Consider the following 408,988-nt stretch of genomic DNA (forward strand, 5'->3'; position numbering starts at 1 on the left):
ACACGATCGGACCATCCGGCAATCTTTCGCTGCCATTCGTCGGTGAAACGCAGGCCGCGGGCAAGACGACGGCCGAGATCGCCGAGACGATCGGCAAGACCCTGCAGGACAAGTTCGGCCTTTCCGACCGTCCGGAAGCGTCGGTCGAGGTGGCGCAGTTTCGTCCCTTCTACATCTCGGGCGACATCCAGACCCCGGGCCAGTATGCCTATGCCCCGGATCTCACCGTGCTCAAGGCGATCAGCATCGCCGGCGGCATGCGCCGCGGCGCCGACGGCGCCCGCACCGAGCGCGACCTCATCACCGCCGAAGGCAGCCATGCCGTGCTCTCCGACGAGCAGCTCCGCCTAATGGTGACCCGGGCGCGGATCGATGCCGAGCTTGCCGGCAAGACTGAAGTCGAAGCGCCGAAGGAGATCGCGTCCCTGCCGGCGGTATCAGGCATGATCGCCAACGAAACCGCCATCATGGCCTCGCGCCAGAAGAAGCTCACCCTGAGGCTGCAGGCACTTGAAGAGCTCAAGGGCTTACTCGAGCAGGAGATCGTATCGCTGGGCCAGAAGTCCGAGACGCAGAAGCGCCAGGTCGAACTCGCCAGGAAAGAGCTCAGCGGCATCGACACGCTGGCCCAGAAGGGTCTCGTGGTGAACACGCGCGTGCTGTCGACCGAGCGCTCCATCGCCGAGATGGAGGGCAAGATCCTCGATCTGGAAACCGCCATGCTGCGGGCCAAGCAGGACATCAGCAAGGCCGAACAGGAGGCGATCGACCTCAAGAACGACGGCGAGTCCGAACTGGCGGTCGAGCGGCAGAAGACCGTCGGAGAACTCAACGCCGTCACGCTCAAGCTCGGAATGCAAAAGGGCCTGATCGCCGAGGCCGGAGGCACGGCACCAACGGCTGCGGGCACCGAACAGGCGATTTCTTATGTCCTCGTGCGCAAGGGCAGCGACGGCAAGAGCAAGGAAATCGCGGCCGCCGAGGACATGCCCGTTCTGCCCGGCGACGTGCTCAAGGTGGAGCGGGCAGACGGCCCGCTTGTCCAGTAGCCCGGCGGTCAGACGCGATGCGGATCAGAAAATCGGCGCTGGTCGAACCCGGCCGCAACACGCTCTACGGCGCCTTCGCGGTCGCCGTATCATTTTTTGTGTTCGCCTACTCGTTCCGCATCGGCCAGATCTCGATCCTGATGTACTACGCGGTCTGGCTGCCGTTGGTCCTGGTCGATTACCGCTTCACGCTCGGCCGCCTCGGCGCATCGCCGCAGCTCCTGGCCTTCGCGCTGCTCGCCTGCCTGTCCTACTTCTGGTCCGACGCGCCTGACGTGACCAGCCGGGCGGCACTTCAATATCTGTCGCATGTGGTCTGCGCCGTGATCGCCGCCAGGGTGATCGACGCACGAACCCTGTCCATCGGCGCCATGGCCGGCATCGCGGTCATTCTCGCCTATTCGATGCTTGTCGGCGGCTACGTCTATGACGCGCTCGACGGCACCTACAGTTTCGTCGGCGCGTTCGGCTCCAAGAACCAGCTCGGCTTCTACGCGTCGCTGGGCGTGCTGTTCGGCTGCTACTTCGCACTGTTTCTGACGCGCGGGCGCATCGCCCGCCTTCTTGCCCTCGGCGTCGTCCTGCTCTCGGCCGCATCGCTTGTCATGTCGCAGTCGGCAACCTCAATGCTCGCCACGCCTGCGGCAATTGCCATGATCGTCGCCATCGCCGGGCTGGAGGCCTTCTCGCCGACCCACCGCCGTATCTTCTTCGCAGCCGGCCTAGTGCTTGCCGGCACGGCCGTTCTGGCGGCTCTCAATGTCGGCGCGATCGACATGGTTCTGGGCGCGTTCGGCAAGGACTCGACACTGACCGGCCGCACATATCTCTGGCAGCAAGGCATCGACGCATCGGCAAATACGCCACTGCTCGGCATCGGTTATGCCGCCTATTGGGTGCAGGGCTTCTCCGAAGCGGAGCGGCTGTGGAACGAGTTCTACATCACCTCCCGCACCGGCTTCCATTTCCACAACACCTACATCGAGGCGCTGGTGGAGCTCGGCTATGTCGGCGCGGCGATGATCGTACTGCCGCTGCTCGCCATCCTCCGACTGTGCATCTCGCGTCTTCTGAGCGAGGGCGACTGGACCGAGCCGCTGCTGCAGACGGGCCTGCTGGCCCTGCTGGTCATCCGCTCGTTCTTCGAAGTCGACATCCTGCAGCCCTATGTCATCGGCTCGTTCTTGCTCTACTACTGCTGGGCACGGGCAAAGGAGCCGGCGACACGGCAAGCCGTGCCAGCTTCGCCGGCCCGGCAGACGGCATTCCCGCCAAGCGGCGGCATCGCCGGCCAGTACAATCACTGAGCCTCTGTCGACACGCTGAGCTCGACCCTGTCGGCAACGAAGCGCGTTTCGGCATATTGGATCGGCACGCCCTGGACATCGACATTGACGGCGACCGCGACCAGCACGATGGCACCGGCTGAAAGCTTGAGGTCGGCGAGGTCGGCAGCATCGGCGTGGCGCGCCGAGACCAGGGTCGATTTGCGGAAATAGTCCTCGATACCGTAGCGCTGGAAGGCCAGCGTGATCGAGCCCGTCTCGGCATAGGCCTCGGCATAGCCGGGAAACCGCTCCGCATCGAACCAGCTGGTCGCACGCGATACCGGCCGTTCGTCGGCCTCGCTCAGCGTCTCCAGCCTGATCACGGGCGAGCCCTCCGAAAGACCGAGCCCCTCAGCCGCGCGCTTCGTTGCGGGCTCCACGGCATGGGCAAGAAGGATGCTGCGCCGGTCGCGCGACTGGCTGCGCAGGCCCGTGGAAAAGCGCGTCCGCGCCGAGATTGGGTAGGACAGCTTCTGGCGGCTTTCGACGAAGGTGCCGCGCCCCTGCTCGGCGCGTAGCACGCCTTCCTGGACAAGCGCGGCAATGGCGCTGCGCAGCGTGTGGCGGTTGACGCCGAATCGCTCGGACAAAACCATCTCCGGTGGCAGGCGGCCGTCGGCGCCCAAGGTACCGGCACTAATTGCCTGCCTGATCTGGTCGGCGATCTGGCGCCACAGCGCCACACCGCTTTTTCGCGTCACCGCCTGTTTCGGTCCCTGCCCGCTCAAATCCACCGCCCCCTGTTTCGCGATTTGTCATGCGACCGTCACGCAGCCTCGCTACAAGCCCGTTGTATGTTGTTCGATTGTATAGAACAATAGACAAATACGAAGTGGAGCGGCAATCGAGATGGACCGACGGCAGGAAAGAGAAACGGAGACGCAGCGCAAGGCGGCCATGGCAGCGCTTGCCCTGGCGCCGGCGGAAGAGTTGAAGCGGCTGTGCACGGCGGCAGGGATTTCAGGCGAAGCCGAGATGCTGCGCGGCCCCGAGACCGGCCTGGTATCGGTACGCGGCCGCATCGGCGGCGGCGGCGCGCCCTTCAACTTCGGCGAGGCGACAGTGACCCGCGCGACGGTCCGCCTGCCCGGCGGCGAGATCGGCCACGCCTATGCGCTTGGCCGCGACAAGGAAAAGGCCCGCCTTGCGGCCATTGCCGATGCGCTGTGGCAGGACCCCGCCCGCCGCGCCGAGGTCGAGGACAAGATCCTTGCCCCACTGCGCGCTGCACAAGCTGAAGCCGACGCGATCAGCCGCGCCGAGACGGCGGCGACCAAGGTCGACTTCTTCACCATGGTTCGCGGAGAGGATTGATGGAACAGATGGATGTCATCGACGGCGGTTTCGCCGCCCCGGTTTTCGACGCGCAGACGGTTTTCCGCGCTGTCATGGACGCCATGGCCCGACCCGGCACTGTCCAGCCCGTCGCAGGGCTCACCCGGCCGCCCGCCCCGCTGTCGACAACCGCGGGCGCCGTGGCGTTGACGCTTTGCGACCATGACACCCCGCTCTGGCTCGATGCCGGGCTTCAGGTCTCGGCGGCAAAATCCTGGCTCGGGTTTCACACCGGCGCGCCGCTGGCCGCGACACCGGCAGACGCGCATTTCGCGCTCGTCGCCAACCCGGCCAGCCTGATCTCGCTCGAGAACTTCGCGCAAGGGACGCAGGAGTACCCTGATCGCTCGACGACGCTGATCCTGCAGGTGGAAAGCCTGACGGCAGGCGCACCGCTGCATCTCGAAGGCCCCGGCATCGAGACCTCGGCTACCATCGCGCCAACACCGCTGCCGCGCCATTTCGTCGAGCAGTGGAAGCAGAACGGCGCCCGGTCCCCGCGCGGCACAGACGTTATCCTGGCAGCGCCCGGAGCGGTCGCCTGCCTGCCCCGCACCACCCGCATCAAGACGATGGAGGCCTGACATGTATGTGGCTGTCAAAGGCGGCGAAGCCGCCATCGCCAATGCCCATCGCCTGCTCGCCGACCGTCGCCGCGGCGACCGCTCGGTGCCCGCGCTCCGCCTCGACCAGATCGTCGAGCAGTTGGCGCTCGGCATCGACCGCGTCATGGCCGAAGGCTCGCTCTATGACCGCGAACTGGCCGCCCTTGCGGTGATGCAATCGCGCGGCGACCTGATCGAGGCGATCTTCCTCGTCCGTGCCTATCGAACGACCTTGCCGCGCTTCGGCTACACGAGGCCGATCGACACCGCCGCCATGCAGGTCGAACGCCGCGTCTCCGCGACTTACAAGGACTTGCCGGGCGGCCAGTTGCTCGGCCCGACCTTCGACTACACCCACCGCCTGCTCGACCCCGAACTCACCAAAGATCCCGGGGTCGCCACGCCGGAGCAGCGCGAAACAGACGACCAGCGTATGATACGCGTGTCGGAAATCCTCGCGCATGAAGGCCTGATCGAGGCCGATGGCGAGCTGCCGGAGGATCACCTCACCGGCGACATCACCCGCGAACCCTTGGAATTTCCGCTGGCGCGCGACAGCCGCCTGCAGGCGTTGTCATGCGGCGACGAGGGTTTTCTCCTCGCACTCGGCTACTCGACCCAGCGTGGCTATGGCCGCAGCCATCCCTTCGTCGGCGAGGTCCGCATCGGCGAGGTCGAGCTTGAACTCGACGTGCCGGAGCTGCCTTTTCCTGTCACGCTTGGCCGCATCCGCGTCACGGAATGCCAGATGGTCAACCAGTTCAAGGGCTCGGCCAAGGCGCCGCCGCAATTCACCCGCGGCTACGGCCTCGTTTTCGGCCAGTCGGAACGCAAGGCCATGGCGATGTCGCTGTGCGACCGCGCGCTGCGCGCCGGCGAACTCGGCGAGGACGTCACCGCCGCTGCCCAGGACGAGGAGTTCGTGATTTCGCACTCCGACAATGTCCAGGCCACCGGCTTCGTCGAGCACCTGAAGCTGCCGCACTATGTCGACTTCCAGGCCGAACTCGACCTCGTCCGCCGCATGCGCTCAGAGCACGAAAAGCGCAACAAGACCAACGACACCGAACAGCGGGAGGCGGCGGAATGAGCTCTCGAATTCAGGCCATTTCGTCAGGCAGCATCGCGGACGGAAACCACGATTTCTTTGCCCAACAACGCCAACGTCGCCTGCAGCAACGGAAGTTTGGTCGGATGATCCGGGTCAAGAATGCGGCGTGCCTCGGTCTCCGCCTTGTTGAGTCGACGCGCCAGCTCTCTCTTGGAAATGCCAGATTGAGCAAAAGCCTCGACAACCGCCAACTTCAGCGCCGTGTCGGGCGCGACAGCAATAGGCACAAGTCCTTTGCCCGTGGCCTGTGGCTTCGGCAGCGGTTGCCCCATCGTGGCGACACCGCGCAGCGCAAGCCCCAGAGCCTCAGCTCCGCTGGCGCGCGCCTCGGCAATCGTCTCTCCACAGGTAATCGCCTCGGGCACGTCCGGAAAGGTCACCAGGAAACCACCCTCGGGATCAGCCTCAATTTTCGCCCCGTAGATGTAGTCCATCTCAACCTCCATCGGCGCATTTCATTCTACGCCGAGTTGCTTCTTGATCGTCCGGACCATCAATGCGGACAGCTCGCCCGACTGGATGGTCGTGATTTTTTCGCCAAGTCTCACGCGATAGTGGGACCCCTTGCCCCGGTCGGTGAAGACTTCAAACTGCAAGTTTCGTTTACGCGAGAGAGCACGAAGCTCTCTTATCAGAGCCTCCCGTTTCATCCGCCACATGCCCCCAGACGCACAGAGTGCGCACATAATTGCGCGCCTATCAAGCACATTAATGTGCGCATTTGTCGATCGGATTGCGCAACGACCTCCGGAAAGCCTGCGTCATGACTGACATCGCAACCTACAACTTCGCCTATCTCGACGAGCAGACCAAGCGGATGATCCGCCGGGCAATCCTCAAGGGCATCGCCATTCCCGGCTACCAGGTGCCGTTCGCCAGCCGCGAAATGCCGATGCCTTATGGCTGGGGCACCGGCGGCGTGCAGGTGACGGCCGCGATCATCGGCCCCGACGATGTGCTCAAGGTCATCGACCAGGGTGCCGACGACACCACCAACGCGGTGTCGATCCGCGCCTTCTTCCAGAAGGTCGCCGATGTGGCGGTGACCACCGAGACGGCGAAGGCAACGATCATCCAGACCCGCCACCGCATCCCCGAGCATCCGCTGACCGAAGGCCAGACGCTGGTCTACCAGGTGCCCATTCCCGAGCCGCTGCGCTTCCTCGAGCCGCGCGAGACCGAAACGCGGAAGATGCACGCGCTCGAGGAATACGGGCTGATGCACGTCAAGCTCTATGAGGACATCGCCAGGCACGGCCGCATCGCCACGACCTACGCCTATCCGGTCAAGGTCGAGGACCGCTACGTCATGGATCCCTCACCGACGCCGAAGTTCGACAATCCCAAGATGCACATGTCGCCCGCGCTCCAGCTGTTCGGCGCCGGCCGCGAAAAGCGCATCTATGCCGTGCCGCCCTTCACCAAGGTCGTCAGTCTCGACTTCGAGGACCATCCCTTCGAGATCCAGACTTTCGACCAGCCTTGCGCGCTGTGCGGCGCCGAGCAGGTCTATCTCGACGAGGTCATCCTCGATGACAAGGGCGGGCACATGTTCGTCTGTTCCGACACCGACCATTGCGAGACGCGCCAGGCCTGCGGCCACCGTGGCCATCTCTCGCCCGATATCCTGGAGCCTGCCCAATGACCGACGAACCGCTTCTGCGCGTCACGGCGCTTTCCAAATATTACGGCTCGCGCATCGGCTGCGAGGACATCTCCTTCGATCTCTGGCCGGGCGAAGTGCTGGCCATCGTCGGCGAATCCGGCTCGGGCAAGACCACCCTGCTCAACTGCCTGTCGACACGCCTGCTGCCGACGTCGGGCACCGCCAGCTACCGCATGCGCGACAACCAGTGGCGCGACCTCTACCGCATGAGCGAAGCCGAACGCCGCTTCCTGATGCGCACCGACTGGGGTTTTGTTCACCAGAACCCGGCCGACGGGCTGCGCATGACGGTGTCGGCCGGCGCCAATGTCGGCGAGCGGCTGATGGCCATCGGCGACCGGCACTATGGCAACATCCGCGCCACAGCGGTCGACTGGCTCGGCCGCGTCGAGATCGATGAGGAGCGCATCGATGACGAGCCGCGCGCCTTCTCCGGCGGCATGCGCCAGCGCCTGCAGATCGCCCGCAACCTCGTCACCGGCCCGCGCCTGGTGTTCATGGACGAACCGACCGGCGGCCTCGACGTGTCGGTGCAGGCGCGCCTGCTCGACCTGTTGCGCGGACTGGTCACCGACCTCGGGCTCGCGGCGATCGTCGTCACCCACGACCTCGCTGTCGCCCGGCTCCTGTCGCAGCGCATGATGGTGATGAAGGACGGCCACGTCGTCGAAGCGGGCCTCACCGACCGCGTGCTCGACGACCCGCGCGCGCCCTACACCCAGCTCCTCGTCTCCTCCATTTTGCAGGTGTAAGCCATGGCCACCCCACTCATCGTCTCCGAGGTCGCCAAGGCCTTCACCATGCACCTACGCGACGGCATCCGCCTGCCGGTCGTCGCCAATGTCTCGTTCTCGGTCAGGGCTGGCGAATGCGCCGTGCTCGGCGGCCCCTCGGGCGCCGGCAAGAGTTCGATTTTGAAGATGGTCTACGGCAATTACGGCGTCGACCAGGGCCAGATCATCGTCGACCACCACGGCCAGCTGGTCGACCTCGCCACCGCCAACCCGCGCACGGTGCTGTCGGTGCGCCGCGACACCATCGGTTATGTCAGCCAGTTCCTACGCACCGTGCCGCGCGTCTCGGCCCTCGACGTCGTCGCCGAACCGTTGGTGGCACGCGGCACTGACCGCAAGCAAGCGCAGGAGCGCGCCGCCGAATTGCTCGACCGGCTCAACCTGCCCGAGCGGCTTTGGAGCCTGCCGCCCGCCACCTTCTCCGGCGGCGAACAGCAGCGCGTCAACATTGCCCGCGGCTTCATCACCGACCATCCGGTGCTTTTGCTCGACGAGCCGACGGCCTCGCTCGACGCCACCAACCGCGAGGTGGTGATCAGCCTGATCGAGGAGAAGAAGCTGAAGGGCGTGGCCCTGCTCGGCATCTTCCATGATGCCGACGTGCGCGAAGCGGTCGCCGACCGCATCGTCGACGTCACGGAATTCGCCGCAGGAAAGGCCGCAGCATGAGCCGCAAGCTTTCCGAACAGCCCTGGATCCACCCGACCGCCGAGGTGACGCAGTCGACCCTCGGCCGCTGGACCGAGGTCTCCGAACGCACCCGCATCAGCGAGAGCGAACTTGGCGACTATTCTTACGTCATGCAGGACTGCAGCCTGTGGTGCACCACGGTCGGCAAGTTTTCAAACATAGCAGCAAGCGTGCGCTGCAACGCCACCAACCACCCGACCTGGCGACCAACGCTACACCACTTCACCTACCGCGCTTCGGACTATTGGGACGACGCCACCCACGAGACCGAGTTCTTCGAGTGGCGCCGATCCAATGCCGTCACCATTGGCCATGACACCTGGCTCGGCCACGGCTCGACGGTACTGCCCGGCGTCACCGTCGGCGACGGCGCCGCCGTCGGCTCCGGCGCTGTCGTCACCAAGGACGTCGCGCCCTACACCATCGTCGCCGGCGTGCCGGCCAAGCCACTACGCGAGCGCTTCGATCGCAAGACGGCCGAACGCTTCCAGGCGCTCGCCTGGTGGGATTGGGACCACGCCAGGCTGCGTGTCGCCCTCGACGACTTCCGCAATCTTTCTGCGGAGGAATTTCTGGAGAAGCACGAGGGCTGAGATCAGCGCGCCAGGAAAAACTGGATCGCGACCACGTTGACCAGGTCGACGAAAAACGCTGAGACCAGCGGTAGGATGATGAAGGCGTTCGGTGACGGGCCATAGTGCTTGGTCACCGCCGTCATCGACGCAATGGCGGTGGGAGTGGCACCCAGCGAAAGGCCGGTAAAGCCGGCGCTCAGTACCGCCGCCTGATAGTCCCTTCCGAGCAGCGGAAAGAGCACGATCACGATGAATGCGACCGCGAGAAGCGCCTGCAGGGCAACGACCACCAGCAACGGACCAGCCACCCCGGCAAGTGTCCAAAGCTGCATGCTCATCAGCGACATGGCAAGAAACACTGACAGCGAATAATCGGAGATCAGCGACATCGCCGGCGAGCGCGCCGGCCAGGGCAAACGTGGAAAGATGAAAGGGATCGTATTGGACAAGACGATTCCCATGATCAGACAAGGCACGAACAACGGCAGCTTCACGCCCATCGCCAAGAGCGGTCCGTGAACCAGGTAGCCGAGCACCACGGCGACGTTGACCAGCAAAAGCGCCTGCATGAAGCTCGACTTGTCGATCGGTGCCGCCTCCGCCTTGGCGACTGCCCCTTCGTTCTCTGAAACTGTCGCGTCGGTGGTCAGCTTGCCGCGCTCGATGAGGAACTTCGCCACCGGCCCACCCAGGACACTTGCCACGATCAGGCCGAGCGTCGCTGCGGCGGTACCGACTTCTACAGCCGCAGGAAAGCCGTGCTCGGCCGCGATCGCAGGCGCCCACGCAATCGTCGTGCCATGGCCGCCGACAAAGGCGATCGATCCCATGATGACGCCTGCGGCAGACGGCAAGCCGAACAGCCAGGCCCCGAGCGTGCCGACGCCATTTTGCAAGAAGACGAAAAGCACGGTCAGCACGCACAGCACGGCCAGTGCCCGCCCGCCGACCAGCAGATCGGACAGCCGCGCATTGACGCCAACGGTGGCAAAGAAGATGACCAGCAGCCTGTCGCGCGTGGTCATCTCGAAGACGATTTCCATGCCCGAGAGCTTGTAGAACGCCCATATGGCGGCAGCCGCCAGAAAACCGCCGGTGACCGGCTCGGGGATGTTGTAGTTGCGTAGAAAGGCAATGCGGCGGGTCAGGATCACGCCGACGAAATAGACAACCAATCCAAGCGTAAGGGTGAGGAAATCGGGCGAAACGAGAGAGTTGGCTGCCGTCGTCATCCGAGCCTTGTTTGGTCAAGGGAACTGGAAATCCTGGATCGGCAGACCCCAGCCTATCCAGCTTGCAACCTTGCCTAGAATGGGCACCAGAGCAATCGGCAAATCGTGACGCGGCCACAGGCGATTGTTGAAACGACAACGCCCGCAATCGACACCTCGAAAGGGCGACTGCGGGCGCTGAAAAGTAAATTGCAGAGGTAGATCAGGCTTCCTGGATCGCCGACAGCTGCCAGTCGCCGCCGTTCTGGCGAACGAACGTCCAGAGCTCCGTCGTCTCGGTCGGCTCATTGGCGTCGCCTTCGACGATCTCACCCGTGGTGCGGTTGCGGGTCACGTCGATGGACGAGTAGTTGACCGCGGCGGTCGCATAGTCGCGATCGCCTTCGCTCCAGCTTTCGGCGATGTCGGCCTGAAGCAGTTGGACATCGGTCACGTCGTTGCGCACGCCGTTCTGCGCGTTGTCGGCCAGTTCTTCCGAGAGGTAGGACACCATCTCGGGCGTCACCAGTCGGCGCAACGCCTTGTGGTCCTCGCGGCCGAAGGCCTCCTGCACCTCGGTCAGCATGCGCTGGAACGTGTCGAGGTCTTCGCCGGATACGGTGATGTCCTTGCTCACTGGCTGCTGCGGAGCAGCGTCGGCGCGGCTGCCGCCGATGCTCGGTATGCTGAACGAACGGCTGCCGCCATTGGCCTTGCCGGCGTCAGCCGGTGCGGCATCGCGGTAGTTGAAGTTGCCGCCACCGGCACCCGCGCCGGCCATCGCCGGGCCGGACGCCTGCCGCGAGCGGAAGAAGCGCAGGGCGAGCCAGATGGCGCCGCCGATCAGCAGCACCTGCATCAGCATGCCGAACATGCCGGCGAGACCGCCGAAGCCCTGGCCCATCAGCATGCCGAACAGGCCGCCCATCAATAGGCCGCCGATCATCGCGCCGCCGAAGCCGCCCATGAAGCCGGGGCGCTGCTGGGCAGCAGCACCCGGACGCGCGGCATTGGTGGCCGGGTTGGTCGCCTGGCCGGTGTTCGGCGTCATCGAGCGCTCGACCGGTGCCGACGGCTGCGGCGCGGTACGGGTCGGCGGTGCCGACTGGAAGGTGCGCGCCCCCCGGCTGCCGAAGCTGCCGCCGCGTCGCGCGTCGGCCTGGTCTACGGCGACCATGGAGAAGGCAAGGAACAGGCCCGCGAAAAGCGTGGCAAAGCGGGTCGTTCGGGACAGTTTCATCGGCGGTTCCTCAAAGTGAAGTCCGCCCTCATATAATGACTAACAAGTGTAGTGTCAGGGTTCGGGGGCCAAGTTTTTGCAGAATCTTTCCAGCTCCCTCCAAGGCACTGAATAGATTTGGTTTTACCCGCACTGCCTCGGCTCGCCGCCGGTGACCTGAACATGAATCTTGGCCAAACACGGTCCCAAAAGACCGTTGCCGATCAAATAGATGGAACGCCAATCCGATTCAGGTCGGCAAGAACTGGCCCTGTCGGCTCGCTGCCTGCGCGCGCATCGCATTCGGGCCGCATTTTTCGCATGCCTGCCTGTGCATCGTAACAAAACTGACATGGTCCCGACATTGCAGCTTCACGTCCCGGGTCTAGGCCCAAGCCTGAAAAAGGGGCGCAAAGCCCCAAAGGGACAGGGAAGCCACGATGCTCGAAATCCGCAACGTCAGCCGCCGCTTCGGCAAGAACGTCGCCGTCAACGGCGTCAATCTCCAGATCCAGCCGGGCCAGATGGTCGGCATCATCGGACGCTCCGGCGCCGGCAAGTCGACGCTGCTGAAAACCATCAACCGGCTCATCGATCCGAGCCAGGGCTCGATCGTCTTCGACAACACCGAAGTGTCGTCGCTGCGCGGCCCGGCCCTTCGCCGCTGGCAGCGCGATTGCGCAATGATCTTCCAGCAATTCAACCTGGTGCCGCGCCTCGACGTGCTCACCAACGTCCTGCTCGGCCGCCTCAACCATCGCTCGACCAGCCTGAACCTGCTCGGTATCTTCTCGCGTGAAGACCGCATCCGCGCCATCGCCGCGCTCGAACGCCTGGACATTGCCCGCACCGCGCTCCAGCCCGCCGGCACGCTGTCGGGCGGCCAGCAGCAGCGCGTCGCCATCGCCCGCGCGCTGATGCAGGAACCGAAGCTGATCCTCGCCGACGAGCCGATCGCCTCACTCGATCCGCTCAACGCCAAGGTGGTGATGGACGCCCTGCGCGACATCAACCTGCGCGAAGGCATCACCGTCATCACCAACCTGCACACGCTCGACACCGCCCGCACTTATTGCAACCGCATCATCGGCATGTCGGGCGGCGCGGTCGTCTTCGACGGCGCGCCTGAAGAGCTGACCCGCGAGGCCGTGCGCAAGGTCTATGGCGCCGACAGCGACGGCGCCGAGATTTCCGAAGCCATCACCTCGACCAGCATCCGCCCGGTCAAGGTCGTGGTTCCTGCATCCGCCGCACCTCTGGAACCGGCCTACGCCCCGGCTTGAGGCCGTTCGCGGTCGTCTCGCCCGCGTCAAGGGCCCGCAATCAGCAACGGAAATGACCCGGCAAGGTGCCGGGCCAAACTGGAGACATGCCATGTTCAAGAAAGCACTTCTGGGTGCCGTTTCGCTCGCCGTCCTGGCGATCGGCCAGGCCCATGCCGCAGACCTCAAGGAATTCCGCATCGGCGTGATCGGCGGCGAAAATGAAGCCGACCGCCTGCGCAACTTCCAGTGCCTCGTCGACCAGTTGCCGTCCGTCCTCGGCGTCGAGAAGGTATCGCTGTTCCCGGCTGCCGACTACGACGGCACCATCCAGGGCCTGCTCGGCGGCACGCTCGACTACGCCGAACTCGGCGCTTCGGGCTACGCCAAGATCTATCTCGAGAACAAGGAAGCGGTCGAGCCTATCCTGACCACCGTCCAGACCGACGGCGCAACCGGCTACTACACCATCATGGTCGCCAAGAAGGATTCCGGCATCACCAAGCTCGAGGACCTCAAGGGCAAGAAGCTCGGCTTCGCCGATCCGGACTCGACCTCGGGCTACCTGATCCCCGTCACCGCCCTGCCGAAGGACCTCGGCGGCGTTGCCGTCAAGGACTTCGTCGCCGAGACCGGCTTCGGCGGCGGCCATGAAAACCTCGTCCTCGAAGTGCTCAAGGGCACCTTCGACGCCGGCACGACCTTCGGTTCGGGCGTCGGCGAATTCAAGGACGGCTACACCTCCGGCAACCTCAAGAAGATGGTCGACAAGGGTATCCTCGACATGGACGACCTGGTCGAAGTCTGGAAGTCGCCGCTGATCCCGAACGGCCCGATCGTCGTTCGCAGCTCGCTCGACGCCGACACCAAGACCAAGTTCAAGGACTACATGGTCAAGCTGCCGGAAACCGACCCGGCCTGCTTCTCGGCCATCCAGGGCGGCGACTTCAAGGGCTACACCGAAGTCACCCCGGACTTCTACCAGCCGGTCATCGACGCCCGTAAGGCGCAGATCGGCAGCTAAGCCCGCAGCCGACATCGACGCGTCGCGGCTTGCCCGCGGCGCGTCTTTCTTTGATCCGGGATCGGACGGAACTTTTCATGACCATGCCACTCTCGGAAGCCGGCCTCGCGGTCGAGCGCCACTGGCGCGAACTCGCTGGCCGCCGCCGCCTGTACACCGCCGGCGGATTGATCTTCCTGTTCATCGCCTTGTCCGGTTCGCTCTGGTTCGCCAACGAGAGCAATGCCGGCAAGTTCTTCGACCGGCTGCCGCATTTCTTCGACTTCGTCGACCAGATGATCCCGCGCGACGGCTTCGAGGTTTGGCGCGCCTTGTTCGACCTGCCCTCGCCCTACGACGACGGCAGCCTGAAGTTCGACTACCCCGATGGCCGGATGTACATCTTCGGTTCGTTCTACCTGCCCGAATACGTCTACAAGATGCTCGAGACGATCAACATCGCGCTGGTCTCGACACTGATCGGCTTCGCCTTCGGCTTCCTGCTCTGTTTCCTCGCCGCTTCAAACCTGGTGACGCAACGCTGGCTGCGCTTCTTCGTCCGCCGCTTCCTCGAGATCCTGCGCGCCTTTCCCGAAATCGTCATTGCCGGCTTTTTCCTCGCCATCCTGTCGATGGGCGCGATACCCGCGATCATCGCCGTTTCGCTGCACACCATCGGCGCGCTCGGCAAGCTGTTCTTCGAGGTTGTCGAGAACGCCGACATGAAGGCCGACGAAGGCCTGCGCGCCGTCGGCAGCAACTGGCCCGAGCGCGTCTGGTTCGGCATCGTTCCGCAGGTCATGCCCAATTTCCTGAGCTACGCCTTGCTACGGCTCGAGATCAACGTGCGCGCTTCGACCATCATCGGCGCGGTTGGAGGCGGCGGCATCGGCGAGGCGCTGCGCCTGTCGATCAGCCGGACCCACGAAGCCAAGACCATCGCCATCATCCTCCTCCTGTTCTGCACCATCGTCGCCGTCGACCAGCTTTCCGCCTGGCTGCGCAAGAGGCTGGTCGGCGAGCAGGCCTTCGGTCGCGGGGAATAAGATCATGACCAGCCTTTCCATGTCCGATATGCAGTCGGTCGCCGACCGTCACCCCGACGTCTTCACCGGCTCGTGGCGCAAGAGCCTGTCCGGCTGGGCAATAGGCGCCGGCCTCGTTGCCTATCTCGGTTTCGCCTGGTGGTTCTTCTCCGTCGGTGCGGTAATCGCCGGCGGCAACTGGGGCATCGCCGGCACCTATCTCGCCGATTGGGTGTCCTACGAGGTGCGCCCGCAGATCGACTTCAGGGATGACCGTCTCGACATCAGCTATCCGCGCTTTGCCTCCTATCGCGCCGATCGGCATCCCGAGTGGCTGAGCTTCGACCCGCCGGCGGCGACCGCAGCCGCGCCTGCGGCCAACAAGGCAGCTGCCAGCCTCGTCACGGTCGAGATCGACGGCCGCGACCGTATCGAGATCACGCCGACCAGCGTGCTCGTGTCGCGTGGCGATGAAACGCTCGACATCGCCATCGTGCCGGAAAAGAGCATTACCGTTGCCGGTGCCCTGCCGTCCTGGGCGACGCAAAAGGCGCCCGGCGAAAAGATCACTGTCGACTTCGGCTTTGCCGGCAGCGCCCAGATCGACGCCGACGACGTCAAGATCCGCCACCGCTTCCTGGGCTGGGAGAACTTCGTCTTCGACGCCAACTCGCCGTTCTGGGGCAAGTCGACGAGCGAGGTGTTCTCGCTGATCGTCTCCGGCGAACGCCTCGATCCGGGCGTTTCGAACGCCGCCCTTGCCTGGGACAATATCGTCAACAATTCCGAATGGCAGCATGGCGACGTCTGGACCAAGATGCTGCAGACCATCGTCATGGCCTTCGTCGGCACGCTGTTTGCCAGCCTGCTTGCCTTCCCGCTGGCTTTCCTTGCGGCGCGCAACATCACGCGCAACCGCCTCGTCAACCAGGTTGCCAAGCGCTTCTTCGACTTCCTGCGCTCGGTCGACATGCTGATCTGGGCACTGTTCTTCACCCGCGCCTTCGGCCCCGGCCCCATCGCCGGCATCTCGGCGATCTTCGTCACCGACACCGGCACCTTCGGCAAGCTCTATTCCGAGGCGCTGGAAAACATCGACGACAAGCAGCGCGAGGGCATGCGCTCGGTCGGCGCCTCGCCGGCCTCGGTCCAGCGCTACGGCGTGGTGCCGCAAGTGCTGCCGGTGCTGATCAGCCAGTCGCTCTACTTCTGGGAATCGAACACCCGCTCCGCCACCATCATCGGTGCGGTCGGCGCCGGCGGCATCGGCCTCAAGCTGTGGGAAGCGATGCGCACCAATTCCGACTGGGAGAACGTCGCCTACATGGTGCTGCTGATCCTGATCGTGGTGTTCATCTTCGACAATATTTCCACCGCATTGCGCCAACGGCTGATCGGCAACAAGGCCAGCCACTGAACATCTGTTGCTGGCCATTGCAAATCTGATGAAGTCGGCCACTACTTCGTCAAACTGTCACGCAAATCATCTATCGGGCGACTGCCTAGGGAACCGCGCCATGCGCTACGCCGTCTATTTCACGCCAGAGCACGATGATCCGCTGTGCCGCATCGCGGCCGGCTGGCTCGGGCGCGATGCGTTCGGCGGTCACGTGACCCCCGCCAAGGCCTTTGGCGAATTGTCGGCGGCCGAGGTCGCGTTCCATGCCGCCGCAGCGCGCCGCTACGGCTTTCACGCCACGATCAAGGCGCCGTTCCGCCTCGCCGACGCCGCTTCCGAGGCCTCGCTGATCGATGCGGTTGCCACCTTCGCAAGCGAGGCGACGCCCTTCGCCATCCCTCGCCTGAAACTCGCCCAGATCGACGGCTTCTTCGCGCTGGTCCCGGCTGAACCGCTGCCTGAACTCGACAGCTTCGCCGGCGATGTCGTCAGGGCCTTCGAGCCGTTCCGCGCACCGCTCAGCGATGCCGAGATCGCCCGCCGCAACCCCGAAGCGCTGTCGCCGCAGGAGTGCCGCCACCTCAGCCGGTGGGGCTACCCTTACGTCTTCGACACGTTCCGTTTCCACATGACGCTGACCGGCCGCGTCGCCACCGAGGAAGTGGCGCGCGTGCGCACTGCCATCGAGCAATGCCTGGGCAACGTGCTCGACAAGCCGGTGCCGGTCGATGGGCTGGCGCTGTTCGTCGAGCCCACGTCGGGCGCGCCATTCGAGGTCCGCTCCTACCATGCGCTGGGCAAGCAAGCTGAAAGAAAGACCGCCTGAGATGACCGACCTTGTTCTGAAAAACGCCCGCATCGTTCTTGCCGACGAGGTGGTCGACGGCTCCATCGTCGTGCGCGACGGCAAGATCGCCGAAATCTCCACCGGCCCCAGCGCCATCGGCGAGGACATGGCCGGGGACTTCGTCATCCCCGGTCTCGTCGAGCTCCACACCGACCATCTCGAAGGCCACTACGCCCCGCGCCCGCGGGTACGCTGGAACCCGATCGCCGCCGTGCTGGCACATGACGCGCAGGTGGCTTCCGCCGGCATCACCACCGTCTTCGACGCGCTTCGCGTCGGCATGGACGAGGATGCCGACTTGACCGCGGCCGACATGCGGCTGCTTGCCAACGCCATCGAGGACAGCGTCCGCGCCGACCGTGTCCGCGCCGACCACTTCATCCACTTGCGGTGCGAAGTTTCGGCCGGCGATTGCCAGGAGGGTTTCGCCGTCTTCGATGGCGACGACCGCGTCAAGCTGGCCTCGCTGATGGACCATGCCCCTGGGCAGCGCCAGTTCGTCGACTTCGAGACCTATGCCTACTACTACCAACGCAAGCTGAAGCTCAACGACGTCGAGTTCAAGGCCTTCTGCGACAAGCGCATGGGCGAATCCGCCCGCAATTCCAGGCCGAACCGCGACGTCATATCGGCCGCGTGCCACGCCCGCGGCATCGTGTTGGCGAGCCATGACGATGCGACCACGGCCCATGTCGACGAGGCGATCGCGCAAGGCATTCGCGTCGCCGAATTCCCGACCACGCTCGAAGCCGCCAATGCCTCCAAGGGCGCCGGCCTCGGCGTGCTCATGGGTGCGCCCAACGTCATGCGCGGCGCCTCGCATTCGGGCAATGTCTCGGCCCGCGCCCTTGCCGAACACGGCCTGCTCGACATCCTGTCGTCGGACTACATCCCCTTCAGCCTGATCCAGTCGGCGTTCTTCCTCGGCGAGGTCGTCGACGGCATCTCACTGCCGCAGGCGATGGCGATGGTGTCGAAGAATCCGGCGGACGCCGTCGGCCTCACCGACCGCGGCGTCATCGAAGCCGGCCGCCGCGGCGACCTCGTGCGCGTACGTGTCGACGAGCATGTGCCCGTCGTCCGCACCGTCTGGCGCGAAGGTCGCCGGGTGGCTTAAGCCGTTACCGTGCCTCGTTGTCGTTGAGGCTGAACAGCGTCTTTTCCATGTCGGGCTCCTCGCCCGAGCAGACGCACAGCATCTCGGCATCGCCCTCGCCTATCGAGAGATAGGCGTGGCCCATGGTCGAGTCGATATAGACGCTTTCGCCCGCCTTCAGCCGCACCGGCGCATATTGATCGGTATGGAGTTCGATCTCGCCTTTCAGCACGATCAGGAACTCCTCGCCGGCATGCCTGGTCAGCGGGCCGAACTCCTCGAGCGTCCGCGCCCTGGCGTGGGCGAGGATCGGCACCATGCGCTTCTTCACCAGGTCGGTGGCGAGGTAAAAATAGTCGTAGTTGCGCGTCAGTTGGCGCAGCGTATTCACTGGTGAGGCGACCGAACGGCGGGTGCGTGCCGAGGGCTGCTTGCTGTCGCCGCTGAGCAGTTCAGTGACGTGGATGCCGAGCCCGCCGCACACCTGCAGCAGCTTGTCGTAGGTCAGCGACATCTGGTCGTTTTCGACCTTCGACAGCGTCGACACCGCCACGCCGGTCAGGTGGCTGACATCCTGCAGCGTCCATCCATGCTGCTTCCTGAGGCTTCGCAGGCAGTCGCCGAGATTCGGCTGTTCCGACATGGCCATCTCCATCACCCGTCCTCAGTAGCTAATCGAACTCCTCCGGCATCGCAAGATTCGCCAAAATTTTTCGTATGCGCTAAATATTGACCGCATACGAAAATGATTTTACGGATAGCTATGCACGAAAATTCCCGTCCCCAGAAAGTGATCGTCATCGGCGGAGGCATTGCCGGCCTCTCGCTCGCAGCCAGCGTCCAGCAATGGGCGGAGGTGACCGTGATCGAGCGCGAAAGCCAGCTTGGCTACCACGCCAGCGGGCGTTCGGCGGCGCTGTTTTCCGAGACCTATGGCAATGCCCTGGTGCGCGCGCTGTCGGTGGCGAGCCGGCAGGCGATCATCGACGGCGGCTTTGTCGAGCACACGCGCGGCGCTTTGCATTTCGGCGGTCCCGCCGACGCCGACGCCATCGACCGCATGGCCGAAGAGCAGAAGGCACTGGTACCGAGCGTCCGCCGCCTGTCCGCCGCCGAGGTGAGTGCGCTCGTACCGGCCATCGCACCGGACAGGACCTGCGGCGGCGTCCATGAACCCGACGCCAAGGACATCGACACTGGCAAGATGGTCCAGACACAGGCATCCCTGCTCAAGGCCGCCGGCGGCACCGTCATCAGCGGAGCCGAAGTGCTGAAGATCTCGCGCGGGCCCGAGCGCTTCCGGGTTACCACCAGTTCAGGCGTCCACGACGCCGACATCGTCGTCAATGCCGCCGGCGCCTGGGTGGACGTCATCGCCGAACGCGCCGGGCTTTCCGGCCTTGGCTTCAGGCCCAAGCGCCGCACGGCCTTCCTGTTCGACGCCCCAGAGGGCATTGATCCACGCAACTGGCCGCTGGTGGTCGACCTGCACGAGCGCTTCTATTTCAAGCCCGACGCCGGGCGCCTGATCGGATCACTCGCCGACGAGACCGACAGCGAGCCCTGCGATGCCTATCCCGAAGACATCGACGTCGCCACCGCCGCCTACAACATCGAGGAAGCGACCGGCCTGGCCGTCGGCCGCCCGCAGACGCCATGGGCCGGCCTGCGCACCTTCTCGCCCGACCGCAGTCCGGTCGCCGGCTTCGACCCGCGCCTGCCCGGCTTCTTCTGGCTCGCCGGCCAGGGCGGCTACGGCTTCCAGGTGTCGTTGACGCTGGCGCGGCTTTCCTCGGCGCTGATGCGCGGCGATCCCATTCCCGCCGACCTGGCCGATCTCGGCGTCAGCTACGCCGCGCTGTCGCCGGAACGATTCTTGGACACCTCGCGCGCTGCGGAAACGCGCTGAGGCTCGACACGACCATTCCGCAAATCGGTTGGCGCGGGGAGGAGACCCGCCGCGCGGTTACGTCAACATGAAAGCAGGAAGCTTTGCGATGAAATCCTTGGGTATTCTGCGTACGGCGCTCGTCGCCTCGACAATCCTTCTCAGCGGCCAGGCCTATGCCAAGACGCTGGTCTACTGTTCGGAAGCGAGCCCCGAGACCTTCAACCCCATGATCGGCACCGCCGACTCGACCATGGACGCTGCGGCCAAGACGATCTTCAACCGTCTGGTCGAGTTCAAGCCGGGCAGCACCGAAGTCGGTCCCGGGCTTGCCGAGAAATGGGACGTTTCCGAAGATGGCAAGGTCTATACCTTCCACCTCCGGCACGGCGTGAAGTTCCACGCAAACGAGACCTTCACGCCGACGCGCGAGTTCAACGCCGACGACGTGCTCTACACGTTCGATCGCCAGCGCGATGCCGACAATCCCTACCACAAGCTGGCGAACGCGGCTTACGAGTACTTCAACGCGCTCGGCCTCGGCTCGATGATCGAAAAGATCGAAAAGATCGACGACTACACCGTACGCTTCACGCTGAACGCACCGAACGTCACTTTCCTGCCCGGCATAGCGCTCGACTATCTGTCAATCCTGTCAGCCGAGCAGACCGAAAAGATGGTCGCGGCGGGAACGCCCGGACTGATCGACCAGATGCCCGTCGGCACCGGTCCCTTCATGTTGCAGGCCTACCAGCAGGATGCCCAGATCCGCTACGCCGCCAACAAGGACTACTGGAACGGCGCGCCGAAGATCGACACGCTGGTCTTCGCCATCACGCCCGAACCGACGATCCGCGTCGAGCGCATCAAGGCCAATGAATGCCAGGTTGCGGCCCCTCCGCCGGCAGCCGCCGCAGCAGCGCTCAAAGGTGATCCCAACATCACCGTCCACAATCTTGAGGGCCAGAACATCGGCGTTGTCGGCTTCAATGTCGAACACCAGCCGCTCGGCGACGTGCGCGTGCGCACGGCACTCGCCAAGGCCGTCAACCGCGAAGCGATCATCGAGTCGGTCTACCAGGGCGCCGGCTCCGTCGCCGGCAGCGTGGTTCCGCCCGCACAGATCGGCGCAGTCAAGGATGCCGGCATCGACTACGATCCGGAAGGTGCCAAGGCGCTGCTGAAGGAAGCCGGCCATGAAGCCGACCTCTCGGTCAAGCTCTGGGCCATGCCGGTTTCGCGCCCCTACAACCCGAATGCGCGACGCATGGCCGAGATGATCCAGGCCGACTGGGCAGCAGTCGGCGTCAAGACGGAGATCGTCACTTTCGAGTGGGGCGAGTATCTCGCTCGCACGGCCAAGGGCGAGCATGACGCCCTGCTGATCGGCGGCAGCAGCGACAATGGCGACCCCGACAACATGCTGAGCTACCTGCTGTCCTGCGACGGCGTGGCCGGCGGCTCCAACCGCTCGCGCTGGTGCAACCAGGATTTCGAGAAGCTGCTTCAGCAAGGACGCGTCACAGCCGATCCGGCGAAGCGCGCCGACATCTATAAGCAGGCGCAGGCGATCCTGAAGGCCGAAGTGCCGCTCGCGCCGATTGGCCACTCGGTCGTTTCGATCCCGGTGCGCAAGAGCGTCATCAACTACGTGCTGGATCCGTTCGGCCGGCAGAATTTCGCCACCGTCGACATCACCGAGTAAGCCGTCAAATAGCCGAGGAGAGCAGATCGTCATGCTCGAACAATTGAACAATCTGCTCGCAACCTATCGCGCCGATGGCGCGGTGGGTGCCTCGCTTGCCTTCTCGCTTGGCGACGGCGAGACCATCGCCGTCACTGCGGGACTTGCGGATCGGCCAAACGACGTTCCGGTAACGCGCGACCGGCTGTTCAAGATCGGCAGCTGCACCAAGACCTTTGTTGCCGCGGCGCTGATGAAGCTGGTCGAAGAAGGCAAGGCCGAACTCGACGCTCCCATCGCCGGATGGTTTCCCGATCTGCCGCGCTCCGGCGAAGTGACGGTGCTCCAGCTGGTCAACCACCGCGGCGGCCTGCCTGAGTTCGAGTACGACATCCCGATGGACCCGAGCCTGGTCTGGACGCCGGCCCAGCTCGTCGATCTCGCCTTCAAGGTCGGCGGCCAGACCACCTCAGGCGGGGCCGCCGTCTACAACAACACCGGCTATGTGCTGGCCGGCATGCTGATCGAGGCCGCGTCGGGTCTTTCGCTCGGCGAATATGTCCGCCGCAAGGTGCTCGACCCGCTCGGGCTCAAGGATACCTGGTCGCCGGCAAGCGAAGGCTTCCCCGAGGCACGCATGGTGCGGGGCTATTACCATCGCCCGAAACCTGCCGCCGACGCCAGCTCGGCATTGGCCGAAGGCGGCGAGATGTGGCGCATGGATGGCGTGCTGCCCTACGCCGACGAACTTCAGGATTCGTCGGACTCCTTCCCCTTCTCCGGCGCCTATGGCTGCGGCGACATGGTTTCGACGCCGAGCGATCTCGTTGGCTTCATGAAGGGCTTGCTGGATGGCCGGCTGATGCCGGCGGCCCTGCTCGCCGAAATGAAGGACGGCCGCTCCAGGGTCAGCTACCCCGGCACCCGCCTGCGCGAGACCGGGGCCGGGCTCATCGCCAGCGAATATGCCGGGCGTCTGGTGCTCGGCCACCAGGGCAGCATCCCGGGATATGTCACGGTGATGGAGCACGATCCGGTTTCGCGCCTGACGATTGCCATGACCAGCAATGTCGGCTCCGGCAACCGCCTGTCGTTTTATGCCAGCGGCCTGCACCCGGTGGTCGACCAGGCGATCGAGATCATCCTGCGGTGATCAGACGCCGAGGCCGGCGGCCTTCTGGCGAAGGTCGACGCCAAGTTCGGACGTCACCTCCAGCGCGCGGTCCTCGCGCGCTGGAGCGCCATTTTCGGGCCGGTGTCCGGCCAGAACCTTGTCGCGATCGCGGATCAGTATCTTGATCTCATCCGCATAGAGCGCCAGCACGGCTGCCAGCCAGCGATTGACCAGATAGGACGGCCTAGCGAAATGCAGGTCGAAGCGCGGCAGGAGCGCCACCGTGCCTTCGGCTTCCAGCCAGTTGTCGCCAACGACCCACTGGTTGACCGTGAACAGCCTCACCAGCTTGCCATAGGCATCGACGCCGACTGCAACGAGATGGTGGATTGGCCCGTTCGCGCCATCGGGCCGGACGAAGCAATGGAAGTGGCCGTGCTCGGCCTGCCCTTCCTGCGGCGGATGGCTGTGATAGTACCACTGCGCGCCAGTCTCCGGATCGAAGACGTCACCCGGGGGGAAGTGCTCCCACGCCGCAACCGACTTGGCTTCGCGCAGCGTCTCGAGCAGCACGTTGCTGCCCGACTTGGCCAGTACCTGTTCGCAGAACAGCGCCTGCCGCGCCGCCTCTGATCTTGTCTCGTCCATCGTCGGCCTCCAGGCCGCAGCTTGGCCTATTGCGGCTGGGCCGCGCAAGGCGAGGCTGCGGGAGCGGCAGCGCATGGTGATGCAGCCGGCGCGGCAGCACAGGGCGAGGCTGCCGGCGCTGCGGCGCAGGGCGAAGCTGCCGCCGGAACCGGAGCCGCCGAGCATGGCGAGGCAGCGGAACAGGGTGCGGCTGCAGCGCACGGAGATGCTGCCGCACACGGGGACGCGGCCGCGCAAGGAGCGGCGGCTGCACACGGAGACGCCGCCGCACAGGGAGCAGCTGCCGCGCAGGGCGAAGCGGCCGAACAGGGCGACGCGGCAGCGCAAGGCGAACTCGCCGCACAGGGCGAGCCTGCAGCGCATGGGTTGCCGGCAGCGCAAGGCGTCGCCGGCGCACTCGCCGCCGGTGCCGGCTTGGGCGCGGCAAATCGGTAGTGGTCGACCGCGACCGCCGACGTGGCGGCGAGGAATGCGGTGCCGAACAGGAGAGTGTTGCGCGCGCTCATTTCTTGAACCCATCAAGACCGAAGAGCGGACGCAGCGCGACACCGCCAAGACTGCCGACGAAGGCCGAGGCGAACCACAGCCAGCCATGGACGCTGCCCGAGGCGATGCCCGAAAACAGCGCACCGACATTGCAGCCGAAGGACAGCCGCGCACCGTAGCCCATCAGCACGCCGCCGATGGCTGCCGCCAGGAACGAGGCGAACGGCACATGCACCTTGGGCGCGAACTTGCCGGCGAGACCGGCCGCGAGCGCTGCCCCCAGGATGATGCCGAAATTCATCACCGAGGTGACGTCGGCGAGCACGCTGGAACCAAGCGCCTTGGCCGGTCCGGGCCAGTTCCAGAACGCCCAGGTCTCGACCGGCACGCCGACAGCCTGTGCTGCCTTGGCGCCCCACAGGCCGAAGCCGAAGGTCACCGACCAGGGATGGCCTGCGGTCAGCAGCGTCGCAATGTTGAGACCGGCGAGCCCGAGCCCGGCAGCAACCAGGGGCCAAGGGCCGTGCAACAGCCGCGCCACGCCGTGACGGGGTGCCGGCTTGGACTTTTCGAGCCCGCCATGCGCGCGCCGTTCCACCAGCACGGTCAGCACGGCAACAGCGCCAAGGCCGAGCAGCGTGACGATCACCCCGCCAGGCACGCCGAGCGTCCTGCCGAGGCTGATTTCCGGCAGCGCCGGCAGCTCCAGCCACCACGGCAGATGAGCCGTGCCGATGACCGCGCCGACGATGAAGAACACAAGCGTCACCAGCATGCGCGAACTGCCGCCACCGACGGTGAACAGTGTGCCCGAGCCGCAGCCGCCGCCGAGCTGCATGCCGAGCCCGAACATCGCAGCCCCCACCAGCACCGACACGCCGACCGGTGCAAAGGCGCCGACCAGTGCCTGGCCGTTTGCATTGCCAAGCGCCAGAAGCGGGATGAACACGATCGACGCCGCCGCGATCATCAGCATCTGCGCGCGGATGGCATTGCCGCGCCGCTCGACGACGAAACGCCGCCAGCCGCCGGTGAAGCCAAATGAGGCGTGGTAAAGGGTCAGCCCGAGCAGGCCGCCGATGAGAAACAGCAGCGCCTGGCGCATGCTGATCGCCTCGCCGATGGCAAGTGCGCCAAGCACCAAGGCCAGCCCGACGAAGATGACCGGCCCCTTGTCGAGATTGACGGGCACCGACGGCGCCGGAGTTGCGAGATTGATCTGTGTCATTTCAATTCTGTCGTGAACTTCAATTGATGTGGAATGACCCGTTCAACGAAAGATGTCCAGGATCGCTCCCGGACATCTTGTACCTCGGATCTGCCTTGCGCGAGATCAGGAACCGGGCTGCACCGGGCGGGCCGGATCGGCAGCCCATTCGGCCATCGAGCCGTCATACATCTTGGTGTTCTTGTTGCCCTCGATCTCGCTCAGGCCGAACCACACGACCGAAGCCCAGTGACCGGTGTTGCAGAAGGCGATGTTCTGCTCGTCCTTGCCGAGGCCCACGGACTGGGAAAGGTTGCCGACGGTCTCCTTCGAGGCGAAGGAAGCCTTGTCGGCGTCATAGAGCTTGCTGTTCTCGAGGTTCTTCGAGCCGGGAATGGTGCCGGCAGCGCGGACGACCGGGCTCTTGGCCTCGCCCCTGAACTGCGCGGCCGGGCGGCCGTCGATCAGCTTGATCCCGTCGGCACGAGCCTTCTCGACATCGGCGGTGGTGGCGAGAAGCTCCTGCTTGAGCTCGCCCTTGAAGGTGGCCGCCGCGGGCTTGGCCGCTTCGGCCGAAACTTCGCCGCCTGCGGCTTCCCAGGCGCGCGCGCCACCGTCGAGGATCGACACGGCGTCGTGGCCCAGCACCTTGAAGGTCCAGTAGACGCGGGTGGCGCCGCCGAATTCGGAGGAGTCGGTGCCATTCGGCACGATCACGACGTGGCTGTCATTGCTGACGCCGAGGTCGCCAATGGTCTTGGTGATCGTGTCGAGCGGCGGCAGCATGCCGGGAACACCGTTCACTTCGGCGCGCCAGCCGGCCGTCGAATAGGGAGCGCTGACCGCACCGGGAACATGGCCCTTGGCATAGGGGTTGGCGCCGTCCTTGGCCGCGTCGCGCACGTCGATCACGACGAGGCTCTTGTTGCCGAGGTTGGACTTCAGCCAGGCTGCATCGACCAGCGGCTGGTCGGTCAGACGTTCAGCCTGCGCGCCGGTGGCGAAAGCCAGGCCAGCAGTAATGACAGCGGCAAACAGAGAAAAACGCATCGGATTACTCCCCGGAAAAAGATTCTAAAAACAGGCGTTGACCACATTTGTAATCCAACAACCCGCCCCGCACACGGCATTCTCGACCTAAATTTCCTGCGAGTCCGGAATGGGATGCGGCCAAACAGCCATGCATTGGAATTTCATTCCAAGCGCCGAATTCGATGTTCACATGCAGAATAAAGAATATAACCACTTCACAAATCGGCCCTTTAAGACGATTTTCTCACCAACGCCGCCGAGCCGATAGTTTGGGCCGAGCAAAGGCTCATGAGGGGACTGGTATGCGTTTTCTGAAGGCCATGGCCGGAGCGATGTTCGGCGCGGCTCTTGCCGTGTCCATCGCTTTTGCCGAAACGCCCGCGAATACGCTCATTGTCGCCGACGCCATCGACGACGTCATGACACTTGACCCCAACGAGGTGGGCGAGGTCGGCGGCGTGCTTGCCAGCACCCAGATCTACCAGTCGCTGGTCAGTTTCGATGTCAACGACCCCACCAGGATCATCGGCGTGCTCGCCGAGAGCTGGACCATTTCGCCCGACGGCCGCACCTTCACCTTCAAGATGAACCCTGCGGCGCGCTTTGCTTCGGGCAATCCCGTCACTGCATGGGACGCCGAATATTCGCTGCGCCGGGTCGTCCATCTGAAGTCGCGCTCGGCCTTCATCATCGGCCAGTTCGGTTTCTCGCCGGAGAATGTCGATGACCGCATCAAGGCCCTCGACGACCAGACCCTGGTCATCGAGATCGCCGACACCTACGCGCCGAGCTTCCTGTTCTATTGCCTGTCGTCCTATATCGGCGGCATCGTCGACAGCAAGATCGTCAAGGCGAACGAAGTCGACGGCGACTTCGGCAATGGCTGGCTGAAGGCCGACAACTCAGCCGGTTCCGGCCCTTTCGCGCTCAGCAAATGGCAACCCAGGCAGTCGATCCTGCTCAAGCGCAACGACAACTACTGGGGCACGGCGCCAAAAGTCGACAGCATCCTGATCCGTCATGTCGCCGAGAGTGCGGTCCAGCGGCAATTGCTCGAGGCCGGCGAAATCGACATCGCCAACCGCCTCGGACCCGACGATTTCGACACCATCGCCAACAACCCTAAGCTTGCCGTCGTCAACGGCCGCTCCGGCAACATCTATTACATGGGCCTGAACGTGCGGAACCAGTATCTCGCCAATCCCAAAGTGGTCGAGGCGATGAAATACATGATCGACTACCAGGGCATGGTCGACACCGTCTCGCGCGGCATGATGGAGGTGCATCAGACGCTGGTACCGAAAGGTTTTCTCGGCGCGATCGACTACAGGCCTTTCAGTTTCGATGTCGCCAAGGCCAGGGAACTGCTGGCCGAGGGCGGCGTCAGCGGCGAGTTTTCGCTCGACATGGTGGTGTGGGACACCCTGCCCTACACCGAATTCGCCAAGGCCATCCAGGCCAGCATGGCCAAGGCCGGCGTGAAGCTCAACCTGCAGATCGTCGGCGGCCGCGAATGGCTCGACCGCTACCGCAATCACGACCTCGACATCTGGCTTGGCCTGTGGGGGCCGGACTATCCCGACCCGCATTCCAACGCCAAGGCCTTCGCGGTCAACAAGCAGGATGCGCCCGACGGCTCGGAAGGCATCACCGACCGTTTCGGCTGGAACGCGGGAGCCCTTTCACCCGAAGCCATGGCGGCCGTGCGCGAACAGGACACGACGACGCGCAAGGGCATGTATGAGGCGATCCAGAAAGTGCACAGCCGCGTTTCGCCTTTCATCTTCATGTTCCAGGAAGTGCGAAAGGTGGCGGTGAATGCAAGGGTCAAGGGTCTTGTGATGGGCATGACCTTGTCCGACGACCGCTACTCGGCCGTGTCCAAGTAGTGCCGAAGCGGCAACAAGTCCCAGCCCGCATGCAGAACTGACCAACAAAAAGCCGGGCGGCAATGCCGCCCGGCTTACTGAGTTCATCAAGTGATCAGGCGTGTGATCGATCAGCTGCCGCCGCCGGCACCACCGCCGCCACCGCCGCCGCCGCCGCCACCGCCACCGCCGCCGCCGCCGCCACCGCCGCCGCCGCCGCCGCCGCCGCCACCGCCGCCACCGCCGCCACCGCCGCCACCGCCACCGCCGCCGCCACCGCCGCCGCCACCGCCACCGCCGCCGCCGCCGCCACCGCCGCCGCCGCCGCCGCCACCGCCGTCACCGTCGCCGTCGTCGCCGTCGTCGCCGTCATCGCCATCGTCGCCGTCATCGCCGTCATCGCCGTCGTCGCCATCATCGCCGTCGCCGCCGCTGTCACCGTCGCTGCCAGTTCCGCCGTCATTGCCATCGTTCTCGCTGCCGGCCAGTACGGCCGAGACCAGCGACGTCGTCAGCGGCGGGCATTGCGCCAGCTGGTCGTCCGACATGATGCTGCCGCGGTTCAGCGCAATGCAGCACATCTCATAGTTGCCTTGGGTAAGGGGTTGGCACTGTGCAGCCGACATGACCGGCCGGATGTTGCTTTGTGCCGATGCGGGGGTGATGAAGCTGACGGCCACAAGTGCCGAAGAGACCAACAGAATCGAATGGATCCCGCGTACGCAGGTTGGGTACGTCGTCATTTCTTCCTCCTGAGGGAAAAAATGCGCCCGTCCCCAAACTGGCGCTATGATCAAATGTTCCGACCATCGGAAACACTTTTTTAATCATACATCCTTTTGAAAACGGTGCAAAGTCCTCCCGTTGGGGTTGATTTATCTAGCTCTAATATGCTGTTTGCTGGTCACCCATTGAGAGAGGGGACAGCACGTGCAAAAATTCGTGGCGCTCTTTGCGATCGCCTTGATCGCTGCTGGCTGCAGCCAGTCAACCACTCCCGGTTCAAGCATGACAACCGTCGGCTATGCCTTTGCGCCGCCGGCGGCAAACACCTTCTGCGCCCGCCAGCCTGGGCTATGCAGCACCGCGGGCAAGACCGCGGTAATGGCTTTGACGGACGAACGCATGAACGACCTCAAGCAGGTCAACGCCTCGGTCAACCGACGCATAAGCCAGCGCAATGACGCTGTGACCGCCAGCGGTTCGGACAACTGGCGACTGCCCACGACGGTGGGCGATTGCGAGGACATTGCCATCCTCAAGAAGAGCGAATTGCGCAAGCGGGGCTGGCCGGCATCGACCTTGCTGCTGACCGTTGCCCACTATCGCGGCGCCGGACATACGGTGCTGACCGTGCGCACCGACAAGGGCGATCTCATCCTGGATAATCTCACTGGCTCGGTCAGGAACTGGAAGAGCACGCCCTATCGCTACTTTGCTCGTCAGTCGCAGTTCGAAACCGGCAGGTGGTCCCGCATCGGCGTATGATGCGCCGGCCCGCAGCACCGCGACCGGCGGGCCTTGGCGCGGCGTTCAATGCGGAAACGCATTGTCCTCGACGATCTTCCATATCTGCCGGTTGATGTCGCGGATCGCTTCGATCGAGGCGGAGATGCGGTGCATCTCGTTGTCGTCCAGCTCTTCGTTCTTGCCGTAGCGGACGGAATCCTTGCTGTCGAAAATGCGCATCAGCTGGGTGCTGGCCCGCGTTCCGGTCTCGTCGAACGAATAGATACAATGGCTATATTTGTTGCGCAGCTTGCCCTGGTGGGTCAGTTGCTCCGACACGGCCAGCACCGCCTCGCGGCAGGGCAACGGCGTCTTAGCCATCTTGGCCAGCCGCTCGACGAGGTCGAGCCGCGCGCGCGTCGTATTCAGCGTCAGGAAGATGATGATCGCCGTTTCCTTGTCGACCTTGGCAAGGCCGGCGATCAGATAGATGAGCAGGCTCTCGGTGTTGGTCCAGGTATAGTTGAGCTGGCCAACGGTAAGCAGGACATCCTGGAATCGCGGCATTTCGCGCGCTCACACCCCCAACGGCAGCTGCGCCTGGATCGCACCTGCACCGATGTCACGTTCGCCGATCGTCTCCCCCCTACGCCCGTGAAAGATGGCGGCCGCTTCGGTGCGGTTGTGCGCGCCGAGCTTGGTGATGATGTTGTGCAGATGAATCTTGACGGTGTGCTCGGATAGCCCGAGAGCCGCCGCAATGAGCTTGTTCTGCAGGCCGCGCGCGACCATGCCCAGGATCTGCAACTCGCGATCCGTCAGTTCGTCGAAGTCGTCGGTGTCGCCGTCCGCCTGGACCACGGCCTTGGGCACCACCACCTCGTTGAACGCGGTCGCGACCGTCGTTCGCCGTTCGATGATCGGCTCGAACAACGAGAGTGGAAAGTATTCGCCGCCCCGCAACACCAGGCGAACCACCGAAAGCCAGACGTCGAGCTTCAGGTTCATCGGCAGGACGCCGCGCACGTTGCGGGCTGTCACCACGTCGCGGATCGAAACCTCATGCCGCCCGTCCTCCTGGATCAGCATGATCTGCGCTGCCGGGTGCAGGTGCGAGATGCGTTCCGAGTGGCCTGCCACGTCAGGCAATTGACCAGCATCGAGCAATATCAGCGATACCGGGCACTCGAAGGAAACGCAGGCCTCCGCCAAGGTCGCCACCTGTTCGACGGCGATCGACGGAAACTCGCGTTCAATAGCAAAGACCAAGCACTCCGACACGAAGTCCGCCGGAGCGACAATCAGCAATGTCTTGCAGGTTTTCTGCACGGAGCCACCAGCTCCGTTAGCGCGGCGCGCGCTGGGAATTGCCACCCGATACATGAGATCTCCCGCCCAATGTTCGCAACTATGCGCGATTTTCCCCACGTGCCGCCTGATGGGGAGCATTATTGGTTGATCATACACCTCCTGTTAACGGTTCGGTATAAGCAAGATGAGCTATCGGGCGCATTTGTGTAGTCCGTCCGGATTGTCGGGCATCCGCGTGATCTAGCCTCTAGCCCGGGCGGAACTTCTCTCAAAGCATTCGACCCGGCAGATTTTTCGCGGGTACAAGCAGCCGGAACCACGGCGCTCTACCTGCGAATGACTGGCAATTGTACATATACGGCAAGCATCTAGTAATTCGCGCCGAAATTCCGGCGGCAGTATCTAGATCATCGCCGCAAGTTCTTGAGCCGCTTAGCCGAACAGCCTAGCGCGAACTGTCAGCTACCAATTTCACGGTCATGGTCGCACCCTTTGCCGGTTCAGCCAACAAGGGTGTGGCGCTTCCGGAACTCCGATTGCTCGTGACCAGGGCCTTATGTAAACGCCCGACAATCACGGAATTGTGAGAATCCCAGCCTCCGCCCAAGCCAAAAAAGGGAGGTTTTCAGCCATCCAGACAGCTTCGGGGCCTCCGGCTGCTCAGTCCCCTTCAGCCTTCAGACCCCTTCATTCTCGAAAATCAGTGCATTCGTAAATCAACCCGTAGTCCGCGTGACCCCAAGACCGTGTGAAAGATGAGAACGGTCCGGTAATCGCGGTCCCAACCGAGGACAAGACGATGTCTGATCGTAACAGCAACAATCTTAATGCGTTTGGCCTGCAGTTCGTCGGCAACGAAATCGAACTGGGCGGCGACAGCGAGAACGAAAACAAGAACGAAAACGAAAACGAGAATAAGAACGAGTCCGAGAATAAGAACGAGAACGAATCCAAGAACGAAAACGAAAACAAGAACGAATCCGAGAACAAGAACGAAAACGAATCCGAGAATAAGAACGAGAACGAATCCAAGAACGAAAACGAAAACGAAAACAAGAACGAATCCAAGAACGAGAATGTCAACGAGAACAAGACGGAGACCAAGGTCGACGTCGACGTCGACGTTGATGTCGATCTCGAAGGCCGTCTCGGCGACTACAAGGAAGACAACGACTTTGCCGACATCGACACCGGCGGCGGCGACATCAAGGGTGATGTGCTGTTCAGCAAGGACGGCGACGTCACCTACGATCCAGGCGACGACATCAACTTCAAGGACATCCTGAACGGCTCGATGGGCGCCAATAGCAACGCCTTCCTCATCAACCAGACTGCCGACATGGTCGACAACGACAAGCTTGAAGAAGCCACCGTCAAGAACGACGGCGACTTCAAGCAGGAGTTCGACAACAAGGGCGGCCATGCCTCTGCCGGTGACGGCATCGACGCAGGCGGCGGCGGCGCGAGCGGTGGCAAGGCCGACGGCGGCAGCGCCGACGGCGGCAACAGCGGCGATGCCAAGGGCGGCGAAGCCGACGGCGGCAAGGGCGAAGGCGGCCTGGCGCTGAGCGCAGCTTTGGGTGGTGACTCCAAGGGCGACACCAAGGCCGAAGGCGGCGACAGCGACGGCGGCAACGCCGACACCAACGCAGACGGCGGCAAGGGTGACGGTGGCAGGGGTGGCGACGGCGGAGCCGGTCTCGGCCTCGGCCTCGGTCTCGGCCTCGGTGCCGGACTTGGCGTCGGCGCAGGAGAAGCTGACTCGGGTGATGCCAAGGGCGATGGCGGCAATGCCAAGGCCGACAGCGGCGACGCCGATGCCGATTCCGGCAAGGCAGACGCTGGCAGCGGTGGCGACATCGACGACAACGAAGCGGGCGACGCCAAGGGCGACGGCGGCGACGGCATCGATGCATTCGTGCCGATCATCCCCGTGCTGAACTTCGGTGAAGGCGGCGACGCCAAGGGCGACGGCGGCGACGCCAATGCCGACAGCGGGCGCGGCGGCGACGCCGACTCCGGTAACGCAGATGCCGACAGCGGCGATGCCAAGGCCAATGCCGGCGACGCAAATGGCGATACCGGCGACGCTCTCGGCTTCGGCCTCGGCGCAGGCGTTGGCTACGGCGACGGCGACGGCGACGGCACGGGCTCTGGCGGCGGCGGCGGCGGCGGCGGCGCAGGAACCGGTGGTTCCGCTACGGCAGGCGCAGCGACCGGCGGCGCCAGCACGAGCGGCGGCACCTGGGCCTACGGCGACGGCGACGGCGGCAGCGCGCTGAGCGGCGCCTGGGCTGACGGCACCGGCGGCAACGCAACTGGCGGCGCAGCCTGGTCCGGCGGCGCCGGCGGCGGCGGCACTGCTGGCGATGCATGGGGTGGAGCTGGCGGCGCCGGTGGCGCTGGCGGCACCTGGGGCTCGAGCAATGGCGATGACGGCTATGTCACTGGCTCAAGTGAAGCCAGCGCCGATGCGATCATCGACACCAGCGCCTTCAACCAGCAGATCGTGATGGGTGCCAACCTGCAAGGCAATACGGTCGACATGACCGTAGTGGGCGGCAACTTCCATGAGACGCTGACTGGCGAAGACGCCAACGACCACAGCACGCTCTAGCCATCGGCATGAGGCTCCGCGCTTGCGGAACCAGTGAGCCGGACTGCGCGGGTAACCCCCGCGCAGTCCATCTTGGCCGGTGGAGCACATTTGCGCCTCACCGCGCCTGAAATTCGGGCGGAGGCACTACGATGTATGCCGCGTATTTCGACAGAATTACCGAGACGATCGCTCACTTCATTGGCCTCTTCGACACGGCGAGTGAGGAAGCCCGCCTCAAGCAGGCCTACGACGAATTCAGGGCCAAGCAGCAGGCCGATGAGCAATTGCCGGAGCACCAGACTGCCGCCCTCAAGGTCGACACCTCCCACTCCCTGGAAGACTTCGACCCGAGCGTGAAATATGTCGGCGTCAGGCCCGAGATCGAGCAAATCACGGTTTGGACCAACGTCGCCTTCACCCCTCCCGACGTACCGGTTCCCGATGGACCGTTCCTCCAAAATTACACCAACCTGCCGGAAGGCACGACGGTTGGTTCGGGCGGCATCGTCCTGCCAAAGATCGTCCCGCCGGGCGACCTGGCTGCCATCGTCAACCAGGAAATCCGGCTTTCCGACAACGACTATGTCGGCTTTGGCGGCAGTGGCCTGAAGTTCAATGCGCCGCCCGTCGACGAAAGCCCCATGGCCGACATGCAGCAGGCAGCGGCCGACCTGTCGCCGATCGACGACCTGACGCTTCCGGGCTCGACCGAGGAAATGGCGACGTTCGTCACCACCGCGCAAGCCCGTTTCAACGACTTCGAGGCCGACGACCACGGCAACGCCGACGTCTTCTGCGTCAAGGCCGAAACGATCGAGGGCACCTATTTCAATGGCCAGTTGATCGACGCAGCCGACGCCCCGAAGATGGAAGATTACGTCAACTTCCTGAAGGAACAGGACGACGACGCCAAGGGGCCTGACGCTCCGCTCGATACCGACACGCCTCCGGACTCCGGCGATTTCATGGACGGCTGGGGAGACGGAACGGCCAACCCGAGCGTCGAGATCAGCACCGGCGGCAACACCGTCATCAACAACGCAGTCGTGGTCAACGATTGGGCATCGGCCGAGGTCATGGCCGTCATGGGCGACCATATCTCGCTCAACGCCATCATCCAGATCAACGGCACGTGTGACACCGACAGCGTCGGCTCGGCGGTCGGCGGCTGGCCTTTCGACCCGGGCGGCGGCGACAACCTCAGCTTCAACATCGCGATGTTCAAGCACATCGACACCTCCGCCGGCGACGAAACGCCTGCCGAGGCCCCCACCGGGTTCCCCGCCTATTATGTGGTCACCGAGATTTCGGGCGACCTCATCATGATGAACTGGATCGAACAATATGCGTTCGTGACCGACAACGACGTCTGCATTGCTTCGTCGTCGGGTGTGCAGTCGGTCGTCTCGACCGGCGACAACACCGCGTTCAACGGGCTTAGCCTCAACGAGATCGGCAATTACTACGACCTCATCATCATCGGCGGCAACGTCTACGACGCGAGCATCATTCACCAGATCAACCTGCTGCTCGACAACGATGTGATCGGCGCGGTCTCTGGCTTCCAAACGACCGGCGAAGGCTCGGTCTCGACGGGCGACAATCTGCTCTGGAACCAGGCAAGCATCGTCAACGTCGGCAACGCGACCGCCGAGGCGCTGCCCGATGGCTACAGCACGGCGGGGGGCAACCTCGCGGGCGGCAACAAGGAACTGCCGGACGCCATTCTCCAGGACGCCGCATTCGCCGGCATCGGCGTGCTGCGCGTGCTCTACATCTCTGGCGACATCTACAATCTGAATTACATCAAGCAGACCACCGTGGTCGGCGACAGCGACCAGGTGGCGCTTGCCATGAACAATCTGGTCGCCAATCCCGACGCCGAATGGACCATCACCACCGGCGGCAACCAGTTGGTCAACGACGCGACCATCGTCGACGTCGATGGAATGTCCAAGATCTATGTCGGCGGCGACAGCTACTCCGACGAGATCCTGATCCAGGCAAATCTCGTATCGAGCGATCCGGACCTCGGTGCGCAGAACCCGGACATACTCGTCACCGAAGCCGTCGTTTTTCTCGATGACGGCACCGACGACACCGGCGACGCCTCGAATACCAATCCGATTGCACCGCAGCCGGCCGATTCCGGATCGGCTGACGTCATGCAGCACATGCTGGGCTGAGCCGTTTCAGAGGGGCGCAAGATGACCGACGACCGTGAAGGCTGGAGTGGTTTTCATAACGTGCCGGACGACGGCGACAGCCAGGACAGCCCGCAGGCGCCGAGGCATTCGGAGGCAAGGCCCGCACAGGCAGCAAGCAAGCCGGCAGCGGCAGCAGGCAAACCTGCGGCGGAAGCGAGACTGTCGACTGCCGTGGCCTCGCAGGAACGGGCACTCGACCACCTCGAAAGCTACATCGACAAGGTCGTCGGGCGGCTGCATGAAGAAGCGGGCGACAAGTCATCCGCTCCGGCAACCCCTCCGTCGGCCGGCGTTTCCGCCCCTTCGCCCGCGCCTTCAACACCCTCGCAGGCGATACCGGCAAGCACCCAGCTGCCATCAGGAAGGCCGCCGATGGCCGAGCCTTCGATCATACCTCCGGAGCGGAGCGCTACGGCTCAACGCCCCCCAGCGTCTGCGCCCGCCGCAGCAGCGCCGAGCATGCGGTCCCAACCAGCCCCGCATGCAACTCCGGAGGAACCCATCGCAGCTGCAAAAGGCGACGATGCGCCCCAGGCCAGGACCACGTCCGCCGAGACGCCTTCGCCAACCCCTGCAGCAGCAGCGGCCTCCCCTCGTCCCGAGATGCGGGTCAGCGAACCGCAAGGGCCGGCGAAGACTGAAATGAAAGACACCTCGATGCCGGTCGGCAAGGTGATCGACGCCGACAACGGACCGATCAAGCCAAAGGAAAGACTGCCCGAGGCCAAGGGCCCCAACGGCGGCGATATCGACAGCGGTGGCGGCGGTGGTGGCGGTGGCGGAGGCGGTGGCGGCGTCTTCCACAAGCGTCTCGGGCCGATCGATTTCTCTGCCTCGCTCAAGACCGGCCTGAAGGTCGTCAAGCGCAACCTGCTGATCGTCATGCTGTTCACGCTGGCCAGCAACGTACTGGTGCTGGCGATACCGCTCTACCTGTTCCAGATTTCCGATCGCGTGCTGACCAGCCGCTCCGTCGACACGCTGGTCATGCTGACGGTCGTCATCGTCGGCGCAGTGGTCCTGCAGACCATCTTCGATGCCATCCGCCGCCTCATCCTGATGCGCACCGCTGTCGAGGTCGCGGCCCAGTTGGGCGCCCCGATCCTGAGCGCTGCAGCCCGCGCGGCCCTGAACAGCAACGGCCGCGAATACCAGACGCTCGGTGACCTCCAGCAACTCCGGTCGTTCCTCGTCTCGGGCACCCTGCTCACCTTGCTCGACGCACCGCTGGCGCCGCTGTTCGTCCTGGCCGTGTTCCTCGTGCACCCGCATCTCGGCTTCATCGTCGTCACAACGTCGCTGATCCTGCTGGTCATCACCATCATCAACCAGCGCTCGACGGCGGCACCCTTCAGCGAGGCCAATACACACCAGAGCAAGGCCAATCTGCATCTCGACTCGATGTCGCGGAACTCGCAGATCATCAACGCGCTCGCCATGATCCCCGAAGCCGTGCGCATCTGGGGCAAGGACACCGCAAGCTCGCTGCGTGCGCAGGTCATCGCGCAGGATCGCAACATCGCCTTTGCCGCGACGTCGAAGGCAACCCGCTTGCTGACCCAGGTCGCGATGCTCGGCTGGGGCGCGCATCTCGCGCTCGACGGCCATCTCAGCGGCGGCATGGTCATCGCCGCGTCGATCATCGCCAGCCGTGCGCTTGGCCCGATCGAAGGCGCCATCGAAGGCTGGAACCAGGTCGTGCAGTCGCGTGCCGCCTATGGCCGCATCGCCAGCCTGCTGCAGTCCTCGCCGCTCAATTTCGAACGGCTCAACCTGCCCCGCCCGGAAGGCCGGCTCGATGTCGAACGCCTGCTGTTCGTGCCGCAAGGCACCAAGCGCGTCGTGCTCAACGGCATCACCTTTGCCCTGGCCCCCGGCGACTCGCTCGCAGTCATCGGCAATTCAGGCGCCGGCAAGACCACGCTCGGCAAGATGCTGGTCGGCTCGATCCTGCCGACCTCGGGCAACGTGCGCCTCGACCTGATGGACCTGCGCAACTGGGATCAGCGCCAGTTCGGCGAGAACATCGGCTACCTGCCGCAGGACGTGCAGCTGTTCCCCGCCTCGATCAAGGCCAACATCGCCCGCATGCGCGATGACGCCACCGACGCGGAGATCTACCAGGCGGCCCAACTCGCCGACGTGCACGAAATGATCGCCACGCTGCCGCATGGCTACGAGACATTCGTCGCCGCCGACGGCGCACCGCTCTCAGGCGGCCAGAAGCAGCGCATCGCGCTCGCCCGTGCCTTCTTCGGCAACCCGCGCATGGTCGTGCTGGACGAGCCGAACTCCAACCTCGACGCAGCCGGCGACGCAGCCCTTGCCCGCGCGCTCCAGCACGCCAAGGAAAACAAGATCACCGTCATCACCATCACCCAGCGGCCGGCCCTGTTGCACAGCGTCGACAAGATCCTGCTGCTGGTCAACGGAACCGTCGCCCTGTTCGGCCAGCGGCAAGACGTGCTCCAGGCACTAGCCCAGCGCGGCCTGAGCATCGAAGGCGGATCGTTCGGCCATCAGATTCCGTAAGGGGGCAATGTCATGAGCGACACGGCAGTCGTAAAGGTCCACGATCTCGAATGGTACTCCGAGGTACCGCGCTCGATCGGCAAGCAGACCAAGGTCGGCCTGTTGCTCATCGCCCTTACCTTCGGCGGCTTCGGCACCTGGGCCTTCACCGCCCCGCTTGCAGCGGCAATCATCGCCCAGGGCTCGTTCGTGGCAGCCGGCCAGAACAAGATCGTGCAGCACCTGGAAGGCGGCATCATCAAGGAACTGCTGGTCAGCGAAGGCGACCGTGTCCGCTACGACCAGCCACTGGTGCGCCTCGACGAAACGGCAGCGCAAGCCAACGAGCGGCAGCTGTTCCTGCGCCAGGTGCGGCTGGACGCCATCGCCGCGCGGCTGAATGCCGAGATCAACGGCGCGCCGGAGATCACCTTTCCCAAGAATGTCACCGACAACATCGACGATCCGGAGATCAAGCCGATCGTCGACGGCCAGCAACTGAATTTCACCGCCGCACGCGGCAAGCTGCAAAGCGAAATCGGCCTGCTGAAGCAGAACATTGCCGCCTACCGCTATCGCGCGGACGGCTACCAGCAACAGCACGACGCGGTGCAACGGCAGCTCGCCCTGATGAAGGAAGAATATGCCGGCAAGAAGTCGCTGCTCGACAAGGGCCTGCTGCGGGCAACCGAGATCAAGGCGATCCAGCGCGCCATGGCCGACGCCGAGGGTCAGATCGGCCGCCTCGGCGCCGAGGTTTCCGAGATCGGCTCCGAGATCATCAAGCTCGACCAGCAGATCACTCAGGCCCAGGAAGCCTACAAGCAGGCGGCGCTCGAACAGTTGCAGAACCTCGAGGGCGATCTCGATACCATCCGCGAACAGCTGCGCCAGGCCAAGAGCGTGCTCAACCGCGTGACGATCAACGCACCCGTCGCCGGTACCATCGTGCGCATGTACTATCACACCTCCGGCGGTGTCATCGAAAGCGGCAAGCCGATCGTCGAGATCCTGCCGTCCAATGTTCCGCTGGTCATCGAGACGCTGATCTCGCGCACCGACATCGACAATGTGCGTGTCGGACAACTTGCCACGGTGCGGCTCACCGCGCTCAACCGGCGCACCACGCCGGTGCTCGACGGCCAGGTGATCTACGTCTCCGCCGACGCCCTTCCCGACACCTCGGGTCCCGTGGCACGCGAAGTCTATGTCGCCCGCATCAGCCTGTCGCCGGACCAGATCTCACGTGTTCACAGCTTCTCGCCAACGCCCGGCATGCCGGCGGAGGTTTTGGTCCAGACCGAGGAACGGACTTTCTTCAGATATCTGACCAAGCCAATCGCCGACAGCATGTCGCGCGCATTCATGGAGCGGTGAACCAGGGGCAAGCCATGACTTTGAGGGGGATGCAGATGCAGGTCGATGTCATTACCGATCTTGATACGCTGGCGAAGGTGCAGAAGGACTGGGAGCGCCTCTACGAGGCCGATCCGGAGGCACAGTTCTTTGTCTCTTGGAACTGGCTAGTGCCGTACATGCGCTTCTACAAGGGCGCCTGGTTCGTGCTCGCGGCCCGTCTCGGCAATCCAGGTTCGCCCTATGTCGCGCTGATGCCCTTGCGCATGCGCACCCGCATGAGCGGCAAGACCGGGCTGTTCTTCAACGAGATCAGCATGGCCGGCAACAATGCTGCCGACTACACCGGCGCGATCTGCGATCCCTTGCATGCCGAAGAGGCATTGAAGGCGTTTGGCCGGCACGTCGCCCAGATGGGCTGGGCACGGCTCAATCTCGAGAACCTGCGCATGTCACGGGAACGCGTCTTCGCGTTCATTGGCCAGTTCTCGCGCGACATCTTTGCGATGCGCGAGTTCAGTCGCGTCAATGCCGCCGACAACGTCGACAATTGCCGCTGCTTCTCGGCCGCCCTGCCCGATACGTTCGACGGCTATCTCGACAATGTGCTCAGCACCAACACCCGCCAGAAGCTGCGGCGCTTCATGCGCAAGATCGATGCCGGCGAATTGCGCATCGCCCGGGCCGACGCCACCACCTACGAGCGCGACATCGACACGCTGCTGGAGTTGTGGCGGGTGAAATGGGGCGCGCGCAAGGGAGACCGGCTGGCGGGCATCCTGCATAACAACCGCCGCGTGCTGAGGGAAAGCTTCAAGAACGGCACGCTGTTCCTGCCAGTCCTCTGGCAAGGCGACCGGCCGCTGGGCGCGCTCGCCATCTTTGTCGACTCGGTCAAGAAGGCCTTGCTGTTCTTCATGGCCGGTCGCGACGAGGCCGTGACCTCCATCCCGACCGGCCTGATCCTGCATGGCCATTGCATCAAGCTGGCTATCGAGAACGGCCTCACCACCTACGACTTCCTGCGCGGCGACGAGCCGTACAAATTCGCGTTCGGCGTGACCGAGAGCAAGGTCAACTGCGCGATGATCTACACAAAGAGCGGCCGCAATGCCGGCGACCGGCTCGACCCTCGCTCGCTCGGCAGCATCTTCGCCGAGGTCACCCGCTTCCACCAGGAGGGACAACTGGCAAGGGCGGAAAACGGATACCGTCAAATCCTTGCCAGCGAAGCCACTCATTCACGCGCGCTCTATGGCATTGGCCAGCTGCTGTCATCCAAGGGCGAGCACCGCGAAGCTTTGGCACATTTCCAAACCCTCGCAACTTCGGTGCCCAGTTCATCGAAAGCATGGCTCAGGCTGGGAATGGAGATGCAAGCTCTGTCTCGACACATCGAGGCAGCGGATGCATTCCGCACGGTGTTGTCGCTTGCACCCGATTTCGTAGGCGCCGAATTCTCGCTGGCCAGGAGCCTCGCGGCACTCGAACGCAGCGAGGAAGCCATCGAAACGCTGGAAGGATTGCAGCACAAGCTTGAGGCCGCATCGCGCGACGACACGCTGCTGGCCAAGACCAGGGCAATGCTCAAGCGGCTGAAATTTGAAAACCGGCCGAGCTACATCATGCTCAATCCGGATAGGAAGGCGGCGACGCGAGTTCTGAGTACCGCGCTCTAGGGCGCTGGAATGCGAACCGCCTTCCGGAGCGGGCAGGCCTAGGCCTGCCCGCTCAGAAAATCCTCGAACTTGCGCATTTCCTCCGCGTCGATGCCTACCCTATGGCTGGCATCTGGATAGGCGCCGCTGGCAATGTCGGTGGCGTATTCGGCAAATGCCGCAATCCGCTCCTGCTGGATGCGGCCATATTCGGCGGCAAGGTTGCGATAAACCTTGGCATGACGCGGATAGGGGCCGCGATTGAGGCCGAGCACGTCCTCGGCGAAGAGATACTGCGCATCGCAGCCGGCGCCCGCCCCCATCGAGATCATCACCAGTGGCGTACGCTTCGAGATGGCGCTCGCAACCTCCGCAGGCACGACCTCGATCTCGGCGGCGAACGCGCCGGCGTCTTCCAGATCCTTGATCTGCTTCCAGACGAGCGCTGCCGTCTCGGCGGTCTTGCCCACCGCGCGGAACCCGCCCGTCCAGGTCGAATGGATAGGAATCAGCCCGACATGGCCGCAGACCGGGATGTGCTCGTCGGCCAGGCGCCGGATGGTCTGCAGGCTTGCCGAGCAATAGACAGCGTCGGCGCTCGCCACCTTGAGCTTGACCGCCGTGCGCAGGATCTCGTCGGTCGTAGCCCCCATCATGCCATATTCGTCGCCGGGCACCGCAAAGCAGGTCGGCGCCGCATCGCGGAAACGCGGGTCGAGCATCAGCCCATAGGTGACCGACAGCAGATCGATGCCGGCGCGCTCGGCCGCTTCCGCCTCCTCCAGCGTCGTCACCCTGAGCTTCGACAGTTGGCGCTTGCCTTTGAGCGCGCGCAGATCCGCGACCGTTGGCCTGTTGCGTGCCATCGTTCGTCCTCGCTTCCGGATTGTTGGCCTTGGGCGGTCAGGCCTTCAGCAGCCACTCGTGTTCCTTGGCGTTGTGGAACTTCCACGTCCGCTTCGGCCCTGCCATGACGTTGAGGTAGTAGAGATCGTAGCCGTGGCAGGCAGCACAGGGGTGATAGCCCTTGGGCACCAGCGTCACGTCGCCGTCCTCGACCGCCATCGCCTCGTCGATATCGCGGTGGCCGGCATCGTTGAACTCGGTGTAGACGCGCTGGAAGGCAAAGCCCTGCGGCGGGTTGAGCCGGTGGTAGTAGGTCTCCTCCAGCAGTGACTCAGCCGGCAGGTTGTCTTCGTCGTGCTTGTGCGGCGGATAGCTCGAGGTGTGGCCGCCGGGCGTGATGACCTCCACCACCAGCAGCGAATCCGCCGGTTCGCCTTCCGGCAGGATGTTGGTCACATACCGGGTGTTGGTACCCTTGCCGCGTACCTCCTGCTTGACGTCGTCGGGCCCGATGATCCGCACCGGCAGGTTGCCGCCCAGCCCCGGCGCCGTGCACACTGCCAGCTCGACATTCGTCTCGGCCCGCACCGACCAGTCGCCGCCGGCAGGTACGTACACCGACCACGGCTTGCCTTCGAAGGGCGACATGCGTTCGCCCAGCGTGCCGAGATCGTCTTCGCCGACCCGGACATGCGCCTTGCCGGAAACCAGAACCAGGCAGGTTTCGCGGTCTGCGGTCCAGTCGCCATAGGTGTCGCCGGGTTCCAGCTTGTGCAGGTCGAAACCGACATAGGTCCAGCCAGCCGTCTCCGGCGTGACATGAGTCACCCGCCCCGTGCCATGCTTCGGCTTGATCAGAAGTTTCGACATGGTCTCTCACTCCTTGTCGGTGGCGGCGTCGTCACCAGGCTTGTAGGCGTACAGGAACTGGTAGGCGCCGAGTGCCGCCATGCCCCCGGCAAGCGTGCCCCAGAACGCCGCTCCGGTCACGAACTCGAACACCGACCACGCAGCGCAGAACGCAACCAGCGCAATGCGCCGCCACAGCGGCTTCAGGAACGGGTGGTTCTGGTCGTTCATCAATTGCGCACCGCCTTGCCGATCAAATCAAGCGGATCGTAACCGGCTCGGCGATCGGCCTCAAGCATTACGGCGCCGCGCGTCGGAGACGCGCAAAGGACGCCGTAACACTTTGAATCGGCGCATGACCTCTTCCGAAAATCACTGTCGATTTTCGGGGTCATGCAGCGGGAAAACCCTGCGTTTCGACAGTGTAGCCGGCGGCCGTCATCACCCGCATCAGCTCGGCATGGCCGACCTGCGCCATCTTCAGTGGCGGGTTCTTCCTGGGATCTTGCTCGGCCTCGACGACGAACCAGCCCTCATAGCCGTAATCGGCGAATTTCTGCACGATCTTGCCGAAGTCGAGCGAGCCGTCGCCGGGCACGGTGAAGGCACCCAGCGCCACCGCATCGAGGAACGACTGCTTGGTCCAGTCGAGCGCCTTGATGACGTCCATGCGCACGTCCTTCACATGCACGTGGCTGATGCGCTTGTGGTGATTGTCGATGGCGCGCAGCACGTCGCCGCCGGCGAATGCGAGATGCCCGGCATCGAGCAGCAGCGGGATGCCCTCGCCCGAATGCTTCATGAAAGCGTCGAGCTCATGCTCGAACTGCACCACAGCCGCCATGTGGTGGTGATAGGACAGCGGCATGCCCTGCTCGGCACACCATTCGCCGAACGCTGTCAGCTTGCGGGCATAGGCCTTCATCTCGTCGTCGGACAGCACCGCCTTGGTGGCCAGCGGCTTCGAGCGGTCGCCCTGGATCGAGCGGCCGACCTCGCCATAGACGATGCAGGGCGCGTCAACAGCCTTGAACAGGTCGATCATCGGCTGGATGCGATCCTTGTTGGCGACAATATCCTCATTGACCAGCGTGCCGGAGAACCAGCCGCCGCAGAGCGTCACATCGGCGGCCTTGAGGATCGGCAGCATGGCCTCCGGCGTGCTCGGGAAACGGCGCCCCTGCTCCATGCCGGTGAAGCCGGCCGAGCGCGACTGGCGCAGGCATTCCTCCAGCGACACGTCATCGCTCAGTTCCGCAAGATCGTCGTTCCACCATGCGATGGGGGACATGCCCAGTTTGGCTTTCACGTCAGTTCTCCATTCTCACCTCCCCCTTGTGGGGAGTTCGCGCCGCAGGCGCGGGTGGGGGTAATGATGAAAGAGCGCGACGCCGGGCACCCCCACCCCGTCGCTTCGCGCCGACCCTCCCCACAAGGGGGAGGGTAAACTCCTCAATCGCCCACGCGCTGCAGCTTGAGCTTTTCCTCATAGCCCTTGCGGGCGGCGTTGACCTCCGCGCGGGCGCTCACTTCCGGCACGGCGACGTCCCACCAGTGGCCACCCTCGCCGGTCGAGATCAGCGGGTCGGTGTCGATCAGCACCACCGTCGTCCTGTCGCTCTTGCGCGCCCGTTCGAGTGCGGCTTCCAGGTCGGCGATCGATGCCGCCTTCTCGGCATTCGCGCCCAGGCTTTTCGCATGCGCCAGGAAGTCGATGTCGGGCAGCATTTCGTGCTTCGTATCGCGCAGAAGGTTGTTGAAGTTGGCCCCGCCGGTGGCCATCTGCAGCCGGTTGATGCAGCCATACCCGCGGTTGTCGAGCAGCACGATCGTCAGCTTCAGCCCGAGCATGACGGATGTCGCGATCTCCGAGTTCAGCATCAGATAGGAGCCGTCGCCGATCATGATGACGACCTCCTTGTCCGGCCGCGCCATCTTGGCGCCCAGCCCGCCGGCAATTTCATAGCCCATGCAGGAGAAGCCGTATTCGGAGTGGTAGGAGCCGGGTCCGCCGGCCTGCCACAGCTTGTGCATTTCGCCCGGCAGGCCGCCGGCCGCATGCAGCACGATCACGTCGGAGCCCAGCGTGCGCTGCACGGCACCGATCACCTGCGCGTCCGACGGCAGTGCGACGTTGGTCGCAGCCGTCACCTTGGCCGCCGCCTTGCGCCACTCGGCCTTGCCGGCCTTGGCGTTCTCGGTCCACGACGCCGGCGCCTTGTAGCCGGCAACCGCGGCACCCAGCTCAGTGAGCCCTTCTTTCGCGTCCGAGACCAGCGGCAGCGCCATGTGCTTGCCAGCGTCGAACGATTGTACGTTGAGCCCGATGATGGTCTTGCCAGCGTTCTTGAACAGCGACCACGAGCCTGTGGTGAAGTCCTGCAGGCGCGTGCCGACCGCCAGCACCACATCGGCCTCTTCGGCCAGGCGATTTGCCGCCGACGTGCCGGTCACGCCCACCGCCGCCATGTTGAGCGCATGCTCGTCGGTCAGAGAAGACTTGCCGCCCTGCGTCTCGCAGACCGGGATGCCTGTCGCCGCGACGAAGCGGTCGAGTTCTTCCGAAGCGCCGGAATAGAGCACGCCGCCGCCTGCCACGATCAGCGGCTTCTTCGCCGCCTTCAGCACCTCGGCCACCACAGCCAGTTCATCGCGGTCGGGCCGCGGCCGGCGCAGCGTCCACACGCGCTCGGCAAAGAAGCTCTCGGGATAGTCATAGGCCTCGGCCTGCACGTCCTGGCATAGCGACAGGGTCACCGGCCCACATTCGGCCGGATCGGTCAGTACCTGCATCGCACGCGCCAGTGCGGGAATGATCTGCTCGGGTCGGGTGATGCGGTCGAAATAGCGCGATACCGGACGGAAGCAGTCATTGACCGAGACCGTGCCGTCGCCGAAGTCCTCGACCTGCTGCAGCACAGGATCGGGCACGCGGTTGGCGAACACGTCGCCGGGCAGCAGCAGCACCGGCAGGCGGTTGACATGGGCGAGTGCTGCCGCAGTCACCATGTTGACCGCGCCGGGTCCGATGGAGCTCGTCGCCGCCATCATCCGCTGGCGGAAATTGGCCTTGGCGTAGGCAATCGCCGCATGCGCCATCGCCTGCTCGTTGTGGGCGCGATAGGTCGGCAGTTCCTCGCGCACCTGATAGAGCGCCTCGCCGATGCCGGCGACGTTGCCATGACCGAAGATCGCCCACACGCCGCCGAACAGCGGCACCATGTTGTCGTCGATCACGGTCATCTGCCGCGTCAGGTAGCGCGTCAGGGCCTGCGCCATGGTCAGGCGAACGGTCTTGGTCATCTCTTCTCCTCCCGCTGGAGCAGTGCATCCAGGGGATGCCGGCCTCGCTTCAGCTGTCATTCGATTTATGCCGCCCGACGGTCCCGCGCCGCAAGCCATGCCTTGGTCAGCTGTTCGAAACGCTGGGCCATGTCGTCGACCGCCGCCTGGTCGTTCATCCGCCCGCCCATCCACTCCTCCGCCGCATGGGCGAAGATGCTGCGGCCCACGGCAAAACCCTTGACCACCGGCGCGTCGGCGGTGGCGGCAAACGCCACTTCCAGCTCGGCCAGCGGCGCCTCGAGCCCGAGCAGCACCACGCCGCGGCAATAAGGGTCGTTGTTGGTGATGACCGCCTCGATCTTCTTCCATGCTGCCGCCGAAGCCTGCGGCTCGAGCTTCCACCAGTCAGGCTTGATGCCGAGCGCGTAGAGTTCCTCGAGCGCGCGTGAAATGGTGTCCTCGGCAAGCTTGCCATGCTTGCCGGCGATGATCTCGATCAGCAGCTCGCGCCCCACTTTCCGCGCCGCCTCGAACAGCGTGCGCAGCTTCTGCTGCTGCTCGGTCTTCAGCTCGGCCGGGTCGTCGGGATGGTAGAAGCACAGGCACTTGATGGTGTGATCGAGCGGCCATTCGACCAGCTGCGAGCCGATGTCCTGCGAGAACTCGAAACGCAGCGGCCGCGAACCCGGCAGTTCCACCGGCCGACCCATCCACGAGAACGGATGGCGGGCGAATTCGAACATCGCCTCGCGGCCGAACTTCTCGTCGATCAGCATGCCATAGCCGTCACGCCCATCGGCCACCTTGGCTGCGGCCTTCACCGCCAGCACCTTGAAGTCGCGGATGCGCTGGACATCGGCGCCGGTGCGGGCGGCGATGTCTTCCAGCTGGATGCGGTGATCACAGGCGAGCGCCATCATCGACGGGATCTCGTGCCGGCGCGTCGTCGCCCAATGCACGTGATTGATCGCCTCGTCCTTTCGCAGCGCCCGCTCCGTGCTGCCGTTCTTCAGGAAGAACTGCAACTCCTCGAAGGTCGGGATCTCCGGCGAGCACAGCAGCCGCGACACGGCGAAGGCGCCGCAGGCATTGGCCCAGGTCGCAGCCACAGCCAGGCTTTCGCCGCCCAGCCAGCCGCGCAGGAAACCGGACATGAAGGCATCACCCGCACCCAGCACGTTGTAGACCTCGATCGGAAACCCCTTGCCGACGATGCCGGCTTCGAGGTCGTCGGTGATCTGCCCGTCATAGACGATGCAGCCCATCGGCCCGCGCTTGAGTACGATGGTCGCCGAAGACAGCGCCCGGATGGTCTTCAGCGCATCGAGCAATTCGCTCTCGCCGGAGGCGATCATCACCTCTTCCTCGGTGCCGACGATCAGGTCGCAATCGGCCAGCACGCCCTTGAGATGGTTCGACACCTTGTCGGAAGCGATGTAGCGGCTCTCGCCGGCGGCGTGGCCGGCAAGGCCCCAGAGGTTCGGGCGGTAGTCGATGTCGAACACCACCTTGCCGCCGGCCTGCTTGATCAGCTTCATCGCCTTGCGCTGCGCTGCGTCGGTGGTCGGACGCGAGAAATGCGTGCCGGTGACGACGATGGCGCGAGCCGAACGGACGAAATCAGCGTCGATGTCATCTTCATTCAGCGCCATGTCGGCGCAGTTCTCGCGGTAGAAGATCAACGGAAACGTCTTGTCGTTCTCGACAGACAACAGCACCAGCGCCGTCAGCCGTTCCTTGTCGGTCACCAGCCCCTTGTCGGACACGCCCTCGCGCAGCATCTGCTCGCGGATGTAGCGACCCATATGCTCGTCGCCGACGCGAGTCAGCAAAGCCGAGCGCAGGCCGAGCCTGGCCGTGCCGATGGCGATGTTGGCCGGGCAGCCGCCGACCGACTTGGCAAAGGACGCCACGTCCTCCAGCCGCGATCCGGTCTGCTGCCCATAGAGGTCGACCGACGCGCGCCCGATGGTGATGACGTCGAGTACAGGCTGGTTCTTGGGGTCGGTCATTTTGTCCTCCCGGTCGCTCCGCCGCGCCGGCCTGCCCACAAAATCAGATAGCAGGCCACACAATGCAATTTCAATTCCAATAATCAGCAAACCGGAATTTTCATTCCATCAACTGATTGCGCTTGTGCGCCCCGGAGCCAATTGCCCCGAGGCGACTGTCGCCCGTTGGCCTAAAGCCGTACGGTCTTGCCTTCCTTGGCCGATTTCAGCGCCGCATCCGCCAGCTTGAGCGCCATCAGGCCGTCCTTGCCATCCGGCGAGATCTTGGTGCCCTTGGTCACCGAGGCGATGAAGGCCGCGATCTCGGCGGCATAGGCCTCCGTATATCGGGTCATGAAAAAGTCGTGCAGCGGCGGACGAGTGTAGCCAAGCGCCCCCGCGACCTCGATCGAAACGGCACGCTGGTTCTCGGCCGAAACCATGCCGTCGGAACCGTGCACCTCGATGCGCTGGTCGTAGCCATAGGTAGCGCGGCGCGAATTGCTGATCACGCACTGCCGGCCGCTGGCAGTGACAAGGATCACCGAGACGCTGTCGAAATCGCCGAGCTCGCCGATCTTCTTGTCGACCAGCACCGAGGCCGTCGCCGTCACCGCCACCGGCTCTTCGCCGAGCAGGAAGCGCGCCATGTCAAAATCGTGGATGGTCATGTCGCGGAAGATGCCGCCAGAGCGAGTGATGTACTCCGCCGGCGGCGGGCCGGGGTCGCGCGAGGTGATGACCACCTGCTCGACCTTGCCGATGGCGCCGTCGTCGATCGCCTTGCGCACGGCGGCGAAATGCGGATCGAAGCGCCGGTTGAAGCCGACCATCAGCGTGCCGCCGGCCTTCTCGACCACCCCCAGGCATTTTTCGACACGGGCAGCGTCGAGGTCGATCGGCTTTTCACAGAACACCGCCTTGCCGGCGAGCACGAAGCGCTCGATCAGGTCGGCGTGCGTATCGGTCGGTGTGCAGATCACCACCGCATCGATGTCCGACGCCTTCTCGATCTGGTCGATGGAACGGACCTCGCAGCCATAGGCCCCCGCAAGATCGTTGGCGGCTTTTTCAGAAGCATCTGCCACCGCAACCAGCTTCGCCTGTGGATTGGAAGCCACGGCCTTGGCGTGGACCTTGCCGATGCGGCCTGCACCCAGGACACCGAACCGAACTGTCATGACAACCTCATTTCCTTGGCCCGCGCCGTCCGGGCCTGCAATCTTGATCTGTAGGGATGGGGCCACCCGCTGACGGGATGACGGGCGACCCGGGTTTGCTTCAAGCCTTCTTGCGCTTGTTCTGGCGGTGCTGGTCGATGATCACGGCCGCCACGATGATGATGCCCTTGATGATTTCCTGATAGTAGGCACCGACCTTGAGGAAGGTGAAGCCCGAAGTCAGCACGCCCAGGATGATCGTGCCGATGACAGTGCCGGTGATGCGTCCGACGCCGCCGGAAAGCGAGGTGCCGCCGATGACCGCCGCAGCAATCGCATCGAGTTCGTAGGCCACGCCCATGCCCGGTTGGCCGGAGGCGGCACGCGCCGCGGTCATCACCCCTGCCAGGCCCGAAAGCAGGCCGGCGATGGCATAGACCTTGACCAGGTGGCCGCCGATATTGATGCCCGACACGCGCGCCGCCTGCGGGTTGGCGCCGATCGCATAGGTGAACTTGCCGTAGCGGGTATAGGTCAGCGCGATATGGAAGATGACCGCGACGAGCAGGAAGACGATGACCGGCAGCGGCAGCGGGAAGCCGAGAATGTTGAAGCTCTTGCCGAACCAGGTGAAGCTGTCGTCGAGCAGCGCCACCGGCTGGCCGAGCGTGTACCACTTGGCGAGACCCCGCGCCGACACCATCATGCCGAGCGTCGCAATGAATGGCGGTATCTTGGTTCTCGCGATCAGCGACCCGTTGACGGTACCGGCGAGAAGGCCGACGCCGAGACCCGCGAGGATCGCCCAGATCGGCGACATGTCGGTCAGCGCGGGATAGACAGCGCGCGGATTGGCCGATGTCTGCGCCAGGCTTGCCGCCACCATCGCGGCAAGACCGACGACCGAGCCCGAGGACAGGTCGACGCCGGCGGTGATGATGACTTGCGTCACGCCCACCGCGATGATGCCGATTACCGACACCTGCAGGATGATGATCGACAGGCGCTGCTTGTTGGCGAGGAAGCTGTCGCCGACGAATATCCAGCCGAGTATCTCGAAGACGATGGCGATGCCGATCAGCACGCCCAGGATCGACACCTCGGGCGGCAGGCGCTTCTTGCTACCGATGACGTTTGCGGGGCTCGCAATCTCGTTCGTCGACATGGTTCTTCCACCCTTGAGCTCGTTGGCGCCGTCAGTGCGACGCGAGTTCCATGATCTTGACCTGGCTGGCCTCGGCACGATCGAGGAAGCCGGTGACGCGGCCCTCATGCACCACCATGATGCGGTCGCTCATGCCAAGCACCTCTGGCATCTCCGATGAGATCATGATGACGCCCACCCCTTGTCCTGCGAGCTTGGAGATCAGGCGATGGATCTCGGCCTTGGCGCCGACGTCGATGCCGCGGGTGGGCTCGTCCAGGATGAGGATTTTCGGCTTGGTCAGAAGCCAGCGCGCGATCAGCACCTTTTGCTGGTTGCCGCCGGAAAGATTGATGATCGGCTCGGCCATGTCGGGCGTCTTCACCCTGAGCGCCTGGCTGATCTCCATCGAATCCTTGGCGAGCTGCTTCTGCTTGACGAAGCCGTTCTTGACGTAGCCCGACTGCAGCACAGCCATCTGGGTGTTTTCCTGGATGTCGAGCAGCAGGAAGCAGCCGGTTTCCTTGCGGTCCTCGGTCAGGAAAGCCATGCCGTGTTTCATTGCTGTCGACGGACTGTCGATGCGCACCCGCTTTCCAAACAGGTCGATGGTGCCGGCATTTGCCGGCGTCACCCCGAACACGGTCTCGGCGATATTGGAACGGCCCGAACCGACCAGCCCGGCGATGCCGAGGATCTCGCCGGCGCGCACGTCGAAGGAAACGTCCGAAAACACCCCCTTGAGCGTCAGCCCCTTCACCGACAGCACCACGTCGCCGATCGGCACCTCTTCCTTCGGGAACATCTGGGTGATCTCGCGACCCACCATCATCCTGATGATCTCGTCGCGGGTGACCTCCGTCGAAGCCTTGGTGGCGATATACTTGCCGTCGCGGAACACCGAGAACTCGTCGGCGATCTCGAACAGCTCGTTCATCTTGTGGGTGATGTAGATGATGCCTTTGCCCTGGGCGCGCAGCGCCCGGATGATGGTGAACAGGTGGTCGACCTCGCGCTCTGTCAGCGCCGAAGTCGGCTCGTCCATGATCAGCACGTCGGATTCGTAGGACACCGCCTTGGCGATCTCGACCATCTGGCGGCTGGCGACCGAAAGCGTGCCCACCTGCACGTCCGGGTCGATGTCGATGTTGAGCCGCTTGAACAGTTCCGCCGTCTTGCGGCGCATCTGGCCATGGTCGACGAAGCCGAGGCGGGTCAGCGGCTCGCGGCGGATCCAGATGTTCTCGGCCACCGACATCGGCGCCATCAGGTTGAGTTCCTGGTGGATCATGGCGATGCCATGCTCGAGCGCGTCGAGCGGGCCTCGGAGGTTGATGTCCTCGCCGCGCAGCTTGAAGCTGCCGGAATCGGGCGTGTAGATGCCGGCGACGATCTTCATCAGCGTCGATTTGCCGGCGCCGTTCTCGCCCATCAATGCATGCACGCTGCCGCGCTTGAGGCGCAACTGGACATTGTCGAGGGCTACGACGCCCGGGAATTCCTTGCGGACGTTCTCGACCTCGAGAAGATAGCCACCGTCTACAGCGGCACCGCCCGCAGGCGCCGCTTCCATCGTGCCAGTGTTTTGCATGGATTGGTCCTCCCAGGCCGGCCCGGCTTTTCGCGCGGGCGTGGTCCTTGTGGGGAAATGCGCCGCCGTTGGCCGACGGCGCATTGGTCAGATCATATCAGTTCTTGGTGGTGTACTGGTCCATATTCGCCGGGGTCACCAGCTCGAACGGCACCCACACAGGCGACGTCACCGCTTCGCCCTTGGCGAGCTTCATGGCCGTTTCGACTGCACCACCGCCCTGTGCCGCAGCGTTCTGGAACACGGTCACGTCGAGGTCGCCGGCCTTCATGTAGGCGAGCGCTTCCTGGGTGGCGTCGACGCCGGCCACGATCACGTCCTTCATGTCCCAGCCGGCCGCCTTCATGGCGTTGATGGCGCCGATGGCCATGTTATCATTGTTCGAGATGACGGCGTCCGGCTTGTGGCCGGCAGCGATCCAGTTAGTCATCAGGTCCTGTGCCTTGACCGGATCCCAGCCGGCGGTCTGCTCGTCGATGACGTTCAGCTTGACGCCGCATTCGCTCCCGGCATTCACGTCATGGATGTCCTTGGTACGCATCACGGCTGCCTGGTTGGCAAGGTCGCCGACCATGATCAGGATGCCCGCCTCGGTCTTGCCGGCTTCCTTGAGGATACGGCAGACTTCCTTGGTTTCCAGCGTGCCGGAATCGACTTCGTTCGAGCCGACGAAGGCGCCCTTCGCGCCCAGCGCTCCGACGTCGATCGGCTCGCGGTTGACATAGACGATCGGAATGCCCGCGTCGTTGGCGAGCTTGGTCATCGGCCCGGTGGCCGAGGTATCGACCGGGTTGACGATGATGGCGTCGACCTTGGCGGCGATGAAGTTCTGGACCTGGCTGAGCTGCTTGTTGACGTCGTCGTCGGCGATTTCGATGACGACCGGCTGGCTGGCATCGGCCGCGGACTTCTCGATGCCCTTGCGCAGGACAGTCAGGAAGGTGTCCGAATTGGCCATGCTGACACCGACGTCGCCGGCAAACGCAGAGCCGGCCATCAGCGCGGAAATGGCAGCGCCGAGCAAGAATTTCTTCATGATCACTCTCCTCCAACAATGGTGTCCGGCTGCACCCCGTTGTGCCGGAAGCCGCGGTCGTGCCGCAGGCTCGCCTCTACGAGCGACACCATCGCTCCTCCGCGATGCAAAATGTGCCACCCGCTTCCCGATGCCGGCCCGATTTCAGAATATTCGAGCCGTGTTTTTTATTTATGAAATGTTTATTCCATATTCTGGATGAACGTCAAGAGGCATTCCATTGCTGCCCGATCAATCTTTACGTGAAAGAGCATGCGTCGGCCGGCTGCAGCCGGCCTGACCAAGATCACCCAGTCGCGGCCGATGCCTCACACCTTTGCGCGGATGAATTCGATGCTCTCGGCCAATGCTGTGCGCGGGTCGGCAAGCTTCTGCACGACCGGCGAGAACGGCTCGAACGACAAGAGCCCCCGGTAGCCGCCAGCGATCAACGCTCGGATCTGGCCGACATTGTCCAGCCTGTCGCCGGCATCGACCAGCACGCGATGCGGATCGCGCATATCCGGCACTGTGACAGTCGGATCGTCGACGCCCGAGATATGCACCAATCCGGTCATGCCCGGAAAGATGTCCGGCTCGCCGGCAAGATGGTGGTGGAACGTGTCATGCACCATGCGGAACGCAGCGGTGCCGTCGACATCCTCGATGGCCTCGGCGGCCTCGCGCTTGGAGCGCAGCGAGCAGATCTCGAAGCCGAGCGGCTCGACTAGGCCGCGCACGCCGCGATCGCCGAGGATGGCCTTGAGTGCGGCCAGCGCCGTCCTGAGGTTGCGCTGGCGCTCGCCATCGGCCTGCCCCGTACCGTCATTGACGGGCACCAGCACCAATGCCTGGGCGCCCACGTCGCGGGCGTAGTCGGCGAGTTCTATCGCCTCCGCCTCGCGCGTCGCATTCCACTCGTTGAAGCGCTGCAGCGCATTGATGCTCGTTATGGATATTCCATTTTCCACGGCCAACGCGCGGACCGCACTGGCGGGCGTGCCGTCGATGATGGCGTTGCCGGCCAGGTCGTTGCGGATTTCGACGGAAGTGATCCCGAGCGATTTGGCCAGCGCGAAAAAGCGCTCGATCGACAGCTCCGGCGCGGCCATATGGTTGAGGGCGAACGAAACGACAGACATCGGCGAAATTCCTCCAGCCAAAACGGAACATTTATTCCATATCATGGTGGAGCGATATACGTCATTCTCTGCAAGCCGGTCAAAGCCGCATCAACCTTCCAAGCTATCATTTCTGATAGATTCAACATCATCGGCGGCAAAGGGCATAGGCGCGCGCTCGCAGAGAACCACAAATCCTTTGCAACGGCCGTAGTGTTTCGGAGCCACACGTGGCAAACCGTGTCGCACTCTGGAGGAGCTTGATCATGAGCGCTGGCCCCGAAAATCGCCACAACATCCTTGAGGCAACTCTTGCCGCGGCCATGCAGGATCAACGCACCGTCGATGAACAGCGCCGCAGCACGGCACCTCTGCTTGACGGCATGTCGTTCTACGACAGCATCCGCCACGACGATGACCGCGGCAGCGTCACCGAGTTGTTTGACCCGCGTTGGGGATGGCATCCCGACCCGTTGGTGTTCTCCTATATCTTCACGATCCGGCCAGGCATGGCGAAGGGCTGGGGCCTGCACAAGCTGCATGAGGACCGCTACTTCGTGATCAGCGGCGAACTGGAGCTTGTCCTTTACGATCCACGACCCGAATCCAGCACTTGCGGCAAGGTTTGCAAGGTCTACCTCTCGGGCAGTCGCCCGCGCTTGATCAATGTGCCCAGGTTCGTCTGGCATGCGGACCGCAACATCGGCACGTCAGACGTGGTCGTGGTCAATTTCCCGACCATCCAGTACGATCATTCAAGCCCCGACAAATATCGCCTTCCGCTCGACACGGACCTTATTCCCTACAGCTTCGGGGACACCACTGGGTGGTGAGTCGTCCACGCATCTCGATCTTGATGCCCACGCACTGCCGGCCGGACGTTGTCGGGCTGGCCGTGGAATCCGTCCTCAACCAGACGTTCGGGGATTTCGAACTTTTGGTTGTCGGCGACGGTGCAATCCCCGGCACGGCGCAGGCGGTCAAGCGGTTCGACGACCCGCGCATCCGCTACTTCGACCTGCCCAAGGCTCCGCATTTCGGCTACGCCAATCGAAACGTCGCCCTGAGGGAATCGCGCGGCGAGTTGATCGGCTTCGCGGCCGACGACGACCTTCTGTTCCCCGACCATCTCGAAACCCTGCTTCGCGGCCTGGAGAGCGGTGCAGCCATCACCTATAGCCAGGCGCTCTGGGTCTCCACTGATGGCATCGTCGCGCCCTTCCTGACCAATCTGGAGTTTCAGGACGAGATGGATGCCTTTCGCCGGGGCAACACCATTGCGGCGAGTTGCTTCCTTTACAGAGCCGACGCCCTCCCAAATCGCGATGCATGGCCGGAGGATGTGCCTTCCGCCGCAGACTGGCGCCTGTGGAACCGCATCCTGGATGCCAATCCCCAATCACGCATTGTCTATTGTCGGACGCCGACCGTCCTGCATTTCAGCGCCCGCAGGAAGGCATCCAGGCATTCGGCCATGCCTCAGTTGGCGGAGTTCATTGCGATTGCCGATTCCGCGGCATGGTGGCCGAGTGCTCTGCGCGTGCCGATTGGTCCGGGCCGGACCGAACAGGAAACATTTGCCGATCTGATGCGCGGCACGCCCGGATGGTGCAGCCACATTCGGCAGGCATCCGCCGATCTTGCTGCCCGCCTTGCGTGGGATGAGATCCAGCACAACCGGGCCACGACAAACCGGCGACTTCAGGCCCAGGCGGGCCAGTTGGCGGCGAAGGATGCCCCACCGGCGGTGCGGTCTGTCAGGACACCGGTCCAGCGGATTGCCGCAGAGATCCGGCGGATTCCACGCAACATCATCCGCCTCTTCAGGGGCTGATCCTCAGACATTCTCGGGCAGATAGATGTCGAACGGCAGGAAGGTCTGCCCGGGGGCGTTGGCTGCCCCCTCCTCGATCGAATGCGCCATCAGTCCGACGAGCTCGCGGCACAGCGGCGCGAGCGGCGTCGCGATCGCCATGACGGCAAGGTTGTCGGCGAGTGCTGCGCGCGTGTCGACGGTGATCTCGTTGCAGATCAGCACCGGCAGTGGATCGGGCCTCACCTGCCGCAACGCCGAGATCGCTCCTTCGATGCCGCCGCCGGCCACATAGCACCCGACGAGATCGCCATGCTGACCGAGCAGCCCGGCGACAGCCTCATGCGTGATCTCGTAGGACTCGTGGTTGACGATGGTCTCCAGCACCGTGAACTCGGGCGCGTGCTCGCGGAAGAAGGCGCGGAAGCCGATCTCGCGCAGCTCGTGGCCATGGAAGCGGTGGCTGCCGACGAGCAGCGCCACCTTGCCCGGCTTGCGCGCGCATCTGGAAATCATCCAGGCAGCCGTCCGCCCGACCTTGAGATTGTCGATGCCGACATAACCCTCGCGAATGCCCGTGGCGAAGTCGGACAGCAGTGAAAAGACGGGAACTCCCCGCGCCTTCACCTCCGCCACCGCAGCCGTGACCGTCGGATGGTCGGGGCTGACCAGCGCCACGGCATCGCAGCTTGAAGCCAGACGGCGCAGTTTGTCGACGATCTCTTCCGGCGCGAGCGATTCTGCGAAGTCGATGACCGCGGTGCCGCGGAAACCGGGCGCCTGTGTGATCGCCCTTTCCAACTCGCTGGCGAAGGCGCGGTAGAACACGTCCCTGGGGCGCAGCAGCACGAAGCCGAGACGGTATTCCGGCAGTTCCTTGCGCATGCGCTGCGCGATCAGCCCGGCAGCGTGATAGCCGATGCCGGTCGCAGCCTCATAGACGCGGCGCTGCGTCTCCTCGCGCACCGGCAGTCGCCCGTTCAGCACCCGGTCGACGGTGGCGACGCTGACGCCCGATGCGCGGGCGAGATCGGTGATGGTGGGCCGCTTGCTCATATCCGCTCCCGGGATTTGCGTTCACGATAAACCATCATGATAGAAAATGATAGAAACTATCATGCCGTGATTGAAAAAATCGCATCATAGGCTACCATTCTTCCAGTGAACGATCTCCGACGCCTACCGTGGAACCGTTCCCGACTTCCAGGGAGAGAGCCATGACCGTCACGCCTTCGGCGCGCGACTACAGTCTTGTGGGAGAGAGCGCGCGCCGCGCCGTCGAGAGCGGCCTCGCCGCCGCCGAGTGGTACCACACCGACATACCGCGCAAGCAGATGAAGGAGCTGATGCAGCGCTCCAACGGTCCGGCCATCCGCGACACCGCGATCTGGCTCGGCCTGCTCGTTGCCTTCGGCGCCACAGGTGCCGCGCTTTGGGGCAGTTGGTGGTGCGTGCCCTTCTTCTTCTGCTATGGCGTGCTCTACGGCTCGGCCACCGATGCCCGCTGGCATGAATGCGGCCACGGCACCGCCTTCAAGACGCAGTGGATGAACGACGCGGTCTACCAGATCGCCTGCTTCATGATCATGCGCAACCCGGTCACCTGGCGCTGGAGCCACACCCGCCACCACACCGACACTGTCATCGTCGGCCGCGACCCCGAGATATCCGTCATGCGCCCCCCGGACCTTCTGCGTGTGGTGCTCAACTTCTTCGGCCTGATCGATGCCTGGCACGCCATGGTCGACATGGTCCGCAACGCCGCCGGCCTGATCGGCAAGGAAGAGAAGACCTTCATTCCCGAGAGCGAACAGCCCAGGGCCATCCGCCTCGCCCGCATCTGGCTCGCCATCTACCTGGCAACCATCGCGCTCGCCGTGTATCTCGGTTCGTGGCTGCCGCTGATGCTGGTCGGCCTGCCCCGCCTCTACGGCGCCTGGCACCATGTGCTCACCGGCCTGCTGCAGCATGGCGGCCTCGCCGACAATGTCGTCGACCACCGCCTCAACAGCCGCACTGTACTGATGAACCCGATCAGCCGCTTCATCTACTGGAACATGAACTATCACGTCGAACATCACATGTTCCCGATGGTGCCCTATCACGCGCTGCCGAAGCTGCACGAGATGATCAGGCACGACCTGCCGGCGCCGAACGCTTCCATGTGGGCGGGCTACCGGGAAATGCTGCCGGCCTTTGTCCGCCAGCTCCGCAACGAGGACTATTTCATCAAGCGCGAGCTGCCCCCCACTGCGCGGCCCTACCGCGAGGAATTCCACAGCGAGGCAGCCCTCGCCGCCGAATAGCCTCCCAAGGCGCCACCCACCGGGGCGGCGGCCCCCAGCCGCCCCGTATTCCAAAATCCCAGGGAGAGAGCCATGAGCGACTGGATCGAGGCCTGCGCGGCCGACGACATCGACGAAGAAGACGTGATCCGCTTCGACCATGCGGGCAAAAGCTTCGCCATCTACCGCAGTCCCGAGGACGAATTCTTCGCCACCGACGGCCTGTGCACCCACGAGCAGATCCACCTCTCGCAGGGGCTGGTCATGGGCGACATCATCGAGTGCCCCAAGCATAACGGCCGCTTCAACTACAAGACCGGGGCGACCCGCGGCGCACCCGTCTGCGTCAACCTCCAGACCTATCCGGTCAAGGTCGACGCCGGCAAAGTCTTCATCCAACTGGGCAACTGACATGACGGCGGGAATGGTCATTATCGGCGCTGGCGAATGCGGCACGCGCGCGGCCTTCGCCCTGCGCGAGGAAGGCTACGGCGGCGGCATCACGCTGGTCGGCTCGGAGCCTCACCTTCCCTATGAGCGGCCGCCGCTCTCCAAGGAGGCGATGACAAGTGGCGAGGCGCCCTCCATCAAGGCCATCGCCGATGCCGCCCGCCTGGCCGAACACCGTATCGACCTCAAGGGCTCGACGACCGTCATCTCCATCGACCGCGCCAACCGCTCGGTGCGCCTCGGCGATGGCTCCGACCTGGCCTACGACAAGCTGCTGGTGGCCACCGGTTCCATCCCGCGCAAGTTGCCTATGTCGGGCCTCGGCGCGCGTTGCGTCTATCTCCGCACCTTCGACGATGCGCTGCTGATCCGGCAGCTTTTGCGCGAAGGCGTCCGCATCGCCATCGTCGGCGGTGGCTTCATCGGCCTCGAACTCGCAGCCTCGGCCCGCAAACTCGGCGCCGATGTGACGGTCGTCGAGGCGCAGCCCCGCATCCTCATGCGCGGCGTACCCGAAGAGATCGCCGCCATCGTGCATCAGAGGCACGTCACCGAAGGCGTTGAGATCGTCTGCGGCGACGGCATCGCAGCCATCGAAGACGACGGCAACTCGGTTCGCATCGCGCTGTCGAGCGGCCGGACTGTCGTGGCCGACCTCGCCATCATCGGCATCGGCGCCGTCCCCGTGACCGCCCTTGCCGAAACCGCCGGCTTGGCGCTCAACAACGGCATCTCCGTCGACGCCCGGCTGCGCACCAGCGACCCGCAAATCTTTGCCGCCGGCGACTGCTGCTCCTTCCCGCTCGCCGTCTATGGCGACCGCCGCGTCCGCCTCGAGGCATGGCGCAGCGCCCAGGAACATGGCGCGCTTGCCGCCCGCAACATGCTCGGCGCCGAGGAAGCCCACGCCTCGGTCCCCTGGTTCTGGTCCGACCAGTACGGGCTCACCCTGCAGATCGCCGGCCTGCCCGACGAAGGCGAACGCACTGTCCGCCGCGATCTCGGCGACGGCGCCTTCATCCTCTTCCACCTCAAGGATGACGGTCGTCTCGTTGCTGCCAGTGGCATCGGCCCGGACAACACGGTCGCCCGCGACATTCGTCTCGCCGAGATGCTGATCGGCAAGTCGGCCCGCCCCGATCCCGAGGCCCTGGAGTCTTCAGTCGTCAAGCTGAAGAGCCTGCTCGCTGCCTGATTTTTTCGGGGGCAAGCCGCTTGAGAATCGGACCGCTTTCCTGGACTCTGGAGCGAGGCGGGTCGCCTGCCCGGGGGCTCGCTTGCCCCGACTGCGGAGGTGTCAAGCAATGGCGGTCAGCGAATTCGGTCGGATGCCCGACGGCTCGATGGTGGAAGCGGTCAGCATTGCTGCCGACGGCATCGAGGCCACAGTTCTCACCTTCGGCGCCACGCTCGCCGATCTCGTGGTCGCCACGCCAGCCGGTCCGCGTTCGGTCATCCTCGGCTTCGACAGCCTCGACGGCTATCTCGCCCATGGCGCCTATTTCGGTGCCATCGCCGGACGCTGCGCCAACCGCATCGCCGGCGGCCGTTTCAGCCTAGACGGTGTCCAGCATCAGCTCGACGTCAACGAGGCCGGGCGCACCCACCTCCACGGCGGTGGCGACGGCGTCTATCGCCGCAACTGGACGGTCGTCGACGCCAGCGAAAACTCCGTCCTGCTCGGCCTGACCTCGCCCGACGGCGACCAGGGCTACCCCGGCAAGGTCATCCTCACCTGCCGATATTTGCTCGACAAGGGCCGGCTGCGCATCGCGCTCGGCGGCCGCACCGACGCCCCGACCCTGATGAACCTCGCTGCCCACGCCTATTTCAACCTCGACGGCTCAGGCTCGATCCTCGACCACCGCCTCAAGATCGCCGCCGAGGCCTATACGCCGGTCGATGCCGCGAGCATCCCGACCGGCGAGGTGCTGGCGGTGGACGATACCGTCTTCGACTTCCGTGGGTTGCGCGCCATCCGCAACGGCCAGGACGACGCTCACCAGGCGTACGACCACAATTTCGTGCTCGCCATGCAGCCGGCACCCGAGCCCTGGCACGCCGCCCGGCTGGAAGGGTCCCGCTCAGGCATCCGTCTCGATCTCTGGACCACGGAGCCCGGCCTGCAATTCTACGACGGCGCGTTCCTGCCTGTCGCCCCGCCTTTGCGCGGCGGCATCGACCCCGTCCGCTTCGGCGCGCTATGCCTCGAGCCGCAACGCTTCCCCGATGCGGCCAACCATCCGCACTTCCCAAGCACGGTGCTCAGGCCGGGCGAGATCTATTCGCAGGTAACGGAATACAGGTTTTCGACGGTGGAGTGAGAAGGGCGCCCCCTCACCCACCCTCCGCTACGCTCGGGTGACCTCTCCCGGTGGGGCGAGGAGATCTGAGACGGCGCCGCCCTTCCTCTTCTCCCCAACGGGAGAAGGTGGCCGCGGAGCGGCCGGATGAGGGCCTGCTCGAAGCCGGTCGACCCCTCAAACCCTTGCGCAGATCGCCTCGAAGAACGCGACATTGTCGAGGTCGAGCGGATCGTCCACCGGCAGCGCCTGCGACGACATCTTGGAAATCACCACCTCGGCCTTGGGGTCGACATAGAGCCACTGGCCATGGATGCCGATGCCGCAATAGGCGCCGCTGGCGTTGGCGCTCTGGTACCACTTGTTGCGATAGCGCCCGTGGGCGAACAGGTTGGTCATGGTGCCGCGCTGCCAGACGGCAGCGTCGCCGCCATGGATCGTATCGTCGACCCAGGCCTGCGGCACGATCCGTCGGCCCTCCGCCACACCGCCCTGCCGCATCATCTCGCCGACGCGGGCAAGGTCGCGCACTGCAACCGAAACCCCGCCCGCGGCGCGCGCCGAACCCTCCTTGTCGACGGTGACGAAGCCATCACGCCTGGCGCCCAATGGCTTCCACAACCTCTCGGACATCAGCTCGGCATAGCGCTGGCCGGAGGCGCGCTCGACGATGATGCCGAGCAGGTCGGAATTGGGCGAACGGTAGCGGAAGGTCTGGCCATGCGGTTCGTCCAGCGGCTGCAGGGCGACCAGAAACTCACGCAGCGATTCCGCCCCGCCGCCGGGGTTCCACATCGTGGCGCGGCGATAGCGCGCAAACAGGCTCTCGGGATCGAGATAGGCCTCTTCGAAGTCGAGGCTAACCGTCATGTCGAGCACATGGCGCACGGTGGCATTGGCATAGACCGAGCCTGCCGCTTCCGGCACGTAGTCGGTCACCGACGCGTTCGGGTCGAGCCTGCCTTCGCCTTCCAGCGCACCGGCCAGGATCGCAGTCAGCGATTTGGAGATGGAGAAGATGATGTGCCGCGCATCGGGTTTCATCGTCGGCGCGAACCAATCGCCGACGAAACGGCCCTTCTTCATCACCGCCAGCGCATCGGTCGACGAGCGCAAGAGGAAGCCGGCGACGGTTTCGTCATTGCCGTTGATCGCAACGCTATCATCGAGAAGCCCGCCAAGGTCGATCGGCGCATCCTCGACGAGGCCTTCGCGCGCGGCGATGCGCGCACTCGGCACCATCTCGCCAGCGTTCTGGAACGACCAGCTATTGTATGGCTGCTCGCGCCAGTTGCCCAGGCTCACGTCCTTGCGGGCGAAGCCGAACATGCGCTCGAACGCGGTGGATGACGTCATGATCTTTCCTTGCTGCTGAATATTCCCGTCAGGCCAGTGCGGCGGCGATTGCATGCACGGCCTTCAAGGTCGCCACTGAATAGGGCACGGAGGTGAAGTCAGGCCAGGTCGACAGCTTCACCGTCACCATTCGGGTCGCCCAGTCGATATGGATCAGCTGCCCGAACACGCCCCGGCACATCAGGGCGCGCGAGCGCGGATCCTCGATCCAGAACTGGTTGCGGTAGCTGGCCTCCGGCATCGAAGTGCTGAAGTTCGGGCCGTGCATGCCGTTCCGCGTCTCGGCAATCCAGTCGGCGGGCACGATACCGGCGCCATCTTCCAGGATCGCCTGGCCGAAGCGGGCATAGTCGCGCAGCGTCGCGTTGAAGCCGCCATCGGCTATCGCATAGCCGGCGCTGTCGACCGTGAAGAAGGCGCTCTCCTCGGCGCCGATCTTCTGCCACAGCTCTTCCGAAACCAATTGCGCCAGCCGCTTGCCGGTCGCCCGCTCCATGACGAAGGCAAGAACGTCGGTCTCGATCGACCGGTATTCGAAGGCAGCACCATGCGGCCGCGTGGTTTCGGTCAGGCGCAGGATAAGTTCGAACATATGCTGCGGCCAGTGGAAGCTGGGGTCCGTATCAGCGGGAACCGGCTTCCAGCCGCCGGCGACATCGACCTGGCCGATGTCCGAATAGGAGTCGGTATAGGCCTCGCTGAAGCGCACGCCGGTGGTCATGTCGAGCACATGCTGGACGGTGGCCCCGCTCCAGCCGGTCGCTGCCAGTTCCGGCAGATAGTCGGTCACCAGCTTGTTCGGATCGACGACACCCCTGCCGGCAAGGATGCCGAACACGGTGCCGGTCACAGACTTGGCCACCGATTGCGACAGATGCGGCGTGCGCGGCGTCATGCCGTTGAAATAGCGTTCATAGGCGATGTTGCCGTCCTTGAGCACCAGAAAGCCGTCAGTGTAGGTCTCGTCGAGCAGGCCCGAAAGCGTCGTCGGCTTGCCCTCGCTGTCAACGACCGCCAGCCCGTCCAGGTCGGTTTCGGCGCGTTGCAATGCACGCACCGGCCCCTCGCCGCGCCACACCTCCACCGTCGGCACGATCTCGCGTACATGCTGGAAGGCCCAGCGGTTCCACGGCGGCATGTCCCACGCCGCTTTCGGCAACGGCATCCTGGGCGGCGAGCCCTGCATGATCGGCGGCACGGTTTCGCTGTTGCGGTAGGAGCTCATGGCATCACCCTCGCGCTGTTTCTGGGGTTCGGCGCGGACGCCGAACCCCATCGCAAAAGTCACTTACTTCTGCAGATCGGTCCAGATCCGGGTGTAGAGCGCATCGGCTTCCGGCGAGCACATCAGTGCCATCGTGCCATGAGCCTTGCTGGCCTCCGGAATGACGATCTCCGGTGCATCCTTCATGTCATCAGGCATGAATTTCTCCGATCCGGCAATGCCGTTGGCATAGCGATGAAACGCCGAAAGCCCGGCCGCGACCTCGGGATCCATGATGAAGTTCTGGAACAGCTTCGCGTTCTCGACATTCGCGGCGTCCTTGAGGACGACGACGTTGTCGCTCCAATAGGTGAAGCCTTCCTTCGGATAGCCGAAATGCACTTCAGGACGCTCCAGGCGGATACGCAGTCCTGCGCCGTTCCAGGTACTGGAGGCCTTGAAGTCGCCGGCCTTCATCTTGTCGACGGCGCCATATTCCATGGCCACCCAGTTGGGCTTGGCGGCAACCAGCAGGTCGCGCGCCTTCTTCAGCACTTCCTTGTCGGTCGTGCACTGTTCGCCGCCAACATAGCGGACGGCCGCCGTGACCACGTCCTTCATTTCGGGAACGACGTTGACCTTGCCCTTCAGCTCGTCCGGCGTCTCGAAAATGATCTTCCAGCTGTTGATGTCGCCCTTATAGGCCTCGGTGTCGACCACCACGCCGACGGTGCCCCAGGCCCACGGCACCGAATATTTGCGGCCCAGGTCGAACTCGGGGTTGGCCCATTCGGGCGCGACGTTCTTGAAGTTCTCCATGCCGCCGGGATTGGTTTCGAGCAGCAGGCCTTCGTTGATCCAGATCGGCAGGTGCGTCTGCGAGGGAACCACGATGTCGAAGCCGCTGCCGCCCTGGCGTGCCTTGGCGAGCGCGGTCTCGTTCGAGTCGTAGTCGGTGACCGTCACCTTGACCTTGTACTTGTCCTCGAATTTCTTGATGACCTCGGGGTTGGTGTAATTGCCCCAGTTGTAGATGTTGAGCTGCCCTTCGGCCCGGCCAAGACCGGTCGCCGCAAGCAGCGCGATCGCCGCGACAGTGGTGGACATTAATGGTTTCACAGCGGGACTCCTTTTTATCTGAGCTGTGATGACCCTGCCAGCGGCAGGCTAAAAGTCCATCGCAGCCGGACGGGGTCCGGCTGCGATGGTTCCTTGCGAATCCGGCAGAACTTACTTCTGCAGTTCGGTCCAGATCTTGGTGTAGAGCGCCGTCACTTCCGGCGCGCACGTCTGCAGGATTTCGCCGTTCTTCTTGAACTCCTCAGGCACCACGACTTCCGGCGCCGAGGTCATGTCGGCCGGCATGAACTTCTCCGAGCCGGCGATGCCGTTGGCGTAGCGGTGGAAGGCCGAGTTCATCGCCGCGTTTTCCGGATCCATCATGAAGTTCTGGAACAGCTTGGCATTCTCGACGTTCGCGGCGTCCTTCAGCACCACGACGTTGTCGCTCCAGAACTGGAAGCCCTCGACCGGGTAGCCATAGTGGATGGCCGGATTGGCCAGACGCTGACGCAGAACTGAACCGTTCCAGTCGCTGGTCGCCTTGAAGTCGCCGGCGCCCATCTTGTCGATGGTGTTGTACTCCATGGCGATCCAGTTCGGCTTGGCGGCCACGAGCACGTCGCGCACCTTCTTCAGCACTTCCTTGTCGCCGGTGCACTGCTCGCCACCGACATACTTGATCGCGGCATGCATCACGTCGTTCATCTCGGGGACGACGTTGACTTTGCCCTTCAGCTCGTCCGGCGTATCGAAGACGATTTTCCAGGTGTTGATGTCGCCCTTGTAGAACTCGGTATTGACGCCAACGCCAACGGTGCCCAGCGCCCACGGCACGCTGTAGTGGCGGCCCGGATCAAAGGCAGGATCCTTCCACTCGGGCATGACGTTCTTGAAATTCTCCATCTGGTCGGGACGGGTCTCGAGCAGCAGGCCTTCCTGGATCCAGATCGGGATGTAGGTCTGCGACGGCATAGCGACGTCGAAGCCGTGGCCGCCCTGGCGCACCTTGGCGAGTGCCGTGTCGTTTGAGTCGTAGTCGGTCACCGTGACCTTGACGCTATGCTTCTCCTCGAACTTCTTGATCATGTCGGGGCTGATGTAGTTGCCCCAGTTGTAGATGTTCAGCGCGCCTTCTGCCGAGGCAAGGCTGGTCGAGGCCAGCAGCGCCAGGCCGACCGCCGTCGACATGGATTTCAGGTTCATCATTTCACTCCCGTTGATTAATCCCGTTTCCTGCTCAAGAAGAAGAACAGCGTGACGATGACGACCGACAAGAGCAGGAAGACGGTCGAAATCGCATTGACCTCCGGCGTGATGCCGCGGCGGATTTGCCCCAGCATGTAGGTCGGCAGGGTATCCTGACCGCCCGACTTGACGAATTCGGTGATGACCACGTCGTCGAGAGAGATGACGAAGGCGAGCATCAGGCCGGCGATGATGCCCGGCCAGAGCAGTGGCAGCGTCACGCGGCGGAACGCCTTCCACGGCGTGGCGTAGAGATCGGCGGCCGCGCGTTCGAGCGTCAGGTCCATGTTCTCGAGCCGCGCCCGGATCGGCAGATAGGCGAAGGGGATGCAGAACGCCGTATGCGCGGCGATCAGGTAGCCGAGGCCCGAATAACCCGTGGCGATCTTGATCTGCGCAAAGAAGATCAGCAGTGCGACGCCGGTGACGATCTCAGGCACCATCAGCGGCTGGTTGATGAAGGCGTATTTGAACGTCAGCCCGCGATAGGCTCGCGTCCGCGTCGTCGCCAGCGCCGCCATGGTTGCCGCGATCGTCGCGATCACCGCCGCAGAAGAAGCAATCTTCAGCGAACGCAGCGAGGCGTCGATGACCTGGTCGTTGTTCCAGGCCGCAGCGAACCAGCGCAGCGAGAAGCCGCCCCATTCCGACACCGAGGTCGACTCGTTGAAGGCATACGCCACCAGCACCGCGATCGGCACGTAGAGCAGCATGAAGCAGGCCGCAGCGATTGCCGTGAAGCCGGTCTGCTGGCGGATCGAAAAACGCTTAGCCATGGCGCGCCTCCGATCCGGACGTGTTGCGGACATAGACCAGCAGCGCCACCATCACGATCGCCATGACGGTGATCGACAGCGCAGCGCCCAGTGGCCAGTTGCGGCCCTGCCCGAACTGCAGCTCGATCAGGTTGGCGAACATCATGTTCTTGCCGCCGCCGAGAACGCTGGGCGTGACATAGGCGCCGATGGCCGGGATGAAGACCAGGATCGAGCCTGCGATGACGCCGGGCCTGACCATCGGGAAGATGATCCGCTTGAGCACCTGCCAGCGCGTGGCATAGAGGTCGTATCCGGCCTCGACCAGCCGGAAATCGAGCTTTTCCATGCTGGCATAGAGCGGCAGCACCATCAGCGGCAGGTAGACGTAGACCATGCCGACCATGATGGCGAAGTCGGTGTAGAGCATCTGGATCGGCTGATCGATGATGCCGAGATTGATCAGCGCCGTGTTGATGATGCCCTCGTTACGGATCACCTGCAGCACGGCAAAGGTGCGGATCAGAAGGTTCGTCCAGAACGGGATGGTGATCAGGAACAGCCAGATGTCGCGCGTCCGCTCCGGCCGCGTTGCGATGAAATAGGCCGTCGGAAAGCCGAAGATCAGCGTCGCCACCGTCGCCATGATGGCAAGCTTCAGCGACCGCCAGAAGATGGTGAGGTGGGCACCGGCAAACGACAGCGTGTCGTCGAAGATATCGCGTTCGAGAAAGACCGCCACCCAGCCTTCGGTCGAGAACTTCCAGACCACGTCGCCGTAGGGTCCGGGCGTCAGGAACGAATAGAGGAGCACGATCAGCAGCGGGCCGGATGCGGCCAGCAGGATGATGATCAGCGCCGGCGCCGACAGAAACCAGCGGTTCCTGACCTCCCGCGCCTCTGCCTGCTTTTCGATTTCGGCTGCGGTCGCCATGGCTCAGTCCTTCAGGATCTGGGCCGCATCGTCGCCGATGACGATGCCGACGCGCTGGCCGCGCTCGAAGCTCGTTCCAGCCCCCCGCGCGTTCTGCTGGCGGACCGTGAACGTCTCGCCGTCGTCCAGCCTGATGTGAACATGCGTATCGGTGCCGAAGTAGACGACGTTTTCGACCACGCCCGAAATGTCGCCACCGTCTTTGACGGCCTTGGCATGTTCGGGCCGGATCACCACCGTGGCTTCGCCGTCCGGCTTGAAGCCGTCGGGCAGCGTCGCCGAGATCGTCGCGCCCGACTTCAGCGTCACCTTGGCTCTCCCCTCCTCGATGCTGTCGATCCGCGCATCGAGGAAGTTGGTCTCGCCGATGAAGTCGGCAACGAAGCGTTCGGCCGGCCGGTCGTAGATGTCGCGCGGGCTGCCGACCTGCAGGATCTTGCCCGACGACATCACCGCGATGCGGTCCGACATCGTCAGCGCCTCCTCCTGGTCATGCGTGACGAAGATGAAGGTGATGCCGGTCTCGTGCTGCAGGCGCTTGAGTTCGATCTGCATTTCCTTGCGCAGCTTGTAGTCGAGCGCCGACAGCGGCTCGTCGAGCAGCAGCACCTTGGGCTGCGGCGCCAGCGCACGGGCGAGCGCCACGCGCTGCTGCTGGCCGCCCGAGATCTGGCTGGTGCGGCGCTTGGCGAGCTTTTCCATGCGCACCAGCTTCAGCATCTCCGTGACGCGCGCGTCGATCTCGGCGCGCGGCTTGCCCAGCATCTCCAGGCCGAAGCCGATATTCTGCGCCACCGTCATGTGCGGGAACAGCGCGTAGGACTGGAACACCGTGTTGACCGGCCGCTTGAACGGCGGCAGCGGCGCGATGTCCTCGCCGTAAAGCATGATCTCGCCATCCGACGGAAAGTCGAAGCCGGCAATCAACCTCAGAAGCGTGGTCTTGCCGCAGCCGGAAGGCCCGAGCAGCGTGAAGAACTCGTTTTCCCTGATCGACACCGAGACGGTGTCCAGCGCCGCGACCTGCGCCTCTCCCGTTCCAAAGACCTTGCGAACCCCGCGAACTTCAATCGCATTCTTACCCGGTGTAGCCGGCACGCAAATCGCCCCATTGTTTCCGTCCACCTTCACAGTGGAACTTTTTTCCCCGTTCGATTGTCACCACACGCCGTTAGGCTTGGCAACAACGGCTCGCAGTCCACACACGCCACGCCATCGCCGGCCCCATCAGGCCTGGTAGGTCACCCTGCCGCCACAGACCGTCGTCACCGGCCGCACCTCATGCAGCACGGCAGCATCGATCGCTTCGATGTCGGCCGACAGCACGACCAGATCGCCGAAGAAACCCGGCTTCAACCGGCCCTTCTTGTTTTCCATGAACTCGGCATAGGCACCCTCGACGGTGTAGCCGGCCAATACCTGGTGCAGCGAAACGCTCTGGTCTGGCATGTCTTCTGCCCAAGGCTTGCGCAGCATCGCCGCCTGCATGCCGGCGATCGGGTCGATCGGTGCCACCGGCCAATCGGAAGCGAACACCACATGTGCTCCTGCCTCGATCAGCGTCCGTGTCGGATAGGCATAGGGCCAGCGTGCGCGCCCGACGCGCGAGATCGTCGGCTCCAGCGGAAAGATCATCGCACCGGGCGGATGCGGTGGCTGCATCGAGGCGATCGCGCCGAGGTCGACGAAGCGCTGGATGTCGGTCGCCGTCGTCAGTTCGACATGCTCCACGCGGTGGCGGCTGTCGCGCTTGCCGTTGGCCTTCTGTGCTGCCTCATAGCCGTCGAGCACGGCGCGCGTCGCCCCGTCGCCGATCGAATGCACGGCGATCTGCAGGCCGCGCCTGTCGATCTCGACGGCGATGCGCTTGAACTCTTCCGGCGAAAACAGCGGCTCGCCGACCCAGTCCTGCCGGTCGGCATAAGGCTCGATCATCACGGCTGTCCAGGAATCGAGCACGCCGTCGTAGAACAGCTTGACCATTCTCGACGACAGCCACTCGCTGTCATAGCGGTTGGCCATGTCGGATGCCTTTTCCAGCATGTCGAGGGTCATGAAGTTCTTGTAGTGGAACGGCACCTTGACCCGGCAGATCAGGTCGCCCTCGGCCTCGACCTCCGACAGAAGCTCCAGCTGGTAGTAGTTGCCGTCCATGTTCTGGATCGAGGTGATGCCGTGCCGGGCGCACCAGTCGAGGCCGCGGCGCATGATGGCGCGGTCGCCGGCGCGTTCTTCGGCATTGGGCATCGGGTCGGGCTCGCCGCCGGTCGACAGGCCGAGCCGAACGCGCCCCTCGCCGGCGAGCTTCAGCACCGGGTTGAACGCCTCGTTCTCGCGCAGCTCGCCCTCGGCCAGGCCGTCGGCGCCCATGACGATCTCGTTGCCGGGCGTCAGTTCGCGCCCGTGCAGCACGTCGGCCATCTCGAGCGCACGTGTGTTGGCCCAATAGGTATGATGGTCGGGCGCCGCCATCAGGAACGCCCGGTCGGGCAGGATGGCGTCGAGGTGATGCCGCGTCACGCGCTCGCTGCCGAGGATGGTGTAGTCGGCGCCTTGCCCCACCAGCATCCGCGCATCGGGCCGCGACCTGGCGTACGCCTGCACCGCATCGCGAAGCGCCTCGAAGCCATGCACGCCGGAAAGCTGCAGATGGGCGAGTTCGGCAGCACCCGAAAACAGGTGCATGTGCGCTTCGATGAAGCCCGGCACCACCGACCCGCCGCGCGCGTCGATGACCTTTGTGTCGGGCCCGCGCAGTGCTTCGATTGTCGTCTTGTCGCCGACAGCGGCGATCAGGCCATCCTTGATGGCCACCGCTTCCGCAGCGGGCTGGGCCGGGTCCATGGTCAGCACGCGGCCGTTGATGACGATCAGGTCGGCATTGCGAACCGTTTGGACAGACATCGCGACTCCGCGCACTTGACTGACTGAGGCCGTTCACCCTCGCATCGGCTGCCCCCAATTCCCAAGGGGATGGCGCAACCAGACTGGAAGGCTGAAGCCGATCCGCTGACCCCAGGAATTCCTCGCGTTTCCCTGAAGACAGCAACGCGAAAAAATGCGACTAATTATTCGCGTTTGTCAATATGCGGGATTTTTCGGATGCGTTGTGGAGGACGCCCCCGTGTATGATGCGCGCGCCTAGGGAGCGAGAAGATCATTCCGTGAATCGCAGTCTCAACTGGAAAACCAGGACAGCGCTGAAACCGCGCAAGCAGCCGCGACAGGAACGCTCGAGCAAGGTGGTCGACCGGATTCTCGATGCCGCTCTGATTCTCACCAGGGAACAGGGGACCAAGACCCCGACGACGCTCGCCATTGCGCAGCGCGCCGGCTTGTCCGTCGGTTCGGTCTATCAGTACTTCCCCAACAAGGAAGCCATTCTTCTGGACCTCGCCCGGCGCTGGCTCGCAGCCTTTCCCGAGGTGATCGCCAGGCGCATCAACGCCCCTCGCCCCACCAGCCACGAGACTTTTCAGCAGGAAGTCGACAAGCTCTTCATCGACACCTCCAGACTCTATCTCGACAACGCCAACCTGATGCCGGTCATCGAGGCCATCACCGGCAACCCCGACCTGAGACCCATCCAGAACGAATACGACGACCAGATCATCGCCCTCTACGCGGCCTGGCTGCAGCATGTGAACCCCGCACTTGAGGACCAGGTCGCCAGTCGGCTGGGCGTGGTGATGATGGAAGTCGGTCACGTCTGCCGGCTCGTCGGGCTCAAGCGGGACCGCAAGGCGTTCGATCTCATCCAGGACGACGTCAAGACCATGTGGCTCGCACTGGTCATCCCCTATCTCGACCTCGACCAGAACAAGGAAGGATTTTCATGAAGACAGTCTTTTCGCCGCTCCACGCCGGCCACGGCGGCCAGATGGAGCTTGTCGCCGGTGCCATCGTGCCCGGCTTCGAGAAGCCCTCGCGGGCCGAGATCATCAGAAAGCGGGTCGAAAGCGAGAAGCTCGGCCCGATCCTGGCGCCCGAAATACATGACCTCACCGCTGCAAAGCGCGTGCACGCCGCCGACTACATCGACTTCCTGCCGACCGTCTGGCCGCAGTGGGAAGCCGCCGGCAAGTCGGGTTCGGCGATACCCTTCGCCTGGCCGACGCGCGGTCTTCGTGGCGATGTGCCCCCGCGCAACATCGAGGCGCTGCTCGGCTTTTATTCCTTCGACGGCGGCGCGAGCTTCGTGAAGGGTACCTGGGACGCCATCAAGTCGTCCTATGACGTCGCGCTGACCGCAGCCCAACTGGTCAAGGCTGGCGAACGCGCTGCCTTCGCGCTCTGCCGCCCGCCGGGCCACCACGCCGGTGCCGCCTTCATGGGCGGCTATTGCTTCATCAACAACGCCGCCGTCGCCGCGCAGTGGTTCCGTGATCAGGGCGCGACGCGCGTCGCCGTTCTCGACGTCGACTATCACCACGGAAACGGCACGCAGGAAATCTTCTACGATCGTCCCGACATCCAGGTCATCAACCTGCATGGCGACCCGATGACCGAGTACCCGTTCTTCCTCGGCCACGCCGACGAGCGCGGCGCGGGCGCAGGCGAAGGCTTCAACCTCAACTACCCCCTGCCTTTCGGCACCTCGTGGGCAAAGTGGAACGAAGCACTCGAGGATGCCTGCCAGAAGCTCGCCGCCTATGCGCCGGACGTCGTTGTCGTCTCGCTCGGCGTCGACACCTTCGAGAAGGATCCGATCAGCCAGTTCAAGCTGACCAGCGCCGACTATCCAAAGATCGGCGCTCGCATCGCCAGGCTCGGCCTGCCCAGCCTGTTCGTCATGGAAGGCGGCTACGCCGTCGACGAGATCGGCATCAATGCCGTCGGCGTGCTCACCGGATTCGAGGGCGGCTGACCGTTCAGGCCGTCGCGCCCGCCTGTGGCGGCGCGGCGGCCAACCTACGGCGTCCGAACCGCGTCAGCAGCAGGGCGACCGCCAATCCAGCCACGGCGATGCCGATTGCCAGCAGCGGCCTGTACCAGAACCACGCCACCGCGATCGTCGCCGTTCCCACCAGCAGCGCCAGCACGAACGCGATCAGCCCCGTGCCCATGCGCACGATCGAGCCGACGAACGGGATCACGTCGGCCAGCACGCCAAGCGGCGCCAGCAACAGCCCGAAGCCGAGCGCCAGGAGCAGCAGGCAGCCTGCGCGCACCAGCCAGGTGACGATCGTGTTGACGCTCACCGCCTCGGCAAACATCTTCTCCGCCGGCACCCTGCCGGTGTCGACCATCAGCAGTTCGTCGCCGGCCACCGTCTGGTAGGGCGAAAACCGGTCGCCGGTCTGGCGCCCGATGACGCTGATCTCGCCCAGCGGAACCAGCTGGTAGCCGATGCGGTAGTCGCCGATGCCAGGCGAGGTCGGATTGGCGCCGATGAAGATGCGTCCATCGACAATGCTGACGCGCTCCGTGCCGGAATAGGCTGCGGTGATGTCGGCAAGCTGGCTTGGTGTGATCGTCAGCGGATCGGTGTCGCCGATGCGGTCGAGCATCGGCTCGTCGAGTGTGAACGCGCCGAGCTTGCCTTCATGGATCTGGAAAGACCGCGAGCCGAGCTCCATCGACGGGTTCTGGTGGTTGGCCGGCTGCTTGAACTCCGCCGAGGCGATCGGCCGGTCCTGCCACTCCTTGGCATAGCTGTAGGTGGTGACCGTCTCTTCGCCGCCGCCAAGCTTCGTGTTCGTCTCCGACTTGGAGTTCTCGACCCACTGGAACATCTCGACATTGCGCACCAGGCGCACGCCTTTGGCCTCGATCGCAAAATCCGGATCGCCGACCCCCTCCGAAGAGGTCAGCGGGCCCGTGGTGTGCACCAGCTCGCCTTCGTTGACCGCATCGACCTTGTCGACGGGCACCGACACCACGGCACCCGCACCCTCGGCGAGCGAGCGCGCCGTGGTCACCGCCCGGCCCTCGTTCCAGAACAGCACGGCCACCATCGCGACGGCCAGGATCAGGCCGACCAGCACGCCGCCGACCGCGCGCTTGATCCGCCCGAACCAGGACACGCTGGTCACTTCACGAAATTGGTCGCTCATTGCATTCCCCTGCCGCAGTGGACGCAGCGTTAAGCCGAATGCCCCGACCGATCAATGGCGATTTTCGACCGCGCTTCCCCAGCGTTTGACGGGCCTTCGGTACCGCCCTGAGTCTGCCGGAGGACTCTGAATTAACTTTTTGTCAATTCTGTTTGCGGAGCGATTCGCGAGGGGTTAGATTGAACCCGAATCAGCCGGTCCTCGGGGGGCGCGGCGAACCACCAACTCTCTGAAATGCCGGGAACTTTCCCGGTGGAGAGCGCGTCAGGCTTCGCGCGACCAGCACGGATTCGGCCGATGGGTACCTCAGGTGTCCGCGTCGCGTTTTTTCGCCCAAGTGAAGTGTTTTTCGACCCGGTTCAGGCACCAGCCTTTTCCGGCCTCAAATGGATTCTGGCCAAGTACCGCATGACCGCCCTCGCAGCCCGCAACGAACAGACGACCGTCGCAGCAAGGCTCGCATCGCGCAGCGATCTCACCGCCTTTTTCATGAACATGACCGACGAGATCGGTGCCGACGGCTACATGCTCGTCGCGATTCCCCAGGACCAGGACCGCGACAATCTCCAGATCATCGCCTCGAACTGGATCTACGACGCCATCCAGATCGCCGGCCACGCCCTTATCGCCGGGCTTGCCCAGAGCCCCTTCGCCAGCGCCCCGGGCGTCCGCCCGCAGAGCCTGATTGCCGCGCAGGCTCCCGCCGTCCTGGGCGGAGAGGAAGCCCGCCTGCTCGACGTCCTCGGCCATGCCGAGATTTTCGCCCTCAGGCTGCATGTCGGCCGCCAGCGCCTGTTCGTGCTGTTCTCCGCCGCCGAGTCCGGCCGCATCGATCCCGCCGCGATGCCGCGCACCCAGCTCGAATGCTGCTATGCGCTGTCCCAGGCACCGGCCATCCTGGCCGCAGCGACGATGCGGGACCCACTCTCCGACCGCGAGCGCGAGTGCCTGTTCTGGGTGTCCGAGGGCAAGACCACCGATGAAGTCGCGCTGATCCTTGGCGTCTCATCGAACACGGTCAACAGCTACATCACGCATGCGATCCAGAAACTGTCGGCCTCAAATCGCGCCATGGCGATTGCGACCGCGATCAGGAGCGGCATCATTTGAGCTACGCCCAGTCAAGGCAGCCTGGCCGCGCACTCGACCTCAGGCAGGACGTTTCGGCCGCTGGTCGTCCACCCAGCCAGCATGCCGTCACCCTTGCCGACGCTGCCAAGCGTTGCCGATGGATAGCGATCGATCTCGGCGCGCGCGACTTCGCGCTCTGCCTTGCCGGCTCGTCCGCCGACAGCAGCCGGCTGACGCCTGTCTTCGATTCCGACTATCCCAGCACCATGTCCGCGGCCCGACTGCTCGGCGGCGGCATAGGCGAACATCTGATGCGCCACATCAGGCAGTCGACGGCGCCCTGCTGGTGGGCCGACGATGCCGGCGCCGAGGCTGCCTTTTCGCAGCTCGTCTGGACGAGCCGGATCGAGCCCCTGGCGCAGAGCGGCCGCGGCATCGCCTTCCCCGTCTATACCGACGCCGGTCAGGCGGGACTTCTGATCTTCGCCGGTCCCGATCTGGCACCCAGCCCGCATTCGCTGCACGACCTGCACGGCCGCTGCTTTGCGCTATTCGGCGCGGTTGCCAGCCTCGCTCCCGGCCGCTCGTCCGACATGCCGGCAATGTCGCGCCGCGAGATCGAATGCCTGAAGCTCACCTCGCGCGGCTACACCAGCGAAGAGATAGCCAAGCTGCTCAAGCTGTCGGTCCACACCGCCAACCAGTACCTCACCCAGACGACGCAGAAGCTCAATGCGGTCAACCGCATGCATGCGGTCGCCAAGGCCCTGCGCATGGGCTTGATCGACTAGGCTGTATCGAGAACCAGGTCAGGCAGCACCTGAATCCTAGGCCGCCTCGGCCCGCGGTTCCGCACCTCGGATCATCGCGTGCTGGATGGCGGCGGCGAGATATTCGGTGTTCTTCTCGGGCTCCAGGTCGGGCTTTTCGAACGACACGTAGTGCACCTCGACCGAGGCGTTGTTGGCCGTCATCGACAGCTGGAAATAGACCACCGCCCCTTCCGGCCTGAGTTCGAGGTCGAGCACGATGCGCGGCGCGCCGGTCCAGCTGACATGCGCCTCGCCGCCAAGCCCGAGCCGCAATGCGCCCGGCATGAAATAGAGCTCCGCCGCGGAGTCGACGAGATCGGCCACGTTGCCGAAATGCTCCATCCGAATGAAGGCGATGTAGTCGGCAATGTCGATGAGGCGCAATTCGCGCACCACCGGCTGGATAGCTGTTGCGACAAGGACTTCTCGGGACAAAGCATGCGTCTGGTTTTTCATGGCTGATTGCGCTGGGCCCTGTTTCCGTAAACGATCCGCACCAACTCGGCGACGGCCTGGTAGAACTGAGGTGGAATGACACTATCCACCGAAACTTGCTTGTACATGGAGCGTGCGAGCGCCACGTCCTCGAACACCGGGACGCCGTTCTGCTCGGCAATCTCGCGGATCTTCAACGCCACCAGGTCCTGCCCCTTGGCGAGCACGACCGGGGCCGCATTCTCGTCGCGGACATAGCGCAGCGCGATGGCGAAGTGGGTCGGGTTGGCGATGACCAGCGTCGCCTTCGGCACCGCCGTCATCATCCGCTGGCGGGCACGGTCGCGGGCGATCGAGCGCAGCCGCGACTTGACGATAGGATCGCCTTCCGACTGCTTCAGCTCGTCCTTGACCTCCTGCTTGGTCATGCGCTGTTCCTGGAACCAGTGGAAACGCGACCAGACGAAGTCGGCAACGGCGATCGCGCCCATGACGAAGACGATCGCCACCAGGATATCGACGGCGATGTTGCGGATGACGCTGCCATAGGCAACCGGATTGGTGATCATGCCGGTCAGCAGCACGCGCAGGTCGTCCGAAAGCACGAAGATCAGCACGATGATCGCGAAACCGAGCTTGCCCAGCGATTTCAGGAATTCGACGAACCCCTGCACGCCGAACATGCGCTTCCAACCCTGGGTCAGCGAGATCCGCGAGGCCTGCGGCCGGACGCGTTCGCCAATGAATTGCGGGACGTTCTGCACCAGCGACGCCCCGACGCCGGCCACCACCAGCATCAGGAACAGGCTGGCGATTGCCCGGCCGACCTCGACTGCCACCGCCTGGTAGAGCTCGACGACATCGCGTTCGGTGCCGAGCGGCCAGGCTTCCGGCTTTTCCAGGAAGTTCGACAGGAAGACGCCGAGTTCGGCCACCGAATTGCTGGCGAAGAACACGGTGTAGACGAGGATCGCCAGGAACGACGTGAAGATCGCCACTTCCTTGGAGGCGGGCAGTTTGCCCTTCTCCATCGTGTCGCGGATTTTCTTCTCTGTCGGTTCTTCTGTTTTGGAGTCTTTGTCCTCGCCGTCCGCCATCGCTCAGGAACCCTGGCGCGAATTCAGGCGGCGTTCTGCGCCGACGGCAATTCGAGGAGACCCTCGTTCGCCATGCGCAAAGCGGTGGAAGCAATGGTCTTGCGGGCGCGCAGGATCTCCGCCGGCTGGACGCCTTCCGAGCCCTGGCTGAGTTCGGATTCGATCATGCGCCGCGTGCGCGCGCCGATCGACGAAAGCACTGCTTCGGCAAGCGGCAGCGCCGTGCCGCGCAGGGCAAGGGTAATCAGTTCGCTCGACAGGCCGTCGAACAGCGCCACGCGCGCCTTCTGCGACATGACAGGAACATCGTCGAACGAGAACAGCCGGGCGCGGATGGCATCGAGGTCGGCCATGCCGACCTCGCGCAGGTCGTTCATCACTTCCTCGAGCTGCGACTTGTCGAGTTCGTTGAGCACGCTGGCGACGCGCGTCTGGCCGGCCGAAGTATCCTTCTGGGCGCTTTCGGTCAGCACGCGGTTGCGGATTTGGTCCTCCACCAGCTTGGTCGCGGCCGGGGGCACGCTCGCCAGTTCCATCATCCGCTTGATGATTTCGCTGCGCAGGGGCTTGTCCAGCGTCAGCACCACGCTTGCGGCATAGGTCGGGACAAGGTTGGAGAGGATCATCGCCGCCGTCTGCGGATGTTCGTTGGAAAGGAAGGTGCCGATCTGCGCCGGCTCCAGCTTTTCGAGCTGCGGCCAGACCGGCGGCGTCGTGTCCTTCTTGGCGGCGGGCTCGTCCTTGCCCATCAGCGCGCTCATTTCTTCGGGCGACAGCGACTCGTTGAGGATCGTGTCCATCTTGTCGGCGGAATCGAGCAGGCCCGCGCCCTCGGTGAACTCGGCCTCGAACTCGGCGACGATCCGTTCGAGGTCGGCCTGCGGAATGGTGCGCAGCAGCCGTGCGCCTTCGATCAGCGCCTTGAGCTCGTCCTGCTTGAAGAACTTGAGCAGCCGGCTCGCCGACGGCTTGCCCATCGCCACCAGAATGGCCGCCGCCTTCTGCGGCCGCGTCAGCGTCGCCAGCAATGTCATGCGGAGGCCTTTCTCGAAGCAGTGGAAAGCACGGTCGGGCTCCTCAGGCGCTCTTGGTTGCCGCGACGATCTCGGTCAGCCGGATGCCGAAGCGCGACGGGTCGCTTTCGAGCACGGTGATCTCGCCGCGCGCGATGCGGCGGCCGTTGACCACCACGTCGACCGGTTCGCCGATGCGGCGGTCGAGCGCCACGGTCGAACCCTTCTGTAGAGTCATCAGGTCGGACACCGGCATCTCCGTGCTGCCGAGCACGATCTGCACCTCGACCGGAATGTCGAAGATGACGCTGTTGCCGGCGGCGGCGGGAGCGGCGCCTGGGCGCTTCTCTTCCTCGCTCAGCACGCCGCGCAGTTCTTCGATGGCGCGGTTGAGCTGGTCGTCCTCGGCTTCGATTTCAGGCTTTTCGACCTCGGGCCTGGGCTGCGCCTTGCTCATCGGTGTTCTCCAGTTCTGTCGTTCACGGTGCCGGGCGCTGCTTGGCAGCGCATCGCCTCAACCCGCGACGATCCCTTCAATTGTTTCTTCGGTGGCATCGAACGGACGCCTGATGCGGACGGTGTAGTTCTGGCCGAGCTTGCCGAATTCGCACGCAAACAGTGACTTGCCGCGCGCCGAGATCACGGCATTGGATTGGGTGTTTTCGGCGAGTTCGATGACCTGCCCCAACTCGAGCACGGAGAGATCGCCAAGGGTCATGCGTCCGAGCGGCATCGACGCCTCGAGCCGGACGGTCGAGCGCATCAGCTCGTCGGAGAAGCGCGAGCTCCATTCCGTGGCCGGCGCGGACTCCGCCTCGCTCTTGTCGCGGCGATCCTCGACCAGCACGCGTTGCGGCAGCGTCAGGGTCAGCGTCCCGCGAGACACCGCCGTCGAGACCGACAGCACGACGCGCGCCGAAGGCCCGTCGCGGAACACGTGCTTCTTCATCACCGTGCTGGTAATCGCTTCCGGCACCGGCAGCTTAACACCAAGGCCGCCATTGGCGCCCTGCGCATTCATCGCCCGTGCCACGTCCTGGATGAGCAGCGAAACGACACCGAGTTCGATCGACGACAGCTCGCGCTCGATGGCTGCGACTTCGCGGTCCGGATCGCCGCCGAACATGACATTGACGAGGATCGCGATCGCCTGCGGGTCGAACGTCATCACCAGCCCGTCCGGCGACGTTCGGGTCGCCGCCACGCACATGGCCTGGTTGTTCTTGCCGGCCTTGGCATCGGCCATGCGGCCGAGCTTGACCTCGGCGACTTCAACGAAGATCGGCGACGGCAGCACCTCGTTGACGGCGGCGGCAATCGCTGTCGCCGAACGTTCCGCCAGGCGGCGGGCGGCGGCATGCACCTTGGCTGGCTCGCCGGTGTCGCCCAGCAGGCGCTCGATGACGAGGTCGCGCGGTTCCGCCGGGCTTGCGGTGGTATTCATGACTGGCGATGCCCTTTGTCAGCGTCCCGCATTGGCTCAGGCCGCCTTCTTTTCGAGATTGCCCGTGTTCAGCGTGCTCTGCTCCACCGCGTCGATCGACGGGCGGTCGTAGGACGAGATCGTCTTGCGGCCGAACTCGATCGCCACCTGCGGCAGCGAGCCGTTCATGTAGGCCAGCAGCGTCTGCTTCACGACGATGTAGAGGCGGTTCTTTTTCTCGCGCACCGTCTTGATCTTGGTGGCGATCGGCGCGACCACGGCATAAGACAGGAAGATGCCGAGGAAGGTGCCGACGAGTGCGGCACCGATCAGGCCGCCGAGGATCTCGGGAGACTGGTCGAGGGCGCCCATCGCCTTCACGACGCCGAGCACCGCAGCAACGATACCCAGCGCCGGCAGGCCGTCACCGACAGCGATCAGCGCGTGATAAGACTTGAGCTTATCGGCGCGGATGGTCTGGATTTCCTCGTCCATCAGCGCTTCGATCTCATGCGAGCGCGCATTGCCGATGATGATGATGCGGCAGTAGTCGCAGATGAAATGCGTCAGGTCGTAATTCTTCAGCACCGAAGGAAATGCCTGGAAGATCGCCGACTCGTCGGGGTTGTCGATATGCGCTTCAACCTCGGAACGCGTCTTGGTGCGCAGCTCGCGCATCAGCGAGTGCAGCACGCCGAGCGTCTCGAGATAGTCCTGTTCTTTCGGCACCTGCTGCTTGAGCGCCTCGACCATCGCCTTGCCGGTGTCCTTCACCGTGGCCATCGGGTTGGCGACGAGGAACGTTCCGAGCGCCGCACCGCCGATAATGACGAGTTCCCACGGCTGCATCAGGACGTTGAGGTGTCCGCCCATCGCCATGAAGCCGCCAAGCACGCAGCCCAGCGTCACGACGAGTCCGATCAGAATACCCACAAGCCGGTCCTTCCGCATTCAAAGCACTATGCATGCACAGATAGCGGCTGTGCCTTGTGTGAGGCTTGAAGGGACGACGCGAAAACGATTCAGCCTCGCGCAAGCATTTGAGCGTAGCCTTCCCAGTCTATCCTGCGGCGGAAGGGCGTGTCGTGCTCAATACCTATACAAGCTACCAGCTGATCGCGAGAGACATCGGCAAGGCTCTCGAACGCGTGGAAAAGCAGCCCATCATCGAGCGCGAGACCGAATATTACCTCAAGAACATCACCAAGGTGAAAACCATTGATGAGTTCGTCAAGAACGACCGGCTGTTCAAATATGCCATGAAGGCCCACGGCCTGCAGGACATGGCCTATGCCAAGGCGTTCATGGTCAAGGCGCTGAAGGAAGGCGTCGCCGACAAGGACAGCTTCGCCAACAAGCTGACCGACAAGCGCTACGCCGAATTCGTCAAGAGCTTCAACTTCGCCGAGCTCGGCGAACGCGCCACGGTCTTCAACAAGGCCCAGCAGGGCGCCGTCGACAAATACCTGCTGCGGGTCGGGATGGACGGCGGCGATCCCAAATCGGAAGCCGTCCAGAAGGAAGTGAAGTACTACCTCGACAACATCGTCAAGGTGACGTCGGCCAAGGATCTGATGGCCGACACCAGGCTCTACGCCTTCGCGATGAGATCCTTCGGCATCGAAGCCTCCATCCCCAACAAGGAGATGATGGAGAAGGTCCTGGCCGGCGGTGTTCGCGATCCCAAAAGCTACGCCAACGAGATGGCGGACAAGCGCTACGCCGCCTTCGCCACCGCCTTCAACTTCGAGGCCCATGGCGCCGATGCCACAACCATCAATCCTTCCCAGCAACCGGCAACCGACAAGTTCCTGCGCCAGACGCTGGAAGAGGACGCGGGCAGGGACAACGAAGGCGTCCGGTTGGCGCTCTATTTCGAACGCAAGGCATCCTCCATCGGCAGCTTCTACGACGTGCTCGCCGACCCCGCTCTGGCCAAGGTCGTGCGCACCGCGCTCGGCTTGCCAGAAGCCTTTGCCTCGGCCGACATCGACCGCCAGGTCAAGCTGTTCGAAGAGAAGCTGAAGATCACGGACTTCTCCAACCCCAAGAAGCTCGGCGAATTCCTCAAGCGCTTCACCAGCCTTTGGGAGATCAACAACCCGTCGTCGCCGGTGCAGGCGTCAGTCGGCATCCTGTTCGGCATGCCGCCGGCTTACGGCATGTCGACCGACCTGATGTTCGCCATGCAGAAACTGAGGTTCTGAGGTCACCATGCAGAACAGTCTATACGTCGCCCTTTCCGCCCAGGTCGCGCAGGAAAAGCGCCTCAACACCATCGCCGACAACGTCGCCAATGCCTCGACCGTCGGCTTCCGCGCTACGGGGGTGAAGTTCGAGGATGTCGTCTCCGGCCTTGGCTCGAAATCGGTTTCCTTCGCTTCGGCCGGCGACACCTACCTTTCGACCCAGCATGGCGGCATGCGCGAAACCGGCAACCCGTTCGATTTTGCCATTCGCGGCGACGCCTGGTTCGGCATCGATACGCCGGCCGGCACCGTCATGACCCGTGACGGCCGCTTCACCATGACCCAGGACGGCCAGTTGGTCTCAGTCGAGGGCTACCCGGTGCTCGATGCCGGCGGCGCGCCGATGCAGCTCGACCCGCGTGCCGGACCGCCTACGGCCGGCGCCGACGGCTCGCTGCGCCAGGACGGTCGCCTGATCGGCGCCATCGGCCTCTACGAATTCAACCCCGGCGCCAATTTCGTCCGTTACGGCAATTCCGGCGTCGTGCCGCCGACAACGCCGGAGCCGGTGGTCGACCGCATGGAAGCCGGAATGGTCCAGGGTTTCGTCGAGGAGTCCAACGTCAATCCGATCAAGGAGATGACCAAGCTCATCATGGTGCAGCGTGCCTTCGAGAACACCGCAGCCCTGATACGCCAGACCGACGCCTCGTTCTCCGACGCCATCAAGACGCTCGGCTCGAAGTAAGTGAGCACCTCCCTGACCGCCATACGCACCGAGCCCCCGCTCGTGCACGACAACCGGCTGGAGGCGCTGGAGCGCATCATGCACCGCTTCGCCGACGACCGTCTGCTGGTCAGGCGTGGTGGCAGGGTGACCGAAATAGCGCCGACCCACTACAAGGTCGGCGGCCTGTCATCTAGCGCGCGCCTCGGCGACATCGTCGAGCATCGTGGCCAGGGCCGCAACCGCCGCGGCGAGATCGTCCAGATTGGTCGCGACGAGGTGCTGGTCGCCCCCTATGAGAGCAGCGGCGAGGTCGGCGTCGGCGACGCCATCTTCACCCGTGGGCCCATCGCAATCACCCCGCACCCGAGCTGGCGCGGCCGCGCCATCGACGCGCTCGGCCGCCCCATCGACAGCGGCGCGCCTCTGGTCCGCAATGCCAGGCAGGACGCTGCCGAAGCCGTGCCGCCGGCAGCGCTCGCCCGCCAGCGTGTCGAAACCGGCTTCATGACCGGCGTTCGCGTCATCGACATCTTCACCCCGCTCTGCTTGGGCCAGCGCATGGGCATCTTCGCCGGCTCCGGCGTCGGCAAGTCGACCTTGCTTGCCATGCTCGCCGGCGCCGACGCCTTCGACACGGTCGTCGTCGCCCTGATCGGCGAGCGCGGACGCGAAGTGCGCGAATTCCTCGAAGACACAATCGGCGTGGCCTCCATGGCCAAGACCGTCGCTGTCGTTGCCACCAGCGACGAGAGCGCCATGATGCGCCGCCGCGCGCCCGATACGGCGATGCGCGTCGCCGAGCATTTCCGCGACCGCGGCGACCGCGTGCTGCTGGTGCTGGATTCGATCACCCGCTTCGCCCACGCCCTGCGCGAGGTGGCGATCGGCGCGGGCGAGCCGCCGGTAGCGCGTGGCTATCCGGCCTCGGTCTTTACCGACCTGCCCAAGCTGCTCGAGCGCGCCGGTCCCGGCATGGAGGGCAAGGGCTCCATCACGGCGATCATCTCCGTCCTCGTCGACGGCGACGACCACAACGATCCGGTCGCCGATTCCGTCCGCGGCATCCTTGACGGCCACATCGTGCTCGACCGCTCGATCGCCGAACAGGGCCGCTATCCCCCGGTCAATCCGCTGTCGTCCATCTCGCGCCTTGCCGGCAAGGCCTGGACGCCGGAGCAGCGCCAGCTCGTCGGCAAGCTCAAGGCGATGATCTCGCGTTTCGAGGATACGCGCGACATCCGCCTGCTTGGCGCCTACCAGGCCGGCGCCGACCCCGAACTCGACCTGGCCGTACGCCAGGTTCCGGTGATCTACGAAGCGCTGGCACAATCGCCCGCCGACGGGCCGTCGCCTGACCCGTTCTCCGACCTCGCCAGCTATTTGAGAGCCAAGGAAAGACCCCATGTTCAGGCGGAATGACCCAGCGCGCGAGCTTCTGGACATCATCGAGGCGAAGGACAAGCCGCGTTCGCTGTTCCAGCGCCTGCGCCCGGCGGCCCCGATCAGGCCCATGACGCCGAAACGCAAGAAGCGCGACCGCAGCAGCGACTTCGTCGTTGCCTGCCTCGGCATCACGCTCGGCCTCACCTGCGCGCTGTTTCCCTGGTACATCTTCTTCAACCAGGAGAAGTTCGGCATCCGCGCCATGAAATTTTCAGGCGGCGGCCAGAACGAGCAGCCGATCCCGCTCGCCATGGGTCAGCAGCCCGAGCGCGTCGGCGCGCCGATGTCGGTCGAGGACATTCCGGCGATGAAGCTCGACCTCTTCGCCACCGGTTCGTTGCGCCGTGGCAAGGATGACGAGGTCGGCGTTCCCGGCGCTGCCGAACAGCCGTTTCCAGGCCCCAAGATCGACTTCACCCTTGTCCACGTCGCCAACGGCCGCGCCATGATCCAGGACAATGCCGGCCTCTGGGTCGTCCAGGCCGGCTCGGTCCTGCCGGATTCGAGCAAGGTCGCCTCGATCGAGCAGCGCAATGGCAAGTGGGTGCTGGTCACCTCGCGCGACGAGGTTCTCCAGGTCTCGCGCTGAGGCCCGATGCGCCGGCCCCCCGCGCAAGGCCCGCGCAAGACTGACCCAATAGTGTCCGGAAATCTGCTCGGAGATTTCCATGGAACCCGTCAATCTGTTCGATCTGGCCGCCCAGCAGGCACGCTGGCTCTCGGTGCGCCAGAACGCCATCGCCGGCAACGTCGCCAACGCCAACACCCCAGGCTATCGGACCAACGAGATCGAGCCGTTCGAGCGCGTGCTTGACCGTTCGCGGGTCGCCATGACGTCGACCCAGGCGGGCCATCTCACCGGCGGCGCCACCGAAGCGGGCTTTGCCGTGAAGCCGGAAGAGCCCAGGCACGCGGTGCTTCCCTCCGACAACACGGTGGCGATGGAAGACGAACTGATGAAGGCCGGCGAAGTCCGCCGCTCCTTCGAGCTCAACACGGCCATCGTCAAGGCGTTCCACCGCATGATCATGCTGAGCAGCAAGGGCTGATTGAATGGATCCGCTCGTCGCCGCCCTCAAGGTCGCCGGTTCCGGTCTCGGAGCCCAGTCCGAACGTCTCCGCATCGTCTCGGAAAACCTCGCCAACGCGCAATCGACCGGCAACACGCCCGGCGCCGAGCCCTATCGCCGCAAGACCGTCAGCTTCGCCGCCGAGCTCGACCGCGCGACCGGCGCCTCGACCGTCGAGATCGCCGCGATCGGCCACGACCAGTCAGCCTTCCCGCTGGAGTTCCAGCCGGGCAACGAAGCCGCCGACGCCAATGGCTACGTCAAGATGCCGAACGTCAATGTCATCATCGAGATGGCCGACATGACCGAGGCCAACCGTTCCTATGAAGCCAACCTGCAAGTCATCAAGCAGGCGCGCGATCTTATTTCCATGACCATTGATCTTATGAGGAGCCAGTCATGATCGGTGCCATCAGCCCGCTCGGCCAACAGATCCTGACCAAGCCGACGAGCGTCGTTCCCGACGCCGGCTCGACCGCGGCCGCAGGTGTCGCCTCGTCCTTCGCCGCGGCTCTTTCGGACGCCGCCGCCCAGACCCAGGCCACGCTGCGCCAGGCCGAGCAGTTGTCCATCGCCGGCCTCCAGGGCAAGGCCGACACCCGCGAGGTGGTCGACGCGGTGATGAGCGCCGAGCAGGCGCTTCAAGCAGCCATCGCCATCCGCGACAAGATCGTCACGGCCTATCTCGAAGTCAGCCGCATGGGCATCTGAGGAACATCCCGATGAAAGCACTGGCCATCGCTGCAACGGGCATGAATGCCCAGCAGACCAATCTCGAGGTGATCGCGAACAACATCGCGAACATCAACACGACCGGCTACAAGCGCGCCCGCGCCGAATTCTCCGACCTGCTCTACCAGGTCGACCGCATGCAGGGCGTGCCCAGCCGCGCCAACTCGTCGGTCGTGCCCGAAGGCGTCAGCATCGGCCTCGGCGTCAAGACCGCTGCCGTCCGCAACGTCCACATCCAGGGCGGCCTGACCAATACCGGCAACCAGTTCGACCTGGCGCTCACCGGCCGCGGCTGGTTCCAGATCGAGGGTGCCGACGGCCAGACGCTCTACACCCGCGCCGGCTCCTTCAACACCAATGCCACCGGCCAGCTCGTCACCGTCGACGGCTATGTCGTCAGCGGCGGCATCGCCATCCCGCCCGATGCGCTCGAAGTCATCGTCAACGACGCCGGCCAGGTCTTCTCCCGCCTCTCCAACCAGACGGCGCTGCAGCTCGAGGGTCAGTTGGATCTGGCCAACTTCGCCAACGAGGCAGGGCTCGCGCCGCTGGGCGACAATTTGTTCTCCGAGACTGAAGCTTCTGGTGCCGCCGTCACCGGCCTGCCGGGTAGCCCCGGCTTCGCCACCATCAAGCAGGGTTATCTCGAAAACTCCAACGTCGATCCGGTCAAGGAAATCACCGAGCTGATCTCTGCGCAGCGCGCCTATGAGATGAACTCCAAGATCATCCAGGCGGCAGATGAAATGGCTGCCGTCGTCTCCAAGAATATCCGGTGATTGTCATGCGGCGACGGAACGCCCTCCCACGGCTACGCGCGGCAGTGCTCGCCTTCGCCATGCTTGGCGGCACGGCACTGGCTGCCGAGCAGGAGGTCGTGCTCGTTCCCAACCGCGTCATCTATCCCGGCGAGACGATCATGCTGTCCGCGCTCAAGGAAATCACCCTCAGGCCGGGCAAGGTGCGGCCCGACGCGGTTGCCACCCTCCCCGACGAGCTCGACGGCAGGGTCGCCAAGCGCACGCTGCTGCCCGGTCGCTACGTTCCGGTGGCAGCGCTCCGCGAGGCCTGGCTGGTCGACCGCGGCTCTTCCGTCCAGGTCGTCTTCGCCGCTGCCGGGCTGATGATCTCCGCCGCTGCCGTCACGCTCGAGCCGGGTGCCGCCGGCGACGTCGTCAAGGTCCGCAACCTCGACAGCGGCAAGATCTTCACTGGTGTCGTCATGGCCGACGGCTCGATCCGCGTGGGTGCGTCATGATCCGCAGACTGGTGCTCGCGGCAATTGCTGTTCTTGGTCTGCAGGTGGCCCATGCCGACGGCCCCGACGGCGTCCCCGCATCGCAGCTCAAGGCACGCGGTGCCACGGCCGCGGGAGGTGGTGCGGTCGCCGAGCTCGGCGAGAACTTCGCCATGACCGGCGACGGCGGACGGATGACCACGCTCAACAGCGGCACCGGAGCCAACCTCGTCAATGTCCGCATCAAGGATGTCGCCTCGCTTCAGGAAGCCCGCGACAACCAGCTCGTCGGCTACGGTCTTGTCATCGGCTTGAACAGCTCGGGTGACAGCCTGCGCAATTCGCCGTTCACCGAGCAGTCGATCCGCGCCATGCTGGAAAACCTGGGCATCGCCTCCGAGGATGGCCGCGCCCGCGTTCGCAACGTCGCCGCCGTCATCGTCACCGCCAACCTGCCCGCCTTCGTCCAGGCCGGCGCGCGCATCGACGTCAACGTCTCGTCCCTCGGCGATGCCTCCTCGCTCGCCGGCGGCACGCTGGTCATGACCCCGCTCAAGGCTGCCGACGGCGAGATCTATGCCGTGGCGCAAGGCTCCATGCTCGTTGGCGGTTTCACTGCCCAGGGTGCGGCCGAGCAGGTCACCCAGGGCATTCCCACCGCTGGCCGGGTACCCAACGGCGCCATCGTCGAGCGCGAGGTCAAGGCTCGCTTCGGCGACGAGAACATGCTGACGCTGCAGCTCTTCAATCCGGACTTCTCGACCTCGGTGCGCATCGCCGACGCCATCAACGACTACGCCCGCCATCGCTTCGGCAAGCGTGTCGCCGGCGAGCAGGATTCGCGCACCGTCACCATCCGCAAGCCGGAGGGCATTTCGACGGCGCGCTTTTATGCCGAGTTGGAAAACCTGCTGGTCATGTCCGACACGCCTGCCCGCGTCGTCGTCGATGAGCGTACCGGCACCATCGTCATCGGCAACGAGGTCAAGATCGCGCGCGTCGCCATCAGCCACGGCACGCTGACCGTCCGCATCACCGAGCAGCCGCGCGTCGTCCAGCCCGAGCCGTTCTCGCGCGGCGAGACCGCCGTCGAGGATTTCACCGTCATCGACGCCGAGCGTCCCGGCTCCAAGCTGGCGATGCTCGAAGGCCCCGACCTGCAGACGTTGGTCGCCGGCCTCAACCGCCTCGGCGTCAAGCCGGACGGCATCATCGCAATCCTCCAGGGCATCAAGTCGGCCGGCGCGCTCCAGGCCGACCTGGTGGTGCAGTAAGCCATGGCCTTGATCCGACACTCCAGGACAACCAGCAGCCGCGCACTTGCAGCGGCAGTGCTTGCCATCGCGCTGTTCGGCAGTGCTTCCGCCCTTGCTGAGGAAGCCACGGGCGAAGCCGCTGCTGCTCCCGTCCAGGGCGTGCCCACCCGCGTCGTCGAGCGCGAAATCCCCACCGAGCAACCCGCCGGCGAGATGACCGCCGCGCTCGAGCCTAGCGAGGTCGAGCGTTTCTGCTCCAACATCGCCGACGCCGCCCGCGATCGCCGCTATGCCCTCCAGACGGAGGAGTTGAAGAAGCTTCAGGCCGAGGTCGACAAGCGCATCGCCCTGCTCGAAGAGCGCAAGACCGAGTACGAAACCTGGCTCAAGCGCCGCGAGGTCTTCCTCGCCCGCGCCGAGGAAGGCGTCGTCCAGATCTATTCGCGCATGAAGCCCGATGCCGCGGCCGAGCGCCTGGCCGTCATGCATGTCGATCTCGCCGCCGCCATCCTGATGAAGCTCGACGCCCGCAAGTCGAGCGTCATCCTCAACGAAATGGAAAGCAAGTCGGCCGCCGAGCTGACCCGCATCATGGCGAGCGCCGCCCGCCGGGAAGACCCCTCATGATCAGAAAAGCCCTCCTCGCGGCCATGCTCGCCAGCCTCGCCGGCTGCGCCACCGACCTCAAGGAAATCGGCAAGGAGCCGAAGATGTCGGCCGTCGGTTCCGGCATCGAGGATGGCAGCTCGACGATGTACCGCTATCCCGAGGCACCCTCGGCACCGCCCAAGCGTTTCTCGCTGTGGCAGGACAAGCAGAGCCGCATGTTCACCGATCCGCGCGCGCTTCAACCCGGCGACATCCTGACCGTCAAGATCGAGATCGACGACCGGGCCCGCTTCCAGAACGAGTCCGAGCGCAACCGCACCACCAACAGGACCATCGGGGCAGGCCTCGACATGGAATGGGATGGTGTCGGCACGGGCGGCTCGGCCGACGGCAGCGCCGGCTCCAAGTCGGTCTTCTCCGGCGACGGCGCCACCACGCGCTCGGAAAAGCTCAACCTGCTTGTCGCCGCCGTGGTCACCGAGGTTCTGCCCAACGGCAACATGATGATCCGTGGCTCGCAGGAAGTCCGCGTCAACGCCGAGCTGCGCGTGCTGACCATCGCCGGCATCGTGCGCCCGTCCGACATCGGCCCCGAAAACACCATTCCCTACGAGCGCATCGCCGAAGCACGCATCTCCTATGGCGGCCGCGGCCGTATCACCGAGGTCCAGCAGCCACCTTATGGCCAGCAGTTCCTCGACCAGGTTCTCCCCTTCTAGGTCAGGTCATGTCAGCGATCGAACAGACCCCCGCCCAGAAATCCGGCCCCTCGCTCGTCGTCCAGGTCGGCATCCTGCTGCTGATGACCGTTGCAGCCATCGGCATGGGCTGGCTCTCCGGCGGCTATCTCTACGGCGAAGCCAAGCCGGTCGAGCAGGCCGCAACCGAACAAGCCAAGCCCCACGCGGCGAAAGAGGCCACCGCCGACCATGCCGCGGCCGAAGGCGCCGGCACCCTGGTGCAACTGCCCGCCATCACCTCCAACCTCGCCGCCCCCGACAGCATGTGGGTGCGCCTCGAGCTTTCCCTGGTGCTCGACGCACCGCAGCCGCCGGACCTCGCCGAGCGCGTCCACCAGGACCTGCTCGCCTTCGTGCGTACGCTCCGGATCCATCAGGTCCAGGGCGCCAGCGCCTTGCGCCACCTCAAGACCGACCTCGACGAACGCGCCGCGATCCGCAGCGACGGCCACGTCAAGGAAGTGCTGATCAGGACGTTGCTGTTCGAATGAAAAAGCTCCTGGCCACCGCAGCCATCCTTGCCGGCACCGCCCTGCCCGCGAGCGCGCAGCAGCTCGACCTCGGCGCCATCGGCAATGCCGACGGCGCCACCATCGGCTACATCATCCAGATGTTCGGCCTGCTCACCGTGCTTTCGGTGGCGCCGGGCCTGCTGATCATGGTCACGAGCTTCACCCGCTTCGTCATCGCCTTCTCGATCCTGCGCACCGGCATCGGCCTGCAGTCGACGCCGGCCAACCTGATCCTGATTTCGCTGTCGCTGTTCATGACCTTCTACGTCATGTCGCCGACCTTCGATCAGGCCTGGAACAACGGCGTCAAGCCGCTGATGGACAACCAGATCACCCAGACCGAAGCCGTCGACCGCATCTCCGATCCGTTCCGCACCTTCATGATGCACAACGTCCGCGACAAGGACTTCAACCTGTTCGCCGACCTCGCCCGCGAGCGCGGCCAGACGGTATCGGAAGACAAGGTCGACCTGCGCATCCTGGTTCCGGCCTTCATGATCTCCGAGATCCGGCGCGGCTTCGAGATCGGCTTCCTGATCGTGCTGCCCTTCCTCGTCATCGACCTGATCGTCGCAACCATCACCATGGCCATGGGCATGATGATGCTGCCGCCAACCGTGGTCTCGCTGCCGTTCAAGATATTGTTCTTCGTCCTGATCGACGGCTGGAACCTGCTCGTCGGCAGTCTTGTGCGCTCGTTTACGTAGACCACCGCGCGTCTGAAGGACGCGCGCTGCCCTCGCCGGAACCGTCAGGAGACAACGCCCGCCTTTGCTGCGGGCGTTTCTTTGTTCGCTCGGAATATCAACAATTTTAGCGGGTTAACGCGCATTAACCATAACATTTAGACGTTTGGTAGTAAGTATCGGCCAGATTGCCCGGCATGGTGGATGACCCTCCTTGAAGCGGTCATTGGCATGATGCCTCTCCGCCATACCGGCCGATCCGGTATGTCCCTGTACCTTGCGCATATTTTAGGGGCGTATTTCCCATGTCCAGCATCAACACCAATGCGTCGGCAATGACGGCGCTGCAGACCCTCGCAGCCACCAACAAGGCGCTCAACACCACCCAGGGCCGCATCGCCACGGGTCTCCGCGTCGCTGAAGCTTCCGACAATGCCGCCTACTGGTCGATCGCCACCACCATGCGTTCGGACAACAAGGCACTCTCGACGGTCCAGGATTCGCTCGGTCTCGGCGCTTCGAAGGTCGACACCGCCTACACCGGCATGAACAAGGCCATCGACACCCTCAACGAGATCAAGGTCAAGATCGTTGCCGCCAGCGGCGCCTCGGACGCCGACAAGGCCAAGATCGACACCGAAATCAAGGCGCTGCAGAAGCAGCTCAAGGCCTATGCCGACGGCGCCACCTTCTCCGGCGCCAACATGCTTTCGGTCAGCAGCGGCGCCGCCGTGGCTGCCGACGTCAAGGTCGTCTCGGCCTTCACCCGCGATGCGTCCGGCACGGCTTCGATCTCGACCATCGACATCAACGTCGAGGGCATCAAGCTCTACGAAGCCGGCGCAGGCGTCGCCACCACCGGCAAGGGCATTCTCGACTCCAACCGCACCGCCGCCGGCGTTGAAGGTGCTGCAGCCGCTCCGACGCTTGGTGCCGCTGCCGTTGCCGCCGACACCTACACGGTCGCCACCATGCAGCTGACCAACGGTACGCTGTTTGCCAGCGACACGCAGATCGGCGCCATGCTCGGCGTCGTCGAAAGCGCGCTCAAGGACATGAACACGGCTGCCACCAACCTCGGCGCCGCCAAGAACCGCATCGAGCTGCAGAAGGCCTTCACCTCGAGCCTGATGGACTCCATCGATCGCGGCGTCGGCCAGCTCGTCGACGCCGACATGAACAAGGAATCGACCCGCCTGCAGGCCATCCAGGTCCAGCAGCAGCTCGGCATCCAGGCCCTGTCGATCGCCAACGGCAACTCGCAGTCGATCCTGTCGCTGTTCCGCGGCTAACACCGAACCGCTCAGGCAACAAACGTCTAGGATCGGGCCGCATCGGAAGATGCGGCCCGATTGTTTTTGCGGACCAAAAGTAAGCAATTACAATAAGTTAATTAAAATTAACTACAATTGTTAGCAATTTGGTAGCCACGCCGAAGCTACATCTGCTGCATGGCGGATGACTTGCTTGAAGCGGTCATGGGCATGATGCCTCTCCGCCATACCGGCCGATCCGGTATGTCCCTGTATTTTGCATTTTCCTAGGGGCGTTATTCCCATGTCCAGCATCAACACCAATGCGTCGGCAATGACCGCGCTGCAGACCCTCGCAGCCACCAACAAGGCGCTCAACACCACCCAGGGCCGCATCGCCACCGGCCTCCGCGTCGCCGAAGCTTCCGACAATGCCGCCTATTGGTCGATCGCCACCACCATGCGTTCGGACAACAAGGCGCTGTCCACGGTCCAGGACTCGCTTGGTCTCGGCGCCTCCAAGGTCGATACCGCCTACACCGGCATGAACAAGACCATCGACACCCTCAACGAGATCAAGGTCAAGCTCGTTGCCGCCACCGGCGCTTCGGCTGCCGACAAGGCCAAGATCGACACCGAGGTCAAGGCGCTGCAGAAGCAGCTCAAGGCCTATGCCGACGGCGCGACCTTCTCCGGCGCCAACATGCTTTCGGTCAACAGCGGCGCCACCGCCACCACTGCGGCCGACATCAAGGTCGTCTCGGCCTTCACCCGCGATGCGACCGGCACGGCTGCGATCTCGACCATCGACGTCACCGTCGAGAACATCAAGCTCTACGAAGCCGGCACCGCTGCCGGCGTCAACAAGGGTATCCTCGACTCCAACCGCGTTGTCAGCGTTGCAGGCGCTGTCTCCGAGGTTGCTGCGGTTGATGCCGTGGTGCTCGGCACCTTCAGCCAGACCGACACCTTCACGGTGGCGTCAATGCAGCTGACCGACGGCACCGACTACGCCAACGACGCGCAGATCGGCCAGATGCTCAGCGTTGTCGAAAGCGCGCTCAAGGACATGAACACGGCTGCCACCAACCTCGGCGCCGCCAAGAACCGCATCGAGCTGCAGAAGGCCTTCACCTCGAGCCTGATGGACTCCATCGATCGCGGCGTCGGTCAGCTCGTCGACGCCGACATGAACAAGGAATCGACCCGTCTGCAGGCCATCCAGGTCCAGCAGCAGCTCGGTATCCAGGCCCTGTCGATCGCCAACGGCAACTCGCAGTCGATCCTGTCGCTGTTCCGCGGCTAACACCGAACCGTTCCAGGCAACAGACATCTCGGATCGGGCCGCATCGCAAGATGCGGCCCGATTTGCTTTTGCACAGTCTATTTGAGGCGAATCCGGCCAAAGCGGCCCCCCGTTCAGGGGTTAACCATGCCGCTTAGAGCTTTGGTAGCGAGTCTCCGACAGGTTACCCGGCATGGCGGGTGATCGTTTCGATCATGGGCATGATGCCGCTCCGCCATACCGGCCAACCCGGTATGTCCCTGTATTTTGCATTTCCTAGGGGCGTTATTCCCATGTCCAGTATCAATACCAATGCGTCGGCAATGACGGCGCTGCAGACCCTTGCGGCCACCAACAAGGCGCTCAATACCACCCAAGGGCGCATCGCCACGGGGCTTCGCGTTGCCGAAGCCTCCGACAATGCCGCCTACTGGTCGATCGCAACCACCATGCGGTCAGACAACAAGGCTCTGTCGACGGTCCAGGATTCCCTCGGCCTCGGCGCATCGAAGGTCGACACCGCCTATACCGGCATGAACAAGTCGATCGAGACCCTCAACGAGATCAAGGTCAAGCTCGTCGCCGCCACCGGCGCTTCGGCTGCCGACAAGGCCAAGATCGACACCGAGGTCAAGGCGCTGCAGAAGCAGCTGAAGGCCTATGCCGACGGCGCCACCTTCTCCGGCACCAACATGCTCTCGGTCGACTCCTCGGCTGCGGCCACGGTCGGCACCGCCGCACCGGTCAAGATCGTCTCGGCCTTCAACCGTAGCGCAGCCGGCACGGCCTCGATCTCGACCATCGACGTCGACGTCAACGCCCTCAAGCTCTATGACGCTGCCGGCGCTGCCGACAATGCCCATGCCGGCCTGCTCGACGCCCAGCGCACCAGCGATGGCGTGCGTGTCGCCGATGCCGACATCCAGGCACCGACCCTCGGCGTCGCCTCGGCTGCTGGCGACACCTACAGCGTCGCCACCATGGCCCTCGTCAGCGGTGCCACAGCGGCGAGCGACACCCAGATCGGCGACATGCTCGGCGTCGTCGAAGCGGCTCTCAAGGACATGAACACGGCCGCCACCAACCTCGGCGCCGCCAAGAACCGCATCGAACTGCAGAAGACCTTCACCTCGAGCCTGATGGACTCCATCGATCGCGGTGTCGGCCAGCTCGTCGACGCCGACATGAACAAGGAATCGACCCGTCTGCAGGCCATCCAGGTCCAGCAGCAGCTCGGCATCCAGGCTCTGTCGATCGCCAACGGCAACTCGCAGACCATCCTGTCGCTGTTCCGCTGACCTGACCGTCTCTTTCGATTGATCAGAAGATCGGGCCGCATCCCTGGATGCGGCCCGATTGCTTTTGGCAGGTCAGGACTCCTGCAACGGAAGACTGAGACCAAACTGCGCCTTCGGAAGTATCCAAAGTATATAATCTCAAAACACTTCGCTCATCTATCGAATATACACAGTTTGGTAGGGATTATCTGGGAACACTCCTGTCCATGGCGGGTGATCTTTTCGATCATGGGCATGATGCCGCTCCGCCATACCGGCCAACCCGGTATGTCCCTGTACTTTTTGCATTTTCCTAGGGGCGTATTTTCCCATGTCCAGCATCAACACCAACGCGTCGGCAATGACGGCGCTGCAGACCCTCGCAGCCACCAACAAGGCGCTCAACACCACCCAGGGCCGCATTGCCACCGGCCTGCGTGTCTCCGAGGCCTCCGACAACGCCGCCTACTGGTCGATCGCGACCACCATGCGTTCGGACAACAAGGCGCTGTCGACGGTCCAGGACTCGCTTGGCCTCGGCGCCTCCAAGGTCGACACCGCCTACACCGCGATGAACAAGTCGATCGACACCCTTAACGAGATCAAGGTCAAGATCGTCGCCGCCACCGGTGCCTCGGCTGCCGACAAGGCCAAGATCGACACCGATATCAAGGCGCTGCAGAAGCAGCTGAAGGCCTATGCCGACGGCGCCACCTTCTCAGGCGCAAACTTCCTGTCCGTGTCTTCGGACAAGACCGCGGCGGGCGCAGCAGCCGCCGCTGCCGGCACCGCGGTTCAGGCCGATGCGAAGATCGTCTCGGCCTTCAATCGCAACGCGGCCGGCACGGCTTCGATCTCGACCATCGACATCAAGGTCGAGAACATCAAGCTGTTCGACACCAACGCCGCAAACCCGACCTACATCAAGAATGCCGGCATCCTCGACCGCCAGACCGCAATCTGGGATTCGGCCGCCGCGCAGGCGGCCTATGACAAGGCCTATGCCGCCTCGGTCGCCGGCGGCGGCGCCGATACGGCCGCGCACACGGCCGGCGCGGCTGCCGCCGTGCTGCCCGCATCGGGCGGCGTCGTCGGTGCGACGTCGACCGCAGGCGTTTCGGTGTTCAATTTCAACATCACCACTGTCGGCGACCAGTTCTTTGCCGGCCTGCTCGGCAAGGTAGAAACCGCGCTCAAGCAGATGAACACGGCTGCCACCGATCTCGGCGCCGCCAAGAACCGCATCGAGTTGCAGAAGGCCTTCACCTCGAGCCTGATGGACTCCATCGATCGCGGCGTTGGTCAGCTCGTCGACGCCGACATGAACAAGGAATCGACCCGCCTGCAGGCCATCCAGGTCCAGCAGCAGCTCGGCATCCAGGCCCTGTCGATCGCCAACAGCAACTCGCAGTCGATCCTGTCGCTGTTCCGCGGCTAGCACCGAACCGTTCCAGGCAACAAGCTTATGGCATCGGGCCGCATCGCAAGATGCGGCCCGACTGCTTTTTGGACAGTCTATTTGTGGAAAATCCAAGCAAAGCGGCACCCCGGCCGGGGTTAACCATGCCGCTTAGAGCTTTGGTAGCGAGTCTCCTACAGTTTACCGGGCATGGCGGGTGACCTTCGGGTCATGGGCATGATGCCTCTCCGTCATACCGGCCGATCCGGTATGTCCCTGTATTTTGCATTTTCCTAGGGGCGTTATTCCCATGTCCAGCATCAATACCAACGCGTCGGCAATGACCGCGCTGCAGACCCTCGCCGCCACCAACAAGGCACTCCAGACCACCCAGGGCCGCATCGCCACGGGTCTCCGCGTCGCCGAAGCCTCCGACAACGCTGCCTACTGGTCGATCGCCACCACCATGCGTTCGGACAACAAGGCACTCTCGACGGTCCAGGACTCGCTCGGTCTCGGCGCATCGAAGGTCGACACCGCCTACACCGGCATGAACAAGGCCATCGACACTCTCAACGAGATCAAGGTCAAGCTCGTCGCCGCCAACGGCGCTTCGGGTGCCGACAAGGAAAAGATCAACACCGAGATCCAGGCGCTGCAGAGCCAGCTGAAGGCCTATGCCGACGGCGCGACCTTCTCCGGCACCAACATGCTCTCGACCAACGGTGCCGCCGCCGCTGCCGACGTCAAGATCGTCTCGGCCTTCAACCGCGACGCATCGGGCGCTGCCTCGATCTCGACCATCGACGTCAAGGTCGAGAACATCAAGCTGTTCGAAGCCGGCGCTGCTCCCAAGGGCATCCTCGACAAGACCCGTACCGCCACCGGCGCCGCCGGCGCCGGCACGGCAGTTTCCGGCATTGCTCTGACCGCTGCCACCACCGACACTGAGGTCGGTGAACACCTGCAGCGCGTCGAAGCGGCGCTCAAGGAAATGAACACGGCCGCCACCGACCTCGGCGCCGCCAAGAACCGCATCGAACTGCAAAAGACCTTCACCTCGAGCCTGATGGACTCCATCGATCGCGGCGTCGGCCAGCTCGTCGATGCCGACATGAACAAGGAATCGACCCGCCTGCAGGCCATCCAGGTCCAGCAGCAGCTCGGCATCCAGGCTCTGTCGATCGCCAACGGCAACTCGCAGACCATCCTGTCGCTGTTCCGCTGACACGATCGTCTCTAACGATCTGAAGATCGGGCCGCATCCCTGGATGCGGCCCGATTGCTTTTGTCCCCTGCCTAAGGCCGCCGCCCCACGACGCTAGCCCCGCGCAAGCTCCCCCCGAGATAAGTTCCGCCGCGTCATCGGCCGCGCGTGGGCCTGCCACCCTTAATCGCTCGTTAACCATGAAACGGTAGTTATGGTTAACCAATTGCTAGGGCGGTCCTGCGCAGCGCGCGGATTTCAGAGGGGGTATTTCGATGTCCAGTATCATGACCAACGCTTCGGCCCTGACCGCGCTTCAGAGCCTCAACGCCACAAACAAGGCGCTCCAGACCACGCAAGCCCGCATCTCGACCGGCTACCGAGTCGCTGAAGCGATGGACAACGCCGCCTACTGGTCGATCGCCACCACCATGCGCTCCGACAACCAGGCGCTCTCCACCGTGCAGGATGCGCTCGGTCTCGGCGCCTCCAAGGTCGACACCGCCTATACCGGCATGAACAAGGTTCTGGAGACCGTCGACCAGATCAAGATCAAGCTCGTCGCCGCCTACAGCGCCAGCGATTCCGACAAGGCCAAGATCCAGACCGAAATCGAGGCCCTCCAGGGCCAGATGAAGTCCTATGCGGATGCCGCCACCTTCTCCGGCACCAACATCCTGTCGGTGACCTCGAAGCAGATTGCCGCCGCCAACGACGGTGTGCAGCCCGACGCCAAGATCGTGTCCGCCTTCAACCGTGGCGCCGACGGCAAGGTCACGCTCGGCACCATCGATGTCGATGTCGAAGGCGTCAAGCTGTTCGATTCCGGCCTCGCAGCCGAAGTCAAGAATTCCGGCCACCTCGACCGCAAGACCTCCGTCTATGCTACCGCCGCGGCGCAGACCCAGTACGACACGGCCTATGCCGCTTCGCTTGCCGGCGGCGGCACCGACATCGCGGCGCACACCGCAGGCCTGGCCGCAGCCGGCGCGACGACAAGGGTCGACAACGTGTCGGTCCATAATCTCGACATCATGGCCACGGGCGTGACCAACGACATCATCAACCAGATGATCTCCAAGGTCGACGAAGTGCTCAAGGATCTGACCGATGTCGCAACTACGCTCGGCGCGGCCAAGAAGCAGATCGACCTGCAGAAAAACTTCACGACCAGCCTGATGGATTCCATCGACCGTGGCGTCGGCCAGCTCGTCGACGCCGACATGAACAAGGAATCGACCCGTCTGCAGGCGCTCCAGGTGCAGCAGCAGCTCGGCATCCAGGCATTGTCGATCGCCAACTCGAACTCGCAGAACATCCTGGCGCTATTCAAGAGCTGATCGGCATCTGAAACGCCCCTTCTTTTTCAATGGGCCGCGCCTCGTGCGCGGCCCATATCATTTTCGCACAAGCTTCGAGGTCTAGGGTCTCCGCGGAAGATATTGCGGGGAGCCTACGCACGTGCCCGAACAGCTACAGAGCATAGTTGCCAATTTCAGGAGTTTTGGCCCGCGCCGGCTCGCCATACTCGGCGGCATCACGGCGTTGGTCATCGCCGTCGTCGGCGTGGCTTCCGTCTATCTCAACCGCCCGGCCTACGAGACGCTCTATGTCGGGCTCGAACGCTCCGACGTGAACCAGATCGGCATGGTCCTCGGCGAGGCCGGCATCGGCTTCGACGTCGCCTCCGACGGCACGACGGTCCTGGTCCCCGCCGGCAAGACCGCGCAGGCACGCATGCTGCTTGCCGAAAAGGGCCTGCCGACCAGCGCCAACGCCGGTTACGAACTCTTCGACAATGTCGGCTCGCTCGGCCTCACCTCCTTCATGCAGCAGGTCACCCGCGTCCGTGCGCTGGAAGGCGAGATCGCCCGCACCATCCAGTCGATCACGGGCATCAAGGCCGCCCGCGTCCACATCGTCATGTCCGAACGCGCCAACTTCCGCCGCGACGAGCAGAAGCCTTCGGCCTCCGTCGTCATCCGCGCCTCCAGCCTCGATGCCGACAAGAGCGCCATGTCGATCCGGCATCTGGTCGCCGCTGCGGTGCCTGGCCTCGATGCCGAGCGGGTGACCGTGCTTGATTCGAGCGGCAACCTGCTTGCAGCGGGCGACGATCCCAACAATTCGAGTGCCGCCCGCTCCATCGGCGTCGAGCGCACCGTCGAGACCCAGATCGAGGACAACATCCGCCGCGCGCTTGCCGCCTATCTCGGCCCGGACAATTTCCGCGCCAGCGTCAAAGCCGACGTCAACACCGACTCGCGCCAGACCGAAGAGACCATCTTCGATCCCGAGTCGCGCGTCGAACGCTCCGTCCAGGTCGTCCGCGCCAACGAAAACAGCAACCAGAAGCAGTCCGCCACGCCTGCTACCGTCGAGCAGAACCTGCCCGATGCCGAGGCCACCGCGACGGACGGGCCGCAGTCGACTTCGGCCAGCGACCGCAAGGAAGAGATCACCAACTATGAGATGAACTCGAAGCGTATCGCGACCGTCTCGAACGGCTATTCGGTGACCAAGATGTCGATCGCCGTCGTCGTAAACCAGCAGCGCCTCGCTACGATCCTCGGCAAGGACGCCACGCCGGAGGCGATCGCCACCCGCGTCGCCGAGATCCAGAAGATGGTAATCTCGGCCACCGGCTTCGACGAAAAGCGCGGTGACCTGATCAACGTCTCGGCGGTGGAGTTCATCGACGGCCTCGACGGCGAGGAGATCGCCAGCCCCGGCGTCCTCGCCTCGGTTGGCCAGCACGCCGGCACGCTGATCAACGCCGCGGCCTTCATCGTCGTCGTCTTCCTCGTCGCCTTCTTCGGCCTGCGGCCGCTTGCGTCCGCCCTTTCCAAGCCGGTCCCGGCCGCCATCGCCGGGCCCAGCTTCGACGAGGTCCAGCGTTCGCTGCCGACGCCGGATGCCGGTTCCGCCTCCGCCGAAGCGCCTGCGGCCCTTCCCGGCGCGCGTCCCACCGCCATCGACGACCTGCGCAACAAGTTGCGTCCCGCCCCGCAGGACCGCCTCGCCCGCATGGTCGACATCAATGAAGAGCGCACCGCACTGATCCTGCGCAAATGGGCTGCCCAGGAAGTCGCCGCCTGATGTCGATTGCCGCACTTTTCGAAAGGCTGACCGACTTCGCGCCGCTGGCCGCAAATGCCTCCGACGTCGAAGCCCCGGCACCGAATTCCTATCCCAAGGCGGTTCCAGATCCGGACATCCCGGCCATCGTCGCGGCAGCAGTCGCCACGGCCGAGGCCGAACTGGCGATACGCCTGGACACCGAGCACCAGGCCGCCCTTGAAGCCGAGCGCCAGCGCCATGCGTCCGAAATCGCCAACCTGGGCGCCCGCTTCGGCACCGACATCGGCGCCGTCATCGGCGCGCGCATCGCCGAGATGGAGACCCGCGTCGTCCATCTCGCCACCGACGCCGCCGCCCGCGTCGTTGCCGGCCTGGTCAGCGACGACATCGCCACCCGCTCGATAGATGCCCTTGCCACCGCGATCCTCTCGGCCACCGCCGACCGCGATGCCGTGCGCATCAAGGTCAGCGGCCCGCAATTCCTGTTCGACGCGCTGGCAACCGCCATCGGCGGCCGTGCCGAAAACATAGACTTCAGCGAGGGGGTCGGCTTCGACCTCAGCGTCTCGATCGATGACAACCTGTTCGAGACCCGCCTCGGCGAGTGGTCGGCCGCCCTGACCGAGACCTTGCCATGAGTGTCGCCGACGGCACCGAGCCGCGCCACGAGATCGTCATCGTCCGGCGTGCCCATTCCGATCACGACGAAGGCCACCACGGCGGTGCCTGGAAGATCGCCTTCGCCGACTTCATGACGGCGATGATGTGCTTCTTCCTCGTCATGTGGCTGATCAGCGCCGCCAACGAGCAGACCAAGGCTGCGGTGGCGAGTTACTTCAACCCGGTCAAGCTCGTCGACCGCAACGCCAGCCGCAAGGGACTGGAAGAGCTCGGCGACGGTCCCAATTCCGTCGGCCTGACCGCCGAGAGCCCGCAGGAAGCCAGCGGCAAGGCTGGTACCGACGGGCGCGGCAATGCCGGCCCCGCGACCGAACAGAATTCCAGGGATTCAGCACACGTCATCAAGCGCTCCGACGAACACCTGTTCAACGACCCCTATGCCGTGCTGGCCGAGATCGCCCAGGACACCGGCACCAAGGCCAATGTCTCCGAACGGGGCGAAGGCGGCGCGCAGAATGCCGGTCCGTCCAGCGGCGCCTCCGGCGGCGAAGCCTATCGCGATCCCTTCGCGCCCGATTTCTGGACCGAGCAGGTCGCCACGCCTATCGCCGAGGCAAGCGCCGAGCGCGCGGCCATCGAAGGCGATCCGGCAAAGCCCGGCGACAAGACCGAGCGCTCCGCCACATCCGAGCCGGTGAAAGTGCCGGAGCCCAAGCCTGAGGCCGCCGAGCAGAGTTCGCCGCTCGACATCGCTCCCGGCGCCCTCGCCCGCGACGGCGCCAAGCCGGGCGACGCCCCGAAGGCCGAGACCGCGGAAGCCGAGGCAATGGCCGAAAAGCCGAAGCCCCGCGACGCCGCGCCGAGCGAACACACCATCGGCGAGGCCGACGCCATCCGGCGCGAACTCGCCGAGGCGATCAAGTCGGGCAAGAACCTGCCCGACGGCCTGTCCGTCGTCGCCACCGACAAGGGCGTCGTCATCTCGGTCACCGAGCAGTTCGATTTCGGCATGTTCGAGATCGGCTCCGCCGTGCCGCGCAAGCAGCTGGTGCTGGCCATGGAAAAGATCGCCAGGACCATCGCCGCCCACGAAGGCAACGTCTCGATCAACGGCCACACCGACGCCCGCCCCTTCCGTGGCGGCGGCTACGACAACTGGCGGCTGTCGACCGCGCGCGCCCACTCGGCCTACTACATGCTGGTGCGCGCCGGGCTCGACGAGAAGCGCATCGTCGAGGTCGCCGGCTTCGCCGACCGCAAGCTCAAGGACACGGCGGAGCCGTTCTCGGCCACCAACCGTCGTATCGAAATCCTGCTGGAGCGGGCTGAATGAGGCTCGCGGCGACCCTCTCCGGCGCCGCGTTCGTCGCTTTGCTTGCGGTGACGGCGCCCGAGCACGCGCGCGCCGCCGAGGCGCCGGCGCTCGAGCCCTACCAGATGGTGCGCTGCCTGCAGCTGGTGCAGGACCGCATCGCCGCCGGCGACCAGGCCTCGCTGCCGATGCAGCGCCGCCTGCTCGAAATGACCGACGAGAACATGCGCGCGGCCAGTCCCGACGCATTCAAGGAACGCAAGAATTTTCGCGCCTTGCTCATCTACGCCATGAGCGGCGGCAACCCGCTGACCATCGAGCAGGTCGTCTCGCGCCTCAGCCTCGAAGAGGCCGACCAGGCGCTGGCGCAAGGCATCATCGACTATCTCAGGGGCAAGCCCAAGAGCACCGTCGACGCCCTCGCTTCGGTCGACCCGCTGACGCAGATTTCCGAACTGGGCGCCTTCCTGGCGCTGGTCAAGGGTTCGGTCAGCATTGCCCAGGAGCCCGAACAGGCGATGAAGCTGTTCGACCAGGCCCGGCTGCTCAGCCCCGGCACCCTCGTCGAGGAGGCCGCGCTGCGCCGTTCGGTGGCGCTCGCCCCCCGGCTCGAGGACGGCGCCCGCTTCCTGCGCAGTTCGACCCAGTATGTCCGCTATTATCTGCGCTCGCCCTATGCCAGCCAGTTCGCCGACGCCTTCGTCGCCGGCATCGTCGCGCTGCATGCCTCGATCAGCCTCGATGCCTTGGGCGAGATCACCGCGATGATGGATGCCGAGCAGGAACGGGTCGTCTACCTCCGGGTCGCCCGGCGTGCCGCGATCGACGGGCTTACCGAACTCTCCGCCTTCGCCGCCGCCAAGGCCGAACGGGGACGCGACGGCCAGCGCAACGATGCCGACCCGCGCACCCAGCTCTATTCCGGGCTGTCGTCTGTCACCTCAGGCTCGGCCGACGACATGCTGGGCAAGCTCAGCGGCATCGATCGCGACAAGCTGTCCAAGGGCGACCGCGCCTTGCTCGATGCCGTCGAAGCCGTCGCTTCCGGACTGACCTCGGCCCTGCCGGCCTCGCTGAACGCCAAGCCGAAGCCTGTCGACATCGAAGACCTGCCGCCGGCGCCGATCGACATCTCCACGCCGGCAGCCGATCCGATGGTTCCCGATGCGGCCGACACGCCCGCCCCCGAGGCACGACCGGTGACCACAATCCAGGAGCCCGCCGTCGCGGCCGCGCCCAGTCTCAAGCCCAGGATAGTGCCCCTGACGGCCGCGTCGCCGCCGGCAACTGTCGAAGCAGCGCCTGCAGAGGCGGAAGATCCCAAGATTACCGAAGCGCGCCGTACGCTCGAAGCCATAGACGAACTTCTCGGAGGCTCCCCCAAATGACCGACGCCATCCGCTCGGCTCTGGTAAGCCCGCTCGCATCGCAGTCATCCGCCACCGATCGCAACGCGTTCGCCGGAAACGACGACCAGGCCGATTTCGACCGCGCCCTGGCAGCACCGCAAAAGGGCGACCAGAAGCCCGACAAAAAGCACCTCGCCGCCGAGGGACCGCATGAAAAGCACTGGCTCAAGCTGGCCGAACGGCTAGCCGCGCGCGGCCCGCATGTGGCGGAGCCCAGGGACGACACTGTCGACGCCAACCCGGCCGGGCACGGCGAACAGGTCGAAGACGCTGAACCGCCACTTGCCGAAGTATCGGCCAAGGAACCTGCCAAGCCCGATGCGTCGGCCGACACGGCTTTGCCGCTGGTGCTTGCGTTGAGCGAATTGCGCAAGGCAGGCAGCCAGGCGACCAGTGCCGGTCCGGCCGACGCACCCGCCACAGAGGCGGAAGGCGTCCTCGAACAGCCGAACCTCGCCACCGATGCACTGGAGACGGAGCATCCGTCGCGCAGCGCCGGCACCGCGCCTTCCCGGGCAACAGCCTCCGGCACCGCATTACCGCCCGGCATGACGGCCGCGACCGAAGCACCGACGCGCGCCGAAGCCTCGTCCGCGCCGGCCTCTGCCGTGGGTTCGGCAACCGGCGATGCAGCCACCGAGCCCGACAAGCCGTCGCGCCCGACACCCTCCAGGCAGCCGGAACAGTCCGCCGCGGCCAGCCGCGTCAGCGTCATTTCCGAACAAATAATCCCTGCCCCGGTCGCCTCCGGCGCCACCGGCACGGCCGGCGCGCTGGCGATGGAGATTGCCTCCTCGGCACCCCGTCACACCGCCGCCGCAAGCGCTGTCCAGCAGCTCCAGGCCAGCGCCACAAACGCGCCCGCGGCCCAGGTTCTGAAGATCCAGTTGCGCCCCGTCGAATTGGGCATGGTCACGGCGAACCTGCATCTCGCCGGAGAACAACTTTCGGTTGAAATCGAAGTCGAGAACGCCGAGGCCTATCACCGCCTCTCGGCCGATCGCGAAGCGATCAATTCCGCCCTTCGTGGCCTCGGCTTCGACGTCGACCGCGTCACCATCCTGCAGCCTCAGTCGCCCGCGCAGGCGCAGACGCGCAGCGACGGCGGTGGCCTTTCCTCCGGCTCCGGCGGCCGCGAACAGCCGGCTTTCCAGTCGGAAGGAATGGGCGGCGAAGGTGGCAATTCAGGCAATGGACGTCCCGGTGGGAGAGCGGCAAATGACGAAGCCAATGCACGCAACATCTCGTCGCCTCGCACGGATCGCCCTGGCAGCAGCCGCTATATCTAGTGCCGCGACCGGTCTGGCCGCAGCCGCGGCCAATCCGTGCGAGCCGGAGATCCTGCGCGCCGCCGACCGCTATGGCGTGCCGGTCGGCATCCTTTATGCCGTCGGCCTTACCGAAACCGGCAGGAAGGGCAGTCTTCAGCCCAACGCATTGAATATAGAAGGAAAAGCTGTCTTTCCAAAAAGCGCGGCCGAAGCTCTTGCCGCCTTTCAGGCAGCCCGCAGCGAAGGCAAGACGCTGATCGACCTCGGCTGCATGCAGATCAACCACCGCTATCACGCTGCCGAGTTCCGCAGCGTGCGCGACATGCTCGACCCACGCCGCAATGTCGACTATGCCGCGCGTTTCCTGGTCAACCTGCACAGCCGCCACGAGTCCTGGTCCATGGCCGTCGCCCGCTATCACGCCGGCCCCGACAACGACCCCGCGCAGAAGCGTTATGTCTGCCGCGTCATCGCCAACATGGTCGCCACCGGCTTTGGCCGCTGGACCGAAAACGCCAAGGTCTTCTGCAACCCCTAGGCGGTTTTGCGCCACGCTGAACCGGCCACGACCGCGACCCCGCCCCTCATCGACGACCTGAAACCCGGATGCACGCATGTCGTGCAACCGCTTCAACCCATGCGATTCCAGACTCCCTAAAAAATAGCGGCAAGAATTCACGATTGGTCGCCTTGGTCTCGACCCATTACCGATTGGTTAACGGGGCATTTTTTCTGATTCGGAGGCGGGGCCGATGATTGTTGTTGTCGACGAGCGCGAGCTCGTCACTAAAGGCTATAATTCACTTTTCGACCGGGAAGGCGTGGCTTGCGCGGGCTTCCGTTCGGGCGAGTTCGGCGAATGGGTGACCAGCGCTCCTGAAGAGGATCTGCGTTCGGTGCGCGCCTTCCTCATTGGCGACTGCAACGAGGGTTCGATCTCTCCGCGCCAGCTGCGGGACCGCTCCAAGGCGCCCGTGATCGCGCTCAGCGAGCAGAACAATCTCGAGAACACGCTCAAGCTTTTCGAATCCGGCGTCGACGACGTCATTCGCAAGCCGGTCCACATCCGCGAAATCCTGGCCCGCATCTCGGCGATCCGCCGCCGCGCCCAGGAAGACACCGGCTTCACCCAGATCGGCGCCATGCGCATCTTCATGGATGGCCGCGATCCCGAGATCGACGGCCAGCCGATGCCGCTGCCGCGCCGCGAACGCCGCATCCTCGAATATCTGGCAAGCAACAGCGGTCGCCGCGTCACCAAGACCCAGGTGTTCAACGCCATCTATGGTGTCTTCGACGAAGAAGTCGAAGAAAATGTCGTCGAAAGCCACATCTCCAAGCTGCGCAAGAAGCTGCGTGAGCGTCTCGGCCACGATCCGATCGATTCAAAACGCTTCCTTGGCTACCGGCTGGTTGTCTGACCAGCCTCGCGCAAGACATGTTGCGTAGTTTTGCTTCGTGGCATGAGAATTGGAGAGACCACCGATGAGCCTCTATGGAATGATGCGGACTGGCGTGTCGGGGATGAACTCCCAGGCGAACCGCCTCTCGACGGTCGCTGACAACATCGCCAATTCGAGCACGACCGGCTACAAGCGCGCCTCTACCGAATTCTCGTCCCTGGTCCTGCCGAGCACTGCCGGCAGCTACAATTCCGGCGGCGTCACCACCACGGTGATCAACTCGATCAGCAAGCAGGGCGCCCTGCAATACACCACGTCGGTCACCGATCTCGCCATCGACGGCGACGGCTTCTTCGTCGTCGAAGACGCTGGCGGCACCACGTTCCTGACCCGCGCCGGCGCCTTCGTGCCCGACAAGGACGGCTATCTCGTCAACACCGCCGGTTTCAGGCTCCAGGGCTGGGATCTGAGCCAGGGGCCCAGGCCGGGTGCGCCGATAGACCCCAGCCAGATCGACGCCATCAAGATCGACGACACGACGCCCCAGTGGGCGGCGAGCGAGAACGGCACGTTCGCAGCCAACCTGCCGCGCGATGCGACCATCGTCCCGGCTGCCAATCTGCCATCGGCCAACGCCGCCACAGCTGCCTATACGGCCAAATCGTCTGTCGTCGCCTACAACAGCGCCGGCGGGCAGGTGATCCTCGACGTCTACATGAGCAAGACGGCGGCAGGCACCTGGGAAGTCACGGTCTTCGACCAGTCGCAGGCAACGGCGGGAGGCTTCCCCTACACGGGAGCTGCACTTTCCACCGAGACGCTCGATTTCGACGCCACCGGCAAGCTGACCGCCACGAGCGCGACCGACATCACGCTGACCGTACCGGGCGGCGCCGCGCTGACCATCGACCTGTCGAAGATGACGCAGGCCGATGCCGACTACAGCGTCGCCAAGGCCGTCATCGACGGCAGCCCGCCCAGCAAGATCGAGCGCATCGAGATCGACAAGGACGGTACCGTCTACGCCCAATATGCCAACGGCTCGATGAAGGCGCTGTTCTCGATCCCCATGGCCAACGTCCCCAGCCCCGATAAGCTGACCGTCATCTCCGGCAACGTCTTTAGCCAGGGCGCGGAATCGGGCGCAGTCACTATCGGCTGGCCGACCGAAGGCAAGAACGGCAAGGTCGTCTCCGGCGCGGTAGAGAATTCCAACGTCGACATCGCCGAAGAACTCACCGCCATGATCGAGTCCCAGCGCAATTACACCGCCAATTCCAAGGTCTTCCAAACCGGCGCCGACCTCATGGATGTCCTCGTCAACCTGAAGAGATAGGACTGACGGGCCTCAGCCCGCGAAAGATTCCGCATGTCCCTGACGTCTGCCCTCAACATCGCCCAATCCGCGCTTCTCCACACGTCGCGCCAGACCAGCAACGTTTCCCGCAACGTCTCGGAGGCGCAGAACCCCGACTACGCGCGCCGCTCGGCCATGCTGGCAAGCACCGGCCCTGGCGCGCGCGTCGTCGAGATACAGCGGGCGACCAACGAACTTCTGTTCCGTCAGAACCTGTCCGCGCTCGCCTCCTTCTCCGGCCAGAGCACGCTCTTCGAGGGCCTGCAGAAACTCACCCTCGACGTGAACGGCAGCGACAACGCGGGCTCGCCGGCAACGGCGCTCGGCAAGTTCCAGCAGGCGCTGCAATTCTACGCCGCCTCCCCGTCCAACCAGAACCTCGGCGTGGCCGCTATCGACGCCGCCCGCCAGGTGGTCCGCACGCTCAACGACGGGTCCAGCGCGATCCAGCGTTTCCGCACCGAGACCGACAGCGAAATCGCCACCACGGTCGACGATCTGAACCGGCTTCTGGCCGATTTCGAGCAGGCCAACAAGACCATCATCGCGGGCACCCGCACCGGCCGCGACGTCAACGATTCGCTCGACCAGCGCGACGCCATCCTGAAGAAGATCTCCGAGATCGTGCCGATCTCGACCTTCAAGCGCTCCGACAACGACATGGTCATCACCACGGCCGACGGTTCGACATTGTTCGAAACCGTCCCGCGTGCTGTCAGCTTCTCCCCATCGGCCGGCTATGCCCCAGGTGCCGCGGGCAACAAGATCTACATCGACGGCGTGCCGGTTCAGCCCGGCACCGGCGCCAATACCGATGCGGCGGGCAAGCTCGCCGGCCTCGTCCAGTTGCGCGACAGCGTCGCCGTCACCATGCAGGCCCAGCTCGACGAGACGGCGCGCGGCCTGATCACGGCTTTTTCCGAAACCGCGCCCGCGCTTGCCGACCAGGCCGGCCTGTTCACCTGGTCGGGCGGACCGGCGGTCCCCGGCGGACTGGTCAACGGCCTCGCCCGCTCGATCCGCCTCAATCCGGCCGTTGATCCGGCTGCCGGTGGCAACCCCAAGCTGCTGCGCGACGGCGGCATCAATGGCGCTGGCTACATCAAGAACCCGGCAGCGAACGCCTCCTACGCCGACCTGCTGATCTCCTACGGCGACCGCATCGACCAGACCATGAGCTTCGATCCGGCCGCGGGCATCAGCGCCTCGTCGAGCCTCAGCACCTTCGCCACCAACTCGATCGGCTGGCTCGAGGGCATGCGCAAGCAGGCTTCCAGCGCGTCCGAGACCAAGGAAGCGCTGGCCGTGCGCACGGCCGAGGCGCTGTCCAACGAGACGTCGGTCAATGTCGACGTCGAAATGTCGCTGCTGCTCGAACTCGAACAATCCTATCAGGCCTCGGCGCGGCTCATAAAGGCGGTCGACGAGATGCTGTCGGCGCTGCTTGCGGCGGTGAGGTAGCGATGAAAACCACCTTCGTCTCTTCCGCCGCCGTCACCAGCGCACTGCGCTACTCGCTGCTGCGCCAGCAGTCGGAATTGGCCAAGGCACAGAAGGAAGCCTCGTCTGGATTCGTCGCCGACACCGGACTGGCGCTTGGCGCCCGCACCGCCCAGTCGGTCACGCTCCATCGCGACCTCGAAAGGCTCGGCGGCATCGTCGATTCCAACGGGCTGGTTTCGGCCCGGCTATCGGCGACGCAGAAAGCCTTGACCCAGGTTGGCGCCGCCGCCCAGTCCTTCCTCTCGAGCCTGACCAGCAGTGCCTCGGGCGACGCCGCCTACGCGCTGACCCAGAAGAGCGGGCGCGCCACGCTCGACACGCTGACCTCGGTGCTCAACACCAGCCTCAACGGCGAATATCTGTTCTCCGGCACCAACACCGACGTCAAGCCGATCAACGACTTCAAGCCGGGCTCGCCAACCAAGGTGGCATTCGACGCCGCCTTCGCCGGCTATTTCGGCTTCAGCCAGAACCATGCCGACGCCCAGGACATCACCGCGGCCGACATGAACAATTTCATGTCCACCGTCGTCGAGCCGATGTTCCTCGGCGCGGACTGGCAGACGCCACCTCCAGCCGGCAGCCCGTGGTCGAATGCCACCAACCAAGGCATCACCAGCCGCATCACGCTCAACGAGACCACCGAGACCTCGGTCAGCGCCAACAACGAAGGCATTCGCAAGATCGCCATGTCGGCGGCCATCATCAGCGACCTGCTTGACAGCAATGTCGGCAACGCCGCACGTGGCGCGCTCGTCACCCATGCCGTGTCGAGCATCGGCGAGGCCATCAGCGACATCGGCCAGCTGGAAGCGCAGACCGGCATCATCGAACAGCGCGTCAAGAGCGCCACCGACCGCATCAACGTGCAGGTGGACCTGTACGAGCGCTACATCCTCGACACCGAGGGTGTCGATTACTACGTGGCTTCGGCGCGCGTCGCCGACCTGGTATCGCAGATAGACAGATCCTACGCGCTGACCGCGCGCATCCAGCAGCTCAGCCTGATGAAGTATCTCTGACCTGACCGGCAACAAACGGGACGCATATGTATCAATTCTCCTATGCCGACATCCAGACCGACTCCGTCGCCGATGCGCGGGATCGCGAACGTCAGCTTCTCACGCGCTCGATCGACATGCTGACCACGGCCAGCGAGGTCGGAGCCAATTCCAACGAGGCCATCCAGGCGCTGAACTTCACCAACCGGGTGTGGACATCGCTGCTCGACGACCTCGGCAGCCCCGAAAACGAGCTGCCGAAGGAACTCCGCGCCAACCTCATCTCCATCGGCCTGTGGCTGCTGCGTGAAGCCGAAGACATCCGCCAGGGCCGCACCGACAGCTTCGAAGGCCTGATCGAGGTCTCGCAGATCATCCGCGACGGCATCCAATGAAAAACACCCTGAAGATTTCGCTGAAGGCCAACGAGAAGATCTACATCAACGGCGCGGTCGTCCGCGTCGACCGCAAGGTCTCGCTCGAATTGCTCAACGACGTGCAGTTCCTGCTCGAAAGCCATGTGCTGCAGCCCGAGCAGGCATCGACGCCGCTGCGCCAGCTCTACTTCATCCTGCAGGTCATGCTGGTCGATCCCGTCGGCGCCGTCGAGGCTCGCGATATGTTCCGCCGGTCTCTGCCGCTGCTGCTCGCCACCTTCGACAATCCCGAGATCCTGTCGAGCCTCAAGCATATCGACCGCCTCGTCGCCGAGGACCATGTCTACGAGGCGCTGAAGACCATCCGCTCGCTCTATCCCCTGGAAAAGCGCGCCATGGCCAGCAACGACCAGCCGCTGCTGGCCGAGCACGCCATCGCAGCCGGAGGTACATTCTGATGGCCATCGACTACACCGCCTCGGTGCCGGGCACCACCAGCACCAACAAGACGGCCACCGGCACGCCGGCGCCGTCCAAGACCCAGGTCGACTACAATTCGTTCCTCAAGCTGCTCGTCGCGCAGATGAAGAACCAGGACCCGACCAAGCCGATGGACTCGACCCAGTATGTGGCGCAGCTCGCCACCTTCTCGCAGGTCGAACAGTCGGTACAGATGAACACCCGCCTCGACCAGATCCTGCAGGGCTCGGCGCTCGCCCAGGCCGACGCGCTGATCGGCCGGACCGTCACCTCGCCCGACGGCAAGACTTCCGGCGTCGTCGCCGAAGTCCGCCTGTTCAAGGACGGCGTCGTCGCCGTCCTGACCGACGGCAAGCAGGTCGTCATCAATCCCGGCGTTTCGATCAAGGCCACGCCGGCGTGAACGAGGCCGATGCCCTCGACCTTGTCCAGTTCGCCATCTGGACCGTGCTTACCGCCTCGGCGCCCGCCGTGGCCGCAGCCATGCTGGTCGGCGTCGGCATCGCCCTCATCCAGGCGCTGACCCAGATCCAGGAAATCACGCTCACCTTCGTGCCCAAGATCGTCGCCATCTTCCTGGTCGTGGCGCTGACCGGCCCGTTCATCGGCGCCCAGATCTCCGCCTTCACCAACGTCATCTTCGAGCGCATCGAAACCGGCTTCTGAGCAGGCCGCGGTCCGCGCCCGGCTGGACCGCCGGCGAACCGGCCTTGGCCCATGGCCGCCTTCGACAAATGGGTTCACCCCGCTCGCCGATCATGGTCTAGTCGCACCACGACGATTCACACGAGGGCATCCGGCTCGGCCGGCTTGGCGCATGGACGACGACCACCAGTACGAGCGAGGTTCTGCACTCGAGCCGTTCAAGCACGGCATTTTCCGTTCCGTCTGGCTCGCCAGCCTGGCATCGAATTTCGGCAGCCTGATCCAGTCGGTCGGCGCCGCCTGGCTGATGACCTCGATCGCCACCTCGTCGGACATGGTGGCGCTGGTCCAGGCCTCGATCACGCTGCCGATCATGCTGTTTTCGCTGGTCTCGGGCGCCCTTGCCGACAGCTTCGACCGCCGCCGCGTCATGTTGACGGCCCAGTGCTTCATGCTGGCGGTCTCGGCGCTGCTGACGCTCGTTGCCTATCTCGGCCTTATTACGCCGTGGCTGCTGCTCGCCTTCACCTTCCTCATCGGCTGCGGCACGGCGCTTAACAACCCGTCCTGGCAGGCCTCCGTCGGCGACATGGTTCCCCGCCCGGTCATGCCGGCGGCGGTGGCGCTCAATTCGATGGGCTTCAACATGACGCGCAGCGTCGGCCCGGCCATCGGCGGCATCATCGTCGCCGCCGCCGGAGCGGCTGCCGCCTTCGCCGTCAACACGCTGAGCTATTTCGCCATCATCTTCGTCCTGTTTCGCTGGCGTCCGCAGTATCCGGCGAACCCGCTGCCGCGCGAAACGCTCGGCCACGCCATGGGTGCGGGGCTGCGCTACATCGCCATGTCGCCCAACATCGGCAAGGTCCTGCTGCGCAGCTTCGCCTTCGGCTTCACCGCCGTCGTCCTCCAGGCGCTGCTGCCGCTCGTCGCGCGCGACCTCGTCGCCGGCGGCCCGCTGACCTACGGCATCATGCTCGGCGCTTTCGGCGTCGGCGCCGTCGGCGGCGCGCTGATCAGCGGCCGCATCCGCAGCAGCATGTCGAGCGAGGCGATCGTGCGCTCGTCCTTCCTCGGCTTTGCCCTGTGCAGCTGGATCGCCGCCTGGAGCTCGAACGCCTGGGTCACCAGCGCCGGCCTGCTCATCGGCGGCGCCTGCTGGGTGCTGGCGCTGTCGCACTTCAACATCACCGTGCAGATGTCGACGCCGCGCTGGGTCGTCGGCCGCGCGCTCTCGATCTACCAGATGGCGACCTTCGGCGGCATGGCACTCGGCAGCTGGGTCTGGGGCCTGATCGCCGAAGGCCAGGGCCCGGCGACCGCCCTCATCGTCGCCGGCATCGTCATGCTGGCCGGCGCCGCGATCGGTTTCCTCCTGCCCCTGCCCGAGCATACGGCGCTCAACCTCGACCCGCTGAACCGCTTCCGCGAACCGCATCTGGCGCTCGACGTCCAGCCGCGCAGCGGTCCCATCGCCATCATCATCGAGTTCATCATCCGCGAGGAAGACGTACCCGCCTTCCTCGATGCCATGGCCGAGCGTCGCCGCATCCGCCGCCGCGACGGTGCCCGTAACTGGACGCTGGCACGCGACCTGGAAAACCCCGAGATCTGGGTCGAGAGCTACCACACGCCGACCTGGCTCGAATATGTCCGCCACAACCAGCGCGCCACCCATGCCGACGCCGAGATTGGCGAGAAGCTCAGGTCGTTGCACAGCGGCGCCCAGCCGCCGCGCGTCCATCGCCTGATCGAGCGTCCCACCAGCCTCGCTGCGGCCATCGTCACGCCGAAAGGCCCGATCGACCTGCATTGAGGGTCAAGCGCAATCTGCCCATCGAGAAGGAAAGAATGGAAAAGAAAACGGCCTCGAATGAAGCGGGCAGCGGAGTCGCAGCTTCCCGGCAGATCGATGACAAGATCGCCGCGCTCAGCGATTGGCGCGGCCAGACGCTTGCCCGGGTGCGCGCCCTGATCCTGCAGGCCGACCCCGAGGTGGTCGAGGAGGTGAAGTGGCGCGGCGTTCCGGTCTGGTCGCATGCCGGCATCATCTGCACCGGCGAGACCTACAAGAACGCCGTGAAGATGACCTTCGCCAGGGGCGCCTCGGTGGAAGACCCGAAGGGCCTTTTCAACTCCAGCCTCGAAGGCAACACCAGGCGTGCCATCGATTTCCACGAGGGCGACACCATCGATGAAGAGGCGTTGAAGGCGCTCATCCGCGCCGCCGTGGCCCTGAACACCTCGGTGCTCGCCGCCCGATCCGTCCGCTCGCAGAAGAAACCCAAGGGCGTCTGAACAGCGTGGCGGTGCCTGCTACGGCAGCCGCTCCGACCGCGCTTTCACATCGTCGCTCAGCTGCCGCACGATCTCGGTGGTCCTGAGGATATCGGCTTCGCTGAGGGCGACGCCCATGCTCGAGGCGATCGCCAGGAGCTGGGCGTTCATCTCGCGATAGCGCGCCTCGCCTTTCGCAGTCAGCTGCACCAACTTCGAGCGCTGGTGCTTCGGATTTTCGATGAATGCCACCAGCCCCTCGGCGGCAAGTTCGTCCGCCAGCCGCTGCATGCGCTGGCGGCTTGTGGGGCGCATCTGGGCGACCTGCGGCACCGTCAGCGGACCAAGCACCGCCAGGCTTCGCATGAAGCCGAACGCACCGCCGCCCCAGCTGGTGATTAACCCGGTCTTCTGGCCGATTGCCCGTATCCTGAAGAAGCACTGGGCCACTTCGAGCATCAGCTCGGCGATCGCCTCTGCCTTGTTGTCGGCGGTTGGGCCCGCCCCCGTCTCAGCCGCCATCCCGGTCTCCTGTCGTGCCGACGTCATCGCCTTCGTCCCGTGAGAGCAATTCCAGGAAAAGTGTGCAGCGGTTTTCCGTCCGGAATTGCGCAAAACAAGCTGCACAGCCTCCGTCATTGACACCATGGTTGTCAATTTGTAGAATGACACCTTGGTTGTCGTTTTGCATTGAATTTCGTCCTCCAGCATCTGCGGGAGCATTCATGCGTGAACCATCTGACCAACAAGTGAACGACACTGGAACGGCAGGCGTCATCGCGCGGCCGCCTCTGCTGTTTCTTGGCGCTCTTCTGCTTGGACTGGCCGCGGATCGCCTGCTGCCTTTGATGGCCCCTGTCGCGGCGAGCGATCTGGTCCGTCTGGTCGGCGGTTGCCTGATCCTCACCGGCTTTGCGCTCGCGATCGCGGGTATTCGCAACTTCTCGCGAGCGGCGACACCGGTGCCCACCTATGAGCCGACCCGCGTGCTCGTCACCTCAAGCATTCACGGGTGGACGCGCAATCCTATCTACCTCGGCATGTTCCTGCTCTATGGCGGCATCGGCGTCGCCGCACTGAGCCCGTGGATCCTTGTCCTCACTGTTCCTCTTGCCATCGTGATCCGCTACGGCGTCGTTGCCCGCGAGGAGGCCTACCTCGAACGTCGCTTCGGCGATGCCTATCTCGACTACAGGCGACGCGTGCGGCGATGGCTGTGAGCGAACCAGGCTTCGTGGATGTCCTTGCGAGCAGCCTTCCCTCCACATCGCGATCCTCCCTTCCTCGCCAATCGCATACGTTGAAGATTGGCGGCGACGTCTAACGAAGCTCGTCATCCTCGGGCGGAGCAGAAGCAAAGCGACCTGCGGAGACCCGGGGATCCATGGGTGAAGTGGCAATTGCCGCTGTGGTCCAGAACCAACGCCGACACATCCCGATGTGTCACCATCTGTCAGCAATCCGCGTGGATAGATCCACCCCGCTTTTCCACGCCCCCAAAAACCTCCCGTACAATCCATGCCAGTTTCTCCCGCGGGAACGCCGGTCGCGACGGTGGCATGCGGGGAGGAACCGGCGCCTCCGATCAAGGGCTAACGTGGCTCATGGTCCGGGGAGGTTCCGTCCAAGGGTTCCCCCTCGGGTATTACGGCCCGGGTGCGCTGGACGACGCGCTAGTGGGGGCATGGGCGAAAATGCCCGATGCTCCGGAAGCGGAACGGACGGGAACGGAAATCGTCGGCGGTGCGCGGGTTCGCGTCACCATTTAGCATTCGGCAGGCACGGCCCCGCGCCCCGCTTCCCGAACTCTCCAGACAATAGCCAGACCGGAAACGGGGCGTGGCGGTGAGTAAGCTTGGCCCTTCGAAGGCAAGCTCCCACCCTCGCGCAAGCTTGAAGCAATAGGGTCAACGGGCCGTGGCATGGGTTCGCGGCAGAATTCGATCGGATGAGCCATGGCGATCAGTGAAACCATTTCGGGCATAGGCGCGCCAAACAAGAGCGGACGCGACGTCTTCTTCGCGCTCGGCATCGTGGTTATCCTGGTCGTCCTGTTCCTGCCGATCCCGGCTTTCCTGATCGACGTCGGCCTCGCCTTCTCCATCGCCATTTCAGTGCTGATCCTCATGGTCGCCCTGTGGATCCAGCGGCCGCTGGACTTCTCGTCGTTCCCGACGATCCTGCTGATCGCCACGATGCTGCGCCTGTCCCTCAACATCGCCACCACGCGCATGATCCTTTCGCACGGCAACGAGGGCACGCACGCCGCCGGCTACGTCATCTCGGGCTTCTCCAGCCTGGTCATGTCCGGCGATTTCGTCATCGGCCTGATCGTCTTCCTGATCCTGATCGTGGTGAACTTCATCGTCATCACCAAGGGTGCGACGCGTATCGCTGAAGTCGGGGCGCGTTTCACCCTCGACGCCATCCCCGGCAAGCAGATGTCGATCGACGCCGATCTCGCCGCCGGCATGATCGACGACAAGACCGCTCAATTGCGCCGCCGCGAACTGGAAGAGGAAAGCTCGTTTTTCGGCTCGATGGACGGTGCCTCGAAATTCGTCCGCGGCGACGCCATCGCCGGCCTGATGATCACCGCCATCAACATCGTCGGCGGCATCGCCATCGGCTATTTCCGCCACGACATGGGCATGGGCGAAGCCGCCGACGTGTTCATCAAGCTGTCGGTCGGTGACGGTCTGGTGACCCAGATCCCGGCCCTCATCGTCTCGCTCGCCGCCGGCCTGCTGGTCTCCAAGGGCGGTACGCGCGGCTCGACCGACCAGGCAGTGTTCGGCCAGCTCGGCGCCTATCCGCGCGCGCTCTACGTCGCCGCCGGCCTGCTGCTGTTGCTCGGCTTGATGCCCGGCCTGCCGATGTTCCCGTTCGTCACGCTCGCTGCCGGCATGGCCGCACTCGGTTACGTCATCCCGATGCGCCACAACCGCCGCGTCGCCGAGGCCGATGCCGAGAAGAAGCAGGCGGAAGTCGACAAGGTCGAAGAGGAAAAGAACTCGGTCAAGGCATCGCTCGCCACCGCCGAGATCGAACTCCTGATCGGCAAGCAGTTGTCGACGCGCCTGCTTGCCACGCATCAGGAACTCGCCTTCCGCATGTCGAAGATGCGCAAGAAGTTCGCCACCCAATACGGCTTCGTCGTGCCTGAAGTCAGGATGACCGACGACTACTCGATCCCGCCCAAGAGCTACCAGATCAAGATCCACGGCACGGTCGTCGCCGAATACCAGATGCGCGTCGGCGAGATCATGGTGCTGCTCGGCTCGCGCGAACTGCCCGACATTCCGGGCGAGGAAGTTCGCGAACCCGCCTTCGGCATGCGCGCGTTCTCGGTGCTCGATTCCTTCGCCGAGGACCTCAAGCGCGAGCAGTTCACCTTCGCCGACAACATGTCGGTGCTGCTCACCCATCTCTCCGAGGTGATCCGCAACAACCTGCCGCAATTGCTGTCCTACAAGGACATGAAGGCGCTGCTCGAACGCCAGGATCCGGAATACCGCAAGCTCGCCGACGAGATCTGCACGTCGCACATCACCTATCCCGGCCTGCAGGCCGTGCTGAAGCTGTTGCTCGCCGAGCGCGTGTCGATCCGCAATCTCCACCTCATCATCGAGGCCATCGCCGAGATATCCCCCCATGTCCGCCGCACCGAGCAGATCGTCGAGCATGTCCGCATCCGCATGGCCCAGCAGATCTGCGGCGACCTTGGCGAAAGCGGCGTGCTCAAGGTGCTGCGTCTCGGCAACCGCTGGGACCTCGCCTTCCACCAGAGCCTCAAGCGTGACGCCAAGGGCGAAGTACGCGAATTCGACATCGACCCGCGCCAGCTCGAGGAATTCGGCCAGGACGCCTCGAAGGCGATCCGCATCCACCTCGAGGCCGGCGAGCGCTTCGTGCTCGTTACCGCCCCCGACGCCCGGCCCTATGTCCGCATGATCATCGAACGGCTGTTCCCGACCCTGCCGGTGCTCAGCCATGTCGAGATCGCCAAGGGCGTCGAGCTGCGCGTGCTTGGAACCATCTCATGAATGTTGCCGCGCAAGGGTTCGTCCTTGCGGCGTTCCTCGCCTTTTGCCGCATCGGCAGCTGCTTCATGCTGATGCCCGGCATTTCGAGCGTACGCGTGCCCATGCATGTCCGGCTGTTCGTCGCCGTCGCCGCCACCGGCGGGCTTCTGGTCCACCTCTGGGACCAGATCTTTCCCTATGTCGACGCGCGCCCGGGCGTGCTGATGCCGATGATCGCCTCGGAGTTGCTCATCGGCGGCCTCATTGGCCTGATGGCGCGCCTCTACATACTGGCGCTGATGTTCATGGGCTCGGCCATCGCCATGCTGATCGGCTATGGCGGCGTCGGCGGCCACGCCATCGAGGAAAACGAGCCGCAGGCCCCGCTCGCATCGATCATCTCGATTTCGGCGCTGATCCTGCTCTTCGCCTTCAATTTCCACCATGAGATCGTCCGCGCGCTGGTCGCCTCCTATCAGGTTGCCCCGGTCAACCTGTTCTTCAACCCGCAGGCGGCGCTGGTGGACATCGCCGACACTCTGTCGGAAAGTTTCATGGTCGTGCTCAGGCTGGGCAGCCCGTTCGTCGCCTACGCCATCCTGGTCAACCTGACGATCGGCTTCGTCAACAAGCTGACGCCGCAGATCCCGGTCTACTTCATCTCGCTGCCCTTCGTCGTCGCCGGCGGCTTGATCCTGATGTACTTCGGTATCGCCACCATGCTCAGCCTGTTTGCCGACGGCTTCGCCGACATCACGGTGGGGAGGTAGACATGGCCTCGCGCAGGGAACGGCTGAAGAAGCTGGTCGTGGTGCAGGAGCAGCTCAAGGCGCTGCACGAGACGCGTCACGCCGGTTTCGTCGCCCAGGCCATCGCGGCTGAGAGCGAGGCGCAATCCCTGGCGGAAAGCTTCGACAGCACCGACGGCATGCCCCAGCTCTTTCCGGAACTCTATCACCGGCGAATCTCAGCGGCGATCAACAGGCAGCAGCTCAACCTCGGCCTCGCCAGATTCGAGGTCGGAAAGATCGCCACGGCCACCGCCCGCACCAACATGGTCGAGCGTGCCTATCGCGACGTCAGGCGCCGCGACGAGCGCGACAGTGCCGACCGCGAGCGTCTCGAAATCATCGAAAGAAAGCCCAGTGACGACAAGTAAGGTTGCCGCAAGCTTGACCCTCCACAATCAGCAGTAACGTAAACCCCGGAAAGGCGAGCCAGCTTTGGCGATCTCCCCACCCAGCGACATCGTTCTGGACGTTGCCAAGGCCGTCGAACCGGCCGGCATCCAGGCCGCGCGTGCCGCGCTCGCCAACCGGACGCCCAGCACCGGCGCCGCCTTCTCGCTCACCGAGGCTGCGGTCACCGGCGGCCTCTCGCGCCAGCCCGACGCGGCGAGCCCCGACGCCAGCATGAAGCGCTTCGAGGCCATGGTGCTGCAGACCTTCATCGAGAACATGCTGCCCAAGAACACCGACAGCGTCTATGGCAAGGGCATGGCCGGCGACATGTGGAAGTCGATGATGGCCGAACATCTGGCCGACCAGACCGCCGAAGCCGGCGGCATCGGCATCGCCAAGGCCCTCATGCGCGACCACTACATCAAGGACGAGCAGGCGCTGCCGGTCGGACCGGTGTCCGGCGGCCCGGATCGGGCTGCGCTCGATGAGCAGGCAAGCCAGGCGACTGCGGTCATCCAGGAAATACAACGGAAGATGGTCCAGTCGCTGGGACGCGACGCCGCCTCCTCCGTCACTGACACCAAATCCTAGAGGGTAAGATATGTCGGATCTCTCCGAATACAGGCCGAACCTCCCGGCCAAGGCCGAGCCAATCGAACTCGTTCAGTCGGCGCAGCCGGGCAACATCGGTGCCATCATCAGCCGCATCGAAGAGGCGGTCGAAGAAGAAACCGCCTCGATCCGCACCGACACCCGGTTCGACATCAAGGCGTCGAATGCGCGCAAGAGCCGCTATCTCTACGAATTGACGCGCGCCACCAAGGGCCTGGTCGAGGGGGACTTCCCAGGCGATCTCAAGGTCGGCGTCGAACGCTTGCGCGACAAGCTCGCTGCCAACGAACGCGCCATCCTCGCCCATCTCAGCGCGGTCAGCGAAGTCGCCAACCTGCTCAAGGACGCCATCCAGCGTTCCGAGACCGACGGCACCTACTCGGCCAACGAATTCGGATGGGCGCGGTGATCAAGTTCATCGCGGCGGCCTTGTGGATTGTCGCCGTGACGCTCGGCGCGGTCTTCTATTCGTTCCAGGCCGCGGCCAACCTGCCCGCGGCCGACGACAAGAAGCCGCTGCTCGGCGGTCTCGACTACGTCAAGACCGACGTCATCTCGGTGCCGCTGCTCAAGGGCGAGCGCGTCGAGGGCTATTTCCTGACGCGCCTGGTCTACACGGTCGAGCCCAAGCAGGTCGCCAAGATGTCGGTGCCGATGGACGCGCTGCTCGTCGACCAGGTCTATTCCTATCTCTACGGCAATCCGCAGATCGATTTCACCCAATACGACAAGCTCGACCTCGACGCCTTTCGCAACGGCCTGCGCGACAGCATCAACGCCCGTATCGGCGAGAAGCTGGTGCATGAGGTGATGGTCGAGCAGATCGACTTCCTGACGCCGGACGACGTGCGCGACAATGCGGTGCGTCGCCGTTCTGCAGCGGCGACAGCGGCGGCCAAATCGGCCGAGGCCGAAGCCGCCGGAGAGGCACCGGCCGCCGCTCACTGAACTCGATGCGAGCCAGCCGGAACGAGCCATTCCTCAAATCTACGTTGACGTAAACGTCAATTGGCCGCTATAGGCTTTGCAGTCCTGTGACGCGGGCCGGCTTGTCCGGATTGGTCCGGGGAGGCCGGGCGCAAAGCGCCTTTTCAGGAAAGATCAGGAGAGAGCCATGAGCATTCAGACAGTCGCAGACAAGATCAAGTCGAAGGTCGAGAGCTCCGGCTTCGACCGTTCGGTCAAGTTCGACACCGGCGCCGATGGCGTCATCGTCATCAACGGCGCAACACTGTCGACCACCGACGCCCCGGCCGATTGCACCATCAAGCTGTCGCTCGACGATCTGGAGTCGCTCATCGCAGGCGACCTCAACCCGACGATGGCTTTCATGACCGGCAAGATCAAGGTCGAAGGCGACATGTCGGTGGCCATGGGCCTCAGCAGCCTGCTCGGCTGAGGCCTCGGTTCCACAGACCTAATGGACCTTCCCGTCACCGCCAGGCACGGGAAGGTCACGATCAGGCAGCCAGCCGGGCGCGCTCGGTCTTGAGCTTGCGGCCGGCGGCCTTCAGGACGCCCTTGGTACCGTCCAGGGCGCCCGAAACAAGTTCCAGCGCGAGAAAGCGTTCGCGCTCGTAGGGGCCAGGCATCGAAAGCTGCCCGGTCTTCTCAGCGGTGAAGCCAAACCGCGCATAATAGGGCGCATCGCCGACCAGCAGGATGGCGCGGTGGCCGAGGCGCGCAGCCTCTGCAATGGCGTGGCGCATCAGCGCTGAGCCGATGCCAGCGCTTTTCATCGACTGGTCGACAGCAAGCGGGCCGAGCAGCAGCGCAGCCGGGCCACCCTCGCCCAGACGCACGTCCCACAGCCGCACGGTGCCGACCACCAAGCCTTCGGCATTGCGGGCGATCAGCCCCAGGCCCTCGGACGGGCGGCGCCCGCGGCGCAGCTTCTCCGACGACTTCTTGCGCCGCTTCAGGCCCATGGCACGGTCGAGCAGCGCTTCGCGCGCCGGAATATCGGCGAGGGTTTCGGCCACGATCACGATGTCGGGCGAGGTTTTGGTTTTTTCGATTTCAATATGCATGTCCGCGATCCTTCACGAGCGGATAACTGTTCCACAAGCGAACCCGTGCGGGCGCCGATTGCGCCCGCGCCGGGTGATCTGATCAACTCTTGCGAGCCGTCAGATCACGTAGGATCGGAGAGGCTCGAAGCCGTTGAAGGCGACCGACGAGTAGGTCGTCGTGTAAGCGCCGGTACCCTCGATCAGCACCTCGTCGCCGATGGTCAGCGACAGGGGCAGCGGGTACGGCGTCTTTTCGTACATCACGTCGGCCGAATCGCAGGTCGGGCCGGCGAGCACGCATGGCGACTTTTCGTCGGCATCGCGTTCAGTCACGATCGGATAGCGGATCGCCTCGTCCATCGTCTCGGCGAGGCCGCCGAACTTGCCGATGTCAAGGAACACCCAACGCAGATTGTCGTTGTCGGCCTTCTTGGAGATCAGCACGACTTCCGACTTGATGACGCCGGCATTGCCGACCATGCCGCGGCCCGGCTCGATGATCGTCTCCGGGATGTTGTTGCCGAAGTGCTTGGACAGCGCCTCGAAGATGGCCTGGCCGTAGGCCTGGGCAGCCGGCACGTCGCGCAGGTAGCGCGTCGGGAAGCCGCCGCCCATGTTGACCATGCCGAGCGTGATGCCTTCTTCGGCAAGCTTGGCGAACACCATCTTGGCGTCGGCCAGCGCGCGGTCCCAGGCGGAGAGATCGACCTGCTGGGAACCGACGTGGAACGACACGCCATAGGCATCGAGGCCGAGCGCCTTGGCCTGACGCAGCACGTCTACGGCCATGGCAGGCACGCAGCCGAACTTCCGCGACAGCGGCCATTCCGCACCTTCGCCATCGGTCAGAACGCGGCAGAACACGCGGGCGCCGGGGGCAGCACGCGCGATCTTCTCCACCTCTTCGACGCTGTCGACGGCGAACAGACGGATGCCGAGTGCGAAGGCACGCGCGATGTCACGCTCCTTCTTGATGGTGTTGCCAAAGGAGATGCGCTCGGCCGGCGCGCCGGCATCCATGGCCATCTCGACCTCGGCGACCGAGGCGGTGTCGAAGGACGAGCCCATCGAGGCAAGCAGGCGCAGGATCTCGGGCGCCGGGTTTGCCTTCACGGCGTAGTAGATCTTGGATTCCGGCATGGCCTTTTCGAAGGCGCGGAAATTGTCGCGCACGACATCGAGGTCGACGACGAGGCAGGGGCCCGATGGACGTCGGGTGGCGAGGAAGTCGAGGATGCGCTGAGTGGCCATAGGTCTCTCCATCGCGCGGTCCTGCCGCGCAAGATCATCAAGCTGCGGGACGGCCGTTCCCGGCCGTGGTATCCCGCGGTGGACAAAGACATGATCGCTATTTGATGGAACCAGCCTGTGGAGACCCTGGATCCATAAATGCGCTTCACGCGGCGGTGAACCTGAGCCAGCCCGGCTTCGGTTCGCTTTGTCTGCCTTGGCTTGGAAATGGGAAGACCCGTTCCGCACTGCCGGCAATGAAGGTGTGCCTCTTCAGTAACCCCGGCTTTTGGACAGCCGGAAGAGAACCAGAAAGGCCCGCACCGTCGTTGCTTCAAGGTGTCCTCGATTTCGCGGTTGGCCGCTAAACCGACTGGAGGGGTTAGCTCCAGTTACCTTACCGATTTCCTCGCCATTCGAGGGATCGGCGGACACCCACAGGCACGTGCGACTTTGGGCAAGCCGGGATATATGCACCACTGCCGTCACAATCAATTAAAATCGGATGGCGGGTTGAAAAAATTCAAACGTCGAACAATGCTGGCGATATCGTAAACAGGCTTCGAACGATGAATAGCATGCCCGACCCTTTCAACTCGTTCCTCGACATGCCACAAGTGCCTGTTTCCAATGCGGAAAACGGCCCGCTTGCGGGGCTGCGGCTGGCTGTCAAGGACATCTTCGATGTTGCCGGCCTCGTCACCGGCTGCGGCAATCCCGGCAAGGCTGCCAGCAGCCTTCCGGCCGACAAAACTGCCGCGTCAGTGCAGGTGATTCTCGATGCGGGCGCGCGATTCGTCGGCAAGACCCAGACCGACGAACTCGCCTTTTCGTTGATGGGCCAGAACGCGCATTTTCCGCACCCGATCAATCCCGCGGCACCCGACCGCGTTACCGGCGGCTCATCATCTGGTTCGGCCGCCGCAGTCGCCGGCGCGCTTGCCGACATCGCAGGGGGCTCGGACACCGGTGGCTCGATCCGGGCACCGGCCAGTTTCTGCGGGCTGATCGGCCTGCGCACGACCCATGATCTCATCTCGCTCGACGGCGCAATGAAGCTCGCCCCCAGCCTCGACACATTCGGCTGGTTCGCCCGGGACATCGACACCTATGAGAAAGTGGCCAGGCTGCTCATCGGCGAGGATGCCCATCGCGGCGAACTGGTCCGGCCGCTTGCGCTCGACTGGCTCGACGCGCTGCCCTCCGGCCCGGCCGAGGCAGCCGAATACCGGCGCATGCGCGGCATCGCCGAAAACGCCCTTGGCCCCATAACCAAGGCGTCACCCCTCACCTTTTCGCCCGACGAACTCTACTGGTGCTTCCGCAAGGTCCAGGCCTTTGAGGCCTGGCAGCAGCATGGCGCGTGGATATCGTCCGGAGACCGCGGCCTCGGGCCAGGCGTCAAGGAGCGCTTCGCCTTTGGCGCGACCATCGATGCCGCGGCCTATCAGGCAGAGATCGCCAGGCGCGACGCTTTCCGCAGCGAACTCGGCGCATTGCTGGGCGATGACGGCATCCTGATCCTGCCGACCGTGCCGGGCGCGGCCCCACTAGCCGGCGCGGCGGACGCCGAATTGCTGGCCTATCGCGAGCGCGCGCTGATGCTGCTTTGCCTGTCGGGGCTTTCCGGCTTCCCTCAGATCACCCTGCCCATCGGCACGGTGGACGGCGCACCATTCGGCCTGTCGCTGCTGGGACCTGCCGGCAGCGATCTGGCGCTCATCCAGTTGGGACGCCAAGTACTGCAGCAGCAACTTTAGCAATCGGCGCAGGTAGCGACAGTTCTGACCAATCACGATTGCTTAGGAATCCGTCGCTAGCTTGCGCGCATGAGCCCATATACGCGCCCGATACTTGTTTTCGTCTTCATGGCCATGCTGGTGGCCCAGACGCTCACGCGTTTCCTCGACGGACTGCCGGGTGGTGGCGTCTCCAACGGCGTCCAGGGCATCAATGCCTTCCTCGACTTCGTGCTGGTGTCGCGGATCGGCGCAGTTCCCTCGGCAGCCATGCTCGCCCTGCTGACCGTCGTCTTCACGGTGCTGGCCTATCGCAGGCAACACAGCGAGCAGGAGCTGACTGGAAAGCCTGTCGTCAGACAGCGTGCCGCCAAGGCTGCGGTGCCAACCATGCAAGCCCCCTCCCCGGAACGTATCGCCAAGGCGGTCGGAAGGCCCCCTCCCCAAGCGGCAGACCGGCCATTGACCGGCGCTGAGCACCAGTTCCTGGTCAAGATTCGGGAGGATCTGGCCGGCCAGCTCGTGCACGAACAGAAGCTCATGGATGCGCAGGCTACCGAGCCTGTGGTCGTACGGCTGGTGCCGCAGATTCCGCTGCGCGACGTCGATCACCCCAGAAGCTGGCTCGGCGGCGCGCCTGCCATGGCCGAGCATATCCCCTGGCCGGTGATAGACAGCCGCAACGCCAATTTCCTCGCGCAGATCTGCTGCGCCGATCTTCCCGCCGATCTGTGGGACGGCCTCGGTCCGCGTGACGGCTGGCTGGCCTTCTTCATCCACCCGACCGACTACGCGGTGCATGTGCTGCATCTGAGTGAGATGGGGCCGTGGCGGCAAGGACCCGAGGACCTGAGCATAGATGGCTGGTCCATCAGCTTGCCTTACGCGAAGTCGCGGCTGAAGCCGATCGACGCCTGGCCGCGCTGGCCGGTCGATCTGGTAGCGCTGCGGCCGGGTGACCCCGACCCTCGGCGGGAAGGATATAGCGAGGCCAGCCACGAAGTCTACAAACAGGGTTTCGACCTGGCGTCGCCGGAGCATCGCCCGTTCGATCGCTCCACCACCCTCGGAATGCTCGATATCGCGGAGGCGCGCCTCGTCGAATATCTGGCCGAGGATCTGATCACGCCGCTCCGACAGCAGCTCGAACAGGTACTTGACTGGCTCGCGGTCGCGGAAGCCGCGCCGGAACCGCCCAGAAATCTCGCCGAACTGCGCGAACGTGCCGCCACCTTGCCCGCACTGATCGAAGCGAGGACGAAAGGGCGTCCGATGCTCGAAGCAGCCCTGGCCCAGGTGCGGACAGTGGCCGAGCGGACCAATGCGGCATCGGACCAGACGCAACTTTCGGAGGATGAAATCGCCGCGATCACGGCCGAACTCGGCAAGTGCGAGATCATCTATCCGCGAGTCCAACAACTGCCGCTGACCGCCCAAAATGGGGAAGGATCATTGTGGGTCTGGGATTTCGAGTGCCTCCGGCTCGACCGGGCGCGGCATGCCTACTCAAGATCGCCCGAGGCTTTACCTCCAGCAATGCGCAGCTATTTCGAGGCCATCTGGAAGGATCAGGCCGCACATGAAATGGCGGGCATGGGTCACGTTCCCTTTGAGTATGTGCACCAGTTCGACCTCGACAAGGACGTGACCCTGCTCGAACTTCCCACCAGCAACCTGATGAGCTGGATGTTCGGCGACGTCGACAACCTGGTGCTGACGATCAGGAAGCAAGACCTCGCGGGGGGCAGGTTCGACGCTGTCGAGGTTCAAGTCTCGAACTGATCGCCACCCGCGCCGACGCGCCTGGCACGACAAGCTCCGTGCCAGAGCACTTGACCCCCAGGTGTGAACAATCCTAGCGTCGTCGTAGCCAATTTTTGAACGAGCAGGCACCATGGACACACTCACCCGGATGCGCGCCTTCATCGACGTCGTCGAGGCCGAAGGCTTTTCGGCGGCGGCACGCAAGATCGGCCGCTCCAAGGCGCTGCTGTCCAAATATGTCCGCGAGCTGGAAGACGAGCTCGGGGCGCTTCTGCTCAATCGCACCACCCGCCAGTTCTCGCTGACCGAGGCCGGGCACACCTACTACCGGCGCGCTTCCGAGATCGTCCGCGAGGTCGACAGCCTGGCCGATGCGGTGCGCGAATCGTCCGGCGACGTGCGCGGCCGCATCAAGCTGTCGGCGCCGCGCACCTTCGCCGACGCGCCGATCGGCCAGTCGCTGATCGACTTCGCCAAGGAGCACCCCGACATCGTGCTCGAAATCCATCTCGACGACCGTTTCGTCGACCTCGTCGAGGAAGGCTTCGACCTTGCCATCCGCATCTCGCGGCTCGAGAACTCCTCGCTGATCGCCCGCCGGCTGGCGCCCTTCGGCATCAGGCTTTGCGCCTCGCCGGAGGCGATCGCCAAGCACGGCAAGCCGCAACGCCCGGCCGACCTCGCCAAGGTGCCCTGCATCATCGACACCAACGGGCGTTGGCTGTCCAACTGGCCCTTCGTCGGCGAAACCGGCGATACAGTAACTGTTTCGGTCTCTGGACCGATGGAGGTCAACAGCCCGCTGGCGGCACGGGCTGCGGCAGTCGCCGGCCTTGGCTTCGCCATCCTGCCTGATTTCATCGCCGCGCCCGACATCGATGCCGGCCGGCTCGTGGCCGTGCTCGACGACAACCGCCTTTCGGGCGGCGGCATCTTCGCCGTCTACCCTCACAGGCGTTATCTGCCGGCCAAGATCCGCGTCTTCGTCGATTTCCTGGTGCAGTGGTTCAAGATCAATCCTTGCGACCATCCCGCAGAATTGAAGGGCTGAACGTCCCACTTTCGCCCTGTTTCTGATAATGGTCGGCTACATTCGAACCGCCGGACCACCAGTGCCATGATTCTGAAAATGCGAACGTCGATACTGGCCGCGACCGGGGCAGCCCTGCTGGCAACGACGGTGCCGGCCAGCGTCCATCCGCACGTCTTCGCCGAAGCCCGGCTCGACGTCCTGCTCAACACCGACAACACGGTGAAGTCGCTGCGCCACCTCTGGCGCTTCGACGACCTGTTTTCCAGCACCGTGCTGATGGAGTTCGACAAGAACGCCGATCTCAAGCTCGACGAGGCCGAACTGGCCGAGGTTTCCAAGACGGTGTTCGAATCCATCGGCGAGTATAATTACTTCCAGGTCGTCACCCTGGACGGCAAGGATGTGGCGATGAAGCCGCCAGCCGGCCTGATCGCCGATTTGGAGGACCAGCAGCTCATCATCCTGTTCGAGGCGGAGCCGAAGGAGCCGCTGAAGCTCTCCGGAAAGATCGATTTCGGCGTCTACGATCCGACCTTCTATACGGCGATCGATTTCACCGAAGACACCAACCTCAACGTCGCCGACCTGCCCTCGTCCTGTACGCGCCAGGTGATCCGGCCCGATCCCGACGAAGTGATCGCGCAGAACCAGGCCAACCTGACCGACGCCTTCTTCAACGACCCGACCGGCACCGACATGAGCAAGATCTTCGCCACCCGCCTCGAACTGAACTGCCAGGCCAAGGGGTGACCCCGTGAAGAAGATGACCATCCGCGCGATCTTCGCCCTTCTGTTGATCAGCTACGTGCTCAGCCATTTTTTCACCGGCCACGCCCATGCCCAGAGCTCGCTCGGCATCGGCACCAATGAGGCCATCGTTCCGTCGACCGGGCTGTTTGCCGGCCTGCTCAACTGGATCAATGTCCACCAGCAGCAATTCTACCGCTCGCTGACCGGCTCGCTGAAGGCAATGCGCGACGGCGAAGGCAGCGGCATCTGGCTGCTCGTCGGCCTGTCCTTCGCCTATGGCATCTTCCACGCCGCCGGCCCCGGCCATGGCAAGGCGGTGATCTCGTCCTACATGCTGGCCAACGAGGTGGCGCTGAAGCGCGGCATCATGTTGTCCTTCGTCTCGGCGTTCCTTCAGGGCCTGACGGCGATCGTGCTGATGACGCTGGTGTTCCTCGTGCTGCGCGGCACCTCGGTGTCGATGACCAACGCGACCTGGTTCCTGGAAACCATAAGCTACGCGCTGATCGCCGCTTTCGGCGCCTGGCTGCTGTGGAAGAAACTCAGGCCGATGGCCTTCGGCCTGGCCGGCGCGACCGCGGGCCACAGCCTGTCGGCAGCACATGCCGGCCACACACACGGTCACGACCATGACCATGCCGATTGCGGCCACGATCATGCCCACGACGCTCATGGCCACGCGCATCACGATCACCACGGCCATGCGCACCATCACGCCGAGGGTGAAGTCTGCTCGACCTGCGGCCATTCGCACGCGCCCGATCCGAAGATGCTGGAAGGCAAGCATTTCGACTGGCGGACGGCGTGGTCAGCGGTCGCCGCCGTCGGCATCCGCCCCTGCTCCGGCGCCCTGATCGTGCTCAGCTTCGCCTTCCTCAACGGCCTTTGGGCCGGCGGCATCCTTTCGGTGTTTGCCATGGCATTGGGAACGGCAATCACCGTGTCAGCGCTCGCCGTGCTTGCGGTGACGGCCAAGAACTGGGCCGTCGCCATCGCCGGCGACGGGCGCGCCGGCAACCGCGTTCACAATACAATCGAGATCGGCGGCGCCGCCCTCGTCATGCTGATCGGCATCATGCTGCTGGCAGCCAGCCTGAGCGCCTGACCTCAGCTAGAGGCCCTTGTTGCGCTGGCTGCGCCCGCGCAGCCAGAACACGCCGAAGAAGGCCAGCACGAAGATGACCGCGATCACGCCGGCAGCCACGGTCGAATAGTCGCCGACAGCGAGCATGATCTTGGGCAGGAAATATGCAAACAGGCCGAAGCCGCCCAGGAAAATGGCGGCGGCGATGGCGGAATTGCGCGTCTTGGTATCCATCGGCTATCGGCCCCAGGGTTCCGGATGTTGCCGGGTGCGGTACCCGGCGTGACTCAACCTCATAGCGCCCGCCGGCGCATCAGCCAACGCGCCATGGCCGGTTCCATTGTCGCATGGCAAGCCCGCGGATCGTTGGCGCGGGTCGTCTCAGGTGCCGAATTCGGTGCGGAAATCCTCAAGGCGCCGCTTCTGCTGGCCCGCGGCATCGAAATTGGCCGGGTCGAGCCAGGCCTCATAGGCCCGTCGCAGCGCCGGCCATTCGGTGTCGATGATCGAATACCAGGCGGTGTCGCGGTTCTCGCCCTTGGCGACCATGTGCTGGCGGAAGATGCCCTCGAACTTGAAGCCGAACCGTTCGGCGGCGCGCTTGGAGGGCTCGTTGTGGTTGTTGCACTTCCATTCGTAGCGGCGGTAGCCGAGTTCGAAGATGTAGCGCGTAAACAGGAACTGCGCTTCGGTCGCCGCCGGTCGCCGGGAGACGATGTCGCTCCAGTAGATGTTGCCGATCTCGATGACGCCATGAGCCGGATCGATGCGCATCAGCGTCTGGCGGCCGGCCATCTTGCCGCTTGCCTTGTCGATGACGACGAAGAACAGCGGATCGTTGCTTGCCGCCGACTTGTCGAGCCAGGGCTGGAAGTCGGCGCGGGTCTGCGGCTTGGTGTCGAAAAGCCAGCGGAAGCGGCCTTCGGCATCCTCGGCGGTCGCCATATCGAACAGCCGTTCGCCATGCATTGCCGCGTCGAGCGGCTCCAGCCGGACATAATTTCCCTCGAGCACGATGCGCTCGGGGCGCGGCCTCGGCTTCCAGTCCCGCAGGTTCTCGGTCAACGATCTCTCCAATTCGTTTGACATGGCTGCCAGGAGTCTCGCAAAAATCCAGGGACATCGACAGAACCAGACGAGTGCCCGCAATGCTCCACACGATTTCCGCCTTTGAACGCCTTGGCGAGGAAAATGCCTTCGCCGTGCTCGCGCGCGCCACGGCGCTGCTGCACGAGGGTCGCGACATCGTCAATCTCGGTATCGGCCAGCCCGATTTCCGCACGCCCGAGCATATCGTCGAAGCCGCCATCAAGGCGCTGCGCGACGGCCATCACGGCTACACCCCGGCCAACGGCCTGCTGGCCACGCGCGAGGCGGTGGTGCGGCGTACTCTGGCAACCACGGGCGTCGAAGTCTCCCCCGAAAACGTCATGATCATGCCCGGCGGCAAGCCGACGATGTTCGCGGCGATCCTGATGTTCGGCGAGCCGGGCACGGAAATCCTCTACCCCGACCCCGGCTTCCCGATCTACCGCTCGATGATCGAGTTCACCGGAGCGACCCCGGTGCCGGTGCCGATGCGCGAGGCCAATGGCTTTGCCTTCTCCGCCGAGGAGACGCTGTCGCTGATCACCCCGAAGACGCGGCTTTTGATCCTCAATTCGCCGGCCAACCCGACGGGCGGGGTGACGCCGCGCACCGAGATCGCCAAGCTGGTCAAGGGTCTGGAGGCTCATCCGCACGTCGCCATCATGTCCGACGAAATCTACGACGTCATGACTTATGACGGCGAGCGCCACAGCTCGCTGCTCGCCTTCCCGGAGATCCGCGACCGGCTCATCATCCTCAACGGCTGGTCCAAGACCTGGGCGATGACCGGGTGGCGCATGGGCTGGTCGATCTGGCCGAACGGAGTGGGGAGCGGCCAACTCTACGACAAGGTACGCAAGCTCGCGGTCAATTGCTGGTCCTGCGTCAACGCGCCGAGCCAGTATGCCGGCATCGCCGCAATCGACGGCCCGCAGGACGACGTCGACAGGATGATGCGCGCCTTCGACAGCCGCCGCCGCATCGTTGTCGAAGGGCTGAACGCCATCGAGGGCATTTCATGCATCTCGCCGAAGGGTGCTTTCTACGCCTTCGCGAATGTCGAAAAGACCGGCTGGAAGGCCAAGAAACTTGCCTCGGCCCTGCTCGAGGACGCCGGCGTTGCCCTGATCGGCGGCCCCGACTTCGGCATCCTCGGCGAAGGTTATATCAGGCTGTCCTATGCCAACTCGGAAGAAAACATCCTGCGCGCGCTGGAGCGGATCGAGGCGTTCCTGGCGAAGTAGCCGCAGGGCCGCGCAAAGTTAACCATTTCGATTTATTCACATCCCACAATGGTACCAACAGTGGCATTGGGGGATGTTGCTTGCCTGACCTACCGTTCGAGCACCTGGCGAACGCTGCGCACGACTTCTGGCGCGCGATCTATCTGCCATTGCCGTTCTTCGTGCTGCTGGCGCTTGTCGTCAAGCGAGAGCGGTTCGTCGGCGACATCTTGAAGGCCGTTCCCCAGGCCAAGATCAACCTGCTGATCCACTTTATCGACGTGCTGCTGGTCGCACCGATACTGGTCGCCCTGGCACTGTTCATGAAGCAGGCGTTCGAGACCTACGACCTCGCCCTCGTCCCCGCCACCATGTGGGAGGGTCTGCACCCGGCATTGGTCGGCCTCGCAGCCGTCTTCCTCGGCGATTTCGTCGGCTATTGGCGTCATCGGATCGAGCATTCGGCCTTGCTTTGGCCGTCGCACGCCGTCCACCACAGCGACACGGAGATGACCTGGCTGGCGATCTTCAGGTTCCATCCGATCAATCGCCTGACGACAGTGGCGATCGATTTCGCCTTCATCCTGTCGATGGGACTGCCAGCCTACGCTATCCTCGTGAACTGGCTCGTGAGGCATTACTACGGCGCTTTCATCCATGCCGATCTGCCTTGGACTTACGGTCCGTTCGGTCGCATCTTCGTTTCGCCGGCAATGCACCGTTGGCATCACTCAGCCGAACCGATCGCCTACAACACCAACTTCGCCTCTGTGTTCTCGGTGTTCGACTGGGCCTTCGGGACGTTCAGGGTCCCCGGCGCATGCGACACTGCCCTGGGCGTTCCCCAGCCGATGGGCAATGGCCTCATCGGGCAACTAACCTATCCGCTACGGCGCTCATCCTACCGCCACTTCGTCCGGCGCCTGACCCACTGGCGCAGCCGAAGCGCCTGACGGACATCACCCTCGCCCGACATAGGGCATCTTGGTCGCCATCACGGTCATGAACAGCACGTTGGCGTCGAGCGGCAGGCCGGCCATGTAGACCACCGCCTCGGCGACGCGCTCGACGTCCATCACCGCTTCGGCGGCAATCGAGCCGTCCGCCTGTTGCACGCCCACCGTCATCGGCACCGCCATCTCGGTCAGGGCATTGCCGATGTCGATCTGGCCGCAGGCGATGTCGTAAGGACGGCCGTCGAGCGCCAGCGTCTTGGTCAGGCCGGTGATGGCGTGCTTGGTCGCGGTGTAGGGCACCGAACCGGGGCGCGGCGCATGGGCCGAGACGGAACCGTTATTGATGATGCGGCCGCCCACCGGCTCCTGCCTGCGCATCGCCGCAAAGGCCGCCCGCGAGCACAGGAACGTGCCGGTCAGGTTGACCGCCACGACATCGTTCCAGGCCTCGACGGGAATCTCGTCGATGGTGGAGGCCTTGTAGCCCATGCCGGCATTGTTGAAGAGCAAGTCAACCCGCCCGAACGCCTCGGTGATGGTCTCGAACATGTCATCGACCTGATCGGGCCTGGTGACGTCGCAGACCACGGCCAGGGCGCTGGCGTCGGTCTTGCCGGCATCCGCTATCGCCGCATCGAGCGGCGCCTTGCTACGGCCGCAAAACACGGTGTTCCAGCCATCCCTCAGCAGCGCGGTCGCCACCGCCTTGCCGATGCCCTTGCCGGCACCGGTAACCACTGCGACCCTGTTGCTCGCCATGATGAAGCTCCTCCATGCGCATGACCAATCGCCGGCGGACGATCATTGTAGCGTCAACAATCTAGAGCGCCGACCCAATCAAAACCAGATCGGCTGTCTTGATTGTAGCGATGGAGCGAAGGAAATCGGCCACAGAAAAAGGGCGGTCATTGGCGACCGCCCAGTTTTTCATCGAACCGTGCTTGGGAGGAGGAGAGCCGATCCGAGTAAGAAAAGGATGCGCCTGCTCGGTTAACAAATCCTTAACGCGAAAAGCGGCCTTTTAGCTGCTTTTCGCGAGCCTACCGAGAGAGACCTACCAGCGTGGATTGACCTGCGGATTGGCCGAAGCCTCGATCGGCACCTTGACGCTCGACACCGTCGCCTCGACATGGTCGACCAGCGCGTCCGGCAGCTTCAGCCGGCCGGCGAGAAGGTCGAGATAGCCGCGCTCGGCGCGCGTGTCGGGATCGATCGCCAGGCGCGAAGCGGTGTAAAGCTCGACCTTCTGTGCGTCGGTCTGGGCCGCAGCGACGATCGAATCGAGGTCCAGCGGCGCATCGAGCTCGGCCATCAGGAACTGCTCTGCCTCGGAACCGATGCCGGACAGGCTGAGCTTGTCGCCGATCTTCTTGCGCTCGTCGTCGTCGATATGGCCATCAGCCTTGGCGGCAGCGATCATGGCGCGGATCAGGGTCAGCGCGAATTCGGTCTCGCCCTGGGGCGCCTGGGAGGGATGGAAGGAATCGTCGGCCGGCGGTGGCAGGAGCTGCGGCTCGGCTTGTGGGGCAGCGGCAGTCTGCTCGGGGGCGTTGCCGGCCTTGTAGTTCTGGTAGGCCTTGTAGGCGAGGCCGCCGATGGCCGCGAGGCCGCCGACCTTCAGCGCCGTGCCCGTGACCTGACGGCCGGCACCGGTTCCGAGCAGCACGGCGACCAGCGCGCCTGCGGCCAGCGGATTGTCCTTGGCGAGTTGCGTCGCCTGCCCGGCCTTGTCGCGCACGGTGGAGCCGGTGCCAGGGATCTTGGAGCCGAGGAGATCGTCGAGCAGCTTCTTGGGGTCGAACATGGATGCCTCCGGTTGGGAATGTCGGTCGCCGTGAGGTAGGCGGACGATCGCGACATTACAATGACGCCGGTCAATTTGGCGAGGCAAACCCGATACAGCAGGTCAACTGCCGATGTGGGGGGCGTCGCCGCGTTGTTCTGCCAGCTCTACTTGGCGATGGCGCTCCGCGTAGCGGGCACGGTCCTCGGTAGTGCGGGTATCATGGCAGTGCGGACAGGACACGCCAGCCTCGAACTTAGGCGACAGCAACTCTTCCGGCATGAGCGGATGCCGGCAGGCGCGGCAAAGCTCGGCCTCGCCGACCGCAAGGCCATGCGACACCGAAACGCGCTCGTCGAAGACAAAGCACTCGCCTTGCCACAGGCTCTGCTCCGCAGGCACCTCTTCGAGATATTTGAGGATGCCGCCCTTGAGGTGGAACACCTCGTCGATGCCGAGCGATTTCACATAGGCCGTCGCCTTTTCGCAGCGTATGCCGCCGGTGCAGAACATCGCCACCTTGCGGCCCTCGAGCTCGCTGCGATGGTCCTCGACCCAGCCGGGGAATTCGCGGAAACTCTTGGTCTGCGGATCGACCGCCCCGGAGAACGTACCGATAGAAACCTCATAGTCGTTGCGCGTGTCGACGACGATCGTGTCGGGATCGGAAATCAGCGCATTCCAGTCGTGAGGCTCGACATAGGCGCCGACGCTGGCGAGCGGGTCGATGCCCTCGACGCCCATGGTGACGATCTCGCTCTTCAGCCGCACCTTCATGCGGTGGAACGGCATCTCGGTTGCCGCGCTGTACTTGACTTCAAGGCCGGCGAGTTCCGGCATGGCTTCAAGATGCGCGATCAGTTCGGCGATCGCCTCTCCGGTGCCGGCGACCGTGCCGTTGATGCCCTCGCGGGCAAGCAGCAGCGTGCCCTTGATGCCGCGGCCGCAGCAGAAGGCGGCAAGCGGCGCGCGCAGGTCCTCGAAGCGCTCCAGCCGGCAGAAGCGGTAGAGGGCGGCGACGCGGAACCGGGATACAGGCGTGGAAAGATTCATGGCTTGAGCCACTAGCGCTTCGCCTCATTTTTTTCAACGTGCAGCTGAAAGTGGAGCGATTACAGGCAGTTCCTGATTCGGGTCGGATCTCGCACCGGAGAAAGACGGCCGATTTCCGGGGTATCTTTTCCACGCCTGCGGAATTCCGGCGACAATGGTTGCGACGAAACGGAGAGTGTCGCGCATGTTCAGCAAGCAAACGGCCGATGAAATCGAGAAGGCGGCGCGCGAATTCGGGCTGGAGCCGGCCGCCCTGCTCGCCATTGCCGAGATCGAGAGCGCCGGCCAGGTGTTCGCCAAGGTCGACGGGCGCAACGAACCGCTGATCCGCTTCGAAGGGCATTACTTCGACCGCAGGCTTTCGGGCGCCAAACAGGCAAGGGCGCGCGCGGCGGGCCTTGCCTCGCCGACGACGGGTGCCGTCGCCAACCCGCGCGGCCAAGCGGCGCGCTGGCAGATGCTCGAAAAGGCGGCCGACATCGACCACCAGGCCGCCTATGAATCGACATCCTGGGGCCTCGGGCAGGTGATGGGGTCGCACTGGCTGTGGCTCGGTTTCGACAAAGTCGACGGGCTCGTCGCCGAGGCGCGCTCCGGCGCTGCCGGCCAGGCACGGCTGATGGCCCGCTACATCGACAAGGCCGGCCTCAAGGAGGCACTCAACGGCCATGACTGGGAGGCGGTCGGACACGGCTATAACGGCCCGGGCTTCCGCAAGAACGGCTACCATACCAAGCTGGCCGATGCCTATCGACGGCAGATCGACGGCCCAGCGCCCGGCGACCGGACGATGCAGGTCGGCTCGCGCGGCGAGTTGGTCACCGAACTGCAGGAAGCGCTCGTGGCACTTGGCTATCCCGTCGACACAGATGGCATCTACGGCCCGGGCACGGCGTCCGCGGTCAAGAAATTCCAGGCCGAGCAAGGCCTTGCCGTTGATGGCATCGCCGGTGAACGAACCCAAGCCGCGATACGCCGGGCGTTGCAGCCTGGAGCCGGCGGGCTGTGGTCGGCATTCAAGTCCTGGCTCGCCGGTATTTTCGGTCGATCTTGACGCGCCGGAGCGCTATGCAGGCACGCAAGGCGGTCCGGTTTTCCAGCTGACATGCGGGCCGCATCACCATGTCGCTGCAGGCTTCGTGGACTCGTTCTGCACGGTCTGTTAAATCGGTTGAAAAGTAACGATGGAGCGAGTGCCATGACCAGCAAAACCCAGAAACTGCTTGCGCTGCTGGATGGCCAGCCAGTCATTCCGGTGCTGAAGATCGAACGTGCGGTCGATGCTGTGCCGCTGGCCCGTGCCCTCGCCCGCGGCGGCCTCAGGGCGATCGAAATCACCCTGCGGACGGACGAAGCGCTGGAATGCATCCGCCGCGTTGCCGCTGAGGTCGAGGACTGCATTGTCGGCGCCGGCACGATCCTCAACGCCCGCCAGTTCGACGAGGCGGTGGCCGCCGGCTCGAAGTTCATCGTCAGCCCCGGCCTGACCCGCGAACTGATCGTGCATGCCGCGACCAGTGATGTGCCGCTCTTGCCGGGCACCATCACTCCCGGCGAAATCATGGCCGCGCGCGAAGCCGGTCTCGACTTCCTGAAATTCTTCCCCGCCGAGCAGGCCGGCGGCGCGCCTTTCCTCAAGGCCCTCGCCTCGCCCATCGCCGACGTCAAGTTCTGCCCCACCGGCGGCATCTCGGCCAAGAACGCCAGGGATTATCTCAGCCTGCCGAACGTCGTCTGTGTCGGCGGCTCGTGGGTCGCCCCCGACGACATGGTCAAGGCAGGCGACTGGGCCGGCATCGAGGCGCTGGCCGCCGAAGCAAACAAGCTGCGCAAGAACTGAGGATATTGCCTTCTCCCCTTGTCGGAGAAGTCAGGATCTGGCCAACCCAACAAAAAAGCCGCGCTGGCAGCCAGCGCGGCTTTTTTGTTGTCTTGTTCGTCGATCAGTTGTTCTCGAAACGAGCTACCGACAGGAACTTCACGGCACTGCCGGAGAAGCGATTAGCATCTGCCGCCTGGCTGCCCTGCTGGAAGCCGGCCGTGTAGACCTCCTTCGGCGCGGTGCGGACGATGTTGTAGGCAAAGCCCGGCGCCTTGGTATTGGTCGTGACCGTCGTCACCTGCTCGCCGCTGCGCAGGGCCCAGCGCGCGGCGTCGGGCGCTGCGGCAACCACGACGGCCTTGGGCTCGGGCTTGGCTTCCTCGGCAACCGGACGGGCCGATTTGCGGGTGGTCTTGACGCTGCCGCCGATCGCAGCGGCCGGGTCCTGGCCCGCCGAAAGCGAGGCAATGGCGTTCTTCGGCGTCGCAGCCTTGGGCGCGGCAGTGGCCACGGCCTCGGGCTGGTCGAACACGGAGCGCTGCTCCGGCACCGGCGCGAGAGCCGCAACCTCGAACTCGTCGTCGGCCGCTTCTTCGGCTGGAATGTCGTCCGCCGCTGCGAGCGCTGCTTCCACCGTCATGTCCTGCGGACGCGACGAAGGCACCGGTGCATTGCCTGCTACAGCCGGCATGTCATCGCTGGAGGCCAGCGCCATCAGGACATTCTGGTTCTCGGGCGTGAGTTCGGCTGGCGGGTTGTAGTTCGGACGCCGGGTCGGCAGCGGAACATTGGCTGCGATCTGCTGTTCAACTGCGGTCGGCTGCTCGCCTTCGGCCAGCGGCGCGGATGCCGCGCCGAACGGCACGGTCTCTGCGGTCGCCACGCCGATCTCGGCCTGCGGCCGCGGCGCAATGCCCGGAAGCGGCACGCTGCGGGCGGGAAGTGCTGCTAGAATGGTCTCCGGCGCCTGATCGGCCGGTGCCTCGTCGGCGACCTGCGGCAGCTCTGCGCGCTGCGCATTCTCGGGCGCTATGATCTGGATGCCGGGCAGCGACTTGGCGGCAGGCGCCTCGGCAATTGCCTTGGCCGGCGCCCTCTTGGGCGCAACGGCTGCCACTGCGATTTCGCCGGTATCTTCTTCCTCGTCTGCACCGCCGCCACCAAACAGTGCTGCAAACAGGCCACCGCTCCGCTTTGCCGGCGCCCCAGCGCTGGCGAGAACCAGATCGCCGCTCTTCTTGCGCGACTGGTAGGAAGCGAGCGCCTGCTCGAAACCGGGCAACGGCTTGCCGTCGCTCGGCACGTGCAGCGTCTTGCCGGACGGGAACACGGCGACGAGTTCGCGGCGGCTCATGCGCGGCCAGTGGCGCACGTTGCCGACGTCCATGTGGATGAAGGGCGAACCGGAGCGCGGATAGTAGCCGACGCCGCCGGCCTGGACGCGCAGGCCCGAGTCACGCAGCTTCTTCAGCGGCACGCCGGGAATGAAGAAATCCATCGCCTTGCCGAGCATATGCTGGCTTTTTTCGGCAACGCCGCTCGAACGGCTGCGCAGCAGCGAATTGGTCGCCGGCGAACGATAGGCCGACACGACATGGATATAGTCGCGGCCGCCAGCAGAACGATAAGCCTCCCAAACCACGTCGAACAGACGCGGGTCCATTTTGGTCGGCTCGTTGCGGCGCCAGTCGCGCAGGAACTGATTGAGTTTCTTGAGTCCGGCAGCATCGTATCTGCCGTTGCGCTTGAACGTGATCTCAGCCCTTTCACCCGTGTGGGTGTAATAAAGCTTGAGGGTCCGCGTTTCGGCGGAGGCTGTCGCCTGAGAAGCTGTCAGGAAACCAAACGTCAGCATCGCGGCCGTAAGCCACTTTTGCCAACCATTCGATTTCGAGCGACGCCCTTCGGTGTTCTCGATCCTGTTCAAATCAAAAGGCCCTGTTAGGCTGCCATCTGTCCCCGGATTTGAAGCCCGGACACTGTTACGGATTCGTGTCCGAATATCGATCCTAATGGTTAATCACTGCTTATTGAAGGCCAAATGCGGTAACACCATGGCGATATCCCAGCAAAAGGGAATCTCAGAATTTCATGGTAAACCGCTGGTTTATACGGCAAAAATGGCGCTGAACAATTGAGCCTTCGGCCACAATTGGATGCGTCCCGCAAGCGACACACAAGCTTTAATTCCAGATCGGCGGAGAAAATATCAGGACGCGAGTCGCTCGACGCGCCCGGTTTCGGGATCGATTCCGTATTCCTTGAGCTTACGGTAGAGCGTCGAGCGGCCGATCCCCAGCCGTCGCGCCACTTCGCTCATCTGGCCGTTGTAGTGCTCGATGGCGAGCCGGATCATCTCGAATTCCACATCGGCCAGCGGACGCACATTGCCGCGTTCGTCGAGCGCCCGCAGCATGCCGGGACGGGTCCGTTCCGGCGCGGATGACAACGGCGCAGCCGCAACCGCTTTTTCAGCGGACGTCTCTACAAGCTCCTGCTTCGCCTCGCCGCCCAGGTCGACGACGCCTTCCACCTGGGCGCGGATCTGCGGGAACTCGTCTTCGGTCAGCACGTCGCCTTCGCAAAGCACGCAGGCGCGGAAGACGGCGTTTTCGAGCTGGCGGATGTTGCCCGGCCAGTCATGGGCCTGAAGTAGCGCCAGCGCATTTTCCGAAATCATCGGGATCCGGCCATGCGCGCTTGCCGGCGCGACTCGGGAGATGAAGTGGCTGACCAGCAGCGGAATGTCTTCGCGGCGGTCGCGCAGCGGCGGCACGAAGATCGGATAGACGTTGAGGCGATAAAACAGATCCTCGCGGAACTTGCCGTCCTTGACCTGCTGCAGGAGGTTGCGGTGCGTCGCCGAGATCAGCCGGATGTCGACCTTGACGGTGGAGCGGCCGCCGACCGGGTCGACCTCGCCCTCCTGCACGGCACGCAGCAGCTTGACCTGCACGTCGAGCGGCAGGTCGCCGATCTCGTCGAGGAAAAGCGTGCCGTTGTTGGCCTCGACGAACTTGCCTGGGTGCTTTTCCGTGGCGCCGGTGAACGAGCCCTTCTCGTGGCCGAACAGGATGCTCTCGACGAGATTGTCGGGAATGGCGCCGCAATTGACGGTGACGAACGGTTTCGAGCGCCGGTCGCCCGATCCCTGGATGGCGCGGGCGACGAGTTCCTTGCCGGCGCCGGATTCGCCCTCGATCAGGATCGGGATGTTCGACGCCGACGCCTTCTGCCCCAGCCGTATGACTCGGTCCATGGCCGGGCTTCTGGTGATCATGTCGCGGAAGGTAAGCAGCCCGCCGCTGCGGCGAGCCGTGCGCCGGACCGTATTCTCGACCGCTTCTACCTTGAGCGCGTTGGCGATGGCCGCCAGGAGCTTTTCCGGGGACGCCGGCTTGACGACGAAGTCGAAGGCACCGTTGCGCATCGCCGACACCACCGTGTCGATGCCGCCTTGCGCCGTCTGCACGATGACCGGAAGCGTGATGCCGCGCTCGCGCATCGCCTTGAGCACGCCGATTCCGTCCAGCCCGGGCATCGACAGGTCGAGGATGAGCACGCCGATCTCGCCGCCGCGCGGCCCGTCGAGCATGCGCAGGGCTGCCTCGCCGCCGTCGACGGCGATCGCGGTGTGGCCGAATTTCGTCACCGCAGCGTCGACGAGGCGACGTTGGACGGGATCGTCATCGACTATGAGAATCGAACCTGCCATGAATGTCCGGAATATGCCCGTAGTTGCTTATTGGATGTGGATCATCCTGGCACAGGGTTCTAAATAAGGTTTCAAAAAAGCCGGTGAACGAATCCCTTAGGATTTGAATCGACTGGCCGAGGGAAGTGAAAAGGAAGACGCAATGCGTTGGAATTCCGGGCAAGAGATGTCAGCCACCGCCTCCGCCAGGGGCGCGGCAGGGTTTGGCGAGTTGCCCGAATGGGATCTCGCCGACCTGTATGCCGCCATGGACGCGCCCGAGTTGGCGCGCGATCTCGAAAAGGCTTCCATCGATGCGGTGGCTTTCGAAGCTCGCTGGAAAGGCACCCTTGCCATCGAGGCCGAGCGCGGCGCGGCCGGCAAGCTCGGCCAGGCCATGCAGACCTATGAGGCGCTGGAGGAACTGGTCGGGCGCGTTGTCTCCTATGCCGGGCTTGTCTATGCCGGCGACACCTCGGACCCCAAGCGCGCCAAGCTTTACGGCGACGTCCAGGAAAAGATGACCGATGCCAGCGCGCATCTTCTGTTCTTCGCGCTCGAGCTCAACCTCGTCGACGATGCGCTGATCCTCAAGGCGCTCGATGCCGATCCTGAATTCGGCCACTACCGCCCCTGGGTGCTCGACCTCAGGAAGGACAAGCCCTACCAGCTCGAGGACCGCGTCGAGCAGCTGTTCCACGAAAAGTCGATCACCGGGCGCGGCGCCTGGAACCGGCTGTTCGACGAAACGATGACAGACCTGCGCTTCGACATCGGCGGCGAGGAACTGACGCTGGAGCCGGCGCTGAACAAGCTGCAGGACCCCGACGGCGAAGTGCGCAAGGCAGCCTCCGAGGCGCTGGCCGCGACCTTCCGCAAGAACCTGCGGGTCTTCACGCTGATCACCAATACGCTCTCCAAGGACAAGGAGATTTCCGACCGCTGGCGCGGCTTCGAGGACATTGCCGATTCCCGCCACCTCGCCAACCGGGTCGAGCGCGAGGTCGTCGACGCGCTGGCCGCCGCCGTGCGCGAAGCCTATCCGCGCCTGTCGCACCGCTATTACGCGATGAAGGCCAAATGGCTCGGCATGGAGGTGATGAACCACTGGGATCGCAACGCGCCGCTGCCCGAGACACCGCAGGCGACGATTGGCTGGGACGAGGCCAAGGACACGGTGCTGACCGCCTATCAGAGCTTCTCGCCTGAAATGGCCGAGATCGCTCGCGACTTCTTCGACCGCCGCTGGATCGACGCGCCGGTGCGTCCCGGCAAGGCGCCGGGAGCGTTTGCCCATCCGACGGTGCCCTCGGCGCATCCTTACGTGCTGCTCAACTACATGGGCAAGCCGCGCGACGTCATGACCCTCGCCCACGAGCTCGGCCATGGCGTGCACCAGGTGCTGGCCGGCGGCCAGGGCGCGTTGATGGCCTCGACGCCGCTGACGCTGGCCGAGACGGCAAGCGTGTTCGGCGAGATGCTGACCTTCCGCTCGCTGCTCGACCGCACCACCGACAAGCGCGAGCGCAAAGCGATGCTGGCCCAGAAGGTCGAGGACATGATCAACACGGTCGTGCGCCAGATCGCCTTCTATGAGTTCGAACGCAAGGTGCACTCCGAGCGCAAGAACGGCGAACTGACATCCGACCAGCTCGGCCAGTTCTGGCTCGAGGTGCAGGCTGAAAGCCTGGGCCCCGCGATCAAGCTGCGCGAGGGCTACGAGGTGTTCTGGTCCTACATCCCGCACTTCATCCATTCGCCCTTCTACGTTTATGCCTACGCCTTCGGCGATTGCCTGGTGAACTCGCTCTACGCGGTCTACCAGAATGCCGAACGCGGCTTTCAGGACAAGTATTTCGAGATGCTGCGCGCCGGCGGCACCAAGCATCATTCCGAACTCCTGAAGCCGTTCGGGCTCGACGCCACCGATCCCGCCTTCTGGCAGAAGGGGCTTGCCGTGATCAGCAACCTCATCGACGAACTGGAAGCGCTGGACTGAGCCCGGTTCTATCGCAAGCACGCTGACATCATGACTGGTCCCACATCCCCATTCGTCCTGTTCAGGGACGACCCCGCCGGTCGCGAGGTGCTGTTTGAAGCACCCCGCGAGATCATCGTCGCGCATGATGCGGCGGATTTCTTCCCGGCCTTGCAGGCAGCCCAGAAGGCGCATGAACAGGGCAAATGGCTTGCCGGCTATTTCTCCTACGAGGCCGGTTATCTGCTCGAGCCGAAGCTCAGGCCGCTGCTTCCCGAGGGACGGCGCACGCCGCTGGTCTGTCTCGCCGTGTTCGACCAGCCGTCGGACCGGGACCGCGCCCCGTCACGGGAGCCCGCAACCAACGGGCCCATATTTGATGCGCGGGCGACATGGTCGGAGGCCGACTATGAGCGCCGGTTCAAGACGCTGCACCAGCATTTGCGCCAGGGCGACTGCTACCAGGCCAACCTGACCTTTCCCGTGCATGCCCAATGGTCCGGCGAAGCGCTCGACGCCTTCGACGCGCTGATCGCCCGTCAGCCGGTGAAATACGGTTCGCTGGTCTCGCTCGGCGGCCCGGTCGTGCTGTCGCGTTCGCCCGAACTGTTCTTCGACATCGACAGCGAGGGCTGGATCGAGACACACCCGATGAAGGGCACCGCCCCGCGCGGCAAGACGCCGGAGGAGGACGCAGCCCTCAGGGAATTCCTGCGCAACGACGAGAAGAACCAGGCGGAAAACCGCATGATCGTCGATCTCCTGCGCAACGACATCTCGCTGATCAGCGAGGTCGGCACGCTCGACGTGCCCGAGCTTTTCCGCATCGAGAGCTATCCGACGGTGCACCAGATGGTCAGCCGCGTGCGCGCCAGGCTGTTGCCCGGACTGACCATCGAGCAGGTCTTTGCCGCCCTCTTCCCCTGCGGCTCGATCACCGGCGCCCCCAAGATCCGGGCGATGGAGATCCTGCGTGACCTCGAAGGCACCCCGCGCGACGTCTATTGCGGCGCCATCGGCTGGATCGCCCCGGGCGGCACCATGCGCTTCAACGTCGCGATCCGCACCATCACGCTCTTTCCCGACGGCGAGGCCGTCTACAATGTCGGCGGCGGCGTCGTCTTCGATTCGACTGCGGAAGCGGAGTATGCCGAATGTCTTCTGAAAGCGCGTTTCGCCACGGGCACGGTGCCGGCTTCGAGCTGATCGAGACCATGCGCTGGGAGCCGCACAGCGGTTTGCTGCGCGGCGGCCGACATCTGGCACGGCTCAAGGCATCAGCCGAGGCGCTCGGGTTCGGGTTCGACAGGGCGACGATCGAGCAGGCTTTGGCGCAGGCTGCAGGTGGCGACATGCCGCTGAGGGTCCGCCTCGCTCTCGCTCCGGACGGTAGCCCCGAAGTAACAAGCCAATCGTTCGTGCCGCTGGCATGGGATGCCGTCTGGACGCTGCGCATCGCGGCCACGAGGCTCGATTCCTCGAACAACTTGCTTCGCCACAAGACGACGCGCCGCGAGGCTTACGACCGCGCCCGCGCCGAATTCCCGCGTGAGGCTGCCGACGAGGTGATCCTGCTCAACGAGGCAAGCGAGGTCTGCGAAGGCACCATCACCAACATCTTCGTCGACATGGGCGACGGCGGCCCGGTGAAGACGCCACCCCTCGCCTGCGGCCTGCTCGCGGGCGTGCTGCGCGGGGAGTTGATCGACAAGGGCAAGGCTGTGGAGGCGGCGCTGACGGCTGAAGACCTTCGCCGCGCAGCGCAAATCTGGGTCGGCAACTCGTTGCGAGGACTGATTGCGGCAAGGCTGGTCCAATGACGCGACATTGTCGGCGAACCGGGGGCAGGCTAAGTCACTAAACAACAGCCCAGTCCGACAAATCGCCATGACCGATCCCACCCACACGCCCTATGACGGCAGCTCGAAACCCTTCGCCATCGGTCTCAAGCAGGCGGAGCCGCGCGACTGGATCGAGCTCGACGGCCATCTCGACGCCTATCTGGCGGAGAAGGACCGGCTCTACGCCGAAATCCCGGACAAGGTGTTCGTCGCCGAGCCCGGCACGAAGCAGTCTCAAAGGGAAGTGCTGGACCTCCTGGTGGCGCATCTGACCGAGCGCTTCCCCGAGACCTATCGCGTCGAGGAAGGCCGCTGCAGCATTGCCGGCACGGGCCGCTCCATCGACGTCCAGAATCCTGGTGACAGCCCGCTGGTCGCTGCCTCGAAGCTCGTCCAGGAAGACCTGATCCTGATGCGGCGCGGCGACGATGGCTGGCGGCTCGCCGCGGGTTCTCTGTGCTTTCCTTCGTCGTGGAGGCTGACGGAAAAATTCGGGCAGCCGATCGACAAGATACATGGCCCCGTGCCCGATTTCGGGCCTGGCACCCGCATGGCCGAACTGATCGCGCGCATGTTCGACAAGCTTACCGTGCTGGTGGAACGTTTCAACTGGTCGATCCAGGCAGATGGCTCGCTCTATCACCCGCTTTCCGACCGCCAGCGTCTCGCCCGCTCGGCCGAGACGGAATCGACGTTTCCCGGCGCCGATGTCGCCGCTCACGCCTTCATCCGCGTCGAGCGGCAGACCTTGCGCAAGCTGCCGGTCTCGGGCGACATCCTGTTCACCATCCGCATCCATCTCGACCCGCTGGCAGTGCTGGCGCGCCACGACGAGCGCGCGCGGCTGGCCGCATCATTCGCCGATCAGCTGATGAGCCTCGACCGCCAACAGCTAGACTACAAGGGCCTGGTGGCCGACCGCGACAGGCTCGTTGGCTTTCTCTCCGAGATGAAAAAAGCCGGCTAATAGCGGCATAACGTCCGGCTCCTACAGCATCTGGGGCCGGGGGATTCGCTTTATTGTGACAAGCATGTATGGTTTAGCCGTTGAAGCCGGGTCAATCGGGGCCCGGCTCTTTTAGTGTGAGAAGGAGTGCCATAAAAAATGGCGAATGAAAAATGGCCCGTTTATGGTGAGATTACTGGCCCTGTTGTGATGATCGGCTTCGGCTCGATCGGTCGCGGAACGCTCCCCCTCATCGAACGCCATTTCAAGTTCGACAAGTCGCGCATGGTGATCATCGATCCCAGCGACGAAAACCGTAAGCTCGCGGATGAGCGCGGCATCAAATTCATCCAGGAGGCGGTAACCAAGGACAATTACAAGGAGCTTTTGACTCCCCTGCTGACCAATGGCGGCGGCCAGGGCTTCTGCGTCAACCTGTCGGTCGACACCGGCTCGGTGGACCTCATGCATCTCTGCCGCAAGCTTGGCGTGCTCTATGTCGACACCGTCATCGAGCCATGGCTCGGCTTCTACTTCGACAACAACGCCGGCAATGACGAACGCACCAACTATGCGCTGCGCGAGACGCTTTTGGCCGAACGGCGCAAGCATCCCGGCGGCACGACTGCGGTCTCCACCTGCGGCGCCAATCCGGGCATGGTCTCGTGGTTCGTCAAGCAGGCGCTGGTCAACCTTTCCAGGGACCTCGGCATCGAATTCGAGGAGCCGGCGCAGCACGACCGCGAAGGCTGGGCCGCGCTGATGAAGAAGGCCGGCGTCAAGGGCATCCACATCGCCGAGCGCGACACCCAGCGCACCAAGAACCCCAAGCCGATGAACGTGTTCTGGAACACCTGGTCGGTCGAGGGCTTCATCTCCGAAGGCCTGCAGCCGTCCGAACTCGGCTGGGGCACGCACGAGAAGTGGAAGCCCAAGAATGCCAAGAAGTTCAAGCATGGCAACAAGGGCGCGATCTATCTCGAACAGCCAGGCGCCAACACCCGCGTCCGCACCTGGTGCCCGACGCCGGGCGCGCAATACGGCTTCCTTGTCACCCACAACGAGGCGATCTCGATCTCCGACTTCTTCACCGTGCGTTCGAAGAAGGGCAAGGTGACCTACCGGCCGACCTGCCACTATGCCTATCATCCCTGCAACGACGCGGTGCTGTCGATGCACGAGATGTTCGGCGCCGCCGGCAAGCCGCAGCCTGTCCACCACGTCCTCGACGAGGACGAACTGGTCGACGGCATCGACGAGCTCGGCGTGCTGCTCTACGGCCACGACAAGAATGCCTACTGGTTCGGCTCGCAGCTGTCGCTGGAGCAGGCGCGCAAGCTGGCGCCCTACCAGAACGCGACCGGCCTGCAGGTCTCGTCGGCAGTGCTCGCCGGCATGGTCTGGGCGTTCGAGAACCCCGAAGCCGGCATCGTCGAGGCCGACGAAACCGACTACAGGCGCTGCCTTGAAGTGCAGCTGCCCTATCTCGGACCGGTCAAGGGCTACTACACCGACTGGACGCCGCTCGAAGGCCGCCCCGGCCTGTTCGAGGAGGATCTCGACAAGGACGATCCCTGGCAGTTCCGCAACGTGCTGGTCCGGTAAGGAATACGGGAATAGGGCGGTAGGGGAATAAGGCAGTAGGGCACCAAGGAACCTGCTGGCATATTCTCCTACTGCCTTACTCCCTACCGCCCTGCCCTTGCCTTCATCGCCAAATCGGGCGATTGAAGTCAGGCGGACTGAGGAGAGGATTACTTGATGACGACTTCGCGCAAAATTGCTTCGGCCGGAGTGCTTGCCCTGCTTGCGGCCGCGATTGCCGGCTGTTCGACCAGCGGCGGCGGTTCGGGCGGGGGCTCCAGGCCAGCGCCGTCCGGCGTGGAAGGCTCATGGCTGGACGCCAAGGGCACCGGTCTTTCGACCTTCGCCAGCGGCGCATTCCAGACGGTCGCCACCGACACCGGCCAGAAGCTTTCCGATGGCACCTACATCCTGACCGGCGCCAACTCGGTTCAGATCAACGGCACCTCGCTGATCCGCCAGTCGCCGATCAGCTTCAACTGCCTGCTGATCTCGGCCAACCAGCTCAACTGCACCAGCTCTGCCGGCCAGCAGTTCACCCTGACCAGGCGCTCGGCCTGATTCAGACGTTGCGCCCGCCAAGGTGGGCGCAACGCCTCTCCTGAAGCTCCGGCTCGCCAAAAGCCCCGCGGCAGTTCATCGGCCGGCGACGTCAATCGGCAAGTCAGTTGAGCCGGCTTGCAGCCTTCGATTCTCCCTTGCATCCGAAAAATCGGAATGTGAACATGGCGCCAAGGAATGTGTAACATTCCGGTCAAGCGAAGACGCTAAACGTCTCGCGGGGGTCATTCGGGAGATTTCAACATGAAGAGATTGGCTGCCATTGCGGCTTTGTCGGCTTCGGCGTTCGGTTATTCCGCCGCACCGTCATTTGCCGACTACACGTTGACCATTCTGCACATCAATGACTGGCACAGCCGCATTGAGAGCAACAACAAGTTTGAATCGACCTGCTCGACCGAGGAAGAGGGCAAGGGCGAGTGCATCGGCGGCGCAGCGCGCCTGGTGACGGCGATTGCCGACCAGCGCAAGAAGCTCGAAGGCCAGAACGTCCTGCTGCTCAACGGCGGCGACAATTTCCAGGGCTCGCTGTTCTACACCACCTACAAGGGTGCGGCAGAAGCCGAATTCCTGAACCAGATGAAGTTCGACGCCATGACCGTCGGCAACCACGAATTCGACGACGGCGAAGAGGCGCTGGTGCCGTTCCTGGAAAAGATCCAGTTCCCGGTGCTCTCCGCCAACGTGCATCCCAATGCGCAGTCCAAGGTCGGCGACCGCATCAAGCCGTCGCTGGTGCTCGAAGTCGGCGGCCAGAAGATCGGCATCGTCGGCGCCGTCACCAACGATACGCCGGAAGTCGCCTCTCCCGGCCCCAATATCGCCATCGAGGACGACGTCAAGAACATCACCGCCGAAGTCGAGAAGCTGAAGGCCGAGGGCGTCAACAAGATCATCGCCCTGACGCACGTCGGCTATCCCCGCGACAAGGAGATGATCGCCAAGATTCCCGGCGTCGACGTGGTCGTCGGCGGCCATTCGCACTCGCTGCTGTCGAACACCGACGCCAAGGCCGAAGGGCCCTACCCGACGATGATCGACAACCCCGAGGGCTACAAGGTTCCGGTCACCCAGGCCGCCTCCTACTCGAAATACCTCGGCGAGTTCACCGTCACCTTCGACGACAACGGTGTCGTCAAGGAAGCCAAGGGCGACCCGATCTATCTCGACAACTCGATCAAGCCCGACGAGGCCGTGCTTGCCCGCATCAAGGAGCTCGGCGCACCTATCGAGGAGCTCAAGAACAAGGAGGTCGCCGAGACCACCGCGATGATCGACGGCAGCCGCGAAAGCTGCCGCGCCCGCGAATGCGAGATGGGCAACCTGATCTCCGACGCCATCCTCGACCGGGTCAAGGACCAGGGCGTCACCATCGTCTTCCAGAACGGCGGCGGCATCCGCGCCTCCATCGACCAGGGCGTCGTCACCATGGGCGAAGTGCTGACCGTGCTGCCGTTCCAGAACACGCTCGCCACCTTCCAGCTTTCCGGCAAGGACATCGTCGCCTCGCTCGAGGCCGGCGTCAGCGAAATCGAGGAAGGCAAGGGCAAGTTCCCGCAGGTCGCCGGCCTGAAATACTCCTTCGACAAGTCGGTTGCGGCCAATGCCGGCCGCATCAAGTCGGTCGAGGTGATGGACGGGGGCGCCTGGAAGCCGATCGACGAAGCCAAGGTCTACATGGTCGCCACCAACAACTACGTCCGCCAGGGCGGCGACGGCTACAAGCTGTTCGCCGACAACGGCGCCAACGCTTATGACTACGGTCCGAGCCTGGAGCAGGTAGTCGCCGACTATCTCGCCAAGAACCGGCCCTTCACGCCCAAGCTCGACGGCCGCATCACCGAGATCGCGGCGACGGTCGCCGCAGCACCCGCCCCCGCCGAACCGGCAAAGCCGGCCGAACCTGCCCCTGCGGCAGCCGAGCCGGCCAAGCCCGCCGACGCCGCAGCGGCACCGGCGGCGACAGCACCTGCAGCAGCGGAACCGGCAGCCGGCGCCGCAGGTGGCAAGACGCACACCATCGCCGCCGGCGACACTTTCTGGGATCTCGCCAAGACCTATCTCGGCGACCCCACCAAGTGGCAGGCGATCGCCGACGCCAATCCCGACACCCGGGCCAAGGATCTGCACATCGGCGGAACGCTTTCGATCCCGTCGACGAACTGATAGGGCTGACCTGTCCCAACAAGCCCGCCCGGCAAACCGGGCGGGCTTCGCTTTTGGAGATTGGCGAATAGGGAATAGTGAGTAGCGAATAGTCGGGCAGTACCCTTGGGCGCGCACGAGCCTGTTGGCTCAACCGCCCCCTCTATTCCCTACTCACTATTCTCTAATCGCTCCTTTGCCGGGTGCGGCCAGACGCGACATTGAACAGCGGCACCATTCAACTAGGTATCCCGCATAACGGAGACACCGAATGAACCTGACCACGACCATCGACGAAAAATCAGCCAAGGCGCCCGGCCCGTTCCCCAACGGCCACCCGTCGGTGCTCAAGCGCAAGGTCGGCGTCCTCCTGGTCAACCTCGGTACCCCCGACGGCACCGACAAGAAGTCGATGTGGCGCTATCTCCGCGAGTTCCTGTCCGATCCGCGCGTCATCGAGATGCCCAAGGTTCTGTGGTACCCGATCCTCTACGGTATCGTGCTCAACACGAGGCCGAAGAAATCGGGTGAGAACTACAAGAAGATCTGGAACACCGAACGCGACGAATCTCCGCTGCGCACCTACACCCGCGCCCAGGCGGAAAAGCTCTCCGAAGCCCTGCGCGACCTGCCCCACGTCGTCGTCGACTGGGGAATGCGCTACGGCAGTCCCTCGACCGAAAGCGCGGTCAACAAGCTGATCGCCCAGGGCTGCGACCGCATCGTCATGTTCCCGCTCTATCCGCAGTTCTCGGCGACGACGACCGCGACCGCCAGCGACCAGTTGTTCCGAGCGCTGATGAAAATCCGCGCCATGCCGTCGGTGCGCACCGTGCCTGCCTACTACGACGAGCCGGTCTATATCGAGGCGCTGGCGCGCTCGATCGAACAGCATCTGGCTTCGCTCGACTTCGAGCCGGAGGTGATTCTCGCCTCCTACCACGGCATCCCCAAGCCGTATTTCGAGCGCGGCGACCCCTATCACTGCCACTGCGTGAAGACGACGCGGCTGCTGCGCGAACGCCTCGGCATGAGCGACAAGAAGCTGATGACCACCTTCCAGTCGCGCTTCGGCGCGCAGGAATGGCTGCAGCCTTACACCGACAAGACGGTCGAGCGGCTGGCCAAGGAAGGCGTGAAGTCGATCGCCATCGTCAATCCAGGCTTCTCGTCCGATTGCATCGAGACGCTGGAGGAGATCGCCGGCGAGAACGCCGAGATCTTCCACCATGCCGGCGGCAAGAACTTCTCCCACATCCCCTGCCTCAACGACAGCGCCGAAGGCATGGCCGTGATCGAGGCGATCACCCGGCGCGAACTGTCGGGCTGGGTCTGACAGCAAAGGGCGGAACCTCCACCGGCGCGCGGCGTTGAACGCGGGCCAGGGAGACCCGCTACTCGTGACCCGCAAGCTCGACCTCAGGACCGGACGGCCCGTCTGGTACGCCTACCGCGCGCCGACGGTTGCGACCGGCAGGCTCGTCCGCGACATCAAGGCGGACGTCGCCATTGTCGGCATGGGCATCAGCGGCGCCATGGTGGCGGAAGCGCTGACGGATGCCGGCATGTCCGTGGTCTGCATCGACCGCCGCGGCCCGCTGTTGGGCTCGACCTCGGCAACCACGGCGCTGGTGCAATATGAGATCGACCAGCCGCTCTCCAAGCTTGCGCAACGCATCGGCAAGGACCGCGCCGAGCGCGCCTGGCGGCGATCCCGGCTAGCGGTGATGAACCTCAAGTCGCGCATCGACGAACTCGGCATCAACTGCAACGTCGAGACCAGGCAATCGCTCTACCTTGCCGGCGACGTGCTCGATGCGGACAGCTTGCGCATCGAGGCGGCTGCGCGCCGGCTTGCCGGCATCCATGCGACCTATCTGCCCAAGGCTGAACTGCGCGAACGGTTTGGCATCGCACGCGACGGCGCGATCCTGAGCCAGGGCAATCTGGCGCTCGACCCGCGCAAGCTGACCGCAGGCCTGCTGTTGACGGCGCGCCAGCGCAAGGCGCGCTTCTACGCACCGGCCGAGGCCACCGGCATTGCCACCAGCCGCGACGAGGTGACGGTCACCACCGGAGACGGCCCGACGATCACCGCAAGTCATGCGGTACTCGCCACTGGCTACGAACTCGTCGCTGGCTTCCAGGCGGGGACCGATCACCAGGTCATCTCGACCTGGGCCATCGCCACGCGGCCGCAGAAACGCGCGCTCTGGCCGGGCGCCGCCTTCATCTGGGAAGCGTCCGATCCGTACCTCTATCTGCGCGCGACGTCCGACGGCCGGGTCATCTGCGGCGGCGAGGACGAGGAGTTCACCGACGAGGCGCGTCGCGATGCGCTGATCGCCGAAAAATCGGATCGCATCGCCGCCAAGCTGAAGCGGCTCTTGCCCCAACTCGACACCACGCCGGAATTCGCCTGGACCGGCTCGTTCGGCACCACCGCGACAGGTCTACCCTATATCGGGACACTTCCCCGGCAGCCGCGCATCCACGCCGTGATGGGCTATGGCGGCAATGGCATCACCTATTCGCGCATTGCCGCCGAGATCGTCAGCGCCACCCTGTGCGGCAACGATGATACCGACGCCGGCCTGTTCGGCTTCCGGCGCTGAGCCGGCAGCATTTAGCGGTTCCCTTGTTGTAACGCCGCCGAAACGCCCTTAAGTCTTTTTGCGCATGCGGCGCGACTTGTGAATCGCGCGCTCAACTTGCGGGGGTGTTTCGAATGGACTTCAGCGGCTTCGACGTGGTCATTCCGGTCCTTGTCGTACTGGTTCTGTTGCTGCTGTTTGCCGGCATCAAGACCGTCCCGCAAGGCTACAATTACACGGTCGAGCGCTTCGGCCGCTACACCAAGACGCTGACGCCCGGCCTCAACCTGATCATCCCCTTCATCGACCGCATCGGCGCCAAGATGAACATGATGGAGCAGGTTCTCGACGTGCCGACGCAAGAGATCATCACCAAGGACAACGCGATGGTCGCCGTCGACGGGGTCGCCTTCTATCAGGTGCTCAGCGCTCCGCAGGCCGCCTATCAGGTGGCCGGCCTGCAGAACGCCATCCTCAACCTGACGATGACCAACATCCGCACCGTGATGGGCTCGATGGACCTCGACGAGCTTTTGTCGAACCGCGACGCCATCAACGAGCGGCTGCTGCGTGTCGTCGACGAAGCGGCGCACCCCTGGGGCATCAAGATCACCCGCGTCGAGATCAAGGACATCAACCCGCCGGCGAACCTCATCGAGTCGATGGGCCGACAGATGATGGCGGAACGCAACAAGCGTGCCCAGATCCTCGAAGCCGAGGGCATGAAGCAGGCGCAGGTGCTGGAAGCAGAGGGCCGCAAGGAAGCCGCCTTCCGCGACGCCGAGGCCCGCGAGCGCGCCGCCGAAGCCGAAGCCCGCGCCACCCAGGTGGTGTCGGAAGCCATCGCCAAGGGCGACGTCCAGGCGATCAACTACTTCGTCGCCCAGAAATACACCGAGGCGCTGGCCAAGATCGGTTCGGCATCGAACAGCAAGGTGGTGTTGATGCCGATGGAGGCATCGTCGCTGATCGGCACGCTCGGCGGCATCGGCGAGATCGCCAAGGAGGTGTTCCGCGACGGCGGCACCGCCGGAGCGCAACGCCAGGCCTCGCGCACGCCCAGGATTCCGCCCGAGCAGAACTGAGCCGGCAAGCCGGGCCTGGGTGAATTGAGGAACCGCACATGATCGCAAGCATCGTTGCCGAACTCGGTCCCTGGAACTGGATGCTGCTCGGCTTCATCCTGCTGTGCCTGGAGATTTTCGCGCCGGGCGTGTTCCTGCTGTGGATCGGCATTGCCGCGCTGATCGTCGGCTCGGCCTCGCTGCTGCTCTGGGATGTGGCGTTCTGGAGCTGGCAGGTCCAGGTCCTGGTCTTCCTCGTGCTCGCCCTCGCCTCTGCCTACATCGGCAAGAAGATCGTCCGCGACCGCGAAGACCCCTCCGACCAGCCGCTGCTCAACCGGCGCGGCGCCCAGATGATCGGCCGCACCGCGACATTGACCGAGCCGATCAAGGAAGGCCGCGGCCGCATCAAGCTCGGCGACACGATGTGGCGAGTGTCAGGCCCCGACCTGCCCGTGGGCACGCAGGTACGCGTCACCGCTGCCGCCGACACCGACCTGGAGCTTGTCGTAGAACCGGTGTGAAGCGCTGGCGCGGCTCAGGCCGCGCCGATCCTCAGAAGATCGTGGAAGTGGACGATGCCGACAGGCTTGTCGCCTTCGACCACGGGGATGGCGCTGATGTTGTGCTCGTTGAGCATCGCCGTCGCCGTGCCCGCCAGCATCTGTGGCGGCACCGTCTTCGGCTGCCGGGTCATGATGTCCTCGACATTGGTCTCGGCGAGATTGCGGTCGAGATTGCGCGCCAGGTCGCCATCGGTGACGATACCGGCAAGCCTGCCCTGCTCGTCGACGACGACGACGCAGCCGAAACGCTTCTTGGACAGCGTCTTCACCGCCTCGGGCATCTTGGTGCCGATCGCGACGATCGGCATTTCGTCACCCTTATGCATCAGGTCGCCGACCGGCATCAGGCTGGCGCCGAGCTGGCCGCCGGGATGGAAGGTGCGGAAATGGTCGGCGGTGAAGCCCCGCGCCTCAAGCAGTGCCACCGCCAGCGCATCGCCGACGACGAGCTGCAGCAGCGTAGAGGTGGTGGGCGCAAGCCCGTGCGGGCAGGCTTCAGGCGTGCGCGGCAACGACAGCACGACATCGGCCTGACGCGCCAGTGCCGACGTGTCGCCGGCAGTGATAGCAATCAGCGGGATCGAGAACCGCCGGGAATAGCCGACGATGCCCTTGAGTTCCGCCGTCTCGCCCGACCATGAGATGGCGACGATGGCGTCGTCCTTGGTGATCATGCCGAGATCGCCATGGATGGCTTCGGAAGGATGGACGAAATAGGCTGGAGTTCCGGTGGATGCCAAGGTTGCGGCCACCTTGGAGCCGATATGGCCGCTCTTGCCGACGCCGGTGATGATGGCGCGGCCGTTCAGCTGGCCGAGGATCGACACGGCCCGGGCGAAGGGCTCCGCCAGCGGCCCTTCGAGCGCGGCCGCAAGCGCGGCGATACCGACCTGCTCGGTGGCGACGGTGCGGAGCGCGGAGGCGATCGACGCCTGCCGGTCCGGCTCTTTTTTCAGCGATCCAGCGTGCATGGCGCATGCGTTAGCGCGTCGCACGGCCCCTGTCCATGATTATCCGCCCTGCGGGGCGGCCTGCGGCGGCAGCCGGAAACGCTCCGTTAACCATGGCGATTTACCAGTTGGTAAGTGCGGCGCTCATGCGTCGGCGAAGCAGTGGTGAAGATGGCGCAGGTCAGGCCAGGGCAAAACAGGCGGATGAGCGGTGCGGGATTGCGTTTCTTGCTGGCAACGGCAAGCGCGGCAACCCTGCTTTGCGCCCTGCCGGTGCATGCCCAGGAAGCAGGCCTGCGGGGCGCGATCAGCGAGGGCGACACCGCCGGCCTGTTGCGCAGGCGACCGGCCCAGCAGGCCATGCCCGAAGTTCAGGACCAGGCCGCCACCTACCAGCCCATCAGTCCGGGCGCCTTGCCGGAGCAGACCGATCCGACGATCTCGGACGAACTGTTCAGCGAGCCGCCAAACGCAGATGCGGCCGCTACCGGCGCAAGATCTTCCATTCGTCCGCCGACGACCGCGATCCAGCGCGCCAGGGAAGCGCGCGAAAGGCTTGCCGCCTCCGGACGGGCAGCTACTCCAAGGACGGCCGCGCCTGAGCCGGACGAGGATCTGAGCACCGGCACGGTGCGCCAAGGGACCGTCGATTCGCTGACCGAGGAAGAAAACGGACCGGAATCGGAACGCCAGGGAGCGATCGAGGGCCGCAGGCCGGTGCCGGACGAAAATCCGTTCGAGCCGACCGGCATCCGCTTCGGCACCTTCGTGCTCAAGCCGAGTCTCGAACAGGGCGTCACCGCCACCTCCAACGCCGATTCGAGTTCGGACGGCAAGTCGGCAGTGCTGTCGGAAACCACGCTGCGCCTGAACGCGGCCTCGGACTGGGACAACCACTCGGCGACCATCGACGCCTACGGCATTTTCCGCAAATCCGTCTCGGGCCAGGAGGTCAAGGACACCGAAGCCGGCATCGACGGCCGCCTGCAGCTCGACTTTGCCGACGATATCCGCGCCATAGCCTCCCTCGGCTACGACATCCGCCCGGAATCGGCGAGTTCGCCGGTGGTGATCGTCGACACCGCCTCGCGCCCGGTGCGCCACACCATCGACGGCAGCGTCGGCCTGGAGAAGGATGTCGGTAAATTCCGCTTCGCCGTGACAGGCGAAGCCACCAGGGAAAGTTACGGCGACGCCGAATTGTCGGACGGCACTACGCTTTCGCAGGAAGACAGGAACTCTACGCTCTATGCCGGGCGTTTCCGTGCCGGCTACGAGATTTCGCCGGCGCTGACGCCCTTCGGCGAAATCGAATATGGCCGCCGCGTCCACGACCTCCGGTTCGACACCGCCGGCTTCGAGCGCTCCTCCAACCGCATCGGCGCCCGTGCCGGCGTCGAACTCGACATGGGCGAAAAATTCGGCGGCGAGATTTCCGCAGGCTGGCTCTCCGAGGATTTCGACGACGACCGGCTGGAAACCATCTCCGCGGCGACGATCGCCGCGGATCTCCGCTGGTCGCCGATGCGCGGCACCATCGTCGCGCTCAACGGAACCACCCTGGTCGAAGGCTCGACGACACCGGGCGAAAGCGGCTCGGTGCTCTATTCCGGTCGCCTCAGCGTCGAACGCCAGATCCGCGCCAACCTCACCGGCTTTGCCGCGGCCGGCATGGGCTGGCGAGACTATGCCGGCAGGGACGACCATGAACTGAGGCTGAGCGCCGAGGCGGGCCTGACCTGGTGGCTCAACCGCTATGCCGGCCTCACCGGCAGGCTACGCCACGAAACCTTCGACAGCACCTTGTCCGGCCGCGACAGCAAGACCAACAGCGTCTTCGTCGGGCTGAGGGTGCAGCGCTAGGGGTGCCCCTCCTTGCGGGAGACGCAGCCCAAAATCCTCATGGTAAGTGGTGAGCCTGTCGAACCACAGGTTTGGGTAGCCAACAGCGAGCCCAAAGCGGACCTGACGCATCGGCGCAGTCCGTCTCGAGGTCAAGCAGGAGCGTACGTCAACCTGATCACGTCCTCGCCAATTGGATCGCTGGCCACAAGGCGGAGCCGGGGCCGCGGGCCGGCGAAGAATGGCTTGCCGCGACCGAGCACGACGGGGTGGAGGTAGATGCGATACTCATCAACAAGACCAAGGTCGGTTAGGCTTCGTGCCAAGTCTGGTCCGCCAACTTGAATCTCCCCGACGATCTGAGCCTTGAGCCCACGTATCGTCGCCTCGATGTCATTGTCGACAAGCGTGGCGTTGGGGCCGACTGACTTCAAAGAGCGCGACACGACCCACTTCGGCTGGCTCCGCCAGGCAGCCGCAAAGTCGCGCCTCGCCGCGTCCCACTCGGGATGATCCTCGTCCCAATAGCGCATGACCTCGTACAAATGGCGACCGTACACGCTACCCACCTGGTCGCGCGCCTGCTCGATGAAGTGATGGAAAAGCGTTGGGCTTGGCCCAAACGCCATGTGGTCGACGTAGCCGTCCAAGGACTGGTTCATTCCAAAAACGAGCTTCGCCATGATGCAAATCCTCCGCCCCAGCTCTTTTAGAATAGCTTGAACCGACGGTGCGTAGAAGCGGGCGATCGCTCTACACGCACTCGCCAAAGGGAATCCCATGCGGACTCTTGCGAAAGCACTCCCTGCAAACTGTCAGTCCCGACCTCGCGAGCGAGGAACGAGCGTCGGGAATCTATGCCGAGACGCGAAAGAAGCCAGACGCGGACGAGAACCGACAAGGGGGCATCGAGGTCCGCCGTCACCAGCCACGTCAAGCCGCGGTTCGACCAGCGCACAGGCCAGTGACGGTTTCTTTCAACCCGCTCTCGCCATCGCCGCCAAAGATCTCGCTCATGACCAGTTCCGCAAGCGGCAGCCGGCTGCCCCAGCCATGCCGTTCGAGATCAGGCCGCAGCGCAAACTCGCTGACCCGGCCGACGCAGAGATAGGCGACGGGCACGACATGTTCGGGAATGGCTAGCACCTGCTTGAGCGCCTCGCGGTCGATGATGCTGACCCAGCCGACACCGACGCCTTCGGCCCGCGCCGCCAGCCAGAAATTCTGCACCGCGCAGACGGTGCTGTAGAGGTCCATTTCGGGATTGTGCCATCGCCCCAGCGGCGAGTTCTGCGAGCGGCTGCGGTCGCAGGTGACCACGAGATTGAGCGGGCTCTCGCAGATGCCCTCGAGCTTGAGCTTGCGGTACAGCGCCTGCCGCTCCTCGGCGATATGGGGCAGTTCCTGCTGGCGTGCGGCCAGGAACAGGTCGCGGACCTTCTGCCTGCGCTGAAGATCGCGGATGACAATGAAGTTCCACGGCTGCATGAAACCCACCGACGGCGCGTGATGGGCTGCCATCAGCAGGCGCGCCAGTACCTCGTCGTCGAGCGGGTCGGGCAGGAAATGGCTACGCACGTCGCGCCTCGTGAAGATGGCGCGGTAGACGGCATCCTGCGCTGCCGTGTCGAAACAGCCTGAACTGGCATGGGTATGGTCGGCCGGCATCGCGTGTCCCCTGGCGAGCAATCGGTTTCCGCCGCTTGACCATGCGATGGACGATTTCTGCCGGGCCGGTCTTCTGGCTCGAGTTCAACCCGCCTTCGGCGCCTTCCCGTTCAACGAACAGTGGCTTTTGCCGATGCGGTCCCTCTTACAGCGTTGGGCACGCCACGGATTTTCACCGTGTTCCCGATTCTCCCGCATCGCTGCGGGCACCTGGCAGGAGATGTCTACACGGCACTGACGCCGATGGCCATCGCCCCGCGCGTCCAAACCTGGCGCGCGGGCGACATCTGAAGCGAAGTCAGCGACCCGGCTTCATCTCGTTGAGCAGGCCCTCGATGACACCCGCCATGCGCTCGTTGATATCCGTGCGCGACAGCGCAAAGGCGACGTTGGCCTCGACGAATCCTTCCGGTGAGCCGCAATCGAAGGTGCGGCCACGATAGTGGTAGCCGTAGAAGGACTGCTGCTTCTCGAGCTTGAGCATCGCATCGGTAAGCTGGATCTCGTCGCCGGCGCCGCGCTCCTGCTTGGCCAGGATGTCGAAGATCTCCGGCTGCAGGATGTAACGGCCGTTGATGAAGAGGTTCGAAGGCGCCGTCCCCTGCTTCGGCTTTTCCACCATGCCTTCGATCTCGAAGCCGGTGTGGACAGCCTTGCCCTTGCCGACGATGCCATATTTGTGCGCCTCGGCAGGGTCGCATTCCTGCACGGCGATGATGTTGTTGCCGGTCTCGGCATAGAGCTCGACCATCTCGCGCATGCAGCTCTTTTCCGACTGCATGATCATGTCGGGCAGAAGCAATGCGAAGGGCTCGTCGCCGACCAGCTCGCGCGCGCACCACACCGCATGGCCAAGGCCGAGCGGCACCTGCTGGCGGGTGAACGAGGTCTGGCCAGGGCCTGGCTGCAGGCGCTGCAGGCGCTCCAGCTGCTCGTTCTTGCCGCGCTGTACCAGCGTGTCATAAAGTTCGAACTGGACGTCGAAATGATCTTCGATAACTGCCTTGTTGCGGCCGGTGACGAAGATGAAGTGTTCAATTCCCGCCTCGCGTGCCTCATCGACCACGTATTGGATCACTGGGCGATCGACGACCGTCAGCATTTCCTTGGGAATCGACTTGGTGGCAGGCAGAAAACGCGTGCCGAGGCCCGCGACCGGAAAAACTGCCTTGCGAACTCTTTTCATTGCTTGGTCATCCGATGGAAGATTGCGAGTATCGGGCAGGGATACTGCCACACCCGAATTGATGAATACTGAATGCGTTCACATATTCGCCGGCAGCGGACAAGAGCAGCGATCACGCGATCTTGATTGTCCTAGCCAGTCGGGAAACAATCGCCAAAGCCGCTTTTCGTTCCCCAAGGGGGCTATGGTAAACTGATTGATAACCGGCATCGGCGATGAATCGTATTTCTGATCTCTCCAAGGAGGAAAGAATGCCCCTTCGCAAGACCGCCAAAGGCCTCGCCAGCGCCGCTGCAATCGCCGGCCTTTCGCTGGCGTTGATGCTGCCTGCCGGCCCAGCGGCGGCCGAAGCCGGCTTCCAGCGCTGGGTGGCGAGCTTCCGCTCAGTCGCCGCAGACAACGGGATTTCCGGCTCGACCTACGACCGCGCCTTTCGCGGCGTGACCTCGGCCGACCCCGAAGTGCTGGAAAAGGCCCGCTTCCAGCCCGAATTCACCGCGCCCGTCTGGGATTATTTCGACAATCGCGTCCATGACCAATCGATTACGGTCGGCCGCGAGATGGCCCGCAAGTGGAAGCCGTGGCTCGACCGTATCGAGGCCAGTTATGGCGTCGACCGCTACATCCTGCTTGCCATCTGGTCGATGGAATCGAACTACGGCGAGATTCTCAAGAACGACAAGGTGATGCGCAATGTCGTGCGCTCGCTCTCGACGCTCGCCTATGGCGACCAGCGGCGCGCGAAGTTCGCCCGGACCCAGCTGATCGCGGCGCTCAAGATCCTTCAGCGCGGCGACATCGACGAAAGCCACCTGGTGGGCTCGTGGGCCGGCGCCATGGGCCACACCCAGTTCATCCCGACCAGTTACCAGGCCTATGCCGTCGACGCCGATGGCAACGGCAAGCGTGACATCTGGAACTCGATACCCGACGCGCTCGCCACCGCCGCCAACCTGTTGAAGAAGAACGGCTGGCAGGGTGGCAAGACCTGGGGCTACGAGGTCGTGCTGCCTGAGGGCCGCAAGTTCCCGACCGGCTCTCTGACGCTCGACAAGTGGGCTTCGCTCGGCGTCGAACGCGCCAATGGCAAGGCCTTCAAGCGCGGCTCGGATGTGGCAACCCTCAAAGTGCCGGACGGCCGCGGCGGTCCAGCCTTCCTGATGACCAAGAATTTTTCGGTCATCAAGCGCTACAACAACGCCGACAAATATGCTTTGGCCGTAGGCCTTCTTGCCGACGAAATCGCCGGCTATGGCGGTCTGGTCCAGGACTGGAAGCGCCCCTTCACCAAGCTCAGCTTCGAAGAGAAGCAGGAGTTGCAGAAGCGGCTGTCGGCGCATGGCTATTACGACGGCAAGGCGGACGGCAAGATCGGCGAGGGTTCGCGCTCGGCGATCAAGTCTTTCCAGGCACAGCTGGGCTTGACGCAGGACGGCCATCCGAGCATGGAAGTGCTCAAATGGCTGAGGCGGAATTAGCAATCGGAGGTTGCTGTTGGCATCGTCGCGTCTTTCGAGAAAACTCGCTCTGCGCCTGACGATGCCGCTGGTCGCGGTGGCGGTCGCGTTGACCGCCATTGCGAGCACGATGCCCTCCCCGGCCATTGCCCAGGAAGGCATCTTGCGGCGCTGGTCGCTGCGCGACCTGTTCATGCCGCGCCGCGAGCCGCGCGTTGACCCGTACATCCTTGAGCAGCCGCAGGGCCAGCCGCGCAAGAAGATCCGCAAGACGCCACGCAAGCCGAAGGCAACTGTCGGCAATGTGAGCCGTCCTGCCGAGCCCGCCGTGCCTGTGATCGAGAAGGCATCCGACGCACGTGTCGTGCTGGTCATCGGCGACTTCCTCGGGGGCGGTCTTGCCGAAGGACTGGGCACCGTCTTTGCCGAGAACGCCAAGATCCGCGTTATCGACAGGACCAATGGGTCGTCGGGCTTCGTGCGCGAGGACCACTACAACTGGCCCGAGCAGGCCAAGGCACTGATCGAACAGGAAAAGCCGGCCGCTGTCATCGTCATGATGGGTTCCAACGACCGCCAGCAGATGCGGGTCGCCGACAATCGCGAGCCTCCGATGAGCCCGGGCTGGACCAAGGAATACACCGCGCGCACCGAAAAGCTCGCCAAGGCCATCGCCGAGACCAAGGTTCCGTTCCTGTGGGTCGGCATGCCGGCGTTCAAATCGTCGAAGATGAGCACCGACATGCTGGCCTTCAACGACATCTACCGTGCCGCGACCGAGGCCGCCGGCAGCGAGTTCGTCGATGTCTGGGACGGTTTCGTCGATGAGAACGGCGCTTTCGTCACCTCGGGACCCGACATCAACGGCCAGCCGGTGCGGCTGCGTTCCGACGACGGCATCAACGTCACCCGCGCCGGCAAGCGCAAGCTCGCCTTCTTTGCCGAAAAGCCGCTCAACAAGCTGCTCGGCATCACACCGCAAGGGACGGAGACCGTCGTTCCGGCGAGCCTGCCGCAGGCGACCCCCGGCGAGCTCAACGTGCCGGTCAACATCGACCGCACCGTGCCGGTCTCGCTTTCCGATCCCGAGCTCGATGGCGGCACCGAGTTGATGGGCGCGCAGGCGGCACCCAAAGGCGATCCGCGCTCGCCCGGCGAGAAGCTCGCCGTGCAGGGAATAGCGCCTGCGGCTCCGCCTGGACGCGCCGATGATTTCTCCTGGCCGCCCAAGCCGCTGCCGACAGCGCAGGGCACTGAAACGACGACCGCGATCAAGCGGTAGGCTTGCAAATCCCCAGATATGAAAAAGGCGCCTCGCGGCGCCTTTTTGTTTCGGCCGAACCGTCGTCAGCGTGGCAGGACGCTCGAGCCCATCAGCGCCAGGTCGATCGACTGCGCGGCCTGGCGACCTTCGCGGATCGCCCAGACGACCAGCGACTGGCCGCGGCGCACGTCGCCGGCGACATAGAGCTTGTCGACATTGGTCTTGTAGTCCTGCTCGTTGGCCGAAACGTTGGTCGAACGGCGGCTGTCGGTGGCGATGTCGAGCTTGCCTTCAAGTTCCTTGACCAGGCCGCCGGAAATCGGACCGGCAAAGCCGATGGCGATGAAGGCGAGATCGGCGCGGATGACGAACTCGGTACCGGGGATCGGCTTACGCTTGTCGTCGACTTCGCAGCACTTGACGCCGGTCAGCTGGCCTTCCTCGCCGATGAACTCCAGCGTCGCCACCTGGAACTCGCGCTGCGCGCCTTCGGCCTGCGACGACGAGGTGCGCATCTTGGTCGCCCAATAGGGCCACACGGCGAGCTTGTTTTCCTTTTCCGGCGGCTGCGGCCGGATGTCGAGCTGGGTGACGCGGACCGCGCCCTGGCGGAACGCCGTGCCGACGCAGTCGGATGCGGTGTCGCCGCCACCGACGACGACGACGTGCTGGCCGCCAGCGACAATCGGCTCGGACGGCCAGGCAACCGACTGGATGTCCTCGCCGCCGACGCGCTTGTTCTGCTGGACGAGATAAGGCATCGCGTCATGCACGCCCAGGAGATCGTCGCCGGGGATTCCCGCCGGACGCGGCGTCTCGGAGCCGCCGCAATAGAGCACGGCGTCGAATTCGGCGAGCAGTTCGCCGACCTTCTTGTCGACGCCGACATTGACGCCGCAATGGAAGGTCACGCCCTCGCCTGCCATCTGCTCGACGCGGCGGTCGATATAATGCTTCTCCATCTTGAAGTCCGGGATGCCGAAGCGCAGCAGGCCGCCGGGACGGCTCTCGCGCTCATAGACGTGGACGTCATGGCCGGCGCGGCCGAGTTGCTGGGCCGCCGCCATGCCGGCGGGACCCGAGCCGATGACAGCCACCTTCTTTCCGGTCTTCTTTTCCGGCGGATAGGGCCTGATGTAGCCGGTCTCGTAGGCCTTGTCGGCAATCGCCTGCTCGACCGTCTTGATGGCGACCGGAATGTCCTCGAGGTTCAGCGTGCAGGCTTCCTCGCAAGGCGCGGGGCAGATGCGGCCGGTGAATTCGGGGAAGTTGTTGGTCGAATGCAGGTTGCGGATCGCATTGTCCCAGTCGCCATTGTAGACCAGATCGTTCCAGTCGGGGATCTGGTTGTGCACTGGACAACCCGTCGGGCCGTGACAGAACGGGATGCCGCAATCCATGCAGCGCGCGGCCTGCTTTTCGACTTCCTTGTCCGACATCGGCAGCGTGAATTCACGGAAATGCCGAATGCGGTCGGAAGCCGGCTGGTACTTGTGCACCTGCCGGTCGATCTCGAGAAAACCTGTAACCTTGCCCATCGTAACTCTCGTCAGTCATGCCCAGCCTCTCGGCGCGGGCGTCTCATTCCACCACTTCAAATGAAGCATGCGATGGCGCAGCACCCGTTGTGGGCGCCGCGCCGGCCGGACGGTCGCGGTCACTCCGCCGCGACGTTCATCCTCATGCGCTCCATCTCGATCAGCGCGCGGCGGTACTCCACCGGCATGACCTTGCGGAATTTGGGTCGGTAGCTCGCCCAGTCGTCCAGGATCTGCTTGGCACGGGTCGAACCGGTGTAGTGCATATGGTTCGAGATCAGCTGAACCAGCCGCTCTTCGTCATGGCGGGTCATGTCGCCCGAGACGTCGACACGGCCCATATGGGCGATGTCGCCGCCATGATGGTGGAGCTTTTCGAGCATGTCGTCCTCTTCGGGGACCGGTTCGAGCTCGACCATCGCCATGTTGCAGCGTTCGGCGAAATCGCCGTCCTCGTCGAGCACATAGGCCACGCCACCGGACATGCCGGCCGCGAAGTTGCGCCCGGTCTTGCCGATGACGACGACGACGCCGCCGGTCATGTATTCGCAACCATGGTCGCCGACGCCCTCGACGACGGTGACCGCGCCCGAGTTGCGCACGGCGAAGCGTTCGCCGGCGACGCCGCGGAAGTAGCACTCGCCCTCGGTCGCACCGTAGAGCACGGTGTTGCCAACGATGATCGACTCCTCGGCGAGTATTTTGGAATCCTCGGACGGCCGGATGACGATGCGGCCACCCGACAGGCCCTTGCCGACATAGTCGTTGCCGTCACCGACGAGTTCGAAAGAGATGCCGCGTGCCAGGAACGCGCCGAAGGACTGGCCGGCGGTGCCTGTCAGCTTGACCGAGATCGTGTCCTCGCGCAGGCCCTTGTGCTTGAAGCGCTTGGCGACCTCGCCCGACAGCATCGCACCCGTCGAACGGTCGACGTTGCGGATCGTGACTTCGATCTTCACCGGCTGACGCGCTTCGAGCGCCGGCTTGGCTTCTGCGATCAGCCTGCGGTCGAGCACGTCGTCGATCGGGTGCTTCTGGCGTTCGGTCCAGTGCGACGCCTCGCGAGACGCGTCCGGCTTGTAGAACACCTTGGAGAAGTCCAGCCCGCGCGACTTCCAGTGGTTGATCAGCTCGCGCTTCTCAAGCAGGTCCGCGTCGCCGATGATCTGGTCGAGATGGGTGAAGCCCATCTTGGCCAGCAGCTCGCGCACCTCTTCCGCCACGTAGAAGAAGTAATTGATGACGTGCTCGGGCGTGCCCTTGAAGCGCTTGCGCAGCACCGGGTCCTGGGTGGCGACGCCAACCGGGCAGGTGTTGAGATGGCACTTGCGCATCATGATGCAGCCCGCCGCGATCAGCGGCGCGGTCGAGAAGCCGAATTCGTCGGCGCCCAGAAGCGCGCCGATGACGACGTCGCGGCCGGTACGCAGGCCGCCGTCGACCTGGAGCGCGACGCGCGAACGCAGGCCGTTCAGCACCAGCGTCTGGTGCGTCTCGGCAAGGCCCATCTCCCACGGGCTGCCGGCATGCTTGAGCGAGGTGAGCGGCGAAGCGCCCGTGCCGCCGTCATAGCCGGAGATCGTGATGTGATCGGCACGCGCCTTGGCGACACCCGCCGCAACCGTGCCGACGCCGACTTCCGACACCAGCTTGACCGAAACGTCGGCCGCCGGGTTGACGTTCTTCAGGTCGTAGATCAGCTGCGCCAGATCTTCGATCGAATAGATGTCGTGGTGCGGCGGCGGCGAGATCAGGCCGACCCCTTGCGTCGAATGGCGGGTCTTGGCGATCGTCGCGTCAACCTTGTGGCCAGGCAGCTGGCCCCCCTCGCCGGGCTTGGCGCCCTGGGCGACCTTGATCTGCATCATGTCGGAGTTGACCAGATATTCGGTCGTCACGCCGAAGCGGCCCGAGGCCACCTGCTTGATCGCCGAACGCTCCGGGTTCACCGAACCGTCGGGCAGCGGCAGATAGCGATCCGGCTCCTCGCCGCCTTCGCCGGTGTTCGACTTGCCGCCGATCCGGTTCATGGCGATGGCGAGCGTCGAATGCGCCTCGCGGCTGATCGAGCCGAAGGACATCGCCCCCGTCGAGAAGCGCTTGACGATCTCGGCTGCCGGCATGACGTCGTCGATGGAAACCGGCTTGCGCCCGCTCTCTTCCGCGGGCTTGATGTGGAACATGCCGCGGATGGCCTGGGCACGCGCCGTTTCGCTGTCGATCTGCGCCGAGAACTCCTTGAAGGTCGACCACGAACCTGAGCGAACGGCATGCTGGAGCGATGCAACCGCGTCTGGCGACCACATGTGGGCCTCGCCGCGCATGCGGTACATATACTCCCCGCCGACTTCCAGCGCATTGCGCAGCACCGGGTCGGGACCGAAGGCAGCCTCGTGGCGGCTGACGGTCTCGGCCGCGATTTCCTCCAGGCCGACGCCCTCGATGTTGGTCGCGGTGCCGGTGAAGTACTTCTCGACGAAGTCGGTCTTCAGGCCGATGGCGTCGAATATCTGAGCGCCGCAATAGGACTGGTAGGTCGAGATGCCCATCTTGGACATGACCTTGAGGATGCCCTTGCCGATCGACTTGATATAGCGGCCGACGACTTCCGAGCCGTCGACCTCAGGCGGGAACTCGCCCCGCTTGTGCATGTCGGTCAGCGTGTCGAAGGCCAGATACGGGTTGATCGCCTCGGCGCCGTAGCCGGCCAGGCAGCAGAAGTGATGCACTTCGCGCGGCTCGCCCGATTCCACCACGAGGCCGACCGAGGTACGCAGGCCCTTGCGGATCAGGTGGTGGTGGACGGCAGCGGTTGCCAGCAGCGTCGGGATGTCGATGCGATCAGGCCCGATCTGCCGATCGGACAGGATGATGATGTTGTAGCCGCCGGCGACCGCGGCTTCCGCGCGCTCGCACAGCCGCTCGATGGCACCCGCCATGCCGGCAGCCCCTTCGGCCGCCGAATAGGTGATGTCGATCGTCTTGGTGTCGAACCGGTCCTCGGTGTGGCCGATGGAGCGGATCTTCTCCAAATCGGCATTGGTCAGGATCGGCTGGCGCACCTCGAGCCGCTTGCGGCGCGAGGATCCGACCAGGTCGAAGATGTTCGGGCGCGGGCCGATGAACGACACCAGGCTCATCACCAGCTCCTCGCGGATCGGATCGATCGGCGGGTTGGTGACCTGGGCGAAGTTCTGCTTGAAATAGGTGTAGAGCAGCTTGGCCTTGTCCGACATCGCCGAGATCGGCGTGTCGGTGCCCATGGATCCCACGGCTTCCTGGCCGGTCGTCGCCATCGGCGACATCAGCAGCTTGGTGTCTTCCTGGGTGTAGCCGAAGGCCTGCTGGCGATCGAGCAGCGAGACGTCCTTGCGCAGCTCACGCGGCTCGACCGGCTTCAGCTCTTCAAGGATCAGCTGGGTGTTGGCCAGCCACTTCTTGTAGGGATGCTTGGTGGCGATCTCGGACTTGATCTCCTCGTCCGAGATGATGCGGCCCTCGACCAGGTCGATCAGCAGCATCTTGCCGGGCTGCAGGCGCCACTTCTTGACGATGTGCTTTTCGGCGACCGGCAGCACACCGGCCTCCGAGGCCAGGATCACCCGGTCATCGTCAGTGACGATGTAGCGGGCCGGACGCAAGCCGTTGCGGTCGAGTGTGGCGCCGATCTGGCGGCCGTCGGTGAAGCACACCGCTGCCGGGCCGTCCCACGGCTCCATCAGTGCGGCGTGGTATTCGTAAAACGCCTTGCGGTCGGCATCCATCGACTTGTTGCCGGCCCAGGCTTCCGGGATCAGCATCATCATGGCGTGCGCCAGCTTGTAGCCGCCCTGGAACAGGAACTCGAGCGCATTGTCGAAGCAGGCCGTGTCCGACTGCCCCTCATAGGAGATCGGCCAGAGCTTGGAGATATTGTTGCCGAACAGCTCGCTGTCGACCGAAGCCTGGCGCGCCGCCATCCAGTTGTTGTTGCCGCGCACCGTGTTGATTTCGCCGTTGTGGGCGACCATGCGGTACGGATGAGCCAGCTTCCACGACGGGAAGGTGTTGGTCGAAAAGCGCTGGTGGACGAGGATCAGCGCCGTCTCGAAACGCGGATCGTTGAGGTCCTTGTAATAGACGCCGACCTGGTTGGCCAGGAACATGCCCTTGTAGACGACAGTGCGCGCCGACAGCGACACGCAGTAGGCGCCAATGTCCTTGTTGGCGTTCTCGGCATAGATGCGGCCGGAAATGACCTTGCGCAGCAGATAAAGGCGGGCCTCGTATTCCTCGTCATCGTCGATGTCGGGCGTGCGCCCGATGAACACCTGGCGGTGATGAGGTTCGGCGGCGACGATCTCGGGCGCCTTCGACAGCGACGAATTGTCGACCGGCACGTCGCGGAAACCGATCAGCGGCAGCCCTTCCGACTGCGCCGATTCGCGGATGATGTCGTCGATGTGGTCGCGCATCGCCGCGTCCTGCGGCATGAACCAATGGCCGACGCCGTACTGGCCTGCCGCCGGCAGTTCGATGCCCTGCTTGGCCAATTCCTCGCGAAAGAACGTATCGGGGATCTGCACCAGCACGCCGGCGCCGTCGCCGACCAGCGGGTCCGCGCCCACAGCACCGCGATGCGTGAGGTTCTCGAGCATGAACAGCCCGTCCTTGACGATCTGGTGCGACTTGATGCCCTTCATCTGGGCGATAAAGCCGACGCCGCAGCCGTCATGCTCGTTGCGCGGATCGTAGAGGCCATGCGCTGCATAGCCGGTGGTGGTTCGGAGATGATCGGTTTTCTTGTTGGCCGCTTTCGTCTGCGCGGCCGGCACAAAACCCGTCGTCACAGATGGCGTCAACTCCGTCATCGTCTCTCTCTCCACTACGGCCCGATCCGGGCAGTTCAATTTTGGACGGCAACGTGCCGGTCCGCTCACGATCAGATATGCTTTCGATATGCGTGCGGCACAGTGCCGTTGGCCGGCACCGAACCGCCAGTCGGGGCAGACAAGGCCGAATGCACTCCGGCACGACCTCTGACCCTAGCTCGCGGCGGCAGACGGACGTGGCATTATCATACGCCATATCCGGTCCGCTTTGGGCAGATAAATAAGACAGCACTGCTGTCCTAAATTTCGTATGACAGAATTCTTGAATACGCACAAGACCGATTCACCAATTTTCCGCATCGTCAAAGACAGAAAGTTTCGTCGAACTCATGCCTGGCGTAACTTTTGAACAACCGGTCAAAAGCGCTCATCCCGCCTGCCTCAATCGATTTCCAGGTCCCGGACTTGCCGAAAACGGCAAAACCCGCTCTAGCTCGGGCCCAATTCTGCAACGCAGTCTCCGACAGCCATATCACGGACGGACAACATGTTCTTCGCATCAGACAACTGGGCCGGCGCGCACCCCAGGATCGCCGAACGGCTGCACGCCAGCGCGGCAGGCTTCAGCCGGGCCTATGGCGACGGCAATCTCGACCAGGCTGTCTACGCGCGCTTCAGCGAGATATTCGAACGCGAGGTGGCGGTGTTCTTCGTCGCCACCGGCACTGCCGCAAACTCGCTTGCGCTGGCCGCCTACAACCGCCCCGGCGGCATTTCCTTCGGCCATCGCGAGTCTCACATCATCGAAGACGAATGCGGCGCGCCCGAATATTTCACCGGCGGCTCCAGGCTGCATGCCATCGACGGAGCGCTCGGTCGCATGGACGTCAGGACCCTCGAACGCGCGGTCGACCGTTTCGCGCCGGAATTCGTCCATGCCGGCCGGCCGATGGCAATCTCGATGACCCAGTCGACCGAGGTCGGCACCGTCTACGGCCTCGACGAGATCAAGGCCATTTCCGCCATCGCCAGGCAGTATTCGCTGCCGCTGCATATGGATGGTGCCCGCTTCGCCAATGCGCTGGTATCACTCGACACCACGCCGGCCGAGATGACCTGGAAGCGCGGCGTCGACATCGTCTCGTTCGGTGGCACCAAGAATGGCTGCTGGTGCGCCGAGGCGGTTGTGCTGTTCGATCTCGACCGTGCCAAGGAAATGGCCTTCCTGCGCAAGCGTGCAGCCCAGCTGTTTTCCAAGTCGCGCTTCATCTCCGCCCAGTTCGACGCCTATTTCGACGGCGGCCTGTGGCTGGATACGGCACGCCACGCCAATGAAATGACGGCCGAGTTGGCCGCGACCATCGCAAGTTCGCCGGTCGCTCGCCTCGCCTGGCAGCCGCAGGCCAATGAGGTCTTTGCGGTGATCAAGACCGAGGTCGCCAACAAGGCGCTGGCTGCGGGAGCTGCCTTCTACGACTGGCACGCGCCGGCCGGCTTCGACGGACAGTTGGGCGAGGACGAAACGCTCTACCGCTTCGTCACCAGCTTTGCCACGACGGCCGACGAGATCGGTCGCTTCGGTGAATTGTTGCGGAGTTGACGTGTGACCGGACGGCTTGCCGAGGTGCGCCGTTCGCTTCCACAGCCTTCGCAAGCATGGCCTGTGTCACAGGGTCTTGAGAAACGACAGCAGCGCCTCGGACACAAGGTCCGGCCGCTCTTGCGATGGCCAATGACCGCTGCCCTGCAGGTAGATCGGCTGACGTAGCAGTGGCACGAGGCTGGGCATTGCCGCAATGATGTCGCGCATACCAGGAATCTGCAGCCCGACGTCGCGCTCCCCGATAAGAAAGAGCGCCGGAACCGCAACCTTGAGCCCCGAAAAGGCATGCTGCATTTCCCAGTTGCGGTCTAGATTGCGGTAGAGGTTCAACCCGCCCCGGAACCCGCTGGCCTGAAAGTCTCCGACATAGGCGTCGAGATCGGCCGCGCTCAGCCAGGACGGTAGGGCATCGGGTGTTGACAGCGGCGCCAGCAGCCCCTGTTCACGGCTCACCATGGCGAAGGGATTTGGCGTTCCATCGCCTTCAAGCCTCAGGCCCGCATCGCCCGAAGCCGCATACAGGATCTTGCGCAGCGTCAGGCCGATGTCCCGCTCGAACTCGGCTTCTGCCACGCCGGGCTGCTGAAAATAGAGCGTATAGAAGATGGCATCGTCGGTTTGCGGGAAGATGCGCGTTGGCGGCACGGGAGGCTGTCCCATCATCGGAACGCCGATGGCGGCAACCGCATGAAACCGGTCGGGGCGCAGAAGGGCTGCTTGCCAGGCCAGGGTCGCTCCCCAGTCATTGCCGACGATCACCGCTCTCTCTTCGCCAAGCGCATCGAGCAGGCCGACCATGTCCGCGACCAGATGCATGATCGAATACTGGCTTACATCTGCGGGCCCGTCGGTGCCGCCGAACCCGCGGAGATCGGGGGCGACGACACGATGGTTCGCAGCCGCCAGCGCGGCGATCTGGTGGCGCCAGGAATAGGCGGTTTCCGGGAAGCCGTGACAAAGCAGCACCAGCGGGCCCTGGCCCTGATCGGCGATGCGCATGCGAAGGCCATTCACGTCGAGGAATCGATAGGGCAATTGCGGCATTGCAGTCTCCTTCTCAGGTCCTGGTGATCCGGCAAGGGATCGCTGCGGGAACATGGTCGCCGCTGCCAGCGCAACGACACGCCGGGCGAAGGTTCGCCTGCTTATGGCCTTGGCTTGCAGAAGGTAACTCATCAAGTTACATTCTATCAGAAGGCAAGAGATTGTAACCCCTCTTGTTATGATTTCCCCTGAAACGCTCGGTCGGGCCCGCCAATGACGCAAGACAGCCGTCTATCCCGCATGCTCCACATGCTGATCCACATCGATCTGCACGACGGAAGGGCGACGTCCGAAACCATCGCGCAGATGCTCGGCACCAACCCGGTCGTGGTTCGGCGCATGATGGCCGGTCTGAGAAAACAGGGCTATGTGGAAGCCGCTCGCGGACCGAACGGCGGCTGGAAACTGGCGCGCCCGCTGGAGGACATCACCGTCCTGGACGTGCACCGGGCGCTGGGAAGCCCATCCCTCTTTGCGCTGGGCATCACGGCGGATCATCCCGACTGTCCGGTTGAACGCTCGGTAAATGCTGCGCTCAGCACAATTCTCGATGACGCCGAGACAAGGGTGATGTCGAGCTACCGTAATATCTCGCTTGCCGACCTGATCCCGGCGATAAAACGTTGAAAGCCAGGAGTTGCCGCGCGCGCCCAGAGAGGGCCTGACCGCAAATGAAAAAGGCGGCACCCGAGGGCGCCGTCTTTTCTCCTTGGGAGGAGTTGTCTTAGTTGACGGTGTTGGCTTCGATCTGCTTGGCCTTGGCGGGCGCAGCGGAGATCTCGATCTTGCGCGGCTTGTGCTCTTCAGGAATGTTGCGCTTCAGATCGATGTGCAACAGGCCGTTCTTGAGGGCCGCGCCCACGACCTCGACATGGTCGGCGAGCTGGAATCGGCGCTCGAAAGCGCGAGAAGCGATGCCGCGATAGAGCAGCTCCGAACCTTCGCCGGTGCCTTCATTGCCGCGTTCGCCCTTGACCGTCAGCACATTGCGATGGGCTTCGATCGAAATCTCGGTTTCCGAGAAGCCGGCAACCGCCATGCTGATGCGATAGGCGTCCTCGCCGGTGCGCTCGATGTTGTAGGGCGGATAGGTCGTCTGCCCGCCTTCGGGCTGGCCAAGGCCGTCAAGCATGCTGAACAGCCGGTCGAAGCCGACGGTCGAGCGGTGGAGCGAGGAAAAATCAACGTGACGCATGGGTGTTCTCCAGTGAGCAACAAGGTTTTGCGCATGATCTGTGCCGAAGCCCATTCTGGCGCCCCGGCGGTGATCAGCGGCCCCGATATTGGGCGCCGCAAGGAGACATTTGGGTGCCACCCGAAGCCATTTCAAGACGTTTTCCCAATAGCTTTTCACCGGCCCGTCGATGAACCGAAGATGAACCGGGCCTTCGGCATCCGTTCAGGTCGCCCCGTCTAGAGTGCACCCAAGTTGAAGAACAGGCGGCACCACAGAATGCCGCCGACGAGGCCGAGCCGGGTTGTAACGTCCCTTCCTCCCGGAGCGACAGAGGCCGGAGGCATCCCGCAAGCTGCCTCCGGCCTCATTCGATTCCGCCTCGCCCACGAAATTCCTTTGATTTTCTCGGCCCGCCTTTCTATCACCCTCGTATCGCCTGATCCCACGGCAGCGAGTGCCAAGCCGAAGCGCCTGATGACGGACCTGTTCCACGAAATCCCCGGCAATCCGGTTCCTGAGAGGGCCACCTCCGGCGACTTTGTCGCCCATGACGGCAAGCGCCTGCGCTATGCGCTGTTTCCGGCGACCTCCCATCCCTTCAAGGGCACGGTGATCCTGCTCAACGGCCGCAACGAGTGCATCGAGAAATATTTCGAGACCATCCGCGACCTGACCGTGCGCGGCCATGCGGTGGCCACCTTCGACTGGCGCGGCCAGGGCGCGTCCGAGCGGCTGCTGCGTGACGGCCATCGCGGCTACGTCAGGAGCTTCGACCACTATGTCCGCGACCTCGAAGCCTTCTTCGAGCAGATCGTGCTGCCCGACTGCCGCGGCCCCTTCTTCCTGCTTGCCCATTCGAGCGGGGCGCTGATCGCCCTTCTCGCCGCACCCTCGATGGTCAACCGCGTCCAGCGCATGGTGCTGGTGGCGCCGTTCCTGTCGGTCATCGGCGCACCGCTGTCGATGAAGGCGATCAGCCGCATCGGCACCCTGCTCTGCTGGCTCGGCCTCGGCCGGCTCTACGCCGCATGGGGCCCGCGGCCTAGGGAAGGCACGCCTTTCGAAATCAACAAGCTGACCAGCGACGAGCGCCGCTATCGCCGCAACATGCTGCTCTACGAGACCTATCCCGAGCTGTCCGTCGGCGGGCCGACCATCGCCTGGATGCGCGCCGCAGCGCAGGCGTCCGAGGCCGTGCGCGAGCCACAATTCATGGCAGCGCTCAAGGTGCCGATGCTGATCGTCAACGCCGGTGCCGACGAAGTGGTGTCGTCGCGCGACGTCGAGCAGTTTGCCAGCCAATGCCGCGTGGCATCGCTTTTGACCATCGACGGCGCGCGTCACGAAATCCTGCAGGAAGCGGACATCTACCGCGAGCAGTTGCTCGCAGCCTTCACCGCCTTCGTGCCCGGAACGCCGGCAACCGCCGACGCATAGGCAGGACTATCCCGCCAGCACGGCCATCGCCGCCTTGTGCAGTTCCGGCGTCGCCGCCGCGATGACGTCGCCGCCATTCTCCGCCGGGCCGCCATCGAAGGTGGTGACGATGCCGCCAGCCTGCTCGATGACAGGGATCAGCGCCACGATGTCATAGGGCTTGAGGCCGGGATCGACGACGATGTCGACCTGCCCCGCCGCCACCATGGCAAAGGCGTAGCAGTCGGTGCCGTAGCGGGCGAGTTGCACCTTGCTTTCGAGCTCGTCGTAGCGCTTGCGCATCTCGCCCTTGAACAGCGCCGGCGTGGTAGTGAACATCGTCGCGTCCGACAGGCTGGTCGTCTTGCGCACCGAAAGTTTGCGCGGACCGCCCGGCCCTTCGTAGTGCGAGCCGTTGCCGTCGGCGTAGAACAACTCGCCGGTGAAGGGCTGCGACATCAGCCCGGCCACCGCGTCGCCATCGACGGTCAGGCCCACCAGCGTGCCCCAGACCGGCAGGCCGGAGATGAAGGCGCGCGTGCCGTCGATCGGATCGATCACCCAGACATGGCTGTTGGAGATGTTTTCGCTGCCATGCTCCTCGCCGAGGATGCCGTGGCCGGGGAACTCGGCGTTGATCAGCGCGCGGATGGCGCGTTCGGCCTCCTGGTCGGCCTCGGTGACGGGATCGAAACCGCCGGCAAGCTTGTTTGCCACTGCACCCTGCCGGCGGAAGCGCGGCAGCGTTTCGGCTGCGGCAGCACGTGCGATCCGTCGCATGAATTCGGCGTCGACCATCATTCACCCCATCTCTGACTGTTGCGTGGATGACACGCCGCGGCCCTCGCCGGCAATAACCACATCAACTTGATTTAAAGAATCCCAAGGCGCCTTGACTTTTGTGCAGCGCACAATAATCTCGACTTCGGACAGGGTTTCCTGTCCATGCCCTCCTTGGGCGTTTCCTCCCTAGACTTCGACCGCTCTCCGGAGCGGTCTTTTTTTAACCTGCTCGGCCTGCGGTGCTACTCCGCAGCCAGCGGCAGGTCGAGGAAATGATGATCCGGAACCGCCATCAGATCGGCGGAAAACCGCGCCAGATCGTCGGCCAGAGCATAAAAGCCTGCCGATTTCTGGAACGTGCGCTCGTCCATGTAGAGCCCGCGATTGATCTCGATCTGCAGCGCATGCAGCTTGCGCGCCGGCCGGCCGTAATGTTCGGTGATGAAACCGCCGGCATAAGGTTTATTGTGCGCCACGGTGTAACCCATCGCCGCCAATAGCCCGATGGCCCGTTCGGAAAGCTCCGACGCGGCCGAGGTGCCGAAACGGTCGCCGACGATGAAGTCCGGCCGCATGCCGCTGTCGCCGATGCGGACCGAAGCCGGCATCGAATGGCAGTCCACCAGCACGGCATAGCCGAACCGCGCATGGGTGCGCGTGACCAGCCGCTTCAGCGTCTCGTGGTAGGGTTTGTAGACGCATTCGATGCGGTCGACCGCCTCCGACAGCGGCAACCGGCCCGGATAGATGTCCAGCCCCTCGCCCACCAGCTTCGGCACGGTACCGAGCCCGCCGGCGACTCGGGCCGAGCGGACGTTGGCGAAAGGCGGCACAGGTTCCGCGAACATCCTGGGGTCGAGCTCCCACGGCTCGCGGTTCACATCGAGATAGGCGCGCGGAAAATGTGCCGTCAGCATGGGTGCGCCGAGTGCGACGGCAGCACCGAACAACTCGTCGACGTAGCAATCCTCGGAGCGCCGGATGGACGTCGAATCGAGCCGGGTCATGGCGAGGAAGCGTTCGGGATAGCACCGCCCGCTATGCGGCGAGTTGAACACGAACGGCACGCGCTGCTCTGCGCTCGTCCTGACTTCGAACGGCGGCAGCACCGAGAAATCTTCGGCTGGCGTCATCTTTGTTGACGGACCTGCGAAATGCACTCACTCATTGTTCGAAGGTGCCACCTGCGGCCGCCGGTGTCCAGCATTCGAAATGTGGAAAAGCCGCCCCGATCGTGCCTTTGCGTCACCAATCCGGCAGCGCATTCACTTGATGTTTACCGTCCCGAACTCATATACAAGATGGTTAACGAAGCCCCTGATGGGGGGCGGCTTCGACCGCTAATTCGGACGGGAAACTGATGGCACGCATTCTTCTGGCAGAAGACGACGACGATATGCGCCGCTTCCTGGTCAAGGCGCTGGAACGCGCCGGCTACCAGGTGAGCGACTTCGACAATGGCGCGAGCGCTTACGAGCGGCTGCGCGAGGAACCCTTTTCGCTGCTGCTGACCGACATCGTCATGCCGGAGATGGACGGCATCGAGCTGGCGCGCCGCGCCACCGAGATCGATCCCGATCTCAAGGTGATGTTCATCACCGGCTTTGCCGCGGTCGCGCTCAACCCTGATTCGAAGGCACCGCGCGACGCCAAGGTGCTGTCGAAACCCTTCCATCTGCGCGATCTCGTCAACGAGGTCGAGAAGATGCTGCACGCCGCCTGAGGCGTTTCCCTAGCGTCGTCTAGGGAATTGATGATCCGGCGCATTTTTCCGCCAAACACGCTATTGACGCGCCGGATCAAAAATGGTGTATCCGCCCCCATCGGATGGGCGTGTAGCTCAGCGGGAGAGCACTGCATTGACATTGCAGGGGTCACAGGTTCAATCCCTGTCACGCCCACCATCCGAACTCCCTGATATCGTGAGATAAATTCGAACCGCAGTACGACGCCCGTGGCCATACGACTACGATCGACGACTACGGCAGCCGCGCGGTCCTTTCCTGGTCTACGCCGCGCGATAGTCCGGCGCGCTTGCCAGGTAGCCCGCATAGGCATCGGCATTAGGCGGCGCGAAATTCTCGGCCAGCGCATGGCGCCGCCGTTTCTTGGCGCCGATGTCGGCCAGCAGTTCGTCGAAATGCTTGAAATGATAAGGCGCCACGCACAGGCCGCCATAGACGCCCGCCGCCGGGCGCTCGTTGCGCTTCCAGTGCAGCATCATCTCGATGTTGTCGTTCATTTCCTGTCTCGAAGGCTGGCGGCCCAGCATGCCGTCGGCGTAGCGCACCAGCCAGTTACCGGCCAGCTCGGCGCTCAGCACCGTGCAGAATGACGAATTGAAACCAACGAAGCCCATGTCGGGCAGGTCGGGATTGGCGATGACCCGGTAGAGCCTGTACTGCCCGTCCGGCTCGACCAGCTTACGCTGGTATTCCTGCGGCAGGAAAGGCACGCCGGATTTCCAGCCGACCGCGAGGATAGCCATGTCGGCCGCCACCCGCTCGCCGCCCGACAGAATCACCGTACCCTGCTCGTAGCCGGAGATGGTGCCCTGGATCGCCTTGATGCGTCCGTCCGCCACCATGTCGAAGAAACCCGGCGTGACGATCGGGACCGAACAGTTGATCGTGGTTTCGATCGGCTTCGTCGGCCTGAGCCCTGTCTTCTTCAACTTGAGCTGGATCGAGAGCAGGCTTTCCAGCGCCCGCCAGTTGGCCCAGACGAACGGCTTGGCGACAGTGTGCGCGAGCCGCGCCAGCAGCGGCTGGTCCCAGTTCGGGAACATCACCTCCTGGGCGCGGACATAGAGGATGCGCTTGAAATTGATCAGCCCGCCGATGAAGTACGGTATGCGCCAGACCGGCTCGAGATAGACGATGCTGACGTCGGCAGCGCCTGAATTGACCGCATTGACGGCGATGTCGGTGGCGGATTTCGAGAAGCCGAGCACGACGACGCGCTTGCCCTTCACGGTTGCGGAATCGGTGTATTCCGAGGAATGAAGCACCTGGCCGCCGGCTGCGGTAAAATCATCCTGGCCCGGATGTACGAGCTCGCGTTTTTCGCTGAAATTGCCGGTGCAGACCGCAACGAAGTCAAAATCTTCGCTGACCGCGTTGCCGTCCCTGGCAAGCTCGAGGCTCCAGCCCTTGGCCCCTTGCCGCCGCTGCATGGAAACGACCTTGGTGCCGTAGCGGATGAGCGGCACCAGCCCGTTCCGCTCGGCATAGGTCCTGAGATAGGCGTGGACCTGCGTGCCCTTGGGCCATTCCGGATAGTCGTCCGGCATCGGCATCGAGGTGTAGCGATAGAGATCCTTCGGGCTTTGCGTCTGCACCTCGGGATAGGAGCGCGACGGCTCCCAGACCCCGCCCAGATCATTGCCGCGCTCGACGATGTGCACCTCGTGACCGCGTTGCCTGAAGGCATGAGCAGCCGCGAGCCCGCTCACGCCCGCGCCGATGACGCAGACTTTCTTCTTGTCGACCATTTGCTTTTCCTTGTCAGCCAGGACGCAGGCTCGCCCTCGCACGCGACGGATGTCGCGTGCGCCAGGACGGTCAGCGGCGTGTGATCCGGTGGCTTAGTCGTTGGCTTCCGGCGGCAGGAAGTTGACCTCGTGCTGGGCCGAGACCTTCACCACCTCGGCCGGGTCGGCGAGGTTGTCGAGCTTGTTGAACAGCTCTTCCAGCATGCCCGCCGGCGACACCCAGAACAGTGCCTTGGTCGGCTTGTCCGACTTGTTGAAGTAGCCGTGCGGGATGCCTCTGGGCATGCGTACCAGGTCGCCGGCCTTGGCCTTGACCCATTCGCCGTCGAGCTTGAGATCGAGTTCGCCTTCCTGCACGAGGATGAACTCTTCCTGAGTCGGATGGACGTGCACGGGCACGAACTGGCCCGGCTCGCTGTTGGTCTCGAAGGCGAAGGTGGCATCGCAAACCGCCTTCGGAAAATAGACCTGTCCAAGGATATTCCAGGTCTTGCCGGCATAGCCGTCGCCCTTGCGCGTAATGCCCTTGGCGAGTTCCTTGCTCATCATAAGCTCCCTCTGTTCGAAGGACCTGCCCATGGCGGCCCTTTCATTTGTTCCACCCCGAAGAGTGCTGCAGACATCGTCAATGAACTAGCCGGAATGCGCGGCGACTATCCAGAAAACGCAAAAATGCAGCAGGGTGGATGCATTGCCGTTCATTTTCGTTGGCAGCCGGATGATCGGTGCTAGTCTGGCCGGATGCTGATGGAAGAGGCGTCCGTTCGAAGGGTACCGCTTTCCGATCATGTCTTGTTTCAGTCGAACGATCTCGACTGCGCCAGGGAGCGGGTCGCCCAGAAGTTCTGCAATCACCGACTGGACATCATCGGTGATCGAAAATCTTTTCGTGTCACACACAATCATGCCCCCGGCGAGATGATCTCGCTGAATTACATCAGCTATGGCGCCGACGTGCTGATCGACCCCGGCGAACTTGGCGACTTCTATCTGATCCAGATGCCGGTTTCGGGCACGGCGACCGTCCGCAACGGCTCGCGCGAATTCATCACAAACCGCAGCATCGCCTCCGTGCTCAACGCCGACCTGGCGACGAGGATGAAGTGGTGGCAGGGCTGCGCGCAACTGCTCATCCAGGTGCGCAAGGCGCCGCTGCACGCCTTTGCCATGCGCCTGCTCGACCGCGACATACCGGGGCCGCTGATCTTCGATCCGCTGGTGGATTTTTCGAGGCCCGAGATGCAGGCGTGGCGGCGCCTCGCCAACTCACTGTTCCAGGCCGCGGAGAGGAAGACGGCTTCAGCGGGATCGGGCATCCAGAACGTTCTGTACGAGCAGCACCTCCTGGAACTGTTCCTGCGCAGCCAGCCCAGCAACATGAGCCTGTTCTTCGACGACCGGAGGCAAGGTGCGGCACCTCGCCATCTCAAGCGCGCCGAGGAGTTCATCCGCGCCCATGCCGCCTTGCCCATCGGGCTGCACGAGATCGCCGGCGCCGCCGGTGTCGCGCCCCGGACGCTGCAACTTGCCTACAGGAATGCCTTCGGCATCTCGCCGCTGCGCGCGCTGACGCGCGAACGCATGCGCCGCGCCCGCTTCGACCTGGTGGCGAGCGAAGCCACCGTCACCGATGTCGCTCTGAAATGGGGCTTCACCCACTTCGGCCGCTTCGCCGCCGAATACAGGCATGAATTCGGCGAGCTTCCGCGCGAGACGCGACAGGCGCGCCACGGCTTGGGCCGCGCCACGCACGAAATGGCCTGACGAACGTCCCGCTAGGATTTGGCCAGCGAGGGTTTGACAGGAGCGGCAGCGCGCAGCGTCTGCTTGCGACCGGTTGGCTCGTAGGCAAACTCATCGACCACACGGCCGCCGAGCAGGTGCTCGGCAACGATGCGGTCTATGGCGGCCTCGGTGACGCCGCCATAATAGGTCCCCTCGGGAAAGACCTGGATGACGGGGGCGAGGTTGCAGGGGCCGAGGCAGGTCGACTTGCAGCTCATGGTGCCGTCGCCGCTGACGCGCAGCTTCTGGCGGTCCTGCTGGTTGCGCAGGTGACCCCACATGAGATCGGCGCCGGCGGCGTTGCACGGGCCGCCCTGGCAGACCAGCACGCGACGTTTCTGTGCCGGGATCAGCGACCCCTCCGGCACCAGCTTTTCGGCAGGCGGAACGGGAGCAGCCACTTCTGCGGTTTCGACAAGCCCGGCCATCAGCGCCGGCAGGAGCGCACTGTCGGCGAGGCCCTGTGCGATGCGGACATTGGGCCATGGCGCGCCATCCTCGGCCTGCCAGCGGCGCAGCGACTTGGTGAGCCAGGCGGTGAAGCTCGGCTCGATCGGCAGCATCAGCGGCAGGATGAGAATGTCGGAGGCACCGGCCTCACGCAGGGCTCCGAGCGCCTCTCGCAGCGACGGCGTGCCCTGCTCTGTGAAGCCGAAGCTGGCACCGGCGACGCCGGGAAGCGTGGCCGCAAGGCCGGCGAGTTGCTGCATCTGCCTGTAGGGCGCAGCGGCAAAGGCCGACTTGGCGACCAGCAGCACATGCCTTTGCGGCGCGGAGTTGTTTTCGCTTGAGTTCGACACCTGCAATCCCTGACCAGCCGTAGCGGGATTGCGGCAACGCAGGCCAAAGCCGGTGCCGGATGGCTACCGTTTCAACCCGCGCTCCTGTGGTACACCCCGCCCACGGAACCTCACTTGGTCAGGCAGGTCTCCTGGCTCGCGGGTCGTTGCTTCATCGCCCGTCTTCCCGGCTTCATGCCAGTGACGTGGTGGGCAATGTGGCTATTCACCATTGGGCATGATCGTTTCCGAAAAGCGGAAACCACTTTTCGGGACCATGCCCTGACCGCTCACAGTTGCGGGGCAGCTTCGGCTTCTACCGAATTCCCTCTTAGCTCCCGCCGAGAGGCGGGAGAACCATAACCACGCGGCAAGCTATAGGCGCGCATCGACAAGTCAAGCGCCTAAAGCTGCTCCGACTATTCCGCCGCCTCGGCGAAGGCGGCAGGCACATAGTTGAGGATCGGTGCCAGCCAGCGCTCCGTCTCTGCAACCGACATGCCCTTGCGCTTGGCATAGTCCTCGACCTGGTCGCGCTCGACCTTGGCGACACCGAAATAATAGCTTTCCGGATGCGAGAGATAGAGGCCCGAGACCGACGAGCCCGGCCACATCGCCATGCTTTCCGTCAAAGTCACGCCGGCATTGTTCTCGGCGTCGAGCAGGCGGAACAAGGTCGTCTTTTCGGTGTGGTCGGGCTGCGCCGGATAGCCGGGCGCCGGGCGGATGCCGTGATAGGCCTCGCCGATCAGCTCGTCGCCCGACAGGCTTTCGTCCGTCGCATACCCCCAGAACTCCTTGCGGACGCACTCGTGCATGCGCTCGGCGAAAGCCTCGGCGAAGCGGTCGGCCAGCGCCTTGACCATGATCGAGGAATAGTCGTCATTGGCGCGCTCGAAGCGCTCGGCGATCGCCACCTCCTCGATGCCGGCGGTCACCACGAAGCCGCCGACATAGTCGGCCTTGCCGCTGTCGAGAGGGGCTACGAAGTCCGACAGCGCGACATTCGGCCTGCCGTCGCGCTTGGTCAATTGCTGGCGCAGGGTGAAGAAGCTCGCGAATTCCTTTGTGCGGCTGTCGTCGGCGAACAGCCTGATGTCGTCGCCGACAGCATTGGCCGGCCAGAAGCCGATCACCGCCTTCGGCGCGAACCACTTCTCGTCGATGATCTTCTTCAGCATCGCCTGGGCGTCTTCGAACAGCTGGCGCGCAGCCGCACCCTGGTTCTCGTCCTCGAGGATCTTGGGGTAGCGGCCCTTGAGCTCCCAGGTCTGGAAAAACGGCGTCCAGTCGATGTAGCGGGCGAGCTCGGCGAGATCCCAGTTTTCGAACACCTTCGTGCCGAAGAAGCTCGGCTTCGGCGGCGTGTAGCCGGTCCAGTCGGCCTTGTGCGCATTGGCGCGGGCCTTTGCCAGCGGCAGCCGCTGCTTGTCGGCCTCCGAGCGGGCGTGCGCATCGGCGACCTTCTTGTATTCCGCTTGTACGGTTTCGACGTAACCCTGCTTCGCCTCGGCCGACAACAGGTTGGACACCACGCCGACCGCGCGGCTGGCGTCGGTGACATAGACGGCCTGGCCGCGCTCGTAGCGCGGGTGGATCTTGACCGCCGTATGGACGCGGCTGGTGGTGGCACCGCCGATCAGCAGCGGGATGTCAAAACCCTCGCGCTCCATTTCGGCCGCGACATGGGCCATCTCGTCGAGCGACGGCGTGATCAGGCCGGACAGGCCGATGATGTCGACATTCTGCTCCCGCGCGGTCTGCAGGATCTTGGTTGCCGGCACCATGACGCCGAGATCGATGATCTCATAGTTGTTGCAGGCGAGCACGACGCCGACGATGTTCTTGCCGATGTCGTGGACGTCGCCCTTGACCGTCGCCATCAATATCTTGCCGGCGGTCTGGCGCTCGCCATTGTCGATGCCCTTGGCGGCGTTGGCAGCCTTCTCCGCCTCCATGTGCGGCAGGAGCCCGGCAACCGCCTGCTTCATGACGCGGGCGGATTTCACCACCTGCGGCAGGAACATCTTGCCGGCGCCGAACAGGTCGCCGACGACGTTCATGCCGGCCATCAGCGGCCCTTCGATGACATGCAGCGGACGTTCCGCCTTCAGCCGCGCCTCGTCGGTGTCGGCGTCGATGAACTCAGTGATGCCGTTGACCAGCGCGTGGCTGATGCGCTGCTCGACCGGCCAGTCGCGCCAGGCGAGATCGCGCTCCTTGGCTTCCTTGCCGGCCGTGCCCTTGTAGCGCTCGGCCAGCTCGAGAAGGCGTTCGGTCGCGGTGCCGCCGGCCTTGGGCAGGCGGTTGAGAACGACGTCCTCGCAGGCTTCGCGCAGCTCCGGATCGATCGATTCATAGACCGCCAGCTGCCCGGCATTGACGATGCCCATGTCCATGCCCGCCTGGATGGCGTGGTAGAGGAACACGGCATGCATGGCCTCGCGCACCGGCTCGTTGCCGCGGAACGAGAAGGACAGGTTGGACACGCCGCCCGAGATGTGGACGTGCGGCAGGGTGCGGGTGATCTCTCGCGTCGCCTCGATGAAGTCGACCCCATAATTGTCGTGCTCCTCGATGCCAGTGGCGACCGCAAAGATGTTGGGATCGAAGATGATGTCTTCAGGCGCGAAGCCGGCCTGCTCGGTGAGCAGCTTGTAGGCGCGGGTGCAGATCTCGACCTTGCGCGCCTTGGTGTCGGCCTGGCCCCGCTCGTCGAAGGCCATGACGACGACGGCAGCACCATAAGCGTGGCAGAGCCGGGCGTGATGCAGGAAGGCTTCCTCGCCCTCCTTCATCGAGATCGAGTTGACGATCGCCTTGCCCTGCACGCATTTCAGGCCGGCCTCGATGATCTCCCATTTGGAGCTGTCGATCATCACCGGCACGCGCGCGATGTCGGGTTCGGCGGCGATCAGGTTGAGATACTCGACCATCGCCTTCTTCGAATCGATCAGGCCCTCGTCCATGTTGATGTCGATGATCTGGGCGCCATTGACGACCTGGTCGCGCGCTACCTCGAGGGCGGCCGCATAGTCTCCCGCCGTAATCAGCTTGCGGAACTTGGCCGAGCCGGTGACGTTGGTGCGCTCGCCGACATTGACGAACGGGATCTCGTCGGTGAGCGTGAACGGCTCGAGGCCCGACAGCCGCATCTGCGGCTTCAGTTCCGGTATCTGGCGCGGCGGATGCTTGGCTACGGCTTCGGCGATGGCCCGGATATGCTCCGGCGTCGAACCGCAGCAGCCGCCGGCGACGTTGATCAGGCCCTCGCGCGCGAATTCCTCGACCTGGGCGGCCATGAATTCCGGGCTCTCGTCATACTGGCCGAAGGCATTGGGCAGGCCGGCATTGGGATAGGCGCAGATGAAGGTCTCGGCGACGTCGGACAATTCGGAGAGATGCGGCCGCATGGCATTGGCGCCAAGCGCGCAGTTGAGGCCGACGGTGAAGGGGTTGGCGTGGCGGATCGAGTTCCAGAAGGCGGTCGGCGTCTGGCCCGAGAGCGTGCGGCCGGACAGGTCGGTGATCGTACCGGAGATCATCACCGGCAGGCGCACGCCCTTCTCGATGAAGATCTCTTCGCAGGCAAAGATCGCCGCCTTGGCGTTCAGCGTGTCGAAGATCGTCTCGATCAGGATGATGTCGGCACCCCCGTCGATCAGGCCGCGCAGCTGCTCGCCATAGGCGATGCGCAGGTCGTCGAAGCTGACGGCGCGGTAGCCGGGATTGTTGACGTCGGGCGAGATCGACGCCGTGCGGTTGGTCGGCCCGAGCGCGCCGGCAACGAAGCGGCGCTTGCCATCCTCCTGTTGGGCGCGGATCGCGGCACGACGCACCAGCCGCGCGCCGTCGCGGTTGAGCTCGTAGACCATGTCTTCCATGCCGTAGTCGGCCTGGGCGATCGAGGTCGACGAAAACGTGTTGGTCTCGATGATGTCGGCGCCGGCCTTGGCGTATTTGTAGTGGATTTCCTCGATCGCCTTGGGCTGGGTCAGGATCAAAAGGTCGTTGTTGCCCTGCTGGTGGCAGGCGCAGCCGGTGAACTTGTCGCCGCGGAAATGGTCCTCATCGAAGCCCAATCCCTGGATCTGGGTGCCCATCGCGCCATCAAGGACGAGAATTCGTTCGCGCGCCGCAGCCTTGAGCGCGGCCATCACCTCCGAACCGTCCGGCCTGGCGGACACGGCCCCAAACAGGGCGTCGAGGGAGGAGGCGTTTTGCGACATTTTACGTCCTTTCGGCGACAAAGCCGTCAGGTCACATAAAGACATCTTTATGTCAATATGTCGATAGGCAAACAGGCGCAATTGTTGCCCGCCGGCCCTTGCTGCGTCCGCGCTTCCAGGTAGCGCAGCGGTCCGGTACTCATCGTGCGCCGTGGAGCCGGCTATCTCACCTCGGCCCGCGCCCGCGGCCGCGCATCGTTGCGCTCGTGGGTGAAGATCGCGGCCGGCAAGGGCTCGCGGTTGCGGATGATGTCCGCACCCTTCTCACCCACCATGATCGTCGGCCCGTTGGTGTTGCAGGACGGCACGCGCGGCATCACCGAGCTGTCGCAGACGCGAAGGCCCTCGATGCCCCGCACCTTGAGCTCGAGGTCGACGACGGCCATGTCATCGGTGCCCATCTTGCAGGTGCCGACAGGGTGATGATCGGTCTTGGCATTGGCGCAACCGTAGTCAAACAGCTGTTCCTCGGTCACGATGTCCGGCCCCGGCAGCCGCTCGGCCAGCACGAACGGCTTGAGCGCTGCCTGCTGCATGATCTCGCGCGCGACCCTGAGGCCTTCGATCGACATCTTGCGGTCGTGCGGATCGGCCCAGTAGTTCGGGTCGATCAGGGGAGCGGCCGCCGGATCGTTCGAGGCCAGCCTCACCGTTCCGCGCGAGCGCGGATGCAGATAGGCTGAATTCAGCGTCACCCCTGCATTCTTGAGACGCGCCACGCCCGCCTCGATGCCCGAGCCGAGCCCAAGGTGGAACTGGATATCGGGCGAGCGCGCATCGGGATCGGCATACCAGAACCCGCCCGTCTCGAAGAGGCTTGATGTCACCGGCCCGGTACGGAACAGCACATATTGCAGCCCCGCCCACAGCGTGCGGTGCAGCTTGGCGACGTTGTCGTAGGTGTGATCGCCGGTGCATTCGGAGATCACGAACAGGTCTAGGTGATCCTGCATGTTCTCGCCGACGCCCTTGAGGTCGTGGACCACCGGAACGCCGACGCTCTTCAAATGATCGGCCGGGCCGATGCCCGACTGCAGAAGCAGTTTGGGCGAGCCGATGGCGCCCGAGGACACCAGGACTTCGCGCTCGGCGCGGATGATTTCGGTGCTGCTGCCGTTGGCAATCTCGACGCCAACCGCCCTGCCATTCTCCATCACGATACGGCTGACCTGGGCACCCATCCGAACGGTCAGGTTGCGCCGGTCCTTGATCGGCGCGAGATAGGCCATCGAGGCCGACGAGCGGCGTTTGTTGCGCTGGGTCAGCTGATAGAAGCCGACACCGGCCTGCTGGCGGCCGTTGAAGTCGTGGTTGTAGGGAATGCCGAGCTCCTGGCCGGCGCGGATATAGGCGTCGCAGATCGGCAGCGCCGCCGACGGCATCGACACGCCCAGCGGCCCGCCATAGGAATGGTAGTCGTCGGCAAAGCGCTGGTTGTCCTCGCAGCGCTTGAAATAGGGCAGCACCGAGCGATAGTCCCAGCCGGTGCAGCCGTCCTCGCTCGCCCAGAGATCGTAGTCGACGGCGTTGCCGCGCGTGTAGAGCTGGGCGTTGATGCTTGAGCCGCCGCCGATCACCTTGGCCTGTGTATAGCGCAGCACGCGGTTCTTCATGTGCTTCTGCGGCACTGTCTCCCAGCCCCAGCTCGCCACGCCCTTGGTCATCTTGGCAAAGCCTGCCGGCATGTGGAACAGCGGGTTCCAGTCGCCGCCGCCGGCTTCCAGCAGCAGCACACGCACTTCAGGGTCCTCGCTCAGCCGATTGGCGAGCACGCAGCCGGCTGGGCCGGCACCAGTGATGATGTAGTCGTAGCTCATCCCGAAAACTCTCAGAGACGCGCGACGGACAATGCGCCGTCGGCCTTGATGATGGTGCCCGTGGCGAAGCCGAAGCTGCCGCTGGCAAGGGCTGCCGCGATGCGGCCGATATCGTCCGGCTCGCCCCAGCGTTTGATCGGCACAAGCCCGTCGCCGATCAGCCGATCGTATTTTTCCTGGACCTTGGCCGTCATGTCGGAGCGTATGATGCCGGGCCGGATCTCGAACACGTCGATGCCGGAGCTCGCCAGCCGGAGCGTCAGCCCTTGCGTAAAGGCGGAGAGCCCGGCTTTCGACATGCAGTAGTCGAGCCTTTCCGGCGAGGTCATCTCGGCCGAGATCGAGGTGATGTTGATGATCGATCGCCGCTGGCTCGGCTGCGACATGGCCAGCATGGCGCGCAGTACCGCTTGCGTGAAGAACACCGTGCCGCGCAAATTGACCGCCATGATGGCATCGAAATTCTCGGGCGAAAGCTCGAGGAAGTCGCCGCGCACCTTGGACGCGATGCCGGCATTGTTGACCAGGCAGTCGAGCCGCCCGAAGTGATCGGCGATCTTTTCGACCGTCGCTGCATGGCCGTCGATCGCAGCGAGGTCGGAGACGACGAACAGGACCTTGGCGCCGTGTTTTTCAAGGCCGGATACGGCCTCCACCGCAGCCTGATCCATTTCTCGGTCGGTGATGGCAAGATCGAAGCCCGCTTCGGCCAATGCCTTGGCCACCGCCAACCCGATGCCGCGGCGCGCGCCGGTCACCAGCGCCACGGGTTTCGCCTGGATGCTCATGCCGCGAGATCCTTCCTGGCAATATGGTCGGCGACGCGCAGCGCCTGCGCTGCGATCGTCAGCGCCGGGTTGACCGCCGCCGAGGTCGGCAGGAAGCCGGCGTCGACGACGAACAGGTTCGGATGGTCGAAGGCGCGGCAGAAGACGTCGAGCGGCGCCTGCGCGGGGTCGTTGCCGATGCGTACCGTGCCGCACTGGTGCGACGGCGTGCGCTTGTCGAAAGCGCGTGACACGACGAGTGGGAAGCCCGCGCTACGCAGCACCTGCTTGAGCTTGGCCACCAGCCGCTCATGCGCCTCCCAGTTGCTGCGCACCCATTTCAGCACGATGCGGTCGCCATCGACCATGATGCGGCTTTCGGGCGACGGCAGGTCCTCGCTCATGGCGTAGAAGTCGATCGAATGCGCGGTCACCCGGTTGAGCAGCCACTCCGGCACCGAAGGCATCGCCCCCTTCAGGATCGTTCCCGAGATGCGTCCCAGCAGTTGCACATTGCCGAGCGGCGGGCCGCCCTCGCCGTCGGAAAGATAGAAGTCGTTGAAGCCGAAGGTCTTCTGGTAGACAGAGTCGTTGCGGAACCAGGGGCTCACGGCGATAACCGCCGTCGAGTTGTGGTTCATGAAGTTGCGGCCGACCTGGTCGGAGCGGTTGGCGAGCCCGGTCGGATTGCTGTCGTTGGCCGAGCGCAGCAGCAGCACCGCCGACTGCACCGCACCCGCCGACAGGATCACCAGCTTGGGCTTCAGTACCGCCGTCTCGCCGTTGCTGACATAGTGAACAGCGACGATCCGGCCGTCCGGGCCGCTCTCCAGCCGCGTCACCCGCGAACCGGTCTGCAGCTTGACGTTGTCATGCTTCAGTGCCGCAGCAAGTGCTGTCGTCTCGGCGTCCATCTTGCCGTCAAAACTGTTGGGATGCGCGTCCCACGGCGTCTTGCCCTTGGCCAGCCAGCGCTCGATGTCGACGCCCAGCGGCAGCGAAAAAGGGTGCACGCCCTTCGCCTTGAGGCGCATCCGCACCTTCGAGATCGCTGGCTCGTCAGCGACCGGCTTCAGCCCATAGGGCTTCGAATGCACCGGCTCGGTCGGGTCTTCGCCCAGTGCGCCGCGCACCTGGTAGAGTTCTTCGGCCAGGCCGTACCACGGCTCCATCTCCTCATAGGCAATCGGCCATGCCGGCGACACACCGTCGAGATGCTGCATCTCGGCAAAGTCCTCGCGCCGGTAGCGCGTCAGCACGGCGCCGTAGAACTTCGAGTTTCCCCCGACATTGTAGTAGTTGCCGGGGTTGAAGCCGGTGCCGTCGGCCTCGTACCAGGTCTCGTCGGGCCGGAAGTGCCCGCGCTGGAAGATGGCGCGCTGGTCGCGGTTCTCCGGCCGGTCCTCGATATGGCCGCCGGCTTCGAGGATCAGGATTTCGGCCCCGGTCGCGGCGAGCCCGGCGGCGACCGTCGCCCCTCCGACCCCCGAACCGATGATGACGATGTCAGGCTGTCCGGACATGTCAGGCGATGCGCAGCTGGCTCTTGGGGTCGAAGAACACCGCCTTGTCGAGATTGAAGGCGAGCTTGGTCTTCTGGCCGGCATGGATCGCCGCATCGGCACGCAGGCGCGCCACCACTTCCTTGCCGCCGAGCTTGGTGACGGCAAAGGTGTCGGAGCCTGCCGGCTCGACCACCTCGATCAGGCATTCGCCCTCGGCGATCGACTTGGCGTTTCGGTCGGCACCGTCGGGGTCGGTCAGCGCTTCCGGGCGCACACCGAAGATGATCTCCTTGCCCGCGTAAGCGCCGAGCGCGCCATTGGCCAGCTTGATCGGCAGCGCCAGCGGCTGGTCGCCAGGGCGATCGAGGATGACGCTAAGGCTGCTGCCCGCCCCACCTTCGAGACGGCAATTGAGCAGGTTCATCGCCGGCGAGCCCATGAAGTCGGCGACGAACATGTTGGCCGGGCTGTTGTAGATTTCGGCCGGCGTGCCGAACTGCTGCAGGATACCGTCCTTCAGCACCGCGATCTTGGAGGCAAGCGTCATCGCCTCGATCTGGTCGTGGGTGACATAGACGATGGTCGTCTTCATGCGCTGGTGCAGGCGCTTGATCTCGGTGCGCATGTCGACGCGCAGCTTGGCGTCGAGGTTCGACAGCGGTTCGTCGAACAGGAACACCTGCGGATCGCGCACCAGCGCCCGGCCCATGGCCACACGCTGGCGCTGGCCGCCGGAAAGCTGGCTCGGCTTGCGGTCGAGCAGGTGGCCGATCTGCAGGATGTCGGACACCTGCTTGATCGCCTTGTCGCGCTCGTCCTTGGGCACGCCGCGGATTTCCATGCCGAACGCGATGTTCCCCGCCACCGTCATGTTCGGGTAGAGCGCGTAGGACTGGAACACCATGGCAATGTCGCGCTTGGACGGATGCAGACCGGCCACCGACTTGCCGTTGATCGCGATCTCGCCCGAGGTGATCGGCTCGAGCCCGGCGATGGTGTTGAGCAGCGTGGACTTGCCGCAGCCGGACGGCCCGACCAGCACCAGGAAACCGCCCTTGTCGATCTCGATATTGATGTCCTTGAGGATCTCTACCTGGCCGTAGTTCTTGTAGAGATTGCTGATCTTGAGAAATGACATGGGCTTACCCCTTGACCGCGCCGGCCATCAGGCCGCGCACGAAGTAGCGTCCGGAGACGATGTAGACGATGAGGGTGGGCAGGGCGGCGAGGATCGCGCCGGCAAAATGGACGTTGTATTCCTTCACTCCCGTCGATGAGTTCACCAGGTTGTTCAGCGCCACGGTGAGCGGGATGGAATTGAAGCCCGAGAAGGATGAGCCGAACAGGAAGTCGTTCCAGATGTTGGTGAACTGCCAGATGACGGTGACGACGATGATCGGACCCGACGACGGCAACAGGATGCGCCGGAATATCTGGAAGAAGCTGGCGCCGTCGATCTGTGCCGCCCTGACCAGCTCGGTCGGGAACGCCTCGTAGTAGTTGCGGAAGAACAGCGTGGTGAAGCCGAGGCCATAGATGGCGTGGATCAGCACCAGCCCGGTGATGGTGCCGGCAAGGCCTGTCAGGCCGAGGATGCGGGCCGAGGGGATCAGCACGATCTGGAACGGGATGAAGCAGGCCAGCAGCATCAGGCCGAAGACGATGTTGTCGCCCTTGAAGCGCCACTTGGTCAGCACATAGCCGTTGAGCGCGCCGAGGATGGTCGAGAGCGCAACCGCCGGCACGACCATCAGCACAGAATTGATGAAGTAGGGCTTCAGTCCAACCGGCTGAACGCCGATCTGCGCGGTCGACCAGGCCGACAGCCATGGCGCGATGGTCCATTGCTTGGGCAGCGCCAGCATGTTGCCCTGGCGGATTTCGTCCAGCGGCTTCAGCGAGTTCACCACCATGACGTAGAGCGGCAAGAGGTAGTAGATCGCAAAAAGGATCAGCACGACATAGATGATGGCGCGAACGAAGATGCTGTTGCGCGTGGCGACGTCCTGGGAAGCGGCGCTCATTTCTTCTTCCCCCCGAGTTCGGAGTACAGATAAGGCACGATAATGGCGAAGATCATCATCATCATGATGATCGCGGACGCCGCGCCCATGCCCATTTCGTTGCGGCCGAAGGTGAACTTCTGCATGAACAGCGCAGGCGTCCACGTCGCGGTGCCTGGCCCGCCGTCGGTCATCGCCACCACAAGGTCGTAAGACTTGATGGCAAGGTGGGCGAGCACGACAAAGGCCGACAGGAACACCGGCCGCATCAATGGAATGATGATTCGGCGATAGATCGTCAGCGTCGAGGCGCCGTCGATCTGGGCCGCCTTGATGATCTCGTTGTCGACGCCGCGCAGGCCGGCGAGGAACATTGCCATGACGAAGCCGGACGACTGCCAGACCGCAGCGATGACGATGGTGTAGATCGCCATCTGGCCTTCCTTGATCCAGCGGAACGAGAAGCTCTCCCAGCCCCATGACTGCATCACGTGCTCAAGGCCGATGCCGGGATCGAGGAACCACTTCCAGGCGACGCCGGTGACGATGAAGGAAAGCGCCATCGGGTAGAGATAGATCGGCCGCAGGAAGCCTTCGCCCCGGATCTTCTGGTCGAGGAAGATCGCCAGCGCCAGCCCTATGAAGCTGCAGACGACGATGTACAGCACCGAGAAGATGGCGAGGTTCTTCAGCGCCGTGATCCAGTTGGGATGGTTGAACAGCCTGACATAGTTGTTCAGGCCGACCCAGGTCGAAAAATCGGGCAAAAGCTTCGAGCCGGAAAACGACAGGAAGCCCGTGAAGACAATGAAACCGTAGACGAAGATCAGGATCAACGCGAAGCTCGGCGCCAGCACGATCTTCGGCAGCAGGTCCTGCAACGTCGCGCGCGGGTTCGTTACCGCGCGGGGTGCGGTCGTGGTGAGATCGGCCATGGGTCCAGCCTCTGTGTTGTCAGGTCAGGATGTGCCCCGGCCGAAGCCGGGGCACGAAAGCAGGCGATCAGCCTTTTGCAGCGGCAACCGCTTCGGCCAGCGCCTTGGCGGCAGCCTTGGAGTCGAGCTCGCCGTTGAAGTGGCGAGTCACGACGTCATAGAGCGCGTTCTTGACCGCTGCAGGTGCGGCGTAGCCATGGGCCATGGAGCCGAACAGCTTGCCGGCGGAGCTGGCTTCCGCCAGATCCTTGATGCCTTTCTTGCCGCAATCGTCGAAAGCGGTGTCAGGCACGTCGGTGCGTGCCGGCACCGAACCCTTGACCACGTTGAACGACGACTGGAAAGCCGGGTCCTCGATGTCGGCGGCCATCTGAAGCTGCGCCTTCTTCTTGTCGTCGCCGACCTTGAACATCATGAACATGTCCGAGTTGAAGGTGACGGCGCCCTGCGTGCCGGGGAAGCGGATGCAGACGAAGTCGGTGCCCGGCTTCTGGTTAGCCTTCAGGAACTCGCCCTTGGCCCAGTCACCCATCATCTGCATGCCGGCCTTGCCCTCGATGACCATCGCCGAGGCAAGGTTCCAGTCGCGGCCGGAGAAGTCCTTGTCGACATAGGTCTTGAGCTTGGCCATGCGGTCGAAGGCTTCGACCATCTTGTCGCCGCCAAGGGCCGCCGGATCGAGGTCGATCATCGATGACTTGTAGAAGTCGGTGCCGAGCGACAGCACGACGCCGTCGAAGATGGTCGCATCCTGCCAGGCCTGGCCGCCATGGCCGAGCGGGGTGATGCCGTTGGCCTGCATCTTGTCGAGCACGGCGATGAGTTCGTCCCAGGTCTCGGGCGCCTTGCCGCCGGCAGCGTCGAGCGCTTTCTTGGAGATCCAGACCCAGTTGGTCGAGTGCACGTTGACGGGTGCTGCGATCCACTTGCCGTCATGCTTGGCGAAGTTCTGCAGCGCTGCCGGGACGACCTTGTCCCAGCCTTCCTTGTCGGCCACTTCGCCGAGGTCGCCGACCACGCCCTGGTTGGCCCAGTCGGTGATGTCGAAGCCAAGCGCCTGCACGGCGGTGGGCGGATCGCCTGCAGTGACGCGGGCCCGCAGCGCGGTCATCGCCGCTTCGCCGCCGCCGCCGGCAACCGGCATGTCCTTCCAGGTCACGCCCTGGGCCTCGAGGTTCTTCTTCAGCACGTCGAGTGCCGCGGCCTCGCCGCCTGACGTCCACCAGTGCAGCACTTCGACGCTTTCCTCGGCATGTGCCATCGGCATCGGCGCGGCAAACAGGGCCGCCACAGCTGTCGTACTCATCAAAAACTTACGCATTCCAGTTCCTCCCGGGTTGCAAGTTCCTCACGCATCATTGCGTGACATAAGTTCCCCTTGGCCCCGCCTCGGGGAATTCCTCCTCAGGTCCGCGCCTCCTTCGGCATCCAGTGGCCGGTGCGCGGTCCGATATGCATGTTGAGCGTCTTGGTCTCGGTGTAGTCCTCCACCGCATGGCGGCCGAGCTCGCGGCCGATGCCCGACTGGCGATAGCCGCCAAAGGGCAGTTCCGAAGCGCCATCCATGAAGGTGTTCATCCAGACGGTGCCGGCCCGCACAAGGCGGCCGACCGTCAGGCAGGTGTCGAAGTCGCGGCTCCACACGCCGGCCGACAGGCCATAGTCGATGGAATTGGCGATGCGGATCGCCTCGTCAGTGGTCTCGAAGGCAAGCACCGAAAGCACCGGTCCGAACACCTCCTCGCGCGCCACCGCCATGTCGGGGGCGACCGACGACAGAATCGTCGGTTCCATGAACTGGCCAAGGCCGAGATCGGCGGCAGAACCGCCGATGGCGACATCAGCGCCATTGTCGCTCGCACTTTTCACGTAAGTGACGATCTTCGCAAGATGTTGCGGCGTGATGATAGCACCAACCTGTGTCGAAGGGTCCAGCGGATCGCCGACCTTGACCTTCGCCGACAGCGCGGCCACGCGGCTGGTCACCTCGTCGACGATGTCGCGATGGACGATCAGGCGCGAGCCGGCATTGCAGCATTCGCCGGCGTTGAAATAGGCGCCGAAAACGGCCGCATCGATGAAGTCGTCGAGATTAGCGTCGGGGAACACGATCTGCGGGTTCTTGCCGCCAAGTTCCAGCGACACCTTCTTGAGCGTCTGCGCGGCATTCGCCATGGTCAGCCGGCCGATGCCGGTCGAGCCGGTGAACGACACCATGTCGATGTCGGGATGGCTGGTCAGCGGCGCGCCCGCCTCGGGGCCGGTGCCGACGATGATGTTGACCACGCCTGCCGGCACGCCAGCGGCCTCAAGGATCTCGCCAAGCACCAGCGTCGAGCCAGACGTCAGCTCCGACGGCTTGACCACTGCCGTGCAGCCTGCGGCCAGCGCAAACGGCAGCTTCTGGCTGACGATCAGGAACGGGAAATTCCATGGCGTGATGATCGACACCACGCCGATAGCCTCTCGCAGCACCACGCCCAGCGTGCCGTCACCCAGCGTGTTGTAGCTTTCGCCATGCAGGTCGCGGGCAAGGGCAGCGGCATAGCGCCAGATGTCGGCAGCGCCGCCGAGTTCGCCCTTGGCCTGCGAGATCGGCTTGCCTGACTCAATGCAGTCGAGGAAGGCGAGTTCGTCGGCGCGCTGCTCGATGATGTCGGCGGCCCTGAGCAGGATGCGCGAGCGCTCGGCACCGGTCATGCGCGGCCAGTGGCCGTCGTCGAAAGCTTTCCGCGCGGACGCGATAGCGCGCTCGGCGTCGACTGATGTCGCAGCCTCGTAGCGGCTAACAACGGTGCCGTGGCCGGGGCTGGAACGCTCAAGAATCTTGCCTTCGGCGCCGGCGGTCCACTTGCCGTCGACCAGCATCTTGAACTCGCGGACCTTGAAGCCGTCGAGCGGCTTGGGGCGCATCAGGACCGTCATCACCATTCTCCTGCAAATTTGGCGGCACGCTTCTCGCTGAAGGCCGCGAGCCCCTCCTTGAGGTCGCCGGTCTTGGCCACGAGAATCGAGCCCAGCGCCTCGACGGCGGTGCCATTGTCTTCGCCGTTCGCTGCGGCGATCATCAGTTTTGCGACCTCGACTGCCGCCGGGCCGCGTGCCGCGATACGCACCGCATAGTCGCGCGCGGCAGCCACCGCTTCACCGGTCTCGACCACATGGTCGACCAGCCCGAGCACTGCCGCCTCGTCGGCGGAAAAAACCTCGCCGCCCAGCGCCATGCGCCGCACCACCTGCGCGCCGGCGCGCCGCACCAGCCGCTGCGTGCCCGACCAGCCCGGCACCATGCCGAGCCCGGTCTCCGGCAGGCCGATCTTGACGTGGCGTTCGGCGATGCGGATGTCGGCGGCTATCGCCAGCTCCAGCCCGCCGCCCAGCGCATGGCCGTTGATGGCAGCGATCAATGGAACGCGCAGCGTCGCCAGCCGCTCGAACACGCGGTGGCCGAAGCGCACCCAGGCGTGGCCGAACTCGTTGGGCGACATGCCGCCCCAGGCCTTGATGTCGCCGCCGGCCGAAAACGCCTTGCCCTCGCCGGTCAGGACGGCGACCCGAATCTCCGCATTGGCCTCGACCTCGTCGCAGGCAGCCGACAGTGCCTTCAGCATGTCGATGTCGAAGGCATTGAGCTTGTCGGGCCGGGCCGCCGTGATGACGGCAACGGGACCGTCGAACGCCACCTTGATGCGCTGGTCAGCCATGGACTCCTCCAGCCTGCGTTCGGCCTTGCGCGGCAGGGTCAGCCCGATCGGCGCCTCGGCAAACAGGGAAGAATCCATCTGCTTGAGCTTGTCCGAGACGATCAGCGGGAACTCCGACTGATCGAGGATATGCGCCCGCAGATCGACGCCCGGCGCGATCTCGGTCAGCACGACGCCCTCGGGCATCAGCTTCATCACGCAGCGCTCGGTGACATAGGTGATGTCCTGGCCCTGCTCGACGGCGCGACGACCGGAGAAGGTGACGTGCTCGACCTCGTTGACCAGCTTCTTGAGCTTGCCCTCCTTGTCGATGACCAGCTTGCCGCCTGATATGTCGAGCTTGGCACCGGCATTGAACATGCCGGAGAAGACGATCTTTTTCGCCCGCGCCGTGATGTCGACGAAGCCGCCGGCACCCGCCGTCACATGCGGCCGGAAACTGAGCTTGGAGACGTTGACCGAGCCGCTAGGATCAATCTCAAGGAACGACAGCAGCGAGGCATCGAACCCTGCGCCCTGGAAATAGGTGAACTGGTAGGGCGACGGCATGAAGGCGTCGGCGTTCGAGGCGCAGCCGAAAGCAAAGTCGAGCAGCGGAACGCCGCCGACAGCCCCCTGTTCGATCACCCAGGTGACCTCGCCGTGCAGCCCCTCTTCGAGCAGGATACGCGGCACGTTGGCCGAGATGCCGAAGCCGAGATTGACGGCGCTGCCGGCTTCCAGCTCCTGCGCCACGCGGCGCGCAATCACCTTCTGGATGTTGAACTCGGGCACGCGAAAACTGTCGAGCGGACGCATGATCTCGCCCGAGATCGCCGGGTCATAGAGCGTCTGCGTCGTCTGCTTCTGCTCGGGGTCGACGACGATGTAGTCGACCAGCATGCCGGGCACGCGCACGTCATGCGGGCGCAGCGATCCGTCCTTGGTGATGCGCTTGACCTGGGCGATGACGATGCCGCCATTGTTGCGGGCGGCCAGCGCCTGGTCGAGCCCACCGAGATAAGCACCCTCGTGCTCGTAGGTCAGGTTGCCGCGCTCGTCTGATGTCGTCGCCCGGATGATCGCAACTTGCGGCTTGATCGCGGGGAAGAAAAGCCAGTCCTCGCCCTCGAAGCTGACCTTCTTGACCAGCGGTTCGGCCGCGGCGCGCGCATTCATGGCGCAGCCCTGCCGCTCGGGATCGACGAAGGTGTCGAGCCCGACCTTGGTCATCACGCCCGGCCGCTTGGCCGCCGCTTCGCGGTGCATGTCGAACATGATGCCCGAGGGAACGTTGTAGGCCGCCACCTCCTCGTTGCCGATCATCTGCCAGATCAGCGGCGGTTCGGCACTCGACGGCCCCGAGGGGTAAGAGCCGCCGATGATCTTCTTCAGCAGGCCCTTCTTGGCGATATGGTCGACGCCCTTGATGCCGCTCATGTCGCCGGCGGCGATCGGATGCAGCGTGGTCAGGTCGCGCGGATGCCCCGTCGCCTCGAAGCGCTCGCCGATCGCCTTCAGCATCAGGTCCGGGCAGCCGAGGCCACTCGACGACGATACCGAGACAACAGCGCCGTCCGGAATAAGTGCAGCGGCCTGAGCCGGGGTGATGTGCTTGCCCATGGTCAGAGCCCCGCCTCGATGGCGACCGCCTTGCCGGTCGCAGCCGACTTGACCACCGCAAGTCCGGTCGCCAGCGACCACACGCCGTCCTCGCCCGTCGCCGAGGGCGTGCCCTTGCCGGCGACAGCGTCGTGGAACGCCCGCAGCCCCGCCTCGTAGAGATTGTGCTGGTCCAGCTTGAGCTCGTGTTCGCCCTCGGCATTGCGCAGCACGACCGAGCCGACCGGCTTCTGCGTCATGACATTGCGCGCGATCAGCGATCCCTCGGTGCCGTGTACCTCGAAACCGGTCTCGGCGAACTTGGTGGTGAAGGCGTCATGGAACTGGGCGACCAGACCCGACTTGAAACGAAGCACACCCATGACGGCGTCCTCCAGCCCCACCTGCCCCATGCCGCCCGCCTGGCTGAAGGCGATTGCCTCGACCGGATCGTCGTTGAGCACGAAACGCAGCGTGTCGGCGTCGTGCACCGTGATATCGAGGATGACACCGCCGCCGGCCTGCGGCTTGTCGAGGCGCCAGCCCTGCAGGTGCGGCGGCAGGTAGACGGCGTGGAAAACGCGTGCGGCGAGCGGCTTGCCGATACGGCCCGCAGCAATCGCATCGCGCATCGCACGATGGCTCGCCGCATTGCGCAGGTGGTGGTTGGTGCCCATCACCACGCCGGCCTCGCGCGCCGCCTTCACCATCACCAACGCGTCGTCGAGCGTCAGCGCCAGCGGCTTCTCGCACAGCACGTGCTTGCCGGCCTTGGCCGCAGCAATTGCCTGTTCCAGGTGCAGTTCATTGGTGGTCGAGATATAGACGGCGTCGATGCCGGGATCGCCGACGATGTCTTTGAGCGACGTCACCGACCTGGCGATGCCGTTCGCTTCTGCATAGGCGCGACCGCGTTCGGCGTTGGTGCTCATGACCGAGACGACCTCGCCGCCGGTCGCGCGGATGGCGCCGATGACCCATTCCTTGGCGATGGTGCTCGCCCCGATCAGACCCCAGCGTGTCATGCCGTAAGCTCCCTAACCCGTTGCGGCGCACCGCAGCTTTCGCGCACCACCAGCCGTACCGTCGCCACCAGCGCCTCGGCATCGAAATCGCCGGCGTTGATCTGCTTGAGCAGGAGCTGTGCCGCCCGCCGGCCCATGCCTTGCGGATCGACCGAAACGGTGGTCAGCGCCGGCACCGCCGTCTTTGCCTCGATGACGTCGTCGAAGCCGATCACGCCAAAGTCGACGCCCGGCTCGATGCGGGCGCTGCGCAGCCCGTCGCAGGCGCCAAACGCTACCGCATCGTTGAAGCACAATGCCGCCGTCGGCCGGTCGGCCATCGACAGCAGCCGCTCGACCGCCACCACGCCGCCCGCGCGCGACGGCGCCGAGCTGATCACCAATTCGTCCGAGGCATCGAGACCGGCCTCCAGCAGCGCATCGCGGAACCCACGCATGCGCTCGTCGAAGACAGCCGTGTCGTTGAAGCCCCCGAGAAAGGCGATGCGGCGATGCCCGAGTTCTATGAGATGACGCACCGCAGCCATGGCACCGGCATGTCCGTCGGAGACCACCGACGACACCTTGAGCCCCGGCACGTTGCGCGCCACAAGCACCACCGGAATGCCGCTATCGACCAGAGGCCGGAGGTCGGCGGCAGTGGTGCCGCGCGCCGGCGACAGGATCAGCCCGGCCATGCCGTGCTCGCGCATCGAGGCGATCACCTCGCCCTGGCGGTCGGCATTTTCCGACGTGTTGGCCATGAACTGGATATAGCCGGCCGACTGCACCACCATATCCATGCCGACGGCAAGCTCGGCAAAGAAGCTGTTGGTCAGATCGTTGACGACGATGCCGACGATCTTCGATTTCGACTGCCTGAGATTGGCGGCACCGCGGTTGTAGACGTAGCCGAGTTCGCGAATGACGGCGCCGACCCTGGCGCGCGTCACCTCGTTCACCAGGGAGCTGCCCTGGAGGACGAGCGAGACGGTCGACTTCGACACGCCGGCGGCGCGCGCAACATCGACAACTGTCACCTTCGCCTGCTTCAAACCGATCCTCCCGAGGGAACGTTCTTGGCTCCCATTTCCGAGTCCAATAATTGGAACGTTCCAAACTGTCAAGCATTGAAGAACCCGAACGCTGCCGTTTTCACAAAGAGCGCACGACAGGCGCACGGCCACCGAAACGCCAAAATTGTACACAATTCGACATTTCAAACGATTTACTACACTTGAATAGCGTTCAACCGCTTCGACGCCCCGCATCACCGGCAAGTCGATCCGCACAACCGCTCGGGGTCCCAAAATTCCAACTTGAAATTTGGAACGATCTAAATTACGAGATTCAGCCGATCAGGGGAGGAACCCATGGCCAAGGCAGTGAAACTTCCGCGGGCGGACCGCTCGATCGAGACCTACGCGCTTGTCGGCACGCCGACAGAACGGCCTCAAGCGGCACCTGTTTTCAACCGCATCGCCTATGCGGCTGCCCATGTCGTCTCCGATCCCTGGGCCGACGCCACGCCTTGGACCAGTCCGGCCATCGACTGGGATGCGACAATGGCCTTCCGCCATCATCTCTGGTCGCTTGGCTTCAGGATCGCCGAGGCGATGGACACCTCGCAGCGCGGCATGGGGCTCGACTGGGCCGGTGCGCAGGAGTTGATCCGGCGCTCGCTCACCGAAGCTCGCACGGTTCCAGGCGCCGACCTCGCCTGCGGCGCCGGCACCGACCAGCTCGACAAGCGCAATGCGCGATCGCTCGACAACGTGATCGCTGCCTATGAGGAACAGCTCGACTTCATCGAAAAGCATGGTGGCCGCGCGATCATGATGGCCAGCCGCGCGCTTGCCCATGTCGCCACTTCCCCTGACGACTACCGCAAGGTCTATGGCCGCATCCTCACCCAGGCCAAGGACAAGGTGGTGCTGCACTGGCTGGGCGACATGTTCGACGCCGAACTCGCGGGCTATTGGGGCAGCACGCGTTTCGAGGATGCGCTCGATACGGTGCTGGGCATCATCCGCGACCACAACGACAAGGTCGAAGGCATCAAGATTTCGCTGCTCGACCAGGCCTGTGAGGTCGAACTGCGCCGCCGCCTGCCCGACGGCGTGATCTGCTTCACCGGCGACGATTTCAACTATGCCGGCCTGATTGAAGGCGATGGCGAGAGGCATAGCCACGCTTTGCTCGGCATCTTCGACGCGGTCGCGCCACAGGCATCGAAGGCTTTGGCTGCACTGGCCAAAGGCGACCTCGCCACCTTCCGCGGCACCATCGAGCCGACGGTGCCGCTGTCGCGGAAAATCTTCGAGGCGCCGACGCAATACTACAAGGCCGGCGTCGTCTTCCTCGCCTGGCTCAATGGCCACCAGAGCCATTTCGCCATGCCTGCCGGCATGCAGTCCGCGCGAGGTGCCGTGCACTACGCTGACATCTTCCGCCTCGCCGACCAGGCCAATGTGCTCGACAAGCCAGACCTCGCCGTTGAGCGGATGACAGCCTTCATGACCCAGTACGGCATCGCCTGACCGGCTACATCAGCCCAAGCTGCTTGTAAAAGCCGAGCGCGTCGTAATAGTCGCTCTGGCTGGCGATCTTCCCGTCCTTGACCGAGAACATCGAGGCACCGGTGATGGCGAATTTCTTGCCGGTCGCCTTGGTACCGTCGGACCAGTCGCCGGTATTGGTGCCGGAGAACTCCCATTCGAACGACACGCGGTCATCCTGCACCACCGGCGCACCCTTCATCTGCCAGACGGCGTCCGGAACGGCGGTCAGAAAATTGTCGATGACGCCGGTTTTTGCGGCATCCTTGCCTTCGACCGGCTTGCCGACCGAGGCGTCATAGTAGGTGACATTGTCGGCGAGATGCTCGGCTGCCTTGGCCGAGTCATGTGCGTTCCAGGCGGCGAGATAGGCTTCGACCACGGCCTGCGGCGTGTCCTGCGCCAGTGCGACTGAAGGGACAGCTGCGAGAAGCGCTGCTACTGCTGCGGATGCGAGAAACTGACGGCGATGCATGTCTTTTCCTCCCAAGTTGAACGACCTCATCTTCTCCCCTTGCGGGAGAAGGTGGCCGAGCGAAGCGAGGTCGGATGAGGGGTGTTGGCCGGAGCGACCCCTCACCCTGCCAACCTTGCCGCTGCGCGGCTGCGGGGCAATCCGACCTCTCCCACAAGGGGAGAGGTCAAAAAGTTACCCATGCGCGATCATGACATGGCGCACGGCGGTGTAGTCCTCCAGCGCATAGACCGACATGTCCTTGCCGTAGCCGGACTGCTTGAGGCCGCCATGCGGCATCTCGTTGGTCAGCATGAAATGCGTGTTGATCCAGGTGCAGCCATATTGCAGCCGTGCCGCCGTCGACATGCCGCGCGAGATGTCCTTGGTCCAAACCGACGACGCCAGGCCGTAGTCGCTGTCATTGGCCCAGTTGACTGCCTCGTCGACGTCGGAGAAGCGCGTCACCGACACCACCGGCCCGAACACCTCGCGGCGCACGATCTCGTCTTCCTGCAGCGCGCCGGCAACGACGGTTGGCTGATAGTAGAACCCGCCGCCCTCGCCCGGTTTGCCGCCGGTGGTGATCTCGATGTGCTTGAGTTCGGAAGCGCGCTCGACGAAGGAAGCGACGCGGTCGCGCTGGCGCCTGGAGATGAGCGGCCCGATCTCGTTTTCGGTGTCGTCGGCCTGGCCGAAGCGGATGGTCGATACCGCCGAAGACAAGTCGGCGACGAGCTTGTCGTAGACCTTACTGCCGGCGTAGATGCGGCAGGCCGCCGTGCAGTCCTGGCCGGCATTGTAGTAGCCGAAGGCACGCAGGCCGCTGACCACGGCGTCGATATCGGCATCGTCGAAGACGATCACCGGCGCCTTGCCGCCGAGTTCCAGATGCGTGCGCTTGACCGACTTGGCCGCCGCCTGCAGCACCTTCTTGCCGGTGGCGACGTCGCCGGTGATCGAGATCATGCTGACGGCAGCATGGTTGATCAGTGTGTTGCCGACGCTTTCGCCGCGGCCAAGCACGACATTGACCACGCCCTCGGGCAGCACGTCGGCAAGGATTTTCGCCAGCTTCAGCGCCGTCAGCGGCGTCTGCTCGGAAGGCTTGAAGACGACCGTGTTGCCGCCGGCGATTGCCGGTGCCAGCTTCCACGCCATCATCATCAGCGGATAGTTCCACGGCGCGATCGAGGCAACGATGCCCACAGGGTCGCGGCGGATCATCGAGGTATGGCCGGGCAGGTATTCGCCGGCCACCAGCCCCGGCATCGAGCGCACCGCACCGGCAAAGAAGCGGTAGCAGTCGACAATGGCCGGAATCTCGTCATTGAGCACGGCATTGATCGGCTTGCCGCAATTGAGCGCTTCAAGCTTGGCAAAGCCTTCCGCCTCGGCCTCGATCCGGTCGGCGATCTTGAGCAGATAACCCGAGCGTTGCGCCGGGGTGGTCTTGGACCACGTCACGAACGCCTTCTGTGCCGCCGCGACTGCCGCCTCGATCTGCGCCGGCGAGGCCTCCGGCAGGCTGAGGATCGTCTCTCCGGTGCGCGGGTTGAGGATCGCTTCTTCCGTCTCGGTTCCGCGCTCGAACTTCGAGCCGATCAGCATTTGGGTGTCCATGTTAGCTCTCCCTGGATCAGTGTCTTTGGAGGGCGAATAGGGAGTAGCGAATAGCGAGTAGAAACAAGCGATCGAACAGATCCTATTCGCTATTCGCTATTCGCTATTCGCTATTCGCTACTCCCTATTCGCTGTTGTCATTTTCCCGCCCCGGCGATCTGGTCGCCTTCGCGGGTCAGGTAATAGGCGGCGAGGATGGGCAGCAGGGTCGCCAGAACCACGATCATGGCAACGACATTGGTGACCGGGCGCTGGCGCGGCCGCACCAGTTCCTCGAGCATCCAGATCGGCAGCGTCTGCTGTTGTCCGGCGGTGAAGGTGGTGACGATGACCTCGTCGAACGACAGCGCGAACGCCAGCATGCCACCTGCCAGAAGTGCGGTGCCGATATTGGGCAGGATCACGTGCCTGAACGTCTGGAACCCGTCGGCGCCGAGGTCCATGGAGGCCTCGATCAGCGAGCCCGAGGTGCGGCGGAACCGCGCCACCGCGTTGTTGTAGACGACCACCACGCAGAAGGTCGCGTGGCCGAGCACGATCGTCCAGAACGAGAACGGGATCTCCGCCAGGCTGAAGGCCGAGCGCAAGGCGATGCCGGTGATGATGCCGGGCAGCGCGATCGGCAGGATGACCAAAAGCGAGATCGCCTCACGGCCGAAGAACCTTGTCTGGCTGACGGCGGCGGCACACAACGTGCCGAGCACCAGCGCAATCGCCGTCGAGATCGCCGCGACCTGCACCGACAGGCCGAGCGCCTGCCAGACATCGGGCCGTGCCCAGGTGGCTGCGAACCATTGCGTCGTCAGCCCGGGCGGCGGCCACTGGTAGCTCTTCTCCTCCGTCGTGAAGGCATAGACGAAGATCAGCAGGATCGGCAGGTGCAGGAAGGCGAGACCTGCGGCAGCCGCGATCTTGAGGCCGCGCGGGGCCGATTGCGAACGGTCAGAGCGCATCGAAGGCTCCCATGCGTTTGGCGCCCCAGAGGTAGAAACCCATGATGACGATGGGCACCACGGTGAAGGCGGCGGCGAGCGGGATGTTTCCCGCGGTTCCCTGCTGGGCATAGACCGCCTGGCCGATGAACAGCCTGGACGTGCCGATGATCTGCGGAATGATGTAGTCGCCGAGCGTCAGCGAGAAGGTAAAGATCGAGCCGGCGACGATGCCTGGCAGCGCCAGCGGGAACAGCACGTTGCGGAAGGTCTGGCCCGGCGACGCCCCGAGATCGGACGAGGCCTCGACAAGGTTGCCGGGCACGCGTTCGAGGGCGGCCTGAATCGGCAGAATCATGAACGGCAGCCAGACATAGACGAAGACGATGAAGGTGCCGGTGAACGAGACCGACAGCGAGTTGCCGCCGACCACAGGCAGTGACAGCCAGCTGTCGAGCAGCCAGGACAGGTGCAGCTTGGCGAACAGCCAGGTCAGGATGCCTTCCTTGGCGAGGATCAGCTTCCACGCGTAGATCTTGACCAGGTAGCTCGACCACAACGGCAGCATGACGCCGAGATAGAACAGCGCCTTCGATTTGCCGCGGGCATAGCGTGCCGCGTAATAGGCGATGGGGAATGCGACGACGGCAGAGGCCAGCGTGACCAGTGCCGCCATGGTTACCGTGCGCACGATGATGTCGAGATTGGCCGCCTGGAACAGGTCGCCATAAGTCTTGAGCGTCAGCTCTCGGCTGATCAGCCCGGAGAACTCGTCGATCGAAAAGAAGCTCTGCGCCAAGAGTGCGATCAGCGAGCCGATATAGACGACGCCGAGCCAGAGCAGCGGCGGCGCCAGCATCAGGAACAGCAGCAGGCCCGGCCGGCGCCACAGCAGGTCCGACAGCGAACCGGCGAAACCGCCACGCTTGGGCAGGATCGCAGCAGCCACGCCGGTCGCCCCGGTGACAGCCTGGACGCTCATGCCTGCTCCTCCATCAGGTGGAGCTGGTCGCGGTTGAAGCTGAGCATGACATGCTCGCCATCGTCGGGCAGCGAAGCGCCGGCCGGCACCGTGGCGTGCAGCCTAAGGCCATCGGCATCGAGCGCCAGCTTGGTGGCCGCACCCAGATAGTGACGCGACAGGACGCGGGCGGCAACGCCATCGCCGCTCTTGTCGCGACCGACGCGGATCTGTTCCGGCCTGAGGCTGCCCCAGCGGCACTGGCCGGCATAACGCTGTACGAAATCGGGCGGCAGCACGTTGGACGAGCCGACGAAATCAGCGACGAAGCGCGACGCCGGGCGCTGGTAGATGTCCTCGGGCGCGCCGACCTGCATGATGCGGCCGTCGTTGAAGACCGCGACCCGGTCGGCCATAGACAGCGCCTCGCCCTGGTCGTGCGTGACGAAGACGAAGGTGATGCCGAGCGCCTTCTGCAATTGCTTGAGCTCTTCTTGCATGCTCTCGCGCAGCTTGAGGTCGAGCGCGCCGAGCGGCTCGTCGAGCAGCAGCACCTTGGGCTTGTTGACCAGCGCACGCGCCAGCGCCACGCGCTGCCGCTGGCCGCCGGACAGCTGGCCCGGCTTACGGCTGCCATAGCCCGGCAGTTGCACCAGCTTGAGTGCGTCCTCGGCGGCGCGGTGGCGTTCGTCCTTTCCCATGCCCTTGACCATCAACCCGTAGGCGACGTTGTCGAGCACGTTGAGATGCGGAAACAGCGCGTAGTCCTGGAACACCGTGTTGACGTTACGCCGGTAAGGCGGCACGCCCTCGGCGCGCTCGCCGAAGATAGAGATACTGCCCGATGTCGGCTGCTCGAAGCCGGCGATCAAACGCAAGCAAGTGGTCTTGCCCGAGCCAGACGGTCCCAGCATGGCGAAGAACTCGCCAGGCTTGATCTCGAGGTCGACAGCATCGACCGCGCGCACCGCGCCGAAATGGCGGGAGGTCTTTTGAAAGGCGACTGCTGGGGTCATCGTTTCAGGCTTTCGATGTCTGGGCCATGCAAGCCCGGGCGATATGCCCTGGCCATGGCTGCGCATCCGGCCGACCCACGGCCGCCGATGCTTGTCTGCCGCCGCCGTCAGGCGGTCATTTCAGGTCGGTTGGTGCCCTCCGCCCCCTCTCCCCACAGGGAGAGGGTTGGCCGCAACGCGGCCTGGCGAGGGGACATCGTTCGTTGCTGGCCTCAGCGGCCGCCGATCACGCCGATATAGTCCGAGACCCAGCGATAATAGGGTACGCACTGGTCGTTCTGGCTGGCGCATTTCGACACCGGCGTCTTCCAGAACTTGATCCTGGCGAAATCCTCGAAGCCGTTGGTCTTGCAACCCTCGTCGGTGAGCAGCGCGTTGCCCTTGCAGGCGGCTGGTACTGCCGGGTTCGAGCCGAACCAGGAGGCAAGATCGCCCTGCAGCTTGGGGTTCAGCGAATGCTCGAGCCACATATAGGCGCAGTTGGGGTTGGCGGCTTCGACATGCATCATCGTCGTATCGGCCCAGCCCGTGGCACCCTCTTCCGGGATGGTCGAGGCGATCGGCTGCTTCTCCGACTTGAGCAGGTTGACCTGGAAAGGCCACGAACCGGAAGCGACGACGCCTTCGTTCTTGAAGTCGTCGATCTGGATCATGGCATCGTGCCAGTAGCGGCCGGCCAGCGTGCGTTGCACGCGCAGCAGGTCAAGCGCTGCCTTGTACTGGTCCTCGTTGAGTTCGTAGGGATCCTTGATGCCGAGATCGGGTTTGTGCGCCATCAGGTAGTTGGCGGCGTCCGCAATATGGATCGGGCCGTCATAGGCCTGGACGCGGCCCTTGTTGGGCTTGCCGTCGGGTAGGTCCATCGGCTCGAACACGACGCTCCAGCTCTTCGGCGCCTCCTTGAACACGTCGGTGTTGTACATCAAGACGTTCGGGCCCCACTGGTAGGGCACGCCGTAATGCTGGCCGTCGACGGTGAACCACGGCGCATCCTTGAGGCGCTCGTCGACGGTCGACCAGCTCTTGACGAGGTCGGTGTTGATCGGCTGGACACGCTTGCCGGCGACGAGGCGGAGCGAGGCGTCGCCCGAAGCGGTGACGAGGTCGAAGCCGCCCTCGTTCATCAGCGCGACCATTTCGTCGGAAGTGGCGGCGGTCTTGACGTTGACCTTGCAGCCCGACGCCTTCTCGAAATCGCTGACCCAGTCGTAATTCTTGTCGGTCTCGCCGCGCTCGATGTAGCCCGGCCAGGCGATGATGTTGACCTGGCCCTCGGCCTTGCCGATCTCCTTGACCTGCGCCACCGCCTGGCCGGAAAAGCTGCAAGCCAAGGCGATTGCCGTGCAGGATTTCAGAAATGCCTTCATCACGATCCTCCCATGTGCAGGAACCGCTCTCTCATCGGCGGTGTTGCCCTGCAACGAAAGGTGCGGCGAAAGCGCAGGTTTCGCAAATTCATTCGAAAGAAGGGTGATATCGGTTTTTCCGATACCCAGAGCGCCGCGCGTCCGTTCGGACGCGCAAAGGACGCTCTGGCACTTTGAAGCTACGCATCGTGCTTTGCGACGATCGAGCCCGATTTTCGCGCCAGCACGTCAAAGCTTCTGGCGGACGGTCCGCTGCGCCTGGGCGATGCCGATGAAATCGCGCGCTGCCGCCGGCAGCGACGAGCCGCGCCGCCACACCATGCCGACCTGCACCACCGGCAGCGAGCCGGAGACGTCGCGCGACTCGATGCGGTCGCCTTCGAGCGACCACGGCCGGTAGACGAGGTCGGGCAGCAGTGCCACCCCTGCCCCGGTCGCCACCAGCGAACGCACCGCCTCGACCGAACGCGTGCGGAAGGCGACATGCGGCTTGGCGCCGATGGCCGAAAGCAGCTTGCCGGTGTTCTCCTCGATCTCGTCGACCGACAGCATGATCAGTGGCTCCGATGCGATGTCGCCCACGCTGATGATCTCGGCGGAGGCCAGCGGATGGCCGAGCGGCAGCCACAGCCGGTAGGCCGAGACCTCGAGGATCTCCGACTGCAGCGCCATGCGGTCGCGCAGGTTGGAGGTGACCATGACGGCGAGGTCGAGCTTGCCGCCGACCAGAAGGTGCTCGAGATAGTCGCCATTGTCCTCGATCGCCGAGATCTCGACCGCCGGATGGGCACGACGGTAGCGCGCCAGCAGGTCGGAGAGCACGTAGCCGGCGACCAGCGAGGTGACGCCGAGCTTGAGCTGGCCGGTGGCTGTCGCCTGCCCGCCGAAGAAGGTGCGCCGCGCGTCCGACACGTCGGCCAGGATCTTGGTGGCGTGGCGCAGGAACTGGTGGCCCTTGTGGGTGATGTTGAGCCCGCGCGGATGGCGCTCAAACAGCTCGACGCCGAGATCGCCCTCCAGCTCCTTGATCGCCTCGGTGACCGACGACTGCGAGATCGACAGGTTCTGCGCCGCACGCGAGATCGTGCCCTGCTCGGCGACGGCGACGAAGAACTGAAGCTGACGAAGCGTGAAGGCCATGGCGGGAGTAGACAGGGCGGCGGGGAATTTGGGAAGAGGCCGGCGTTCCCTTCTCCCCTTGTGGGAGAAGGCCAGGGCGCGCTTGATCCGCGCCACGTGACCGTGGAAAACGTCTCCTCGCGGGACTGCGAAACAGCATCAGCCACCAAAAGCAGCGAGGCGCCCCCGCCTCACACAATCGATGATCCGGCTGAGACAGATTAATGCAGCACGAGCACGTCGCCGGAGGAGAAGCTGATCTCGGTCTTTTCGCCGACGACCGGCGGCGGGCTGTTGGGGCTGTTGAAGGTGTCGAGCGACACGACGTTCTGGCCGACGCCTACGCGGACGCGGATGACCGAGCCGAGGAAATGCACGTCGGCGATCTGGCCGGTGAGGTTCGAATCGTTGCCCGCCTTGCGGCCGAGCGAGATCGCCTCGGGCCGCAGCGCCAGCGACAGCGTGTCGCCGGCCTTGGAGCCGTTGAGCTTGCCCTTGAGGCCGATCTCCTCGGCGTTGATCGTGACCGTGCCGGACGCGGCGTCGCTGATCGTGCCTTCGAGCACGTTGAGCGTGCCGACGAAATTGGCGACGAACTTGGTCGAAGGCCGGTTGTAGATCTCGAACGGCGTGCCGGTCTGATCGGCGCGGCCTTCGTTCATCACCACAATGCGGTCGGACATCGACAGCGCCTCTTCCTGGTCATGGGTGACGAAGATGGTGGTAATGCCGAGCTTTTTCTGGATGGCGCGGATTTCCTCGCGCAGCGACAGACGCACCTTGGCGTCGAGCGCCGACAGCGGCTCGTCGAGCAGGAGCAGCTTGGGCTTGGGCGCCAGCGCGCGCGCAAGTGCAATGCGCTGCTGCTGGCCGCCGGAGAGCTGGTAGGGATAGCGGTCGCCGAAATCGGGCAGCTTGATGATGTTGAGCATCTCGGCGATGCGGGCATCCGCCTCGGCCCTCGGCATGCCGGCCACCTTGAGGCCGAAGCCGATATTCTGGGCAACCGTCAAATTGGGAAACAGCGCATAGGCCTGGAACACCATGCCGATGTGGCGCTGGTTCGGCTTGAGGCCGGTGACGTCCTTGCCCCCAACGAAGACCTTGCCAGCCGAGGGCTCCTCGAAGCCGGCGACGATGCGCAGCATGGTGGTCTTGCCGCAGCCCGACGGCCCGAGGAAGGAAACGAACTCGCCGGCGCCAACGTCGAGATTGAAGTCCTTGACGACGGCGACGTTGCCGAACGACTTCTTGACGTTCTGGATGGAGAGGAAGGGATCGGCCATTGGCTTTTGCTCTTCTTGTTCAGTTCGGGCGATTTGCCGACTTCGGCGCGAAACGGGCGAGGATCTGGATCACCGACATGCAGCCCCAGGTGATGGCGAAGGCGATGACCGCAAGGGCCGCCGGCTCATAGGCGCGGTTGGCGCCGATGTTCTGCAGGTACGGACCGAAGGCCGGGCGGTTGAGCAGGCTTGCCAGCGTGAACTCGCCGATGACGATGGCGAAGGTCAGGAAGGCGCCCGACAGAACCGCGATCAGCACGTTGGGCAGGATGACGCGGGCGATGATCGTCGTCCACCCGGCGCCGAGGATCTGGGCCGCCTCGGTCAGCGTGCGCACGTCGATGGTGCGCAGGCCGGTGTCGACGGCGCGGTACATGTAGGGCAGCGCCAGCGTGGCGTAGCCGATGACCAGCAGCGCATCGGTGCCGCGCGCCGTGCCGAGGAACGGCAGCGGCGAGTTGGAGCCGTACATCCTGATATAGCCGAAGACGATGACGATCGCGGGGATGACCAGCGGCAGCAGCGTGATGAACTCGACGACCGGCCTGAGATGCGGCATGCGCAGCCGGATCCAGTAGGCTGTCGGCACCACGAGCAGGACGCCGAGCAGGATGGTGAACACGGCCACCGTCACCGAATAGGCGAAGGTCTCCTGGAAGCGGCTGTCGCCGAGCACGACGCGATAGGCGTCGAAGGAATAGACGCCGCGCCGCATGCGCAGCGAGAACTCGAAAGTGGCGATCAGCGGAATGAAGAAATAGGCGGTGCCGATGGCAAAGACGAGCCAGGCCCAGAAGCGACCGGTCTTCATTTGAGCCACCTCTCGCTGCGGGTGCGAAACCAGATGTAGAAGATGTTGGCGAGGCCGGTGACGACAATCATGCCGAAAGCCAGCGCATAGCCGAGGTGCGGGTTGTGCAGCACGTCGCCGCGGATCTGCGCATAGAGCTTGATCGGCACGATGTTGAGCGACGAACCGGTGAAGGCATAGGCCGTGGCAATCGCCCCGAAGGCGTTGGCGAACAAAAGGATGACGGTGCCGAGGAAGCTCGGCCACAGCACCGGAATGACGACCATGCGCCAGTATTGCCAGGTGGTGGCGCCGAGCGTGGCTGCCGCCTCGCCCCACTCGCGCTTGAGGCCGTCGATCGCCGGCGTGATGATGACGATCATCAGCGGGATCTGGAAGAACAGATAGACGATGATCAGGCCCCACGACGTGAGCACGTTGAAGCCCATCGCGTAGATGTTGATGCCGAACACGTCGCGCAGGATGACGGTGACGAGGCCGAGGCGGCCGAGCGTCGCGAGGAAGGCGAAGGCCAGCGGCACGCCGGCGAAATTGGAGGCGACGCCGGAAAACGTCATGGTCGACGAGCGCACCCACCTGGGCAGGCCGCCGCGCACGATGGCAATCGCCATGGCGAGGCCGACGAAGGCGCCGATGGTGGCCGACCAGAAGCTGATCTTGATCGACACCCAGTAGGAGTCGCGGATCGACTGGTCGGTGAAAAGCTGGCGGATGTTGTCGAGCGTGTATTGGCCCTGGTCGTTCTGGAAGGCGCCGACGACGAGATAGAGCGTCGGCAGGATCAGGAACATCAGGGCGAAGATGAAGAACGGCGCGACACCGAGCCAATGGGTCGGCAGGCGGAAGCCGCTCTTCGCCTCCGGCGGCGCGGAGCGCGCGGCATCAGCCGTGGTGGATATGCTGGCTTGGGTCATCGGGCCGCCGTATCGAGAGAAAATGCGGGCGGCCGCAAAGCCGCCCGCGATGGCAATTGCTCAATTACTGAACGTTGGCGCCGACCACGGCATCCCACTGCTTGGTGATCGCTTCCTTGCCCTTGGCCTGATCGTCGAGCGTCGGGAACACGGCCTGTTCATAGGCAGCGGCCGGCGGCAGCTTGTCGAGCATCTCCTGCGGGATCTTGCCGTTCTTGGCGAGATCGTTGAAGCGGATCGGGTGGCAGTAGCCCTTCAGCCAGCCGAGCTGACCTTCGTCGGAATAGAGATACTCCATCCATAGCTTGGCAGCGTTCGGATGCGGTGCATAGGCGCTGATCGCCTGGACGTAGACGCCGGCGACGACGCCCGACTTCGGAACGACGACCTCAACCGGCGGGTTGCCGTTGAGGGTGTCGCGACCAGCAAGGGCGTTGTAGTCCCAGGTGATCAGGATCGGGGTCTGGCCCTGGGCCAGTGTCGCCGACTTGCCGATGACCGGCACGAAGTTGCCCTTGGCGTTCAGCTCCTTGAAGAAGGCGAGACCCTTCTCGGCGGCCGAAGCGGCGTCGGTGGCACCCGAGCCCAGGCCGGCGGCGTACACGCCCTGGATCGCCTGGTTGGACGCACGCGGATCGCCGGCAAGCGCGACCGAGTTCTTGTATTCGTCCTTGAGCAGGTCGGCCCAGTCGGCCGGTGCGTTCTTGACGAGGTCCTTGTTCACTTCAAACGACAGCACGCCGTAATAGTCGCCGTACCAGAAGCCGTCAGCGTCCTTGGCGGTGTCGGGGATCGAGTCCCAGGTCGCGACCTTGTAGGGCTGGATCAGGCCGTCGGCCTTGGCCTGCGGGCCGTAGGAGAGGCCGACGTCGATGACGTCAGGCGCCTGCGGGCCCTTGTTGTCCTTGTTCGCCTTGATCGCCTCGATCTCGTCGCTGGAGCCCGCGTCGGGGTTCAGCTCGTTGACGGTGATCTCGGGATACTTCTTCTTGAAACCATCGATGACGGCGCCGTAACCGCACCAGTCATGTGGCAGCGCAATCGTGGTCAGCTGGCCCTCCGCCTTCGCGGCGGCTTCGAGCGCGGCCATATCCTGGGCCGACACGATTGCCGTCGTCACCATCAGCGACGCCGCGCTTAGGGAAAGCACTTTCCCTGCAAACTTGAACATGTGTTCTCTCCGTTGAACTGACGCCATGAGACGCCTGCGATGCGGTAATGGCTTCATGTGACAGTCACATGAAAGTTCCATGAAGCCACCGCCCGCAGTGGAAAAAAGTTAACTACTTTTAATCGGTTGTCGCAATCGTCGCCGTTGTTTACCGGCTAATTAAATTCCGCATGCCTTCCCAAGCCCCTCCCTCTATTTTGCCGACTATAGAAATCAGGAATACCTCCCTGCACTAGTCTCAAACCGTCCCTTCGATGGCGTTTTCAAGCAAGCCGAGCGCGGCCTTCTTGGTGAGCTTGACCGGGTTGCCGCCAGCGGTCGGATCGACCACGGCCATGTCGGCGATCAGGCCCTTGCGCTTCTTGTCCATGTCGAGCCCCTTGATCAGGCCAGGCAGCGCATGCGGCACCTTGAGTTCCTTGCGCAGCTTGATCACCGCCTTGGCGAAACCGTCGAAGCCGCCCTTGATGCCGCAATAGGCGGACAGGCGCGCGATGCGCTCCTCGATGGCGTCGCGGTTGAAGGCGAGCACGTAGGGCATGAACACGGCATTGGTCATGCCGTGGTGGGTGTCGTAGAGCGCGCCGATCGGGTGCGACAGCGAGTGGATCGCGCCGAGGCCCTTCTGGAAGGCGGCTGCCCCCATAGCGGCGGCGCTCATCATGTGGGCGCGGGCGGTCAGGTCCTTGCCGTTGGCGAATGCCTTGGGCAGGTTCTCGAACACCAGGCGGATGCCCTCGACGGCGATGCCGTCGGCCATCGGATGGTAGCCCGGCGCGCAATAGGCCTCGAGGCAGTGGGCAAGCGCGTCCATGCCGGTGCCGGCGGTGATGAAGGACGGCATGCCGACCGAAAGCTCTGGATCGGCGATGACGATGGCCGGCAGGAGCTTGGGATGGAAGATGACCTTTTTGGTGTGGGTCTCTTCATTGGTGATGACGCCGGCGCGGCCGACTTCCGAGCCGGTGCCGGCGGTGGTGGGCACGGCGATGATCGGGGCGATGGCGTCGGAATTGGCGCGCGTCCACCAGTCACCGACATCCTCGAAATCCCACACCGGAAGCGTCTGCCCTGCCTGGAAGGCGATCAGCTTGCCGAGGTCGAGCGCCGAGCCGCCGCCGAAGGCGATCACGCCGTCATGCTTGCCCTTCTTGAACACGGCGATGCCGGCGGTGAGGTTCGATTCGACCGGGTTCGGCTTGACGTCGGAGAAGACGCCGTACGGCACCTTGGCGTCATCGAGGATCTTCAGCGTGCTGGCTACGACCGGAAGCTTGGCGAGGCCCGGATCGGTGACGAACAGCGGCTTCTTGATGCCGGTGGCTGCAAGCGCGTCGGGCAGTTCGGAAATGCGGCCGGCACCGAAACGCACGGTGGTCGGGTAGTTCCACTTGGAAACGAGTTTGGACATGTCTTCGCTTTCAGAAAATCAGATGAGCTTTTGGGAAATCAGATGGTTTCGCGCAGGTGATACGACTTCGGCCGGGTCAGGTTGTCGTAGCCGATCTGTGACAGAGCAGCGCCCTTGCCGGTGTCCTTGACGCCGGTCCACACGAGTGCCGGATCGAGATAGTCGCAGCGGTTCATGAACACGGTGCCTGTCTCGACGCGGTCGCCGATGGCGATGGCGTGCTCGGTGTCGGCGGTCCAGATCGAGGCGGTCAGGCCATAGGGGCTATCGTTCATCAGCGCGATCGCCTCTTCGTCGTTGCGCACCTTCATGATGCCGACGATGGGGCCGAAGCTTTCCTCGCGCATGACCGACATCTGATGGTCGACATTGGTCAGCACCTCGGCCGGCAGGTAGGGCGAGCCGGCCTTGTCCTGGGCGTCTTTGGTGTTCATGTGGGCGACGGCACCCTTGCGCAGGGCTTCCGCCTTCTGCTCGCGGATGAAGTCGGCGAAGCGCGCCTGCGCCATCGGCCCCATGGTCGTCGCCTGCTCCAGCGGATTGCCGAGCACGTAGCTCCTGGTCTCGGCGATGAAACCCTCGACGAACTGGTCGTAGACCTTCTCATGGACGTAGACGCGCTCGATGCCGCAGCAGCACTGGCCCGAATTGAAGAACGCGCCCTCGACGAGGTTGGCGACGGCATGGTCGAGCTTGGCGTCGGGCAGCACATAGGCCGGGTCCTTGCCGCCGAGTTCAAGGCCGAGCGTCATGAAGGTGCCTGCCGCGGCCTTTTCGATGGCGCGGCCGCCGGCCACCGAGCCGGTGAAGTTGACGTGGTCGATCTTGCCCGAGGCGAGCAGCTTCTCGGTCTGGGCGTGGTTGAGCACGATGTTCTGGAACACGCCCTTCGGCAGGCCGGCCTTGTCGAAGGCCTGCTGGAAGCGCTCGCCGACGAGCAGCGTCTGGGCGGCGTGCTTGAGGATGACGGTGGAGCCGGCCATCAGCGCCGGCACGATGGTGTTGACGGCGGTGAGGTACGGATAATTCCACGGCGCAATCACCATGACGACGCCGAGCGGGTCCTTGCGGACATAACGGCGGAAGCCATCCTTGGGATTGGAAGCGGGCACCGGCCGAAGCGCCTGTTCGGCGATCTCAACCATGTAGTTGGTGCGTTCCTTGACGCCGCCGAACTCGCCGCCATAGCGGGTCGGCCGGCCCATCTGCCAGGCAATCTCGGGCACGATCTCGTCGCTCATCGCCACGAGGTTTTCGAGCATGGCGAGCATGTACTTGCCGCGTTCGGCGATCGAGGTCTGGGCCCAGGCGACCTGGGCGGCGCGAGCGCGCTCGACGGCGGCGCCGACCGCCTTGTCCTCGGCAAACGGGCGCTCGACATAGATCGAACCGTCGATGGGGGATTTGAGCTTGACCGTTTCGGTCATTTTTTGGTCCTTCCAGTATTCAAGTCCCTCTGGCCATCGGCCGGAGGGTGTCAGTGGGTGGTGATGACTTTAGTACCGCTCGAAACCGCGGTGCAATTCCCAGTCGGTGATGCGGCGGTCGTATTCGAACTGCTCCCAGCGCGCGGTGTGGACGTAGTGCTCGACGACGTCCTCCCCCAGCGCCTCGATCAGCATCTTCGACGATGCCAGGGTCTCGGTGGCATCGCGCAGGGTCTTCGGAATTTCGGGCAGGCTGGCCGCCTGATAGGCATCGCCGACAAACGGCTTCTGCAGCTCGAGCTTCTCGTCGATGCCGGCGAGGCCGGCGGCAATCAGAGCGGCAAAGGCGAGATACGGGTTCAGGTCGGCGCCGCCGATGCGGCACTCCATGCGGATGCCCTTGGTGCCCTCGCCGCACAGGCGGAAGCCGGCGGTGCGGTTGTCCTCGCTCCACATGATTTTGGTCGGCGCGAACGTGCCGGCCTGGAAGCGCTTGTAGGAGTTGATGTAGGGCGCCAGGAACCAGGTGAACTCCTTGGCGTATTTGAGCTGGCCTGCGGCCCACTGCTGGCCGAGCTTGGACAGCGTCCACTCCGCACCCTTGTCGAAGAACAGCGGCGTCTTGCCGTCGGCGCTCCACAGCGAATTGTGGATGTGGCTGGAATTGCCGGCGAGGCCGTAATTGTACTTGGACATGAAGCTGATCGACTTGCCTTCGCTAGCAGCGATCTCCTTGGCGCCGTTCTTCAGGATGACGTGCCGGTCAGCCATCTCCAGCACTTCGGCGTAGCGGACGTTGATCTCTTCCTGGCCCGGACCCCACTCGCCCTTGGAATTCTCGATCGGAATGCCGGCGGCTTCCATCTCGTTGCGAAGCCGGCGCATGACGCCCTCTTCCTTGGTGGTGATGCCGATCAGGTAGTCGCCGATATAGGGCGATGCGGTGTCGAGGTTCTGCCAGTGCTTGGCGCGGGCGGAATCATAGGTTTCGGAGAACAGGTAGAATTCGAGTTCGGATGCGAAGTAGGCGAGATAGCCGCGCTCCTGCAGCCGCTTGACCTGCTTGCGCAGGATGCCGCGCGGCGAATGCGGCAGGTCCTCATGTGTGTGATGATCCTGCAGGTCGCAGAGCAGCAGCGCCGTCTTTTCGAGCCAGGGCACGTTGCGGATGGTGTTGAGGTCGGGCTTCATGACGAAGTCGCCATAGCCTTTCGACCAGCTTGCCGCCTTGTAGCCGGGCACCGGCTCCATATCGATGTCGTTGGCCAGCAGGTAGTTGCAGCCATGCGTCTCGTCATAGGCGGATTCGACGAAGTACTTGGCCAGGAAGCGCTTGCCGACCAGACGGCCCTGCATGTCGACGGCACAGGCGAGGACCGTGTCGATCTCGCCCGAGGCAACAGCCTTCTTCAACTGATCGAAAGTAAGATTTCCAGCCATTTTTGTTCCGCTCCGGGCGATGCCGCTTCAGGTTTTCGGGATGATCGAGATGGTGAAACGAGACGTGGCCGGCGCTTGGCCGGCCACGGCCATGTCGAGGACTGTCAGTGTCCGGTTTCGCCCACGGCGCGCTCGGCCGCAGCGATCTCGGCGGCACGCTTGGCCACCTCGTCGCCGATCGGCGGGCCCTGGAAGCGGCCGCGCTCGAACACGAACCAGACGATGCCGGTGACGACCAGGAAGCCGACGGTGATGTAGAGCGCCCAGTCGTTCGGCGGCTGGATGCCGAGCACGAAGATCAGCACCATGGCGATGATCGACAGCACCGCAAACAGCTTGAAGGTGCCTTCGCCGAGATCCCACGGACCCATCTTGTCCCACTTCGAAGTGCCCCAGGCCATCAGGCCAAGCGCGATCGGAATGGTGAAGGAGAAGAACAGGAAGATGACGGTGCAGGCGACGACGATGGTGTAGACCGGCGTCTCGCCGATGGAGACCAGCGACGAGCCCCAGACGAACAGGACGGCCAGGATCGAGCCGGTCCAGATCGCCGCGACAGGGGTGCGGTAGGTCGGGCTGACCTTGGCCAGTGCCTTCGAGCCCGGCAGGCCGCCGTCACGCGAGAAGGCGAAGATCATGCGCGACACCGACGTCACTGTCGCCAGGCCGCAAAGCCACTGGGCGACGAAGATGGCAAGGTACAGGATGTCCTTCACCACCGGATTGACCTGCTGTTCCATGCCCCAGAAGAACACGTTCCAGCCCTGCTTGGCGGCTTCGTCCATGCTCGGCAGCATCAGCACGAACGAGCACAGCATGATGTAGCCGAACAATGCCGACCACAGCACTGAGCCGACCATGGCGCGCGGCACCGAATGTGCGGCCTTCAGCGTTTCCTCAGAAGTGTGCGCCGAGGCGTCGTAGCCGGTGATGGTGTAGATCGGCAGCAGCAGGCCGAGCATAAACACCCACATCGACGAGTTGGCAGGCCAGACATTGCCACCCGCTTCGCCCGAATAGTTGGCGAAGGTAAACAGCCTGGAGATCTCGTAGCTGTCGGCGGCTGCCAGGCAGACCAGTGCCAGGGCAATCGCGGTTGCGAAGATCAGGTAGCCGGAGAAGTCGGTCAGCCTGGCCGTGAGGCCGATGCCCATGTGGTTCACCAGCGCCTGCAGGCCGGTGATGATGGCCAGGAAGATGATGCGCGTGGTGGTGGTGTCTTCGAGCCCGAGATAGGTCGTGCCGAAGGCGCCCATGAAGAAGTAGTAGGTGCCGACATTGATGGCGCCGAGCACGGTGACGAGGCCGAGCAGGTTGAACCAGGCGGTCAGCCAGCCGGTGAAGCGGTTGCCGAGGATCGAACCCCAGTGATAGAGGCCGCCGGCCGTCGGATAGGCCGAGCTGATCTGGGCCATGGCGACCGCGAAGACCAGCGACACGAAGCAGCCCAGCGGCCAGCCGATGCCGATCGCCGCGCCGCCGGCGCCGGAGGTGGCCTGCGCCAGCGAGTTGATGCCGCCGGACAGGATGCAGATGATGGAGAAGGAAACGGCGAAATTGGAGAACTGGCTCATTCTCCGTTCGAGTTCCTGGGCATAGCCCATGCTGTGCAGGACTTTGACGTCCTCGCTCTTGTCGTGATCGGAATAACCAGGCGATGTCATTTTGAATGTCCCCTTGTTGTTATGCCTTTGTCTGCGCTGCGCGACCGCTGCCCGACCCGAATGGGGCAGCTTCGCCCGCTTCGGGTTCGAGTTCGGCAAAGATGCCCGTGAGCAGATCCGCCCATTTCCGCTGCCCGGCCTGCGCCGAAATTTCGTCGTTGCGGATTTCGATCATCGCGCACGCCAGGCCGCGCGACCTGCCGTGGTGTTCCAGCGTGAAGTAGACGCGGTCGGTCGGCGAGTACGGCTCGTTGACGCCGACGGTGACGCCGGCGAGTTGCTGCAGCGCCGCTACCAGCGGCGCGGCGAGCCGGGCGTCCTCGTCATGGATGATGCCAATGTGCCAGGGGCGCGAAACGCCCTTGTAGACCGGAGTGAAGGAATGGACAGACACCAGTCTCGTCTCCCGCCCTTCGCGGCGCCGCTCCGAAACGATCTCGTCGATCGCCTCGTGGAACGGCTGCCATGATAGCGCGATTCGTGCCTCGCGCTGAGTGGCCGAAAGCCCTGCGTTGCCGGGGATGACGGTGGTCTCGCTGATCTCGGGGATCAGGTCGTGGGCGCCGATCGGGCGGTTGCAGTCGATGGCGAGGCGCGAAACGCAGGACTCGACCAAAGTCGCGTCGAGGCCCTCGGCCATGCGCTGCGACACCGGCAGCGCGCCCGGATCCCAGGCGATGTGGCGCAGCATTTCCGATGCATCGAGGCCGAGCGGGCCGACGCTCGCGGGCAAATGGTTGGAGGCGTGGTCGCAAAGGATGACGTAAGGGCTGCGCCCGTCCCGGTTTGTCACCCGGACAGCATTCGAAATGGCGCGCGCGGCTACCTTCGCTGTTCCCATTCTTTCATCCCCAGGGCGTATCGTATGTTACGTATTTTTGTTCATTGCGCCCGTATGGATGATTTCATACACATCATGAGAGTTTGTCAAATGCCATTTGAAGGCATGCACCGGACTGAGCGCTGTGCCAGAACAGGGCGAGCGTTGCAGGACCGAGACGGGGAGACGAATGGTTTCGAGCGTTGCCGAACTGATCACTGAAAGGATCGACACCATGCCCGCCGGCGAGCGCCGCGCGGCGCAGACCCTGATCGCCTCCTACCCGCTGATCGGGCTCAAGACGGTGGCGGAGTTTTCCCAGCAGGCGGGCGTCTCGTCGCCGACGATCCTGCGGTTCGTCGCCCGGCTCGGCTTCCAGAACTACCCCGAGTTCCAGTCGGCGCTGCAGGACGAGCTGGCAGCGCAGCTGCAGTCGCCGGCATCGCGCACGACGGCGACGCAGTCGCCCCTGCCCGCCTCGACCGCACCGATCCTCGAAGCCGTGCTCGAAAACATCCGCGAGACCTTCCGGCATATTTCGGATCGGCAACTGACCGATATCGTCGCCCAGCTCGCCAATCCGAAGGCGCATGTCTACCTGGTCGGCGGTCGCTTCACCGATCCCTTGGCGCGCTACATGGCCGCCCACCTCAACCTGATCCGGCCCAACGTCAGCCATCTCGTCGGCCAGGAAAGCCTGTGGCGCGACCGGCTGATCGACATGGGCAAGCGCGACACGCTGCTGATCTTCGACATCCGCCGCTATCAGGACAGCCTGATCCGCCTGGCCGAGAAGGCGCACAACAGGGGCACGACCATCATCCTGTTCACCGACCAGTGGCTGTCGCCAATCGCGCGCTTTGCCCGCCATGTCGTCGCCGGGCGCACCGCCGTGCCTTCGGCCTGGGACTCGTCTGCGGCCCTGTTCGTCGCCGCCGAGACACTGATCGGCGCCCTGACGCGAAAGCTCGAAACCGAGGGTGCCAAGCGCATCCGCGCGATCGAGGATCTGCGCTGAGGCCGAGCGCCAATCCTGCAAAGATTACGCAGATTTAATGTGCGGCAGTTGGAGAATTGCCATAAGTCTCCGCTATCGAACTAGGCTATAATACGCGGCTGAACAGGCTGACGCCGAAGTGCGATTTTGTATGCGCCGCGCAGCGAAGGCTGCGCCGAGCGCAACGATCGAAACGCCACGTGTTCCCAAAGCGGAACGAAACGCAGCAGACCGGAGTACGCATGGCCGCCTGGAAGCAGATTGTCTTGGCAACCGTCATTGTGCTCGCCGCAGCCGCCGGCTGGGTGTTGTTCGTCCCGGGTTCGCGCGACGTGCTGGCCAGCTGGGGCATCGACTGGGCGCGGGCCGCGACGGAAAAGGCCGAGCAGGCGAGCGGCGGCAATGGCCGCCAGGGCGGCGGCCGTGGCGGGCAGGCGCAGACTCCCGTCGTCACACAGCCGGTAACCACAGGCACCATCAACGACCGGCTGTCGGCGATCGGCACCGGCCGCGCGCTGAACTCCGTGGTGATCAATCCTTACGCCTCCGGCCGCCTGACCGAGATCGCGGTCGAGGCCGGCGAGAAGATCGAGGCCGGCGGGGTCGTGGCCAGGCTCGATGCCGATTCCGAAGAAATCGCGCTCGAGCGCGCCCGCATCGCACAGGGCGACGCCGAGGCCTCGCTGGAGCGCATCAAGGCATTGCGCGCCACCAACACCGCGACGACCGTCCAGCTCAAGGAGGCGGAACTCGCCGTCGAGAACGCCCGCCTCGCTGTACGCGACGCGGCCCTTGCACTCGACCGCCGCACCATCACCGCTCCCATCGCCGGCATTGTCGGAATCCTGCCGGTCGAGGCCGGCAACTACGTCACCAGCCAGACGACGATCGCCACCATCGACGACCGCTCGCGCATCATCGTCGACTTCTGGGTGCCTGAGCGCTTCACCGGGCTGATCGCGGTCGGCGCGCCGCTGACCGCCAATTCGGTCGCGCGCCCGGGCCAGGTCTTCAACGGCGTGGTCAGCGCCGTGGACAACAGGCTCGAAGAGCAGAGCCGGACGCTGCGCATCCAGGCCCGTCTCGACAATGACGGCGACCTGCTGCGGGCCGGCATGTCGTTCCAGGTCGTCATGCAGTTTCCCGGCGACACCTTCCCCTCCGTCGATCCGCTGGCGATCCAGTGGGGCGGCGACGGCGCCTTCGTCTGGGCGCTGGCCGGCGGCAAGGCCAAGCGCGTGCCGGTTCGCATCATCCAGCGCAACACCGACAGCGTGCTGGTCGAGGCAGCGCTGGTGCCGGGCGACCAGGTCGTCACCGAAGGCATCCACACCGTCCGCGAGGGCGCCGAACTTCTCATCGCCGGCAGCGAAGCTGCCACGCGCAGCGGCTCCTGAGCGGAGCGCGGCCGATGAGCACCGTCCACAATGAGAACGCCGAGAAAGGCATCACCGCGCTGTTCGTGCGCCGGCCGGTTTTGGCCTTCGTCATCAACACGCTGATCGTGGTGGCCGGCCTTGCCGCCTTCTACGGCGTCGAGGTGCGCGAACTGCCCGACGTCGACCGCCCGGTCATCACCGTCTCGACCTCCTACTCCGATGCCGCAGCCGAAATCGTCGACCGCGAGGTGACGGCGGTGGTCGAAGGCGCGGTGGCGCGCGTCACCGGCGTCAAGTCGATCTCGTCGAGCTCGTCCTACGGCAACAGCCGCGTCACCGTTGAATTCAACGACGGCGTCGACCTCAACGTCGCCGCCTCCGACATGCGCGACGCTGTCGGGCGGGTGACCAATACGCTGCCCGACGACGCGGATGCGCCGCGCATCGTCAAGGCCGACGCAAATGCCGACGCGGTGATGCGGCTTGCGGTGACCTCCGACACCATGCCGGTCGAGGACATGACGATCCTGGTCGAGGACCAGATCGTCGACGCGCTGGCCGCCGTCGACGGCGTTGCCGACGTGCAGACCTATGGCGACCGAGCCAAGGTGTTCCGCGTCGACATCGACCAGGCCAGAGTGGCAAGCCTCGGCCTGACGCTGGCCGACATCTCCAACGCGCTGGCGAGCGTTTCCTTCGACGCACCAGCGGGTTCGCTGACCGTCGGCAACCAGGACATCATCGTGCGCGCAAGCGCTGCGGTGACCACGCCCGAAGCCTTCGAAAGCATCATCATCAACGGCAAGACCAAGCTCGGCGACGTCGCGACGGTGACGCTCGGCGGCGATCCCGGCTCGACCTCGCTGCGCTCCGACGGCAAGACCGGCATCGGCATCGGCATCGTGCGCCAGGCGCAGTCGAGCACGCTCGACATCTCCCAGGGCGTGCGCGCCGCAGCGGAAAAGATCCAGGCCACTCTGCCCGAAGGCATGACCATCCGCGTCACCTCCGACGACGCCACCTTCGTCAAGGGCGCCATCGAAGAAGTCGAGATCGCGCTGATCCTTGCGGTGACCATCGTGCTCCTGGTCATCTACGTCTTCCTGCAGGACTGGCGCGCGACGCTGATCCCCGGCTTCGCCATGCCGGTGGCGATGATCGGCACTATCGCCGGCATCTATCTCGCCGGCTTCTCGGTCAACATCCTGACGCTGCTGGCGCTGGTGCTGGCGACCGGCCTTGTCGTCGACGACGCCATCGTCGTGCTCGAAAACATCGTCCGCCGCCGCAACGAGGGCATGGGCCCGCGCGCCGCAGCCGTGCTCGGCACGCAGGAAGTGTTCTTCGCCGTTGTGGCGACGACGGCCACCCTCGCCGCCGTGTTCATCCCGATCTCGTTCCTGCCCGGTCAGACCGGCGGCCTGTTCCGCGAATTCGGCTTCGTGCTGGCGATCGCGGTGCTGCTGTCGTCGGTAGTGGCCCTGTCGCTGTGCCCGATGCTGGCCTCGCGCATGCTGACCGAAAAGAGCATCGAGCACAGCCATGGCGGCGCGCTCGGCAAGCTCGGCACCAAGCTCGCCGCCATCTACGCGCGCTGCCTGCGCGCCTGCCTCAACGCACCGTGGCTGGTCATCCTGGCTTCGGTGCTGTTTGCAGGTGCCGCCTACCTAGCCTTCGGCAATGTGCGCCAGGAACTGACGCCCACCGAAGACCGCTCGATGGTGATGCTGCGTGTCTCCGCCCCGCAGGGCGTCAGCCTCGACTACACCGCCTCGCAGCTACGCCGCATCGAGGCGCTGATCGAGCCGCTGCGCAAGTCGGGTGAGATCGAGAGCACCTTCGTCAGCGCCGGCATGGGCAATAACAACAACAGCGGCTTCATGGTGCTGTCGCTGGCGCCGTGGAGCGAGCGCGAGCGCACCCAGCAGCAGATCGCCGCCGACATCCTGGCGCGGACCCGCGATGTGCCGGGCGTGCGCACCACCGTCGGCCAGCCCAACAGCCTGGGCATCCGCGGCGCCGGCAACGGCCTGCAATTTGCTCTTGTCGGCAACAGCTATGCCGATCTCGGCGTGGCCGCCGCCAAGGTGCTGGCCGAGATGGAAAAGGACCCGCGCTTCCGCCAGCCGCGCCTCTCCACCGACGCCAACCAGCCGCAGCTCTTTGTCACCGTCGACCGCGACCGTGCCTCCGACCTGGGCATCGACATCAACGGGCTGTCGCCGGCGCTGCAGGCGATGCTCGACGGCCGCAAGATCGCCAGCGTCTTCATCGAGGACCGCAGCTACGACGTGAAGCTGGTCTCGACCACAAACCCGATCAACGATTCGACCGATCTCGAAAACATCTTCATCCGGGCAAGCGACGGACGCTTCGTACCAGTCTCGACCATCGCCTCGCTCAGCGAACGCGCCGTGGCGCCGTCGCTGTCGCGCGAACAGCAGCAGCGCTCGATCGCCATCACCGCGAGCCTGGCCGACGATTTCGCGCTCGGCGACGCGCTGACGCGTGTCGAGGAGATCGCAGCCCCCGTGCTGCCTGCCGGCAGCCGGCTGCTGCCGCTCGCCGAGGCCGCCACGCTGAACGAGACCAGCGGCAGCATGCTGACGATCTTCGGCTTTGCCATCGTCATCATCCTTTTGGTGCTGGCGGCACAGTTCGAGAGCTTCGTTTCTGCGATCATCATCATGGCGACCGTGCCACTGGGGCTGGCCTGCGCCGTCTTCGCGCTGATCCTGACCGGCACCTCGCTCAACGCCTACAGCCAGATTGGCTTGGTGCTGCTTGTCGGCGTCATGGCCAAGAACGGCATCCTCGTCGTCGAGTTCGCCAACCAGCTGCGCGACCGCGGAATGGGCGTGCGCCAGGCGATTGAGGATGCGGCGAGCATCCGCCTGCGGCCGGTGTTGATGACGATGATCTGTACCGTGCTCGGCGGCCTGCCGCTGGTGCTGGCGCAGGGCGCCGGAGCCGAGGCCCGTATCGCGCTCGGCTGGGTGATCGTCGGCGGCCTTGGCCTTGCGACCGTCTCGACGCTGTTCCTGACCCCGGTGGCCTATCTGCTGCTCGGCCGCTTCATCACCCCGAAGGTCGCCGAGGAAAGCCGCCTCAAGCGCGAGCTCGAGGAAGCCGCCTATACCGGCGTGGAACCTGCGGAATAGTTTTCGGTTACTTGGTTGGCCAATCCGCGACGGATTTGCCGCCGCAAGCGATGACAGCGCCGGCCTGTTTCTGTATCAGTCTGTCGCTGGTGCGCGGTGCATGACTTTTTCTTATGCAGGACGGGATGCGATGAGCCTGAAACCGATCAATCTCGAGCAACTTCAGGCCACCGTGGGCAAGGAGATTGGCGTGTCGCCCTGGCGCACCGTTACCCAGGAGATGATCGACAAGTTCGCCGACGCCACCGACGACCATCAATTCATCCATTGCGACCCCGAGCGGGCAGCCCGCGAAACGCCCTTTGGCGGCACCATCGCGCACGGCTTCCTGACGCTGTCGCTGCTATCGGCGATGACCTTCGAGACCGTTCCGCCCGTCGAAGGCGGCGACATGGGCATCAACCAGGGCTTCGAATCGCTGAAGTTCGCGGCACCCGTGAAAACCGGATCCCGCATCCGCACCCGCTTCGTGCTGGCCGACCTCAAGATCCGTCCGTCGGGCTGGATCCAGGCGACGCACGACGTGACCATCGAGATCGAGGACCAGAAGAAGCCGGCGCTGACCGCGCGCTGGCTGACGCTGACTTTCGTCGAGCCGAAGCGCGAAACCGCCTGACACCGGCATCACTGGCCCTGCAGCCGCATCGTGGCCCTAGTCCTGATGAGCTATGGGCGGTTAACTTGCTGCCCTCGGGAGCGGCGTATAGAGTCCCACGCTTCGAGTACGTGAAGTCAGCAGGGCGTATCCTTGACCAGTTTTGCCGCAAACCGACGTGAGCTCCAGAAGGCCGAACTCAGGGCCGACCTGGTGGCAGCCGCTCACGCGCTGGTGCGGGAAGAAGGCTATGAGGGCCTGACCATCCGCAAACTCGCCACCAGGGTCGGCTATGCGCCGATGTCGGTCTATTCCTACTTTGCCGACAAGCAAGAGATCCTGATGGCGCTTGCCGAGGATGCCTTCATCGACCTGGCGCGAAGGATGCGGCAAAACCGGCCTCGCGATCCACTCGAAGCGGTCCGCGCAGCGCTTGCTGAGTATGCCGAGTTCGGCCTTGGCAATCCGAACGAATACCGGACCGTGTTCATGACCGAGAAGCAGAAGCCGCCGATCGACAAGACCTTTGCCGAGATGGAACGTGGAAACCCGGCCTTCCAGGTGATCATGGAACGGGTCGAAGCCTGCATCGCGGCCGGCAAGATGAAGGGCGACGCGCGCGCCATCGCCACCTCCCTGTGGACCGTGGCCCATGGTGCGATCTCGCTGCTGATCACGTTTCCCTTCTATCCGTTCGGCGACCCGAAGGCCTATGTGATGCGGATCGGCGACCTCGCCCTTGCCGGACTGGCAGCAGGCGAGACCGACCCACTCACCGACGAACCCGGCAATTGCTAGCTCCAGCCGGGCAGCATTCAGTGCTTTCAGTGCCTCAACAAAAAACTCCGTACGCGTACGGAATGCCTCTTGCAGCACGCGAGGTGCGGTCGTATCTGTAAGGCGTTCCGTACAAGTACGGTAAAACTCTACGGAGATGGACAATGCAACGGACTATACTGGCGCTCGCGGCGGTGCTCGCGACGAGTGGCCTTGCAATGGCAAAAGACACGCACACGACGAAGCCGCACACCCCCGCTGCATGCAGCGAGATGGCCTCGGGCAAGCTCGACTGCAGCGCAACCGGTTCGGTCAAGGACGACCGAGGACCGCTGACGACCAACAGCATCCGGACCAGCGACAAGCCCAGGGTCGGCATCGACATCAACCCCTGGATCGTGCCCAGCTTCAACTGATTTTCTTGTGCAATTTCAGTGAAAAAGCCGCCCAAAAGGGCGGCTTTTTGTTTCGGTGCGTGTGCTTTGTCGGGCAGGTACAGGAGTCATTCCGTTCGTTGCTGGAGGGTCGCCCGCTATGCTTGGAACGGTGCCACAGCTCGAACGTCACGGCATGGATCCTAGGGTCTGCGCAACGTCGCTACGCTCCTGCTCCGCTCTAGGATGACGAATTCGATCTTCGATTCCGCCAGTCACGAACGTTTGCAAATGAACTGCAGATCTCCAAGGTCTTCGACTAGCTGTTGCCGCCCTCGCACATTCGTCATCCTAGGGCGGAGCAGGAGCGCAGCGAACTGCGCAGACCCTAGGATCCATGCCGCGGACGAGCCATCACAAAAGCTGTCCAGTATTGCGCAAGTTGCGGACGACCTAGTGCTTCCTTGCCCTTCGCATCGCCATCGAGGAAATGGTCGTCGAGGTCACCGACACCGGATCGCTGGCCCGGAAAACTGTCTTCCAGACCCTCGTCGAGTCTGGGGCACGGCATCTTCCGTTACTAGCCGTCGCGGGCGGCCTCCGACAGGAAGCCGTAGACGTAGTCGGAGAACGAGCGCCAGCACTCGACGCGGAAGGCTTCCTCGCCAGTCCTGAGCAGGACCATCTCGACCTTGCCGAGCACCGTGCGCGAGGCGGCACCGACCGGAAAAGCCGCAAGCGACAGGTCCTGCGGGCAGCCGGCATTGATGGTGGCAGCCGCATTCGGGCCGGTCACTGCGATAGCAACGTTGCGATGCGACACGTCGACCGCCGAATGCAGGCCCTTGACCGAGGCGCAGTTGGCGACGGGATCGCCGCCGGCCTCATCGATGACCAGCCATTCGTCCGGACCGAGCCAGAGCGCGGTGCGGCCGCTCTTGTTGGAGGAGGTCTTCGCCTTGTCCGGAAGCGCCATGCCGAGCGCCTTCGACAAAGCGGCAACGGCGGCCGGGCGGGCGCGCAGCGACATGCGGCTGGCCGGCTCCAGCACCTTGAGCGAAACGCCGTGACCGCCGACGCTGTGGCCGGCAAGGGCGGGGTTGCGGGTGGCGGTTGCGAGCTTAGCCATTGAGGCGGTCTCCTTCTCGTCGAAGAACACGGTGCCGGTGACTTCCACCTCGATGACGCCGTCAGGCATCGGCACGTAGAGCGTTTCGCCGATGCGGTCGCGGCCGCCGGCAACGACACCCATGGCGATCGAGCGGTCGCAATTCGCCGACCAGTAGCTTGAGGTGACGTGACCGATCATCTTCATCGGGATCGCCTGCTTGGGGTTCTCGACGATCTGGGCGCCCTCTTCGAGCACCGTGCGCGGGTCCCTGGTCTTGAGGCCGACAAGCTGGCGGCGCCCCTTGGCGACCAGGTCGGGGCGCATCAGGCCGCGAATGCCGACGAAGTCGGTCTTCTTGTTGCCGACGGCCCAGTCAAGGCCGGCATCGTTGGGCGTGACGGTGCCGTCGGTGTCCTGGCCGACGATGATGTAGCCCTTCTCGGCACGCAGCACGTGCATTGCCTCAGTGCCGTAGGCACAGGCACCGTGCTTCTGGCCTTCGGCCCACAGCGCTTCCCAGACGGCGCGGCCATAATCGGCCGGCACGTTGACCTCGAAACCGCGGTCGCCGGTGAACGACATGCGGAACAGCCGAGTCGGCACGCCGCAGATCTTGCCCTCGCGCACCGACATGTGCGGCATCGCCGCGTCGGACATGTCGATGCCCTCGACCAGCGGCGCGATGATGTCGCGCGAGTTGGGTCCTTGCACGGCGATGACCGCCCACTGTTCGGAAACGGAGGTCAGCCAGACGTCGAGATTGGGGAACTCGGTCTGGAGATAGTCCTCCATGTGGTTCATGACACGCGCCGCACCGCCCGTCGTCGTGGTGACATGGAAGCGGTCCTGCGCCAGGCGGCCGACCACGCCGTCGTCATAGATGAAACCGTCCTCGCGCAGCATGATGCCATAGCGGCAGCGGCCGACCTCGAGCTTCTCCCACGGGTTGGTGTAGAGCAGCTCCATGAATTTCGCCGCATCCGGGCCGACGACCTCGATCTTGCCGAGCGTTGAGGCGTCGAACAGGCCGGCGGCTTTTCGCACCGTCACGCATTCGCGGTCGACCGCGGCATGCATGTCCTCGCCGGCGCGCGGGAAATACCAGGCGCGCTTCCATTGCCCGACATCCTCGAACACGGCTCCGTGCGCTTCCGCCCAAGCGTGGGTCGCGGTCTTGCGCGTCGGGTCGAACAGGCCGTGGCGGGCGTGGTTGACGATGGCGCCGAAGGTGACCGGCGTGTAGGGCGCGCGGAAGGTGGTGAGGCCGACCTGAGGGATGTCCTTGTCCAGCGCCTCGGCGGCGATGGCCAGGCCATGCATGTTGGAGGTCTTGCCCTGGTCGGTAGCCATGCCGTTGGTGGTGAAGCGCTTGACGTGCTCGATCGAGCGCATGCCTTCCTTCACCGCCTGGCGGATGTCCTTGGCGGTGACGTCGTTCTGGAAATCGACGAACGCCTTGACCTTGGTGTCGGCACCGGCGCCCGGGCCGGAACCCAGCATGCCGCCGCCCCAACCTTCTGAGGCCTCGACCTTCAGCGCCACGCCCCTGGACGGCCTGGCGCCGGCGTCGCGGGCAGCATTGGCACCAGCCTCGAGCGACTGCGCGACGGTGTCCTCAAGCGAGTCGGAACCGTTGCAGGCACCGACCGAGACGCAATCCTGGGCATAGGTGCCGGGCAGGAAGCGCTTGGTGGCGTCGTCGAAGGCGACCTTGCCGCGCGACTGCGAGAACATGTGCACCGACGGCGTCCAGCCGGCAGACATCAGCAGCGCATCGACAGCGATGGTGCGCTCAGCGCCGCCGGCCTTGGCCTGCACGGTCATCGACTTGATGCGCTTGCTGCCATTGGCGCTGATGACGGCACGGCCGTGGTTGACCTCGATGCCGAGCGCGCGCGCCTCGTCGACCAGCGGGCCGGTCGGGTTGTCGCGCAGATCGACGATTGCGGCCACGCCGACGCCGGCCTTCTTGAGGTCGATCGCCGCGGCGTAGGCGCTGTCATTGGCGGTGTAGACGCCGACAGTCTTGCCGACGACGACACCGTAATGGTTGAGGAAGGTGCGCGCGGCCGACGCCAGCATGACGCCGGGCCGGTCGTTGTTGGCGAACACCATGTGGCGCTCGATGGCGCCCGTGGCGATGACCACGCGCCTGGCGCGGACCTGCCACAGCCGCTCGCGCGGCTCGTCGCGACCGGGACGCGCGATGTGGTCGGTGACGCGTTCGACCAGGCCGACGAAGTTCTGCGCATAGTAGCCGAAAGCCGTCGTGCGCGGCAGCACCTGGACATTGTCCATCGCGGCAAGTTTTGCCGCCGTTGCCTGGGCCCAGCTCCAGCCGTCCTGGCCGTCGATGACGGCGCCCTTTTCGAAGCGCAGCGCACCGCCGAACTCGGCCTGTTCGTCGCAGATGATGACGCGCACGCCCGTTTCGGCCGCGGCAAGTGCCGCGGCAAGGCCGGCAGCGCCGCCGCCGAGCACCAACACTTCGCAATGGGCGTAACGGGCCGAATAGTGGTCGGGATCTGGCTGGTCGGGCGCGAAACCGAGGCCGGCCGCCGCGCGGATGTTGGGCTCGTAGAACTTCTTCCAGGCGGCCTTCGGCCACATGAAGGTCTTGTAGTAGAAACCGGCCGAGAAGAACGGCGACGCCAGATCGTTGACGGCACCGACGTCGAAGGACAGCGACGGCCAGCGGTTCTGCGAGGCGACGTTGAGCCCGTCATAGAGCTCCTGCACGGTGGCGCGCACATTGGGCGTCTTGCGCGCGGCGTCGCGGGTCACCGTCACCAGCGCGTTCGGCTCCTCGGCGCCAGCCGACAGGATGCCGCGCGGACGGTGATACTTGAACGAGCGGCCGACGAGATGGACACCGTTGGCAAGCAGTGCGGACGCCACCGTGTCGCCCGCAAGGCCGGTCATCGGCTTGCCGTCGAAGGTGAAGCGCGCGGTCTTGGCAGGCGTCAGGCGGCCCTGGCCGGAAATGCGGTACGAACCGGCCATCATGCCTCTCCCTTGGTGGAGCGTTTTGCCTTGGGCTTCTCGTTGAGCTGGTCCGGCGGCCGGTTGGCCCAGGCGGCGGGGCCGCCTTCGCTCGACAAGGTCGAGATATCAGGCTTTGGCTCGCCGGCCTTGTAGGTGAGCAGGAACCTGTCGGTGATGGTGTCGCGCGCGGCGTTGAAGAAGCGCGCGCAGCCATGGATGTGGCGCCAGCGTTCGAAGATCCCGCCCTTGGGGTTCGAACGGATGAAGAAGAACTTCTCGAAATCCTCGTCGCTTTCGGCGGCGATGTTGGTGGAGCGCGCGATATGCGCCTCGCCGGCGTTGCGGAACTCGAGCTCGGGGCGCTCTTCCTCGCAATAGGGGCAGTGAATGAGAAGCATCTGGATGATCCCTAGAGTTCGCCGGGGCCGATGTTGGAGCCTTGCGGCTGATCGCAGAGCCTTTGCCCCAATGCCTCGAACGGCGCGACACGCTTGATCAGCGCCTCCACCGTGTCCGCAGGCAAGAACAGGTCGCGGCTTGAGATATTGAGGAAGGTGAGTTCGAACGGATTGGCCGAGACGATGACGTGGCGTCCGGGCGGGGCATCGTGCTCGTCGTCGGGGTCTTCGGGCTGTTCGATGAAGGAGACGACCCTGCGCCCGCCGCTCCAGACGCAGGCGAGAATGCCCGAAGGGACCGAAAACGGCCATTCGTCCTCGTTGCCGGTGCGGCTGATCGCCTGCAGCCGGACCTCGCTGGCGTCGGGCATGTGGAACATGCCCTTTTCGTCGGCGAGTACGAAGGGCGCTGCGACAGCGGCCAATGTGGTCGCGAGCATCGTCATCGGCGCACCATGGCGCAGGCGACCGCTGCGCCTACGGCGCGCAGATCGCTGGGATGGCAATGCGTCGGCACCATGCGGGCTCAGATCCGGTTCTTGGTCACGGCGGTCGCCGGATCGCCCGTGTTGGGCACGCCGGCGGGCTCTATCAGCAGCAGGTGGGTCTCTTCCTCGGCCAGCGGGCAATGCTCGACGCCCTTGGGCACGACATAAAGTTCGCCAGGTCCGAGAACGACGTCGCCGTCCCTCATCTGGATGCGCAACCGGCCGCTCAGCACCATGAAGAAGTCGTCGGTATCAGGGTGCGAATGCCAGTTGAACTCGCCCTGGACCTTGACGACCATGATGTCGTTGCCGTTGAAGCCGGCAACGATCTTGGGCGTCCAGTGCTCGGAGAACAGCGCAAGCTTCTCGGCGAGGTTGACCGGCGTCTCGGACATATCGACCTCGCCCCTCAGTGCGCCACCGCCGCCGCTGCCGCTTCGTCGATGAGGCGGCCGGTGCGGAAGCGCTCGATGGTAAAGGGCGCGTTGATCGGGTGCGGCTCGTCACGCGCAATGGTGTGGGCAAAGACGTTGCCAGAACCCGGCGTCGCCTTGAAGCCGCCCGTGCCCCAGCCGCAATTGACGTAGAGCCCCGGCACCGGCGTCTTGGCCAGGATCGGCGAGCGATCCGGCGTGACGTCGACGATGCCGCCCCATGAGCGCAGCATCTTCATGCGCGTGAACATCGGGAACATCTCGCAGATGGCGTCGAGCGTGTGGTTGATGATGTGCAGGCCGCCGGTCTGCGAATAGGAGATGTACTGGTCGGTGCCGGCACCGATGACCAGTTCGCCCTTGTCGGATTGCGAGATGTAGGCGTGCACGGTGTTGGACATGACCACGCAGGGGAAGATCGGCTTGACCGGTTCCGACACCAGCGCCTGCAGCGGATAGCTTTCGAGCGGCATGCGCACGCCGGCCATGTTCATGATCACCGAGGTGTGGCCGGCGGCAACGACGCCGACCTTCTTGGCGCCGATGAAGCCCTTCGACGTCTCGACGCCGGAGACGCGGCCGTCTGGCGTACGGCGCACGCCGGTGACTTCACAATTCTGGATGATGTGGACGCCGCGGTCGGAGGCACCGCGGGCATAGCCCCAGGCGACGGCGTCGTGGCGGGCGGTGCCGCCGCGGCGCTGCAGCGAGGCGCCGACGACGGGATAGCGCGCCGAAGCCGAGATGTTGAGCGGCGGGCAGAACTCCCTCGCCTCTTCGGGCGTCAGCCACTCATTGTCGATGCCGTTCAGGCGATTGGCGTGGACGTGGCGCTTCAGCACCTGCACGTCATGGACGTTGTGCGCCAGCATCATGACGCCGCGCGCCGAATACATGACGTTGTAGTTGAGGTCCTGGCTGAGCCCGTCCCACAGCTTCAGCGCATGGTCGTAGATGCCGGCCGATTCGTCATAGAGGTAGTTGGAGCGGATGATGGTGGTGTTGCGGCCGGTGTTGCCGCCGCCGAGCCAGCCCTTTTCCAGCACCGCCACATTGGTGATGCCGTGTTCCTTGGCGAGATAATAGGCGGTGGCAAGGCCATGGCCGCCGGCGCCGACGATGATGACGTCGTATTCGCTCTTCGGCTCGGGCGAGGACCACTGCTCCTCCCAGCCCTTGTGGCCGCGCATCGCCTCCCGGGCTATGGCAAAAACCGAATATTTCCGCATTTTTCAGGGCCTCGCAGATGCCGCAAGCTAAGAGCGCGAGGTGTAGCACTAGCGAAATCTCACGACCAGCCTTGCACTGTTTGCGACGGGGCCTGCCGTTTTGCGCCGCATGTATCGGGTGGCTGCAGGACCTGCGAATTGCGACCTGTACGAACGAGGCCGGCAGACGCCGTCCGCAATTCGCACAGGAGCAGCAACGATGTTTGATTTGAACGGAAAAGTCGCGATCGTCACCGGGGCCAGCTCGGGAATTGGCAGGGCGACGGCCAAGCTGTTCGCCGACCAGGGAGCAAAGGTCGTGCTCGCGGCGCGACGGCCGGCAGAGCTGGAGGCGGTCGCAGGCGAGATCGCCGAGGCCGGCGGCGCGGTGCGGACACTGGCCGGCAACGTCAGGGACGAAGCCTATGCACGCGCGTTGGTAGACCTCGCGGTAGATACGTTCGGCGGGCTCGACATCGCCTTCAACAATGTCGGGCTGGTCGGCGCGATGGGACCGGTCACCGGCCTTGCGCTGGAAGACTGGACGGAGGTGCTGGAAACCAACCTGACCAGCGCCTATCTCGGCGCGAAGCACCAGATTCCGGCGATGCTGAAGCGCGGCGCAGGATCGCTGATCTTCACCTCGACCTTCGTCGGCCACACCGTCGGCATGCCCGGCATGACCGCCTATGCCGCAAGCAAGGCCGGCCTGACCGGCCTGACCCAGGTGCTGGCGGCCGAATACGGGCCGCAAGGCATCCGCGTCAACGCGCTTCTGCCCGGCGGCACCGACACGCCGGCTGCCACCTTCAAGACTGCTGACGAACGCGCATTCGTCGAAGGCCTGCACGCGCTGAAGCGCGTCGCACAACCCGAGGAGATCGCGCGCTCCGCGCTCTATCTCGCTTCGGAAGCGTCGAGCTTCACGACGGGGGCTGCACTGCTCGCCGACGGCGGCGTCTCCATCACCCGCGTCTGAGAATCCCCGTTGTCAGGCCGCGCCGGCGCGCGCGGCCTTCATGTTGGGCAGGAAGACCGTGAGCAGCCCGAGCAACGGCAGGTAGGAGCAGATCTTGTAGACGAACTCGATGCCGCGAGCGTCGGCAACCACGCCGAGCACCGCCGCCGAGATGCCGCCGACGCCGAAGGCGAAACCGAAGAAGACGCCGGCGATCATGCCGACGCGGCCCGGCACCAGCTCCTGGGCGAAGACGACGATGGCCGAGAAGGCGGATGCCAGGATCAGGCCGATCAGCACCGTCAGCACCTTGGTCCAGAATAGGTCGGCATAAGGCAGCAGGAGCGTGAACGGCAGAACCCCGAGGATCGAGAACCAGATCACCGTCTTGGCGCCGAAACGGTCGCCGATCGGGCCGCCGAGGAAGGTGCCGAGGGCGGCCGAGCCGAGGAACAGGAACAGCAGGTACTGCGATTCCTGCACCGAAACGCCGAAGCGCTCGATGACATAGAAGGTGTAGAAGCTCGAAAGGCTGGCCGTATAGATGTTCTTGGTCGTGACCAGCAGAGCCAGCACGATCAGGGCGACCATCACCGTACGGCGCGGCAGCGGCGGAAACAGCGTCGATGTCGCGTTGCGCGCCGTGGCGACGAGATGGCGGCTGTACCAGGCGCTGACGCGGGTCAGCACGACGATGCCGACGATGGCGCCGAGCGCGAACCAGGCGATGCCGGTCTGGCCCTGCGGCACGACGATGAGCGCGGCGAGCAGCGGCCCGATCGCCGAACCGAAATTGCCGCCGACCTGGAACAAGGATTGCGCCAGCCCATAGCGCCCGCCCGAGGCCATGCGCGCGACGCGCGACGATTCAGGATGGAAGATCGCCGAGCCGAAACCGATGAAGGCCGCCCCTACCAGAAGCATGGTGTAGCTGTGGGCGAAGGCCAGCATCAGCAGGCCGACCAGCGTCGAACCCATGCCGACCGGCAGCGAATAGGGCAGCGGCTTCTTGTCGGCATACATGCCGATGAGCGGCTGCAGCATCGACGCGGTAATCTGGAAAGTCAGGGTCAATAGCCCAATCTGCCAGAAGTCGAGCTGGTAGTCGGTCTTCAGCATCGGATAGAGCGCCGACAGCAGCGACTGCATGACGTCGTTGACGAAATGGCTGAAGCTCACCGCAAGCAGGATCGCAAACACGGTTGCATCGGCCCCCGAGGGGCGGCTGGGCATGGCTGTGTCGGTCAACGGCGGTAACTCCGGGGCGGTCTTCTGGTGCGGCAAGGCTGACATAGCCCCCCGGGACGCGGCTTTCATGGTGCACGATGCGGTACTGTGCGGTCCAGTTGCAGGACTGCGCCAACGCAATTGAGCGTGGCAAAGCATCCAGCCGGCGTCATCCCGTATCGGGCGCCTGTAAGCAGCTATTTACCCGCAGCCAGGCGCCGGGAGATCGGCTCGAACTGCGGCGTCGCCTTGCGCTTAACCGGATCGGGCTCGTTGTTCTCCATCGCTTCCCAGTATTTCCAGTTCACCTTGGCCGAGCCGAGTTCGTAGTCCATGCCGTCCCAGGCATCCTCGCGGAAGCTGTAGAAGGCCCAGTGCAGCTTGTCGGCGTCGAGCGGGGCAAGCACGTCCTCGAGATACTGCGTGCAGAACGGCAGCCGCCGCATGCAGCCGAACTCGCCGGCGACGATCCGGTTGCGGGCGACGCCGCGGCTGTCGGCCCATTCGACGGGCTGGGCGAGATACGCCTTGACCCGCTCGGCATCCCACTTCTGCGGCTCGCCGTCGCCAAAGGGTACGTTGCCCGGATAGGCGTAGGGCTTGTCGCGCTTCATGTTGGGCGCACTGGTGGCGGCATAAGGCTCGTACATGTGGAAGGAATAGAGCACGCGCTGGTCGGTGAGCTTGGCCGGCCAATAGGAAAAAGCGTCGGCCGCCGCATACCAGCCGGCGTCGGTCATGACGGGGGTCACCGGATCGACCTCGCGGATCGCCTTGATCACCGTCTCGTAGAAGGCCAGCAGATCGCGGGAACTGCCGGCATTCCCGGTGTACCAGGAGCGCATTTCTGCGATTGATGCGTGTTCTGCGAGCCCGCCCTCCTTTTCCGGCGCCGGCTCGTTGACGATGTTGTAGGCCGCGACCGCCGGATGGTCCTTCAGCTCGGCGGCAAGATCGCGCCAGAAGGTGGCGGCCTCGGTCCACCACGCCTTGTCCGCCCACAGCCGGCCGTCAAACTTCTTGTCGTTGTTCTGGGACCAGCGCATGCCCGGCAACGACAGCGGCGCGATCACCACCTTGAGCCCGGCCTTGTCGGCGCGGTCGAGCACTTCCTTCAGCGTCTTCACGTCGGAGGCGACGAGTCCTTCGTATTTGTCGGCGGTGCCGATCAGGAAGTCGCGCCTCTCCGGCTTCCATTTGTCGTAGGACAGCCGCACCCAGGTCGCGCCATAGCCGCGCAGCGCATCGAAATAGGCCTGGTCAGGCGGCAGCCGGTTGAAGCTGTTGCCGCCATGTTGTGGCTTGTCCCAGAAGCCGATGAGATCGGCAGCATGTGCCTGCGGGACGGCGGCGGCGAGTGCCAGGGCGAGAATCAGGGAGCGCATGGAATGCCTTGCATGTAGGACCGGAAGATGGGAGAGGCTTGGTCGACAAGGATTGCGGCGGAAGTGGGCACGTCCCGGCGCCGTTTTCCCAAGCAGCGCAGGAAATGCGGCCTTTGCGGTGGACAAGCAGGCCTGATTCTGCTATCAGCCGCCCACAATTCGCGGTGGAACCATCGCGGAGGCATCGTGGCTATTGCCACTAGCCTTAGGATATCGAACCCGAAAGACAGGATCACACGTGCAGGTACTCGTCCGCGATAACAATGTTGACCAGGCGCTTCGCGCGCTGAAGAAGAAAATGCAGCGCGAAGGCATCTTCCGTGAAATGAAGATGCGCGGTCACTACGAGAAGCCTTCCGAAAAGCGCGCCCGCGAAAAGGCTGAAGCTGTTCGCCGCGCCCGCAAGCTGGCCCGCAAGCGCGCCCAGCGTGAAGGCCTGCTGCCCAGCACCCCGCGTCCGGCCGCTGCTGCTGGCGCCGCTGGTGCACGTCCGGCACGTTGATCTGCCAATCTTTGGTCCTTTTCGAAGGATAACGACGAGGTGGGGCGACTAAACATCGCCGCCACCTTTTTGTTGTTCGGCCGCCCGCCGGACGCCGCGCCACCTGCCCGGGGCGCAAGCGAGGGATACCGCGATGAATGCAGTCATGAGCAACCGCACCTCCCTCCTGCGCGGCGGCGCCATGACCGCTCTCATGCTCGTCGCGATGGCCGTTGCCGGCTGCCAGTCGGCGGGACCTGCCGGCGAGCTGACCCGCATCGACACCATGCAGGGTTCGAGCGAGAACATCTCCTCGCTCAGCGCCGTCGTCTCCAGCAACCCGAACGACCCCGAAGCCTACAATGTGCGCGGCTCGGCCTATGGCCGCGGCGGCAAGTACCGTGAGGCGCTGCAGGATTTCGACCGGGCGCTGCAGCTCAACCCGAGCTTCTACCAGGCCTATTCCAACCGGGCGCTGATCCATCGCTTCATGGGCAACCAGCCGGCGGCGCTGGCCGACTACAACAAGGCCATCCAGCTCAACGCCTCCTATGACGCAGCCTATATCGGCCGCGGCAATCTCTACCGCAAGGCCGGCCGCACGCAGGACGCCTTCAACGATTTCCAGAAGGCGATCGAGCTCGACACCACCGACCCGCGCGCCTACCACAATCGCGGCCTGATCTATCAGCAGCAGGGCCAGCATGCCTTCGCCATCGAGGATTTCTCGAAGGCGATCTCGCTCGCCCCCGACTCGGCCGAGCCCTACAATGGCCGCGGCCTGTCCTATCTCGCCACCGGCGACGACGAGAACGCCTTCACCGACATCAACATGGCGATCAAGCTCGACGGCAAGATCGCCGAGAGCTGGGCCAACCAGGCGCTGATCTACGAGCGCCGCGGCGACAAGGCCAAGGCTGCCAAGGCATATGCCGAGGCGGTTCGGCTCGACCCGAACTACAAGCCGGCAGTCGACGGGCTGGCGCGCACGCGCGGCGCCTGATACCGAGGCAGCACAAAGACAGGCCTTCGCCTTGAACTGCCTCGTTGTCCTGTCGCACCCGCTGCCAGAAAGCCTGAACCGGCACTTCGCCGACATCGCCATCAAGCAACTTGCCGACGCCGGCCACAAGGTGACGCTGCTCGACCTCTACGCCAGCGGCTTCGACCCGCGGCTGAGCGAGGCCGAACGCGGCTCCTATTATGGCGAGCGCTTCGACGCCGGTGCGCTGATGAGCCATGCCGCCACCCTGCGCGAGGCGGAGGTGCTGGTGCTGGTCTTCCCGACATGGTGGTTTAGCCTGCCGGCGATGCTGAAGGGCTGGGTTGACCGGGTGTTTTCGCCCGGCATCGCCTTCGACCACGGTGCCGATTTCGGCCCGATCAGGCCGCTGCTCTACAAGCTCCGCCACGTCGTCGCCGTCACCACGCTCGGCAGCCCCTGGTGGGTCGACCGCCTGGTCATGCGCCGGCCTGTCCGCCGCATCCTCAAATGGGGCGTGTTCAAGGCCTGCGCGCCGAAGGCCAGCTTCGCCATGCTGTCGTTCCATGCCGCAGAAAAGCCGCAGCCCGAACGGGTCGGGCGTTTTGCGGAGAGCATCCGGAAGCAACTGCGCAAGTTCAAATAGGCTGTACTGGCGGCTCGGTTCCTTCGCTGCCTTCGGCCAAATGTGCGACCAGGCCCAGCCCCCAGACCTGGTCGCGGCCGACCGCGCATCAGATGACGCGCAGCGGCTAGTCAGCACACTGGTGCCATCACTCCAGTTCGCCATCCGGCAGCACGATGTAGATCACCACGGCGAGGATCGTCATATAGAACTGGAAGGCTCCTTCCTGGCCGTTCCAGTCTGATGACTGCCACATCGAGAACCATTCGCCGCCAACGACCATGAAGCCGAAGAACCAGACCAGGAAGCCGACACAGGCAGCCGCATGCACCCAGTTTTTCGACTTGTTGAAGCTTGTGGCGGTGCCGCTCCGGGCCCGCAACAGCGCCAGCGCGCCAAGCGTAAACAACACGCAGGTCAAGGCTTCGCCAGCAATGATCAGCCAGTAGCCAAGATGCCAAAGTGTTTCCGAGGTAATGGCGCGGTACATCAGCGCGTTGCCAGGAAACGTCGTGTCCATGCTCAGAACATGACGGACGAAATTGTAGTTGGAACCATAGTCGGTGACGTTGTTGAACACGACGAGGAAGGCGAACGCAGCCAACGAGAAGCACATCGTTGTCTTCGAAATTCGAGCAAACATTGCTAACCCCCAGGTTTTTTTGTTCTGCCCTCTTTCAGCGAGAGCTATTATCCATCGCAGTGCTATCACGCGATGTGATCACATTTTATGATCATAAGATGAAATCCGTCAAGCGTGATGGAAAAACGCCAGGCTTGCGCCTGGATACATGCGCGCCGCGCTGCCAAGACAAGGGCAGTTCTGGTTCCCGCCAACAACGGCAAACGGAACCTTTCGGCGGCCATGCGGTTGATGTTGCTTCATGTCTGAAAGGAACGTCCGATGAAGAAACTCGTCCTTCTTGCCCTCGCCCTTGTGCCGTTTGCGGTGCCCGCGCACGCACAGTTCGGCGCCAAGCTCGGCATGCTGAGCTGCACCGTCAACGGCGGCACCGGCTTCGTCGTCGGCTCGAGCAAGGACATGCAGTGCACGTTCACGCCGGCATTCGGCAGCCGCACGCAGGAGATCTATTCCGGCCGGATCAACAAATACGGTGTCGACATCGGCACCACGACGGGCGGTGCGCTGGAGTGGCTGGTGCTGGCGCCGAGTCGCGACGTCTATGATCCGGGCGGTCTCGCCGGCAACTATCTCGGCGCGACGGCGGAGGCCACCATTGCGGTCGGCCTTGGCGCCAACGTCCTGGTCGGCGGCTCTGCGCGCTCCATCGCCCTGCAGCCGCTCAGCGTGACCAACCAGACCGGCCTGAACGCCGCGCTCGCCATCGGCGCATTGCAGCTGACGGCACCGCTGAAATAGCCGGCACGTAGGTGGCCGCTAGGGTCGGAGCTGTCGCAATGGCTTGCTCCGACCTGCCCCTGTCGCGGCCCAGCCGCAGCCGCTAGAAATTCCCTCGACACGATGTCCGACCTGCGCCCGATGGGCGCCGTCCGGCAAATGCGAGGGGACCAGCATGCCCGAGACCGCAAACCTCATTGCCTTCGCCGCGATCGCCCTCGGAATGGTGCTGACGCCGGGGCCGAACATGCTCTACCTCGTGTCGCGCTCGCTCAGCCAGGGTCCCACGGCCGGGCTGATCTCGCTCGGTGGCGTGGCGCTCGGCTTCGTCGTCTACATGCTCTGCGCCGCCTTCGGCATCACCGCCCTCGTCCTTGCCGTGCCTTATGCCTATGACGTCATCCGCTTCGCTGGTGCTGCCTACCTGCTGTGGCTCGCCTGGCAGGCCGTCCGCCCCGGCGGACGCTCGCCTTTCCATGTCCGGCAATTGCCCAAGGACAGGCCGCGCAAGCTGTTCGCCATGGGCTTCCTCACTAACCTGCTCAATCCCAAGGTCGCGGTGCTCTATCTGTCGCTGCTACCCCAGTTCATCGATCCCGCCGACGGCAGCGTGCTGACCCAGTTGCTCGTGCTCGGTTCGATCCAGATCGCCATCAGCATCACCGTCAACGCCATCATCGCCATTTCGGCAGGCTCGATCTCGACCTTCCTCGCCGCCAGTCCCGGCTGGCTGGCGATCCAGCGCTGGCTGATGGGAACGGTGCTGGCGGGACTAGCGGTGAAGATGGCGACGGAAGCGCAGCGGTAGCATTTCCCCCCCCCCTGTGGGGAGGGGTTAGGGGTGGGGCTACCAGCATCGCCAGCTACGGATTGCCGACCTGGCCGAGTTCATATGGCCGACACTTCCGCAGCACCCCAACCCTCTATCCCTCCCCACAAGGGGGAGGGAGTCGTCAACGTCGCGTCTCAACGGCGGCACTGCAGTGGCCTGCCTTAAGCTAGCAATGCAAAAAAGCCCGGCTTCTGGCCGGGCTTTTTCTCGTCGTTGTTGTCGGTTGTGGCTGCTGAGCTGGCTCAGTGGTCCATGGCCTTGACGATTTCTTCGGTCATCTTCTTGGCGTCGCCGAGCAGCATCATGGTGCCGTCCTTGTAGAACAGCGTGTTGTCGATGCCGGCGTAGCCGGAGCCGAGGCTGCGCTTGACGAACAGGCAGGTGCGGGCCTTGTCGACGTCGAGGATCGGCATGCCGTAGATCGGGCTGTTCTTGTCATCGCGCGCCGAGGGGTTGGTGACGTCGTTGGCGCCGATGACATAGGCGACGTCGGCCTGGGCGAACTCCGAGTTGATGTCTTCGAGCTCGAAGACCTCGTCGTAAGGCACGTTGGCCTCGGCCAAGAGCACGTTCATGTGCCCGGGCATGCGGCCGGCGACCGGGTGGATGGCGTATTTGACCTCGACGCCATTGGCCTTGAGCTTGTCGGTCATCTCGCGCAGCGCATGCTGGGCCTGCGCCACCGCCATGCCGTAGCCCGGCACGATAATGACCTTCTGGGCGTTCATCATCAGGAAGGCGGCGTCGTCGGCCGAACCCTGCTTGACGGTGCGCTCGATGCCGTCGTCGGCAACCGCCGCCGTCTCGCCGCCGAAGCCGCCGAGAATGACCGAGATGAACGAACGGTTCATGCCCTTGCACATGATGTAGCTGAGGATCGCACCCGACGAGCCGACCAGCGCACCGGTGATGATCAGCGCCAGATTGCCGAGGGTGAAGCCAAGTGCTGCCGCTGCCCAGCCCGAATAGGAGTTGAGCATGGAGACGACCACCGGCATGTCGGCGCCGCCGATCGGCACGATGAGCAGCACGCCGAGCACCAGCGACACCGCCACGATCAGCCAGAACACCGTCGTCGACTGCGTCGTCACCAGCATGACGATCAAGACGACAAGGGCGATGGCCAGCGCTGCGTTGATGAAGTGGCGGCCGGGCAGCATGATCGGCTTGCCCGACATGCGGCCGTCGAGCTTGAGGAAGGCGATGACCGAGCCGGTGAAGGTGATGGCGCCGATGGCGACGCCCAGGCTCATCTCGACCAAGGCCTGGCCGTGGATGGCCCCGACCGAGCCGATGCCAAAGCTTTCCGGCGCATAGACGGCGGCGGCCGCCACCATCACCGCGGCCATGCCGACGAGGCTGTGGAAGGCTGCGACCAGCTGCGGCATCGAGGTCATGGCGATGCGCCGCGCGGTGACCGCACCGACGCCGCCGCCGATGGCGAGGCCGAGCACGATCAGGCCGAGGCCGGCCAGCGTGGGCTTGGCCAGCGCCAGCGTGGTGGCGATGGCGATGCCCATGCCGATCATGCCGTAGGTGTTGCCCTGGCGGGAGGTGGTCGGATGCGACAGGCCGCGCAGCGCCAGGATGAACAGGATGCCGGAGACCAGGTAGAGGAAGGAAGCGAGGTTCAGGGTCACGTCACTTGTCCTTCTTCTTGTACATCGCCAGCATGCGCTGGGTGACGAGGAAGCCGCCGAAGATGTTGACCGAGGCGAGCACCAGGGCAATGAAGCCGAAGCCGGTGGCAAGCCCGGAGGCTGCGATGCCGACGGCGAGCAGCGCCCCGACCACGATCACCGAGGAGATGGCGTTGGTCACCGCCATCAGCGGCGTGTGCAAAGCCGGCGTCACCGACCAGACGACGTAGTAGCCGACGAAGATCGCCAGCACGAAGATGGCGAAGCGGAACACGAACGGGTCGATCGCCCCGCCGCTCAGCGCATGTGCAGCGTCGCCCGCGGCGTCCGCCGCACCTTGGCTGGTGGCGAGATCCTGGATGCCGAGCCGGACGGCACCAACCGCCTGGTCGAGCTGGTCGAGGGCTTTCTGAAGACCTTCCATCACGCGTCTCCCTGCTTGGCCGGCTTCTTGGCGGTGGTTTTCTGGGCAGTGGTCTTTTTGGCAGCGGCCGGTTTTTCGGCCTTGGCCGCACCGTCGCTTGCCGGGTCGTCGCCGCGGTTCTGGCCCGCAACGACCGGCTTGGGCTTGTCCGCTGCAGCCGCTGCCGCGGCATTGGCGAAGTTGGGGTGAACGACCTTGCCTGCATCGGTCAGCATCGTTGCCTTGACCAGCTCGTCGTCGCGGTTGATGGCGATCTGCTTGGTCGTCTTGTCGACCATGGTCTCGAGGAAGGCGAACAGGTTCTTGGCGTAAAGCAGCGAGGCCGAGGCCGCGACACGGCCCGGCACGTTGAGATGGCCGACGATCTTGGCCCCGTTGGCGGTGGTGACGACCTTGCCTGGCACCGCACCCTCGACATTGCCGCCGCGCTCGACGGCGAGGTCGACCAGCACCGAACCCGGCTTCATCGAGGCGACCATGGCGGCCGACACCAGCTTCGGCGCCGGACGGCCCGGGATCAGGGCGGTGGTAATGACGATGTCCTGCTTGGCGATGTGCTCGGCGGTCAAGGCCGCCTGCTTCGCCTGGTATTCCTTCGACATCTCCTTGGCGTAGCCGCCGGCGGTCTCCGCCGCCTTGAACTCCTCGTCCTCGACCGCCAGGAACTTGGCGCCGAGTGAGGCGACCTGCTCCTTGACCGCCGGACGCACGTCGGTGGCGGTCACGATCGCACCCATGCGGCGGGCGGTGGCGATCGCCTGCAGGCCGGCGACGCCGACGCCCATGATGAACACTTTCGCCGCCGGCACCGTGCCGGCCGCCGTCATCATCATCGGCAGCGCGCGGTCATATTCGGCGGCACCGTCGATCACCGCCTGGTAACCGGCGAGGTTTGCCTGCGACGACAGCACGTCCATCACCTGGGCGCGGGTGATGCGCGGCATGAACTCCATGGCAAACGCCGTGACGCCTGCCCTGGCCATCGCCGCGACAGCGGCGTCATTGCCATAGGGATCCATGGTGGCCAGCACCGCGGCACCTGGCTTGTAGCCCTTGAGCTCGGCTTCGGAAGGACGGCGCACCTTGAGCACGACATCCGCCTTGCCGGCATCGGCGGCCTTGCCGATCTTACCGCCGACCGCAGTGAAATCGGCATCGGGAATGCGCGACAAGGTCCCCGCCCCGCTCTCCACCACCACCTCGAAACCAAGCCCGACAAGGCGTTTCACCGTATCCGGCGAAGCACCAACCCGGCTCTCAATCGCATCAATCTCTCTCGGTATGAATATCGTCTGGCCCACCGCTAAATCCTTTCGGCTGGAACCTTACCAAACGTAAGGTGCCGGACGCAGATAAACGCGTCGGCGCCTTACCAACGAAAAGTATTCTGGACACTAACGGAGGTTGAAACCGCCGACGCACCCGTCCCTTTGGCCATGCCAAAACCTGCCCTTGCCAGACAAATGACCGGCAAGACTGCTGCGTGCGGCGCGTTCGCGTCTGATCTATTCGAAGCGAAAATCACCGGTTCCAACTCCCCCTAGGCTGGAACGTGGACGACCGCGAAGGCCTCGCGGCCGCAGAAATAGAGATCAGCTAATATGGGTAGGCAGGTCGCGGAGCAGGAAGCCACCCACGGCGACGAGCACCAGGAACAGCACAGCCGAGGAGAAGAAGCCGGCCGGGGCAAAGAAGCCGAACGCCATGGCGACCATCAACGCGACGCAAAAGAGCGTGCCGTATTTGGAAAGTTTGATGAAGAGTTTGTAGGTGCCTTCATGCTCGGCGTAGTCCATCTGCGCGCCAAGTTCGACCGGGCCGGTCGGCGTGTTGTCAGCCATGAGAGTCCCTCCGGAAAACAAGTTCAAGCGCACATACCGAAATGCGCGCGGCAGGGCAATGGGAAGATTGCCCATAGGCTGCGACAAGATAATCAATCAAAAGCGATAAATCGCCTGCTGCCGCTCGATCCGCGTGATGTCGCTGCGGCCACGTGGCGAAAGCCTGGCTGCCGATTCGGTGCTGCCGTCGGCACCTCGGCCTCATCCCCGGAAGAGCGCTCGGCCCTACAACTTGCAATCTTCGTTCATCGCCCACGGCGCATGCGTCTCGGCATATTTGCGCGCCTCCAGTTCGGCCAGTGGCGCGATCATCGCGCGATCGGCCGTAAGCGCGTCGGAAGCCTTGACGAATTTTTCTCCGTCCCAACTGAGCATCCATGCGGCGGCATGACCGGCATGGTTGTCGCACGAGGTCGAGAACGTTCCGATCATCCCCTCCGCGCCGACCGAGACGAGCCTGTCGGCGTCGATCTTCAGGTTCTCGAGACCCCAGCGCAGCTGCTCGGCATTGATGATCCTTTTGTCGAAGTGCTCCTGCGCGGCCTTGATCGCCTCGACCGACAACATCGAGATCAGCACGCCGCGCTGGTAGAACAGCTGGTCGAGTTCTTCTGCCGAAGTCAGCGACGTGCCGGCGTCGACGACATATTTGCGGATGTCCTGCATTACCCCGGCGTTCGACGCCGGCAAGTTCCATGACAGGGTGCGATAACCCTTGCCGGCAGCGCCGACCGCCTTCAGGTCCTCGTCATGGCCGGACCACCAGATGCCGACCAGCTTGTCCATCGAAAAGCCGGTCTTGATCGCCTCGGCGAAAGCCCCCGCATTCATCGCACCCCAGCCCCACAGCAGCACGAAATCCGGGCGCTCGCTCGCAATCTTCTGCCATTGCGTCGACTGGCTCTGCATTTCCTTCACGCCGACCGGGATCGGCAGCAGCGTGAAGCCGAAGGTGTCGGAATATTCCTGCAGCAGCGGGATGGGTTCTTCGCCATAGGGGGCATCGAGGTGAAGAAGCACGATCTTCTTGCCGCGCAGGCTGTCGAGATTTCCACCGGAGATGCTCTTGAGCATCATCGAAGTGCCGTCCCAATAGGTGACCGGCGGGTTGAACGCCCAGGGAAACACCTTGCCCTCGGCCATCGCCGAAAAGCCGTAGCCGGGTGCGAGAATCGGCCGCTTGTCGGCGGCGGCCTTCGGCAAAATCGCGAGCGTGGCGCCGGGCGACCATGGCTGGGTGACGATACTGGTGGCCTTGGTGCGGTCGTAGCACTCGGCCGCCTTGTCGGTGCTGAAGCCGGTCTCGCATTCGCTGTAGGTCAGCTTGATGCCGTTGACGCCGCCGTCGCGCTCGTTGAGCATCAGCATGTAGTCGCGCTGGCCATCGGCCAGCGGCGTACCCGCGGCGGCAAACGGCCCGGTACGGAAGGCGAGATTTGCGATGCCGATCGCGTCCTGGGCCAAAGCCGGTGCCGACAGCATCGCTCCCGACAGCAAGACGACAGGAAGAAGGGACATCTTGCTCGGCGTCTTCATTCTTCCCAACCGTTGCGGACTGGCCGCCAAGGCGACCTTACGCGAGCTCAGGCGGCTTCGCGAAAATATTTTGCCGTCGGCAGGATGGTCAGCGGCGCCAGTTCGCCAAGCGGTGGCTTGCCGAACATCAGCCGCTGCTCCATCGGCGTCGACTTGAAGAAGGGAAAGCGCTGGAAGGAGCGCTCGCGAATGGCGTTTACATCGGCGCGATAGAGAACCACCTTGTTGAATACGCCCGGATACGAGCGCGGCTCGCTGATCCGCTCGGAATAATAGATCCGCTTGTAGAAGCCAGCGTGGTCTTCACGAACTGTCGACAGGCAGTAAGGCGCCTTGAAGTGGAAGCACGCCATCCCGGCGAGGCGAAGCGTGATGTAGGGGATCTGGGGGTAAACGCGCGACCACTCGGGGTCGGATGCGAACCGGCTGGGGCAGATGAACGTCAGCCCCTTGGCCAACATCGGCATCACGATGTCGCCGAATGCCTTGGTCGACGGTGACAGTGGCGTGGCCAGGGTGACGTGGTGGATACGAAGTGTGCTCACAAGATGCTGGTCGACATAGACACCAAAACGATACGCGTTGGGGGCCTCGTCCAACTCGTCATTGATCGTATGGCTTTCGTTGTCTGGAACCATATCGTTGGAGCGGTACGATTTGTACCTCAGCCGGTAGATGTCTTCGAGATCCTCGCCCTTGTCGCAACGACGGTATTCGGTACGCTCAAGCAAGCTCGAAACGTGGCGTGCAAATGACGACCCCGGTTCGGACGCACTGCTACTCTGGACGTCGGCGTCGCCGCCGGACGTCGCTTGATGAATGGTCATGGTAGTCCCCGTAATTCCGCCCGACTGAAGGGTAGCGGAGGCCGGGGTGATGTAAAGATGAAAATCAAACTGTTCCTGTTTACCTTCCGTTAAGGTTAATAGTTTACGGAAAATTAAGCATTTTCACACTGTCGGCAATGTATCTGCGGCCGCCTCAACGAGTGGCCGAGATTCGGGCGAGGCCGATATCCTTGGCGAAAGGCCAGACGGTGTTGGACATCGTTTCAATACCGGACGAAGACAGCGCCGAGCCGAACAGGAACCCCTGGACAAGGTCGGGTTGCACCTCGACGGCCAGGATCTTGAGCTGTTCGAAGGTTTCGACCCCTTCCACGGTGACCGCAAGCCCGAGCGGGCGCGACAGGTCGACGATGCCCTTGAGCAATTGCAGCGAGCGCGGGTTCTGACCGACGTCGGCAAGGAAGCTTCGGTCGATCTTGACTTTGTCGAGCGGTAGCTTGTGCAGGTAGCTCAGGCTGGAATAGCCGGTGCCGAAATCGTCCAGCGCGATGCGCACGCCAATGCTCTTCAGTTCCTCGACATAGCTGCGCGTCAGCGACTTGTCGTCGAGCAGTGCGGTTTCGGTGACCTCGATCTCCAGGCGGTGCGGCGCAAGGCCGGAGCTCGCCAGTGCCCCCCTCACCTTGTCGATGACGTCGCGGTTGCGGAAATCCTTGGCCGACAGATTGACCGAGACACTGATCTTCGCCGGCCATTTGGCGCATTCCACACATGCCGCATGCAGCACGAACGTGCTGATTTCGGAGATGATGCCCATCTCTTCGGCGAGGGGAATGAAGGTGGCCGGCGAGACCGGCCCGAGTTCAGGATGATCCCAACGGCACAATGCCTCGCAACTGGCGATCCGCATCGTGGCCATGGAGACGATTGGCTGGTAGACGACGCGCAGGGCGCCTGCCTCGACGGCATTGCGCAGATCGGCCTTCATCAGCTGGCGGTTGCGGAAGGCCGCATCCATCACCGCCTCGAACAGATGCCAGCTGTTCTTGCCAAGGTCCTTGGCCTTGTAGAGTGCGAGATCCGCCTTGACGATCATCGCATCGACCTCGGAGTCCCGCACCTGTCCCAGGACCGCGCCACCGCTCGCCTGGATGCGCAGCACGTGACCGGCGACGTCGACCTCGCCTTGCATCTCGGCAAAGATGCGATCGAGTTCCGCTGTCAGATGTGCTTCGTCGTCGACCCTGTCGAAATAGATCATGAATTCGTCGCCGCCGAAGCGGCTGACCTTGACGTTGTCGCTGGCAAACGCCGCAAGCCGCTCCGCCACGGCATAGATCAGCCCATCGCCGACGGGATGGCCGAGCGTGTCGTTGACGCTCTTGAAGTCGTCAAGGTCGAGCACGGCAAGGGCGCAGAGCCGATCGCGGTCGCCGGCATGGATGCATTCGGCGACCACCTCATGGAAATAGGCGCGGTTGGGCAGCCCGGTCAGGCTGTCGTAGCGCGCCATGAAACGGATCTTCTCCTCCGCCGCGACGCGGGACGTCACGTCCTCGAAGGTGATGACGCCAAGCTCCTGGCTGCCTTCTCGTGCGGAAAATTCCAGGCACTGGCCATTGGCAAGCGCAACCAGGACCTTGCGGTCCTTGCCTTCGCGCAGCGCCCGCGTCAGCTGAGCCTCGATATAGCGGCAGTCCTTGAGCGCAAGCTGGCCGCCGGCCACGCCGCGCATCAGCAAGCCATGGATCGAGCGCCCCAGCAAAGCCTCGGGCGACTTGACCGACATCAGATGCGCAGCCTCGGCATTGGCGACCGCCACACGCCCGTCCGGGCCAAGCATGACCAGGCCATGCGACATGGTGTTGAGCGCACGGTTGAACCGCTGGGCCAGACGATTGGCTTTCTTCTCTTCCGACACGGCGGTGAACAGCACGTCGCGAACCGTGTCGGCGAATTTTCGGATCGCAAAGAGGAATGGCGCCGACAGCAGGCCCAAAAAGACGTGGTAGGCGTCGCCGCGCAGCAGGAAGCCGAGCGAGATTGGCCAGGTCAAGGCGATGATCAGGATGATCACCATACGCGGTGAGCCATAATTGCGGCCGGCGATCGACGTTGCCGTGGCGAGCGTCACGCAAACTGAGGCGATTTCGGCAAACGTATCGTGCGCGAAGTAGATACCCGCGAGGCAAAATGCGCCCAGCGACGCGCCGTGAAGCGAGCCGTAGAGAATGTAGTCATTTTCGCGCTGGTGCGCTTCTTCCCACGTCGTCGGAGACGGCAAGCTGTTGTACTTGCGGAAATTTCGCATGCGCAGCGTGCCGACAAGCAGCATGCAGATCGCAACAACCAGATAGAGCGGATGGGCCGTCTTCCACCAGACGACGACGATCAGGAAGGTCTGCGCGATGATACCGACAGCCAACGTAGAGCCATCGCGGAAAAGCGTTTCCACGAAGGGTATGTAGACGTCGACGGGTATCTCGTTGTTTCTTCTGCGCATCCGAGGCCTGCCTAGGAGGCCAAGGACTGCCACATCCGCCTTAAGAAAGGCTTAGAAACCGGGCGCTGCCAGCATCTGCTTGCCAATCGGGCGCCGAATAAGCCTGCTACCTTAGGTTCAGGTAAACAAGTCGTATCAACTATTCGGCGGCCTGAAGCTCAGTTCTTGTCGGAGGCGCTTTCAACCTTGGGACGAGACGCTCGCGTTCGCCTGCAGCCCTTTCGACGCTGGCATGCTTGAGGTGGCCATAGCCGCGGATCAGTTGCGGCACCGACGCAAGGCCTGCTGCCGCCTCGATGTTGTCGCTGGTCAGCGCGCTACGGATCAGTTCCAGATCGGCTTCGTAGCTGTCGAGCAACTGGCGCTCCATGCGGCGTTCGGCGGTGTAGCCGAAGATATCGAATGCGCTGCCGCGTAGCCCTTTCATCGCCGAAAGCAGCCTGAAGCCCTTCATCATCCACGGACCGAAACTCGACTTGCGCGGCACGCCATCGGCCCCCTTGCGGCCAAGGATCGGCGGCGCGAGATGGAATTCCAGCCGGTCGTAGTCCTGGAACTGCTTCGCCAGTTCACGCTGGAACGAGCCGTCGGTGTAGAGCCGCGCAACCTCGTATTCGTCTTTGACCGCCATCAGCTTGAACAGGGAGCGCGCAGCCGCTTCCGCGACCACGGTCGATCCGGGCCTAGCCTTCTCCTCTGCCGCGCGAAGCGAAGCGATGCGCCCGACATAGCGTTCGGCGTAGGCCGCGTTCTGATAGGCAGTCAGGAACTCGGCGCGGCGCGCGATCACCTCGTCGAGCGTTTGCGCCACCGCAGGCTCCGCCCCACGGCCGGAACGGTCGATCATCGCGCGGACGAACTCCGGCTCGTGTGCGGCGCGCCGGCCCCAGCGGAAGGCGGCGACGTTCATCGCCACGGCCTCGCCGTTGAGCCCGATCGCCTTTTCGATCGCCTCGGCCGACAGCGGCAGGCCGCCATGCTGGAAGGCGAAGCCGAGCATGAACATGTTGGCGCCGAGCGAATTGCCGAACAGGGCGGCGGCCGTTCGGGTGGCATCGAAGAAATGCGCGTTCGTATCCCCTGCCGCCTCGCGGATGGCCTTCTTGAGCCGCTCGGTGGGCAGCGAGAAGTCGGCTGAGCGGGTGAACTCGCCGGGCATGATCTCGGCGGTGTTGGCGACGAAGATGGTGTGGTTCTCGCGGACCGCCGCCAGCACCTTCTTGGCGCCCGACACGACGAGGTCGCAGCCCAGGATCAGGTCGGCCTTGCCGGCCGAAACGCGGATGGCGTTGATGTCTTCGGGCGTGCGCGCGATGCGGACATGGGTGAACACCGAGCCGCCCTTCTGGGCGAGGCCGGCCATGTCGATCATGCCGCAGCCCTTGCCTTCGAGATGGGCTGCCATGCCGAGCACGGCACCCACGGTGACGACGCCGGTGCCGCCGACGCCGTCGATGATCGCCGCCCAGCCGTCGCGGTCGAGCGCGAACTCCTTCGCCACCGGCACGCCCTCGAGCGGGTCGCCGGTGCCGGCAATGCCGTCGGCCTTGCGGATCTTGGCACCATGGACCGTGACGAAGGACGGGCAGAAGCCGTTGACGCAGGAAAAGTCCTTGTTGCAGCTCGACTGGTCGATCTTGCGCTTGCGGCCGAACTCGGTCTCGACGGGCTGGATGGAGACGCAGCTCGACTTGACGCCGCAGTCGCCGCAACCCTCGCAGACCAACTCGTTGATGAACACGCGCTTGTCGGGATCGGGGAAGGTGCCGCGCTTGCGCCGGCGCCGTTTTTCCGCAGCGCAGGTCTGGTCGTAGAGCAGGACGGTAACGCCCTTGATGTCGCGCAACTCGCGCTGGACGAGGTCGAGATCGTCGCGGTGATGGAAGGTGGCGCCGACAGGAAACTGCGAACGCCCGCCATATTTGTCCGGCTCGTCGGTGACGACAGCGATACGCTCGACGCCCTCGGCGCGCACCTGTCGGGCGATCATGTCGACGGTCAGGCTGCCTTCATGTGGCTGGCCGCCGGTCATGGCGACGGCGTCGTTGTAGAGGATCTTGTAGGTGATGTTGGCATCCGAGGCGAGCGCGAAGCGGATCGCCAGCGTGCCCGAATGGTTGTAGGTGCCGTCGCCGAGATTCTGGAAGATGTGCTCGCGCTTGGTGAACGGCGCCTGGCCGACCCACTGCGCGCCCTCCCCGCCCATGGCGGTGAAGCCGATGGTGCTGCGGTCCATCCACAAGGACATGAAGTGACAGCCGATGCCGGCGCCGGCGATCGATCCCTCGGGCACCTTGGTCGAGGTGTTGTGCGGACAGCCCGAGCAGAAGAACGGCGTCCGCGAGGCCACGTCCTTGGTGTCGGCAAGCATCGCCTGGTACTGGCGCAGCCGGCTGACGCGGGCCGCGATCTCCTCCGACGGCCCGATGACCTTGAGGATGCGCTCGCCCAGCGCAATCGCGATGTCGTTGGGATCGAGCGCGCCCTTGGCCGGAAACAGCCAGTCGCCGCGCTCGTCGCGCTTGCCGACCACCTTCGGCTGCATCGCGGTGCCATACAACTCCTCGCGCACCTGGGTCTCGAGCAGCGAGCGCTTTTCCTCGACGACGACGATCATCTCGAGGCCGCTGGCGAAGTCCCTGATGTGCTCGATGTCGAGCGGCCACGGACAGCCGACCTTGAACAGGCGGATGCCGAGCTGGTTGGCACTTGCCTCGTCGATGCCGAGATCGTCGAGCGCCTGGCGCACATCGAGAAAGCTCTTCCCGACCGTGATGATGCCGATCTTCGGCTTGCGGCCGCCGGAATAGACGATGCGGTTGATGCCGTTGGCGCGGATGAAGGCGGAGACCGCAGCGCGCTTGTATTCGTGCAGCCGCGCTTCCTGGCCAAGCTGGTCGAGCTCGTGGCGGATGTTGAGCCCGCCCGGCGGCATGTCGAATTCGGGGATGACGATGTTCAGCCGGTCGAGCGAGGCGTCGACGGAGGCGGTCGATTCGATGTTGTCCTTGACGCATTTGATCGCAGCCCACGTGCCGGCGAAACGCGACAGCGCAAAGCCGTAAAGGCCGTAGTCGATCAGTTCCTGCACCCCGCCCGGATTGAGGATCGGGATCATCGTGTCGACGAACAGGAACTCGGTGGCATGCGCATTGGTTGAGGATTCGGCGGTATGGTCGTCGCCCATCAGCGCCAGCACGCCACCCTTCTTCGACGATCCCGCAAGGTTGGCATGGCGAAAGACATCGCCCGAACGGTCGACGCCGGGGCCCTTGCCGTACCAGACGGAAAAGACGCCGTCATGTTTGCCCTCGCCCAGAAGCTCTGTCTGCTGCGAGCCCCATACGGCCGTCGCAGCCAATTCCTCGTTGAGGCCGGGCTGGAAGACGATGCTGGACTGGGCGAGTTGCTTCTTGGCCTTCCACAGCTGCAGGTCGAGGCCGCCGAGCGGCGAGCCGCGATAGCCGGAGACGAAACCCGCCGTATCGAGGCCGGCAAGCCGGTCGCGCTCGCGCTGCATCAACAGCATCCGGATGACGGCCTGGGCGCCGGAGAGGAAGATCCGCTCCTTGCCGAGATCGAACTTGTCATCGAGAGCGACGTCGTGAAGCGTCATCAGCATTTCCTGTGCCCGAACCGGCCCCCGATTCGGGCGGCTGACCTTGGGTAGCTTAGGGATAGCTTTTCCGGGCACGGCTGTCGCGTCAAACGAATTTCTTTGCACGGGGAAAAGAACAATCGAAGATGCTTTTGGCCGCTTGCCACGAAATAATCCGAGCGCAGAGGGCCGCAGCGCGCACGAATATTGAAGCTGACCGCAATGCTCAGGCCGGAGGTGGACAGTTCACGCCGCGGCCGCCGGGCAAATGCCCGTCCGGATGTCCCTTGAGCTCAGGATTGAGGTCGTAGAACGGCCCGGCGACAAGCGGCTTGTCGGGCAGCACCGACTGGTCCTGCGACGAGACCATCGTCGTCTCGATCACCTGCATTGCCTCGCCCTTCGCCCCCTCGATGACGATCGACACCTTGTAGGGCCGGTCCTTGGCCACGCATTCGAGCGGCGGGCTTTCTATCGTTACCTTCTCGCTCTGCGGCCAGATCTTCTGGCGCACGGCGATCGCCTCGCCGCCTGCGGGGTTCTCGAAATTCACCACGGCTACTTCGCCTTCGCCGACCGGCTTGAGCGGCCGCAAGGTCACCATATAGCGGACGGTGGCGACGCGGTAATTGAACACGAACAGGCGGCCGGACAGCTCGAAGTGCTCGCCCTCGGCGCCGCTGTCGCGGCAACCGGCCAGCCCCATCAATGCCAGTGCGGAAAGTGCTATGGCAGTGCGCAAGAACCTCCGCTCAGGCATTCGCCACCTCCTCCTTGCGCCTGCTGTAATGACGCCTGGCCTTCTGGCGGTTGCCGCAGACGGCCATGTCGCACCACAGCCGGCTGCCGTTGCGGCTGCGGTCGACGAACAGCCATCTGCAGTTCGGACAGCTCCTGAGCCGGGACAGAGCATCGGTCGACATCAGAGACAGCGCCGAAACGGCAAGCGCGGCCTCGAATGCCAGCGGTTGCGCTGACACGCCGAAGGGCGCAGCCGCCGTCAACGTTTCGCGCGACCCGGCGAGCCCCCGGGCACAGGCATCGAGGAAATCAGGCATGTCGGCCGATGCCAGCCCGCCGGCAACCACTGCGCCGCGGAAAAGCCGGTCCGTGGTCTCGCGAAGGGCGATGACCTTGCCGGCGATGGCATGCGGGTCGGCTGCGGCAAGTGCCCGGCCCTTGAGTTCATCGGCGCGAAACGTCGTCGCCGCAACCGCAAAGCGGGCGATCTCGGCGGGATCGTCGAAGCGGTCGAAGCCGCGCTCGGCGTCGCCGCGCAGCACGACTGTGTTGGCGGTGTCGAGCGCAAGCGCGCCGCCGGAAAAGCGATGCCGGGTCCAGGAAACTGACATGGTTTAATCTAACTGGTAAAGCCAATTTGACAAGTTAGATTCGCGGGCGCAATTTTGCGGCGATGCGGAACGTACCGACCAGCCAGAAAGCGCATGCTCTATCTCCTGCAACAGCTTCTCAACGGCGTGCATTCGGCGGCGATCTATGCACTGCTGGCTTTCGGCTATGCGCTCGGCAACGGCCTTCTCCGTCGAACCAACCTTGCTTATGGCGGCATCTTCGCATTCTGCGGCCAGACCATGATCCTCACCGCGGTCTATGGCTGGCAGGTGCTGTGGCTGACCCTGCCCGCGACGGTCGCCTTCGGCATCCTCATCGCGCTCGCCTATGCGGGATTGCTGAGCCGCCTGCTGTCGCGCGCCGTCTTCGCTCCGCTCGCCACCCGCTCGCCCAATGCGATTGTCGCCGCCACGCTCGGCGTGCTGCTGGTGCTGTCGGAACTGAGCCGCATCGCCGCCGACACGCATGACTATTGGCTGCCGCCGATGCTGGCGACACCGGTGGTCTTCGCCTCCGGCGGCAATTTCGTCGCGACGCTGACGGTCATCCAGCTGATCAATACGGCGATCGTCGTGCTGGTGATCGTCGGCGGCGCGGCTTTCCTGGCCCGCTCCCATTTTGGCCGGCATTGGCGCGCAACGGCCGACGATCCGTTCGCAGCGCAGCTCTGCGGCATCGACACCGCACGCGTGTTTCATCGCGCGCTGTTGTACGGCGGCCTCTGCGCCGGGCTCGCCGGTGTTCTGGCAGCGCTCTATTACGGCAATATCGGCTTCGGTGCCGGCCTCGTCTACGGCCTCAAGATTTTGTTCATCACCGCGGTCGGCGGCTATTACGCCCTGGAAGGGCAGCGCTCGGCGCCGCGATCTTCGGCATGGCCGAGGCCCTGTGGGCCGGCTACTTCCCGATCGAATGGCGCGATGCCTGGATGTATGCGCTGCTCGCCGCAATGCTGGTGCTGGCAGGCGATCGCAAGGACGCGCCCAGCGCGGTCTGAAGCACAGCTTCTGGCGTGCGACTTTGGTTGAATGTCGCAGCGTCAGCGCAGCTTTTTCCCCGGATTTGCAACCTTCGCAGCGGTTGACGCCATAGCGCTGTTATGTTGACGCGGCACCCATGACCGGCATACCCATGGACATCGGGGAATGCCGGAAAAAGAACGTCGGGGAACAACGGCTGCCCCATCAAATCAGGGAGGAATGCATGGCAGGGCTGCTCGCTCTATCCAGGGTCATTGACCGTATCAACGAGGCAATCGGAAAGATGGTCGCCTGGGCGATCCTTGTTGCCATCCTCGTCAGTGCGGGTAACGCGATCGTCCGCAAGGCGTTCAACATGTCGTCCAACTCCTGGCTGGAGCTGCAATGGTACCTGTTCGGCGCCGCCTTCATGCTGGCAGCCGCCTATACGCTCAAGCAGAACGAGCACATCCGCATCGACGTCGTCTACGGCATGTTCTCGCGCCGCGTGCAGCACTGGATCGACCTGCTCGGACACCTGCTGTTCCTGATGCCGTTCGTCCTCCTGATGATCTACTATTTCATCCCCTATGTGAGCCTGTCGTTCCGCTCGGGTGAAATGTCGTCGAGCGCCGGCGGCCTGATCCTGTGGCCGGCCAAGGCGCTGCTGCTGATCGGTTTCGTTCAACTCGGCTTCCAGGGCATTTCGGAAATCATCAAGAAGGTCGCCATCATGCGCGGCGACATGGATGATCCCACCCCATTCATCTCTGCCCACGAACAGGCGGAACTCGAAGGCAAGGCGCTCGCCGACGAGGTGCGCTCATGATCGAGTTCATCGCCCAGAACATGGCGCCGATCATGTTCTTTTCGCTGATCATCTTCATGCTGGTCGGTTACCCGGTCGCCTTCTCGCTCGCTGCCAACGGGCTGCTGTTCTTCCTGATCGGCGTGGAACTCGCGCCTTTCTCCAACGGCAGCATCAACCTGTCCTGGCCGCTTCTCTACGCCCTTCCGGAGCGCTTCTGGGGGGTGATGGCGAACGAAACACTGCTGGCGATCCCGTTCTTCACCTTCATGGGTATCGTGCTCGAACGTTCGGGCATGGCCGAAGACCTGCTCGACACCATCGGCCAGCTGTTCGGACCAATCCGCGGCGGCCTTGCCTATGCGGTGATCTTCGTCGGCGCCCTGCTTGCAGCCACCACCGGCGTGGTTGCCGCCTCGGTCATCGCCATGGGCCTGATCTCGCTGCCGATCATGCTGCGCTACGGCTATGACCGCCGCCTTGCCTCCGGCGTCATCGCCGCGTCAGGCACGCTAGCCCAGATCATCCCACCCTCGCTCGTGCTCATCGTGCTCGCCGACCAGCTCGGCCGCTCGGTCGGCGACATGTACAAGGGTGCGCTGATCCCCGGCCTGGTGCTGACCAGCCTCTACATGGGCTACATCCTGCTGATGTCGATCATCCGGCCGAAGGCGATGCCCGCACTGCCGCTCGAGGCCCGCACGCTCGGTCATGGCGTGACCTCGCTGTTCGTGGCGCTGCTGTTCGCCGCCGTGATCGCCTATGCCGCTCATGTCTATCTGTCGCCGACCCACGGCGCCAACGCCGACATCCTCGGCGCCTGTGTCGGCATCATCGTCATCTACATCGTGGCGATCGCCGACCGTAGCCTCAAGACCAACATGATGTCGCGGCTGGCCCAGCAGGTCATCATCGTGCTGATCCCGCCGCTGGCCCTGATCTTCCTCGTGCTCGGCACCATCTTCCTTGGCATTGCGACGCCGACGGAAGGCGGCGCGATGGGCTCGGTCGGAGCCCTGATCATGGCCGCGGCGAAGGGCAGGCTGTCCTTCGACGTGATCAAACAGGCGCTGGCCTCGACCACGAGGCTGTCGTCCTTCGTCATCTTCATCCTGATCGGCGCGCGCGTCTTCTCGCTCACCTTCTACGGCGTCAACGGCCATCTCTGGGTCGAGCACCTGCTGGTGTCGCTGCCCGGCGGCGAGGTCGGCTTCCTGATCGCCGTCAACATACTGGTCTTCCTGCTCGCCTTCTTCCTCGACTTCTTCGAACTGGCCTTCATCGTCGTGCCGCTTCTGGCGCCTGCCGCCGACAAGCTCGGCATTGACCTGATCTGGTTCGGCGTCCTGTTGGGCGTCAACATGCAGACCAGCTTCATGCATCCGCCCTTCGGCTTCGCGCTGTTCTATCTGCGTTCGGTGGCAGCGCGCGTGCCCTATCTCGACAGGATCACCGGCAAGAACATCGAGCCGGTGACCACAGGGCAGATCTATTGGGGCGCCGTTCCCTTCGTCTGCATCCAGATCATCATGATCGGGCTGACCATCGCCTTCCCGCAGATGGTGATGCACTACAAGGGTCCGACGGTCGACCCGAGCAGCATCGAGATCAAGATGCCTGACATGCCCAGCCTGGATGGCGGGTTTGGGCTGCCGCCGCTCGGCGCTCCGCCTGCCGGCGGCACCGCTCCGGCAGCGCCGGGTACCGCGCCTGCCCAACCGGCAGCCCCGGCCCCCGACCTGTCCAAGCCGCCGAGCTTCAACTGAACCTGTCGGCAAGCAAAAAGGGCGCCCACGGGCGCCCTTTTTCGTTCCGGCCTTGGCCGCTGGCAAAGAAAAACCCCGGGGCGGCGCCCCGGGGTTTCTTCGCGAGTAGCGATCAGCTCAGAGTTTGCCGCCGCGCTGCTGTACCATCATGAAGGTGTCGTAGTTGTATTCGGCGACCTGCATGTTGAGGTAGTAATCCTTGCGGAAGGCCTTGATCGATTCCCAGGTCTTCTTGAATGTGGCGTTGCCCGCCTCGATCTCGGCATAGGTCTGGTTTGCCGCGTCGAAGGATGCCGACATGATCTCGGGGCTGAACGGACGCAGTTGGGCGCCGGCCGCAACGAGGCGTTTCAGAGCGGCCGTATTGAGCCAGTCGTAGGCGGAAAGCATGTTCGCGTCCGCCGCCTGGCAGGCCACCTTCAGCACCGACTGGTACTGCTTCGGCAGTTCCTCGAACTTGGCCTTGTTGAACAAGGAGTGCACGGTCGGACCGCCTTCCCACCAGCCGGGGTAGTAGTAGAACGGCGCGACCTTCACGAAGCCGAGCTTTTCGTCGTCGAACGGGCCGACGAATTCAGCAGCATCGATCGTGCCCTTTTCCAGGGCCGGGTAGATGTCGCCGCCAGCGAGCTGCTGGGGAACGACGCCGAGGCGTTCGAGCACCTTGCCGGCAAACCCGCCGACGCGGAACTTGAGGCCCTGGAGATCGGCGACCGTGTTGATCTCCTTGCGGAACCAGCCGCCCATCTGGACGCCGGTGTTGCCGCTAGGGAAGCCGACGATGCCCTGCGTTCCCAGGAACTCATTGAAGAGATCGATGCCGCCGCCCTGATAGTGCCATGCGTTGATGCCGCGCGCGTTGAGCGAGAAGGGCACCGCCGAGCCGAGCGCCCAGGTCGGGTCCTTGCCCCAGAAATAGTAGCAGACCGTATGCGCGGCCTCGATCGTGCCGGCCGTTACAGCGTCTGCGACCTGCAGTGCGGGAACGATTTCGCCCGCAGCGAAAACCTGAATCTGAAAATTGCCGTCCGTGACTTCCGACACATACTTTGAAAGCGTCAGTGCCCCGCCGAAGATCGTGTCCGAAAGCGACTTCGGGAACGACGAGGCCAGGCGCCACGTAACCTTGGGATTGGACTGGGCAATTGCCGGTGCTGCAAGCGTCGCGGCAGCCGCCGCTGCCCCGACGCCGGTCGCGCCGGCCTTCCTGATAAATGAACGGCGATCCATCAAATTCCTCCCATGCTGAACCGAAAGAACCTATGCGACGCTGAGGAAATTGTTGGCCTCCCCCCACTACGCGCCAGCGACAATACACGGCGAAGGGTGCGAGTAAAGCGCGCCCGGCCGGGCACTCGAAGTTTGGCCTAGGAAAACGCTGCGGCAGCCCAAGCATCTAAAACTATAGTCTAATCCCGATTTCGCGACGCATGACAGGCATGCAAACTTGTGTTGGAAAAGAGCCTTCGGATCGCCTATTTTATGGGCAAGGAAACCGCATGCTTCCCACAAGGATCTGAACCTCATCATGCACCAGCCGCTTGTCGCCGTGTCGACCGATGTCCGCCAGTTCGATAACTACACTTGGCATGCGGCGCCCCAGCAATATCTGGAGGCGGCGATATCGGGCGCCGGCGTACTGCCGCTTCTTGTGCCGTCGTTCGGCGACCGGCTCGACTTCGACGAACTCCTGTCGTCTGTCGATGGCGTCATGCTGACCGGCTCCAAGTCGAACGTCGACCCGCGCCTTTACGGCGAGGAAGCGACCGAAGCCAACGGCCCCTACGACCCGGCGCGCGACTCAACCACCATGCCGCTGATCCGCAGGGCGATCGAGCGCGGCGTGCCGCTGCTCGCCATCTGCCGTGGCATCCAGGAACTCAACGTCGCTCTCGGCGGCAGCCTCGCCACCGAGATCCAGGAGCGCGAAGGCTCGATGGATCACCGCGCCCCGGTGAGCGACATCCAGGACGAGCGTTTCGCCATCCGTCAGACGGTCACCATCAAGCCCGGCAGCTGCCTGGCGGGCGTGTTCGGCCCCGGCGACATCATGGTCAATTCTGTGCACCGCCAGGCGGTCGAACGGCTCGGCCCGAAATTGCAGGTCGAGGCGGTGGCGCCGGACGGCACGGTGGAGGCGGTGTCCGTGCGCGACTCGCGCGCCTTCGCCGTCGGCGTGCAGTGGCACCCGGAATACTGGGTCGGCACCGACGACGTCTCGCAGCGCATCTTCAAGGCGTTCGGCGATGCCGTTCGCGCCCATGCCGTCGCTCGTCATGCGGCAAGGACGGCTGCTGAGTAAGTTCTACGCCCCGGGACGACTGTCCTGGCCGGTTTTCAAGTCCGCTCTTTGGGCTTTCCGGTCGACTGCCGGACGTGCAGCTCCGGCTTGATCAGTTCCTGCGATGGCCGCACCGACTGGCCGTTGAGCTTGTCGAGCAGCGCACTCGCGGCGCGGCGGCCGACCTCGCGCTGGCCGTTCCACACCGTGGTCAGCGCCGGCGTTGCGATCTGCGCTTCCTCGAGGTCGTCATAGCCGGTGACCGAAACGTCGATGCCAGGCACGAGCCCGGCGCGAGCGATGCCGTTCATCAGGCCGATGGCGACGAGATCGTTCCAGCAGCAGGCGGCGGTCGGCTTGTCCTTGAGCGCCAGGAATTGCCCGGCCGCCTCGAAACCGCCCTGCTTGGTGCGCGGACCGGCGATGCGCCACGACGGCAGCACTTCGAGCCCGGCCGCCTCCATCGCGTTGACATAACCCTGGTAGCGGTGACGGCCGGTCGAGGTCTGGTCGGTGCCGCCGATCATGGCGATGCGCTTGTGCCCGAGCGAAATGAGATGATTGGTGGCAAGCGCGGTGCCATAGGCGTCGTCTCCACGGAACACCGGCACTTCCGCGCCCTCGACCGAACGCGCGATGAGTACGGCGGGTAGGCCGTTTTCCTCGGCCATGATGATGTCTTCGGCCGGCGTGCCGATGGCTGGCGACATGATCACGCCGTCGGCGCCGAGCTGCAGCAGCGTGTCGACGAAGGTGCGCTGCTTTTCGAGGTCGTCGTAGTGGTTTGAAAGGATAAAGGTCTGCCGGCTGCGGTCGAGCTCGCTCTCGATGGAGCGCAGTATCTCGGCGTAGAACGGGTTCATGATGTCGTGGACGACGACGCCGACGATGCCGGAACGCGAGGTGCGCAAGCTGGCGGCGCGGCGATTGTAGATATAGCCGATCTCGCGGGCGTGCTGCTTGATGCGGTCGCGGGTGGCGTCGGCGACGAGCGGGCTGTCCCGCAGCGCAAGCGACACGGTAGCGGTCGACACACCCAGCGCGTCGGCAATCGTCGAAAGCTTGATCTTCTGAGCCAGCGGGCCCTCCATCCGCAAGCGTGAACGGACGGTCTTTTAAACCGTTTAAAGCCGTATGCCATTGTTCAACGGCAAATCAAAGCTTTTTTGCCAGCTCCTCGGCTTCCGCATTGGGCGCGGCACGGTTCTTGACCCGCAACTTGTGCTCGCGGTGGATGATGTAGAGGCCGCTGGCAACGATGATCGCAGCCCCCGCGAGGGTGTAGCGGTCAGGCAACTGGTCGAAGACCAGCCAGCCGAGGATGATCATCCACACCATCTGCAGATAGGGATAGGGCGCAAGCGCCGTGGCTGTGGCGCGCTGATAGGCCTTGATCAGCAGCCAGTGGCCGAACCCGCCGAAGACTCCCAGGCCGAACAGCACCAGCCAGTCATAGAGATGGGCGGGCATCGAACCTGCCAGCGGCAGCGCCGGCAGCATGAAGATGGCGGGCACGACAGCCGAATAGAGGATCAGGCTCTCCGCCGTTTCGCGGCTGCCCATCTGCCGGGTCATAATGGTGTAGAGCGACGAACTCAGCATGGCGCAGATCGAAAACAGGTGGCCGATGCCGAAGCCGCCGAAACCCGGCCGGGTGATGACGATCACGCCGATGAACCCGACCGAGACGGCAAGCCAGCGCCGCCAGCCGGCCCACTCGCCGAGCAGCGGCCCGGCAAGCGCGGTGATGACCATCGGGCTGGCGAAATTGATCGACACCGTTTCGGCGAGTTGCAGTGTCTGCAGCGCCATGAAGTTGAAGATGGTCGAGCCGAACATGAACACGGCGCGCAGTATCTGCAGCCAGATGTTCTGCGGCACCAGGCGCTCTGGCCGCCGCCACGCCTTGAACAGCACCATGACGAGCATTGCATGGACCGCAAATCGCACCCAGGTGACGAAAGGCGCGGCCATGCCCGACGTCACCAGGTGCTTGGCGCTGGTGTCGAGGAAGGAAAAGACCAGGCCCGACGCGAATATCAGCAGGATCGCCGATGACGGCGTTGCAGTTTCTGCTGGTTTTTCAGGAGTCACGCTGGCAGGCCGGATGGAACGGAGGATCACTCGCTATTGCGCCAATAGGCGCCGCCCGGCAAGGCAAAACTCGTGTCTGCAGGCGACGAAGCGCCTATTCCGCCGCTTCGGCTTCCGCTTCTGGCTCCACCTCGGCCGTACCCTCGACATCGGCAGCCGCCTCTTCGTCGATGATCGTCAGGTCCGACAGATTGGCCTCGATGCGCAGGAGAAGCTTGGACAACTGCTTCAGATCCTTCTTGTCGAAGCCCTTGAGCGCCTGCTTTTCGGTCTTCTTGACCGACTTTTCGATGGCGCGGATGGCATCTTGGCCGGTTTCTGTGAGGAAAATGTGGGCCTGGCGGGCGTCGGTGTCCGAAGCGCGCTTTTCAAGAAAACCCTGCGCCTGCAGCCGGTTGATGGTCTTGGTGATCGTCGGCGGACGCACGCCCAGCCGCGAGGCGAGCTGGCCGGGGGTCTGGCCATCGTCGTCGTGCAGCGACAGCATGATCTGGTCCTGGCCGGCATAGAATCCGTGGGCAAGGAGCCGTGCGGCAAGCGAGGTGCGCGCCAGCCTGGCCACTTGGTGAAGCCGGCTCATCGCCGCGCCTTTGTTGGACTTGGACATCCGCCTCTCCTGCGCCACGCCCCCGTGCCGTACTGGCCGAGAATAGTTGCTGCGTAGCCCTTGGCAATCGACAGTGCGGGAGATTGTTGCCGTCTCACTTTGCCGGCAACCGACCTTCCGCATGAGCGCTATTGCCAGACGGATGTTACAGTTCGATGACAGATACCGTTCGCCGGCAAATTTCCGGGCAACGCAGCCTACGCTGCTCTTTTCACCGCGATGATCATCAGCGCCTCGTAGGCGGCAGCAGCCTCGCGCACCGCACTTTGCACGCCCTGGCCGGCGCGACGCAGGATGCCGTCGTCGGCATTCATCGTATCGCGCTCCCCGCTGCGCTGGTTGTAGGGCGCGACGGCGGTGAAAATGTGCTCGCTGAGATCGTCGGGAAAGAACATCTGGCCGGTCATCGCCCTGCCTTCGCTCGGAAACGCCTTGAAATGGATATGCGTGGTGCGGCCGCGATACCAGCCGGGATAGATGGTCTTGAAGGTGACGATGCCGTCCCTGCCGGTACGCTGCCAGCCGCGCAGGAATTTTTCGCCCGTGGTGTCGACGTCGCGGCCGTCGCCCTGGCGGGGATAGCCGGAGTAGTGGCCGGTCGCATCGCAATGCCAGAGGTCGACGCGGGCGCCCTCGATCGGCATGCAGGCCTCGTCGACGACCTGCAGGCGCACGGTGAGCGCAACGCCCTGCCTGCCTTCGGTGATCTCGGCGCGCTCCAGCGCCGGATCGAAATAATAGGGACCTTCGGTCGTTTCCGGCGTGATCGAGCAGACACCGGCCTCGGGCATCAGTAACGAGGCTCCGGATGCCGGGAAAGCCTGCTGCGCAAACAGCTGGACCGGCATCAGCGCGCTGCCGCTCGCGGTCACTGCGATGAGGCCAAGCGCCCGGCGGCGGCTCAGTCTGCTGGGAAAAGATGCTTTCGGCATCGATGCTGTCTCCGAAAATGGGGCGGCAAGCCCTTGCCCAACCGTCAATCTAGGCACGTCCCGGCCACCGTCCCAATGAAACTTCCGTAATGTGCGCAACGCGCCGCCTTGATGCCGTTTGAGACGTGCAAAAGCGTCTCCGGCATCCTATATGGAGCCTCTATTCGATCCCGAGGACGACCATGACCGAAGCTCAGACCCAAATCCCCGTCACCGTACTGACCGGCTATCTCGGCTCGGGCAAGACGACCCTGCTCAACCGCATCCTGTCGGAAAACCACGGCAAACGTTATGCGGTCATCGTCAACGAATTCGGCGAGATCGGCATCGACAACGACCTGATCGTGGAATCCGACGAGGAAATCTACGAGATGAACAATGGCTGCGTCTGCTGCACCGTGCGCGGCGACCTGATCCGCGTCGTCGAAGGCCTGATGCGCCGCCCCGGGCGCTTCGACGCCATCGTCGTCGAGACCACCGGCCTTGCCGACCCGGTCCCCGTCGCCCAGACCTTCTTCATGGACGAGGACGTTCGTTCCAAGACCAAGCTCGACGCCGTCGTCGCCCTGGTCGACGCCAAGCACCTGCCGCTCCGCCTCAAGGATTCTCGCGAGGCCGAGGACCAGATCGCTTTCGCCGACGTCGTCGTGCTCAACAAGACCGATCTTGTGAACGAGGATGAACTGCGCCAGGTCGAAGCCGCCATCCGCGCCATCAATCCTTCGGCCAGGATCCATCGCACCACCCGCGCCGGCGTGGCCCTCGACCAGGTGCTCGACCGCGGCGCCTTCGACCTCAAGCGCGTGCTGGCGGACGACCCGCATTTCCTCGACGCCCACGATCATGACCACGACCACGATCATGAGTGCGGCCCGGATTGCGGACACGACCATCACCACCACGATCATGACCATCATCACCATGATCACGACCACCACGACCATGGCGCGGTGTCGCCGATCCATGACGTGACGGTGCAGTCGGTGTCGCTGCGCGGTGGCGAGATGGATTCCAAGAAGTTCTTCCCCTGGATCGAGAAGATCACCCAGATGGAAGGTCCCAACATCCTGCGCCTCAAGGGCATCATCGCCATCAAGGACGACCCGGACCGCTATGTCATCCAGGGCGTGCACATGATCATCGAGGGCGACCACCAGCGCGCCTGGAAGGACGACGAGAAGCACGAGAGCCGGCTGGTGTTCATCGGCCGCGAGCTCGACGCCGAGCGCCTCAAGCGCAGCTTCGAGGCCTGCCAGGCGGCTTAAGCGCCAACGTGTCCACGGAATACCCTGCCCCTCATCCGCCTGACGTTACCTTCTCCCCGTAAGCGGGGAGAAGGACCAAGCGGCAACGCCGACGCCCCCTCGCCCCGTTTACGGGGAGAGGGTAAGGGTGAGGGGCAGCATAAATCTCGAATGGAATAGTCTCTATGCCCACAGTCGCGCCGCTTGATCTCGATGGCCATTGCATCGCAGCCGCCTTCCTCGACAACATTCCGTTTTTCGCGCTCGCCGACGGCATGGTGCACTGGCTCGACCACGGCCAGAAGTCGATCAGGCTGCATGACGGCCTGCTGTCGGCGACGACCAACGCCGGCAACGATATGCTGATCACTGGCGGCGAGGACGGCAAGGTGATGTCGCTAAGCTCGTCAGGCACCGCTGAAGAACTCGCCAGCGCCGGCAAGAAATGGGTGACCTCTGTCGCCTCGGGACCGCAGGGCGCCGTCGCTTATGCCAGCGGCCGCAATGCCTGGGTGCGCTTCGCCGACGGCAAGACCAAGGAATTCACCCATCCGCGCTCGGTCGAAGGCATCGCGTTTTCACCTAAGGGCATGCGCATCGGCGTCGCCCGCTACAATGGCGCGACGCTGCATTTCCCCGCCGCCGACGGCACCCCGACCGAGTTGCAATGGGACGGCGCGCATACCGGCATCACCTTTTCGCCCGATGGCGCCTTCCTAGTCACCACGATGCAGGAAAACGCCCTGCATGGCTGGAAGCTGGTCGACGCCAAGCACATGCGCATGACCGGCTATCCCGCCAAGGTGAAAAGCCTGTCGTGGAGCGCCAAGGGCAAGTGGCTGGCGAGTTCCGGCGCGCCCGCGGCCATCGTCTGGCCGTTCACCGGCAAGGATGGCCCGATGGGCAAGGCGCCGCTGGAGCTAGGCACGCGCGGCAACACCATGGTGACGACGGTTTGCTGCCATCCGAGCGAGGACATCGTCGCCATCGGCTACGACGACGGCATGGTGATGGCTGTGCGTTTCGCCGATGCCAAGGAAGTGCTGTTGCGCCGCCCCGGCAAGGGCGCGATCACGGCAATGACCTGGGACAAGGACGAACGCCGCCTCGCCTTCGGCAGTGCCGCCGGCGACTGCGGCGTCATCGACATCGCGGGCTAGAGCAATTCCAGGAAGAGTGTGAACCGGTTTTCCGTCCGGATTGCGTCAAACGCTCTAAATTCAGCCTGCGCGTACCGCCCTGGCCGGCTTGCGGCGCAGCGCCAGGCCGTCGCGCATGTTGAGCGACAGGAGCGTTATGTTGGCGGCGCCGGCCGCCAGTTCGAGCGCCTGGACGGCGAAGAAGGCCGCATCGAATCGGCCAGTTTCGGCCCAGCCGGCGAGCACATAGGCCGACGGCAGGAGTACCAGAAGGCCGTTGGCGGCGACGATGCGCATCCGGCGCTTCTTCTGCTGCACCACCGGGCTCTTCCAGCCCCTGCCGAGCGAGAAGCCCGAGGCGCCGGCCACCATCATGGCCGGGATCAACACCACCATGCCGGCAAGTATGGCCGCCTTGACCGCGGCTATGGTTTCGGCGCTGCCGGTGAGTTCGGCCGCGGCCGTGGCAATCCAGAAGCAGGTGATCGTGAGCAAGGCGACCGCACCGGCCGCCGCATGGAGCTTCGCTTTCATCGTCGAGCCTCCGATTTGGATAGCAAGCTATATATCATTGCATAGCATGCTATTCAACAGCTATCTCTCAACCATGGCTTTCCAGAAAGAACGCTCGGCCGGCTATCTCGCAAACCAGATGGCGCGCCTGTTCGCCAAGGGCCTGCACGAGCGTATCCGCCCCCTCGGGCTGGCGCCGGCGCAGTTCATGACGCTGCTGGCGTTGTGGGACGAGGACGGGATTTCTCAGAGCGAACTGGTGCGGCGCCTCGACGTCGAACAGGCCACCATGGCCAACACGTTGACCAGGATGGAGCGCGACGGGCTGATCGAGCGGCGCGCCAACCCCGACGATGGACGCTCGCAGGCCATCCACCTGACGCCGACGGCGAAAGCGCTGCGTGATCCCGCAACCCAGGCCGCCCGCGCGCAGAACGAGACAGCGCTCGCCGATTTCTCCGAAGGCGAACGCCAGGCATTCCTGGCGCTGATGCGGCGTGCCATCGCCGCCATGCACAAGGGTTGATTCGGGAGAGGCGTTTCGCTGGCCTATTCGACCAGGCAGGTCGCGCGGCCGGTGAAGTTATAGGTCTTGCCGTCGCCGCCGGCAGCGCCCGTCATGTCGAAGACGGTGACAGAATACTGGCCGATATAGTCGCCCTCGTCGCCCGACCTTGTCCTGATCGTCACCTCGACATAGCCGTGCGGCTTGTCGCCGACGCGCTCGCGGTAGACCACCATGCGCAGCTCTTCGCCGTCGAGCCAGTATTGCGCGAGGTGCTCGCGCTCGAAGGTGATCTTGCGCAGGTCCGCCTCGACCGCCTTGTTGGCGATTTCGATCTGGCCGCGAAAATCGAAGACCGGACTGCCCATGCCGCGAGTGACGCCACTCTCGATGGTCAGTTTCACTGCCTCATCCTTGGCACCGCATGAAAGCCCGCCAGAGGCAACGGCCGGGCCCGCTGCAAGCAGGATCGACATAAGCGTCATCATAACACGCATCAGCATCCACCCCCAAAGCACAGTGTCATGATCGCCGATGCGCCGGGATGGTCAAGGGCCGCGGGACTGCGCCAATCGACGCCGTGCGCACGGCCAATTGCCGTTTCGCGTCGGCTCTGGCTAGAGTGGCGCCCGTCTTTCCAATGGGAGCCATGATGAACCGCATCGAACGACCTGATGCCACCGAAGGCGGCGTAGCACTTTCTCGCATATCGGAGCTTGCTGCCGCCGAGGCCGAAATCTTCATCAGGGCGCGGCCGAAATCGCAAGCCTCCCTCGGCAACGGCGTGGCGGGCTTCTTCGGCGGCGTTCCGATGCACTGGATGAAGGACTGGCCGACGCCCTTCCCGATTCTCGTCGACAAGGCGAGCGGTGCTACCATCACCGACGCAGACGGCAACAGGCTGGCAGATTTCTGCCTTGGCGACACCGGCTCGATGTTCGGCCACTCCCCTGCCCCGGTCGCCCGCGCCATCCGCCGCCAGGCGAGCCGCGGCCTGACCTACATGCTGCCGTCGGAGGATTCGCTGACGCTCGGCCTGCTGCTCGCCGAGCGCTTCGGTCTGCCGCACTGGCAGATCGCCACCACAGCCACCGACGCCAACCGCTTCGCCCTGCGCGTCGCCCGCGCCGTCACCGGCCGCGACAAGATCCTGGTGTTCAACGGCTGCTACCATGGCGCCGTCGACGAGACGATGGTGCGGCTGGACAGCGGCAAGCCGATCAACCGCCCCGGCCTCGCGGGCGAATTCCGCGACCTCACCGCCCGCACCCGTATCGTCGAGTTCAACGACCTGCCGGCCCTGGAGAAGGCGCTGAGCCATGGCGACGTCGCCTGCGTCATATCAGAGCCGGTGCTGACCAACTCCTGTATGGTGCTGCCCGAACCCGGCTTCCTCGAAGGCGTGCGCGCGCTCACCCGCAAGGCCGGCACGCTGCTGCTCATCGACGAGACCCACACCATCTCGACCGGCCCGGGCGGCTACACCAGGAAACACAACCTCGACCCCGACCTGTTCGTGCTCGGCAAGCCCCTCGCCGGCGGCGTGCCGGCGAGCGTCTGGGGCATGAGCGAGCAGGTCGCGGCCCGCTACGCTGCCTACAACAGCACCAAGCAGCCGGGCTATTCCGGCATGGGCACGACGCTGTCGGCCAATCCCCTGCAGTTCGCGGCGATGCGCGCCACGCTCGAAGAGGTCATGACCGAGGCCAACTACGCCCACATGGAGACGCTGGCCGAACGGCTGGCCACCGGCCTCGACAAGGCCATCCGAAAACACAAGCTGCCTTGGCACGTGATGCGCGTCGGCGCCCGTGTCGAGTTCATCTGCGCTCCCGGCCCGCTGCGCAATGGCGGTGAGGCCGAGCATGCGCACGCCTCGCGGCTCGAAGCCGCCATGCATGTGGCGTTGGTCAATCGCGGCGTGCTGATCGCGCCGTTCCACAACATGATGCTGGTCTCGCCGGTCACCACGGCACGTCAGGTCGACAGGCTGGTTGCGGCTTTCGGCGATATTGCCGCCACGCTTGCCGCATGAGACAAGGCATCAGGACAATTGAGTAAGATCATGACATCTCCTTCCGGCTCGAGCATCGACGAGGCCAGGGCCTTCCTCGACGCCAATCCCGACATCGAAGCCTTCGACATCGTGCTGACCGACGCCAATGGCGTCGGCCGCGGCAAGATCATCCGCCGCCACGAGTTGATGGGGCTCTACGAGGGCGGGCGGCACCTGCCGATCTCGATCCTTGGCCTCGACATCACCGGCGAGGACGTGCACGAAACCGGGCTGATCTGGGATTCCGGCGACGGCGACCTCAGGGCGTGGCCAATCCCGGGCACGCTGAAGCCGATGCATGGCACGAGCCCTGCACGCGGCCAGCTTTTGATGTCGATGTACCATCTCGACGGCGCGCCGATGACCTCGGACCCCAGGCTCGCGCTGCAGCGCCAGGTCGACAAGTTCGCGGCACAGGGCTTGCATCCGGCCGGTGCCTTCGAGCTCGAGTTCTTCCTGCTGTCCAACGAACGCGACGGGGACGGCAAGGTCCAGCCAGCACGCGCCGTGCTCGATGGCCGCGCCTCGGGCAAGACCGAGGTCTATTCGGTCGACCATCTGCACGGCATGGAGCCGCTGTTCTCCGACATCTATGCCGCGGCCAAGCTGCAGGGCATTCCGGCGGAAACCGTCATTTCGGAATACGCGCCGGGCCAGTACGAACTCACCTTGCGCTACCGCAAGGACGTGATGCAGGCCGCCGACGACCTGATCATGCTGAAGCGCATCGTCCGCATGCAGGCGCGCCGCCACGGCGTGACCGCATGCTTCATGGCCAAGCCGATCGAGAAATATGCCGGCTCTGGCATGCATTTCCACGCCTCGCTGCTCGACAGCAACGGCACCAACGTATTCACCGAAGCCAAGGAAGGCGAATGGCAGCCGAAGCTGCTGCACGCGCTCGGCGGCCTCGCCGACACCATGGCGGAGTCGATGCTGGTGTTTGCCCCGCACGCCAACTCCTGGCGCCGCTTCGTGTCGCAGTCCTACGCGCCGGTGGCGCCGACCTGGGGCGTCAACAACCGCTCGGTGGCGCTGCGCGTGCCTGCGGGCGACGCCAGGAACCGCCGCATCGAACACCGCCCCTCAGGTGTCGACGCCAATCCGTATCTGGTCGCAGCAACCATCCTCGCCGGCATCTCCAAGGGCTTGGAAGAACAGCTCGACCCCGGCCCCGAGACGTCAGGCAATGGCTATGAGCAGGCCGAAGGCAGCGAAAGCGTGATGCCGCCGGACTGGCGCACCGCGATCGAGGCGGCGAAGCGCTCGGAGTTCCTGCGCGAAGCGCTCGGCCACGACCTGCACCGCACCTTCACGGCAATCAAGGAAGCCGAGTACCTGCGCGTTGCCCGCACGGTGAGCGAGTTGGACTACCACCTCTATTTGCACGAGGTTTGAGGGCGGATAGCAGCCGGCTAGGACTTTGGCGCCGGCTGTATCGTCACGGTCAGACCGAGACTCCTGACGACGCCGAGCAGCGTCGTCAGTCGCGGGTCACCGTCGGCGCTGAGGGCTTTGTAAAGGCCTTCACGCGTTACTCCGGCATCCTTTGCAACTTGGCTCATGCCACGAGCACGGGCCACCACACCAAGTGCGTGCGCAATGTAAGCCGCGTCACCAGTCTCAAAAGCATCGGAAAGCAACTCAGCCTGCGATTCAGGCGTGTCGAGATAGGATGCCGCGTCGAATGGAGTGGTCTTAAGGGCCATACTCAAACCTCCTTGGCCAGTTCCAAAGCGCGCTTGATGTCGCGCGCCTGGCTGGATTTGTCGCCGCCACATAGCAGAATGATCAGTATCCTTCCGCACTGCACGAAATAGACCCGATAGCCGGGACCGAAGTCCACGCGCAATTCGCCGATGCCATCGAAGAATTTGACATCGCCAAACAGACCGGCCTCGAGCCGAACCACGCGTTGGGCGACCTTGCGCCGGGCCGCCAAGTCCCGAAGCCCATCAATCCAGTCTCGGAATGTGTCGGTCTGACGGACCTCGAACATGCGTGAACTATAATTCACAGTCGCCTGGGAGTCAATGCTGATGTAAACTATCGTTCACAGCGTTGATCGCTTTCAAGCCGCTAGACAGTTTTGCCACGCCAAGATCGAGCTTTGCTGATCTTATGTTCCAATCACATTTCGCTGCCCTGCAGCAAAGACTCTGGCCTTATCGGTCGAAAGAACATACCATGAACAAATGCCCATTCTTTCCACCCACGAGAAACTCGCGATCCTCTCCGACGCAGCGAAATACGACGCCTCCTGCGCCTCGTCGGGCGCCGGCGGGCGCGACTCGCTGGCGTCGCGCGGCATCGGCTCGACCGAAGGCATGGGCATCTGCCACTCCTATGCGCCCGACGGCCGCTGCATCTCGCTGCTCAAGATCCTGCTGACCAATTTCTGCATCTACGACTGCAGCTATTGCATCAACCGCTCGTCCTCCAATGTCCGCCGCGCCCGCTTCACGGTCGACGAGGTGGTGCGGCTGACCATGGACTTCTACAAGCGCAACTATATTGAGGGGCTGTTCCTGTCCTCCGGCGTCATCCGCTCGCCCGACGAGACCATGGGCGAGATGGTGGAGGTGGCACGGCGGCTTAGGCTCGACGAGAAGTTCGGCGGCTACATCCATCTCAAGACGATCCCGGAAGCCTCTGCCGAGCTGGTCGAGAAGGCCGGCCTCTATGCCGATCGCCTGTCGATCAATGTCGAGCTGCCGACCGACGAGGGCGTGAAACGACTGGCGCCGGAGAAGCGGCCCGAGACGATTCGTGTCTCGATGGCCAGGTTGCGCTCGAAGATCGAGGAAAAGGCGGAACCGACGGTGAGAACCAAGAAGCGCGAACGGTTCGCACCCGGTGGCCAGTCGACCCAGATGATCATCGGCGCTGACGCCACGCCCGACGCCGGCATCCTCATGACCAGCGCCCGGCTCTATGGCAGCTATCAGCTGCGCCGCGTCTATTACTCGGCCTTCAGCCCGATCCCCGATGCCTCGTCGGCGCTGCCGCTGAAAAGGCCGCCGCTGATGCGCGAACACCGGCTCTACCAGGCCGACTGGCTGATGCGCTTTTACGGCTTCGACCAAGGCGAGATTCTCGACGGCACGACGGACGGCATGCTCGACCTGGAAATCGACCCCAAGCTCGCCTGGGCCCTTCGTAACCGCGCTTTGTTTCCGGTCGACGTCAACCGAGCCGAAAGGGAGACGCTGCTGCGCATTCCCGGGCTCGGCACGCGGGTGGTCAAGCGCATCCTAGAGACACGCCGCTTCCAGCGACTGCGCCTCGAGGACATCGGCAGGCTTTGCCAGTCCATCGCCAAGGTCCGTCCGTTCATCGTCGCCGAAGGCTGGTCGCCCGGTGCATCGACCGATGCCGCGCGCCTGCGCGAGACGGTGGCGCCGCAACCTCGGCAACTGGCGCTGTTCTGATGGCCATCCAGCCCGCATTCGCGCTTGCCGCCCACAGCGTGCGCCTCGCCAGCCCGGCAGATTTCGACGGCTGGCGCGATGCGGCGCGCCGGCTGGCCCTCAACGAGGTGAAGCCCGAGGATATCGAATGGCATATCGAAGGCGCGGGAGGTACCGGCACGGGCTTACCACCAGCGCCCGTGGGCGTGGAACTGCGGGTTGCCAAGGACTTCATCGACCGCGCGGCAGCCGTCGCCTGCCACAGCCACAGTGAGCGCTTCGCCCTGCTCTATCGCCTGCTGTGGCGGCAGCGCCAGGAACCGCATTTGCTCCGGATCGCCGCGGACCCCGACGTGCGCCGCTTCGAGGCGATGGAGAAATCGGTTCGGCGCGACGAGCACAAGATGCATGCCTTCGTCCGCTTCCGGAAGATCGGCGACGGCAATAGTGAGCGCTTCGTAGCCTGGTTCGAGCCCGACCACTTCATCCTCGAACGTGCCTCCTCGTTCTTCGTGCGCCGCTTCACCGGCATGCACTGGGCAATCCTCACGCCGCATGCTTCGGCAGAATGGAATCGCGAAAGGTTAGCGCTTGGACCCGGCGCATCAAAGGACGATGCCCCCACCGCAGACCAATCGGAAGATATGTGGCGGACCTATTTCGCCAGCATCTTCAATCCCGCCCGCCTCAAGGTGAAGGCGATGCAATCGGAGATGCCGAAGAAATACTGGCGGAACCTTCCCGAGGCCTCGCTCATTCCCGGTTTGGTGGCCGGCGCCGACCGGGCCGCCAGGGAGATGATCGCGAGGATGCCGACGATGCCAGCTCCGCATCACCAGGCGATACAGGCCAGGCATTGGCCGGCTGCGGAAGTACCGACGGAGACTGAGGCTCAATCCATCGATGCCCTGCGCCAGCAGGCGAGCCAGTGCCGGCGCTGCCCGCTGTGGAGCGAAGCGACCCAGACGGTATTCGGCGAAGGCCCCGACGATGCCGAACTGGTGTTTGTCGGCGAGCAGCCCGGCGACCAGGAGGATCTTCAAGGCCGGCCCTTCGTCGGCCCCGCCGGCAAGATCTTCGACGCGGTACTTCAGGAAACCGGCATCGACCGCACGGCGGTTTACGTTACCAATGCCGTCAAGCACTTCAAGTTCGAACCGCGCGGCAAGCGCCGCATCCACAGCAGGCCGAATGCCGGCGAGGTGCAGGCCTGTCGCTGGTGGCTGGCGCAGGAACTCAAGCTGCTGAAACCTCGGCTGGTGGTGGCGCTCGGCGCCACCGCGGCCCACTCACTGCTGGAGGCATCGGTGGCGATCACCAGGCAGCGCGGCCAGACAATCACCCGCGACGACGGCCTCGCCGTATTCCTGACGATCCACCCTTCCTACATTCTGCGCATCCGCGAAGCGGAACAAGCCGCGGCGGAGCGTGCCCGCTTTGCCGAGGACATCAGGACGGTGCGCGCGATGATGGCTGCCTGATCTATCTGACCAGGATCGCCCTGAGATCGTTAACGTTCGTGCCGGTCGGCCCGGGGACAAAAAGATCGCCCACCGCGTTGAACGCCGTCCAGGCGTTGTTGCCGGCGAGCATCGCCTTGGCATCGACGCCTTCGCCGTGCATCCGCGCCACGGTCGAGCCGTCGGCGAAGGCACCGGCATTGTCTTCCGAGCCGTCGATGCCGTCGGTATCGGCGGCCAGCGCGTCGATGCCCTGAAGCCCGTCAATGCCTATGGCGAAGGCGAGCAGGAATTCGCTGTTGCGGCCGCCCTTGCCTTTTGCGCGCAGCGTGACCGTGGTCTCGCCGCCCGACAGGATCAGCACCGGCTTTCGGAACGGACGGTTGCGCACGGCGACCTCGCGGGCGATCGCGGCATGCACGCCACCAACTTCGCGCGCCTCGCCTTCGATCGCATCGGACAGGATCACCGTTTCAACCCCGAGCTTGCGGGCCGCTGCGGCGGCCGCGTCGAGCGACACGGCGGCCGAGGCGATGACATGCACCTCGTTGCGGGCAAAGCGCGGATCGGAGGGCTGGGGAGCGTCGGCGGCTGCCGAGTTGATGTGGGCCATGACGTTGGCCGGCAGCGCGATCCTGTAGGTCTCGATCATCCTGAGCGCGTCGGCGCGCGAGGCCTCGTCGGGCACCGTCGGCCCCGATGCAACCAGCGCCGGGTTGTCGCCTGGGATGTCCGACACCACCAGCGAGACCACGCGCGCCGGATAGGCTGCGGCGGCGAGCCTGCCGCCCTTGATGCCGGAGATGTGCTTGCGGATGGTGTTCATCGCCGAGATCGGCGCGCCCGAGGCAAGCAGCGCCTCGTTGACGGCAATCTCGTCGGCAAGCGTCAGGCTGCCTGCCGGCGATGGCAGCAGCGCCGAACCGCCACCCGAGACCAGGGCCACGACGAGGTCGTCCTCGGACAGGCCCGAGACCGTCTCGAGCAGGAGCTTGGCGGCCTCAAGGCCGTTGGCATCGGGTACCGGATGCGAAGCCTCGATGATCTTGATGCGCTTGCAGGGTGCCGCAAATCCGTAGCGCGTGACGACGACACCTTCCAGCGGGCCTTCCCATGCCTTTTCGAAGGCGGCGGCCATCTGCGCCGAGCCTTTGCCGGCACCGATGACGATGGTGCGGCCCTTGGGCTTTTCAGGCAGATGGCGGCGGATGGTGAGTTCCGCGTCGGCGGCCGCGACAGCGGCCTCGAAAATGCTGGTGAGAAACTGCTTCGGGTCGGTCATGGCCATCGGTACGCTCAAACTCTCTCAGCTGCTCGAAACGGGGGACAAGGCAAGCTCGTCGCCGGGAATGCCAAGGTGGGCGCAGAGTGCCGCGACCACCACCTCATGATCCTGACGCTCGGGCAGGCCCGAAACGGCAATGGCGCCTACGACGCCAACGCCTTTGACGCGGATCGGAAAGCCGCCGCCGGCCAGCACATAGTCGTCGATCGGCAGCGCATCGCCGACGGGAAAGGTACGGTCCGTCCGCGACTTTTGCAGCACCATGCGATAGCTGCTGCGGTGGAAGGTCCTGACGACGTTGATCTTGCGCCGCGCCCATTCGGTATTGTTGACCGTCGAGCCGGGCAGCGCGCAGTAGAACAGTGCGCGGTCCCACAGGCGAATGTCGACGATGATGGGGAAGTTTTCCGACAGGCCGCGCGCCCGGATGGCCGCGCCGATGTCGAACGCCACGGCCTCGTCGAAGCGCTCGAAGACCAGTCGGTCCTCCTGCTCGGCGATCTTGTCCAGATCCTCGGCTGCTGCCATCGTCCGTTCCTCCATCAGACACGGCTCACATGGCAGACACAGGCGGAGGACGCAAGGTCAGGCGGCTTGATCCATCGTCGTCTTGGCGGCTTTGCCCGCGACATAAACCTCCACCACGGCGCGGTCGTCGCCCAGCGTTTGCAGCAGGAACAGCTCTTCGGCCAGTGTGCCGGTGCGTTCCATCCTCAGCCGCATGCCCGGCGTGGCGCGCGCATTGAGCACCACGATGTCGGCGTCGGTGCCGACTTCGAGGGTACCCACCTTGTCCGAAATCGACAGCGATTCGGCATTGCCGCGCGTCAGCTGCCAGTAGGAGGCCAGCGGGTTGAGCTTCTCGCCATTGAGCGCGATGACCTTGTAGGCCTCGTCCATCGTGCGCAGCATCGAATAGTTGGTACCGCCGCCGACGTCGGTTGCGGTGGCGATGCGCAGCGGCTTGTCGCGCTTGCGATAGCGCTGGTAGTCGAACAGGCCCGAGCCGAGGAACAGGTTGGAGGTGGGGCAGAACACCGCGATCGAGCCATGGTCGGAAATCGAGTCGGATTCGCGCTCGCCGAGATGGATGCAGTGGCCGAGCAGCGTGCGTTTGCCGAGCAGGCCGTAGTGTTCGTAGACGTCGGTGTAGTCGCGCGACCAGGGATAGAGCTCCTGGGTGAAGGCGATCTCGGCGTGGTTTTCCGATAGGTGCGTCTGGATGTGCAGGTCTGGATGCTCGCGCGCCAGCTGGCCGGCCATCTCCATCTGCTCGGGCGTCGACGTGATGGCGAAGCGCGGCGTGATGGCATAATGCTGGCGGCCCTTGCCGTGCCACTCGGCAATCAGCGCCTTGGTGTCGTCATAGCTCGCCTGCGGCGTGTCGAGCACGCCATCCGGCGCGTTGCGGTCCATCATCACCTTGCCGGCGATGTTGAGCATGTTGCGGTCGTGCGATTCGGCGAAGAACGCCTCGGCCGACTGCTTGTGCACGGAGCAATAGGCAGCGACCGTCGTCGTGCCGTGGCGCACCATCTCGTCAAGGAACAGCCGCGCGATACGGCGGCCGTGCTGGGCATCGATAAAGCGTGTTTCCTCGGGGAACGTGTATTTGTTCAGCCATTCCAGTAGCTCGGCGCCATAGGCGGCGATGATCTGCATCTGCGGGATGTGGACATGGGCGTCGATGAAGCCGGGCAGGATCAGGTGCGGCCGATGGTCGATGACCTTGACGTCGCCGCCGGCCTGGGCCGCGACCTGGGCATAGGCGCCGACAGCGGCGATCTTGCCGTCGCGCATCAGCACCCCACCGTCTTCCTCATAGGCATAGGACGCATGGTCGTCGGCGCTGTCGGGCCAGCGCAGGAAGGACAAGGTACGGCCGCGAAGAAGTGTGGTGGTCATGATCGGACTCTACAAGCTTTCTGGCGTGGCGAAACCGCGGCTGTCGCCGCGCGTCGAAATGGGCGCGATGACGCGCCCTGTACCTGCAATCTGCGTATCGCGGTCTTATTGCTGGAGCATGATCCTACCCGAAAACCGGGTTCCGTTTTTCGGGATCATGCACCAGGCGCTACTTCCGCGCCTGCTCGTACCAGGCAACCAGCAACGCCCGCTCTTCCGGCGTGATCTGGGTGACGTTTGCGGGCGGCATGGCGTGGCTGCGGCCGGCCTGCAGGTAGATCTCGCGGGCATGCTCGGCGATCGAATTGTCGGTCTCCAGCACCACGCCCTTGGGCGCATGATAGACGCCCTCGTAGGACGGCTCCTGGGCATGGCACATGGCGCAGCGGCCGAGCACGGTATCGCGCACCTTCGGAAACTGCGCCGCCGCGATATAGGGCTGGGTGGTGACGGAAGCGTTCTTGTCCTCGCCGGTCAGCACCTTCGGCACGGTCGACAGCCACATGATGACGATGAACAGCAGGCCGGCGACGAACCAGGTCCAGTGCGGATTGCCCTCGCGCTTGTGGATGGTGTTGAAGTAGTGGCGGATCAGCACGCCGATGATGAAGATCAACGAGGCGATGACCCAGTTGAACTCGGTGCCGAACGCCAGCGGATAGTGATTCGACAGCATCAGGAACACGACCGGCAGGGTCAGGTAGTTGTTGTGCGTCGAGCGCGTCTTGGCGATCTTGCCGTATTTCGGATCGGGCTTGCGGCCGGCGATGAGGTCGGCGACGACGATCTTCTGGTTCGGGATGATGGTCATGAAGACGTTGGCCGACATGATCGTCGCCGTGAAGGCGCCAAGATGCAGGAAGGCCGCGCGGCCGGTGAACAGCTGCGTGTAGCCCCAGCTCATGAACACCACGACGACATAGAGCACGATCATCAGCAGCGTGTCGTGATCGCCGAGCTTCGACTTGCACAGGAGGTCGTAGACCACCCAGCCAAGGCCGATCGAGGCGAGCGAAATGGCGATAGCCACCGGCGCCGACACGTCGAGCACATTGCGGTCGATCAGGAACAGCTCGGCACCGCCATAGTAGACGATCCAGAGCAGCGCGAAGCCCGACAGCCAGGTGGCATAGGATTCCCACTTGAACCAGGTCAGGTGCTCCGGCATCTGCGCCGGCGCCACCAGGTATTTCTGGATGTGGTAGAAGCCGCCGCCATGGACCTGCCATTCTTCGCCATGGGCGCCGACCGGCAGTCCGTCATGCTTCCTCAGCCCGAGATCGAGGGCGATGAAATAGAACGATGAGCCTATCCAGGCCATCGCGGTGACGACATGCAGCCACCGCACGGCGAAGCTTGCCCAGTCCATGAAAAATGCCAAGTCGTACATCCGCCGTCCCTTTTCCGCAGCAGCAGCAATCTTACGATGCCAAATGCATGGGGGAAGTGAAAGGATTCGCGATGACTTTCAAAAAAATCTGGAAAATACTACCGTATCGCGGCACGGCATAAGCCGGCTATGGAACCCACGGCATCGCATGGCTTATCTCGACAACATCGCCGTTTTCGTTCGCGTCGTGGAACTCGGCAATCTTTCTGCCGCGGGCCGCGACATGCGCATTTCGCCTGCCGTCGCCTCCAACCGCATCAAGGAACTGGAAAAGCACCTCGGCGTCAGGCTTTTCAACCGCACCACGCGCCAGTTGATGCCGACCGAGCATGGCAACGTCTTCTATTCCGGCGCCAAACAGGTTCTAGAGGCGATTACCGAGGCTGAAGCCGCGGTCTCGGCACTTTCCGGCCAGCCACGCGGCACCATCCGCGTCACTGCCCCGCTCGGCCTTGGCCGTCGGCTTGTCGCTTCTGGCATTCCCGAATTCCATGACAAGTACCCCGACATCGAGGTCCGGCTGCGCTTGTCGGACCACAATGTCGACATCCTCAAGGAAGGCATCGACGTCGCTTTCAGGCTTGGGGTGATCGAGGATTCCAGCCTCCGCATGCGCGGCATCATGGAATGCGAGCGGGTGCTGGTCGCTGCCCCGAAATATCTCGAAAAGCGCGGCGAGCCCGAAAGCGCCAACGACCTGATCGGCAAGAAGCACGACTGCCTGATGCTGCGTTATCCCGGCTCACGCGAATTCTACTGGATGCTGGAGACCGCGGCAGGACCGACCAAGTTCGAGGTCCATGGCCCGTTCGATTCCGATGACGGCGACGTGCTGACCGGCTGGGCCCTGGCCGGGCGCGGCATCATCAACAAGCCGCGCTTCGAGGTCGAGCCCTTCATCCGCGACCAGCGGCTGAAGATCATCCTGCCACAGACACCGCCGACGCCTGTCCAGTTTGCCGCCGTCTATCCGCACAAGAAGCTGCAGGACCCGAAGGTCCGGCTGCTGCTCGACTTCATGGCCGACCGCTGCCACAAGCTGATCAAGGACATCCTCGCCCACAAGTAGGACGGTCGCGTCAGCTCATGGCCTGGTAGGCCGAAGTCCAGAAGTCGATGTAATGCGCCGGCGCCTGCGGCGAATCCATCAGCCTCTGGGAAAGCAGGATGCCGGCAAGGTCGTTTTCAGGATCGGCATAGGCCGAGGTGCCATAACCGCCATCCCAGCCAAAACGTCCCGGCACCTGCCAGAGGCTGTCTCGCTTGAGCGCCACCGACATGCCGAGACCCCAGCCCGAATTGCCGTTGAAGAACATCCGCCCGCTCGCCTTCTGGTCGTCGGTAAGCTGGTCCGTCGTCATCAGCTCGACCGAGGCGCGCGACAGGATGCGCTCGCCACCGAGCCTGCCCTTGCCGAGCAACATCTTCTGGAAGGCAAGGTAGTCCTCGGCTGTCGAGACCAGTCCGCCGCCGCCTGCCTCGAAGGTCGCCGGCGTGGCAAACAAACCGCCCCCGGCTTCGTCGTAGACGCCAAGCTTGCCGGTCTGGAAGTCCCTCGAATAGGCGGTGGGGAGCCGGTCGACCTTCTCCACTGGGCAATGGAAGCCGGTATCCTTCATGCCGAGCGGGCCGAAGATGCGCTCCTGCATGAAGGCCGACAGCGGCTGTCCCGCCGCGCGGGCGACCAGCACGCCGGCGACGTCGAGGCCTGTGTGGTAGAGCCAGCCTTCACCGGGCTGATGGGCGAGCGGCAGCGAGCCGATGCGCTTCATGTAGTCGTCGGGAGTACCGCGGAACAGGTCGGCACTCGGCGCGATGCCGGCTTCCTGCATGGCGTGCTGCAGCGGATATTGAAACGGATAGACCATGATCGCCCCCAGCCCGAAGCGCAGGGTCAGCAGATCGCGCAAGGTGATCGGCCGGCTGGCAGGAACGGTCTCGGTGAGCGGGCCGTCGATCGCTTTAAGAACCTTGCGATCGGCAAGCTCGGGCAGCCATTTGTCGACCGGTTCGTCGAGGCGCAGCCGCGACTCCTCGACGAGGATCATCGCCGCAACCGCAGTGACCGGCTTGGTCAGCGAGGCGATACGGAAGATGCTGTCGCGCTGCATCGGCGCCGAGCCGTTGAGCGCGAGCGTGCCAACGGCTTCGATATGGGTTTCGCCACCCCGGCTGACGGCCCAGACGAGCCCAGGCAGTTCGCCACGGTCGATGTGGCCAGCCATCACCATGCGCATCCGCTCGAGCCGGTCGGGAATAAAGTTGCCTGTGCTCATCGTCGTGCTCCCTGACTTTGCAGCCGCGCTCGAAGCGCCCGCTGCTGGTTGTGCCGACGCCCCTTCTGCCGGGGCAAGCAATGCCGCAAACGCCGCGCCCTTCATGACGGTGCGGCGGTCCATTCCCGATATCGTGCCCATCCTTGCATCCCTCCTGGGGTGGACGACAGTCCGTCAGCCCGCCGTCTCGTCCAGGTGCCTGGCCAGCGCTTCAAGAAGTTCGACCCAGCCCGCCTTGCGATCGGCCGTCTGGGCGTCGGCGTTGTCACTGTCGAGATAGGCGGCCTGCTCCGAGTAGACGAGCCGAGTGCCCTCGCCTTCCGGTACGAACTCGATGGTTGCCAGCGACGCGGAGAAGGGTTTCCCCTCTGTCGCCATCACATACGCGAAGACGATCCGCCGGTCGGAAACGATGTCGAGATAGGTCGTGTCGTTGGAGAACGACGCTCCGCCCTCGAAACGGAAACTGCTGCGCTCGGAACCGCCGGGCCTGAAGTCGACGACGAACTCGTCGACCTGCCAGCCTTCGCCCTCGACGAACCAGCGGCGCTTGCGGTCGGCCTGCGAGAATGCCGAAAACAGCTCCGCCGGTGACACCGGGTAGACGCGATGGCTGCTGAAGGTGGAGTGCGATGTTGAGGTGCTGGACATTTCTTTCCTCCTCTTGTGGGTGCCGCAACCAGAATTGAAACCAGTTGCATTTACTAACCAGTTGTAGGCTAGCGCAACTGATTATATGTTGCAACCAGTTTTGGAGACATTGCATGAACCAGCATCAACGGTCGGGCTGCCCGATCAACCTCACCCTCGAGGTGGTCGGCGACAAATGGAGCCTGATCGTCCTGCGCGACATGATGTTCGGCAACCGTCGGCATTTTCGCGAGCTGCTGACGAACTCCGAGGAGGGCATTGCCTCCAATATCCTGGCGGACCGGCTGAAGCGCCTTGTCGAGGACGGGCTGATCACCAAGGCCGACGACCCCAGCCACAAGCAGAAGGCGATCTACAGCCTGACAGAGATGGCGATCGAACTGCTGCCGGTTTTCGCCCATATCGGCGCCTGGGGCCGCAAGTGGCTGCCGGTCAGCGAGGAACTCAGCATCCGTGCCGAGCTGCTGGAAACGGGCGGCCCCGAGATGTGGCAGCGCTTCATGGAAGAGCTGCGTGCCTCCCATCTCGGCGAACCGCTGTCCGAGACGGCAAGGCAGCGGCTTCCGGTGCGCGAACAGCTGCAGGCGGCCTATCTCGAAGTGGTCGCCCGCAACGCCGCCGCTGGCTGACTTTCGACTGGTCCAGCCCGGAACCGAACTGTCGTGAGGCTGTTGTAGGCTGCGGATGCCTTCCGGCCGGCCGGAAGGCAGGCACGACCCGCGGATAAAGGAGCAGCCGATGATTTCCCACCCGACACGCAACGACCTCAAGTCCAACGCCAAGAAGGTTTCGATCGAGCTTCTGAACGCACGGCTGGCCGACGCGATCGACCTCGCGCTGATCACCAAGCAGGCGCACTGGAACGTCAAGGGCCCGCACTTCATCGCCATCCACGAGATGCTCGATGATTTCCGCAAGTATCTGGACGAACACGTCGACACCATTGCCGAACGTGTCGCCCAATTGGGCGGAGCGGCACTCGGCACCTCGCAGGTGGTGGTCGAGGCCAGCAAGCTGAAGCCCTACCCGACCGACATCTCGAAGACCAAGGACCACATCGCCGCGCTGATCGACCGCTATGCCGATGCAGCGAAAACCGTGCGCTCGGCCATCGACGAGGCGGGAGAGGCGGGCGACGCCGACACTGCCGACATCTTCACCGCCTATTCCAGGGCACTCGACAAGTCGCTGTGGTTCCTTGAGGCCCACATCCAGGAAAACGAATAGCCTGGCCGGTTCCGACGGCGGCGGTCACTTCGCCGGCAGAGCCAGCGCGGTCATGATCTCGGCTGCGGCAAGGGCGGCGATGACAGCGGGGCGCTTGTCCTTGACGGCGTCGCCGCCGATCGGGCAGACCAGCCGCGCATACTGCTCGTCGCTGCCGCCGGCCGTCTTGAGGAACCAGCTCCTGAACGTCGCCTTCTTGGTCTTGGAGCCGATCATGCCGACATAGCCGGTGTCGTCGCGCTTCAGCGCCTCGGCGACGATCAGGAAGTCGAGTGCATGGTCGTGGGTCAGCACCACCACGGCCGAGCCGGAGGGCGCCTCGCGCACCATCTCCTCCGGAACCGGGGTCAGCCTGACATCAATCTCCGCCGGCATGCCGTCGAGCGCATCGGCGCGGGTCTCGACGACCACCACATTCAGCGGCAGCAAGGCAAACGCGGATGCCAGCGCGTGGCCGACATGGCCGCCGCCGAAGACCAGCACATGTGGCAGGGCAGCGTCCGATATTTCGGCCGAAGCGACCAGGTCGGCAGCCATTGCCTCGTCGACGTGGCGGACGGCAACCTCGACCCGTCCGCCGCAGCACTGGCCGATCTCCGGCCCGAGTGGAATGTCGAGGGTGAGCGTTTCCCTCCCCCTTGAGGGGAAGGTGGCGGCGAAGCCGCCGGGTGGGGTCGTTTCGACCGGGCTCAACGCCCCTTGGGCGCTTCTTCCTGAGGTTACCCCCTCTGCCCGTTTCGCGGGCATCTCCCCCTTATGGGGGGAGATCGACCCCTTCAGCATCGCCCGCGCGCTGTCGATCGCCATGAATTCGAGCTGGCCGCCGCCGATGGTGCCGAAGATGCGCTCGAGTGACACCAGCATCCACGCGCCCTTTTCGCGTGGGGTCGAGCCCTTGGCCTCTGCCACCTCGACCAGCGCCACCGAAGGCGATGCGTCGAGGAATGCCCGGAGGCGCTTGGCCGTCTTGCTCACTTGGCCTGGGCCGCCTCGGCCCGGAGGCGTTCGATCGCCATCAGCACCCGCTCCGGCGTCGCCGGTGCGTCGAGACGCGGGCAGACTTTGTGGTCGGCGACGCTCGCCACCGCATCCGACAGCGCCTGCAGCACCGAGATGCCGAGTGGCAGCGGCGGCTCGCCGACGGCCTTGGAGCGGTGGATCGTCGGCTCATAGGCTTCCGACCAGTCGGTCAGTTCCACGTTGAAGATCTTCGGTCGGTCGGAAGCCAGCGGGATCTTGTAGGTCGACGGCGCATGGGTGCGCAGCCGGCCCTTGCCGTCCCACCACAGTTCTTCGGTCGTCAGCCAGCCCGTGCCCTGGACGAAGCCGCCCTCGACCTGGCCGATATCGATGGCCCGGTTCAGCGACCGGCCGGTATCGTGCAGGATATCGGCCCGCTCGATGACATACTCGCCGGTCAGCGTGTCGATCGACACCTCCGAGCAGGCCGCGCCATAGGAGTAATAGTAGAAGGCGTGGCCCCTGCCCTTGCTGCGGTCCCAGTGGATCTTCGGCGTCTTGTAGTGGCCGGCCGCCGACAGCTGGATGCGGTTCAGATAAGCCTGCTTGACCAGGTCGTTGAAGGAAATCTCCTGGTTGCCGACGCGCACGCGGTTGGGCAGGAACACCACCTGATCGCCCGGCACCTGGTACTTCTCGGCGGCGAAATCGGTCAGCCGCTTGCGGATCTGCCGTGCCGCGTCCTGCGCCGCCATGCCGTTGAGGTCGGCGCCCGAGGACGCCGCCGTCGGCGCGGTGTTCGGCACCTTGGCCGTGGTCGTCGCCGTGATCTTCACCCGGTCGAGGTCGATCTGGAATTCTTCCGCCACCACCTGCGCCACCTTGAGGTGCAGGCCCTGGCCCATCTCGGTGCCACCGTGGTTCATGTGCACCGAACCATCGGCATAGACGTGCACCAGCGCGCCGGCCTGGTTGGACTCGGTCTTGGTGAACGAGATGCCGAACTTGACCGGGGTCAGCGCCAGTCCGCGCTTGACGAAGCGGCTGTTGGCGTTGAACGCCGCGATCTCGCGCCGGCGGCGGGCATAGGACGCGCTCTCCTCCAGTTCCGCGACGATGCGGTGGATGATGTTGTCCTCGACCTTCTGGTGATAGGGCGTGAGGTTGCGTTCGCCGGCAACGCCGATGGCGTCGTAGAAGTTCCGCTTGCGGATCTCGAGCGGGTCCTTGCCGAGCGCAAACGCCACCTCTTCGATGACGCGCTCGGCGCCGACCATGCCCTGCGGGCCGCCGAAGCCGCGGAACGCAGTGTTCGACACGGTGTTCGTGTAGAGCGTCGACGACTTGGCATGCACGTTCGGATAGAAATAGGCGTTGTCGCAGTGGAACAGCGCGCGGTCGCCCACCGGCCCCGAGAGGTCGGCCGAGAAGCCCGCATTGAGCGCGAACATGTAGTCGACGCCGAGGATGTTGCCTTCCTCGTCGAAGCCGACTTCGTAGTCGATGGCGAAGTCGTGCCGCTTGCCGGTAGCGGTCATGTCCTCGTCGCGGTCGAGCCGGACCTTGACGGCGCGCTTGTGCTTCTTCGCAGCGATGGCCGCAATCGCCGCGCACTGGTTGGCCTGGGTTTCCTTGCCACCGAAACCGCCGCCCATGCGGCGCACCTCGACCGTCACCGCATGGCTGGGCACGCCGAGCACATGCGAGACGAGGTGCTGGGTCTCGCTCGGCCCTTGCGTCGAGCAATAGACAATAACCTCGTCGTCCTCGCCGGGCACGGCGAGTGAAATCTGGCCTTCGAGATAGAAGTGATCCTGGCCGCCGAGCTTCATTCGCCCTTTCACCCGGCGCGGTGCCGCGGCAATCGCAGCCGCCGCGTCGCCGCGCTTCAGCGTCAGCGGCGACGTCACCTGCTTGTCCTTCTCCGGATCGAGGTCCCAGATGCTGATGACCGCCGGGAACTCGTCGTATTCGATCTTGGCCAAGCGCGCCGCCCGGCGGGCCTGCTCGCGGGTGTTGGCCACGACAGCGAAGATCGGCTGGCCGTGGAACTCCACCTTGCCCTGAGCGAAGACCGGGTCGTCATGCATGCCGCTCGGCGAAATGTCGTTTTCGCCCGGCACGTCGGCATAGGTCAGCACGTCGACGACGCCGGGCGCAGCGCGGACGGCAGACAGGTCGACCGACTTCAGAGTGCCATGCGTGACGTTGGACAGGCCAAGGCCGACATGCAGCGTGCCCGCCGGTTCCGGCATGTCGTCGATGTAGACGGCTTCGCCGGCAACGTGCTTGTGCGCGGAATCGTGGCGCTGGTCGGTGTGCACGCCGCCCGTGATCTTCGCCGCCTTGAGGTTGGGTTGGTGCTGGGTCATCTCAGGCAGCCTCATATCTCGACACCGTGAACGGCGCCTTGGTGCCGGTCGTCTCCACATGGAAACGCAGCAGCAGGTTCTTCGCCACCAGCGCACGATACTCCGCCGTGGCGCGCATGTCCGTCAGCGGCGTAAAGTCTTCGGCAAACTTCGCCATCGCCGCCTCGACCGTTTCTTCGGTCCAAGGCTTGCCGACGAGCGCCTTTTCCACAACGCTCGCCCTCTTGGGCGTCGCCGCCATGCCGCCATAGGCGATGCGGACATCTGCCACGGTGCCATCCTTGGCAAGCTGCAGCCAGAAGGCACCGAGGGTGGCGGTGATGTCCTCGTCGCGGCGCTTGGTGATCTTGTAAACGGCGAAATGGTCGCCCTTGGCTGGCACCGGCACATGCACTGCCTCGACGAACTCGCCGGGCGCGCGGTCCTGCTTGCCATAAGCGATGAAGAAGTCCTGCAGCGGGATGGTGCGGCGTGTCTTGCCCTTGCGCAGCGTCAATGTCGCCCCGAGCGCGATCAATGGCGGCGGCGTGTCGCCGATCGGCGAACCGTTGGCGATGTTGCCGCCGATGGTGCCCATGTTGCGCACCTGCTGGCCGCCGATGCGGTCGATGAGCGGCCCCAGCGCCGGAATGCGCTTCGACAGCATCTCGAACGCCTCGGTGTAGGTGACGCCGGCACCGATGGAGATGACGCCCTTGTCCTCGTCAAGCGAATGCAGGCCGTCGATGTTGGCGATGAAGACGGCGGGCGCGATGGCGCGCATGTGCTTGGTGACCCAGAGGCCGACGTCGGTCGAGCCGGCGACGACGGTCGCGGTCGGCTCGGCATCGAGCACGTCGGCGAGATCGTCGACGCTGGCCGGGATGACGAAGCGGTCCTTGCCCTCGCCGACCTCGACGCGGGTGCCGTCCTTGAAGGCTTCGAGGCGGGCGGTGATCGCCTTGCGCTCGACCAGCAGCGGATCCTTGGCCACCTTGCCGTAGTCGGAGATGGCGCGCGCGGCGCGCATGATCGCCTCGTAGCCGGTGCAGCGGCAGAGATTGCCCTGCAGCGACTTTTCGATCGCTTCGTCCGACGGCTCGGGCGAGCCCATCCACAGGCCGTAGAGCGACATCACGAAGCCCGGCGTGCAGAAGCCGCACTGCGAGCCATGGAAATCGACCATGGCCTGCTGCACCGGATGCAGTTTGCCCGCCTCGCCGGCCAGATGCTCGACGGTTACGACATGGCAGCCGTCGAGCGAAGCCACGAAGCGGATGCAGGCGTTGACGCTTTCATAGACCAGCTTGCCGGCAGACAGCCGGCCGACAAGCACCGTACAGGCACCGCAGTCGCCCTCGGCGCAGCCTTCCTTGGTGCCGCGCAGCGTCCGGCGCAAGCGCAGATAGTCGAGCAGCGTTTCGTCGGGCGCGACCTGCGAAAGCGTCACGTCCTCGCCGTTGAGGATGAAGCGGATATGGTTGCGTGTCTTGACCGTCGCCATGGCTCAGCTGCCCCTGTAGGTGGAATAGCTGTAGGGGGAGATCAGCAGCGGCACATGATAGTGCGTTCGCTCGGCCATGCCAAAGCGGATCGGCACGATGTCGAGGAAAGCCGGCTGCGGCAGCTCGGTGCCTTGGCGGCGCAGATAGTCGCCGGCCGCGAAGACGAGTTCGTATTCGCCCGTCAGGAATTCGTCGCCGGCAAGCAGCGGCGCGTCGCAGCGGCCGTCGGAGTTGGTGGCGACCTTCTTGAGCAAGGTCCGCACATCGCCCTCGATGCGGAACAGCGAAATCGACAGCCCCTCGGCAGGCTTGCCGGATGCAGTGTCAAGGACATGGGTGGTGAGGCGTCCGCCTTCAGCCTTTGTCATTCGCTCTCCCTACTGGCGACACGCGCCATCATCATTGATTTTGCGCCATTTAAGGCCATTGCATAAGGTGCGGTCGAGAACACCGCTACAAAAAGACTTTCAAAATTTTTCGAGGGAATGTCTGCCGCTCCTTTCGCTATCCTGCTCCAGTGGCAGTAATCGACCGGTTCGAGGGATCATGCGTTACGTAAGAGATATGCGCGGCTATGGCGCGAACCCACCAGATCCGAAATGGCCCGGCGGCGCCAACGTCTGCGTGCAATTTGTGGTCAATTACGAAGAGGGCGGCGAGAACAACGTCCTGCACGGCGACGCAGCCTCCGAAGCCTTCCTGTCCGAGATCGTGGGCGCGGCCCCGTGGCCGGGCAAGCGCCACTGGAACATGGAATCGATCTACGAATACGGCGCCCGCGCCGGCTTCTGGCGGCTCCACCGCATGTTCACCGAAGCCAAGGTGCCGGTGACCGTCTACGGCGTCGCCACCGCTCTTGCCCGCTCGCCCGATCACGTCGCGGCGATGCAGGACGCGGACTGGGAAATCGCCTCGCACGGCCTGCGCTGGATCGATTACCGCGACCACGAGGAGGCTGCCGAACGCGCCGACCTGCTCGAAGCGATCCGCCTGCACACCGAAGTCGTCGGCGAACGCCCCACCGGCCTCTATCTCGGCCGCACCTCGGTCTATTCGGTGCGCCTCGCCGCAGCCGAAGGCGGCTTCAAATGGATTTCCGACACCTATGACGACGAACTGCCCTATTGGCTCGACCATGACGGCCATGGCAATTCCATTCCGCCGCAGCTGGTCATCCCTTACACGCTCGATGCCAACGACATGCGTTTTGCGACCGCGCAAGGCTTCAACTCGGGCGACCAGTTCTACGCCTATCTCAAGGACAGCTTCGATACCCTCTATGACGAGGGCGCCAAGGGCCGCCCGCGCATGATGAGCATCGGCCTGCACTGCCGCCTCGTCGGCCGTCCCGGCCGTGCCGAGGCGCTGCGCCGCTTCATCGAGTACGTACAGGGCCACGACAAGGTCTGGATCGCCCGCCGCGCCGACATCGCCAGGCACTGGCGCGAAAACCACCCCTACCAGCCGCAGGCGCTGCGCCCTTCGCGCATGGCGCGCGACGAATTCGTCCAGCGCTTCGGCTCGATCTTCGAGCATTCGCCCTGGATCGCCGAACGCGCCTTCGAATTCGAGCTCGGACCGGCTCATGACAGCGCCGGCGGCCTGCACAATGCACTCTGCCGCGCCTTCCGATCGGCGAGCGAGACAGAGCGGCTCGGCGTGCTCGCCGCCCACCCCGACCTCGCCGGCAAGCTGGCCCAGGCCAAGCGCCTGACGGAGGAATCAACCAAGGAGCAGGCATCCGCCGGCCTCGACGCGCTGACCGACGCCGAGCGCACCCGCTTCACCGAGCTCAATGCCACCTATGTCGAAAAATTCAGCTTCCCCTTCATCATCGCAGTGCGCGACAATGACAAGGCAAGCATCCTGAAGGCATTCGAGACCCGCATCGCCAACAGCCGCGACCAGGAATTCGCCGCCGCCTGCAAGCAGGTGGAACGCATCGCCTGGTATCGCCTCAACGACCTCCTTCCAAGCTAAGAAAAATGGCAAAACGCTCCTATTACGCGCCGAAAGGCGGCCTCCCTCCCCAGACGGACCTGATCACCGACCGCGCCGTCTTCACCGAAGCCTATGCGGTGATCCCGAAGCGCGAGTTTTCGGACATCGTCACCAGCTTCCTGCCGCACTGGGACAAGACGCGGCTGTGGGTCATCGCCCGTCCGCTCTCGGGCTTCGCCGAGACCTTCTCGCAATACATCATGGAAGTGCAGCCCGGCGGCGGCAGCGACCGGCCGGAACCAGATGCAGGCGCCGAAGGCGTGTTCTTCGTCGTCGAAGGCGAAGTAACCGTGACCGTTGCCGGCAAGAGCCATGTGCTGACGCCGGGCGGCTACGCCTATTTGCCACCGGCCAGCGGCTGGACGGTGCGCAATGCCGGCGTAGAGACGGCGCGCTTCCACTGGATCCGCAAGGCCTATGAATATGTCGACGGCCTCGACGCGCCCGATCCACTGTTCCTGAACGACAACGACATCGAGCCGAATGCCATGCCGGATACGGATGGCAGATGGGCGACGACCCGCTTTGTCGACCCCAACGACCTGCGCCACGACATGCATGTCACGGTGGTGACGTTCGAGCCCGGCGGCATCATCCCCTTCCCGGAAACCCACGTCATGGAGCACGGCCTCTACGTGCTCGAAGGCAAGGCGGTCTACCGGCTGAACAACGACTGGGTCGAGGTCGAGGCCGGCGATTTCATGTGGCTGCGCGCCTTCTGCCCGCAGGCTTGTTATGCCGGCGGCCCCGGCAGGTTCCGCTACCTGCTCTACAAGGACGTCAACCGCCACATGCAGCTCGGCGCCTTCAACGCCACGCGTCGCCGTTGAGGGTCAGCCATGTCGGGTGAGATGAAGCAGATCGTGGCCAAGCCCCTGACGCGCGAAAGCTTCGCCGAGTTCGGTGAGGTGATCGACACCAACTGCGACAGCCACTACCCGATCAACGCAGGCAAATGCGAGCGCTATCACGCGCTCGCCCGTGTCGAGGCGGCCGGCCCCGACGGCCACGTCATCATCAACATCTTCAAGGGCACGCCCTATCCGTTCCCGCTGAAGCTCTCGATGGTCGAGCGGCATCCGTTCGGCAGCCAGGCCTTTATTCCGCTGTCGCCGCGCCCCTATCTCGTCGTCGTCTGCCACGACATCGGCGATGGCCCGGGCGAGCCGCACGCCTTCGTCGCCGCACCCGGCCAGGGCGTCAACTATCCGCGCAATCTCTGGCACGGCGTACTGACCCCGATCGGCGAGAACCAGGACTTCGTCGTCGTCGACCGTGGCGGCACCGGCCCCAATCTCGAAGAGTTCCATTTCTCGCACCCCTACGAAATCGTCCTTCCGGAAGGCTTCTGAGCAAATGGCCGAACTCTCGTTGATCGAGCGCCTCTTCGACGTCATCGAACACGACATCGTGCCCAGGACCGCCGAAGGCGTGACGAAGGGCAACAAGCTGTTCGGCGCAGCACTCCTCGCCAAGGACGACCGTTCGCTGGTGCTGGCCGAGACCAACAACGAGCTCGAAAACCCGCTCTGGCACGGCGAGATGCATTGCCTGAAGCGCTTCTACGAAATGCCCAAGGCCAACCGTGCCGACACCAAGGACCTGATCTTCCTGTCGACCCACGAGCCCTGCTCGTTGTGCCTGTCGGCCATCACCTGGGCTGGATTCGACAATTTCTACTACCTGTTCAGCCACGAGGATTCGCGCGACAGCTTCGCCATCCCGCACGACCTGAAGATCCTGAAAGAGGTCTTCACGCTGGAGCCGGGCGGCTACAACGCCGACAACGCCTACTGGAAAAGCTTTTCGCTACGCAAACTGGTCCGCGAATTGCCCGAACCCGACCGCAAGCGGATGGAAGAGCGCGTGGCCAGGATTTCGGCGCTCTACGACGGGATGTCCGGCACATACCAGGCGAGCAAGGGCGACAACGACATCCCGCTGAACTGACGCGAACAGGCCAGAGAAATCCGCTCTCTGGCTCATCCGACACCCTTTGCGTTTGGCACCCTGTCGCCTACTGATGGCGCAGGGAGCCACGCATGAAAACCATCACCGAATTTCCGCGCGACATCGTCGAATTTCCCGACATGGGCATCGTCATGCCCGATGGCACGCGCCTGTCGGCGCGGGTGTGGATGCCCGCCGATGCCGACCAGGACCCGGTGCCCGCCATCGTCGAGCACCTGCCCTACCGCAAGCGCGACGGTACGACGACGCGCGACTGCCTGACCCACCCCTATTTCGCCGGCCATGGCTATGCCTGCATCCGCGTCGACATGCGCGGCAACGGCGATTCCGAAGGGCTGATGGACGACGAATACACCGAGCAGGAATGGCAGGACGCCTGCGAAGTCATTGCCTGGGCAGCCGCCCAGCCCTGGTGCAACGGCAAGGTCGGTATGATGGGCATCTCCTGGGGCGGCTTCAACGGCCTGCAGGTGGCGGCGAAACAGCCCAAGGCCCTGAAGGCCGTCATCACGCTCTGCTCCACCGACGACCGCTACGCCGACGACATCCACTACAAGGGCGGGTTGCTGCTCAACGAGAACATGGGCTGGGGTGCGACCATGCTGTCCTACTCGTCGCGACCGCCAGACCCGGCACTCGTCGGCGACAAATGGCGCGACATGTGGCTCGACAGGCTTGAGCATGAGCCGTTCCTGCCGGCGGTCTGGCTGAAGCACCAGACCCGCGATGCCTACTGGAAACGGGGCTCGGTCAACGAGGACTATTCCGCCATCAAGGCCGCCGTTCTGGCTATCGGCGGCTGGGGCGACGCTTACAAGAATGCGGTGTCCCGACTGGTCGCGGGCGTACAGGCGCCGGTCAAGGGCATCGTCGGCCCGTGGATCCACAAATACCCGCATTTCGCCGTACCCAAGCCGGCCATCGGCTTCCTGCAGGAAGCCCTGCGCTGGTGGGACCGTTGGCTCAAGGGCAAGGACACCGGCGTCGAAGACGACCCGGCGATGCGTCTCTACGTCATGGATTCCGAGCCGCCGCGCGACTGGTATCTCGAACGTCCGGGCCGCTGGATCGCCGAGCGGCAATGGCCGTCGCCGAACATTACCGCCAGGCGCCTTGCGCTCGGTGCGAATGGCATGTTGGCCGAGGACGCCAGGCTCGACGCGGCCGTGTCGATAAACTCGCCCCAGGATTGCGGCATGGACGGCGGCGAATATTGCGCCATCTGGCTCGGGCCGGAACTGCCGGGCGACCAGCGTTCCGACGACACCAAGTCGGCCTGCTTCGACGGTGCTGTGCTCGACGCCCCGCTCGACATTGTCGGGGCGCCCGTCATCCGCCTGAAGCTCGCAACCGACCGCCGGCACGGCATGGTCGCGGTGCGACTGTGCGACGTCCAGCCGGACGGCGCCTCGACCCGCATCACCTATGGCGTGCTCAACCTGTGCCACCGCAACGGCCACGAATTCCCTCAGACTATTGTGCCGGGCGAGACGATGGCGATCACGCTCAAGCTCGACGACATCGCCTACCGCGTGCTGCCCGGCAACCGGCTGCGTGTCGCCGTGTCCTCGACCTACTGGCCGCTTGTCTGGCCGTCGCCGGAAGAGGTGACGCTGACCCTTCATGACGGCGCCATCGACCTGCCGGTACGCCCCTCCGGCGACGGCGATGAATGGACCTTCGAGGAGCCCGAGGGGGCGACGCCCTGGCAGACCGAAACATTGCGCGAAAGTTCGAACAGCCGCACCGTCGAACGCGACGAAGCGGCCGGCACGGTCAGCCTGCGCATCGTCGACGACTTCGGCGAAATCCGCGATGCCGACCACGGCCTGGTCATCGGCGATGTCGCCCGCGAACTCTGGACAATCGATCCGTCCGACCCGCTTTCTGCCCATGGCGAGACCCACTGGACGCAGACTTTGTCGAGAAACGACTGGGCCGTCCGGACCGAAACTTTCACGACCATGCGTTCTGATGGCCAAAACTTCCAGCTGACCGGCCGGATCGAGGCCTATGAAGGCGAGAAGCTGGTGTTCGAACGAGATTTCGACGAAATCATCGCACGCGATCACATCTGACGCGGAAGCGGCTTGGTCCAAAAGCGACGTGGCGATTGCGCCACTCGATGTCGCATTCGGCCTTGCCGATGCCCTTACGTTACGGTCAATATTGCCACCAGAAGTCGAGCAATAACGACCGCCAGAGTGAGGAGCCTTTCCAATGTCGAATGAACTGGAATATCTGAGCCGCCGAGTCGCTGCGGGCAAATTGAACCGCCGTGACTTCCTGGGCCGCGCCGCGGCCCTGGGCGTCGCGGCAAGTTTCGCGAACTCGTTGCTCGCCAGCGCCGCCAGGGCTGAAGGCCCGGTCAAGGGTGGCATCCTTCGCGCCGGCATGCAGGGTGGTGCCGCCACCGACAGCCTCGATCCGGCGTCGTGGTCGAGCCAGGTGCCCTATTTCTTCGGCCGCCAGTGGGGCGAGCAGTTGGTGCAGATCTCGCCCGAGGGCGAGCCCAAGCCGGCGCTCGCCGAGGAATGGGGCGCATCCGACGACGCCAAGACCTGGACCTTCAAGATCCGCAAGGGCGTACAGTTTCACGACGGCAAGGAGATGACCCCCGCCGACGTCGTCGCGACCATCGAACGCCATTCCGACGAGAAGGCGAAGTCCGGCGCGCTTGGCCTGATGGGCGGCATCGCCTCGGTCAAGGCCGACGGCCAGAACGTCGTGTTCGAGCTCAAGGAGGCCAACGCCGACCTGCCCTTCCTGCTCGACGACTACCACCTGATGATCCAGCCCAATGGCGGCAAGGACAAGCCCGACGCCGGCATCGGCACTGGCCCCTACAAGATCACCGTCAACGAAGCCGGCGTGCGGCTCGGCGGCGAGAAGTTCGCCAATTACTGGCGTGACGACCGCGGCTTTGCCGACCAGATCGAAATCATTGTCATCAACGATGCCACGGCCCGCACGTCTGCATTGCAGGGCGGCCAGGTCGATATCATCAACCGCGTCGAGCCGAAGATCGTCGAGTTGATCAAGCGCGTGCCGGGTGTGGTCATCCGCAACGTCGCCGGCCGCGGCCACTACGTCTTCATCGCCCACACCAACACGGCGCCCTTCGACAACAACGATCTGAGGCTTGCGCTGAAATACGCGCTCGACCGCGAGGAAATGCTGCAGAAGATTCTGATGGGCTACGGCTCGGTCGGCAACGACACGCCGATCAACAAGGCCTATCCGCTGTTCACCGAGATGGAGCAGCGCAAATACGATCCGGAAAAGGCAGCCTTCCACTACAAGAAGTCGGGCCATTCCGGCTCGGTTCTGCTGCGCACCTCCGACGTCGCCTTCCCCGGCGCGGTCGATGCTGCCCAGCTCTACCAGCAGAGCGCGGCCAAGGCCGGCATCACGCTCGAGGTCAAGCGCGAGCCCGGCGACGGCTACTGGTCGGAAGTCTGGAACAAGCAGCCCTACTCGGCTTCCTACTGGGGCGGACGCCCGACCCAGGACCAGATGTATTCGACCGCCTACTATTCCAAAGCCGAATGGAACGACACGCGTTTCCAGCGCGAGGACTTCGACAAGATGCTGTTTGCGGCGCGCTCCGAGCTCGACAACGACAAGCGTAAGAAACTCTACGCCGACATGGGCCAGATCGTCCGCGACGAAGGCGGCGTGATCACCCCGATGTTCAACGACTTCATCGACGCAACCAGTGCCAAGGTCGGCGGCTGGGTCGATGACGGCAACCAGGAGATGATGGGCGGCTACGCGCTGTCGAAGTGCTGGCTGAACGCCTGACAAGGGCGTTGAGCGTATGTCCAATCCGATTCTGAAACTGATTGCCCAGCGCATTGCGCTGGGCCTTCTCCTGCTCCTGGCCGTTTCGGTCCTGATCTTCGCCGGCACCCAGATCCTGCCCGGCGACGTCGCCCAATCCATCCTCGGCCAGTCGGCCACGCCCCAGGCGCTCGCCAACCTGCGCGAGGAACTCGGCCTCAACGACCCCGCCATCGTCCGCTATTTCAGATGGCTCGGCGGCGTCCTCACCGGCGACCTCGGCACGGCCCTGTCGAGCCGGCAGGACATCGCCGCCTCGATCGGCGGACGTCTGTGGAACACGCTGTTCCTCGCCTTCTGGGCGGCTGTCGTTTCCGTACCGCTGGCGATCATCCTCGGCCTGCTGGCCGTGCGCTATCGCAATGGCTGGATCGACAAGACCATCTCCGGCCTGGCGCTGGCATCGACCTCGCTGCCCGAGTTCTTCATCGGCTACCTCCTGGTCTATTTCTTCGCCGTGAAGCTGCAGTGGTTCCCGGGCATCTCCACCGTCTATGACGGCATGCCGTTCCTCGAACGCATGAAGGCGATCGCCCTGCCGGCTACTGCGCTGACACTGGTGGTGCTGGCCCACATGATGCGTATGACCCGGGCCGCGATCCTCAATGTCATGCAGTCGGCCTATATCGAGACGGCGGAGCTCAAGGGTCTTTCGCCCTTCGACATCATCCGCAAGCACGCCTTTCCCAATGCGATTGCGCCGATCATCAACGTGGTCATGCTCAACCTTGCCTTCCTCATCGTCGGCGTGGTCGTGATCGAGGTGATCTTCGTCTATCCCGGCATGGGGCAATACCTCGTCGACCATGTCGCCAAGCGCGACGTGCCGGTGGTTCAGGCAGTGGGGCTGATCTTCGCAGCGGTTTACATCGGCCTCAACATCGTCGCCGACATTGCCGCCATCGTCGCCAATCCACGCCTCCGGCATCCGAAGTGAGCGGCGCGCCATGCTGGACCTGAAACGCATCCCCCTTGGCGCCGCGATCGGCCTGATCCTGACCGCATTGTTCCTCATCGCGGCGATCTTCGCGCCGCTGATCGCGCCCTATGGCCTCGGCGAGATCGTCGGCGACGTCTGGGCGCCGGCCTCCGGCCAGTTCCTGCTCGGCACTGACAATCTCGGCCGCGACCTGCTTTCGCGCATGATCTACGGCGCGCGCACCACCATCTTCATCGCCGTCATGGCAACCGCCTTGTCGTTTTCGCTCGGCGCGATCCTGGGCTTCACCGCCGCCGTCGTCGGCGGCTGGTTCGACACCGGCATGTCGCGCTTCGTCGACTTGCTGATGGCGATCCCGACGCTGATCTTCGCGCTCGTGGTGCTGTCGGTGCTGCCCTCGACCTTGCTGACCCTGATCCTGGTGATGGGCATTCTCGACGCAACGCGCGTCTACCGGCTGTCGCGCGCGGTTGCCGTCGACATCAACGTCATGGACTTCGTCGAGGCGGCCAAGCTGCGCGGCGAAGGCAAGGGCTGGATCATCTTCCGCGAGATCCTGCCCAATGCGCTGTCGCCGCTGGTTTCCGAACTCGGCCTGCGCTTCATCTATGCCGTGCTGTTTCTGTCGGCTCTGTCCTTCCTCGGCCTTGGCGTGCAGCCGCCTGACGCCGACTGGGGCGGCATGGTCAAGGAAAACAAGGACGGCATCGTCTTCGGCATCCCGGCAGCACTGATCCCGGCCGCCGCGATCGCCGCACTCGCCATCTCCGTCAACCTCGTCGCCGACTGGGTGCTCAACCGCACCACCGATCTCAAGGGAGGGCGTGGCAATGGCTAAGGCACCCGCGAACGGCTCCGGCCCGCTGCTCGACATCCGCAACCTCAGGATCGAGGCAAAGGTCTACCCACCCGGCGAGGCGCCGCGCACCATCACCCTGGTCCACGACGTGTCGCTGACGCTGGAAAAAGGCAAGGTGCTCGGACTGATCGGGGAATCCGGTGCCGGCAAGTCGACCATCGGCCTGTCGTCGATGGCCTATGGCCGCGGCGGCGTGAAGATCACCGGCGGCGAGATCCTGCTCAACGGCCGCGACATCCGCAAGGGTGGCACGCAAGGCATTCGCGCCCTGCGCGGCCGCGAGGTCTGCTATGTCGCGCAGTCGGCGGCGGCAGCGTTCAACCCGGCACACCGGCTGATGGACCAGGTCGTCGAAGCCTCGATCCTGCACGGCGTGGCGAGCCGGGCGGAGGCCGAAAAGCGCGCCGTTGCGCTGTTCAGGAAGCTCAGCCTTCCCGACCCGGAAAACATCGGCAAGCGTTTCCCGCACCAGGTCTCGGGTGGCCAGTTGCAGCGCGTCATGACCGCCATGGCGCTGTGCTCCGAGCCCGACCTGATCGTCTTCGACGAACCGACGACCGCACTCGACGTCACCACCCAGATCGACGTGCTCGCCGCGATCAAGGAGGCGATCCGCGACACCGGCGTGGCAGCACTCTACATCAGCCACGACCTCGCCGTCGTCGCCCAGGTCTCCGACGAAATCATGGTGCTCCGGCACGGCAAGCTGGTCGAATGGGGCGGCACGCGCCAGATCATCAAGGAGCCACGCCAGGAATACACCTCAGCACTCGTCTCGGTGCACGAGATCGAGCACCAGGAGAAGGCGCCCGGCGCCAACCCGTTCCTTTCGGTCAGGAACGTCACCGCCGCTTATGGCGGCGGCACGATCAAGGTGTTGAAGAACGTCTCGGTCGACATCCTGCCAGGCCAGACGCTGGCCGTCGTCGGCGAATCCGGCTCCGGCAAGTCGACGCTGGCCCGCGCCATCACCGGCCTTCTACCGCCCGAGCAGGGCAGCATCACCTTTGCCGGACGCACGCTTTCCAATCGCCTCGCCGACCGCAGCCGCGACGATCTGCGCGAGTTGCAGATGATCTACCAGATGGCCGACGTGGCGATGAACCCGCGCCAGACCGTGGGCACGATTATCGGCCGTCCGTTGGAGCTCTATTTCGGCATGGGCGGCAAGGAGCGCGATGCCCGCGTCGCCGAACTGCTCGACAAGATCGAGATGGGTCGCGGCTTTGCTGATCGCTATCCGGCCGAGCTTTCCGGCGGGCAGAAGCAGCGCGTCTGCATCGCCCGTGCGCTCGCCGCCAAGCCGCGTCTGATCATCTGCGACGAGGTGACCAGCGCGCTCGACCCACTGGTCGCCAACGGCATCCTCAAGCTGCTGCTCGGCCTGCAGGCGGAGGAAGGCGTCGCCTATCTGTTCATCACCCACGACCTCGCCACGGTGAAGTCGATCGCCGATTCCATCGCGGTCATGTATCGCGGCGAGGTGGTGCGCTACGGGCCGAAGTCCGAGGTGCTGAAACCGCCCTTCGACGCCTACACCGACCTGCTGTTGTCATCGGTGCCGGAAATGGAGATAGGCTGGCTGGAAAAGGCCATCGGCGGACGCAGGATGGCCAGCGCGGGGAATTGAGGGAACGAAATAGGTGCGTCCTTCGAAGCTAGCCTTTCAGGCGAGCACCTCAGGATGAGGACCGTTGCGTTCCTTCGCACCCCCTCTCTGGCCTGCCGGCCATCTCCCCCGCAAGGGGGGAGATCATGCCTTCATCGGCCTGGGCGGCCAACCACAAAGGTCGCAAGGCGGGCCCTGCTGGTTCGCAGGATGGGCACAAACGGCGGCGTGACTAATCTCCCCCCTTGCGGGGGAGATGGCCGGCAGGCCAGAGAGGGGTGCTAAGGGCCGCTAACCTCTAACCGTCACCATACCCACTCGCGACGCCCGAGCACCGCCACAGCATCGACGATACGCGTGAAGCTTTCGCGGGCGCGGCCAACGCTGTGGCGGGCGCGGAGATAGCCGTGCACAAGCCCAGCCTCCTCGAACCAGAACGCCTTGCCGCCGGCGGCGACGATGCGCTCGCCATAGGCCTCGCCGTCCGACGACAGCGGGTCGCATTCGGCGGTAATGACGACAGTCGGTGGCAGGTTGGCGAAATCGCCATCGGCCAGCGGCGACAGCGTGATATCACCGGTGCGGTCTTCCCCGCCGGTGCGGATATCCTGGTAGAAATCGAGGTCGCGCATGGTCAGCATCGGCGCCTCGGCGTGCCTGACATAGGAACCGCGGCTGCGGTCGCCGCCCAGGCCGGGATAGATCAGCAACTGCCCGACCGGATGGCGCTTGTGGCCGCGCGTCGCATGGCTGACGGCAGCCGCGATGTTGCCGCCGGCGCTGTCGCCGGCGAGCACGATGGGCTGCACGTAGGTAGCGATCGCCCATTCGAAGGCGGCCATGGCGTCGTCGAAGGCCGCCGGATGTCGGTGCTCGGGCGCCAGCCGATAGTCCACTGACGCCACTTCGTAGCCGGTTCGGCCGCAGAGCTCGGCGCAAACATCGTCATGGCTGTCGAGCCCGCCGAGGATGAAGCCGCCACCATGGAAGTAGAGTACCACGGCCTCTGGCGCCTTGCCGGCCAGACGATAGATGCGGACGGGCACGTCGCGCGCCGGAGCAGCGATAGCCGTCGTCTCGGCCGACACGCCCTCCGGGTAGCCGGCGAAGAACTCCCGACACATGCGGTCGTAGATCTCGCGCTGCTGGGCAATCGTGTAGTCGACGGTGTCGGGCGGATAGTAGGAGTTCGTCCGCTCGATGAACGCCCAGGTCTCGGCGTCGATGAGCTTTGTGTAGTCGGTCATTGGAGCAGGCCTCGGTAGCGCTCCTTCACGCCCCCCTCTGGCCTGCCGGCCATCTTCCCCACGAGGGGGGAGATCAAGCGCTTCGCCGGCGGCCCACCTCTTGTAACGTTGGCGGTTGGCGAAAGTCGGGACGACAGGTGATCTCCCCCTTGAGGGGGAGATGGCCGGCAGGCCAGAGGGGGGCGAGACGGAACGTAATCACTTCCACGGAGCCTACTTCCCCTTCCACACCGGGTCGCGCTTTTCGGCGAACGCCTTGAAGCCTTCGAGATTGTCCTCCGAGGCGTAGAGCTCGTCCACCGTTGGGAATTGCCGCTTGGTGATACGGTTCATCGTCTCCTGGAAACCCATCACCTCGGCCGCGCGCGCCACCTCCTTGATGGCGGCGAAGACCAGCGGCGGGCCGCCGGCGAGCAGCCGGGCGATCTCCCAGACGCGGCCTTCGAGCTTGTCGGCCGGCAGCACCTCGTTGACCAGCCCCCAGCGATGCGCCTCGGCGACGTCCATCCAGCGGCCGGTGAGCAGGAGGTCCATCGCCACGTGATAGGGAATGCGCTTGGGCAGCTTGATGGTTGCGGCGTCCGCCAGCGTGCCGGCCTTGATTTCGGGCAGCGCGAAGCTCGAATGCTCCGAGGCGTAGATCAGGTCGCAGGACAGCGCCAGCTCGAAGCCGCCGCCCACCGCCATGCCGTTGACGCAGGCAATCACCGGCTTGTTGAGGTCGCGCAGCTCCTGCAGCCCGCCGAAGCCGCCGACGCCATAGTCGCCGTCGACCGCATCGCCGCTCGCCGCGGCCTTCAGGTCCCAGCCGGCCGAGAAGAATTTCTCCCCCGCTGTCTTAACGATGGCGATGCGCAGCCCGTCATCGTCGCGAAAAGCCTTGAAAGTCTCGCCCAAAAGCCGCGACGTGGCGAGGTCGATGGCGTTGGCCTTCGGCCGGTCGAGCGTGACCTCGAGGATCACGCCCTCCCTGCGGGTCTTGATGACGTCGGACATTGCGCTTTCTCCATTACCCCTCACCCTTACCCTCTCCCCGTGGAAAACGGGGAGAGGGGGGCGTCGGCGTCGTGATTTGCCTCCTTCTCCCCGTCATTACGGGGAGAAGGTCCGGTAGGGGATGAGGGGCTGTTTAAGGCCAACACCAGCAGCGCATCGGCGATCCAGGCACCCTGCCCTTCACCACAGACGATCAGCGGATTGATGTCGAGTTCCTCGATGCGGTCGGCATAATCGGACACAAAACCGGCAATGGCCATTATTGCATCCACGGCCGCACCAACGTCCGCCCTGGCACGGCCACGATAGCCGTCGAGCAGCGGATACATCTTCAGCCCCTTCAGCGCTGCCTCGACCTCGCCGCGCGAGGCAGGGAGCAGCAGCGTGGCGCTGTCCTTGATGAGTTCGACCAGCACGCCGCCGGTACCGATGGTCATAACAGGGCCGAACAGCGGATCGCGGGTGACGCCGACGATCAACTCGGCCACGCCGCCTGAGACCATCTTCTCGACATAGAGGCCGGAGCCGAGCCGCAACAGGGCGGCCGCTGCGGCACCGATCTCCTCGCCGGTCCGGAGATTGAGCCTGACAGCGCCAAGCTCGCTCTTGTGGGCAACGCCCAGAGCCTTGAGCGCGACGGGATAGCCCCGCGCCTCCGCCGCCGCGATGGCCTCGGCGACGCTCGCCGCGCGGTGGCCTGCCGGTACGGCAAGGCCAGCGTCGCGCAGCAGCGATTTGACGGCGGCTTCGTCGAGCTGGGTATCCTCCCCCTTGAGGGGGAGGTGCCCGCGAAGCGGGCGGAGGGGGTAACCTCAGAAGGCACCGCCGACGCATCGTGCACGACCCCACCCCGATCGGCTCCGCCGATCGACCCTCCCCTCAAGGGGGAGGGATCGCGCCGCCACGCCTCGCCAATCGTCGCTGCAGCCTCCGCCGCGTCCATCGCCTCGGCGATCCCCTGCAACGGCACGATGCCGCGCGAAAACAGGTCGGCGGCATGGTCCTCGGTCAGGTTCTCCGACATCGACGCCACCACGGCACCGCGCGCGCCATTGGTCTTCAGCGCTACCTCGAAGGCCCGCACGGTCGGCCACCAGTCGGCGTCCGAGCAGCGGTCGTTGCGCGGGAAGTCGAGCACCAGCATGTTGAGGTCGAAACCGCCTGACGCCATCGCCGTGAAGGTGGCCGTCATCGCCGGTTCGTCGTTCCAGATGAAGGTGTGATAGTCGAGCGGATTGGCGACCGCCACGAAGGCGCCGAGCGTCGATTTTATCCTCGCATAGTGCTCGGGCGTAAGCGCCGGGAAACGCAACCGCCGGCCCTCGGCGCTGTCGGCCATGACCGACGCCTCGCCGCCCGAACAGCTCATCGAAGACAGCGTGAAGCCGGGCAGCGGGCCGACTGCGTGCAGCAGCTTCAGCGTTTCCAGCAACGACGGGATGGTGTCGACGCGGGCGATGCCCAGCCGCTTGAGGAAGGCGTCCGATGCGGCATCCGACCCGGCGAGCGACGCCGTGTGCGAGATCGTCGCCTTGCGCGCCTGTTCGGAGCGGCCGACCTTCATGGCGACGATCGGCTTGCCCAGTTCGCGTGCCCGCGCCGCCAACCGCTCGAAACCGTCGACGGTGTCGAAACCTTCGATGTGCAGGCCAAGGCACGACACGCGCTCATCCTCGATCAGGCCCAGCGCCATTTGGGAAAGGCCGGTCTGCGCCTGGTTGCCGGCGGTCATCAGGAAGGCGACCGGCAGGCCGCGCTTCTGCATGGTCAGGTTGCAGGCGATGTTGGAGGACTGCGTGATGATGGCAACGCCGCGGGTGCCCGGCGCCAGCCTCTGGCCGCCGTGCTGGTCGGGCCATAGCAGCGCGCCGTCGGCATAGTTGATCAGGCCGTAGCAATTGGGCCCAATGACCGGCATCGCACCGGCCGCCGCCACCAGTTCTGCCTGCAGCCGTTCGCCGTCGGCATCGTCGCTGCCAGCTTCGAGGAAGCCGGAGGCAAAGCAGATCGCCCCGCCGGCGCCGCGCTCGGCAAGTTGAGCAATCACCTCGATAGTCAGGAAGCGGTTGACGCCGACGAAGGCTGCGTCTGGGGCTGCGGGCAGCTCGGCGACCGAACGGAAAGTCCTGATGCCCTCGACCTTGTCCTTGGTCGGGTGCACCGGCCAGATGTCGCCGGCAAAGCCCATCTTCAGGCACTGCTTGACCACGGCCGCGGCCTGCGAGCCGCCGAACACCGCAATCGACTTAGGCCGCAGCAGGCGTTCGAGGCGCCCTTTACCCTCCCCCTTGTGGAGAGGGTCGACGCGCAGCGTCGAGGTGGGGGTGTCAGAAGTCGAGCAAGACATTGTTTCACCCCCACCCGGCCCTGCGGGCCACCCTCCCCACAAGGGGGAGGGTCGAACAAGAAACCAGATCGCTCATCCGCCCACCGCCCTGAGCAGCGCGCGCGAAATGATGTGGCGCTGGATTTCCGACGTGCCTTCCCAGATGCGTTCGACGCGCGCGTCGCGCCAGATGCGCTCCAGCGGCAGGTCGTCCATCAGGCCCATGCCGCCATGGATCTGAATCGCTTCGTCGGCGACGAAGGCCAACATCTCCGTCGCCTTGAGCTTGGCCATCGCCATGTCCTGGTCGGTGACCGTGCCCTGGTCGTATTTCCAGCCGGCCTCCATCACCATCAGCTCAGCCGCCTTGAGCTCGGTCGCCATGTCGGCCAGCTTGAACGACACGCCCTGGAACTTGCCGATCTGCTGGCCGAATTGCTCGCGTTGGGCGGCATATTCGATGGCGTGGCCAAGCGCGCGCTCGGCGCGGCCGAGGCAGGTGGCACCCACCTGAAGGCGCGTCGCACCCAGCCAGCTGTTGGCGACTTCGAAACCCTTGTGCACCTCGCCGAGCACTTGAGCTGCCGGCAGGCGACAATCGTCGAACTCCAGCACCGAATTGGTGTAGCCGCGATGCGAGACGTTGCGGTAGCCGTCACGCACGGTGAAACCGGGCGTGCCCTTGTCGACGAAAAACGCAGTGATCTTCTTGCGCTTGCCGCGCGGACTTTCTTCCTCGCCGGAGGCAATGAAGACGATGGCGAAGTCGGCGATGTCGGCATGGGAGATGAAGTGCTTGGTGCCGTTCAGCACCCAGTCGCTGCCATCCTGGACAGCACTCGCCTTCATGCCGCGCAAGTCGGAACCGGCGCCTGGCTCGGTCATCGCCAAACAGTCCGATTTCTCGCCGCGAATGCAGGGGAAGAGATACTTCTCGCGCTGCTCGGGCGTGCCGGCGAGCAGGATGTTGGACGGGCGCGCCACGCAGGTCCAGTGCAGCGCGTAATTGGCGCGGCCGAGCTCCTTTTCGTAGAGCAGCCAGGTCAGCGTATCGAGCCCGGCGCCACCGACATCAGCCGGCATGTTGGCGGCATAGAGCCCGGCGGCAATCGCCTTTGCCTTGATCTCCTCGACCAGCTCGCGCCGGAGATGGCCGGTGCGCTCGACCTCGCCCTCGTGCGGATAGAGCTCGTTCTCGACGAACGCGCGGGTGGTGTCGACGATGAGCTGCTGTTCCTCGGACAGACCGAAATGCATCGTCTCAGCCCTTCTTCTTGGCAGCTGCCTTCTTCACCGGCTTGCTCGCCTTGGCCTTTTCGGCAGCCTTGGAGACCTTGGGCTTGGCCTGGGCGGCGAGCTGCTTGGTGTAGTCCTTGTAGAGCGCGCCGGCGCCCCAGCCCTTGCCCTTGTTCTGCTTGGACAGCGCATCCATGATCGCGACGAGATTGTCGTCGCGGATCTTTTCCAGCTCGCGGATCGACCATTTGTCGGACTGCTCGTCGGACTGGGTGGCGATCAGGTCGACCAGCTCGTCGTTGAACTCCGGCACGTCCATCAGCTTGGTCCACGGCCATTTCAGGCACGGCCCGAACTGCGCCATGAAGTGGCGCATCCCGGCCTCGCCACCGGCGACCCGATAGACCTGGAACATGCCCATCTGGGCCCAGCGCAGGCCGAAGCCGTAGCGCATGATGTCGTCGAGTTCCTCCACCGAGCAGATACCGTCCTTGATCAGCCACAGCGCCTCGCGCCAGGCCGCTTCCAGCAGGCGGTCGCCGACAAAGGCCTCGATCTCCTTGCGGATGACGACAGGCTTCATGCCGATGGAAGAATAGATCTCCTTGGCGACCTCGATCGCCTCGGGGAAGGTCTGTGCGCCGCCGACGATCTCGACGATGGGCAGGAGATAGACCGGGTTGAACGGATGGCCAACCACCAGTCTTTCAGGATGCTTCTTCATCGCCACCTGCATGTCCGATGGCTTGATGCCGGAGGTCGACGACCCGATGATCGCATTGGCCGGCGCATGCATGTCGATCTCGGCCAGCACCTTGTGCTTGAGGTCGAGCCGCTCCGGCACGCTTTCCTGGATGAAGTCGGCGTCCGCCACCGCTTCCGCAATGGTCTTGGCGTAGGCCAGCTTGCCTTCCTTGGGCAGGCCGCCTGGCAGCATCTGCTTGTAGGCACGGCGCGCGCCCTTCATCACTTCGCCGACCTTGCGCGAAGCCTCCGGGTCGGGATCGAAGATCGACACGTCGATGCCGTTGAGCAGCAGCCGCGCCACCCAGCCGGCGCCGATAACCCCGCCGCCAATGGCGGCTGCTTTCGAGATTGTGCTCATGAAAATGCCCCTCCCGGCAGATTTGTCAGCGATCAGGCCGCCAGCGGCGCGCGCTTGACGAGGTTCAGCTTCTTGCGCACCTCTTCCGGCCCGATAACTCGCGCGCCCAAGGTCTCGATGACGGTGACCGCCTTCTCGACCAGCTGCGCGTTGGTGGCGAGAACGCCCTTGTCGAGCCAGAGATTGTCTTCGAGGCCGACGCGCACATTGCCGCCGGCCAGCACCGCAGCCGCGGCATAGGCCATCTGGTTGCGGCCGAGCGAGAAGGCCGAAAAGGTCCAGCTCTTCGGCACGTTGTTGACCATCGCCATGAAGGTGTTGAGGTCGTCGGGCGCCCCCCACGGCACCCCCATGCACAGTTGCACCAGCGCGTCCGGCGCAAGCACGCCCTCCTCCACCAGTTGCTTGGCGAACCAGAGGTGGCCGGTGTCGAAAGCCTCGATCTCGGGCTTGACGCCCATCGCGGTCATCATGCCGCCCATCGCGCGCAGCATGCCCGGCGTGTTGGTCATGACGTAGTCGGCCTCGGCGAAATTCATCGTGCCGCAGTCAAGCGTGCATATCTCCGGCAGGCACTGGCGCACATGCTCGACGCGGTTGGTGGCGCCGCCCATGTCGGTGCCGGCTTCCTTCAGCGGCAACGGGCTTTCGACGCCGCCGAACACCATGTCGCCGCCCATGCCGGCGGTCAGGTTCAGCACCACGTCGACATTGGCCTCGCGGATGCGCTCGGTCACCTCGCGGTAGAGATGGATGTCGCGACGCGGCTTGCCGGTGTCGGGATCGCGGACGTGGCAGTGGACGATCGCCGCTCCCGCCTTGGCCGCTTCGATCGCCGAGTCGGCGATCTGCTTGGGCGAACGCGGCACCAGATGGCTGCGATCCTGCGTGCCGCCGGACCCCGTCACGGCACAGGTAATGAAAACCTCGCGGTTCATCTCGAGCGGCATCGCATTCCTCCCTTACGAAACTTGACGGATCATCGCGCCGCTTGCGTGAACTTGTTTTGCGTTTTACGAAAACCAAATGGCAAAAAGCGAAAAGCCGACAATCTTTCGCGAGGAGCGCTCGCCGCTCAAGGTGACGATGCTGGTCTTCTCCGGCGCGTCCATCATGTGCGTGGCATCAGCCGTCGACCCGCTGCGCGCCGCCAACCGCATTGCCGGCGAGACGCATTTCGACTTCCGGCTGGTATCCGCCACCGGCGAGCCGGCGATCACCACCTGCGGCCTGCCCGTGGCGGTATCCGGCGCCTTCGACCCCGACGAGGCCTGCGACGTGCTGATGGTCATCGCCGGCTTCGGCACGCAGGGTTACACCACGTCGAAGCTGCTCGGCGGGATCAGGCGCTGCGCCCGCCAGTCCCGTGCGGCCGGCGGCATCGAGGCCGGCACCTGGCTGGTCGCCCGCGCCGGGCTGCTGGAAGGCCGCACTGCGACCACCCACTGGGAGGACATGGAGGATTTCGCCGCAGCCTTCCCCGATGTCGAGGTCCGCCCCGACCGCTACATCATCGACGGGCCGGTGTTCACCTCGGGCGGTGCGGCGCCCACCTTCGACCTGATGCTGCATCTGGTGCGCTCGCGGCTCGGCATGGCCACCGCGCTCGATGTTGCCAGCGTCTTCATCTACGACCAGTCGCGCGCCGCCACCGACGCCCAGCCGCTGGTTTCGCTCGGCCGGCTCGATGGCTACGACCCGCGCCTTGCCCAGGCGATCCGGCTGATGGAGGCGCATGTCGACCAGCCGCTGACGATTGCCGCGATCGCAAAGCGCGCAGGCGTTACGGCACGGACGCTCGAAAGCATCTTCCGCGCCTCGATCGGCGAAACACCAGGCGCCTACTATCTCAGGCTGAGATTGAACGCCGCGCGAAGGCTGGTGGTCGACACCCGCGTCAGCATGGCCGAGGTCGCCGAGCGGACCGGCTTTTCCTCGGCTGCCGCCTTCTCCCGCAGCTTTTCCCGCGCCTTCGGCACGCCGCCGGTGAGGATGCGCAAGGGCTGAGATTGCGCCTTGCGGGAGACCAGCTCAAGGCAGAATACCCCCACCCTCAATCCCTCCCCACAAGGGGGAGGGAAGCTTTGCGTCGCGCCATACGATCCGATCGCGGGAAAATCTCGCTTGGCATGGGTAGTGCCGATCCCCCTCCCCCTTGTGGGGAGGGGTTAGGGGTGGGGTGATGCCTCAGCCTCGCCTGCAAAGAATCCACTCGACCGCTGCCGCTAGGTCATCGACGACGGCATTCGGGTGCGGCGCGTGACGGCTCTCGTCTCCGGCGCGGTACTTGCCGGTTCGCACCAGCAGGGCCGCTCCGATGCCCGCCTTCAGGGCGCCGGCGACATCACTTTCCGCATCATCACCGACCATCACCGCCTGTCCCGGCGGGCAGTCCAATCCGGCGAGTGCGGCATGGAAGAAGTCGCGCGCGGGCTTGCCCAGCACCGTCGCCTGCTTGCCGGCGGCGAATTCGAGTGCTGCGACGAAGGCACCGGCATCGAGGCTGAGGCCGCCGTCGGCGTCCTTGAAAGTGCGGTTGACTGCAAGCGCGAGAAATTCGGCACCGTCGATGAGTTGCCGGAAGGCGGCGTTCATCGCCGCATAGGTGAAGGCCTCGGCGGCATCGCCGACCACCACCGCCTTCCTCTCGCCGAACGTGTGTCCGGCGAATTCGGGCACGAGGTCGGGATGCACGAGCAGGTGCGGCGCGCAGCCCTCGCGTGCAAGCCATTCGACGGCTGCACGGGCAGGCGTCAGCAATTCATCGTCGGCGACTTCGATGCCGAGGGCGGCGAGTTGCCTGACTATGGCTGCACGTGGCGAACGCGTAGTGTTGCTGACGAAGCGGATAGCAAGGTCTTCGCCATGCAGCCGGCGAATGGCTTCGATTGCACCGGGTATCGCCGCGTCGCCGTCATAGACGACGCCCGAAAGGTCCAGAAGCACCGCGCGTATCATCGGCGAAGGATGGCGAAGCATCCTCCATTCGTCAAACCGTCAGCAATCAGGCGGCACGGCTTTCGCTGCCGATGCGCGAGCGCATGTTTTCGGCGAGCACGGCTTCGAGGCGCAGCGCCACTGCCCGGCTCCATTCGTCCGACAGCTGTGTCTCAACGACAGGAGGCAGCGCCATCAGCCGGTCGACGATGGAATTGGTGCGCGAGCGGTCGAGCAATGCCTCGATCTCCGGCTCGTTCGTATTTGCGATGAAGGTCTTTTGTTCCCGTCTCATGACGCCGTAACTCACTGATTCGACGGGCGCCTTGAGGGCGAGAAAGAGGCAATTCAGCGGCAAGGGGGAAAGCGGCTCCCCCTCGCTGGATGGTTGTCCGGTTCAGACGTAGCGGTTGACGACGTTCTCCAGATATTCCTGCCGGCCCGACTTCGGCTGCGGTTCGATGCCGTCCTTGACGACGCGCGCGGCGATCTGCTCGAGGCTGCGCTCGCCCGAAAGCATCGCCTTGGCTTCAGTCGAGTTCCAGCCGGCATAGCGTGCATCGAGCGGGGCGGACAGCGCCTTGTCCTCGATCATCTTCGCAGCAGCCTTGAGGCCGCGGGCGCAGGCGTCCATGCCGCCGACATGGGCAACCAGCAGGTCTTCGGGGTCGAGCGACTGGCGGCGCAGCTTGGCGTCGAAATTGGTGCCGCCCGTCTTGAAACCGCCGCCCAGCAGCACCTGGTAGTAGGCCAGCGCCATCTCGGGCACGTTGTTGGGGAACTGGTCGGTATCCCAGCCCGACTGGTAGTCGTTGCGGTTCATGTCGATGGAGCCAAAGATGCCGAGCGCATTGGCGGTCGCCAGCTCATGCTCGAAGGAATGGCCGGCCAGGATTGCGTGGCCCTGCTCGATGTTGACCTTTACCTCCTTCTCCAGCCCGTACTTCCTGAGGAAGCCGTAGACGGTGGCGACATCGTAGTCGTACTGGTGCTTGGTCGGCTCCTGCGGCTTCGGCTCGATCAGGATGGTGCCGGTGAAACCTATCTTGTGCTTGTAGTCGACGACGAGGTTGAGGAAGCGGCCGAGCTGGTCGAGCTCGCGGCCCATGTCGGTGTTGAGCAGCGTCTCATAGCCTTCGCGGCCGCCCCACAGCACGTAGTTCTCACCCTTGAGCCGCTTGGTGACGTCGATGCAGTGCTTCACCGTAGCGGCTGCATAGGCAAAGACATCCGGGTCGGGGTTGGTGGCGGCACCCGACATGAAGCGGCGGTTGGAAAACAGGTTTGCCGTGCCCCAGAGCAGCTTGACGCCGGTCTTGGCCATCTTGCCTTCGAAATGGTCGGCGATCTCGTCGAGACGCTTGGCACTCTCGGCGAAGGTCGCACCCTCGGGCCGCACGTCGGCATCGTGGAAGCAATAGTAGGGAACGCCAAGCAGCGAAAACAGCTCGAAGGCGACGTCGGCCTTCAGCATGGCATGCTCCATGGTCTCGCCGAACCAGGGCCGCTCGAAGGTCTGGCCACCGAACGGATCGCCGCCTGGCCAGGCGAATGTGTGCCAGTAGGCGACCGCGAAGCGCAGGTGGTCTTCCAGCCGCTTGCCCAGCACCACCTCGTCGGCATTGTAGTGCCGGTAGGCCAGCGGGTTGGTGCTGTCGGGGCCTTCGTAGCGGACGGGCTTGATGTCGCCGAAATAGCCGGTGCTCATGGGAGAACTCCTTTCAGTGAGTACGCATGACCGCCCCGGACCGGGCGGCCGCAAAGATTCCGAATTCGATTACCTCAGGCGTAATTGGTTCCAGTCGGCACTGCTGCGACAAGGGTCGCGTTATCAAAGACAAACCCGACGGAGAGCAGAAATGACCGACTACAACGCCATCGCCGAAGCCTACATCGCCGCCTGGAACGAGACCGACGCCGACGCCCGCAAGGCGAAGATCGAGGCCGCCTTCACTTCCGGCGTGACCTATCGCGACCCCATCATGCAGGGCGACGGCCACGGCGGCATCGACGCGCTGGTAGCGGGCGTGCACGGCCAGTTCCCCGGCTTCCACTTCAAGCTCAAGGGCAAGGCCGACGGCTTCGGTGACCATATCCGCTTCTCCTGGGGCCTTGGTCCCGATGGTGCGGAGGCCGTGATCGAAGGCTCCGACTTCGCCACCCTCGAAGGCGGCCGCCTGAGCGGCATCACCGGCTTCCTCGACAAGGTGCCGGGCTGATCTGGCTCGGGCGCTCACATCGTCCCCCGGATCGCCGGATAGAGCTTGCGATAGCGCTGGTAGGCCTCGTCATAGGCGCCTGCCAGTGCTGCCACGGGCTCGATGGTTTCGGCTGTCGCAGGCAGCGTGCAGACCTGGTGCGGGTCAGCACCTTCGGCGGCGATGAGGCCGAGGCGTGCCGCACCAAAAGCAGCGCCGAAATCGCCGTCAGCGGGAATGTCGACCGGCAGGCCGAGTGCTGTCGCAATCGACTTCAGCCAGTAGCGCGAGCGCGAGCCGCCGCCGATGGCGGTCACGCGCGTCAGCGAGGTCCCGGCATTGGCCAGAGCTTCAAGGCTGTCGCGGAAGGCAAATGCCACGCCCTCGAGCACCGCCTGGGTCAGACCGGCGCGGTCGATCTCATGGGCAAGGCCCGTGAAGGAGCCGCGGATCGCCGCGTCGTTGTGCGGGGTCCGTTCACCCGAGAGATAAGGCAGGAAGGTCACGCCCGAAGGCGCACGCAGATCGTCGCCGAGTTCGCGGGTCAGTTCGGCGGCATCCTTGCCCGTGATGTTGCTCAGCCAGTTGAGCGAATCCGTCGCCGACAAGATGACGCCCATCTGGTGCCAGGCGTTGGGCAGCGCGTGGCAAAACGTATGCACGGCACTTTCCGGATTGGGCAGATAGGCGCCGTTGGCCGCAAACAGCACGCCCGACGTGCCGAGCGACACGAAGGCCGCGCCCGGCCTGACCGTGCCCATGCCGCAGGCCGAAGCGGCATTGTCGCCCGCGCCGCCAGCGATCACCACGCCCTGCCCCATGCCCCATTTCGAAGCCAGTTCGCCACGCAGCGTCCCGGCCCGCTCGGTGCCCTCGACCAGCGACGGCATGTGCTCGGTGCCGAGGCCGGTGGTGGCCAAAAGCTCCGGCGACCAGCGCCGGGCTGCAACGTCGAGCCACGAGGTTCCGGCCGAGTCGGACATTTCGGAAATGTACTCCCCCGACAGCCAGAGGCGGAGATAGTCCTTGGGCAACAGCACCTTCGCCACCCGGGCGAAGACGTCAGGCTCGTTGGCCTTCACCCAGGCGAGCTTGGGTGCGGTGAAGCCGGGGAAAACGATGTTGCCGGTAATCTTGCTAAAACGCGGGTCGGCGTCGAGCCTAGCTGCCTCGGCAAAGCTGCGCGTGTCGTTCCACAGGATGCAGGGGCGCAGCACCTTGCCCGAGGCGTCGAGCAGCGTCGCACCATGCATCTGCCCGGACAGGCCGATGCCGCGCACGGCAGCGATTTCCCCTGGATGTGCCGCCTTGAGCTCGGCGATCGCCTCTTCGGTGGCGCGAATCCAGTCGGCCGGATCCTGCTCGGACCAGCCGTGGTGCGGCCGCGACACGTCGAGCGAGCCGTGGCCGGAGCCGATGATCTTCTGGTCGGCGTCCATCAGCAGCGCCTTCACGCCTGACGTACCGAGATCGAGCCCGAGATACATGCCATTCCTCCCGAATGAGAGCCGCGGACGCCTTTGGCGCCCATCCTCTCACGTCATTGGCCGGCCCTCATCGCCAACAAGCAAGAACGGCCAGGCCATCGTCCCGTTCCTCCGACGGACGCTGCTTATTAGCAAACATTCCAGGGTCAGGTCGACATTTATTTCGGAACTCGCAAAAAATAGTCCAAAGCCTCGTCAATTGCATCGGGATTGCGGCCAGCCACGACAACGGTCCACGAACCGATTGCCAATTCCAAAACCGTCGAGCCACTGATTGGGCAAATCCGGGATTCCAGCGGACAGCGGCAGGCAAGACTCGTCACGCTGACGTGAATAAAAATCGCTAATTGCCGATGTGATTTCCTGCTCATCTAATTGAAATGAAATATATTCATTATTCGCTCTTGACGAAATTACACCTAATTTCTCCACCTCTCCTCCGCCTGCACGAAAATGTCTCCGATGAATAATACGGAGCAAGCCGTGCATGACATTCAATTCTGGAGAGGTCTGGCAGAAATTAGCCTACAGCAATTCTTATCTGCGCTTCGAAGTGCGCATGCTGCTTTTGGCACTGAAAGCCGGCTTTCGACCGGATCAGCCTCGTGTCCCAGCAGGCACGCCAGATGGAGGACAATGGACAGACGAAGGTGCCAGAGGTCATGTCCATCTGGCCTCATCTCGACCCCGCGCAACAGGTCGCGTCCGGATAAATGGGCGTTGGCAGACTGCGACCCCTGATCAGGAAGCTCGGCTCGCAGTCAGCCAGGGACGCTTGCTGGAGGCGCTGCAGAAAGTTCGCAAGATTGACCCTGGATGGAAGCCCAACCCGCAAGCCTATGAAACTATCGAAGGTTACATCCGCGCCAATCAATGGAGCACGGCCGAGGCCTATTTCCGTATATTTCAGCTACAGGCGACGCGAGTAGGCCCAGGTCCCTACGCAAGAGAGTGGATACCTGCACCACCTACCAACCGCCGACTAACTCAGGCCGAACAACGCGAAATCAATCGAATCGGGCGCAAATTCGGTTGCCATTGGTGCGGTAGACAAGATCCAGGAACGCCGAGCGGCAACCACGTCGGAGATCATCAAATGCCGAGAAGCTGGGGGACCCCGACGCGAGTTTACCCGCATTGCATCTGGTGCAGCGCATCGCAAGGTGGTCTCATCAAACATCTCAAGTCCAGGAGACGTTGAATGGTTGTGAAAACACTCGTCATAGCCCCCGAATACGTCAGCTTTTACGTTGCCGGCAGGCGCGAGGTCACACCGCCGATTGACCTAGACTATGGGCGTATTGCGGCAACACGTGAATGCATCACCGTTCCATCTCTCTATTCGAACGACGGGGATACCACGGTAGTTGTCGGGCCACTCTCGGAATTGAACCAGACGTTAGCGCCGGACTACGACGGTTTACTCGACACCCCTCACCGGCTGCTGATGCTGTCGGATGCCCTCATTGACATCGCAGACATCCCGGTTAGCAGCACAAGGACGCACATCCGCATCTGGGTCAACCATCCAATACAGCCTGACCACGTCGTTATCGGCTGGGCGGACAGCTAGACGAGGCGCGCGTGACTTTCAGCCGTGCGCGAGAAGTGCCGCACGCTGGACGAACAGGCCCGACAGCGGGCTTGCCGGGCGCGCATGGTTGCGCGCTACGGCCAACCTGACCGCCAGCGCATCGTCGCCATCGCGCAGGGCCGCCTCGATCAGCGTCAGTTCGATCACGTCGCGCTGGGCATGGCTGCCGCCGAAGCGGTGGGCGATGGCCCTGACCGGCCCAAGCAGCCGCACCGTCTCGCCATAGCGCCCTTCCCCGAAGGCCTTGATCGCCAGCGTGACGGGGTGGCCGACGTCGCGCGTGAAAGCGGCGTTGTCGTCGTCGCGGGCGATCGCCTCGCGCTGGGCGTCGAGCATCGCCTTGGCCGGCGCTTCGAGACCGGCGCCGACGAAGGCCATCATCGCATGTGCGTCGTTGAAGGCGTAGTTGCCGGCCGCAGCCTTGGGCGCCCAGTTGGCCGCAAGGCTCGCCCAGCGGTCGCCGACATCGACGCCGCCGAGATGAAGCCGCCACAATATCGCCGAGGCATCGACCATGTTGAGCGCCAGCTTCGACTGCGCGCCGTAGATCGGCCCGTCATAAAGCGTCAGCACCTCGTCAGTCTCGCCGAGGTCGTAGTGAAACAGCGCCAGGTGCCACCAGTTGTGGACCTGGAGAAAGCTCTCCTTCGTCCAGGCGTCCGAGTTGCCGCGCATCCAGGCGATGCCGTCGCGCTGGCGGCTCTGCATCTCCATCACATGTGCCACCGCATGCTGGGCCCAGCCATCGCGCGGTTCCATCTCGACAGCTTGCCGGCCCAGGGTCTCGGCATGCGCATATTCGCCCATCTCCTCGAAGCCGAAGGCCTGCATGCCGAGGATGGCGTGATAGCCCGGCATGCCCGTGCTCCACGCCGGCATAGCCTTGGCGATGCGATCGCGCAGCATCGGCGCATTGCCGGTGAAGAAGTCGATCTGGTGTCCGGCCTGCAGCGCCAGCGCATCGGCGGGATGCTCCGCAGTCAGATCGGCAAGGATATGCCCGGCCTCGTGCCAATGGCCCGCTGCGAGACAGCCGAGGGCCGCGACATGCGCCTTCTCACGGACTGTTGCAGCGAGCACGGCGGCGGCAACATGGCAGTCGAGCGCGACCGCCATCGCCTCGCGCTCGGTGGCGAGGCCGTAGAGCCAGCCCTTCAGCACATGCGCCATGACGAAGTCGGGCGCTGCAGCGATCGCCTTGTCGGCCGAGCCGACCGGATCGCCGACGAAGCGCTGGAGTTCGCTCACCCCACGCTCGTAATGCGCGGCGGAAGCCTCGTCCGCGCCTGAAAGCGCAAGCCCGAGCCGGTCCTTCACCACGGCCGAAGTCCTCAGTGCCCCGAACGGGTTGCCGCCGCGGCAAGACCGGCGCCGACAAGCAAAGTGCCGCCGGTGCGGTTGAAGATGCGGATGGCGCGCGGGCTGGCAACGACGCTGCGGGCGCGCGCGGCGACCAGCGCGTAGCCGAAGGCATTGGCGAAGGCCAGCGTCAGGAAGGTCACCTCGAAGATCAGCATCTGGGTCCAGAAATCGCCGCTGCGGTCGATGAACTGCGGCAGGAAGGCGACGAAGAAGGTGATGCTCTTGGGGTTCAGCGCCGTCACGATCCAGGCATGCGCCATCATCTTGGCGGCCGACGCCGCATCGGTGCGCGGCTTGGCGTCGAGCGACCCCCCGGCCCTAAACAGCTTGATGCCGAGATAGATGAGATAGGCCGCACCGATCCACTTCACGATGGTGAAGACGGTTGCCGAGGCGGCAAGCAGCGCGCCGATGCCGAGCATCGACAGCGTCATCGCGGTGAAATCGCCGAGTGCCACGCCCACCGCCATCGGCAGTGCGGTGCGCCAGCCCTGGCCCAGCGCATAGGATACCACAAGCAGGATGGTCGGCCCCGGAATGACGAGCAGCACCGCAGACGCGGCGGCAAAGGCGGCCCAGTTTTCGAACGACATGAAAAGCTCCCTGATCAACAACGGGATCAAGCTCCGCCGCTGCGCGGTTGTAAAGCCCCTGAGGCAACACACGCGGCGTTCATGCTTTCTCAACCATGAATGATGAAAATGCCACCTATCCAGCCGGGGTTCGCCCCGGTGCCTGGCCGCCCCCGCGTTTAGAGTGGAATTGTGCCGTGTCGAAATCGCCTGCTTCGCCGGTCTCCGGCCCAACCGATCATGCCCCGAAACTGGCCTCGCGCCGCAACGTGCTTTTTGGCCTCGGCGCCGCCGGGCTGCTGGCCGGCTGCAGTCGAAGCATGGAGATGGACCTCGCCTCGATCCAGATCGACGACTACACTACCGGTTCGATCCGGCCCAGCATCAGCGTCGACAAGCAGGTAACCCGCCCCGAGCTGATGTACGCCTCCTTCACCGACGAAGGCTACCAGCTGCCGGAGATCCCCTTCGCCAAGGTCGATCCCAAATTCCGCCGCCAGATCGTCGTCGACCCGACCGGCGAAGCACCCGGCACCATCGTCGTGCGGCTGCAGGAACGTCATCTCTATCTCGTCCAGCCGGGTGGCGATGCCATCCGCTATGGCGTCGGCATCGGCCGCGACGGCTTCCTCTGGAACGGGCGCGCCAACATCCAGTACGGCAAGAAATGGCCGCGCTGGACCCCTCCGGCGGAAATGATCGCCCGCAAGCCGGAACTCGAGAAATGGCGCGGCGGCCAGCCCGGCGGCCTCGACAACCCGCTCGGCGCACGCGCGCTCTACATCTTCAAGGACGGCCAGGACACCGGCTACCGCGTCCATGGCTCGCCCGAATGGTGGACCATCGGCCAGGCGATGTCGTCGGGCTGCGTCCGCATGATCAACCAGGACGTCATCGACCTCTTCAGCCGCGTCAACGGCAAGACGCCGATCGTCGTCAGCTAGGCTGCGGATAGCTTTAGAACCGACTGAATCTCCCATTGCGTCCGGTCGCCAGAAGGGCGAATGTGCCGGAAATCAGCACTGGGAGGACAGCGTCCATGCCTTCGACATTCGTCATCGCGCAAGGCGGTGGACCAACGGCCGTCATCAACCAGACGATGGCCGGCGCCGTGCTCGAAATCCGCCGGCGCCATCCCAAGGCGCGCGTCCTGGGCTCGCGCCACGGCGTCCGCGGCATCCGCGACGGCGACTATGTCGACCTGACCGATATTCCCGAAGAGCAACTGCTGCGCATTGCTGCGACGCCCGGCGCCGCCCTTGGCAGCACCCGCGACAAGCCTGATGCCGCCTATTGCGATGTCATCCTCGAAGGCCTCAAGAAAGCCGACGCCCGCGCCTTCATCTATATCGGCGGCAACGACACCGCCGGCACCCAGCAGATCCTGACCGACGCGGCGCAGGGCAGCATCGCCTTCGTCCATGCACCCAAGACCATCGACAACGACCTCGAAGAAAACGACCACACGCCGGGCTTCATCTCGGCGGCCGAGTTCGTCGCCGGCGCCTTCCTCAGCGTCGATCTCGATTTTCGCGCTCTGCCCGGCATCTATGTCGGTATCGTCATGGGTCGCCATGCCGGCTTCCTGACGGCGGCAGCCGCAGCGTGGCGCGACGAGGACACCGACGGCCCGCACCTGATCTACGTGCCCGAACGTGCCTTCTCGGTGCCGCGCTTCATCGACGAGGTGAAGGCGACGCTGGCCCGCCATCGCCGCTGCGTCGTTGCGGTCTCCGAGGGCGTCAGCACCGCCGACGGCAAGGCGCTGGTGGAAAGCATCGTGCCCGCCGACAAGCTCGAACGCGACGCCCATGGCAACATCAAGCTTTCGGGCAGCGACCTGAGCCGTGCCTTCGAGAACGCCCTCGCCGAAGGCCTGCCGGGCAAGCGCGCGCGCGTCGACGCGCTCGGCTACATGCCGCGCGGCTACATCGGCGCGGTCAATGCCGTCGACGCGCAGGAAGCCTTCAACGCCGGCGTCTTCGCCATCGATGCGGCAGACAAGGGCGGCGGCTCGGTGGCGCTGAAATACGAAGGCGGCAAGACCGTGCTGAAGCTGGTGCCGCTGGCCAACGTCGCCGGCAAGACCCGGCACATGCCGGACGACTTCATGCTGCCCGACGCCAACCACCTTTCCGAAAAGGGGCTGGCGTATCTGCGCCGGCTGGTCCCTGGCAGGTTCAAGATCGGCAGGCCATTCGTTTGAACCGACGCTTGGGCTGGTTCTCGAAAATCATCGTCGACGCAACCACGACGATGCTGACCGAACCGTTCGTCACCGACTATTGCCGCGCCAATATGTGGCTGGTGCGCGGCCGTGACATCGACATGCTGGTCGACACCGGCATGGGCATCTGCCCACTCGCCCCAGAGATCCACACGGTGCCGGGCAAGCCCCTGCTCGTGGTCGCCACCCATGTCCATCTCGACCATGTCGGCTCGCTGCATGAATTCGCCTGGCGCGCCGGCCCCCGCATCGAGGCAACGTTCTTCGAGACCATGCCGGACGAGGCGACCTACGCCCACATGTTCCGCAATTTTCCAGGCGACGTATCGGAACTGCCCTGGCCCGGTTGGCGGTCCGCCGACTACGCCATCAGGCCCGCCCCGCTGCACCGCCTGCTCGACGAGGGCGCCGTGATCGACCTCGGCGACCGCAGCTTCACCGTGCTGCACCTGCCCGGCCACTCGCCAGGATCTATCGGCCTGTTCGACGAACATGACGGCACCCTGTTCTCGGGCGATGCCATCCATGGCGGGCTGCTGGTCGACGACATGCCGGATTCCGACCGCGCCGCCTACTGCGACACCATGCGCCGCCTGATCGGTCTGCCGGTGCGCATCGCCCACGGCGGCCACGCCGACAGCATCGACGGCGACAGGATGCGCGAGATTGCCGAGGATTATCTAAGACGGAACGGCGGCTAATAGCGTCGCTCAGCGCTCGAAGCCCCCTCACCGTCTCGGGCTTCGCCCGAGCCACCTCTCCCCACTCCGTGGGGGCGAGGAACCAAGTCCTGCGAGTTCGCACTCTAGCGGCGGCAAGGCGGAGCCTGCGCGATTGGCGTTTCCTCGCCCCCACGAAGTGGGGGAGAAGTGGCGCGGCGAAGCCGTGACGGTGAGGGGGTGCCTCTTGAGACTAAACGCCGAAGATCAGCCCAGCCCTTCCTCGAACCCGCTGATCGCCTTGACCTCGAGGAAATCCTCGAGCCCCCACTTGCCGCCTTCGCGGCCGAGGCCCGACTGCTTGTAGCCGCCGAAGGGGCTGCCATAGGGGCGCTCGGTGCCGTTGATCTGCACCATGCCGGCGCGGAGCTTGCGCGCCACGCGCTGGGCACGCGCCTTGTCGCCCGTCTGGACATAGGCCGACAGGCCATAGGGCGTGTCGTTGGCAATGGCGATCGCTTCTTCTTCCGTTTCGAACGGGATCATCGCCACCACCGGCCCGAAGATCTCCTCGCGGGCGATGCGCATGTCGTTGTTGGCGTCGGCAAAGACCGTCGGTCGCACGAAGTAACCGCGGTTGAACCCTTCTGGCCGGCCGAGCCCGCCGGCAACGACACGCGCGCCCTCCTTGATGCCGGCGTCGATCATGCCCTGCACCTTGTCGAACTGGACGTCGGACGACAGCGGCCCGATATGGTCGCCGTCCTCGGCCGGATTGCCGATCTTCACGGTGGCCGCATATTTCGCCGCGATGTCGACGGCCTTGTCATAGACCGGGCGCTGCACCAGCATGCGCGACGGTGCGTTGCAGGACTGGCCGGTGTTTTCGAAGCAATGCGCCAGCCCACGCGTCACCGCGTCGGTGAGGTCGGCATCGTCGAAGACGATGTTGGGCGACTTACCGCCGAGTTCCAGCGTCACGCGCTTGACCGTCTCGGACGCCGCCTTGGTCACCGCAACGCCGGCGCGCGTCGAGCCGGTGAACGACATCATGTCGATGCCGGGATGGCGCGACATCGCCTCGCCGACGGTCGGGCCGTCGCCATTGACCATGTTGAACACGCCGGCCGGGAAGCCCGCTTCCTCCATCATCTCGGCAAAGACGATCGACGACATCGGCGCGATCTCCGACGGCTTCAACACCACCGTGCAGCCCGCTGCCAGCGCCGGCACCACCTTCAGCGCTACCTGGTTCATCGGCCAGTTCCATGGCGTAATCAGCCCGCACACGCCGATCGGCTCGCGCACGATGCGCTCCTGCGGATTGGCCGCGTTGAGCGGCTCTTCGAATTCGAAGCGCTTCAGCACCTCGATGAAGCTCTTGATGTGCCCCGCGCCACTGGAGGCCTGCGACTCGAGCGCCAGCTTGATCGGCGCGCCCATCTCCCAGGAAATCGCCTGGGCCATGTCGCGCACGCGCCTGTTATAGGCGGTGAGCAACTTTTCGAGCAGCGCGAGACGCTGTTCGCGGCTGGTCGCACTCCATGCCGGGAAAGCGCGCTGTGCTGCTTCCACCGCCTTGTCGACATCGGCGGGCGACCCCAGCGAAATCACCGCAAAGGCCTGCTCGTCGGCCGGGTTGATGACCTCGAGCTCCTTCGCAACCGCGGGCGCGACCCATTTTCCGTCGATGAAGAAATTCGTCTTGCGCAGCATGGCAGGCTCCTTGGTACATGACCCGAAAAACGGGACTTTGCAGTTGGCAGACTTCTAGAACGGCGCGCGGCACGTTCATGTCCTGATTCCGACCGCATTTGTAGGCTGGCTGTCCCCGTGCGGGAAGGCTTGGGTCACTGCTTGACCGCTCGTGCCACAATGTCAGTAGGTTTTGGTAATGTGGCCGGACATGGGTGGATCGCACGCCACGTTGTTTTATAAGGCTCGTCCATCGAGGCCACCATCATGTCCATCACAGGTTCGCGTCGCCAGGCGGCGATCGCCTTCATCTTCGTCACCGCCGTGCTCGACATCGTGGCGATGGGCATCATCATCCCGGTGCTGCCCTCGCTTATCGAGGAGTTCGCCGGCTCCAACGCCGACGCCGGCTGGATCAATGGCGTCTTCATCGCGCTCTGGGCCTTCATGCAGTTCGTCTGCTCGCCGATCATCGGCTCGCTGTCGGATCGTTACGGCCGCCGCCCCGTCATCCTGCTGTCGACCGTCGGCCTCGCCGCCGACTACGTGCTGATGGCGCTGGCGCCGAACCTGTGGTGGCTGGCCCTCGGCCGCATCGTCGCCGGCGTCACCTCGTCGAGCTTCACCACCGTCTTCGCCTACATGGCCGACATCACCCCGCCCGAGGGCCGCGCCCGCGCCTATGGCCTGATCGGTGCTGCCTTCAGCGCAGGTTTCGTTGCCGGGCCGCTGATGGGCGGTTTCCTCGGCGAGATCTCGCCGCGCGCGCCGTTCTGGGTGGCGGCGGCGATGAGCGGGCTTGCCTTCCTCTATGGCGCCTTCGTCCTGCCTGAATCGCTGCCGCGCGAAAAGCGCATGGCCTTCTCCTGGCGCCGCGCCAATCCGTTCGGCGCGATGATGCTGCTGCGTTCGCACCCGGAACTGACCGGTCTCGCCGCGGTGACCTTCCTGCTGCATTTCGCCCATCATGTCTTCTCGGCAGTGTTCGTGCTCTATGCCGCCTACCGCTACGGCTGGCATGCCTGGGAAGTGGGCCTACTGCTGGCGATGGTCGGCGTGCTCGACATGATCGTGCAGGGGCTGATCGTCGGCCCGGTCGTCAAGCGCTTCGGCGACCGCACGACGATGGTGTTCGGCTTGTTTGCCGGCGCCTTCGGCATCGCCTGCATGGGCTGGGCGCCGACCGGCTTCTGGTTCACGCTGGCGATCATCCCCAACGCCTTGTGGGGCCTCGCCATGCCGACGACGCAGTCGCTGATGACCCAGCGTGTTTCCGAGTTCGAGCAGGGCCAGTTGCAGGGCGCCAACATGAGCGTGGCCAGCATCGCCGGCGTCGCATCGCCGCTGTTCTTCGGCGCGGTCTATGCCTGGACGCTGAGCGAAGGTACGCCGATGCCCTACCCCGGCCTCGCCTTCTACCTCGCCGCGGTCGTGCTGCTGTCGGCGGCATTGCTCGGCTGGGCGGTCGCCCGCAAGGCCGACCGCGCCGACGCGGCGGAAGAGGCGGTCTGAGAATGTCAGCCCAGCCTCAGCGCGTGGGAGAAACCTTCACCGAGACGATCTCGAACGGCACCGCGCCATAGGTGGCAACGGTCTGCTCGTGCTCCCACTCGCGGAACTGACGCGACGGACGCGCCGCGAGCGTCAACGCACCAAGGGCTAGGTCGGGCTGGATGACACCGCGAAACCGCAATGTCAGCCGGCCTCCCGACTTGCCGAGCTTGCGATAGCGCAGTCGCGCGAAATGCCGTTCGCCGCCATTGAGCTCCATCTCGATGCGCCGGCGCACCGGCGGCAGGTCCATGCGCACGACGATGTCGATCTCCGCCCGCGCCCCACCAGCAATCGGCGGCGGCATAGGCACCGGCTGCGACAGCGCCGGGACGCCTGCCCCGGCATCGGCCGTCTCGGTTACGCGACGGCCGTGCCACTGGACGTCAGGCAATTCACGCTCGCGAACCGCCCGCTTCTTGCGCATCCGCAACTGCTTGGCCACCCCGCGCGAAAGCCACGTCAGCCCCTTGAAATCGGTTCGCGGCTTGGCCTGGAGCAGCGAGCTTATCCTGGATGCGCCGGCGCGGTCGGCCATCGCGACAATCCGTTCCAGCGCGCCGGCAGGCACGGGCGCGGACATTTCCGCGGCGAGATAGGTCAGCGCCACCGCTGCCGGCACCGCCAGGCAGCGCCGGGCGACGATTTCGCAGAACACCTCCCAGTCAAACCCGCAGGTGCCAATCGCCGTCGCGCTGTCGACCAGCCAGTCGCTGTGGACATGGGCATCGAGGCCGCCATGGCCGATCGCCAACGCGACCCGGTCGGCAGCCGAAGGCACCAGCACGCCAAGGCCGGAAAAGGTCGCCGGCAAGGCGCGCTGCCAGATCGCCTCATCGTCAGCCGCATCGGCCTGCGACCAGTCATAGGCGACCTGGTGCAGGTCGATGTCGCCATAGCTGCCCTTGAAGAAGTTCATCGAGCGCACGGCGCCGAGCCGCGGCTTGAGATATTGCGGACTGACCCCAGTCGACACATGCCAGTCGCCATGCCGCAGCACATCGAAGGCAACTGCCATGTGCTGCGGCCGCACCAATATGTCGATGTCGTGGGCGACGCGGCCACGCTGCGCCGCCGGATCGACCGCGATGCGGCTGGCGCCCTTGAGCAGCATGATCGGCGCACCACCGTCGATGATTCCCTTCAGCGCAGGCTCGGCCTCGCGCATGGCGAGCCGCGACTTGGTCCACAGCATCTTCTGCAGCCCGGCGAGACGTGGATAGGCAGGATGCGTGGCCAGCGCCTTGCCGAAACGGTCGGCGATGGCTGCAAGCAGCCGATGCTCGCGAAACTCGACCGCGTCGATGTCGTTGGCGTCGAGCCAGTGCAGCGCTTGGGCCTGCGCTGCCTGCTGGTCCGGCAGCAGCACGGCCTTGAGCAACTGGTCGAGCCCGTTGGTCGGCCATGCCCAGCCATAACAGGGGAAGCGCCGGCTGATGCGGCGGGATGCCGATGCCATCAGCCCTGCCCGGAGTTCTTGAGCTTGCGCCGCAGCATGGCCATCCTCGCCACTTCGAGATAGCCGCGGTCGCGCTCGGGATCGCGGCCATAGGACATGCTGCCCGGCAGTATCCGCCGCAGCGAAAGCACCTCGTCGATCATGCCGAACTGGTGCCCGTCCTCGCGGGCACGGCCCAGCCAGTCGATCATCTCGCCACGGTTGCCCGGCGGGTCGATCACCGGCCCGACGGCGAGCGCCACATCGCGGCGAACCAGCATCGTCGTGCGCGACCAGCCGGGAACGACCTGGCCAGTGCCGGTATCGGCTTCGCCATGCCTGAACGTCCGCCAGAGCGTGAAGACGGCGGCCAGTTGCGGCATCTCTTCCAGCCTGCGGAACTGCCGCTCGATCTTTTCGGGCAGCCACAGGTCGTCGGCATCCACCGTGGCGATGTGGGGATGCGAGGCCAGTGCAAAACCTCTTGTCGTTGCGCTGCCCGGACCGGCATTGTCCTGCCTGACATAGCGGATGCCGACGCCCGATTGCAGGGCGGCAGCCTCGGTCTCGTCCGTCGAGCCGTCGTCGACGACGATGATCTCGGCCGGAGCGAGGCTCTGCGCCGCAACCGAGCGCAGCGTCTCGGCGATGGTGCGGGCCGCATTGTAGGCGGGAATGACGACGCTGTACTTGGCCACCTAGCGCCCCCTGCCCAATCCACGCTCGTCGACCTTGATCAGATCCTGAAAGCTGCCGAGCGACGGGTCGCGGCGGCGACGCACGATGGACTTGTGGCAAGCGCGCAGGAACTCGCGCCGCACCTCCGCTCGGTTGGCCATCAGGCTGTCCGGATGCTGGCGATAGTAAAGCGCGATCGTGTCTGGAAAGACATGGCGAGCGTGCTGCTCGAACACGCGAAACAGGAAATCGGTATCCTCCGACTGAGCCAGTTCTTCGTCAAAAGGCCCGATCCGATCGACCAGGCCCCTCGCGTAGATTCCTGCCGAAAGATGTATCCCGCGAAAGACACGTTCGTCACAACCTTCGGCGGGCTCCAGGGCCTCTTCGTCGACCAGGTCGACCATGCGCATGTAGGAATAGGTCAGTTCGAGAACCGGGTCGGCCTTGAAATATGTGAGGTCGGCAGCGAAACGGCCGGCTGGCGAAATGTCGTCGGAATCGAGGAAGGAAACGAACTCGGTGTCATCAGAGAGCTGCCGCAAGCCCGCGTTTCGCGCCTTGGTCACACCGGCGTTCGGTTGTGAAAACAGGCGGATCGGCGCCCCGTCCCCGATGAAGGCGCGGATGACGTCCGCAGTACCGTCCGTAGAGCCATCGTCGATGACGATGATGTCGAGGTCCGCCGCATCGCGCTGGCGCAACACCGAGCGAAGCGCCGAGCCGACATATCTCTCGCGATTGTAGACAGGCACGACGATGCCCAGCTTCATGGCTTTCCCCTGTCCAGAAACGCAGCGATCGTCTCCGCGATTTCCTCGCCGCGCCTGCCCAACGCCAAGTGGAAGCACGGCAGGCGTCGTGTCAGCTCGCCGAAAAACCGGAAACCGCTCTCCCGTTCGCCGGGCATCTGTGCGATCCCCGACGGCGCCAGCGCCATCAGCGCATCCCTGCGCGAGATCGGCGTGATTGCGCTTTTTGCCTCGCCCGAAATCCGCGGCACCGTCAGGGCGACGATGTCGAGCTTTTCGGCCACGCCGCCCGGGGACAGGTCCTGGACCCTGAACTGGTATTTGCCTTGCCAATTGAGCGGACCCGGGTCGGGCAGCCGACTGGCAAGTCCCAGCCGGTCGAAACCCGTGGGGTCCTGCTTCAGCGTGGTGAACAGCGGACGCGCCACCGAACGATCGCCGTCGAACTCGACCAGCACATAGTCGTCGCCGACGCTTTCGAGCCCGGCGAGCAAACCGGCCGCAACCGTACCGGACTTGCCCGCCCCGCCTGCCCCGGCCAGAAGCACGCCCCTGCCGCCAGCGCCGAGCGTTCCGGCATGGGTCAGCCGCATGCCCCGCGCCGCATATTCCCAGTGGAGAAAACACCGCAACGGCGCACCGAACTCCCATGGCGGGCAGCCATCGGCGGAAAGCATGAGCTGGACACCCCGTCGCTTCTCGACGTGGTAGAATTGCCAGTAGCGCAGGTCGTGGAAATAGTGTCCGCGCAACCCATCGGCCTCGAGCCTCTCAGAGAACGCTTGCGGGTTGAACAACGCCTCGCCCCACTGGGCCGGTGTCGGCACCGAGCCTATTCCGGGATGCGCGAGGAAGATGCGTGCCGGCTGCCGATGTCCGGCATCTTTCGCCGTTGCCATGCCATGGCCGAGCGCCGCCGCCAGTTCGCCGTGATCGGAGAACACGTCGATCGACAACCCCGGCAGCTCGACCCGGCTTTGCACGGGAAAGCTCCCGGCGCCGGCCTCGCATGCGGCCAGAACCTCGCGCGCATAGTCGGCAAGGCCATCAAGGGTTACCCGTTGCATCTGTGCCCAATGAGTTGACTGGAGAGAAAAAGTACGACTGTCGCCAGCCGCACCTACTGCCTGACCACCGGCCAGCCGGCGGGCTCGTCGACATCGTGGATCGGGTCGACCATGACCAGGTCTGCAAGTTCGTCGTGCATGTCGATCTTGAGGCCGTCACGTGCCGCAGCCAGGCGCGCAGCCAGCTCGGGCGAAAGGGCCGTGGGCGCAACCTCAGCCGCGGGCGAAAGCAGCCCATATTCGCCAAGCCTGGCGATGAAGGCATCGAGATCGTCTGCTGCGATCGCGCTGCTGCCGCAATCCCGGCCGACGAGGCTTGCCGGCGAAACATGCGCAATCAGCGCCTCCCACACACAGCTGCCGCTGTCCGAGAAGCCGAAATACCGGCCGCTGGCGAGATCGAGAACGACCGCATCGCCATCGAACGTCTCATAGACAATGTCGCTGCCCGAGACCGCGTAAATCGACGAAAACCCCATTACCCACACCTACCCCTAGGTTACCTCTGAGATGCACTGCTTATCAAGCAAGCGCTTATATAAGCAACCTGCATCCAGGCGGCGCCATATATCCGGTTGTATCCATTGGCGCAATACTCGCCTCTAGATTGTTATTGGTAGTATTTTTTAATGCCTGCGGAGCAGACGTTCCGAAGGCGTTGATGGCACAGCGTCTCTTTGCGGGATTGTACGACCGCGTTCAACCCAATACGCGCTGCCGCTCAGTTTCGCTCGACCGGCTTCGAGCGCATGCGCGAGACCGTTTCGCGCTCGGCCCGCTTGCAGCGCATCGGCGGCAGGCCGCGATCCATCAGGGCCATGTCCTCCAGCACCATGTCGCCCATGCGCTTGAAGGCGATGTCCAGCGCACCGGCACGGTGGGCGGAACGCAGGAACCCGGGCAGGGATCGAACGGGATGGTCCTTCGCCGGCGGCTCCTCGGGAAAGACATCGCTGGCAGCCAGGATATGGCCGCTTCGGACAGCATCCATCAGCGCGTCGAAATCGACAACTCCAGCACGGCTGAGCAGGATCAGCGCCGCCCCCTTACGCATGCTGGCGAATGAGCGGGCGTCGAGGAAGCCCTGATTCTCGCTGGTGACCGATGCCACCACGAAGACAACATCGCTGCCTGACAAGACCTCGTCGAGCGTTGCCGACTCGACGCCATTTTCGCGCAACACGGAGGGCGGCAGCCATGGGTCGAAGGCTTTGACGCGGGCGCGGAACCCCAGGAGCAGCCGGTTCAGCGCCTTGCCGAGATCGCCGAAGCCGATGAAGCCGATATCGGCACCCGACATCAAGCGGGCAGAGGCGTTGCCGTCGGCGCCCCAAAGCTCACGGCCCTCGCGGAAGGCGAGGTCGGCGTCGGTGATGCCGCGCGCAAGGTCCAGCGCCAGCCCCAGTCCGATCTCGGCCACCGGCTCGGCGAAGACCTGGCTGGTCGTCACCACATGCACGCCACGCGCGAATAGGTGCTCGTAGGGCATGTTGTCGAGCAGGTTGCCCTCGACGTTGAAGATGCAGCGCAGCGACGCCATCGCCGCGACAGTGTCCGGCGACAGCGCCGGCTGTCCGATCAAATAGCGCACACGTGCCAGAATTTCAGCATCGAGACCGGCGATGTCCTCGGGCTCGACCTCCAGCACCTCGTTCTCATCGCGTAGCCTGGCCAACGCCTCGGGCGCAAAGATCAGCTCCAGCGTGCGCGGCCGGGGCGCGCTGAGCACAAGCGGCCTGGCTTGATCGGACATGCTTTCCTCCCGGCGCTTCTACTGCCTCAGCCGTGGTCGAGGCCCAGCGCCTCGATCAGGTGCTCGCCGGTGATCACCCGTTCGACCTCCTCGATGGTCGATTTCTTCGGATCGATGTCGTCGGCAACGATCTTGCCGCCGCGCATGACGACGATGCGGTCGACCACCTGGAAGACATGGTGGATGTTGTGGGCGATGAAGATGCAGGAATGGCCGGTATCGCGCACCTCGCGCACGAAGCGCAGTACGCCTTGCGTCTCGGCGACGCCGAGATTGTTGGTCGGCTCGTCGAGGATGATTAGGTTACTTTCGAAATGCATGGCGCGTGCGATGGCGACCGCCTGGCGCTCGCCGCCCGACAGCGCCCCGATCGGCGTGGTCGGCGGGATGTCCTTGGTGATGCCGACGCGCTTGAGCAAGGTCCGCGCCACCTCGTTCATCGCATCGTGGTCGAGCCTGTTGAACAGGCGCGCGCCTTTGACCGGCTCGCGCCCGAGGAACAGGTTGCGGGCGATCGACAGTTGCGGCACCAGCGCCGAGTCCTGGTAGATGGTCTCGATGCCGTTGGCTATGGCGTCGGTGGTGCTCTTCATCTGCACCTCCTTGCCCTTGACGTAGATCTGGCCGCTGGTCATCGGCACCGCGCCAGACAGCACCTTGATCAGCGTCGACTTGCCGGCGCCGTTGTCGCCGAGCAGGCCGACGACCTCATGGGTATTGACCGTGAGCGAGACGTCCCGGAGCGCATGGATGCGCCCATAGTACTTGTTGATGTTCTGCATCCGGACGAGTTCTTGGGTCATCGCTCAGGTCCCCGCATTGTGTCGGCGTTCGAGCCAGGAGTGCAGCGCCATCATGGCGAGGATGATCGCGCCGATGAAGATGTTGTAGGCGAGGCCGGGCACGCCGACCATGACGATGCCGTTGCGCATGATGCGCAGGATGAATATCCCGATCACGGTGCCGATGATGGTGCCACGCCCCCCGGTCAGCACCGTGCCGCCGATGACCACCATGGCGATCACCTCCAGTTCATAGCTCGTGCCGCTGTTGGGGTTGGCAGCCGAGGTGCGGATCGAGCTGATGATGCCGGCAAAGGCCGCCATCGCCGACGAGGTCATGAACAGCAGCACCTTGGTGCGCCGGACGTTGACGCCCCGCGCCCGCGCCGCGTTGGGATTGCCGCCCGAGGCCTGGATCCAGTTGCCGGCCTTGGTCTGGGTCAGCACGTAATGGGCGAGGAAGGCAAACAGCACGAACCACAGCAGGGACATGTAGACGCGGAAGCCGCCGACGTAGAACTCGCCGACCAGGAGTTGCGCCAGCCACTGGTCCTCGGCGTTCCAGGTGCGCTGCGGGAAACCGTCGGTGATGTAGAGCGCCGAGCCGCGCGCGATCAGAAGCATGCCTAGCGTCACCAGGAAGGACGGGATGGCGAGCCGGGTGACGAACCAGCCGTTGACGAAGCCGATCAGCATGGCAAGGCCGATGGCGATCAGGAAGGCCACGGGCAGCGGCGCAAGGCCGGTGTTGAACACCGTCCACATCACCACCGCCGACAGGCCGAACACCGAGCCGACGGACAGGTCGAATTCGCCCGAGGTCATCAGCAGCGTCATGGCCAGCGCGATAAGGCCGAGTTCGACAGTGAAGGCGAGCGTGTTGGAGATGTTCAGCGGCGACAGGAAGTCCGGATTGATCGACCAGAAGATCGCGATTTCCAGGATGAGCAGGACCAATGGCCCGAATTCAGGCTTCGCGATGAAGCGCTGCACAAATGATCGATTGTCCATGACTGATCCGTGAAAAGACGTTGGTCGTCAGGTGGAATGGCCTCGCCGCCGCGGTCCTGGATGCGAGCACCCGGTAGGCGGCATGACCGAACCTGCAGCTGGCCGTTGCGTCGAATATGAAACGGCGCCGGCGGAGATTCTCCGGCCCGGAATGTCCGGACCGGAGGCTTTGGCAGGCTTATTTGCCGGCCAGGATGTCGTCGTAGAGCTGCGCCCGGTCCTTCTCGTAGAGCGAGCCGACGATGATGTCGAAGCCGGGCGGGATCTTGCTGGCAGCCATCGCCGCCATCGACAGCGCCATGTAGCTGGTCGCCTGCGGATCCTGCCACTGGGCGGCGTTCACATAGCCTTCCAGCACTTCCTGGGTGGTGTCGCGCGAGTTGCCCCAGCCGACGACCGGGATCTCGCCCGGCTTGACGCCGGCCTGGTCGAAGACGCGCTTGATCGAGCCGGTGACGAGGTCGCCGAGACCGATGATCGCCTTAACCTTGGCTTTGTTGGCGGTCAGGTAGTCGGCCATGCGGGTGATGATCTCCGCCTGGTCGAGCGTGGCGTCGGTGACTTCCCAGGTGATGTTCAGCGGCTTGAAGACGCTTGAGATGCCCTCTTCTTCCTGCACGCCATAGGTGGCGCCGGGAACCTCGACCGGCATCCAGACGAAATCGCCTTCCTTCACCAGCTTCTTGTCGACCAGGTACTGCGCCCAGCCCTTGCCGAAGGCGACGTTGTTGCCGCCGACATAGGCGTTGAAGTTGGCGGTCGGATCTGGAGTGTTCATGTTGATGATCGGAATGCCCGCGGCGCGGGCCTCCTCGGCCACCTTCACAAGGCTGCCCGGATCCGGGCTCGAGGTCACGATACCGGATGCCTTGGCCGCGATGGCGGCGCGAATGGCTTCCTGGTGCGCCGGCACGTCGCCATTGTGGAACGACGTGTTGACGGTGTTGCCGGTGTCGTCGGCCCATTGCTTGGCGCCAGCCAGGAAATAGGTCCACACCGGATCGGCCGGCGAGCCATGCGAGACCCAGTAATACGTCTTCTTGGCCTGCGCATAGGCGGTCGATGCCATCCCGAGGCTGGTCGCCACCAGCGCCGCCGAGATGACGGCTATTGTCCTTTTCAGCACGGTTTTCTCCTCCTCATCCGGGCGGGATGCCCCCGCTCCGATTTTCAATCCGACGTATGCAGAGCAACGCCCGGCAACCGGACGCGCGCGCTATCGTCGATGGATTGGCCCTCCAGCCACCGTGCAATTCCTCCCGCACGGTGAATGCTCAAAATGATGCTTTTTCAGGATCATTTTGATGCTCGAAAAGTGGCGTAACGGCAGATACGAGTCAAGCTCGAATCCCACCCGGCCAGCGAATTGGCGACCCAGCTTGGGAAACTTAGGTTGCGGCCAGGGGAAGCGGCGCACAGATACGCAGACACGCCTCATTTTGAGGCATGATCATCGCCGAAGAGGCACGATTAATGGGCCACAGATCAGTCGGCGAAGAAGCCGCCATCGAATGGCAGCGACAGGCGCTCTCCGTTGCGATCGGCAACGGTCAGCTCATCGCCCGACACCTCGATGTCGGTGACTTCGCTCCAGCCGACCGGTGCTGGAACTGCACCAAAGGCATAGCGAACGACCTTGCGCCCGCCGCCAAGCTCGATGTCGGTGGCGACGCCGTCCGGCATATGCTCGCCGGGCTGCAGATGGATGCCGGTTGCCGCTTCCTCGATACCGAGCACGGCGATGTGGCGGCTGTTCCAGGGCGCATAGCGGCGCCCGCCATTGCTCATCCACAGTACCGTCTGCGGCAACACGCTGGCATCCTTCAGCGCAAAGAACAGGAACCCGTCCTCGGCGGCCAGCGCCGCCGACCAGCCGATGGGGCGTCCCGGCTGCTCCGACAGCACCACGATGTCCTCGTGCCCATGGTCGAACGGATAGCGGCTGAGATCCGCAATCGCACCGTCCTGACGACGGACCGCCGAGAGTTCGGTGAAGGATTGCGGATAGGAAAGGATCGAGCGCCCCCGCGCCGGGTCCGACTCGGGCGGAGCGGCCATCGTCCGTCCGCCGGACTTGGGCGAAAAGCTCAGCCGCGCGCTGCCAGGCACCCGGATCATGGCATGATGCGCTATCGGCAGCCTGCCTGTCCCGCCCTCGAAGACATGGGTCTGGTAGACCACCGGCTCGCCGGGCCGCAGGGCAATCGCCTTTTCAAGCCGCGCGCCCGAAACTTGCTGCTCGAGCCTGTAGACCGCGCTGACGCCACCGCCGGCCGTGGCTGATTGTTCGCCGCCTTCCCAGTCGCCATTGGCCGACCAGCCATGGATCGGCACGCCGGGCTCGCTTCGCGCGAACGGCGCACAGAAGAAGTCGCCGGCCAGCCGCTGCTCCACCGGCGCCACGCCGTCGGGCAGCGTCTCGCCGCTGTCCAGCCACGGCGCGCGATGCAGCGGCCGAATCGTCTGGCCGCCAGATTCGATCGCCAGATCGTCGATCACCCCGCCCTCGCGGTTGAAGCGCAACGAGATGCCGTCGGCCGAGATCACGTCCATCTGGAAAGTCCTATGGCCCTGAAATTACGCAATAACCGCTCAGACCTCGCTCGGAATGTTCTCCCGGAACACCGACTGGATGCGGATGGTCGTCGTCGGAATGTTCGGCTCGTCGCGCACCGCGCGCACCAGCCGGTCGATCGCCTCGCGCGCCTCGACCTGGGCATTCTGGTCGATCGCCGCGTCCATGACCCCGCTCAGCAGGTAGTGCCGGGTCTGGTCGGTCAGGTCGTGGCCGATGAAGATCACCGACTTGTCGCGCCCCGTCTCCGTCAGCGCCCGCGCCACGCCGTCCTGGCCGGCGCCGATGCAATAGATGGCCAGTAGATCGTCGTGCTCCTCGAGCAGCGCCCGCACTTCGTCATGCGCCCTGTCGGGGTCCTCATGCACCTCGCGCACCGCAACCACGTCGAGCCTGGGGAAACTCTCCGACAGCACGTGGCGGAAGCCCATCTCGCGTTCCTCATGGCCGCGATAGGCAAGCGCGCCGGCAAGCAGCGCCACCTTGCCCGCGGCGCCCGGCAGGAAGCGGCCGATCAGATAGCCGGCCAAGCGGCCCGCCGCCCGGTTGTCGATGCCGACGTAATTCATGCGCCCGACATGGCTGATGTCGGAAACCAGCGTCAGCACGGGAACGCCCGACGCAATCAGCCGGCGCACCGCCTCGCGCACCGACGGGCTGTCCAGCCCGATCAGCCCAACTCCCTGGCAGTTGGCCCGCAGACCGCCGAGCGTGGCTGCCGTCTGCTCCGGGTCGACGCCGGCGACCCGATGGATGACGACATCGACATCGCCGCGCAGCTCCGCGCGCCGCTCGATCTGGCTGACCAGATCCGCCATGAAGGCGTTACTGCCGCCGGGCAGCACGAAATCGAGGCAAACCGTGCCCGATGCCGACGGCGCCGGCTCGCCGGCCAGGTTGGCGGCAATCGCCAGCACATGCTTGCGGGTGTGATCCTGCACCCCGGCACGGTTGTTCATCACCCGGTCGACCGTCGCCTTCGAGACGCCGGCCAGCCGCGCGATTTCATCCATCTTCGGTCGCGAACTGGCCACGGAACCCCTCTCCGGCATTGCAACAGCCGCAAACTATGGCGGCCATTTCGGCCGGTCAACGTCAACCTGATATCAAAATGATGCTTTTTTAGTGGAAGCGCGGGTTTCCCACTGGTTCCAATCTGCATTTGCCTCGGCCAAGGCTTGACGCAGCGCAATTTCTGCCGATAGCATCAAAATGAAACATCATTATGATGCTTCTGATTTTGAAATGCTGCCGACCATGACACCGACACCCAGAGACTACAGCCTGATCGGCCGCGACGCGGCGCTCGCCGAGGCCAACGGCATCGCCGCCGCCGAATGGTACTCCTGCCCTATCCCGCGCAAGCAGCTGAAGGAGCTGATGAAGCGCAGCGACGGCCCCGCCCTGCGCGACACCGCCATCTGGGTAGCAGCGCTTGTCCTGTCCGCCGCCGGCGGCATCCATTTCTGGGGCAGCTGGTGGGCCGTCCCCTTCTTCCTGGTCTATGGCGTGCTCTACGGCTCGTCGAGCGACAGCCGCTGGCATGAAGCCGGCCACGGCACGGCCTTCAAGACCCGCTGGATGAACGACGTGCTCTATTACGTCGCCAGCTTCATGATCCTGCGCGAGCCGACGGTCTGGCGCTGGAGCCATACCCGCCATCACACCGACACCATCATCGTCGGCCGCGACCCCGAGATCGCCGTACCGCGCCCGCCCGATGTCGTCGCCTTGCTGCTCAACATCTTCGCCTTGAAGAGCAGCTTGATGACGCTGAAGTCGCTGTTCATCCACGCCGCTGGCCGCCTCAAGGCGGACGAGGCCACCTTCATTCCCGAAATGGAGCGCTGGAAAGTCTATCTGGTGGCGCGCATCTATCTCGCGATCTTTGCCGCGGTCATTGTCGCCTGCGTCTGGATGGGCAGCATCCTGCCCGCCATGCTGGTCGGACTGCCCAGCCTGTACGGCGGCTTCATGACCATCTATTTCGGGCTGACCCAGCATGCCGGCCTCGCCGAGGACGTGCTTGACCACCGGCTCAACACCCGCACCATCTACATGAACCCGCTGTTCCGCTTCCTCTACTGGAACATGAACTACCACGTGGAGCACCACATGTTCCCAATGGTGCCCTATCACGCGCTGCCCAGGCTGCATGAGGCCATCAAGGACGATTGCCCCGAGCCTTACCCCAGCACCATCGCCGCCTATCGCGAGATCATCCCGACCATCCTGCGCCAGGTGCGCGAGCCCGCCTTCCACGTCATCAGGCGCCTGCCCGACGGCAAGACGCCGGTGCCCTACAACCACGGCGCCATCATCAATCCGGCCGAATAGGCCGTCGGAGACCCATCATGCCGGAACTATGGATCAACGCCTGCGACACGGACGATATCGACCAGGACGACGTGATCCGCTTCGATCACGACGGCCGCACCTTTGCCCTCTACCGCACCGAGAACGATCGCTTTTTCGCCACCGACGGCCTGTGCACGCATGAGAAGGTCCATCTCTCCGGCGGGCTGGTGATGGGCAACATCATCGAATGCCCCAAGCACAACGGCCGCTTCGACTTCACCACGGGCAAGGCCAAGGGCGCGCCCGTCTGCGTCGACATCGCCACCTATCCGGTCAAGGTCGAGGACGGCCGCGTGCTGATCCAGATCGCCTGACCTTTCAAGCAAGCCCGAACGCCAGCCAAGAGATGAAAATGCAGTCTTCCCAGCCCACCGTCGCCGACCTGCTCGCGCTCAAGGGCAAGCGCCAGCTCACCAAGCTCAGGGTCGAATCGCTCGACGAGGCAGCTGCCGCCAATGCCGCCGGCATCGACATGCTGTCGGTGCCGCCGGAGGTGCTGTCGCTTGAAGGATTCCGCGCCGTCTGCCCCACTCCCTTCGTCGTCGGCGGCCTCGAGCCCGGTGCCTACATCACCGAGGAGGACTATCTCCGCGTCGCCTTCCGCTTGCTCAAGCTCGGCGCCAACGCCGTCTATTGCGGCGCCAGCCTGAAGATCATCCGCCGCCTACGTGACGAGGGCATCCCCGTCGTCGGCCATGTCGGGCTGATCCCGTCGCGCCGCACCTGGACCGGCGGCTTCAAGGCTGTCGGCAAGACCGGTGATTCGGCGATAATGGTCTGGCAGCAGACAAAAGCGCTGGAAGAGGCCGGGGCCTTTGCCGCCGAGATCGAGGTCGTGCCGCCGGCGGTTGCCGAGGCGATTTCGAAACGCACCAGCCTGCTGATGATCTCGATGGGTGCGGGCGCCGGCTGCGACGCGCAATACCTGTTCGCCACTGACGTGCTCGGCGAGCACGACGGCCACTATCCCAGGCATTCCAAGGTCTATCGCGACTTTCATTCACAGTATCAGCGCCTGCAGCAGGAGCGCATCGCCGCTTTCCGCGAATATGCAGCCGATGTTTCGAGCGGCGCCTACCCCGCTGCCAGCCACCTTGTCCGCATGGGCGCGGCAGAGCAGGATCGTTTCCTGGCCGAGATGGAAAAGACGCCGTTGGTCTAGGCAGATCGGGAAGGACCGCGGAACGACGAGGGAGGACAAAATGGCCAGATGGCGTGTTGCCGGCATCAATTTCGATCACATGCATATGGGCGACCTGCTGCGTGAGGTGCATCAGCATCCCGATGCCGAGATCGTCGGCATCTACGACAGGCAGCCCGAGCGCATGGCTGCCGCGATCGCCAACTTTTCCATCCCGGCGGACCGCGTTTTCACCGACCTGAACGCCTGCCTCGAGGCGACAAAGCCGGATGTCGCGATCATCTGTGCGGCAACGGCCGAGCACGCCGACCATGTCGAGCGCGTCGCCCGCCACAAGGTGCATGTGCTGGTCGAAAAGCCCTTCGCGTCATCGCTGGCCGATGCCGACCGCATGATCGCGGCGATGAAGCCGACCGGGCGCCAGATGGCGATCAACTGGCCGCTCGCCTGGTATCCCAGCCACAACACGGCGAAGCGCCTGATTGATGACGGCGCCATCGGCGAGGTCATCGAAGTCCATTACTACGATGGCAACCGCGGACCGCTCTACCACCTCGCCGACAAGGTCGAGGTCACGCCGGAAGAAGTCGAGGCGGCCAAGCCGTCGTCCTGGTGGTACAAGAAGGCTTCCGGCGGCGGCAGCCTGCGCGACTATCTCGGCTATGGCGTGACGCTGGCCACCTGGTTCCGCAATGGCGACAAGCCGGTCGAGGTCACTTCGGTCGTCGACCAGGTCCCCGGCATCGAAGTCGACCAGCATTCCATCACCGTCTGCCGCTACGCCAGCGGACTGTCCCGGTTCGAGACGCGCTGGGGCACTTTTACCGACCCATGGACGCTGCAGCCGCAGCCGAAATGCGGCTTCGTCATCGTCGGCAGGGACGGCACCATTTCCAGCTACGACTACGAGCCGCATGTCACGGTGCAGACCCGCACGCGGCCCGAGGCGCACCAGATCCCGGTCGACGTGCTCCCGGTCGGTCGTCGCGCGCCGATCGAATATGTGCTGGATTGCCTGGCGAAGGATCAGCCGATCTCGGGCCCGCTCTCCCCGGCCCTGTCGCGCATCGGCCAGCAGATCACCGACAGTGCTGCCCTTTCGGCCGAACTCAAGCGCACCGTCGAGTTGCTGCCATGAGCGGGACACCAAGCGAAGACGCCTATGCGCTGAAGGCCGCCGAAACCAGGCTCGTCGAGGCCCCCGACCTCGCCTATCGCCCGCCCCGGCCGAGGACCTATGCGCCGCGTATCGCGCTCGTCGGCGCCGGCGGCATTTCCTTCGCCCATCTCGATGCCTATCGCAAAGCCGGTTTCGACGTAGCCGTCATCTGCAACCGCACGCTGGCCAAGGCCGCCGAACGTCGCGACGAGTTCTTTCCCGATGCGGCGATCACCGACGACCTTGCCGCAGTTCTCGTCCGCGACGACATCGAGGTGGTCGACATCACCACCCATCCGGCCGAGCGCGAGGGCATGATCGAGCGGGCACTTCTCGCCGGCAAGCATGTGCTGTCGCAGAAACCCTATGTGCTCGACCTCGACACCGGCGAACGCCTTGTCGACCTCGCGGAGCGACAGGGCGTGAAGCTCGCCGTCAACCAGAACGGCCGCTGGGCCCCGCATCTCGCCTGGATGCGCGAGGCGGTTCGCACCGGCCTGATCGGCGACCTCGTCTCCTGCCACGTCTCGATCCACTGGAACCACGGCTGGATCAAGGGCACGCCCTTTGAAGCGATCGACGATCTCGTGCTCTATGATTTCGGCGTGCATTGGTTCGACTTCCTGGCGAGCCTGATCGGCGACCGCGCCACCTCTGTCTATGCGACCCGCAACCGCGCCGCCGGACAGGAGGCACGGCCTCCGCTGCTTGCACAGGCGCTGGTCGAATTCGACGGTGGGCAGGCTTCTCTGGCCTTCGACGGGGCGACGCCCTTCGGCCCGCAGGACCGCACCTACATAGCCGGCACTGGAGGCAGCCTGTCGAGCACCGGCCCCGACCTCGGCATTCAGGCCGTGGAGCTGACGACGGCTGCCGGCACGGCACGGCCCGCACTCGCAGGCAGCTGGTTCAATGACGGCTTTGCCGGCACGATGGGGGAGCTTCTGTCGGCCATCGAAGACGGCCGCGAGCCGCTCAACGGTGCCCGGGCCAATCTCCGGAGCCTTGGGCTGACATTCGCCGCGATCGCCTCGACGCACCGCGGCACACCGGTCGTGCCCGGCGCCGTTCGCAGCTTGGAGGAGGCGAAACGTTCTCCGGGCTGAGCCCGGACCAACGCCTCGTCCAAGGTTTCAATCGACCCGCAAGACCATCTGTCGCGTATTTAGACAGGCCCAGCCAACACACGAAGCGGCGCTCCACCCAGCCACGCGCCGATATTCTCGAGCGCGTCCCCATAGTAGACGCGGTAGTTGTTTTCAGACACATAGCCAATATGAGGCGTCGTGATCAGCCGGTCTGAGCGACGGAGCGCGTGATCAGCAGGCAACGGCTCGGCATCGAACACATCGAGTGCCGCTCCCCCGATGGCCCCCGCATCGAGTGCAGCGACCAGTGCCCCGGTATCTATGAGACCACCGCGCGAGGTATTCACCAGCAACGCTGTGGGTTTCATTTTTCGCAGCTCATTGGCGCCGATCATATGCCTTGTGGTCTCGGAGAGGACCATATGCAAGCTGACGACATCGGCGGCTTCCAGCAGATGCCCCAGGGACGGGGCCAGGGTGACGCCGGCATCGAGACAACGGGCGTGGGTCAGGTTGGGACTCCAGGCCAATGCCTCCATCTGGAAGGCCTTCGCATAGCGCGCAATCACCTGTCCGATACGGCCGAGCCCGACGATGCCGATGGTCTTGCCCGCGAGATCGACCCCAACCGTACCCTGCCAATGGCCATTGGTCCGTATCGCCTGATGTTCCTGCGGAATGTGCCTGGCCAGCGCCAGAAGCAGACCCCAGGTGAGTTCGGGCGTCGGCGTGGAAATGCTGCGAGTGCCGCAAACCGTGATGCCCTGTCGCGCCGCGGCCGCCAAGTCGATTGCGGCATTGACCATGCCCGTCGTGACCAGCAACTTCAGCCGCGGCAGCTTCGACAAAAGGCCTGCATCGAAGCGCGTCCGCTCGCGCATCGCAACAATGATGTCGGCATCGGCGATCGTCGCCAGCGTATTCACGCTATCCATCGGAAGATGACTAAAAGTCAGCTCGACCTTGCCCTGAAGACTGTCCCAGTCAGCGCATTTTCTCGCTGCATCCTGATAATCGTCAAGCACGACGCAATTCAACATAGGACCACCCGGAATGAGCTATTAGTCATGCGTCATGCGGGCACGGGCCGCGACGACTTCGATCTCGACCTTGAATTCCTCGCGGGTAAATCCGCTGACGATCATCAGGGTCGATGCGGGTGCCGGGTCGGGAAAAAGCCGATCCCTCACCGACATGTACGGTTTCATGTAGGCCCTGTCGGTGACGAAGGCGTTGATCCGCACGACGTCCGCCAGGGACATTCCGCCTTCGGCGAGAATGACGCGGATGTTGTCGAAGCAGCGTTCTGCCTGCTCGGCGACATCAGGCGAGATTTCGCCATCGGACGATATCCCCAATTGCCCTGAACAGAAGATCAGTTCGCAATCGGCAGCCACGGCGACGCCATGGCTATAGGCCGCGAGTGGGGGCTGGATCGATTGAGGCAAAAGGTGCCTCAACGCGCTTTTGGTGTCATTCATCTCATGCCTCAAATCACTGGATGCGAAGCCGCATCTCCCTGTCTCTCGAACGAAGGGGACGTGCGAGCGACCTGTTTCGACTGCTGGTTTCAGGAAATCCCGCGGCTCAGTTGGCAGCCTGCTCGGCCATCACTTCCTGCGCCACGCGAAAGCACTCGAGCGCCCGTGGAACGCCGCAGTAGATGGCAACCACATGAATGGCCGCCCTGACCTGTTCCTTCGTCACGCCGTTCGCATTCATTGCGGCACGGCAGTGAATCTTCCACTCGTGCATCTGCCCAAGAGCACCGATCATTGCGAGGTTCATCAGGCTTCGGGTTCTTACGTCGATGGCGTCATCGCTCCAGCCGAAGCCCCATGCCCAGGCAGTCATCGCTTCCTGAAAGGGCCGCGTGAACTCATCGGCTTCGGTGAGGTTGGCAGCGACATAATCTTCGCCGAGTGTCGCACGTCGCTTCGCCACGCCGCGTTCGAACAGCTTGTTGTCCACGTTTTCTACCTTGATATGTTGATGGCGTTCGTTCGCGCGGCGCAGCGTCGGCGATAAACGTCAGACTTCGCTTTTCACGCTGGCTGGATCCAGGCCGCAGCCACGGAGCACAAAAGTCGTCACCTCGGCAACGATGCGCTCGCGGTCCAGGGGTTGCCCATCCTTGACCCCCATGATCGCGCGAACTTGCGATTCATAGTCGGCGTAATATTGCGTCAGCGCCCAAAGATGGAACATGAACAGGATCGGGTCGAGGGGCTGGATAAGCCCGGTGCTGATCCAGCGCTCGACGACGAGCGCAGCCTTGCGGCGCCGCGCCGTCCACTGTTTCCACAGCGGCGCCATGAATGTGCCGCCACTTAGGACGTCATTTGTCAGAAGCCGGGATTCCTGGGGAAAATCGAGCGCGAAGTCGAGCTTGCTGCGGATAAGCGCCGAGATCGCCTCGACGGGATCGGCGTGCTTGCCCGCAAGCGTGATGCCCTTGCCCCATCGGGTGATGGCGCGGCGCATCACCTCGGCATAAAGCGCTTCCTTGCTGTCGATGTAATAGTGGAGATGCTGCTTGGAGATGCCGGCGCGCTCGGCGATCCCCTGGGTCGACGCTCCCTTCGGCCCATGGAGCGAGAATTCCACGATGGCCGCATCATAGATTGCGTCGAGCACCTGCTTGCGCTTGGCAGCGGAGTACGGCGTGCGTGGTGCATCAGCTGTTTTCATGGATCACAATTCGATGCGAAGAGTGGAGCTGAACGCACGGCTGCAGCACAGGGCAAGTTTATTCTTACGCTCACGCGGGCTCAGGCAGAAGTCACGGTGATCGGGCTCGCCATCTGAATAGTTAGTCACGCAGGTACCACATACACCTTCCTCGCACGAGGTCGGAACATCAATACCGTGGACGCGCAAGACATCCAAGATGCTCTTGTCGGAGGGCACCACTAATTCTTTGCCGGATTGCGCAAGAATTACCGCAAATTGCCGGCTCTCGCCTTCCGCCACGTCTTCTCTATTGGCCGCGAAATGTTCGACATGCACCTGGTCGGAAGGCCAGTGTGCAGCATGCGACCGCACTGCCTTCATGAAGCCGTCCGGACCGCAGAGATAGAGATGCCGACCATCTGCAGTTCCACCCAGCAATTGGGCAAGGTCGATCTTCTCAGGCTCGTCAGCGGCGTCGAAATGCAGCCGCATGTGCGCCGCAAGTTCGGGACGCCCCAGGCGCTCGGCGAAAGGCAGAAAAGCCCGTCCACGCGCGAACAACGCAAGATCGAAGTCGATGCCCCTTGCAAGCAGGGTTTCCGCCATGGCCATCAGCGGCGTCATGCCGATGCCACCGCCGACAAGCAGAACACGGGCCGAGCCCGGTTCCAACGCGAAATGATTGCGCGGGGTGCTGATCTCGAGCCGATCACCAGCTTTGACGCTGTCATGCATCGCCGCTGAACCGCCTCGCCCGTTCGGTTCCCGTTTGACGGCGATCACATACCGCCCGGTCTCGGTCGGATCGTTGCAGAGCGAATATTGCCGAACGTACCCTCCCGGCGCATAGACGTCGACATGCGCTCCCGCATCGAATGCAGGCAGACAATAGCCGTCGGCTGCCCGCAGGTCGAAGCTGCGAATGTCTTGCGTCTCGTCGATGATCTCTTGGACCACGACCTGGAGCCGGGAAGGAGTTGTCATTCTATCCTCGTACTAGGCACTTGCATGCTTGCAGGCGTTATTTGGTCTCAAGTTGCTTCCGCACCTCGAGCCCGACGCCCTTGTTGACGAACTTATCCGTGACGGCGGTCTTGAGGTCGATCTCGCCAGGCTTGTAGAGCCCGACTTCCACCATCTCGTCGTGAAAACCGGCAAGGCGCTTGAGATCGATGGCTCCGAGGCCCTTGTCTACGGCGTCGCCAGTATCGGCGAGGCCTCGCCGTTGGATTTCCGCGACCTCCGCCTCAAGCTTCTCTTCAGTCATCTCCGGATTGTCTTCGCGGATCAGGGCATAGGCTTGCTTGCGGTCGCCGTAGAGGTAGTTGTTCCATCCAATGATCGAGGCATCGACGAAGCGCTGCACCAGGTCCGGGTTGTCTTGGATGAGTTCACTGCGCGTCTCGATGATGTTCGAGTAGGCAGTCCAGCCGTAGTCGGCCAGCATGAATACGTCGGGCTTGAACGTGTCGACGTAAAGCGCTTCCGCGGTGGCATAGGCTTGCTGCACCGAATCCGGCTTGGTCAGGAACGGCGCCAGCGTGTAGTTGTATGGCTTCACCTGGTCGTCGCTGAAGCCGAACTTCAGCTTTAGCCATGGCCACCAGGTGAACTGCGCCGGCTTGCCGATGAACACCATCGGAGCCGCCTTCATGTCGCCGAGAGCCTTGTACCGGCCAGGATGCGCCATCAGTGCCTGCGGGTCCTTCTGGAAGAAGGCTGCCACGATCGTGGTGGGTATCTTGGCCCGGTTGTTTTCCAACGCATTCTGAGGCGACGGAGACAACAGGAAGTCGACCTTGCCGGCCGGCAACAGCGCGCGGGTGTTGACCTGCGGCCCCCCCTGCACGATCTCGACGTCGAGGCCGTACTTCTTGTAGGTGCCGTCGGCAATCGCCTGGTAGAACCCACCCTGACTGCCCTGAGCCTTCCAGTTGGTGGCGAAGCCGACCTTGTCTTGCGCATGGGCCGCCATGCCCGATCCGATCAGACCTCCAGCCAGAGCGGCTAGAGCCAAGCCCATACGCTTGAGTTTAGTTTCAATCATCCCATTCATGGTGTTTTCCTCCCAAGTAGCTGTAGCCGATTGTGACCGTCACTCCCGCCCGACGATCGTGGCCGACTTTCCTCTGTTCAAAAGATCCAGCGGATCGGCGACGCCCTTCATGGCTATCTGTTCCTGATCCGCGACCCGGCCACACTCCTCAAGCGTGAAGGCATGGGCATTGCGAACCAGGCAGCCGTCGGCGGCAAATTCCTGCGCCAGTTCCGCAAGCCGCTCCTGCGAGCTGTAACGGACGAGCGGCAAGCAAGAGACCCGCGGGGCGCCCCCTACCCTGGTGAATTCATGGTGCATCAGGACCTCGTCGCCGTAGCGTGCCATCTGGCGCGTCACGAGCTCCGGATCGAATGGCTGCGCCATCACAAATTGCAGGTAGGTCCAGCCTCTATCCTTCTTGAGCACTTGCAACGTCGTGTGATTGAACGCGCATTCGTGCATCGGAGGCAGTTCCGCATGCTCAAGTTCATCCTCGTCCATGGCGAGAGTGATTTCACCACCGAACGAAGCGGCGAGTGCACGAAACGCTTCAAGATGACTCCGATTGACGACTCCAAACATCGCATGGCGGGCCGCATCGAAATGGGACCCGAGCGACTCGTAATACGGAGCGAAACGCCCCTCCACCGCACTCAACTGGAAAACATCCAGATCTGGGGTGGCGTGGACGACGTTTCCGAACCGGAGCACATCCTCATAGCTCGCAAACTGGGTAATGCAGTGTATCCAGTCTTCCGCAGCCACCAGCCCGAGTTCGAATTCCAGCAGGATGCCGTTTGTTCCCCATGCGTGGAGAATCGCATCCACCTCGTCGCCGGCGAGCGTGATGATACGTGGCTCCTCCTCGACCGTGAGCACCCGTACGGAGCGGACGAAGTGCGATTCCTGAATGATCCCGTGCCGTATCGACCCGATGCCGGCGAGGCCGCCGGCAATGAAGCCGCCGATCGTCGCGATGCGTTGCGTCGACGGAAACATCATGAGTTGCTGGCCGTGTTGCTCCACCGCTTCCTGGATAACCGAGATGCGGCAACCGGCCTGGACGCGGACATAGCCGTCGCCAACCTCGATGATGCGGTCGAGCTTCGTCATGTCGATGACCGCACCGCCGGCCAGCGGCACGCTCTGGCCGTAGTTGCCGGTGCCGCCGCCGCGCAGCGTAAGCGGTACCTGATGGCGGGCCGCCGCAGCGGCGATCGCCACGATCTCTGCTTCATCGCGAGGCTGCAGCACGACGTCGGCGCGACAGTCCTTCAGACGGGCGTCCAGGATCGGTGAGTACCAGTAGAAGTCACGAGATTTGAGCCTGAGCTGCTGCGGGTCCGTGGACTGGGTGATGCCAGGGAGATCGGCCTGCAGCGCCTTGAGGTCAAAGGATGCTTGGGTATGTATCATCAGAATTTCCCCGACCTAGCTTTCGCTCTTGATTTCGCTCTCGTGCCAGTAGCCGAGGAGCCGTTTCGACAGCCAGATGTTGATCATGAAGATCGCCATGCCGCACATCGAGACGAGCACCAGGGACGAGAACATGCGTGGAATCTCGTTTCGGAAGCTCGCTTCCAGAATGCGGGAGGCGAGGCCGGTATCGCGACCGGAGGCACCGGCAACGAACTCGGCAACGACCGCGCCGATCAGCGCCAGCCCGCCGGCAATCTTGAGACCCGCCATGAAGAAGGGCAGAGCCGAAGGGGCAAGCAGGTAGCGGAACGTCTGCCAGGGCGTGGCCCGGTAGAGCCGGAACAAGGCCTTGAGATTGTGATCCGCGCTGCGCAGGCCGATCACTGTGTTCGACAACATGGGAAAGAAGGCGACGATCCAGGCGCAGATCAGCAGCGCAGCAAAAGTGCTGTCCACGTAGATCATGATCAGCGGCGCGATGGCGATGATCGGCGTCACTTGCAGCATGATGGCGAAGGGAAAGAAGCTAAGTTCAATCAGCGGCGAAAGGGCGAAGACGGTGCCGATCAACGCTCCACTTAGGACGGCAAGAGCCAGAGCCATCAAAGTCAGCCTCAGCGTGAACCAAAGCGAGGACTCAAGAGAGGAGAAATTCTCCACCAGGGTCTGAAGAATGAGGGATGGCGCCGGCAGGATGTACGGTGGCACGGCCTGCTGCCACACGTAAAACTCCCAGGCCGCCAACCAGGCGAACATGGTTGCCAAGGGCAATGCGAGCCGCAAGAATCGCTCGCCGTTGCCGGTCACAGCCGCTTGCACGGCACGGGGCTTTTGGCTTTCAGTGGTCGACATCGTTTCCATCCAGCGTGCTCCTCAGCGCCTTGCTCACTTGCTTGCAGTTCTCGGCGTACTCTGCCGACATTCGGAATTCGTCGTCACGCGGATAGGGAGCCGAGATGGTGATATCGTCGACAACGCGACCGGGGCGCGCCGCCATGACGATGATGCGATTGGACAGATAGACGGATTCCCACACGCTGTGCGTGACGAAGATCACCGTCAGATCGTGCTCCGACCAGAGCCTCAACACGTCGTTGTTGAGCTTGACGCGCGTCATCTCGTCGAGAGCCGCAAACGGCTCGTCCATGAGCAGGACGCGCGGCCGCGTCACCATCGCCCTGGCAATGGAGACGCGCATCTTCATGCCACCCGACAATTCACGCGGGTAAACGGCAGCGAAGTTCGCCAAACCGACCTGCTCAAGGGCTTCCTCGACGAGCGGCTGCGCCGCTTTGCGACTGGTTCCGACAAGCCTCAAAGGCAGATAGACATTGTCGAACACCGTCGCCCAGGGCATCAGCGTCGGCTCCTGGAAAACGAAACCGATGTCATGCACGTGCTTGCTGGCGGCGCCTGACTCCTTGCTCCACTCGATCGAACCCGTCGATGGCGCAGTAAGTCCGGCGATCATGCGCAGGGCCGTGCTCTTGCCGCAGCCCGATGGCCCAAGAAAGCTGATGAACTGCCGCTGGCCGATATCCAATGACAGATCGCGCAAGGCGACGGTCCCGTTGGCGAAGCGCTTGTCGACGCCGCTGATACGGATCAGGCTGTCGGCTTTCGTCATGGTAGGTACAATTCCCATTGCGGTCACCACGCCGGCTCGTTGGTGAGCCATGTGAGGGGCGCCTCATGGATCTCCCGCAGCAGTTCGACGAATCGCTCAGCCACGAACTCAAGCCCCTGCTTGCCCTTGTCGGCAGTTGCTGCGGCAGCATCCCCGCAGGCCCCGCACGGATGCAGATCCTGAATCTGCCAGCCCAGCTTTGTCAGCGGACCGATGGACAGATGCGTATTCGTCTCGGCCAGGCGCTCATGCAGCCCGACGAACCGCTCCGCCTTGCTCATGTCGACGAGGTCCGGACGCAGCGCCAGCATCATCGATGTTTCCTTGTCTCCCGCGTGGATACCGAACCTCGATTCGGCAGCGCTGAAGAGGCCGGACGGCATGCCGAATGCATGCGTGGCGGTCGCTACCGTGAAAAGGCCATGGCGCACACGAAGATCACGCGCGACGATGTCCAGCACAGCGGTTTGCCCGCCATGGCTGTTCAGAAGCACCAGCTTGCGCACGCCCGAGGCCGCAACGCTTTCGCCGATATCCATCAGCACGCGAAGCAGCGTGTCGGCCGAGAGCGTCAGCGTGCCGGGGAAGCGGCTGTGCTCATTGCTCTTTCCAACGCGCTGACCGGGAAGAAAGACCACCGGCAGATCGTCCGGCAGCCGCTTGATAGTCTCCGCGACCACGCCCTCGCTGATGGTCGTATCCACGGAAACAGGCAGATGCGGGCCGTGCTGTTCGATTGCCGATACAGGCAAAACAGCGATCAGCTCGTCGCGTTTGAGTTTGGCGAAAGCGGCACTTGTATAGTCGGCCCAGTATCGCAGCATCGTGTCCTAACCTCCCAGGTTTCAGGCATCCTTACCATTTGTAAAAATACTTTGCGTTGGTTCAAACCTCGTGTCAAGCCACCTGCTATCACACTGAACAAGGATCTAACCGTCGCCTGATTTTCACCCCGTTTTGCCTCCGGACCGCAGAAAGCCATGCCCTGCATCACAACCGGCAGAGTGGACGGAGTCTTCGGAACTCACCCATTTCGCCCTGACCGCCCTCCAAACAGGCCCGGCGTGGTCCTCAACGCGCTGCCATGAAACGCCCCCAATCGCGGTATTTGCGCTACGAAAGCGGCCAAATCACACCGTTTGACACGGCGCGCCTCCAAGGCGTACTTTCCACATGTAAAAATACTGTACGAAAGATCAGACGTCTGTTTCGAGAGCAACACGCATGCCGGCTGGCATGCCGTGGTACCCAACTTGGTGGAGGCAGGTGCATTGGAGCTTCGTCAGCTGGAATATTTCCTCGCCATTATCGAGGGCGGGTCTCTCTCTAAGGCGGCCACGGTGGTGGGCATAGCCCAACCAGCCCTAAGCAGGCGCATGCGCCAGTTGGAGGAGGAACTCAACGTTCAGCTGTTCTACCGCCATGGGCGCGGCATCCGGCTGACCAGCGAAGGAAAGCAGCTTCAGAGCGTCGTTGCTCCGATCATCCGCGATCTGGAGCAGGTTCGATCTGAGCTCAGGGAAAGTTCCGTCGTGCCTACCGGCAAGATCAGCTTCGGTGTGCCTCCGTCCATAAGTGCCGCCATCGGCGCGGAGATCGTTGCCAAGTTTTCGCGACGGTTTCCCCATGTGAAAGTACACCTGGTCGACGGGCTGTCCGGCTTCATCAATGAATGGCTGACCGCGGGGCGGATCGACATGGCCGTCATCAATCATGCCAGGCGCTCACCGTACATGCGAATGGACTACCTGATGTCCGTCGATTTGTTTCTCTTCGGTCCGCGCGATGACATCGATGCAATTTCGCCCAATTCCGATGTCTTTCCGACCAGCGATCTGACCAAGCTTCCTCTTCTGCTGGTTGGCCGCCATCACGGCTTGAGGCGCGAGTTGGACGGTGCGATGCGCAAGCTTGGCCTCGAGCTCAATGTCAAAGCGGAGGTCGATGCGTTGGTTGCGCTAAAAAACCTCGTACGCGGCGGCCATGGCTTCACCGTTCTGCCACACGGCCTGATCCTGCCAGAGGTGGGCAACCGCGATTTCGGCTTCCGCCGCCTCGTCGAACCTGGGCTGCGCCAAGACTTCATGATTGCGTTCTCGCTTCAGACACAAACCACACGCGCCATGCGGGAACTGGCCAAACTGGTTCGTACCGAAGTCAGCCTGGCCTTGAACGACGGCCGGTTGGTAGGTCACGTCGAGCAACGCACGACGGCCAGCATTGGCGATTGCGCCGAAAGGCTCCAGGCCGCCCTGTCGGGCGTTCTCTGATCAGGACTGCAGTGGCATAACCAGCAGGCATCACCGGGCGCACGGCGGCCCGGCATTGCGTTCGCGTCGACGCATGCAGCCATGCCCCGGCGGCACGAGCCGATAGGTCCGCCCGCGCCACGGATCAAATCCGCCTCGCGTGCGACGATTTTCCTTTGCTGGCCATCTGTGCAACAGCCCATGGACGACGGCCCGACACGACCGGCGATCGCTTGTCTGTGTTTTGTGAGAGTAGCGCCGTCGGGCCATGCGACTTAGCCAGCTATACCCAACCAGCATATCTTCTGTTCCCCGCAGGCGCATGGAACCCATCGGGTATCTGCAGCACAGTGGTCCCGACAACAAAAGAATGCACCGCGCATTTGAGGGTCGGCGCGACCAGCCGCGATACATCGCAACCCGACCTCGCGCCGCACAAAGGCAGGCCCGTCACGACCTCGACGGGACCCCCGATCGGGCAAACCACCAACAGGAGTAGATCAAAAAGAACGTCAGGCGGGGCCTACGTGAGCGTTATCTGCAAGCAACTCTGGGAGGAGAAAAAATGAACGGAATGATAGCAACGAGCCTAAAGCGATTGAGCTGTGCGATGTCGCTGGTGGTTGGTCTGGTTGGGTCGGTCGTGACCGTCCAGGCGCAAGACAAGGTCGCATTCGCGACCAATTGGAAGGCTCAAGGCAGCCATGGCGGCTTCTACCAGGCGGTCGCCGACGGCACTTACAAGAAGTTTGGCCTCGACGTCGAGATCGTCCAGGGCGGGCCGCAGATCAACACCCGCGCTCTGCTGTCCGCAGCAAAAGTCGACTTCCTTTTGTCGGTGCCACAGAATGTTCTGGAGAATTACCGAGCGAACATACCGACGGTCATGGTGGCGGCCCTGCTCCAGAAAGACCCGATAGCGGTGATGGCGCATCCGGGAAAATTCAAGGACATCGCCGATATGCGTCGCGCGCAAACAATCTATGTCGCGCGCCCTGCCCAATTCAGTTGGTGGCCCTGGGCAAAACGTGCGTTTGATCTCAGCGATGATCAGGTGAAGGCATACAACTACACCATGGCGCCGTTCCTCGCCAATCCAGAGTCCGTTCAACAGGCCTATGCCACGTCGGAACCGCTCTACATCGACGCGTTCAAGCCGGACGTGTTCCTGCTCGCAGATTATGGCTGGTCCGCCTACTCCAGCGTCATTGAAACGCGCACCGAACTGGTCGACGACAACCCGGACCTGGTCAGCCGTTTCATCGACGCGACCATGATCGGCTACAGCAATTTCCTCTATGGCGACCGCACCCCAGCCTACGACCTGATTCGAAAAGACAATCCCGAAATGACGGTTGAAAAGCTCGACGCCGAGGTCAACGAGATCCTCCGCCTGGGCCTCATCGACGGCGGCGACGCCGTGGAACGTGGTATCGGCGCTGTCGATCTCAAGCGTTTCTCCAAGTTCTATGACGACATGGTGGAAGTCGGGCTCTACAAGCCCGGCGAGATTGACCTCGCCAAGGTCGTCACCGACAAGTTCGTAAACAAGGCTGTCGGCGTCGACATCCGCAAGCGGGCTCAAGGCAACTAGCAGAAGCGGCTCGGGCCATCGCGCGAGCCACCCCGACATGCCAGGCGACTTTCGGCAATGAGCCGAAAGTTGCCGTTGGCTTCGCTCACCACTATCGCCGCTCAGGTAAACTCAAATCGCCGATCCAAAATTGCCGCCAGCGGCCACCGGCTCGGGCTTGCGATGCTCACCAACCAGTTGCGTAAATTTGCGCGCGTCGATCGGGCTCGCGCACCCCACAGGTTGGCCAATCGAGGCCTTCGCCTCTCCGTTCACGCCTGCACGGAGAAACCACCATCCACGGTCAGGGATGCGCCCGTCACGAAGTCGGACGCAGAGCTCGCCAGGAACACAACTGGACCGGCGAGTTCTTCCGGCCGACCCCAGCGTTTTGCCGGGGTCCTGTCGATCACATGCTGGGCCAGGCCCGCGACCTCGCTGCGCGCAGAAACCGTCAGATCGGTATCGATCCATCCTGGCAGGATGGCATTTACCTGGATATTGGAAGATGCCCAGGCGGTAGCCAGGGCCCTGGTGAATTGCACAAGTCCACCCTTGCTCGCCGAATAGGCAACGGAAAACGGCGCTCCGAACACCGCGAGAATTGACGCGATGTTGATGATCTTGCCGCCACCCCGGGCCTTCATGCTGTCGAATACCGCTTGGGACAGGTAAAATGCGCTCGACAGATTGGTGTCGATGACATCCTTCCAGTCTGCCTCGGAATAGTCCTCGGGAGTTTTGCGGATAGCGATCCCGGCGTTGTTGATGAGGATGTCGACGCCGCCGCATTTTTCAACAATGGAAGCGACAAGTTTCCTGCATTCGCTCTCAGAGGTTACATCAGCCTCGAAAAACAGCGCATCAAATCCGTCTGCCTTCAATGCGGCGACCGCGTTCTTTCCCTTGTCCCGGTTGCGTCCGACAAGAACCGGAGTTGCCCCGGCAGCCGCAAGTCCTCGAGCCATCTCAAGCCCAATCCCGCCATTCCCGCCAGTTACGACAGCCACTCGTCCATCAAGTTTGAAAAGGTCCACGCGTTTTTCCTAGGTCTTTGAATTCGTTATGGAAACCCTGCCGCGCGAAGTCGCGCAAAATGGCAACGGGTTGCCAGCCAAGGCTGCTGGCGGATTCACGCCACACTCAGCGCCGCTGTTCCGCGCCGGCTGCAAGTTCCCTGGCGCGGGCGCGAAGCATGAACTTCTGCACTTTTCCCGTGCCGGTCTTTGGCAGTTCACCGAAACTGAAGTGACGCGGCGTTTTGTACGGCGCCAATCTTTCTCGGCAATATGCCTTCAACTCTTCGGAATTGACCCCGGCATTCGGCCTCACCTCGATGAATGCATAGGGCGTTTCGCCCCATTTGGGATCGGGTGCGGCGACCACTGCAGCAAGCAGGACGGCCGGATGCTGATGCAGCGCGTTCTCGATCTCGATGCTCGAAATGTTTTCGCCGCCAGAAATGATGATGTCTTTCGAGCGGTCCTTGATCTCGATGCTGCCGTCCGAATGACGGACCGCCATGTCTCCCGTATGGAATACGTCGTTGAGGAAGGCTGCGGCGGTCGCCTCGGCATCACGATAATAACCGGCCATCACGGTGTTGCCCGCCAGCACGATCTCTCCGAGCGTCACGCCATCCGCCGGCACGTCCTTCGCCGCGTCATCAAGGACGCGAACGCGACTGGCCGAAATGTGCCTTACGCCCTGCTTCGACAGTTCGACGGCTTTCGCCGCCGCATCGAGCGAGTTCTGGTGTTCGGCGAGCGTCTGCATGGTCACCGGCCCGAAAGATTCAGTAAGACCGTACAGGTGCGTGAGGTCAAAACCCAACGCATCGAGTTCATTGATCAAGGTGCTGGTCGGAGCCGCCCCACCCATGGCGACACTGACGCGCCGCGCCGGGTCGTGACCTTCTCGCGCCGGGTGATTGAGAAGCATGTAGAGCACGACCGGCGCGCAGGACATGTGCGTGACGCCATGTCTTGCTATCTCGGCAAAGACAACGCCCGGGTCGACCTTGTCGAGGCAGACATGCAGCGCACCGGCCGCCGTGACGGCCCAGGTGTGGCACCACCCGTTGCAATGGAACATCGGCAGCGTCCACAGATAGGCGGAACGCGAATTGAGCCCGAGGGCCAGGACATTGCCGATCGAATTGAGGTAGGCGCCGCGGTGATGGCAAACCACACCCTTCGGGTCGCCCGTGGTTCCTGACGTGTAGTTCAGGCTGATGGGCTGCCATTCGTCGACGACGGCCGTATTCTCGAGCGCTATGTCGATGCCGTCGTCGGCGAGAAGGTCGAGCACATCCAGGCTGGCATGCCGTTCGCCATCGTCGGCGAAAACGACGCATTGAACGTTTTTGGCCTTCGCGGCCAGGCTGGCGACGTCACGGCTCGCGGCATCGCTAAGAACCATTCGGCTTTCGGCATGGTTGAGAATGAAGCCGACGGCGTCGGCGTCGAGCCGCGTGTTGACGGTGTTGAGAACCGCCCCGATCATCGGCACGGCATAATGCGCGGCAAGCATCTCGGGCCGGTTGCCGGCCATGACGGAGACGACGTCTCCTGCCTGCACGCCTCGCTCTTTCAAGAAACGGCAAAGCCGGCCGACCATCCGGGCAAACTCGCGATAAGTCCAACGTCTGTCGCGCCAGGCAACCGCCGGCCGCGTCGGAAAAACTTCGACCGATCGAAGCAGGAAATCCACCGGCGTAAGCGCAACGCAGTTCGCCGGGCGCGCCGACAGATGTGGTTCCAGACGCATTGATAATTCTCCCCCTCTTCGGCCGGCGCCTTGGCACGATAGCCAGCGCCACCCCAATCACATCGACAAGACGATTTTTCCGGACACTTCCCGCGCGGCGAGCGCGTTCAAAGCGAGCCCGGCTTCTTCGAGGCAGAACCGCCTCTGAACCGACGGCTTGATCTTCCTGCGGACATAAAGATCAGTCAGTTCGGCGACGGATTCATGATGCCGCTGCGGATCACGCTCCATTGCCGCGCCCCAAAACACGCCCCTCACGTCGCAACCTTTCAGCAGCGGCAGGTTGAGGGGAAGACTTGGCACACCCGCCGCAAAGCCTACGACCAGGTAACGGCCCTGCCAGCCAATCGACCGCATGGCCGGCTCGGCATATTCTCCCCCGACTGCATCGTACACGACCGACGCACCATCCGGGCCGCAGGCAGCCTTGAACAAGCCGGCCAGACGTTTCTGGCCCTCGCGCCCCAGTTCGCCGCGCGGATAGAGCACGGTCTCATCCGCCCCAAGCGACCGGGCGATCCCCAGCTTCTCTTCGGTTGAGGCAGCCGCGACGACTTTGGCGCCCAGGGCCTTGCCGAGTTCGACCGCCGCCAGCCCCACGCCTCCGCCGGCTCCCAGCACCAGCAGGGTTTCGCCCTGACGCAGTGTCGAGCGGTCGCGCAAGGCGTGATACGCCGTGCAGTAGGCCATCAGGAAGGCTGCGGCGTCGTCGTATGGCATGCTGTCGGGAATGGGCGAACAACGAGCAGCGTCGACGCAGACATATTCTGCCATGCCGCCCCAGCCGAGCATCGCCATGACCCGGTCGCCGACGCAAGGCCAACTCACGGCTTCGCCGACCGCCTCGACAATTCCTGAGACTTCGGCACCCGGAGAGAATGGACGCTCGGGCCTGTATTGATAGCGGTCGTCGATAATCAGCAAATCCGGATAATTGATCCCGACTGCCCGAACCCGGATGCGCACCTGGCCGGGCGCGGGCTCAGGTATAGGCACGCGCCTCAATGCGAGCGTTTCTGGCCCGCCAGCCTTCTCGCTGAGGACCGCCGCCATCGTGTCTTGAGGCTCTGACGCCTGCGTCATGTTGCAAGCGCTCCCAGCCCAACGTAGAGCTCGAGCGCTTCGGGATTTGCCAGCGCTTCCTGGTTCTTGACGGGTCGGCCATGGACGATGTCGCGGACGGCGAGTTCGGTGATCTTGCCCGACTTGGTGCGCGGGATGTCGGCGACGGCGACGATCTTCGCCGGCACATGGCGCGGGCTGGCACCGGTGCGGATTTTGGTGCGGATGCGCTTTTCCAGCTCCGCGTCCAGCGAAACGCCCGGGGCGAGGCGGACGAACAGCACCACGCGCACGTCGTCCTGCCAGTCCTGGCCGATGCAGATCGCCTCGGCGATCTCGGGCATCTGCTCGACCTGGTTGTAGATCTCGGCGGTGCCGATGCGCACCCCGCCCGGATTGAGCGTCGCATCCGAGCGGCCATGGATGATCATGCCGCCATGGGCTGTCCATTCGGCGAAGTCGCCATGGCACCAGACATTGTCGAAGCGCTCGAAATAGGCGGCGTGGTATTTGGCGCCGTCGGGATCGTTCCAGAAGCCGATCGGCATCGCCGGGAATGCCCTGGCGCAGACCAGCTCGCCCTTTTCCTCGCGCACCGGCTGGCCGTCGTCGTCCCAGACCTCGACGGCAAGGCCGAGGCCCGCACCCTGGATCTCGCCGCTCCACACCGGCTCGGTCGGCACGCCAAGCACGAAGCACGAGACGATGTCGGTGCCGCCGGAGATCGAGGCGAGGTGCACATCCTTCTTGATGCCGTCATAGACGAAGGCAAAGCACTCCGGCGACAAAGGCGAGCCGGTCGACGAGATGGTGCGCACGGTCGAAAGATCGTGGCTGTCGATCGGTCTCAGGCCGGCCTTGCGCACCGAATCGATGAATTTCGCCGAGGTGCCGAAATAGGTCATCTTCTCGGCCTGGGCGAAGTCGAACAAAACGTTGCCGTCGGGATGGAACGGCGAGCCGTCATAAAGCAGCAGCGTTGCCTCCGCGGCCAGCCCCGAGACCAGCCAGTTCCACATCATCCAGCCGCAGGTGGTGAAGTAGAACAGGCGGTCGCCGGCTTTCAGCCCCGCATGCAGGCGCAATTCCTTGACATGCTGGATCAGCGTGCCCCCGGCCGAATGGACGATGCATTTGGGAATGCCGGTCGTGCCCGAGGAAAACAGGATGTAGAGCGGGTGCGAAAACGGCAGCGGCTCAAACGTCACCGGCCTGGCTACGAACGGCGCCAGGGCATCCTCCAGCGCCTCGGCCTTGGCGATGGACGAGGCCACGTCGCTGGCCGTGCCGAGATAGTCGACCACCAGCACCTTGCTCACGGTCGTCAGCTTTGCGGCCACCGCTGCGACCTTCTCGCCGACTTCGATGTGCTTGCCGGCATACCAGTAGCCGTCGGGCACGATGAAGATTTTCGGTTCGATCTGGCCGAAGCGGTCGAGCACGCCCTGTGCGCCGAAATCGGGCGAGCATGACGACCACACCGCCCCGATCGAGGCGGCTGCCAGCATCGCCGCCACCGTCTCGGGCATGTTCGGCATCATCGCAGCGATCCGGTCGCCTTTTGTGACGCCGAGCGAAACGAACAGCTGCTGCAGCTTCGACACCAGGGCCGCCAGCTCGTCCCAGGACAGCCGCCGCTCGACCTTGCCTTCGCCGCGAAAGACGATCGCCTCGCCGGAGCCCGCGCCGCGCAACAGGTTCTCGGCGAAGTTCAGCCTGGCATCGGGAAAGAAGGCAGCGCCCGGCATCTTGTCGCCGTCGACCAGCACGCGGCTGCCCTTGTCGCCGACGATGCCGCAGAAGTCCCAGACCAGGTCCCAGAACGCCTCGCGCTCGTCCACCGACCAGGCGTGCAGTTCGGCATAGCTGGAGAATGCACGCCCGGCGCGGGCCGACGCCTCGGCCACGAACGCCGTCAACGGCGCTTCCGCGACCTGCTTGGCGGACGGCACCCACAGCGGCGTTTCAACGGACATCGGCATCTCTCCCGATTTAGGCATGCGCCAAACCGCCTCTTGCGTCAGATCCGCATGGTTGCATTGACTCTTCGCCAGCTTAAACTGATATCTGTGATCACAGATATTGACCTACTCGATTCTATTGCAAACTGCAAACGACTGAGCCGTGAAATGTTGCCGCGCATGCCCTTTTTGCAGGTCAGCAAGGCGCGGCTGTCGTTCGCGCCCCTCAGGAATGACAACCCCCAGCGAATGGATGACTTGATGACTCGCCCCACCCCAGATCGCCAATCGTTGCGCGAGGCGCTAGCCGACGGTGCACGCCATGGGCGCTATGTACTTCGCAACTTGCGGCTTTGTTCGGCCCTGACAACCACGGGATCCACGGCGGCTGATGCGGAATTCATGCTCACCGATGTAACGATAGAGAATGGCAAGATCGCAGCGACAAACCCTACGGGCTGTGTTGCTGCCGACGCTGGCACTCTTTCGATCGATGCCGGCGGAAGGGTTGCCTTGCCCGCATTCGTCGACTGCCACACGCATCTCGACAAGGGCCATATCCTGCCGCGAACGCCTGAGGCGGATGGTTCATTCGCCGGCGCCATGACCGCCACCATTTCCGACCGCACGCAAAATTGGTCGCATGAAGATGTAGCGCGACGCATGGATTTCGCGCTCCGATGTGCTTACCACTACGGCACCATTGCAATCCGCACGCATCTCGATTCCAAGCCGCCACAAGATGCGATCTCGTGGCCGGTGTTCCAGGAACTGCGCGACCAATGGCGCGGACGCATCGAACTGCAGGCCGCCTGCCTGTTCGGCATCGATCTGGCACGCGATCAGGTCGCACTCGAAAACATCGCCCGGCGTGTTGCCGCCGCTGGCGGCATGCTCGGCGCAGTGGCATTCCCCACGCCGGACCTCGACATGCTGCTCGACCGGATGTTTGCCACGGCCACCCGCTTCGGAATGGACCTCGATTTCCATGCCGACGAAACTGCCGATCCCTCGGCAGACGCCCTACGTCGCATCGCCGAGGCCGCGCTTCGGTCTCGCTTTTCCGGAAAGGTACTTGTTGGGCATTGCTGCTCGCTGGCGAGACAAGACCATGCGGCGGTCGATGAGACGCTCGACAAGGTCGCATTGGCTGGAGTGGCAGTGGTTTCACTGCCGATGTGCAATCTCTATCTGCAGGACCGTCGCAACGACGGCACCACGCCACGCTGGCGCGGCGTCACGCTGTTGCATGAAATGAAGCAGCGCGGCATTGCCGTGGCACTGGCTTCCGACAACACGCGCGATCCGTTCTATGCCTATGGCGACCTCGACATGATGGAAACCTTCCGGATGGGGACCCGCATCCTGCACCTCGATCATCAGGTGGGAGACTGGCCGAGGGCGGTATCGGCTACGCCGGCTGCAATCATGCGTCTCGACGGCAAAGGTGTGATCGCCAAAGGACATTCCGGCGATTTCACCCTGTTCGAGGGCCGCACATGGTCAGAACTGCTGTCACGTCCTGAAGGCAACCGCATCGTTGTCCGGCACGGCGCCCCCATCGACGCGCCGCTGCCATCCTACGCAGAACTTGACGACCTTTCAGGCCTGGCGCTGCAATGAGCAGTCAAAGCATATCGGCGGCCGGTCCTTCCGGCCGCCGATATGGGGCATGGGCTGCGGCAGTTGGACAGGCATCGATGATGGATGCCTATGGAATGCGCCAGGTGCACTCCGTCTGGTCTGCCGCGGCAACCATGCCCGTACCTCTAGCTGAGCATCTGAAGGTCGCCATCGACGGCTATGGCTTGGCCCGTTGTTGTTCGAAACCGCAGCGACGCCAGGCAGACAATGGTGTCCGCAATCTGCCGGGGTGAAACAAATTCCGCGATCGACGCGCACTTCAAGGCGTCCTGCTTCATTTCCTCGAAACTGATGCCGCGAAGCTCCGCCTTCTGGGCGAGAACCGCATCCTGTCTTTCGCCGGAAACGATACCTGGCAGGATTGCGTTGACGCGAATCCCCAGGCTGCCCAGTTCCATCGCCAGGGATTTCGTAAACCCCACGACCGCCCATTTCGACGCGGCATAGGGTGTCCTCAATTGAAACCCCAGCCTGCCCGCCGCAGAGGACATGTTGACGATGCTCGGGTTCTCGCTCGACTGCAAATGCGGGATGGCAAGACGAACGCAATTGAACTGCCCGGTCGTGTTGACGTCCAGGGTCCTGTCCCATTCCTCGGGCGTGATCTCGTCGACGCGCCCCACCGGTCCGGCGATGCCGGCATTGTTGACCAGGCAATCTATGCCGCCGAGCTGCTTGACCGCATCGGCGAAGAATTCGGCAACAGAAGCCCGGTCGGAAACATCGCAATAGGATGCCGTCAGCCTGCGATGCAGCTGCCTCACATTCGCCAGGCCGTCGCGATCGACGTCGCAGATATGCACATAGGCGCCCTCGTCGAGGAAGGCCTTGGCGATCTTCAGCCCTATCCCGCCAGCGCCTGCGGTAACAATGACACGCAGTCCCTTCAGCCCGAGATCCATCGTCGCTCTCCGTATTGGTCAGCTCGACATTTCACGTTTGCGGCACCTCAGTCTGCCGCTTGTTCGGCGAGTACCTGCTGGGCAACGCGGAAGCACTCGAGGGCTCGCGGAACGCCGCAATAGATGGCCACCACATGGATCGCCGCCCTCACCTGTTCCTTCGTCACGCCGTTGGCGTTGAGGGCCGCCCGGCAATGGACTTCCCATTCATGCATCTGTCCGAGGGCGCCGATCATGGCCAGATTCATCAGGCTGCGGGTTTTAACGTCGATGGCGTCGTCGCTCCAGCCAAACCCCCAGGCCCATGCCGTCATCGCTTCCTGAAAGGGCCGGGTGAAGTCGTCGGCGTCCGTCAAATTGGCGGCCACGTAGCGTTCGCCTAGCGTTGCCTTCCGTTTGGCGACACCACGTTCGAACAGGTTGTTGTCAATCATTGTCATCCTCCATGCAGCAAAGTCGTTGGGCCAATCTGAGCCCCGGCAGAATTCAGTTCATGCTTGCCAGTCCGGCAGCGCAACGCTGGTCTATGGCCAGCATCGTCCTGCCGCGCCTCCTCGCGCTTCCGACCGCCTTCTGCGGCTAGACTAGAAGGCGACCTTGTCTCCGCCCTTCAGCGCCAGTATCTCGCGCGCCTCCTGCGCCGTCGCGATCTCGAGGCCGAGCCCCTCGATGATCTGGCGCGCACGCGAAACCTGCTGTGCATTCGTCTTGGCCAACTGGCCGGGGCCGATCCACAGCGAATCTTCCAGGCCGACACGGACGTTTCCGCCCATCGCGGCTGCCATCGCAGCGATGGGCATCTGGTTGCGTCCAGCGCCCAGCACCGACCATTTGTACTGGTCGCCAAACAACCGATCGGCCGTGCGCTTCATATGCAGCACATCTTCCGGATGGGGGCCGATGCCACCCAAGATGCCAAACACCGTCTGGATGAACAGCGGCGGCTTCACCAGGCCGCGCTGCAGGAAGTAATGCAGGTTGTAGAGGTGGCCGGTGTCGTAGCACTCGAATTCGAAGCGGGTTTCGGCCTCGCCCAGGGAGCGGAGCGCGTACTCGATGTCCTTGAAGGTATTTCGGAAAATCAGGTCCCTGGAGGATTCCAGCGCCTCTCGTTCCCAATCGTGCTTGAACTCCTTGAAACGATCAAGCATCGGGAACAGCCCGAAATTGAACGAGCCCATGTTCAGCGACGCAACCTCCGGCTTGTATACCGCCGCCGGCTTGATCCGCTCTTCCACCTTCATCCACGGCGCACCGCCGGTGGTGATGTTGATCACGCAGTCCGAACGCTGCTTGACCACTTTCAGGAAGGGCTCGAATCCTTCGGGCGTCTGATCCGGCTTTCCGGTTATCGGATCGCGGGCATGCAGATGCACGATCGCAGCGCCGGCTTCCGCGGCGCCGATCGCGGCTTCCGCGATCTCCTCGGGCGACACCGGAAGGTGCGGCGACATCGAAGGCGTGTGAATAGCGCCGGTCACGGCACAGGTGATGATGACTTTGTTGGAAATGGCCATGGCTCTCAACGATTGGTATCTTGCTGCTTCTTGTGATCGCCAAGGGCCTGCAGGCGGCGGTCACGCCACTCGCTCTTGGCAGTAATCATGTCGGGGGTGGGCGGCAGGCCCCAGCTTTCAACAACACGCTCGACGTTACCGGCGTCCCACACCGACGAAGGCGCCGGCGCGGCGGTGATTTCCCGGAATATTCCGCCGTAGCGCTGGAGGTAGTCGCCGATGCCACCGGGCGCGTTGAGTTCGATCGTCGCCAGCGGCCCCATGAACGCCCAGCGAAGGCCCAGGCCGTCCGAAACGGTCCTGTCGAGATCGTGGGCGCTGATCACACCATCGCCGACAAGACGCAGCGCCTCGGCCAGCAACGCTGCCTGAAGGCGGTTGAGGACAAATCCCTGCACCTCGCGCCTGACGACAACAGGAACTTGACCGACGTCCCGATAGAACTCGCCCGCCCGTGAAATGACTTCGAAATCCGTCCATTCGCCGCCGCAGAGCTCGACCACCGGGATCAGATGCGGGGGATTGACCGGATGCGCGACAAGGCATCGATGACGGCCCGGCAAGCCGCTGGCAAACGCCGAGGGCATGATCGTCGAGGTCGACGACGCGAGAATGACATCGCTCGAAGCGACCGCGTCGATCTTCGCAAACAGCTCTCTCTTCTTGTCCGCTGCCTCGGGTCCGCATTCCTGGACAAGGCAAACACCATCGACCGCATCTTCAAGCGAGGCCGACAGCCGAACCACGCCGGACACCTCGGAGAGTCCGTCCTCCTCGATGATCTTTCCGATGGCGCCTGCCGCCGCCTCGAGACTGCGTCGGTCGCTGTCGAACAGGTTCACCGACCAGCCGGCCCTGGCGAACACGACGGCCCAGGATCGGCCGATAAGCCCGGCGCCGACTATGCCAACTGACCGCATGAAACGCCCTTTTTCCTCGACACACCTGAATTAATCTGTGATCACAGATCACGACTAACGCATCGTCGACACCCTGTCTAGGAAAAATCGCGACGCACATCCGGCCTGCACATGGCAGGACAGTTGTTGCCGCGATTGCAAGTTGGGGTACGATCGGTGATTGCGCTGTTCAGCGCGCCGAACCCACAACAACCGCAGTGCGCGACGCACGCCCACTTGCTGTGATCAGGTGATTACGGATAACGTTGCAAGGATTGCCCGCCCAAAAAACCTGCGAGTACCGATTTTGGAACAGACCGACACCGCCCTGACCCAGATGGGGCAATTGGAGCGCGTCACGCTCGGCGAGCGTGCCTATCTCAAGCTTAGACAGCTCATCATGTCGGGAAAGCTTGCACCGAACGAGAAGCTTTCACTGCGATCCGTGGCCGAGGCATTGGGCGTGTCCATCATGCCGGTGAGGGAAGCGGTCACGCGCCTGGTCGCCGAAGGCGCCCTCTCCCTTCTGCCCAACAGGGCCATAAGCGTCCCGTTGATGACAAGGGCAAAGTTCGAGGAGCTGCTGCGCATCCGCACCGAGATCGAGGGGTTTGCTGCGGCCGAAGCTGCCGCGCATCGAACCAGCCGCGATCTCAAGCTGATATTGGACTACGACAAGGATTTCCGTGACGCCGTTGGCAAAGGCGATTCCGAAGTGGACAGTTCGCTGCAGTTGAACAAGGAACTGCATTTTGCCGTCTATGAAGCCGCCGGCTCGCCAATTCTCGTCTCCATCATCGAAGGGCTGTGGCTCAAGGTGGGACCGGTGATCAACCTGGACCTGCGGGCGTCCCAGCGGCTCGCGAGCGGAAACGCGGAGACGCATCACGCCCGCCTCGTTGAAGCGATCATCAATCAGGACGGGAACGCCGCGCGAGCCGCCGTGGTTGCCGACATCAGGTCATCCGGCGAGTTTATACTTGGTTCAAATCAACTTTGGACAAACTTGCCAGAGCCCGTCTGACGTCGACAAAGACACGCGCGTCTTGTTCAATACATGTCCGCGGACCTGCGCGAAATAACCTGTTGTCGAACAACCAATCTCGACCATTCCGGATTTTCAAGTAATGAATTTTCTTAGCGACAACACCTCTGGCGCCAGTCCGAATATTCTGAAGGCGATCGTCGAAAGCAACGATGGCGATCAGTCCCCGTACGGCGGTGACATCTGGACGAAACGAGCCGAAGCCGCCATCGCAGATGTTTTTGGATGCGACGTGGCTGTCTTTTTTGTCACGACTGGGACTGTCAGCAATGCACTTGCGGTGTCGGCTATTTCTCCGCCCTCCAGAGCCGTTTTTTGTCACGACAATGCCCACCTGATCGACAGCGAGTGCGGGGCGCCGGAATTCTTCACCAATGGCGGCAAGCTGGTCGGCATTGCCGGACCAGCCGGCAAGATGGACCCTCAAGCGCTCGCATCCAGGTTGCAGCAGTTCCCGCCAGATGTCGCCAGGCAGGTACAGCCGGGTGCGCTGTCGATCTCGCAGGCGACGGAATCCGGAACCGTCTACCGTCCGAGCGAGATACGTTCGATTGCCGATCTCGCACATGGTGCCGGAATGAGTGTCCACATGGACGGAGCGCGGTTCGCTAACGCCGTCGCAGCCCTCGACACGGCACCGGCAGAGATCACGTGGAAAGCCGGCATCGATGTTCTTTCCCTGGGGGCGACGAAAAACGGCGCCCTCGCCTGCGAAGCCATCGTGTTCTTCGATATGTCCAAGGCTGCCGATTTTGCTTTTCGCCGCAAGAAGGGCGGCCAGACACTGTCGAAAGGCCGTTTTCTTGGTGCACAGATGACCGCATATCTCGCCGACGACCATTGGCTCGACCTTGCCCGTCATGCCAATCGCGCTGCGGGGCAGCTAGCCGCGCGACTGGCCGAGATGCCCACTGTGCGGCTCCCCTGGGCGACAGAGGCGAATGTCGTTTTCGCAACCCTTCCACGGGGAATGGACGCGGCGCTTCGTGCAGCGGGCGCCCGCTATCATCTCTGGGATGCGAAATGCCTGCTCCCTGCCGACCGGCCGGCTGATGACGAAGTGCTCGTGCGCTTCATTTGTTCATTTGGGACCGCCGATGCCGACATTGACAGGCTGACAGATCTGATCCGGCAATACAGCGCCTGACACGGGCGGCCTGATCGAGACAGCGCTAGCCTGAACCAGCCTCGGATAGAGGCTGGATACCGCCGCGATGAAAAATCTCCGGCCCGCGCGCGTGCAGGCGAGACGCATACCGTGCGGCGAGCACGATTGGACATCGCGCCGAAATAGCCGGAGACCACAACGCTCCCTCCCGAGCTCGCAAGCCCGGCATCACCGGCACCTATGCCTTTTGAAATCAAAGGCTTGCGCCACGGCAAACCAAGCCCGTTCGTGCAGATGACCCGTTCCCGAGATCGCTTCTTCCTGGGTATGATCACAGATCACGAACGCATTGACTCGCAAACTGATCGCATGGCAAGATACTTTACGATTGGAAAGGTCATGGAGGAGGCGTGACGCTTTCGCAATGCAGGCAGGAGGGGAGAGCGCGATCCTGCCGCAATCGTCAATCGGCTGAACGGTTCGCTTCCGCCCTCGCGGTTGGGGTGCCGAAGGTCGGCCGCTTGCTCGAAAAGCTCGATGACCGCGGCGGAGCAGGCTTCTGATTCAGAAACCCCGCATCCGGTGAACTGAAACCTGTCCGGCAAGGCTGCCCAGTCGTGCCAGGACCAATGGGAGGAAATGACGTGAAATCAAGGATCAAGGTTGCGCTGAAGCAACTGGGGCTGGTCTTGTCTCTTGCTGTCGGCCTGATGGGATCGAGCCTCAAGGCCGAAGCGCAGGAGGAGATCGCCTTCGCGACCAACTGGAAAGCTCAGGGTGGCCACGCCGGGTTTTATCAGGCGCTCGCCGACGGAACATACAAGCAGTACGGTCTCGATGTCAGGATCGTGCAGGGCGGGCCGCAGATAAACACCCGTAGCCTGCTGTCTGCCGGCAAGGTCGACTTTCTGCTTTCGGTGCCGCAGTTGGCACTGGAAAACAGCCGCCAGAAGATACCGACGGCGATGGTGGCGGCCTTTTTCCAAAGAGATCCGACGACGCTGATGGCTCATCCGGGCAAGTACAAGGATCTCGCCGATATGCGCCGGGCCCGGACGATCTATGTGGCCCGAGCTGCCCAGTTCACGTACTGGCCATGGGTGAAGCACAAGTTTGGTCTCAGCGACGACCAGGTGAAGGCGTATAGCTTCACGCTGGCGCCGTTCCTTGCCGACCCGGAAGCCGTCCAGCAAGCCTATGCCACTGCGGAACCCCTCTACATCGACACATTCAAGCCGGACGTATTCCTGCTCGCCGACTATGGCTGGTCCGGCTATTCGAACATCATCGAGACGCGTCGGGAAATCATCGAAAAGAACCCCGACCTGGTGCAGCGCTTCATCGATGCTTCGATCATCGGATGGAACAACTATCTCTATGGCGACCGCAAGCAGGCCAATGCACTGATCAAGAAAGACAATCCGGAAATGACGGACGCAAAGCTCGATGCGGAAATCGCCGAGATCCAGCGTCTCGGCCTCGTTGACGGCGGCGACACGCTGAAAGTGGGCCTCGGCGCGATCGACCTGAAGCGCTTTGCCAGCTGGTTTGACGACCTGATGGAAGTCGGCCTCTACAAGCCCGGCGAAGTTGACCTTGAGACGGTCGTCACCGACCAGTTCGTCAACAAGGGTGTCGGCCTCGACGTTCGCAAGCGGCTTGAAGCGCAATAGGCTGGCGCCGACCGGCCGCCCCCGGCCCGGAGGCATTCCACCGGGCCCCTGCCGCCACGCCAAAGCCCACAATGACGTCTTGGGAGCAGTCGACGACCTCGTCTGCTCCCGATTTGAACGGCGACGCAGCGCGTTCGGCCCCGTCGCCAGGGAGCCTCACCGGCGACCACCGAACTGACCTAAATTTTCGGAGAAAAAAGTGCCCGAGCCGCTTCCAAATTATATCGTCCAGAATGGCAAGCTCATTGGATATGAGGAGGCCGTCACGCATGTGATGTCGCCTGCCGTCAAGTATGGCTTGGCTGCCTTTGAAGGGCTGTGCGCGTATTGGAGCGATAGCGATCAGGAGCTCTTCGCTTTTCGCCTCCAGGAACATACCGAACGGCTGTTTCAATCGATGAAGCTGCTGAGGTTCGAACCGACTTTCTCGGCCGACGAGATCAACGACCGGACGATCGAGCTTTTGCGGCGCAACAATGTCCGCGAGCCCGTGCACATTCGCGCGATCGCCTATCTCGACGGCAAGGGCGAACACATTGTCCCTGGTCCTGTCAGCTACGCAATTTCTGCACTGCCTCTCGCGCGAAGCAGCAAGGCCCAGACCGGCATCCGCTGTCAGGTCAGCGCATGGACGCGCATTTCCGATGGTTCCATGCCGCCGCGCATCAAGACAAGCGGCAATTATGTCAACAGCCGTCTTGCCAGGCTCCAGGCCAGGCATGATGGCTATGACGACGCGATCCTCCTCAACAACGCCGGCACCGTCGCGGAGTCGCCCGGAGCCTGCATCTTTCTGCGCCGCCGCGACGAACTCATCACACCAGATGTGACGAGCGGCATTCTCGAAAGCATCACTCGCGACACGATCTTGCATCTGGCGCGGGAAGCGGGAATCCAGGTGACCGAAAGGCCCGTCGACAAGACAGAACTTTACACTGCCCGGGAGATCTTCCTGGTCGGTTCGGCCGCGGAAGTGCTGCCGGTGGTCGACGTTGACGGCATATCGATCGGCGATGGCTCCCGAGGGCCGATGACAGCGGACCTGCAGCGCGGCTACTTCGATGCGGTGATCGGCCAGACTGCCTTGGAGCAGGGTTGGTTGACCCGCGTGCATCAAACCTGACGCGGATTTCGAGGCGGCCTCGGTTCGATGCCGCCTCACCCGGCATGAGGGGCCAGAGCCGCCAGGTCGGAAAGTGCCTACTACGGTCCGATCAACGCTGCGTCAGGGCGGCGGCTTTCAGTGTCCTGTCACCAGGGCCGGGCGCCACCGATGATTTCCATGGCCCTCTCAGCGAAGCGGCCGGCCAGCGGAGCGACATCAGCGGCATTGTTCGAAGCCGCGTTGCCGGCGCGCGCCCGATCGGCAATGCCGACAAAGATCACGGCAAAACGAAACAGCGAAAAGACCAGGTGGAAGCGTTCGAGCGGCGCGGTCGGCGTCGCATGCGCGAAATAATGGTCGAGGAATTCGCGTTGGCTCGGAATGCCGAGAGCCGCAATGTCGAGACCAAGGATGCCACCATATTCGTCAGGCGAGCAATGCCAGGTCATCGAGCAGAAGCCGAGATCGGCAAGCGGGTGGCCGAGCGTTGACAACTCCCAGTCGAGGATACCGATCACCTCGGGCTTTTCGGGATGAAACAGCAGGTTGCCGAGCCGGAAATCGCCATGCGCGATCGACACGCGCCCATCGTCCGCCGGCATGTTCTGCGGCAGCCAGTCGGCCACCGCCTCCAAGACAGGGATACGTTCGCCTGGCGATTCCCTGAGTTGCCTTGTCCAGCGACCGATCTGGCGTTCGAAATAATTGCCTGGCTTGCCGTAGTCGCCGAGGCCGACCCCGTCCGGGCGCACCGCATGCAGTTTGGCCATCGCCTCGGCCATGCCGAGATAGATGCCACGCCGCTCGTCGGGGGAAAGACCCGGCAGCGAGCAGTCATGGAAAACGCGACCTTCGAGGCGCTCCATGAGGTAAAACGGCGTGCCAAGCGGCGCGTCGCCATCGTGGTAGAGCACCGGCTTCGGCACCGGCGCACTGGTCGGCGCCAGCGCTTCCAGCACGCGGAACTCGCGGTCGATGGCATGCGCCCCGCGCAGGATCGGCCCGGCCGGCTTCTTGCGCAACACCATGCGGCGGGCACCGAAATCGACGAAATAGGTCGGATTGGACTGGCCGCCGCCGATGCGTTCAAGCGTCATTTGGCCCTCGCCGAAGCGCCCGCCGAGAAACGCCTCGAGCGCTGCCGGATCGAAATCTGCGTTCATGGCGTTTTGCGCCTTGTCATCCTGGGCCATCAAAGCGCTATGCCTCGCCTTCGACGTTCCAGCGCCAGAAACCAGAACCTTCCTCATTGAGGGAGCGGTTCAGCACCATCTTGTGCACTTCGTCAGCGCCGTCGACCAGCCGCGCCTGGCGGGCATAGCGATAAATCCATTCGAGCACGGTATCCTTGGAATAACCCCGGGCACCATTGATCTGGATCGCCACGTCGGCGGCGTCGTGCAGCACATTGGCGACCTGCACTTTGGCCATCGACACTTCCTTGCGGGCGAAGCCGCCCCCGTCGAGTTCCCAAGCCGCCTTCATCACCAGCAGGCGGCCGATCTCGATGCGCATGGCGAGGTCGCCGAGCTTGAGCTGGATGCTCTCGCGATCGGCGAGGCGGACGCCGAAACCGTAGCGTTCGGAGGCATAGGCGCGCGCGATCTCGACGCAACGCTTGGACAGGCCGAGCCAGCGCATGCAGTGGGTGAGCCGGGCCGGCCCGAGCCGCACCTGTGTCACCTTCATGCCCCTGCCCTCGCCGGCGAGCATATTTTCGACGGGGATTTCCAGCCCGTCGAATTCAAGCTCGCAATGGCCGCCATGCTCCTCCGGCCCCATGATCTCGATGCGGCGCTTGATGGACCAGCCCGGCTGATCCCGGTGAAACATCAATGCCGACAATCCCTGCTTCGGATCGTCGGAGGTACGGGCGATCAGGATGAAGTGGCTGGCGTCCTCGGCGCCGGTGATGAACCACTTGCGGCCGCTGACGACATATTTGTCGCCGCGTTTCTCGGCGCGGGTGGCGATCATCGATGGATCGGAGCCACCGCCAGGATGCGGTTCGGTCATGGCGAATGCCGAGCGTACCTTGCCCTCGACGATCGGCTTCAGCCATTTTTCCTTCTGGTCGGGCGTGCCCAGCGCCTCCAGCACCATCATGTTGCCGTCGTCGGGCGCGGCAGAATTGAACACCACCGGGCCGAAGATCGAGCGGTTCATCTCCTCGTAGCAGACCGCCATGCCCATCTTGCCAAGTCCGGCACCGCCAGTTTCAGGCTTGAGCTGCAGGCACCACAGCCCGGCGGCCCTGGCCTTGGCGCGAAGTGTGTCGAGCAACGGCAGGGCGATGTTGCCATGCGCGTCATAAGACGCCTTGTCGGCCTCCAGCGGCAGGATCTCGCGCGCGACAAACGCTGCGATGCGGCTGCGGTATTCTTCGACGCTGGCGGGAATTTCGAAATTCATGATGGCCTCACAGTGACGAAACGAGATGGCCGCCATCGACCTCGATCGACGAGCCGGTGATGTAGCTGCCGGCGGCGGAAGCAAGCAGCAGCAGCGCGCCGTCGAGTTCTCGCGGATGGCCGAGGCGGCGCTGCGGGATGCGCTTGATGAGGTCAAGCCCGGCTGGGGAGGTAAAGAACTCGCGGTTGATGTCTGTCTCGATATAGCCGGGGCATAGCGCGTTGACCCGGATGCCCTCGCGCGCCCATTCGAGCGCCAGCGCCTTGGTCAGCTGGATCACGCCGGCCTTGGACACGGCATAGGCGCTGAGATTGCCGGCAACGCGGTGCCCCAGGATCGAGGCAATGTTGACGATCGCCCCACCCCGGCCCAAAGCCTTCATGCCGCGCGCCACCGCCTGGGAAACGACAAAGACGCCCTTGAGATTGGTGTCCAGCACCCGGTCCCATTCGGCCTCGTCGAGGTCGAGCGCGCGGGACGCCCCGGAGATGCCGGCATTGTTGATCAGGATGTCGAAGCTTTTGCCAGCCAGCGCCGCAGCCACCGAGGCGCTGTCGGTCACGTCCATCTGGATCGCGCTGGCCTTGCCGCCGGAAGCAGCGATGCTGGCGCAAGCGTCGTCCAGCGCCTCGCGGCGGCGCGCGGCGAGCGTGACGCTGACGCCATGGTTTGCGAGCAGCTCGGCGAAATGCAGGCCGAGGCCGCCGGAGGCGCCGGTGATGAGGGCGGTCTTTTCCTGGATATCTTCGAACAGCATCAGGTGATCACCTCAAAAATCGAGCGAGCGCTCGTTTTCTTTATTCGCCTGCCTCCCCTTTTGCAACCAGGCAATTGCTGCTATCTCGACGGCAGATGGCGCGCGCCACAGGTCGCAGGCGATGGGAGGCAGGTTGAACTTCGCGGGGCAAAGGCAGTGGACGGCCGCATTCTCGACGGAGGCGCTGTGTGCGCGCATCCTCGACCGGCATCGCGACACCGTGCGCGTGCAGAAACCGCATGTCGCCGTCGCCAATCTCGCGCGCATCATCGAGGCGACGCTGAAGCTTTCGAACAAGCAGGGCTTCCACGCCACCAGCCTGCGCGACCTGGCGCAAGCGTCCGGTCTCAGCATGGGCGGGCTCTATTCCTATTTCGACAACAAGACAACCCTGCTGTCGATGATCCTCGGCGAGGTTTCGACGACGGTAAGCGAGGTCCTCAGGGCCGCCCCGGAGGGGACCGCTGACGATCCGCTTGGCCATCTCAAATGGCTGATCGAGACCCATATCCGGCTGACCGAGGCGATGCAGCCGTGGTTCGTCTTTGCTTACATGGAAGCCAAATCGTTTCCGGCGGCCGAACGGCGGATGGCCGTCGACAGTGAGGCTGCGACCGAAGAGATTTTCGCCGCCGTGCTTCGCCAGGGCGTGGCCATCGGCAAGTTCGCCATCGCCGATATCGAACTGACCGCGTCGCTGATCAAGCCCCTGTTGCAGGACTGGTACGTGAAGCGGGCCAAATACCGCAAGCGCTCCACGAGCGTCGAGCAATATACCGACGCGGTCACGGGGATCGTCGCGGCGACGGTCCTTCCGCGAGGTTGAACTGCGTCGGGCTGCGCACTGGCCGGGGCTGCCTACTACCGGCTTCAGGTCGCCGAACTGTACGATGCGCCTTGCAAGAAGCTTCCGAGGCCAAGCAGATGACGGGCAGACATCTTCCACTCGCCTGTGGATGAGATCATGCCGACGCCGGAAGCGGACGAACTACCGATCGACATACGCGGCGATCTGGCCGGTATCCTTGCCATATCCCTGAAAGCGAAAAACCCGCCGAGAGCGCGGGTTGTTCGAAAGTTGGGTTGGTTTTGGAGCCAGGATTTTGTCTTTTTTGCCCGGCTTTGTCGGCGTTTGCGTGCTTGCGGGGTTTTGCTGCGGTTCCGATCGGCGCGTCACCGGCAGTTGAACAGCAAAACGCCCGCGTCATTTCTGACACGGGCGTTTTGTTATTTGGTTGCGGGGACACGCAACTACCGATTCCGACATTTGCTTCAGATCGCAGTTTGAAAGAGCTAGCCCTAGGAAAAATCCATGTGGGGGGCGGACGGGCAGCATCCAAAACGGGAGCGGGAGCGGCCGCTGGAATGACCGACATTGGGCCAAGCGGAATGGCCGCTTTTGGACTGGTTCTGCGAAAAGCAGACGCACCGCGACGTATGGCCGTTTGATCCGTTCTGCATCACGCGCTACCCACGTCGCCAACATGGAGCCGGGGCCACGCGACGAGCCTCAATGACCTCAGATGCCTGTGCGCCAACTGCCACCGCGTCCTGCACCGGGCGATTTCGCTTGGCGTACCATTTGACATCTGAGCTGCGTGAAATTCGCAACTTTGAACCAGCTCTCACACCTCGGAAATGATCTCGCCCCCGCTTCCAGCATGGCACCGCCTGACCGAAGCCAGCCTGCGACGGGTAGTGTCTCAGTTTGAAATTTGAACGCGCCGTTGTCGCATCCGGCCCCGAACTCCTATATGCTTAGCGCAAAGCATTGGATCGGCTATGGCCTTCACTATCATATGGTATGGGAAAACAGGCATTGTGGCGAAGACGCCATTCGATGCCGAGAAGGCCGCGAGGGATCACGCCATAGCGACCTTTCCCGCTCGAAAGCTGGATGACGGTATCGTAGCGGTAGAAGTTCGCAAAGACGACGGTACGGTTGTCTTCAGCCATGCAGGGAGCAACTGAATGCCAACCGGACCTAAAGGCCAGAAGCGCCCCGCCGACGTGATCGGCAACGCCGTCCGCGTCATGCGCATTGCCACAGGCGAGGACGCCGACGATGTCATTGACGACGGCAAAGACCCTGCGGCCAAGGCTCTAGGAGCCAAGGGCGGGAAGAAGCGCGCCGAGAACATGACGCCGGAGCGCCGCGCCGAGATCGCCAAGAAAGCAGCGGAAAGCCGATGGGGAAAGAAATAGAATTCACTTTGCACGACTTGCTGAATCTGGTAATAGACTTGCATCTCACGATGACAAGGATTTTCGGATGTCGGCTGAGTTTGAAGATCAATTGCGGGGCGCTTTCCCCGCGAGCACAGATGTCGCGGTCATCCGCGCCCTTGCGACAGGCGTATCCCTTGCAGATGACATGCGGCGCAACACGCCGTGGCTTACGACCTCAATAGGCGACGATCATAGAGGCCTGTTTCGCCGCGTAGCGGCGATGTGGCAGTTTCGCCAGGATTGCTTGAACGGCAGCCTTCCATTCGAAACTGTGGAAGTACCCAACACAACGGGGAGTTCGCACCTTCTGAACATCACTGCTGCCGACTTCGAAGCGCACATGGTTCGGACAGATTCGGAGGGAGCCTTTCCGCAGGACGCGCCGATCCGTCAGGACAAGAGCCTCAGCAACCAACTTGATCTTTTCAATGACGGCAAGGTCGTCCCGTTCCATGAGATAGCGCCGGACAAATACTATGCGTGGCTGTCCTTCAACGCTGACCTGATTGGTGGCCTTACGCATGTTTGTTGGTGCATGCCTGAGGCTAATAGGAAGGTGTTTCTCGGCCGCATCAACATCATGCGGAACGCTGGTACGCTTAGCGTAGAGCCGCATGTGCCACCGCCTCCCGACCCGACGACGGCGATGAAGTTCAAGCTCGATGTTGTCGAGCGCTTCATGGACACCAAGTCTGACAAGAAGAAGCAGAGGTAGCAGGCAGATATTATGTCGAACATTTTTCGCACGACCCCGGCGACGCCGCCGCGTGTTGTGCCCGAGAGGATTCGCGAAGCGCGTGAAGCCCGAGGCTACACAGTTGAAAGCTTCGCTGAAATGCTCGGCGTCACGCGACAGGCGGTCGGTCAATATGAGACTGGTCAGATAGCGCCTTCTGCCGAGGCGCTGTCGAAGATCATTGCGGCCACCGGGCAGCCTCCATCCTTCTTCACGACAAATAGGCCACGCGACGTTGGAAGTTTTGGCTCGCCATTCTGGCGAGGCCTTAAGCGGATGAACAAGCCTGATCGGTTGAGGATTGCTCGTCGCCTCGAATGGGCGTGGGATATTATTAGCTACATCGAAGGCTTTATCGAGCTGCCAAAGGTTAATCTGCCAGTCTTTGATTGGGACTGGGAAACTGGAGACGAACACGCGCTGGAGCGTATTGCCGGGGCCGTTCGCGACCATTGGCAATTGGGACGCGGGCCGGTTTTCCATCTTTCCAAGGTACTGGAGGCCAATGGCGTCATCATCATAAAAGAGCCGGTTGAGTGCGAGGACATGGATGCAGTCTCCCGTTGGCAAGGCGGACGCCCGTTCATCCTATGCAGCGCTGACAGGGACGAATTGCCCAGGTTCAACTTCGACCTAGCGCACGAGCTTGGGCATATCTTGCTACACAACGGTGTCGACGTTACATCAGAAAACATAAATAAGATCGAACGCCAAGCGAACTATTTCGCTGGCGCATTCTTGCTTCCGAGGGAGGTTTTTTCTCGTGAAGTGGTGTCGACTTCTGTTCACTACTTCCTAAAGCTAAAAGAGCGTTGGCGGGTATCGGTGGCGGCGATGATATACCGCTGCAAGGAGCTTGGGATACTTTCCCCAACGCAGGTTAGCTACCTCTACCGGCAACTTTCAGCAAAAGGCATGAGGAAACGGGAGCCTCTTGATACGGCATTCAAAACGGAAGCACCTTCGATCCTCATGGCAGCCTTAGATATGCTCATCAAGCACGGGGTGAGGACCAAAGCGGAAATTGTCGATGCCCTCAATTTGAACGCACAGGATATTGAGATGTTGTGCGGGACAGAAAAGGGCTTCTTCGGCGAAACCGTCGTTCAGCTACGGTTAAAACCGAACATATACGCTTGACACTAAGCATAAAAGTTCAGATATTAGGGGCATGAACAAGCTGCCCCTGAAAACCCGCGTCCAAATCCTCACCATGCTTTGCGAGGGTTCTTCGATGCGGTCTATCTCGCGCGTTGCCGACGTGTCGATCAACACGGTTTCCAAGCTGCTTGTTGATGCTGGCAAATTCTGCGCCGATCTGCACGACCGCGAAGTCCGCAACGTGAACGCCAAGCGCGTCCAGTGCGATGAAATCTGGTCATTCACTGGCGCGAAGCAAAAGAACGTCGCAGCCATGAAGAACCGCGTTGAGGGCGCTGGCGACACATGGACGTGGACCGCTCTCGACAGCGACAGCAAGCTTATCATTTCCTGGCTCGTCGGCGGTCGTGATGGCGAGTATGCGCTGGCCTTCATGGATGACGTGAAGGAACGCCTTGCCAATCGCGTCCAGCTTACGACAGACGGCCATCGCGCTTACCTCAACGCGGTCGAGGAAGCCTTTGGAGCGGACATCGATTACGCCATGCTTGTGAAGCAGTACGGTGAGCCGGAAGGCAAGGCGGTGCCACAGGAACGCCGCTACAGCCCCGCCGTGTGCACTGGCGCGACCAAGACGCGGATTGAAGGCTCGCCCGATCTGGCCCACGTCAGCACGTCGCACGTTGAAGGGCAGAACCTCACCATGCGGATGCAGATGCGCCGCTTTACGCGCCTCACCAATGCGTTCTCAAAGAAGTTTGAAAACCACGTGCACATGGTCGCGCTGTACACGGTCTGGTACAACTTCATTCGCATTCACAAGACGCTGAAAATGTCGCCCGCAATGGCTGCCGGGGTTTCGAATACGCTCTGGTCAATGAATGACATTTGCGACAAGATGAACGCCGTTGCGCCGAAGCCAGGGCCGAGGGGGTCATACAAAAAGCGCACTGCCTAAACGGGAAAAAGCGGGCTGCTCCCGCAACCCGCTTTCCCTTATTCCCGTCCTCTGGGGGTGTGCGTCAAGCGCAGTGACCGTTTCCTGAGGCTCACCACACCAACTTAGAGCGGACGCTTCGGGTATGCAAGAGACGTTTGAAAAAAACCCTGATTTCGCCACACTGTTTAAGAAATCCCTAAGCTCGCCACGCTTTGGGACATATCTAGGGGCGTCCGGTAGCAATGAAAAGGATGCCATCCAGTTATACCAGTGGAATGCAAAAATCTCCCAATCCCTATATATATACCTACAATCATGGGAGATTTGCCTAAGAAACAAGATGAATGACTTTTTTATTTGGAAATACAAGGAAGGCTGGCCATATAAGCAGAACGATTTCGTTCGAAACCTTAAAGGCGATGATCGCAGACGCTTAACGGAGACCCTTCTTAGACAGGAGAGAGATCGCGGGGTGCGCCCTGTTAGCACATCGGTTGTTGTGTCAGATTTATCGGCTGGCTTTTGGGTTTCCCAACTCTCAGAGAAGTACAATCACTACTCATGGAGATATAATCTGGTGAAGGTGTTTGCGCATGATACTGGCTTGGACAGAGCCGCCGCCTGGACAATCTGCGACGAATTACTGACGCTCCGAAATCGCGTCGCACACCATGAGCCGATATTTCACCTACCTTTAGACGACCGTCGCGAAAAGCTTGCGCGCATCGTTGCCGCCATGTGTCCTGCCACATCTGCTTTCGCAGAGACGACGTGTAATTTCGGAGACATATGGAAAGAAAAGCCTAAGCCAGCGAAGCCAGCGTAATTTCAAAGTGAGACACTACCCTGCGACGCGGTCCGTGGTGGACTCGACGCCGGCGACCGACCTCAGGCCGCATTCCCACACGACGGCAACGCGCCATCCGAGCTGGCTTAGGGCCGCGATCGCGGCGACGTCACGTCGCACATTGCCTGCAAACTTCGCCTGCCAAAATTCGCGCCGCGTTGCAGGAGTTGTTGCGTAGCGACACACCCGGGGTGTCGGTGCCAGAAACACCCGTGGACAAGAATCTTCGGAAGTCGTGAATCACAAACCCTTGACCTTCCCAGCGTGATTGCTCAGCGACCTAACTACCCCCTTCTTTTTGATCGCTTTACGCTCTGCTTCAACATATTCTTTTTATTCAGCTTTTTTGATTTTTTCTTCTTCCCAACGCGTTCTGTGAAACTTAGAGTGAACGGCCGTTCTCCTTCCTTAAATATGGGGTTTCCGCTCGGATTTTCTTCCGAGAATTCAATGAAGAACTCTTGCCGTTCTTTCTCTCGCTTTTTGTTCTTGGCGACCTTATCGGGCTTACGGTGTGGATCATATACGCCGGAATTAAAAGCCATTTCCCCTCCCACAAGGCGGCCCCACGTTGCTTCAGGTTCTTCATTAGCGCTAAGGGATGACCGCCGAATGCGAAACTTTAATCGGCACTCATATAGCCGTGTCCGGCATAGTTCGTCCCAAAACGGAGTTCACACTTGCCACATTTTGGGCACTCGTAGTCACCGGACAAGTCTAAGTGGTCATTGCCGATGGAACCCAACGCGGGCAACAAGCGCCCCGCCCATTCTTCAGCATTTGAATCATCGTCCCCTAACCAATTTGCGGGGACGCGCATCTGCGACACGCTTGACGAGTTGCAGACCTCACACGTCAGCGGAAGGGCTTTGTAATTTGCAGTGGTTATCTCGTTGCAGTTTTGGCAGCTCACTGGCTGGGTCGAGTACACATGATAGTTCGACATCAGGCCACCAATCATCAACGGCTTATCGTAGCCGCATGCAAAGCAATGTGCGTCTGTTGAATGCATGACAAGGTCTCTTTCATGATGGGTTGCCGACCTAACCGCTAGACCTCAGCCTCGCCTCAGCCGGTCGTACTCATACCCGCAATCGGTCCGTCCTTAACCCTCTCGACGACCTCGTCGATGACGTGCAGCGATACACGATGCCATTCCTGGCGCGATGTGAGAACCTCAAAGGCGGCAGACAACCTCTTCTCGATCGAAGGACAGCGCCGCTCAATGGATGATCAGCTTTCATTGTCGGAACTTTCCGTTCCTCCGAAGATATCCAAAAGGAGATCCGGATTGGTCCCCTCGCCCCGCAATTCATCGAGCGTCTGCTCTAAAATGCGTCCGTACTTGGCCAACGCTCGGAGACGAGACGAATGACGTAGATCGGAGAGCGTTTTCTCGACGCTGTGCGCGAGCTTGTCCGCGACCGGATCTTGCCCCGCGACAAGTGCGAAAGGTTCAACCGACCTCCACCGCAGGAGCCCGACCAACAGCAAAGGCGCATATTGGAACCGAGTATAGGTGGACTTTAGACTTTCATCGAACTCACGGAGCACGCGCTTTGCGATCCGTTCAACGTCCTTTCGAGTTAGCAACTGCGGCGCAGTTTCCGACCGCGACAAAATGAAGGCCATCGCCGCCGTCTCACGTTGCCAGCTCCACAAATCGATCGTTTTCCCGAGAATTTTGTGGATGGCCTGCTGCTCTGAGCTCCTAGTTCCTGCGATACGGCCCAACCCCTGATAGCCGAGCTTCCAGTGAGCACCGAGCGTAAACAGATGATAGCCCCTGACTTCCTGATCCAAAGCATCCAAGAGCCACTCAGATACCACCGGAGGGCAGCGGCGGAACTGCCACGTCAGAAACCGCAAGCTGTCATTGTTAGCAGCAACACGACCTGCAAGTCGGGCTTGTACATGCTCAATAGCCCTCTCAGTTACCTGAAGCAGGTTTGCCCGACCGGTCTCCGTGATCGATCCCGGAAGCTCACCGTCGCTGGAAATGGCGTATTGTCCGTCCGGGCGAGCTGAAAGTTTGCTCGCAAGAGCTGCCCAATCCACCTCGTCGCGATCGACGCCCTTTTCCAGCAACTTGTAAAGTCCGTCGCCCCGGTTGCTGTCATTCCAGGCACCGAGCCCACAGGGCAACACCAATCGCGCCGGGATTGTGGGCTTGCCACGTTGGAGACTGGCAAGCAAATCCTCCCAGCTTTCCGCAAGTTCTTCGGCACCGTCCCAATCCACTTGGAACCGATGACCAGACGATTCAGAGTGGAGCAGGATTTTCGCACGCCCCGCGGCGGGGCTCTGCTCGACCCAGAGATCGACGGGAACGAGTTCTTTCGAACTGACGCCGATGCTTACCTGCGCCTTTCGCGCATGCTCTGACGTCTCCTTTCGAAGGAAAATCGAGAAGGTCTCCTGCCCCGCCTGTATGGCGAAGCGCGCAGGTTTCGGGCTACGATAGACTTCGCCTGCTGATAGCGTGGCCTCAGGGTCGATGAGGTCGTAATTTTCCGCGCCATCGCGACGCTGCACGATCGTCGAGATTTGCGGCAGAAAGTCAAAGTAGACGGGCTCGCGCTTGCTGAGCCGGCGTGCAGCCAGCAAGGCCCCTTCAGCAACAGCATCTGGTGACAGCATGATCGGACCCAATACGAGCTCACGAATTTGCTCAAGCAACTTCGAACGGACCTCGCCTTCAGCTAGGCTTTCGACCAGAACGACATCGCATCCTGATAGTTCAGCAGCCAATCCCTCCGGGAGCCTCAAGCCCGTGAGGCCGCCCAGCAGCGTCGGCGGAGTAATGATCTCCCAGTCACCGTTCCTCATTCGGAGCACCTCGGGGCCAGCCGTCATCCCGAGCATCAGGCGTCCGATCGACCGAGCCCACTCCAGATGTTCAGTCCTGTCGGTGGAAGCACAGGCGAAAACATCTTGCTTTGCGCGGGCGGCCAGACCTTCGTATCCCCATTCCGATAACAGGAGCCTCCCGTTTGCTTTTCTTTCAGGAGCAAGTATGTCCCTGCCCTGATCGCGCTCTGCACGGATTTTCAGACGCTGCACGGACAGCCCGGTCGCGGAATGGCAGATCACTCCCAGACTTTGACCGCTGGTGATATCGCCGATTTCGATCGCGTAGAGGGCAGCGAGAACCGAGCGCCAAACCAGCAACGGCGTGGAAATCTTCGCTTTCCGCAATGCCGCCAGCATCCGCTCCTGCAGGACTTCGCTGGTGCCAGGGACATCGTCGAGGCTCGCAACGCCAAAGCTCGCCGCTGAAGAAAGTCCCGTCAGAGCGGCCGTGAGTTGCTCGACCGAGACCTCATCACCGGAAAGAAAGTCTCGTATCCTAGTTCGACGTCCGTGTTTCCCGACTGCACCCCAGCCCTCGCCGAGTCCGTGAGGCGAAATCGTGCCCTGAGCCCCACCGATCAGGGTAGACCGAGATCCGTCGCCCGTTTGCACCACGACGCCCATCAACCCGCCCTCGATGAGCGACGAAGGTACTTCATCTTCTTTCCCGTCGGATTGGAGCACCCAGTTCCGGGCGGCCAAGTCGCGCCAGCCATTCAAGTCGTAGCCACTGAGTTTCTTCATTGGACTACCGATAGATCTCGCTACGGGCAAATGCACGGATTGCATCGAGGCCGTACCGCAGCCCCTCGCCGGATGCCTCCATCGCAACGCCATCTACCCGCGTCCGCTGGCTCTCGGCAAATTGCGCTTCGGGGGCTCCGTGCGACGGCGTCAGTATGAGGCCATTTCGAAGGACTTCCGACTGCGCTACCCGCTGAAGCTCGACGAGCCGGGAATTAGCCTGGTTGACGGCTTCGGACAGGTCGAGCCTCATCATCGAATGCGGGGTCCAGACGGCCACGCGGCGCGGCATTTCGTTTCGTTTAATATCTGTGATTCTGAGCGAAACATGAGCACGGGCAAGCGGCAGCAGTGGCCCGGGAACTTCTGGCCTCGACTGCACCTCAACGATCCGGCCAATACCTTTGAGCCAGAAAACCGCGATCGGCCGATCTTGCTCAAACCACCGTCCCAAGGTAGCCTCGGAGCGCCATACGACAGGCGACTGGGCAATCAACTCCGCTTCCTCAACCTCGTCGAGCGCCAGGACGATTGCCAGAACCGCGAAATCCGTCCAGGTCTCAGCCTGCCATGCCCATAGGTCATCAAGGACCTTTTCCTCCTCAAGGAGCCGCCGCCACGCCTCGTAAACCGCGCGGTAGTTGGGGTCCTGCATAAGCACGTAGTTGGGGGTGACGCCTGTCTCCGCGACGCTGACGTCGAGGTCCTCCAGCATTCTGGCAAACGCCCTGCAGAACCTGGAGTAGGTTTCCACTTGGCCATAGCGGCGGCTCATCTTGGCGCGGGGATGTTCACGCATCCATTCACGAGAGACATCGAAGGCTAGGCGGGTGTAGGCGTGAACCACCCGGTTCTCGGGTGTGTCGAAGTTTTCATGCCGAACAGTCGCAAGGATACGCTGGCTGGCACCCGCCCGTTCCGCGATCGTTCGCCCAGGTTGGCGCACAAGCCACAGCATCGATGCGCGGTCCATTTCCTGCACCCGGGATAGCGGTGTCAGTTCCCGAGTCCGGCGGAGGACGCGCCGAATGCGCGGCTCAAGTGCCTTGAGTTTGGGCATGATGGCCTGAGCCTGGCGTACAATTTCCGCCATGCGCGGATCTTCCTCATTCTCAGCCCTCTCCCACGCCTGTCGCAGCCGCGGCCACACGTGCAACGGATCTTCGAGAGATTCTCCGAGCTCCTGAACGCGTGCCAGAACCTCGTTCATCCGCCGCAGCAGCTCTCGGCTGTTTTCCTCCTCCGGTGTTTCTGCTTCCTTCTGCCCCCGAGGCCTGACGGGGAAATTCACCCGAGCGGGGCCGTGACCCGTGCCGCCCTTAGGATATGGGTGGAGCACCAAGTCCACGTTTTCGCCGCGGACGTTGGAGCGCATCAGCAGGCTATGACCGCTGAGTTTTGCCGCCGCCCCCCGAACTTCGCTGACTAGGCAATCACCCGGGCCGAAAGCCGAGCCGGTCAGGCCTCTGCTGTCCCATGGCCGGGCAAGGTGAATCATTAGCGCGTCACCCCGTTCCAGACGAACTGACCAGCCCCATCACGCGCGGTCCTGACGGAGGCCTCGATCGCGTTAGCAAGCTGATCGTCCTGCAGGTTGTTCGCGACAAACTCTCGCAATTCGCTAAAGGTCGCCTCGTTGGTTTCGACTTCCAGCCCACGCAGCTTGGGCAGCAATCGCATTTCGATCTGGTCTGCCAGCGGAGCACGCTTATCCCGGTCGGCACCGGGGTAGTTCGCAACGTACGCCATGATCGCACGTCCCAACCGATGTCCAACTGGCCGCTTGAAGTCTTTCATTACCTTGACCATCCGCTCTACGCTTTCGCGCACGAGCGGATCGCTCTCGACGTCGGACACAGACCGAACCCAGCCCCGCCATCGGGCTGCAGACAACGCTTCCGGCTCCGGTAGCGCCTCGTTCTGCGCGTTGGTGTGTATATTCTTGGGCGCTGAAAAGCGCATGACGTTCGCACGGTCCACGACCTTGTCAGAAAGGGACTGCGTGCTTTCGTCTTCGTTCATCGTCCCAGCGAACAACAGGTTGTAGCCCGGAAAGACACGGAGTGCGTCCATGCCTTTCGGCATCGGAAGTTCAAGTTCGATCTCGGCATCCTTCCGTAGCGTCTTGTCCGCGACGCGACTGGCCGGAGGACGGCTCTCAAGCCTGCTGAGAAAATCGGAGAAATAATACTCGACCCGAGCGAGGTTCATTTCATCGAGCAGGATCATCATCATCCGATCCGGCAACTCGCTTTTCTCGTTATTGAGACTGTCGAGCTGGAAGAGTGCGCGCGCCATATCGGTGGGGCGGAAGCGCTTCTCGATGTAATTGTAGAAGCCCATCAGATCCTGGGGGCTGTCCCAACGAGGCTGAACCGGGACCTGAAGGAAACCGATGCCCATCGCGGCTGCGTACTGCCGCGGGAGCTGGCTTTTACCCGTTCCGGAAATCCCTGCGAGAACAGCCATCTGGCTGGTTTCGTTGACCTTCATCGCTGTGTGGAAGGCATGAACGACGCGCGGGTGGTAATCGAGACCGCTGCTCCTTAAACGAACCGAGACGCGCTTGAGAGCTTCCGACTCGTTTTCGGCAGCGCGCAGCTTCCACTTCGTCATCTGTTGGAGCACAGGCGGCAGGGCACGCAGTTCCTTGAGGCGTTCTTCGACCTCGACTCCAGCGTCCTCCTGGCCGACCGCCCCGGTGACTTCGCCAATTTCTGCTTCAAGCCGGGCGATCTGGGCCGTGAGCGACGACCGCCGAGCCTCGAGACGATCGACTTCCAGCTCCGCCGTCCGGGCACGCTCCTCAGCTGCGGCCGTTTTCGTGGCTGCCACGGTATGGTTTGATTGAGCTTCTGCTACCGAGCCGCGTTCCGCCGACAGGCGCTCCTGCAGCTGGGCGAGTTCTGCGAGCGCTGCCTGGCCCCGTCCCTCCATCTGGGATAGCTCACGTTGCAAATCCTGAGCACGGTTTTCGAGACGCTCGACACGCTCCTGCGCCTCCGCAAGCTTCAAGGCTTCCGAGCGAAGCTCACCTAGCTTCGCCTCAAGGGCAGCATTCTCGCGCTTCATCTCGTCGTTCTGGGCAAACAACCGCTCGGCCGCGGCCAGCCGTTCCTGGACCGCATCGTAGTCGGCTCTAGCGCTCGCGAACTCCGAATCCAATGTCTGCTTTTCAGCAGTGGCGACCTCCATCTCCTCCCTAAGCGTCCGCACCTCCTTGCGACGCTCGTCCTGCTGGTTCCACTCAGCATTGAGGTCATCGAGCTGCCGTTTGGTCGCGTCATAATCCGCCTGGACATCGGCGATGTTGGCAAGTGCCTTACGACGTTCTGCCAGGTCGTTTTCAATGTCGATGAGCCTACCACGCCGATCCGTGATCTGCCCTTCCAGTTCCTCAAGGGCGAGTGCGGGACCTTTGGCTGTCACCACCCGATCGTGCATGATGGCGAAAAAGGTCTGCACGGCGATGAGAGCCAAGATCGCCATGCCTAAGCCTGTAACAAGCAAGATGTTTCCGGTGAGCATCTTACAGCTGTCCTTCCTGCGCCGAGGTCGGCTGAGCTGGGGTTGCCTGAGGTGGGATCGGTTGTGCCGGAGCGGTCTGTGCAGCCACCTTGGCAGCGTCGAGCGTAGCCAACTCCTGCGCCAACGCGCCTTTACGTCCGCCAAGCTCCGCCAATTCGGATTTCAGAGAATTCAATGTCCCCTGGTCTGTGGCGATATCGGTGGCAAGCTTGGCGCGGCTCTCATTGAGCTTCCGAACTGCTTCATCCAACGACGTTTTCTCACCTTTCAGCTTGTCGACCACGTCAGCGAGCGACGTTTCCTGAGCCTTGACTGCCTGGAGGCGAGTGACTTCCCCGCGTGCGGAATCGACCTGCGCCGTCAAAGTAGCCTTGTCGGCCTCAAGCTGCGATATCTGCGACTTTATCGGAACAAGCTGGCTCTGTGCCTGGGCCAACGCTTCCTGAGCTGCTATCAGTCGCCCTTCAGCGGCGGATGCATCGTCACGAGCGCGTTCAGCGGTGATCTGAAGGCTTGAGAGGTCGCCGGTCAGTGTGACCTTCTGGCTCTCCAGCCCCTGGATTTCCTTGCCAAGTGCCGTCTTTCTCGTTTCCTGTTGGCTGACCTCCTGTGCGACGGCTGTCGCCTGGGTCTGTGATTTCGACGACTGTGCGTCGAGCACCGGAATCTGTGAGGTCAGAGTGGCTATTGAAGCCTGCTTGCTCGCAATGTCCTTTGTGAGAGCCGCAACCTGGCCATCAAGGTTCTTTTGGCGCAGATCGAGCTCCGCAACCTGTTGCTTCTTGTTGTTCAGGTCTGCGATCTGATTCTGCAACTGCGTGATGACGGTCTGCAGCGTGCTGCGTTCCTCGTCGAGAGCAGCCAGAGCGCTTTTGGCGGTAGCCTGCCTGCCCTCCACGTCGTCGACTTGGGCGTTCAATGCTAAAAGTCTGGTCTCGGCCTGCGTCACCGACTTGTCGATCTCCGTCCTGCGGACTCTCAGGTCGTTCAGCTTCACCTCTGCCCGGTTGGCCTCGGCGATCGTCTCCTCAGCGGCCTTGGCCTGGGCTGTGACATCCGCAAGCTGCTTTCCTTCCTGGGACAGAAGGTCTCGCTGTTGGGTGATCTGGCTCGACAGCTGATTCCGCTGGGCCGTCAACGTGGAGATCGTGTCCCTTAATCGCTGCTCATCGAGAGTTCGCTGGGCGATCTCGGTGAGCACGCTGTCGCGACGGGTCAAGGCATCGTCGCGCTCGCGGGTGAAGCGGGTCAGATCGGTTCGAATGACCCCGTACTCGCGTTCCAAAGCATCGACCTGGACGAAAAGCACACCCAGCGCGACGAAGGAAACCACGCCCAAGGCTCCAGCTAGGTAGGTGTAACGCCGGGATTTAGGAAAGGTCTTTTCGGACGAGCTCAATGCATCCCTCCATATCTCTTGCAAGTTCGTCGACCCAGAACCGACGCACCCGCCAGCCAAGGCCTCTTAATTGATGATCGCGCCAGAGGTCGGATAGCTTGCGCTTTCCGTCGATGTCCGAATGCCAATGGCGACCGTCGATCTCCAGATCTAGTCTGATATCGCCAGACCCGAAAAGCGCGAAATCAAGACGCCGCCCGGCCACTTCGTACTGTGCAATCGGATCGAATCCCCGATCTCTCAGCTCGAAATAAACCCGCCGCTCCCACTCACTATCGAACGTACCTTCCGCCACGCGCGGACGCGGCTCGGTGGCAATCGAAGCTAGCTTCTGCAGGCTTGAGACCTTACCGGAGCGCGCGTAGCTCAGATCCCCAAAAACATGGGCGACGGCACGCGCACGGCTGATTGCGACGTTCAACCTGCGCCAGTCCTTCTGGACAAAGGTGACAGCGCTGGTAGCGCTAGACAGACCAAGGCACGGCGAAAACAGGATCAGATCCCGTTCTTGCCCCTGAAAGCTATCCACTGTGCCCGCCCGGAAATCCGCTCGATTAAGCAGATCGGCGGACAATGTCCCCTTGATCACATCGTTCAGTGCCTGAACCTGAGGCCGGAATGGTGCGATGACCCCCACGCTGCCTTCATATTTCTGGACTTCGAGTAGAAGACGCAGTTGTGCCACAATGGCCGTCACCTCGGCGGAGTTGACGTTGCCCTGCATAGGCAGGCTGGGCGCGGGGACATCGGTCCACTCGATCCCCGGCTTTGTTCCTCTTGGCACCTTTAACTGATCCTGGTCGGCGGCGACACGCAAACGCCCACCATAGAACTGCTCGTTGATGTACCCGACGATACCAGTGGCCGATCGGTACTGGTCGCGCAGTGTCACCTTCGCCGCTCCCGGTGTAAGATTTGCAAGGTCGAAAAGCGACCTGCGGCTTTGCGCCAGCCGCCCCATCATGCCGACCGGGAGGCCCTGAGCCTGCATCAGGTTACGGTCATGGGCAATCCCGAGCTGGCTGATGAACGAGAGCTGGCGATCGTCACCGACGACGACGGCGCGCTTGGCGCGCGCGAACAGCGGGAGCGCGGAAGCGATATCGCATTGGCTCGCCTCGTCGAAGATCACTAGGTCGAAAAGCCCCTCGCCCAACGGCACGCGGCGGGGAGCACCGAGGACCGATGCTAGCCAGAGTGGACGATGCGCCACAACCTCAGCCGCAAGCGCGATCGGCAGAGGCCCGCTAGTCTGCGCCAATTCGAGGTTGGCATGCTCCTCACCAAGGCGCGACCGATCAACCTCCGACAGCGCAACGCGAGAGGCGAGTACCCTTGGCAGAAGCTGTCCCACCGTTGCAGTGATTTCAGTGGTCAGCGCGATTGGGTCGCCGGTTATATCGATGGCATCCAATTCCGCGCGAAGTCGAACCAGTTCGTTTTGAAGAGTAGCAAGGCTGGCCGTCTCTCCGAGAGCGTCAGGCACAGATGCAGTGTTGTGCTTCTTTGGGAAGAATTGTCGCAGCGCTTCGAGAACGCGAGCCCAAAGCCCGAGAGCCGTCGGAGCCGATACACTGACATCGAGGTGTTCACCATTAAGTTTACGGGCCTCGATCCTATCCAGAAAATCGGCGATCAGAGCGTTCAGGCGTCCCTGTTCGTCGAACTGATCCAGTACCTCGGACCGCTGCTGTGCCAGGGTTGCCAGACGGGAGCGCGTGACCCGATCCGGCTCAATGGCGGCTTTCGACGGCTCCTTTATCAGCGCTGCCAACACGTTCGTGAAGGACTGGTCGATCTCCCGCGTTGGATCCAAGGTCCTGACCAGGAAATTTGAATGCGGAGCTATCTTTGCCAGGCGGTCTTCCACGGCGTCGAGCGCCTGATGGTTTTTGGAGGCGACCAAGACCGATCCATTCTGAGCGAGAACCGATGCCACCATCGAAACGATCGTTTGGCTTTTTCCCGTGCCCGGCGGACCTGTGATGACGGTCAGGGGCGCAGTCATTCCCGAGCGGACCGCCGTGATCTGCTCTTTGTTAAGGCTACCGACATTGATCGCGGGAGGTGATTCTGCCTGGGCTTGTGGATCGAGCCCTAGAATTGAGGCGAGCGCAGTCCGGGCAAGTCTCTCGCTTGCCCAAACGCCGATCTGGTCGAGGTCGCGAACAGCGCCGGCGGTGAACGTGGTATCGGTCGGAAGAAAGAGTGCTGCAAGATCGTAGATTCCCGGTGTTTCAGGATCGACCTCTGAAACCATTGCGGTTCCGGAAACTCTGCCGCGGAATGCTCCCGCTACGGCTTCCTTGAGCCGGGCGAGGAAGTCGGCCCGCTCAAGCCCGAGCCCTTCGGTCTGATTGAAGACTTCCCGCAACGAGGCCTCTGTCCATCCGGCCCCGCGTGCCGCCCCCTTGAGCCAGTCAGGGTTGACGAGGACATCGTCGGCATCGACCGTGATCTGCAGATGCGTTTCGCTACGGGTCCATTCCGCGCTGATCAAGCCAATGGGCCAGACGACCGGAGCCCCCTGCTTCCGCCCGACAGCGATCGGCCAGCCGACGGCCAGCGTCTGTTCATTTGCCTCCCGCTTCACCAACGCCTTGCGGAATTCATCTGAGAGGTCGTTAAGAGCAATGGCAATATGGAGGTTTTGCCCCTCCTCAGGAGTAACTGGCCCAAGCCCGGTGACGAGATGCCACTGTATGCCATGTCGATCATCAACCTGAGAAATCGCCCCACGAGGATCGGCTCGAAGCGTCGAGCGATAATACCGGAGGAGCGCACTCGGATCGAGATGGACAGCGGCTGTCTCGTTGCCGAGTAAGGTATTTACCTGCGCCTTGGTACCAAATGAGGCGGGTGCGGCCCTAAGGACTTTGCTGTCACCATTAAGTTTGGGACCTGCTGGTGAAGAGACGTTTGTTTGAAAGGCCGAATATCGCGATAACGGTCGCCATTTTCCATCCCGGCCTTTGCTGATTTTTCCGGTGTCGGTCAGCAGGCTTAGCTCGGCATAAAGCTCTGACCGCTTTCGGGGATCGAAATCCACATCCAGCAAGGCAAAGAGCTCACTTGTCGTTCGCCCAGATGGAAATGCAGAGATTGTCCGCAAAACAACAGACATGACACCTTTCCGGAAATGCCTAGCACCGTGCGGTGATAGGCATCATGAATTACGACTCACCCCAAGTTCGCCTGGCCGCAGTGGTCAAAGCTAGACTTAAAGTCAACTCAACGGGTTGTACTACAGCTTGACAGAGAACGAGCTTTCTCACTTCACACCAAGCTTAATTCCTTTGATCGCCTGAGGCCGACCCAAAGAGTCCTTAAGCCAGCACTCTTTTTTTGAAACATATGCAAACAGCCCTGCATGCTTTGTCACCGATGCACGACACAAAGCACTCGAGATAGTTCGTTTGCCGAATTCGTTTGTAATCGCCGCCTGGGAGGTCCATCCCCGAGTAACTAGTGTAATCAGACATGATGACGTCGGCCGCTTTTGAGGACAAATAGGCCGCCATAGCGTCTGAGTTGCGAATGAGCGCCACCACATTGTCTTTTAGGAAGCACACGTGACGCTTTGCGTTGTAGGTGATCGCTTTACATTGTCCATCGCCTTCGCAGGCTCGACAGCCTTGATATGTGACATCCCTCACGGTTGTGTAGTCGAAGCCGATCGCGTCGTAGCCTCGAGCGTCCAGCAAGATGTGAGATGTCGCGTTCCCAGGGCGATCGGCAACCCGGTCCTTGGGTGGGGTGTCCACCCGCAGCTCGGGCTTTCCGTTGCAGAAAACCTGAAACACCGACGGAGCGATCCGATCCATGAGGTCGGCTGTGGACGGAGGCGATTGGTCGGCAGATTTGTCACCAGACTGTTTGGCGATGCTCTGTGACTGCATGAACAGGTCGGCAACCGATGCTCTAATCGCAAAATTGACGTTCTGTGCGGGGATCCCAATCCTATCCGCGGCTTCCTTTGAGAGCGTGGCAGTCGTGATTCCAAGCAGATATCCATCACGGTCAATTACCGGGCCACCGGAGTTGCCAGGCTGGATCGGCGTTGAAATCTGGAGGTGCCTGGTGTCGTTGTGCAGGCCCGCGAGAGCGTTGACATTGCCAGTAGTGACCTTGATCGAGTCCGACAGTAGGCCTGCCAAAGGAAAGCCAATAGCGACTATGTCCTCTCCAAGACGGGTCGGAGCACCTCTGAAAGTAAGCGGTGATAGCGGGGCTTTGGCCGTCACCTTGAGAAGCGCCAGATTGTGGGTCGCATCAATCCGCGGATCGGAGGCATCCCCTACCCCTTTGACCTCGATACGCTGGCATCCCTCAACGACGTGAGCGTTTGTTAGTAGCCAACCATCTGAGGTCACAGCGAAACCTGTACCCGAGGGTTTTGGCTCCTCGGCCAAAGCATTTGCTGTGGTCAAGATTATCAGCGCAGCCAAGGCTGCGCGCGCAATGGATGCCATGCTAGTCCCCCTTGGACTGAGAACTAGATTGCCTTGCTCAAGACTGCAATCTCCTCTCGCCGATTTCCAAACGAGATGCGGGGAATACAGCATTCCGATCCGTGCAATTGCCCGTTTGGTCGCCAACGACCAGGTAGCCGTTGGGTGACTTTTCCAACCGCGCGAACTGCTTTTCGCGCAGTTCACCGATTGCCCGCCTTCGAGCCTTGCGATCCATGAAATAAATGTCCGCGCCGTGCCGGCGCTTGCAGCGACCGTAGGCATAGATCGCCTCGACGGTTTGGACCGTGAAGCCACGCTGGCCGATGCGCTTGCCAGCGTGCGTGTTGATGGCTTCGATCTGCATGACGCGTCTCCCTTGTCTTCCCCATGGACAGGGATAGTCATGCCGGGCGACAGATTTGGTTACGGGGGAAGAACCGCCCATGGCCTATGACAAGGCTGCGGATTTGCTTGAGCTTGCGCTGGGGATCGCTGCGCGGCGGTTCGGGATGCCCTACGCGGACATCGACCGACGTTCGGATGCTCCAACGGACTCAGCCATCCTATTCCGCCGCCTCCATCTGGCGCTCGTCCACGGGCACGAGAGCTTCGGCCAGGAGGGCGTCGAGCAGGCGGCGGCGGGCGTCAGTGGCGGCGGCGAGGCTCACCTCCAGCCGATCGCAGATGGCCATCAGCTCGTCGACCTTGGCGACGATACGGCGCTGTTCAGGGAGTGGTGGGAGAGGGATCGGTATGCGTTCGGTCTTATCTTTCCCGAGAGTAGGTACTCCCGTATTCTGGTTCATTTCATTCGTAAGCCAGTCGACAACAGAGGTTCGGCGTAAGCTCAAGAGCAGGTATCGTGGTAGAACCCCGTCGAACGGCTTAATGATGAAAACGGTATGGCTGAAGGTATATTTCTCAAGCGGGGGAAGGAACCGCGGCAAGCCGAGACGGCCTTTGCGAGCGAACACGATGTCTCCCACAAAAGCGGCACATCTCCGTTTGATACTCAAAGAAGTCAGCCGTCACAAGCTTTGCAGTCGCCGGATTCCAATCGTCAAGGCCACTGAATTCTTGCGTCGACAGAATAGGTACTATTTCCCCATCGAAAGACGGATAACGGTGGCTTGGGTTTGGATCAGAAACTAATGCTATGTCGCCAAGGGGGCACAGCATCCAAGTCGGAGGCAAATCTACGGGCCGATCTTCGTCTTGGACAGATAGAGGCCGTTTCGGCACACGGATTCGTCTTTCCGCCACCTGCCGCGCTTTCTCCTTTACGATCCGACTCATCAATTCCGATGCCGGCTCGTCACCCGCATCCTACGGCACAAGCTTGACCGAATTGAATGGATCTGAAGAACAGGTCGTCGAGGATCACTTCATTGATGGCTATATTTTGAACCCACTCCGACGGCCAAATCCAAACGCCTACCCTTCCGAAAGTGCTTCATGCCATCCGAGTCCCGCTCCCCACGCCTCGCCGTTCTCATCGACGCCGATAATGCATCTGCGAAGATCGCGGATGGCCTTTTCGAGGAGATCGCTAAGATTGGCGAGGCCAGTGTTCGCCGCATCTATGGTGACTTTTCCAGCGTCCGTTCGAAGTCTTGGGCTGAAGTGCTTTCGAAGCACGCAATCATTCCCCAGCAGCAGTTCGCTTACACCACCGGCAAGAACGCCTCAGATATCACGCTGGTCATCGATGCGATGGATCTTCTCCACAGCGGCCGTTTCGACGGCTTCTGCTTGGTTTCGTCTGACAGTGATTTCACCCGACTAGCCGCCCGTATCCGGGAACAGGGGGTCGATGTGTTCGGGTTTGGTGAGCAGAAAACGCCTGAGAGTTTCCGACAGGCCTGCCGACGGTTCGTCTATACCGAGAACTTGCTACCGTCTGCGCCCGCCAGTGAGATCGAGGCGGCTCCGAGCGCGAAACCTCTGCAGCCACCAACCGCCGCCATGCCTATCATCAGAAAGATTATCGCGCAGATGGAGAGCGAAGATGGGTGGGTTCCGCTGGGTGCGGTGGGCACGCAGCTTGCCAATTTGGCATCGGATTTCGACCCGCGCACTTTCGGGTTCCGCAAACTACGTGACCTCGTCCGCAAGACCAATGCATTTGAAATCGCCCACAAAGAAGGCGGGACATTGCGCGCCAGACGCTGCAGGAAAAAGAAAGCCGAAGACGCCCGCCGCTTAGTTATCAGAACCCGCGAGGCGCGCCGCCTCTTCCGTCCATCGTCGTGCGTGCTTTAGGAGTCGTCATTCGATACTTCACAACTGAACGACCGATTTCGCATATGCGTGAATAGCGCAGCTACCTCAACGTGGCGGTTCGAAGTCTGCTCGGTTCGCAGACCTTGCCGATCCCATATCTGCTGATCTAAAGACTGCAATGTCATTGGCGAGTTAAAGGCGATATATACTGTAACGAGCAAAAGGTAAAATTGTGTATAAACCGCAAGAATTAGCTCACTTGGTTGGTCGTTTTTTTGGCAACATTGAGCTTGAGACGTGTGTCGATTCAAATGTATCTCGCCCAAGAGTGCGGCCGGTTACAGTATTTCCGCCAGACACGCGTGTTGAATTCTCAAGAGCATATCGCGAAATGTTCCCAATCGGGACGCGCTTTGTAGCGACAGTAAAAGTTTGCCAAAAACATGAAGACAATCAACAAAAAGGGCCTCCTTACCTTAAGTCATATGATGTTTCGGTCATCGCCTCAAGCGTACGAGACGAAGGACTAATGGCTAAGGTGAGAAAGGGGAGCATCAGTGGTCTATCCTATGAGTACTTTTGGAAGACGAAGAGTTGACCATTCTACGAGTGGGACCGTTGCAATGGGGCTTCGGCAGACCGTAACCGCCGGCGGATTGAAAGCAACAATCAGACAAATATCGAAAATCCGCTCCGTTGACGGAACGCGGATTGCCGGCGTCACATTTGATTGTGCTTACCTGTCTGGCGAACCGATGGTTGATCCCGAGCTTCGCGGCCCTGGCGCGATGATGCCATCATTTTCGACCAGGCGAAAAATCTGGTCCTGCGGCATCAAGCTGCCTGATCACGTTTTGCATTTCAGTTGAAACACCCGTGCGATCGCGCCACGGAACGATGACACCATGCAGTTGGGCGCGCAAATCATCCCAGCGTTCGCGCAGAACGCCCCAATGGTATTCGTCATAGGTGCCGCTGAAGATCACGGGGCGGACCTCGATACGCGGTAATTTTTGTGGCCGATCGCCGTTCTCGATTGCGGCCTCAAGCTGTCGGGCCCAATGGCTGTTCACGCGATCGACACGCCCGATCTGCTGCTCCACGACGCCTGGGTTCCATTCCAGGTGCAGAAGCACCACGACGCGACAAGCCTCGTGAAGGTTCAGCCCTTCACGCCCGACCATTGACTGGGCAACAAGTACACGCGGAAAACTGTCCGGACGGTTGAATGCAAGTTGAACCAACCGGCGGGTCGAATGCTCTGTCGCGCCATACATGAAGCGCGCAAAAGCGGCACGTCGCGTGCTCCCGTATTCCGCGTTAAGTCGCTCTTCAAGCGTTTTCCAGAGGTTCTCGGCTTCGGCCTTGTCAAGCTTCTCGTTGCCGTCGGTATCCCCCTCCGTGCGCTCCCGCAGGGCCCCGATGATCCGAACAAACGCGTCGGCCAACTCGCGGTCTTCATGCACACGACCCTGCATGCCGCCGCTATCTCTATTGGGAAGCAGTTCATCAACGGCACGAACCAGCAGGTTCAGAACCGGGGAACCGGAGCCATCATTGCCACCTGTCGCCGCTGCTTCCGCAGCGTTCAGGAGCGCGCGTGCCTCATGTTCTCCTTCAAGCAAGGCAGCCCGGATACGCGAGAAGAACCCGGCTCGCAGCCTTTCCCGGCGACGTTCGAATTGCTTGTATTGCGTGGCAAGGAACCCATCGAGTGTGGTCAGGTCGCTGGCAAGACCAAGCTGGCGGTGCGCCGCACGCAGCGCAGACCATTCACCTGCGCCTACAGCGGATTCTGGCCAGGCACCTCCGTTCTCACGCACCAACAGCAGTGCCCGCGCGTTGAGGAGCGCAGTCAGCGCCTGCATCGGCCTTGTGTAACGGCCGAATACAAGCACTTTTTCGCCCTCTTTTGCATGCTGCTCGATTGCCTTAACGGCAGCAAGAATGGCCGGGTGATCGAAAAGCACATCCTCCCCGCTGGCAAGCGGTTTCGTCATCAGCGATTGCCACCACTCCTGCCGCGACTTCTGTTTGATCAGCGGATCGTCGACATTGTCCTGAATGATGCCCGAGGCAGGCACTGAGGGAATTGGCTCATTTTCCCGGTCCTCCTGCAATTGTTCATTGTCGGCGGCACATTCTTGCATTCCATCCAGATGGCTCGCTATGCCATGTCCATTGGCAAAGGTAAGACGCAATCGCTTGCCGCCGCCGCCAACAACGAGAGAAAGCGCCTCTGCCGCCAGGACAGCCTCCTTCCAGCCGTTCTGGAGTTCACCCATGGCAATGCCGATTGGAGTTTCGCTGCGATAGGCTTCCGCATCATTCATCTTGTCGACAAAGCGCAAAACGGCATCGTCCTCGCGCTTGTCCCGGCGCATCACGTAGGGTGACAGAGCCGCCTGGAAGGCGGCTGCAGCCGCACAGTAGGTATTTCGCGCGTCTTCGTCTGTACGCCAGCCGCGCCGCACACTTTCCACCGCCTGACGGTATGCTGCGATAGCAGGCTCGATAGCTTCCCATGCCTTGTTCTGGACGCCGATGCGTAAAAGCGACTGCCTCCATTGGGAAGCGTCAATCTCGACCGGGGTCGCCGTCATGGCCAGTCGCCGGGCATCAGGCTCGGCAAGAATGATGTCCAGTAGCCGAGAGAGCCCGCTTGCCTCACGACGACTCTTGTGTGCCTCGTCGATGACGATGAGATCGAAGCTACCGAGACCAAGTCCGATCGCTTGTTCCAGCGGCTCCCTCAATGGCTCGTTCTTGCCGTAACCGGCACCTGAAAGCGCTTGGGGCCATTGTGTGGCCGTGTCGATTTCTTGAATCCGCTTTGTTGCCACTGGGCTTGCTGATCTGGCGACCGCTCGAGCGATGCTTTCGGCAGCATTGAAGACCCGCTCATCCCACTGGGGATGCCGCCAAAATCCATAAGGAAAACGGCCAACTGTCTTTCTTTGCCAATGGGCATAAATAGCAGGCAAGAGCTCGCATCTCCATCGGGCGCTTGTTGAGCCAAGGCGCCAGTTCGCAAGATTTTGCGAAATAAGAAGCAGCTTTTCATCGAACCAAGGCGGGGGCAGCGTTTCCCCACTGGTCGGACGCCATGCGTCCAGAAAGGCCCACAAGCTTCTCAGGTGCGGACGCGTGCCAACGATGCCATCCTTGCGCAGTTCATCCTGCCATTGTGCGCCCAACCCTGGGGGGATGATAATCGCGACGCGGCCGCCGCATTCGATAACGGCACGCGCCAGTGCGACTGCGATCCGGGTCTTGCCCATGCCAACTTCATCCGCCAGGATCAGCCCCGAGTGAGGCAGACGCTGCGCCATGTAGCGGAGGCTTGCCCGCTGGCCAGCGTTCAAATAATCATCGTGGCGCTCAGCCATGCCTTCGAGCCGTGTTGCCACAGCCTGCCATCCCTCAAATTTTTGATGCATGCTGTCCTCCAAGCCGAGCCAGTCCGCGCAGTTTCCAGATGATTTCGATGCGATCGAGTACGGCCTCATAGCGAGCGCCCTCTTCGCTGGCAGCGGTTTCGGCGAAGGCGGGGCGGAACGGCGCGTGCCAGAGCGGACCGAGCGGGTTTACCTCCATCTGGCGAAACGCCGAGATGATGCTGTTCTCGGCAATCTGACCAAGGATACTTTCCAAGCGTGTGCACCAGCGCGCCCAGTCCGCCTTTTCAAGCACTGTCTGCCGCGCCGCGATCACCTCAACGAGGCGCATCATATCGCGGATCGCGTAGTTTCTGGGGCCGCCTGCCAGCGATCGTTGACCGCTGGCTTGCTGCGAGCCCCCGTCAGTCAGGTCGCCGTTTTCGTCAGATTGCGGCTCGTCGTCCAGAGGCGCTATAGGGAACGCACCCAGTTGCAGCAACGCATCTTCCATGTCGATCGGTGGTAGTTCCCCCACGGCGAGCCGTCCTGAAGCATCTCCCACCGGCACCAAGATTTTGTGTTCGCCCCCGCTGTCTCGCCAGCGCACCGGCACTTGGCGCGGCTGGCCGTTCGGCCAGATGAAACGTCCATCAACATCGCGTTTGCAGGGATTTCCCGCGTCAATCACGTCAAAAGCCTGCGCCAATTCCACGACCTCACCCAATGGGGCGAGCCAGCCACCGGGACCAGCCGCCCGCGCTTCCCACCGCAGGCATGCGACAGGGGCGCCCATGAAAGGAGGATTTCGCTCCGGCATTCCTGCGCCGCTTTGGAGCTCGGTCGTGGTTGTAATCTCAGAACCCCAATCGATCGGCAGGCGATTTGTGACGGCGTCTTCCGGCTTGTCGCACCCGTCGCTCTGCCACTTCAGCCCTTCAGGCGCGATCACAACACCAGCCTCGAGATTCCCCTTGGTCGCATCCATACGCTCGATGAAACCTGGAGGGGTCAGGTTGCCGGAGCCGAGATAGAGCCAGGCACTGGTGCAATTGTTAGATTCGGATCGATGATTGGCGCTGAATATGAACTTGGCGTGCAGGTGCCCGGGATGCCTCTTGTCAAAGCAATCCGGCTTGCCGGGCTTCAGTACAGTCCAGCCCTCCTTGGCAATCGCCTCTGACGCCCCTGCCACAGCTTGGCATGCAAGCGGATTCACAATGACGCCGATCCAGGGCAAGATCGTCAAATGCCCGGCATCTTTCAGGCGGTGAACGATCCGGTCGAGAACTGCGGGCACCGCTCCAATCTTTCCGGCTTCTTCAAAAAAGCCGGAAGCCATGACGAGACAGTTGCGTTTTTTTTGCCCCCCGCCAATGGTTGCTACCCGAGCAGGCAGTTGGTCGAGGAAAGAGGCTTTGCGACTGTCCATGAAGCGGGGCTGCGGCAAAGATTTGCGGCCCGCGGTCGTCTGGCGCAACCAGCTTTCGACCGCGTCAATCGTATTCGGAAACGGCTGTTTCGTGAATTCCAGAGCGCGATGATCATAGTGGCCTTGCAGCCAGCGCAGCATATCCCATGCAGCCGCAAAATCTGAGCAACGCTGACGCACGTCTTCATCCGCTTGCTTCTGCAAATCCCGACTTTCAACGTCGATGCGCCAGACGAGGTCAAGGCTTTCTTCGACGGTTTGGCGTGTCCAATTACCTGTTGATACAACAAGTCGCAGGACCCACTGGTCGGCGAGCCGCTTGTGGCGAAAGCCAAGTATCGCGACCTTGGCATGCATTAGGCGGAATGGCAGATGAGCGGTGCGGAGCGGCATATGCAGAACGCCGGGGGCCTCAGCGAGTGAAATCTGTGGGCCTCCTGGATCAAGCATCACCGCCAGCGCTATGCCTCCCTCGCAGGCGCGTGCGCGCTTGCTCTGGCCAGTAAAGAGATCAGCCGCCGTATTGAGAAACTCGGCGTCTGCCGAAAAACCGCAGATCCAGCCAAAGGAACCGTAATAGTCCTCTGGTGCCATGAAGTGTTCCGCCAGCGGCGCGGGTCTGAATTTATTGCGCGACATTGCTTCCCCCGTCCAGATGAGCGCTGAGGCCGCCGTTCAGGTCCAGATTGAGCAGGAAGAGATTGGCCATGCGAAAGGACATGTTCTCCGGCCATGCAATTTCGGTTGTGATGCCCGTCTCTTCGGTGTTCTCACTGCCATCAATTATCCTGGACGGCGCTTCATCGGCGCTTGCGCCCGGCGAATCGACGACATCCCTGAAGGCGGCACCCGGAAGCACTAGATCACCGACGAGTCGCAACACGCGACCATCGCGGCGAACGAGCGCCCGCAGCGTCTCAGCCGGATCACTGAAGAGACAATCCCGGCAGAATGCGGTCGCGCTGCCATCAGCAATCGGATCATGCCCGAAATCGACATAGGCCTGCGCCGCTGCGCGTAGCGTCGAAACCGCCTGCCCTATCCTTTCTGGAAGTGTTGGCCCGAGTTCCAGACCACGCATTTTCATCTGGCTCAAATGGGCTTCGACCGCTTCAAGCATGTCCAATGCCGCGTCGCGCGCACGAAAGAAAATCCCGCCTGCATGAAGGTCGCGCCAGTGTTCGCTCGCCAGCTCGGCGGGAGGCAGGCTCCAGGATAGCTTGGTGTCTTTTGACAAGCTGCCTACCCATTGCATGGCGATACGCCGTCTCTCGCCGACCGCGCCACCCGTTGCCATACGCTCTCTCAGGATTTTGCATGCGCTTTGGGCAAGCGGCTCAATCGGCGAAAGAGCTTGACGGGTCGGCGGCGTGCTGACGCAATCGTCGCCGTTCATCCAGCGAACAAGATTGTCCGCGATGCTGCGCTTGTTAGGTCTAAACGCTCCACATGCAGTTTCGATAAAATCCAGACCTGGTTGCGCGCAACGATAGTTGTTGAAGCGCTGGCTACCGCCATCACTGGTAACAAGGCCAAGCGCCAACAACGGCTGGACTACGCGCATCCGCATTGGCTGGACGACATAGGCAGACCGCTTGCGCAGCGCCGAGAACGAATGATCTCTCCGTCCATTCAACTTGATGCGTCCGCGCAGCCGTTCGTCCTGTCGCCAATTCGTATGCTCGAATGACAAGGCACAGGCCAAAGCCTCCAAGGCGTTGGACGCCTCGATATTGCTGACTTGTTTTCCGCGACGCATGGCTTCCTGTGCTATGAAAATACCCAGGATGGCGAGTAGTGCCTGCTTTCCGAACCACAGACCACCAAGCCCAGGCACCGCCAGTTCGTTGAATAGCCGCACAGTACTTCCGACGCCAAGGGTACGCAGCCTGCGCTGCGCGGGAAGAAAATCCGGACCAAGCAAACCCCACTGCATCGTTGCATCCCCCATTCAACCTTCTGAATTTGTAAAACCGAAACATCGTGGGACCGCCGACTTAGACGGGCGACCGTCCTGTATGCTCAGGGGCTATATGTTATCGAAAGAGTGCCTGCGCCTCATCCGGTCGGAGCTGCGAGAGGATTGCCTGCCGAAGATGCCGGACATCTACACCAGCGCGGTGTTCCCGAGGCTCGTCGGAAAAATCCACGAAAAAGTCTGCTGTGAGAATTGGCAGTTTAGATAAATGCTCAATCCGGATGCCCGGGAGCGGCGGCCAGGCCACATCGCGCAGAACCTCCAACCATGCCAGGTCTTGCTGCGGCGCATCGGAGTACAATTCGGAACCCGCCAATATATGCCACACTTCTTTTGCGACACGCTCTGCCGGCAACCCGTTTTCCTGGAGCATCTTCCACGATATATTGTGGACCTGTTCCGCCATTTCGTCCCAGTTCCAGTGCGCCCAGTCACGTTGCGGCTTGATCAAAGCGCTGTACGAGACGTCGCCCGTCAAATTGATGACAGCTATCTCGATCGGGAAAGTGCAGAAACCCAAGCCTGATGCTTCGATATCAACAATGAAAATATCACGACCTAAGAGCATTGTTATTCGATCTGCAACTGGAGTCTGAACGTCGTTTCTTCAGACCCCATGAATACATTTGAAAGCATCATAGGCATGCAGCCTGCTCGATGATTATATTGCTCCAAGCGGTTCTGGAAGTGAATGACTTCGGGATACCCGATGCGCCGTAGAGTGCACCAGCGAGTTGGCCTGTGATCGCGGCTACCCTCTGCACGATCCGCCCAAGTCGCTTCGAAACCAGCCCCGGGTACAGACACGTCCTCGATCGGAAGGTGCATCCACTGCGTATGCCTGCGCCGGATCTCACCTTCGACGTCCTTCACCTGGAGGCGATCAAATTCGTGGTCCTCGATCAACGTAGTGACGACAACGGCGCCCCACGCCTCGATGGCGTCCAGGTCAAGCTGGAGGTTGGGGTCCCAGGCTCCTCCCATCGCGTTACGATCTTTCTCGCCTGGACAGAATGCTATGCCAATACGGCCATGGTCCGGATGCGCGCGCACTTCGGCGATCAAGATCGGATGTGTCAGGCTGGTACGCGTCATTTTGTGGTTACCCCGAATTTCATCAAACAAATCCGATCGCCTTGCGCGCACCGGGTTTGATTGCGACCTCAGCTGCAAGCATGCCGGCTAGTTCTGCTGGATCGGTGACTCGCAGCACGGTCGCCTTCCTTGCAACCACGGCGAAATCTCCTGGCGTGACCATGTTCAGCCTCAGTGCCTCCAACGATGCGGCACAACCGAAGTGACGTTGAAACGCCATTTCAATCTGGGTTGGCGACATTGCGCCGAACTGGGCCTTGAACAAGAACCGGCGCTGAACGGCCGGATCAAGCTGGTCGAGCAGATTGCTCGTCGCGGCAAATGGCAGCGGATGAACTTCCATCCATGTCAGCATTTCGTTGACCTGGCTCAGTTCCCAACTCCGCGAGGCGTGGCGGCGATCGAACAGCAATGAATCCGCTTCGTCGAAAATCAGGAACATCCCGCATTCGGCTGCTTCCTGGAAGGCACGAGAAATGTTTTCTTCCGTCTGACCGACATATTTGCCGAGCAGGTCGGACCCGCGCTTCTGAAGGACGTCCATGCCAAGACGATCAGCGAGATGTCGGGCAAAGGCGGTCTTTCCTGTTCCCGGCAATCCAGTGAATAGAAAGGAGAGTGCACCGGCCCCGGCTTCGACTACCCGCTGCTCAAGGGCGACCAGATCGACGCTTGCCGAGGATAGCGCCGCAGCGAACGGCACTGCCTGGCGGAGAGGCTGCGGCGGCTCATTCTCGCCCAGCGCCTTCTGAATCGAAAGCGCGGAAGATATAGCCATTTCGCCGCCTCCCGAGCCGAAACTGGCGGCTCGCAGACCGGAGGCGATCACTGCGGGAGAAGCAGACAGACCCGCGAGGCAATCGCGGCTGGCCACATCCAACGCCATCCCGAGGACATCGGCGTGGCGATCGACGATGCGCTTGCGGACCTCCTTTCCGGGTTTCGTGAATTCGACGGCCCGCAGCATGCGCCGCAACACGGCTTCTCCAAAGCGCCGAGGATGATTGGTGATCCAGATCGTCGGCACAGCACAGTTCTCAACGAGTCGGTTGACAAAGACCTTCGAACCCGTCCGGTTCGAAAACTCGTCCTCGTCGACACCAGTGAAGATGTCGTCGGCTTCGTCGACCACCACGATCACGCGGCCAGCGCGATTGCCAATGGCGGAAAGCAGCGAAAGATGGGCCAATCGATCAGCGCGATGCGGCTCACGCTGGTCGTCGTCCATTTCTCCGGCAAAGACCACGCGCGCATCGCAGGCTTCAGCAAGAAGCGCGGCGAACTCGGTCTTGCCTGTGCCCGGAGGACCGTAGAACAGCAGTCCCACGCCTTCAGCCTGCTGTTTCAGACTTCCGTCCAGGATGCGAATAACATCTTCCCGCGCCTGCCCCATGTGGTCGAAATCAGAAAGCTCCAGCGTCGGCTCAACCGGCTCGCCGATCAGCGAATCTTGCAACACTCGGGGATCGGTAGTCCGCCTGCGAAGCAGCTTGAGAAGCATCTCCGATGGAGCGTAGTCAGCGGCACCGCGATCTTCGATCAGCCCGAGTTGCATGAGTTGCCCGCGATTGTCGAAAATCTTCCTCAGTACGCTTCCGCGAATCCCCAGCAACGATCCGATCAGATGCACGGACACCTCGTCGCGCTCTTCATCATGACCACTCACGGCGGCAGAGAAACTTCGGAACGGCTCCAGTTGCGTAAGGCGGCAAACTGCGGACAGAGAACAGGCATCACGCGCATCGAGCTTGAGCGTTTGTGCCACCCAGTCGAGTCTTTTCTGGAGAGCAGAGGGTACGGGCGCCACGCTCCGGTTGTTGGCGATACTGGCACGCGGAATACGGACTAATGGGTTCTGTGAAGCAGATTTTCCTTGGCAGACATTCCTTGATGCCGCGTCGAGCTGAGGGATTTTGATCCCGACCGCAGCAGCATATCTCCCATACCATTGCAGGAATTCCTCGGTCGCTCGCATGCGACCATCCTTCTGCTTTCCGGAAATGAAAGACAGGAGCAGCGAACGCAGAACGAACTTCTCGTATGCGCCAAATGTGGTGTCGAGCGTGGAAATCGCACCTGTCTCTATCAACGGATTCATCCAACCCATATGCGTTGCTCCGACTATCTTTCACGGCCAAACTGTGCGGGGCGCGGAAATCTATCTGATCCGCTTGAGCCGCTTCGCGCAGGTTATGAGCGTTCCGTCATCGCCAACGACCAGATAGCCGTTGAGCGACTTTTCCAGCCGCGCGAACTGCTTTTCGCCCAATTCATCGATTGCCCGCCTTCGCGCCTTCCGATCCATGAAATAAATGTCCGCGCCGTGCCTGCGCTTGCAGCGGCCGTAGGCATAGATCGCTTCGACTGTTTGGACAGCGAAGCCACGCTGGGCGATGCGCTTGCCCGCGTGTGTGCTGATGGCTCCGATCTGCATGGCGCGTCTCTCCTTGTCTTCCCTATGGACAGGAATAATGATGCCGGGCGACAGATTTGGTTACGGGGGGAACCGACCATGGCCTATGACAAGGCTGCGGATTTGCTTGAGCTTGCGCTGGAGATCGCGGCGCGGCGGTTCGGGATGCCCTACGCGGACATCGACCGACGTTCTGATGCCCCAACGGACTCAGCCAAGCGCCGCAACACGCAGCGGATGGTCAAGGCTCTCGAAGCCGTCTTTGGCGCCCGCCTCTCGACGGACTACAACGACCAGGGCGAAAAATGCGTCTTCCTCGAAGGCGATAAATTGCGCGAACTCCTGCAGTTGAAGCCGGATGAGATGACCGCGCTCGACCGCTCCATCGAAACGCTGACGACATCAAACGCCGTTCTCGATGCCGAAAATCTGAAGATGTTGCGCACCAAGATCCGTCTGCTCGCGCCTGCGCCAAAGCGACGAAGCATCGAGATCGACTATGAGGCGCTTTTGAGCGCCAGCCATGTCGTAGCCCGTCCGGGCCCGAGCCCAAAGATCGAGCCGGCAACGATGCGACCGTTGACCGAGGCCCTGTTGGCGATGAAACAGGTCTCGTTCGACTACAAGGGATCGAACGGGCTTCATTCCCGAACGGTCCATCCCTACGGCGTCATCTTCGGGTACCGGGCCTACCTCGTCGCACTGGTCCACGGGGCCTCCGGCGACCGGCCTTCCACCTGGCGCATCGACCGTATGGCCAATGTCCGTGTCCTGGAGCAGCCGTCGAACGTTCCGCCCGAATTCCATATCGCGGCGCACGCCAAGCGGTCCTTCGGCGCTTTTCAGAGCGAGGCGGAGTATGGCGAGGTCGAGTGGCGCTTCAGCCCAAAGGTCGCTGAGAGCGTCCTGAGCTTCCGATTCCACCCCGATCAACAAATGATCGAAGAGGGAGACGGCTCAGTCACCGTCCGCTTTTCGGCCAGCGGCCACCTCGAAATGGCCTGGGCGCTCTATCCGTGGGGCAGCCACGTAGAGGTGGTGAAGCCAGAACCGCTCAGGCGCATGGTTGAAGGCTTTCAAAGGGACGATTTTCCGGGGGTGCCTTAGGATATCTTGAGACTTTACAGTTCTTCCACATAGCGCCCAATGCGTGGACGGAAGGCATTCACGAATTCGTTGGCATTCTCGGTATACCACTCGATCGCCTCTGCACGTTGAGCGGGATCGATGAAGTCGCTCATCTCACGCCTCAGTTCAATGACGTGCTTCTCGCCATCCGATTTCCACACGGTCCCAGCAGGCAATTCTTTCCCAATTGCACCACGCTCCTGTTCAAGACGGCGGTAAAACGTGTCTCCGGGCTCGCCCCTATTGAACGTCAAGAAGATACCCATTCCGCCGGAACTCGGGGCGAAGTAGAGCGTGATCCAGGCCCTTGGCGAAGGCATTCTCAAGTTCGTATTCGGCGCGCGGGCCACAGTGATCGGCGGTTGGCTGGCGTCATCAAAATGCATGGTTTCGGCCAGTTCGCTCCAGAACTGGACATATTTGAGTTGCTGGCCAGTCGGCTCCCTCGATCCTACCGTTCCCCGGGCCGCTATCTCGGCGGCATCGTGATCATCGACCACCGTCGCGCTTCCGCCGTCGATCCGGAGAACCTGACGTCTGATCGTCACCGTCTTTGCAAGGACTCTCGGCAGAACGAGACGGCCGCCGCTTGCGGTACCAAAGATCGCAAGTTCCAAAAGGCCGAAAGTCAGGTCGAGTGTTGTATTGCGATCAAGGAATTCAGCGATGCCGGAGAGTTCCTCGCGGATGCCGTCACCGCAAATCAGCAGCAGAAACCTTCCGTCACGCAAGCTACGGGATACGCTGTCGACAAACTCGGCCTCCAAAATGTTTGGGTGTTTTTCAGAGACCAGCGAGAAGAGTACGTTTCCTGTCGCCTTGGTGCGCTTCGCCACCTCCCGTTCAAGATCGTCGTAGCTCCATTTCGAAAGCTCGGCCGCATAGTCGATAATCTGCGCGACCACCTTGCGGCGTTGCTCAGGATTTCGCCAGAGCTTGGCCTCGACGACAACCAACCTGCCTTCTTCGGTGACGTAGAGCACGTCAAGCGGTCCAACCCGTGTTGAGAGCTGGGTGCAAACGGGCACCGGATTGGCATAGGCTGCGTCGATTTCGCGGATCGGAAGCATCGCAGGATTGCGAAAGAGAAGGTCTTCGAGATAGGCCTCGTCATACGCAACCCCTTCGGCGTTCGAGACAAGAGGAATGCGCGTGAGCGCTTCAATTGCTCCATTAGAACCGATGAAAACAGGTGTAACGTGTTGGTTGGACATTTAGGCTCTCTGTTGTGGGGTCGGGGCAGCCGGAAACTAAAATTCACTGAAGGTCACGACTCCTCTCGTCATCCAGTGGATGCCGACGAGGCTAACCCTCTTTTCCGGCCAGGCCCGACCGACCGCTTCGACATATGCAGAAAGTTGCGGCCAATAGACAGGGAAGCGCCCTTCAGGATCGTCCACAGGATCGCTCTTGTGATCGATGATTGCGAGGCCGTCGTCGCCTTCGGCCAGACAATCGACAATGGCGCTCACGGAAGAACCATTAGCGTCCAGCCCGACCAGTGGGACTTCGTGTGAAATTATCGTATAGCCCCCGTCCTCTAGCCAGGATTTCACGGCGAGCGCCTGATGAGCGACCCGCTCGACCGTCTCCGCGTCGAGCCCGGTATGGCCAGGCAGCCGGAGTTTCATCTCCGGGCGCTCCATCATGACGCGCAGAGCCTGGTGAAGTGCGGTGCCGCGATCGGTATTGACGCAAAACAGATGATCCGGCACGGCAAAGGACGTTCCAACCCCGGCGCGCGCAATGACCGTCGGAAGCGGCAGGGCGGCATAGACAAGGCCTGACGGCTGGATGAGCCATGGAGCACCTGCCTCCCGCGGCGCGTCAGGAAGGATGGCCATCCTGCCGAAACCGTATCGCCGCTGGAGAACCGGGAGCTCAGCCGCCTCATCAAATTCGGGTGGCATATCCTCCGGGCAGTGTGTGACCCGGGCCCGAAAGCCAGCACCATTCAGCATTAACCTCCCTTCGCCGAGCGAGAGACCGCAGGCCGACGTCAATACGTGCGCATAGCTGCGGCATCCCTTCTCTTCGTCGATGCCCTTCTTCAGGTGAAAGGCAGGCCATTCAATGATCAGCTTGTCGCGGGCGCGGGTCAGCGCGACATAAAGAAGACGTCGCGCCGTAGCATTCGCATCGGGCATCAGTTCATCCAGGAAACGATCCCGAACCTCCTCAGCAGCGAATGGCGGGCAAAATCGAACGCTCGCCCGGTCAAGTACCGCGTCCAGATTATCGAAGCTTTCGAAAACCGTGGAGAGCGTACCAGGCCGCGGACTGAAATCATGGTCGAGACCGGCGACAACCACGACAGGCCATTCGCGCCCTTTGCATGCGTGCCAGGTGACGATCTCGATGCCATCCGCTGCGCCGGAACTCGGGTCGGGGCGGCGGTCGAAATCGTGGGCTCCAAGGCGCGCTTGCAACCAGCCGAGGAAGACCTTGGCATCGCTGCCGTAGAAGCCTGCAGCGGCCTTCATGTCGCGATGCGTATCGAGGAACCCTTGCGCCTCCGCTTCCAGCCGCAGCAGATCGGCACGCGCCTGTCGCGGGTCCTGTTGCTGCTCTGCCCAGTCTCGCAGCCCTGTAGCGGCAATGACGGCGTTAAGGAGCGTCGGCAGGGGAAGCCGCTTCGCGCATGGTGACAGCGCGTTCAGCCATGCAAAGGCAGGTTCCTCGAGCAGCGTGCCATCCGCTAGTCTTTGCAGCGCGTCTTGAAGCGGAATCCGGGCCGGCCCCAGAACAGCGAAGCAAAGGGCTGAATGGCGATCAGAGGGATCACTCGCGAGCGCGACTGCGTTCCTTGCCGCCCGGACCAGTTCGCTTGAATACCAGCCACCCGCATTGACGCGGACCGGCAACCCGAGCGCGCGCAGCGCTGCGGCATATCGCGTCGACAGCGCATGCGTCGGGCACAAGACAGCAACATCACTCGGCTCAAGGCGCCTCCCTTTCTGCGTATGGCGATCGGCTACCCACTGTTTGCGATCCTGAAGCACGTTGAACAGCCGTGCGGCGACATGATGCTCCGGCCGAGCGGCGGGTGCGCGGCTTGCTCGACCCTTTTCAATGTCGAGAACCTCAAGGGCACTTTCCGCCCCTGATGGTCGCTGGGGCGAAAGGGGAAGATACCCACCTGGGAAAAGACGGGGCCCGATTGCGTTCACAAAGGCCATTATCCGGCCGTCCGATCGCCAATTCCTGTCGAGCGGCTGAACCTTGTCGGCATTGGCCGCCACAAGGCCTTCCGTCAGACGCGAATCCGCGCCCTGAAAGCCCATGATGGCCTGCTTGATGTCTCCGACGAGCAGCGTTCGCGCCGCCACTAGGCCGAGGCGCCAAAGAAGCGCAAACTGGATGGGGTTGGTGTCCTGGAACTCGTCCACGATCACGCAGTCGATTTCAGCCAGCAGGGACGCGAGCACGCCATTGTCGTGCCGCAGCAGGCACTCGGCATTGGTGACCATGTCCGCATAGTCGATGACGCCGAGCTCACGCTTGCGTTCGGCATATCCGGCCAAGATCTCCTGAGCTCCTTCGACGAGTGCTGCGACGTGCTCGCAGGCGTCTACAAGAGGGCCGGGATGGACAGACAGCATATCGGCAGCCGCAATTACGGCCGCAGCGCACTCGTCATATCCGTCCGGCGTGGGGCACCCTCTTTTCGACTGGCGCAGCTTGCGCAGCCTCGACCAGAGCTGCCAGTCGCGATCCAGAACGGACCGGTCCCGCGCCCTTCGCAGTTGACGGTGGTCGTCCTCGAACGCTGCCCTCGCGGTTTTGGCATCTGTGATGTGTCCCACCCCCGATGGGAATGCCGTAAGGAGTGCAGTCACCGCCTTGCTCAACTGGTCGCCCAGTGCGGCGCCATCGCGCGCACTGGCACCATAGGTCGCGCGTATCGCCTCTTGAGCCATCCGGGCCAGTCCAGCGTAGCTGGCGCGGTCTCCAAGGTTGCGCAGAAGGTTGATCGTGGAGAAGACCTGCGCTCGGAACGAGTCCTCGATCGTCGTCTCGCCGTCGAACCCGCCCTGGTAGCCGTGGCGCGGAAGATCCTCGCTGAGCAATCTCAGACGCTCGCAACGCGCAATTTCCAGCCGCAACAGCAGGTCGCGCTCCTCGTCAGCGAGCAGTCTCGGCATCGGCGAAGAACCGTTTGCCAAGGCGTGTTCGGTCAGGATACGCAACCCTAGCGCATGGATGGTGGAGACATAGGCCCTGTCGATTGCGAGAGCCGCATCCACGGCACCCGCCTCAAGCAGGCTCGTGCGAATGCGCTGGCGCAACTCGCTCGCCGCAGCGTCGGTAAAAGTAACAGCCAGGATGCGTTCCGGGCGCACCACACCCGACTTCACCCAATCAGTGAGCGTCGTCATGATCCTGTGCGTCTTGCCTGCGCCGGCCCCGGCCGGCACCAAAAGGAGCTCACTCATCGGGCGTCTCCTCGTTCTCTTCGGCAGGAGCGTAGGTGAAGGCATCGATCAGCGGGCTTGCGTCGAATGCGTAGAGCCCCATCTTCGCTTCGTTGCTGAAGAATTTGCGGTCGCCCTCCTTGTTTAGCCTCACTTCGCCGCTTCGCAGCCGCACCACCTCGTCGCCCAGCTTGCCCATCGCCGCATGCGAGATGTCACTGTCGATGCTGGTGAAATGTCCGTTCGCCGGCAGATCTGCGCCATGAACCAGCATGCCGCTGTCGTTCATCAGGTGGTATGCTACGCCGACGCGATTGGCGCTGGCGAGAAACTCGCGGGCCTCGTCCACATTCTCCTCCGAAGAAGGTGCTTTGGCCATTGTCCGGTACAGTTCAACCTGTAGATCCCAACCCGCCTGCAGTCGGCCCTGCCGGTTCCTCGTCCCGCTTTTCTTGTGGTCGACGATGATCAACTGCCCGTCCTCCAGCCGCAGCAGACAGTCCGCTTTTCCATGCACTTCGACGCCGAAGATGCTACCGCGCAACCAGAACTCGTTGTTGATCACGGTCGCCCCGTGGGTTTCCAATGCCTCGCGCCACACAAGCGCGGACATGGTGATCTCCCGTACCAGCGATTGGCGCTCCAGCGCCCAAGCACTCGCTTGCATGAAGGGGGCAGTTTGGCGGATACGCTCCATCAGCAGCTTCGGTACGCGATCCTCTATTTCTCGCTTCGCCGGCAACGCCTCGCCTGGAAGGAATAGCCGCTCGAAAACCTCGTGCGCCAACAGGCCTTTGCGCAACACATCGACCGCTTCCGGCGACCACACTGCCTCGGTCGCTTCCAACTCGTGGAGGAGCCAAGAGAGCGGACTGACGATCAAGGTCTCGAGGCGGCTCGGAGACTGACGCCTGATCGTGCCATCCTCCTTTGTGCGCAATGTCATGAGGTCCCGACCGAGCAACAGATGAGATGGAACCTCGATCGGCGGGAGGCGCAGCATACTCCTCGTTTCAAAGGCCCGGGGAACGGCATTGGGCCAGGCTTCCTCGGCGACAGAGTCGAGATCGAGAATGAAATTCTCAGGCTCCTCGACGCCGTGGATACAGCGCGTGAAAAGCGGCAGTGATGCCGCAGGCGCCAGCCTGACGCCCATTCCATCGCGATATGGGCAAAGCAGTGTCAGGCTATGCGACGCGATGCCGATCTGGCGGCGGAAGAGGTCCATCCGTTCGGACAGCTGCCTCGCCCGCGTCGGCATGGATAACCCGCAGATGTTGCCGATCAGTTCGAGTTCGCGGTCGAGGAAGAAAGGGTTCGCTGTCACGGACGCTGGATATGCGCCTTCCGCGAAACCAAGCACGATGAGATGAGAAACCTCCCGCCATGGGTTCGCGGTATCCAAGAAAACCGTCACTCCCGACATCGTCCGGCTGACGGCTGCCGAAGCAGTCGGCGGCGCCATCGCCGTCACCCGCAGCAAACGGTCCCACGGTAGCTCGGCCGTCTCGGGCGGCTCAAGGAGGACTGCACGCAACTGGCCGACAAGGTCCTGTGCACGGCGAACATACAGCTGGAGGTCCGGACGCGATGTCATCGAACGCCCCAGCACGGCGAGGTCTTCGGCGAGCGCTCGCGTGGTCGGTTCGGCGTCTTTCCTGATAATCCGGTAGAGCGACGCGGACTTGCCCTCAAGCGATTTGGCCGCATGCGGGCGGTAGTCCCCGCTCATGACCGCGTTTGCCATTTCCTGCCCGACATTTTCTGCCCATGGCATCAACGGCGACGCCAGAAGAGAAGCGAGCACCATAGCCGGTGCCGGAGTGCGGCGAGCAAGCAGAAAATGCTGCACGGTTTCGGCAGCCAGATCTTTCTGATCGAGGGGCGCGGGAAGGCCCGAGAGAGGCAGGCCAGCGCGACCGAAGGCTTCTCCAACATAGATCGAGTAGGCGGTGTCGGGCGGCAGAAGCAGGCCGATTTCGGCTGGCGACAGCAATGGACTTTGTTCGAGCATCTGCTGAATCATGCCTGCGGTAACGTCAGCTTCCATCGCGGCATCGCGAACACCATACGCGATCACGGTGCCGTCGAGTGCGCACCTACCTTCCTTGTCGTCCAGAAGCCGTCGCTGGATTTCACCGAGCAGGGTCCCGGCATCCGCTCTCTTCCGTCGTGTTGCAACTGCTTCGGCATGTTCCGCGCGAAGGTGATCGGGTGCCGCACCATGATGTTCGAGAAGCCGAACTAGCAAAGCTCTCTCGGCGACACGAAAGGTACCGAAATCACTGCTCAAAAGCGGCAGACTTTCGATTGCGTCGTTCGCAGATGCTTCCAGAACATGGCGCATCACCCAGAGATCATCAGGGAGCTCATCACCGATCACCTCCCATAAGGCCATCAAGGAGACCAAATGACGCTTTGCACGGCTGCCTGCGGGCAGCACCGCGAGATCCATTTGCGGCATCCGCAATGTGCTCGTCGCAAGCATCAATTCGCGCAAGGCTCGGTCGACCGCCGCCGCGGTTTCCGCCGGGGCCACCTCAAAGCTGTTGCGCCACGGCGTATCGACCACACCCGCAAGTGCGTATTTGATGTCGAAATGTCGCTGTTGACGCGGAACGAGGTAGGTGGCGCGTAAAAGTTCGATGGTTACCGGCCGCACTGCCCCGGAAACGGGATGTACATATTGGATTTCTCCCCACTCAAACATAGCCACTCCCGACAGCTCAGCGTACTGAATTCGCACAGCGCTAACGCCATCGGGCGACAGATTCGGTCGCCCCCTCGACTCAGCCCAAGTCCAATCCCGCCCCAGCAACAATCGAAAAGATGAAGCCGCCACCTACCAGGGTCAATCGTCCTCGCGTGAGTATTAGGTGTGTCCCAGGGTTTGGGAGCAAATTACTGCAAGCCGCGTCGGTCTTAGGGAGATGGGAGGCTCTGTACGAGATCGCCACGGAAGTCGCTATCACCTCTCGGCGAGTGCGTCTGGCCGATCTGCAGCTTAAGCGCTGTGCATGTCCCGGATCTTCCCACCTTGCGCGAGGCTGCCGGCTGCCAGAGCAACTTCCATGGGCATACGAAAGTATTGAAATCTCCCACAAAAACCGGGCAGTATGCCCGCGAC

At 63.6% G+C, this 408,988-nt stretch carries 360 protein-coding genes, 1 tRNA gene, 6 pseudogenes and 2 riboswitches (1 of these 369 cut by a window edge); of the genes and pseudogenes, 173 read left to right on the forward strand and 194 right to left on the reverse strand.

Going from position 1 to position 408,988, the window contains the following annotated elements:
• Both WHT83_RS22360 and WHT83_RS22365 read left to right on the forward strand, forming a co-directional pair.
• On the forward strand, nucleotides 1-1,049 hold the 3' portion of the coding sequence (locus WHT83_RS22360) for a polysaccharide biosynthesis/export family protein (protein WP_406872428.1). The gene continues 166 nt to the left of window position 1, outside the view; 1,049 of the gene's 1,215 nt are visible here — the last part of the coding sequence; its start codon lies beyond the left edge, outside the window; it ends in the stop codon at nucleotides 1,047-1,049.
• Nucleotides 1,050-1,066: 17 nt separating this feature from the next.
• Nucleotides 1,067-2,356 (forward strand): O-antigen ligase family protein, encoded by a 1,290-nt coding sequence (locus tag WHT83_RS22365; protein ID WP_406872429.1) that lies wholly within the window; start codon nucleotides 1,067-1,069, stop codon nucleotides 2,354-2,356.
• On the opposite strand, the gene phnF is transcribed toward WHT83_RS22365, so the two are convergent.
• Nucleotides 2,350-3,078 (reverse strand): phosphonate metabolism transcriptional regulator PhnF, encoded by a 729-nt coding sequence (gene phnF, locus WHT83_RS22370; RefSeq protein WP_406872430.1) that lies wholly within the window; start codon nucleotides 3,076-3,078, stop codon nucleotides 2,350-2,352. The two genes, WHT83_RS22365 and phnF, sit on opposite strands and share 7 nt — an antisense overlap.
• Nucleotides 3,079-3,226: 148 nt before the next feature.
• On the opposite strand from phnF, the gene phnG reads away from it, so the two are divergent.
• From phnG to WHT83_RS22385, 3 genes are read left to right on the forward strand one after another with little or no spacing between them, the layout of a single operon-like run.
• Nucleotides 3,227-3,691 (forward strand): phosphonate C-P lyase system protein PhnG, encoded by a 465-nt coding sequence (phnG, locus tag WHT83_RS22375; protein WP_406872431.1) that lies wholly within the window; start codon nucleotides 3,227-3,229, stop codon nucleotides 3,689-3,691.
• Nucleotides 3,691-4,296, forward strand: a complete 606-nt coding sequence (gene phnH, locus WHT83_RS22380; RefSeq protein ID WP_406872432.1) for a phosphonate C-P lyase system protein PhnH — start codon at nucleotides 3,691-3,693, stop codon at nucleotides 4,294-4,296. Before phnG ends, phnH begins: the two co-directional genes overlap by 1 nt.
• Before the next feature lies 1 nt (nucleotide 4,297).
• Nucleotides 4,298-5,407, forward strand: coding sequence for a carbon-phosphorus lyase complex subunit PhnI (locus WHT83_RS22385; RefSeq protein WP_406872433.1), 1,110 nt, complete (start codon nucleotides 4,298-4,300; stop codon nucleotides 5,405-5,407).
• A 23-nt stretch (nucleotides 5,408-5,430) separates the two neighbouring features.
• Here WHT83_RS22385 and WHT83_RS22390 read toward each other — a convergent pair whose 3' ends face one another.
• Entirely contained in the window at nucleotides 5,431-5,862 is a 432-nt protein-coding gene (locus WHT83_RS22390) for a type II toxin-antitoxin system HicB family antitoxin (protein WP_406872434.1), read from the reverse strand.
• A 329-nt stretch (nucleotides 5,863-6,191) separates the two neighbouring features.
• On the opposite strand from WHT83_RS22390, the gene WHT83_RS22395 reads away from it, so the two are divergent.
• The 4 genes from WHT83_RS22395 to WHT83_RS22410 are packed head-to-tail and all read left to right on the forward strand — an operon-like array spanning nucleotide 6,192 to nucleotide 9,171.
• A complete protein-coding gene (locus WHT83_RS22395) occupies nucleotides 6,192-7,073 on the forward strand; it encodes an alpha-D-ribose 1-methylphosphonate 5-phosphate C-P-lyase PhnJ (RefSeq protein WP_406872435.1) in 882 nt (293 codons plus the stop codon).
• Nucleotides 7,070-7,846, forward strand: coding sequence for a phosphonate C-P lyase system protein PhnK (gene phnK / locus WHT83_RS22400; protein ID WP_108607205.1), 777 nt, complete (start codon nucleotides 7,070-7,072; stop codon nucleotides 7,844-7,846). The genes WHT83_RS22395 and phnK overlap by 4 nt, the downstream gene beginning before the upstream one ends.
• A 3-nt stretch (nucleotides 7,847-7,849) precedes the next feature.
• Entirely contained in the window at nucleotides 7,850-8,557 is a 708-nt protein-coding gene (phnL, locus tag WHT83_RS22405) for a phosphonate C-P lyase system protein PhnL (protein WP_108607204.1), read from the forward strand.
• Nucleotides 8,554-9,171 carry a DapH/DapD/GlmU-related protein gene (locus WHT83_RS22410; protein ID WP_108607203.1) on the forward strand — a complete coding sequence of 206 codons (618 nt, stop codon included), beginning with the start codon at nucleotides 8,554-8,556 and terminating at the stop codon, nucleotides 9,169-9,171. The genes phnL and WHT83_RS22410 overlap by 4 nt, the downstream gene beginning before the upstream one ends.
• A 2-nt stretch (nucleotides 9,172-9,173) precedes the next feature.
• On the opposite strand, the gene gltS is transcribed toward WHT83_RS22410, so the two are convergent.
• On the reverse strand, nucleotides 9,174-10,385 hold the full coding sequence (gltS, locus tag WHT83_RS22415; protein ID WP_406872436.1) for a sodium/glutamate symporter: 1,212 nt from the start codon (nucleotides 10,383-10,385) through the stop codon (nucleotides 9,174-9,176).
• A gap of 202 nt (nucleotides 10,386-10,587) precedes the next feature.
• On the reverse strand, nucleotides 10,588-11,604 hold the full coding sequence (locus WHT83_RS22420) for a Tim44 domain-containing protein (protein ID WP_108607201.1): 1,017 nt from the start codon (nucleotides 11,602-11,604) through the stop codon (nucleotides 10,588-10,590).
• A gap of 419 nt (nucleotides 11,605-12,023) precedes the next feature.
• Here WHT83_RS22420 and phnC point away from each other — a divergent pair, with 419 nt between their 5' ends.
• The 6 genes from phnC (at nucleotide 12,024) to WHT83_RS22450 (ending at nucleotide 18,236) form a co-directional block, all read left to right on the forward strand.
• Nucleotides 12,024-12,866, forward strand: coding sequence for a phosphonate ABC transporter ATP-binding protein (gene phnC / locus WHT83_RS22425; protein ID WP_108607200.1), 843 nt, complete (start codon nucleotides 12,024-12,026; stop codon nucleotides 12,864-12,866).
• 91 nt (nucleotides 12,867-12,957) lie between these two features.
• Entirely contained in the window at nucleotides 12,958-13,869 is a 912-nt protein-coding gene (phnD, locus tag WHT83_RS22430; RefSeq protein WP_183264457.1) for a phosphonate ABC transporter substrate-binding protein, read from the forward strand.
• A 77-nt stretch (nucleotides 13,870-13,946) separates the two neighbouring features.
• Nucleotides 13,947-14,894, forward strand: a complete 948-nt coding sequence (gene phnE / locus WHT83_RS22435) for a phosphonate ABC transporter, permease protein PhnE (protein WP_406872437.1) — start codon at nucleotides 13,947-13,949, stop codon at nucleotides 14,892-14,894.
• Nucleotides 14,895-14,898: 4 nt separating this feature from the next.
• Entirely contained in the window at nucleotides 14,899-16,290 is a 1,392-nt protein-coding gene (gene phnE, locus WHT83_RS22440) for a phosphonate ABC transporter, permease protein PhnE (RefSeq protein WP_406872438.1), read from the forward strand.
• Between the two features lie 100 nt (nucleotides 16,291-16,390).
• Nucleotides 16,391-17,098, forward strand: coding sequence for a DUF1045 domain-containing protein (locus WHT83_RS22445; protein WP_406872439.1), 708 nt, complete (start codon nucleotides 16,391-16,393; stop codon nucleotides 17,096-17,098).
• 1 nt (nucleotide 17,099) lies between these two features.
• Nucleotides 17,100-18,236: an alpha-D-ribose 1-methylphosphonate 5-triphosphate diphosphatase gene (locus WHT83_RS22450; RefSeq protein WP_108607195.1), complete on the forward strand. Its 1,137-nt coding sequence runs from the start codon at nucleotides 17,100-17,102 to the stop codon at nucleotides 18,234-18,236.
• Nucleotides 18,237-18,240: 4 nt separating this feature from the next.
• On the opposite strand, the gene WHT83_RS22455 is transcribed toward WHT83_RS22450, so the two are convergent.
• Nucleotides 18,241-18,858: a helix-turn-helix domain-containing protein gene (locus tag WHT83_RS22455; RefSeq protein WP_108609774.1), complete on the reverse strand. Its 618-nt coding sequence runs from the start codon at nucleotides 18,856-18,858 to the stop codon at nucleotides 18,241-18,243.
• Between the two features lie 120 nt (nucleotides 18,859-18,978).
• Here WHT83_RS22455 and WHT83_RS22460 point away from each other — a divergent pair, with 120 nt between their 5' ends.
• The 3 genes from WHT83_RS22460 (at nucleotide 18,979) to WHT83_RS22470 (ending at nucleotide 22,940) form a co-directional block, all read left to right on the forward strand.
• On the forward strand, nucleotides 18,979-20,124 hold the full coding sequence (locus WHT83_RS22460; RefSeq protein ID WP_406872440.1) for an NAD(P)/FAD-dependent oxidoreductase: 1,146 nt from the start codon (nucleotides 18,979-18,981) through the stop codon (nucleotides 20,122-20,124).
• An 88-nt stretch (nucleotides 20,125-20,212) separates the two neighbouring features.
• Complete coding sequence (locus WHT83_RS22465; protein WP_318763898.1) at nucleotides 20,213-21,808, forward strand: ABC transporter substrate-binding protein; 1,596 nt, start codon at nucleotides 20,213-20,215, stop codon at nucleotides 21,806-21,808.
• 31 nt (nucleotides 21,809-21,839) lie between these two features.
• Nucleotides 21,840-22,940, forward strand: a complete 1,101-nt coding sequence (locus WHT83_RS22470; RefSeq protein WP_406872441.1) for a serine hydrolase domain-containing protein — start codon at nucleotides 21,840-21,842, stop codon at nucleotides 22,938-22,940.
• Here WHT83_RS22470 and WHT83_RS22475 read toward each other — a convergent pair whose 3' ends face one another.
• Complete coding sequence (locus tag WHT83_RS22475) at nucleotides 22,941-23,549, reverse strand: DUF6969 family protein (protein ID WP_406872442.1); 609 nt, start codon at nucleotides 23,547-23,549, stop codon at nucleotides 22,941-22,943.
• Nucleotides 23,550-23,570: 21 nt separating this feature from the next.
• Between WHT83_RS22475 and WHT83_RS22480 the strand changes: the two genes are divergently transcribed.
• Nucleotides 23,571-23,984 carry a hypothetical protein gene (locus WHT83_RS22480; RefSeq protein WP_406872443.1) on the forward strand — a complete coding sequence of 138 codons (414 nt, stop codon included), beginning with the start codon at nucleotides 23,571-23,573 and terminating at the stop codon, nucleotides 23,982-23,984.
• Nucleotides 23,985-24,051: 67 nt separating this feature from the next.
• Here WHT83_RS22480 and WHT83_RS22485 read toward each other — a convergent pair whose 3' ends face one another.
• Together WHT83_RS22485 and WHT83_RS22490 are read right to left on the reverse strand one after the other, a co-directional pair.
• Nucleotides 24,052-25,263, reverse strand: a complete 1,212-nt coding sequence (locus WHT83_RS22485; protein ID WP_318763894.1) for a YeeE/YedE family protein — start codon at nucleotides 25,261-25,263, stop codon at nucleotides 24,052-24,054.
• Nucleotides 25,264-25,368: 105 nt separating this feature from the next.
• Nucleotides 25,369-26,292 carry a sulfurtransferase gene (locus WHT83_RS22490; RefSeq protein ID WP_318763893.1) on the reverse strand — a complete coding sequence of 308 codons (924 nt, stop codon included), beginning with the start codon at nucleotides 26,290-26,292 and terminating at the stop codon, nucleotides 25,369-25,371.
• A gap of 284 nt (nucleotides 26,293-26,576) precedes the next feature.
• Here WHT83_RS22490 and WHT83_RS22495 point away from each other — a divergent pair, with 284 nt between their 5' ends.
• The gene (locus WHT83_RS22495) at nucleotides 26,577-28,163 is read left to right on the forward strand and encodes an ABC transporter substrate-binding protein (protein ID WP_183264466.1); all 1,587 of its coding nucleotides are present in this window, start codon (nucleotides 26,577-26,579) and stop codon (nucleotides 28,161-28,163) included.
• 110 nt (nucleotides 28,164-28,273) lie between these two features.
• Here WHT83_RS22495 and WHT83_RS22500 read toward each other — a convergent pair whose 3' ends face one another.
• Nucleotides 28,274-28,885, reverse strand: coding sequence for a hypothetical protein (locus tag WHT83_RS22500; protein WP_183264467.1), 612 nt, complete (start codon nucleotides 28,883-28,885; stop codon nucleotides 28,274-28,276).
• 265 nt (nucleotides 28,886-29,150) lie between these two features.
• On the opposite strand from WHT83_RS22500, the gene WHT83_RS22505 reads away from it, so the two are divergent.
• Nucleotides 29,151-29,630 carry a transglutaminase-like cysteine peptidase gene (locus WHT83_RS22505; protein ID WP_108607187.1) on the forward strand — a complete coding sequence of 160 codons (480 nt, stop codon included), beginning with the start codon at nucleotides 29,151-29,153 and terminating at the stop codon, nucleotides 29,628-29,630.
• A 45-nt stretch (nucleotides 29,631-29,675) separates the two neighbouring features.
• Here the strand turns inward: WHT83_RS22505 and WHT83_RS22510 are convergent, their stop codons facing one another.
• Both WHT83_RS22510 and WHT83_RS22515 read right to left on the reverse strand, forming a co-directional pair.
• On the reverse strand, nucleotides 29,676-30,158 hold the full coding sequence (locus tag WHT83_RS22510) for a hypothetical protein (RefSeq protein ID WP_108607186.1): 483 nt from the start codon (nucleotides 30,156-30,158) through the stop codon (nucleotides 29,676-29,678).
• A 9-nt stretch (nucleotides 30,159-30,167) separates the two neighbouring features.
• Complete coding sequence (locus WHT83_RS22515; RefSeq protein WP_406872444.1) at nucleotides 30,168-31,040, reverse strand: LuxR C-terminal-related transcriptional regulator; 873 nt, start codon at nucleotides 31,038-31,040, stop codon at nucleotides 30,168-30,170.
• Nucleotides 31,041-31,701: 661 nt separating this feature from the next.
• Here WHT83_RS22515 and WHT83_RS22520 point away from each other — a divergent pair.
• The 5 genes from WHT83_RS22520 (at nucleotide 31,702) to WHT83_RS22540 (ending at nucleotide 41,254) form a co-directional block, all read left to right on the forward strand.
• Nucleotides 31,702-33,519 carry a hypothetical protein gene (locus tag WHT83_RS22520; RefSeq protein ID WP_406872445.1) on the forward strand — a complete coding sequence of 606 codons (1,818 nt, stop codon included), beginning with the start codon at nucleotides 31,702-31,704 and terminating at the stop codon, nucleotides 33,517-33,519.
• 131 nt (nucleotides 33,520-33,650) lie between these two features.
• Nucleotides 33,651-35,687: a type I secretion protein gene (locus tag WHT83_RS22525; protein WP_406872446.1), complete on the forward strand. Its 2,037-nt coding sequence runs from the start codon at nucleotides 33,651-33,653 to the stop codon at nucleotides 35,685-35,687.
• A 663-nt stretch (nucleotides 35,688-36,350) separates the two neighbouring features.
• Nucleotides 36,351-38,240 carry a type I secretion system permease/ATPase gene (locus tag WHT83_RS22530; RefSeq protein WP_406872447.1) on the forward strand — a complete coding sequence of 630 codons (1,890 nt, stop codon included), beginning with the start codon at nucleotides 36,351-36,353 and terminating at the stop codon, nucleotides 38,238-38,240.
• A gap of 12 nt (nucleotides 38,241-38,252) precedes the next feature.
• Nucleotides 38,253-39,596 (forward strand): HlyD family type I secretion periplasmic adaptor subunit, encoded by a 1,344-nt coding sequence (locus WHT83_RS22535; protein ID WP_108607183.1) that lies wholly within the window; start codon nucleotides 38,253-38,255, stop codon nucleotides 39,594-39,596.
• 14 nt (nucleotides 39,597-39,610) lie between these two features.
• Entirely contained in the window at nucleotides 39,611-41,254 is a 1,644-nt protein-coding gene (locus WHT83_RS22540; protein WP_406872448.1) for a GNAT family N-acetyltransferase, read from the forward strand.
• A gap of 38 nt (nucleotides 41,255-41,292) precedes the next feature.
• Here WHT83_RS22540 and WHT83_RS22545 read toward each other — a convergent pair whose 3' ends face one another.
• The 11 genes from WHT83_RS22545 to WHT83_RS22595 all read right to left on the reverse strand — a co-directional run bounded on the left by WHT83_RS22545 (nucleotide 41,293) and on the right by WHT83_RS22595 (nucleotide 54,256).
• On the reverse strand, nucleotides 41,293-42,099 hold the full coding sequence (locus WHT83_RS22545) for a 3-methyl-2-oxobutanoate hydroxymethyltransferase (protein ID WP_108607182.1): 807 nt from the start codon (nucleotides 42,097-42,099) through the stop codon (nucleotides 41,293-41,295).
• Between the two features lie 37 nt (nucleotides 42,100-42,136).
• Nucleotides 42,137-42,949 (reverse strand): 5-deoxy-glucuronate isomerase, encoded by an 813-nt coding sequence (gene iolB / locus WHT83_RS22550; RefSeq protein WP_108607181.1) that lies wholly within the window; start codon nucleotides 42,947-42,949, stop codon nucleotides 42,137-42,139.
• 6 nt (nucleotides 42,950-42,955) lie between these two features.
• Nucleotides 42,956-43,159 carry a hypothetical protein gene (locus WHT83_RS22555; RefSeq protein ID WP_108607180.1) on the reverse strand — a complete coding sequence of 68 codons (204 nt, stop codon included), beginning with the start codon at nucleotides 43,157-43,159 and terminating at the stop codon, nucleotides 42,956-42,958.
• Nucleotides 43,160-43,319: 160 nt separating this feature from the next.
• Nucleotides 43,320-44,237, reverse strand: a complete 918-nt coding sequence (gene iolE / locus WHT83_RS22560) for a myo-inosose-2 dehydratase (RefSeq protein ID WP_406872449.1) — start codon at nucleotides 44,235-44,237, stop codon at nucleotides 43,320-43,322.
• A gap of 143 nt (nucleotides 44,238-44,380) precedes the next feature.
• Nucleotides 44,381-46,231 (reverse strand): 3D-(3,5/4)-trihydroxycyclohexane-1,2-dione acylhydrolase (decyclizing), encoded by a 1,851-nt coding sequence (gene iolD, locus WHT83_RS22565; RefSeq protein ID WP_406872450.1) that lies wholly within the window; start codon nucleotides 46,229-46,231, stop codon nucleotides 44,381-44,383.
• 65 nt (nucleotides 46,232-46,296) lie between these two features.
• Nucleotides 46,297-48,225, reverse strand: a complete 1,929-nt coding sequence (gene iolC, locus WHT83_RS22570; protein WP_406872451.1) for a 5-dehydro-2-deoxygluconokinase — start codon at nucleotides 48,223-48,225, stop codon at nucleotides 46,297-46,299.
• A gap of 170 nt (nucleotides 48,226-48,395) precedes the next feature.
• Nucleotides 48,396-49,385 (reverse strand): inositol 2-dehydrogenase, encoded by a 990-nt coding sequence (gene iolG, locus WHT83_RS22575; protein ID WP_406872452.1) that lies wholly within the window; start codon nucleotides 49,383-49,385, stop codon nucleotides 48,396-48,398.
• Nucleotides 49,386-49,485: 100 nt separating this feature from the next.
• Nucleotides 49,486-50,529, reverse strand: coding sequence for an ABC transporter permease (locus tag WHT83_RS22580; RefSeq protein ID WP_108607176.1), 1,044 nt, complete (start codon nucleotides 50,527-50,529; stop codon nucleotides 49,486-49,488).
• Between the two features lie 31 nt (nucleotides 50,530-50,560).
• Complete coding sequence (locus WHT83_RS22585; protein WP_108607175.1) at nucleotides 50,561-52,099, reverse strand: sugar ABC transporter ATP-binding protein; 1,539 nt, start codon at nucleotides 52,097-52,099, stop codon at nucleotides 50,561-50,563.
• Between the two features lie 97 nt (nucleotides 52,100-52,196).
• A complete protein-coding gene (locus tag WHT83_RS22590) occupies nucleotides 52,197-53,135 on the reverse strand; it encodes a substrate-binding domain-containing protein (RefSeq protein ID WP_108607174.1) in 939 nt (312 codons plus the stop codon).
• Between the two features lie 308 nt (nucleotides 53,136-53,443).
• On the reverse strand, nucleotides 53,444-54,256 hold the full coding sequence (locus tag WHT83_RS22595; RefSeq protein WP_406872453.1) for a TIM barrel protein: 813 nt from the start codon (nucleotides 54,254-54,256) through the stop codon (nucleotides 53,444-53,446).
• A 245-nt stretch (nucleotides 54,257-54,501) separates the two neighbouring features.
• Between WHT83_RS22595 and WHT83_RS22600 the strand changes: the two genes are divergently transcribed.
• Nucleotides 54,502-55,068: a dTDP-4-dehydrorhamnose 3,5-epimerase gene (locus WHT83_RS22600; RefSeq protein ID WP_406872454.1), complete on the forward strand. Its 567-nt coding sequence runs from the start codon at nucleotides 54,502-54,504 to the stop codon at nucleotides 55,066-55,068.
• Entirely contained in the window at nucleotides 55,065-56,069 is a 1,005-nt protein-coding gene (locus WHT83_RS22605; protein WP_406872455.1) for a glycosyltransferase family 2 protein, read from the forward strand. Before WHT83_RS22600 ends, WHT83_RS22605 begins: the two co-directional genes overlap by 4 nt.
• Nucleotides 56,070-56,072: 3 nt before the next feature.
• Here the strand turns inward: WHT83_RS22605 and WHT83_RS22610 are convergent, their stop codons facing one another.
• Nucleotides 56,073-57,104 (reverse strand): LacI family DNA-binding transcriptional regulator, encoded by a 1,032-nt coding sequence (locus WHT83_RS22610; protein ID WP_406872456.1) that lies wholly within the window; start codon nucleotides 57,102-57,104, stop codon nucleotides 56,073-56,075.
• 161 nt (nucleotides 57,105-57,265) lie between these two features.
• Here WHT83_RS22610 and WHT83_RS22615 point away from each other — a divergent pair, with 161 nt between their 5' ends.
• From WHT83_RS22615 to WHT83_RS22630, 4 genes are all read left to right on the forward strand, one after another.
• On the forward strand, nucleotides 57,266-58,354 hold the full coding sequence (locus WHT83_RS22615) for a fatty acid desaturase family protein (RefSeq protein WP_406872457.1): 1,089 nt from the start codon (nucleotides 57,266-57,268) through the stop codon (nucleotides 58,352-58,354).
• Nucleotides 58,355-58,426: 72 nt separating this feature from the next.
• Nucleotides 58,427-58,744, forward strand: coding sequence for a MocE family 2Fe-2S type ferredoxin (locus WHT83_RS22620; RefSeq protein WP_406872458.1), 318 nt, complete (start codon nucleotides 58,427-58,429; stop codon nucleotides 58,742-58,744).
• Between the two features lies 1 nt (nucleotide 58,745).
• Nucleotides 58,746-59,978 carry an NAD(P)/FAD-dependent oxidoreductase gene (locus WHT83_RS22625; RefSeq protein ID WP_406872459.1) on the forward strand — a complete coding sequence of 411 codons (1,233 nt, stop codon included), beginning with the start codon at nucleotides 58,746-58,748 and terminating at the stop codon, nucleotides 59,976-59,978.
• A gap of 109 nt (nucleotides 59,979-60,087) precedes the next feature.
• On the forward strand, nucleotides 60,088-61,107 hold the full coding sequence (locus WHT83_RS22630) for an aldose epimerase family protein (protein WP_406872460.1): 1,020 nt from the start codon (nucleotides 60,088-60,090) through the stop codon (nucleotides 61,105-61,107).
• Nucleotides 61,108-61,263: 156 nt separating this feature from the next.
• On the opposite strand, the gene WHT83_RS22635 is transcribed toward WHT83_RS22630, so the two are convergent.
• The 8 genes from WHT83_RS22635 to WHT83_RS22670 form a co-directional block, all read right to left on the reverse strand.
• Complete coding sequence (locus tag WHT83_RS22635; RefSeq protein ID WP_406872461.1) at nucleotides 61,264-62,442, reverse strand: serine hydrolase domain-containing protein; 1,179 nt, start codon at nucleotides 62,440-62,442, stop codon at nucleotides 61,264-61,266.
• Nucleotides 62,443-62,470: 28 nt separating this feature from the next.
• A complete protein-coding gene (locus WHT83_RS22640; RefSeq protein ID WP_406874041.1) occupies nucleotides 62,471-63,667 on the reverse strand; it encodes a serine hydrolase domain-containing protein in 1,197 nt (398 codons plus the stop codon).
• A gap of 63 nt (nucleotides 63,668-63,730) precedes the next feature.
• Nucleotides 63,731-64,753, reverse strand: a complete 1,023-nt coding sequence (locus WHT83_RS22645) for an extracellular solute-binding protein (protein WP_108607165.1) — start codon at nucleotides 64,751-64,753, stop codon at nucleotides 63,731-63,733.
• 123 nt (nucleotides 64,754-64,876) lie between these two features.
• Nucleotides 64,877-65,911: an extracellular solute-binding protein gene (locus WHT83_RS22650; protein WP_108607164.1), complete on the reverse strand. Its 1,035-nt coding sequence runs from the start codon at nucleotides 65,909-65,911 to the stop codon at nucleotides 64,877-64,879.
• Nucleotides 65,912-65,928: 17 nt separating this feature from the next.
• On the reverse strand, nucleotides 65,929-66,729 hold the full coding sequence (locus WHT83_RS22655; protein WP_406872462.1) for an ABC transporter permease: 801 nt from the start codon (nucleotides 66,727-66,729) through the stop codon (nucleotides 65,929-65,931).
• Nucleotides 66,722-67,642: an ABC transporter permease gene (locus WHT83_RS22660; protein WP_318763870.1), complete on the reverse strand. Its 921-nt coding sequence runs from the start codon at nucleotides 67,640-67,642 to the stop codon at nucleotides 66,722-66,724. Before WHT83_RS22660 ends, WHT83_RS22655 begins: the two co-directional genes overlap by 8 nt.
• Before the next feature lie 3 nt (nucleotides 67,643-67,645).
• On the reverse strand, nucleotides 67,646-68,740 hold the full coding sequence (locus WHT83_RS22665; protein ID WP_406872463.1) for an ABC transporter ATP-binding protein: 1,095 nt from the start codon (nucleotides 68,738-68,740) through the stop codon (nucleotides 67,646-67,648).
• A 129-nt stretch (nucleotides 68,741-68,869) separates the two neighbouring features.
• Entirely contained in the window at nucleotides 68,870-70,546 is a 1,677-nt protein-coding gene (locus tag WHT83_RS22670) for an amidohydrolase (RefSeq protein ID WP_406872464.1), read from the reverse strand.
• A gap of 260 nt (nucleotides 70,547-70,806) precedes the next feature.
• Here WHT83_RS22670 and WHT83_RS22675 point away from each other — a divergent pair, with 260 nt between their 5' ends.
• Both WHT83_RS22675 and WHT83_RS22680 read left to right on the forward strand, forming a co-directional pair.
• Nucleotides 70,807-71,481, forward strand: a complete 675-nt coding sequence (locus WHT83_RS22675; RefSeq protein ID WP_108607160.1) for a TetR/AcrR family transcriptional regulator — start codon at nucleotides 70,807-70,809, stop codon at nucleotides 71,479-71,481.
• Nucleotides 71,478-72,509: a histone deacetylase family protein gene (locus tag WHT83_RS22680; RefSeq protein ID WP_406872465.1), complete on the forward strand. Its 1,032-nt coding sequence runs from the start codon at nucleotides 71,478-71,480 to the stop codon at nucleotides 72,507-72,509. Before WHT83_RS22675 ends, WHT83_RS22680 begins: the two co-directional genes overlap by 4 nt.
• A 4-nt stretch (nucleotides 72,510-72,513) precedes the next feature.
• Here the strand turns inward: WHT83_RS22680 and WHT83_RS22685 are convergent, their stop codons facing one another.
• Nucleotides 72,514-73,698, reverse strand: a complete 1,185-nt coding sequence (locus tag WHT83_RS22685) for a TMEM43 family protein (protein ID WP_406872466.1) — start codon at nucleotides 73,696-73,698, stop codon at nucleotides 72,514-72,516.
• Between the two features lie 408 nt (nucleotides 73,699-74,106).
• On the opposite strand from WHT83_RS22685, the gene WHT83_RS22690 reads away from it, so the two are divergent.
• Nucleotides 74,107-74,808, forward strand: coding sequence for a LuxR C-terminal-related transcriptional regulator (locus tag WHT83_RS22690; protein ID WP_406874042.1), 702 nt, complete (start codon nucleotides 74,107-74,109; stop codon nucleotides 74,806-74,808).
• Nucleotides 74,805-75,560, forward strand: coding sequence for a helix-turn-helix transcriptional regulator (locus WHT83_RS22695; protein WP_406872467.1), 756 nt, complete (start codon nucleotides 74,805-74,807; stop codon nucleotides 75,558-75,560). Before WHT83_RS22690 ends, WHT83_RS22695 begins: the two co-directional genes overlap by 4 nt.
• 36 nt (nucleotides 75,561-75,596) lie before the next feature.
• Here the strand turns inward: WHT83_RS22695 and WHT83_RS22700 are convergent, their stop codons facing one another.
• The 6 genes from WHT83_RS22700 to motA are packed head-to-tail and all read right to left on the reverse strand — an operon-like array spanning nucleotide 75,597 to nucleotide 80,482.
• Complete coding sequence (locus WHT83_RS22700; RefSeq protein WP_183264277.1) at nucleotides 75,597-76,037, reverse strand: hypothetical protein; 441 nt, start codon at nucleotides 76,035-76,037, stop codon at nucleotides 75,597-75,599.
• On the reverse strand, nucleotides 76,034-77,113 hold the full coding sequence (gene flhB / locus WHT83_RS22705) for a flagellar biosynthesis protein FlhB (RefSeq protein WP_108607155.1): 1,080 nt from the start codon (nucleotides 77,111-77,113) through the stop codon (nucleotides 76,034-76,036). The genes WHT83_RS22700 and flhB overlap by 4 nt, the downstream gene beginning before the upstream one ends.
• 23 nt (nucleotides 77,114-77,136) lie before the next feature.
• The gene (locus tag WHT83_RS22710) at nucleotides 77,137-78,147 is read right to left on the reverse strand and encodes a flagellar motor switch protein FliG (protein WP_108607154.1); all 1,011 of its coding nucleotides are present in this window, start codon (nucleotides 78,145-78,147) and stop codon (nucleotides 77,137-77,139) included.
• A 43-nt stretch (nucleotides 78,148-78,190) separates the two neighbouring features.
• Nucleotides 78,191-78,583: a flagellar motor switch protein FliN gene (fliN, locus tag WHT83_RS22715; protein ID WP_406872468.1), complete on the reverse strand. Its 393-nt coding sequence runs from the start codon at nucleotides 78,581-78,583 to the stop codon at nucleotides 78,191-78,193.
• A 57-nt stretch (nucleotides 78,584-78,640) separates the two neighbouring features.
• Nucleotides 78,641-79,570, reverse strand: coding sequence for a FliM/FliN family flagellar motor switch protein (locus tag WHT83_RS22720; protein ID WP_108607152.1), 930 nt, complete (start codon nucleotides 79,568-79,570; stop codon nucleotides 78,641-78,643).
• Nucleotides 79,571-79,606: 36 nt separating this feature from the next.
• Complete coding sequence (gene motA / locus WHT83_RS22725) at nucleotides 79,607-80,482, reverse strand: flagellar motor stator protein MotA (RefSeq protein WP_108609765.1); 876 nt, start codon at nucleotides 80,480-80,482, stop codon at nucleotides 79,607-79,609.
• A gap of 152 nt (nucleotides 80,483-80,634) precedes the next feature.
• Here motA and WHT83_RS22730 point away from each other — a divergent pair, with 152 nt between their 5' ends.
• From WHT83_RS22730 to WHT83_RS22905, 36 genes are all read left to right on the forward strand, one after another.
• Nucleotides 80,635-81,756, forward strand: coding sequence for a DUF1217 domain-containing protein (locus WHT83_RS22730; protein WP_406872469.1), 1,122 nt, complete (start codon nucleotides 80,635-80,637; stop codon nucleotides 81,754-81,756).
• A 7-nt stretch (nucleotides 81,757-81,763) separates the two neighbouring features.
• Nucleotides 81,764-82,486, forward strand: coding sequence for a flagellar basal-body rod protein FlgF (flgF, locus tag WHT83_RS22735; protein WP_108607151.1), 723 nt, complete (start codon nucleotides 81,764-81,766; stop codon nucleotides 82,484-82,486).
• A 78-nt stretch (nucleotides 82,487-82,564) separates the two neighbouring features.
• Nucleotides 82,565-83,887: a flagellar protein export ATPase FliI gene (gene fliI, locus WHT83_RS22740; RefSeq protein ID WP_245439821.1), complete on the forward strand. Its 1,323-nt coding sequence runs from the start codon at nucleotides 82,565-82,567 to the stop codon at nucleotides 83,885-83,887.
• Nucleotides 83,871-84,500 carry a hypothetical protein gene (locus WHT83_RS22745; protein WP_108607149.1) on the forward strand — a complete coding sequence of 210 codons (630 nt, stop codon included), beginning with the start codon at nucleotides 83,871-83,873 and terminating at the stop codon, nucleotides 84,498-84,500. Before fliI ends, WHT83_RS22745 begins: the two co-directional genes overlap by 17 nt.
• Nucleotides 84,501-84,579: 79 nt before the next feature.
• Nucleotides 84,580-84,960, forward strand: a complete 381-nt coding sequence (gene flgB / locus WHT83_RS22750; RefSeq protein ID WP_108607148.1) for a flagellar basal body rod protein FlgB — start codon at nucleotides 84,580-84,582, stop codon at nucleotides 84,958-84,960.
• A gap of 4 nt (nucleotides 84,961-84,964) precedes the next feature.
• Nucleotides 84,965-85,384, forward strand: a complete 420-nt coding sequence (gene flgC, locus WHT83_RS22755) for a flagellar basal body rod protein FlgC (protein WP_055980239.1) — start codon at nucleotides 84,965-84,967, stop codon at nucleotides 85,382-85,384.
• Nucleotides 85,381-85,692 (forward strand): flagellar hook-basal body complex protein FliE, encoded by a 312-nt coding sequence (locus WHT83_RS22760; protein ID WP_108607147.1) that lies wholly within the window; start codon nucleotides 85,381-85,383, stop codon nucleotides 85,690-85,692. Before flgC ends, WHT83_RS22760 begins: the two co-directional genes overlap by 4 nt.
• 11 nt (nucleotides 85,693-85,703) lie before the next feature.
• Nucleotides 85,704-86,492: a flagellar basal-body rod protein FlgG gene (flgG, locus tag WHT83_RS22765; protein ID WP_108607146.1), complete on the forward strand. Its 789-nt coding sequence runs from the start codon at nucleotides 85,704-85,706 to the stop codon at nucleotides 86,490-86,492.
• Between the two features lie 59 nt (nucleotides 86,493-86,551).
• The gene (gene flgA, locus WHT83_RS22770; RefSeq protein ID WP_318764185.1) at nucleotides 86,552-86,971 is read left to right on the forward strand and encodes a flagellar basal body P-ring formation chaperone FlgA; all 420 of its coding nucleotides are present in this window, start codon (nucleotides 86,552-86,554) and stop codon (nucleotides 86,969-86,971) included.
• 173 nt (nucleotides 86,972-87,144) lie between these two features.
• Entirely contained in the window at nucleotides 87,145-88,224 is a 1,080-nt protein-coding gene (gene flgI / locus WHT83_RS22775; RefSeq protein ID WP_404801276.1) for a flagellar basal body P-ring protein FlgI, read from the forward strand.
• Nucleotides 88,225-88,227: 3 nt separating this feature from the next.
• Nucleotides 88,228-88,833, forward strand: a complete 606-nt coding sequence (locus WHT83_RS22780; protein WP_318763862.1) for a MotE family protein — start codon at nucleotides 88,228-88,230, stop codon at nucleotides 88,831-88,833.
• Nucleotides 88,830-89,534 carry a flagellar basal body L-ring protein FlgH gene (flgH, locus tag WHT83_RS22785; protein WP_108607143.1) on the forward strand — a complete coding sequence of 235 codons (705 nt, stop codon included), beginning with the start codon at nucleotides 88,830-88,832 and terminating at the stop codon, nucleotides 89,532-89,534. The genes WHT83_RS22780 and flgH overlap by 4 nt, the downstream gene beginning before the upstream one ends.
• Before the next feature lie 8 nt (nucleotides 89,535-89,542).
• On the forward strand, nucleotides 89,543-90,046 hold the full coding sequence (locus WHT83_RS22790) for a flagellar basal body-associated FliL family protein (RefSeq protein WP_406872470.1): 504 nt from the start codon (nucleotides 89,543-89,545) through the stop codon (nucleotides 90,044-90,046).
• On the forward strand, nucleotides 90,043-90,774 hold the full coding sequence (fliP, locus tag WHT83_RS22795; protein WP_108607141.1) for a flagellar type III secretion system pore protein FliP: 732 nt from the start codon (nucleotides 90,043-90,045) through the stop codon (nucleotides 90,772-90,774). The genes WHT83_RS22790 and fliP overlap by 4 nt, the downstream gene beginning before the upstream one ends.
• A 284-nt stretch (nucleotides 90,775-91,058) precedes the next feature.
• A complete protein-coding gene (locus WHT83_RS22800; protein ID WP_108607140.1) occupies nucleotides 91,059-92,045 on the forward strand; it encodes a flagellin in 987 nt (328 codons plus the stop codon).
• Nucleotides 92,046-92,310: 265 nt separating this feature from the next.
• Nucleotides 92,311-93,312 (forward strand): flagellin, encoded by a 1,002-nt coding sequence (locus tag WHT83_RS22805; protein ID WP_108607139.1) that lies wholly within the window; start codon nucleotides 92,311-92,313, stop codon nucleotides 93,310-93,312.
• A gap of 272 nt (nucleotides 93,313-93,584) precedes the next feature.
• Nucleotides 93,585-94,589: a flagellin gene (locus tag WHT83_RS22810; protein WP_108607138.1), complete on the forward strand. Its 1,005-nt coding sequence runs from the start codon at nucleotides 93,585-93,587 to the stop codon at nucleotides 94,587-94,589.
• Nucleotides 94,590-94,899: 310 nt separating this feature from the next.
• Nucleotides 94,900-96,006, forward strand: a complete 1,107-nt coding sequence (locus tag WHT83_RS22815) for a flagellin (protein WP_406872471.1) — start codon at nucleotides 94,900-94,902, stop codon at nucleotides 96,004-96,006.
• Between the two features lie 271 nt (nucleotides 96,007-96,277).
• Nucleotides 96,278-97,195 (forward strand): flagellin, encoded by a 918-nt coding sequence (locus tag WHT83_RS22820; protein WP_108607136.1) that lies wholly within the window; start codon nucleotides 96,278-96,280, stop codon nucleotides 97,193-97,195.
• A 254-nt stretch (nucleotides 97,196-97,449) separates the two neighbouring features.
• Nucleotides 97,450-98,514, forward strand: coding sequence for a flagellin (locus WHT83_RS22825; protein ID WP_108607135.1), 1,065 nt, complete (start codon nucleotides 97,450-97,452; stop codon nucleotides 98,512-98,514).
• Between the two features lie 121 nt (nucleotides 98,515-98,635).
• Nucleotides 98,636-100,273, forward strand: coding sequence for a flagellar basal-body MS-ring/collar protein FliF (gene fliF / locus WHT83_RS22830; protein ID WP_108607134.1), 1,638 nt, complete (start codon nucleotides 98,636-98,638; stop codon nucleotides 100,271-100,273).
• Complete coding sequence (locus WHT83_RS22835) at nucleotides 100,273-100,893, forward strand: hypothetical protein (RefSeq protein WP_406872472.1); 621 nt, start codon at nucleotides 100,273-100,275, stop codon at nucleotides 100,891-100,893. Before fliF ends, WHT83_RS22835 begins: the two co-directional genes overlap by 1 nt.
• Nucleotides 100,890-102,209 (forward strand): MotB family protein, encoded by a 1,320-nt coding sequence (locus tag WHT83_RS22840; protein ID WP_406872473.1) that lies wholly within the window; start codon nucleotides 100,890-100,892, stop codon nucleotides 102,207-102,209. Before WHT83_RS22835 ends, WHT83_RS22840 begins: the two co-directional genes overlap by 4 nt.
• On the forward strand, nucleotides 102,206-103,576 hold the full coding sequence (locus WHT83_RS22845) for a chemotaxis protein MotC (RefSeq protein ID WP_406872474.1): 1,371 nt from the start codon (nucleotides 102,206-102,208) through the stop codon (nucleotides 103,574-103,576). Before WHT83_RS22840 ends, WHT83_RS22845 begins: the two co-directional genes overlap by 4 nt.
• Nucleotides 103,573-104,886, forward strand: coding sequence for a flagellar hook-length control protein FliK (locus tag WHT83_RS22850; RefSeq protein ID WP_406872475.1), 1,314 nt, complete (start codon nucleotides 103,573-103,575; stop codon nucleotides 104,884-104,886). Before WHT83_RS22845 ends, WHT83_RS22850 begins: the two co-directional genes overlap by 4 nt.
• Nucleotides 104,816-105,406 (forward strand): transglycosylase SLT domain-containing protein, encoded by a 591-nt coding sequence (locus WHT83_RS22855; protein WP_406872476.1) that lies wholly within the window; start codon nucleotides 104,816-104,818, stop codon nucleotides 105,404-105,406. The genes WHT83_RS22850 and WHT83_RS22855 overlap by 71 nt, the downstream gene beginning before the upstream one ends.
• Nucleotides 105,407-105,620: 214 nt before the next feature.
• Nucleotides 105,621-106,289, forward strand: coding sequence for a response regulator transcription factor (locus WHT83_RS22860; RefSeq protein ID WP_108607128.1), 669 nt, complete (start codon nucleotides 105,621-105,623; stop codon nucleotides 106,287-106,289).
• A 64-nt stretch (nucleotides 106,290-106,353) separates the two neighbouring features.
• Nucleotides 106,354-107,607 carry a flagellar hook protein FlgE gene (locus WHT83_RS22865; protein WP_108607127.1) on the forward strand — a complete coding sequence of 418 codons (1,254 nt, stop codon included), beginning with the start codon at nucleotides 106,354-106,356 and terminating at the stop codon, nucleotides 107,605-107,607.
• A 33-nt stretch (nucleotides 107,608-107,640) separates the two neighbouring features.
• A complete protein-coding gene (gene flgK / locus WHT83_RS22870; RefSeq protein WP_406872477.1) occupies nucleotides 107,641-109,089 on the forward strand; it encodes a flagellar hook-associated protein FlgK in 1,449 nt (482 codons plus the stop codon).
• 2 nt (nucleotides 109,090-109,091) lie between these two features.
• A complete protein-coding gene (locus WHT83_RS22875) occupies nucleotides 109,092-110,153 on the forward strand; it encodes a flagellar hook-associated family protein (RefSeq protein WP_406872478.1) in 1,062 nt (353 codons plus the stop codon).
• A 26-nt stretch (nucleotides 110,154-110,179) separates the two neighbouring features.
• Nucleotides 110,180-110,527, forward strand: a complete 348-nt coding sequence (gene flaF / locus WHT83_RS22880; protein ID WP_108607124.1) for a flagellar biosynthesis regulator FlaF — start codon at nucleotides 110,180-110,182, stop codon at nucleotides 110,525-110,527.
• Nucleotides 110,524-110,967, forward strand: a complete 444-nt coding sequence (gene flbT / locus WHT83_RS22885) for a flagellar biosynthesis repressor FlbT (RefSeq protein WP_406872479.1) — start codon at nucleotides 110,524-110,526, stop codon at nucleotides 110,965-110,967. The genes flaF and flbT overlap by 4 nt, the downstream gene beginning before the upstream one ends.
• On the forward strand, nucleotides 110,967-111,392 hold the full coding sequence (gene flgD / locus WHT83_RS22890) for a flagellar hook assembly protein FlgD (protein WP_406872480.1): 426 nt from the start codon (nucleotides 110,967-110,969) through the stop codon (nucleotides 111,390-111,392). The genes flbT and flgD overlap by 1 nt, the downstream gene beginning before the upstream one ends.
• Complete coding sequence (gene fliQ / locus WHT83_RS22895) at nucleotides 111,389-111,655, forward strand: flagellar biosynthesis protein FliQ (protein WP_108607121.1); 267 nt, start codon at nucleotides 111,389-111,391, stop codon at nucleotides 111,653-111,655. Before flgD ends, fliQ begins: the two co-directional genes overlap by 4 nt.
• Nucleotides 111,656-111,806: 151 nt before the next feature.
• On the forward strand, nucleotides 111,807-113,450 hold the full coding sequence (locus WHT83_RS22900) for an MFS transporter (protein WP_183264263.1): 1,644 nt from the start codon (nucleotides 111,807-111,809) through the stop codon (nucleotides 113,448-113,450).
• Between the two features lie 35 nt (nucleotides 113,451-113,485).
• A complete protein-coding gene (locus tag WHT83_RS22905; protein ID WP_406872481.1) occupies nucleotides 113,486-113,932 on the forward strand; it encodes a DUF1801 domain-containing protein in 447 nt (148 codons plus the stop codon).
• 18 nt (nucleotides 113,933-113,950) lie between these two features.
• Here WHT83_RS22905 and WHT83_RS22910 read toward each other — a convergent pair whose 3' ends face one another.
• Both WHT83_RS22910 and WHT83_RS22915 read right to left on the reverse strand, forming a co-directional pair.
• Nucleotides 113,951-114,433 carry a MarR family winged helix-turn-helix transcriptional regulator gene (locus WHT83_RS22910; protein ID WP_318763848.1) on the reverse strand — a complete coding sequence of 161 codons (483 nt, stop codon included), beginning with the start codon at nucleotides 114,431-114,433 and terminating at the stop codon, nucleotides 113,951-113,953.
• Nucleotides 114,423-114,602, reverse strand: coding sequence for a hypothetical protein (locus WHT83_RS22915; RefSeq protein ID WP_159091618.1), 180 nt, complete (start codon nucleotides 114,600-114,602; stop codon nucleotides 114,423-114,425). Before WHT83_RS22915 ends, WHT83_RS22910 begins: the two co-directional genes overlap by 11 nt.
• Before the next feature lie 34 nt (nucleotides 114,603-114,636).
• On the opposite strand from WHT83_RS22915, the gene WHT83_RS22920 reads away from it, so the two are divergent.
• The 8 genes from WHT83_RS22920 to WHT83_RS22955 all read left to right on the forward strand — a co-directional run bounded on the left by WHT83_RS22920 (nucleotide 114,637) and on the right by WHT83_RS22955 (nucleotide 121,128).
• Entirely contained in the window at nucleotides 114,637-115,131 is a 495-nt protein-coding gene (locus WHT83_RS22920; protein ID WP_108607118.1) for an isoprenylcysteine carboxylmethyltransferase family protein, read from the forward strand.
• 735 nt (nucleotides 115,132-115,866) lie between these two features.
• Complete coding sequence (flhA, locus tag WHT83_RS22925) at nucleotides 115,867-117,957, forward strand: flagellar biosynthesis protein FlhA (RefSeq protein WP_108607116.1); 2,091 nt, start codon at nucleotides 115,867-115,869, stop codon at nucleotides 117,955-117,957.
• Nucleotides 117,954-118,706 carry a flagellar biosynthetic protein FliR gene (fliR, locus tag WHT83_RS22930; RefSeq protein ID WP_108607115.1) on the forward strand — a complete coding sequence of 251 codons (753 nt, stop codon included), beginning with the start codon at nucleotides 117,954-117,956 and terminating at the stop codon, nucleotides 118,704-118,706. Before flhA ends, fliR begins: the two co-directional genes overlap by 4 nt.
• Nucleotides 118,707-118,708: 2 nt before the next feature.
• Complete coding sequence (locus WHT83_RS22935; RefSeq protein ID WP_108607114.1) at nucleotides 118,709-119,095, forward strand: hypothetical protein; 387 nt, start codon at nucleotides 118,709-118,711, stop codon at nucleotides 119,093-119,095.
• A gap of 64 nt (nucleotides 119,096-119,159) precedes the next feature.
• Nucleotides 119,160-119,708, forward strand: coding sequence for a rod-binding protein (locus tag WHT83_RS22940; RefSeq protein WP_406872482.1), 549 nt, complete (start codon nucleotides 119,160-119,162; stop codon nucleotides 119,706-119,708).
• Between the two features lie 10 nt (nucleotides 119,709-119,718).
• Nucleotides 119,719-120,138 carry a hypothetical protein gene (locus WHT83_RS22945; protein WP_108607112.1) on the forward strand — a complete coding sequence of 140 codons (420 nt, stop codon included), beginning with the start codon at nucleotides 119,719-119,721 and terminating at the stop codon, nucleotides 120,136-120,138.
• Nucleotides 120,126-120,677: a hypothetical protein gene (locus WHT83_RS22950; RefSeq protein ID WP_108607111.1), complete on the forward strand. Its 552-nt coding sequence runs from the start codon at nucleotides 120,126-120,128 to the stop codon at nucleotides 120,675-120,677. Before WHT83_RS22945 ends, WHT83_RS22950 begins: the two co-directional genes overlap by 13 nt.
• 109 nt (nucleotides 120,678-120,786) lie before the next feature.
• The gene (locus WHT83_RS22955; RefSeq protein ID WP_406874043.1) at nucleotides 120,787-121,128 is read left to right on the forward strand and encodes an SCP2 sterol-binding domain-containing protein; all 342 of its coding nucleotides are present in this window, start codon (nucleotides 120,787-120,789) and stop codon (nucleotides 121,126-121,128) included.
• 61 nt (nucleotides 121,129-121,189) lie between these two features.
• On the opposite strand, the gene WHT83_RS22960 is transcribed toward WHT83_RS22955, so the two are convergent.
• Together WHT83_RS22960 and odc2 are read right to left on the reverse strand one after the other, a co-directional pair.
• A complete protein-coding gene (locus WHT83_RS22960) occupies nucleotides 121,190-121,759 on the reverse strand; it encodes a GNAT family N-acetyltransferase (RefSeq protein WP_406872483.1) in 570 nt (189 codons plus the stop codon).
• A 99-nt stretch (nucleotides 121,760-121,858) separates the two neighbouring features.
• Nucleotides 121,859-122,992 (reverse strand): ornithine/lysine decarboxylase, encoded by a 1,134-nt coding sequence (gene odc2 / locus WHT83_RS22965; protein ID WP_108607108.1) that lies wholly within the window; start codon nucleotides 122,990-122,992, stop codon nucleotides 121,859-121,861.
• 548 nt (nucleotides 122,993-123,540) lie between these two features.
• Between odc2 and WHT83_RS22970 the strand changes: the two genes are divergently transcribed.
• The 5 genes from WHT83_RS22970 to WHT83_RS22990 all read left to right on the forward strand — a co-directional run bounded on the left by WHT83_RS22970 (nucleotide 123,541) and on the right by WHT83_RS22990 (nucleotide 129,362).
• On the forward strand, nucleotides 123,541-124,731 hold the full coding sequence (locus tag WHT83_RS22970) for an amidase (protein WP_108607107.1): 1,191 nt from the start codon (nucleotides 123,541-123,543) through the stop codon (nucleotides 124,729-124,731).
• Nucleotides 124,732-124,800: 69 nt separating this feature from the next.
• Entirely contained in the window at nucleotides 124,801-126,492 is a 1,692-nt protein-coding gene (locus WHT83_RS22975) for a DUF1963 domain-containing protein (protein ID WP_406872484.1), read from the forward strand.
• A gap of 112 nt (nucleotides 126,493-126,604) precedes the next feature.
• The gene (locus WHT83_RS22980) at nucleotides 126,605-127,525 is read left to right on the forward strand and encodes a LysR family transcriptional regulator (protein WP_183264254.1); all 921 of its coding nucleotides are present in this window, start codon (nucleotides 126,605-126,607) and stop codon (nucleotides 127,523-127,525) included.
• 66 nt (nucleotides 127,526-127,591) lie between these two features.
• Entirely contained in the window at nucleotides 127,592-128,257 is a 666-nt protein-coding gene (locus WHT83_RS22985) for a DUF1007 family protein (RefSeq protein WP_406872485.1), read from the forward strand.
• Between the two features lie 13 nt (nucleotides 128,258-128,270).
• On the forward strand, nucleotides 128,271-129,362 hold the full coding sequence (locus WHT83_RS22990) for a nickel/cobalt transporter (protein ID WP_406874044.1): 1,092 nt from the start codon (nucleotides 128,271-128,273) through the stop codon (nucleotides 129,360-129,362).
• 6 nt (nucleotides 129,363-129,368) lie between these two features.
• Here the strand turns inward: WHT83_RS22990 and WHT83_RS22995 are convergent, their stop codons facing one another.
• Nucleotides 129,369-129,575, reverse strand: coding sequence for a hypothetical protein (locus WHT83_RS22995; protein WP_183264252.1), 207 nt, complete (start codon nucleotides 129,573-129,575; stop codon nucleotides 129,369-129,371).
• Between the two features lie 147 nt (nucleotides 129,576-129,722).
• Nucleotides 129,723-130,406 (reverse strand): GNAT family N-acetyltransferase, encoded by a 684-nt coding sequence (locus WHT83_RS23000; RefSeq protein ID WP_406872486.1) that lies wholly within the window; start codon nucleotides 130,404-130,406, stop codon nucleotides 129,723-129,725.
• 83 nt (nucleotides 130,407-130,489) lie between these two features.
• Between WHT83_RS23000 and WHT83_RS23005 the strand changes: the two genes are divergently transcribed.
• Nucleotides 130,490-131,674 carry a pyridoxal phosphate-dependent aminotransferase gene (locus tag WHT83_RS23005; protein ID WP_406872487.1) on the forward strand — a complete coding sequence of 395 codons (1,185 nt, stop codon included), beginning with the start codon at nucleotides 130,490-130,492 and terminating at the stop codon, nucleotides 131,672-131,674.
• Between the two features lie 80 nt (nucleotides 131,675-131,754).
• Nucleotides 131,755-132,606: a sterol desaturase family protein gene (locus tag WHT83_RS23010; protein ID WP_199914586.1), complete on the forward strand. Its 852-nt coding sequence runs from the start codon at nucleotides 131,755-131,757 to the stop codon at nucleotides 132,604-132,606.
• Nucleotides 132,607-132,612: 6 nt separating this feature from the next.
• On the opposite strand, the gene WHT83_RS23015 is transcribed toward WHT83_RS23010, so the two are convergent.
• From WHT83_RS23015 to WHT83_RS23025, 3 genes are all read right to left on the reverse strand, one after another.
• Entirely contained in the window at nucleotides 132,613-133,368 is a 756-nt protein-coding gene (locus WHT83_RS23015) for an SDR family oxidoreductase (RefSeq protein ID WP_406872488.1), read from the reverse strand.
• A gap of 295 nt (nucleotides 133,369-133,663) precedes the next feature.
• Entirely contained in the window at nucleotides 133,664-134,413 is a 750-nt protein-coding gene (locus WHT83_RS23020) for a tellurite resistance TerB family protein (RefSeq protein WP_406872489.1), read from the reverse strand.
• Nucleotides 134,414-134,515: 102 nt separating this feature from the next.
• Nucleotides 134,516-135,445 carry a rhodanese-related sulfurtransferase gene (locus WHT83_RS23025; protein ID WP_406872490.1) on the reverse strand — a complete coding sequence of 310 codons (930 nt, stop codon included), beginning with the start codon at nucleotides 135,443-135,445 and terminating at the stop codon, nucleotides 134,516-134,518.
• A gap of 184 nt (nucleotides 135,446-135,629) precedes the next feature.
• Between WHT83_RS23025 and WHT83_RS23030 the strand changes: the two genes are divergently transcribed.
• The gene (locus tag WHT83_RS23030) at nucleotides 135,630-136,499 is read left to right on the forward strand and encodes an N-acetylmuramidase domain-containing protein (protein ID WP_406872491.1); all 870 of its coding nucleotides are present in this window, start codon (nucleotides 135,630-135,632) and stop codon (nucleotides 136,497-136,499) included.
• A gap of 144 nt (nucleotides 136,500-136,643) precedes the next feature.
• Complete coding sequence (locus WHT83_RS23035; RefSeq protein ID WP_406872492.1) at nucleotides 136,644-137,285, forward strand: 2-dehydro-3-deoxy-phosphogluconate aldolase; 642 nt, start codon at nucleotides 136,644-136,646, stop codon at nucleotides 137,283-137,285.
• A 103-nt stretch (nucleotides 137,286-137,388) separates the two neighbouring features.
• Here WHT83_RS23035 and WHT83_RS23040 read toward each other — a convergent pair whose 3' ends face one another.
• Nucleotides 137,389-139,122 (reverse strand): DUF882 domain-containing protein, encoded by a 1,734-nt coding sequence (locus WHT83_RS23040; RefSeq protein ID WP_406872493.1) that lies wholly within the window; start codon nucleotides 139,120-139,122, stop codon nucleotides 137,389-137,391.
• A gap of 354 nt (nucleotides 139,123-139,476) precedes the next feature.
• A complete protein-coding gene (locus tag WHT83_RS23045; RefSeq protein WP_406872494.1) occupies nucleotides 139,477-140,982 on the reverse strand; it encodes a sigma-54-dependent transcriptional regulator in 1,506 nt (501 codons plus the stop codon).
• Nucleotides 140,983-141,148: 166 nt separating this feature from the next.
• Here WHT83_RS23045 and WHT83_RS23050 point away from each other — a divergent pair, with 166 nt between their 5' ends.
• From WHT83_RS23050 to WHT83_RS23100, 11 genes are all read left to right on the forward strand, one after another.
• The gene (locus WHT83_RS23050) at nucleotides 141,149-142,960 is read left to right on the forward strand and encodes a M3 family oligoendopeptidase (protein ID WP_406874045.1); all 1,812 of its coding nucleotides are present in this window, start codon (nucleotides 141,149-141,151) and stop codon (nucleotides 142,958-142,960) included.
• Between the two features lie 30 nt (nucleotides 142,961-142,990).
• On the forward strand, nucleotides 142,991-144,145 hold the full coding sequence (locus WHT83_RS23055) for an aminodeoxychorismate synthase component I (RefSeq protein ID WP_406872495.1): 1,155 nt from the start codon (nucleotides 142,991-142,993) through the stop codon (nucleotides 144,143-144,145).
• On the forward strand, nucleotides 144,094-144,759 hold the full coding sequence (locus tag WHT83_RS23060) for an aminotransferase class IV family protein (protein WP_406872496.1): 666 nt from the start codon (nucleotides 144,094-144,096) through the stop codon (nucleotides 144,757-144,759). Before WHT83_RS23055 ends, WHT83_RS23060 begins: the two co-directional genes overlap by 52 nt.
• A gap of 67 nt (nucleotides 144,760-144,826) precedes the next feature.
• Nucleotides 144,827-145,747: a heme-dependent oxidative N-demethylase family protein gene (locus tag WHT83_RS23065; protein WP_406872497.1), complete on the forward strand. Its 921-nt coding sequence runs from the start codon at nucleotides 144,827-144,829 to the stop codon at nucleotides 145,745-145,747.
• Nucleotides 145,748-145,885: 138 nt separating this feature from the next.
• A complete protein-coding gene (locus WHT83_RS23070) occupies nucleotides 145,886-147,331 on the forward strand; it encodes a homospermidine synthase (protein WP_406872498.1) in 1,446 nt (481 codons plus the stop codon).
• 156 nt (nucleotides 147,332-147,487) lie between these two features.
• Nucleotides 147,488-147,871: a hypothetical protein gene (locus tag WHT83_RS23075; protein ID WP_108607091.1), complete on the forward strand. Its 384-nt coding sequence runs from the start codon at nucleotides 147,488-147,490 to the stop codon at nucleotides 147,869-147,871.
• 243 nt (nucleotides 147,872-148,114) lie between these two features.
• Nucleotides 148,115-150,037 (forward strand): 5'-nucleotidase C-terminal domain-containing protein, encoded by a 1,923-nt coding sequence (locus WHT83_RS23080; protein WP_183264239.1) that lies wholly within the window; start codon nucleotides 148,115-148,117, stop codon nucleotides 150,035-150,037.
• A 250-nt stretch (nucleotides 150,038-150,287) separates the two neighbouring features.
• Nucleotides 150,288-151,352 carry a ferrochelatase gene (hemH, locus tag WHT83_RS23085; RefSeq protein ID WP_406872499.1) on the forward strand — a complete coding sequence of 355 codons (1,065 nt, stop codon included), beginning with the start codon at nucleotides 150,288-150,290 and terminating at the stop codon, nucleotides 151,350-151,352.
• Between the two features lie 64 nt (nucleotides 151,353-151,416).
• Nucleotides 151,417-152,631, forward strand: a complete 1,215-nt coding sequence (locus WHT83_RS23090) for an NAD(P)/FAD-dependent oxidoreductase (RefSeq protein WP_406872500.1) — start codon at nucleotides 151,417-151,419, stop codon at nucleotides 152,629-152,631.
• A gap of 113 nt (nucleotides 152,632-152,744) precedes the next feature.
• Nucleotides 152,745-153,695, forward strand: coding sequence for an SPFH domain-containing protein (locus WHT83_RS23095; RefSeq protein ID WP_108607087.1), 951 nt, complete (start codon nucleotides 152,745-152,747; stop codon nucleotides 153,693-153,695).
• Nucleotides 153,696-153,733: 38 nt separating this feature from the next.
• A complete protein-coding gene (locus tag WHT83_RS23100; protein WP_183264235.1) occupies nucleotides 153,734-154,198 on the forward strand; it encodes an NfeD family protein in 465 nt (154 codons plus the stop codon).
• 14 nt (nucleotides 154,199-154,212) lie between these two features.
• Here WHT83_RS23100 and WHT83_RS23105 read toward each other — a convergent pair whose 3' ends face one another.
• Nucleotides 154,213-155,211, reverse strand: coding sequence for an SIS domain-containing protein (locus WHT83_RS23105; protein ID WP_108607085.1), 999 nt, complete (start codon nucleotides 155,209-155,211; stop codon nucleotides 154,213-154,215).
• A gap of 207 nt (nucleotides 155,212-155,418) precedes the next feature.
• On the opposite strand from WHT83_RS23105, the gene WHT83_RS23110 reads away from it, so the two are divergent.
• The gene (locus WHT83_RS23110) at nucleotides 155,419-157,053 is read left to right on the forward strand and encodes an outer membrane beta-barrel protein (protein WP_406872501.1); all 1,635 of its coding nucleotides are present in this window, start codon (nucleotides 155,419-155,421) and stop codon (nucleotides 157,051-157,053) included.
• Between the two features lie 131 nt (nucleotides 157,054-157,184).
• Here the strand turns inward: WHT83_RS23110 and WHT83_RS23115 are convergent, their stop codons facing one another.
• The 3 genes from WHT83_RS23115 to galU form a co-directional block, all read right to left on the reverse strand.
• Nucleotides 157,185-157,715 carry a dihydrofolate reductase family protein gene (locus WHT83_RS23115; RefSeq protein WP_406872502.1) on the reverse strand — a complete coding sequence of 177 codons (531 nt, stop codon included), beginning with the start codon at nucleotides 157,713-157,715 and terminating at the stop codon, nucleotides 157,185-157,187.
• 250 nt (nucleotides 157,716-157,965) lie between these two features.
• On the reverse strand, nucleotides 157,966-158,700 hold the full coding sequence (bluB, locus tag WHT83_RS23120) for a 5,6-dimethylbenzimidazole synthase (protein ID WP_406872503.1): 735 nt from the start codon (nucleotides 158,698-158,700) through the stop codon (nucleotides 157,966-157,968).
• 45 nt (nucleotides 158,701-158,745) lie between these two features.
• Nucleotides 158,746-158,929: riboswitch (cobalamin riboswitch) on the reverse strand.
• A gap of 69 nt (nucleotides 158,930-158,998) precedes the next feature.
• A complete protein-coding gene (gene galU, locus WHT83_RS23125; RefSeq protein WP_108607083.1) occupies nucleotides 158,999-159,886 on the reverse strand; it encodes a UTP--glucose-1-phosphate uridylyltransferase GalU in 888 nt (295 codons plus the stop codon).
• Nucleotides 159,887-160,137: 251 nt separating this feature from the next.
• Here galU and WHT83_RS23130 point away from each other — a divergent pair, with 251 nt between their 5' ends.
• On the forward strand, nucleotides 160,138-161,364 hold the full coding sequence (locus WHT83_RS23130; RefSeq protein WP_183264230.1) for a lytic murein transglycosylase: 1,227 nt from the start codon (nucleotides 160,138-160,140) through the stop codon (nucleotides 161,362-161,364).
• Between the two features lie 16 nt (nucleotides 161,365-161,380).
• Nucleotides 161,381-162,625 carry a DUF459 domain-containing protein gene (locus tag WHT83_RS23135; RefSeq protein WP_406872504.1) on the forward strand — a complete coding sequence of 415 codons (1,245 nt, stop codon included), beginning with the start codon at nucleotides 161,381-161,383 and terminating at the stop codon, nucleotides 162,623-162,625.
• 65 nt (nucleotides 162,626-162,690) lie between these two features.
• On the opposite strand, the gene WHT83_RS23140 is transcribed toward WHT83_RS23135, so the two are convergent.
• Both WHT83_RS23140 and gltB read right to left on the reverse strand, forming a co-directional pair.
• Complete coding sequence (locus WHT83_RS23140; protein WP_108607081.1) at nucleotides 162,691-164,145, reverse strand: glutamate synthase subunit beta; 1,455 nt, start codon at nucleotides 164,143-164,145, stop codon at nucleotides 162,691-162,693.
• Between the two features lie 119 nt (nucleotides 164,146-164,264).
• Nucleotides 164,265-168,995: a glutamate synthase large subunit gene (gene gltB / locus WHT83_RS23145; RefSeq protein WP_406872505.1), complete on the reverse strand. Its 4,731-nt coding sequence runs from the start codon at nucleotides 168,993-168,995 to the stop codon at nucleotides 164,265-164,267.
• 508 nt (nucleotides 168,996-169,503) lie between these two features.
• On the opposite strand from gltB, the gene WHT83_RS23150 reads away from it, so the two are divergent.
• A complete protein-coding gene (locus WHT83_RS23150) occupies nucleotides 169,504-170,556 on the forward strand; it encodes a low specificity L-threonine aldolase (RefSeq protein WP_108607079.1) in 1,053 nt (350 codons plus the stop codon).
• Nucleotides 170,557-170,622: 66 nt separating this feature from the next.
• Here the strand turns inward: WHT83_RS23150 and WHT83_RS23155 are convergent, their stop codons facing one another.
• Nucleotides 170,623-171,594, reverse strand: a complete 972-nt coding sequence (locus WHT83_RS23155; RefSeq protein ID WP_199914623.1) for an alpha/beta fold hydrolase — start codon at nucleotides 171,592-171,594, stop codon at nucleotides 170,623-170,625.
• 222 nt (nucleotides 171,595-171,816) lie between these two features.
• On the opposite strand from WHT83_RS23155, the gene WHT83_RS23160 reads away from it, so the two are divergent.
• On the forward strand, nucleotides 171,817-172,230 hold the full coding sequence (locus tag WHT83_RS23160) for an Rrf2 family transcriptional regulator (protein WP_406872506.1): 414 nt from the start codon (nucleotides 171,817-171,819) through the stop codon (nucleotides 172,228-172,230).
• A 97-nt stretch (nucleotides 172,231-172,327) separates the two neighbouring features.
• Here WHT83_RS23160 and WHT83_RS23165 read toward each other — a convergent pair whose 3' ends face one another.
• Nucleotides 172,328-172,798, reverse strand: a complete 471-nt coding sequence (locus WHT83_RS23165) for an Hsp20 family protein (protein WP_183264225.1) — start codon at nucleotides 172,796-172,798, stop codon at nucleotides 172,328-172,330.
• Between the two features lie 456 nt (nucleotides 172,799-173,254).
• Here WHT83_RS23165 and WHT83_RS23170 point away from each other — a divergent pair, with 456 nt between their 5' ends.
• On the forward strand, nucleotides 173,255-174,217 hold the full coding sequence (locus WHT83_RS23170) for an alpha/beta fold hydrolase (RefSeq protein ID WP_183264224.1): 963 nt from the start codon (nucleotides 173,255-173,257) through the stop codon (nucleotides 174,215-174,217).
• 6 nt (nucleotides 174,218-174,223) lie between these two features.
• Here the strand turns inward: WHT83_RS23170 and hisN are convergent, their stop codons facing one another.
• Both hisN and WHT83_RS23180 read right to left on the reverse strand, forming a co-directional pair.
• Complete coding sequence (hisN, locus tag WHT83_RS23175; RefSeq protein ID WP_108607075.1) at nucleotides 174,224-174,997, reverse strand: histidinol-phosphatase; 774 nt, start codon at nucleotides 174,995-174,997, stop codon at nucleotides 174,224-174,226.
• 224 nt (nucleotides 174,998-175,221) lie between these two features.
• Nucleotides 175,222-176,112 carry an N-formylglutamate amidohydrolase gene (locus WHT83_RS23180; protein ID WP_108607074.1) on the reverse strand — a complete coding sequence of 297 codons (891 nt, stop codon included), beginning with the start codon at nucleotides 176,110-176,112 and terminating at the stop codon, nucleotides 175,222-175,224.
• Between the two features lie 227 nt (nucleotides 176,113-176,339).
• Here WHT83_RS23180 and cpdR point away from each other — a divergent pair, with 227 nt between their 5' ends.
• The gene (cpdR, locus tag WHT83_RS23185) at nucleotides 176,340-176,702 is read left to right on the forward strand and encodes a cell cycle two-component system response regulator CpdR (protein WP_018429348.1); all 363 of its coding nucleotides are present in this window, start codon (nucleotides 176,340-176,342) and stop codon (nucleotides 176,700-176,702) included.
• 106 nt (nucleotides 176,703-176,808) lie between these two features.
• A tRNA-Val gene (locus WHT83_RS23190) sits at nucleotides 176,809-176,883 on the forward strand.
• Between the two features lie 104 nt (nucleotides 176,884-176,987).
• Here the strand turns inward: WHT83_RS23190 and WHT83_RS23195 are convergent.
• Nucleotides 176,988-178,553 (reverse strand): annotated as a pseudogene (locus tag WHT83_RS23195) (flavin-containing monooxygenase); the annotation flags it as partial.
• A 12-nt stretch (nucleotides 178,554-178,565) separates the two neighbouring features.
• Nucleotides 178,566-179,018 (reverse strand): cupin domain-containing protein, encoded by a 453-nt coding sequence (locus WHT83_RS23200; RefSeq protein WP_108609752.1) that lies wholly within the window; start codon nucleotides 179,016-179,018, stop codon nucleotides 178,566-178,568.
• A 246-nt stretch (nucleotides 179,019-179,264) separates the two neighbouring features.
• On the opposite strand from WHT83_RS23200, the gene WHT83_RS23205 reads away from it, so the two are divergent.
• Nucleotides 179,265-180,236 (forward strand): AraC family transcriptional regulator, encoded by a 972-nt coding sequence (locus WHT83_RS23205; protein ID WP_246389702.1) that lies wholly within the window; start codon nucleotides 179,265-179,267, stop codon nucleotides 180,234-180,236.
• Between the two features lie 11 nt (nucleotides 180,237-180,247).
• Here WHT83_RS23205 and WHT83_RS23210 read toward each other — a convergent pair whose 3' ends face one another.
• The 14 genes and pseudogenes from WHT83_RS23210 to WHT83_RS23275 form a co-directional block, all read right to left on the reverse strand.
• Nucleotides 180,248-181,057, reverse strand: coding sequence for a (2Fe-2S) ferredoxin domain-containing protein (locus WHT83_RS23210; RefSeq protein ID WP_406872507.1), 810 nt, complete (start codon nucleotides 181,055-181,057; stop codon nucleotides 180,248-180,250).
• Nucleotides 181,058-181,160: 103 nt separating this feature from the next.
• A riboswitch (cobalamin riboswitch) is annotated at nucleotides 181,161-181,413 on the reverse strand.
• A gap of 42 nt (nucleotides 181,414-181,455) precedes the next feature.
• Nucleotides 181,456-185,265 carry a methionine synthase gene (gene metH / locus WHT83_RS23215; protein WP_406872508.1) on the reverse strand — a complete coding sequence of 1,270 codons (3,810 nt, stop codon included), beginning with the start codon at nucleotides 185,263-185,265 and terminating at the stop codon, nucleotides 181,456-181,458.
• 161 nt (nucleotides 185,266-185,426) lie between these two features.
• Nucleotides 185,427-187,082, reverse strand: coding sequence for a GMC family oxidoreductase (locus tag WHT83_RS23220; RefSeq protein ID WP_406872509.1), 1,656 nt, complete (start codon nucleotides 187,080-187,082; stop codon nucleotides 185,427-185,429).
• Nucleotides 187,083-187,093: 11 nt separating this feature from the next.
• Complete coding sequence (locus tag WHT83_RS23225) at nucleotides 187,094-187,870, reverse strand: 3-ketoacyl-ACP reductase (protein ID WP_406872510.1); 777 nt, start codon at nucleotides 187,868-187,870, stop codon at nucleotides 187,094-187,096.
• A complete protein-coding gene (locus WHT83_RS23230) occupies nucleotides 187,867-189,372 on the reverse strand; it encodes a GMC oxidoreductase (protein ID WP_406872511.1) in 1,506 nt (501 codons plus the stop codon). Before WHT83_RS23230 ends, WHT83_RS23225 begins: the two co-directional genes overlap by 4 nt.
• A 1-nt stretch (nucleotide 189,373) precedes the next feature.
• Nucleotides 189,374-190,492: an ABC transporter ATP-binding protein gene (locus tag WHT83_RS23235; RefSeq protein WP_108607066.1), complete on the reverse strand. Its 1,119-nt coding sequence runs from the start codon at nucleotides 190,490-190,492 to the stop codon at nucleotides 189,374-189,376.
• A 4-nt stretch (nucleotides 190,493-190,496) separates the two neighbouring features.
• On the reverse strand, nucleotides 190,497-191,378 hold the full coding sequence (locus WHT83_RS23240; protein ID WP_108607065.1) for a carbohydrate ABC transporter permease: 882 nt from the start codon (nucleotides 191,376-191,378) through the stop codon (nucleotides 190,497-190,499).
• Nucleotides 191,375-192,292, reverse strand: coding sequence for a carbohydrate ABC transporter permease (locus tag WHT83_RS23245; RefSeq protein WP_108607064.1), 918 nt, complete (start codon nucleotides 192,290-192,292; stop codon nucleotides 191,375-191,377). The genes WHT83_RS23240 and WHT83_RS23245 overlap by 4 nt, the downstream gene beginning before the upstream one ends.
• 67 nt (nucleotides 192,293-192,359) lie before the next feature.
• Complete coding sequence (locus tag WHT83_RS23250) at nucleotides 192,360-193,613, reverse strand: ABC transporter substrate-binding protein (protein WP_406872512.1); 1,254 nt, start codon at nucleotides 193,611-193,613, stop codon at nucleotides 192,360-192,362.
• A gap of 83 nt (nucleotides 193,614-193,696) precedes the next feature.
• Nucleotides 193,697-195,217 carry an aldehyde dehydrogenase family protein gene (locus WHT83_RS23255; protein ID WP_406872513.1) on the reverse strand — a complete coding sequence of 507 codons (1,521 nt, stop codon included), beginning with the start codon at nucleotides 195,215-195,217 and terminating at the stop codon, nucleotides 193,697-193,699.
• Nucleotides 195,217-195,996, reverse strand: coding sequence for an enoyl-CoA hydratase/isomerase family protein (locus tag WHT83_RS23260; protein WP_406874046.1), 780 nt, complete (start codon nucleotides 195,994-195,996; stop codon nucleotides 195,217-195,219). Before WHT83_RS23260 ends, WHT83_RS23255 begins: the two co-directional genes overlap by 1 nt.
• A gap of 6 nt (nucleotides 195,997-196,002) precedes the next feature.
• A pseudogene (locus WHT83_RS23265) lies at nucleotides 196,003-197,598 on the reverse strand (acyl CoA:acetate/3-ketoacid CoA transferase); the annotation flags it as partial.
• Between the two features lie 2 nt (nucleotides 197,599-197,600).
• A complete protein-coding gene (locus WHT83_RS23270) occupies nucleotides 197,601-198,602 on the reverse strand; it encodes a Gfo/Idh/MocA family protein (protein WP_406872514.1) in 1,002 nt (333 codons plus the stop codon).
• A complete protein-coding gene (locus WHT83_RS23275; protein ID WP_183264213.1) occupies nucleotides 198,599-199,636 on the reverse strand; it encodes a LacI family DNA-binding transcriptional regulator in 1,038 nt (345 codons plus the stop codon). Before WHT83_RS23275 ends, WHT83_RS23270 begins: the two co-directional genes overlap by 4 nt.
• Nucleotides 199,637-199,954: 318 nt before the next feature.
• On the opposite strand from WHT83_RS23275, the gene WHT83_RS23280 reads away from it, so the two are divergent.
• Nucleotides 199,955-201,121 (forward strand): dihydrodipicolinate synthase family protein, encoded by a 1,167-nt coding sequence (locus tag WHT83_RS23280; protein ID WP_406872515.1) that lies wholly within the window; start codon nucleotides 199,955-199,957, stop codon nucleotides 201,119-201,121.
• A 4-nt stretch (nucleotides 201,122-201,125) separates the two neighbouring features.
• Here the strand turns inward: WHT83_RS23280 and WHT83_RS23285 are convergent, their stop codons facing one another.
• From WHT83_RS23285 to WHT83_RS23360, 16 genes are all read right to left on the reverse strand, one after another.
• Nucleotides 201,126-201,614, reverse strand: coding sequence for an ester cyclase (locus WHT83_RS23285; protein WP_183264211.1), 489 nt, complete (start codon nucleotides 201,612-201,614; stop codon nucleotides 201,126-201,128).
• A gap of 174 nt (nucleotides 201,615-201,788) precedes the next feature.
• Nucleotides 201,789-203,216: a gamma-aminobutyraldehyde dehydrogenase gene (locus tag WHT83_RS23290; RefSeq protein WP_318763806.1), complete on the reverse strand. Its 1,428-nt coding sequence runs from the start codon at nucleotides 203,214-203,216 to the stop codon at nucleotides 201,789-201,791.
• A 137-nt stretch (nucleotides 203,217-203,353) separates the two neighbouring features.
• Nucleotides 203,354-204,169: an ABC transporter permease gene (locus WHT83_RS23295; protein WP_183264209.1), complete on the reverse strand. Its 816-nt coding sequence runs from the start codon at nucleotides 204,167-204,169 to the stop codon at nucleotides 203,354-203,356.
• Nucleotides 204,159-205,130 carry an ABC transporter permease gene (locus WHT83_RS23300; RefSeq protein ID WP_406872516.1) on the reverse strand — a complete coding sequence of 324 codons (972 nt, stop codon included), beginning with the start codon at nucleotides 205,128-205,130 and terminating at the stop codon, nucleotides 204,159-204,161. The genes WHT83_RS23295 and WHT83_RS23300 overlap by 11 nt, the downstream gene beginning before the upstream one ends.
• Nucleotides 205,127-206,125: an ABC transporter ATP-binding protein gene (locus tag WHT83_RS23305; RefSeq protein WP_406872517.1), complete on the reverse strand. Its 999-nt coding sequence runs from the start codon at nucleotides 206,123-206,125 to the stop codon at nucleotides 205,127-205,129. Before WHT83_RS23305 ends, WHT83_RS23300 begins: the two co-directional genes overlap by 4 nt.
• 212 nt (nucleotides 206,126-206,337) lie before the next feature.
• The gene (locus tag WHT83_RS23310; RefSeq protein WP_108607053.1) at nucleotides 206,338-207,492 is read right to left on the reverse strand and encodes an ABC transporter substrate-binding protein; all 1,155 of its coding nucleotides are present in this window, start codon (nucleotides 207,490-207,492) and stop codon (nucleotides 206,338-206,340) included.
• Nucleotides 207,493-207,720: 228 nt separating this feature from the next.
• On the reverse strand, nucleotides 207,721-208,632 hold the full coding sequence (locus WHT83_RS23315) for a LysR substrate-binding domain-containing protein (protein WP_108607052.1): 912 nt from the start codon (nucleotides 208,630-208,632) through the stop codon (nucleotides 207,721-207,723).
• Between the two features lie 200 nt (nucleotides 208,633-208,832).
• The gene (locus WHT83_RS23320; protein ID WP_318763803.1) at nucleotides 208,833-209,897 is read right to left on the reverse strand and encodes an ABC transporter ATP-binding protein; all 1,065 of its coding nucleotides are present in this window, start codon (nucleotides 209,895-209,897) and stop codon (nucleotides 208,833-208,835) included.
• A 19-nt stretch (nucleotides 209,898-209,916) separates the two neighbouring features.
• A complete protein-coding gene (locus WHT83_RS23325; RefSeq protein ID WP_108607049.1) occupies nucleotides 209,917-210,708 on the reverse strand; it encodes an ABC transporter permease in 792 nt (263 codons plus the stop codon).
• Nucleotides 210,705-211,499, reverse strand: coding sequence for an ABC transporter permease (locus WHT83_RS23330; RefSeq protein WP_404801274.1), 795 nt, complete (start codon nucleotides 211,497-211,499; stop codon nucleotides 210,705-210,707). Before WHT83_RS23330 ends, WHT83_RS23325 begins: the two co-directional genes overlap by 4 nt.
• 187 nt (nucleotides 211,500-211,686) lie before the next feature.
• Nucleotides 211,687-212,793, reverse strand: coding sequence for an ABC transporter substrate-binding protein (locus tag WHT83_RS23335; protein ID WP_108607047.1), 1,107 nt, complete (start codon nucleotides 212,791-212,793; stop codon nucleotides 211,687-211,689).
• A 238-nt stretch (nucleotides 212,794-213,031) separates the two neighbouring features.
• Nucleotides 213,032-214,204 carry an iron-containing alcohol dehydrogenase gene (locus WHT83_RS23340; RefSeq protein WP_318763802.1) on the reverse strand — a complete coding sequence of 391 codons (1,173 nt, stop codon included), beginning with the start codon at nucleotides 214,202-214,204 and terminating at the stop codon, nucleotides 213,032-213,034.
• Between the two features lie 38 nt (nucleotides 214,205-214,242).
• Nucleotides 214,243-215,685 (reverse strand): aldehyde dehydrogenase family protein, encoded by a 1,443-nt coding sequence (locus WHT83_RS23345; protein WP_406874047.1) that lies wholly within the window; start codon nucleotides 215,683-215,685, stop codon nucleotides 214,243-214,245.
• 15 nt (nucleotides 215,686-215,700) lie between these two features.
• Complete coding sequence (locus WHT83_RS23350; RefSeq protein WP_183264203.1) at nucleotides 215,701-217,071, reverse strand: glutamine synthetase family protein; 1,371 nt, start codon at nucleotides 217,069-217,071, stop codon at nucleotides 215,701-215,703.
• Nucleotides 217,072-217,175: 104 nt separating this feature from the next.
• A complete protein-coding gene (locus WHT83_RS23355) occupies nucleotides 217,176-218,735 on the reverse strand; it encodes an amino acid permease (protein ID WP_108607043.1) in 1,560 nt (519 codons plus the stop codon).
• Between the two features lie 19 nt (nucleotides 218,736-218,754).
• Nucleotides 218,755-219,576, reverse strand: a complete 822-nt coding sequence (locus WHT83_RS23360; protein WP_406872518.1) for an N-formylglutamate amidohydrolase — start codon at nucleotides 219,574-219,576, stop codon at nucleotides 218,755-218,757.
• 169 nt (nucleotides 219,577-219,745) lie between these two features.
• Between WHT83_RS23360 and WHT83_RS23365 the strand changes: the two genes are divergently transcribed.
• From WHT83_RS23365 to WHT83_RS23390, 6 genes are all read left to right on the forward strand, one after another.
• Complete coding sequence (locus WHT83_RS23365) at nucleotides 219,746-220,573, forward strand: MurR/RpiR family transcriptional regulator (protein WP_108607041.1); 828 nt, start codon at nucleotides 219,746-219,748, stop codon at nucleotides 220,571-220,573.
• Between the two features lie 221 nt (nucleotides 220,574-220,794).
• Nucleotides 220,795-221,949, forward strand: coding sequence for an efflux RND transporter periplasmic adaptor subunit (locus tag WHT83_RS23370; protein WP_318763799.1), 1,155 nt, complete (start codon nucleotides 220,795-220,797; stop codon nucleotides 221,947-221,949).
• A gap of 14 nt (nucleotides 221,950-221,963) precedes the next feature.
• Nucleotides 221,964-225,092 (forward strand): efflux RND transporter permease subunit, encoded by a 3,129-nt coding sequence (locus WHT83_RS23375; RefSeq protein ID WP_406872519.1) that lies wholly within the window; start codon nucleotides 221,964-221,966, stop codon nucleotides 225,090-225,092.
• Nucleotides 225,093-225,222: 130 nt separating this feature from the next.
• Entirely contained in the window at nucleotides 225,223-225,708 is a 486-nt protein-coding gene (locus tag WHT83_RS23380) for a MaoC family dehydratase (protein WP_275543118.1), read from the forward strand.
• Between the two features lie 132 nt (nucleotides 225,709-225,840).
• Nucleotides 225,841-226,485, forward strand: a complete 645-nt coding sequence (locus WHT83_RS23385) for a TetR/AcrR family transcriptional regulator (RefSeq protein ID WP_108607038.1) — start codon at nucleotides 225,841-225,843, stop codon at nucleotides 226,483-226,485.
• Between the two features lie 143 nt (nucleotides 226,486-226,628).
• Nucleotides 226,629-226,880, forward strand: coding sequence for a DUF680 domain-containing protein (locus tag WHT83_RS23390; RefSeq protein ID WP_183264199.1), 252 nt, complete (start codon nucleotides 226,629-226,631; stop codon nucleotides 226,878-226,880).
• A gap of 538 nt (nucleotides 226,881-227,418) precedes the next feature.
• Here the strand turns inward: WHT83_RS23390 and WHT83_RS23395 are convergent.
• The 6 genes and pseudogenes from WHT83_RS23395 to WHT83_RS23420 all read right to left on the reverse strand — a co-directional run bounded on the left by WHT83_RS23395 (nucleotide 227,419) and on the right by WHT83_RS23420 (nucleotide 233,483).
• Nucleotides 227,419-227,967 carry a sarcosine oxidase subunit gamma gene (locus WHT83_RS23395; protein ID WP_406872520.1) on the reverse strand — a complete coding sequence of 183 codons (549 nt, stop codon included), beginning with the start codon at nucleotides 227,965-227,967 and terminating at the stop codon, nucleotides 227,419-227,421.
• Nucleotides 227,960-230,952: pseudogene (locus WHT83_RS23400) on the reverse strand (sarcosine oxidase subunit alpha). The gene WHT83_RS23395 and the pseudogene WHT83_RS23400 overlap by 8 nt, the downstream one beginning before the upstream one ends.
• Nucleotides 230,952-231,332: a sarcosine oxidase subunit delta gene (locus tag WHT83_RS23405; RefSeq protein ID WP_406872521.1), complete on the reverse strand. Its 381-nt coding sequence runs from the start codon at nucleotides 231,330-231,332 to the stop codon at nucleotides 230,952-230,954. Before WHT83_RS23405 ends, WHT83_RS23400 begins: the two are co-directional and overlap by 1 nt.
• An 11-nt stretch (nucleotides 231,333-231,343) precedes the next feature.
• Nucleotides 231,344-231,778 carry a hypothetical protein gene (locus tag WHT83_RS23410; protein WP_318763797.1) on the reverse strand — a complete coding sequence of 145 codons (435 nt, stop codon included), beginning with the start codon at nucleotides 231,776-231,778 and terminating at the stop codon, nucleotides 231,344-231,346.
• A gap of 80 nt (nucleotides 231,779-231,858) precedes the next feature.
• Entirely contained in the window at nucleotides 231,859-232,215 is a 357-nt protein-coding gene (locus WHT83_RS23415) for a cupin domain-containing protein (RefSeq protein WP_406872522.1), read from the reverse strand.
• 14 nt (nucleotides 232,216-232,229) lie between these two features.
• The gene (locus tag WHT83_RS23420) at nucleotides 232,230-233,483 is read right to left on the reverse strand and encodes a sarcosine oxidase subunit beta (protein ID WP_108607032.1); all 1,254 of its coding nucleotides are present in this window, start codon (nucleotides 233,481-233,483) and stop codon (nucleotides 232,230-232,232) included.
• A gap of 199 nt (nucleotides 233,484-233,682) precedes the next feature.
• Here WHT83_RS23420 and WHT83_RS23425 point away from each other — a divergent pair, with 199 nt between their 5' ends.
• Entirely contained in the window at nucleotides 233,683-234,441 is a 759-nt protein-coding gene (locus tag WHT83_RS23425) for an SDR family oxidoreductase (protein ID WP_406872523.1), read from the forward strand.
• Nucleotides 234,442-234,453: 12 nt separating this feature from the next.
• On the opposite strand, the gene WHT83_RS23430 is transcribed toward WHT83_RS23425, so the two are convergent.
• A complete protein-coding gene (locus WHT83_RS23430; RefSeq protein WP_406874048.1) occupies nucleotides 234,454-235,653 on the reverse strand; it encodes an MFS transporter in 1,200 nt (399 codons plus the stop codon).
• A gap of 191 nt (nucleotides 235,654-235,844) precedes the next feature.
• Nucleotides 235,845-237,032 carry a glycoside hydrolase family 5 protein gene (locus WHT83_RS23435; RefSeq protein ID WP_406872524.1) on the reverse strand — a complete coding sequence of 396 codons (1,188 nt, stop codon included), beginning with the start codon at nucleotides 237,030-237,032 and terminating at the stop codon, nucleotides 235,845-235,847.
• A 238-nt stretch (nucleotides 237,033-237,270) separates the two neighbouring features.
• Here WHT83_RS23435 and rpsU point away from each other — a divergent pair, with 238 nt between their 5' ends.
• The 3 genes from rpsU (at nucleotide 237,271) to WHT83_RS23450 (ending at nucleotide 239,141) form a co-directional block, all read left to right on the forward strand.
• A complete protein-coding gene (rpsU, locus tag WHT83_RS23440; protein WP_108607028.1) occupies nucleotides 237,271-237,534 on the forward strand; it encodes a 30S ribosomal protein S21 in 264 nt (87 codons plus the stop codon).
• Between the two features lie 133 nt (nucleotides 237,535-237,667).
• On the forward strand, nucleotides 237,668-238,516 hold the full coding sequence (locus WHT83_RS23445; protein ID WP_108607027.1) for a tetratricopeptide repeat protein: 849 nt from the start codon (nucleotides 237,668-237,670) through the stop codon (nucleotides 238,514-238,516).
• A 31-nt stretch (nucleotides 238,517-238,547) separates the two neighbouring features.
• On the forward strand, nucleotides 238,548-239,141 hold the full coding sequence (locus WHT83_RS23450; protein ID WP_406872525.1) for an NAD(P)H-dependent oxidoreductase: 594 nt from the start codon (nucleotides 238,548-238,550) through the stop codon (nucleotides 239,139-239,141).
• A gap of 127 nt (nucleotides 239,142-239,268) precedes the next feature.
• Here WHT83_RS23450 and WHT83_RS23455 read toward each other — a convergent pair whose 3' ends face one another.
• Nucleotides 239,269-239,763: a DUF2165 family protein gene (locus WHT83_RS23455; RefSeq protein WP_318763791.1), complete on the reverse strand. Its 495-nt coding sequence runs from the start codon at nucleotides 239,761-239,763 to the stop codon at nucleotides 239,269-239,271.
• Between the two features lie 261 nt (nucleotides 239,764-240,024).
• On the opposite strand from WHT83_RS23455, the gene WHT83_RS23460 reads away from it, so the two are divergent.
• Entirely contained in the window at nucleotides 240,025-240,501 is a 477-nt protein-coding gene (locus tag WHT83_RS23460; protein WP_108607024.1) for a DUF992 domain-containing protein, read from the forward strand.
• Between the two features lie 154 nt (nucleotides 240,502-240,655).
• Nucleotides 240,656-241,288, forward strand: a complete 633-nt coding sequence (locus tag WHT83_RS23465) for a LysE family translocator (RefSeq protein ID WP_406872526.1) — start codon at nucleotides 240,656-240,658, stop codon at nucleotides 241,286-241,288.
• Between the two features lie 266 nt (nucleotides 241,289-241,554).
• Here the strand turns inward: WHT83_RS23465 and WHT83_RS23470 are convergent, their stop codons facing one another.
• The 10 genes from WHT83_RS23470 to WHT83_RS23515 form a co-directional block, all read right to left on the reverse strand.
• Nucleotides 241,555-242,952, reverse strand: a complete 1,398-nt coding sequence (locus tag WHT83_RS23470) for an NAD(P)(+) transhydrogenase (Re/Si-specific) subunit beta (protein WP_341878489.1) — start codon at nucleotides 242,950-242,952, stop codon at nucleotides 241,555-241,557.
• 1 nt (nucleotide 242,953) lies between these two features.
• Nucleotides 242,954-243,376, reverse strand: coding sequence for a proton-translocating transhydrogenase family protein (locus WHT83_RS23475; RefSeq protein ID WP_268738159.1), 423 nt, complete (start codon nucleotides 243,374-243,376; stop codon nucleotides 242,954-242,956).
• A complete protein-coding gene (locus tag WHT83_RS23480) occupies nucleotides 243,376-244,677 on the reverse strand; it encodes a Re/Si-specific NAD(P)(+) transhydrogenase subunit alpha (protein WP_406872527.1) in 1,302 nt (433 codons plus the stop codon). The genes WHT83_RS23475 and WHT83_RS23480 overlap by 1 nt, the downstream gene beginning before the upstream one ends.
• A gap of 291 nt (nucleotides 244,678-244,968) precedes the next feature.
• The gene (locus WHT83_RS23485) at nucleotides 244,969-245,217 is read right to left on the reverse strand and encodes an aa3-type cytochrome c oxidase subunit IV (protein WP_108607019.1); all 249 of its coding nucleotides are present in this window, start codon (nucleotides 245,215-245,217) and stop codon (nucleotides 244,969-244,971) included.
• Nucleotides 245,218-245,442: 225 nt separating this feature from the next.
• Nucleotides 245,443-246,735 carry an ABC transporter substrate-binding protein gene (locus WHT83_RS23490; protein WP_406872528.1) on the reverse strand — a complete coding sequence of 431 codons (1,293 nt, stop codon included), beginning with the start codon at nucleotides 246,733-246,735 and terminating at the stop codon, nucleotides 245,443-245,445.
• A gap of 65 nt (nucleotides 246,736-246,800) precedes the next feature.
• Complete coding sequence (locus WHT83_RS23495; protein ID WP_406872529.1) at nucleotides 246,801-247,580, reverse strand: N-acyl amino acid synthase FeeM domain-containing protein; 780 nt, start codon at nucleotides 247,578-247,580, stop codon at nucleotides 246,801-246,803.
• A 154-nt stretch (nucleotides 247,581-247,734) separates the two neighbouring features.
• A complete protein-coding gene (locus WHT83_RS23500; RefSeq protein ID WP_183264487.1) occupies nucleotides 247,735-250,044 on the reverse strand; it encodes a bifunctional diguanylate cyclase/phosphodiesterase in 2,310 nt (769 codons plus the stop codon).
• 139 nt (nucleotides 250,045-250,183) lie between these two features.
• A complete protein-coding gene (locus tag WHT83_RS23505) occupies nucleotides 250,184-253,660 on the reverse strand; it encodes an indolepyruvate ferredoxin oxidoreductase family protein (protein WP_406872530.1) in 3,477 nt (1,158 codons plus the stop codon).
• A 208-nt stretch (nucleotides 253,661-253,868) separates the two neighbouring features.
• Nucleotides 253,869-254,402 (reverse strand): hypothetical protein, encoded by a 534-nt coding sequence (locus tag WHT83_RS23510; RefSeq protein WP_406872531.1) that lies wholly within the window; start codon nucleotides 254,400-254,402, stop codon nucleotides 253,869-253,871.
• Nucleotides 254,395-254,994 (reverse strand): CGNR zinc finger domain-containing protein, encoded by a 600-nt coding sequence (locus WHT83_RS23515; RefSeq protein WP_318763784.1) that lies wholly within the window; start codon nucleotides 254,992-254,994, stop codon nucleotides 254,395-254,397. The genes WHT83_RS23510 and WHT83_RS23515 overlap by 8 nt, the downstream gene beginning before the upstream one ends.
• A gap of 93 nt (nucleotides 254,995-255,087) precedes the next feature.
• On the opposite strand from WHT83_RS23515, the pseudogene WHT83_RS23520 reads away from it, so the two are divergent.
• The 3 genes and pseudogenes from WHT83_RS23520 to WHT83_RS23530 all read left to right on the forward strand — a co-directional run bounded on the left by WHT83_RS23520 (nucleotide 255,088) and on the right by WHT83_RS23530 (nucleotide 258,528).
• Nucleotides 255,088-255,992: pseudogene (locus WHT83_RS23520) on the forward strand (branched-chain amino acid ABC transporter permease).
• A 206-nt stretch (nucleotides 255,993-256,198) separates the two neighbouring features.
• Nucleotides 256,199-256,783 (forward strand): TRAP transporter small permease subunit, encoded by a 585-nt coding sequence (locus tag WHT83_RS23525; RefSeq protein WP_108607012.1) that lies wholly within the window; start codon nucleotides 256,199-256,201, stop codon nucleotides 256,781-256,783.
• Nucleotides 256,780-258,528, forward strand: coding sequence for a TRAP transporter large permease subunit (locus WHT83_RS23530; protein WP_108607011.1), 1,749 nt, complete (start codon nucleotides 256,780-256,782; stop codon nucleotides 258,526-258,528). The genes WHT83_RS23525 and WHT83_RS23530 overlap by 4 nt, the downstream gene beginning before the upstream one ends.
• A gap of 117 nt (nucleotides 258,529-258,645) precedes the next feature.
• On the opposite strand, the gene WHT83_RS23535 is transcribed toward WHT83_RS23530, so the two are convergent.
• Nucleotides 258,646-259,758, reverse strand: coding sequence for a TRAP transporter substrate-binding protein (locus tag WHT83_RS23535; RefSeq protein ID WP_108607010.1), 1,113 nt, complete (start codon nucleotides 259,756-259,758; stop codon nucleotides 258,646-258,648).
• A 298-nt stretch (nucleotides 259,759-260,056) separates the two neighbouring features.
• Here WHT83_RS23535 and WHT83_RS23540 point away from each other — a divergent pair, with 298 nt between their 5' ends.
• Complete coding sequence (locus WHT83_RS23540; RefSeq protein WP_406872532.1) at nucleotides 260,057-260,830, forward strand: gamma-glutamyl-gamma-aminobutyrate hydrolase family protein; 774 nt, start codon at nucleotides 260,057-260,059, stop codon at nucleotides 260,828-260,830.
• Between the two features lie 35 nt (nucleotides 260,831-260,865).
• Here WHT83_RS23540 and WHT83_RS23545 read toward each other — a convergent pair whose 3' ends face one another.
• The 4 genes from WHT83_RS23545 to WHT83_RS23560 form a co-directional block, all read right to left on the reverse strand.
• On the reverse strand, nucleotides 260,866-261,900 hold the full coding sequence (locus WHT83_RS23545) for a LacI family DNA-binding transcriptional regulator (RefSeq protein WP_108607008.1): 1,035 nt from the start codon (nucleotides 261,898-261,900) through the stop codon (nucleotides 260,866-260,868).
• A 64-nt stretch (nucleotides 261,901-261,964) separates the two neighbouring features.
• Nucleotides 261,965-262,903 (reverse strand): DMT family transporter, encoded by a 939-nt coding sequence (locus tag WHT83_RS23550; protein WP_108609744.1) that lies wholly within the window; start codon nucleotides 262,901-262,903, stop codon nucleotides 261,965-261,967.
• Between the two features lie 94 nt (nucleotides 262,904-262,997).
• Nucleotides 262,998-263,510 carry a MarR family winged helix-turn-helix transcriptional regulator gene (locus tag WHT83_RS23555; protein WP_183264494.1) on the reverse strand — a complete coding sequence of 171 codons (513 nt, stop codon included), beginning with the start codon at nucleotides 263,508-263,510 and terminating at the stop codon, nucleotides 262,998-263,000.
• A 197-nt stretch (nucleotides 263,511-263,707) separates the two neighbouring features.
• Complete coding sequence (locus tag WHT83_RS23560; protein WP_406872533.1) at nucleotides 263,708-264,442, reverse strand: intradiol ring-cleavage dioxygenase; 735 nt, start codon at nucleotides 264,440-264,442, stop codon at nucleotides 263,708-263,710.
• A gap of 182 nt (nucleotides 264,443-264,624) precedes the next feature.
• On the opposite strand from WHT83_RS23560, the gene WHT83_RS23565 reads away from it, so the two are divergent.
• Nucleotides 264,625-265,707, forward strand: coding sequence for a GTP-binding protein (locus tag WHT83_RS23565; RefSeq protein WP_108607005.1), 1,083 nt, complete (start codon nucleotides 264,625-264,627; stop codon nucleotides 265,705-265,707).
• 164 nt (nucleotides 265,708-265,871) lie between these two features.
• Nucleotides 265,872-266,846 (forward strand): WD40 repeat domain-containing protein, encoded by a 975-nt coding sequence (locus WHT83_RS23570; protein WP_406872534.1) that lies wholly within the window; start codon nucleotides 265,872-265,874, stop codon nucleotides 266,844-266,846.
• Between the two features lie 60 nt (nucleotides 266,847-266,906).
• Here WHT83_RS23570 and WHT83_RS23575 read toward each other — a convergent pair whose 3' ends face one another.
• Nucleotides 266,907-267,359, reverse strand: a complete 453-nt coding sequence (locus tag WHT83_RS23575) for a hypothetical protein (protein WP_108607003.1) — start codon at nucleotides 267,357-267,359, stop codon at nucleotides 266,907-266,909.
• 73 nt (nucleotides 267,360-267,432) lie between these two features.
• Here WHT83_RS23575 and WHT83_RS23580 point away from each other — a divergent pair, with 73 nt between their 5' ends.
• Nucleotides 267,433-267,864, forward strand: coding sequence for a MarR family winged helix-turn-helix transcriptional regulator (locus WHT83_RS23580; protein WP_108609743.1), 432 nt, complete (start codon nucleotides 267,433-267,435; stop codon nucleotides 267,862-267,864).
• Between the two features lie 23 nt (nucleotides 267,865-267,887).
• Here WHT83_RS23580 and WHT83_RS23585 read toward each other — a convergent pair whose 3' ends face one another.
• On the reverse strand, nucleotides 267,888-268,247 hold the full coding sequence (locus WHT83_RS23585) for a hypothetical protein (RefSeq protein ID WP_318763777.1): 360 nt from the start codon (nucleotides 268,245-268,247) through the stop codon (nucleotides 267,888-267,890).
• A gap of 245 nt (nucleotides 268,248-268,492) precedes the next feature.
• Here WHT83_RS23585 and WHT83_RS23590 point away from each other — a divergent pair, with 245 nt between their 5' ends.
• Both WHT83_RS23590 and WHT83_RS23595 read left to right on the forward strand, forming a co-directional pair.
• A complete protein-coding gene (locus WHT83_RS23590) occupies nucleotides 268,493-269,878 on the forward strand; it encodes an aspartate aminotransferase family protein (protein ID WP_406872535.1) in 1,386 nt (461 codons plus the stop codon).
• Nucleotides 269,879-269,908: 30 nt separating this feature from the next.
• Complete coding sequence (locus WHT83_RS23595; RefSeq protein ID WP_406872536.1) at nucleotides 269,909-271,297, forward strand: glutamine synthetase family protein; 1,389 nt, start codon at nucleotides 269,909-269,911, stop codon at nucleotides 271,295-271,297.
• Nucleotides 271,298-271,314: 17 nt separating this feature from the next.
• On the opposite strand, the gene WHT83_RS23600 is transcribed toward WHT83_RS23595, so the two are convergent.
• A complete protein-coding gene (locus WHT83_RS23600) occupies nucleotides 271,315-271,608 on the reverse strand; it encodes an addiction module antidote protein (protein WP_406872537.1) in 294 nt (97 codons plus the stop codon).
• Between the two features lie 2 nt (nucleotides 271,609-271,610).
• A complete protein-coding gene (locus tag WHT83_RS23605; RefSeq protein WP_406872538.1) occupies nucleotides 271,611-271,898 on the reverse strand; it encodes a type II toxin-antitoxin system RelE/ParE family toxin in 288 nt (95 codons plus the stop codon).
• A gap of 196 nt (nucleotides 271,899-272,094) precedes the next feature.
• On the opposite strand from WHT83_RS23605, the gene WHT83_RS23610 reads away from it, so the two are divergent.
• Nucleotides 272,095-273,330: a putative DNA modification/repair radical SAM protein gene (locus WHT83_RS23610; RefSeq protein WP_406872539.1), complete on the forward strand. Its 1,236-nt coding sequence runs from the start codon at nucleotides 272,095-272,097 to the stop codon at nucleotides 273,328-273,330.
• Complete coding sequence (locus tag WHT83_RS23615; protein ID WP_406872540.1) at nucleotides 273,330-274,790, forward strand: UdgX family uracil-DNA binding protein; 1,461 nt, start codon at nucleotides 273,330-273,332, stop codon at nucleotides 274,788-274,790. Before WHT83_RS23610 ends, WHT83_RS23615 begins: the two co-directional genes overlap by 1 nt.
• A 1-nt stretch (nucleotide 274,791) precedes the next feature.
• Here the strand turns inward: WHT83_RS23615 and WHT83_RS23620 are convergent, their stop codons facing one another.
• The 4 genes from WHT83_RS23620 to WHT83_RS23635 form a co-directional block, all read right to left on the reverse strand.
• The gene (locus WHT83_RS23620; RefSeq protein ID WP_406872541.1) at nucleotides 274,792-276,057 is read right to left on the reverse strand and encodes a glycerate kinase; all 1,266 of its coding nucleotides are present in this window, start codon (nucleotides 276,055-276,057) and stop codon (nucleotides 274,792-274,794) included.
• 18 nt (nucleotides 276,058-276,075) lie between these two features.
• A complete protein-coding gene (locus tag WHT83_RS23625; RefSeq protein WP_183264503.1) occupies nucleotides 276,076-276,582 on the reverse strand; it encodes a heme-degrading domain-containing protein in 507 nt (168 codons plus the stop codon).
• 57 nt (nucleotides 276,583-276,639) lie between these two features.
• Nucleotides 276,640-277,959, reverse strand: coding sequence for a guanine deaminase (guaD, locus tag WHT83_RS23630; RefSeq protein WP_406872542.1), 1,320 nt, complete (start codon nucleotides 277,957-277,959; stop codon nucleotides 276,640-276,642).
• Between the two features lie 169 nt (nucleotides 277,960-278,128).
• Nucleotides 278,129-279,349 carry a urate hydroxylase PuuD gene (locus WHT83_RS23635; RefSeq protein ID WP_108606996.1) on the reverse strand — a complete coding sequence of 407 codons (1,221 nt, stop codon included), beginning with the start codon at nucleotides 279,347-279,349 and terminating at the stop codon, nucleotides 278,129-278,131.
• Between the two features lie 148 nt (nucleotides 279,350-279,497).
• Between WHT83_RS23635 and WHT83_RS23640 the strand changes: the two genes are divergently transcribed.
• Nucleotides 279,498-280,418: a LysR family transcriptional regulator gene (locus WHT83_RS23640; RefSeq protein ID WP_108606995.1), complete on the forward strand. Its 921-nt coding sequence runs from the start codon at nucleotides 279,498-279,500 to the stop codon at nucleotides 280,416-280,418.
• Between the two features lie 10 nt (nucleotides 280,419-280,428).
• Here WHT83_RS23640 and WHT83_RS23645 read toward each other — a convergent pair whose 3' ends face one another.
• Nucleotides 280,429-281,625, reverse strand: a complete 1,197-nt coding sequence (locus WHT83_RS23645) for a serine hydrolase domain-containing protein (protein WP_406872543.1) — start codon at nucleotides 281,623-281,625, stop codon at nucleotides 280,429-280,431.
• A gap of 174 nt (nucleotides 281,626-281,799) precedes the next feature.
• Nucleotides 281,800-282,276 (reverse strand): SRPBCC family protein, encoded by a 477-nt coding sequence (locus WHT83_RS23650; protein WP_406872544.1) that lies wholly within the window; start codon nucleotides 282,274-282,276, stop codon nucleotides 281,800-281,802.
• Between the two features lie 113 nt (nucleotides 282,277-282,389).
• Between WHT83_RS23650 and WHT83_RS23655 the strand changes: the two genes are divergently transcribed.
• Both WHT83_RS23655 and dps read left to right on the forward strand, forming a co-directional pair.
• Nucleotides 282,390-282,905: a winged helix-turn-helix transcriptional regulator gene (locus tag WHT83_RS23655; RefSeq protein WP_406872545.1), complete on the forward strand. Its 516-nt coding sequence runs from the start codon at nucleotides 282,390-282,392 to the stop codon at nucleotides 282,903-282,905.
• Nucleotides 282,906-283,014: 109 nt separating this feature from the next.
• Nucleotides 283,015-283,503 carry a DNA starvation/stationary phase protection protein Dps gene (dps, locus tag WHT83_RS23660; protein ID WP_406872546.1) on the forward strand — a complete coding sequence of 163 codons (489 nt, stop codon included), beginning with the start codon at nucleotides 283,015-283,017 and terminating at the stop codon, nucleotides 283,501-283,503.
• Between the two features lie 24 nt (nucleotides 283,504-283,527).
• On the opposite strand, the gene xdhC is transcribed toward dps, so the two are convergent.
• Genes xdhC through uraH form a run of 4 tightly spaced genes read right to left on the reverse strand, consistent with a single transcriptional unit; the run spans nucleotide 283,528 to nucleotide 288,687 of the window.
• Nucleotides 283,528-284,478, reverse strand: coding sequence for a xanthine dehydrogenase accessory protein XdhC (xdhC, locus tag WHT83_RS23665; RefSeq protein WP_406872547.1), 951 nt, complete (start codon nucleotides 284,476-284,478; stop codon nucleotides 283,528-283,530).
• Nucleotides 284,475-286,835: a xanthine dehydrogenase molybdopterin binding subunit gene (gene xdhB / locus WHT83_RS23670; protein ID WP_406872548.1), complete on the reverse strand. Its 2,361-nt coding sequence runs from the start codon at nucleotides 286,833-286,835 to the stop codon at nucleotides 284,475-284,477. The genes xdhC and xdhB overlap by 4 nt, the downstream gene beginning before the upstream one ends.
• Nucleotide 286,836: 1 nt before the next feature.
• A complete protein-coding gene (gene xdhA, locus WHT83_RS23675; RefSeq protein ID WP_406872549.1) occupies nucleotides 286,837-288,318 on the reverse strand; it encodes a xanthine dehydrogenase small subunit in 1,482 nt (493 codons plus the stop codon).
• 3 nt (nucleotides 288,319-288,321) lie between these two features.
• Nucleotides 288,322-288,687 (reverse strand): hydroxyisourate hydrolase, encoded by a 366-nt coding sequence (gene uraH, locus WHT83_RS23680; RefSeq protein ID WP_108606989.1) that lies wholly within the window; start codon nucleotides 288,685-288,687, stop codon nucleotides 288,322-288,324.
• Nucleotides 288,688-288,865: 178 nt separating this feature from the next.
• Here uraH and puuE point away from each other — a divergent pair, with 178 nt between their 5' ends.
• From puuE to WHT83_RS23725, 9 genes are all read left to right on the forward strand, one after another.
• Nucleotides 288,866-290,299: an allantoinase PuuE gene (puuE, locus tag WHT83_RS23685; RefSeq protein ID WP_406872550.1), complete on the forward strand. Its 1,434-nt coding sequence runs from the start codon at nucleotides 288,866-288,868 to the stop codon at nucleotides 290,297-290,299.
• A 5-nt stretch (nucleotides 290,300-290,304) separates the two neighbouring features.
• The gene (locus WHT83_RS23690) at nucleotides 290,305-291,150 is read left to right on the forward strand and encodes a bifunctional allantoicase/(S)-ureidoglycine aminohydrolase (protein ID WP_406872551.1); all 846 of its coding nucleotides are present in this window, start codon (nucleotides 290,305-290,307) and stop codon (nucleotides 291,148-291,150) included.
• A gap of 21 nt (nucleotides 291,151-291,171) precedes the next feature.
• Nucleotides 291,172-291,672 carry an ureidoglycolate lyase gene (locus WHT83_RS23695; protein ID WP_318764178.1) on the forward strand — a complete coding sequence of 167 codons (501 nt, stop codon included), beginning with the start codon at nucleotides 291,172-291,174 and terminating at the stop codon, nucleotides 291,670-291,672.
• 4 nt (nucleotides 291,673-291,676) lie between these two features.
• Complete coding sequence (locus tag WHT83_RS23700) at nucleotides 291,677-292,270, forward strand: nucleoside deaminase (protein WP_406872552.1); 594 nt, start codon at nucleotides 291,677-291,679, stop codon at nucleotides 292,268-292,270.
• A gap of 92 nt (nucleotides 292,271-292,362) precedes the next feature.
• A complete protein-coding gene (locus tag WHT83_RS23705) occupies nucleotides 292,363-294,369 on the forward strand; it encodes a CocE/NonD family hydrolase (RefSeq protein ID WP_406872553.1) in 2,007 nt (668 codons plus the stop codon).
• A gap of 142 nt (nucleotides 294,370-294,511) precedes the next feature.
• Nucleotides 294,512-296,095 (forward strand): ABC transporter substrate-binding protein, encoded by a 1,584-nt coding sequence (locus tag WHT83_RS23710; protein ID WP_318763758.1) that lies wholly within the window; start codon nucleotides 294,512-294,514, stop codon nucleotides 296,093-296,095.
• A gap of 16 nt (nucleotides 296,096-296,111) precedes the next feature.
• Nucleotides 296,112-297,071, forward strand: coding sequence for an ABC transporter permease (locus tag WHT83_RS23715; RefSeq protein WP_108606981.1), 960 nt, complete (start codon nucleotides 296,112-296,114; stop codon nucleotides 297,069-297,071).
• A gap of 10 nt (nucleotides 297,072-297,081) precedes the next feature.
• The gene (locus WHT83_RS23720) at nucleotides 297,082-297,912 is read left to right on the forward strand and encodes an ABC transporter permease (RefSeq protein WP_108606980.1); all 831 of its coding nucleotides are present in this window, start codon (nucleotides 297,082-297,084) and stop codon (nucleotides 297,910-297,912) included.
• Entirely contained in the window at nucleotides 297,905-299,563 is a 1,659-nt protein-coding gene (locus WHT83_RS23725) for an ABC transporter ATP-binding protein (RefSeq protein WP_406872554.1), read from the forward strand. Before WHT83_RS23720 ends, WHT83_RS23725 begins: the two co-directional genes overlap by 8 nt.
• A 284-nt stretch (nucleotides 299,564-299,847) precedes the next feature.
• Here the strand turns inward: WHT83_RS23725 and WHT83_RS23730 are convergent, their stop codons facing one another.
• The 6 genes and pseudogenes from WHT83_RS23730 to WHT83_RS23755 all read right to left on the reverse strand — a co-directional run bounded on the left by WHT83_RS23730 (nucleotide 299,848) and on the right by WHT83_RS23755 (nucleotide 307,402).
• On the reverse strand, nucleotides 299,848-300,789 hold the full coding sequence (locus tag WHT83_RS23730) for an alpha/beta hydrolase (RefSeq protein WP_406872555.1): 942 nt from the start codon (nucleotides 300,787-300,789) through the stop codon (nucleotides 299,848-299,850).
• Nucleotides 300,790-301,002: 213 nt separating this feature from the next.
• Nucleotides 301,003-301,785 (reverse strand): carnitinyl-CoA dehydratase, encoded by a 783-nt coding sequence (locus WHT83_RS23735; RefSeq protein ID WP_406872556.1) that lies wholly within the window; start codon nucleotides 301,783-301,785, stop codon nucleotides 301,003-301,005.
• 26 nt (nucleotides 301,786-301,811) lie between these two features.
• A pseudogene (locus WHT83_RS23740) lies at nucleotides 301,812-304,132 on the reverse strand (acetate--CoA ligase family protein).
• 72 nt (nucleotides 304,133-304,204) lie between these two features.
• Nucleotides 304,205-305,368, reverse strand: coding sequence for an acyl-CoA dehydrogenase family protein (locus WHT83_RS23745; protein ID WP_318763752.1), 1,164 nt, complete (start codon nucleotides 305,366-305,368; stop codon nucleotides 304,205-304,207).
• 4 nt (nucleotides 305,369-305,372) lie between these two features.
• Nucleotides 305,373-306,452, reverse strand: a complete 1,080-nt coding sequence (locus tag WHT83_RS23750; RefSeq protein ID WP_406872557.1) for a carnitine 3-dehydrogenase — start codon at nucleotides 306,450-306,452, stop codon at nucleotides 305,373-305,375.
• 32 nt (nucleotides 306,453-306,484) lie between these two features.
• Entirely contained in the window at nucleotides 306,485-307,402 is a 918-nt protein-coding gene (locus WHT83_RS23755; RefSeq protein WP_406872558.1) for a 3-keto-5-aminohexanoate cleavage protein, read from the reverse strand.
• Between the two features lie 76 nt (nucleotides 307,403-307,478).
• Between WHT83_RS23755 and WHT83_RS23760 the strand changes: the two genes are divergently transcribed.
• Complete coding sequence (locus tag WHT83_RS23760; protein ID WP_406872559.1) at nucleotides 307,479-308,459, forward strand: GlxA family transcriptional regulator; 981 nt, start codon at nucleotides 307,479-307,481, stop codon at nucleotides 308,457-308,459.
• 180 nt (nucleotides 308,460-308,639) lie between these two features.
• Here WHT83_RS23760 and WHT83_RS23765 read toward each other — a convergent pair whose 3' ends face one another.
• From WHT83_RS23765 to xylA, 3 genes are all read right to left on the reverse strand, one after another.
• Nucleotides 308,640-309,431 (reverse strand): TIGR01458 family HAD-type hydrolase, encoded by a 792-nt coding sequence (locus WHT83_RS23765; protein ID WP_406872560.1) that lies wholly within the window; start codon nucleotides 309,429-309,431, stop codon nucleotides 308,640-308,642.
• A 25-nt stretch (nucleotides 309,432-309,456) separates the two neighbouring features.
• Nucleotides 309,457-309,684, reverse strand: coding sequence for a hypothetical protein (locus WHT83_RS23770; protein WP_318763748.1), 228 nt, complete (start codon nucleotides 309,682-309,684; stop codon nucleotides 309,457-309,459).
• 102 nt (nucleotides 309,685-309,786) lie between these two features.
• On the reverse strand, nucleotides 309,787-311,097 hold the full coding sequence (xylA, locus tag WHT83_RS23775) for a xylose isomerase (protein ID WP_406872561.1): 1,311 nt from the start codon (nucleotides 311,095-311,097) through the stop codon (nucleotides 309,787-309,789).
• 151 nt (nucleotides 311,098-311,248) lie between these two features.
• Here xylA and WHT83_RS23780 point away from each other — a divergent pair, with 151 nt between their 5' ends.
• Entirely contained in the window at nucleotides 311,249-311,608 is a 360-nt protein-coding gene (locus WHT83_RS23780; protein WP_406872562.1) for a nuclear transport factor 2 family protein, read from the forward strand.
• Nucleotides 311,609-311,622: 14 nt separating this feature from the next.
• Here WHT83_RS23780 and xylB read toward each other — a convergent pair whose 3' ends face one another.
• A complete protein-coding gene (gene xylB / locus WHT83_RS23785) occupies nucleotides 311,623-313,074 on the reverse strand; it encodes a xylulokinase (protein WP_406872563.1) in 1,452 nt (483 codons plus the stop codon).
• A gap of 195 nt (nucleotides 313,075-313,269) precedes the next feature.
• The gene (locus WHT83_RS23790; protein WP_406872564.1) at nucleotides 313,270-313,563 is read right to left on the reverse strand and encodes a hypothetical protein; all 294 of its coding nucleotides are present in this window, start codon (nucleotides 313,561-313,563) and stop codon (nucleotides 313,270-313,272) included.
• A gap of 712 nt (nucleotides 313,564-314,275) precedes the next feature.
• On the opposite strand from WHT83_RS23790, the gene WHT83_RS23795 reads away from it, so the two are divergent.
• Nucleotides 314,276-314,647: a hypothetical protein gene (locus tag WHT83_RS23795; RefSeq protein ID WP_406872565.1), complete on the forward strand. Its 372-nt coding sequence runs from the start codon at nucleotides 314,276-314,278 to the stop codon at nucleotides 314,645-314,647.
• Nucleotides 314,648-314,665: 18 nt separating this feature from the next.
• Here the strand turns inward: WHT83_RS23795 and WHT83_RS23800 are convergent, their stop codons facing one another.
• Both WHT83_RS23800 and WHT83_RS23805 read right to left on the reverse strand, forming a co-directional pair.
• A complete protein-coding gene (locus tag WHT83_RS23800) occupies nucleotides 314,666-315,985 on the reverse strand; it encodes a tetratricopeptide repeat protein (RefSeq protein ID WP_406874049.1) in 1,320 nt (439 codons plus the stop codon).
• A gap of 14 nt (nucleotides 315,986-315,999) precedes the next feature.
• Nucleotides 316,000-316,623, reverse strand: coding sequence for a LysE family translocator (locus WHT83_RS23805; RefSeq protein WP_406872566.1), 624 nt, complete (start codon nucleotides 316,621-316,623; stop codon nucleotides 316,000-316,002).
• Between the two features lie 176 nt (nucleotides 316,624-316,799).
• On the opposite strand from WHT83_RS23805, the gene WHT83_RS23810 reads away from it, so the two are divergent.
• The 3 genes from WHT83_RS23810 to WHT83_RS23820 all read left to right on the forward strand — a co-directional run bounded on the left by WHT83_RS23810 (nucleotide 316,800) and on the right by WHT83_RS23820 (nucleotide 319,530).
• On the forward strand, nucleotides 316,800-317,546 hold the full coding sequence (locus WHT83_RS23810; protein ID WP_245439711.1) for a L,D-transpeptidase: 747 nt from the start codon (nucleotides 316,800-316,802) through the stop codon (nucleotides 317,544-317,546).
• 95 nt (nucleotides 317,547-317,641) lie between these two features.
• The gene (locus WHT83_RS23815; RefSeq protein ID WP_406872567.1) at nucleotides 317,642-318,808 is read left to right on the forward strand and encodes a diphosphate--fructose-6-phosphate 1-phosphotransferase; all 1,167 of its coding nucleotides are present in this window, start codon (nucleotides 317,642-317,644) and stop codon (nucleotides 318,806-318,808) included.
• Between the two features lie 50 nt (nucleotides 318,809-318,858).
• The gene (locus tag WHT83_RS23820; RefSeq protein ID WP_406874050.1) at nucleotides 318,859-319,530 is read left to right on the forward strand and encodes an MBL fold metallo-hydrolase; all 672 of its coding nucleotides are present in this window, start codon (nucleotides 318,859-318,861) and stop codon (nucleotides 319,528-319,530) included.
• A gap of 225 nt (nucleotides 319,531-319,755) precedes the next feature.
• Here WHT83_RS23820 and WHT83_RS23825 read toward each other — a convergent pair whose 3' ends face one another.
• Entirely contained in the window at nucleotides 319,756-321,204 is a 1,449-nt protein-coding gene (locus tag WHT83_RS23825) for an aldehyde dehydrogenase family protein (protein ID WP_108606965.1), read from the reverse strand.
• Nucleotides 321,205-321,450: 246 nt separating this feature from the next.
• Here WHT83_RS23825 and WHT83_RS23830 point away from each other — a divergent pair, with 246 nt between their 5' ends.
• On the forward strand, nucleotides 321,451-322,695 hold the full coding sequence (locus tag WHT83_RS23830; RefSeq protein WP_406872568.1) for a TCR/Tet family MFS transporter: 1,245 nt from the start codon (nucleotides 321,451-321,453) through the stop codon (nucleotides 322,693-322,695).
• A gap of 16 nt (nucleotides 322,696-322,711) precedes the next feature.
• On the opposite strand, the gene WHT83_RS23835 is transcribed toward WHT83_RS23830, so the two are convergent.
• The 11 genes from WHT83_RS23835 to WHT83_RS23885 form a co-directional block, all read right to left on the reverse strand.
• Nucleotides 322,712-324,193 carry a nucleotidyltransferase family protein gene (locus WHT83_RS23835; RefSeq protein WP_406872569.1) on the reverse strand — a complete coding sequence of 494 codons (1,482 nt, stop codon included), beginning with the start codon at nucleotides 324,191-324,193 and terminating at the stop codon, nucleotides 322,712-322,714.
• Entirely contained in the window at nucleotides 324,193-324,870 is a 678-nt protein-coding gene (locus WHT83_RS23840; protein ID WP_406872570.1) for a glycosyltransferase family 2 protein, read from the reverse strand. The genes WHT83_RS23835 and WHT83_RS23840 overlap by 1 nt, the downstream gene beginning before the upstream one ends.
• Nucleotides 324,871-325,623 carry a glycosyltransferase family 2 protein gene (locus tag WHT83_RS23845; protein WP_406872571.1) on the reverse strand — a complete coding sequence of 251 codons (753 nt, stop codon included), beginning with the start codon at nucleotides 325,621-325,623 and terminating at the stop codon, nucleotides 324,871-324,873.
• Nucleotides 325,620-326,669 carry a serine kinase gene (locus WHT83_RS23850; RefSeq protein WP_406872572.1) on the reverse strand — a complete coding sequence of 350 codons (1,050 nt, stop codon included), beginning with the start codon at nucleotides 326,667-326,669 and terminating at the stop codon, nucleotides 325,620-325,622. The genes WHT83_RS23845 and WHT83_RS23850 overlap by 4 nt, the downstream gene beginning before the upstream one ends.
• 53 nt (nucleotides 326,670-326,722) lie before the next feature.
• The gene (locus WHT83_RS23855; RefSeq protein ID WP_108606959.1) at nucleotides 326,723-327,148 is read right to left on the reverse strand and encodes a PqqD family protein; all 426 of its coding nucleotides are present in this window, start codon (nucleotides 327,146-327,148) and stop codon (nucleotides 326,723-326,725) included.
• A gap of 242 nt (nucleotides 327,149-327,390) precedes the next feature.
• Nucleotides 327,391-328,422 carry a hydroxyacid dehydrogenase gene (locus WHT83_RS23860; RefSeq protein WP_108606958.1) on the reverse strand — a complete coding sequence of 344 codons (1,032 nt, stop codon included), beginning with the start codon at nucleotides 328,420-328,422 and terminating at the stop codon, nucleotides 327,391-327,393.
• Between the two features lie 26 nt (nucleotides 328,423-328,448).
• Nucleotides 328,449-329,225 carry an ATP-binding cassette domain-containing protein gene (locus WHT83_RS23865; protein WP_406872573.1) on the reverse strand — a complete coding sequence of 259 codons (777 nt, stop codon included), beginning with the start codon at nucleotides 329,223-329,225 and terminating at the stop codon, nucleotides 328,449-328,451.
• Nucleotides 329,226-329,228: 3 nt separating this feature from the next.
• On the reverse strand, nucleotides 329,229-330,215 hold the full coding sequence (locus WHT83_RS23870) for an ABC transporter permease (protein WP_318763731.1): 987 nt from the start codon (nucleotides 330,213-330,215) through the stop codon (nucleotides 329,229-329,231).
• Nucleotides 330,216-330,393: 178 nt separating this feature from the next.
• On the reverse strand, nucleotides 330,394-331,341 hold the full coding sequence (locus WHT83_RS23875; protein WP_108606955.1) for a substrate-binding domain-containing protein: 948 nt from the start codon (nucleotides 331,339-331,341) through the stop codon (nucleotides 330,394-330,396).
• Nucleotides 331,342-331,700: 359 nt separating this feature from the next.
• On the reverse strand, nucleotides 331,701-332,768 hold the full coding sequence (locus tag WHT83_RS23880) for a hypothetical protein (RefSeq protein WP_406872574.1): 1,068 nt from the start codon (nucleotides 332,766-332,768) through the stop codon (nucleotides 331,701-331,703).
• 39 nt (nucleotides 332,769-332,807) lie between these two features.
• Complete coding sequence (locus WHT83_RS23885) at nucleotides 332,808-333,803, reverse strand: LacI family DNA-binding transcriptional regulator (RefSeq protein WP_406874051.1); 996 nt, start codon at nucleotides 333,801-333,803, stop codon at nucleotides 332,808-332,810.
• Nucleotides 333,804-334,002: 199 nt separating this feature from the next.
• Here WHT83_RS23885 and WHT83_RS23890 point away from each other — a divergent pair, with 199 nt between their 5' ends.
• From WHT83_RS23890 to WHT83_RS23910, 5 genes are read left to right on the forward strand one after another with little or no spacing between them, the layout of a single operon-like run.
• Complete coding sequence (locus tag WHT83_RS23890) at nucleotides 334,003-335,127, forward strand: fatty acid desaturase family protein (protein WP_406872575.1); 1,125 nt, start codon at nucleotides 334,003-334,005, stop codon at nucleotides 335,125-335,127.
• Nucleotides 335,128-335,144: 17 nt separating this feature from the next.
• Nucleotides 335,145-335,462 (forward strand): MocE family 2Fe-2S type ferredoxin, encoded by a 318-nt coding sequence (locus WHT83_RS23895; RefSeq protein ID WP_406872576.1) that lies wholly within the window; start codon nucleotides 335,145-335,147, stop codon nucleotides 335,460-335,462.
• A gap of 38 nt (nucleotides 335,463-335,500) precedes the next feature.
• Nucleotides 335,501-336,310: a 3-methyl-2-oxobutanoate hydroxymethyltransferase gene (locus tag WHT83_RS23900; RefSeq protein ID WP_406872577.1), complete on the forward strand. Its 810-nt coding sequence runs from the start codon at nucleotides 335,501-335,503 to the stop codon at nucleotides 336,308-336,310.
• Nucleotides 336,311-336,350: 40 nt separating this feature from the next.
• Nucleotides 336,351-337,427, forward strand: coding sequence for a Gfo/Idh/MocA family protein (locus WHT83_RS23905; RefSeq protein WP_406872578.1), 1,077 nt, complete (start codon nucleotides 336,351-336,353; stop codon nucleotides 337,425-337,427).
• Nucleotides 337,424-338,554 carry a Gfo/Idh/MocA family protein gene (locus WHT83_RS23910; protein WP_406872579.1) on the forward strand — a complete coding sequence of 377 codons (1,131 nt, stop codon included), beginning with the start codon at nucleotides 337,424-337,426 and terminating at the stop codon, nucleotides 338,552-338,554. The genes WHT83_RS23905 and WHT83_RS23910 overlap by 4 nt, the downstream gene beginning before the upstream one ends.
• A gap of 59 nt (nucleotides 338,555-338,613) precedes the next feature.
• On the opposite strand, the gene WHT83_RS23915 is transcribed toward WHT83_RS23910, so the two are convergent.
• The 10 genes from WHT83_RS23915 to WHT83_RS23960 form a co-directional block, all read right to left on the reverse strand.
• Entirely contained in the window at nucleotides 338,614-339,561 is a 948-nt protein-coding gene (locus WHT83_RS23915; protein WP_406872580.1) for a D-2-hydroxyacid dehydrogenase family protein, read from the reverse strand.
• A gap of 36 nt (nucleotides 339,562-339,597) precedes the next feature.
• Complete coding sequence (locus WHT83_RS23920) at nucleotides 339,598-340,017, reverse strand: RidA family protein (protein WP_108606949.1); 420 nt, start codon at nucleotides 340,015-340,017, stop codon at nucleotides 339,598-339,600.
• Between the two features lie 106 nt (nucleotides 340,018-340,123).
• Complete coding sequence (locus WHT83_RS23925; protein ID WP_318763727.1) at nucleotides 340,124-340,507, reverse strand: carboxymuconolactone decarboxylase family protein; 384 nt, start codon at nucleotides 340,505-340,507, stop codon at nucleotides 340,124-340,126.
• 60 nt (nucleotides 340,508-340,567) lie between these two features.
• On the reverse strand, nucleotides 340,568-341,227 hold the full coding sequence (locus WHT83_RS23930) for a TetR family transcriptional regulator C-terminal domain-containing protein (protein WP_318763726.1): 660 nt from the start codon (nucleotides 341,225-341,227) through the stop codon (nucleotides 340,568-340,570).
• Nucleotides 341,228-341,230: 3 nt separating this feature from the next.
• Complete coding sequence (locus WHT83_RS23935; protein ID WP_318763725.1) at nucleotides 341,231-342,193, reverse strand: PDR/VanB family oxidoreductase; 963 nt, start codon at nucleotides 342,191-342,193, stop codon at nucleotides 341,231-341,233.
• A 37-nt stretch (nucleotides 342,194-342,230) separates the two neighbouring features.
• Nucleotides 342,231-343,265, reverse strand: a complete 1,035-nt coding sequence (locus WHT83_RS23940; protein WP_406872581.1) for an ABC transporter substrate-binding protein — start codon at nucleotides 343,263-343,265, stop codon at nucleotides 342,231-342,233.
• A 39-nt stretch (nucleotides 343,266-343,304) separates the two neighbouring features.
• Nucleotides 343,305-344,663, reverse strand: a complete 1,359-nt coding sequence (locus WHT83_RS23945) for an FAD-binding oxidoreductase (RefSeq protein ID WP_183264554.1) — start codon at nucleotides 344,661-344,663, stop codon at nucleotides 343,305-343,307.
• A gap of 15 nt (nucleotides 344,664-344,678) precedes the next feature.
• Nucleotides 344,679-345,518 carry an ABC transporter permease gene (locus WHT83_RS23950; protein ID WP_108609729.1) on the reverse strand — a complete coding sequence of 280 codons (840 nt, stop codon included), beginning with the start codon at nucleotides 345,516-345,518 and terminating at the stop codon, nucleotides 344,679-344,681.
• Entirely contained in the window at nucleotides 345,505-346,311 is an 807-nt protein-coding gene (locus tag WHT83_RS23955) for an ABC transporter ATP-binding protein (protein ID WP_108606944.1), read from the reverse strand. Before WHT83_RS23955 ends, WHT83_RS23950 begins: the two co-directional genes overlap by 14 nt.
• 5 nt (nucleotides 346,312-346,316) lie before the next feature.
• Nucleotides 346,317-347,117, reverse strand: a complete 801-nt coding sequence (locus WHT83_RS23960) for a creatininase family protein (protein WP_108606943.1) — start codon at nucleotides 347,115-347,117, stop codon at nucleotides 346,317-346,319.
• A gap of 447 nt (nucleotides 347,118-347,564) precedes the next feature.
• On the opposite strand from WHT83_RS23960, the gene WHT83_RS23965 reads away from it, so the two are divergent.
• Entirely contained in the window at nucleotides 347,565-348,563 is a 999-nt protein-coding gene (locus WHT83_RS23965; RefSeq protein WP_406872582.1) for a LysR family transcriptional regulator, read from the forward strand.
• 544 nt (nucleotides 348,564-349,107) lie between these two features.
• Entirely contained in the window at nucleotides 349,108-350,136 is a 1,029-nt protein-coding gene (locus tag WHT83_RS23970; RefSeq protein ID WP_245439703.1) for an ABC transporter substrate-binding protein, read from the forward strand.
• A 251-nt stretch (nucleotides 350,137-350,387) separates the two neighbouring features.
• On the opposite strand, the gene WHT83_RS23975 is transcribed toward WHT83_RS23970, so the two are convergent.
• From WHT83_RS23975 to WHT83_RS23990, 4 genes are all read right to left on the reverse strand, one after another.
• Nucleotides 350,388-351,152 (reverse strand): SDR family NAD(P)-dependent oxidoreductase, encoded by a 765-nt coding sequence (locus tag WHT83_RS23975; RefSeq protein WP_183264556.1) that lies wholly within the window; start codon nucleotides 351,150-351,152, stop codon nucleotides 350,388-350,390.
• A 106-nt stretch (nucleotides 351,153-351,258) separates the two neighbouring features.
• Nucleotides 351,259-352,941 (reverse strand): AMP-binding protein, encoded by a 1,683-nt coding sequence (locus tag WHT83_RS23980; RefSeq protein ID WP_406872583.1) that lies wholly within the window; start codon nucleotides 352,939-352,941, stop codon nucleotides 351,259-351,261.
• Nucleotides 352,942-353,967 (reverse strand): NADPH:quinone oxidoreductase family protein, encoded by a 1,026-nt coding sequence (locus WHT83_RS23985; RefSeq protein WP_406872584.1) that lies wholly within the window; start codon nucleotides 353,965-353,967, stop codon nucleotides 352,942-352,944.
• The gene (locus tag WHT83_RS23990; protein WP_406872585.1) at nucleotides 353,964-355,922 is read right to left on the reverse strand and encodes an acetoacetate--CoA ligase; all 1,959 of its coding nucleotides are present in this window, start codon (nucleotides 355,920-355,922) and stop codon (nucleotides 353,964-353,966) included. The genes WHT83_RS23985 and WHT83_RS23990 overlap by 4 nt, the downstream gene beginning before the upstream one ends.
• Nucleotides 355,923-356,168: 246 nt before the next feature.
• Here WHT83_RS23990 and WHT83_RS23995 point away from each other — a divergent pair, with 246 nt between their 5' ends.
• The gene (locus tag WHT83_RS23995; RefSeq protein ID WP_406874052.1) at nucleotides 356,169-357,530 is read left to right on the forward strand and encodes a cytosine deaminase; all 1,362 of its coding nucleotides are present in this window, start codon (nucleotides 356,169-356,171) and stop codon (nucleotides 357,528-357,530) included.
• A 146-nt stretch (nucleotides 357,531-357,676) separates the two neighbouring features.
• Here the strand turns inward: WHT83_RS23995 and WHT83_RS24000 are convergent, their stop codons facing one another.
• From WHT83_RS24000 to WHT83_RS24015, 4 genes are all read right to left on the reverse strand, one after another.
• Complete coding sequence (locus WHT83_RS24000; protein ID WP_183264782.1) at nucleotides 357,677-358,453, reverse strand: SDR family oxidoreductase; 777 nt, start codon at nucleotides 358,451-358,453, stop codon at nucleotides 357,677-357,679.
• Between the two features lie 47 nt (nucleotides 358,454-358,500).
• The gene (locus tag WHT83_RS24005) at nucleotides 358,501-358,893 is read right to left on the reverse strand and encodes a carboxymuconolactone decarboxylase family protein (RefSeq protein ID WP_108606936.1); all 393 of its coding nucleotides are present in this window, start codon (nucleotides 358,891-358,893) and stop codon (nucleotides 358,501-358,503) included.
• A gap of 144 nt (nucleotides 358,894-359,037) precedes the next feature.
• Nucleotides 359,038-359,970 carry a 3-keto-5-aminohexanoate cleavage protein gene (locus WHT83_RS24010; protein WP_108606935.1) on the reverse strand — a complete coding sequence of 311 codons (933 nt, stop codon included), beginning with the start codon at nucleotides 359,968-359,970 and terminating at the stop codon, nucleotides 359,038-359,040.
• A gap of 5 nt (nucleotides 359,971-359,975) precedes the next feature.
• Complete coding sequence (locus WHT83_RS24015) at nucleotides 359,976-360,890, reverse strand: 3-hydroxyacyl-CoA dehydrogenase (RefSeq protein WP_406872586.1); 915 nt, start codon at nucleotides 360,888-360,890, stop codon at nucleotides 359,976-359,978.
• A gap of 286 nt (nucleotides 360,891-361,176) precedes the next feature.
• On the opposite strand from WHT83_RS24015, the gene WHT83_RS24020 reads away from it, so the two are divergent.
• From WHT83_RS24020 to WHT83_RS24035, 4 genes are all read left to right on the forward strand, one after another.
• Nucleotides 361,177-361,893, forward strand: coding sequence for a GntR family transcriptional regulator (locus tag WHT83_RS24020; RefSeq protein WP_406872587.1), 717 nt, complete (start codon nucleotides 361,177-361,179; stop codon nucleotides 361,891-361,893).
• 103 nt (nucleotides 361,894-361,996) lie between these two features.
• Nucleotides 361,997-363,061, forward strand: coding sequence for a threonine aldolase family protein (locus tag WHT83_RS24025; RefSeq protein WP_406872588.1), 1,065 nt, complete (start codon nucleotides 361,997-361,999; stop codon nucleotides 363,059-363,061).
• Nucleotides 363,062-363,666: 605 nt separating this feature from the next.
• Nucleotides 363,667-364,695: an ABC transporter substrate-binding protein gene (locus WHT83_RS24030; protein ID WP_406872589.1), complete on the forward strand. Its 1,029-nt coding sequence runs from the start codon at nucleotides 363,667-363,669 to the stop codon at nucleotides 364,693-364,695.
• A gap of 199 nt (nucleotides 364,696-364,894) precedes the next feature.
• Entirely contained in the window at nucleotides 364,895-365,818 is a 924-nt protein-coding gene (locus WHT83_RS24035; RefSeq protein WP_406872590.1) for a branched-chain amino acid transaminase, read from the forward strand.
• Between the two features lie 128 nt (nucleotides 365,819-365,946).
• Here the strand turns inward: WHT83_RS24035 and WHT83_RS24040 are convergent, their stop codons facing one another.
• From WHT83_RS24040 to WHT83_RS24050, 3 genes are read right to left on the reverse strand one after another with little or no spacing between them, the layout of a single operon-like run.
• Entirely contained in the window at nucleotides 365,947-366,963 is a 1,017-nt protein-coding gene (locus tag WHT83_RS24040; RefSeq protein ID WP_406872591.1) for a phosphotransferase family protein, read from the reverse strand.
• A gap of 37 nt (nucleotides 366,964-367,000) precedes the next feature.
• Nucleotides 367,001-368,212: an acyl-CoA dehydrogenase family protein gene (locus WHT83_RS24045; RefSeq protein WP_183264778.1), complete on the reverse strand. Its 1,212-nt coding sequence runs from the start codon at nucleotides 368,210-368,212 to the stop codon at nucleotides 367,001-367,003.
• Between the two features lie 7 nt (nucleotides 368,213-368,219).
• Nucleotides 368,220-368,969: an SDR family NAD(P)-dependent oxidoreductase gene (locus WHT83_RS24050; RefSeq protein ID WP_406872592.1), complete on the reverse strand. Its 750-nt coding sequence runs from the start codon at nucleotides 368,967-368,969 to the stop codon at nucleotides 368,220-368,222.
• A gap of 133 nt (nucleotides 368,970-369,102) precedes the next feature.
• Here WHT83_RS24050 and WHT83_RS24055 point away from each other — a divergent pair, with 133 nt between their 5' ends.
• From WHT83_RS24055 to WHT83_RS24085, 7 genes are all read left to right on the forward strand, one after another.
• Complete coding sequence (locus WHT83_RS24055; protein WP_406872593.1) at nucleotides 369,103-369,795, forward strand: TetR/AcrR family transcriptional regulator; 693 nt, start codon at nucleotides 369,103-369,105, stop codon at nucleotides 369,793-369,795.
• A gap of 138 nt (nucleotides 369,796-369,933) precedes the next feature.
• A complete protein-coding gene (locus WHT83_RS24060; protein WP_406872594.1) occupies nucleotides 369,934-370,257 on the forward strand; it encodes a hypothetical protein in 324 nt (107 codons plus the stop codon).
• 683 nt (nucleotides 370,258-370,940) lie between these two features.
• A complete protein-coding gene (locus WHT83_RS24065; protein WP_406872595.1) occupies nucleotides 370,941-371,174 on the forward strand; it encodes an RNA-binding protein in 234 nt (77 codons plus the stop codon).
• A 67-nt stretch (nucleotides 371,175-371,241) separates the two neighbouring features.
• Nucleotides 371,242-371,913 (forward strand): hypothetical protein, encoded by a 672-nt coding sequence (locus WHT83_RS24070; RefSeq protein WP_406872596.1) that lies wholly within the window; start codon nucleotides 371,242-371,244, stop codon nucleotides 371,911-371,913.
• Nucleotides 371,914-371,925: 12 nt separating this feature from the next.
• Nucleotides 371,926-373,074 (forward strand): ImmA/IrrE family metallo-endopeptidase, encoded by a 1,149-nt coding sequence (locus WHT83_RS24075; protein ID WP_406872597.1) that lies wholly within the window; start codon nucleotides 371,926-371,928, stop codon nucleotides 373,072-373,074.
• 31 nt (nucleotides 373,075-373,105) lie between these two features.
• On the forward strand, nucleotides 373,106-373,993 hold the full coding sequence (locus tag WHT83_RS24080; RefSeq protein WP_406872598.1) for an IS1 family transposase: 888 nt from the start codon (nucleotides 373,106-373,108) through the stop codon (nucleotides 373,991-373,993).
• A 124-nt stretch (nucleotides 373,994-374,117) separates the two neighbouring features.
• The gene (locus WHT83_RS24085; RefSeq protein ID WP_406872599.1) at nucleotides 374,118-374,801 is read left to right on the forward strand and encodes an Abi family protein; all 684 of its coding nucleotides are present in this window, start codon (nucleotides 374,118-374,120) and stop codon (nucleotides 374,799-374,801) included.
• A gap of 305 nt (nucleotides 374,802-375,106) precedes the next feature.
• Here WHT83_RS24085 and WHT83_RS24090 read toward each other — a convergent pair whose 3' ends face one another.
• The 9 genes and pseudogenes from WHT83_RS24090 to WHT83_RS24130 all read right to left on the reverse strand — a co-directional run bounded on the left by WHT83_RS24090 (nucleotide 375,107) and on the right by WHT83_RS24130 (nucleotide 388,786).
• Entirely contained in the window at nucleotides 375,107-375,367 is a 261-nt protein-coding gene (locus tag WHT83_RS24090) for a hypothetical protein (protein ID WP_406872600.1), read from the reverse strand.
• 688 nt (nucleotides 375,368-376,055) lie between these two features.
• On the reverse strand, nucleotides 376,056-378,419 hold the full coding sequence (locus tag WHT83_RS24095; RefSeq protein WP_406872601.1) for a hypothetical protein: 2,364 nt from the start codon (nucleotides 378,417-378,419) through the stop codon (nucleotides 376,056-376,058).
• A 4-nt stretch (nucleotides 378,420-378,423) separates the two neighbouring features.
• Complete coding sequence (locus tag WHT83_RS24100; RefSeq protein ID WP_406872602.1) at nucleotides 378,424-379,917, reverse strand: hypothetical protein; 1,494 nt, start codon at nucleotides 379,915-379,917, stop codon at nucleotides 378,424-378,426.
• A complete protein-coding gene (locus WHT83_RS24105) occupies nucleotides 379,917-381,947 on the reverse strand; it encodes a chromosome segregation ATPase-like protein (protein WP_406872603.1) in 2,031 nt (676 codons plus the stop codon). Before WHT83_RS24105 ends, WHT83_RS24100 begins: the two co-directional genes overlap by 1 nt.
• Before the next feature lies 1 nt (nucleotide 381,948).
• Nucleotides 381,949-383,346, reverse strand: coding sequence for a hypothetical protein (locus WHT83_RS24110; RefSeq protein ID WP_406872604.1), 1,398 nt, complete (start codon nucleotides 383,344-383,346; stop codon nucleotides 381,949-381,951).
• Entirely contained in the window at nucleotides 383,318-386,470 is a 3,153-nt protein-coding gene (locus WHT83_RS24115; RefSeq protein WP_406872605.1) for an AAA domain-containing protein, read from the reverse strand. The genes WHT83_RS24110 and WHT83_RS24115 overlap by 29 nt, the downstream gene beginning before the upstream one ends.
• Nucleotides 386,471-386,617: 147 nt before the next feature.
• Nucleotides 386,618-387,818, reverse strand: a pseudogene (locus WHT83_RS24120) (trypsin-like peptidase domain-containing protein).
• Nucleotides 387,819-387,855: 37 nt separating this feature from the next.
• Nucleotides 387,856-388,164, reverse strand: a complete 309-nt coding sequence (locus WHT83_RS24125) for a hypothetical protein (RefSeq protein WP_406872606.1) — start codon at nucleotides 388,162-388,164, stop codon at nucleotides 387,856-387,858.
• 199 nt (nucleotides 388,165-388,363) lie between these two features.
• The gene (locus WHT83_RS24130; protein ID WP_406874053.1) at nucleotides 388,364-388,786 is read right to left on the reverse strand and encodes a restriction endonuclease subunit S; all 423 of its coding nucleotides are present in this window, start codon (nucleotides 388,784-388,786) and stop codon (nucleotides 388,364-388,366) included.
• Nucleotides 388,787-389,255: 469 nt separating this feature from the next.
• Between WHT83_RS24130 and WHT83_RS24135 the strand changes: the two genes are divergently transcribed.
• On the forward strand, nucleotides 389,256-390,062 hold the full coding sequence (locus tag WHT83_RS24135; protein WP_406872607.1) for an NYN domain-containing protein: 807 nt from the start codon (nucleotides 389,256-389,258) through the stop codon (nucleotides 390,060-390,062).
• Nucleotides 390,063-390,820: 758 nt separating this feature from the next.
• On the opposite strand, the gene WHT83_RS24140 is transcribed toward WHT83_RS24135, so the two are convergent.
• The 7 genes from WHT83_RS24140 to WHT83_RS24170 all read right to left on the reverse strand — a co-directional run bounded on the left by WHT83_RS24140 (nucleotide 390,821) and on the right by WHT83_RS24170 (nucleotide 400,339).
• Nucleotides 390,821-393,463: a helicase-related protein gene (locus WHT83_RS24140; RefSeq protein WP_406872608.1), complete on the reverse strand. Its 2,643-nt coding sequence runs from the start codon at nucleotides 393,461-393,463 to the stop codon at nucleotides 390,821-390,823.
• On the reverse strand, nucleotides 393,447-395,471 hold the full coding sequence (locus WHT83_RS24145; protein ID WP_406872609.1) for a hypothetical protein: 2,025 nt from the start codon (nucleotides 395,469-395,471) through the stop codon (nucleotides 393,447-393,449). The genes WHT83_RS24140 and WHT83_RS24145 overlap by 17 nt, the downstream gene beginning before the upstream one ends.
• Nucleotides 395,458-396,783 carry a hypothetical protein gene (locus WHT83_RS24150; RefSeq protein ID WP_406872610.1) on the reverse strand — a complete coding sequence of 442 codons (1,326 nt, stop codon included), beginning with the start codon at nucleotides 396,781-396,783 and terminating at the stop codon, nucleotides 395,458-395,460. Before WHT83_RS24150 ends, WHT83_RS24145 begins: the two co-directional genes overlap by 14 nt.
• 85 nt (nucleotides 396,784-396,868) lie before the next feature.
• On the reverse strand, nucleotides 396,869-397,378 hold the full coding sequence (locus WHT83_RS24155) for a hypothetical protein (protein ID WP_406872611.1): 510 nt from the start codon (nucleotides 397,376-397,378) through the stop codon (nucleotides 396,869-396,871).
• Between the two features lie 2 nt (nucleotides 397,379-397,380).
• Nucleotides 397,381-397,905 carry a hypothetical protein gene (locus WHT83_RS24160; protein WP_406872612.1) on the reverse strand — a complete coding sequence of 175 codons (525 nt, stop codon included), beginning with the start codon at nucleotides 397,903-397,905 and terminating at the stop codon, nucleotides 397,381-397,383.
• Nucleotides 397,906-397,927: 22 nt separating this feature from the next.
• Nucleotides 397,928-400,012 (reverse strand): AAA family ATPase, encoded by a 2,085-nt coding sequence (locus tag WHT83_RS24165; protein ID WP_406872613.1) that lies wholly within the window; start codon nucleotides 400,010-400,012, stop codon nucleotides 397,928-397,930.
• Nucleotides 400,013-400,063: 51 nt separating this feature from the next.
• Nucleotides 400,064-400,339, reverse strand: a complete 276-nt coding sequence (locus tag WHT83_RS24170; protein WP_406872614.1) for a hypothetical protein — start codon at nucleotides 400,337-400,339, stop codon at nucleotides 400,064-400,066.
• A gap of 78 nt (nucleotides 400,340-400,417) precedes the next feature.
• Between WHT83_RS24170 and WHT83_RS24175 the strand changes: the two genes are divergently transcribed.
• Nucleotides 400,418-401,425: a helix-turn-helix transcriptional regulator gene (locus tag WHT83_RS24175; RefSeq protein ID WP_406872615.1), complete on the forward strand. Its 1,008-nt coding sequence runs from the start codon at nucleotides 400,418-400,420 to the stop codon at nucleotides 401,423-401,425.
• Nucleotides 401,426-401,439: 14 nt separating this feature from the next.
• On the opposite strand, the gene WHT83_RS24180 is transcribed toward WHT83_RS24175, so the two are convergent.
• Genes WHT83_RS24180 through WHT83_RS24190 form a run of 3 tightly spaced genes read right to left on the reverse strand, consistent with a single transcriptional unit; the run spans nucleotide 401,440 to nucleotide 408,571 of the window.
• Nucleotides 401,440-402,660 carry a hypothetical protein gene (locus WHT83_RS24180; RefSeq protein WP_406872616.1) on the reverse strand — a complete coding sequence of 407 codons (1,221 nt, stop codon included), beginning with the start codon at nucleotides 402,658-402,660 and terminating at the stop codon, nucleotides 401,440-401,442.
• A gap of 36 nt (nucleotides 402,661-402,696) precedes the next feature.
• The gene (locus WHT83_RS24185) at nucleotides 402,697-405,882 is read right to left on the reverse strand and encodes a UvrD-helicase domain-containing protein (protein ID WP_406872617.1); all 3,186 of its coding nucleotides are present in this window, start codon (nucleotides 405,880-405,882) and stop codon (nucleotides 402,697-402,699) included.
• A complete protein-coding gene (locus WHT83_RS24190) occupies nucleotides 405,875-408,571 on the reverse strand; it encodes a PD-(D/E)XK nuclease family protein (protein WP_406872618.1) in 2,697 nt (898 codons plus the stop codon). The genes WHT83_RS24185 and WHT83_RS24190 overlap by 8 nt, the downstream gene beginning before the upstream one ends.
• Between the last annotated feature and the right edge of the window lie 417 nt (nucleotides 408,572-408,988).

The organism is Aminobacter sp. P9b, from assembly GCF_045345995.1.
Taxonomy (GTDB): domain Bacteria; phylum Pseudomonadota; class Alphaproteobacteria; order Rhizobiales; family Rhizobiaceae; genus Aminobacter; species Aminobacter niigataensis.

Coding starts and splice junctions, on each gene's coding strand:
- WHT83_RS22365 (WP_406872429.1), top strand. CDS start 1,067: ATGCGGATCAGAAAATCGGCGCTGGTCGAACCCGGCCGCAACACGCTC.
- phnG (WP_406872431.1), top strand. CDS start 3,227: ATGGACCGACGGCAGGAAAGAGAAACGGAGACGCAGCGCAAGGCGGCC.
- phnH (WP_406872432.1), top strand. CDS start 3,691: ATGGAACAGATGGATGTCATCGACGGCGGTTTCGCCGCCCCGGTTTTC.
- WHT83_RS22385 (WP_406872433.1), top strand. CDS start 4,298: ATGTATGTGGCTGTCAAAGGCGGCGAAGCCGCCATCGCCAATGCCCAT.
- WHT83_RS22390 (WP_406872434.1), bottom strand. CDS start 5,862: ATGGACTACATCTACGGGGCGAAAATTGAGGCTGATCCCGAGGGTGGT.
- WHT83_RS22395 (WP_406872435.1), top strand. CDS start 6,192: ATGACTGACATCGCAACCTACAACTTCGCCTATCTCGACGAGCAGACC.
- phnK (WP_108607205.1), top strand. CDS start 7,070: ATGACCGACGAACCGCTTCTGCGCGTCACGGCGCTTTCCAAATATTAC.
- phnL (WP_108607204.1), top strand. CDS start 7,850: ATGGCCACCCCACTCATCGTCTCCGAGGTCGCCAAGGCCTTCACCATG.
- WHT83_RS22410 (WP_108607203.1), top strand. CDS start 8,554: ATGAGCCGCAAGCTTTCCGAACAGCCCTGGATCCACCCGACCGCCGAG.
- gltS (WP_406872436.1), bottom strand. CDS start 10,385: ATGACGACGGCAGCCAACTCTCTCGTTTCGCCCGATTTCCTCACCCTT.
- WHT83_RS22420 (WP_108607201.1), bottom strand. CDS start 11,604: ATGAAACTGTCCCGAACGACCCGCTTTGCCACGCTTTTCGCGGGCCTG.
- phnC (WP_108607200.1), top strand. CDS start 12,024: ATGCTCGAAATCCGCAACGTCAGCCGCCGCTTCGGCAAGAACGTCGCC.
- phnD (WP_183264457.1), top strand. CDS start 12,958: ATGTTCAAGAAAGCACTTCTGGGTGCCGTTTCGCTCGCCGTCCTGGCG.
- phnE (WP_406872437.1), top strand. CDS start 13,947: ATGACCATGCCACTCTCGGAAGCCGGCCTCGCGGTCGAGCGCCACTGG.
- phnE (WP_406872438.1), top strand. CDS start 14,899: ATGACCAGCCTTTCCATGTCCGATATGCAGTCGGTCGCCGACCGTCAC.
- WHT83_RS22445 (WP_406872439.1), top strand. CDS start 16,391: ATGCGCTACGCCGTCTATTTCACGCCAGAGCACGATGATCCGCTGTGC.
- WHT83_RS22450 (WP_108607195.1), top strand. CDS start 17,100: ATGACCGACCTTGTTCTGAAAAACGCCCGCATCGTTCTTGCCGACGAG.
- WHT83_RS22455 (WP_108609774.1), bottom strand. CDS start 18,858: ATGTCGGAACAGCCGAATCTCGGCGACTGCCTGCGAAGCCTCAGGAAG.
- WHT83_RS22460 (WP_406872440.1), top strand. CDS start 18,979: ATGCACGAAAATTCCCGTCCCCAGAAAGTGATCGTCATCGGCGGAGGC.
- WHT83_RS22465 (WP_318763898.1), top strand. CDS start 20,213: ATGAAATCCTTGGGTATTCTGCGTACGGCGCTCGTCGCCTCGACAATC.
- WHT83_RS22470 (WP_406872441.1), top strand. CDS start 21,840: ATGCTCGAACAATTGAACAATCTGCTCGCAACCTATCGCGCCGATGGC.
- WHT83_RS22475 (WP_406872442.1), bottom strand. CDS start 23,549: ATGGACGAGACAAGATCAGAGGCGGCGCGGCAGGCGCTGTTCTGCGAA.
- WHT83_RS22485 (WP_318763894.1), bottom strand. CDS start 25,263: ATGACACAGATCAATCTCGCAACTCCGGCGCCGTCGGTGCCCGTCAAT.
- WHT83_RS22490 (WP_318763893.1), bottom strand. CDS start 26,292: ATGCGTTTTTCTCTGTTTGCCGCTGTCATTACTGCTGGCCTGGCTTTC.
- WHT83_RS22495 (WP_183264466.1), top strand. CDS start 26,577: ATGCGTTTTCTGAAGGCCATGGCCGGAGCGATGTTCGGCGCGGCTCTT.
- WHT83_RS22500 (WP_183264467.1), bottom strand. CDS start 28,885: ATGACGACGTACCCAACCTGCGTACGCGGGATCCATTCGATTCTGTTG.
- WHT83_RS22505 (WP_108607187.1), top strand. CDS start 29,151: ATGACAACCGTCGGCTATGCCTTTGCGCCGCCGGCGGCAAACACCTTC.
- WHT83_RS22510 (WP_108607186.1), bottom strand. CDS start 30,158: ATGCCGCGATTCCAGGATGTCCTGCTTACCGTTGGCCAGCTCAACTAT.
- WHT83_RS22515 (WP_406872444.1), bottom strand. CDS start 31,040: ATGCTCCCCATCAGGCGGCACGTGGGGAAAATCGCGCATAGTTGCGAA.
- WHT83_RS22520 (WP_406872445.1), top strand. CDS start 31,702: ATGTCTGATCGTAACAGCAACAATCTTAATGCGTTTGGCCTGCAGTTC.
- WHT83_RS22525 (WP_406872446.1), top strand. CDS start 33,651: ATGTATGCCGCGTATTTCGACAGAATTACCGAGACGATCGCTCACTTC.
- WHT83_RS22530 (WP_406872447.1), top strand. CDS start 36,351: ATGAAAGACACCTCGATGCCGGTCGGCAAGGTGATCGACGCCGACAAC.
- WHT83_RS22535 (WP_108607183.1), top strand. CDS start 38,253: ATGAGCGACACGGCAGTCGTAAAGGTCCACGATCTCGAATGGTACTCC.
- WHT83_RS22540 (WP_406872448.1), top strand. CDS start 39,611: ATGACTTTGAGGGGGATGCAGATGCAGGTCGATGTCATTACCGATCTT.
- WHT83_RS22545 (WP_108607182.1), bottom strand. CDS start 42,099: ATGGCACGCAACAGGCCAACGGTCGCGGATCTGCGCGCGCTCAAAGGC.
- iolB (WP_108607181.1), bottom strand. CDS start 42,949: ATGTCGAAACTTCTGATCAAGCCGAAGCATGGCACGGGGCGGGTGACT.
- WHT83_RS22555 (WP_108607180.1), bottom strand. CDS start 43,159: ATGAACGACCAGAACCACCCGTTCCTGAAGCCGCTGTGGCGGCGCATT.
- iolD (WP_406872450.1), bottom strand. CDS start 46,231: ATGACCAAGACCGTTCGCCTGACCATGGCGCAGGCCCTGACGCGCTAC.
- iolC (WP_406872451.1), bottom strand. CDS start 48,225: ATGACCGACCCCAAGAACCAGCCTGTACTCGACGTCATCACCATCGGG.
- iolG (WP_406872452.1), bottom strand. CDS start 49,385: ATGACAGTTCGGTTCGGTGTCCTGGGTGCAGGCCGCATCGGCAAGGTC.
- WHT83_RS22580 (WP_108607176.1), bottom strand. CDS start 50,529: ATGTCGACGAACGAGATTGCGAGCCCCGCAAACGTCATCGGTAGCAAG.
- WHT83_RS22585 (WP_108607175.1), bottom strand. CDS start 52,099: ATGCAAAACACTGGCACGATGGAAGCGGCGCCTGCGGGCGGTGCCGCT.
- WHT83_RS22590 (WP_108607174.1), bottom strand. CDS start 53,135: ATGAAGAAATTCTTGCTCGGCGCTGCCATTTCCGCGCTGATGGCCGGC.
- WHT83_RS22595 (WP_406872453.1), bottom strand. CDS start 54,256: ATGTCTGTCGTTTCGTTCGCCCTCAACCATATGGCCGCGCCGGAGCTG.
- WHT83_RS22600 (WP_406872454.1), top strand. CDS start 54,502: ATGAGCGCTGGCCCCGAAAATCGCCACAACATCCTTGAGGCAACTCTT.
- WHT83_RS22610 (WP_406872456.1), bottom strand. CDS start 57,104: ATGAGCAAGCGGCCCACCATCACCGATCTCGCCCGCGCATCGGGCGTC.
- WHT83_RS22615 (WP_406872457.1), top strand. CDS start 57,266: ATGACCGTCACGCCTTCGGCGCGCGACTACAGTCTTGTGGGAGAGAGC.
- WHT83_RS22620 (WP_406872458.1), top strand. CDS start 58,427: ATGAGCGACTGGATCGAGGCCTGCGCGGCCGACGACATCGACGAAGAA.
- WHT83_RS22625 (WP_406872459.1), top strand. CDS start 58,746: ATGACGGCGGGAATGGTCATTATCGGCGCTGGCGAATGCGGCACGCGC.
- WHT83_RS22630 (WP_406872460.1), top strand. CDS start 60,088: ATGGCGGTCAGCGAATTCGGTCGGATGCCCGACGGCTCGATGGTGGAA.
- WHT83_RS22635 (WP_406872461.1), bottom strand. CDS start 62,442: ATGACGTCATCCACCGCGTTCGAGCGCATGTTCGGCTTCGCCCGCAAG.
- WHT83_RS22640 (WP_406874041.1), bottom strand. CDS start 63,667: ATGAGCTCCTACCGCAACAGCGAAACCGTGCCGCCGATCATGCAGGGC.
- WHT83_RS22645 (WP_108607165.1), bottom strand. CDS start 64,753: ATGTCCACCACTGTCGCGGCGATCGCGCTGCTTGCGGCGACCGGTCTT.
- WHT83_RS22650 (WP_108607164.1), bottom strand. CDS start 65,911: ATGAACCTGAAATCCATGTCGACGGCGGTCGGCCTGGCGCTGCTGGCC.
- WHT83_RS22655 (WP_406872462.1), bottom strand. CDS start 66,729: ATGGCTAAGCGTTTTTCGATCCGCCAGCAGACCGGCTTCACGGCAATC.
- WHT83_RS22660 (WP_318763870.1), bottom strand. CDS start 67,642: ATGGCGACCGCAGCCGAAATCGAAAAGCAGGCAGAGGCGCGGGAGGTC.
- WHT83_RS22670 (WP_406872464.1), bottom strand. CDS start 70,546: ATGTCTGTCCAAACGGTTCGCAATGCCGACCTGATCGTCATCAACGGC.
- WHT83_RS22680 (WP_406872465.1), top strand. CDS start 71,478: ATGAAGACAGTCTTTTCGCCGCTCCACGCCGGCCACGGCGGCCAGATG.
- WHT83_RS22685 (WP_406872466.1), bottom strand. CDS start 73,698: ATGAGCGACCAATTTCGTGAAGTGACCAGCGTGTCCTGGTTCGGGCGG.
- WHT83_RS22690 (WP_406874042.1), top strand. CDS start 74,107: ATGACCGCCCTCGCAGCCCGCAACGAACAGACGACCGTCGCAGCAAGG.
- WHT83_RS22700 (WP_183264277.1), bottom strand. CDS start 76,037: ATGAAAAACCAGACGCATGCTTTGTCCCGAGAAGTCCTTGTCGCAACA.
- flhB (WP_108607155.1), bottom strand. CDS start 77,113: ATGGCGGACGGCGAGGACAAAGACTCCAAAACAGAAGAACCGACAGAG.
- WHT83_RS22710 (WP_108607154.1), bottom strand. CDS start 78,147: ATGACATTGCTGGCGACGCTGACGCGGCCGCAGAAGGCGGCGGCCATT.
- fliN (WP_406872468.1), bottom strand. CDS start 78,583: ATGAGCAAGGCGCAGCCCAGGCCCGAGGTCGAAAAGCCTGAAATCGAA.
- WHT83_RS22720 (WP_108607152.1), bottom strand. CDS start 79,570: ATGAATACCACCGCAAGCCCGGCGGAACCGCGCGACCTCGTCATCGAG.
- flgF (WP_108607151.1), top strand. CDS start 81,764: ATGCAGAACAGTCTATACGTCGCCCTTTCCGCCCAGGTCGCGCAGGAA.
- fliI (WP_245439821.1), top strand. CDS start 82,565: ATGCACCGCTTCGCCGACGACCGTCTGCTGGTCAGGCGTGGTGGCAGG.
- WHT83_RS22745 (WP_108607149.1), top strand. CDS start 83,871: ATGTTCAGGCGGAATGACCCAGCGCGCGAGCTTCTGGACATCATCGAG.
- flgB (WP_108607148.1), top strand. CDS start 84,580: ATGGAACCCGTCAATCTGTTCGATCTGGCCGCCCAGCAGGCACGCTGG.
- flgC (WP_055980239.1), top strand. CDS start 84,965: ATGGATCCGCTCGTCGCCGCCCTCAAGGTCGCCGGTTCCGGTCTCGGA.
- WHT83_RS22760 (WP_108607147.1), top strand. CDS start 85,381: ATGATCGGTGCCATCAGCCCGCTCGGCCAACAGATCCTGACCAAGCCG.
- flgG (WP_108607146.1), top strand. CDS start 85,704: ATGAAAGCACTGGCCATCGCTGCAACGGGCATGAATGCCCAGCAGACC.
- flgA (WP_318764185.1), top strand. CDS start 86,552: ATGCTTGGCGGCACGGCACTGGCTGCCGAGCAGGAGGTCGTGCTCGTT.
- flgI (WP_404801276.1), top strand. CDS start 87,145: ATGACCACGCTCAACAGCGGCACCGGAGCCAACCTCGTCAATGTCCGC.
- WHT83_RS22780 (WP_318763862.1), top strand. CDS start 88,228: ATGGCCTTGATCCGACACTCCAGGACAACCAGCAGCCGCGCACTTGCA.
- flgH (WP_108607143.1), top strand. CDS start 88,830: ATGATCAGAAAAGCCCTCCTCGCGGCCATGCTCGCCAGCCTCGCCGGC.
- WHT83_RS22790 (WP_406872470.1), top strand. CDS start 89,543: ATGTCAGCGATCGAACAGACCCCCGCCCAGAAATCCGGCCCCTCGCTC.
- fliP (WP_108607141.1), top strand. CDS start 90,043: ATGAAAAAGCTCCTGGCCACCGCAGCCATCCTTGCCGGCACCGCCCTG.
- WHT83_RS22800 (WP_108607140.1), top strand. CDS start 91,059: ATGTCCAGCATCAACACCAATGCGTCGGCAATGACGGCGCTGCAGACC.
- WHT83_RS22805 (WP_108607139.1), top strand. CDS start 92,311: ATGTCCAGCATCAACACCAATGCGTCGGCAATGACCGCGCTGCAGACC.
- WHT83_RS22810 (WP_108607138.1), top strand. CDS start 93,585: ATGTCCAGTATCAATACCAATGCGTCGGCAATGACGGCGCTGCAGACC.
- WHT83_RS22815 (WP_406872471.1), top strand. CDS start 94,900: ATGTCCAGCATCAACACCAACGCGTCGGCAATGACGGCGCTGCAGACC.
- WHT83_RS22820 (WP_108607136.1), top strand. CDS start 96,278: ATGTCCAGCATCAATACCAACGCGTCGGCAATGACCGCGCTGCAGACC.
- WHT83_RS22825 (WP_108607135.1), top strand. CDS start 97,450: ATGTCCAGTATCATGACCAACGCTTCGGCCCTGACCGCGCTTCAGAGC.
- WHT83_RS22835 (WP_406872472.1), top strand. CDS start 100,273: ATGTCGATTGCCGCACTTTTCGAAAGGCTGACCGACTTCGCGCCGCTG.
- WHT83_RS22840 (WP_406872473.1), top strand. CDS start 100,890: ATGAGTGTCGCCGACGGCACCGAGCCGCGCCACGAGATCGTCATCGTC.
- WHT83_RS22845 (WP_406872474.1), top strand. CDS start 102,206: ATGAGGCTCGCGGCGACCCTCTCCGGCGCCGCGTTCGTCGCTTTGCTT.
- WHT83_RS22850 (WP_406872475.1), top strand. CDS start 103,573: ATGACCGACGCCATCCGCTCGGCTCTGGTAAGCCCGCTCGCATCGCAG.
- WHT83_RS22855 (WP_406872476.1), top strand. CDS start 104,816: ATGACGAAGCCAATGCACGCAACATCTCGTCGCCTCGCACGGATCGCC.
- WHT83_RS22860 (WP_108607128.1), top strand. CDS start 105,621: ATGATTGTTGTTGTCGACGAGCGCGAGCTCGTCACTAAAGGCTATAAT.
- WHT83_RS22865 (WP_108607127.1), top strand. CDS start 106,354: ATGAGCCTCTATGGAATGATGCGGACTGGCGTGTCGGGGATGAACTCC.
- flgK (WP_406872477.1), top strand. CDS start 107,641: ATGTCCCTGACGTCTGCCCTCAACATCGCCCAATCCGCGCTTCTCCAC.
- WHT83_RS22875 (WP_406872478.1), top strand. CDS start 109,092: ATGAAAACCACCTTCGTCTCTTCCGCCGCCGTCACCAGCGCACTGCGC.
- flaF (WP_108607124.1), top strand. CDS start 110,180: ATGTATCAATTCTCCTATGCCGACATCCAGACCGACTCCGTCGCCGAT.
- flbT (WP_406872479.1), top strand. CDS start 110,524: ATGAAAAACACCCTGAAGATTTCGCTGAAGGCCAACGAGAAGATCTAC.
- flgD (WP_406872480.1), top strand. CDS start 110,967: ATGGCCATCGACTACACCGCCTCGGTGCCGGGCACCACCAGCACCAAC.
- WHT83_RS22900 (WP_183264263.1), top strand. CDS start 111,807: ATGGACGACGACCACCAGTACGAGCGAGGTTCTGCACTCGAGCCGTTC.
- WHT83_RS22905 (WP_406872481.1), top strand. CDS start 113,486: ATGGAAAAGAAAACGGCCTCGAATGAAGCGGGCAGCGGAGTCGCAGCT.
- WHT83_RS22910 (WP_318763848.1), bottom strand. CDS start 114,433: ATGGCGGCTGAGACGGGGGCGGGCCCAACCGCCGACAACAAGGCAGAG.
- WHT83_RS22915 (WP_159091618.1), bottom strand. CDS start 114,602: ATGCAAAACGACAACCAAGGTGTCATTCTACAAATTGACAACCATGGT.
- WHT83_RS22920 (WP_108607118.1), top strand. CDS start 114,637: ATGCGTGAACCATCTGACCAACAAGTGAACGACACTGGAACGGCAGGC.
- flhA (WP_108607116.1), top strand. CDS start 115,867: ATGGCGATCAGTGAAACCATTTCGGGCATAGGCGCGCCAAACAAGAGC.
- fliR (WP_108607115.1), top strand. CDS start 117,954: ATGAATGTTGCCGCGCAAGGGTTCGTCCTTGCGGCGTTCCTCGCCTTT.
- WHT83_RS22935 (WP_108607114.1), top strand. CDS start 118,709: ATGGCCTCGCGCAGGGAACGGCTGAAGAAGCTGGTCGTGGTGCAGGAG.
- WHT83_RS22945 (WP_108607112.1), top strand. CDS start 119,719: ATGTCGGATCTCTCCGAATACAGGCCGAACCTCCCGGCCAAGGCCGAG.
- WHT83_RS22950 (WP_108607111.1), top strand. CDS start 120,126: ATGGGCGCGGTGATCAAGTTCATCGCGGCGGCCTTGTGGATTGTCGCC.
- WHT83_RS22960 (WP_406872483.1), bottom strand. CDS start 121,759: ATGCATATTGAAATCGAAAAAACCAAAACCTCGCCCGACATCGTGATC.
- odc2 (WP_108607108.1), bottom strand. CDS start 122,992: ATGGCCACTCAGCGCATCCTCGACTTCCTCGCCACCCGACGTCCATCG.
- WHT83_RS22970 (WP_108607107.1), top strand. CDS start 123,541: ATGAATAGCATGCCCGACCCTTTCAACTCGTTCCTCGACATGCCACAA.
- WHT83_RS22975 (WP_406872484.1), top strand. CDS start 124,801: ATGAGCCCATATACGCGCCCGATACTTGTTTTCGTCTTCATGGCCATG.
- WHT83_RS22980 (WP_183264254.1), top strand. CDS start 126,605: ATGGACACACTCACCCGGATGCGCGCCTTCATCGACGTCGTCGAGGCC.
- WHT83_RS22985 (WP_406872485.1), top strand. CDS start 127,592: ATGATTCTGAAAATGCGAACGTCGATACTGGCCGCGACCGGGGCAGCC.
- WHT83_RS22990 (WP_406874044.1), top strand. CDS start 128,271: ATGACCATCCGCGCGATCTTCGCCCTTCTGTTGATCAGCTACGTGCTC.
- WHT83_RS22995 (WP_183264252.1), bottom strand. CDS start 129,575: ATGGATACCAAGACGCGCAATTCCGCCATCGCCGCCGCCATTTTCCTG.
- WHT83_RS23005 (WP_406872487.1), top strand. CDS start 130,490: ATGCTCCACACGATTTCCGCCTTTGAACGCCTTGGCGAGGAAAATGCC.
- WHT83_RS23015 (WP_406872488.1), bottom strand. CDS start 133,368: ATGGCGAGCAACAGGGTCGCAGTGGTTACCGGTGCCGGCAAGGGCATC.
- WHT83_RS23020 (WP_406872489.1), bottom strand. CDS start 134,413: ATGTTCGACCCCAAGAAGCTGCTCGACGATCTCCTCGGCTCCAAGATC.
- WHT83_RS23025 (WP_406872490.1), bottom strand. CDS start 135,445: ATGAATCTTTCCACGCCTGTATCCCGGTTCCGCGTCGCCGCCCTCTAC.
- WHT83_RS23030 (WP_406872491.1), top strand. CDS start 135,630: ATGTTCAGCAAGCAAACGGCCGATGAAATCGAGAAGGCGGCGCGCGAA.
- WHT83_RS23035 (WP_406872492.1), top strand. CDS start 136,644: ATGACCAGCAAAACCCAGAAACTGCTTGCGCTGCTGGATGGCCAGCCA.
- WHT83_RS23040 (WP_406872493.1), bottom strand. CDS start 139,122: ATGCTGACGTTTGGTTTCCTGACAGCTTCTCAGGCGACAGCCTCCGCC.
- WHT83_RS23045 (WP_406872494.1), bottom strand. CDS start 140,982: ATGGCAGGTTCGATTCTCATAGTCGATGACGATCCCGTCCAACGTCGC.
- WHT83_RS23050 (WP_406874045.1), top strand. CDS start 141,149: ATGTCAGCCACCGCCTCCGCCAGGGGCGCGGCAGGGTTTGGCGAGTTG.
- WHT83_RS23055 (WP_406872495.1), top strand. CDS start 142,991: ATGACTGGTCCCACATCCCCATTCGTCCTGTTCAGGGACGACCCCGCC.
- WHT83_RS23060 (WP_406872496.1), top strand. CDS start 144,094: ATGTCTTCTGAAAGCGCGTTTCGCCACGGGCACGGTGCCGGCTTCGAG.
- WHT83_RS23065 (WP_406872497.1), top strand. CDS start 144,827: ATGACCGATCCCACCCACACGCCCTATGACGGCAGCTCGAAACCCTTC.
- WHT83_RS23070 (WP_406872498.1), top strand. CDS start 145,886: ATGGCGAATGAAAAATGGCCCGTTTATGGTGAGATTACTGGCCCTGTT.
- WHT83_RS23075 (WP_108607091.1), top strand. CDS start 147,488: ATGACGACTTCGCGCAAAATTGCTTCGGCCGGAGTGCTTGCCCTGCTT.
- WHT83_RS23080 (WP_183264239.1), top strand. CDS start 148,115: ATGAAGAGATTGGCTGCCATTGCGGCTTTGTCGGCTTCGGCGTTCGGT.
- hemH (WP_406872499.1), top strand. CDS start 150,288: ATGAACCTGACCACGACCATCGACGAAAAATCAGCCAAGGCGCCCGGC.
- WHT83_RS23095 (WP_108607087.1), top strand. CDS start 152,745: ATGGACTTCAGCGGCTTCGACGTGGTCATTCCGGTCCTTGTCGTACTG.
- WHT83_RS23100 (WP_183264235.1), top strand. CDS start 153,734: ATGATCGCAAGCATCGTTGCCGAACTCGGTCCCTGGAACTGGATGCTG.
- WHT83_RS23105 (WP_108607085.1), bottom strand. CDS start 155,211: ATGCACGCTGGATCGCTGAAAAAAGAGCCGGACCGGCAGGCGTCGATC.
- WHT83_RS23115 (WP_406872502.1), bottom strand. CDS start 157,715: ATGGCGAAGCTCGTTTTTGGAATGAACCAGTCCTTGGACGGCTACGTC.
- bluB (WP_406872503.1), bottom strand. CDS start 158,700: ATGCCGGCCGACCATACCCATGCCAGTTCAGGCTGTTTCGACACGGCA.
- galU (WP_108607083.1), bottom strand. CDS start 159,886: ATGAAAAGAGTTCGCAAGGCAGTTTTTCCGGTCGCGGGCCTCGGCACG.
- WHT83_RS23130 (WP_183264230.1), top strand. CDS start 160,138: ATGCCCCTTCGCAAGACCGCCAAAGGCCTCGCCAGCGCCGCTGCAATC.
- WHT83_RS23140 (WP_108607081.1), bottom strand. CDS start 164,145: ATGGGCAAGGTTACAGGTTTTCTCGAGATCGACCGGCAGGTGCACAAG.
- gltB (WP_406872505.1), bottom strand. CDS start 168,995: ATGACGGAGTTGACGCCATCTGTGACGACGGGTTTTGTGCCGGCCGCG.
- WHT83_RS23150 (WP_108607079.1), top strand. CDS start 169,504: ATGTTCTTCGCATCAGACAACTGGGCCGGCGCGCACCCCAGGATCGCC.
- WHT83_RS23160 (WP_406872506.1), top strand. CDS start 171,817: ATGACGCAAGACAGCCGTCTATCCCGCATGCTCCACATGCTGATCCAC.
- WHT83_RS23165 (WP_183264225.1), bottom strand. CDS start 172,798: ATGCGTCACGTTGATTTTTCCTCGCTCCACCGCTCGACCGTCGGCTTC.
- WHT83_RS23170 (WP_183264224.1), top strand. CDS start 173,255: ATGACGGACCTGTTCCACGAAATCCCCGGCAATCCGGTTCCTGAGAGG.
- hisN (WP_108607075.1), bottom strand. CDS start 174,997: ATGATGGTCGACGCCGAATTCATGCGACGGATCGCACGTGCTGCCGCA.
- WHT83_RS23180 (WP_108607074.1), bottom strand. CDS start 176,112: ATGACGCCAGCCGAAGATTTCTCGGTGCTGCCGCCGTTCGAAGTCAGG.
- cpdR (WP_018429348.1), top strand. CDS start 176,340: ATGGCACGCATTCTTCTGGCAGAAGACGACGACGATATGCGCCGCTTC.
- WHT83_RS23200 (WP_108609752.1), bottom strand. CDS start 179,018: ATGAGCAAGGAACTCGCCAAGGGCATTACGCGCAAGGGCGACGGCTAT.
- metH (WP_406872508.1), bottom strand. CDS start 185,265: ATGTCGCAAAACGCCTCCTCCCTCGACGCCCTGTTTGGGGCCGTGTCC.
- WHT83_RS23220 (WP_406872509.1), bottom strand. CDS start 187,082: ATGAGCTACGACTACATCATCACTGGTGCCGGCCCAGCCGGCTGCGTG.
- WHT83_RS23225 (WP_406872510.1), bottom strand. CDS start 187,870: ATGAGCATCCAGGCGAAACCCGTGGCGCTGGTGACCGGCGCGCGCCGC.
- WHT83_RS23230 (WP_406872511.1), bottom strand. CDS start 189,372: ATGTCCGGACAGCCTGACATCGTCATCATCGGTTCGGGGGTCGGAGGG.
- WHT83_RS23235 (WP_108607066.1), bottom strand. CDS start 190,492: ATGTCATTTCTCAAGATCAGCAATCTCTACAAGAACTACGGCCAGGTA.
- WHT83_RS23240 (WP_108607065.1), bottom strand. CDS start 191,378: ATGAGCGCCGCTTCCCAGGACGTCGCCACGCGCAACAGCATCTTCGTT.
- WHT83_RS23245 (WP_108607064.1), bottom strand. CDS start 192,292: ATGGCCGATCTCACCACGACCGCACCCCGCGCGGTAACGAACCCGCGC.
- WHT83_RS23250 (WP_406872512.1), bottom strand. CDS start 193,613: ATGCGTAAGTTTTTGATGAGTACGACAGCTGTGGCGGCCCTGTTTGCC.
- WHT83_RS23255 (WP_406872513.1), bottom strand. CDS start 195,217: ATGACGGTCCTGATGCGCCCCAAGCCGCTCGACGGCTTCAAGGTCCGC.
- WHT83_RS23260 (WP_406874046.1), bottom strand. CDS start 195,996: ATGGCTGACCAGCGCATCAAGGTGGCGTTCGACGGTCCCGTTGCCGTC.
- WHT83_RS23270 (WP_406872514.1), bottom strand. CDS start 198,602: ATGACACGCTGGGGTCTGATCGGGGCGAGCACCATCGCCAAGGAATGG.
- WHT83_RS23280 (WP_406872515.1), top strand. CDS start 199,955: ATGGCCAAGGCAGTGAAACTTCCGCGGGCGGACCGCTCGATCGAGACC.
- WHT83_RS23285 (WP_183264211.1), bottom strand. CDS start 201,614: ATGCATCGCCGTCAGTTTCTCGCATCCGCAGCAGTAGCAGCGCTTCTC.
- WHT83_RS23290 (WP_318763806.1), bottom strand. CDS start 203,216: ATGGACACCCAAATGCTGATCGGCTCGAAGTTCGAGCGCGGAACCGAG.
- WHT83_RS23295 (WP_183264209.1), bottom strand. CDS start 204,169: ATGCGCTCTGACCGTTCGCAATCGGCCCCGCGCGGCCTCAAGATCGCG.
- WHT83_RS23300 (WP_406872516.1), bottom strand. CDS start 205,130: ATGAGCGTCCAGGCTGTCACCGGGGCGACCGGCGTGGCTGCTGCGATC.
- WHT83_RS23305 (WP_406872517.1), bottom strand. CDS start 206,125: ATGACCCCAGCAGTCGCCTTTCAAAAGACCTCCCGCCATTTCGGCGCG.
- WHT83_RS23310 (WP_108607053.1), bottom strand. CDS start 207,492: ATGAAGGCATTTCTGAAATCCTGCACGGCAATCGCCTTGGCTTGCAGC.
- WHT83_RS23315 (WP_108607052.1), bottom strand. CDS start 208,632: ATGGCCTTCACGCTTCGTCAGCTTCAGTTCTTCGTCGCCGTCGCCGAG.
- WHT83_RS23320 (WP_318763803.1), bottom strand. CDS start 209,897: ATGGCCGATCCCTTCCTCTCCATCCAGAACGTCAAGAAGTCGTTCGGC.
- WHT83_RS23325 (WP_108607049.1), bottom strand. CDS start 210,708: ATGAAGACCGGTCGCTTCTGGGCCTGGCTCGTCTTTGCCATCGGCACC.
- WHT83_RS23330 (WP_404801274.1), bottom strand. CDS start 211,499: ATGTTCCTGATCCTGCCGACGCTCTATCTCGTCGTCGGCGCCTTCCAG.
- WHT83_RS23335 (WP_108607047.1), bottom strand. CDS start 212,793: ATGTTCAAGTTTGCAGGGAAAGTGCTTTCCCTAAGCGCGGCGTCGCTG.
- WHT83_RS23340 (WP_318763802.1), bottom strand. CDS start 214,204: ATGTCCAAACTCGTTTCCAAGTGGAACTACCCGACCACCGTGCGTTTC.
- WHT83_RS23350 (WP_183264203.1), bottom strand. CDS start 217,071: ATGGCTGGAAATCTTACTTTCGATCAGTTGAAGAAGGCTGTTGCCTCG.
- WHT83_RS23355 (WP_108607043.1), bottom strand. CDS start 218,735: ATGACATCGCCTGGTTATTCCGATCACGACAAGAGCGAGGACGTCAAA.
- WHT83_RS23360 (WP_406872518.1), bottom strand. CDS start 219,576: ATGGGAACAGCGAAGGTAGCCGCGCGCGCCATTTCGAATGCTGTCCGG.
- WHT83_RS23365 (WP_108607041.1), top strand. CDS start 219,746: ATGGTTTCGAGCGTTGCCGAACTGATCACTGAAAGGATCGACACCATG.
- WHT83_RS23370 (WP_318763799.1), top strand. CDS start 220,795: ATGGCCGCCTGGAAGCAGATTGTCTTGGCAACCGTCATTGTGCTCGCC.
- WHT83_RS23375 (WP_406872519.1), top strand. CDS start 221,964: ATGAGCACCGTCCACAATGAGAACGCCGAGAAAGGCATCACCGCGCTG.
- WHT83_RS23380 (WP_275543118.1), top strand. CDS start 225,223: ATGAGCCTGAAACCGATCAATCTCGAGCAACTTCAGGCCACCGTGGGC.
- WHT83_RS23390 (WP_183264199.1), top strand. CDS start 226,629: ATGCAACGGACTATACTGGCGCTCGCGGCGGTGCTCGCGACGAGTGGC.
- WHT83_RS23395 (WP_406872520.1), bottom strand. CDS start 227,967: ATGGCTAAGCTCGCAACCGCCACCCGCAACCCCGCCCTTGCCGGCCAC.
- WHT83_RS23405 (WP_406872521.1), bottom strand. CDS start 231,332: ATGCTTCTCATTCACTGCCCCTATTGCGAGGAAGAGCGCCCCGAGCTC.
- WHT83_RS23410 (WP_318763797.1), bottom strand. CDS start 231,778: ATGACGATGCTCGCGACCACATTGGCCGCTGTCGCAGCGCCCTTCGTA.
- WHT83_RS23415 (WP_406872522.1), bottom strand. CDS start 232,215: ATGTCCGAGACGCCGGTCAACCTCGCCGAGAAGCTTGCGCTGTTCTCC.
- WHT83_RS23420 (WP_108607032.1), bottom strand. CDS start 233,483: ATGCGGAAATATTCGGTTTTTGCCATAGCCCGGGAGGCGATGCGCGGC.
- WHT83_RS23425 (WP_406872523.1), top strand. CDS start 233,683: ATGTTTGATTTGAACGGAAAAGTCGCGATCGTCACCGGGGCCAGCTCG.
- WHT83_RS23430 (WP_406874048.1), bottom strand. CDS start 235,653: ATGCCCAGCCGCCCCTCGGGGGCCGATGCAACCGTGTTTGCGATCCTG.
- WHT83_RS23435 (WP_406872524.1), bottom strand. CDS start 237,032: ATGCGCTCCCTGATTCTCGCCCTGGCACTCGCCGCCGCCGTCCCGCAG.
- WHT83_RS23445 (WP_108607027.1), top strand. CDS start 237,668: ATGAATGCAGTCATGAGCAACCGCACCTCCCTCCTGCGCGGCGGCGCC.
- WHT83_RS23455 (WP_318763791.1), bottom strand. CDS start 239,763: ATGTTTGCTCGAATTTCGAAGACAACGATGTGCTTCTCGTTGGCTGCG.
- WHT83_RS23460 (WP_108607024.1), top strand. CDS start 240,025: ATGAAGAAACTCGTCCTTCTTGCCCTCGCCCTTGTGCCGTTTGCGGTG.
- WHT83_RS23465 (WP_406872526.1), top strand. CDS start 240,656: ATGCCCGAGACCGCAAACCTCATTGCCTTCGCCGCGATCGCCCTCGGA.
- WHT83_RS23475 (WP_268738159.1), bottom strand. CDS start 243,376: ATGGAAGGTCTTCAGAAAGCCCTCGACCAGCTCGACCAGGCGGTTGGT.
- WHT83_RS23485 (WP_108607019.1), bottom strand. CDS start 245,217: ATGGCTGACAACACGCCGACCGGCCCGGTCGAACTTGGCGCGCAGATG.
- WHT83_RS23490 (WP_406872528.1), bottom strand. CDS start 246,735: ATGTCCCTTCTTCCTGTCGTCTTGCTGTCGGGAGCGATGCTGTCGGCA.
- WHT83_RS23495 (WP_406872529.1), bottom strand. CDS start 247,580: ATGACCATTCATCAAGCGACGTCCGGCGGCGACGCCGACGTCCAGAGT.
- WHT83_RS23500 (WP_183264487.1), bottom strand. CDS start 250,044: ATGCGCAGAAGAAACAACGAGATACCCGTCGACGTCTACATACCCTTC.
- WHT83_RS23505 (WP_406872530.1), bottom strand. CDS start 253,660: ATGACGCTTCACGACGTCGCTCTCGATGACAAGTTCGATCTCGGCAAG.
- WHT83_RS23510 (WP_406872531.1), bottom strand. CDS start 254,402: ATGCCTGAGCGGAGGTTCTTGCGCACTGCCATAGCACTTTCCGCACTG.
- WHT83_RS23515 (WP_318763784.1), bottom strand. CDS start 254,994: ATGTCAGTTTCCTGGACCCGGCATCGCTTTTCCGGCGGCGCGCTTGCG.
- WHT83_RS23525 (WP_108607012.1), top strand. CDS start 256,199: ATGGCAGGGCTGCTCGCTCTATCCAGGGTCATTGACCGTATCAACGAG.
- WHT83_RS23530 (WP_108607011.1), top strand. CDS start 256,780: ATGATCGAGTTCATCGCCCAGAACATGGCGCCGATCATGTTCTTTTCG.
- WHT83_RS23535 (WP_108607010.1), bottom strand. CDS start 259,758: ATGGATCGCCGTTCATTTATCAGGAAGGCCGGCGCGACCGGCGTCGGG.
- WHT83_RS23540 (WP_406872532.1), top strand. CDS start 260,057: ATGCACCAGCCGCTTGTCGCCGTGTCGACCGATGTCCGCCAGTTCGAT.
- WHT83_RS23545 (WP_108607008.1), bottom strand. CDS start 261,900: ATGGAGGGCCCGCTGGCTCAGAAGATCAAGCTTTCGACGATTGCCGAC.
- WHT83_RS23555 (WP_183264494.1), bottom strand. CDS start 263,510: ATGTCCAAGTCCAACAAAGGCGCGGCGATGAGCCGGCTTCACCAAGTG.
- WHT83_RS23560 (WP_406872533.1), bottom strand. CDS start 264,442: ATGCCGAAAGCATCTTTTCCCAGCAGACTGAGCCGCCGCCGGGCGCTT.
- WHT83_RS23565 (WP_108607005.1), top strand. CDS start 264,625: ATGACCGAAGCTCAGACCCAAATCCCCGTCACCGTACTGACCGGCTAT.
- WHT83_RS23570 (WP_406872534.1), top strand. CDS start 265,872: ATGCCCACAGTCGCGCCGCTTGATCTCGATGGCCATTGCATCGCAGCC.
- WHT83_RS23575 (WP_108607003.1), bottom strand. CDS start 267,359: ATGAAAGCGAAGCTCCATGCGGCGGCCGGTGCGGTCGCCTTGCTCACG.
- WHT83_RS23580 (WP_108609743.1), top strand. CDS start 267,433: ATGGCTTTCCAGAAAGAACGCTCGGCCGGCTATCTCGCAAACCAGATG.
- WHT83_RS23590 (WP_406872535.1), top strand. CDS start 268,493: ATGATGAACCGCATCGAACGACCTGATGCCACCGAAGGCGGCGTAGCA.
- WHT83_RS23595 (WP_406872536.1), top strand. CDS start 269,909: ATGACATCTCCTTCCGGCTCGAGCATCGACGAGGCCAGGGCCTTCCTC.
- WHT83_RS23600 (WP_406872537.1), bottom strand. CDS start 271,608: ATGGCCCTTAAGACCACTCCATTCGACGCGGCATCCTATCTCGACACG.
- WHT83_RS23605 (WP_406872538.1), bottom strand. CDS start 271,898: ATGTTCGAGGTCCGTCAGACCGACACATTCCGAGACTGGATTGATGGG.
- WHT83_RS23610 (WP_406872539.1), top strand. CDS start 272,095: ATGCCCATTCTTTCCACCCACGAGAAACTCGCGATCCTCTCCGACGCA.
- WHT83_RS23615 (WP_406872540.1), top strand. CDS start 273,330: ATGGCCATCCAGCCCGCATTCGCGCTTGCCGCCCACAGCGTGCGCCTC.
- WHT83_RS23620 (WP_406872541.1), bottom strand. CDS start 276,057: ATGGCCATGACCGACCCGAAGCAGTTTCTCACCAGCATTTTCGAGGCC.
- WHT83_RS23625 (WP_183264503.1), bottom strand. CDS start 276,582: ATGGCAGCAGCCGAGGATCTGGACAAGATCGCCGAGCAGGAGGACCGA.
- guaD (WP_406872542.1), bottom strand. CDS start 277,959: ATGACCACCACACTTCTTCGCGGCCGTACCTTGTCCTTCCTGCGCTGG.
- WHT83_RS23635 (WP_108606996.1), bottom strand. CDS start 279,349: ATGTACGACTTGGCATTTTTCATGGACTGGGCAAGCTTCGCCGTGCGG.
- WHT83_RS23640 (WP_108606995.1), top strand. CDS start 279,498: ATGGCTTATCTCGACAACATCGCCGTTTTCGTTCGCGTCGTGGAACTC.
- WHT83_RS23645 (WP_406872543.1), bottom strand. CDS start 281,625: ATGAGCACAGGCAACTTTATTCCCGACCGGCTCGAGCGGATGCGCATG.
- WHT83_RS23650 (WP_406872544.1), bottom strand. CDS start 282,276: ATGTCCAGCACCTCAACATCGCACTCCACCTTCAGCAGCCATCGCGTC.
- WHT83_RS23655 (WP_406872545.1), top strand. CDS start 282,390: ATGAACCAGCATCAACGGTCGGGCTGCCCGATCAACCTCACCCTCGAG.
- dps (WP_406872546.1), top strand. CDS start 283,015: ATGATTTCCCACCCGACACGCAACGACCTCAAGTCCAACGCCAAGAAG.
- xdhB (WP_406872548.1), bottom strand. CDS start 286,835: ATGACCCAGCACCAACCCAACCTCAAGGCGGCGAAGATCACGGGCGGC.
- xdhA (WP_406872549.1), bottom strand. CDS start 288,318: ATGGCGACGGTCAAGACACGCAACCATATCCGCTTCATCCTCAACGGC.
- uraH (WP_108606989.1), bottom strand. CDS start 288,687: ATGACAAAGGCTGAAGGCGGACGCCTCACCACCCATGTCCTTGACACT.
- puuE (WP_406872550.1), top strand. CDS start 288,866: ATGCGTTACGTAAGAGATATGCGCGGCTATGGCGCGAACCCACCAGAT.
- WHT83_RS23690 (WP_406872551.1), top strand. CDS start 290,305: ATGGCAAAACGCTCCTATTACGCGCCGAAAGGCGGCCTCCCTCCCCAG.
- WHT83_RS23695 (WP_318764178.1), top strand. CDS start 291,172: ATGAAGCAGATCGTGGCCAAGCCCCTGACGCGCGAAAGCTTCGCCGAG.
- WHT83_RS23700 (WP_406872552.1), top strand. CDS start 291,677: ATGGCCGAACTCTCGTTGATCGAGCGCCTCTTCGACGTCATCGAACAC.
- WHT83_RS23705 (WP_406872553.1), top strand. CDS start 292,363: ATGAAAACCATCACCGAATTTCCGCGCGACATCGTCGAATTTCCCGAC.
- WHT83_RS23710 (WP_318763758.1), top strand. CDS start 294,512: ATGTCGAATGAACTGGAATATCTGAGCCGCCGAGTCGCTGCGGGCAAA.
- WHT83_RS23715 (WP_108606981.1), top strand. CDS start 296,112: ATGTCCAATCCGATTCTGAAACTGATTGCCCAGCGCATTGCGCTGGGC.
- WHT83_RS23720 (WP_108606980.1), top strand. CDS start 297,082: ATGCTGGACCTGAAACGCATCCCCCTTGGCGCCGCGATCGGCCTGATC.
- WHT83_RS23725 (WP_406872554.1), top strand. CDS start 297,905: ATGGCTAAGGCACCCGCGAACGGCTCCGGCCCGCTGCTCGACATCCGC.
- WHT83_RS23730 (WP_406872555.1), bottom strand. CDS start 300,789: ATGACCGACTACACAAAGCTCATCGACGCCGAGACCTGGGCGTTCATC.
- WHT83_RS23735 (WP_406872556.1), bottom strand. CDS start 301,785: ATGTCCGACGTCATCAAGACCCGCAGGGAGGGCGTGATCCTCGAGGTC.
- WHT83_RS23745 (WP_318763752.1), bottom strand. CDS start 305,368: ATGCATTTCGGTCTGTCCGAGGAACAGCAGCTCATCGTCGACACCACC.
- WHT83_RS23750 (WP_406872557.1), bottom strand. CDS start 306,452: ATGAGCACAATCTCGAAAGCAGCCGCCATTGGCGGCGGGGTTATCGGC.
- WHT83_RS23755 (WP_406872558.1), bottom strand. CDS start 307,402: ATGCCGCTCGAGATGAACCGCGAGGTTTTCATTACCTGTGCCGTGACG.
- WHT83_RS23760 (WP_406872559.1), top strand. CDS start 307,479: ATGGCAAAAAGCGAAAAGCCGACAATCTTTCGCGAGGAGCGCTCGCCG.
- WHT83_RS23765 (WP_406872560.1), bottom strand. CDS start 309,431: ATGCTTCGCCATCCTTCGCCGATGATACGCGCGGTGCTTCTGGACCTT.
- WHT83_RS23770 (WP_318763748.1), bottom strand. CDS start 309,684: ATGAGACGGGAACAAAAGACCTTCATCGCAAATACGAACGAGCCGGAG.
- xylA (WP_406872561.1), bottom strand. CDS start 311,097: ATGAGCACCGGCTATTTCGGCGACATCAAGCCCGTCCGCTACGAAGGC.
- WHT83_RS23780 (WP_406872562.1), top strand. CDS start 311,249: ATGACCGACTACAACGCCATCGCCGAAGCCTACATCGCCGCCTGGAAC.
- xylB (WP_406872563.1), bottom strand. CDS start 313,074: ATGTATCTCGGGCTCGATCTCGGTACGTCAGGCGTGAAGGCGCTGCTG.
- WHT83_RS23790 (WP_406872564.1), bottom strand. CDS start 313,563: ATGCACGGCTTGCTCCGTATTATTCATCGGAGACATTTTCGTGCAGGC.
- WHT83_RS23795 (WP_406872565.1), top strand. CDS start 314,276: ATGGTTGTGAAAACACTCGTCATAGCCCCCGAATACGTCAGCTTTTAC.
- WHT83_RS23805 (WP_406872566.1), bottom strand. CDS start 316,623: ATGTCGTTCGAAAACTGGGCCGCCTTTGCCGCCGCGTCTGCGGTGCTG.
- WHT83_RS23815 (WP_406872567.1), top strand. CDS start 317,642: ATGCCTTCGACATTCGTCATCGCGCAAGGCGGTGGACCAACGGCCGTC.
- WHT83_RS23820 (WP_406874050.1), top strand. CDS start 318,859: ATGCTGACCGAACCGTTCGTCACCGACTATTGCCGCGCCAATATGTGG.
- WHT83_RS23825 (WP_108606965.1), bottom strand. CDS start 321,204: ATGCTGCGCAAGACGAATTTCTTCATCGACGGAAAATGGGTCGCGCCC.
- WHT83_RS23830 (WP_406872568.1), top strand. CDS start 321,451: ATGTCCATCACAGGTTCGCGTCGCCAGGCGGCGATCGCCTTCATCTTC.
- WHT83_RS23835 (WP_406872569.1), bottom strand. CDS start 324,193: ATGGCATCGGCATCCCGCCGCATCAGCCGGCGCTTCCCCTGTTATGGC.
- WHT83_RS23845 (WP_406872571.1), bottom strand. CDS start 325,623: ATGAAGCTGGGCATCGTCGTGCCTGTCTACAATCGCGAGAGATATGTC.
- WHT83_RS23850 (WP_406872572.1), bottom strand. CDS start 326,669: ATGCAACGGGTAACCCTTGATGGCCTTGCCGACTATGCGCGCGAGGTT.
- WHT83_RS23855 (WP_108606959.1), bottom strand. CDS start 327,148: ATGGGGTTTTCGTCGATTTACGCGGTCTCGGGCAGCGACATTGTCTAT.
- WHT83_RS23860 (WP_108606958.1), bottom strand. CDS start 328,422: ATGTCCGATCAAGCCAGGCCGCTTGTGCTCAGCGCGCCCCGGCCGCGC.
- WHT83_RS23865 (WP_406872573.1), bottom strand. CDS start 329,225: ATGACCCAAGAACTCGTCCGGATGCAGAACATCAACAAGTACTATGGG.
- WHT83_RS23870 (WP_318763731.1), bottom strand. CDS start 330,215: ATGGACAATCGATCATTTGTGCAGCGCTTCATCGCGAAGCCTGAATTC.
- WHT83_RS23880 (WP_406872574.1), bottom strand. CDS start 332,768: ATGGACGTGATCTCGGCCGACGGCATCTCGTTGCGCTTCAACCGCGAG.
- WHT83_RS23885 (WP_406874051.1), bottom strand. CDS start 333,803: ATGGATGAAATCGCGCGGCTGGCCGGCGTCTCGAAGGCGACGGTCGAC.
- WHT83_RS23890 (WP_406872575.1), top strand. CDS start 334,003: ATGAAACATCATTATGATGCTTCTGATTTTGAAATGCTGCCGACCATG.
- WHT83_RS23895 (WP_406872576.1), top strand. CDS start 335,145: ATGCCGGAACTATGGATCAACGCCTGCGACACGGACGATATCGACCAG.
- WHT83_RS23900 (WP_406872577.1), top strand. CDS start 335,501: ATGCAGTCTTCCCAGCCCACCGTCGCCGACCTGCTCGCGCTCAAGGGC.
- WHT83_RS23905 (WP_406872578.1), top strand. CDS start 336,351: ATGGCCAGATGGCGTGTTGCCGGCATCAATTTCGATCACATGCATATG.
- WHT83_RS23910 (WP_406872579.1), top strand. CDS start 337,424: ATGAGCGGGACACCAAGCGAAGACGCCTATGCGCTGAAGGCCGCCGAA.
- WHT83_RS23920 (WP_108606949.1), bottom strand. CDS start 340,017: ATGAATGACACCAAAAGCGCGTTGAGGCACCTTTTGCCTCAATCGATC.
- WHT83_RS23930 (WP_318763726.1), bottom strand. CDS start 341,227: ATGAAAACAGCTGATGCACCACGCACGCCGTACTCCGCTGCCAAGCGC.
- WHT83_RS23935 (WP_318763725.1), bottom strand. CDS start 342,193: ATGACAACTCCTTCCCGGCTCCAGGTCGTGGTCCAAGAGATCATCGAC.
- WHT83_RS23940 (WP_406872581.1), bottom strand. CDS start 343,265: ATGAATGGGATGATTGAAACTAAACTCAAGCGTATGGGCTTGGCTCTA.
- WHT83_RS23945 (WP_183264554.1), bottom strand. CDS start 344,663: ATGATACATACCCAAGCATCCTTTGACCTCAAGGCGCTGCAGGCCGAT.
- WHT83_RS23950 (WP_108609729.1), bottom strand. CDS start 345,518: ATGTCGACCACTGAAAGCCAAAAGCCCCGTGCCGTGCAAGCGGCTGTG.
- WHT83_RS23955 (WP_108606944.1), bottom strand. CDS start 346,311: ATGGGAATTGTACCTACCATGACGAAAGCCGACAGCCTGATCCGTATC.
- WHT83_RS23960 (WP_108606943.1), bottom strand. CDS start 347,117: ATGCTGCGATACTGGGCCGACTATACAAGTGCCGCTTTCGCCAAACTC.
- WHT83_RS23970 (WP_245439703.1), top strand. CDS start 349,108: ATGAACGGAATGATAGCAACGAGCCTAAAGCGATTGAGCTGTGCGATG.
- WHT83_RS23985 (WP_406872584.1), bottom strand. CDS start 353,967: ATGACGCAGGCGTCAGAGCCTCAAGACACGATGGCGGCGGTCCTCAGC.
- WHT83_RS23990 (WP_406872585.1), bottom strand. CDS start 355,922: ATGTCCGTTGAAACGCCGCTGTGGGTGCCGTCCGCCAAGCAGGTCGCG.
- WHT83_RS23995 (WP_406874052.1), top strand. CDS start 356,169: ATGACTCGCCCCACCCCAGATCGCCAATCGTTGCGCGAGGCGCTAGCC.
- WHT83_RS24000 (WP_183264782.1), bottom strand. CDS start 358,453: ATGGATCTCGGGCTGAAGGGACTGCGTGTCATTGTTACCGCAGGCGCT.
- WHT83_RS24005 (WP_108606936.1), bottom strand. CDS start 358,893: ATGACAATGATTGACAACAACCTGTTCGAACGTGGTGTCGCCAAACGG.
- WHT83_RS24010 (WP_108606935.1), bottom strand. CDS start 359,970: ATGGCCATTTCCAACAAAGTCATCATCACCTGTGCCGTGACCGGCGCT.
- WHT83_RS24015 (WP_406872586.1), bottom strand. CDS start 360,890: ATGCGGTCAGTTGGCATAGTCGGCGCCGGGCTTATCGGCCGATCCTGG.
- WHT83_RS24025 (WP_406872588.1), top strand. CDS start 361,997: ATGAATTTTCTTAGCGACAACACCTCTGGCGCCAGTCCGAATATTCTG.
- WHT83_RS24040 (WP_406872591.1), bottom strand. CDS start 366,963: ATGAACGCAGATTTCGATCCGGCAGCGCTCGAGGCGTTTCTCGGCGGG.
- WHT83_RS24045 (WP_183264778.1), bottom strand. CDS start 368,212: ATGAATTTCGAAATTCCCGCCAGCGTCGAAGAATACCGCAGCCGCATC.
- WHT83_RS24050 (WP_406872592.1), bottom strand. CDS start 368,969: ATGCTGTTCGAAGATATCCAGGAAAAGACCGCCCTCATCACCGGCGCC.
- WHT83_RS24060 (WP_406872594.1), top strand. CDS start 369,934: ATGCCGACGCCGGAAGCGGACGAACTACCGATCGACATACGCGGCGAT.
- WHT83_RS24065 (WP_406872595.1), top strand. CDS start 370,941: ATGCCAACCGGACCTAAAGGCCAGAAGCGCCCCGCCGACGTGATCGGC.
- WHT83_RS24070 (WP_406872596.1), top strand. CDS start 371,242: ATGTCGGCTGAGTTTGAAGATCAATTGCGGGGCGCTTTCCCCGCGAGC.
- WHT83_RS24075 (WP_406872597.1), top strand. CDS start 371,926: ATGTCGAACATTTTTCGCACGACCCCGGCGACGCCGCCGCGTGTTGTG.
- WHT83_RS24080 (WP_406872598.1), top strand. CDS start 373,106: ATGAACAAGCTGCCCCTGAAAACCCGCGTCCAAATCCTCACCATGCTT.
- WHT83_RS24085 (WP_406872599.1), top strand. CDS start 374,118: ATGCAAGAGACGTTTGAAAAAAACCCTGATTTCGCCACACTGTTTAAG.
- WHT83_RS24090 (WP_406872600.1), bottom strand. CDS start 375,367: ATGGCTTTTAATTCCGGCGTATATGATCCACACCGTAAGCCCGATAAG.
- WHT83_RS24095 (WP_406872601.1), bottom strand. CDS start 378,419: ATGAAGAAACTCAGTGGCTACGACTTGAATGGCTGGCGCGACTTGGCC.
- WHT83_RS24100 (WP_406872602.1), bottom strand. CDS start 379,917: ATGATTCACCTTGCCCGGCCATGGGACAGCAGAGGCCTGACCGGCTCG.
- WHT83_RS24105 (WP_406872603.1), bottom strand. CDS start 381,947: ATGCTCACCGGAAACATCTTGCTTGTTACAGGCTTAGGCATGGCGATC.
- WHT83_RS24115 (WP_406872605.1), bottom strand. CDS start 386,470: ATGTCTGTTGTTTTGCGGACAATCTCTGCATTTCCATCTGGGCGAACG.
- WHT83_RS24125 (WP_406872606.1), bottom strand. CDS start 388,164: ATGCAGATCGAAGCCATCAACACGCACGCTGGCAAGCGCATCGGCCAG.
- WHT83_RS24135 (WP_406872607.1), top strand. CDS start 389,256: ATGCCATCCGAGTCCCGCTCCCCACGCCTCGCCGTTCTCATCGACGCC.
- WHT83_RS24140 (WP_406872608.1), bottom strand. CDS start 393,463: ATGCATCAAAAATTTGAGGGATGGCAGGCTGTGGCAACACGGCTCGAA.
- WHT83_RS24145 (WP_406872609.1), bottom strand. CDS start 395,471: ATGTCGCGCAATAAATTCAGACCCGCGCCGCTGGCGGAACACTTCATG.
- WHT83_RS24150 (WP_406872610.1), bottom strand. CDS start 396,783: ATGGGGGATGCAACGATGCAGTGGGGTTTGCTTGGTCCGGATTTTCTT.
- WHT83_RS24155 (WP_406872611.1), bottom strand. CDS start 397,378: ATGCTCTTAGGTCGTGATATTTTCATTGTTGATATCGAAGCATCAGGC.
- WHT83_RS24160 (WP_406872612.1), bottom strand. CDS start 397,905: ATGACGCGTACCAGCCTGACACATCCGATCTTGATCGCCGAAGTGCGC.
- WHT83_RS24165 (WP_406872613.1), bottom strand. CDS start 400,012: ATGGGTTGGATGAATCCGTTGATAGAGACAGGTGCGATTTCCACGCTC.
- WHT83_RS24170 (WP_406872614.1), bottom strand. CDS start 400,339: ATGCAGATCGGAGCCATCAGCACACACGCGGGCAAGCGCATCGCCCAG.
- WHT83_RS24175 (WP_406872615.1), top strand. CDS start 400,418: ATGGCCTATGACAAGGCTGCGGATTTGCTTGAGCTTGCGCTGGAGATC.
- WHT83_RS24180 (WP_406872616.1), bottom strand. CDS start 402,660: ATGTCCAACCAACACGTTACACCTGTTTTCATCGGTTCTAATGGAGCA.
- WHT83_RS24185 (WP_406872617.1), bottom strand. CDS start 405,882: ATGAGTGAGCTCCTTTTGGTGCCGGCCGGGGCCGGCGCAGGCAAGACG.
- WHT83_RS24190 (WP_406872618.1), bottom strand. CDS start 408,571: ATGTTTGAGTGGGGAGAAATCCAATATGTACATCCCGTTTCCGGGGCA.